The organism is Pseudomonas sp. H3_E04 (assembly GCF_054668915.1).
In genome coordinates this window covers 3,513,058-3,969,772 of record NZ_CP162797.1, presented here as the reverse complement: position 1 = coordinate 3,969,772, position 456,715 = coordinate 3,513,058, and the positions used below count along the sequence as shown (strand labels likewise).

Below are 456,715 nucleotides of genomic sequence, written 5' to 3'. Positions count from 1 at the left end.
CTTCCAGTAAGTTTTTGCCAGATCAAAAGATCGCAGCCTGCGGCAGCTCCTACAAATTGGAACGCATTCCATTGTAGGAGCTGCCGAAGGCTGCGATCTTTTGCTTTTTAGGCTTGGTGGGTAATCCGCCCATCCACCAGCGTATAGCGCACCACACCCGGCAGACTGTGCCCGATGAACGGGCAGTTCTCGCCCTTCGACAGCCAGTGTTCACCGGCCACCGTCGAAGCCTTCGGATCGAACAGCACGATATCCGCCGCACCGCCCACCGCCAGTTTGCCTGCCGGCAGACGCAGCGCTTCGGCCGGGCCTGCGCTCAGACGCGACAGCAGCGTCGGCAAGTCGAGCAAACCATCCTCGACCAGGGTCATCGCCAGTGGCAGCAGCAACTCAACACTGCTGATGCCCGGCTCGGTGGCACCGAACGGGGCCAGTTTGGCGTCGCGCTCGTGGGGCTGGTGATGGCTGGAGATGGCCGAGACCACCCCGGACTTCACCGCCTCACGCAGGCCATCGCGGTCAGCACGGGTGCGCAGCGGTGGTTGCACGTGGTAGAGACTGTTGAAGTCGATCAGCGCTTCGTCAGTCAGGATCAGCTGATACAACGCAACATCCGCCGTTACCTTCAAGCCACGGGCCTGCGCCTGGGCAATCAGTGCCACACCGCGCGCACTGGTCAACTGGCTGAAATGCGCACGCACGCCGGTCTGCTCGACCAGCAGCAGATCGCGAGCGAGCGCCACGGTTTCGGCGGTTTCCGGGATACCCGGGAGGCCCAGGAAACTGGCGACTGCGCCTTCGTGGGCCAGACCGCCCTCGGCCAGATCGTGATCCTGCGAGTTGAAAATCACCGTCAGGTCGAAAGTCGCCGCGTATTCCAGCGCCCGGCACAGGGTGCGGCTATTGCGGAAGCTTTCCAGGCCATTGCCGAACGCCACGCAACCGGCGTCGCGCAGAGCGACCAGTTCGGCCAATTGCTCGCCATCGAGACCTTTGCTCAGCGCGCCGATCGGGAACACCTTGGTGTTGCCGGCCTCGCGGGCGCGGTCGAGGATCAGCTCAGCCACTGCGGAGGTGTCGAGCACCGGTTTGGTCTTTGGCGGGCAGCACAGGCTGGTCACGCCACCGGCGGCGGCGGCGCGGGTTTCGCTGACGATCGAGCCTTTGCGGCTGTAGCCCGGCTCGCGCAGGGCAACGTTGAGGTCGACCAGGCCAGGCGCGGCGACCAGACCTTGGGCATCGATGGTTTCCACTGCGCTGAAACCGGCCGGCGCGGCGCCGAGGGCGACGATCTTGCAGGCTTCAACGTGGATGTCGGTGATTTGATCCAGGCCGCTGCTGGGATCGATGACGCGTGCGCCGAGAATGCTGAGCTTCACTGGGCGTTCTCCTGCTCGAATTGACGTTGCGCAGTCTGCCCGCTCATGGCCATGGACAGCACGGCCATACGAATCGCGATGCCGTAGGTCACTTGATTGAGGATCACCGAGTGCGGGCCGTCGGCCACCGCCGACTCGATCTCCACGCCACGGTTGATCGGCCCCGGGTGCATGACGATGCAATCGGGTTTGGCTCCGGCCAGACGTGCGGTGGTCAGGCCGAACAGGCGATAGAACTCGCCTTCGCTGGGCAGCAGGCCGCCGGTCATGCGCTCACGCTGCAGGCGCAGCATGATTACCACGTCGACGTCTTTCAGACCTTCAGCCATGTCGGTGTAGACCTTGACGCCATACTGCTCGATGCCGATCGGCAGCAGGGTTTTCGGCGCGATCACACGGATGTCCGGGCAGCCGAGGGTTTTCAGCGCGAGCATGTTCGAGCGCGCCACCCGCGAATGCAGGATGTCGCCAACGATGGCGACCGAGAGGTTTTCGAAACCGCCCTTGTGCCGACGGATGGTGAGCATGTCGAGCATGCCCTGGGTCGGGTGCGCATGCCGGCCGTCGCCGCCGTTGATGATCGCCACTTGCGGGCAGACATGCTCGGCGATGAAGTGCGCCGCGCCCGAGTCGCCATGACGCACGACGAACATGTCGGCGGCCATCGCTTCGAGGTTGCGCAGAGTATCGAGTAACGTTTCGCCCTTGCTCGCCGACGATGTCGACACGTTGAGGGTGATCACGTCTGCCGACAACCGCTGGGCCGCCAGTTCAAATGTGGTGCGGGTGCGCGTCGAGTTTTCAAAGAACACGTTGCACACGGTCTTGCCGCGCAGCAACGGGACTTTCTTCACCGCCCGGGCACCGACTTCAAGGAACGAGTCGGCAGTGTCGAGGATTTCCGTCAGCAACTCGCGGCGCAGGCCGTCGAGCGAGAGGAAGTGGCGCAGCTGGCCCTGATCATTGAGCTGCAGCGGGCGCTTGGTATCTAGAGGCGTCATCGCGAGGGGGACTCTCAATAGGGCGGATTAAAGGGTGACGTCTTGCAGTTCGAGCGTCAGCGGCTCGGGGCCGGACAACTTGACCCGCTGGTTGCCGGCCAGGGTCAGGGTGGCGCCGACCACGTTCGGGCGGATCGGCAGCTCGCCGGCGTCCAGGTCCAGCAGGCAGACCAGGGTGACGCTGGCCGGGCGGCCGTAATCGAACAGTTCATTCATGGCGGCGCGGATGGTCCGACCGCTCATCAGCACGTCGTCGATCAGCACCAGATGCTGGCCTTCGATTTCGAAGGGCAGGGCGGACGGGCGCACTTGCGGGTGCAGGCCGTTCTGGCTGAAGTCATCGCGATAGAAGGACACATCCAGCGTACCCAGAGGCGCATCGCTGGCCAGTTCCTTGAGCAGCGCCTGCGCGACCCAGATGCCGCCGGTGCGGATGCCGATGTAACGCGGTTCGCTGATGTCACGCTGGGCAAGGTGCGCCTTGAGGCGGGTCGCCATCTGGCTGATCAGATCGGCGGGATTGGGCAGGCTCATGGTTGCTCCTTCGTGATTCCGCGCTGCGTCCTGCCGGACGAAGCTCGGTTTATAACCAAAAGAAAAGCGCCGAAGCGCTTGTCAGGATTCAAACAATGCAGTGTTTTCATCGAGCCAGCCCTGCAGCAGCAGGGCGGCGGCGATGGCGTCCACCGGGTTGTCGCGGTAACTGCCTTTCTGCCCGCCACGCACCAGTCGCTCGCCCTTGGCTTCGAAAGTGGTCAGGCGTTCGTCGTGGGTATAGAAGGGCAGGTTGTAGCGGCCGTTGAGGCGGCGGGCGAATTTCTCCGCGCGTACGCACATCTCGCTGGGCGTGCCGTCCATGTTCAACGGCAGGCCGACCACCACGGCGTCGGGTTTCCATTCTTTTATCAGCGCTTCGACCTGATCCCAGTTCGGCACGCCGTTCTGCGCTTTCAGGGTGCACAGCTCGCGGGCCTGGCCGGTGATGACCTGGCCGACCGCGACGCCGATCTGTTTGGTGCCGTAGTCGAAGCCGAGAATCAGGCGCAGGGCCATCAGGCGTGACCTGCCTGGCTGGTGAGCAGATTGAGATCGATGCCCAGGTGCCGCGCTGCCGCTTCCAGGCGCAATTCGCTGCGGGTGTTGAAGAGGATGTCGGCATTGAACGGGCAGGTCAGCCAGGCGTTGTCGGCCAGTTCGGCTTCCAGTTGCCCGGCCTCCCAGCCGGCGTAACCGAGGGTGATCAGGCTCTGCGCGGGGCCGACGCCGTCAGCGATGGCGAACAGCACGTCCTGCGAAGTCGACAGGGCCAGGTCGCCGTCCAGCTGCGCGGTGGCCTGAAAGGTCTGGCCCGCCGGGTGCAGGACGAAACCGCGATCGGTCTGCACCGGCCCGCCGATGAAGATCGGCACATCCTGGCAGCGTGCCGGCGGCTCGATGTCCGGGCGCAGCTGTTCGAGGATGTCGGCCAGGTTCAAGTCTTGCGGCCTGTTGACTACCAGCCCCATCGCGCCATTGGCCGTGTGCTCGACGATGTAGGTCAAGGTGTGGGCAAAGTTCGGGTCGGCCATGTGTGGCATGGCGATCAGGAAGTGATGCTTGAGGTAGCTGGGGCTGACGTTTTTCATGAGCGCTAGTGTGGCGTCGCAAGGGCGAACTGACAAGCTGAGGCTTTAAAAGATCGCAGCCTTCGGCAGCTCCTACAGGGTCTACGCAGGCCCACTGTAGGAGCTGCCGAAGGCTCGGGCCGCGATCGGACGATCTTTTGATTTTGCTCTTAATTGCTGGACAGTTTGTCGCCCCGGGCAAATTTCCAGGTGCGGATGATTTCCAGGCGGTCGATATCCGACAGATCGCCGGTAAACGGTGCAAACGGTGCGGCCAGGCGGACGATGCGCTGCGCGGCCTGATCGAGCAGTGGCTGGCCGGAGGATTCCAGCACCAGCACTTCATACAGCGAGCCGTCGCGGTTGATCGAGACCATCAGGCGCAAATTGCCGTAGATCTGCTTGCGCCGTGCTTCTTCGGGGTAGTTGAGGTTGCCGATGCGCTCGACCTTCTTGCGCCAGTCGTCCTTGTACCAGGCGCCCTTGTCGCGCATGGTCGAGGCCGCGCTCAAGCGGTGGATGCGCGGGCGTTTGGCGTACAGCTGTTGTTCCTTGGCCAGTTCCGCCTCGAGGCTGGCGATGTCGCTGGACAACTGCGAGCTGTCGAATACCGGCGCGTCGACGGTCGGTTTGACCTCGGTTTTGCTTTCTTCTTTCTTGGTCGGCGCCTTTTTCGGTTTCGGCGCGACGGTGGTCACCGCTGCCTTCGGTGCCGCTTCCTGCACCACTGGCTTGGCGGCGGGCGGCGGGGTGACCTTTTTGACCTGATTGTCCTGGAACGGCGCGACTTCGGTGGTCTTGGGCAGGGCTTTCTTGTCCAGCGTGCCGCTGCCTTCCTGGTTTTCCTGAGCGAGAAAATCTGCCTTTTCCGGCTTCTTCTCGGCCTTGAAGGTGGCCAGGGTGATTTCCAGGGTTTTGCTGATCTGCTGCGGCTCGACCATGGTGAAACCGACGCCGAGCAGCAGCGCCAGATGAATCAGCGCCGCGAGAAACAGGGTAAAACCGAGGCGATCGGCCGGGCGCACGCCACGATGGGCGAGTTCAGCGGGCAGATCGGACGGGAGGGTCATGACAGAAAAACCAACATCGCGTTTTCATGGGCCCGGCATGATAACGCAATGTTGGTTTTTAGCTGCAAGTGACATAGAAGCAAGCGACGAGCCGCAAGCTTCAAGCTTCAAGCTTCAAGCTTCAAGCTGACGCGGGCCGGCTTCAAGCTTGTGGCTTGCGGCTCGAAGCTTGCAGCTGCTTTTCGATCGCATCCATCAGCATGCCGCCGATATCAGTGCCGAACGCATTGTCGATTTCGCGGATGCAGGTCGGGCTGGTGACGTTGATTTCGGTCAGGTGCTCGCCGATCACGTCGAGGCCGACGAACAGCAGGCCTTTCTCGCGCAGGGTCGGGCCGACTTGGGCGGCGATCCAGCGATCCTTTTCGGTCAGCGGACGCGCTTCGCCACGGCCACCGGCGGCGAGGTTGCCACGGGTTTCGCCCATGGCCGGGATCCGCGCCAGGCAGTAATCCACAGGCTCGCCATCGATCATCAGGATGCGCTTGTCGCCATCGACGATCGCCGGCAGGTAGCCTTGAATCATGATCTGCTGCTTGCCGTGCAGGGTCAGGGTTTCGAGGATCACCGAGAGATTCGGGTGGCCGGCGGTGTGACGGAAGATCGACGAACCGCCCATGCCGTCCAGCGGCTTGAGGATCACGTCACCGTGATGGTCGGCGAACTGACGCAAAACGTCCGGGCGGCGGCTGACGATGGTCGGCGGCGTGCACTGCGGGAACAGCGTGGCAAACAGCTTTTCATTGCAGTCGCGCAGACTCTGCGGCTTGTTAACCACCAGCACGCCGGCGGCTTCGGCCTGTTCCAGCAGGTAAGTGGAGTAGACGAACTCCATGTCGAACGGCGGATCCTTGCGCATCAGGATCACGTCCAGATCGCTCAGCAGTTTGTCCTGCTCGGCGTCCAATTCGAACCATTTGTCCGGGTTGGCGAAGACTTTCAGCGGGCTCATCCGCGCCCGCGCCTGGCCTTCGGCCTGATACAGGTCTTTCTGTTCCATGTAGAACAGTTCCCAGCCGCGCTTTTGCGCGGCCAGCAGCATGGCCAGCGAGCTATCCTTTTTATAGGAGATGCTGGCGATAGGGTCCATGACAATCCCGACGCGAACGCTCATTGGATTTTCCTCGAAATTTGGCTACCGGATCGGTATTGAAAAAGTGCCGCCAGAGTGGCGCCGGGCGGGTTTCGGGTCAAGGAAAAACCCGTCGATAGATTGCATCTGGAGACTGTGCTAAAAAGGCTGGCAGATCGCGCCGACCCTTGGCTATCAAGGGTTTCAGGCCATTATTCACAGCAAAACGGACAATTTGATTCGCAAAGGCGACGGTAGAACCCTCTTATGGAACAGCAGTCCAGCGCCTTGAAGGTCATGGTGATCGACGACTCGAAAACGATTCGCCGCACCGCCGAAACATTGTTGAAGAACGTCGGTTGCGAAGTGATCACCGCCATCGACGGTTTCGATGCGCTGGCGAAGATCGCCGACCACCATCCCGGGATCATCTTCGTCGACATCATGATGCCGCGTCTGGACGGTTATCAGACCTGCGCCCTGATCAAGAACAACAGCGCCTTCAAGGCGACGCCGGTGATCATGCTTTCATCCAGGGACGGGTTGTTCGACAAGGCCAAGGGGCGGATTGTCGGCTCTGATCAATTTCTGACCAAGCCGTTCAGCAAAGAAGAACTGCTCAACGCGATCCAGGCCCATGTTCCGGGCTTTGCCGCCGTTTTGCCGCAGTAAGACACGCACAGTGACGCTCGGCCAGCGGGCCGGCAGTCGACCAGAAAAATGGGGAAGACCATGGCACGTATCCTGATCGTCGATGATTCGCCGACTGAAATGTACAAACTCACCGGCATGCTCGAAAAGCACGGCCATGAAGTGCTCAAGGCCGAGAACGGCGCCGACGGCGTGGCTCTGGCCCGTCAGGAAAAACCCGACGCGGTGCTGATGGATATCGTCATGCCCGGCCTCAACGGTTTTCAGGCGACCCGCCAGTTGACCAAGGATGCCGACACTGCGCACATCCCGGTGATCATCATCACCACCAAGGATCAGGAGACCGACAAGGTCTGGGGCACCCGCCAGGGCGCCAAGGATTACCTGACCAAACCGGTCGACGAAGACACCCTGATCAAGACCCTGAACAACGTACTCAAAGGCTGATCGCGCGATCATGAACGAATCGCTGACTGCGTTCGAACTGCTCTGGCAGATCGACCAGCGCTGCCGCCTGCTGGCAGCGGACCTGCCGTCGCAAGCGGCGCGACCGGATCGCTGGAGCGGCATCGGCTTTCGCCTCGGCGAGCATTGGTATGTGGCGCCGATGGGCGAAGTCAGCGAAGTTTTGCATGAGCCGCGCTTCACCCAATTGCCCGGGGTCAAACCGTGGGTCAAGGGGGTGGCTAACCTGCGCGGCCGGCTGTTGCCGATCATGGACCTGTGCGGGTTCTTCGGCCATGAGTTGTCGCCGTTGCGCAAACAACGGCGGGTATTGGTGGTGGAACATGAAGACGTGTTCGCCGGGGTAATGGTCGACGAAGTCATCGGCTTGCAGCATTTCGAACAGGGCAGATTCGAGCCGTTGTCGATCAGCAAGCGCCAGGGCTCCAAGGCCGAATTCGTCAAAGGCTATTTCCGCCGCGAGCAGAACTGGCGGGTGTTCAGCCTGTTCGCACTGGCCAAATCCCCGGTGTTCATGGGTGTGGCGGTATAGCAAGTACAACACTTCCCCCTGTGGGAGCGGGCTTGCTCGCGAATGCGGTGGGTCAGTCAATCCATGTGTCGGCTGACCCACCGTATTCGCGAGCAAGCCCGCTCCCACATTTGAAGGTGGCGAGTTTCATAGGCGAGGACCGATGACAAAAGCAAAAACAGGCAAGTCGGCAGAAGCATCGCGCAGTCGCGCGCAGATCATCGTGCTGTTTATCGCGTTGATCGTGTTCATCATGCTGCTGTTCGCCAACTTCGCTTACCTCAACACCCAGGCGAACTACGACAAGCAGTACATCGGCCATGCCGGTGAGCTGCGCGTGCTCTCGCAACGCATCGCCAAGAACGCTACCGAAGCGGCGGCGGGCAAGGCTGCGGCGTTCAAACTGCTCAGCGATGCGCGCAACGATTTCGCCCAGCGCTGGGGTTACCTGAAAAAGGGTGACCCGAACACCGGCCTGCCACCGGCACCCGTCGCCGTGCGCCCGGAAATGCGCGCCGTGCAGATGGATTGGGAACGCCTGCTGAAAAACACCGACGCGATTCTCACCAGCGAACAGACCGTACTGTCGCTGCATCAGGTCGCCGCGACACTCGCCGAAACCGTGCCGCAGTTGCAGATCGAATACGAAAAAGTCGTGGAAATCCTCTTGCAGCGCGGCGCTCCGGCGGCGCAGGTGGCGATGGCGCAACGGCAATCGCTACTGGCCGAACGCATTCTTGGCGCAGTCAACACCGTGCTCGCCGGTGACGAAAACTCGCAGCAGGCCGCCGACGCCTTCGGCCGCGATGCCGCGCGTTTCGGTCTGGTGCTCAACGGCATGTTGCAGGGCAACCCGACGCTGAAAATCAGCCAGGTCGAAGACCGCGACGCCCGCGCCCGGTTGAGCGAAATCTCCGAGCTGTTCCAGTTCGTTTCCGGCTCCGTGGATGAAATCCTCGAAACCTCGCCAGAGCTGTTCAAGGTCCGCGAATCGGCGAGCAACATCTTCACCCTGTCGCAAACCCTGCTCGACGAAGCCTCGCATCTGGCCACCGGGTTCGAGCACCTGGCCGGCGGGCGCAACACCGACACCATTGGCGGCTATGTGCTGGGCTTGCTGGCGCTGACCTCGATCATCCTCATCGGTCTGGTCATGGTCCGCGAAACCAATCGCCAATTGCGCGAGACCGCCGAGAAAAACGAGCGCAACCAGAACGCGATCATGCGCCTGCTCGACGAAATCGAGGACCTCGCCGATGGCGACCTCACCGTGACCGCGTCGGTGACCGAAGACTTCACCGGCACCATCGCCGACTCGATCAACTATTCTGTCGACCAATTGCGCGATCTGGTCGCCACCATCAACCTCACCGCCGGCCAGGTTGCCGCCGCCGTGCAGGAAACCCAGGCCACCGCCATGCACCTGGCCCAAGCGTCTGAGCAACAGGCCCAGCAGATTTCCGAAGCCTCGACAGCGATCAGCGACATGGCCGAGTCCATCGATCAGGTCTCGGCCAACGCTGCCGAATCGTCGGCGGTGGCCGAGCGCTCCGTGGAAATCGCCAACAAAGGCAACGAGGTGGTGCACAACACCATCCACGGCATGGACAACATCCGCGAACAGATTCAGGACACCGCCAAGCGCATCAAACGCCTCGGCGAGTCCTCTCAGGAAATCGGCGACATCGTGAGCCTGATCGACGACATCGCCGACCAGACCAACATTCTCGCCCTCAACGCGGCGATCCAGGCATCGATGGCCGGGGATGCCGGGCGCGGTTTTGCGGTGGTTGCCGACGAAGTGCAGCGGCTGGCCGAACGTTCCTCCGCCGCAACCCGGCAGATCGAAACCCTGGTGCGGGCGATTCAGGCCGACACTAATGAAGCGGTGATTTCCATGGAACAGACCACCACCGAAGTGGTGCGCGGCGCGCGACTGGCGCAGGATGCCGGTGTGGCCCTGGAAGAAATCGAAGGCGTGTCCAAGACCCTCGCCGCGCTGATTCAAAGCATCTCCAACGCGGCGCAGCAGCAGACGTCCTCGGCCGGGCAGATCTCACTGACGATGAACGTGATCCAGCAGATCACCTCGCAGACTTCGTCGGGGTCCACGGCCACCGCCGAGAGCATCGGCAACCTGGCGAAAATGGCCAGTCAGTTGCGCCGTTCGGTGTCCGGTTTCACCTTGCCGGCGGCGACAGATAAAGCGTGAGTGGAGTGGTTATGGGTGATCGGCACGACTACGTGGCCCTGGAATGGGTCAAGGGCGAAATTGCCGAAACGCTGAAGCTGGCGCATCAGGCGATCGAGGCCGTGCTCGACGATCCGCAGGCGTTCCCCGGGCTGGACGAATGCCTGGCGTACATTCATCAGGTGCACGGCAGCCTGCAAATGGTCGAGTTCTACGGCGCAGCGTTGCTCGCCGAAGAAATGGAGCACCTGGTCGAAGCCCTGCAACATCAACGCGTGCCACACCGCGATGAAGCCCTGCACCTGATGCTGCAAGCCCTGGGACAATTGCCGCTTTACCTTGACCGCGTGCAGAGCGCGCGCCGTGACCTGCCGCTGGTGGTGTTGCCGCTGATCAACGATCTGCGCAGCGCTCGCGGTGAAAGCCTGCTGGCGGAAACCAGCCTGTTCAGCCCGCCACTGCCCGAGCTGGCGCCGCTCGGCGACGCGGCACTCGCGGCATTGGAACCGCCCGATCTGCCGAACGTGCTGCGCAAACTGCGGCAGATGCTGCAAATGGCTCTGGTCGGTCTGCTGCGCGAACAGGACGACCAGACGCACCTTGGCTATCTGGCCAAAGTCTTCAGCCGTCTCGAAGCGCTGAGCGGCGACGCGCCGTTGAGCCCGTTGTGGCAGGTCGCCTCGGCGTTGGTCGAGGGCATGCGCGAGGGCGTCATCGCCAACAGTCCGGCGCTGCGCAGCCTGTTCAAGGACGCCGACAAAGAGCTCAAGCGCCTGCTCGAGCAGGGCATCGTCGGGCTCAATCAACCGGCGCCAGCCGAGCTGCTGAAAAGCCTGTTGTTCTATATTGCCAAAGCCGAACATCCCACCGGGCAGATGCTGACCATGAAAGATCACTACTCCCTGGACGACGCGTTGCCCGACAGCGCGATGGTCGATGAAGAACGCGCGCGCCTCGCCGGCCCCGACCGCGATGCCATGCGCTCGGTTCTGGCGGCGCTGTGCGAAGAGCTGGTGCGGGTCAAGGAACGCCTCGATCTGTTCGTGCGCAGCGACCGCCAGCATGCTTCGGATCTGGACAGCCTGCTCGCGCCGCTGCGGCAGATTGCCGACACCCTCGCGGTACTGGGTTTCGGCCAACCGCGCAAAGTCATCATCGATCAACTGGCGGTGGTGCTCAGCCTCGCTCAGGGCCAGCGCGAACCGAACGACGCGATCCTCATGGACGTCGCCGGGGCCTTGCTTTACGTCGAAGCGACGCTGGCCGGCATGGTCGGCACGGTGGAGACGCAAAGCGCCGAAGACGCGCGCCTGCCGACCACCGACCTGACGCAGATCCATCAGATCGTGATCAAGGAAGCGCGCATCTGCCTGCAACAGGCCAAGGACATGATCGTCGACTACATCGACGCCGATTGGGACCGCCAGCATCTGCAACCGCTGCCAGACCTGCTGACTCAGGTGCGCGGCGCGCTGGCGATGATTCCGCTGGCCCGCGCGGCGAGTCTGGTCGAGGCCTGCAACGGTTTCATCCGCGAGCATTTGATGCTCGATGCCCACGAACCGGGCTGGGAACAACTCGATCATCTGGCCGATGTGATCAGCAGCCTGGAGTATTACCTCGAACGCCTGAGCGACGACCCGCAGGCACCCGCCGAGCATCTGCTCGATGTTGCGCAAAACAGCCTCGCCAGCCTCGGCTTTTTTGCCAACGAGCAGCCCGGCGAAGCGCAAGTGCCGGTGCTCGATGAGGTGCTCAGCCCCAGCGAAGCGCAGCTCATGCAGGATCTGCAAGCGCTCGACGACCCTGACGTCGTGCAGTCGCTGGCCGAAGTGCTGGCCAGCCCGCTGTCGTCGCTCAACCCGCCGGCGCGCAACACCCCCGACAGCCTGATGCCGCCGCCAGCGGATGAAGAACCGGTCGACGATGAACTGCGCGAAGTGTTCCTCGAAGAGACCGACGAAGTTCTCGCGGTTCTCCACGAATACCTGCCGCGCTGGACCGCCAATCCCCAGGACCGCGCCGCGCTGACCGAACTGCGTCGGGCTTTCCATACCTTGAAGGGCAGCGGGCGCATGGTCCGTGCCTTGGTCCTTGGCGAACTGGCCTGGGCGGTGGAAAACCTGCTCAACCGCGTGCTCGAACAAAGCGTCGAGCCCGGCGCAGTGCTGCGCCAATTGCTCGGCGACACCGTGTTGCTGCTGCCCGAGCTGATCAACGAATTTGCCACCCAGCGTCAGCGCCAGCGCAGCGATGTCGATCAACTCGCCGCCCGCGCCCACGCCTTGGCCAAAGGCGATGAACCGCTGGCTGCCGAAGACACCGACGACGTCGCCGCGCTCGATCCGCTGCTGCTGGAAATCTTCCGCAAAGAAGCTGAAACCCACCTCGCCAGCCTCAACCGTTTTCTCGATCAGGCCGCCGAACAGGTGCCGTTGCCGGCCAGCGACGAACTGCAACGGGCGCTGCACACGCTCAAGGGCAGTGCCTCGATGGCCGGCGTATTGCCGATGGCCGAACTGGCGGCTTCGCTGGATCAACTGGCCCGCGAGTTCAAGGCGCATCAGTTGCCGCTGGATCTGGACGAGGTTGAATTGCTGCTCGAAGCCGAGGGCTTGTTCCGCGTCGGCCTGCGCCAGCTCAAACACGATCCGCTGGCGCCGATTGTCGGTGCACAGTCGCTGATCAAACGCACCGAGGCGCTGCTCGCCGAGCGCCTGCAAGCCAACTCCGATGGCGCTGACAGCGGCCTGCGCCTCAAGCGCGATCCGCAACTGATCAACAACTTCCTCGCCCAAGGCATGGACATCCTCCTCGACGCGGAAAACCTTTTGCAGCGCTGGCAGCAGCACCCCGGCGAACGCCAGGAACTCAGCGCTCTGCTCGATGAACTGACCACCCTCGGCGAAGGCGCGCACCTTGCCGATCTGCTGGCAGTCGATGGTTTATGCGAAGCCTTGCTCGATCTGTATGGCGCGGTGGAAGAAAGCAGCCTGGCGGTCAGTGAGCGGTTTTTTCACGAAGCGCAACTGGCCCACGAAGCGCTGATCAACATGCTCGACGAACTCGCCGCCGGCCAGGAAATCACTGCACAGCCGGAGCGGATTCGTGCCCTGCAGGAACTGCTCGACGAAGGCCTCGACCCGGCGGCGATGGGCCTGATCCGCAGCGATGGCAGCCGCACCCTCGATATTCGCGAGCTGGGCAGCGCCACCGCGCAATTGCAGCAATCGGTTGCCGCCCTCGAGCCTGACGACGAGATCGTGGAAATCTTCCTCGAAGAGGCTGTGGACATTCTCGACAGCGCCGGGCAAGCCTTGCAGCGCTGGCTCAGGGATCCGGACAACGCCGCGCCGCTGTCGTCATTGCAGCGCGATTTGCACACGCTGAAGGGTGGCGCGCGCATGGCCGAAGTCGAGGTCATCGGCGACCTTGCCCAGGAACTGGAAAATCTCTACGAAGGGCTGGTCGATCGACGCTACAGCCACAGCGCCGCGCTCGAAAGTTTGTTGCAGCAGAGTCACGAGCGTTTGGCGCTGATGCTGGAGCAACTGCAAGCGCATCAAGCGCTGACTCCCGCGCAGGATTTGATCGACGCGATCCGTCAGCTGCGTCAGGGCCAGGCCGCCAGCGAATCATCCCCCGCAGTGGTCGAACACGACAACGCCGGGCATGATCCGGAGTTGCTGGAAATCTTCCTCGAAGAAGGTTTCGACATCATCGAAAGCTCCGGCGCCGCGCTGTTGCGCTGGCAGGCCGAGCCGGGCAACCGGCAGGAAATCGAAACCCTGCTGCGCGATCTGCACACCCTCAAGGGTGGCGCGCGGATGGTCGAAATCGGCCCGATCGGCGACCTCGCCCACGAGCTGGAATTTCTCTACGAAAGCCTCTCCACCAGTGCGCTGCAACCGTCTGCCGAACTGTTTGCGCTGGTGCAGCGCGGCCATGACCGACTGGCGCAAATGCTCGATGGCGTGCGCGCCGGGCAGCCTTGCCCGCCGGCCGATCGGCTGATCAACGCGATCCAGAATTTCAGTCACCCGATGCAGATTGAAGCGCCGCCTGCGCCAGCCCCGGTCATCAAGCCTGAGGCAGCGCCACCGGCCGCCGATGCTGGCGCGGACATGGTCAAGGTCTCGTCTGAATTGCTCGATGAACTGGTCAATCTGGCCGGGGAAACCTCGATCTTCCGTGGGCGGATCGAGCAGCAGGTCAACGATGCGCAGATTGCCCTCAACGAGATGGAAACCACCATCGAGCGCATGCGCGATCAGTTGCGCCGCCTCGACACGGAAACCCAGGGGCGCATTCTCAGCCGCCAGCAAGTCGATGGCGAACGCCTCGGGTACGAAGACTTCGATCCGCTGGAAATGGACCGCCATTCGCAGCTCCAGCAACTGTCGCGGGCGCTGTTCGAATCCGCTTCTGACCTGCTCGACCTCAAGGAAACCCTCGACCGCCGCAACCACGACGCGGAAAACCTGTTGCAGCAACAGGGGCGGATCAACACCGAATTGCAGGAAGGCCTGATGCGCACGCGCATGGTGCCGTTCGAACGCATGGTGCCGCGTCTGAAGCGCATCGTGCGGCAGGTCGCCGAGGAGCTGGGCAAGGATGTCGCATTCGTCGTCGGCAATGCCGATGGCGAGATGGATCGCAACGTGCTGGAGCGCATGGCCGCGCCGCTGGAACACATGCTGCGCAACGCCGTCGACCATGGCCTCGAATCCGCCGAGGTGCGATTGGCGGCGGGCAAACCGGCGCAAGGGCAGATCACCCTTGATCTGTCCCGCGAGGGCGGCGACATGGTTTTCGACATCCGCGATGACGGCGCCGGCGTGCCGCTGGAAGCCGTGCGGCGCAAAGCGATCAAGCGCGGCTTGCTCGCCCCCGACGCCGATATCAGCGACCGCGACGTGTTGCAGTTCATCCTCCAGCCGGGTTTCTCCACGGCGGAAAAGATCACCCAGATTTCCGGGCGTGGCGTCGGCATGGACGTGGTCCACGAAGAAGTGCGCCAGCTCGGCGGCAGCATGAGCATCGATTCGGTGCCGGGGCAGGGCGTGCATTTCCGCATTCGCCTGCCGTTCACCGTGTCGGTCAACCGCGCGCTGATGGTGGAGTGCGCTGAGGATCAGTACGCGATTCCGCTGAACACCATCGAAGGCATCGTGCGCGTATTGCCGAATGATCTGGAAGGGCACTTCCGTCAGGATCCGCCGAGTTATCAATACGCCGGCCAGCGTTATGAGCTGTGCTACCTCGGCGAGCTGTTGAAGACTGCGCCACGGCCGAAGCTGCTCGGGCAGAACCTGCCGTTGCCGGTGCTGCTGGTGCATTACAACGACCGCCACATTGCCGTGCTGGTCGACGCCATGGCCGGCACCCGCGAGATCGTGGTCAAGAGCCTCGGGCCGCAATTCGCGGCGGTACAGGGCGTGTCGGGGGCGACGATTCTCGGCGATGGCCGGGTGGTGCTGATTCTGGATCTGCTTGCACCGATCCGCGCGATGCAGGCGCGCCTGGCGCAGGAACCGACGGCCACGGAGATCGACAGCGAACCGCACAAGCCGCTGCTGATCATGGTCGTCGATGACTCGGTAACGGTGCGCAAGGTCACCAGCCGTTTGCTCGAGCGCCACGGCATGAACGTGCTGACTGCCAAGGACGGTGTCGATGCGATGCTGCTGCTCGAAGAGCACCTGCCCGACCTGATGCTGCTCGACATCGAAATGCCGCGCATGGACGGCTTCGAGGTCGCCACCCAGGTGCGCGCCGACGAACGCCTGCGCCACTTGCCGATCATCATGATCACCTCGCGCACCGGGCAGAAACACCGCGACCGCGCCATGGCCATCGGCGTCAACGACTACCTCGGCAAGCCGTATCAGGAATCGGTGTTGCTGGAGAGCATCGCCCAGTGGAGCAAGAAACATGCATGAGCACCGGCATAACCCGCGCACCAGCCAGCTCACCGGGCTGCTGCTGCCGCTGGCCGATCGCAACCTGATCCTGCCCAATGTCGCCATCGCCGAGCTGATCGACTACCAGGCCAGCGCCTTCGACCTCGACACGCCGCCGTGGTACCTGGGCCGGGTAACGTGGCGTGAGCGGCAGATTCCGCTGATCAGCTTCGAATCGGCCTGCGGGCAGAAAATCGTCATCGGCGAACGGGCGCGGATCGTCATCCTGAATGCGCTGGGTGGCTTGCCCGAGCTGAGATTCATCGCCCTGTTGGTGCAGGGGATTCCTCGGTCGTACAAGCTCGACAGTCAGTTGAGTTATGTCGATGTGCCGTTGTGTGCGCTGGAACAGGCAGCGGTGCAGGTGGGCGAGCAGGTGGCGAAGGTGCCGGATTTGTTGGGGCTGGAGCAGTTACTGGTGGAGGCTGGCCTGGTTTATTGATTTGCGTTTGTGGTGTCCTGGCGGGCGTATTCGCGAGCAAGCCCGCTCCCACAGTGGAGCGATGTCGTACACAAAATCTGCGTACCCTGAAGCTCCCATGTGGGAGCGGGCTTGCTCGCGAAAGCGCCAGTCGCGGCAGCAAATTCCTACGGGTAGATCCCCAATCCAGATCAGCTAATAAACAACAATTGATTGAGGTGTTTAAAGACACCCACTGTTACGCCCCACCAGCCTACAAATCCTTGCGCCGCTGCCTACGCCTGCGCCAGAATCCGCCGGCTTGTGCGCCCAGGGCTTGCTGCGTAACTTGGATCGGGTCACTGATTCCCAGTGATCGGGTTTAGCAGCCCGTGGTAAATCTGAGGTTGCACGAGCACCGTCAGTCAGGCTTCACGCCTGCACTTGATGGCGGCTGTGCGCAGGGCGCTTCGGCGCGCCGGCTTCCTTAGGTTCCCCGGTCTGCTAACCTGCGTTCAGCTGCCACCCCTTCTTTTAGCAGAGATGCGGTTGCGGCTTTATCCGGAACCTGAAGATGAAAAAACCATCGCCCAATCCGCCGACCAAAGACCCGGCATCTCCCTACGAATCCCCCGACTCAAAGAAATTCCACGAAGCCGCCGAGCGCGCACTCGACCATTACCTCGGCCCGCCCAGCCCCGACTTCATGGCCCCGCCGTACACCCCCAACACGCTGTACATGGCCAACCCCGAAGCCGACACCGAATCGTTGCTGGCCGACGCCTGTGAAACCCTGGGTTCTGCAACAGTGATGCTACATAACCACGCCGCCTCGGTGGACGGCTCGCAGCGCAAGACCCTGCAGGGCATCGCGCAGATTGTCATGGTGGCGGAGATGGCGGTGAACCGGGTGCTGGACAAACTGGTGCCCACTGACTGAGCGAATGCGCTGAGGCGACTGTCCTCTTCGCGAGCAGGCTCGCTCCCACAATTGGAATGCGTTCCCCTTGTAGGAGCTGCGGCACGCTGCGATCTTTTGATCTTGATTCTGAAAATCAAAAGATCGCAGCCTCGTTTCACTCGACAGCTCCTACAGGAGCTTCAGCTTGTCCGTTACGCTCAGCGTAATGATTCACCTCCCAGCTTGATTGATGCCCTCACCGCACACGCCTAACTTGGCTCCACGACAGCGAACCCCGTGGAGTGAGCATGACAACAACAATTTCCCCCGACTCGCGCTGGACGCGGCGGCGTGACGAGAAGCAGCGCCGGCTCGACAAGGTGCGCGGGCTCGCCGATGGCGCGGTGTTGCCCAGCGACAAAATCGTCGCCGCGCTCGAAGCGCTGATTCATCCCGGCGACCGTGTGGTGCTGGAGGGCAACAACCAGAAGCAGGCGGATTTCCTCTCGCGTTCGCTGGCCAAGGCCGATCCGGCCAAGCTCCATGATCTGCACATGATCATGCCCAGCGTCGGCCGCTCCGAGCACCTTGATCTGTTCGAACGTGGCATCGCCCGCAAGCTCGACTTCTCCTTCGCCGGCACCCAGAGCCTGCGCATCAGCCAGTTGCTCGAAGATGGCTTGCTCGAAGTCGGCGCCATTCACACGTACATCGAACTCTACGCTCGCCTTGTCGTGGACCTGATCCCCAACGTTGTGCTCTCGGCCGGCTTCATGGCCGACCGCGCCGGCAACATCTACACCGGCCCGAGTACCGAAGACACCCCTGCATTGATCGAACCAGCGGCGTTCAGCGACGGCATCGTCATCGTCCAGGTCAATCAGTTGGTCGACGACGTCAGCGAGCTGCCGCGCGTAGACATCCCCGCGTCATGGGTCGATTTCGTCGTGGTCGCCGACAAGCCGTTCTACATCGAACCGCTGTTTACCCGCGACCCACGCCACATCAAGCCTGTGCACGTGCTGATGGCGATGATGGCGATTCGCGGGATCTACGAAAAACACAACGTGCAGTCGCTCAACCACGGCATTGGTTTCAACACCGCCGCCATCGAATTGATCCTGCCGACCTACGGCGAATCCCTCGGCTTGAAGGGCAAGATCTGCCGCAACTGGACGCTCAACCCGCACCCGACTTTGATCCCGGCGATTGAAAGCGGCTGGGTCGAAAGCGTGCATTGCTTCGGCACCGAACTGGGCATGGAAAACTACATCGCCGCTCGGCCCGATGTGTTCTTCACTGGCCGCGACGGCTCACTGCGCTCCAACCGCATGGTCTGCCAACTCGCCGGGCAGTACGCGGTGGATCTGTTTATCGGCGCGACGTTGCAAGTCGACGGCGACGGCCATTCCTCGACGGTGACCCGTGGTCGTCTCGCCGGTTTCGGTGGTGCGCCGAACATGGGGCATGATCCGCGCGGCCGCCGTCACGGCACCCCGGCGTGGCTGGACATGCGCCACGCCGATGGGCCGCAACCGATGCTCGAACGCGGCAAGAAACTCGTAGTGCAAATGGTCGAGACCTTTCAGGAGGGCGGCAAACCGACCTTCGTCGAAACCCTCGACGCCGTGGAAGTGGCGAAGAAAAGCGGCATGCCGCTGGCGCCGATCATGATCTACGGCGACGACGTTACGCACCTGCTCACCGAAGAAGGCATCGCCTACCTGTACAAGGCGCGCTCGCTGGAAGAACGCCAGGCGATGATCGCCGCAGTCGCCGGGGTCACCGCCATCGGCCTGCGGCACAACCCGAAAGACACCGAACGCATGCGCCGCGAGGGCCTGATCGCCTTGCCCGAAGACCTCGGCATCCGCCGCACTGACGCCACTCGTGAATTGCTCGCGGCGAAAAGCGTGGCCGATCTGGTCGAGTGGTCCGGCGGCCTGTACAACCCGCCCGCCAAATTCAGGAGCTGGTAATGCACGCATTCAACCTGCAAGCGAAACCGCTTTCTCTGGCTGACCGCTTGGCCGATCTGGCGGTGGACGCGCTGATCGACGAAGCCGATCTGTCGCCGAAACCGGCGCTGGTCGACCGTCGTGGCAACGGCGCGCACACCGATCTGCACCTGGGCCTGATGCACGCTTCGGCGTTGGCCTTGTGGCCAGCGTTCAAGGAAATGGCCGAGGCGGCGCTGGAGATCGGCGAAGTCGGTTTGCCATTGCGCGAAGCGATTGGCCGCATCGGTCGTGAAGGCGAGCAAGCCATGCTTGTGACCACCAACGGCGTCAACACCCATCGCGGTGCGATCTGGGCGTTGGGACTGTTGGTGACGGCCGCCGCGCTGCAACCGAAATCCGTCGCTCTGTGTGCCGCCCGTCTGGCACTGCTCGACGACCGCTACGCACCGAAACCGCTCAGCCACGGCGCACAAGTTGCCCAGCGTTACGGCGCACGCGGCGCTAGGGAAGAAGCGCAACTCGGCTTCCCGTCCGTGCTGCAACGCGGCCTGCCGCAACTGCACAAAAGCCGCGCCAGCGGCCACGGCGAACAGAACGCCCGGCTCGATGCATTGCTGGCGATCATGACCGAGCTGGCCGACACCTGCGTGCTCTACCGCGCTGGCGAACCCGGCCTGCAGGCCATGCAGGCCGGCGCACAAGCGGTGCTCGATGCCGGCGGCAGCGCCAGCCTCAGCGGCCGTCGGCGCCTGCACGAACTGGATCAACAACTCATCGCATTGAATGCCTCGCCCGGTGGCGCCGCCGACCTGCTCGCCGCCACGCTGTTGCTTGATCGTATCGAGCGCGACGGCATCTCTCAGGGAGCGTCTTGATGGAAAACCTATCGTTTGAATTCCCCGCCGGGCAGCCGCCACGCGGGCGTGCGCTGGTCGGTTGTGTCGGCTCGGGTGATCTGGAAGTGCTGATCGAACCGGGTCTGGCCGGCAAACTGACGATCAACGTGCAGACCTCGGTCAACGGCGCGCAGCAGCGCTGGCAGCACCTGTTTGCGCGGATGTTCGACGGCACCACGCCGCCGGCGATGGCCATCGATATCCACGATTTCGGCGCGACACCGGGGGTGGTGCGCTTGCGTCTGGAACAGGGTTTCGAGGAGATCGGCCATGACTGACAGCGCAGCGTTGCTGAACAAACACAGTTTCGTCGAACTCGGCGCGCGGCAGCGGGCTAAAGCCTTGCTCGATGCCGGGACCTTTCGCGAACTGCTCGATCCGTTTCAACGGGTCATGTCGCCGTGGCTCGAGCGCCAGGGCGTAGTGCCGCAAGCCGACGACGGGGTGATCATCGCCAAGGGCCGCCTCGACGGTTTGCCGGTGGTCATCGCGGCGATTGAAGGCGCGTTTCAGGGCGGCAGCCTCGGTGAAGTCGGCGGGGCGAAGATTGCCGGGGCGCTGGAACTGGCCGCTGAAGACAACCGCAACGGCATCCCCACCCGCGCCGTGTTGCTGCTGGAAACCGGCGGCGTGCGCTTGCAGGAAGCCAATCTGGGGCTGGCGGCGATTGCCGATATTCACGCGGCGATTGTCGATTTGCAGCAATACCAACCGGTGGTCGGCGTGGTCGCCGGCAGCGTCGGTTGCTTCGGCGGCATGTCGATCGCCGCTGCGCTGTGCAGCTATTTGCTGGTGACCCAGGAAGCACGTCTCGGCCTGAATGGCCCGCAGGTAATCGAGCAGGAAGCCGGGATCGAGGAATACGACTCCCGCGACCGGCCCTTCATCTGGAGCCTGACCGGCGGCGAACAGCGCTTCAACACGGCACTGGTGGACCGTTATGTCGGCGATGATGTGGCGCAGATTCGTCAGCAGGTTGGCGAATTGCTCCAGCAAGGCTTGCCGGCACAGCCGCGCAGTCAGCGCGCCGAGTGGTTCCTGCAACGCCTCGGCAAGCTGGACACGGGCAAGCAAATCGAACCGTCGGTGGTTCGCGATCTGTATCAAGGAGAGCGCTCATGAGCGGTTATTCATTGCGCGGTTTGCACTGGTTCAACGCCCTCAGCGCTGGCGCCAGGGTCGTCGAAGGTTTGCCGCCGTCGTTGAAAGTCGCCGACGCTGAGCTCGGCCGTTTTATCGCCGTGGTCGCCGACCCGGACAATCGTTTTCCCCGCTCCCGCCATGGCGAAGTCGGTTTGCTCGAAGGCTGGGGTCTGGCGAAGGCTGTGGATGACGCGATCAGCTCCGACCGCGACAGCGCACAGAAGCGTCCGATCATTGCCATTGTCGATGTGCCGAGCCAGGCGTATGGCCGCCGTGAAGAAGCCCTCGGCATTCATCAGGCGCTGGCCGGCGCGGCGGACAGTTATGCCCGTGCACGCTTGGCCGGCCATCCGGTGATTGCGCTGCTGGTGGGCAAGGCCATGTCGGGTGCGTTTCTCGCCCACGGTTATCAGGCCAATCGCCTGATCGCGCTGCGCGATCCCGGCGTGATGGTCCACGCGATGGGCAAGGCGTCGGCGGCGCGGGTCACCTTGCGCAGTGTCGAGGAACTGGAGGCGCTGGCCTCGAGCGTGCCGCCGATGGCCTACGACATCGACAGCTACGCCAGCCTCGGTCTGCTCTGGGAAACCCTCTCGGTGCAGCAGATTGAACAGCCGACAGAGGAAGATCTGGCGCGGGTGAGCGAGTGCCTGAAGCAAGCGATCAACGATGTGAGCAGCACTGATTTGAAAGGTCGACTTGGTGCGAGTAATCGTGCCGCCTCCAGCAAAGTCCGCGAGTTGCTGAGGGCGCAGTGGTGAACCTGCCCCTGGCCCACGATCTGCTCTGGGGCATGACCCCGGCGCAGTTGCCGGCGGATGCGCCGCAGTGGGCGGTCGCGGCGCTGGCGGCCGGGCAACCGGTGGTGGTGCGCCGGGCCTTGAGCGAGGAAGGTCTGGTCGCGGTCGGCGTTCGTGGTGTGTTGCGCGAGCAGCGGCAGGCGACGTTTATGCCGCTCGATTCGATTGCCTGTCGGGTCAGTCCCGAGGCCCTTTGTCATGTTGAGTGCGAGCGAGATCTGCCGGTGATGCAGGGGCTCAAACAACTGCGGCCGATGCTCGATGACTGCGGTTGGGTCTGGGGTGTCAGCGGCAGTGTCGGGTTCGAATTGGCCAGCGGTTTTGCAGCGATGCACGCGGCCAGTGATCTCGATCTGATTCTGCGTGCGCCGCAGGTGATCACGCGCAATCAGGCATGCAAACTCGTGGAGCTTTTCGATCAGGCTGTGTGCCGGGTCGACATGCAATTGCAAACGCCGTTCGGCGCTGTGGCCTTGCGGGAATGGGCCAGCGGTTCGTCCAGGGTGCTGCTGAAAAATGCGCATCAGGCGGCATTGGTGATGGATCCGTGGAACCCGCAGGAGCAGGCAGCGTGAGCAGTCTGCTGGTGTTTCCCGGCCAGGGCGCGCAGCAATCCGGCATGCTCCAGCGGTTGCCTCGGGAAACGCTGGTCGAGGCCAGTGATGTGCTCGGCGAGGATGTTTTGCAGTTGGATTCAGCCGAGGCATTACGCACGACACGAGCGGTGCAACTATGCCTGCTGATCGCCGGTGTCGCTGCTTCGCGGCAGTTATTGCAGGATGAACTGAGCGCGGATTACGTCGCCGGCCTGTCGATCGGCGCTTATCCGGCGGCGGTGGTGGCGGGGGCCTTGAGTTTCAGCGATGCACTGCATCTGGTCAGCCTGCGCGGTGAGCTGATGCAACAGGCTTATCCACAGGGCTACGGCATGACCGCGATCATCGGCTTGCAGTTGTCCACAGTCGAAACACTGCTGGCCCAAGTGCACAGCGAAGATCGGCCGGTGTATCTGGCCAACATCAACGCCGATAACCAAGTGGTGATTGCCGGCAGCGACGAGGCCATGCATGCGGTGGCCGAACTGGCGCGCAGTCGTGGTGCCGGAGTGGCGAAACGGCTGGTGGTGAGCGTGCCGTCGCACTGCCCGCTACTGGAAAGGCCGGCGCAGGCGCTTGCCGAGGCCTTCGCCAAGATTGAACTGAAAAACCCGAAGATCGCTTATCTGAGCGGCAGCCGCGCCCGTCCTGTGAGCAAAGTCGAAGCGCTGCGCGATGACCTCGCTTTCAACATGTGCCGCGTGGTGGACTGGCGCGGCACCGTGCAAAGCGCCTATGAGCGCGGCGTACGTCTACAGATCGAACTGCCGCCCGGTGCGGTGCTGACCGGGCTGGCGCGCCGGGTGTTCGAGCAGGGCACCGTCACTGCCTTCGACAGTGCCCGCCTCGACACCCTGCAAGCGCTGTTGCGCGAGGAGGGTGGCCGCCAACTCTAAACCGCCGCGACTCAAGCTTCGAACAACAAAAACAACATTCGACGATGCACTTTGAGGACTACAACAATGATTATTTACGGTGTGGCGTTTCTCGCCTTTTGCACGCTGGTCGGTATCTGGGTCGGTGAATTGCTCGGCAAGCTGATCGGCGTGCCGGCCAACGTCGGTGGCGTCGGCATTGCGATGCTGCTGCTGATCGGCCTGGGCAGCTATCTCTACAAGAGCGGCTGGCTCAAGGGCAAGACCGAGCAGGGCGTGGAGTTCTGGAGCGCGATCTACATTCCCATCGTGGTCGCCATGGCCGCGCAGCAGAATGTCTACGGTGCGCTGAAGGGCGGGCCGATGGCGATTCTTGCCGGCACCCTCGCCGTAGTGATCGCTTTTGCCTTGGTGCCGGTGCTGACACGCATGGGCAACAAGCAAGAGACGCCGATTGCTCCTGCCAAGACTGCGGGGTAATCGCCATGTACGAATCAATGATGAAAGTGATCACCGGTTACGGTCTGATCAGCGGCTTTCTGATTGTCGGCCTGACCATGTGGGTGTCCTACTGGATGTCCAACACCTTCACCAAGGGCCGATTGCACGGTTCGGCGATCGCCATTCTGCTCGGGCTGGTGCTGTCGTATATCGGCGGCGCACTGACCGGTGGGCAAAAAGGTGTGGTGGATATTCCCCTGCTGTCCGGCATCGGCCTGCTCGGCGGTGCGATGCTGCGTGATTTCGCAATTGTGGCGACGGCGTTTGGCGTGAGTGTCGATGAGCTCAAGCGTGCCGGGTTTGTGGGTGTGCTGGCGCTGTTTGTCGGTGTTGGCACCTCGTTCGTCGCCGGGGTCGGCGTGGCGACGGCATTCGGGTATACCGATGCGGTGAGCCTGACCACCATTGGCGCGGGGGCCGTGACTTACATTGTCGGCCCGGTGACCGGCGCGGCGATTGGTGCCAGTTCCGAGGTGATGGCGTTGTCGATTGCGGCGGGGCTGATCAAGGCGATTCTGGTGATGGTGATGACACCGTTCGTGGCACCGATGATCGGCCTGAACAACCCGCGCAGCGCGGTGATTTTCGGTGGTTTGATGGGCACCTCGAGCGGCGTCGCCGGGGGCCTGGCGGCCACCGATCCGAAGTTGGTGCCGTATGGTTGCCTGACGGCGGCGTTCTACACCGCGCTTGGGTGTCTGCTGGGGCCTTCGCTGCTGTTTCTGGCGATGCGCGGGTTAATGGGCTGACGCTTTCGCGAGCAGGCTCGCTCCCACAGTTGGAATGCATTTTCCTGTGGGAGCGAGCCTGCTCGCGAAGGGGGCGACTCGGTATCAGGCCTGCCGATTGGCATACATCCGACACTCCGCCAGCAACGCCAACAAGTTCGGATCGCGCTCCTTTGTCTTGAGAAACACCACGCCAATGTGCTGCTGCAACCGGTACTTCTCCTGCAACGAAATCAGCTTCACCCGATTCTCGTACACCGCCGCAATCCGCCCCGGCAACAAGGCGTACCCCACCCCGGAGCTGACCATGCTCAGCAAAGTGAAGATGTCGTTGACCTGCATCGCCACCTTCGGCTCGAACCCCGCCTGCTTGAACACCCGCACACCGTCCTGATGCGTGGCGAAGCCCTGGGTCAGGGTGATGAAGGTTTCATCGCGCACTTCCGCCAGATCGACTTCACTGCGCTGAGCGAATTTTGAATCCGCCGGGGTGGCGAGGAAAATGTCGTCGGAAAACAGCGCAATCTGCTCGCAATCCGGGTCGTTGATGCTGTCGTCCAGCGACACCAGAATCGCGTCGACTTCCATGTTTTTCAGCTTGTAGAGCAGGTCGATGTTCGAGCCGAGGATCAGGTCGATGTTGAGTTCGCTGCGGCGGATTTTCAGGCCCATGATCAGCTGCGGCACGGTCTTCACCGTCAGCGAGTACAGCGAGCCGAGCTTGAAACGCTCGGCGGAGAACCCGGCGGCTTCGCGGGTCAGACGCACGCTGTCGACAACGTCGTTAATCAGTTTTTGCGCACGTTCTTCCAGCACATAGGCGCTTTCCAGCGGCGTCAGGTTGCGCCCTTCGTGTTTGAACAGCGGGCAGCGCAGGGCGTTTTCCAAAGAGTGAATGGCGCGGTGCACGCTGACGTTGCTGGTCTGCAGTTCGGCGGCGGCGCGGGCGAGGTTGCCGGTGCGCATGAAGGCGAGGAACACCTCGAGTTTTTTCAGGGTCAATTCTTCGTCGATCAGCATGGCGCGGACTCTTTTTGGAATGCGTCGATTGTGCCTTGAAGATCAAAAGATCGCAGCCTTCGGCAGCTCCTACATTGGAATGCGATCACCTGTAGGAGCTGCCGAAGGCTGCGATCTTTTGATCTTGGCTTTGAACAGAAACATTGCGCTTTTACGCTCAAGGCCCGAGCCTTGCGCGCTTGCGGTAGTGACTACGAGGTATGCGACACATGTATCACGGGGAAAAACTCAACGCCTGGACCCACTTGGTCGGTGCCATCGCCGCGTTTATCGGCGGCGTATGGATGCTGGTGATTGCCAGCCTCGACGGTAGTCCATGGAAGATCGTCAGCGTGGCGATCTACGCCTTCACTTTGCTGGTGCTCTACAGCGCTTCGACCGTGTACCACAGCGTGCGCGGGCGCAAGAAAGCGATCATGAAGAAGGTCGATCACTTTTCGATCTACCTGCTGATCGCCGGCAGCTACACGCCGTTCTGCCTGGTGACGTTACGCGGGCCGTGGGGCTGGACGCTGTTCGGGATTGTCTGGGGGCTGGCGCTGATCGGCATTCTGCAAGAGATAAAACCGCGCTCCGAGGCACGGATTCTGTCGATCGTGATTTACGCGGTGATGGGCTGGATCGTGCTGGTCGCGGTCAAGCCGCTGATCGCTGCATTGGGCACGGCGGGGTTTGCCTGGCTGGCGTCAGGCGGGGTTTTGTATACGGTGGGGATTGTCTTTTTTGCCCTGGATCACCGGCTGCGGCATGCCCATGGCATCTGGCATCTCTTCGTGATTGCCGGGAGTCTGCTGCACTTTGTTGCGATTCTGTTTTACGTCCTGTGAACGCAACGACTGTGGGAGGGGGCTTGCTCCCGAAGGCGTCAGGTCAGTCAACCTCATTTGTTGAATGACACACCGTTTTCGGGAGCAAGCCCCCTCCCACATTGGAACTAGAGTGTTCACAAAATCTGTGGTCACTGGAGATCCAATGTGGGAGCGAGCCTGCTCGCGAAGGAGCCTAGAAATCACCCCACAATTGTTGAGCCACCGCCAATGCCACCACCGGCGCGGTCTCGGTGCGCAGCACGCGTGCGCCGAGGCGGGCGGCGTGGAAGCCGTTGCCTTTGGCCTGCTCGACTTCGCCATCCGTCAAGCCACCTTCAGGCCCGATCAGGAAGGCCAGCGTCGTCGGTTTGGCATGGCTCACCAGCGGCTCGGCCACCGGGTGCAGGACCAGTTTCAACTCGGCTTCGGTCTGCTTGAGCCAGTCCGCCAGCAACACTGGCGGATGAATCACCGGCACCCGTGAGCGCCCGCACTGTTCGCAGGCACTGATCGCCACCTGACGCCAGTGCAGCAAGCGCTTGTCGGCGCGTTCGTCCTTGAGGCGGACTTCGCAGCGTTCGCTGAAGATCGGTGTGATTTGCGTCACGCCCAGTTCAGTGGCTTTCTGAATCGCCCAATCCATGCGCTCGCCCCGGGACAGGCCCTGGCCGAGGTGGATCTGCAGCGGCGATTCGACTTGCCCGGCGAATTGCTCGTCGATCTGCACGACCACGCGCTTCTTGCCGACGTCCACCAGCGATCCGCGAAACTCATGGCCGGAGCCGTCGAACAATTGCACGGCATCGCCCTCGGCCATGCGCAGCACGCGGCTGATGTAGTGCGCCTGGGCTTCCGGCAGTTCGTGTTCGCCGGTGCTCAGCGGGGCGTCGATAAAGAAGCGGGACAGTCTCATTTCGGGTCTCTGGAAAGATATGAATCAGTTGGATCGGTGTCGACTTCATTCGCGAGCAGGCTCGCTCCCACACTTGAAATGCATTCCCCTGTGGGAGCGAGCCTGCTCGCGAAAGCGGCAGTCCAGCCACCGCAAATCTCAAGCAAGGCGAATCAGCCCGGGTCGCGGAATCCCGGGTGAAAGTCTTTCGGCACCGCAACACTGACGCTGTCACGCGTCGCAATATCAATACCTTCACTGGCCACTTCGGCCAGAAAGTCGATCTGCTCCGGGGTGATCACATACGGCGGCAGGAAATACACCACGCTGCCCAGCGGCCGCAACAACGCGCCTCGCTCAAGCGCATGCTGGAACACCTTCAGGCCACGACGCTCCTGCCAAGGGTAGGCCTCTTTCGTGGCTTTATCCTTGACCATCTCGATCGCCAGCACCATGCCGGTCTGGCGCACTTCGGAGACGTTCGGGTGATCGACCAGATGCGCGGTCGCCGAGGCCATGCGCTGAGCCAGCGCCTGGTTATTCTCGATGACGTTGTCCTGCTCGAAGATATCTAGCGTCGCCAATGCCGCCGCGCAGGCCAGCGGGTTGCCGGTGTAGCTGTGCGAGTGGAGGAAGGCGCGCAGGGTCGGGTAGTCGTCGTAGAACGCGCTGTAGACCTCGTCGGTGGTCAGGCATGCGGCCAGCGGCAGGTAGCCGCCGGTGAGGGCTTTGGACAGGCAGAGGAAGTCCGGGCGGATGCCGGCCTGCTCGCAGGCGAACATCGTCCCGGTGCGGCCGAAGCCGACGGCGATTTCATCGTGGATCAGGTGCACGCCATAGCGGTCGCAGGCTTCGCGCAACAGCTTGAGGTAGACCGGGTGATACATGCGCATGCCGCCCGCGCCCTGAATCAGCGGCTCGACGATCACTGCCGCGACGCTGTCATGATTTTCCGCCAGCGTCTGTTCCATGGCGGCAAACATGTTGCGCGAATGTTCTTCCCAGCCCATGCCGTCGGGACGCAGATAACAATCCGGGCTGGGCACTTTGATGGTGTCCATCAGCAGGGCTTTGTAGGTCTCGGTGAACAGCGGCACATCGCCGACCGCCATCGCTGCCATGGTTTCACCGTGGTAGCTGTTGGTCAGGGTGACGAAGCGTTTCTTGTTCGGCTGGCCGCGATTGAGCCAGTAATGAAAGCTCATCTTCAGCGCGACTTCGATGCAGGACGAACCGTTATCGGCGTAGAACACCCGGTTCAAGCCTTGCGGGGTCATTTTCACCAGACGCTCGGACAGCTCGATCACCGGTTGGTGGCTGAAACCGGCAAGGATCACATGCTCGAGTTGATCGACCTGATCCTTGATGCGCTGGTTGATGCGCGGGTTGGCGTGGCCGAACACGTTGACCCACCAGGAACTGACCGCGTCGAGGTAGCGCTTGCCTTCGAAGTCTTCGAGCCAAACGCCTTCGCCGCGCTTGATCGGGATCAGTGGCAGCTGTTCGTGGTCTTTCATCTGGGTGCAGGGATGCCACAACACCGCAAGATCGCGTTGCATCCACTGGTTATTCAGGCCCATTTACAGTCTCCTCGAGGCGGCTCGCGTCAGGCGCGGGCGAACAATCGCGCAAGCCTATGCAATGCATCGCGCAGGAACAACCCATTGTGTCGATTGAGCTACTTTGTCTGAGCCGATAGACGTCGCTGGCGGCGTTTTGATGGCTAACGTATTCTTCGCGGTTCTTTGAGTCGTCTGACTCGCATAACTGCTTTTCCCACATGTTTTTCCGGAGTTCGCTGAATGTCTGTCGGTTGGCTGCGCGCCTGTGCGCTGGTGATGTTGGGGCTGTTCAGCGTTACGGCGCTGGCCAAGGATAAAACCGCAATCGTGATCGGCGGCGGCCTGTCGGGTCTGACCGCCGCTTACGAACTGCAAAACAAAGGCTGGCAGGTCACCCTGCTGGAAGCCAAGCCGAGCCTGGGCGGGCGCTCGGGCATGGCCACCAGCGAGTGGATCGGCAACGACAAGACCCAGCCGGTGCTGAACAAGTACGTGTCGACCTTCAAGCTCGGCACTACGCCGGCGCCGGAATTCGTGCGTACGCCGGGTTATCTGATCGACGGGGATTATTTCTCCGCTGCTGATCTGGCCACCAAGCAGCCAGCCACCGCCGATGCGCTCAAGCGCTACCAGAAAACCCTCGACGATCTGGCGCGTTCGATCGACGATCCGCAGAATCCGGCGGCGACCGCCACTTTGCATGCGCTGGACCAGATCACCGTATCGAGCTGGCTCGACAAGCAGAACCTGCCGGCCACCGCGCGTCAGTTGATCAACCAGGACATTCGCACCCACTACGACGAACCTTCGCGTCTGTCGCTGCTGTATTTCGCTCAGCAGAACCGCGTCTATCGCGGCGTCTCCGACCGCGACCTGCGCGCCTCGCGTCTGGTCGGCGGCAGCCAGGTGCTGGCCCAGGCCTTCGTCAAACAGATCAAGACCATCAAGACCAGCTCGCCGGTCTCGGCCATCATCCAGGACAAGGACGGCGTGACCGTCAAAGTCGGCAGCGTCGGTTATCAGGCTGACTACGTGGTGCTGGCCGTGCCGTTGCGCGCACTGAACAAGATCGCGCTGACCCCGGCGCTGGATGCCCAGCACCTGGCGGCGATCAAAGGCACCAACTACGGCTGGCGCGACCAGATCATGCTGAAGTTCAAGACGCCAGTGTGGGAAAGCAAGTCGCGCATGTCCGGCGAGATCTACAGCAACGCAGGTTTAGGCATGCTCTGGATCGAACCGGCGCTGAAGGGCGGCGCCAATGTGGTGATCAACCTGTCTGGCGACAACGCCCGTGTGATGCAGGCGTTCGGCGACAAGCAGATGGTCGATCAGGTGCTGATCCGTCTGCATGCGTTTTATCCTCAGGCCCGTGGCTCGTTCACCGGTTATGAAATCCGCCGCTACAGCACCGACCCGTCGATGGGCGGCGCCTACCTGGCTTACGGCCCGGGGCAGATCAGCAAGTTCTGGCGCCTGTGGGAACGTCCGCTGCAACGCGTAGCGTTCGCCGGCGAACACACCGACACCTTGTACCCGGGCACCTTGGAAGGAGCGCTGCGCACCGGCCAGCGTGCGGCCAGTCAGGTTGAAGATCTGGCGGCCGGCAAATCGTTCGAGCCAGCCAAAGTGGTTCCGGCCGCTGCAGCGGCAGGCGCGGCGGGCGCGGTGGCAGCGAAGAAGGGCAACTTCTTCAGCAACCTGTTTGGCGGTTCGGATGACGAGAAGAAGCCTGAGCCTGTGAAAGCGCCAGAGCCAGCACCTGCTCCGGCCGCTCCAGCGCCTGCGCCGACCCCGGCACCTGCGCCAGCTCCGGTGGAAGCGCCGAAGCCAGCGACGCCGGTAAAAGCCGAGCCAGCGAAGAAAGCAGCGGCCAAGCCAGCGGCGAAGAAGCCTGCGGCCAAGACCGAAACGAAAAAGCCGGCTGCCAAACCGGCGGCAAAGAAGGCTGAGCCGGCGAAGAAACCAGCGGCCAAGCCTGCTGCAACGACCGAGACCAAGGCGCAGTAAGGCTTTGCGGTGAATGAAAAAGCGCGGCGTATATGCCGCGCTTTTTTTTGCCTGTGAGGGCCCCATCGCTGGCAAGCCAGCTCCCACAGGTTTCTGAGGTAAACGCGGGATTTGTGCACGCCACTAACCACTGTGGGAGCGGGCTTGCCCGCGATGAGGCCTGTCCAGACAGCGCATCATCAGGATCTGCCACCTGACATTCCGCCACACTTTTGCCTTTAATCTTTTCTTAACTCGTCACTACCAGACTCTTGATCGTATTTCTCGATATTTCAAAGCAAAATTTTCCGCTTTAATTCGATAGATAACTCGCTAGTCTTGGTTCGCAGTTCTCACAGGATTTGGGCAATGCAGCTACGTAACTCTTCTTCGCGCTATGGTTGGGTCAGCATCTTCATGCACTGGGGCGTGGCGCTGGTGGTCTTCGGACTGTTTGCGCTGGGTCTGTGGATGGTCGGGCTGGATTACTACAGCACCTGGCGCAAAGACGCGCCGGATCTGCACAAGAGCATCGGCCTGGTGCTGCTGGGTGTGATGGTGTTGCGGGTGCTGTGGCGTTTCATCAGCCCACCGCCGCCTACGCTGCAAAGCTACAGCCGGATGACCCGTATCGGCGCCAGGTTCGGCCACGGGTTTCTGTATCTGGCGCTGTTCGCTGTGATGATTGCCGGTTACCTGATTTCCACCGCAGACGGTGTCGGGATCCCGGTGTTTGGCCTGTTTGAAGTTCCTGCTCTGCTTTCCGGACTACCGGATCAGGCAGATACCGCTGGGGTGATTCATCTGTGGCTGGCGTGGGCACTGGTAATTTTTTCCGGTCTCCATGCGTTGGCAGCATTGAAGCACCACTTTATCGATCGTGATGCGACCCTTACCCGAATGCTCGGTCGCAAAGCCTGAAATTCAACCTCGACTCAAAGGAAAAGAAAGCATGTTGAAAAAGACTCTGGCCGCTCTGGCAATCGGTTCTGCCGTGCTGTCCGCCAACGTAATGGCTGCTGACTACGTAGTAGACAAGGAAGGCCAGCACGCCTTCGTCGACTTCAAGATCAGTCACCTGGGCTACAGCTACATCACCGGTACCTTCAAGGACATCGACGGCAAGTTCAGCTTCGACGCTGCCAAGCCTGAAGACAGCAAGATCGAGTTCAACGTCAACACTGCCAGCGTGTTCACCAACCACGCCGAGCGCGACAAGCACATCGCCAGCGCTGACTTCCTCAACGCCAGCAAGTTCGGCAAGGCCACCTTCGTTTCCACCAGCGTCAAGTCTACTGGCGCCAACACCGCTGACGTGACCGGCGACCTGACCCTGCTGGGCGTGACCAAGCCAGTTGTCGTCAAGGCCACCTTCCTGGGTGAAGGCAAGGATCCATGGGGCGGCTACCGTGCCGGCTTCGAAGGCACCACCACCATCAAGCGTTCCGATTTCGGCAAGCAGAAAGACCTCGGTCCGAAGTCCGATGCGGTCGAGCTGTATGTTTCGTTTGAAGGTGTGAAAGCGAAATAAATTTCGCCGCCACATGAAAACGCCCCCGGTCGAAAGGCCGGGGGCGTTTTTTTTGCCACAACACAGATCCCCTGTAGGAGCTGCCGAAGGCTGCGATCTTTTGATCTTGGTCTTTAAAATCAACATCAAAAGATCGCAGCCTTCGGCAGCTCCTACACAAAGAGATTTGCAGCGCTCAAAAAAATGCCCCGGCTCTATCGAGTCGGGGCATTTTCATTGCGGCTTGAAACTCAGCGATTACGGGTCAGCAAGGCTGGTTTCTCACCACGCGGGCGGCTTGGCAGTTGATCGAGCTGCTCAGGCGTCGGGAAGCGGTCGGCTTTCGATTCCTTGTGCATGATCTTCGGGCCGTTGCTGCGCGGGTTCTGCACGGCCGGTTCGCTGCGTGGCTGATCGTCACGGGCCGGGCGGCGGTTGCGTGGCGCGGATTCGTCACGACGACCCTGACCGTCACGCGGAGCGCCATTGCGCGGGCCGCTGCGTTTGGCCGGTGGCGTGCCTGTGCTCGAGCCGTTGCTGTTGCGCGGACCGTTCTGGCGACCTTGAGGCTGACCACCGCGTGGTGCGCCAGTGCCTGCGCCTTGCGCAGGTGCGCCCGGACGACGGCCACGGCCACCGGCAGGAGCGGCTTTGGGCACGTAATCGACGCGGTTACCGAAGTTATCGATATCGTCGTCGAGGAATTCGTCCGGAGCACGATCAGCCGCTGCACGCGGTGGCTGGCTCGGGCGCTGGTCGCGGCTCGGGGTGCCTTCGCGCGGTTTCTGCTGACGGGCAGGGCGCTCGCCACGCTCACCGGCCGGCTTTTCCTTGCCCTTGTCTTTGCCTTTGTCCTTGCGACCGCCGCCACCGCCGCCGCCATTCGGGCCATCGCCACGTGGACCACGGGAATTGCGCGGGTTGCGGATGTCCGGACGCTCGCGGGCTTCCGGCTTCTCGGCTTCGATGGTGCTGGAGTCGAAGCCCATCAGATCGCCGTCGGCAATCTTCTGCCTGGTCATGCGCTCGATGCTTTTCAGCAGCTTCTCTTCGTCCGGCGCGACCAGCGAGATCGCCTCGCCCGAACGACCGGCGCGGCCGGTACGGCCGATACGGTGCACGTAGTCTTCATCGACGTTTGGCAGCTCGAAGTTGACCACATGCGGCAACTGATCGATGTCCAGACCACGGGCGGCGATGTCGGTGGCCACGAGAATGCGTACTTCGCCGGCCTTGAAGTCGGCCAGGGCTTTGGTGCGGGCGTTCTGGCTCTTGTTACCGTGGATCGCCACTGCCGGCAGGCCGTGTTTGTCCAGGTATTCAGCGAGGCGGTTGGCGCCGTGCTTGGTGCGGGTGAAGACCAGCACCTGTTCCCATGCGCCGGCGGTGATCAGGTGGGCCAGTAGCGCACGCTTGTGGCTGGCGGGCAGGCGGAACACGCGTTGTTCGATGCGCTCGACCGTGGTGTTCGGCGGCGTCACTTCGATGCGTTCCGGGTTGTGCAGCAGCTTGCCGGCGAGGTCGGTGATGTCTTTCGAGAAAGTCGCCGAGAACAGCAGGTTCTGACGCTTGGCCGGCAGACGTGCGAGGACTTTCTTCACATCGTGCACAAAACCCATGTCGAGCATGCGGTCGGCTTCGTCGAGAACGAGAATTTCCACGTGGGACAGATCGACGCTGCCCTGGCCGGCGAGGTCGAGCAAGCGACCCGGGCAGGCGACGAGGACGTCGACGCCACGGGACATGGCCTGGACCTGCGGGTTCATGCCGACGCCGCCGAAGATGCAGGCGCTGACGAATTTCAGGTCACGGGCGTAGATCTTGAAGCTCTCGTGCACCTGGGCCGCGAGTTCGCGGGTCGGGGTCAGGACTAGCACGCGCGGTTGGCGCGGGCCGTGACGCTGGGATTTGTCCGGGTGACCGTTGGGGAACAACCGCTCCAGAATCGGGAGGGCGAAGCCGCCGGTTTTACCGGTACCTGTCTGAGCCGCCACCATCAGGTCGCGACCTTGCAACACGGCGGGAATGGCCCGCTGTTGCACCGGAGTAGGCTCGGTATAGCCCGCATCTTCGATGGCACGGACTAAAGCCTCGGAGAGACCGAGGGAAGCAAAGGACATGAGTAATCCTGTTTTAGTTAGGGCTTGGCCCAATGGGAGTCTTGCCTGGCGCGAATCACGTTTAAGAGGACGCAATCCCGTCCGGTCCAGCGGCGGTTCCGAAGGCACGTCAGGAGCGCTCGCGCGGGCTGAAAGCTGCGCTGTAGCGGGTCGTGAGGCCTGTTACGGTTCCGGGCGTCCGGGCGTGAGCCTGGCGGGAACGCCGGAGTATAACAGAGCAATCACTGCGCGCTGCTTTCCTGCTGCTCAACGGTTTTGCCGCTGGCCGTGGCTGAGCGCAGTGAGGCATTGTCGACGGGCGCAGCGCCATAGCGCGCGCTGAGCTCGGCGTAGGCCGGCTCGCGCTTGAAACGCTTGAGCTCGGCACCGAAGCGCTGCACGAGCAAATCCATACCGGCATTGCGCCGAACCGCCAGAAACTGGCTTTGACGACTGATAACTGTCGGGTTTTCAGTGATCAGATCGCGAATATTCAGCTCATCGAGCAAATGCTGGCCGACGCGGCGATCGGTAATCAGCAGATCGATACGCCCGCGTACCAGTTTGCCGAAGTTGGCTTCATGGGTCGGTGCCGGCTCCCGGGTAAACAGCTCCGACTGGCTGAAGTCAGGGCTATACAGATAGCCCGGCGAGGTGCCGATGGTCAGGCCTTTGAGTTGTTCGAGGGTGCTGAAAGGGTGCGGCCGGTCGTTGGCGTAGAACATCACGAATTCGACGTCGGACAGCGGTTCGCTGGGATAGAGCAGGGTGGCGTCGCGCTCGGCGCTGTGAAAGATGTCCAGCGCACCGTCGGCCTGACCGGTTTCGAGCATCGACAGGCAGCGCTTCCACGGCAGGAACTGCCATTCGACTTCAATGCCCAGACGCTTGAACACGATGGCGGTGGTTTCGTAGTCCAGCCCGAGATTCTGCCCGCCCTGTTCGTACACGTACGGCGCCCAGGGCTCGGTGACAATACGCAACTTCTCGCCCCGAGCGGCGAAGCTCAGGCAAGCAAAAACCAGCACGGTGAATAACTGCGTGATCAAAGGCATGGCTGGAGATTACGACGAGAAACGCCAAAGAGCCAGAAAGTGCCTGCACAAGCTCTGTTTCGCGGGCTTAAAAGCAAAAGATCGCAGCCTTCGGCAGCGCCTACAGGGAAATATGCAGGCGCTGCCGAAGGCTGCGATCTTTTGACTTTGATTTGACGCTTAACGCGGCAATTTCAGGTTGTTCCAGATGGCCAGGCTAGGTTCGGCCTGGTTCATGGAATAAAAATGCAGCCCCGGTGCGCCGCCCTGCAGCAGGCGTTCGCACATCTCGCTGACGACTTGTTCGCCAAAGCTTTGAATGCTTCGCGTGTCATCGCCGTAGGCTTCCAGTTGCTTGCGGATCCAGCGCGGGATTTCCGCACCGCAGGCATCGGAGAAACGCGCGAGTTTGCTGTAGTTGGTGATCGGCATGATCCCCGGCACGATCGGCAGATCCACGCCCAGCGCCTGCAAACGGTCGACGAAGTAGAAGTAGCTGTCGGCGTTGAAGAAGTACTGGGTGATCGCGCTGTCGGCACCAGCCTTTGCCTTGCGCACGAAGTTGGCGAGATCGTCTTCGTAGTTGCGCGCTTGCGGATGCATCTCCGGGTAAGCGGCAACTTCGATGTGGAAATGATCAGCGGTTTCTTCACGAATGAATTCCACCAGCTCATTGGCGTGACGCAGCTCACCGCTGGTCATGCCCATGCCGGACGGCAGGTCACCGCGCAGGGCAACGATGCGCTTGATGCCGGCAGCCTTGTATTCGTTCAGCAGGCCGCGCAGGTCGTCCTTGCTGTCACCGACGCACGACAGGTGCGGTGCGGCCGGTACTTTGACTTCGCTTTCCAGCTGCAACACGGTGTTGAGCGTGCGATCACGGGTCGAACCGCCAGCGCCGTAGGTGCAGGAAAAGAAATCAGGGTTGTAGGTGGCCAACTGACGGGCAGTGGCGAGCAGCTTTTCTTGCCCGGCATCGGTCTTGGTCGGGAAAAACTCGAAGCTGTAGCGACGGTCTTGGGACATGGTCATACCCTTGGAAACAAGAACCTTCGAGGCGCTGCAGTCCCGTGTGGGAGCGAGCCTGCTCGCGAAAGCGCAGGGTCAGACAACACGAATGTTGAATGTTAATACGCCTTCGCGAGCAGGCTCGCTCCCACAGGGAGAGCGAGCAAGCGCCTGTTAGTAGCGGTAGGCGTGCGGCTTGAACGGGCCTTCGACGGTCACGCCGATGTAGTCAGCCTGTTGCTTGGTCAGTTGGGTGACCACGCCGCCGAAGCCGCGAACCATTTCCAGGGCCACTTCTTCGTCGAGTTTTTTTGGCAGCACTTCAACGGTCAGACGCTCGGCTTTCTGTGCTGGCGACAGGTCGGCGTATTTCTGGCCGAACAGGAAGATCTGTGCCAGAACCTGGTTGGCGAACGAACCGTCCATGATGCGGCTCGGGTGACCGGTGGCGTTGCCCAGGTTCACCAGACGGCCTTCGGCCAGCAGGATCAGGTAGTCGTCGTTCTGTGGATCGAAGCTGCCAGCGCCGGTGCGGTGAACCTTGTGCACCTGTGGCTTCACTTCTTCCCATGCCCAGTTCTTGCGCATGAAAGCGGTGTCGATTTCGTTGTCGAAGTGACCGATGTTGCAGACCACGGCGCGCTTCTTCAGGGCTTTGAGCATGTTCGCGTCGCAAACATTGACGTTACCGGTGGTGGTCACGATCAGGTCGATCTTGCCCAGCAGCGCTTTGTCGATGCTCGCTTCGGAACCGTCGTTGATACCGTCGATGAACGGCGACACCAGTTCGAAGCCATCCATGCAGGCTTGCATGGCGCAGATCGGGTCGACTTCGGAGACTTTAACGATCATGCCTTCCTGACGCAGCGACTGAGCCGAGCCCTTGCCCACGTCACCGTAACCGATGACCAGCGCTTGCTTGCCGGACAGCAGGTGGTCGGTGCCGCGCTTGATCGCATCGTTCAGGCTGTGACGGCAGCCGTACTTGTTGTCGTTCTTGGACTTGGTCACCGAGTCGTTGACGTTGATCGCAGGGATCTTCAGCTCGCCCTTGGCCAGCATGTCCAGCAGACGGTGTACGCCAGTGGTGGTTTCTTCGGTCACGCCGTGAACGCGATCGAGCACTTGCGGGTATTTCTTGTGCAGCAGCTCGGTCAGGTCGCCGCCGTCGTCGAGGATCATGTTGGCGTCCCATGGCTGGCCATCCTTGAGGATGGTCTGCTCCAGGCACCACTCGTACTCTTCTTCAGTTTCGCCTTTCCAAGCGAACACCGGGATACCGGCGGCAGCGATAGCGGCAGCGGCCTGATCCTGAGTGGAGAAAATGTTGCAGGACGACCAGCGAACTTCGGCACCCAGGGCAACCAGGGTTTCGATCAGCACGGCGGTCTGAATGGTCATGTGGATGCAGCCGAGGATTTTCGCGCCCTTGAGCGGCTGCTCGGAAGCGTATTTGCGGCGCAGACCCATCAGGGCAGGCATTTCCGATTCGGCGATGATGGTTTCGCGACGGCCCCAGGCAGCCAGGGACATGTCGGCAACTTTGTAATCGGTAAAATCTGCAGGCGTGTTGACAGCGCTCATGAAGAGCCTCCATTCGTAATATATGCGAATGGGCGCCGTTGTGCGTTTAGTGTCCGGCGCAGGCCGGTCAACGCCCCATCCGAGCCTGACAGGTCGAACCTGCTGCAGCGCCCCTCGGACAGGTGGCGGGAAAACGGTAACAAGCGATCATTACCGTTTTGAAACGGTGGCGATTATAGCTGTCTTTGAGCTGCAAGTTGCAAGCTGCAAGCGACAAGCTGATCGGCTTTTACTTGCAGCTTGTAGCTTAAAACTTGAAGCTGGGGGCCAATACCCCTAACGCCCAATCGCCTCGATCCAGGAGCCCCCCCATGAATTTCCACACCCGCAAATGGGTTAAACCCGAAGACCTCAACCCCAACGGCACCCTGTTCGGCGGCAGCCTGCTGCGCTGGATCGATGAAGAAGCGGCAATCTACGCCATCGTGCAATTGGGCAACCAGCGCGTCGTGACCAAGTACATCTCGGAAATCAACTTCGTCAGCGCCTCGCGCCAGGGCGACATCATCGAACTGGGCATCACCGCCACCGAATTCGGCCGCACCTCGATCACCCTGACCTGCGAAGTGCGCAACAAGATCACCCGCAAGAGCATCCTGACCGTCGAGAAGATGGTGTTCGTCAACCTCGGCGAAGACGGCCTGCCGGCGCCGCACGGGCGGACCGAGATCAAATATGTGAAAGACCAGTTCAAGGATGACGAAGCCGTTCAATAACCTCGGCGGCGCATTCTTCGCGAGCAGGCTCGCTCCCACAGGTACAGCGTGATCCTTGTGGGAGCGAGCCTGCTCGCGAAAGCGGTAGCCCATTCAGCGAAGATTCGCCTGGCCACTGAACAGCCATGAAGCGCAACGGTCGTAGCTACATCCCCCCCACCGGTTGCCACGCCATGACCACCCCCACCAGCGAAAAGACCCCCGACCTCTCGGCCAAGGAGCAGCACGAAGTCGAGAAGAGCCAGCCGCCGCGCGCGGCCGTTCTGCATGAAATCATCCGCACCCAGGGCGATCAGGAACTGGAGCGCAGCATTGCCGCGCTGTGGTGGTCGGCGCTGGCGGCAGGGTTGACCATGGGCCTGTCGCTGATGGGCATGGGATTGCTCAATTCGCGCCTGCCCGATGGCGACGAATTCAAGGTGATCGCCAGTTTCGGCTACTGCGCCGGTTTCCTCGCGGTGATCCTCGCGCGCCAGCAACTGTTCACCGAAAACACCCTGACCGCCGTGCTGCCGGTGATGACCAAGCCGACGCTGAAGAATTTCCTGCGACTGATCCGTCTGTGGACAGTGGTATTGGTCGGCAACCTCTGCGGGACGATTCTGGTCGCCTACGTGATGCTGGAACTGCCGATCTTTGACAGCAAGACCGATGTCGCTTTCCTCGAAATCGGCCGCAAGGTCATGGAACACAGTGCCAGTCAGATGTTCGCCAAGGGCATCGTCTCCGGCTGGATGATCGCCACCATGGTCTGGATGATTCCGTCCATGGAGAGCGCAAAGATGTGGATCATCATCCTCATCACTTACTTCATGGCGCTGGGTGACTTCACTCACATCGTGGTCGGGTCGGCGGAAGTGTCGTATCTGGTCTTTGCCGGTGAGCTGCCGTGGAGTGATTTCTGGGCGGTGTTCGCCGGGCCGACGCTGGCGGGGAACATCATTGGCGGCAGTTTCATCTTCGCGCTGATCAGCCATGCGCAGATTCGCAGCGAGAGCGGTGCGCCGAAGGAGCCTGCGGATCAGGCTGTCGAGCCTGATCCGCAATCGATCAAAAAATGATCAGTGGTGGGCTGGCTCAGCCACGCTGGCCGGCTCATTGCGCGTTGCGTGCTTGACCAGTTTGCCGATGGTCAGGCCCTGCAGCAGGATCGACGACAGCACGACGATGTAGGTGATGCTCAGCAGCAGGTCGCGCTCCGGGCCCAACGGCAGGGCCAGGGCCAGTGCCACCGAGACGCCGCCGCGCAAACCGCCCCAGGTCAGGATGCGGATGGTACCGGCCGGTACCGAGCGCCAGCGACGCAGCAAGAGGATCGCCGGCGCCACGGTGAGCAGGCGCGACAGCAGGATCGCCACCGCCAGCAGGCCTGCGGCGGCCATGTGCAGCCAGTTGAACGGCAGCAGCAACAGCTCCATGCCGATCAGCGCAAACAGCAGCGCGTTGAGCATGTCATCGAGCAACTCCCAGAAACCGTCGAGGTAGCGGCGGGTCATGTCGTTCATTGCCAGATTGCGCCCGAGGTTGCCGATGATCAGACCGGCGACCACCATCGCGATCGGTGCCGAGACGTGCAACTCGGTGGACATCGCCGAGCCGCCGATCACCAGGGCCAGGGTCAGCATCACGGTGATCTGATGCTGCTCGACGCTTTTGATCATCCGATAGACCAGATAACCGATCAGCCCACCGAACAACACACCGCCAATCGCTTCGTGAACGAAGAGCATGGCCGTGGCGCTGACGGTCGGGGTTTCGCCCAGTTGCGCGATGCCCAGCAGCACGGTGAAGACCACGACCGCCGTGCCGTCGTTGAACAGTGATTCGCCGACGATGGTAGTTTTCAGTGGTTTCGACGCGTTGGCGGTACGCAGCACGCCGAGCACCGCAATCGGGTCGGTCGGTGAGATCAGCGCGCCGAACAACAGGCAGTAGAGGAAACTCACGTGCCAGCCGAACAGGGCAAAAATGTAGAAGGCCAGACTGCCGATCACTACGGTGGCAATCAGTACGCCGAAGGTGGCCAGCAGGCCGATCGGCCAGCGGTAGCTGCGCAAGTCATTCAAGTTGACGTGCAGAGCGCCGGCGAACAGCAGGAACGAGAGCATCCAGTTCATCAGCAGATCGCCGAAATCGATCTGGCCGATCAGTTGCTGCACGCGGTCTTCGAGGCCGGGAAAGCCGAGCACGCTGAGGCCTTGCAGGAGCAGTGAGAACAGCAGGGCGGTAACCATCACGCCGATGGTCGGCGGCAGGCCGATGAAGCGGAAATTGACGAAAGTCAGGAGAGTGGTAAGGCAGATGAAAGCGGCGACGAGTTCAAGCATCCGGGGTCCTTTGGATGAGGGGTGAATGGAGCGCGACCGGAGGTTGGACGCAGGGGTTTGATGGGGTGGGGGTGGCTGAGGGCACATTCGGATTGCGCGTCCCACTCAACAGCCCCCTCACCCCAACCCTCTCCCGAGGGAGAGGGCCGAGCAAGTCGGCGTGGGTGTCGAGCGTCCCCCGATCAGTCCCCTCTCCCACGGGGAGAGGCTAGGGTGAGGGCCACGTCTGACACACCAGCATCAGCCAGACACATTGACCGCAACCGCCCGCCGACGTTGCAGGTAAATGAACAGCAGCGCCGTCAGCACCGTCAGCACGCCAACCAGCGCCCCGGTCCATGGCAAGTCCGCCAGATCCGCGCCGCTGGCGACCACGAGTCCGCCTATCCAGGCGCCTGCCGCGTTGCCCAGATTGAATGCGCTCTGGTTCAGCGTCGAACCGAGATTCGGCGCTTCGTGCGCCTGATCGATGATCAACAGCTGCAGAATCGGGCACAGCGCAAAAGCGAAAATCCCCCACAGCACCAGGGTGATCGCCGCTGGAATAACTGAACGGCTGGTCTGGCTGAACGCCGCGAGAATCACCACAACTGCCAGCGCCACGCCGACGAGTGACGGCAACAAGCGGCTATCGGCCAGACGCCCGCCGAGCATGCTGCCCGCCGTCAGGCCGACCCCAAACAACAGCAGCATCACCGTCACGCCGTGGGGGCTGACGCCAGTGATGTCTTGCAGAATCGGCGCGATATAGGTGAACACGCTGAACAGGCTGGTCGAGGCCAGCACGCTCATGCCCAGCGCCAGCAGCACGTTGGCCTTGCCCAGTACTTTGAATTCGCTGGCGAGGTTGGCCTTGTCCATCGCGATGTGTTTCGGCAACCACAACCACTGCGCCAGCGCGGCGACAATGCCGATCACCGACACCGCCCAGAAGGTCGAGCGCCAGCCAGCGTATTGGCCCAGCGCTGTGCCCAAGGGTACGCCGAGGACGTTGGCCAGGGTCAGGCCGGTAAACATCATTGCGATGGCTTGCGCGCGCTTGTTCGGCGCGACCAGCCCGGCGGCGACCACCGAGCCGATGCCGAAAAAGGCACCGTGACACAGCGCCGTGACCACCCGCGCGGCCATCAGCGTCGCGTAGTTCGGCGCGAGCGCGCAGAGCACGTTGCCGAGAATGAACATCAGCGTCATGCCCAGCAATGTCGCTTTGCGCGGCATGTTGGCGGTCCCGATCGCCAGGATCGGTGCGCCAAACACCACGCCCAGGGCGTAACCGGTGATCAGCAGGCCAGCGTGGGGAATGCTCACGGCCAGATCGCGGGCGACATCGGGCAGCAGGCCCATGATGACGAATTCGGTGGTACCGATGCCGAAAGCGGCAACGGCGAGTGCAAGCAAAGCGAGGGGCATGCGCAAGGTCTCTGTCGGTCGTCTTGACGCTTTGATCAGGCATACGCGTGCCAGCGACCGTTTTCGATGAAAGCGGAGCAGGCAGCTTTTATTGGAATTTTTTGGTGTGCAGCTGAGTACGGCGTGGTGGGTTGCAGTATAAACAGCTGCTGACACATGGCGAATCAATTCTGACCAGTCGGTTCTGCAATCGCACATTCACCGTAAACGCTGCCGTGAAACATGCGCCTGAAAGAACCTTTCGGCCGGCTGCGGCTCTTAGCCTGTGGGCAGGTGCTGATCGGCATGCTGATGATGAAGTTCTGACCGCTCGCCAATTATTCGAATCGAAAAAGGACGACGTTATGACAGTGGCTCTGTGGTGTGTGTTGATCGCGATTTTCCTGCCGTACGTGTGCACGATCGTGGCGAAGGCCACCGGCGGTTTCCGCTTGAAGGACAATTACGATCCACGGGATTTTCTCGACAGCGTCGATGGCGTCGCCCGTCGCGCCCACGCCGCGCAATTGAACAGCTTTGAAGTCACACCGGCGTTTGCTGCCGCAGTGATCGTTGCGCATCTGGTCGGCACTGCGGAGCTGGTGACGGTCAATGTGCTGGCGGTGCTGTTTATCACCAGTCGCCTGCTGTACATCATTTGCTATCTGGCCGACTGGGCTGCACTGCGTTCGGTGGTGTGGTTTATCGGGATGGGGCTGATTGCTTCGTTTTTCTTTGTGTCGATCTGATTATCAGCTGTTGCTGCCGGCCTCTTCGCGAGCAGGCTCGCTCCCACATGGAAATGCATTCCAGATGTGGGAGCGAGCCTGCTCGCGAAAGCAATGGATCAGACGGCGAAGAACCTAAGACTTTTGCTTCGGTGTATCCGCCACCTGCGGGACCTGCGGCAACGCCGCCCCTTTAGGCCAGAGCATCCAGATCTGCCCCTGCTGTTTCATGTCCCCGGCCAGTTGCCCGGCCGCATCGCCGGTGCCCCAGAACAGATCCGCGCGCACCTCACCGGCAATCGCGCCGCCGGTATCCTGCGCCGCAACCGGGCGCACCAGTGGGGTGCCATCAGGTTTGGTGGTCGACAGCCATAACAGACTGCCCAGCGGAATCACCTTGCGATCCACCGCCGCGCTGTAACCGGCGGTCAGCGGCACGTTCAGCGAGCCGCGCGGGCCTTCGTTGCTGTCCGGGTTGCGGGTGAAGAACACGTAGCTCGGGTTGCTGGCGAGCAGTTCCGGAATGCGCGTCGGGTTAGCCTTGGCCCAGTTGCTGATCGCGCTCATGGTTACCTCTTCCTTCTTCAGCTCACCTTGTTCGACGAGCCAGCGACCGATCGGCCGGTACGGGTGGCCGTTCTGATCAGCGTAGGCGATGCGTAACTGTTTGCCGTCCTCGGTCTGAATCCGGCCCGAGCCCTGAATCTGCAGAAATTGCAGGTTCATCGGATCAGTCAGATAAGCCACTACCGGCGCTTTCACGCCTTTGGATTCAATGGTCGCTGCGTCGTCGTAAGGCTTGAGCACGCGTCCTTCGAGGCGCCCGCGCAGGCGCTTGCCTTTCAATTCCGGGTAGATGCTGTCGAGCGAGACGATGATCATGTCCTCGGGCACGCCGTACACCGGCACATTTGCCGTCGCGGTGGGTGTCAGGCTGCCGGGGTAGACCGGTTCGTAGTAGCCCGTGATCAGGCCGTTGGGGTTGTCGTTCTCGGCGCGCAGGCCATAGACATCGAGGTTCTGCTTGAGGAACGCGCGAATCTCGGCGGCGCTTTGCGGCACATTCGCCGCCGCAGCGCAGGTCGGGCCCCAGACCGCGTCGGCTTTGAGTCGTGTGCAGGCGCTGCGCCAGGAACCGAAACCGGCAACCAGATCGTTGTCGGAGACCGCGGGCAACGCTTCCCAGGTCGCGCTGGAATACGTGGCCAGCGCATGGGTTTTCGGTTCGGCATTGTCACCGCCGGTGCAGCCGGCCAGGACGGCCAGGATTGGCAGGGTGACGAGAAGCGGGTGACGCCAGGCCGTGAAGCGGCTGTTCATGGAGTGATTCCTGTGCCGGTTGGCCGAGTGCTCCATGCGCTCGAACAACCCGTATTTTTAATAGGGCTATTGGTGTTTGGCCATGAGCCGAGGATACTGGCCGCCGATTTCCGCGACCTGAAGCGACCATGACTCTGAAACGAATTGCTGTTGTATTGCTGGCCTGTCTGACCTTGTCCGCCTGTGGCGGTGTCGATCCGAATTCGCCGTTGGGTCAACGCAAGGCCATCTTCAAGCAGATGCTCAAGACCAGCGAAGATCTCGGCGGCATGTTGCGTGGGCGCATTGCGTTCGACGGACCGAAATTTGCCGAGGGCGCGGTCAGGCTCGATGCTTTGTCCCATGAGCCGTGGAAGCATTTCCCGCAGGTGCGCGAAGAAGATCACACCAGCGCCAAAGATGATGTCTGGCAGAAACAGGCGCGTTTTCAGGAGCTGGCCCGCGCTCTTGAGGCGGCTACCGGTGAATTGGTGGTCGCCAGTCAGGTTCAGCCGTACAAGGCCAGCAATCTCGGGCCGGCAGTGCAGAAAGTCGAGGACGCCTGCAGTGCCTGCCATAAAGAGTTTCGCGATCATTGATTTGTATTGCTTGAGCTGACACCTACGCGAGCACGCTCGCTTCCACAGTTGACAAAGTGGTTCATGTGGGAGCGAGCCTGTTCGCGAAAGCGCTTTGCCATTCGCCACGAAACCAAAGTCTTACTTGTCGATCTCGTCCAGCGCTTCCTGCAGTTCCTTGCGCGACTCGGCGAGCTTCTCCTTGCGCTTGTTGATCTTCTCCGGATCGCCCTTCTTCATGGCCTTGTCGAGATCCGCCTGACGCTGACTGACTTCGTGCTTGGCCTCAAGCACCTTGTTCTCACGTTCTTTTTTCAGCCCGGCGTCGGTGCAGTGTTCGTTCACTTCACGCAGTGCGGTTTCCAGACCGGCCTGCTGCTCCATGTTGCCGCGGGATTTGGCCTGCTCGATCTGATTGATGATGCCCTGCTTCTTGGCAGCGCAACCGGTCAGGCCCGGGCCGTCTTCCTCGGCCATGACCGGGGCGGCCATGACGCCGCAAAGAGTAAGCAGGGCGAGCGGTGCGAGAAATTTCATAAAAGCTCCATGTGCAAAGGCAATCGGGGTGGGAGGGCACTGCGCTGTTGGAGCGTCTGGCCGGCCGTTGGGTTCCCGCCGGGCGGGGATTGCAGGTTCAGAAGCCGTCGATTCCGGCGGCTTTCAAAGTTTCACTCATAGCCACTACCTGCGGGTCGCGAAAGAATGCGCTCAGTTGCGCCGCGCGTCCCGGGCCGATGCCGGCTTCTGCCTGCCATTGTTCAGTGTCACGTTGTGCCAGGGCCTGCCATGAGTCGTCCAGTTGCGCCTGTCCGGTCGGCGGCATGCCCAGCGCTTTCAACCATTGAGCGAACGGCTGTTGCCGCGCGCCGTGAAAACTATGGATCAGACGTGCGCTGCTGCGCTCGCCGAGGCCGGCAATGTTAGCAAGCTCTGACGCATCGAGGGTCAGCCAATCCAGCAGGTGTTTCAGACGGCCTGTTTCCAAAAGTTTCTCCCAGGTGCCGCGTCCGACATGTTGCATCGCCAGACCCCGCTTGCCACTGAGCCAGGTCAGACGCGCAAGAAACTGGCTTTCACAGCCGGGTGTCGGTTGCCAGCAGCTCAGGGTGTGGTAGTCGGCGGCATTGGGGACGCTGATGTCTGCCCGTTCGCTGGTGCGCAGCACGACACTGTCCAGGCGTGGGATGGTCAGCCCGGCCAGACTGATTGCCACCTGATCGCCGGGGCGGATGTCGAGGGTTTGCCAGCGCTTGAGCGAGCTGACACTGACCCGCTTGATTTCGCGGTCATCGAGTCTGACCGGCAGCAGTTCCAGCACCGGCGTGATCCGCCCGGTGCGGCCGATCTTGAAATTGACCTTACGCACTTCGGCCAATGCCTGGGCGAAAGGGTATTTCCAGGCAATCGCCCAATAAGGTGCCTTGGCCTGCCAGCGCTCGGCGGGTGGCCGTTGGCTCTGACGCAGCACCACGCCGTCGCTGGCAAAGGGCAGGGGCGAGCGATACCAATGCTCGCGCCATTTTTGCGCGTCTTCGAAATGGGTGATGGGCTGCGTATAGGGCTCAGTGGCAGCGAACCCTAATGCCTGGAGTTCTGCCAGGCGTTCGGAAAAATCGATCGGACCTTGTGGCCAGTCCCAAACGAACAGCCCGATTCCGGCAGCCTGTTCAGCATCAAGGGATTTGCGGCCCATCAGCCCGGCCACGGTGGCGCGGGCATTGAAGCTGCCGGACTGTGATTGAACATGCGCATTGAGGCGCCAATAGAGTTCGCCCTGTACCAGCAGATCCCGTGGCTGCCTCAAACGTTGCGGAACGGCTGCGATCCTGCGCGCCGAGACGCTCCAGTCCTGGCCGTTGACCCCGTCACCGCGACTGATGGCCTGCTGCAATATTCCCTGGCGGTAGATCAGCGTGACAGCCACGCCGTCGACCTTGGGCTGTACCCAAACGTCCTGGCGATCGCGCAGCCAGTCGGCGACGTCTTCTGCTTTGTGCAATTTGTCCAGACCGGTGTGGGCGATGGGATGGGTGATCGTGCCGGACGCGGTGCGCAACGGCTGCGGTGATGACGGTTGGTTGAAGCAGGCTCGCCATTCTTTCAGCCGCAGCCGGGACTGGTCATAGAGTTCGTCGGTGATCAGCGAGCGACCTTCGCGGTGATAGGCGTCGTCCCATTGGTCGATCTGGTTTTGCAGGATGGTGATTTCGCGTTGTGCCTGGGGTAAGGGCCAGTTGGGGCAGTTGGCTTGGCTGACGAGGGTGATGAGTGCCAGCAGGAAGGCCAGCAACAGGCGCAGTGTGAAGAGCATCGTTGAGCGTCCTTGCTCGGAGGTAATATTTGAAGGGTAGGTGAGGATTCGAAATGCGTTACCGGGGGTGTTTTTCGAGGTGTTTCCGGATTCTGAATTGACGTTGCATGGGCGGGCGCCTTCGCGAGCAGGCTCGCTCCCACAGGGATCTCAAAAATCTGTCAGGCATGAAAAAGCCCCGCACGGCGCGAACCGTGCGGGGCTTTTATGCAGCCAGGGTTTTACAGGCCAGCGGCGGAACGCAGGGCGTCGGCGCGGTCGGTTTTTTCCCAGGTGAACGTGGTGAAGCTGTCTTCGCCAACGGTCTTGGACTGCGGAGCACGGCCGAAGTGGCCGTAGGCTGCGGTTTCCTGGTACATCGGGTGCAGCAGGTCGAGCATGGTGGTGATCGCGTATGGACGCAGGTCGAACACTTCACGCACCAGTTTGATGATCTTGTCATCGCTGATCTTGCCGGTGCCGAAGGTGTTCAGCGAGATCGAGGTAGGCTGGGCCACACCGATCGCGTAGGAAACCTGAATCTCGCAACGCTCGGCCAGGCCGGCCGCAACGATGTTCTTGGCCACGTAACGGCCAGCGTAGGCAGCCGAACGGTCAACCTTCGATGGATCCTTGCCGGAGAACGCGCCGCCGCCGTGACGGGCCATGCCGCCGTAGCTGTCGACGATGATCTTGCGACCGGTCAGACCGCAGTCACCTACCGGGCCGCCAATGATGAACTGGCCGGTCGGGTTGATGTGGAACTGGGTGTCCTTGCTCAGCAGTTCGGCAGGCAGTACGTGCTTGACGATCAGCTCCATCACGCCTTCGCGCAGGTCTTTGTAGGAAACTTCCGGGTTGTGCTGGGTCGACAGAACCACAGCGTCGATGCCGACAACCTTGCCGCCTTCGTAACGGCAGGTCACTTGCGACTTGGCGTCCGGACGCAGCCAAGGCAGCAGGCCCGACTTGCGTGCTTCGGCTTGCCTTTGTACAAGCTGGTGCGAGAACGTGATCGGCGCTGGCATCAAAACGTCGGTTTCGTTGCTGGCGTAGCCGAACATCAGGCCCTGGTCGCCGGCACCCTGATCTTCAGGCTTGGCGCGGTCGACACCCTGGTTGATGTCAGGGGACTGCTTGCCGATGATGTTCATCACGCCGCAGGTGGCGCCGTCGAAGCCGACTTCGGAGCTGGTGTAGCCGATGTCGCAAATCACGTCACGAACGATCTGCTCCAGGTCGACCCAGGCGCTGGTGGTCACTTCACCGGCAACGATGGCCACGCCGGTCTTGACCAGGGTTTCCACGGCCACGCGAGCGTGTTTGTCCTGGGCAATAATGGCGTCCAGCACCGCATCGGAAATCTGGTCGGCGATTTTGTCCGGATGTCCTTCAGACACGGACTCGGAGGTGAAGAGGGAGTATTCGCTCATCTCGATGTTTTCCTGAATTTACCGATGGTGAGTGTCGCCAGCCGGTCGCTGAAAGTGGCGAACCTGGATCTGGAAACCATTACGTAAGCCTACATAGAGGCTTTCCCCGGGAACGAGTCCCGCAGCGGTGGCCCAACGGGCCAGATCGTCCTGTTCAAACCCCAACCAGAGATCACCGCAGGCCTCCCTGGCCCAACTCTGGTTGTGGCTACATAACTCTGTCACGAGCAGGCTACCGCCCGGTTGCAGCAGATCGGCCATGTGCCTGAGCGCATCGGCCGGGGCGGCGAAATGGTGCAGCACCATGTTCAACACCACGCAATCGGCCGTAAGGCTTGTGCCGTTCAATGCATCGGCCAATTGCAGGCTGACGTTAGCCAGCTGTTCACGTTCACACACCTGACGCGCCAGTTCGAGCATCGCCGGGCTGTTGTCCAGCGCGGTTACGGTGCCGAAGCGACGGGCCAGTTCCGGCAGAAAAGCACCATCGCCGGGGCCGACTTCAATGGCCGTGGCTGCACCATTGAAGTTCAGTTTGTCGAGCAGGGCCAGCACGCTGTCACGGTACTGCGGCAGGCCTGCGATCAAGTCTTGCTGGGCACGGAATTTTTCCGCGACCCGGGCGAAAAAGTCCTGACTGGCGGCGGCACGCTGTCCGTGGACCTGCTCGATGCGCGCTTGCACTTCGTGTGGCAGATCCAGGTTGTCGACTTCTTCCAGCAATGCCGCGTGCAGCTTGCCGCCGAGCAATTCGCTGTGGGGCAGGGCGCGACGATAGAAAATCGCGTTGCCTTCACGGCGTGTCGCCACCAGATCGGCTTGCGCCAGCACCTTGAGGTGATGGCTCATGCCCGACTGGCCGATGCCGAAAATCAGTGCCAGCTCCAGCACGCCGAACGAATCGTTGGCCAGCGCGCGCAAGACATTCAGCCGCAACGGATCGCCGCCGGCCTTGCACAGGGCCGCCAGCTCGTCGCAATCGTCATGGCGAATGGAAGGCACGCGTAAGTTCATAGGGCTGGCAGTCTAGAGACGGGGGCAAGGCACCGCAAGGCCAATATCAAAAAGTTTTGATATTGCTCGATAAATGGCACTTCTCTGCGGACGGTAGTCTCTACAAACGAATAGCGGAAAGGTTTCACCAGGCGAAACCTGTGCTATCGATTGGAAAAACGCCTGCCGATGACTATCTGTCATTGCCCCGAGGCGCATGGGTGAGGGAAAATGCCCTCCTTTTTTCCGTTTCAGTCTATTCACACCCAGGAGATCAGCGATGCCTAGCCGTCGTGAGCGTGCCAACGCCATTCGTGCCCTCAGCATGGATGCCGTGCAAAAAGCCAACAGCGGCCATCCCGGTGCCCCTATGGGTATGGCAGATATTGCCGAAGTGCTGTGGCGCGACTTCCTCAAGCACAACCCGAGCAACCCGTCGTTCGCCGACCGTGACCGCTTCGTGCTGTCCAACGGCCACGGCTCGATGTTGATCTACTCGCTGCTGCACCTGACCGGTTACGACCTGTCGATCGACGACCTCAAGCAGTTCCGTCAACTGCACAGCCGCACTCCAGGCCACCCGGAATTCGGTTACACCCCGGGCGTTGAAACCACCACCGGCCCGCTGGGTCAGGGTCTGGCCAACGCCGTCGGTTTCGCTCTGGCTGAAAAGGTCATGGCGGCGCAGTTCAACCGTCCCGGCCATAACATCGTTGACCACCACACCTACGTGTTCCTCGGTGATGGCTGCATGATGGAAGGCATTTCCCACGAAGTCGCCTCGTTGGCCGGCACGCTGGGCCTGGGCAAGCTGATTGCCTTCTATGATGACAACGGCATTTCCATCGACGGCGAAGTCGAAGGCTGGTTCACCGATGACACGCCGAAGCGCTTCGAAGCCTACAACTGGCAGGTGATCCGCAACGTCGACGGTCACGATCCGGAAGAGATCAAGACCGCCATCGAAACCGCACGCAAAAGCGCCCAGCCGACCCTGATCTGCTGCAAGACCACCATCGGTTTCGGTTCGCCGAACAAGCAGGGCAAGGAAGATTGCCACGGCGCCCCACTGGGTGACGCGGAAATCGCCCTGACCCGTCAGGCGCTGAACTGGAACTACGGCCCGTTCGAAATCCCGGCCGACATCTATGCCGAGTGGGATGCCAAAGAAGCAGGCCGCGCGGTGGAAGCCGAGTGGGATCAGCGTTTCGCCGCCTACTCTGCGGCATTCCCGGCTGAAGCCAACGAGCTGATCCGTCGTCTGAGCGGCGAGCTGCCGGCCGACTTCTCGGAAAAAGCCTCGGCCTACATCGCCGAAGTCGCGGCCAAGGGCGAGACCATCGCCAGCCGCAAAGCCAGCCAGAACACCCTCAACGCGTTCGGCCCGCTGCTGCCGGAAATGCTCGGCGGTTCGGCTGACCTCGCCGGTTCCAACCTGACCCTGTGGAAAGGCTGCAAAGGCGTCAGCGCTGAAGACGCCAGCGGCAACTACATGTACTACGGCGTGCGCGAGTTCGGCATGACCGCGATCATGAACGGCGTCGCCCTGCACGGCGGTCTCGTGCCTTACGGCGCGACTTTCCTGATGTTCATGGAATACGCGCGCAACGCCGTACGCATGTCGGCTTTGATGAAGAAGCGCGTGATCCACGTCTATACCCACGACTCCATTGGTCTGGGCGAAGACGGCCCGACGCACCAGCCGATCGAGCAGTTGACCAGCCTGCGCAGCACGCCGAACCTCGACACCTGGCGCCCAGCCGATGCCGTGGAATCAGCCGTGGCCTGGAAAAACGCTCTGGAGCGCAAGGACGGCCCGTCGGCGCTGATCTTCTCGCGGCAGAACCTGCAACATCAGGAACGCGACGCTGGCCAGATTGCCAACATCAGCCGTGGCGGTTATGTGCTCAAGGATTGCGCAGGCGAGCCTGAGCTGATCCTGATCGCCACCGGTTCGGAAGTCGGTCTGGCGGTTCAAGCCTTCGACAAACTGACCGAGCAGGGCCGCAAGGTTCGCGTGGTCTCGATGCCTTGCACCAGCGCGTTCGATGCTCAGGATGCGGAGTACAAGCAGTCGGTTCTGCCGTTGCAGGTCAGCGCACGTATCGCCATCGAAGCGGCCCACGCCGACTTCTGGTTCAAGTACGTGGGTCTGGAAGGCCGCGTGATCGGCATGACCACCTACGGTGAGTCGGCGCCGGCTTCGGCTCTGTTCGAAGAGTTCGGTTTTACCCTGGAAAACATTCTCGGTCAGGCTGAAGAGCTGCTGGAAGACTGATCCAGAAAAGGTGTTCTCTGAGCTGACGCCTTCGCGAGCAGGCTCGCTCCCACATTGGAATGCATTTCCCTGTGGGAGCGAGCCTGCTCGCGAAAGCGTACGCTCAGGCGCCATCGCACTGCATGATTCACCACGGTAATCGAGAACCCCATGCCTCAACCGCGTCCCTACAAAGTTGCACTCAACGGCTACGGCCGCATTGGTCGTTGCGTCTTGCGGGCGTTGTTCGAGCGCGGTGCGAAGGCCGGGTTTGAAATTGTCGCGATCAACGATCTGGCCGACATGGCCAGCATCGAATACCTGACACGCTTCGACTCCACCCACGGCCGTTTTCCCGGCGAAGTGCGGGTTGAAGGCGATTGTCTGCATATCAATGGCGACTGCGTGAAGGTCTTGCGCAGTGCCACCCCCGAAGGCATCGATTGGGCGTCGCTGGGCGTCGATCTGGTGCTTGAGTGCTCCGGCGCTTACCACACCCGTGCCGATGGCCAGCGGTTTCTCGACGCCGGCGCGCCGCGCGTGCTGTTCTCGCAGCCGATGGCCAGCGAAGCGGATGTCGACGCCACCATCGTCTACGGCGTCAATCAGGACTGCCTGACCGGCGACGAATTGCTGGTGTCCAACGCCTCGTGCACCACCAACTGCGGCGTGCCGCTGCTGCGCCTGCTCGATCAGGCGATTGGTCTGGATTACGTGTCGATCACCACGATTCACTCGGCGATGAACGATCAGCCGGTGATCGACGCCTATCACCACGAAGACCTGCGCCGCACGCGTTCGGCGTTCCAGTCGGTGATCCCGGTGTCCACTGGTCTGGCGCGTGGTATCGAGCGTCTGCTGCCGGAACTTGCCGGGCGAATTCAGGCCAAAGCCGTGCGCGTGCCGACAGTCAACGTGTCCTGCCTCGACATCACGATGCAGACCGCCACCGCGACTGACGCCAACGAGGTCAACCGGATCCTGCGCGAAGCCGCCACCAGCGGCCCGCTCAAAGGCCTGCTGGCCTACACCGAGTTGCCGCACGCCAGCTGTGATTTCAACCATGACCCACATTCGGCCATCGTCGATGCCAGTCAGACCCGTGTTTCCGGCCCCAAACTGGTGAACATCCTTGCCTGGTTCGACAACGAATGGGGTTTTGCCAACCGAATGCTGGACGTTGCAGACCACTATCTGCAAACAGCAACTTCAAAAAAACCGTAGGAAGTGCGACCCATGACCGTGTTGAAGATGTCCGACCTCGATCTGCAAGGTAAGCGCGTATTGATCCGCGAAGACCTCAACGTCCCCGTCAAGGACGGTGTTGTCACCAGCGACGCGCGCATCCTGGCTTCGCTGCCGACCATCAAGCTGGCCCTGGAAAAAGGCGCGGCAGTGATGGTCTGCTCGCACCTGGGCCGTCCTACCGAAGGCGAATTCTCCGCCGAGAACAGCCTGAAGCCTGTCGCCGACTACCTGAGCAAAGCGCTGGGCCGTGAAGTGCCGCTGGTGGCTGACTACCTCGGCGGTGTCGAGGTCAAGGCTGGCGACATCGTGCTGTTCGAAAACGTGCGCTTCAACAAGGGCGAGAAAAAGAACGCCGACGACCTGGCCCAGCAATACGCGGCCCTGTGCGACGTGTTCGTGATGGACGCTTTCGGCACTGCTCACCGTGCCGAAGGTTCGACCCATGGTGTAGCCAAGTTCGCCAGAGTCGCCGCTGCCGGCCCGTTGCTGGCCGCTGAACTGGACGCGCTAGGCAAGGCCCTGGGCGCGCCGGCCAAGCCAATGGCGGCCATCGTCGCCGGCTCCAAGGTCTCGACCAAACTCGACGTGCTCAACAGCCTGAGCCAGATCTGCGATCAACTGATCGTCGGCGGCGGCATCGCCAACACTTTCCTCGCGGCCGCCGGCCACCCGGTTGGCAAATCACTGTACGAACCGGACCTGCTCGACACCGCCCGTGAAATCGCGGCGAAAGTCAGCGTGCCGCTGCCGGTTGATGTCGTGGTTGCCAAGGAATTTGCCGAAAGCGCCGAAGCGACCGTCAAGCTGATTGCTGACGTTGCGGCTGACGACATGATTCTCGACATCGGTCCGCAAACCGCCGCCAATTTCGCCGAGTTGCTGAAATCGTCGAAAACCATTCTGTGGAACGGCCCGGTCGGCGTGTTCGAGTTCGATCAGTTCGGTAACGGCACCAAGGTGCTCGCGCAGGCCATCGCCGAAAGCTCGGCATTCTCCATTGCCGGCGGTGGCGACACCCTGGCGGCGATCGATAAATATGGCGTGGCTGAGCAAATCTCCTACATTTCCACCGGTGGTGGCGCGTTCCTCGAATTCGTCGAGGGCAAGGTGCTGCCTGCCGTTGAAGTCCTGGAAAGCCGGGCCAAGGCCTGAGGCCGCCCGTTTGGCCAGGCAAAGGAGTGTTCACATGGTCAAGTCGTTAGCGCTGTTGTTGCTGAGCGGTACGCTGGCGGCCTGCGGGAGTACCCCGAAGGCCGACGCGACGCCAGCACCGAGCGAGCCGCAGAAGGGCTGTTACCAGGCCGACTGGCAGGCCGAAACCAACCCGGTGCTGAACAAGCGCTCGGGCCCGGACGGCCTGGACAAATACGAGACGCAAACCCCGGTCAAGGAACATGGTTGTCCTTGACGGGTCTGACTCTTTAACTCAGGGCTGGCGGCGTGCGCCGTCAGTCGAGGAACACGGATGAAAGGCTTGATCGCCGTTGCGGCGTTGGCATTGTTGGGTGGCTGCGCGCAGTTGAACGTGTTTCAGTCGTCCGCCCCGGTGGATAACTGGACGACCTGGACCTGCGACAGTCAGGCCAAGGTGTTGTGGCGTTACGCCGATGCCGGCCAGAAGGAAGTCGACGTTCGCCTCGGCGGCGGTGATCAGGTCTATCGCCTGAAAGAAGAGCCGGGCGCCTCGGGCGCGCTGTACAGCGACGGCATGCTGGCGTTTCACGTCAAGGGTGACGAAGGCCTGGTGTACTGGGTCGCCACCAATGACCTGATTGGCCGTGGTTGCAAGGCCGAGTAACACGATTGAATTGATGTACAGAGATCCAAATGTGGGAGCGAGCCTGCTCGCGAAAGCAATCTTGCCGTCGATGATGCAGTGTCCGTCAGACCGCTTTCGCGAGCAGGCTCGCTCCCACAGGGGGTCCCTGTTGTTCACACAGTTTTGGTAACACCGAATCACCAGACCGGGCCTAACCCCCGATCTGCATTAACTTGAATAGCCGCCGCCGCTCCGGCAGGCTGGCACGATCAACGACCCTCAACCGGGAGAGACACACACAATGGCACTTATCAGCATGCGCCAGATGCTGGACCACGCAGCCGAGTTCGGCTACGGCGTTCCAGCCTTCAACGTCAACAACCTTGAGCAGATGCGCGCCATCATGGAAGCCGCTGACAAGACTGACTCCCCGGTGATCGTCCAGGCTTCGGCCGGCGCCCGCAAATACGCCGGCGCGCCATTCCTGCGTCACTTGATCCTGGCCGCGATCGAAGAATTCCCGCATATCCCGGTGTGCATGCACCAGGACCACGGCACCAGCCCTGACGTCTGCCAGCGTTCGATTCAACTGGGCTTCAGCTCGGTGATGATGGACGGCTCGCTGGGCGAAGACGGCAAGACCCCGACCGACTACGACTACAACGTCCGCGTTACCCAACAAACCGTGGCCATGGCGCACGCCTGCGGCGTCTCGGTAGAAGGCGAGCTGGGCTGCCTGGGTTCGCTGGAAACCGGCATGGCCGGTGAAGAAGACGGCATCGGCGCTGAAGGCGTTCTGGATCACAGCCAGATGCTGACCGACCCGGAAGAAGCCGCTGACTTCGTCAAGCGCACCCAGGTCGATGCCCTGGCCATCGCCATCGGCACCAGTCACGGCGCCTACAAGTTCACCAAGCCACCTACCGGCGACGTGCTGGCGATCGACCGCATCAAGGAAATCCACAAGCGCATCCCGAATACCCACCTGGTGATGCACGGTTCGTCCTCCGTACCACAAGAATGGCTGGCGATCATCAACCAGTACGGCGGCGACATCAAAGAAACCTACGGCGTCCCGGTTGAAGAAATCGTCGAAGGCATCAAGCACGGCGTGCGCAAGGTCAACATCGACACTGACCTGCGCCTGGCGTCTACCGGCGCCATGCGTCGCCTGATGGCCACCAACCCGAGCGAATTCGACCCGCGTAAATTCTTCGGCGCCACCGTGACCGCAATGCGTGACGTGTGCATCGCGCGTTATGAAGCGTTCGGTACCGCCGGTAATGCTTCGAAGATCAAACCGATCTCGCTGGAAGCGATGTATCAGCGCTATCTGAAGGGTGAGTTGAACGCCAAGGTTAACTGAGCCTGAGCGTTGAGCTGATTAAAAAGAAACCCGCCGAGAAGAGGCGGGTTTTTTTTTGGGCGGAATTTCTCGCGGTAACGAAGCTATCCAAAAGTCAGAGAAAATGGCGCTGCCGCGTGCTTAATGGCATTGACCACATGGGGCGCCTGTTCGCGATACTGAGGATAGCGATCGAGAACCGCTTCAACCGAGTCGAGCAGGTGCTGAATTCGCTCCTTGGGGTGGTCGATTTCACAGGTGTGAGCAAACTCCAGGAGCCCTTGTCTTGACGCGAACATTGACTTGTTGCCCGCCAGATCCAATGCCAGAACATCTTCTGGAATATAGGCCGTGGTGTTGACGATGTCGTAAGCCGGCGCCAGATGCGCATCGCGTTGCGCGGGTTCGGAATAGAGCAAACCGAAATTTTTCAAGTGAGCGTCGCCATTTCCAACGATGCAACTCAGGGCGACGATATCGAAGAGTTGCTCAAGGGACGTGCGCAAATGTCGTGCGGGACAATACAGTCGGACAGCCTTCGCAATTGCCGCATAACTTTTGCTGTACTTCTGATTAGCCGACAGCCCCATCAGCACCGCCATGTCTTCAAACCCAATCGGATTGAGCTGGTCGTCGCGGTCAAAGCGGCGCATGACAAACAGTTTGGCGTTGTCGGAAAGGTAAAACGGTGGAACGGGAATACCCGCCTCTTTCGCCATGGACATGCAAAGGAATTCGTTAATCGCCAGGCCCGGGAATTCGTCTCTGCCACTCTTGATGATCAGATCCGAGGTTTTGGATGTCACTCTCGGCAACGCTATTTCTTGCCGCTCCGGCACCAGCAACTTGGGTTGAACACCTGAAATGCCTGCCCGCAGGATGTAACGATCAAGCATGTCGGCGAAGATATCTTCCGTACCGTCCCACGTGAGAATCTCTTCGAGTTTTTCTCCCGGAAATTCTTGCGCCTCCAACAATGCATCAACGGTTTCAGAGCGTACATGAACCCTGCCAATCGGCGATGTGCTGCCGGAAAGTGCCAGTAGCAGCATTGGGTCGACGTTCACAGTCTTGGCCAAGCGGTTGCGCAACTGCTCCAGTACGTAGCCTTCGGGCAGGTTCATTTGGAAGACAGGGTGCAACTCACGCCGACGAAACTCGTCATGCCGTACAGGCATCAGGAGGCTGATCGCCATTTGTGGCGATGCATCTTCGTGATAACGAAAAGTGAAATCCTCGGCATCGCTGAAAAGCCTGCCGCTATTACCTTCAGGGGTACTGACTTGAAGAGAGGCCATTGTCATTCGAATAAATCTCCGATCTCTTCAAGGGTTGGCATCGTTGCTGGAACCACCGAGAGTTCGCAGTCCAACGCAGCCAAAACCCGCGCGTAAGCGATCATGCCGACAGAAAGGGTGCCTTTCTCTACCGCAATGACTTTGTATCGTGTCAGTCCCGCCAGATCGGCAAGTTGAGCCTGCGTCAGGCCACGATTTATACGTTTTTCACGTAATTGAATGCCGAGACGGGTAATTAAAAGAGAGTAATCCATGTTGCGCTACCGTAACATTTTGGTGTCAATGTACCGTATGCGGAACATTTAATCCATTTGGCTCAAGAAACCCGTCCTCAGGCGGGCTCTTCTGAACGATTATTCTTCAGTTCAACGTGACCGAATGCCTGACGGGCGAGCTCGCCAGCTCCTTGTGGTGTTTGGGTTACTTGTCGTGATCAATATCCAGTTTGGTAAACGTCACCTGCCCACCTTCACTGGTGTACCCGGTGTTGTCCTGCACATACACCCCAGCCTTGAAGTACAGCGGCTTGTCCCGCCAGGTCGCGCTGATCTGGGAGTCCCACTGATAGCCCGCCGCACTCACGCCCAGCACACCGCCGGGGCTCAAGTGGATGAGGTAGTTGAATTCGCGATCAAGCTTGACGCCGGTAGCCAGGGTGATGACGCGGCTTTCGGCGTCGTCCGGGCGCATGCGCACCTTGATCACCAGATTGCCGGTCTGGGTTTTTTCCTTGTACTGGTATTCGAGCTTGACCATCGGCCGCTGGCTTTCGTACGCATGGATCTGGCCGATGACGATCTTGCCCGAGCTCGGCACCTTGTTCACCGCGAGGGTGGCGCGCAGCAGGTTGTCGGCGTCCGGGTAGTACCAATTGCGCAGGGTGCCGTTGCTGTAGGTTTCGCGCAATTCGGTACGCGGGTAGATGGCGTTTTCGGTTTTCGAGCCGGTCACCGGTGACCAGAAAAACAGGGTGCCGGTGTCGGAATGGAAGTACTGATCCTTGAAGCCATCCACCAGTTTCGAGGTTTCGACGGTGTACGGCGGGCTGCCAACAGGAACGCTGAGGTTCCAGGTTGCGAGGTCGATCATGACGTTTCTTCCAATCAATTCATCCGGAACGCCGGTGCCAGAAGCTCTAGCCCGCGCGTTTTCGGGCGTCTTTATAAGCGTAGCGGCAATTTTTGTTAATGCCCGTACGGCGATTACTTGACGTCAAAGTCCTGTCGAAATGCCATCCCGCCCGGTTTTCGGGGGCTGTAGCGGTGACCGTTAGTCGGGTGGGTTGAGCATTGTTTAAATGATGGCGGGATGACAGCTTCTGCTTTCACCGATCCGCGTCTAGAGTGAAGGCTCAGTACGTCTATGGTTTTTGCCGGTAACGGCTTGATAAGAGAAGCAGCATGGAATGCGCGCAACCCCAGCCAGGTGAAGGCAGCTCGGTCCTTTTGATCGTCGATGATTACCCCGAAAATCTGATCAGCATGCGCGCGTTGCTGCAGCGTCAGGATTGGCACGTGATGACCGCCGCCTCCGGTTTCGAGGCGCTGAACCTGTTACTCGAACATGACATCGACCTGGTCCTGCTCGATGTGCAGATGCCCGGAATGGACGGTTTTGAAGTCGCACGGTTGATGCGCGGCAGCCAGCGCACGCGGCTGACGCCTATCATTTTCCTGACCGCCAACGAGCAATCCCAGGATGCCGTGATCAAGGGCTATGCCAGTGGGGCAGTGGATTACCTGTTCAAGCCGTTCGATCCGCAAATTCTCAAGCCCAAGGTCCAGGCGTTGCTTGAGCACCAGCGCAATCGCCGTGCCCTGCAACGCCTCAGCCATGACCTGGAAGTGGCGCGGGCCTTCAATGCCTCGGTGCTGGATAACGCCGCCGAAGGCATTCTGGTATTGAGCGAGGACGGCGTGATCCGCTTTGCCAACCCGGCGATTTCGCGGCTGCTCAACGCGCCGGTCAAGGATCTGCAAGGCAAGGAGTTTCTCGATTTCCTGCAGAAACCGCACATTCCCCTGTGGGCCGATTCCGAGTTCTACGCCGGCTACCAACGCGGTGAAACCCTGCGTCTGCACGATGCGTTGCTGCGCACGGCGCCCGGACAGCAAGTACCGGTGGCTTTATCCTGCGCGCCGTTGCCCTCGGAACAGCATGCGATGGTGGTGACGGTGCTGGACATGTCGGTGGTGCGTCACTTGCACCAGCAACTGGAGTTCCAGGCGGTGACCGATCCGCTGACCGGTCTGCTCAACCGGCGCGGGTTCTACCAGACCGTGGAAAACCTGCTGTTGCGCGGCGAGCGCAGCGACAGCAGCTGGGTGCTGCTCTACCTCGATCTCGATGGCTTCAAGCGGGTCAATGATTCTCTCGGCCACGATGCCGGCGACCGCGTATTGCGCTGGGTCTCCGAACAGTTGAAGGCGTGCCTGCGGCCGTTCGATATTCTCGCGCGCATGGGCGGCGATGAATTTACCGCGCTGCTGGATCTGGAGTTCCCCGAGCAAGCAGCGAAGATTGCCGAAAAGCTCATCGAACGGGTATCGGTCTGTCAGCAGATCGAAGGCCTGGATATCGTTCTCGGCGCCAGTATCGGCATTGCCACTTATCCCGACTGTGGCCGCAACCTCGACGGCTTGCTGCGCGCATCGGACATCGCCATGTACGAAGCCAAGCGTGCCGGGCGTCAGCAATATCGCTTCTACGATCATGAAATGAACGGTCGCGCCCGCTCGCGTCTGATGCTTGAAGACAGCGTGCGCGAGGCCATCGAAAATCGCGATTTCAATCTGGTCTATCAGCCGCAGGTGGCGATCGGCAGCGGACAGATTCGCGGCTTCGAAGCGTTGCTGCGCTGGCAGCATCCGAGTGTCGGCGATGTGCCGCCGGGGTTGTTTCTGCCGTTGCTGGAAGAGGCGCGCTTGATCAGTCGCCTCGGCAGCTGGATCTATCACCGTGGCGCCGGTCAGCGCAAAGCCTGGGAAACGCTGTTCGCTGAAGATCTGGTACTCGGTGTGAGCTTGAGCAATACCCAGTTCGGCCTGCCGAATCTGGTCACCGAATTGCGCCAGGTCATGGAACGCCATGCGCTGCAGCCTCGGCAACTGGAAGTCGAAGTCACCGAAGAAGCGTTGATGCAAAACCCGGACGAAACCCGCAAGCAACTGCGGCTGTTGCGTCATCTCGGGGTGCGCGTGGCGCTGGATGACTTTGGCTCGGGGCCGTGCTCGCTGGCGCATCTGCGCGATCTGGAACTGGACACACTGAAGCTCGACCGCCACTTGATCGCGCGCTTGCCGGACTCGCCGCGTGATGCTGCGCTAGTGCGCATGGTTCTCGACCTGTGTCAGCAATACGGCCTGCTGGTGATCGCTGAAGGGGTGGAAACCCTTGAGCAATATCAATGGCTGCGAGCCCATGGCTGCGAGTATGTGCAGGGCTTCCTGGTGGCGCGACCCTTGGTCGCCGAGGACGCCGCCCACTTCGCCGAACCGTTTGACTGGAGCGCGCTGGCGGGTTGAATTCGCTACACTTGCGCACCTTTTTTCCAATCGTGCTGCCCGTCCATGACTGTGTTGAAGTACCTCCAGGCCTATCCCGAGCGTTTGCAGGATCAGGTGCGCCAACTGATCGCCGAAGGGCGGCTGGGTGATTACCTCGATCAACGCTATTCGGGGCGGCATGACGTGCAAAGCGACAAGGCCTTGTACAGCTACGCGCTGGACCTCAAGCAGCAATACATGCGCAATGCGCCGGCCATCGACAAAGTGCTGTTCGACAACCGCCTCGACCTGACTCACCGTGCCCTCGGCCTGCACAGCACGGTTTCGCGGGTGCAGGGCGGCAAGCTCAAGGCCAACAAGGAAATCCGCATTGCCTCGCTGTTCAAGGACGCCGCGCCTGATTTTCTGAAGATGATCGTCGTGCACGAACTGGCGCACTTCAAGGAATCGGACCACAACAAGGCGTTCTATAAACTGTGCGAGCACATGCTGCCTGGGTATCACCAGATCGAGTTCGATCTGCGCGTGTACCTGACGTGGCGGGATATGCAATAAAAAGTCTAAAGATCGCAGCCTCCGGCAGCGCCTACAGTTGGAATGCGATCCTTTGTCGGAGCTGCCGAAGGTTCGGGCCGCGTTCGGACGATCTTCTAACGTTGGGAGTGTTTGGATGGATGTCAGCAAGACCAAAAGCAGTTTCTATCGCCGTTTGTACGTGGCTTATCTGATCGACAGTGGCCTGGCGCCGAGTGTGCCGACGCTGACCGAAGTCACCGGCATGCCCCGGCGCACGGCGCAGGACACCATCGCCGCGCTGGCTGATCTGGACATCATCTGTGAATTCGAACAAGAGGAGGGCGCACGCAATCATGCCGGGCGTTATCGGATTCGCGAGTGGGGAGCGATTGATCGCGACTGGATCGAGCGCAATTTGCGGCAGATAAAAGCAGTGCTTGAATACCCCTGATTCCTGCGCCGACAGTTCTGACGTCTTCGCGAGCAGGCTCGCTCCCACAATGGATGTGCATTCCCTGTGGGAGCGAGCCTGCTCGCGAAAGGGCCCTCAGGACCGACGCATCCCGATATGTGGAATGTCATCCTCGAGATATTCCTCACCGACTGCGACAAACCCGTACTTGCCGTAATACCCCTGCAAATGCGCCTGCGCCGACAGATAGATCGGCACCTGCGGCCAGTGCTTTTCTGCCTGTTTCAGCGCCTGTTCCATCATCGCGTGGCCCAGCCCTTTGCCACGGCCGGCGGGTGCGGTCACCACGCGGCCAATCACCACGTCGCCGCCTTGGGATTCCGGGTCGAGCAAGCGCAGGTAAGCCATCAGTTGATCATCCTCCCAGCCCATCAGGTGATGGCTATCGCCCTCCAGATCCTGGCCATCGAGATCCGGATAGGCACATTTCTGTTCGACTACGAATACATCAGAGCGCAGCTTCAACAGGGCGTACAACTGCTCTTTGCCCAGATCACGATGATGTTTGCAGATCCACTCGATTGTCATTTTTCGATTCCTTGAACACGTCGCCCGATACTAAGCGCACCCGCTGCGGATGTCTGCATGGCGTATCAGTCTGTGACAAAGGTCAAAATGCCATCATTCCTTTCTCGCGGCGGCCGAGAGTTTGTGTAATCTGCTGAAGAGCACTGCGCACTGGTTCTCATGAGCTAATGTTCAATGCTTGGGTTTTGCCGGTAAGGGGCCTTGGAATTTGACGTGAAACCACGTCGGGCGGTTGCCCGCTGAGGATGTTCAAGCATGCTGCGATTGCTTCAAGCCGTTGCTTTGATCGGACTGCTGGTGCTGGGCCAGGATGCTGCGGCGCAGAAGCTGCGGCTGGCATTCGATAATTGGCCGCCATTTACCGACGATGCGCTGGTCAACGGTGGCCTGGCCACCGACATTGTCAGCACTGCACTGGCTCGCGCCGGTTATGCCAGCGGTTACGAGCAAGTGCCGTGGGCGCGAGCATTGCTGGGGATTGGCGAGGGGCGTTACGACGTTCTGGTCAACGCCTGGTACAACGACGAGCGCACGCAGATCGGCCAGTTTTCCGGCGAGTACCTGATCAACCGCATCCGCTTCCTCAAGCGTAAAGACGCGCCCATTGAATACAACAGCCTCGAGCAACTGCACACCTATCCGATTGCGGTGGTGCGCGGGTACGCCTATTCCGCACCTTTTGATGCCGACACGGCGATGCAGAAAGTCCCTGTGCACAACTTCGCCATGGGCGTGCGCATGCTCTCGGCGGATCGGGTCAAGTTGACGCTTGAGGATGAGTACGTAGCGAAGTATTACCTCGCCCGAGAATCGGCCAAGGTGCGCAATTCGGTGGAGTTCCTACCCAAGCCGTTGAGTGAGAACAGCCTGCATATTCTGGTCAGCCTGAAGAATCCGCAGCATGAGCAGATTGTTGCCGGGTTCGATCGAGCGATCGAGGCGATGAAGGCTGACGGGACTTATGAGAAGTTATTGCGGCGGCACGGAATGTGAAGGGTGATCCGGCATTTTCGTTGTGGCTGATCACCACTTCGCGAGCAGGCTCGCTCCCACAATTTGAAATGCATACCCTGTGGGAGCGAGCCTGCTCGCGAATGCGTCGTCTCAGGCGCCGCTGATTTCGGCAGTGTCCTTGATCAAATGCGCCGCCAACGTCCGAAGCGGCCCCAATTGCCGGCATATCAGCGCCAATTGCGTCTGCACCAGTCGCTGCCCTTCATCAATCTCCTCCGGCATCTGTTCCAGTTCATTGGCCAGCGCTTCTTCTTCATCACTCTGAATCGCAATCGGCTGCTTGCTCGCCAGGCCTTGGGCGATTTCGTCGATGCTGGTCGCCAGTCTCACCCCGGCGCCTTCGATCAGATGCTCACGCACTTCGGCTGGCAGCTGTGTTTCGCGGTGCGCGCCGAGCCCGGAAAGGTAACTGAGCAAAGTGTGCGACAGCACCAGGAAACGGAAACCGACATCCGCCTCCTTGCGGAAATGCCCCGGCTCCATGAGCATGTTCGCCAGCGTCGTCGACAGCGCCGCGTCGGCGTTGTGCGCGTTGCGTCGGGCCAGGCGATAGGCGAGGTCGTCGCTTTTGCCGGCGGCGTATTGCTGCATGATCTGGCGCAGGTAGATGCTGTTGCAGGTCAGGGTATTGGCCAGCACCTTGTTCAGGCGCCGACCCTGCCAGTCCGGCAGGAACAGGAATACCGCCAGACCTGCGATCAGGCTGCCCAGCAAGGTATCGAACAGCCGTGGTAGGAACAGCCCATAGCCGTCGCCGACCTGATTGAAGCAGAACAGCACCATGATCGTGATAGCCGCCGTCGCAAGGGTGTAGCGGGTGGTGCGGTTGGTGAAGAACACCACGCCGGCAGCGATGGCGAAGCACGATTGCACCACCGGGTTGGGGAACAGATCGAACAGCGCCCAGGCCACCGTCAGGCCAATGGCGGTGCCGATGATCCGCTGGCCGAGTTTGCGTCGGGTGGCGCCGTAGTTCGGCTGGCAGACGAACAGCGTAGTGAGAATGATCCAGTAGCCTTGCGACGGGTGAATCAGGTGCACCATGCCATAGCCGATACTCAGTGCCAGCGGGAGGCGCAGGGCATGGCGGAACAGCAGCGAAGTCGGCGTCAGTTGCGTACGCAGGCGAATCCATACGTCCTTGAGATTGCGCGGTGAGCGGTCGAGCAGGCTGCTGTCGGTAGCATCAGCCAAGGCGTCAGGATTGCTGGCATCGCTGAGCAGGCGATCGAGGGTGCCGAGGTTGGCCGCCAGTGCCCGCAGCGAACGGAGCAGGCCGCGCCACGCCGGGTTGCTCTGGATGCGCAAGTGCTCGAGGGAGGCATGCAGGTCATTCAGGGCTTCGGCGAAACTGGCGTCGTAGATGAACGGCTGGCGCATCTGGATTGACTCGGCCAACGCGCGGCAGGCCTTGCCTTGCTGGCGCAGCAGGCGCTGGCAGCGGAACAGCACGTCGCTGTGGAAGAACGCCTCGGCCAACGCGTTGTAAGGGTAGTGCGAAGAGCTGGCGCGTTCGTGAATGTCCTGCGCGAGGAAATATAGCTTCAAATAGCGGCTGACCTTCGAGCCGGGCCGACCGTTGCCAACCCGGTGCAGGATGATTTCCTTGGCCGTGTTCAGCGCTGCGACCACCCGGCCATTCTGCTGCGCCAGTTCGAGGCGGCGGGCTTCGACGTCCATCTGCCGGATCGGCTCGAACAGCGAGGATTTCAGCTTCAGGTAAAGACCCAGTTCACGGAACAGCCGCGCCAGACTCTGCTGCACCGGTTGATTGGAAAACAGCGCCTGCCACAGCACAGAGAGCAGGCCATACCACGCCGCGCCGGCGACCAGCAGCATCGGTTCATGCCAGAAATCAGTGACCGCGCCGCCGCGCTGATCGACGCCGATCATCGTGTATACGGAGAGAATCAACGTCGCCGAGGCGATCGCACCGTAACGCTCGCCCAGTGCGCCGAGCATGGTCAGGCCGAAACTGGCCAGCGCCAGGGCTACGGCAAAAATGATCGGGTAGGGAAAGAGCAATTCCACCGACAGCGCGGCGATGCTGAAACACACCAGCGTCACCGCCAGAGCGTTGAGACGACCCTGCCAACTGTCGTCGGTCTCGGCCAGGGCGCTGGCGATGATGCCGAGGAACAACGGGATCAGCAGGCCCATTTCATCCTGATACCAGCACAGCGCCATGCTGCCGGTCAGGGCGATGAATACCCGCACGCTGTAGCTGAATTTATCCAGCGCCCACAGGCGCCGCAAAGACTGACGAAACGAGGTCGAGGACATGAAGTGCGAAGGCCTTCCGAGGCGATGCCGCTAAATTGAGCCAGTAATGACGCCGACGCAATGGCGCCGAGCACATCTGACAGCAAAAAGTGTTCCTTTTACTTACACCACAAACCACTGTGGGAGCGAGCCTGCTCGCGAAAGCGGAGTGTCATTCAACATTGATGTCGACTGGTAACCGCATTCGCGAGCAGGCTCGCTCCCACAGGGTTTTGTATTTGGCCTTGAGTTAAGCGTACTGCGCCGCAGCGTAACCAGAGGCCCAGGCCCACTGGAAGTTGAAGCCGCCCAGATGCCCGGTGACGTCGAGCACTTCCCCAATGAAGTACAACCCGGGGCTTTTCAGCGATTCCATGGTCTTGGACGACACCTCGCGGGTATCGACGCCACCGAGGGTCACCTCAGCCGTGCGATAGCCCTCAGTGCCCGCCGGTACAACCTTCCAGCTGCCGAGCTTCTCGGCAATCTCCGCCAGTTCCGCGTGGGTGTACTGCTTCATCGGTTTGGAGACAAACCAGTTGTCCGCCAGCAGATTGGCCATCTTCTTGGTGAAGATCTCGCCAAGCAAAGTCTTCAGCTCGCTGTTCGGGCGTTCGGCGACTTGCTGTTGCAGCCAGCTCGCCGCGTCGTGATCCGGCAGCAGGTTGATCTCCACCGTGTCGCCGGGCTCCCAGAACGAAGAGATCTGCAAGATTGCCGGGCCACTGAGGCCGCGATGGGTGAACAGGATGTTTTCGCGAAAGCTCTGCTCGTTGCAGCTGACCAGACAATCCACCGAGGTCCCGGACAGCTCTGTGCACAACTCTTTGAGTTGGTCGGTGATGGTGAACGGCACCAGACCGGCGCGGGTCGGCAGCAGTTCATGGCCGAACTGTTTGGCGACTTGATAACCGAAACCGGTAGCGCCCAGGGTCGGAATCGACAGCCCGCCGGTGGCAATCACCAGCGACTGGCACTGGACCTGGCCGAGGGTGGTGTCGAGCAGATAACCGCTGTCGGTTTTTTCGATGGTCTGGATCGAGGTGTCCAGATGCAGCTCGACGCCGGCCTGATCGCACTCATCAAGCAGCAGGCCGAGGATGTCGCTGGATTTGTTATCGCAGAACAGCTGGCCGAGTTTCTTCTCGTGGTAGGGCACGGCGTGTTTGCCGACCAGAGCGATGAAATCCCACTGGGTGTAACGCGCCAGCGCCGATTTGCAGAAATGCGGATTCTGCGAGAGGAAATTGCTCGGTTCGGTGTACATGTTGGTGAAATTGCAGCGACCACCACCGGACATGAGGATTTTCTTGCCGGCCTTGTTCGCGTGGTCGAGCAGCGATACCTGACGCCCGCGCCCGGCGGCGGTCAGGGCACACATCAAGCCGGCGGCGCCAGCGCCAATGATCACGACTTCGGTAGAGCGCAAAACGGTGTCCTCTTGGTGGGTCGCTACAAAACAAACTGTGGGAGCGAGCCTGCTCGCGAAAGCGTTGTGTCATTCAACAATGATGTCGACTGACAGTTTGCATTCGCGAGCAGGCTCGCTCCCACAGGGGATCTCCTATGGATGGAAGATCGCTTACAGAATACGTACGCGCAACGAGCGGCCCTTGATCTTGCCGTCGTTCAAACGCTGTAACGCCTGCATGGCCACGGTGCGCTCGACAGCGACGTAAGCCTGGAAATCGAAGATCGCGATCTTGCCAACCTGCGCACCGGGAATGCCCGCTTCGCCGGTCAATGCGCCGAGGATGTCGCCCGGGCGCACCTTGTCTTTACGGCCAGCACCAATGCACAGGGTGGTCATCGGTGGTTGCAGCGGCGCCAGGCCCTGGGACTTGAGGTTGTCGATCTGATCCCAGTTCAGCGGCGCTTTCTGCAGTTGTTCGATGGCTTGCGCGCGATGAGCTTCGGACGGAGCGACGAGGCTGATGGCGATGCCTTTCTCGCCCGCGCGACCAGTGCGGCCAACGCGGTGAATGTGGATTTCCGAATCGCGCGCCAACTCGACGTTGATCACCATGTCCAGCGCATCGATGTCCAGACCACGGGCGGCGACGTCGGTGGCGACCAGCACCGAGGTGCTGCGGTTGGCGAACATCGCCAGCACTTGATCGCGGTCACGCTGTTCCAGATCGCCGTGCAGGCCTACAGCGGAAATGCCTTTGGCGGTCAGGTGATCGACGGTTTCCTGCACTTGCTGCTTGGTGAAGCAGAACGCCACGCAGGACGCCGGACGGAAGTGGTGCAGGACCTTGGTCACCGCACTCATGCGCTCTTCCGGGGAAATCTCGTAGAAGCGTTGCTCGATCTGCGTGTCGTCGTGGAAGGCTTCAGCCTTGACGGTCTGCGGGTCGCGCATGAATTTCGAGGCCAGTTGCTTGATGCCCACCGGGTAGGTCGCGGAGAACAACAGAGTCTGGCGACGCTCCGGGGTCTTGATGATGATGTCTTCGATGGCGTCGTAGAAACCCATGTCGAGCATGCGGTCGGCTTCGTCGAGGATCAGCGTGTTCAGGCCATCGAGCACCAGCGAACCCTTGCGCAGGTGCTGCTGAATGCGCCCTGGAGTGCCGACGATGATGTGCGCGCCGTGTTCCAGCGAAGCGATCTGCGGGCCGAACGACACGCCGCCGCACAGGGTCAGGACCTTGATGTTGTCTTCGGCGCGGGCCAGACGGCGGACTTCCTTGGCCACCTGATCGGCCAGTTCGCGGGTCGGGCAGATCACCAGCGCCTGGCACCCGAAGTAGCGCGGGTTGATCGGGTTGAGCAGGCCGATGCCGAACGCGGCGGTCTTGCCACTGCCGGTCTTGGCCTGGGCGATCAGGTCCATCCCCTTGAGGATCACCGGCAAGCTCTGCGCCTGGATCGGCGTCATCTGGGCATAACCGAGTGATTCGAGGTTAGCCAGCATGGCGGCGGACAGCGGCAGAGTATTAAAAGCGGTGGCGATGGTGGTCACGGGACTGGCCTGCAAAACAAAATGTCGCGCAGTGTAGCAGCCCCGTGCCGGTTTCCTCGACAGTTCTGGACGAACAGCCCCAGAGTTTCTCTGACTGGAGATCAGTCTGTGTGAGGGACCACACTCCCCTGTAGGAGCTGCCGAAGGCTGCGATCTTTTGATTTTGCTTTAAAAAACAAGATCAAAAGATCGCAGCCTTCGGCAGCTCCTACAGGGAGTCCTTCAGCATAATCAGTGTTCGATGTGTTCTTGTGGACGTTTAGCGCGCCGGCCGTCTTCCTTCGACAACTGCGAGAAGATCGTTGCCGCCAGCATCGCCATCACGCCGACCGTGACGAAGGTCAGTTGGAACGCACCGAGCACGGTTTCCACGCCATCGTTGCCGACTTTCGCAGTGAAGCCGCCGAGCAGCGCACCGGCGCAAGCGACGCCGAGGCTCAGCGACAACTGCGCGACCACCGACAGCAAACTGTTGCCGCTGCTGGCGCTGGCATCGTCGAGGTCGATCAGCGTCACCGTATTCATCGCGGTAAATTGCAGCGAGTTGATCGCACCCAGCACGGCTAGCAGGCACAGCAGCAGCCAGTACGGCGTCTGCTCGCTGACCAGGCCCATGCTCGCCAGCATGATCCCCAGCGCCAGCGTGTTGCCGGTGAGGACGATGCGATAGCCGAGGCGTTCGATCAGCGGCCGCGCGACCCACTTGGCGATCATCGCTGCGGCGGCCAGTGGCAACATGCTCATCCCGGCTTGCGACGGCGAGTAACCCAACGCCACTTGCAGCAGTAGCGGTACCAGAAACGGCAGGGCGCCGCTGCCCAGTCGCGCGAAGAGGTTACCGAGGATGCCCACGGCGAAGGTGCGGGTCTTGAACAATGACGGCGCGAACAACGGGTTCTCGATATGCCCGGCGCGCAGCCAGTACGCGGCCAGACAGGCCATGCCGGCGAACAGCAGCAACATCACCCGCAGGTGCGGCAGGTGCAGTTCGCCAAGGCCTTCCATGGCAATGGTGATGAGGATCATCGCCGCGCCGAACAGCAGAAAACCGAGGCTATCGAAACGCGTGCGCTCAGTGCCGCGCAGGTCGGGAATGAATTTCCACACCGCATAACAACCGATCACCCCGACCGGCAGATTGATCAGGAAGATCCAGTGCCACGTCACGTATTCCACCATCCAGCCGCCCATCGTCGGGCCGATCAGCGGGCCGAGCAGGCCGGGAATGGTGATGAAACCCATGATCCGCACCAGTTCCGAGCGCGGGTAGGCGCGCAGCACCACCAGCCGCCCGACCGGCAACATCAGCGCGCCGCCGAGGCCCTGAATCACCCGCGCACCGATAAGCATGCTCAGGCTGCTGGACAAGGCGCAGAGCAGCGAGCCGAAGCTGAACAGCAGAATCGCGCCGAAGAAGATTTTCTTGGTGCCGAAGCGGTCGGCGATCCAGCCGGAGGCCGGGATCAGCAGGGCCACGGTAAGCATGTAGGCGATGATCACGCCCTGCATGCGCAACGGGTCTTCAGCGAGATCGCTGGCCATGGCCGGTAGCGCGGTGTTGAGGATGGTCCCGTCGAGGGACTGCATGAAGAACGCAATGGCGACGACCCACGGCAACCAGCGTGCGGTGATGGCGTCGAGAGGCGGGCGGTTGGGCATGGAACCTCTTGTGTCAGTGCATATTCAGAGTCGAGCGCGGTCAGTGTGGGAGCGAGCCTGCTCGCGAAGAGGCCATTTCATTCAACATTGATGTCGATTGATCTACCGCTTTCGCGAGCAGGCTCGCTCCCACAGGTTTTGCATTTACAGCGTCAGCGTGAGTCGGCTGACCAGTGCCCCCGGCAACAGCGCTGACGAGGTATTGCGCTGGCTGTAGGTACTGGCCGACAGCAGCAATTCGCGTTCGGTGGTCAACGCTTCCAGCTGCGAACCGAGCAGGTTATAGGCGCTGTCGTCGAAACGCATGGTGCTGACCGGCGCCTGAATCTCGCCGTTCTCGACCCAGAAGGTCGCGAAGCGGGTCATGCCGGTCATGCGTGCCGCCGGTTGATCCGAGTAGTTCAGGTACCACAGGTTGCTGATGTACAGGCCGGTGCCCAACTGCTTGAGGATCTCTGCTTGCGACAGATCACCGGCGGCCATGTTCAATGCGCTGGGCATCTCGCCGCCACCCGCACCGTTCGCCGCCAGACCATATTCGGCGGCGCTGCGCGAGCCGACCAGTTGATCGCCGGCCCGGCCTTCGATGATCAGACGCAGATCGCTGCGCGGATAACCCTCGGCGGAAAACGCCGGACTCAGGGATTCGCTGACTTTTTCATCCAGCGACAGCAGCGGGCTGAACGCCTGATCGCCGACATAGAGCTTCTGCAGCGGGCTGCTCTTGCTGGCAATCGACTGCGCGGAAAACCCGCCCCAACTGAGCATGCCCATGATTTCTTCCAGCGCCGCCGGTGCCAGATAGGCCCGGTACTGTCCCGGTGCCAAAGTGCGTAACGGTCGGCCGAGAAACTCCAGCTGTTCGCGGGCCTGGGCGAAACGCCGGGCGAAACCCTCGTCGCTCCAGTCGTGCCCGGCATAGCTGGCCTTCACCGCTTCGCCGTTTGCGTGGAACAGGCTGAAGTCGAAATTGAAGCTGTTGGCTTCATGCCAGCCGAACGCGCCGGCAGAACTGGCGAAACCGCGGCTGATTGGACCGGCAGCATAAAAACCGACCAGATCGAGACCTTCAGCGGCGGCGCAGATTTGCCCGACGACATCTTCCGTGTCCGGCAGCGGATGTGCTTGTACGTGCGTGCTCTGCCAGCTGTTGTGATTGAGCAACAGGTACGGATCCTGCGGCAGCAGCGGCAGGGTTTCGCGCAGTTGTTGCAGGCCCTCTGCGAGCCGTTGCAGATCGGCTTCCTGATCCCCGGACAAGGTGATCTGCAGGTCGGCGTGGCGACCGTCGTCGATCAGTTTCAGGCCGACGTTGGCCTGTTGCACCTGCCCGGCCTGACGCACCTTGGCGTGATTGAAGCGCACGAACGCCGAGGCTTCGGCGGCGTAGCTGAGCGTGAACTGTTCCGGCTCGCGCACGCTGTCGCGCAGCCAGTTGACCATGACCTTGAAGGCGTCGGACTGACGCTTCGAAATGCTCATCAGGCGTCTCCCCCAAACACATCAATGTTGCTGAATACGCAGGCCGGCGAAGCGTGGCCGACGCGAATCACCTGGTTCGGTTCGCCCTTGCCGCAGTTCGGCGTGCCCAGCACCTTGACGGTGTTGGCATCGCCGACGGCGCGCAGGCTCTTCCAGAAGTGCGCGGAAATGGCCCGGTAGTTGGGATTTTTCACCACGCCTTTGAGTTCACCGTTCTCGATCAACTGGCCCCATTCGCAGCCGAACTGGAATTTGTTACGCGCATCGTCGATCGACCACGAACGGTTGGTGCTCATCAGAATGCCGTGCTCGATACCGCCGATCATCTGCTCCAGCGTCTGATCGCCCGGCTCGATGTTGAGGTTGGCCATGCGGTCGATCGGCGGTCGGTTCCAGCCGCAGGCGCGGCTGTTGGCAACACCGTCGAGGCCGGCGCGATATTGCGACAATGCTCCGCCCAGCGGCCGCAGCAAGAGGCCGTCGCGAATCAGGAATTGTTTGCTCGCCGCAGTGCCGTCGTCGTCATGGCCGTAGCTGGCGAGTTCTTCCGGGATGCCCGGATCGAAAGTTACGTTGAGCAGGTTCGAGCCGTATTGCAGGCTGCCGAAATCGCCGGTCTTGACGAAACTGGTGCCGGCGTAATTGCGCTCATCGCCGAGAATGCGGTCGAGCTCCAGCGGGTGACCGATGGATTCGTGGATCTGCAGCATCATCTGATCGGGCATCAGCAGCAGGTCGCGCGGGCCTTGCGGCGTGTTCGGCGCGAGCAGCAGTTGCAGGGCCTGATCGGCGACTTGCGGACCGGCACCGACCAGGCCGCAGCGGCTGATGACATCGGCGCCACCCTGCTGGCCGAAGTTCTCGCGGCCGAGGCTGCGGGTCTGGCTGTCGTTGCCGTTGTAAGCGGTGACGTCGAGGCTTGGATAAACGAAGCGCTGGGCCTGACGCAATTCAGCGCCGGCGCTGCTCAGGTAGATCTGCTCGACATGGGTGATGCCGATGCTCACCTGCCAATTGACCAGACGCTCATCCTTGGGCACCGCGGCGGATTCCGCACCGAGCAGATCGAAGCATTCGCTCAGGGACGGGAAGGGCTGTTCGAGGTTAGGCGAAAAATAATCCGCGCGGTCGCTGGAAAGCGGCTGCTCGCGCAGATCGAGCAAGGCGTGCGGCTTGAGGCGGCGGGCCTGTTGCTCGGCGCGGTCGAGGGCGGCTTGCAGGCCTTGTTGCGAGAGGTCATTGGTCGCCGCGTAGGCTTCGACGCCATTGACGCGTACGGTGAGCATCGCCCCTTCATCGCGGCTCAGGCTCGGCGGTTCGGCGACGTTCTTGCGCACCGACAGGAACTGCCCGGACTCGCGCACATACCGCAGAGAAAAAAATTCAGCGCCCGTGCGCAAGGCAGCAAAGCGCTGCTTGAGCTGGGGGTGGAAATCGAACATTCGGGAACCTCCTTGTAATGGAGTTGCGGCATGGCGACAGCGGGGAGGGATGAAACGGTTGCGCGAGGTCTAGAGTAGGCCTGCGTGGGGGTAGGATCAAGTGAAGAGGGGGTGTAGGGGGTTTTACTGTGGAGCAGGGAATTGTCTATTGACTGTGAGGGCCTCTTCGCGAGCAGGCTCGCTCCCACAGGGGATTTGTGAATGCCACAGATCCAGTGTGGGAGCGAGCCTGCTCGCGAAGGCCGCGCCTCGGTCTTACGACTTACTGAGCAACCGGGGTGATATCCCGCATCGGCTTGCCCTTCACCGGCGCGCCGTTCGCTACGTAGTACGCAGCGTTGCTGCGCGGCAGCGGCTTGCGGCCACGGATCCTGTCGGCGATTTTCTCGGCCATCATGATCGTCGGCGCGTTGAGGTTGCCGGTGGTGATGATCGGCATGATCGAAGCATCGACCACGCGCAGGCTCTGCATGCCGTGCACACGACCTTCGCCATCGACCACGGCCATCTCGTCGGTGCCCATCTTGCACGAGCAGGACGGGTGGAACGCGGTTTCGGCGTGCTCGCGGATGAACTTGTCGAGCTGTTCATCGCTTTGCACTTCGATGCCCGGGCTGATTTCCCGACCACGGAACGCGTCGAGGGCCGGCTGCTGCATGATTTCGCGGGTCAGGCGGATGCCGTCGCGGAATTCCTGCCAGTCCTGCTCGGTGGCCATGTAGTTGAACAGGATGCTCGGGTGCTGACGCGGATCCTTGGATTTGACCTGGACGCGGCCACGGCTCGGCGAGCGCATGGAGCCCATGTGCGCCTGGAAACCGTGCTCTTTCACACCGTTGCTGCCGTTGTAGTTAATCGCCACCGGCAGGAAATGGTACTGGATGTTCGGCCATTCGAATTCCGGACGCGAACGAATGAAACCGCCGGCCTCGAACTGGTTGCTGGCGCCGATGCCGGTGCCGTTGAACAGCCACTCGGCACCGATCGCCGGCTGGTTGTACCAGAGCAGCGACGGATACAGCGAAACCGGTTGGGTGCAGGCGTATTGCAGGTACAGCTCAAGGTGATCCTGCAGGTTTTCACCGACGCCCGGCAGATCGTGGACCACCGGGATGTCGAGGCTTTCCAGCAGTTTCGCCGGGCCGACACCGGAGCGCTGCAGAATCTGCGGCGAAGCGATGGCGCCGGAGCACAGCAGGACTTCCTTGCGCGCCTTGGCTTCAACACGTTCCTCAGCGTCACCGATCAGGTAACGCACGCCGACCGCACGCTTGCCTTCAAAGAGAATCTTGTCGGTCAGGGCGTGTGTGACGATGGTCAGGGTCGAACGCTTCTTGGCGATGTCGAGGTAGCCACGGGCGGTGGAAGCACGGCGGCCATTCGGTGTCACGGTGCGGTCCATAGGACCGAAGCCTTCCTGCTGGTAACCGTTGAGGTCTTCGGTGCGCGGATAACCGGCCTGCACGCCGGCTTCAACCATGGCGTGGAACAGCGGGTTGTTGCCGGCTTTCGGCGTGGTCACGCTGACCGGGCCGTCGCCACCGTGGTAATCGTTCGGGCCGATGTCACGGGTTTCGGCTTTGCGGAAATACGGCAGGCAATCGAGGTACGACCAGTCTTCCAGGCCCGGCAGTTTCGCCCAGCCGTCGTAGTCCATGGCGTTGCCACGGATGTAGCACATGCCGTTGATCAGCGACGAACCGCCAAGGCCCTTGCCGCGACCGCACTCCATCCGGCGACCGTCCATGTGTGGCTCTGGATCGGTTTCGTAGGCCCAGTTGTAGCGACGCCCCTGCAGCGGGAACGCCAGCGCGGCGGGCATCTGCGTGCGGAAGTCGAGGCGGTAATCCGGGCCACCGGCTTCAAGCAACAGAACGGTGACGCCTTCGTCTTCAGTCAGACGGGTCGCCAGGGTGTTACCGGCCGAGCCGGCACCGATGATGATGTAATCGAATTCTTGGGACATTGAATGCACCCTCTTTGATAGTGGTCAGGTCGGCTCTAGACGAGTGCTGCGCACTCGATTCGCGAGCAGGCTCGCTCCCACAGGAGAAATATTTTCAAGGTGGGAGCGAGCCTGCTCGCGAAGAGGCCATCGCGGGCAATACAAAACTCGGGGGTTAGAACACCGAGACGTAATCGCCCAGTTCGACCTGTACCGATTTGATGCGGGTGAAGTTGTTCAGCGAGCTGATGCCGTTCTCACGGCCCACGCCCGACTGCTTGTAGCCGCCGACCGGCATTTTTGCGTCGGACTCGCCCCAGGCGTTGATCCAGCAGATACCGGCTTCCAGTTGATGAATCACGCGGTGAGCGCGGTTCAGGTCTTTGGTGACGATACCGGCGGCCAGGCCGAAGTCGGTATCGTTGGCGCGGCGGATCACTTCTTCTTCGGTTTCGTAGGAGAGGATCGCCATGACCGGACCGAAGATTTCTTCGCGCACGATGGTCATGTCGTCGCTGCAGTCGGTGAACACGGTTGGCGCAACGAACGCGCCTTTGGCGAATTCGCCGTCGGTCAGACGACCGCCGCCGCACAGCACGCGTGCGCCTTCTTCTTTACCCTTGGCGATGTAACCCAACACGCTTTCCATGTGCGGGAAGCTGACCAGCGGGCCGAAATTGGTGTTCTCGTCTTCCGGGTTGCCGACGCGGATGCGGGCAACGCGCTCAACGATCTTGGCTTCAAAAGCGGCTTTCAGGTGCGCCGGTACGAACACGCGAGTGCCGTTGGTGCAGACCTGACCGGAGCTGTAGAAGTTGGCCATCATCGCGGTGTCGGCAGCGCGATCGAGATCGGCGTCGTCGCAGATGATCAGCGGCGACTTGCCGCCCAGTTCCATGGTCACGTCTTTGAGCGACGATGCCGAAGCGCTGGCCATCACCTTCTTGCCGGTGTCGGTGCCGCCGGTGAAGGAGATTTTTTCGATGCGCGGGTGCTCGGTCAGCCAGGTGCCGACTTCACGGCCGCTGCCGGTCAGGACGTTGAACACGCCGTTCGGCACACCGGCTTCGGTGTAGATCTCGGCCAGTTTCAGAGTGGTCAGCGAGGTGACTTCGCTTGGCTTGAAGATCATCGCGTTACCGGCCGCCAGGGCTGGAGCGGATTTCCACAGGGCGATCTGGATCGGGTAGTTCCAGGCGCCGATACCGGCGACTACGCCCAGCGGTTCGCGACGGGTGTAAACGAAAGAAGTGTCACGCAGCGGGATCTGCTCGCCTTCGATGGCGGGCACCAGGCCTGCGTAGTATTCCAGCACGTCAGCGCCGGTGACGATGTCGACGTACTTGGTTTCGGAGAAGGATTTGCCGGTGTCCAGGGTTTCCAGCGCGGCCAGCTCATCGTTGCGCTCGCGCAGGATGTCAACGGCGCGACGCAGGATGCGCGAACGCTCCATGGCGGTCATCGCGGCCCAGATTTTCTGGCCCTTTTCGGCGCTGACCACGGCGCGCTCGACGTCGTCTTTGGTCGCACGTTGCACCAGTGCGAGGACTTCACCGTTCGCCGGGTTGATGGCTTCGAAGGTGGCGTCGCTGCCGGCGTCGGTGTACGCGCCATCGATGTAGAGTTTTTGCAGTTCGAAACGGGCCATAGTGTCCTCGCAAGTGCATTGGTGGTTGGCGTTGACCACCGCGATCACGCTGCGGTGGAGTTCAGGGGCCGAGCATTTTCTCTGTGCTCTAGCTCACCTTCTTGGCCAATTGGAAATCCATGTATTCGTAAGCGATCTGTTGCGCCTGCGCCGTGTCGAAAGCGTCTCCCGACAGCGCGCCGCGCAACCACAAGCCGTCAATCAACGCTGCCAGACCCCGGGCGGCGCTGCGCGCATCTTCGAGCGGCAGCACACGGCGGAACTGGCAGCACAGGTTGGAATACAGACGGTGATCGTTGATCCGCTGCAACCTGTGCAAAGACGGCTGGTGCATGCTGGTGGCCCAGAAGGCCAGCCAGGTTTTCATTGCCGGGCCATTGACCTGGCTGGCGTCGAAGTTGCCTTCGATGATCACCTGCAGATGCGCCCGTGGGCTGTCATCTGCCAGCGCCTGACGGCGCGCGGTGACGCTCTCGCTGAGGGCGGTCATCAGGTACCGCATCGTGGCGGCGATCAGGCCGTTCTTGTCCTGAAAGTAATGACTGATGATGCCATTCGAGACACCGGCCAAACGGGCGATCAGCGCAATGCTGGCGTCCCCCATTCCGACCTGATCGACCGCCTGCAAAGTGGCTTCGATCAGTTGTTGGCGGCGGATGGGTTGCATACCGACCTTGGGCATCTTGCACATCTCCTTAGGCCTTCCGAGGGGCGAATGACGCCGATCGGATTGAGGGCCAGTCTATTTTGTTTTGATTGAACGTTCAATCAACAAAGAATAAGATCTGCGACAATTCGTCGCTGCCTACAGAAAATTCCTACGTGTGATGACGATAAAAACCGACACCTGAAACGGCTCGAAACCTGCGTGGAGCATGGCGCGGTTCGCGATTCGATGGACGTGTTGAAAGGGCAAGACGCTCGGGGCCAGGTTTCGGATGAACGTCCGTCACCTCTGGGCCACGAAAGCGAATACGCAACGCCATTTCGGCAGGTTCGGGCTTTTTTCGGAGTGTCTTTATATCACCCGCCGGTCGGCTGCCAACTAACCGATTGGTCGGGTTCCGTGATGCCTTGTGTTCTTCTCTCGCACTGCCTGGAGCATTTGTGCCATGAGTTCTGCCTCGCTAATAAAGACCCCGCCCGAGAAGGTGACGGTCAACGGTTGGGTGTTCTACACCTCGACCGCGCTGATTCTGTTGTTGACCGCCATTCTGATCATCGCCCCGCAAGAGGCCGGCAGAATGTTGGGCATGGCCCAGGCCTGGTTGTCGCGCAGCTTCGGCTGGTACTACATGGTGGTGATCGCCGCCTATCTGGTGTTCGTGGTCGGTCTGGCGTTTTCCTCGTACGGCAAACTCAAACTGGGCAGCAAGGACGACACCCCGGATTTCAGCTACGGCGCCTGGGCGGGGATGCTGTTCTCGTCGGGCATCGGCATTTCGCTGTTGTACTTCGGCGCGTCCGAGCCGCTGGATCACTACTTCAACCCGCCGGAAGGCACCTCGGCCAGCAATCTGGCCGCGCGTCAGGCAGTGCAACTGACCTTCCTGCACTGGGGCCTGCACGGCTGGGCGATCTACGCGTTGGTCGGTCTGGCCGTGGCGTATTTCGCCTATCGGCATAACCAGCCACTGGCGCTGCGTTCGGCGCTGTATCCGCTGGTCGGCGAGCGTTGGGTCAAAGGCGCGGCCGGTCACGCAGTGGACGGCTTCGGCATGTTCGTGACCCTACTGGGTCTGGTGACCAACCTGGGGATTGGCTCGCTGCAAGTGTCGTCCGGGCTGGAAAACCTGTTCGGCATGGAGCACAGCAACACCAACCTGCTGATCGTCATCATCGTCATGAGCACCGTGGCGACCATCGCCGCTGTGTCCGGTGTGGAAAACGGCATCCGTCGTCTGTCCAATCTGAACATCGTGCTGTTCAGCGGCCTGCTGATTTTCGTCCTGCTGTTCGGCCCGACTTTGCACCTGCTCAACGGCTTCGTGCAGAACATCGGCGACTACCTCAACGGCGTGGTGCTGAAGACCTTCGACCTGTACGTCTATGAAGGCGACAGCGCCAAGTCCGACCGCTGGCTGGGCCTGTGGACGCTGTTCTACTGGGCGTGGTGGATTTCCTGGGCGCCATTCGTGGGCATGTTCATCGCGCGGATTTCCCGGGGCCGCAGCGTGCGTGAGCTGGTCGCCGGCGTGCTGCTGATTCCGCTGGGCTTCACCCTGGCCTGGCTATCGATCTTCGGTAACTCGGCGCTGGACCTGGTGATGAACCAGGGCGCGGTGGAACTGGGCAAGACGGCGCTGGAACAGCCGTCGATGGCGATCTATCAGTTGCTTGAGCATTACCCGGCGTCGAAAGTCGTGATTGGTGTGTCGATCTTCGTCGGCTTCGTGCTGTTCCTGACCCCGGCCGACTCCGGCGCGGTGATGATGGCGAATCTTTCCTGCAAGGGCGGCAACGTCGACGAAGACGCGCCGCACTGGCTGCGGATCTTCTGGTCGGTGGTGATCACGCTGGTGACCATCGGCCTGTTGTTTGCCGGCAACTTCGAAGCCATGCAGACCATGGTGGTGCTGGCCGGCCTGCCGTTCTCGGTGGTGCTGATCTGCTTCATGTTCGGCCTGCACAAGGCGATGCGCCAGGACGTGCAGATCGAGCAGGAGCAAGCGCAGCTGGCCGAGCGTGGGCGCCGTGGTTTCAGCGAGCGCCTGACGCAACTGGATCTGCAGCCGAGCCAATCGGTGGTGCAGCGCTTCATGGACAAACACGTCACCCCGGCGCTGGAAGATGCAGCGGCGCAGTTGCGCAATCAGGGCATCGAAGTGCAGACGCTGTTGGGCAAGGCCAAGCGCTGCATGGGCGTGCGGGTCGAGATGGAAGAGGGCAACCCTTTCGTTTACGAGGTGAGCCTGGAGGGTTATCTGGCGACCCCGACCGAATCGGCGCAAGCGGATGAAGCGCGTCAGCGTTACTACCGGGCCGAGGTGTATCTGCACAACGGCAGCCAGGATTATGACTTGATGGGCTTTACGCAGGATCAGATCACGCGGGATGTGCTCGATCAGTTTGAAAGCCATCGGCAGCTCCTTGGCCGGGTGTATAGCTAAACTGCATGGGCGCGGTGTTTCAGTCTGAAGCACCGCGTTGTTCCTCTAAAAGATCGCAGCCTTCGGCAGCTCCTACATAAATCGCATTCCCCCTGTAGGAGCTGCCGAAGGCTGCGATCTTTTGATCTTCAAACAAAAACGCCGCGATCCTCTCGCGGCGTTTTTGTGTCTGCGGATTTACCCCAGATTCTTGCCCAGCAACGCGTGATACAACTCGCTGTCGCCCAGAATCCCCACCACATGATTGTTATCGTGCAGCACCAGCTTGTTGCCGGTCTGATAACGGATCTGCAGCGCGTCACGCATGCCGATGTTCGAGTCCACCAGCGTCGGCTTGCGTTCCAGGCCTTCCACCGCTTGCCCCGGTGCCCAGTTCTGCAGGTTGAGTACTGAACCGTTCTGCCGTGCGCCTTTGATGGTGTTGCCTTCGGCCAGGTCCAGCCATGAGTCGCCGCCCGGATCGAGGCACACCGAGCCGTTGATGCGTTTGCACTTGTCCAGCGTGCGCATCAGGCTGCGACCGCAGAGTACGTTGAGCGGGTTGGTGTGGGCGACGAAGGTGCGCACATAGTCGTCCGCCGGGTTGAGGACGATTTCTTCCGGCACGCTGTACTGGATGATCCGACCGTCTTTCATGATCGCAATGCGGCTACCCAATTTGAGCGCTTCATCGAGGTCGTGGCTCACGAACACGATGGTCTTGCTCAGCTTGCGCTGCAGCTCCAGCAGTTCGTCCTGCAGACCCTGGCGGATCAGCGGGTCGAGGGCCGAGAACGGTTCGTCCATCAGCAGAATATCGGCGTCCATGGCCAGCGCACGGGCGAGGCCGACGCGCTGCTGCATGCCGCCAGAGAGTTCGTCCGGCTTCTTGTTGCGCCATTGGGTCAGGCCAACCAGTTCGAGTTTCTCGTCGACCAGTTTCTTGCGTTCCTTCTCCGGTCGACCCTGCATTTCCAGACCGAAACTGATGTTTTCGCGCACCGTCAGCCACGGCATCAGAGCGAATTTCTGAAAGACCATGGCAATGCGCTTGGTGCGCATCATCTTCAGCTCGGCGGGCGTGCAGGAGGCGATGTCGATCTGGCGGTTTTCATGCTCGACGAACAGCTTGCCGCGGCTCACGGTGTTGAGGCCGTTGATGCAGCGCAGCAGGCTCGACTTGCCCGAACCGGACAGGCCCATCAGCACGCAGATCTCGCCCTTGTTGATGTCCAGCGTGGCTTTTTCCACGCCGACGATCTGACCGGTCTTCTTCAGGATCTCGTTGCGGGTCATGCCCTGATCGAGCAGCTTGAGTGCCTCGCGTGGGTCTTTGGAGAAGATTACGTCGACGTCTTCGAAGCGAATTATGCTCATGCGTCACCCCCTACTTTGGCGTCGGGTTGTTTGCAGATACGGTCGAGCATGATCGCCAGCAGTACGATTGCCAGGCCTGCTTCGAAGCCCAGCGCAATATCAGCAGTGTTCAGTGCGTTGACCACCGGTTTGCCGAGTCCGTCGGCGCCGACCAGTGCCGCGATCACCACCATCGACAGCGACAGCATGATGCACTGGGTGATGCCGGCCGCGATGCTCGGCATGGCGTGCGGCAGTTCGATCCGTGAGAGTAGCTGGCGACGCGAGCAGCCGAAGGCTTTGCCGGCGTCCATCAGTTCTTGCGGGACATCGCGGATGCCCAGGTAGGTCAGGCGGATCGGCGCCGCGATGGCGAAGACCACCGTGGAGATCAGGCCCGGAACCACACCCAGCCCGAAGAGGGTCAGGGTAGGAATGAGGTAAACGAAGGTCGGTACGGTCTGCATCAGATCGAGCACCGGCCGCATCATGGTGTAGAACATCGGTTTGTGCGCGGCGACGATGCCCAGCGGCACGCCGATCAACACGCAGACCAGGGTGGCGAACAGCACCTGGGCGAGGGTTTCCATGGTTTCCTGCCAGTACCCCAGGTTGAGGATCAGCAGGAACGAGGCGACCACGAACGCGGTCAGGCCCCACTTGCGTTGAATCAGATGGGCGATGATGGCGATCAGGCCAATCAGCACCAGTGGGTTGAACCAGGTCAGCGCAAACGTCACGCCGTGGATCATCGTTTCCAGTGTCACGGCGATTGCGTCGAAGGTGTTGGCGCCGTGTTGCGTCAACCATTCGACGAAGCCCGCGATGTACTGGCCTAAAGGTATTTTCTGATCAATCAGCATGGTAGTGAACGTCCGCATGCAAGGAAATTAACAGCCCGGGCAGGCACGCCTGCCCGGCATAAGCGGTGCCTTCAAATCAAGGCGCGAGCTTGGCTTTCACGGCCTCCAGGCCTGGTTTACCGTCAATGGTGGTCACGCCAGCGAGCCAGGTATCGAGCACCTGTGGATTCTTTTTCAGCCAGGCCTTGGCGGCCGCGTCAGGCTTCATCTTGTCGTCGAGGATGTTGCCCATCAGTTCACTTTCCATGTCGACGGTGAACTCCAGGTTTTTCAACAACTGACCGACATTGCTGCATTCTTCGGCATAACCCTTGCGGGTGTTGGTCGCCACAGTGGCTGCGCCGAAATCGGGGCCGAAGAAATCGTCGCCGCCGGTCAGGTATTGAATCTTGAAGCGCTTGTTCATCGGGTGCGGTGCCCAGCCGAGAAAGACCACGGCAGTGTCGCGCTTCTGCGCCCGGTCGACTTGCGAGAGCATGCCGGCCTCGGAAGATTCGACGATCTTGAAGCCAGCGGTCTTCAGGCCGAAGGCGTCCTTGTCGATCATGCTCTGGATCAGCCGGTTGCCGTCGTTGCCCGGCTCGATGCCGTAGATCTTGCCGTCGAGCTCTTTCTTGAATTTGGCGATGTCGGCGAAGTCATGCAGGCCTTTGTCGTAGAGGGCTTGCGGCACGGCGAGGGTGTATTTGGCGCCCTTGAGGTTGGTGCGCACGGTGTCGACAGTGCCGGCATCGCGATACGGCTTGATGTCGTTCTCCATGGTCGGCATCCAGTTGCCGAGAAACACGTCCATGTTCTTGCCGTCGGCCAGCGACTTGTAGGTCACGGGCACGGAGATCATGGTGGTCTTGGTCTTGTAGCCGAGGGCGTTGAGAACAACGGAAGTGGTAGCGGTGGTGGCGGTGATGTCGGTCCAGCCGACATCGGAGAAGTTAACGAGGCTGCACTGTGCCGGTTCTGCGGCTTGCGCCAGTAACGGCAGACTCAACAGGGCGGCCAACAACAACGACGGGGAACCTTTCATGGATGGACTCCTTGGTGTTTTTTTTGGCAGTGTTCCGACTGTGGACCACCGCACTTATGGGTTGCGGTTGGTGGCGTTCTGACGACAGCTCTACCGCAGCGCCTTGCAATCGAGTCATCCCGATCATGTACCAGTGAAAATCTGACGCCTACAGGGAGGGTCGTATCCAGTACAGGGATGGTCGCTTCCAGTGTCGGTGACGTCGCTTACAGCTTTTTTCCGCCCTCGATGACCTGCTCAACGGCATAAAAACGGCGTATTTGCGGGGCGAAAACGTAACGACGCTGCTGGACATGACTGCGTCGGTGTCAGACGCCGAGCGCGCCGACAAAAGCCCGATGATGCCGGCATTCGGCGGATCGCAGCTTGAGCGTAGCAGCTCCGCCAGCGGGCGCTTTTGCCGCCCGGACCGGTATTCTCAGGAGCTTCGCAGCAATGGCTATCAGCGTTTTCGACCTGTTCAAAATCGGCATCGGCCCTTCCAGTTCCCACACCGTCGGGCCGATGCGCGCCGCCGCACTGTTCGTCGAGTCGCTGCGCGGTAAGCATCAACTGGAGAAGGTGCAGCGCATCGAGGTGCAGTTGTTCGGATCGCTTTCCGCCACCGGCATCGGTCACGGCAGCGACAACGCGGTGATCATGGGCCTGATGGGCGAGTGGCCGGACGCAATCGACCCGACGCAGATCGGCCCGCGCATTCAGGCGCTGCGCGAAACCCATACGCTTTTATTGGATGGCCGCCTGGCGGTGCCGTTTATCTGGGCGCGGGACATGCGCCTGATCGATGAAAACCTGCCGTTCCATCCCAACGCCATGACGCTGGTAGCCGAAGGCGAGTTCGGTGAGTTGCACCGTGACACCTACTATTCGGTTGGCGGCGGCTTCGTCGTTGATGAGGCGCAAGCGGCCAGCGGTGTGGTCGATCTGGATCGCACTGAATTGCCCTACGATTTCTCCAGCGCGGTCGAGCTGCTGCAGTTGTGCAAAACGCACAACCTGCGCGTCGCCGAACTGATGATGGCCAACGAAAAGGTCTGGCGCAGCGAAGAAGAAATCCGCGCCGGCCTGATGAAACTGTGGCGGGCGATGCAGGATTGCGTCGAGCAGGGCCTCAAGCACGAAGGCATTCTCCCCGGCGGCTTGAACGTGCGGCGTCGTGCGGCGAAGTTGCACCGCAGCCTGCAAGAGCTGAACAAACCGAATGTCATCGGCTCGACCCTGAGCGCGATGGAGTGGGTCAATTTGTTCGCCCTGGCCGTCAATGAAGAGAATGCCGCCGGCGGGCGCATGGTTACCGCGCCGACCAACGGTGCGGCGGGGATCATCCCGGCGGTGCTGCACTACTTTATGAAGTTCAGCGAGGCGGTCACCGACGCCAACGTCGTCGACTATTTCCTCGGCGCGGCGGCAGTCGGCATTTTGTGCAAGAAGAATGCTTCTATATCGGGTGCGGAGGTCGGTTGCCAGGGCGAGGTCGGTTCGGCCTGCGCGATGGCAGCGGCGGGGCTGGCGGAGATTCTCGGCGCTACCCCTGAGCAGTTGTGCAACGCGGCGGAAATCGGCCTGGAACACAATCTGGGCCTGACCTGCGACCCGGTCGGCGGGCTGGTGCAAGTGCCGTGCATCGAGCGCAATGCGATCGCCGCAGTGAAAGCCATCAACGCGGCGCAAATGGCCCTGCGTGGCGACGGTCAGCACTTTATCTCGCTGGACCGGGTGATCCGCACCATGCGCGATACCGGCGCCGATATGCATGACAAATATAAAGAAACTTCGCGCGGTGGGTTGGCGGTCAGCGCGGTTGAGTGCTGAGCCAGCCACACCGGGGTGGATTCTTCGCGAGCAGGCTCGCTCCCACCATAGATCTCCAGTGAACACACTATTTGTGGACCCCAGATTCCAATGTGGGAGCGAGCCTGCTCGCGAAGGCGCCGGACCAGTCAAAACTGCTCAACAAAAGAACACCCCAATCCAGCAGCGCCACCTTTTGGCGCGTCGCAATCAGACAAGCGCCATTGTCCGTGGTGACTTGTCGGTCGTTACTCGACCGTCCGTCGTCCGTGCTTGCGGTGACACTCTGCGCAAATCCTCTGCAGGCCAGTTCCCACAAGTGCTACCGATCTGCTCACAGGCTGCGCAGCAGGGCTGTCGTGGCGCTTGATGGCACTTCGAAATGGCATGTTCCGAGGTCTCATATAGACGCGTCGCGAGGTCGTTTTCAGGAGTTATTGAATGGCCGTCCAATTTCAGGCACGGCAATTGCTCTGTCATAACAAAGCCTGCTTTCTCTGTGAGACGCGGGCAATAACAAGAGCCTCCGCCTGAGGCCACCACCCGCTTTGTGTGAGGAGATACCGCGATGACGTCGTTCAACTCCGGGGCCCAACCCCAGAACCGTGCGCCTCAATCCATCGGCTTTCTGCTGCTGGACAATTTCACGCTGATTTCCCTGGCGTCCGCCGTTGAGCCTCTGCGCATGGCCAACCAATTGTCCGGTCGCGAGCTGTATCGCTGGAGCACCCTCACCGTCGATGGCGGCCAGGTCTGGGCCAGTGACGGTCTGCAGATCACTCCCGACGCCTCCATGCACAAAGCACCGCAACTGGACACCGTTATTGTCTGCGGCGGGATCGGCATTCAACGCACCGTGACCCGTGAACACGTCTCGTGGCTGCAAAGCCAGGCGCGACAGTCCAAGCGCCTGGGCGCGGTGTGCACCGGCAGTTGGGCGCTGGCCTGCGCCGGTCTGCTCGACGGCTTCGATTGCAGCGTGCACTGGGAATGCCTGGCGGCAATGCAGGAAGCCTTCCCGCGCGTGGCCATGAGCACACGCCTGTTCACCCTCGACCGCAACCGCTTCACCAGCTCCGGCGGCACCGCGCCGCTGGACATGATGCTGCACCTGATCAGCCGCGATCACGGTCGTGAACTGTCGGCAGCGATCTCGGAAATGTTCGTCTACGAGCGCATCCGCAACGAACAGGATCACCAGCGCGTGCCGCTCAAGCACATGCTCGGCACCAACCAGCCGAAGCTGCAGGAAATCGTCGCGCTGATGGAAGCCAATCTGGAAGAGCCGATCGATCTGGATGAACTGGCGGTGTATGTCGCGGTGTCGCGTCGACAGCTGGAGCGGTTGTTCCAGAAATACCTGCACTGCTCGCCGTCGCGCTATTACCTGAAGCTGCGCCTGATCCGCGCCCGGCAACTGCTCAAGCAGACGCCGATGTCGATCATCGAAGTGGCGTCGGTGTGTGGTTTCGTCTCCACGCCGCACTTCTCCAAGTGCTACCGCGAGTACTTCGGCATCCCGCCGCGTGACGAGCGCGTCGGCTCCAACACCACCCAGCAGGTAGCCATGCTGCCGCTGCCGCAGGCCATCGTGATGTCGCCGCTGTCGGGGCCGATGTCGGCGCTGAGCCAGGCGCGCAATGAGTCGACGTTTGCCAGCGTAAGGCTGTAAAGCAAAAGATCGCAGCCTTCGGCAGCTCCTACATTTGGAATACGTTCCCCTGTAGGAGCTGCCGAAGGCTGCGATTTTTTGATCTTTTCTCAGGCGCTGTGGGACTGCTGATAATCCGAGAGGGCGGGCAACAATTGCTTGTCGATCGCCTGACGCACCGCCGGCTGAATGCTGGCGCCGCTGGTGTACATGTCCTTGACCATCTTGCGCAGTTCGAATGCGCGAACATTATCCAGGCCACGTACCGCGCACTCGCAGGCCTGCTCGGCGGTGGTGCCGCTCGGCACTTGGATACCCAAGGCCTTTAGCTGGCCCAACAGATCTTCCTGGTCAATCAAATCGGCGTACATCATTACGCAAATCCTTCTGTGGCAACGGAGGTCTTGGCTCGATTCTGGTGGCCCCGACCGGACGCGGCAAGGGCGTTTTGTCGCAGTGGCCGGGACGACTATGAACAGGTCGTTTTCGGCTAACCGACTGGATTGGCGACTAGGCACACTGGCTCCAGCTCGCTTCACGAAGGTTTGGTCACCCTCGCCTGGCAGCTCCTCAACAGTACCCTCCTCAGCTCCGATCCTGTCACGGCTTGATCGGAGTTTTTTTTGCCTGTGAATCAGTCAGAGATTTGTTGTTCCCGCTGACGCTTTCGCGAGCAGGCTCGCTCCCACTTTGGAATGCGTACCCCTGTGGGAGCGAGCCTGCTCGCGAAGAACGATGACGCGGTTCAACGTTGCAACACCAGAATCCGCGACAACAACTCATCCCGGTCGACATAGCAGCCCTGAAAATGCCGCGCCCCGGTGGCTGGGTCAAAGGCATTGCGCGCATGCAGCGTGCGGCGGTTGTCAAAGCACCACAACTCGCCCGGCTTGAGCCGCTGCATCAGCCGAAACCGCGGTTCGCGGGTCATCGCAATAAAGCGTCGATAGGCTCGATACAGCAACGGCATCTGCGCCTGCGACGTATCGAACGCCCCGCGCAGGAAGTTGGCCATGCGAATCTCCGCCACCCGGCCCAGCGCATCCACAGCGATGATCGGCGCCAGGCAGCGATAGTCGCTGTGCCGGTCCTTGTTGCGAAATTCCACGGGGATTTCACACAGGGCCTCAAACAGCTGCGGCTCCTCCTGACGCAAGGCGTCGGCGATCGCAAAACCATCGACGAAAATGCTCTCGCCACCCTCCGCATCATTCACCAGGCAATGCAGAAATTGCAGCCCCGGTTGCAGCTCGCGAGTCGGCAAATCCGTGTGCAATGGCAGGTTGAAGGCGGTGTAGGCGTTGCTGTCGGCGTCGGCTTTGGATTGCACATTGAACAGCACGCCGAAATTGCTTTCGCGGATGAAGGAAATCCGCTGCGCGATGAGCTTCAGCGAACCCGGCTCGGTGGGCACGCCACGCACTTGGGTCAGGCCGACGTCACGCACGGCGAGCAACCATTGCAGCAGCGCAGCGTTGTCGTTCATCAGCGCTGTGTACTCGAACACCAGCAATTGCAGATCGCTGTGCCACAAACGGGGCTGCGGTTTGCCGGCCAGGCGTTCGGCGCGGGATTGATCGTCATAGGCGTGAGCGCGCAACCAGCCCGGGTCGAAGCGGCTGAGGTGACCGTCCTGCCAGTCGATGCGCAGGCAGCCATCGGTGTCGACGCGCGTGGCCAGCGGTTGCAAATCCTCGGCGGCATCGACGCTCTCGAAAACCTGCTCGCGAGTGACGCTGTAGACACATTGATCACATGGGCAATTGTCGCGCAGCCATACGTGGTGAAACGGGCTGACACGACCGTCAGCCCATTCGATGACAACGCGATCCGCCAGACCCTGCACGCCACGCAGCGCGCTGATCAACGGATAAGTACGAAAATCGGCGACAGCGACGGCGGTGTTCATGGCGGCTCCTTGGCGGTGGCGGATTTACCGGGCGGGTGGCAGCGCAATCACGCGGCCAATGTAAGCGGGGGCGGGCAGGTCGGTTTGATCCGCGACGATGGCTTGCAGGCGATGCAACGTATCGGGGCTGAACGGCGCCGCGCGCGGGCCAACGAGGTCAACGTGCAACAGCATCTGCTCGTTGCCGGCCAGCGCTTGCTCGTCGCCGGCCTTGTGCAGGCTGTGGTAGAGGTGCAGGCGCTTGCTGTCGTGGCCGATGATTTGCGTGCGTACTTCGACCTCGGTGTCGAGCTTCACTTCGTGCAGATAATTGAGGTGAAGCTCGAGGGTGAACAGCGAATGGCCGCTGGCTTCGCGGTTGCTGCTGTCCATGCCGAGGCGGTCCATCAGCGCGTCGGTGGCGTAGCTGAAGATCAGTAGGTAGAAGGCATCGCGCAGGTGGCCGTTGTAGTCGACCCAGTCGGGGATGATGGTGGTCTGGTAGGTGGTGAGGTGGGGCATGGTCTCGGTTCCAACATTGATGACTGGACTGCCGTCTTCGCGAGCAGGCTCGCTCCCACATTAAAATGCGTTTACCTGTGGGAGCGAGCCTGCTCGCGAAGGGGCCGGAAGAGCTCTGCAAGGTCTATTCGCTGAAACTCATTCCATGCTTTTCCTTGGTGGTTTTCACAGCCTCGAGCACCGCCAGCAAGCAATCATCACGATAGCGCTCCAGCGCCGAAATGCTGTGCCGACCGAGCTGATCAGTGGTGCCATCGACCACATCATCGATCAACTTGTCGGTCAGCTCCGGCGCTGGCAGATACGTCCACGGCAACTGCAACGCCGGGCCAAATTGCGACATGAAGTGGCGCATGCCGGCATCGCCGCCGGCGAGGGTGTAGGTCAGGAACGTGCCCATGAACGACCAGCGCAAACCGGCGCCAAAGCGAATCGCATCGTCGATTTCGCCGGTCGTCGCGATACCGTCATTGACCAGGTGCAGCGCCTCGCGCCACAGCGCTTCGAGCAGGCGATCAGCAATGAACCCCGGCACTTCCTTGCGCACATGCAACGGGCGCATGCCGAGCGATTGGTAGACTTGCATCGCCGCTTGCACCGCCTCCGGCGCGGTGTTTTTGCCGCCGACCACTTCCACCAGCGGCAGCAGGTAAACCGGGTTGAACGGGTGTCCGACCACGCAGCGTTCAGGGTGCGTCGAGCTCTCGTAGAATTCGCTCGGCAACAGTCCCGACGTGCTCGAACCGATCAGCGCATTGGGCTTGGCCGCTGCGCTGATTTTGCTGTGCAGATCGAGTTTCAGCTCCAGACGTTCCGGGGCGCTTTCCTGAATGAAGTCGGCATCGCGCACGCACTCCTCGATGGTGGCGACAAAGCGCAGGCGATCCTGCGCAGCGCGCGGCGCCAGACCGTTTTTCTCCAGCGCGCCCCACGCATTGGCCACACGTTGGCGCAACGCCGCTTCAGCGCCGGGCGCCGGGTCCCAGGCCACTACATCGAGGCCGTGGGCGAGGGCGCGGGCGACCCAGCCACTGCCGATGACACCGCTGCCCAGAGCGGCGAAGGTTTTGATTTCGGTGATAAAGCGCATGGTGATGTCCTGAAGAGTTCGAAGAGCCCTGTAGGAGCTGCCGAAGGCTGCGATCTTTTGATCTTGCGTCTAAAAAATCAAAGTCAAAAGATCGCAGCCTTCGGCAGCTCCTACAGGTGAAATGGGTGATGGATCAGTCGCGCTGGGTCAGGCCCATTTTCTTGCGGCCTTCTGCCGGTGTGAGCACGCGCGCACCGAGGCGGCTGAGGATTTCCGTGGCGCGTTCAACCAATTGACCGTTGGTCGCCAGCACACCTTTGTCCAGCCACAGGTTGTCCTCCAGCCCGACCCGCACGTTGCCGCCGAGCAGCACCGCTTGCGCCGCCATCGGCATCTGCATGCGACCAATGCCGAATCCGGCCCACACCGCGTCTCCGGGCAGGTTGTCGACCATGGCCTTCATCGTGGTGGTGTCGGCCGGCGCGCCCCACGGGATGCCCAGACACAGCTGGAACAGCGGGTTGTCGAGCAAGCCTTCCTTGATCATCTGCTTGGCGAACCACAGATGCCCGGTGTCGAAAATTTCCAGCTCGGCCTTCACCCCCAGCTCGGTGATGCGCTTGGCGCCGGCGCGCAGTTGCGCCGGGGTGGAGACGTAAATGGTGTCGCCGTCGCCGAAGTTCAGCGTGCCGCAATCGAGGGTGCAGATTTCCGGCAGCAGTTCTTCAACATGGGCGAGACGGGTCAGCGGGCCGACCAGATCGGTGTTCGGGCCGAACTCCATCGGCTTCTCGCCAGCGCCGATTTCCAGGTCGCCGCCCATCCCGGCGGTGAGGTTGACGATGATGTCGACGTCCGCCTCGCGGATGCGCTCCATCACTTCGCGGTACAGCGCCACGTCACGGCTGAACTTGCCGGTCTGCGGATCACGGACATGGCAGTGCACGACGGTGGCGCCGGCCTTGGCCGCTTCCACCGCGGCAGCGGCAATCTGTTTCGGGGTGACCGGCACGTGTGGACTTTTGGCGGTCGTGTCGCCAGCACCGGTGAGTGCGCAGGTGATGATGACGTCGTGGTTCATGGTGCGTTTCCTTCAGGCGTGATGGGTCTGTCCGCAGCCCGTGGCGGGGCTGCGAAGCGTGGTTCAGTTGCCTCTCCCATCTGGGAGAGGGGGGTTCAATAAAAGGTTATTTGCTGGTCAGCTGGAGGTTTTCAGCAGCCGGTTTGCCATCGAAAGTCGTCACACCTTCAAGCCAGCGCTGTTTGTCTTCGGGGTGATCCTTGAGCCACTGCTTCGCCGACTCGAAGGCATCCTTGTGATCGAGCAGCGGCTGCATCATCCGGCTCTCGGCTTCGGCGGTGAACGTCAGGTTGGTCAGCAGGCGGCCGATGTTCGGGCATTGCTCGGCGTACTTCGGTGAAGTGACCGTCCACACCGTGGCCATGCCTTCGTTCGGGCCGAGGGCGTCTTCGCTGCCGGTCAGATAGGTCATCTGAATGTTGACGTTCATCGGGTGCGGCGCCCAACCGAAGAACACTACGGCTTCCTTGCGGCGCACGGCGCGATCGACGGCGGCGAGCATGCCGGCCTCGCTCGATTCGACCAGCTGGAATTTGCCCAGACCAAACTGGTTCTTGGCGATCATCGCCTTGATCTGCGTGTTGGCGCCGGAGCCTGGCTCGATGCCGTAGATCTTGCCGCCCAGTTCCTTCTCGAACTTGGCGATGTCGGCGAAGGTTTTCAGGCCCTTGTCAGCCAGATAGGTCGGCACGGCGAGGGTGGCACGGGCGTCTTTCAGGCTCGGTGCTTCGAGCACTTTCACCTGATTGGCCTCGACGAACGGGGTGATGGTCTGGGTCATCAGCGGGTTCCAGTAGCCGAGGAACAGGTCCAGGCGCTGATCGCGGATCCCGGCGAAGATGATCTGCTGAGAGGCGCTGGTCTGTTTGGTGCTGTAGCCGAGGCCGTCGAGCAGGACCTGGGTCATGGCACTGGTGGCGATCACATCGGTCCAGTTGACCACGCCCATGCGTACATTCTTGCAGGAGGCCGGTTCGGCCGCCATCACGCCGGTGCTGAAGAAAGCGGTACCGCTGAGTGCAAGAACGCAGCTGCTGATCAGTCGTTTCATGTCGGGTTCCTCGGCAGTTCGATTATTGTGGTTCCCGGCATCTGCGCGCCGGTGAGGCCAAGTTACGCAGCTATGCGCCCGTGAAAGCGCACTGCGGCGACTGGCATTTGCACTGTAGCGACCTGCATGCTTGAACGCCGCCGATAATCGGCGTATCAACGAGCCACGCGACCCGCCAACCGAGTGCGCCCATGTCCCAGGATTTCTACTTTTTGCTGATGCCGGGGTTCTCCGCCATCGGCTTTATTTCCGCGATCGAACCGTTGCGCGTGGCCAACCGCTTTCGCGGCGAGTTGTACCGCTGGCATGTGCTCAGCGCCGATGGCGGCGCGGTACTGGCGAGCAACGGCATGTCGGTCAACGCCGATGCGGCGCTGGAGCCGCTGAAGAAAGGCGCGACCTTGCTGGTGGTGGCCGGCTTCGAACCGCTGAAGTTCGTCACGCCGACGCTGGAGCACTGGTTGCGCAGGCTGGACAAGGACGGCGTGACCCTCGGCGCCATCGACACCGGCAGCTTTGTCCTCGCTGAAGCGGGGCTGCTTGATGGCCATCGCCTGACCCTGCACTGGGAGGCGATCGATGCGTTCAAGGAGTCTTATCCACAGCTCAGCGTGACCCAGGAGCTGTTCGAGATTGATCGGCGGCGGATCACCTCGGCGGGTGGCACGGCGTCGATTGATCTGATGCTCGATCTGATCGCCCAGGCGCACGGCCCGCAACTGGCGATTCAGGTCAGCGAGCAGTTTGTGCTGGGGCGCATCCGCCCGCGCAAGGATCACCAGCGCATGGAAGTCGCCACGCGTTATGGCATCAGCAATAAGAAACTGGTACAGGTGATCGGCGAGATGGAGCAGCACAGCGAGCCGCCGCTGACCACGCTGCAACTGGCGGAATCGATCAAGGTGACCCGGCGGCAGCTGGAGCGTTTGTTCCGGCTGCACCTGAACGATACGCCGAGCAACTTCTATCTGCGCCTGAGACTGGAAAAGGCCCGGCAGCTGCTGCGCCAGACCGACATGAGCGTGCTCGAAGTCAGCATCGCCTGCGGTTTTGAATCACCGTCGTACTTCACCCGCAGTTATCGCGCGCGTTTCGCCCGCTGCCCGCGCGAAGACCGCCGTACCGCCAACGCCTGAATGGATGTACCCAAAACCAATGTGGGAGCGAGCCTGCTCGCGAAGACGGCGCGTCAGTCAATACAGGATTGACTGATCCACCGCTTTCGCGAGCAGGCTCGCTCCCACATTGGATCTTCATTGTCTGGAAAAACGCTTACTTTTTCACCAACGCCGAACACGCCGCTTTGTACGCCTCATGCTGATATTTGTTCAACGTCCCCGGCAGTTCAAAGTTGTGCTTCTTGGCCTGCGCGTTGATCGTCTGCGGCGACAGCAGCGTCACCTCACAACCATCAAGCAGTTGAAACACGCCCTCGATCTTGAACGTCGTCGGCCCACCGGCAAACTCGCCCTTTTTGCTGCGCTTCTTGATCGCAATCCGGTCCACCGAATTCTCCCGCACAAACGACGCCACCTGCGCCGCGAATCGCCGCACGTTCGCCGCCTCGTCATCGTCATCCAGAGCAATCTTCTTCGTGGCGAGAGGAACGTGGCTCAACGTCGAACCGTCGAGCGCCGCCACGGCGATGATCGCTTCGCTGCCTTTGATTTCAATGCCGCAGATGTTCATGGGAATTCCTTGGAATAAAGAGGGCAGCTTACAGCTCAAGCTGACTGGCTGTGATGCCGAACGCGGCGGCGATTTTCTCGCGGGTGGCCTTGCGAGGTTTGGCGACTGTTTCCTGCTGGGCAAACGCCGGTTGCGAGATGCCCATGCGCTTCGCCACTTCTTCCTGCGTCAGGTTGAGATGTTCGCGCCAGGCGCGGATCGGTGTTGCGCCGTCAACCATTTGGCTGACCACTTCATGAGGAATCATTGATTTATCCTTTGTATGTTTATTCTTGCCCGATCGACTCCAAAAACTCCGACCGTTCATCACTCATCCGCGCGACACAATCATTCTGCGCAATGGTGAAGGCCTTGCTCCCCGCCGTGGCCGGGAACGCTTCCACCGCGCAATCCGCATCCCGCGTCTTCAGCCACTGCTGCTGGGCGGTTTTCAGTTTGGAGGTGATGTCGGCCAGTTGCGTCGGGTTCTTGCCGTAAGCGGTCTGCATGCGTTCGTTGAGGCTGGCGTAGTTGTCTTTGAGCAGGTCTTCGGCGGTGCTGCGGCTGTAGGCGGAGCATTCCAGGGTCTGGATGTCGTTTTCCACCGCATCGCACGGGTTGTTCTCGGATTCTTCGGCGGCGTGGGCGCCGGTCGCAATCAGTGCCAGGGCGAGGAAGATCGATTTCATTGGGGTCGCTCTAATCCGTGGGTAGGTGCAGGCTGCGGCAGATTCTGGCGCAAGCGCGCGGGCTTGAACAGCCAGCCGAGGAGGGCGGCCAACGACCCTTTGTCGCGGATTGACGCTTTCGGCAATTCCCCTGTCGTTTTTGCACCCGGTCGCCCCGGCACCGAGGCATATGCTGGCCCCAAAGCGCCGGCAGACGATTCGGCGCATGAATCGCCAATAAGGGGACGCCTGATGAGCCCAGCCGAATTACACGCCGACAGCATCGTTATCGACGGTCTGATCATTGCCAAATGGAACCGCGAGCTGTTTGAAGACATGCGCAAGGGCGGTCTGACGGCAGCCAACTGCACTGTGTCGGTGTGGGAAGGCTTTCAGGCGACCGTGAACAACATTGCTGCCAGCCAGAAACTGATCCGCGAAAACAGCGATCTGGTGATGCCTGTGCGCACCACCGCCGACATCCGTCGCGCCAAGGAACAAGGCAAGACCGGCATCCTCTTCGGCTTCCAGAATGCCCACGCTTTCGAAGACCAGATCGGCTATGTCGAGGTGTTCAAGCAGCTCGGCGTCGGTATCGTGCAGATGTGCTACAACACCCAGAATCTGGTCGGCACCGGTTGCTACGAACGCGACGGCGGCCTCTCGGGTTTCGGTCGCGAGATCGTCGCCGAGATGAACCGCGTCGGCGTCATGTGCGACCTGTCCCACGTCGGTTCCAAGACCTCCGAAGAAGTCATTCTCGAATCGAAAAAACCGGTCTGCTATTCGCACTGCCTGCCGTCGGGCCTCAAAGAGCACCCGCGCAACAAGTCCGACGCAGAACTGAAGTTCATTGCCGACCACGGCGGTTTTGTCGGCGTGACCATGTTTGCGCCGTTCCTCGCCAAGGGCATCGATTCGACCATCGACGATTACGCCGAAGCCATCGAATACACCATGAACATCGTCGGCGAAGACGCCATCGGTATCGGCACCGATTTCACTCAGGGCCACGGCCAGGACTTCTTCGAATACCTGACCCACGACAAGGGCTACGCCCGCCGCCTGACCAGCTTCGGCAAGATCATCAACCCGCTGGGCATCCGCACCGTCGGCGAATTCCCCAACCTCACCGAAACCCTGCTCAAGCGCGGCCATTCCGAGCGTGTGGTGCGCAAGATCATGGGCGAGAACTGGGTCAACGTCTTGAAAGATGTCTGGGGCGAATAAGCCGCCGCACTTCTGAATCCTTTCCCCCGGCCATCCGCGTCGGGGGCAACACACAAAATTTTCTGGAGTTAAGTTTCCATGGCCAAGATCGCCCCGCAATTGCCAATCGAAGTCGACAGCGAGACCGGTGTCTGGACCTCCGACGCCCTGCCAATGCTCTATGTGCCGCGCCACTTTTTCGTCAACAACCACATGGGCATCGAGGAAGTGCTCGGCGCTGAAGCCTATGCCGAGATCCTCTACAAGGCCGGCTACAAATCCGCCTGGCACTGGTGTGAAAAAGAAGCCGAATGCCACGGCCTGGAAGGCGTCGCGGTGTTCGAGCACTACATGAAGCGCCTGTCGCAGCGTGGCTGGGGCCTGTTCAAGATCCAGGACATCGACCTCGACAAGGGCACCGCCAGCGTCAAGCTCGAGCACTCGGCGTTTGTCTACGTCTACGGCAAGGTCGGGCGCAAGGTCGATTACATGTTCACCGGCTGGTTCGCCGGGGCCATGGACCAGATTCTCGAAGCCCGTGGCAGCAAGATCCGTACTGTGGCCGAACAAGTCTACGGAGGCTCCGAAGAGGGCCACGATGACGGCTTGTTTATCGTCAAGCCGTTGTAAGCCGAGGACCGTGCCATGGCTTTCGAAGCAATGTTCCAGCCGATCCAGATCGGCAAACTGACCATCCGCAACCGCGTGCTCAGCACCGCGCACGCCGAGGTCTACGCGACTGACGGTGGCATGACCACCGACCGCTACGTCAAATACTACGAGGAGAAAGCCAAGGGCGGTATCGGCCTGGCGATCTGTGGCGGTTCGTCCGTCGTGGCGATCGACAGCCCGCAGGAATGGTGGAGTTCGGTCAATCTGTCCACCGACCGGATCATTCCGCACTTCCAGAATCTGGCTGACGCGATGCACAAGCATGGCGCCAAGATCATGATCCAGATTACCCACATGGGCCGTCGTTCGCGCTGGGACGGTTTCAACTGGCCGACGCTGATGTCGCCGTCGGGCATCCGTGAACCGGTGCACCGCGCCACCTGCAAGACCATCGAGCCGGAAGAGATCTGGCGGGTGATCGGCAACTACGCCCAGGCTGCGCGCCGGGCCAAGGCCGGTGGCCTCGACGGCGTCGAACTGTCGGCCGTGCACCAGCACATGATCGACCAGTTCTGGAGTCCGCGCGTAAACAAGCGCACCGATGAATGGGGCGGCAGCTTCGAAGGGCGGATGAAGTTCGGTCTTGAAGTCCTGAAAGCCGTGCGTGCCGAGGTCGGTGACGATTTCTGCGTGGGCATGCGCCTGTGCGGTGACGAGTTCCACCCGGACGGCTTGTCCCACGAGGACATGAAGCAGATCGCCAAGTATTACGACGACACCGGCATGCTCGATTTCATCGGCGTGGTCGGCTCGGGTTGCGACACCCACAACACCCTGGCCAACGTGATTCCGAACATGAGTTATCCACCGGAGCCGTTCCTGCATCTGGCTGCCGGGATCAAGGAAGTGGTCAAGGTGCCGGTGCTGCACGCGCAGAACATCAAGGACCCGAACCAGGCCACGCGCATCCTTGAAGGCGGTTACGTCGACATGGTCGGCATGACCCGCGCGCACATCGCTGACCCGCACCTGATCGCCAAGATCAAGATGGGCCAGATCGACCAGATCAAGCAGTGCGTAGGTGCCAACTATTGCATCGACCGCCAGTATCAGGGCCTGGACGTGCTGTGCATCCAGAACGCCGCGACCTCCCGTGAATACATGGGCGTGCCGCACATCATCGAGAAATCCACCGGGCCGAAACGCAAAGTGGTGATCGTCGGTGCCGGCCCGGCCGGGATGGAAGCGGCACGCGTGGCTGCCGAGCGTGGCCACGACGTCACGCTTTTCGAGAAGAAGGAATTCATCGGTGGGCAAATCACCACCGCATCGAAAGCACCGCAACGTGACCAGATCGCCGGCATCACCCGCTGGTTCCAGCTGGAACTGGCGCGGTTGAAAGTCGATCTGCGCCTGGGTACGGCGGCGGATGCCGACACCATCATGGACCTGCGTCCGGATGTCGTGGTGCTGGCGGTCGGCGGTCATCCGTACCTTGAGCAGAACGAACACTGGGGCGCGGCCGAAGGGCTGGTGGTCAGCAGTTGGGACGTGCTCGACGGCAAGGTTGCGCCGGGCAAGAACGTGCTGGTCTACGACACCATTTGCGAGTTCACCGGGATGTCGGTCGCCGACTTCCTCGCCGACAAGGGCAGCCAGGTCGAAATCGTCACCGATGACATCAAACCGGGCGTGGCCATCGGCGGTACGTCGTTCCCGACCTACTACCGCAGCATGTACCCGAAAGAAGTGATCATGACCGGCGACATGATGCTGGAGAAGGTCTACCGCGAGGGCGACAAGCTGATCGCGGTGCTGGAGAACGAATACACCGGTGCGAAAGAGGAGCGGGTGGTCGATCAGGTGGTCGTCGAAAACGGCGTGCGCCCGGACGAGGAAATCTACTACGCCCTCAAGGATGGCTCGCGCAACAAGGGCCAGATCGACGTCGAAGCGCTGTTCGCGATCCAGCCGCAACCTTCGCTGAGCGAGGCGGGCGACGGCTACTTGCTGTTCCGCATCGGCGACTGCGTGGCGCAGCGTAATACCCATGCCGCGATCTACGACGCCCTGCGGTTGTGCAAGGATTTCTGACGGCTTGCACCAAACCCTGTGGGAGCGAGCCTGCTCGCGAATGCAATCTGTCAGTTGACGATGATGTCGACTGACTCACCGCTTTCGCGAGCAGGCTCGCTCCCACAGTAAAGCGAATCGTGTTTCTCCAGGTTGCACTGGTGGGAGCTTCACCATGTTGAACACCCTTCTTCCAATCCTGTTGTTCGCAGCCCTGGGCCTTGCGGTCCTCGGCGCGTTGCGGCGGATGAACATGTGGCGCCGGGGGCGGGCGGCGAAGGTCGATCTGCTCGGCGGTCTGCTGGCCATGCCCAAGCGCTACATGGTCGACCTGCACCACGTCGTCGCGCGGGACAAATACATTGCCAACACCCACGTCGCCACGGCGGGCGGTGCGGTGGCGTCGATTGTGCTGGCCATTCTGGTGCACGGTTTCGGCCTGCATAACCGCATCCTTGGCTACGCCTTGCTGCTGATGTCGGCGGTGATGTTTGTCGGCGCGATCTTCATGTACCTGCGCCGGGTCAATCCGCCTGCGCGTCTGTCAAAAGGCCCGTGGATGCGCCTGCCGAAAAGCCTGCTGGCGTTCTCGGCGTCGTTTTTTCTGGTGACCCTGCCGGTGGCCGGGATCCTGCCGGAGAACTTCGGCGGCTGGGTGCTCGCCGCCATTCTCGGCGTGGGCGTGCTGTGGGGCGTGTCGGAACTGTTCTTCGGCATGACCTGGGGCGGGCCGATGAAACACGCCTTTGCCGGTGCTCTGCACCTGGCCTGGCACCGTCGCCCGGAACGCTTTGGCGGCGGGCGCTCGACCGGTTTGAAGCCGCTGGACCTGAACAATCCCGATGCGCCGCTGGGTGTGGAAAAACCCAAGGATTTCACCTGGAACCAGTTGCTCGGTTTCGACGCCTGCGTGCAGTGCGGCAAGTGCGAAGCAGCGTGCCCGGCCTTCGCCGCCGGCCAGCCGCTGAACCCGAAAAAACTGATTCAGGACATGGTCGTCGGCCTCGCCGGCGGCACTGACGCGAAGTTCGCCGGCAGCCCGTATCCAGGCAAACCGATCGGCGAGCATGGCGGCAACCCGCACCAACCGATCGTCAACGGTCTGGTCGATGCCGAAACCCTGTGGTCATGCACCACCTGCCGCGCCTGCGTCGAGGAATGCCCGATGATGATCGAGCACGTCGATGCGATCGTCGACATGCGCCGTCACCTGACCCTGGAAAAAGGCGCGACCCCGAACAAAGGCGCCGAAGTCCTCGAAAACCTGATCGCCACCGACAACCCCGGCGGTTTCGCCCCGGGCGGGCGGATGAACTGGGCGGCGGATCTGAACCTCAATTTGCTCAGCGAAAAGAAATCCACCGACGTGCTGTTCTGGGTCGGCGATGGCGCCTTCGACATGCGCAACCAGCGCACCCTGCGTGCGTTCGTCAAAGTGCTGAAAGCGGCGAACATCGACTTCGCCGTGCTCGGCCTCGAAGAGCGCGACAGCGGCGATGTGGCGCGGCGTCTCGGCGACGAAGCGACGTTCCAGTTGCTGGCCAGGCGCAATATTCAGACGTTGGCCAAATACAGCTTCAACCGCATCGTCACCTGCGATCCGCACAGTTTCCATGTGCTGAAAAACGAATACGGCGCCTTCGATGGCAATTATCTGGTGCAGCACCACAGCACCTACATGGCCGAGATCATTCAGGCCGGCGCGCTCAATCTCGGTCAGCACAAAGGCAGCAGCGTGACCTATCACGATCCGTGCTACCTGGGCCGCTACAACGGCGAGTACGAAGCGCCGCGCGAAGTGCTGCGTGCCCTCGGCATCGAAGTCAAGGAAATGCAACGTTCCGGCTTCCGTTCGCGCTGCTGCGGCGGTGGCGGCGGCGCGCCGATCACTGACATTCCGGGCAAGCAGCGCATCCCCGACATGCGCATGGACGACATCCGCGAAACCGGCGCCGAACTGGTGGCGGTGGGTTGTCCACAGTGCACGGCGATGCTCGAAGGCGTGGTCGAACCGCGTCCGCTGATCAAGGACATCGCCGAACTGGTGGCCGACGCGTTGCTCGAAGACGCCGCGCCGAGCAAGCCAGCCACCCCGGCCAAACGTGAACCTGCGGAGGTGCACTGATGAGCGACATAATCCGCCGCGACCCGCGCGCCGAATGGATTGCGCGCAACCGCCTGCATCCGCTGCACGCGGCGATGCAACCGGCGCAACACAGCTGGATGGGGCCCAATGGCGTCATCCGCAAGAATCTGCACGGCATGGGTTTTATCGGCCCCAACGGCATCAAACGGATCGATCGCAGCGGTGCGCAACAGGGCGGGGCGGTCAAACGTTCCGCTGCTGTTGAAGTGCAGTTGCCGCTGCATCAGGTACCGGCTCCGGCGTTCTACATCAGCGTGGTGCCGGATATGGTCGGTGGTCGCCTGAGCAGCCACGACCGCGATCTGCTCGGCCTCGCTCACCAACTGGCCGGCAGCGATGGTGCGGTGCTTGCTGTGGTGTTCGGCGAGCACAAGGAAAGCGCTTTCGAAACCGCAGGCGTCGATCGCTTGCTGGTGCTTGTAGGCGAGGAATTCAGCGGTTATGCACCGGAACAACGGGTGCAGGGTTTGCGCGCTGTGGATAACCAGTTCAATCCGCGTCACTGGTTGCTGCCGGACAGCCGCAGCGGGGGCGGGGAACTCGGCCGACGCTTTGCTGCAGCCTTGGGCGAACGTCCGGCCACGCGGGTCTGGCAGGTCAAGGATCAGGAATGCATCGGTCGCGCCGGCGCCGGATTGCAAGACCTGGCGCGTCCGCTGGCGCGGTTGATTCTCGCCGCTGCGGAATGCGCCGAACCGGTCAGCGAAACCCGTCACGAAGCGTTGCCGGTGGAGTTATCCACAAGCGTGGCACGCAGCTTGTCGCGCATTGAAGATCTCGGCGCAGTGGCGGTAGATCCGGCGGCGATTCCGATGGCCGAAGCGGAGTTCATCTTCTCCGGCGGTAATGGCGTGAAGGACTGGCAGTTGTTCCACGAAACCGCCGCAGCACTTGGCGCCACCGAGGGCGCTTCGCGCGTGGCGGTGGACGATGGCTTCATGGCCCGTGATCGCCAGGTCGGTGCGTCCGGCACCTGGGTCACTGCGCGGGTCTATGTGGCTGTGGGTATCTCTGGCGCGATTCAGCACCTGCAAGGCATTGGCGCCTGCGACAAGGTGGTGGCGATCAACCTCGATCCGGGTTGCGACATGATCAAGCGTGCCGATCTGTCGGTAATCGGCGAAAGCGCAGAGATTCTGCAAGCGTTGATCGAAGCAGTCGCGGCTTACCGCAACGAAGCCAAGCGCGATGCGGCTTAAGGAAACCTATGAACACGAACGTTATCAGTCTGGTTTCAATCGGCGCTCACCCGACCTCGGGTCGGCCACGGCGCGCCGATCAGGATGCGCGCGCGGTGGAACTGGGCCTGCAACTGGCTGGGGATAATCTGCAAGTGCTGCACGCCGGTGATGTTGCCGAACCGGCCCTGCGCGCCTATCTGGGCATGGGCCTGGAACAGCTGCATGTGCTGGAACAACCCGCTGGCGCCGATGCCTTGCCGGCGCTGACCGCGTACCTGCGCGATGCCGGAGCGCAAGTGGTGCTGACCGGCAGCCAGGCGGAAACCGGTGAAGGTTCGGGGATGTTGCCGTTCCTGCTGGCTGAAGGTCTGGGCTGGCCGCTGGTGGTGGGCCTGGCGCAGGTCGAATCGATCAACGACGGTTCGGCGCTGGTTCTGCAAGCGTTACCGCGCGGGCAGCGACGCCGCTTGAAGGTCAAACTGCCTTTTCTGGCGACTGTGGATAACGCCGCGCCGAAGCCTCGGCAGAGCGCGTATGGCCCGGCAAGACGAGGCGAATTGGCCGCCGATGACGTTGACGTGATGGAGGACGAATTGTTGGCCGTCGCCACGCTGCAACCGGCTAAGCCACGGCCCAAGCGCTTGAAGGTGATCAAGGCCAAGAGCGGCGCCGACCGGATGAAGGCTGCCACGGCCAAGGCCAGTGGCGGCGGTGGGCAGGTGCTCAAAGGTGTCACCGCACAGGCTGGAGCTGAAGCGATTCTGAAGTTGCTGATTGAAGAGGGCGTAGTCCGCTAGTCACCCCTTCCAGGCACGGAATAACCCCAGTGGGAGCGAGCCTGCTCGCGAAGGCGGACTGTCAGCCGACACATGCATCGACTGACGCGACGCATTCGCGAGCAGGCTCGCTCCCACATTTGGTATCCATTCACAGCCAATCTTTACTATTTACCCACAATCCCTGTTGGCGAAGCTGTGGATAACGTGTTCGCCCTTGCGCGCACCCCATGCCGTTCAAGCCTTTCAGCCACAAGATCAAAAAACGATCAACGTAACTTACGGATTTATCGGGCTTTTCCCTTGGTAGAAATCCATAAGTTGCCCCCAATCTCTGTTGGCGCTTCTGTGGATAAGATGTTCGCTATCTTCTGTAGGCCATATGCAGCGGGGTTTGCAGGGGTTTGATCAATTATTGATCAAATGCGTCCTCCAGATGCCGAGAGCTGTAAGCGCGAGGGGTTTTCCCCAGTCATAGGTGTTTTTCCACAGGCGATTGAAAGTTGTCCCCGATCTCTGTTGGCGCTTCTGTGGATAACGTGTTCGCTCCCCGCTGGAAGCCTTTAAATCCGTGGCCTGCGCGAGGCTGATCAAAAAACGATCGATCGTTTTCAGAAACCGTGATTCAGAATAAGTCACGATTTTTCTTTGCAAATCAGCAGGATATTTTTCGACTCATCCCCAGTTACCCCCATTTGCTGTGGGCGGCTATGTGGATAACTTGTTTGCGGAAGGCTGGAAGGCTTGGTGGGTATGGGCGGCGGAGGTATTGATCAGAAATTGATCTAAATGGCTTCAGGTCAGTGGTGTTTGTCAGAACTTCTTCGCGAGCAAGCCCGCTCCCACAGGGGAATGCATTCCACCTGTAGGAGCTGCCGCAGGCTGCGATCTTTTGCTCTTGATCAGCCCTGAACCGGAACGCCTTTGAGGTAAGGCGCTGGCTCGGCCCCGAGGTTGTTCAACATCCGCTCGCTGTACCAGTCGACGAAGTTGACCACGCCGAATTCATACGTCTTGGAATAAGGCCCCGGCTGGTAAGCGGTGGAGTTGATCCCGCGCTGGTTTTCCTCAGCCAGACGGCGGTCCTGATCGTTGGTCGCGTCCCACACCTGGCGCATGCGCTCGACGTCGTAATCGACACCTTCCACCGCATCCTTGTGCACCAGCCACTTGGTGGTGACCATGGTTTCCTGGGCGCTGATCGGCCACACGGTGAAGACGATAATGTGATCGCCCATGCAGTGGTTCCACGAGTGCGGCAGATGCAGGATGCGCATCGAGCCCAGGTCCGGGTTCTTGATGCGGCCCATCAGTTTCGCGCAGCCCTGCTTGCCGTCGAGGGTCATCGACACGGTGCCCTTGAGCAGCGGCATGCGCACGATGCGGTTGCGCAGGCCGAAACTGGCGTGAGCGTAGGGGATCTTTTCCGCTTCCCAGGCAGCGGCGGAGGCGGCGACATGATCCTTGAACGCCTGATCGGCGCGCGGGTCGGTGACGTCGTCCCACTCCAGCAGAGTTTTCAACAGTTCCGGGTGCGACGCGTTGCAGTGGTAGCACTCACGGTTGTTTTCCAGCACCAGTTTCCAGTTGGCCTTCTCCATCAAGGTGGTGGTGATCGCCACCTTGGTGTTCTCCATGTCGTACGGTTCCATGTAATGGTTGAGCGTCGACAGGAAGTCATCGATGGCCGGCGGGTTCTCTGCCAGGCTGATGAAGATGTAGCCGCCAGCGGTTTTCACATTCACCGGTTTCAGGCCGTACTGCTTCATGTCGAAGTCGGCGCCCATCTCGGTGCCGGCGAACAGCAGGCGACCGTCCAGTTCGTAGGTCCACTGGTGGTAATGGCAGACCAGTTTGGCGACTTTGCCTTTTTCACTGGTGCACAGGCGCGAGCCACGGTGGCGGCAGACGTTGTGAAACGCATGCACCACGCCTTCGGCGCCGCGAATGACGATGATCGGGTTCTTGCCGACCTGCAGGGTCAGGTAGTTGCCCTTGGCCGGGATCTCGCAGGTCATGCCGGCGATCAACCACTCTTTCTGGAAGATCTCCTGCATATCAATATCGAACAGGCGCTCGTCGCTGTAGAACGGCTGCGGCAGGGAAAAGGTGCGCTCGCGCTCCTGCAGCATCTGTGCGGTGGCCTTGCGTGCGGGTTCCAGCGGATCGCCCAGGCTGATTTTTGCGGTGACGTCCATCGATGTAATCCTCATGGCCCTCTGCGTGGCCGGCGAAAGTGGCTGATCAGGTGTGCTGCAAAACGGTTGCTACGCAAGGTGTAAAGAAGTCGTCTTGTGTTGGGGCGAGTGTGGGGCCGGCGCTGCCCCGAACCTTATCCATGGGCGACATGGCGCAATCTGTTCCCGACGCGCAAGGCCCGGTGTTCAAGGGCTGGTCGCGATAAGTATGTCAATGTCGCGGATAGGTAAACGCACGGTCTGCGCTATACGCAGAATCGCCGACAAGAGGCCGACAGTCGGCCGTGGAGAACAGCATGTCCAACAGCTTCCTGAATCCGGTCACCACCCAGACCTGGGCCAATGGCCGACACATTGTCCGTTGCGTCAAAGTCATCCAGGAAACCTGGGATGTGCGCACCTTCTGCTTTATGGCCGACCAGCCGATCCTGTTCTTCTTCAAGCCGGGGCAGTTCGTCACCCTGGAGCTGGAAATCGAAGGCCAGCCGATCATGCGCTCGTACACCATTTCCAGCTCGCCGTCGGTGCCGTACAGCTTTTCGGTGACGATCAAACGCGTGCCGGGCGGCAAGGTCTCGAACTGGTTGCACGACACTTTGCATGAGGGGCAGGAGTTGGCGGTGCACGGCCCGGTCGGGCTGTTCAACGCGATCGACTTTCCTAGCCCGAAGGTCCTGTATTTGAGCGGCGGCGTCGGCATCACCCCGTGCATGTCGATGGCGCGCTGGTTCTACGACACCAACGCCAACGTCGACATGACCTTCGTGCACAGCGCGCGCTCGCCAAAAGACATCATCTATCACCGCGAGCTCGAGCACATGGCGTCGCGGATCGACAACTTCAGCCTGCACCTGATCTGTGAAAAGCACGGCCTCGGTGAGCCATGGGCCGGTTATCGCGGTTATCTGAATCACAAGATGCTCGAACTGATGGTTCCGGACTTCCTCGAACGCGAAGTGTTCTGCTGCGGCCCGACGCCATACATGACTGCGGTCAAGCGCCTGCTGGAAGCGGCCGGCTACGACATGTCGCGCTACCACGAAGAATCCTTCGGCGCCACGCCACCCGAGGCCCGCGCCGACGCGGTGGAACAGGCCGAACAAGCCGCCGATGCGCCGGAAATCGACGCAGCGGATCTGCACCAGGTCGAATTCACCGCCTCCGGCAAAAGCATCCGCGTCGGCCCGGGCGAAACCGTGCACGCAGCCGCCGCCAAACTCGGCCTGATGATCCCGAAAGCCTGCGGCATGGGTATCTGCGGAACGTGCAAGGTGATGAAACTGGGCGGCGAAGTGGAGATGGAACACAACGGCGGGATTACCGAGGATGACGAGGCGGAAGGATTTATCCTGTCGTGCTGCAGCGTGCCGAAGGGGGATGTGCGGATTGAGTTTTAAATAGGCATGAACTTGGGTCGATCTCCTAAATGAGGAGATCGACCGGGAAAGTGCAATTTCAAATCAGCCCGAACAAAGCGAGCAGGCCGAAGCCCACAAAGGCAAAGCCAAATATTTGCTGGTATTTATTCAGTTTGAGCAGGTCGCGTTTGAGTTTTGGCGGGAAATTCTTAACGTCTCTTGCGCTGACTTTGCCTTGGGAAATGTACCGTGCGGGTTTTTTGAGGATGCCGAAAATCTCACCCAACATATAAATACGCCCCCCCAGGCCCGCTTGCCATAACATGAGCAAAGACGATGTGATTGAACTGCGTTTCAGGCTATTTAGGATCGTTTCCAGTCTTCTTTTGGCGGTATAAAGTAAAATTCCATTTACCACTAAAAGACCTGTGAAACTCACCAGTGTCATGATCACAATTGGATCTTTTACGATATTGTTAATTTGATCTACGGATGAGCTTATTCCCAAGCACATCATAATTGTAAAAAAAATGAAAACCAGTTTGTATAAAATAATCAGGTTCTTTTTCAGTTTTTTGGGGAAGTTTTCGAAGTCTTTCGCGCAAAGTTTTCCGGTGTGAATGTAAAGTTCAGGGTTTCGCATGATGTCGAACACTTCTCCCATCATGTAGATTTTACCCCAAGGACCTCCGTGCCAAAGCATTATAAGTCTGCTCGAAATAGAACTGTTTGTTAGATGGTTCAATATGGTTTCGGTCTTTGTTTTCGCGACATATAACATCACTCCTATCAAAGTAAATATGCCGACGAAGTCTACAATACCAATCAACAAGAATATTTTCTCTGAAGTACGAAGAGTCATTTAACAGCCTCGTATACTTTCTGTGCGATCCGTTCGCCGCCTTTCTCGCCCAAAGTCCCGCCGGCGTAATTTCCGAGTCCTGCCAGTAGCGCACTGCAAAGTACAGTGCCAAGCCCGCCTGTCGGGAGGCCAGCGCCTACGCAAATCGTTGAGGCAGTCAAGCTTACGAGCGCGCCGGCAACCATTCCGCCACCCACACCACCCAAAAAGCTTCCGCTCTCCGTGAACTTCACTTTTTCACATGCCTCCGCGCTTCCGTGCATGCAGACATCCTGCACCTTTAAGGCGGAGGCGCCACCACCCACCGCTGTACCGATCCAGCCGCCATATTTAACGTACTGTGATGCTTGGCTGACTGCCCGAATATGCGTGGCATAACCTGGGTTCTGGCCGATGCCGCCGGCTTTTCGCCAGTGGTGCACAAGATAGGGATGATCAATGCCTAGAGTGGTCTTCAGGCTCGGGTAATCGGGGATGCCAATACTCTGTCGGGTGAACCGATTGAGTTGGACGTCCAGCTTTTTGAGTAATTGGTCACGCTTGTTTATGAATTCTTCAGAGACCCGGTGGCCTTTTACGTCCAGCGTATGAACATGCAACTTCTCAAGATCCGCGAGAACATTTTTTATGCCATCCAGATGATTGGCTGCCATGGCCGTGACGACCCCGATCACTTTTGATTCATAGGCAAGTGCGGTCTGGATCACGCCATAGTGCTGCGCCATGAAATCCGCTTCTTCCAAGGTCAGCGGTTCCAGCGTCGCACTGACAAAACGCGCGGTCTGCATCAGCAATGCTTCCTCGTATGTGCATTGCTGATTGTCAGGGTCGCTCAGCACGATCATCGAACCGGCTTTAATCATGTCCGGGGTCGGATTCAAACTTCTGAATCTGGCGATGACATTCGGGTTGGCGGAGGGGAACAGCTGTGCCTCGAGCTTCTCGGCGACAATGCTTTTCGGCACGATGTAAAACCCCGGCTCCGACGGGGCCGGACGATCTTGCGGCCAGTGTTCGCTGGGGAAGAACTTCAAGTCGTTGACGGGGTGAGGGCTGCGCGCGGTGCTGCTGTTATTAACGCGCGCCACCCTGAGGTTCTGCTGATGAATCGCGCGCAGCAATCTGTCTGGATCGGAGCGCGAGGCAGGCGGCCTGAGCATCGATAACGAACGTTTTTTTACCGCTTCAGGAACGGCACCTTTGGTGCCGCGCATCAAAGATCTGGATTGGTTCAGAAAGTGGCGTTGTTCCTGTGCGAGGGCGTCAAGGCCCATATCCGCTGAAAGGCGGCCGCTGGCGACATCATCGACAATACCCTTGGCGAAGCGCGCGATGGCCTGATTGAACTGCACGCGCGCACTGCCGAATGCCAGATGACGTGAGCCGACTGTCTGTGCCTGTGCGAGCAGCTTGCCGGCAACGTGTCGAACGTCGCTGAGACCATGGCGCTGATCGCTCAACCTTCTTCGCCCCACGAGGCATGGCCGCTGGTCCCGGCGAGGTGATGCACCCAGCTGATGCCACGATAACGAATGGCGACCTGCTCCTGAGGTTCCGCGTCGTTGTGCAGAATGACGTGGGGCATATCCAGGTTCAGTTCGGTGAGCACCGCACCGTCGATCGAGACAGAAAAGTATTTTTCCTGCTGACCCTGAGGGGAGGTTCGGTAGAAGTTGATCTTGCAGTCGATCTCTTCACGGTTGGCCAGTGCCTGGGCCAGCAGCGGTGAAGATTTGTCGACGACTTTGGTGACAATGACCGGCGCGTGGGTGGCTCGGTGAGAGTTGTCGAGGTTGGCGAGGTTGTGGCTGTACGACAGCACCATGATTTCATCGGTGTGTGCCGCCTGATATCTGTTGCCGACCGAATCAGGCGTTGAGCAGCCTGCCGAAATCAGCCCTTGGGTCTTGCCCGTGATTGTCATGTAGCCGGGAATTGCCATCGCGTGCGCTCCTTGAATCGGGAGCGGGCAGTCTATGGCGGGTTTTTTGTGCTTTCTGTAGGCCTTGGTGTAGTCCGATTCTGAAAATGCAGGTCTGGGACGCCCAGCCTCTGGGTTGCATTCCCGTGCTGAGCATGGGAATGCAACTAGGGAGGGGAATCAGGCCGACATGACCTCGCGAATATCGCGGGCCAGTTCGCGCACGCGTTCTTCTTCGGTGTCCCAGGAGCACATGAATCGTGCGCCGCCCTTGCCGATGAAGGTGTAGAAACGCCAGTTCTTTGCAGTCAACGCAGCGATGGCCGGCTCGGACAGTTGCAGGAACACGCCGTTGGCCTGCACCGGGAACATCAACTCGACGCCGGGAATGTCGCTGACCAGTTCTGCCAGCAGTTGCGCGCAGTGGTTGGCGTGGCGGGCGTATTTGAGCCAGGCGTCGTTTTCCAGAATGCCGACCCACGGTGCCGACAAAAAGCGCATCTTCGACGCCAGTTGCCCGGCCTGCTTGCAGCGGTAGTCGAAGTCTTCGGCCAGTTTGTGGTTGAAGAACAGGATCGCTTCACCCACCGCCATGCCGTTTTTCGTGCCGCCGAAACACAGCACGTCGACGCCGGCTTTCCAGGTCAGGTCGGCGGGCGAGCAGCCGAGGAATGCGCAGGCGTTGGAGAACCGCGCGCCGTCCATGTGCAGGTGCAGGCCCAGTTCCTTGCAGGTTGCGCTGATGGCGCGGACTTCTTCCGGGGTGTAGACGCTGCCGACTTCAGTGGCTTGAGTCAGGGTCACCACACGCGGTTTCGGGTAGTGGATGTCCTGGCGCTTGAGCGCGACTTCGCGGATCGATTGCGGGGTGATCTTGCCGTTTTCAGTGCCGGCGATCAGCAGCTTCGAGCCGTTGGAGAAAAATTCCGGGGCGCCGCATTCGTCGGTTTCGACGTGGGCGGTTTCCGAGCAGATCACGCTGTGGTAACTCTGGCACAGCGACGACAGGGCCAGTGAGTTGGCGGCGGTGCCGTTGAAGGCGAAGAACACTTCGCAGTCGGTTTCGAACAGTTTGCGGAAATGATCCGCCGCGCGGGCGGTCCATTCATCGTCGCCATAAGCGCGCTGGTGGCCGTGGTTGGCCTGTTCCATGGCAGCCCAGGCTTCCGGGCAAATCCCGGAATAATTGTCGCTGGCGAATTGTTGGCTCTTGTCGGTCATGGCCGGCTTCCGTAATCGAGACTCTTGTGAAGGCTCGTGGTCAATGAGGATGCGCACTTTACCGAAGATCTTCCGGGGAGCACATGCGATGTCGGGTGGGGAAAATTACCAGTTTATGGGCCGATTATGCACCTGAGCCAACGCGACGGTGCCCTGGATCTGCTCAAATGGCTGGCGTTGCTGAGCATGTTGCTCGATCACCTGCGATATGTCGGCTTCTCCGCCGACTGGCTGTATGTGCCGGGTCGTCTTGCGTTTCCGTGGTTTTGCCTGGCAATGGCGGCGAATCTGGCCCGTAACGGTTCACGCAAGATGGAATGGCGTTATCCGGGCTGGCTATTGCTGTTCAGCGCCATCAGTGAAATTCCTTATCGCTTCTACATCCCCGACCCTGACACGTTCAACGTGATGCCGACGCTCGCGCTGGGCCTGCTGGTGGCGCGCGGCTGGCAGGATCGAGCATCGGTGGCGCGGTTGCTCGCATTGGCCGCACTGGTGGTTGCGGCGGTTTTCTCAGAACGACTGATGTTCGGTTTCTTCGGCGTATTGTTGCCGTTGGCGATGCTGCTGGTATTTCACCGGCCTTGGTATTTGAGCCTGTTGCCGGGGCTGGTGTGTCTGGCAGCGAACCAATGGCAGGTGTTGCTCGAATCGGCGCGGTTCGGTAACAGTGTGGCGATTCTCGGCCTGGGGACGTGTCTGTTTGCGCCGATGCTGGGGATGTTCTTGTTGCGACATGGGCGACATCTGCAGCCACCACCGATGCGGCGCTGGGCATATGCGCTGTATCCCGCGCATTTCCTCCTGCTGCTTGCCGTCCGCGCGGCATACACCTAACCCCTGTGGGAGCGGGCTTGCTCGCGAAAGCGTTGTGTCAGGCAGCATTGATATGACTGACACGGCCTCTTCGCGAGCAAGCCCGCTCCCACGGGGATCTCCACAGTTTCGGATGATGTGTCCGACCACCCTTTTCCAGCCATGTCGTAAACGCACCTTTGCGTGGCGCGCGCAGGCATTTGAGCTGTCTGTGCCAGCCATACCATCGCATCAAAGGGCACTGCCATCATTGCCAGTGCCTTACCGAGACGAATGGCGCACAGATGCCGCTGGGAGAGACGCGATGTTCAGCAAGCAAGACCAGATCCAGGGTTACGACGATGCACTGCTGGCGGCGATGAATGCCGAGGAGCAACGTCAGGAAGATCACATCGAGCTGATCGCGTCGGAGAACTACACCAGCAAGCGCGTCATGCAGGCGCAAGGCAGCGGCCTGACCAACAAATACGCCGAAGGCTATCCGGGCAAGCGCTACTACGGTGGCTGCGAGCATGTGGACAAGGTCGAAGCGCTGGCCATCGAACGCGCCAAGCAACTGTTCGGCGCCGATTACGCCAACGTCCAGCCGCACTCCGGTTCTTCGGCCAACAGCGCGGTGTACCTGGCGCTGATCCAGCCGGGTGACACCATCCTCGGCATGAGCCTGGCCCACGGCGGTCACCTGACCCACGGCGCGAAAGTGTCGTCCTCGGGCAAGCTCTACAACGCTGTGCAGTACGGCATCAACACCGGCACCGGGCTGATCGACTACGACGAAGTCGAGCGCTTGGCCGTCGAGTGCAAACCGAAAATGATCGTTGCCGGTTTCTCTGCTTACTCGAAGACACTGGATTTCCCGCGCTTCCGCCAAATCGCCGACAAGGTCGGTGCGCTGCTGTTCGTCGACATGGCTCACGTCGCCGGTCTGGTCGCTGCTGGCCTGTACCCGAATCCGCTGCCGTACGCCGACGTGGTCACCACCACCACGCACAAGACCCTGCGCGGTCCGCGTGGCGGGCTGATCCTGGCCAAGTCCAACGAAGAGATCGAGAAAAAGCTCAACGCCGCCGTTTTCCCCGGCGCACAGGGCGGCCCGCTGATGCACGTCATCGCCGGTAAAGCGGTGTGCTTCAAGGAAGCGCTGGAGCCTGGCTTCAAGGCTTATCAGCAACAAGTGATCGACAACGCCCAGGCGATGGCCAGCGTGTTCATCAAGCGTGGCTACGATGTGGTCTCCGGCGGCACCGACAACCATCTGTTCCTGGTCAGCCTGATCCGTCAGGGCCTGACCGGCAAGGACGCCGACGCCGCGCTGGGCCGTGCGCACATTACGGTGAACAAGAATGCCGTGCCGAACGACCCGCAGTCGCCGTTCGTGACCTCGGGCCTGCGCATCGGCACCCCGGCGGTGACCACACGCGGCTTCAAGGTCAGCCAGTGCGAAACCCTCGCCGGCTGGATCTGCGACATCCTCGACAACCTCGGCGACGCCGATGTCGAGGCCAATGTCGCCCAGCAGGTTTCGGCCCTGTGCGCAGACTTCCCGGTTTATCGCTGAGTCGGTTTTGGAGTAATGACTATGCAACGCTATTCCGGCTTCGGCCTGTTCAAACACTCGCTCAGCCACCACGAAAACTGGCAGCGCATGTGGCGCACGCCCACCCCGAAAAAAGTCTACGACGTGGTCATCGTCGGCGGCGGCGGGCACGGCCTGGCGACTGCCTACTATCTGGCCAAGGAGCACGGCATCACCAATGTCGCCGTGGTCGAGAAAGGCTGGCTGGGCGGCGGTAATACCGCGCGCAACACCACCATCGTGCGTTCCAACTACCTGTGGGACGAGTCGGCGCACCTCTACGAACACGCGATGAAATTGTGGGAAGGCCTGTCGCAGGATCTCAACTACAACGTGATGTTCTCCCAGCGCGGCGTCTACAACCTGTGCCACACCCTGCAGGACATCCGTGATTCCGAGCGTCGGGTCAGCGCCAACCGCCTCAACGGCGTCGACGGCGAACTGCTCGACGCCAAGCAGGTTGCGGACGAAATTCCGTACCTGGACTGCTCGAAAAACACCCGCTACCCGATCATGGGCGCCACCGTGCAGCGTCGCGGCGGCGTCGCCCGACACGATGCCGTGGCCTGGGGCTTTGCCCGTGCCGCCGATGCCTTGGGCGTGGACCTGATCCAGCAGACCGAAGTGATCGGCTTCCGCAAGGAAAACGGCGTGTGCATCGGCGTCGAAACCAACAAGGGTTTTATTGGTGCCAAGCGCGTCGGCGTGGTCACGGCCGGTAACTCCGGGCACATGGCCAAGCTTGCCGGTTTCCGCCTGCCGATCGAATCCCACCCGCTGCAAGCGCTGGTGTCCGAGCCGATCAAACCGATTATCGACAGCGTGATCATGTCCAACGCCGTGCACGGTTACATCAGCCAGTCCGACAAGGGCGACCTGGTGATCGGCGCCGGTATCGACGGCTACAACGGCTACGGCCAGCGTGGTTCGTACCCGGTGATCGAACACACGATTCAGGCCATCGTCGAAATGTTCCCGGTGCTCTCGCGGGTACGCATGAACCGCCAGTGGGGCGGCATCGTCGACACCACCCCGGACGCCTGCCCGATCATTTCCAAGACTCCGGTACCGAACATGTTCTTCAACTGCGGTTGGGGTACCGGCGGCTTCAAGGCCACACCGGGTTCGGGCAACGTGTTTGCCGCGAGTCTGGCCAAGGGTGAAATGCACCCGCTGGCTGCACCGTTTTCCATCGACCGTTTCCACAACGGCGCGCTCATCGACGAACACGGCGCTGCTGCCGTCGCCCACTAACAGGAGAAATCCCTATGTTGCACATCTTCTGTCCTCACTGCGGCGAACTGCGCTCCGAAGAGGAATTCCATGCATCCGGCCAGGCGCACATCCCGCGGCCGCTGGATCCGAACGCCTGCACCGATGAGGAATGGGGCGACTACATGTTCTTCCGCGATAACCCGCGCGGTCTGCACCACGAACTGTGGGACCACGTTGCCGGTTGCCGCCAGTACTTCAACGTCACTCGCGATACCGTGACCTACGAGATTCTCGAGAGCTACAAGATCGGCGAGAAGCCGCAATTCACCGACAAGGCTGGCACTGCAAAAACAGCCACGACGGCGCTGGGAGAGAAGGTATGAGCCAGACCAATCGCCTGTCCAACGGTGGACGGATCGACCGCAACAAAGTGCTGAGCTTCACCTTCAACGGCCAGACCTACAAAGGCTACGAAGGCGACTCGCTGGCCGCTGCACTGATTGCCAACGGCGTCGATATCATCGGCCGCAGCTTCAAGTATTCGCGCCCTCGCGGCATCTTCGCTGCGGGTTCCGAAGAGCCGAACGCAGTGCTGCAGATCGGTGCCACCGAAGCCACGCAGATTCCCAACGTGCGTGCCACGCAGCAGGCGTTGTATCAGGGCCTCGTTGCGACCAGTACCAACGGCTGGCCGAGCGTCAACAACGACATGATGGGCATTCTCGGCAAGGTCGGCGGCAAGCTGATGCCGCCGGGTTTCTACTACAAAACCTTCATGTACCCGCAATCGTTCTGGATGACCTACGAGAAGTACATCCGCAAGGCTGCCGGCCTTGGCCGTTCGCCGACCGAGAACGATCCGGACACCTACGACTACATGAACCAGCACTGCGACGTGCTGATCGTCGGTGCCGGCCCGGCCGGTCTCGCCGCTGCCCTGGCCGCTGCGCGCAGCGGTGCGCGAGTGATTCTGGCCGATGAGCAGGAAGAGTTCGGTGGCAGCCTGCTCGATTCCCGTGAAAGCCTCGACGGCAAACCGGCGATGGAATGGGTCGCCAGTGTCGTCGCTGAATTGAAGAACACCCCGGACGTGCTGCTGTTGCCGCGCGCCACGGTCAACGGTTACCACGACCACAACTTCCTGACCATTCACGAACGCCTCACCGATCACCTCGGCGACCGCGCGCCGATCGGTCAGGTGCGTCAGCGCATCCACCGTGTCCGCGCCAAGCGCGTGGTGCTGGCGACCGGCGCCCACGAGCGTCCGCTGGTCTACGGCAACAACGACGTGCCGGGCAACATGCTTGCCGGCGCGGTGTCGACTTACGTGCGTCGTTATGGCGTAGCGCCGGGCAAAAAACTGGTGCTGTCGACAAACAATGATCACGCCTATCGCGTCGCTCTGGATTGGCTCGATGCCAGTCTGCAAGTGGTCGCCATCGCTGATGCCCGCAGCAATCCGCGCGGTGCATTGGTCGAAGAAGCACGCGCCAAAGGCATTCGCATCCTCACCGGCAGCGCCGTCATCGAAGTGCGTGGCAGCAAGCGTGTGACCGCTGCCCGCGTCGCCGCGATCGACGTAAAAGCCAACGCCGTGACCAGTCCGGGCGAGTGGCTCGAGTGCGATCTGGTCGCCAGCTCCGGCGGTTACAGCCCGGTGGTTCACCTGGCTTCGCACCTCGGCGGCAAACCGGTCTGGCGGGAAGATATTCTCGGTTTCGTACCGGGCGAAGCACCGCAGAAACGCGTGTGCGTCGGTGGCATCAATGGCGTCTACGCGCTTGGCGATTCGCTGGCCGACGGTTTTGAAGGTGGCGTGCGCGCTGCTGCCGAAGCCGGTTTCCAGACCGTCGAAGGCGTGTTGCCGAAAGCTCTGAGCCGTCTCGAAGAGCCGACACTGGCGCTGTTCCAGGTGCCGCACGAGAAGAACTCGGCGCGTGCACCGAAGCAATTCGTCGACTTCCAGAACGACGTCACCGCCGGTGGCATCGAATTGGCGACCCGCGAAGGTTTCGAGTCGGTCGAGCACGTCAAACGCTATACCGCGCTGGGCTTCGGCACCGATCAGGGCAAGCTCGGCAACGTCAACGGTCTGGCCATTGCCGCCCGTTCGCTGAACGTCACCATCCCGCAGATGGGCACCACCATGTTCCGTCCGAACTACACGCCGGTGACCTTCGGCGCCGTGGCCGGGCGGCACTGCGGGCACATCTTCGAACCGGTGCGCTACACCGCGCTGCATGCCTGGCACGTGAAGAACGGCGCCGAGTTTGAAGACGTCGGTCAGTGGAAGCGTCCCTGGTACTTCCCGAAAAACGGTGAAGACCTGCACGCGGCGGTCAAGCGCGAATGCCAAGCCGTGCGCGATAGCGTCGGCCTGCTCGACGCCTCGACCCTCGGCAAGATCGACATTCAAGGCCCGGATGCCCGCGAATTCCTCAACCGCGTGTACACCAACGCCTGGACCAAGCTCGACGTGGGCAAGGCGCGCTACGGTCTGATGTGCAAGGAAGACGGCATGGTCTTCGACGACGGTGTGACCGCGTGTCTGGCCGACAACCATTTCGTCATGACCACCACCACCGGCGGCGCCGCGCGCGTACTGCAGTGGCTGGAGCTGTACCACCAGACCGAATGGCCGGACCTGAAGGTGTACTTCACTTCGGTCACCGACCACTGGGCGACCATGACCCTGTCCGGGCCGAACAGCCGCAAGCTGCTCAGTGCCGTGACTGACATCGATCTGAGCAACGAAGCGTTCCCGTTCATGACCTGGAAAGAAGGTCTGGTCGGCGATGTGCCGGCGCGGGTGTTCCGTATCTCGTTCACCGGTGAGCTGTCTTACGAAGTCAACGTGCAGGCCGATTATGCGATGGGCGTGCTGGAGAAAATCGTCGAGGCCGGCAAGCAGTACAACCTGACCCCTTACGGCACTGAAACCATGCACGTGCTGCGGGCCGAGAAGGGTTTCATCATTGTCGGCCAGGACACCGACGGCTCGATGACCCCGGACGACCTGAACATGGGCTGGTGTGTCGGTCGCACCAAACCGTTCTCGTGGATCGGCCAGCGCGGCATGAACCGCGAAGATTGCGTGAAGGAACAGCGCAAGCAACTGGTGGGCCTCAAACCGATCGATCCGACCAAATGGCTGCCGGAAGGTGCGCAGTTGGTGTTCAACACCAAGCAGGCGATCCCGATGACCATGGTCGGCCACGTGACCTCCAGCTACGCGCACAACTCCCTCGGTTATTCGTTTGCCATGGGTGTGGTCAAGGGCGGCCTCAAGCGCATGGGCGAGCGGGTGTTCGCACCGCTGGCCGATGGCAGCGTGATCGAGGCGGAGATCGTTTCTTCGGTGTTCTTCGATCCGAAGGGTGAGCGGCAGAACATCTGACAACCTCGGGAGCGGTGGGCGGGCGGCTATTCGCGAGCAGGCTCGCTCCCACATTCGATCGCGTTCCCCTGTGGGAGCGAGCCTGCTCGCGAAAGCGGCAGATCAGCCACCGCAGGAACCAACAGAATTCAGAAGGTGCTTTATGACCACAGCCAATGTTTACCAGCAACGCCCGACCACCGGTGCCCGTGCCGAGTCGTCGCTGCACCATGCCGACCTCGCCAGCCTGGTCGGCAAGGGCCGCAAGAACGCCGGCGTGATCGTGCGGGAAAAGAAACTCCTCGGCCACCTGACCCTTCGTGGCGATGGCCACGATGCCGCGTTCGCGGCCGGTGTGCACAAAGCCCTGGGCATTGAATTGCCCGGTGCGCTGAGCGTGATCGTCAAAGGCGAAACCAGCCTGCAATGGATGGGCCCGGACGAGTGGCTGCTGATCGTGCCAAGCGGCGAAGAATTCGCTGCCGAGCAGAAACTGCGTGAAGCGTTGGGCGATCTGCACATTGCCATCGTCAACGTCAGCGGCGGCCAGCAGATTCTCGAATTGAGCGGCCCGAACGTGCGTCAGGTGCTGATGAAGTCGACCAGCTACGATGTGCACCCGAACAACTTCCCGGTCGGCAAAGCGGTGGGCACGGTGTTCGCCAAATCGCAGCTGATGATTCGTCATACCGCCGAAGACACCTGGGAACTGCTGATCCGTCGCAGCTTCTCGGATTACTGGTGGTTGTGGTTGCAGGATGCTTCGGCCGAGTACGGCCTCAGCGTTCAGGCTTGATGGATGATCGTTCCCACGCTCTGCGTGGGAATGCATCCCGGGACGCTCCGCGTCCCAAGAGCGGACGCCGAGCGTCCATGGCGGCATTCCCACGCAGAGCGTAGGAACGATCAGAGGATAAAATATGAGCCGCGCCCCAGACACATGGATTCTGACCGCCGACTGCCCCAGCGTCCTCGGCACGGTGGACGCGGTGACGCGTTTTCTGTTCGAGCAGGGCTGTTATGTGACCGAGCACCACTCGTTCGATGATCGCCTCTCGGGGCGTTTCTTCATTCGCGTGGAATTCCGCCAGCCGGACGGTTTTGACGAGCAATCTTTCCGCGCAGGCCTTGCCGAGCGAGGGCAGGCGTTCGGCATGCTCTTCGAGCTGACCGCGCCGAACTACCGGCCGAAAGTGGTGATCATGGTGTCGAAGGCCGATCACTGCCTCAATGACTTGCTCTACCGCCAGCGCATCGGCCAGTTGTCGATGGACGTGGCGGCAGTGGTGTCCAACCATCCGGATCTCAAGCCGTTGGCCGACTGGCACCAGATTCCCTACTACCATTTCCCTCTCGACCCCAACGACAAACCGGCGCAGGAGCGTCAGGTCTGGCAGGTGATCGAAGAGGCCGGTGCCGAACTGGTGATCCTCGCCCGCTACATGCAGGTGCTGTCACCGGAGCTGTGCCGCAAGCTCGACGGCAAGGCGATCAACATTCACCACTCGCTGCTGCCGGGCTTCAAGGGCGCCAAACCGTATCACCAGGCCTACAACAAGGGCGTGAAACTGGTGGGCGCGACGGCGCATTACATCAACAACGACCTCGACGAGGGACCGATCATTGCCCAGGGCGTCGAGGCGGTGGATCACAGTCATTACCCCGAGGACCTGATCGCCAAGGGGCGCGACATCGAAGGCCTGACGCTGGCGCGGGCGGTTGGGTATCACATCGAAAGACGGGTGTTCCTGAACGCCAACAGAACCGTCGTTCTCTAGATCGCTTTCGCGAGCAGGCTCGCTCCCACAGGGGTATGCATTCCAACGTGGGAGCGAGCCTGCTCGCGAAGGGGCCAAAACAAACAACGCAAGACCAACAAGCAATACCCGAGCACTCAACGCGCTGCCCCACCGGGGCAACGCAGTTCCATAAAAACAACAGCGAGGTGAAAGCATGTCTGGCAATCGTGGTGTGGTGTATCTCGGCGCTGGCAAGGTCGAAGTACAGAAAATCGACTATCCGAAAATGCAGGACCCGCGCGGTCGCAAGATCGAGCATGGGGTCATTCTCAAGGTGGTCTCCACCAACATCTGTGGCTCCGACCAGCACATGGTGCGCGGCCGGACCACGGCGCAGACCGGTCTGGTGCTGGGTCACGAGATCACCGGCGAGGTAATCGAAAAAGGCTCCGACGTCGAAAACCTGAAGATTGGCGATCTGGTTTCCGTTCCCTTCAACGTAGCTTGCGGGCGCTGCCGTTCCTGCAAAGAGCAACACACCGGCGTCTGCCTGACCGTCAACCCGGCCCGTGCCGGCGGCGCATACGGTTACGTCGACATGGGCGACTGGACCGGTGGCCAGGCTGAATACGTGCTGGTGCCGTACGCCGACTTCAACCTGCTGAAACTGCCGGACCGCGACAAGGCCATGGAGAAAATCCGCGACCTGACCTGCCTCTCCGACATCCTCCCGACCGGTTACCACGGCGCCGTTACTGCCGGCGTTGGCCCGGGCTGTTCCGTATACATCGCCGGCGCCGGCCCGGTCGGCCTCGCCGCTGCCGCTTCCGCACGCTTGCTCGGTGCGGCGGTGGTGATCGTCGGCGACGTCAACACCATCCGCCTGGCCCATGCCAAGGCCCAGGGCTTTGAGGTCGTCGACCTGTCCAAAGACACCCCGCTGCACGAACAGATCGCTGCACTGCTGGGCGAGCCGGAAGTCGATTGCGCGGTGGATTGCGTCGGTTTCGAAGCGCGCGGCCACGGCCACGACGGCGTCAAGGCCGAAGCCCCGGCCACAGTGCTCAACTCACTGATGGGTGTGGTGCGCGTTGCCGGCAAGATCGGTATCCCCGGCCTGTACGTCACCGAAGATCCGGGCGCCGTCGACGCCGCGGCAAAAATGGGCAGCTTGAGCATTCGCTTCGGTCTGGGCTGGGCCAAATCCCACAGCTTCCACACCGGCCAGACTCCAGTGATGAAGTACAACCGCCAGCTGATGCAGGCGATCATGTGGGACCGCATCAACATCGCTGAAGTGGTCGGCGTGCAAGTGATCAGCCTCGATCAGGCGCCGGAAGGTTACGGCGAGTTCGATGCCGGCGTGCCGAAGAAGTTTGTGATCGACCCGCACAAGTTGTTCAGTGCGGCGTAAGGTTTTATTGCAACGCAAGACGGCGCCGTCTGGCGCCGTTTTTTATGTTATGGCGGTTCGTTGTCACTAGAGGACCCTAACTTTGTCAGCCTGCATGCCTTTCTTTCCTCTTGTGGCGATAAACGACACCCTTTGCCATTCTTTTAGCGTTTTGCATTCATTCGATTCAATGGCGCTGTAATGGACGTAGAGATCATCACCACTCTCGGGGGTGATAAAGCCAAAGCCTTTCTCATCGTCAAACCACTTTACGATACCGATCTGTCTGTTTGACATGTCGATGCTTCCCTGTTTGCTTAGTGTATCGATTTCAGGCTCCAGGAATCGCGACCAAGACTTACCTGTTCTTTATAGCGAACCAGTCCAACGGTTCTCGAGTTGAAGGACCTCCGCCAACTGATGTGCATGACCATGTTGGATAAGTTGTATGGTGCGACTTGGGATTTCCAAACAAAGAAGGGCAACCTTCGAGTTGCCCTTTGTTACATGTCAATTTTTTTTCGTTTCTTCAAACGAGCATTTTTTGGTGTCTCCATCGGTGACTGCGCAATCATCCGAAGGCTTACCTTCCTTGTCTTTCCAACCGGTACCAGTGGCTGTAATCGGAGTACCGTTCCTGTAGCCGGATGAGGCGCCGAGGTCGCCCTTGCCTTCGTAGCGGCAAATGACAACTGAATCAGCGCTGCCTTTGTCTTTAAGGCGCGCAGAGGTGAAAGTGAGATCTTCGTTGTCTTGAGAATGGGTAATCGAAAGTGATGGACAAGTGGCTGCATAGGCGGTGCTCATCATGGCAAGACCTACCAAAACACCCGCTGCGATTTTCAACTTCATCATTCGTACTCCGTTACATGAAAGGAGCAGTAATGTTCTATGCGTTCATGTTTGCTGCCAACTGTCAGAACTGACAGTCTTTTAGTCGTGTTAGAAATATGACTTCTAATAAGCGGCAGATAAACGGCATAAAGGATCGCAGCCTCCTTCCGCGCCGACAAAGTCATCGCAGGCGGCCGAAGGCCCCCGATTTATTGATTTTCTCCGTTTAACGGACTGCTAAGGTCCCGTTCATCGCGAGGGAACTCGAGTTTCGGTTTATTTGCCGAGCATGATGACAATGGAGGTGCCGAGCGAGGAACATGCCAACCGATACCCGGTCAAACCGGCAGTTTCGTCGCCGTCGTCCGGCGGCAGCTTTTCCCAAGAGGATGTCTGAATGAAGAGTTCACGCGGTTTTGCCCTGGCATCGCTCCTGACCCTGGCCGCCGGGCCGGTGTTTGCCGGTTTCAGTTTGAACGACGTGGCCGGTGCGGTATCGGGGATGCAGGGTGGCGACAAGGCGGCCGCTGCGGCGCCGACCTCGGAGACCGCTGGTTTGTTGAGTGCTCTGAGTGCGCTGGACGTCACCCCGGAGCAGGCCGTTGGCGGTACCAGCGCGATGCTTGGGCTGGCAAAGAATCAGTTGAGCAGCACCGACTATTCGCAACTGGCCAAGGAAGTGCCGGGTATCGACAAGTTGTCCGGTGGCAGCGGCAATCTGGCGGCGCTCGGGGCTTTGCTCGGTTCGTCCGGCAAGTCCGCAGGTCTTGAAAACGCGCTGGGCAATGTCAAAGACAGCAACGACCTGAACAACGCGTTCAGCGCCTTGGGCATGGACAGCGGCATGATCGGCCAGTTTGCCCCGGTGCTGCTGCAATATCTTGGTCAGCAGGGCGTCGGCGGTTCGCTGTTGAGCAGCCTCGGCAGCATCTGGGGTGTCGGCACCGGCACCGGCAGTTGAGTCAGCGGCGCTCGCCGCGCAGCTCGGCGATGCGCTGATCCTTCTCGGTCCAGAGCTGGTTGACCCAGTTCTGGACACGCTGGCGAAACGCCGGATCTTTCTCGTAATCGCCCTGCCACAGCGCCGGGTCGAGTTCGCGGGTCCTGATGTCGATGATCACTCGCGGCACGTTGCCGCTGATCAGATCCCAGAAGCCCGGGATTTTTTCCTGCGGATACACCACCGTCACATCGAGCATCGCATCGAGTTGTTCGCCCATCGCCGCCAGCACGAACGCCACGCCGCCGGCCTTGGGTTTGAGCAAGTGGCTGAACGGTGATTCCTGCTGGGTGCTTTTCGCCAAGGTGTAGCGCGTGCCTTCCAGATAATTCACCACCGTCACCGGTTGGCGCTTGAACAGCTCGCAGGCGGCTTTGGTGATTTCCAGATCCTTGCCCGCCAGCTCCGGGTTCTTCGCCAGAAAGGCTTTGGTGTAGCGCTTCATGAACGGGTAATCCAGCGCCCACCACGCCAGGCCAAGGAACGGCACCCAGATCAGCTCTTTTTTCAGAAAGAACTTGAAGAACGGCGTGCGCCGGTTGAGGGTCTGGATCAGTGCCGGAATGTCGACCCACGATTGATGGTTGCTGACCACCAGATAGGACGTGTCGCGGCGCAGATCGTCGCCGCCGCGAATGTCCCATTGCGTGGGGATGCACAGCTGGAAGATCAGCTTGTCGATCTCGGCCCAGGTCTCGGCAATCCACATCACCGCCCCCGATGCGTAATTCCGCCAGCGCCCGGGTGCAACCAGCTTGAGCAGGGCGAACACCATCAACGGCCCGATCAGGATCAGGGTGTTGAGCAACAACAGCAGGGTGACGAAACAGCCGGTGAGCAGGCGGCGCATAAGCAACTCTATGAAGTGGCAGGGGCGAGCCATGATAAGCAGCTTCGCGCGACAGGCCAAATCAGCGCTGACGAATGTTTCACTTTTTGCCGGGTATGCTTCGCTCAAGATTCGATCTGAATGCACTGGCCTCTTCGCGAGCAGGCTCGCTCCCACAGGGGAATGCATTTCAAATGTGGGAGCGAGCCTGCTCGCGATGAGGACCGAGAAGCGAACGAATAACTCGGCGCGTGTCTAAAACTCCAGTCCGCCGCCCTCAATTTCCAAGGAAGCCCCTTACGTGAAATCCCTCCTTGCTCTGTTTGCCCTCGTCGCGCTGCCGGTCATGGCCGCCGAGCCGACGCTGTACGGTCGCTACGAATACATCGCGCTGCCGGAAATTGGCGGCGAAGTGCTCAAGGCCAAGATGGACACCGGTGCGCTGACCGCCTCGCTGTCGGCCAAGGACATCGAGACCTTCACCCGCGATGGCGAAGACTGGGTGCGTTTCCGCCTCGCCACCAAGGACGCCAGCAACAAAGTCTTCGAGCACAAGGTCGCGCGCATCAGCAAGATCAAAAGCCGTTCCGACGAGGACGATGAAGAGCGCGACAGCAGCGATGTCGCCAAGCGCCCGGTGGTCGATCTGGAACTGTGCCTGGGCAACGTCAAACGCACCGTCGAGGTCAACCTGACCGACCGCAGCCACTTCAACTATCCGCTGCTGATCGGCGCCAAGGCCTTGCGCGAGTTCGGCGCGGCGGTCAATCCGGCGCGGCGTTACACCGCCGACAAGCCTGACTGCTAAGTGGTCTGATTGACGTAACCCCGGGCTTGGGGCACCGTTCGCGCACTAACTGCCACGGGCTCGGACGCCATGCCGCACATCCTGATTGTCGAAGACGAAGCGGCGATTGCCGACACACTGATTTTTGCCTTGCAGGGCGAGGGGTTCAGCACCACGTGGCTGAACCTCGGCGCGGCGGCGCTGGAGCATCAGCGACAAACCCCGGCCGACCTGATCATTCTCGATATCGGCTTGCCGGACATCAGTGGCTTCGAAACCTGCAAGCAGTTGCGGCGCTTCACTGAAGTGCCGGTGCTGTTTCTCAGCGCCCGCGACGCTGAAATCGACCGCGTCGTGGGTCTTGAGATCGGTGCCGACGATTACGTGGTCAAGCCGTTCAGCCCGCGTGAAGTGGCAGCGCGGGTCAAAGCCATCCTCAAACGCATAGCGCCGCGCGCAACCCTGGAAGCAGGCTCAACGCTGTTTCGCATCGATGCCGAACGCGTACAGATCAGCTATCGCGGCCAGCCGCTGAGCCTGACCCGCCATGAATTTCGTCTGCTGCAATGCCTGCTCGAACAACCTGAGCGGGTGTTCAGCCGCGAGCAATTGCTCGATGCGCTGGGCGTAGCGGCCGATGCCGGTTACGAGCGCAGCATCGACAGTCACATCAAAAGCCTGCGCGCCAAGTTGCGCCTGGTGCGCGCCGAGGCCGAGCCGATCCAGACCCATCGCGGCCTCGGTTACAGCTACAGCCCGGGGCACAGCTGATGTCGCTGGGGCTGCGGATCTTTCTGGTGTACGTGCTGTTTGTCGGCCTGACCGGTTATTTCGTCCTCAACACGGTGATGGAGGAAATCCGCCCCGGCGTGCGTCAGTCCACCGAAGAGACGTTGGTCGACACCGCCAACCTGATGGCAGAAATCCTGCGCGACGATTTCAAGGCCGGCACCCTCAGCGAGAACCGCTGGCCGCAACTGCTCCGTGCCTATGGCGAGCGTCAACCGCAAGCGACGATCTGGGGCTTGCCGAAGAACCAGGTCAACCATCGCATCTACGTCACCGACGCCAAGGGCATCGTCGTGCTCGACTCCAGCGGCGTCGCGGTCGGCCAGGATTATTCACGCTGGAACGATGTTTACCTGACCCTGCGCGGCGAGTACGGCGCGCGCTCCAGCCGCAGCGATCCTGACGATCCGAGTTCTTCAGTGATGCACGTCGGCGCGCCGATCCGCGACAACGGCAAGATCATCGGCGTGGTCACCGTGGCCAAGCCCAACAGTTCGTTGCAACCCTACGTCGATCGCACCGAGCGGCGCTTGCTGTTTTACGGTGCCGGACTGATCGGCCTCGGTCTGTTGTTCGGCGCGTTGTTGTCGTGGTGGCTGAGTCGTGCGCTGCACCGCTTGACCGGTTACGCCCAAGCGGTGAGCGAAGGCCGACGCGTGGAAGTGCCGCATTATCGCGGCGGCGAACTGGAGCAACTGGCGACGGCGGTCGAGCAGATGCGCACGCAGCTCGAAGGCAAGGCCTACGTCGAGCGCTATGTGCATACCCTGACCCATGAATTGAAAAGTCCGCTGGCGGCGATCCGGGGCGCAGCGGAGTTGCTGCAAAGTGATATGCCGCCCGTCCAGCGTTTGCGCTTTGTCAGCAATATCGACAGCGAAAGCGCGCGGATGCAGCAGTTGATCGAGCGCCTGCTCAACCTGGCGCAAGTCGAAAAACGCCAAGGACTGGAAGAACGGGTGGCCGTGCCGCTGGCAGTGTTGATGACGCAACTGCTCAAGGCGCAGGCCGCGCGGATCGAGGGCAAACAGCTGCGCGTCGAGCAAGCGATCGGCGAAGATCTGCTGTTGATTGGCGAGCCGTTTCTGCTGCGCCAAGCGTTGGGCAATCTGCTCGAGAACGCGCTCGATTTCACTCCGGCGCAGGGCTTGTTGCACTTGCGTGCCGAGCGGGTTGGCGAGCAGATCGAGTTCCGCCTGTTCAACCAGACCACACCGATTCCCGATTACGCCTTGCCGCGCCTGACCGAACGCTTCTACTCACTGCCGCGCCCGGACAGCGGACGCAAGAGCACCGGGTTGGGGCTGAACTTCGTTGAAGAAGTGGTGAAGTTGCATGGCGGGGTGATGCGCATTGGCAATGTCGAGGGCGGGGTTGAGGTGGTATTGCGCTTGCCGTGAGACCCAGTTGCTGCCTTCGCGAGCAGGCTCGCTCCCACAGGGGAATGCAGTCTCCACACAATCTCCATATTCCCCCCACACTGCCACCACAGCGCATCCCCAGACTCTTCCCATCCAAACAGGGAGAGTCCCATGAACAAAAATCTGACCATCAAGCTCGGCGCGATCGCCTTGTTGATCCTGCTGTTGCTGATCCCCTTGCTGATGATCGACGGCATCATCGATGAGCGTCAGCAACTGCGCGACGGTGTGCTCGAAGACATCGCGCGCAGTTCCAGTTATAGCCAGCAACTGACCGGGCCGGTGATGGTAGTGCCGTATCGCAAGGTGGTGCGCACCTGGAAGACCAACGAAAAAACCAACAAGCGCTACCAAGAAGTCAGCGAAGCGCGCGGGCGTCTGTACTTTCTGCCGGAGCGTTTCGAACTCGACGGGCAAGTACAAACCGAACTGCGCAAACGCGGTATTTACGAGGCGCGGCTGTTCCATGCCGATAACCGTATAGACGGGAGTTTTTCCCTGCCGGCGCAGTTGGGCATCAAGGAAAACTTTGCCGATTACCAGTTCGACGCGCCGTTCCTCGCCGTCGGTATCAGCGATATTCGCGGCATCGAAAACGCGCTGAAACTCGAGCTCGCCGGCCAGCAACTGGACTTCGTGCCCGGCAGCGAAGTGGCCTGGATCGGCGAGGGCGTACACGTCACCCTGCCGGCGCTCGACGCCAGCAAAGCCACGCAACTGACCTTCGGTTTCGACCTGCGCCTGCAAGGCACCGGCTCGCTGCGTGTGGTGCCGGTGGGCAAGACCAGCAGCGTCAACCTCGCCGCCAATTGGCCGCACCCCAGCTTCGTCGGCAACTTCCTGCCGGCCAAGCGCGAGATCAACGATCAGGGTTTCAGCGCAGACTGGCAGACCTCTTTTTTCTCCACCAACCTGCAAGAGGCAATGGAGCGCTGCGTCGCTGGCGACTGTGACGCACTCAATGGGCGCAGCTTCGGCGTCAGCTTCATCGACCCGGTGGATCAGTACCTCAAAAGCGATCGGGCGATCAAATACGCGCTGCTGTTCATCGTCCTGACCTTCGCCGGTTTCTTCCTCTTCGAAGTGCTCAAGAGTCTGGCGGTGCATCCGGTGCAATATGCCTTGGTCGGTGTCGCGCTGGCGTTCTTTTACCTGCTGCTGTTGTCGTTGTCGGAACACATCGGTTTTGCGCTGGCGTACCTGCTGTCGGCGAGTGGCTGCGTGTTGTTGATCGGTTTTTATGTCAGCCACGTCCTGCGCAGCGCGCGGCATGGCTTGAGTTTTTCGGCGGGGCTGGCGGCGCTGTATGGCCTGCTCTACGGATTGCTCAGCGCCGAGGATTACGCGCTGCTGATGGGCTCGTTGATGCTGTTCGGTCTGCTCGGGGTGTTCATGGTGCTCACGCGCAAACTGGACTGGTACGGGATTGGTTTGAAGCCGGCCAGGCCGCTGGAGTTTGACGTGGAGGCGATGCAATGAGCGGGTTGCGAGCTGAGCGCAGGGAAGTGGCGGTTTTGCTGACGCTGATTGTTGCAGCGCTGCCGCCAGAACCGAGGTGGTGCCATCGCTGGCAAGCCAGCTCCCACAGGATAGATGCCGACACACAGGTCAGCGGCCTGTCCCGATTCAATGTGGGAGCTGGCTTGCCAGCGATAGGGGCAGATCAGGCGCCGCAGAATCAGGGCTGGGGCATCGTCGCCACCATGGACGGTCGCTGACTCACCTCGAAATACCAGTTGGCCAGTTGCGGATTGGCTGCGCGCCAGTCCATGTCCGGGAAACGCAGATCCAGATAGCCCAGCGCGCAGGCCACGCTGATCGCCGCGACATCGAAATGGCTGGTCAGCTCGGCAATCGCTTCGCTCTCAAGCACCGCGAGGGCGCGGCGGATCTTGTCGCGCTGGGCGTCGAGCCATTCGTCCCAGTGTTTTTCCAGCGGGCGCAGCACGGTTTCATAACGCACCATCACCGAGGCATCCATGATCCCGTCAGCCATCGACGCCAGCGTCAGGCGCCGCCAGCGCGCCGCACCTTCACGGGGGATCAGCGGATTGCCGACGTGCTGCTGATCGAGATATTCAAGGATGACGCGGCTGTCATGGATGACATTGCCATCGGCCAGACGCAGGGCAGGGATTTTGCTCAACGGGTTGTCGGCGATCAGCGCCGGGTCCGGGCTGACCGGGCTGAGCACACAGTCCTGCAGCGCGACACGATCCTGCTGACCGGTTTCGTGCAGCAGCACCATGACCTTGCGGACAAAGGGCGACAGGGTGTTGTGGTACAGGGTCATGCTGGGGGCGGACATGGCAAGGTCTCGATCAGGACAATGATCGGGCAGCATAGCCTGCTCGCGGCCGGCGCAGAACCCATGTGGGAGCGAGCCTGCTCGCGAAGGCGTCGTGACAGTCGACTTTGATGTTGAGTGTCCGGGCGCTTTCGCGAGCAGGCTCGCTCCCACAAGGGTTTTTCAGCTTCGCGGCAGAAAACCTCTTATCGCCAGAAATGCCGGCACGCCAAGCCCGACCCAGCTCAAAGCATCCCAGACTCCATCCCCCAGCAACGCCGCAAACAGCCCTGCGGCACTGAGCAGGGCGATCACGATCGGTGTGCTGAAGACTTTCCAGAAACTCGACTGACGCGGCTTCATGCCGAGGCCTCCGCCGTTTCCAGTACAGGCTTGGCCGCCTTGCGCCGCACCACCCACAAATACACACCACTGGCCAGCACGATGATCGTCAGCACATCCATAGTCGCCCAGAGAATCTTCATCGGCATGCCGCCGTAGTCACCAAAATGCAGCGGCTGCGACATGCCCATGGCGTCCATGTACCACGGCCGTTCGGCCACGGCGGTGACCTGCAAGGTCGTGGCATCGATCAGCACCGGTGTCAGCAGGTGCGAGGTCAAATGCGTGCCGCCCTTCATGAACACCGAATAATGGTGCTCGCTGGAAAAACGGGTGCCGGGGAAGGCGATGAAATCCGGTTTCATCCCCGGCGCCACTTCTTCGGCGATGTCGAGCAGCCGCGTAGCCGGGGCCAGTTGGGTCAGCGGCGGCGCATCGCGATACGGCGCGATCAGGGTGGTCAGTGCATCGTTGCGCCACGCAGCAATGAGCAGGTCGGCGCAGGCGCTGATCACCCCGGTCACGCCTACCACCAGGCACCAGGTCAAAGTGACGACGCCGATCAGGTTGTGCAGGTCGAGCCAGCGCAGTCTTGTCGACTTGTCCTGACGCACGGTGCCGAATTTCAAGCGGCGCATGAACGGCAGGTACAGCACCGTGCCGGAGACGATCGCCACGACAAACAGCAGCCCCATGAACGCCAGCAGCAGCTTGCCCGGCAGCCCGGCGAACATGTCGACGTGCAGGCGCAGGATGAACAGCATCAAGCCGCCGTTGGCCGAAGGGGTTTCCAGCGCTTCGCCAGTGCGCGCATCGAGCATGAAGGTGTGCGAAGAGTTCGGCTCGGTGTCGGCCGTCCTGGCCATGATCGCGAATGCCGCGTTCGGCTCTTCGTCGTCATAGCCGAAGTACTGCATGACTTCGCCCGGGCGATGCTTCTGCGCGGCATCGACCAGTTGCTGCAGGTTGAGTTGCGGCGTGTCGGCCGGCATCTCGCGCAGCTCCGGTGCGTTGCCCAGCGCGTGATCAATCTCGTGGCTGAAAATCAGCGGCAGACCGGTCAGCGCCAGCATCAGCAGAAACACCGTGCAGATCAGGCTGGTCCAGGTGTGGATGAACGACCAGCGGCGGATGGTTTTACTTTTCATTGCATGACCTTCAAAAACACCAAAGCCGTCCGGTACGGACGGCCTGGGAACAGGGCCTGTTTCAGCTCACTGGCTTACCACTTGTAAGTGGCGCTGGCGACGACACTGCGCTGGTCGCCGTAGTAGCAGTAGAAGCTGTCGCAGGTAGAAATGTAGTCCTTGTCGAACAGGTTGGTCGCGTTCACCGCCAGCGATGCACCTTTGAGACTGTTGTCCAGGCGGCCGAGATCATAATGCACGCTGGCGTCGAACACGGTATAGGCATCGGCCTTGCCCAGCCAGGTGTTGGCCTTGTCGCCGTAGGTATTGCCGGTGTAACGCACGCCAGCGCCAACGCCGAAACCGTCGAGCACGCCGCTGTGCCAGGTGTAGTCGGTCCACAGCGAGGCTTGCTGGTTAGGCATCAGTTGCAGGCGGTTGCCCTTGTCGACGCCTTTCTGCACTTCGGACTTGGCCAAGGTGTAGGCGGCGATGATTTTGAGGTTGTCGGTCACATCCGACACGGCTTCGAGTTCCAGGCCTTTGACCTTCACTTCGCCGGTCTGGCTGGTCACTGAAACGTTGTTGACGAAGGTGTTCACCGCGACGTTCTTCTGGGTCAGGTCATACACGGCGGCGGTAAGCAGGGTCCTGCTGCCCGGTGGCTGGTATTTGATGCCCAGTTCCCACTGCTTGCCTTCGGTCGGCTTGAGCGAACCGGTCGAGGTGGCATCGGCGCCCGTGGTCGGCTGGAAGGATTCGGCGTAGGACAGGTACGGCACGAAGCCGTTGTCGAAGACGTAGCTGAGCGCCGCGTTGCCGCTGAACTTCTTGTCACGCTGAGTGTTGGTGGCGTCGCTCTGGTTGATGAATTGGGTGCTGGTGTGCACCCAGTCCTCTCGGCCGCCGAGGGTCAGGCGCCACTGGTCGAGAGCCATCTGATCCTGCACGTAGAGGCCGGTCTGGTAGGTCTTCTGGTTGTAGTCGTAAAACGCGGTGGAGCGCGCCGGACGTACGATCGGCTGGCCGTAGATCGGGTTGATGACATTGGTTTGCAGACCATCGCCAAAGATCGAGGTGTAGTTGGTGTTGCTGCGCTGGTGATCCAGACCCAGCAGCAAGGTGTGGCGAACCTCACCCGTGGCGAAGTCGGCCTGGAAGTTGTTGTCCACGGCAAACTGGCTGATGTCTTCGTCGACGCTGGTGCTGGTGCGGCCGACGTTGCCCTCTGCATCCACGGTGGTGAACGGGTAGGAGCCGGGTGTCAGCGACTGGAACGACAGGTCCGACTTGGTGTAGCGCAGGTTCTGTTTGAACTGCCAGACATCGTTCAACCGATGTTCGAAGGCGTAGCCCAGCGCGTAGTAGGTGCGGTCGTAGTATTCCCAATCCGGATCGCCAAGATTCTTGTGATGGGAAATATCACCGAACGGCGATTTGATCTTCGTGCCCTGGATCGGCAGAAACTGGCTGGTGATGCCGGTGTCATCGCGGGTGAACTGGCTCAGCAGGGTGAGTTTTGTATCGTCGTCGATGTTCCAGGTCAGGCTTGGCGCGATGTTGTAGCGCTTGTTGTCGACGTGGTCGACCTGCGTGCCGCTGTCGCGCACCACGCCGCTGAGGCCATAGAGAAACTGCCCGGCGTCGTCGATCTTGCCGGTGCTGGCGAAGTTGATCTGGCGGTGATTGTCGCTGCCGTATTGCAACTGAATTTCGCTGCTGGCCTCGGCACTCGGGCGGCGGCTGACCATGTCGAGCAAACCGCCCGGCGGGGTCTGGCCATACACCGACGAGGCCGGGCCACGGAGCAGGGCGAGGCGGTCGAGGTTCCAGGTTTCCTGTTTCGGGTTGGCGTACACGCCTTTGGGGAGCGGCAGGCCATCGAGGAACTGGGTCGGTTCGAAACCGCGCACACGCAGCCAGTCGGCACGCGTGTCACTGCCGTAGCTGCTGGCGGTGATGCCTGGCATGTAGCGCACGGCGTCATCGAGGCTGTGCACGCTGCGGTCGTCCATCTGCTGACGGGTTGCGACCGAGATCGAACGCGGTGCTTCGACCAGTGCGGTGTCGGTCTTGGTGCCGGCGGCGGTGCGGGTCGCGGTGTAGCCTGCGACCGGGCCCCAGGCACTTTCGAAGTTTTCGACGCCGATGACCGAAGTTTCCGGCAGGGCCAGCGTGCCTTCTGGCACGGCCACAAGGGTGTAAGTGCCGGCGCTGCTCTGTTCCAGTTGCAGACCTGTGCCGCGCAACGCCGCGCGCAGGGCGCCGGCGGCATCGTATTGGCCGTTGACCGGTGCCGAGGTCTTGCCGGCGGCCAGCGCCGGATCGAGCGACAGGGCGAGGCCGCCCTGGCTGGCGATCTGGTTCAGGGTGGTCGACAGCGGCGCCGCCGGCAGGTTGTAGGCGCGTACGCTGGACGCTTGCTCAGCGGCGAGCAACGGGCTGCTTATCAGCGGCGTGCTGAAAGCGATGGCAAAAGCCAGCAGACTGGGGCGCAACAAGGTGTCTGGCGAACGGGACATACGGCGGCTCCTGAATGGAAATATTTCTCAATTGCCTGTGTGCCGGATGAGATTGGAAAAGTGATAGGGCGGGGTGGAAATTCTTTTTTTGTTGGAAATGGTTGTGCGGCTGATGGCGCCTTCGCGAGCAGGCTCGCTCCCACAGGTGATCGCATTCCAATGTGGGAGCGAGCCTGCTCGCGAAGGCAGGTTTTCCTGCGGGCGCATTACTCAGGCTTGATACCAGCCTTCGCCACGGTGACCCAATACGGCGTATGCCGCTCGATCTGCACCGGCAAGGTCGGTAGCAATGCACTCAGTGCCTTGTCGGTGTCATGCAACGGAAAGCTGCCGGTAATGCGCAGATCGGCCACTTCCGGCGCCACGCCCAGATGCCCGCGACGATAGCGCCCCAGCTCGTGCACCAGATCGCCCAGCCGTGCGTTGTCCACCACCAGCATGCCCCGGGTCCAGGCATCGGCGCCGGGGGCGAGGGCGGCAATCGAGCCCAGCCCGTCACTGCGCAGCAGCACCTGCTGGCCTTCGTGCAGAATTTGTTCTTGCGGGTTGGCTTGGGCATGCGCCGCCACCGCTGACTGCAACACGCTCAGGCGTGTGCCGTCGTCCTCGCGCTTGACCAGAAACCGCGTGCCCAGCGCGCGCATGCTGCCTTCGCGGGTTTCGACGATAAACGGCCGCGCGTCGCCATGCCCGGTCTCAACGAGAATTTCGCCTTCCTGCAGCACGATCAAGCGGCGCTTGTCATCGAAGCGCACGTCGACCGCGCTGTGGGTATTGAGATTGAGCAGGGTGCCGTCGGACAGGCGCACGCTGCGCTGTTCGCCAGTGGCGGTGCGTTGATCGGCGAGCCAGTAATCCAGCGGCAGGTAGCGCTCACTGACAAACAGCCCCAGCCCGATAACCACCACGACACTGGCCAGCCCGCTGCCGAGTTTGCGCACGCGCCGGCGAATGCCTTCGCGCGATTGCAGCAACGCACTTCGGGCCGGGCCCTTGGCGACGCTGAAGCGCTGATCGAGCATGCCCAACTGACGCCAGGCGCGGGCATGTTCTTCATGGGCGGCATGCCATTTGGCGAATTCTTCGCGCTCCAGCGCGGTGCTCGAATCGAGGGTCAATTGCCAGGCAATCGCTGCGTCCAGCACGTGCGCCGGCACCGGCCGCGAACTGGCCGCGGTCATGTCGGTTCACCGTACAGGGCGATGTAGCACTGACGCAGCCCTTGCGCCAGATACTGCCGGACGCGCGGCACCGAGACGCCGAGTTTGCCGGCAATCTCGGCATGGCTCAGGCCGTCGAGGCGGTTATACAGAAACGCTGCGCGGGCCTTGGTCGACAGTTTGCCGAGCAGGCGATCGATGGCTTTGAGGTCGTCGAGGATCATTTGCTGTTCTTCCACCGACGGTTGTTCGCCTTCGGGGATCAGCATCAGTTCGGTGAGGTAGGCCTGTTCCAGCGCAGCGCGGCGGAAGTAGTCGAACAACAGGCCTTTGGCGATCGCCACCAGAAACGCTCGAGGTTCGCGCGGTGTCAACAACTCGTCGCGGTTGAGCAGGCGCACGAAGGTGTCCTGGCTCAGGTCCTCGGCACGCTGCGGACACGCCACATTGCGCCGCAACCACGCCAGCAGCCAACCGCGATGGTCGCGATACATCGCACCGACGAGCTCACTGTGGGGGTTGGGCACTGACGACACCGGACATCACCGATTGGGAAATGTTAACTAACGAGAATAGTTCGCGATTCTGGCAGAGGTGGGAATGGTTAGCAATTGGCCACTGGTCAGGTGATATGGATGCATGCTTCTGTAGGAGCACTAGAAAGAATGAGTTTGTTGCCTGCGCTTCCACTGACTCAACCGCTGTTGCAGATTCAAAGGACTGAGAATCTGCTGCCCCCGCGCGCGGCTGAACAGAATCAGTGCCAGTTCCGCCGTGGCCAGCGCATCGGCACTCGCGTTATGCCGTTCGAACACTTCGAGCCGGAACCACTCGATCCACTCATCCAGCCCCGCTTCGCGGATCTGCGCCTGCGGACATAACATCGGCGCAATGTCCGCGACATCGAGAAATACATGCTGCAGCTTATGCCCCAAGTGTTCTTTCACAGCGCGCCCGAGCATGTGCTGATCGAACGGCGCATGAAACGCCAGCACCGGACTGTCACCGATAAACTCCAGCAACTCCAGCAACGCCTCGGCCGGTTCGCTGCCAGCGGCAATCGCATTCGGCCCCAATCCATGAATCAGCACACTGGGGCTGAGCTTCAATTCGCGACATTGCAAGGTGCGTTCGAATTGTTGGCTGAAATCGATTGCGCCGTCCTCGATCACCACCGCGCCGATCGACAGAACCCGATCCTTGTTCATATTCAGGCCGGTGGTTTCCAGGTCCAGCACCACCCAGCGCTGCTCGCGCAGGTCGCATTCGCTCAGCTCGGCAAGCGCCGGCAGCTTCGCCAGCCGCTGCTGCAAATCCGCCGACACCACGGGACTGGCCGGGCGCAACCAGGAAAACAGGCTCATAGCTGATACCGCAAGGTCAGGCTGCTTTGCAGGCGCTGCGCCTGGCGCAGGGATTCACGCAGGATGCGTCGGTCGAGGTGATTGAGGCTGTCGGGATCGACGCGGTTGGAATACGGCTGATTCTCTCGGGTCTGCAGCTGATGCTGCTGCATGCGGGTCTGCTGAATGAAGTGATAGGCCTCTTCATAGGCCGCGCCGTCGAGTGGCTCGATGACCTCTTTATCGACCAGTTGGCGAAAGCGTTCCAGGGTGTTATTGGCGTCGATGCCGTTGGCCAGCGCCAGCAAACGGGCGCCGTCCACGAACGGCGTCAGGCCCTGAATTTTCAGATCCAGCGTGGCCTTCTCACCGTTCTTGCGTGCCAGCACGAACTCACGGAAGCGCCCGACGGGAGGGCGATTACGCAGCGCGTTCTCGGCCAGCATGCGCTGGAACAAACGGTTGTCAGCGACCTGATCGAGAATGCCCCGGCGCAATTGCTCACAGCCTTGCTCATCGCCCCAGACCACGCGCAGGTCGAAATAAATGCTCGAGCCCAGCAGGTTTTCCGGCGTGGCTTCGCGGATGAACGCCGCGAAGCGCCGCGCCCATTCGGCCCGCGACAGACACAGCTCGGGATTGCCGGCCATGATGTTGCCTTTGCACAGAGTAAAACCGCACTGCGCCAGGCTGTGGTTGATCTGCTGGGCGATCGGCAGCAGCTTGCCGCGAATCTCCGCTGCGTGTGCTGCATCGCGCGCGTCGAAGAGAATGCCGTTGTCCTGGTCGGTGTGCAGCGTCTGCTCGCGCCGGCCCTCGCTGCCGAAACACAGCCAACTGAACGGCACCCCCGGATCGCCTTTTTCCGCCAGGGTGAGTTCGATCACCCGGCACACCGTGTGATCGTTGAGCAGGGTAATGATGTGGGTGATCTGCGTCGACGACGCGCCGTGGGCGAGCATGCGCTCGACCAGTTGGCCGATCTCGCCGCGCAGGGTCACCAGTTGCTCGACCCGTTGCGCGCTGCGGATGGTCCGGGCGAGGTGCACCAGATCGACCCGTTGCAGGGAGAACAGATCACGCTCGGACACCACGCCGCACAGGCGCTGATCCTTGACCAGGCAGACGTGAGCAATGTGACGCTCAGTCATGGCGATTGCCGCATCGAAGGCGCTGTGATCCGGCGATAGATAAAACGGTGATCGGGTCATGTGCTGTTCGATGGCGTCGCTGAAATCACCGACACCTTCGGCGACCACATGGCGCAAATCGCGCAAGGTGAAGATCCCCAGCGGCGCCTTGTGCTCATCCACCGCGACGATGCTGCCGACCTGTTGCTCGTGCATCAGCTTCACCGCTTCACGCAGCGGCGTCTCGGCACTGCAGGTCACCGGATGACGCATCGCAAGTTCACCGAGGCGGGTGTTGAGCGAGTACTGAGTGCCGAGGGTTTCCACGGCTTTTTGCTGGACTTGCTGGTTGACCTGATCGAGCAGGCTGCTCACCCCGCGCAGGGCGAAGTCGCGGAAGGCGCTGGAAAGGGCGAACAGTTTGATGAACGCCAGTTTGTTCAGTTGCAGGCAGAAGGTGTCTTCGCCCGCCAGGTGTTCGGTGCGCGTGGCGCGCTCACCGAGCAGCGCGGCCAGCGGAAAGCATTCGCCAGTGGTGATTTCGAAGGTGGTCTCGGTGCCGGGTTTGGTGATGTGCTGGCGTTCGCCGACCACCCGACCCTGTTTGACGATATGAAAATGTTCCACCGGGCCGTCCGCCGGTTTGATGATGCTCTCGCCCTGGGCAAAAAAACGCAGCTGACATTGCTCCACCAGATAGGCGAGGTGGGCGTGTTCCATCTGATTGAAGGGCGGGAAGCGCTGAAGGAATTGCAGGGTGCCCTGAATGTTCTGCAATACCGCGGTTTTCCCTGCCTGGGTGAAGGCGTCCGCTTTGCTCATAACCATTACCGCAGTCTTTTTCGAATTGTTGTTGTCGGATCGTTGCGGCCATGGTCGACCCCGGCGGGCAGGGTGCCCATTGGACGTAAGTCTAGGTTTTGCCACCATTGGCCGATTTTCGGAAATAACCTACGCAAAAGCTCGGAAAAGCTTGCCCTAAGCACTTGGAAAAAAATCCGACGAAGTGCACATTGAAGCGCTGTCCGGCGATGTCTGACGACTTGCCAGGGATTGTTTGAATACTTAGAGAACGCCATGTCCGACCACGATATTTTGAGCGACGCCGAGCGTGAAGCGCTCAGCGCAGTAATGCTCGAACCTGATCTGCCGCCGCAGCGTGTCCTGATTGTCGACGACGACAAGGATGCCCGCGAGCTGTTGTCGGAGATTCTCGCGCTGGACGGCATTCGCTGCATGACCGCAGCCAGCGGTGAAACCGCGCTGAAAATGCTAGAGGAAAAACCTTTGATCGGTCTGGTCATTACCGATCTGCGCATGGGCAATGTCGATGGCCTCGACCTGATCCGCCAGGTGCGCGAATCGGTGCGGGCAGCGATGCCGATCATCATTGTCTCGGGCGATGCCGACGTGAAAGATGCGATCGAAGCGATGCACTTGAGCGTGGTGGATTTTCTGCTCAAGCCGATTGATACGAGGAATTTGCTTGATTTGGTGAAACACGAATTGGGGATTGAGCCCTGAATATTTGAGGATCAAAAGATCGCAGCCTTCGGCAGCTCCTACAGGTGATCTCATGTAGGAGCTGCCAAAGGCTGCGATCTTTTGACTTTGCGTTTAGAAAAAAAGGCCCTGATCTCTCGATCAGGGCCTTTTTCATTTCCAGCGTCAGCGCACATTACAGACCATTCGCGGCCTTGAACTCACGACGACGACGGTGCAGCACCGGCTCGGTATAGCCATTGGGCTGCCTGGTGCCTTCGATCACCAGTTCGACCGCCGCCTGGAAGGCGATGTTGCTGTCGAAGTCCGGTGCCAGCGGGCGATACAGCGGGTCGTTGGCGTTCTGACGGTCGACCACTGCCGCCATGCGCTTGAGGCTTTCCATCACTTGCTCTTGGCTGACGATGCCGTGGCGCAGCCAGTTGGCGATGTGCTGGCTGGAGATGCGCAGCGTCGCACGGTCTTCCATCAGGCCGACGTCGTTGATGTCCGGCACTTTCGAGCAGCCGACACCCTGATCGATCCAGCGCACCACGTAACCGAGAATGCCCTGGGCGTTGTTGTCCAGTTCGTTCTTGATCTGCTCTGGTGTCCAGCTTGGGTTCACTGCCAATGGAATGGTCAGGATGTCATCCACCGAGGCACGGGCACGTTTGGCCAGTTCGGCCTGACGCGCAAACACGTCAACCTTGTGGTAGTGCAGTGCGTGCAACGCAGCGGCGGTTGGCGACGGTACCCACGCTGTGTTGGCACCAGCAAGCGGGTGAGCGATTTTCTGCTCGAGCATCGCGGCCATCAGATCCGGCATCGCCCACATGCCTTTACCGATTTGCGCGCGACCTTGCAGGCCGGTGCTCAGACCGATATCGACGTTCCAGTTCTCGTAGGCGCCGATCCACTTCTCGGCCTTCATGTCAGCCTTGCGCACGACAGGGCCGGCTTCCATGGAAGTGTGGATTTCGTCGCCGGTGCGGTCGAGGAAACCGGTGTTGATGAACACCACGCGCTCGCTGGCCGCCTTGATGCAGGCCTTGAGGTTGACCGTGGTGCGGCGCTCCTCGTCCATGATCCCGACTTTCAGGGTGTTGCGCGGCAGGCGCAGGACGTCTTCGATGCGCCCGAACAGCTCGTTGGTAAACGCCGCTTCTTCCGGGCCGTGCATTTTCGGTTTAACGATGTACACCGAACCGGTGCGGGTGTTGCGCCGCGAAGTGTTGCCGTTGAGGTTGTGCATTGCTGCCAGGCAAGTCACCAGACCGTCGAGGATGCCTTCCGGCACTTCGTTACCTTGGCTGTCGAGGATCGCATCGATGGTCATCAGATGGCCGACGTTGCGCACGAACAACAGCGAACGACCGTGCAGTGTCACTTCACCGCCATTGGGCGCGGTGTAGGTGCGATCCGGGTTCATGGTGCGGGTGAACGTCTGGCCGCCCTTGGACACGGATTCCGCGAGGTCGCCCTTCATCAGGCCGAGCCAGTTGCGGTAGATCACCACTTTGTCGTCGGCATCGACGGCGGCCACGGAGTCTTCGCAGTCCATGATCGTGGTCAGCGCCGCTTCCATGAGAATGTCTTTGACCCCGGCGGCATCGGTCTGGCCGACCGGAGTGCTGGCATCGATCTGGATTTCGAAGTGCAGGCCGTTGTGCTTGAGCAGAACGGCGATCGGCGCGTTGGCGTTGCCCTGGAAACCGATCAACTGAGCGTCATCGCGCAGGCCGCTGTTGCTGCCGCCCTTGAGCGTCACGACCAGTTTGCCGTCAGCGATCTTGTAGCCGGTCGAGTCGACGTGGGAGCCCGCGGCCAGTGGCGCGGCTTCGTCGAGGAAAGCACGGGCGAAGGCGATGACTTTGTCGCCACGCACCTTGTTGTAGCCTTTGCCTTTTTCCGCGCCGCCGTCTTCGCTGATCGCGTCGGTGCCGTAGAGGGCGTCGTACAGCGAACCCCAGCGAGCGTTCGAGGCGTTGAGCGCGAAGCGCGCATTCATCACCGGCACGACCAGTTGCGGGCCGGCGGTGCGGGCGATTTCATCGTCGACGTTTTGCGTCGTCGCCTGGAAATCAGCCGCTTCTGGCAGCAGATAACCGATCTCTTGCAGGAAAGCTTTGTAGGCCACGGCATCGTGCGCCTGGCCGGCATGCTGCTGATGCCAGGCATCGATGCGCGCCTGGAAGTCATCGCGTTTGGCGAGTAGGGCTTTGTTCTTCGGCGCCAGGTCGTGAATGACCTTGTCGGCACCTTCCCAGAATTGTTCGGCGGTGAGGCCGGTACCGGGAATGGCTTCGTTGTTCACGAAGTCGAACAGGACTTTGGCGACCTGCAGGCCACCGACTTGAACGTGTTCAGTCATTGCTTGCCTCACTCTGCTCAGCTATTTCGCTTTTCAGCTCGTCAATTTAACAATGAAGCTTCTGGCCATTAAAACCACAAACCTGCCGACCAGTACATGCCATTGCTGGCGGCTGGGCTAGGACCAATCAACGGCTTGGAGGCCTTGCTGACGGGGCTTTCAGGGTTGTGAAGGGCCTTGGGCAGACATCGATCCAGCGTTATGTAGTGCGCGCTGCGGCATACTACATGATGAGTTGCGCTTGTGAAAATCAGACTAATTACGTCGTTCTGCGACCTCATGACGCATTGCGGTCACGTCGCGGAACGGGATGTTCTCAAAAAAGCATTGGATTGTTCCAGTTAAATATCGAAAGTTGTACACGATTTGTCTATCGCGCAGATCCCCAGTGCTGCCATTTGCGAGCAGGCTCGCTCCCACAGAGGATTGCATTCCAAATGTGGAAGCGAGCCTGCTCACGAAGGGGCCAGTCGATTCAACACGAAACCAGCCCTTGCCTATACTTGCCCTTCGATAACAAAAGTCATGACAAGAGGGCTGCGCCATGGACCATCTCGTACTTACCGTTTTCGCCCCGGACAAGCCCGGGCAGGTCGAGCGCATCGCCCAATGCATCGCCGAGCACGGCGGCAACTGGCTGGAAAGCCGCATGTCACGCATGGCCGGGCAGTTCGCCGGGATTCTGCGCGTGGGGGTGCCGGCGGAGGCTTACGACGAACTGGTCGATGCCCTGCAAGCGCTGTCGACCCATGACATCCGCGTATTGATTGCCGAAAGCGGGGTGGAGCAGTCCTGCACGTGGAAACCGATCGCCATGGAACTGGTCGGCAATGATCGGCCCGGCATCGTCCGTGACATCACCCGGTTGTTGAGCGAGCAGGGTGTGAACCTTGAACGGCTGGTGACCGAAGTGCGCCCGGCGCCGATGAGCAGCGAGCCGCTGTTTCACGCTGAGGCGATTCTGGCGGTGCCACTGACGTTGTCGCTGGATGTGTTGCAGGCACGCCTGGAAACCCTGGCCGATGATCTGATGGTCGAACTGGTGTTGCGCACAGAGGTTTAAGTGCAAACAGGGTTATTCAGGTTTAACGTGCACCTGCCTGTGGATAACCTGTAGAGACAGACCGCCACGCCACGTCCGCCGTGGCTTTGCGCAGGTTGATCAAAAAACCGCCAACATTCAGTAACTTGCGCACAAACGGCGGGGATCACGCTGTGGATAAGCTTGGGAAGGAACGATGCAGGCCACGAGAACCGTGGCCTGCGGAGGTTTGTGCGTTTTTTGATCAGGCGCGCCGACGCAAACTTATCCACGCATCAACGCTATAGACCGCCAACCCGGCCCAGATAAACATGAAGGCAACCAGCGTGCTCGAAGACAAATGCTCGCCAAACAGCAGCACCGCTTGCAGCAGTACCAGAGTCGGCGCGATGTATTGCAGGAAGCCGATGGTGGTGTAGGGCAAGTGGCGGGTGGCGGCGTTGAAACACACCAATGGCACCAGCGTCACCGGGCCGGCGGCTACCAGCCACCAGGCTTCGGAAGTGGTCCAGAAGGCCGGCTGCACACTCGTGGCAGTCTGATTGAACAGCAACCACGCGATCGCAATCGGCACCAGCATCCAGGTTTCCACCACCAGCCCCGGCAGCGCCTTGACCGGCGCCTGCTTGCGGATCAGACCGTAGAAACCGAAGGTCAGCGCCAGCGCCAGCGACACCCACGGCAGACTGCCGACCTGCCACACCTGCTGTGCCACGCCGATGGCAGCCAGCCCGACCGCCACCCACTGCATGCGCCGCAGCCGCTCACCGAGAATCACCATGCCCAACAACACGTTGACCAGCGGATTGATGTAATAACCCAGACTCGCCTCGAGCATGCGGCCGTTGTTCACTGACCAGACATAGGTCAGCCAGTTGGCCGCGATCAACGTCCCGCTCAAGGCCAGAATCGCCAGACGTTTGGGATTGTCCAGCAACTCGCGCAACCAGCCCGGGTGTTTCCACACCATCAGCAGCAACGCACCGAACAGCGCCGACCACAGCACGCGGTGGATGATGATCTCGACGGCCGGGACTTCGGCGATGGCTTTGAAATAGATCGGGAACAGGCCCCAGATAATGTAGGCGCTCAGGCCCAGAATGTACCCGCGACGCGGGTTGGCGGCTTGCATGCAGAATCCTTGTTCAGGCAGCTGACAAAGAAAGGATTGTAAGGAGGTTGTATAGATGTGTCGTGTCAGAAAGCAAAAAGATCGCAGCCTTCGGCAGCTCCTACAGGGATATGCATTCCAAGGTAGGAGCTGCCGAAGGCTGCGATCTTTTGATCTTTGATCAGAAGAGTTTGAGCGGTTCTTCATTCAGTGCCGCCAACTGCTCACGCAATGCCAGCACCTGATCGCCCCAATACCGTTCCGTGCCAAACCACGGAAAGCTGTGCGGAAATGCCGGGTCGTCCCAGCGCCGCGCCAGCCAGGCGCTGTAGTGCATCAGGCGGAGGGCGCGCAACGGTTCGATCAGCGCCAGTTCGCGCGGGTCGAAATCATGGAATTCGTTGTAGCCGTCCATCAATTCCGACAACTGCCCGAGACATTCCTGGCGATCGCCGGCGAGCATCATCCAGATGTCCTGCACCGCCGGGCCCATGCGGCAATCGTCGAGGTCGACGATGTGGAACATCTCGTCGCGACACATCATGTTGCCGGGGTGGCAGTCACCGTGCATGCGGATGTTCTGGTGCGGCGTGGCGGCGTAGACATCTTCGACGCGTTTGAGCAGGTCGCGGGCAACCGACTCGTAGGCCGGCAGCAGGCTTTTCGGAATGAAATTACCTTCAAGCAGGGTGTTCAGCGAGGCATGGCCGAAGTTCTGCACGGCCAGGGCTTCGCGGTGTTCGAACGGCTTGGTGCCGCCCACCGCATGCATGCGCCCGAGCAACTGGCCGAGGCGATATAGCTGATCAAGATTGCCCGGCTCCGGCGCGCGGCCCCCACGGCGCGGGAACAGGGTGAAGCGGAAACCGGCGTGCTCGTGCAGGGTTTCGCCGTTGTGGATCAGCGGCGCTACCACCGGGATGTCGATGTCGGCCAGCTCGAAGGTGAACTGGTGCTCCTCAAGGATGGCCTCGTTGGTCCAGCGCTGCGGACGATAGAACTTGGCAATCAGCGGCTCGGAGTCTTCGATGCCGACCTGATACACGCGGTTTTCGTAGCTGTTGAGCGCCAGGATGCGTGCGTCGCTGAGGAAACCAATGCTTTCGACGGCATCCAGGACGAGATCGGGGGTGAGGGTTTCAAACGGGTGGGCCATGCTGACTCCTGCGCGCAGCAGGCTGCTGCGTCCGGCCCGGCATGGTAGCGCAGATGGCGGCGCGAAGGGTGTTGGTGTCTGCCCGGGCCTCTTCGCGAGCAGGCTCGCTCCCACCTTGGAATGCGATTCCCTGTGGGAGCGAGCCTGCTCGCGAAAGCGGATTATCAGGCGCCGACGATCCCGCCATCATCGCGGGTAATCGCCATCACCGAAGACCTTGGCTTGCCGTTGGGCAGATGCTCGGGGAAGGTCGAACCGCCGTTCTCGCCCGGATGCTGAATCCCGACAAACAGGGTTTTCTGATCCGGCGAGAAGCTGATCCCGGTCACTTCGCAACCCACCGGCCCGACCATGAACCGGCGAATTTCACCGGTCGCAGGATCGGCGCAGAGCATCTGGTTGTTGCCCATGCCGGCGAAGTCGCCAGCGTTGCTCGAGTCGCCGTCGGTGAGAATCCACAGACGTCCGGCCTTGTCGAAACCCAGACCGTCGGGGCTGTTGAACATGTTCTGCGGGGTGATGTTGGATGAGCCGCCCTTCGGCGTCCCGCCATGCACGCCCGGGTTGCCCGCGACCACAAACAGATCCCAGGCAAACGTCTTCGAAGCGTGATCGTTGCGGTCGGTGCGCCAGCGCAGAATCTGCCCGTAGACGTTTTTCTCGCGCGGGTTCGGCCCGCCCACCGGTTGCCCGTCTTCGCCACGTTTGGCGTTGTTGGTCAGGGTGCAATAAACCTGCCCGTCCTTGGGGCTGACGACGATCCACTCCGGGCGGTCCATGCGTGTTGCGCCTACGACGCTGGCGGCGAGACGCGCGTGGATCAGCACTTGCGCCTGATCGGCAAACCCGCTGCTGGCGTCGATGCCGTTCTTGCCGTGGGTCAGTTCGATCCACTGGCCTTGGCCTTTCGGGTGATCGGGGTTGCCGTCGCCGGCATCGAACCTGGCTACGTACAGGGTGCCGTGATCGAGGATGTCGCGGTTGGCCTTCTGATTGCGATGGTTGATGCGATCGCGGCTGACGAATTTGTAAATGAACTCACCACGCTCGTCGTCGCCCATGTACACCACAGCGCGACCATCGTCGGTCTCGGCCAGCGCGGCGTTTTCATGCTTGAAGCGGCCCAGCGCGGTGCGTTTGACAGGAGTCGATTGCGGATCGAACGGATCGATCTCGACCACCCAGCCGTGACGGTTGAGCTCGTTGGGGTTCTTGGCCATGTCGAAGCGCGGGTCGTGCGGGTGCCAGTTGATGTCTTTGCTGCTGGCGACAACGCCATAGCGCTTTTGCGCGGCATCAAACTGCTGCTGGGCGTTGCTGCTGCCGAAGCAATCGGTGAAGTTTTCTTCGCAGGTCAGGTAGGTGCCCCACGGCGTCTTGCCGTTGGCGCAGTTCTGGAAGGTGCCGAGAACTTTCTTGCCGTGCTTGTCGGCGGCGGTTTTCATCAAGTCGTGGCCGCGGGCCGGACCGCTGATGCGCAGCGGCGAGTTACCGTGAATCCGACGGTTGTAGCGCGAGCCCTGGACGAATTGCCACTGACCGTTCTTGCGCTGCACTTCGATCACCGACACGCCTTCGCAGGCCAATGCCTTGCGCACATCTTCAGCCGACTGCGGCATGCCGCCATGCGGATACAGGTAGCGATAGTTGGTGTATTCGTTGTTGATCGCCATCAGGGCGCGGTTTTTGTCGTCCGGGAAGGCAAACAGGCTCATGCCGTCGTTGTTGTCGCCGAACTGCACTTCCTGTGCGGCAGCGGTGCCGTTACCGCTCGGATCGAAGGCCGGGCCGTTCTTGTGCAACGGCTGGCCCCAACTGATCAGCACCGAAGACTTGTAGCCCTTGGGCAGGCTGATGGCGTCGGTGGTCGCCGCCGGAATGCTCTCGAAACCGAGCAGGCGGCTGTTGCCGGCGCTGACGCTGGCGGCCATGACGCTGCGGCTCAACAGGTTGCCGCCGAGGAACATCGCCGCGCCGCACAAGGCACCGGCGCTGATGAAACCGCGACGGCTGAGGCCGACCATTTTTTCCAGATCAGTAGATTGGTTTTCTTCTAATAGGCTCACATCAGGCTCCCTGCTTGGTTATGGGCAACACCTTAATGCGGGTCGATGACGCTTTTGTTGCAGGGCCGAATCAGAGCGGCGTGCCGATCAGCACGTTGGAGGGCGCACATTGCACCTGCACCGCAGACCCCACGGCGAGTTGCTGGCTGCGCAAGTGCAGCGGTTCGGCCAAGGCGCAAAGTGTATGGCCGTTGGGCAGGGAAATGCGCACTTCGCTGGGGCCGTCCTCGGCATCGAGAATCGCTTCGATGGTGCCGTGCAGGACATTGTGCCCAGGCGTTGTCGCCTGATCGGCACCGCGCAAATCAAGCCAGCCAGCCTTGATCAGCGCCATGACTTCGGTACCGACCTGCAATTCCAGGTGCACGGTGCTGTCGTGGGTGATCTGTGCCTCCAGAGCAATGCCTTCTGCCAGTTCGAGGCGGATCAGATCGTTGCGCCCCTGCGCCTGAATGGCCGCGACCGTGCCATGCAGTTGATTGCGCGCGCTGGTCCTGAGCATCAGCCGCCCGAGCAGGTCGAGATCGCTGGCGTCTTCCGCCGCTTCCAGGACCTGCGCCTGCAAAGCCTGCAATTTCTGATACAGGCGCAGCACCCGCTCGCCCTCGCTGGACAGTCTGGCGCCGCCACCACCCTTGCCGCCCACCACGCGCTCGACCAAAGGTTTCTGCGCGAGATTGTTCAACTCATCGATCGCATCCCACGCTGCCTTGTAACTGAGCCCCGCACTCTTCGCCGCACGGGTGATCGAACCCTGCTCGGCGATATGTTGTAGCAGGGCAATGCGCTGCGGACGGCGGACGATGTGTTGGGAGAGCAGGGTGGGCAGGGACATATCAGAATGCTTCTGGCTCGGGCGATGAGACGGACGTTGGGCACTTGCAACGTACGAGTCAAGCCGAACACGGTCTTCTGTAGGAGCTGCGGCACGCTGCGATCTTTTGATCTTGTTTTTTTACAATCAAAAGATCGCAGCGTGCCGCAGCTCCTACAGTGCTATGTCTCGTCTTCAAGAGCCTGGTTTCGGCGTACGAGCCAGGCAATACACATCAACCCGCGCCGCACCAGCATCCATCAGCAATCGCGCCAATGCCTGAGCGGTCGCGCCCGTGGTCAGAACATCATCCACCAGCGCGAAATGGCGGTCGCTTACCTCTGCACCAGGCGCCAATGCAAAGGCATTACGCAAATTGCGTTTGCGCGCCTTGGCGTCGAGATCCTGTTGGGCGTCGGTGTCCATGACTCGCCGCAGCACCTGTTCTTCACAGGGCAAATCCAGCGAAACACTCAACCAGCGCGCGAGCATCGCCGCTTGATTGAATCCCCGCCGACGCAGGCGTTTATTCGCCAACGGCACCGGTAGCAACACATCGGGGCGCGGCAATTCCTCGGCGAAGCGATGCTGCAGGTATTGGCCGAGAACGTCGGCGAGCAGGTGACCAAACGGCCATTTCGCGTTGTGTTTAAAGCGTGTAATCAGACTGTCCACCGGGAAGCCATAGACCCATGGCACGGCGACCTGTTCGAAGGCCGGAGGCTCTAGCATGCACTCGCCGCAAGTCAGGCCATCCGCCGCCAATGGCAAAGCGCAGCTTTGACAATGGCTGCCGAGCCAGGGCAGCTCGGTTTCGCAGGCCTCGCACATTGGCATTTGTGCTTCTGCAGGCTCATCGCACAGCAAGCAGGTCTGTACGTTTTTTAAACACATGTAAACCTGTCCTTGGTATTGCGGTTGACAGCGCATCGCTCTTCCTTAAATATGCCGAACATCCGTGTAGCGCCTGTGGGTATTCCGTTTCCCCGGCGCCAGCCAAGCATAACCAAGGAATTGCCCATGAGCGCGAGCACCACCGCCACCCTGCGTCACGATTGGTCTCTGGCCGAAGTCAAAGCACTCTTCGTACAGCCATTCAACGACTTGCTGTTTCAGGCGCAAACGGTGCATCGCGCACATTTCAACGCCAACCGCGTGCAAGTTTCGACGCTGCTGTCGATCAAGACCGGTGCCTGTCCCGAAGACTGCAAGTACTGCCCGCAGTCCGGGCACTACAACACCGGCCTGGAAAAAGAAAAGCTGATGGAAGTGCAGAAGGTCCTCGAAGAAGCGGCCCGCGCCAAAGCCATTGGTTCGACGAGATTCTGCATGGGCGCGGCGTGGAAACATCCGTCGGCCAAAGACATGCCGTATGTGTTGAAGATGGTTGAAGGGGTGAAAGCCTTGGGCCTGGAAACCTGCATGACCCTCGGACGTCTCGATCAGGAGCAGACCGAAGCGCTGGCCAAGGCCGGTCTCGATTACTACAACCACAACCTCGACACCTCGCCGGAGTTCTACGGCAGCATCATCACCACCCGCACTTACAGCGAGCGTCTGCAGACGCTGGCCTACGTGCGTGAATCGGGGATGAAAATCTGCTCCGGCGGGATTCTTGGTATGGGCGAATCGCTGGACGATCGCGCCAATCTGCTGATCCAGTTGGCCAACCTGCCCGAGCACCCGGAATCGGTGCCGATCAACATGCTGGTGAAGGTCGCCGGCACGCCGCTGGAAAACGCCGAGGACATCGACCCGTTCGACTTCATCCGCATGCTCGCCGTGGCACGCATCCTTATGCCGCAATCCCACGTGCGCCTGTCCGCTGGCCGCGAAGCGATGAACGAGCAGATGCAGGCCCTGGCATTTTTCGCCGGCGCCAACTCGATTTTCTACGGCGACAAATTGCTTACGACCGCCAACCCGCAGGCGGACAAGGACATGCAACTGTTCGCGCGCCTCGGTATCCAGCCGGAGGCCCGTGAAGAGCATTCCGATGAGGTTCACCAGGCTGCGATTGAGCAGGCACTGGTGGAGCAGAAGAGCAGCGAGCAGTTCTACAACGCTGCGGTGTAATAAACCGCGCGGATTGCTCTGAAGGAATGCAAAACCCCTGTGGGAGCGAGCCTGCTCGCGAAAGCGGTTGGGCCGCCAACATCCATGCTGGATGTGACGCCCAATCGCGAGCAGGCTCGCTCCCACAGGGGATCTGTGTCATTTGAAAATCGAGGCCTGCATGTCTTTCGATCTCGCCGCACGCCTTGCTGCTCGCCGTGCCGACAACCTCTATCGGCAGCGCCCGCTGCTCGAATCGCCGCAAGGCCCGCAGGTGGTAGTCGACGGCCAACCGCTGCTGGCGTTCTGCAATAACGACTATCTGGGCCTGGCCAATCATCCGCAGGTGATCGAAGCCTGGCGCGCCGGTGCCGAGCGCTGGGGTGTCGGTGGTGGCGCGTCGCATCTGGTGATCGGCCACAGCAGCCCGCATCACGCGCTGGAAGAAGCACTCGCCGATCTGACCGGACGCCCACGTGCGCTGCTGTTCACCACCGGCTACATGGCCAACCTCGGCGCGGTCACCGCGCTGGTCGGGCAGGGCGACACGGTGCTGGAAGACCGGCTCAATCACGCTTCTTTGCTGGACGCGGGCCTGTTGTCCGGCGCGCGTTTCAATCGCTATCTGCACAACGATGCCGAGAGTCTGGCCAAGCGCCTGGAGAAAGCCACTGGCAACACACTGGTGGTGACCGATGGCGTATTCAGTATGGACGGTGACATCGCCGACCTGCCGGCGCTGGCCCGCGCGGCCAAGGCCAAAGGCGCGTGGCTGATGGTTGACGATGCCCACGGCTTCGGCCCGTTGGGCGCCAACGGTGGCGGCATCGTCGAGCATTTCGGCTTGAGTCAGGACGATGTGCCGGTGCTGGTCGGCACCCTCGGCAAAGCCTTCGGCACCGCCGGGGCCTTTGTCGCCGGCAGCGAAGAGTTGATCGAAAGCCTGATCCAGTTCGCCCGCCCGTATATCTACACCACCAGCCAACCACCGGCGCTGGCCTGCGCGACGTTGAAAAGCCTCGAATTGCTGCGCAGCGAACACTGGCGCCGTGAACACTTGCAGACGCTGATTCGCCAGTTCCGCCACGGCGCAGAGCAAATCGGGCTGGAGCTGATGGACAGCTTCACGCCGATTCAGCCGATCATGATCGGCGATGCCGGCCGCGCGGTGCGGCTGTCGCAGATGCTGCGCGAGCGCGGGCTGATGGTCACTGCGATTCGCCCACCGACCGTGCCGGCCGGCAGCGCGCGACTGCGCGTCACGCTGACCGCCGCCCACAGCGAAGCGCAAGTGCAACAGTTGCTGGAAGGATTGGCAGATTGTTTCGCCCGATTGTCGTTGGAGCCAAGCCATGCGTAATCGTCTGATTCTGCTGCCCGGCTGGGGCCTTGGCGTGTCGCCGCTGGAACCGCTGGCGGCAGCCTTGCGTGGTCTCGACGAACATCTGCAGGTCGAAATCGAACCGCTGCCGGAGCTGGCCTCCGCTGACCTTGAAGACTGGCTCGACGAACTCGATGCGCGCATTCCGCAGGAAGTCTGGCTTGGTGGCTGGTCGCTGGGCGGCATGCTCGCGTCTGAGTTGGCGGCACGACGCGGTGAGGCGTGCTGCGGTGTGCTGACGCTGGCGAGCAACCCGTCGTTTGTCGCGCATGAGCAATGGCCGACCGCGATGCCCGGCGAGACTTTTGATGCATTTCTTGCCGGTTGCCAGGCCGATCCGCGTACCACGCTCAAGCGCTTCGCCTTGTTATGTGCGCAAGGTTCGCCAGACCCGCGCGGCTTGTCGCGGTTGCTGCTCGGTGGTGCACCGGCAGCCGCGCCGACTGCGCTGATGGCGGGACTGGAGCTGCTCGCGCAACTGGATACGCGCCAGGCGTTGCAGGGGTTTCGCGGCCCGCAGTTTCATCTGTTCGGCGGACAGGACGCGCTGGTCCCGGCGGAAGCGGCCGGCGCATTGTTCGCGCTGTTACCGGATATCGAAATTGGTCTGATCGAACAGGCCAGCCATGCTTTTCTGCTGGAGGACCCGCACGGAATCGCGGGCGCGATCCAGGCGTTTCTACATGAGTGCGCTGATGAATGATCTGTCCCTTGTGCTGCCTGGGGGCTTGCCCGACAAGCGCCAGGTGGCGGCGTCTTTTTCTCGTGCTGCGGCCAGTTACGACAGCGTCGCCGAGTTTCAGCGTGACGTCGGCACGCAGTTGCTTGAGCGCTTGCCTGCGAGTTTCACGCCGTCGCGTTGGCTTGATCTCGGTTGCGGCACTGGCTATTTCACCCGGGCGCTGGCCTCGCGTTTCACCCAGGGCAGCGGTGTCGCGCTGGACATCGCCGAGGGTATGCTTGATCACGCACGGCCGCTGGGTGGCGCTGAGCATTTCATTGCTGGCGATGCCGAAAGGCTGCCGTTGCAGGATGCTAGCTTCGATCTGATTTTCTCCAGTCTCGCGGTGCAGTGGTGCGGCGACTTCGAGGCGGTGCTCAGCGAAGCCTTGCGCGTGCTGAAACCGGGCGGAATTTTTGCCTTTGCTAGTCTGTGTACAGGAACGTTGTTCGAGTTGCGTGAAAGTTGGCAGCAGGTCGACGGGCTGGTGCACGTCAATCGCTTCCGTGACTTCGCCCGTTATGAGCAGTTATGCGTTGGCAGTGGCATGCGCACAGTGTGTCTGGAAAATCTACCGCACGTGTTGCATTACCGGGATGTGCGCAGCCTGACCCATGAGTTGAAAGCGCTGGGCGCGCACAATCTGAATCCTGGCCGGCCGGGTGGTTTGACCGGACGGGCGCGGATTCTTGGGCTGATCGACGCGTACGAGCGCTTCCGTCAGGCGTCGGGGCTGCCGGCAACGTATCAGGTGGTGTACGCCGTGTTGGAGAAACCTCTATGAGCGCAGCCTATTTCATCACCGGTACCGACACCGATGTCGGCAAGACCACCGTCGCTGCCGGATTGCTCCATGCGGCGCGGTCGGCAGGCTTGAGCACAGCGGCGGGCAAACCGGTGGCTTCCGGGTGCGACGTCACACCCAAAGGCTTGCGTAACTCCGATGCCTTGGCGCTGTTGGCCGAGTGTTCATTGCCGCTGACTTATCAACAGGTCAATCCGGTGGCGTTCGAGCCAGCGATCGCTCCGCACCTGGCGGCGCGCGAAGCGGGTGTGGCGCTGACGGTGCAATCGCTGCTGGCGCCGATGCGCGGAATTCTGGCGATGAACGCCGATTTCACCCTGATCGAAGGTGCCGGTGGCTGGCGGGTGCCGCTGGCAGATCAGGACAACCTCTCGGACCTGGCGATTGCACTGAAGCTGCCGGTGATTCTGGTGGTGGGCGTACGGTTGGGCTGTATCAGCCACGCGTTGCTGACCGCCGAGGCGATCGCCCGGGATGGTCTGCAGTTGGCGGGTTGGGTGGCAAACATTATCGATCCGAAGACTTCGCGCCTGGAGGAAAATCTTGCGACCCTGGCCGAGCGCATACCCGCGCCGTGCCTGGGCCGGGTGCCGAAACTCAAAGCGTTGAGCGCCGAAGCGGTGGCCGAGCATTTGCAACTGGATTTGCTCGATTAAGTTTCTCACTATGAACAGGCACTGTGCCATTAGTGTTTTTGACGGGTGTTTTGCTGGCGCGTCTGCTTCAATGACGACTATTGATCCTTTGCAGGGACGAGAGTGACTATGGAAATCTCCGGCAACACAGCTTTTTATGCGGGCCTGAGTTCGATTCAGTCCGGACAGAACCGCGTCGATCAGGCGGCCAGTCAGATCGCCAACAACACCATCGAACGTTCGGTGACCAGCCAGTCGTCTGAAGTGCAGGTCAATCGCTTGCGCGGCGTGGATCGCGCGCAAGAATCGGATCTGACGAGCAATATCGTCGAGTTGTCGCAGGGCAAGATCCAGGCAGAGCTGGGTGTGAAGGTGGCCAAGGCGTCCGACGAGGTGCTGGGGACAATCATTGACACCTTTGCCTGATTGAATTTGTTGGAAACACTGAAACGCCGCGCATTGTCGCGGCGTTTTGCGTTTAAGTCCTTCTTGCTCAACTAATCTTTTCTCAAACGCCCGTGGCTTTTATGAAGTCGCGGCGATTTGTCGTCTCTGGCATTTGAGAAAGGTGATGACGAACGGCAAAAGAACGACGCTTGACAAGATTTCGGCGTAAACGTATGTTTCAAACAACTGTTTGACCGTCACAACAACTCAACACGGTCGTTCATTCCCGGTTACATCAGCAGAGGTTTATCGCTATGCCTGACTACAAGGCCCCCTTGCGTGATATTCGCTTCGTTCGTGACGAGCTGCTCGGCTACGAAGCGCACTATCAGAGCCTGCCAGCGTGCGCAGATGCCACGCCGGACATGGTTGACGCCATCCTCGAGGAAGGCGCCAAGTTTTGTGAGCAGGTACTGGCGCCGCTGAACCGCGTGGGCGATCTGGAAGGTTGCACCTGGAGCGAATCCGGCGTGAAAACCCCGACTGGCTTCAAAGAGGCGTACAAGCAATTCGTCGAAGGCGGCTGGCCAAGCCTGGCGCACGACGTTGAGCATGGTGGTCAGGGTCTGCCTGAGTCGCTGGGCCTGGCAGTGAGCGAAATGGTCGGCGAAGCCAACTGGTCGTGGGGCATGTACCCAGGCCTGTCGCACGGCGCGATGAACACCATCTCCGAGCACGGCACCCCTGAGCAGCAGGAAGCCTATCTGACCAAACTGGTCTCCGGCGAATGGACCGGCACCATGTGCCTGACCGAACCGCACTGCGGCACCGATCTGGGCATGCTGCGTACCAAGGCCGAGCCTCAGGCCGACGGTTCCTACAAAGTTTCCGGCACCAAGATCTTCATCTCGGCCGGCGAGCACGACATGGCCGACAACATCGTCCACATCGTACTGGCCCGTCTGCCGGATGCACCGGCTGGCACCAAAGGCATCTCGCTGTTCATCGTTCCAAAGTTCCTGCCAAACGCCGATGGCACCATTGGCGCGCGCAATGCCGTGAGCTGCGGTTCGCTGGAACACAAGATGGGCATCCATGGCAACGCCACTTGCGTGATGAACTTCGACGGCGCCACCGGTTACCTGATCGGCCCGGCGAACAAAGGTCTGAACTGCATGTTCACCTTTATGAACACCGCTCGCCTGGGCACCGCGCTGCAAGGTCTGGCTCACGCCGAAATCGGCTTCCAGGGCGGTCTGAAATACGCTCGCGATCGCCTGCAAATGCGCTCGCTGACTGGCCCGAAAGCGCCGGACAAAGCCGCTGACCCGATCATCGTCCACCCTGACGTGCGCCGTATGCTGTTGACCATGAAAGCGTTCGCCGAAGGCAACCGCGCGATGGTCTACTTCACTGCGAAGCAGGTCGACATCGTCAAATACGGCGTCGATGAAGAAGAGAAGAAGAAGGCCGACGCACTGCTGGCGTTCATGACCCCGATCGCCAAAGCGTTCATGACCGAAGTCGGTTTTGAAGCGGCTAACCACGGCGTGCAGATCTACGGCGGCCACGGCTTCATCGCCGAATGGGGCATGGAGCAGAACGTTCGCGACAGCCGCATTTCGATGCTGTACGAAGGCACCACCGGCATCCAGGCCCTCGACCTGCTCGGCCGTAAAGTGCTGATGACTCAAGGCGAAGCTCTGAAAGGCTTCACCAAGATCGTCCACAAGTTCTGCCAGACCAACGAAGGCAACGAAGCCGTTCAGGAATTCGTCGCGCCGCTGGCTGCACTGAACAAGGAATGGGGCGAGCTGACCATGAAGGTCGGTATGGCTGCCATGAAAGATCGCGAGGAAGTCGGCGCGGCCTCCGTGGACTACCTGATGTACTCCGGTTATGCCTGCCTGGCCTACTTCTGGGCAGACATGGCACGCCTGGCTGCGGAAAAACTGGCCGCCGGCACCAGCGACGAGGCGTTCTACACCGCCAAGCTGCAAACCGCGCGCTTCTACTTCCAGCGCATCCTGCCGCGTACCCGCACGCACGTGGCCACTATGCTGTCGGGCGCTGGCAACCTGATGGACATGAAAGAAGAAGACTTCGCGCTGGGCTACTAAGCCTTAACGCAGTCTGACGAAAACCGCTGCTCCCGTTAGGGGGCAGCGGTTTTTTTGTTAGTGGATGGCTCAGATAGTCGAGCTTGCGGCCGTTACAGAGACCGTGTGTGACCTGGATCACATTGTGTGGGCTTGGCCGCACTTTGCAGGCACAATGCCATCTCTTTGCTATGACGGGTCGGAGCTTACCCTTGCCGCGTTCTTCCGCTGTACGTTTCAGCCATTTCCTGCCATCACTGCTGTTATTGCTTGCGGGGTTGGCGGCTGCGTACGTCAAAGACCTCAGCGTGTTTTTCACGTCGCTGTTCAACGTTCTGCCGACATTGGTTCTGCTCCTCGGCGGGGCGTATTGCGCGGTGTACCGACGGCAGCGCGAACTGTTTCTGATGCTCACGGTGTACATCGCCTACTTTCTGCTTGATACCCAGACCGATTTCTACCGCGACAACGGCAAGGTTCGCGAAGACGCTGCGGTGGTGTTTCATCTGGTCTGCCTGCTGCTGCCGCTGTTGTTCGGATTATTCGCCGCATGGCAGGAACGTACCCATCTGTTTCAGGACATGGTTGCCCGGTTTGCTGTGCTGCTAGCGTTTGGCAGCGTGGCGCTGGGCCTGGAGCAAAGTTACCCACAGGCGCTACTGCTGTGGCTGTCGGAGATCCGCTGGCCGGCGCTGCACGGCGCGTGGATGAGTCTCATCCAGTTGTCCTACCCGGTTTTCATCTCGGCCTTCCTGCTTCTGGCCTGGCAATACTGGCGCAACCCGCGCCCGCTGCACGCGGCGCAACTGGTCGGCTTGCTCGGGGTGTTCTGGATGTTGCCGAAGACCTTCATTCTGCCGTTCACCCTGAACATCATGTGCAGCCAGGTGATGCTGATGATCGCTGCGGCGGTTGCGCATGAGGCCTATCAAATGGCCTTCCGCGACGAGCTCACCGGTCTGCCGGGACGTCGCGCGCTCAACGAACGCATGCAGCGCCTGGGGCGCAACTACGTGCTGGCGATGAGCGACGTCGATCACTTCAAGAAATTCAACGACACCCACGGCCACGATGTCGGTGATCAGGTTTTGCGTCTGGTCGCCAGCAAACTATCGAAAATCAGCGGTGGCGGTAGGGCGTATCGCTACGGTGGCGAGGAATTTGCCTTGGTCTTCGCAGGCAAAACCCTGGAGGAGTGCATGCCACACCTGGAAGTGATCCGCGAATCGATTGCGTCCTACAGCATTCAGCTACGCAACCAGGAAAACCGCCCGCAGGATGATCAGCAAGGTCGCCAGCGCCGTAGCGGTTCCGGGGCTTCGGCGGTGTCGGTGACGGTGAGTATCGGCGTCGCCGAACGCGTCGAGCAGCGCACCCCTGAAGAAGTGCTCAAGTCCGCCGACCAGGCGTTGTACAGCGCCAAGGGCGCCGGGCGTAACTGCGTCATGGCGTTCGGGCAGAACCGCCGTGGCGCGGTGCGCATGGACACTGCTGCGGGTTGAGTGATGACGGCGCATTCAGCGCCTGCACGATGATTGTCGCGCGTGGTGGCCGGCAGTAGGTTGGAGAAATCTGCTGACGGAGAAGCCACCATGCCTGAGTACAAAGCTCCCCTGCGCGACATGCGCTTTCTGATCGATCACGTCTTCGACTTCCATAGCAACTACGCCAATCTCGGCGCGCATGACGCCAGCCCGGACATGATCAGCGCGATCCTCGAAGAAGGCGCGAAGTTCTGCGAGAACGTGCTGGCACCGCTCAATCGCAGCGGCGACGAAGAGGGCTGCCATTTCGACAACGGCGTGGTAACAACGCCTACAGGCTTCAAGCAGGCCTTCGCACAATATGTCGAGGGCGGCTGGCACGGGTTGGCGGCCGATCCGGCTTACGGTGGCCAAGGTTTGCCGAGTTCGCTGGGGCTGGTGATCAGCGAAATGGTCGGCTCCAGCAACACGTCCTGGGGCATGTACCCGGGCCTCACTCACGGCGCGATGTCGGCGATCCACGCCCATGGTACCGCCGAGCAGAAAGACACCTACCTGAGCAAACTCACCGCCGGCCAGTGGACCGGCACCATGTGCCTGACCGAAGCGCACTGCGGCACCGATCTGGGCATCATCAAGACCCGCGCGGTGCCCCGGGCCGACGGCAGCTACGCGATCACTGGCAGCAAGATTTTCATTTCCGCCGGCGAGCATGACCTGAGCGACAACATCATCCATCTGGTCCTGGCCAAGCTGCCGGACGCACCGGTCGGAACCAAGGGTATTTCCCTGTTTATCGTGCCCAAGTTTCTGCCCGATGCAGCAGGCGAAGCGGGTGAGCGCAATGGCGTTTCCTGCGGCTCGATCGAGCACAAGATGGGCATCAAGGCTTCAGCCACCTGTGTGCTGAACTTCGATGCCGCCACCGGTTACCTGATCGGCGAGCCGAACAAAGGCCTCAACTGCATGTTCACCATGATGAACCACGCACGGCTCGGTACCGGTATGCAGGGCCTTTGTCTGGGCGAGGCGAGTTTTCAGGGTGCGATCAAGTACGCCAACGACCGCCTGCAAATGCGCGCGCTGACCGGTGCCAAGGCCCCGGAAAAACCTGCCGATCCGATCATCGTCCACCCGGACGTGCGGCGTATGTTGCTGACCATGAAAGCCTTCAATGAAGGCAACCGCGCGCTGACCTATTTCACTGCGCAGATGCTCGATGTCGCGCATCTGAGCAGCGATGCCGAGGCGCGTCAGGAAGCCGAGGACCTGTTGGCGTTCCTCACGCCGATCTGCAAGGCGTTCATGACCGACACCGGGCTGGAAGTGACCAACCACGGCATGCAGGTGTTCGGCGGCCACGGATTCATTCGTGAGTGGGGCATGGAGCAACTGGTGCGCGATTGCCGGATTGCGCCGATCTACGAGGGCACCAACGGCATTCAGGCGCTCGACCTGCTCGGGCGCAAGGTGCTGGGCAGTCAGGGCAAGCTGCTGCGCGGCTTTACCAAAATCGTCCACAAGTTCTGCGCAGCAAACGCCGAACATGCGCAATTGGGTAGCTTCGTGGCGCAACTCAATGGGCTCAATCAACAGTGGGGCGACGTGACCATGAAGGTCGGCATGGCCGCCATGAAGAACCCGGATGAAGTCGGCGCTGCGTCGGTGGATTATCTGATGTACAGCGGTTACATCATCCTGGGCTACCTGTGGCTGCGCATGGCATTGGTGGCCCAGGCACAGCTGGAGGCGGGCGAGGGCGAGGCTGATTTCCTCAAGGGCAAACTGGCGACGTGCGAGTTCTACTTCAAGCGCTTGCTGCCGCGTACGGCTGCGCATCAGGCGGCGATCGAGGCGGGGAGTGATTGTTTGATGAGTCTGCCGGCGGATGCGTTTGCGCTTTAGATAAAAAGCAACAGATCGCAGCCTGCGGCAGCTCCGACACGGGATCGGGTTTTATCCGTGGAGCTGTCGCGGCTGCGATCTTTTGTGGTGACTAAAAATAACAAATCAGTCACCGGTTGACCCTATGTGTCGCAAAAGTTGTTGAGGTACACTCCGGATCAACGAAAACATCATTCCACGAACCACCTGTTTAGATCTTGCGAGGTTTGCCATGGCTGACTACAAAGCGCCGCTGCGCGATATGCGCTTCGTCCTCAATGAAGTGTTCGAGGTCGCCAAACTCTGGGCCGAGCTGCCGGCGCTGGCCGAGACCGTCGATGCCGAAACCGTTGAAGCGATTCTCGAAGAGGCCGGCAAGGTCACCAGCAAAAGCATCGCGCCGTTGAGCCGTGCCGCTGACGAGCAAGGTTGCCATTGGGCGGACGGTGCGGTCACCACGCCGGCCGGTTTCCCACAGGCCTATCAGACTTATGCCGAAGGCGGCTGGGTCGGCGTTGGCGGCGATCCGGCCTACGGCGGCATGGGTATGCCCAAAGCCGTGTCGGCGCAGGTCGAAGAAATGGTCAACTCCGCCAGCCTGGCGTTCGGTCTGTACCCGATGCTGACCGCTGGCGCCTGCCTGTCGATCAATGCCCACGCCAGCGAAGAACTGAAAGCTGCGTACCTGCCGAACATGTACGCCGGCATCTGGGCCGGTTCCATGTGTCTGACCGAGCCGCATGCCGGCACTGACCTGGGCATTATTCGCACCAAAGCCGAACCTCAGGCCGACGGATCCTACAAGGTCAGCGGCACCAAGATCTTCATCACCGGTGGCGAGCACGACCTCACCGAAAACATCATCCATCTGGTACTGGCCAAGCTACCGGACGCTCCGGCCGGTCCAAAAGGCATTTCGCTGTTCCTGGTGCCAAAGTTCATGGTCAATGCCGATGGCAGCCTCGGTGCGCGTAACCCGGCCAACTGCGGTTCGATCGAACACAAGATGGGCATCCAGGCCTCGGCGACCTGCGTGATGAACTTCGACGAGGCTGTTGGCTATCTGGTCGGCGAGCCGAACAAAGGCCTGGCCGCGATGTTCACCATGATGAACTACGAGCGTCTGGGCGTCGGTATTCAAGGCCTGGCCACCGGCGAGCGCTCTTACCAGAACGCCGTCGAGTATGCGCGCGATCGTCTGCAGAGCCGTTCGCCGACCGGCGCGCAGAACAAGGACAAAGTCGCTGACCCGATCATCGTTCATCCGGACGTGCGGCGCATGCTGCTGACCATGAAAGCCTCGAACGAAGGCGGCCGTGCGTTCTCCACTTATGTGGCGATGCAACTCGACACCGCCAAGTTCAGCGAAGATGCGACCACCCGCAAGCGCGCAGAAGATCTGGTGGCGCTGCTGACGCCGGTAGCGAAAGCCTTTCTGACCGACCTGGGTCTGGAAACCACCGTCCATGGCCAGCAGATTTTCGGCGGCCACGGTTACATCCGCGAGTGGGGCCAGGAGCAACTGGTGCGTGACGTGCGCATCACTCAGATCTACGAAGGCACCAATGGCATTCAGGCGCTGGACCTGGTCGGGCGCAAGATCGTTGGCAGTGGCGGCGCGTTCTACCAGCTGTTCGCTGACGAGATCCGCCATTTCACCGCCACCGCCAGCGCCGATCTGGGCGAGTTCACCAAGCCGCTGAACGATGCCGTCGACACCCTCGACGAGCTGACCGCGTGGCTGCTGGACCGGGCGAAAAACAATCCGAACGAAATTGGCGCGGCCTCGGTCGAATATTTGCAAGCGTTCGGCTACACGGCCTACGCCTACATGTGGGCGTTGATGGCCAAAGCCTCGCTGGGCAAGGAGGCGCAAGATGATTTCTATGCGAGCAAGCTGGGCACCGCGCGCTTCTATTTCGCCCGTTTGCTGCCGCGTATCCACTCGTTGAGCGCGTCAGTCAGAGCCGGTAGCGAGTCGCTGTTCCTGCTGGATGCGGCACAGTTTTGATCCTGTAGACGTCATGTAAGCATTTGCTTACGTGACGTGCTGCTGTTCTCCCATATCCGTACATTGGATCCACGGCTAATCTACATTTCATGGACGTCGCGCAGGAAGCGCAAAGTAAACAACACGGACACGTAGGATTCTGCCAGGGTGGCGGAGTGAAATGGATGTCAGGGAAACAGTCTGCAAAGCCCCGCTTCGGCGGGGTTTTCTTTTGCCTGAAGAAAAGTTTCAGGCGAGCGGATCGAGGGGCGGCTTCACTTCGCGATTGATCACCTCTTCAAGCAATGTCCGCAGCAATGCCAACGAGGCCTGCTGGCGTTGTACATCGCGGCACACCAGGCCGACTTTCAACGGCACGCGCGGTTCGCTCAGCGGTTTCCACAGCAAATCTCCATCGTCGTATTCCTTTTGCGAACGTCCCGGTAACACTGTCGCCAGTTTGGTGTGCGGCAGGCTGTCGAGAATCCCCAGCATATTGTTCAACTCGGCCTGCACCTGCGGGCGTCGTCCGAGGCTGGTCAGTTGTGCCTGCCAGATCTGCCGGATCTGGAATTCTTCGCCGAGCAGCAACATTGGCAACTCAGCGGCCTGGCGCATCGAGACTTTCTTGAACTCGCGCAATGGATGGTCGGCCGGGATGACCAGCGTCAGTTCGTCTTCATACAGCAACACGCCGTGCAGACCGGGTTGGCGCGGTGGCAGATAGCTGATACCGATGTCCAGCGAACCATTGAGCAGACGCCGCTCGATTTCCAGCCCCGTAAGTTCATAGATCTGCACCACCAGATGCGGCTGCGCCTTGCGCACACGTTCGAGCATTTGCGGCACGAGGCTGGTGTGCACCGTTTGCAGCACACCGATCGCCAGGGTGCGCAACGCCTGCCCCTTGAAATTACCCAGCGCCTCGCGCGCCCGCTGCAAGCCGTCGAGCAATGGCAATGCGTGGTTGTACAGCGTATGCGCAGCGAGAGTCGGCAGCAGGCGTTTACTGCTGCGTTCGAACAGGGTGACGTCGAGATTCTGCTCCAACTGACGGATCTGTTGCGACAGCGCCGGTTGCGAGATCGACAAGCGCTCAGCCGCACGGCCGACATGGCCTTCTTCGTAGACCGCGACGAAATAACGCAGTTGTTTGAAATCCATAAGTAGCGCTTATCGAAATGGCTGGGAAATCGAAATGGCCTGAAGCCGTTTGCGCGCCTAGTCTAACCGCATTCACAAGGCTTACAGGGCCAGAAAGCGTGATGAATTCCATTTGCTTCGTTAGTGCTTACATAGGCAGTTCAAAAAACCTCAAGCGAGGTTTTTTCGCATGAATCTGTTCAGTTTGCGGCGCCAGACGCCGAGTCTGGACGACCTCACCTTCGAGGCGGGGCCATCCGCTATGACCGACCACCTCAATGCCCAACGCCTGATGCCCAGTGTTGAGCGACCGCATCAAGTGTTCGTTCGGGGCAAGGGCTCATGGCTGTGGGACAGCAATGATCGCGCCTACCTGGACTTTTCCCAGGCCGGCGGCGCCAACAGCCTTGGCCACAGCCCCACGGCGTTGGTCAAAGCCATCGCCAATCAGGCTCAGGCGCTGATCAACCCAGGCTTTAACCTGCATAATCGCGGCATGCTCAGCCTCGCCGAACGCTTGTGCGCCAGCACGTCCAGCGATCAGGCGTACCTGCTCAACAGTGGCAGCGAGGCCTGTGAGGCGGCGATCAAACTGGCGCGCAAATGGGGGCAACTGCATCGCAGCGGGGCTTCGCGGATCATCGTCGCCCAGCAGGGTTGCCATGGCCGCAGTCTGCCGACGATTGATCAGGTGCCATTCAACGACTTGCCGGCGCTGCATGCGGCGGTCGACGCGCAAACCGTAGCAATCATGCTGGAGCCGATCCAGAGCGATGCCGGGGTCATTCCCGCAACCGAGCACTATCTCAAAGGCGTCGAGCGACTGTGTCGTGAACTGGGCATTCTGCTGATTCTCGACGAAGTGCAGACCGGCATCGGCCGCTGCGGCACTTTGCTCGCCGAACAGTCCTACGGCATTCGCGCCGATATCGTCGTGCTCGGCAAAGGCCTTGGCGGCGGCTTGCCATTGGCGGCTTTGCTGGCGCGGGGCACGGCCTGCTGTTTCGGCGTTGGCGAATTGGGCGGCACTCATCACGGTAATGCACTAATGACGGCGGCCGGTCTGGTGGTGCTCGACAGCATCCATGACCGCAGCTTCCTCCAGCAGGTCAACGACAACGGCCAGCACTTGCGCGAAGGTCTCGCGCGACTGGCGTATCGCTACGGCCACGGCGAGTTGCGCGGCCAAGGCCTGTTCCATGGCCTGACGCTGTCCGACGAATGCGCCGACGCCGTCGTTCACGCCGCACTGCACGAAGGCCTGATACTGAACGCCGTGCAGCCTGACTGCCTGCGATTCACCCCGGCCCTCACTGTCAGCAAAGCCAACATCGACGAAATGCTTCTGCGCCTGGGCCGCGCCTTCTCCCGGGTGCGCACCGCCCAAGTGCACTGCCGCAAAGGCATTGCCGTCTGAGCCGAGCTGCCCCAACCGATCACCTGAACCGTCTCGCGGTATAACGCACGCCCCACGCCTGAATCTTTTGGCGTGGGGCGTTTTTTTGCGATGCTGGCGATCAAATAGCAAGCGTAATGAACCCTGACGAACGGCGCGTGTCGATTAGCTTGTATGGCTCAAGTGAGCCAACCCCCATTCAGGAGCTGCCCCATGGATTTCATTCGCATCATCATCGCTATTCTGTTGCCGCCACTGGGCGTGTTTCTGCAGGTCGGGTTTGGCGGGGCGTTCTGGCTGAACATTCTGCTGACGTTGTGCGGCTACATTCCGGGGATCGTGCATGCGGTGTATATCATCGCCAAGCGTTGAGTCCGGTAGCGTCTATTAGATAGCTTTCGCGAGCAGGCTCGCTCCCACACTGGATCTGTGGTGTACACAAGTCCTCTGTGGGAGCGAGCCTGCTCGCGAACGGGGCGACACGGTTTTCAGTCAACCAGCCCCATCACCCGCCGATAAAACGTCCACTCCTGCTCCAATGCATGCGCCTGGTTGGCCGCGCGACGAAAGCCGTGGCGCTCGTCGGAGTAGTAATGCGCTTCGACCGGAATGCCGTTGTGCTCCAGCGCCGCGACCATGTCACGGGTCTGTTGCGGCACGACCACCGCGTCCAGTTCACCCTGAAAGAAGATCACTGGCACGCGGATATTGTCTGCGTGCAGCAACGGCGTGCGGGCGGCATAGCGTTCGGCATTCAGCTCCGGATCGCCGATCAGCCAGTCCAGGTAATCACCCTCGAACTTGTGCGTGGCCCGGGCCAGTGCGACCGGATCGCTGACACCGTAGAGGCTGGCACCAGCGCGGAAAACCTGCCTGAACGCCAATGCGCACAGTGTCGTGTACCCGCCCGCGCTGCCGCCGCGAATGAACGCTCGGTCGCCATCGATCAAACCTTGGCCAGCGAGATAACCCACCACTTCGCAGGCATCCTCGACATCCACCTCGCCCCAGCGCAGATGCAGCGCCTGCCGATATTCGCGGCCATAGCCACTGCTGCCGCGATAGTTGAGGTCGGCGACGGCAAAGCCGCGCTGCGTCCAGTACTGGATGCGTGGGTCGAGCATTGGATAGCATGCTGACGTTGGGCCGCCGTGGATGAACACCACCAGCGGCGGTTTCGCTTCACCGTTCATGGCCGGATAAAAGAAACCGTGCGCCTCGCCTGAGCCGCTTGGATAGCGCAAGGTTTGCGGACGGCTGATGCGTTCGGCGGGCAATGGCGCCACGCCGCCAGCGAGGACTTTCACTGCGTGAGAGACACGATCAATGGCAATCACTGCCGACGGGCTGACCGGCGATGCGGCAATGCAATAGATGAATTGTTGATCTATCGCCAAGTGGCGGAAGCGGCTGTAGTGGCCGCTGAAATCCTCATCGCCGAGGCGCAGGCGACCGAAACCACCCTCGCTCCAACTGGCTAAAATCTGATCGCCGACAGGTAACCAGGTGCAGCCGCCAAGCTGCCACGGCGCCGGCGCGTGATCGGCCTCGGCGCTCGGTAGCGCGTGCAAACCATCAGACGTTTCGCCCCACGGCTGCCAGTAGCCGCGACGATCCGTCAGGCAGTAGAGCCGGCCGTTCGCGTCGAAGCGCGGCTGCTGGATCGACTCCTCCATCTGCTCGCCGGCAACACATCGAGGCGCAGAAAAATCATCTTCCGCGACCATCAAACGCGTCGAGGTCCACGGCTGATGCGGTCGGCTCCATTCGATCCACGCCAGCCGCTGGCCGTCGGGGCTGAGCGTTGGTGACGCATAAAAATCCGTACCTTCGGCCAGCACCTGTCGCGTACCCGTCGCCAGATCAATCGCCACCAGGCGATGCCGATCCTGCTGCTCTTCGACCGCCAACACCCGACCAGCGGCGAATTGCAGATCGCCGTAGCGGCAGTCAGTCGACGTCAGCGCGACCGGCTCGCCATCCAGCGCCTGTCGGTACAACTGCTGATCCGCTTCATTGACAAAAACCACCCCGTCAGGCGTCAGACAAAACGCACCGCCGCCATATTCGTACACGCGGCTACGCACGCTGAAGCCGTCCGGCGTCAGACGTTTCGCCACGCCATCGCGCCAATGCCAGATTCGGCACGCGGCGTCCTCGGGGCGATATTCATTCCAGAACACGCCGTGGCCGCCGTGCTGCAGTTCGGCGAAATCGGTTCCGGCGGCGACGGCCTGGGCGGCGCTGAAAGGCTCAGCCCTTGGCGATGAGGCGTGAGTTTCGTTCATTGCGAAAGGCCAATTGTTCGATGGTTTGAGTGGCGGTCTCGGCTTCTTCGCGGGCCTGGAGAATCACACCATGATGTTCGGATTTGCTGCACACCGGGTCAGCGTTACTGGCGTCGCCGGTGAGCATGAAGGCCTGGCAGCGGCAGCCGCCGAAGTCTTTTTCTTTCTCGTCGCAAGAGCGGCACGGCTCGGGCATCCAGTCGTAACCGCGAAAGCGATTGAAGCCGAACGAGTCATACCAGATGTGCTGCATGCTGTGATCGCGCACGTTGGGAAACTGCACCGGCATCTGGCGGGCACCATGGCAGGGCAGGGCGGTGCCGTCCGGGGTGACGGTCAGGAAGATGCTGCCCCAGCCGTTCATGCAGGCTTTCGGGCGTTCTTCGTAATAGTCGGGGGTGACGAAAATCAGCTTGCACGGATGCCCTTCGGCTTCCAGCCTGGCCCGGTACTCGTTGGTGATGCGTTCGGCGCGCACCAGTTGTTCCCTGGTCGGCAACAGACCGACACGGTTGAGCTGCGCCCAGCCGTAGAATTGGCAAGTGGCGAGTTCAACGAAGTCAGCCTCAAGCGCAATGCACAGCTCGATGATGCGGTCGATCTTGTCGATGTTGTGCCGATGGGTGACGAAGTTCAGCACCATCGGGTAGCCGTGGGCCTTTACCGCACGCGCCATTTCCAGCTTTTGTGCGAAGGCCTTTTTCGAGCCGGCGAGCAGGTTGTTCACTTGCTCGTCGCTGGCCTGGAAACTGATCTGGATGTGATCGAGCCCGGCCTTTTTGAAGTCGCTGATTTTCTGCTCGGTCAGGCCAATGCCGGAGGTGATCAGGTTGGTGTAGAAACCTAGCTGCCGCGCTTCATGGATCAGTTCGGCCAGATCCTGACGCACCAACGGTTCTCCGCCGGAAAAGCCCAGTTGCGCCGCGCCCATCTCCCGCGCTTCGCGGAATACCTTGATCCACTGTTCGGTGGTCAGCTCTTTGCCCTGCTCGGCGAAATCCAGCGGATTGGAGCAATACGGGCATTGCAGCGGGCAGCGGTAGGTCAGCTCGGCGAGCAGCCACAGCGGCAGGCCGACTTCCGGTTTGGCCGGCAGATCAGCCAAGGGTGAGCCAGTGTTGCTCACGGGCAACCTCCATGAATTGCTCGACGTCGTCACCGAGCTCGGGCACGCCGGGGAACTGCTCGTCGAGTTTGGCAATGATCGCCGCGACATCGCGTTCGCCATCAATCAAGCCGCCGATCAGCGCAGCCGTTTCGTTGAGCTTGATCATGCCTTCCGGATACAGCAACACATGGCCCTTCTGCGCCGGTTCGTACTGGAAGCGATAGCCTGGGCGCCAGCTCGGCACTTTGCTGCGGTCGAAACTCATAAGGTGATTCCTTTATGCCAGACCCGTTGCTCGGTCACGCTGTGATACGGCGGACGGTTCAGTTCATAGGCCATGCTCATGGCATCGAGCATGCTCCAAAGAATGTCCAGTTTGAACTGGAGAATTTCCAGCATGCGCTCCTGGCCTTCGCGGGTCTTGTAGTGTTCAAGGGTGATCGCCAGCCCGTGCTCGACGTCACGCCGCGCCTGACCGAGGCGAGTGCGGAAATATTCATAACCGGCCGGGTCGATCCACGGGTAATGCTGCGGCCAGCTGTCCAGGCGCGATTGGTGGATCTGCGGCGCGAACAGCTCGGTTAGCGAGCTGCTGGCGGCCTCCTGCCAACTGGCGCGACGGGCGAAGTTGACGTAGGCATCGACGGCGAAACGCACGCCGGGCAGCACCAGTTCCTGGGAGCGCAATTGGTCCGGGTCGAGGCCGACAGCCTGGCCCAGACGCAGCCAGGCTTCGATGCCGCCATCTTCACCGGGCGCGCCGTCGTGGTCGAGCAGGCGCTGAATCCACTCGCGGCGGATTTCCCGATCCGGGCAATTGGCGAGGATCGCCGCGTCTTTCAGGGGAATGTTCACCTGATAGTAGAAGCGGTTGGCGACCCAGCCCTGAATCTGCTCGCGGGTCGCGCGGCCTTCGTACATCGCCACGTGGTACGGGTGGTAGATGTGGTAGTAGGCGCCCTTGGCGCGCAGGGCCGCTTCGAATTCGGCGGGGGACAGCGGGGTGTCGGTCATGTCTGTTCTCCGGGAACAACCCTGGAAATCTTTGGTGTCAGTGCTGGCCTCTTCGCGAGCAGGCTCGCTCCCACAGTCGATCGCATTCCATTGTAGGAGTGAGCCTGCTCGCGATAGACCGCGCAGCGGTCTCGATTGCTTAAAGCACGATGCTCATGCCATCAAACGCCACTTCAACATTACGCCGCGCCAGCTCGGCACGCTCCGGCGAATCCTCGTCAAGGATCGGGTTGGTGTTGTTGATGTGGATAAGCACCTTGCGCTGCTCGGGCAACTGCTCCAGCACTTCGAGCATGCCGCCGGGGCCGTTCTGCGCCAGATGGCCCATCTCGCGACCGGTGCGGGTGCCGACGCCACGGCGCTGCATTTCATCGTCATCCCACATTGTGCCGTCGACCAGCAGGCAATCGCTGCCGGACATGATTTCCAGCAGCGGCGCATCGACCTTGCCCAGCCCCGGCGCGTAGAACAGCTTGCCGCCGGTGTTGAGGTCTTCAACGATCAAGCCGATGTTGTCGCCCGGATGCGGATCGAAACGGTGCGGCGAATACGGCGGCGCGGCGCTGCGCAACGGTAACGGGGTGAAACGCAGGTTCGGGCAGGCCGCTACAGTGAAGCTCTGGTCGAGTTCGATGCGGTTCCATTCCAGCCCGCCGTTCCAGTGGGTGAGCATCTTGAACAGGGGGAAACCGGTGCTGAGGTCTTCGTGAACCATGTCCGTGCACCAGACCTGATGCGGGCAGCCTTCGCGCAGGCTGAGCAGGCCGGTGGTGTGGTCGATCTGGCTGTCCATCAGGATGATCGCGCTGATGCCGGTGTCGCGCAGGGCCCGGCCCGGTTGCATCGGGGCAAAGCTTTGCAGTTGCGCGCGGATGTCCGGCGAGGCATTGCACAACACCCAGTTCACGCCGTCATCGGAAATGGCGATGGACGATTGGGTGCGGGCCTTGGCATTCAGGCTGCCGTCGCGAAAGCCTGCGCAGTTGACGCAGTTGCAGTTCCACTGCGGAAAACCGCCACCGGCGGCCGAACCCAGAATCTGGACGAACATGAACGCTCCATCATTTCAACGCGGAAAATAAAACGCCTCGGCGAGCCGAGGCGTTGCACTGCGAATCTGCGTAAGCAGAACTCAGCGGCTGGCGAAGTACATGGTGACTTCGAAGCCGATGCGCAGGTCGGTGTAAGCAGGTTTGGTCCAGGCCATGAGATGTCTCCTTCTGAGGGTTGGGATAGCGCTATCCATAGTTATAGTCCACGGCAGCGCGGTGTTGTTCCAATTAGTTAGGCGGCTATGTTACTCAAAATTTCAACGGCGTGACCCGTGAATCTTTGAGAAAGCTCCTTGCAGCCTCGGTAATGATCAGTTTGTCGCTTGCCACGGCGCGCCGGGCATCGGTTCATTGGCCAGACAGTGGTAGCCGCCATCGGCATTGATCAGACGCTGCGCAGCGGCCAGCAAAGCCTGGTGATCCAGCTGCTGGATCGCTGTAACCAATTGCTCACGGTAATCCGACGAATGGCCGGCGAGTTTGCCCTGCCAGAACAATTCGGCAGCGTCTTTGGTGGACAGTGTCGCTTGATCGAATTGATCGGCGAGGTTCTGGCGTTGTTGCTCGAGGCCTGCGTCATCGAGCGTTTCGATCAGCGTGGGAATGCCGTTGCAGAACGCTTGGATGTGTTCCAGCAGGGTCGCCGCGGAGGCTGTCGGCGATTGCACGCCGAAGACGAGGGCGGTCGTGCCGTGCACCTGACGCAGCGCGCTGAACACGGCGTACCCCAATTGCAATTCGACGCGCAGGCGCTGGTAGAAAGGCGTCTGGCACAGCTGTGCGAGCAGGCGCCATGCGGCTTCATCAGCGATGTGTTTGCTGGCGGTCGGGCAGATGAGCAGCAGGGCGTGTTCGCTAGACGCCGTGTCGATCTGACTCCAGCGGTAATCGCCGTTGGTGCGCGGAGTCATCGGCAGCTGATTGTCCGGCGTGCCGGGAATGCGGCTCAGCGCCGGGCCCAGTGCTGATTGAGTTTGTTGGCCAAGCCCGAGAGCGAGGCCGTCCCAGCGCGAAGTTGTCCACAGCTGATTGGCGTCATCGCTGGCTTCAATCGTGGGCAGGCATTTTTCCGGTAACGCTTCGAGTAGTTGGCGGGTCGGCATTGACGGTATCTGCATCTCTTCGCGCGGCGAATCGGCGTCGATTATCGTCAGACATTTCAGCGCATGCTCGAGGACGCTGGGCATGGGCTCCTGTAAACCATTCATTTTCAGCAGCCATTGGTTGCCTGCGGCGCTGAAAGACAAGTCCACTCCGGCTTCGCACGCATCCTGTCGGGTCTGGCGCAGACTGCGCTGCAATCTGGAGCGCAGATCTGCGCTGGCCGCCGCCTCGACCTGCCAGCGCAGATAGATTGCGCCTTCATCGCTGTTGTCCGGCAGCGCCTGACTGAAATGCATCGGCGAACGTTCTCGGCGGCTTCGCGAGCGATCCTGGGCGAACGTGCGCAGGCCGCGGTGAGCGCTGGTCTGTCCGCGAATCAGCCCGGCGTTGGCCAGCGGTTCACTGGTGCGCAGGAAAGGGTTGGCGGCAGGCAGGTGCCAACGATCGCTGAAGTTATCCACAACACCGATTTCGCGAAGGATGTGCTCAAGTGTGGCAGCGCCGGATTCGGACAGGCTGGATGCCCGCTGCTCGATGTCGATTCGCGCCAATTGCAACGCGCCGCTGACTTGTTGCTGGCGCTGAAGTAGCGCGGCGTATTCCTCGCGCAACGGGGTCCAGTCCTGTCGGGTGAAAAAGCTCGCCCAGTCCAGCATTTGTTGGTGAATGGCGTTCAACTGCTTACCGTCGGCATGGAATTGCAGATGCAGCAGCGCTTGCCCGGCGAACTGATAGATCGGCGCGGCTTTCAGGCTGTCAGCCAGATTCTGCTGTTGCAGGTACGCGAGCAATCCACCGGGTTTGGCGCTATTCAACCAATGACAGAGGAAGGCCATCGCCTCTGCGGATGATTCGGGTAAGCCGTCGAAGGCGAACAACAGGTTCGCGTGAGCGCCGACCTGTTGATAACTTTTCACTGTCAGCGGAGGCGGTGCGGCCTCGGCAACTTTATCCCCAACCGGCAACACCGCTGCGAATTGCCGCGCCAGCTCCCGCAGTTCATCAATACTCTGCGGACCGACCAGGCTGAGGGTCATTTGCCCGGTTCGATAAAACCGCTGATGGAAGTCTCGCAGCGCCGTTTGAAACTCTGGCGACGCAACCTGCAAGCTGTCCCGATTGCCCGCATGAAACCCGCGCAACGGATGCTCCGCTGGTAAACCTTCATACAAGGCAAACTGCTGCTGCGCTGTCGGATCCTGCGACCAGGCGATAAATTCCGCCTGCAAAACTTCCCGTTCACGCAGTTGATCGTCCAGATTCATACGCGGCCGGGCGAGCATGTCTGACAGACGCTCTACCCCGTCGCTGAACAACGGCACGGGCAACTCAAAGAAAAAGTCCGTGGTGCGCTCGCGGGTGCTGGCATTCACCTGCCCGCCGTGACGTTGCACGTAGGCCATCAGCGCTTCGTCTGTGGGAAAACGCTCGGTGCCGAGAAACAGCAAGTGCTCAAGAAAATGCGCCAGCCCGGGCCATGCCAATGGCACGTCATGGCTGCCGGCCGCCACGCGCAACGCGGCAGCGCTGCGTTTGAGACCGGGCACGTGGCGCAGGGTCACGCGCAGGCCGTTGGCCAGGGTTTCAGAGTGGGGGCGGGGATGAGTCGGCGCAGGCATGGGCACTTCCAGAACAGTGAAGTGCCCATGCTAGCGGATTAGCGACGGTTGAGCGCGCCGTAAAGCTCTGGGCGGCGATCGCTGAGATAGCGGTTGGCCTGGCGTGAATCGTTCATCAGTTGTCGATCAAGCTCACCGACGATCAACGCCTCGTCCAGACCTGCCAGGGCGATACGGCTGCCGTCCGGTGCGGCAACGCTGCTTTGCCCGCAGTACTGGATATCGCCTTCATGTCCGCAGTAATTGGCATAAGCCACGTAACACTGGTTTTCGAAGGCGCGGGCCCGCACGGTGACGTCGGCGACGAAGTCGAACGGAATCATGTTGGCCGTTGGCACCACAATCAGCTCTGCGCCGGCCAAGGCCAGGCGGCGCGCGTTTTCCGGAAACTCCAGGTCATAGCAGATCAGGAAACCGAGCTTCCAGCCGTTCAGTTCAACCACCGGCAACTCCGCGTCGCCCGGGCTGAACATCGACCGGTCGAGGTCGCCGAACAGATGCGACTTGCGGTAATTGCACAGGCGTTCGCCGTGGCTGTCGATCAGTTGCACAGCGTTGTAGATCTGCCCGTCGGCGGTGCGCTCCGGGTAACCGTAAACAATCGCCAGACCCGCAGCCTTGGCAATCCGGCCGATCTGCTGCGCCCATTCACCGTTGTAAACCTCGGCCAGTGTGCTCACCGCTTCGGCGCCGATGTTGTAGCCGGTCATGAACATCTCCGGCAGCACCAGCAGATCAGCGCCCTTGGCCTCCATCGCCACCTGATGCAGGCGCTGCAGGTTGGCGGCGGGGTCCAGTGGCAGCGGTGGACATTGGTAAACGGCTACGCGCATCGGGGAATCCTCTTACTCGGGCAGGGCGATAGGGCCGATGTCTTTGAACACATCACCCGGGCCGGGGTTCTCTTTATGTGTCGAGCCGCCGAAATGTTTCATGATGCCCCACACCGCGTTGAGCGAAGTCTGCACTGCGCCTTCGACCCACGCCGGTGTCCACGACACGTCGTCGCCGGCGATGAAAATCCCGCGCTGTTCGGCCGGCATGTCGTCCTGCATGAAGTGCGCGTACATGCGCTGGTTGTAGCGATAATGGCCGGGCAGGGCGCCTTTGAAGGCACCGAGAAAGTACGGGTCGGCTTCCCACGACACGGTGATCGGGTCGCCGATGATCCGCGCGGCGATGTCGACTTTCGGGTAGATCTTCTTCAGCGCGTTCAAGGCGAGTTCAACGCGTTTTTCCACCGGATGCGGGAGCATTTTCAACGCGTCGCTCATCCACGAGTACGACAGGCAGATCACCCCCGGTTTGTCGTCGCCGTTGTCGAACAGATAGGTGCCACGGGTCAGGCGATCGGTGAGGGTCATGCTCATCACGTCGCGGCCGGTCTCCGGGTCCTTGTCTTTCCAGAATGGCCGGTCGACCATCACGAAGGTTTTCGACGACTGCATGTAGCGCGTGCGGTCGAGGGCCATCCACATCTTCTGCGAGAACAGGGTTTCATCGCATTCGATCTGAGTGGTCAGCAGCCAGCTCTGGCAGGTGGTCAGCACAGCGGCATATTCGCGGGTGTCACCGTTGTTGTCGGTAACGGCGAAACGGCCTTGCGGTGCGTGAGCGATTTTCTTCACACCGGAACGCGGCGCGCCACGGTGCAGGGATTTCAGGCTGGTGCCGGCCGGCCAGTGCACGCAGCGCTCCGGCACATGGCGCCAAATGCCCTGTGGCACCTGCTCGACGCCACCGACCACCAGGTGTTGGTGATCGTCGCAATTGGTCATCACCACGCGGAAGATTTCCAGCATCGAATTGGGGAAGTCCGAATCCCAGCCGCCGGTGCCGAAACCGACCTGGCCGAACACTTCGCGGTGCTGGAACGACAATTTGGCGAAGGCTTTCGAGGTGGCGACGAAGTCGTAAAAGGTCCGGTCGTCCCACAGCGGCACCAACTTGTTCCACAGCTCTTTCAGGCGCGGCACATCGCGATCGCGAATGGCTTGTTGGATATCGGAAAACTGCGAGCCTGCTTCCAGCGCATCCGCCCAGGCGTCAGCCACTTCCTGAAACAATGCAGGAAGATCCTTCAGACTCTCCGCGTAATAGGTCTCGCCTTCCAGGTCGATCACGGTGCTGCCAGACGCGCCGGTCAGCGGGTTGGGGAAAGGCTTGGTTTGCAGGCCGAGCTTGTCGACGTAGTGATAGAACGCGGTGGAGGACACTGGAAAGCGCATGCCGCCAAGCTCGGCGACGATGGCGTCGGTGCCGTTGAAGGCCTGCGAGCGCAGACGACCACCGAGTTTCGACGCCTCGTACACCACCGGCTTCAGACCGAGTTTCATCAGTTCATATGCAGCCACCAGACCGGCAATGCCCGCGCCGACAATCGCCACTTCAGCACCATGATGCTGCTCGGGAATGCTGCCCAGACCGGCGGGATGCTCGATCCAGTCGTCAAACGCGAACGGAAAGTCCGGACCGAAAATGGTGATGGGTTTCTTGCCGTCTGCAGGGTGACGATTGTTGTTGTTCATGGCTGACCTTGTTGGCGACCCGACGCAGGATTCGCGTCTGAGTATAGGAAAAGATGCCAGCCATTCTAGGGAGCGTAGAGCGCGTTAATAAGACGCAATGTGTCGTCGTTTTGCCTGAAGTTTGTGCAGACTGACGATTGCAGGCTGCATACCGACCAAAATGTGGGAGCGAGCCTGCTCGCGAAGAGGCCCGAGCCTCGATGCCTTGGCCAACGCTCAGACCGGCTGCCCGCGATCAATCTTGCTACTCAAAATGATCGAAGTCGTGGTTTTCTCCACCCCATCGACGCTGCCAATCTGATCCAGCAACTGATCGAGCTGCTCCGGCGAATCGGTGCGCAACCAGGCCACGTAGTCAAACTCGCCACTCACTGCACACAGCTGCTGCACCTGCGCCATCGCACTCAGGCGCCGCAGCACGTCCTTGCCGGAACGCGGCTGCACCTTGATCCCGACGTAGGCCTGCAAGCCACCATCGACCACACGCTGACCCAATCGCACGCCATAACCGGTGATCACCTTGGCTTTTTCCAGCCGGGCCAGGCGCGACGTCACCGTAGTGCGAGCGATGCCTAGCTGACGGGCGAGCATGGCCACGCTTTCGCGGGCGTTGATCTGCAGCGCGGCGATTAGCTGGCGGTCGATTTCGTCGAGGATGGGTTGGCGGGTGTCTGGCAAGGGCGGCTCCATTGGCGTTGTGTCGGAGTGAGGCGCACTTTACAGGCAAATTAGGAAAAGCTTTTGCGCCATAGCAAAGTGGTCACTGATGAATTTGATGAAAAAAATGTTCTGACAATTGATTTGACTTGTCTGCCCTGTTTCCCAACGAATGCCAACAAGAGCGCGAAATCTGCTGCCTTGCAGGGTGTTAGCAGATGTAGGTACCTCAGCGATGCTGCAACATCGGTGTCAGGTGAGACCTCTTCATCCCATTTCCTGGGGATGCAAATATCAGGATTTAGATGTTACGGGCAGCCTGATGGCTGCCCTTTTTTTGTCCGAAGGAACGTACCGCCTATACAAAAGCTCGCCTTTTCGATGCCTGTCCATGGCTCTCGCCGGAGCATGCATAAAATTCCAGAGAACGTGTCCATCCCGGATGTCCACAACCACAGGCATGGGATTAGCATGATTGGGAAATCAAAGCCCACAAAAAAGCCGCGCATCAAGCGCGGCTTTTCAATTTGGTGGGCCCACACGGACTTGAACCGTGGACCAAAGGATTATGAGTCCTCTGCTCTAACCAACTGAGCTATAGGCCCTCAGTAGGCCGCGGATTATAGCGACGGTTTCGCGGCTGTGCTATCCGAAAAATCCGATACGGTCACATGCAGAAACGTCGCGGCGAATTCGTCCGGGGGCAGCGGCAGGCTGACGATGTAGCCCTGGATCTGTTCACAACCTTCTGCGGCGAGAAATTGTTGTTGTGCCTGGGTTTCCACGCCTTCGGCGATCACGGTGAATTGCATGCTGCGGCCGAGCGCGATGATGGCGCGCACAATGGCCGCGTCGTGGGGATCGTCAGGCAGTCCGCGGACAAAGGATTGGTCGATCTTGAGGATGTCCAGCGGCAGGCGTTTGAGGTAGCTGAGCGAGGAGTAGCCGGTGCCGAAGTCATCGATCGCCAGTTGCACGCCGAGGTGTTTGAGTTGATGCAGCACCGCCAGCGCCTCTTCGGCCTGACTCATGATGAAATTCTCGGTAATTTCCAGTTGCAGTAAATCCGGCCTGAGCCGATTGTCCTTGAGCAGTTGTTCGATGCGCACCAACAGGTTCGGCTGGCGCAGTTGCGCGCCGGCGAGGTTCACCGAAAGCGGCCCGAGCGGTTGGTAGATTCGGCTCCACTCGAACATCTGCCGGCAAGCGGTCTCCAGTACCCAGTCACCGATCTGCAGGATCATTCCGTTTTCTTCTGCCAGCGGAATGAAATGCTCGGGCGGCACGTCACCGAAGGTCGGGTGGCGCCAGCGAATCAGCGCTTCTGCACCGACCAGGCTGTGGTCCACCAGGCTGATTTTCGGTTGGTAATAGAGAAACAGCTCATCGCGCTCGATGGCGCGGCGCAGTTCGTGTTCCAGCGCTATGCGTTCGCTGGCCTGAGCGGTGAGGTCGCGAGTGTAGCTTTCGACGCGGTTGCGCCCCTTGGCCTTGGAGCGGTACATCGCCGCGTCGGCGTTTTTCACCAGCGTGGCAACGTCGCAACCGTCGCGCGGATAAAGGCTGGTGCCGATGCTGGCGCTGATAAAGAACTCGTGTTCGCCGGCCTGGAACGGCGCTCCGAAGCAGTTGAGCAGTTTCGTCGCGATGTTGTCGGCGTCGCTGGCTTGCTGCAAGCCCGGCAGCAGGATGATGAACTCGTCGCCGCCCAACCGTGCGACCGTGTCGATATCGCGCAATTGTTCTTTCAAGCGTACGGCAATGCCCTTGAGCAACAGGTCGCCGACCGGATGACCGAGGCTGTCGTTGATGTGTTTGAAACGGTCGAGGTCGAGAAACAGCACGGCACCCTGGCCGCCATTTTCCTGCTGACTGGTCAAAGCCATTTGCAGGCGGCTTTCGAACAAGGTGCGGTTGGGCAGGCCGGTCAGCGGGTCGTGGTGAGCCTGGTAATCGAGTTTGGCCTGAGCGTGCTTGAGGCTGGAAATATCGGCAAACACCGCAACGAAGTGGGTGATGAATTTGTCGCGATTGCGCACGGCGCTGATGGTCAGCCAGCTCGGGTACAACTCGCCATTCTTGCGCCGGTTGGAAATCTCGCCTTGCCAGTGTCCCTCGTCGGTCAATTGGTGCCACATCGCCGCGTAGAAAGCGCTGTCATGCAGCCCTGACGCCAGCAAGCGTGGCGTGTGGCCCAGCGCTTCACTTTCGCTGTAACCGGTGATTTCGGTGAAAGCGCGATTGACGGCGCTGATGTGTTGTTGAGTATCGGTGATCAACACGCCTTCTGCGGTGCTCTCGAAAACCGTCGCCGCCTGCTGCAGTTTTTCCTGCATGAGATGGCGTTCGGTGATGTCGCGGGCGATGGTCAACATGCAGTCTTCGTCGCCGATCGGCAGTGGACGGCTGGAGACTTCACACAGGCGAATCTGCCCGTCGCTGCGACGGATGTGGCAGGTGAAGTCGCGGACAAAACCGTCGCGTTGCAGCAGGTCGATCATCTGTTTGCGTTCGTTGAGATTGACCCAGATGCCCAGATCCAGCGTCGAACGATCCACTGACATGGCGCTGTTGAAACCGGTGATGCGGCTGAAACCTTCGTTGACCTCCAGCAGCAGGCCGTCGCTCTGGCGTGACAGCAGCAAGCCGTCCGGCGAGGCATGGAAGGCCTTGGCAAACTTTTCCTCCGATGTTTGCAGTTGCTGTTGGGTTTCCTTGAGCTGGCTGATGTCGCGCACCACAACCACCAGCGCCGGGGTGGTATCGAGGTCGAAGGGCTCGGCGGAAATCAGCCCGGTGAACAATTGGCCGTTGTTGCGGCGAAAGGGCATTTCCAGGTTGCGGATGCTACCGGCCTGCAAGCGCTGCAACAGGCCTGGTCCGACTCCGGGAATGCCCCAGATATTGAGGTTGGTGGCGGTCTGGCCGATCACCTCCTCGGCCCTGAGCCCGATCTGCTCCTCGAAGGCCTCGTTGACCTCCAGCAGGCAGCCGTCGGACAGGCGCGCAATCACCAGAATGTCCGGGCATTGCTCGAACACCGAAGCGAACTTCTGCTCGGACAGGCGCAATGCCTCTTCAGTGCGCTTGATCTCGCTGATATCGATCATCAGCCCGCGCATCACTGGCTCGTGACCGTGCTCTATCAGGCTGACGATATCGCGCACCCACAGGCAGCGACCGTCGGCGGTAATCACGCGGTAGTCGACGATGTGATCGCGGCCCTGGCGCAGCGCTTCCTTGCAGTAGCTCTGCGTGCGGGTCAGGTCGGCGGGGTGAATGATGTTGTGCCAGAAGCCCGGAATCAGCCAGTGAGATTGTGGATAACCGAGCAAGTCTTCAGCGTGCGGCGAGACATAGCTGTAGGTGAAGTCGCTCATCCGCGCTTCCCAGGCAATCGCCGACAAACTTTCCACCAGGCCGCGGTAGTGATATTCGCTGCTGCGCAGTTCCTGCTCGAGGTCGATGCGCCGGGTGATTTCCGAACTCAGACGGCGGTTGATGCGAATCACCACGGCAAGGACTGTTATCAGCAGCAACAGGCCGGGCAGGCCGTACATCAGCAGATCCGACCAGAACGTGCGGTGGTCGAGCACGTTGCCAACCCAGTGTTCCTGAATGCTGCTGATTTCCGCCGGCGTCATGTCGGCAAGAACTTTGTCGAGTATCCCCACCAGCACCTTGTTGTCGCGGGGCACGGCCATCGCCAGTTGATACCGATACGGCGTCTCGCCGCTGACGTAGAGGCCGTCAAGCTTGAGCTGGCGCAGGCTCCAGACGCTGGAAGCCAGATCGCCGACTACCGCGTCCACTTCATCAGTCGCCAGGGCTTGCAGCGCTGAACTGACGTTGGGCATGGCCACCAGATTCAGATCGGGATGGTGAGTACGCAGTAATTCGTGGGGGGCGTAGTTTTCCACCACGGCGATTTTCAGCCCATACAGATCGTCGAGTTTGCGCGGCTGGGCGCCGCCGACATGGGCGAGGATGACGATCGGGAAGTCGAGGTACGGCCGGGTGAATGACAGATAATTCTGGCGCTCCGGCGTGGACATGATTCCCGGCAGCAAATCGATCTTGCCTTTTTTGACCTGCTCCAGCACCACCGTCCAGCTTGCCGGTTCGATGGGCGTCAGCTTGATCGCCAAACGTTGGCGAATCACGTCGATATAGTCAGCGGCCAGACCCTGATAGCGGTTCTGATCGTCACGAAATTCGAAAGGCGGCCACGACGCGTCGACACCCAGGCGCAAGTCAGGGTGAGCCGCCAGCCAGCTGCGTTCTTCATCGGTGAGAGTCAGCGCGTCAGCCGTGGCGGTGCAGATCATCAATGACAGCAGAAAAAGCACGGGCGCCAGTCTGGGCATAACGCTCTCGTCAGGGCTTGGAGTGATTGTTTCGAGTGTAGACGGGGTACGCGGCGGGGAGGGCGGAGCGGGGAATTTAATCTGCCATAAAACAGAACCCCCGGCCTGGGCCGGGGGTTCTGGTATCACTCGTCGAGGAAGGAGCGCAGATGCTCGCTTCGCGTCGGGTGGCGCAGCTTGCGCAGCGCCTTGGCTTCGATCTGACGGATCCGCTCACGCGTTACGTCAAACTGCTTGCCCACTTCTTCGAGCGTATGGTCGGTGTTCATGTCGATACCGAAGCGCATGCGCAGCACCTTGGCTTCACGGGCAGTGAGGCCGGACAGTACTTCGCGAGTCGCTTCCTTCAGACTTTCCACCGTGGCGACATCGATTGGCGACTGCATGGTCGAGTCTTCGATGAAGTCGCCCAGATGGGAGTCTTCGTCATCACCGATCGGGGTTTCCATGGAGATCGGCTCTTTGGCGATCTTCAGTACCTTGCGGATCTTGTCCTCAGGCATTTCCATGCGTTCGCCCAGCTCTTCCGGGGTCGGTTCGCGACCCATTTCCTGCAACATCTGCCGGGAAATACGGTTGAGCTTGTTGATCGTCTCGATCATGTGCACCGGAATACGGATGGTGCGCGCCTGGTCGGCGATCGAGCGAGTGATTGCCTGACGGATCCACCAGGTGGCATAGGTCGAGAACTTGTAACCCCGACGGTATTCGAACTTGTCCACCGCCTTCATCAGACCGATGTTGCCTTCCTGGATCAGATCGAGGAATTGCAGACCGCGGTTGGTGTACTTCTTGGCGATCGAGATCACCAGACGCAGGTTGGCTTCAACCATCTCTTTCTTCGCGCGGCGGGCCTTGGCCTCACCGATCGACATGCGACGGTTGATGTCCTTGATTTCCGCGATGGTCAGACCGGTCTCGGTTTCCAGCGCAATCAGCTTCTGCTGGCAACGGATGATGTCCGGCTGCACGCGACCGATGGCCTCGGCATACTTGCTCTTGCCTTTGGCCAGAGCGTCGGACCAGCTTTCGTCGACTTCATTGCCCGGGAACTGACGCAGGAAATCGGCGCGCGGCATACGTGCATCACGCACGCACAGCTGCATGATCGCGCGCTCTTGCTGACGCAGACGATCCAGGGCACTGCGCACACGCTCGACCAAGGCTTCGAATTGCTTCGGCACCAGTTTGATCGGCATGAACAGCTCGGCCAGGGCCAGCAACTCGGCAACCGCAGCCTTGTTGTGACGACCGTGCTTTTTCAGGGCCTTGCGGGTGATCTCCATCTGGTCCGCCACGGCGCCGAAGCGCTGTGCAGCGATGACCGGGTCCGGACCGCTTTCGGCTTCTTCTTCGTCATCGGAAGATTCGGCTTCATCGTCGTCGGTATCGTCGTCGGCCTTGACGGCCTTCGGATCGACCGGCGGCGGCACTTCTGCCGCAGGCGGCGCGATGCCGTCATCCGGGTCGATATAACCGCTCAGGACGTCGGACAGGCGACCACCTTCGGTGGTGACGCGGGTGTACTCGGAGAGAATGTGGTCAACCGTGCCAGGGAAGTGCGCGATTGCGCTCATCACTTCACGAATGCCTTCTTCGATCCGCTTGGCGATTTCGATTTCGCCTTCACGGGTCAGAAGCTCGACCGTGCCCATTTCACGCATGTACATGCGCACCGGGTCAGTGGTGCGACCGATATCGGTCTCCACCGCCGCCAACGCAGCGGCTGCTTCTTCCGCAGCGGCCTCGTCGGTATCGGCGTCGGCCAACATAAGGGCGTCCGCATCCGGAGCACTCTCGTGTACGGGGATCCCCATGTCGTTAATCATGCGGATGATGTCTTCCACCTGCTCCGGATCTGAAATATCCTCGGGCAGGTGGTCGTTGACCTCGGCGTAAGTCAGATACTTCTGCTCACGACCCAGTTTGATCAACTCAATAATACGAGACTGCTGTTGCGCTTTTCCGGACATAACACCCTATCCACTGAAGGTCTTGGCGGGCAAAAAACAAGCCGAGGATTATACCTGAGCTATGACCTCACGCGCCAGTTGAGGTCGGGTTTGATGCGGAAACATTGCGACTTAAAAGGTCGCGCAGTTGATTTTTCTCTTCGACGCTCAGTTCGCTTTGCCGCGCTTTCCTGAGTAACTGTTCGAGATTTCGCTCGCGTTGGCGGGCGGACAAGCTAGTAATGGTGTCGAAAAACTGTTGTTCAAGGTTATCTCCGTCAATCAGCCATTCCTTTTCTGCCAGTGCCTTGAGCAAGCGACCCTGTTCAGTGCCGTGCCATCGCGCGATCAACTGAAATGAGTTTAGCTTGGGATTCTTCTGTACGGCTTCGAGCAGCGCCACAAGCAACTGGGCGTTGGTCTGATTTTCATCGGCAATATGTCCGGCGTCTTCGACGCGCTTGGCCAGTTGCGGATGATGGAGCAATGTTCTCAATGCCGTCAGGGTCGGCGATTCAACGCCAATCGGCGTGCGCGGGCGCTGCTGTTCGCGATCGCCACCACGCTTGCCGTTCTTGTCCCACGGTTTCTTGTCCCACTTCTTGCCGCCGGCGCCGGGTTTCTTCGGCGTCCATTCCTGCTGCGGCGCGTACATGTCCTGTGCCTGCGGCTGATGGTAGTCGCTGTAGTCCGGCATGACGTCGTAATCGAAGCCCGGATCGTAGGCGGGCGGTGCTTCCTGCGGTGCACTCTGAACCAGTTGGCTGACGGTCTCGCTGCTCAGGCCGGTAATCTCGGTCAGGCGCTGACGCATGAGAATGCGCAGGTTCGCGCCCGGCACCTTGTCGATCAGCGGTGCGGCAAGGGTGGCCATGTGTGCCTTGCCCTCGAGCGAGCGCGGGTCGGCCTCTTCGGTCAGTTGCTGAAAAAAATAATCGGCCAGCGGCTGCGCGTGCTGATTGATGCGCGCCTTGAATGCGTCAGTGCCTTCGGCGCGAACCAGGGTGTCCGGGTCTTCGCCTTCCGGCAGGAACAGGAATCGCGCGCGACGACCGTCCTGTAGGCATGGCAGGGTCGCTTCCAGTGCGCGCCACGCGGCGTTGCGGCCTGCCTGGTCGCCGTCGAAGCAGAACAATACGTTCGGGACGACGCGGAACAGGCGTTTCAAATGTTCTTCGCTGGTCGCGGTACCCAGCGTGGCGACGGCATTGCGCAAGCCTTGCTGGGCGAGGGCGATGACGTCCATGTAACCCTCGACAACGATGATTTCATCGAGGTTGCGATTGTTCTTGCGTGCTTCATAGAGGCCGTAGAGTTCCTGGCCTTTATGGAATACCGGGGTTTCCGGTGAGTTCAGGTACTTGGGCTTGTCGTCACCCAGTACGCGGCCGCCGAAGGCGATGATCCGCCCACGGGTGTCGCGGATCGGGAACATCACGCGATCACGGAAGCGATCATAGCGCTTGCCGGTTTCGGCGTTCTCGATCAGCAGGCCAGCTTCGATCATGGCTTTCTGTTGCAGCGTGTCGCTGCTCAGATGCTTGAGCAGGTTGTCCCAGCCCGGCGGTGCAAAGCCGAGGCCGAAATCCCGAGCGATCTCGCCGGTCAGGCCGCGGCCCTTGAGGTAATCCACCGCAGCCTTGCGCGACGGATGACTCTTGAGTGCCTGCCGGTAGAAGTCGGCGGCGGCAGTGAGCAGCGGATACAGCGGCGAATCGGTCGGCTGACGCGGCTTGCGCTCACGGCCGCTTTCTTCACGGGGGATTTCCATGCCGGCGGCTTTGGCCAGATCTTCGACGGCCTGGGGGAAGTCCAGGTTGTCGTGATCCATGAGAAAGCCGAGGGCGTTGCCGCCGGCGCCGCAGCCGAAACAGTAATAGAACTGTTTGTCGGGGCTGACGCTGAACGACGGGGTTTTCTCTTTGTGGAACGGGCAGCAGGCGGTGTAGTTCTTGCCGGCCTTCTTCAATTGCACGCGCGAGCTGACCACGTCGACGATGTCGGTGCGGTTCAGCAGGTCGTCAATGAAGCTCTGGGGAATCAGCCCGGCCATGGCATTCTCGTCGTCTGCGCTGCAATAAATCTGTTGCGACAGGCTGTCGGACGCGGGCCATTGCTGGAAACGCACAAAAAGTGCGGCTCGACCGGTGTCGTCTGCGTGATCGCTGTCGGGAAGTGTATCTGCCGAAAATCCACTGACGTTAGTACCTATCAGTCTTCGACTATGTGAAAGTGTTGCGCTGAATCCGCTGACGGCCGGTTGTCGGCCTCGGATAGCTCAATAAAGCGGGCACGCATGCAGGTGCCTTGGGCTGATCGTCGTAAGAGGAATCAGTGGGTGTGCTCGTCAGTAGCCTTGAAAGGCTCGTCAGAAAAGACGTGCACCGCTGGCAAAAGAGCCAGGCCTGACGCGGTGAAGCAGATTTGTCTCGGTCGCATCGGCGGCGTCGACGGTGAAGCATCAAGCGTTTTACGCAAATGCCATTAGCCCGGCTGAGGGCCGGGCTTAGGCAAGAAGCTTGCTACGAACGTCTGTGGATTAGTACAGACGAACGGCGCGGCGCTGTTCGCGCTGAACTTTCTTGGCGTGACGCTTAACAGCGGCTGCTGCCTTGCGCTTACGCTCAGAAGTTGGCTTCTCGTAAAATTCGCGGCTACGAACTTCAGCCAGTACACCGGCTTTTTCGCAGGAGCGCTTGAAACGACGCAGAGCTACGTCGAAGGGTTCGTTCTCTTTTACTTTGACGGCTGGCATCCAGAGCTACCTTCATTCATTACCGGGGTCAACATCCTCGCGGCAAAAGAGCACTTGAAGACGTCGGTTTTTAAGGGTTGCGGATGTTAACCCCTCATCGCTCGGAATGCAAAGCCTCTGATCGAAAACCGCTGGTCGGGGCATCACGTGGCGACTATTATGCGCGCCTTCGAATTCAGCCTAAACAAGGCGCAAACCCATGCTAGTACTGGGATTAGAAACCTCCTGCGACGAAACCGGCGTCGCATTGTATGACAGTGAACGCGGCCTGCTGGCCGACGCGCTGTTCAGTCAGATCGACCTGCACCGCGTCTATGGCGGTGTGGTGCCGGAGCTGGCTTCGCGTGACCACGTCAAACGCATGCTGCCCTTGATCCGTCAAGTCTTGGCCGAGGCCGACTGCGTGCCGACCGAGATCGATGCAATCGCCTATACCGCAGGTCCTGGCCTGGTCGGCGCGTTGCTGGTCGGTGCTTCCTGCGCGCAGGCGCTGGCGTTTGCCTGGGGCATTCCGGCTCTCGGTGTGCACCACATGGAAGGCCACTTGCTGGCGCCGATGCTGGAGCCGAAACCACCGGAATTCCCGTTCGTCGCTTTGTTGGTTTCCGGTGGTCATACCCAGTTGGTTCAGGTCGACGGCATCGGCCAATACAGCCTGCTCGGCGAGACGCTCGACGATGCGGCCGGTGAAGCCTTCGATAAAACCGCGAAAATGATGGGCCTCAATTACCCCGGCGGGCCGGAAATCGCCAAGCTGGCCGAGAAAGGCGTCGCAGGTCGTTTCACCTTTCCGCGTCCGATGTGCGATCGCCCGGGTCTGGATTTCAGCTTCAGCGGCCTGAAAACCTTCGCCCTCAATACCTGGCAGCAATGCGTCAGCGCCGGGGACGACGGCGAGCAAGTCCGTTGCGACATCGCGCTGGCGTTCCAGCAGGCTGTGGTGGAGACTTTGACCATCAAGTGCAAGCGCGCCCTGAAACAAGCGGGCATGAAGCGGCTGGTGATTGCCGGCGGCGTCAGCGCCAACAAGGCGTTGCGGGTTTCGCTGGAAAAGATGCTCGGTGATATGAAGGGCGATGTGTTCTATGCGCGCCCGGAGTTCTGCACCGACAATGGCGCGATGATCGCGTTTGCCGGTTGCCAACGCCTGAAGGCCGGTCAGCAGGAAAGTCTGGCAATCACCGTGCAGGCACGCTGGCCAATGGAGCAGTTGTCGGCGTTGTGATGAGCGACGCTCATGGACGGCAGTCAGAAATGCCGTTCGCGCCCGGCAAACAGGTCGCGTAGATTGCCGCGATGGCGCCAGACAATCAGCAAGGTCAGTGCGCTCATTGGCAGCAAGGCTTCCGGCTCTTGCCAGGCCAGCAACGGCAGTGTCAGTGGCGTGGCAATCAGCGCCGCCAGCGAGCTGGTGCGGGTCAGGTAGAACGTCAGCAGCCAGGCACATACGGCCAGCAGCGCGGCGGATGGATACAGGCCGAGCAGCATGCCGGCGGCAGTGGCAACGCCTTTGCCGCCACGAAAGCGGAAGTACAGCGGGAACAGGTGACCGATCACGGCGCATACGCCGATCCAGGCCTGATCCTGCAGCGAAAGGCCCGCACTGGAGGCGATCAGCACCGGCAGCAGGCCTTTGCATAGATCACCGAGCAGGGTCAGGATCGCCAGTTTGCGACCGGCCAGGCGCAGCATGTTGGTGGCGCCGGCATTACCCGAGCCACTCATTCGCGGATCCGGATTTCCGGTGAGGCGGCTGAGCAAAATGGCGAAGGACAGCGAGCCGAGCAGGTAGGCGAGAATCGCCAGTAACCAAAACATGCTAACTATTCCGGGCGAGGACGCCCTGATTCTAACGGCGCATCGCGCCCTTGTCGTGCAGCGGAGAGAAGTGCTTGGACAGAGTGTTTATCGAGGGCCTGGAAGTCGACACCGTGATCGGTGCCTATGACTGGGAGCGCGGCATTCGTCAGTGCCTGCGTCTTGATCTGAGCTTTGCTTGGGACAATCGTCCGGCCGCCGCCGGTGACGATCTGACCCTGGCGCTCGATTACGCCAGTGTTTCCACGCGCATTCAGGCCTTTGCCGAGCAGGCGCAGTTCCAGCTGGTCGAGACCTTTGCCGAGCGTCTGGTTGAGGTGCTCATGGCCGAATTCAAGATCACCTGGGTGCGGCTGAAACTGACCAAGCCGGGCGCGGTGCCGGCGGCCAAGGGTGGTGTGGGTGTGGAGATCGAGCGCGGATGTCGCTGACTCAGGTCTATCTCGGGCTCGGTAGCAATATCGAGCGCGAAACCCATTTGCGCGCCGGTCTCGATGCGCTGGCCAAGTTTCTGGTGGATATCCATTGTTCGGCAGTGTTCGAGAGCCAGCCGGTGGGGATCAAGAGCGGGCCGTTCTTCAATTTCGTGGTCTCGGCCTACACCGACTTGCCATTGATGGAGCTGGATAGGCGCTTGAAATTCATCGAGGCGGATAACGGGCGTTATGCCCCTGATCGCAAGGGCTTGCCGCTGGATATCGACGTGCTGCTGTATGGCGATCTGGTGGGTAATTTCGATGGGTTGATTTTGCCGCGTGCGGAAATTCTGAAAAATGCCTTTGTGCTATGGCCGCTGTCGTTGATTGCGCCGGATCGGGTGCACCCGGGGGTGGGCCAAAGCTTTGCGACGTTGTGGGCTGAGGCGCAAATTGATCAGGTGTTGGCGCCGGTTGCATTCGAATGGAATGGGCAGCAATTGACTCCGTCGAATCTTTAAAGCAAAAGATCGCAGCCTTCGGCAGCTCCTACAGAGGAATTTGCGCTTCCCTGTAGGAGCTGCCGAAGGCTGCGATCTTTTGATCTTGCTTCAGGCGTTGTCTTTGTAAATCTTCAATGCTTTCAACCGTTCGCGCTTCAGCGCTTCGCCCAGTTCCGGCCCCTTGAATCCCTGCTCCAGCAATGGCTGCACCGCCACCGCTCGCGCAGCCTTCGCGGCTCCGCGCAAATAATCCGCCTGTGGGTAACTGCGCTGCTCCAGGCCTTTGCGGCCACGGGCGTCCATCTCGCACGAAGCGATAAATTCCTCGAAGCGCTGTGGCCGGCGATAAATATCGAAACTCTGCAGTAACTCCAGCAATGTCGAGGCTTTCAGCTCCAGCGCCCGGTGCCCATGGGTGTGATACTGCCCCACCAGTAATGCCAATTCCTGACAATCCTTCGACACCTTGAAACGTTCGTTGACCGCTTTGATCAGCTTGAGACCTGTGTGCTCATGGGCGATATGCCGAGGCCATTCTTCTTCTGGCGTCAGGCCTTTGCCCAAATCATGCAGCAGGCAGGCCCAGCGTACCGTCAGCGGTTGTTTGTGCAGAGCTGACTGCTCCAGCACGCTCAAGGTGTGCAGGCCCGTGTCGATTTCCGGATGATGGGTCTCCGGCTGCGGTACGCCGAACAAGGCGTCGACTTCTGGCATTAGCTCTTTGAGTGCGCCACAGTCGCGCAATACCTGGATGAACACCTGCGGGTGGTCTTCCATCAGTGCCCGGGAAATTTCCTTCCAGCTGCGTTCGGCAGTCAACGCCTGCAGTTCGCCGGACTCGCTGAGCTGACGCATCAGGTCCATGGTTTCGTCGGCGACCGTGAAGCCCAGTCCCGCATAACGCGCAGAAAAACGGGCAACGCGCAGCACTCGCAGCGGATCTTCGGCGAACGCCGGGGAAACATGGCGAAGGATTCTTGCTTCGAGGTCGCGTTGACCATGATACGGATCGGTCAGGTTGAGCTGATCGTCCTCGGCCATGGCATTGATCGTCAGGTCGCGGCGAATCAGGTCTTCTTCAAGCGTGACTTCCGGACTCGCGTAGAACGTGAAACCGCCGTAACCGCGACCGCTCTTGCGCTCGGTGCGGGCGAGGGCATATTCCTCGCCGGTTTTCGGGTGCAGAAACACCGGAAAATCCGCGCCGACCGGGCGAAACCCCTGGGCAAGCATTTCTTCAGTGGTAGCGCCCACCACGACCCGGTCGATGTCTGTGACCGGCAACCCTAACAGGCGATCACGTACCGCGCCGCCAACCTTGTAAACCTGCATAAAAAACCTCCGTCAGTCCGACAGGATAACCCTTGCGTCAGACTTTCGGAGGCCAGAACCGGATCAAAGATGAATCACGGCCAGATCGAGCCGGCCGTAATCGCCCTCGCTGTGTTCACTGCGTGGCGGCACGTGATGGGTTTTCATGATTTGGTCGCCCTGCAGGGTTTCCAGATGGATGTCGAAGCCCCACAGCCTATGCAAGTGCTTGAGCACTTCCTCGGTGGAGTCGCCCAACGGTTTGCGGTCGTGCTGCTGATGACGCAGCGTCAGGGAGCGGTCACCGCGCCGGTCGATGCTGTAGATCTGCACGTTGGGTTCACGATTGCCGAGGTTGTACTGCGCAGCCAGGGTTTCGCGGATGACTCGGTAGCCGCCCTCGTCATGAATGGCGGGCACCAGCAGGTCGTCCTTCTGGTCGTCATCGAGGATGCTGAACAGCTTGAGATCGCGGATTACCTTCGGCGAAAGGTACTGCAGAATGAAGCTCTCGTCCTTGAAACTGCTCATGGCAAACTTGATGGTCGACAGCCAGTCGGAGCCAGCGATGTCCGGGAACCAGCGCCGGTCCTCTTCGGTAGGCTCTTCACACATGCGCCGAATGTCGCGGTACATGGCGAAACCCAGCGCATAGGGGTTGATGCCGCTGTAGTACGGGCTGTCAAAGCCAGGCTGAAACACCACGCTGGTGTGCGAGGTGAGGAACTCCATCATGAAGCCGTCGGTGACCAGGCCTTCGTCATACAGGTCATTCATCAATGTGTAATGCCAGAACGTGGCCCAGCCTTCATTCATCACCTGGGTCTGGCGCTGCGGATAGAAATACTGGGCGATTTTGCGCACGATGCGCACGATCTCTCGCTGCCAGGGTTCCAGCAGCGGCGCATGCTTCTCAATGAAATAGAGTATGTTTTCCTGCGGTTCGGCCGGGAAGCGGGCGTTGTCCTTGTCGCTGTATTTGTCCGCTCCCTTGGGGATGGTGCGCCACAGGTCGTTGATCTGCTTCTGCATGTGCTCTTCACGATCCTTCTGGCGCCGGCGCTCTTCTTCAGCGGAAATCGGATACGGACGCTTGTAGCGATCGACGCCGTAGTTCATCAAGGCATGGCAGGAGTCGAGCAGGTCTTCCACGGCATCGATGCCGTGGCGTTCCTCGCACTGCATGATGTACTGCTTGGCGAACACCAGGTAATCGATGATCGAACTGGCATCCGTCCAGGTGCGGAACAGATAGTTGCCCTTGAAGAAGCTGTTGTGGCCATAGCAGGCATGAGCCACCACCAGCGCCTGCATGCAGATGGTGTTCTCTTCCATCAGATAGGCGATGCACGGATCCGAGTTGATCACGATCTCGTAGGCCAGGCCCATCTGTCCGCGGCTGTAGGATTTCTCGGTGCTGAGGAAGTGTTTGCCGTAGGACCAGTGGTGATAGCCCAGCGGCATGCCCACTGAGGCATAGGCGTCCATCATCTGCTCGGCGGTGATCACTTCGATCTGGTTAGGGTAGGTGTCCAGCGCATAGCGGGCCGCAATCCGGGCGATTTCGCGGTCATAGGTCTGGATCAGCTCGAATGTCCATTCGGAGCCGGTGGAAATCGGTTGGCGTTTCTGCTCTTTGGCGGTCATGTCACTAACCTGCGCTGGAAGAGTTCACGGAAGACCGGATAGATATCCCCGGCCGAGACCAGTTGTTGCTGGGCAAACGTGTCAGAGAAGGCTTCGGCGATGCGTTCGTACTCGTACCACAGGGCCTGATGTTCGCGCGGGGTGATCTCCACGTAAGTGTAGTACTGCACAAAGGGCATGATCTGATTGATCAGGATGTCGCGGCAGATCGGCGAGTCGTCGTTCCAGTTGTCGCCGTCGGATGCCTGTGCCGCGTAAATATTCCACTCGTTGCTCGGATAACGCTCGGCCATGATTTCCTGCATCAGCTTCAAGGCGCTGGAAACGATGGTGCCGCCGGTTTCTCTTGAATAGAAAAACTCCTCCTCATCCACCTCTCGGGCGCTGGTGTGGTGACGGATAAACACCACGTCGATCTTGTCGTAGTTACGCTTGAGGAACAGGTACAGCAAGATGAAAAAGCGCTTGGCGATGTCCTTGGTCGCCTGCGTCATCGAACCTGAAACGTCCATCAGACAGAACATCACCGCTTTCGAGCTGGGATTGGGTTGCTTGACCAGCAGGTTGTATTTCAAGTCGAACGTATCGAGGAACGGCACGCGATGGATACGCGCGCTGAGTTTCTCTATTTCAGCTTCGAGTTCCTGAATATCGCCGAAGTTGTCCGGTTCTTCGCGTTTGAGCCGCGCCAGTTCCTCCTTGGCCTCGCGCAGTTTCGCGCGGCTGCTGCCGGACAGGGCAATACGCCGCGCATGCGCTGAGCGCAGGGTGCGGATGATATTGATGCGTGAGGGGTTACCTTCGTTGCTGATCCCGGCGCGTACGGTTTTGAAAGTGTCGGTGCCGGTCAGGTTGCGTTTGACCAGATTCGGCAGTTCCAGTTCTTCGAACATGAATTCGAGAAACTCTTCCTGGGTGATCTGGAAGACGAACTCGTCCATGCCTTCACCGGAATTGCCAGCCTTGCCCGGACCGCGTCCGCCACCGCCTCCCGGTGGGCGGGCGATATGTTCACCAGCCGTGAACTCCTTGTTGCCTGGATGCACGACGGTCTGTTTGCCGCCGCGTCCATGATGAAGCACCGGCTCGTCGATATCACGACCGGGAATGCTGATCTGTTCCCCGTGCTCCATATCGGTAATGGAGCGCCGGCTGACTGCCTCTTCGACAGCCTTTTTGATGTGGTCACGGTAACGTCGCAGAAAACGCTGACGGTTCACCGTGCTCTTGTTCTTGCCATTGAGGCGTCGGTCGATCACATAGCTCATAAGGCCCCTCCGGGGAGCTTCAAGTTTTGAGCTGCAAGCTGCAAGTAGAAACGAACCCCTGTGTTTTCAGGCGCATACGCTTTTTTCTTGCAGCTTGTGGCTTATAGCTTGCAGCTGCCTCACTGCGACTTGCGGACCCGCAGGTACCATTCGGACAGAAGCCGTACCTGTTTATCGGTGTAGCCACGTTCAACCATTCGCGTAACGAAGTCGTTGTGTTTTTGCTGATCCTCCTTGCTCGCCTTGGCGTTGAAGCTGATGACGGGCAGCAGGTCCTCGGTGTTGGAGAACATTTTCTTCTCGATGACCACCCGCAGTTTTTCGTAGCTGAGCCAGGTCGGGTTCTTGCCGTTGTTGTTCGCCCGGGCGCGCAGGACGAAGTTGACGATTTCGTTGCGGAAATCCTTCGGATTGCTGATGCCGGCGGGTTTCTCGATTTTTTCCAGTTCTTCGTTCAGCGCCACGCGATTGAGGATCTCGCCGGTTTCCGGATCGCGATACTCCTGATCCTGAATCCAGAAATCCGCGTACAGCACGTAGCGATCGAAGATGTTCTGCCCGTACTCGCTGTAGGACTCGAGGTACGCGGTCTGGATTTCCTTGCCGATGAACTCGATGTAACGCGGAGCCAGATATTCCTTCAGATAGCGCAGATACCGCTCGCGGGTTTCGGCCTGGAACTGTTCCTGTTCGATCTGCTGTTCCAGCACATAGAGCAGGTGCACCGGGTTGGCGGCGATTTCGTGCGGGTCGAAGTTGAACACCTTGGAGAGAATCTTGAAGGCGAAGCGGGTCGACAGACCGTTCATGCCTTCGTCCACTCCGGCCGAGTCACGGTACTCCTGAATCGACTTGGCCTTCGGATCAGTGTCCTTGAGGTTCTCGCCGTCGTAGACGCGCATCTTCGAATAGATGTTGGAGTTTTCCGGCTCCTTGAGGCGCGACAGCACGGTGAATTGCGCAAGCATCTTCAACGTGTCCGGTGCGCAGTGCGCTTTGGACAGGGAGCTATTGAACAGCAATTTGTCGTAGATCTTCACTTCATCGCTGACGCGCAGGCAGTACGGCACTTTGACGATGTAGATCCGGTCGATGAACGCCTCGTTGTTCTTGTTGTTGCGGAAGGTGTGCCACTCCGATTCGTTGGAGTGAGCCAGCAGGATGCCGGTGAACGGAATCGCGCCAAGGCCTTCGGTACTGTTGTAGTTACCCTCCTGCGTAGCGGTCAGCAAAGGGTGCAGCACCTTGATCGGTGCCTTGAACATTTCGACGAACTCCATCAGGCCCTGGTTGGCCCGGCACAGCGCACCGGAGTAGCTATAGGCGTCGGCGTCGTTCTGCGGGAATTCTTCGAGCTTGCGAATATCGACCTTGCCGACCAGCGCCGAGATGTCCTGGTTGTTCTCGTCACCGGGTTCGGTCTTGGCCACGGCGATCTGATTGAGGATCGACGGGTACAGCTTGACCACGCGGAACTGGCTGATGTCGCCGCCGAATTCGGCCAGGCGCTTGGTCGCCCATGGCGACATGATGGTGTTCAGGTAGCGCCGTGGAATGCCGAAATCCTCCTCGAGGATCGCGCCATCTTCGGTGGCGTTGAACAGACCCAAAGGCGATTCGAAGACCGGCGAGCCCTTGATGGCATAAAAAGGCACTTTCTCCATCAACTGTTTCAGCTTCTCGGCCAGGGACGATTTACCGCCACCGACGGGGCCGAGCAGATAAAGAATCTGTTTCTTCTCTTCCAGGCCTTGGGCAGCGTGGCGGAAATACGAGACGATCTGGTCGATGCATTCTTCCATCCCGTGGAAGTCTTCAAAGGCCGGATAGCGGCGGATCACCTTGTTGGAAAAAATGCGCGACAGCCTCGAGTTGGTCGAAGTGTCGAGCAGTTCCGGTTCGCCGATGGCCATCAATAGACGCTCGGCGGCGGAAACGTAGGCGCTCCGGTCTTTCTTGCACAGCTCCAGGTACTCTTGCAGCGAGAGTTCTTCCTGGCGTGTGGACTCGAAGCGTTGTTGGAAGTGGCTAAAGATACTCATGACGTCACCTCGCTCGATACGTGGAGCCGACGCCGGATCACTCAGTCGATGCTGGCAGCAGTCGCTGTGGCAGCTGCTGTTTACCCCCCAGAATTCTTCCACGGTCGACAAACCGTGAAAGCTACTCCCGATGACCCGCGCGCCGGTGTACCGGCTCTCCCCTGTTTTGGATGGCCTGCGCTTAAGGATAGTTGGGAATTCGAGAGGTAAAGGCGAGATACGTAATTAGTTGTGGCAGACCGTTCGTCTGCCGCGCGCAGGCCCACGGCAGCCGGGGCCTGCGCCGCGCAAAAAAATTATTCGGCGGAGCCTTGCGCGGTTTCCGACGGATAAGTCGTACGCCACAGCTCAAAGCCGCCGTCCATACTGTAAACGTCGGAGAAGCCCTGGCTGACCAGATAGGCGGCTGCGCCCTGGCTGGAATTGCCGTGGTAGCAGACCACGACGGTCGGAGCATCAAGGTCGGCGCCTTGAATGAAAGCGTGCAGGGAGTGGTTATCAAGATGCTTGGAACCACTGATGTGCAGTGCGGCGAAGGTCGCTGGATCGCGTACGTCAACCACGACGGCGCCTTGTTCACGCAGGGTCTGGGCCTGTTCTGGCGGGATTCGTTTGAATTCGGTCATGACAAAGTTCCTGTTGCTCAACTGAAGGCGCAGTCTAACGCGAGGCGTTGACGGGCGAATCGTTAGGGGAGAGTGGTGCGACTGATGGCGCAAGCCCGCCGTATTCATCGCATTTGCATGACAGGCGTTCGCCGCTGTCGACGTTCATCAGCGTCAGGCTGCCGCCCCATACGCATCCGGTGTCAAGCGCCGAAATGCCTGGCTCGTGGATATTGCCTTCGAGCGCTGCCCAGTGGCCGAAAATGATGCGCAGGCCTTTGGTCTTGCGTTCCTTGTGCTGAAACCACGGCTTGTAGCCGGGCGGGGCGCTGTCGAGGCCTTCCTTGCTCTTGAGGTCAAGCTTGCCCTCGGCGGTACAGAAGCGCATGCGCGTGAAGTAATTGGTGATTACGCGCAGGCGGTCGATGCCTTTGAGGTCGCTGTCCCATTTCGCCGGCTCGTTGCCGTACATGCCGTCGAGGTAGGCCGGGAAAACGTTGTCGTCGCGCAGTGCAGTCTCGACTTCGACGGCGCATTTAAGGGCGCGGCGCAGCGACCATTGCGGTGGGATGCCAGCATGAACCATCGCAACATCGCGTGTTTCGTCGTAATGCATCAACTTTTGCTGACGCAGCCATTCCATCAGTTGCGGGCCATCGGGGGCCTCGATGATTTCGCGCAGTGTGTCGCTTTTCTTCAAGCGCTCGATCTTTTTTGCGGCGGCCAGCAGGTGCAGGTCGTGATTGCCCAGCACGCAGACCAGTGATTCCCGCATGCCATAGAGAAAGCGCAGGGTTTCCAACGACTGCGGGCCACGATTGACCAGGTCGCCGACCAGCCACAGCCGATCAAGCGACGGGTCGAACGCAACTTGCTTGAGCAGGCACTTGAGCGGCTCGAGGCAGCCTTGCAGGTCGCCGACGGCATACGTCGTCATCAGTGCAGGGCTCCGGGTACGGCGAGGCGAAACGGTTTGATCGTCGCGTCGAAACGTTTGCCGTCATCAGAAAGCATCTGATAGGTGCCCTGCATGGTGCCGACCTTGGTGGTCATTACCGTGCCGCTGGTATACGTGTGGCTTTCGCCGGCGGCGATCAGCGGCTTCTGGCCGACGACGCCTTCACCGCGTACTTCTTCGACATGGCCGTCACCATCGGTAATCACCCAGTGCCGGGAGAGAAGCTTGGCCGCCAGTTCGCCGTTGTTCTGCACGGTGATGGTGTAGGCGAAGGCGAAGCGATCGTGTTCGGGTTGCGATTGGTCTGGCAGATAGCGGGTGACGACGCTGACATCGACCTGATAACGGGAATCGGACATGCAAGAAGGCCTTAACGAAGCGGAACGCGGGGCGTAGCTGATGGGGAATCAGTCTAGGCAAGTATCGGGCAGTAAACCAGAGTGGTGTGCTGCCCGATAGCGTTCATCGCGGGTCAGTCGGCGGCGGGAGCTGCCGGGGCCTGTATCGCGAGCTGGTCGGCCAGGCGCACGAATGCAGCGAGATCCAATTGCTCGGGACGCAGGCTGCCATCGACGCCAGCGGCTTCGATCTCGGCATTGCTGAGCAATTGCTTGAGGGTATTGCGCAAGGTTTTGCGGCGCTGGTTGAAAGCTTCGCGGACAACGCGCTCCAGCAACTTGTGATCCTTGGCCGGGTGCGGCAGCACCGCGTGCGGCACCAGACGAACGATCGCCGAGTCGACTTTCGGCGGCGGATTGAAAGCGCCTGGGCCGACGTTGAACAGATGTTCCACGCGGCAGTGGTACTGAACCATGATCGACAAACGACCCCAGTCACCGCCCCCCGGGCCTGCGGCCAGACGCTCGACCACTTCTTTCTGCAGCATGAAGTGCATGTCGCGAATGATGCCGGCGTTGTTCAGCAGGTGAAAAATCAGCGGTGTCGAGATGTTGTACGGCAGGTTGCCAACCACCCGCAGGCTGTTCGGCGCGGCGTTGAGCGTATTGAAGTCGAATTTCAGTGCATCGCCCTGATGCAGGTTGAAATTGCTCATGCCGGCGAACTGCTGGTTGAGGATCGGGATTAGGTCCTTGTCCAGTTCCACCACGTCGAGTTGCGCACCGGAGCCGAGCAGGCCTTGGGTGAGGGCGCCTTGGCCTGGGCCGATTTCCAGCAGGCGATCATCAGGCCTGGCGTGGATTGAGCGCAGGATGCGGTCGATAACGCCGGCATCGTGCAGGAAGTTCTGGCCAAAGCGTTTACGCGCCTTGTGTTGGTATTGCTCGTTCATATACGGGTCTCGGCCATCTGGTAGGCGGTTTCCAGGGCGACTTGCAGGCTGCCGGTGTCGATCCTGCCGCTGCCGGCCAGGTCCAGCGCGGTGCCGTGGTCGACCGATGTGCGGATGATCGGCAGGCCTAGCGTCACGTTGACGGCAGCGCCGAAGCCTTTGTACTTGAGCACGGGCAAACCCTGGTCGTGGTACATCGCCAGCACTGCGTCGCAGTGCTCCAGATATTTTGGGGTAAACAGAGTGTCGGCAGGCAGCGGGCCTCGAAGGTCCATGCCCTCACTGCGCAGGCGCTCTAATGTCGGTTCGATAATGTCGATTTCTTCATGGCCCAGGTGTCCGCCTTCCCCTGCGTGCGGGTTGAGGCCGCAAACCAGAATGCGGGGCCGGGCGATGCCGAATTTTTCTTGCAGGTCGGCGTACAGAATTCGCGTGACACGCTCCAGCCGCTCCGGCGTGATTGCGTCGGCAATCTCGCGCAGGGGCAGGTGAGTGGTGACCAGCGCCACGCGCAAACCACGTGTAGCAAGCATCATCACCACTTGCGCGGTGTGCGTCAGATCAGCGAGGAACTCGGTGTGTCCGGAAAACGCGATGCCCGACTCGTTGATCACGCCTTTGTGCACCGGCGCGGTAATCATCCCGGCGAAATCGCCGTTCAGGCAGCCGTTGCCAGCGCGGGTCAAGGTCTCGAGAACGAACGCCGCGTTAGATTTGTCCAGTTGACCGGCAACAACCGGTGCGCTGAGCGGTGTGTCCCAGACATACAGGCTGCCGGCCGGCGCTGGAACATCTGGCCACTGCCCCGGCGCGACATCCAGCAGATTGACAGCCAGCCCCAGTTGCGCGGCCCGCTCAAGGAGCAGGTCGCGGCTGGTGATGGCAATCAGGGGATGTGGCTGGGCTTGCGAGGCGAGCAGCAGGCACAGGTCGGGACCAATGCCGGCTGGTTCGCCGGGTGTCAGCGCGAAACGCTGGGGTTTCACTGCGCTGCCTGGTCTGCACCAGGGAGTTTGATCTCTACGTACGCTTCGTCACGGATCTGCCGCAGCCAGGTTTGCAGCTCCTCGTCGTACTTGCGGTTGCGCAGGACGGTCATGGCTTGCTGCTCGCGGGCCTGTTCGGTGCTGTCGGTGGCGCGACGGCCGAGGACTTCCAGAACATGCCAGCCGTATTGGGTCTGGAATGGCTGGGACAGCTGACCTTGTGGGGTCTTGGCCATCACATTGCGGAATTCCGGCACCAGTACGTTCGGGTCGATCCAGTTCAGGTCGCCGCCGTTCAGCGCCGAACCCGGATCTTCGGAGTAGTTTTTCGCCAGGGTGGCGAAATCTTCCCCGGCGGTGATGCGCTCATACAGCGACTTCACCAGCGCCTCGGTCTTGGCTTCGTCGCGAATCGGGCTCGGTTTGACCAGAATGTGACGGACATGCACTTCGTCGCGCATCTGCGCTTCACCACCACGTTTGCCCAGCAGCTTCAGAATGATGAAGCCGCCCGGCGTACGCGCAGGCTGAGTGATGTCGCCGACGGCCATGCTGCTCAGCTCGCGGTCAAACGGTGGTGGCAATTGAGCGGCTTTACGCCAGCCCATGTCGCCGCCTTCCAGAGCGTTGTCGCTGCCGGATTTGGCCACGGCCATCTGACCAAAGTCGGCGCCTTGCTTGAGCTGCTGGTAAACCTCCATGGCCTGACGCGCAGCACTCTGAATGGCTTCAGAGTTGGCGCTTTCCGGGGTCGGAATCAGGATGTTGGCCAGGTGCAGTTCTTCGGACAGTTGCATCTTGCCCAGGTCGGAGGCGAGGAAGTTCTTCACTTCCTGCTCGGAAACCTGAATGCGTTCGGCTACACGACGCTGACGCACACGGCTGATGATCATTTCGCGCTTGATCTGGTCGCGAGCGTCGTCATAGTTCAGGCCATCGCGAGCCAGTGCTGCACGGAATTGGTCAACCGTCATGTTGTTGCGCTGAGCAATGGTGCCGACGGCCTGGTTCAGTTCTTCGTCAGTGATGCGGATGCCCGAGCGTTCGCCGATCTGCAGTTGCAGGTTTTCGACGATCAGACGCTCGAGCACTTGCTGGTCGAGCACATCCGGAGGCGGCAGGCCGCCACCGCGCTTGGCGATGGTCTGCTGAACTTCGTGAACGCGCTGGTCCAGTTGGCTCTGCATGACCACGTCGTTATCGACGATCGCCACCACTTTATCGATGGACTGTACGGCGGCGTTGGCCGCCGTACCCAGGAACAACGCGCCCAGCAGCACCGGGCGCAGACAATCAGAAAGCTTGGTCTTCACGTTCACGATAACCTTGAATGCCTTTGTCGAGGAAGCTCTCTACCTTGGCGCCAGTCAGGCCGCCGAGTCCCTTCAGAACAATTTGGAGGAAGACGCCATGGTCGCCTTTTTCGTTTTGCGGAGCTTCCTGGCTGAACTCGTCATAAGAAACCCAGTAACGGTTGATCAGGCGCAGTTTCCAGCAGCAGTTGTCGTATTCGAAACCGCCGAAAGCTTCCAGCGTGCGATTGCGGTTGTAGTCGTACTGCCAGCGGCTGATGGCGTTCCACTGCGGAACGATCGGCCAGATGACCGAGAAGTCATGCTGCTGGATCTTGTAGTAGTCCTTCACGTAGCCAGGTTGGCCCGGGGTGCCGTAGTCGCCACCGCCCACCGACCATTTACCGGTGTTCTGGTCATAACGAACCTGGTCATTACGGTAGCGATAACCAACGTTGATGACCTTGTTCGGGTTGTCTTCCGGCTGATAGTGGAACATCGCGCTGCCGGAGCGTGGGCTGCGGCTGTCCGGGTCCCAGTTGTAGTCGGCGGTGGTGCGCCAGTCGCGGTTCCAGCGATATTCGTATTCCAGCGCGTATGGCGACACGTCGGATTTAGCGTCGTCACGATCGTTGAACGCAATACCCGGCAATTGAACCTTGCGATCCTTGAAGTACAAAGCCTGGCCAACGCTGATGCGCTGACGCTCGAAACCGTTGTCTTCAATCCAGCGACTGGTAACGCCCAGCGACAGCTTGTTCTCGTCACCGACACGGTCGGCGCCGGAGAAGCGGTTGTCGCGGAACAGCGAGGCGTAGTTGAAGGTGTACTCACTGGTGTCGAAAACCGGAATGTCTTCCTGATCAACCTCAGGTACATAGAGGTAGAACAGGCGCGGTTCCAGGGTCTGACGGTAGTTCTTGCCGAAATACGAGGTGTTGCGGTCGAAGTACAGGCCACCATCGATGCTGGCGATCGGTACGCCACGGTTCTGGTTGCTGTCGAACTCGCCGTTGAGCTTTCTCTGTTCTGCGGTCATCGCATCGATCTGCGATTTACCGGTGTTGTCCAGATCCAGCTGATATTGCGTGTACTGGTACTTCAGCGACGGCTTGAGGAAACCATACGTCCAGTTCATCGGCAGGCTGACGCCCGGCTTCAGATTCAAACGGTCGCCGTTGGCGCGAGCCAGACCGGTGATGTTGTTGTCCAGGCGCGACTCGGTAGTGATGCCGTCTTCCTGTACAAACGTGCCGCTGCGCAGGTCGCGATCAAAACGGACCAACTCGGTCTCGTAATCGAAATTCAGGCCTTCCGGATGGTACGGCAGCTGACCATTGAAAGTGATCTGCGGCAGACGGCCATACGGTGTGATGTTCGAAACGGTCGCCAGTTGATACTGCTGAGCGTTGAGGCGTGCGGTGTAGCTGTCGCCACGATAAGTGACCGAGCCCTGCTGGTTGACGAAATCGTCGCTCTTGACGCCGATCTGGTCAGTTTGCAGGTCCTGGAAGTAATACGGATCGCTGATCTTGGTGTAGTCAACCTGGGTCAGCACGCGGGAGTCGAGACCGCCCTTGTGTTGCCAGTTGTACATGTAGCGAGTCTCGTTGTAGTCGGACTGACGCTTGCGATCATCGTTCTCGTCGTTGAGGTACGAGGCACCGAACTGACCTTCACTCGACTTGGTCAGGTAGCGGAACTCACCTTCCACCAGCATGCCGCGCTTGCTCATATAGCGCGGGTACAACGTGGCGTCGTAGTTCGGCGCCAGGTTGAAGTAGTACGGCGTGACCAGCATGAAGCCGGTGTCGCTGCCCGAACCGATGGTCGGCGGCAGGAAGCCTGACTGGCGACGATCGTCGATCGGGAAGTAGATGTAAGGCGTGTACAGGATCGGAATGTCTTTGACGCGCAACGTCACGTTGGTCGCGGTACCGAAACCGGTGGCCGGGTTCAAGGTGATGTTGTTGCCTTTGAGCTGCCACGCGTTGCTATTAGGTTCGCACGTGGTGTACGTGCCGTCCTTCAGGCGGATGATCGCGTTTTCGGCGCGCTTGGCATAAAGCGCATTACCGCGGATTCGCGATTTGTGCATCACGTATTCAGCGTTGTCGACCTTGGCTTCACCGGTGTCGAGCTGCACATCGGCGTGGTCGCCGACGATCAGCGCACCGTTATCGCGGATGCGTACGTTGCCGGCCAGTTCGCCACGGCTCTCGGCCTGGTACAGGTTGGCCTCGTCGGCTTCGACCTGCATGCTGCCCTGACGCATGACCACGTCACCGGCGAGGCTGGCGACCTGGGTGTCCTGCTCGTAACGCGACGCTTTGGCACCGATGAAGGTCGGCGCGTCACTTTTATTCGTCTTGTCATTCATGCCAGGACGAATCGGTTCGATATAGGAACCAGAGCAGTAAGGACCGGTCTCGGCCAGTTGGGCGGCAGTGAGCTTCTCGCGCGGAACCCAGTCGAGGTGACTGTAGTCTTCGCTACGGGATTTCAGGCCGCGGCCCTTGGCTTCGGTAACCAGCGCGGTTTTCGCGCCAGTGTCGGCCTCGGAACCCTTGTCGGCCACAGGCTCGCCGGCGGCGCTGACGGCACTGCCGTCATGCACCGGACGCGGCGGCAATGCCGCAGCGGGCGACTTGGGCGCACAGTCCCAGCCACCCGTAGCCGAGACGGAGCAGTCATACTGCTCGGCGGCAACAACGAATTGACTGGCCAGAGGTTGCATAGCCAGCAGACTGCCGGTTACCAACAACGGAAATTTTTTACGAAACGCGGGGGATTTCAATGCCATCTTATTAGTCCGGGCTTCCTGCGTGCCATCTGCCCGCGGTGTGGGCCGCACGCCTCTCGATGGTCTGAAAAAGATGCTGGATAATAAAGCATGACCCGCTTGACGGCTAGCGCCGTCGGAGACCCTTGCAATGCCTGACCAAGATGTACGCTTGCAACACCTGAAAGTTTGGCTCGATGAGCAGTTGGCAAAGCTGTTTGCCGAACAGGGCTGGGGCACCGTGCCCCCGGCCACGTTGACTGCGGCCAGCAGCGACGCGAGTTTCCGCCGCTACTTCCGCTGGGAGGGCGATGGTCGCAGCTTCGTCGTGATGGACGCGCCGCCACCCCAGGAAAACTGTAAACCGTTCGTGGATATCGCCTTTTTGCTGGCGAAATCCGGAATAAATGTGCCGAAAATTTATGCCGAAGACCTCGAGCGCGGTTTTCTTTTGCTCAATGACCTGGGCAACAAGACCTATCTTGATGTGATCGATGGTGAAAATGCCGACGCGTTATTCCACGATGCCCTGCAAGCGCTGTTGGCTTTTCAACAGTTGCCGATGGTGGCGCCGTTGCCCAGTTACGACATCGCCCTGTTGCGTCGTGAGCTGGCGTTGTTCCCCGAGTGGTACGTCAAGCATGAGCTGGGCGTCGAGTTCGATGCGGCCCAGCAGCAACAATGGCAGCACATCAGTGAGCTGCTGATCGACAGCGCGCTCGGGCAGCCAAAAGTGCTTGTGCACCGCGACTACATGCCGCGCAACCTGATGCTCAGCGAGCCCAACCCCGGCGTGCTGGATTTTCAGGATGCGGTGTACGGCCCGGTGACTTACGACGTTACCTGCCTGTTCAAGGACGCTTTCCTCAGTTGGCCTGAAGAACGCGTGCGCGGCTGGCTGGAAAGTTATTGGCAGCAGGCCTGCGCACTGAACATCCCGGTGCAGGCGGATTTCGAAGACTTCCTGCGCGCCAGCGACCTGATGGGCGTGCAGCGTCACCTGAAAGTCATCGGCATCTTCGCGCGCATCTGTCATCGCGACGGCAAGCCGCGTTATCTGGCGGACGTGCCGCGCTTCTTCTCTTATATAGAAGCAGTGATTGCCCGCCGCCCTGAACTGGCGGAACTGCAAGTGCTGTTCAGCAGCTTGCGTGCTGGAGCGACGGCATGAAGGCAATGATTCTGGCCGCAGGCAAAGGCGAGCGCATGCGCCCGCTGACCCTGACCACGCCGAAACCGCTGGTGCGTGCCGGCGGTGTACCGCTGATCGAGTATCACCTGCGCGCGCTCGCAGCCGCAGGTTTCAACGAAATTGTGATCAACCACGCCTGGCTCGGTCAACAGATCGAAGATTACCTGGGTGACGGTTCGCGTTTCGGCCTGAGCATCCAGTACTCGCCGGAAGGCGAGCCGCTGGAAACCGGTGGCGGGATTTTCCGTGCACTGCCGTTACTTGGTGATGATGCGTTTCTGGTGGTCAACGGCGACATCTGGACCGATTACGACTTCAGCGTGCTGCACCAGCCGATCAATGGCCTGGCGCATCTGGTGCTGGCGGACAATCCGGCGCATCACCCAAGGGGTGACTTCACCCTGATCGACGGCAAAGTGCAGGACGGTGAGCCTGATGCTCAGACGCTGACCTACAGCGGTATCGCCGTGCTGCATCCGCAATTGTTCGACGGGTGCAGCGATGGCGCTTTCAAACTCGCACCGCTGCTGCGCAATGCCATGGCTAACGGTGAGGTGTCGGGTGAGCGTCTGAAGGGGCATTGGGTGGATGTCGGTACCCACGAGCGTCTGGCCGAAGCCGAAGCCCTGATAGAAGCGAGTCGCTGAGATGCTGTGGCCAGGGACTCTGATTGGAGCCGGAGTGGGGTACGCGATTGCCAGCATTCCGGGGGCCATGCTTGGGGCGTTGTTGGGGCAGGCGCTGGATCGGCGTCTGCACTTGCAGAGCTGGGGACACTTGCGCGAGAAGCTTGGCGGCCGGCCAATGCTGCGCAACGACGAATTGTTATTCGTTTTGCTCGGACGTCTGGCCAAGAGCGACGGGCGCGTCACTGACGGGCATATCCAGCAGGCTCGCAATGAAATGCGCGCGCTGGAAATGAGCGAGCCGGCGACACGGCGAGCCATTGCTGCATTCAATCGCGGCAAGTCTGGTGGCGACAATCTGCGCGGCTATCTGCGTCGTTTGAGTTCGCAACCGCACGCGGCCGAAGGTGTGTTGCGCGCCTGCTGGCGCATGGTCTGGGCCGATGGTCGCGCGGGTGTCAGCGAGCGTGAGTTACTGGCGCAGTGGGGTAAATGGCTGGGCTGGACGCCGCATCAGGTCCAAGCGCTGGCCAGCGATTACGAACCCGGCAAGCGGCCGATCGTCAGTGCGGCGGTGAGCTATCAGGAGGCGATGAAATTGCTTGGGGTGTCGGCGAGCAGCGAGCCGGCGCAGATCAAGCGCGCTTACCGGCGATTGCTCAGTCGCCATCACCCGGACAAGATTGCCGGCAGCGGCGCGACGCCGGCCCAGGTGCGTGAGGCGACCGAACGTACGCGGGATTTGCATAACGCCTATACGTTGATTCGCGAGCGGCGGGATTTTCGCTAGGCGTTAGAGGGTTGTTGTTTGTGCGGGCCTCTTCGCGAGCAGGCTCGCTCCCACATTGAATTTTGCATAGATCCAATGTGGGTGCGAGCCTGCTCGCGAAGGGGGGCGGCTCGGTCTGAATATCAGTCCACAGCCTGTGGGTTCAACCAACCCCGCACCCGTCGAACCAATTGTTCCTGCTCGGCCTTTTTGTCTGGCAAGACCTTCAGCGCCACCTGGCTGAACGCCGAGGTCTTCAGGCGCTTGCTCGCCTGCATGCGTTCCAGCGCGGCGTTGCGATCCAGCGCCTTGTCCATGTAGAAAATATCCACAGTCGGCAGCTTCAGTGTCGGCGTCAGTTCGACGAGTGGCGGCAAGGCCTTGACCGGTGCTTGCGCATCGACCATCACCAGTTTCTCCACCTGCGGCGTTTGTCGCTCGCTGAGAAAACGCGCCGCCCAATAGGCGCCGGTGCCGTGACCGAGTACGACAATGCTGCGTGCGCTTTGCTGTTCGGCGTAGGCAATCGCCGCGTCAATCCTTGCGAAGATGCGATCGGCGTCGGCCTTGGCTTGTTCTTCGCTGGTCTCGGCCACCACCTGTTCAGCGACTTCCGCTTCACCGCCAGCGGCTTGTTCGATCGGCTGCGCGGTGGTGGCGTCCTTGCTTGTGGTTTCCGGGGCTTTCGGCGCAGCGGCCGGTTCGACTACGCGCGGAGCAATGGCGTCGCCTTGCAGATCCGGCAGGGTGATACTCAGGCTGCTCCACTCGACATCCGGCAGTTTGCGTCGCAATGGGCCGACTGCCTGCGGCCAGTCAGCGGTTTCGCCGGCACCGGGAACGATGATCACCGCGCCTTTGGGCTCGGCGCTGTTGGCCGGTTTCCACAGGGCGAGGAAAGTGTCGCTGCCAGCCTGCAGTTGTTGCTGCTCTTGCACTGGCAGTTTACGTTGCAGTGCGGCGGCCTCTTCCTGACTACGCTCAAGCAGTGGCTGGCGCTCGGCCGGTTTTTCTTCGGCGGGTTTATCCGTGGCGGCAGGTGCAGGATCGGCGGCTTCGACGGAAAACGCACAAGGCAGGATCAGCGACAGGCACAATGCTGGCAGTGCCAGGCGGTAGACAGAGGGCATCGGTTATTCCAGGCCAGAAAGTATCCCGGCAGCCTAATGGGTTGGTCAGAATTTGTCAGTGTATGAGACTTCAATGAAGCGATTTTGCTGCCTGTGGGTTATCGGCTGTTTGTGGTTTCCCTTGATGGGCTGGGCGGCGCCTGCGCCACCGGCCCATGTCGCACAACTGACGCCGAGCCAGCAGCAATGGCTGGCGCAGCACACTGAATTGCGCGTCGGCCTGGTCTTGCAGGCGCCCTACGCGACCTATGATCGGCGCTTGCAGCGATTGTCCGGGGCCAATGTCGAGTTGATGAAACTGCTGGCCAAAACCCTCGGCGTGGAACTGAGCTGGCGCAACTTCCAGGATCTCGGACAGTTGGAAAGCGCTTTGCGCGCAGGCGAGATCGACATAGCCCCGGGCTTGAGCCAGACACCCGGCGCGCTGCGCCTCTGGCAGTTTTCCGACCCGTACATGCGCGTGCCGCAACTGGTGGTCAGCGACCAGAAAAGCAGCGGCGCGGTCGAACTGGAAAAGCTCGACAGCCAGACCCGCGTCGCCGTGCGCATGCCGAGCAGCACCGCCGATTATCTGCGCAGCAACTATCCGCACTTGAATCTGCAAGGCGTGCCGCTGGAACGTCAGGCGTTGCAGCTACTGTTGAGTCAGCAAGCCTCCTACGCGGTGGTCGACGAAGCGCAGTTGGGGCGACTTTCGGTGGAGCCGGAGTTCGCCGAACTGGTAGTGGTTGGCGATATCGGCCTGCCGCAGCTGCTGCGCGTGGCCTCGCGGCGCGATTGGCCGGAACTGGCCGGCATCGTCCAGAGCGCCTTGCGCGCGATCCCGGCCAAGGATCTGGAACAACTGCACAACCAATGGCTGCAGCCGAAATATCCACGGCTGACCGAGTCGCCGGGGTTCTGGCAGAACCTCAGTCTGTTGTTCGCGGTGATGTTGCTCAGTTGCGCGGCGATCGTGTTCTGGCAGCGGCGCCAACAGCACAGTCTCGAACAACGCTTGCTCAGCGCCCGCGAGGACATTGCGTTGCGCGCGGCCAGTGAAGAAGCGCTGCGGCTGACACAGTTTTCTATCGATCAAAGTACCGTCGGCATTCTCTGGGTCAATTGGGACAGCCATGTGCGTTACGCCAACCGCGCGGCGGAAAACATGCTCGGTTATCCCTCGGGCGGGCTGATCGAGCGGCCGCTGATCGATTTTGAGCCCGGCCTGCACATGGATCGCTGGCTCAATCTGTGGAAGCGCGCACGGGCCAGTGAAGAAGGGCCGCTGAGCTTCGAAACCAGCTGCTTGCGCGCCGATGGCAGCGTGCTGCCGGCCGACGTGTCTTTGAGTTTTCTGCGTTTTCGCGACAGTGAATATCTGGTGGTCTACCTCACCGATGTCACCGACCGCCGCCGTGCGCTCGCCGCTTTGCAGGAAAGTGAGGCACGCCTGCAAGGCATCGCCGCCAACGTCCCGGGTCTGGTCTTTCGTCTGGAACGGGCGCCTGTCACCGGGCAGATCGACTTTGCCTACATCAGTGAGGGCAGCGAAAGTCTGGTCGGTTACGCGCCGGCAGCCATCGCCCATCGCGATATGGGCCTGCGCAGTCTTGTGCATCCCGACGACAGGGCCAGTTATCACCGCACCCAGGATCAGGCGCTGGACACCGACAGCGACTGGTCGTGGCAGGGCCGCATCGTCACGCGCGAGGGCGAACAGCGCTGGGCCGAGATCAAGGCGATCACCCGGCAACTGGAGGATGGCGCTTACGTCTGGGACGGCATTGTCTGGGATATCAGCGAAAGCAAACGCATCGAGCTGGAACTGGCGGCCTCGCGCGAGCAACTGCGCGAATTGTCGGCGCACCTGGAAAGCGTGCGCGAAGAAGAGAAAGCGCGCATTGCCCGCGAAGTTCATGATGAGTTGGGACAGATGCTCACCGTGCTGAAACTGGAGACATCGATGTGCGAACTGGCCTACGCGCAACTCGACCCGGGTCTGAACGAGCGGCTCAACAGTATGAAGCGCCTGATCGCGCAGTTGTTTCAGTTGGTCCGTGATGTCGCGACGGCGTTGCGTCCACCGATTCTCGATGCCGGGATTGCTTCGGCGATCGAGTGGCAGGCACGACGCTTCGAGGCACGCACGCAGATTCCGTGTCTGGTGCAGGTCCCCGACAACCTGCCGGCACTCAGCGATGCCAAGGCGGTGGGGCTGTTCCGGATTTTGCAGGAAGCGCTGACCAACGTGATGCGTCATGCTCAGGCGCATACGGTGGAATTGACGCTGGAGCTTGCGGGCGATGAATTGTGTCTGACGGTCAGCGATGATGGCGTAGGATTTGTCGCCGCCGAGGGTCGGCCGACCTCGTTTGGTCTGGTCGGCATGCGTGAGCGGGTGCTGATCATGGGCGGGCGGCTGGAGCTGGTGAGTGAGCCGGGGGAGGGCACCAGTCTGGTGGTGCGAGTGCCGGTGAGTGAGATCTGAGGATTTGTGTTGTGAGTGCTGACGCCTTCGCGAGCAGGCTCGCTCCCACAGGGATTGGTGTGTACCTGAAATCAGGAGAAGAACGTGATCCGTGTACTGGTAGCCGAAGACCACACCATCGTCCGCGAGGGCATCAAGCAATTGATTGGCCTGGCCAAGGATCTGCAAGTGGTGGGCGAGGCGAGCAATGGTGAGCAATTGCTCGAGACCCTGCGCAATGTGCCATGCGAAGTGGTGCTGCTCGACATCTCCATGCCCGGGGTCAATGGTCTTGAGGCGATCCCGCGAATCCGGGCGTTGAACAATCCACCGGCCATTCTGGTGCTATCGATGCACGACGAAGCGCAAATGGCCGCTCGCGCATTGAAGGTCGGCGCGGCCGGGTATGCGACCAAGGACAGCGATCCGGCGCTGCTGCTCACGGCGATCCGCAAAGTCGCGGCGGGCGGGCGCTACATTGACCCGGAACTGGCCGATCGCATGGTTTTCGAAGTCGGCCTGACCGATGCACGGCCGCTGCATTCGTTGCTGTCCGAGCGCGAGTTCTCGGTGTTCGAGCGCCTGGCCCAGGGCGCCAACGTCAACGACATCGCCCAGCAACTGGCCCTCAGCAGCAAGACCATCAGCACGCACAAAGCGCGGCTGATGCAGAAGCTCAACATCACCTCGCTGGCCGAGCTGGTCAAATACGCGATGGAGCACAAACTCCTCTAAAAATCACCGCGGTCAAAACTGTGGCAGCGGGCTTGCTCGCGAAAGCGGTGTACCAGTCGCCGAATGAGTTGAATGACCCACCGCATTCGCGAGCAAGCCCGCTCCCACAAGGGATGTGCTTTGAGGCTGGCATCTTGGGCATGTCCATTAGCGACACACGCTTTTTGCCCTTGCTTGCAGCTCGCCGCTAACCCCTCGCCACTGCCTTATCCGTTAGCGCCATCCTTGTAGGGCAATCCCTACCCCCAACCTTCCATTACGCTTAAGCGATTCTCTCCTGCGCCCCGATTTGCGTGGCTGGCGCCAGCCACTAGGCTTGATGAACAAGCAGTCATCAACAACAAAGGTGTGGGTATGAGCCAGGTCGATACAAGCGCAGGGACCAGTGATGTGCTGGTCAGCTTTCGTGGTGTGCAGAAGAGCTACGACGGCGAGAACCTGATCGTCAAAGACCTCAACCTGGACATTCGCAAAGGCGAATTCCTCACATTGCTCGGGCCGTCCGGTTCCGGCAAGACCACCAGCCTGATGATGCTCGCCGGCTTCGAAACCCCGACCGCTGGCGAGATTCTGCTGGCCGGGCGTTCGATCAACAACGTGCCGCCGCACAAGCGCGACATCGGCATGGTGTTCCAGAACTACGCGCTGTTCCCGCACATGACGGTCGCGGAGAACCTTGCGTTCCCGTTGACCGTGCGTGGCCTGAACAAAAGCGATGTCAGCGAGCGGGTGAAGAAAGTCCTCAGCATGGTCCAGCTCGATGCTTTCGCTTCGCGCTATCCGGCGCAGTTGTCCGGTGGTCAGCAGCAGCGTGTGGCACTGGCCCGCGCGCTGGTGTTCGAACCGCAACTGGTGCTGATGGACGAGCCGCTGGGCGCACTCGACAAGCAACTGCGTGAACACATGCAGATGGAGATCAAGCACCTGCACCAGCGCCTCGGCGTGACCGTGGTCTACGTGACCCACGATCAGGGTGAAGCGCTGACCATGTCCGATCGCGTTGCCGTGTTCCATCAAGGCGAGATCCAGCAGATTGCGCCGCCACGCACGCTCTACGAAGAGCCGAAAAACACCTTTGTCGCCAACTTCATCGGCGAGAACAACCGCCTCAACGGTCGCCTGCTCAGCCAGAGCGGCGAGCGCTGCGTGGTCGAGTTGGGCCGTGGCGAGAAGGTCGAGGCGCTGGCCGTCAACGTTGGCCAGACCGGCGAGCCGGTGACGCTGTCGATCCGTCCGGAGCGCGTCAGCCTCAACGGTTCGAGCGATCAATGCGTCAACCGTTTCTCAGGGAGGGTGGCGGAATTCATCTATCTGGGCGACCACGTCCGGGTGCGCCTGGAAGTCTGCGGCAAGACCGACTTCTTCGTGAAACAACCGATTGCCGAGCTCGATCCCGCGCTCGCTGTCGGCGACGTGGTTCCGCTTGGCTGGCAGGTCGAGCACGTTCGCGCGCTTGATCCACTTCTAGAGGCGCATTAAGCGCCCCGGCAATACCAACACCAACCCTGCACGTGGAGAGAACAATAAATGTTGAGATCCCTGAAGTTCACCGCCCTGACCCTGGGCCTGATGGGTGCGGCAAGCGCAATGGCCGCTGGCCCGGATTTGACCGTGGTGTCGTTTGGCGGGGCGAACAAGGCAGCGCAAGTCAAAGCCTTCTATGCACCGTGGGAAGCGGCGGGCAACGGCAAGATCGTTGCCGGCGAATACAACGGCGAAATGGCCAAGGTCAAAGCCATGGTCGACACCAAAAGCGTGTCGTGGGATCTGGTCGAAGTTGAATCGCCAGAGCTGTCCCGTGGTTGCGACGAAGACATGTTCGAGCAGCTTGATCCTGCGCTGTTCGGCAAGACCGAAGATTACGTCAAAGGCGCGATTCAGCCATGCGGCGTGGGCTTCTTCGTCTGGTCGACCGTGCTGGCTTACAACGCTGACAAGCTGAAAACCGCACCGACCAGTTGGGCGGATTTCTGGGACACGAAGAAATTCCCGGGCAAGCGCGGCCTGCGCAAAGGCGCCAAGTACACCCTCGAATTCGCGCTGATGGCCGATGGTGTGGCACCGAAAGATGTCTACAAAGAGCTGGCGAGCAAGGGCGGCCAGGATCGTGCGTTCAAGAAGCTCGATGAGCTCAAGCCAAGCATTCAGTGGTGGGAAGCCGGCGCCCAGCCGCCGCAGTACCTCGCTTCCGGTGACGTTGTCATGAGCTCGGCCTACAACGGTCGCATCGCTGCGGTGCAAAAAGAATCCAACCTGAAAGTGGTGTGGAACGGCGGCATCTACGACTTCGACGCCTGGGCCATCCCGAAAGGCCTGGACGCCAAGCGCGCGGAAGCGGCGAAGAAGTTCATCGCCTTCTCGGTGCAGCCGCAGCAGCAGAAGATCTACTCGGAAAACATCGCCTACGGCCCGGCCAATACCCAGGCTGTGCCGTTGCTGGCCAAGGATGTCCTGAAGGACATGCCGACCACCCCGGAAAACATCTCGAACCAGGTGCAGATCGACGTCAGCTTCTGGGCTGACAACGGCGAGCAACTGGAACAGCGCTTCAATTCCTGGGCCGCCAAATAGCCGAGGGCTCGCCCTTCTGTGGGAGCGAGCCTGCTCGCGAAAGCGGTAGATCAGCCAGCATGGATATTGAATGTGCTGGCCTCTTCGCGAGCAGGCTCGCTCCCACAGGTTGCTGTGTTTCAACGCAACAGAGGTGGTTCGCCACCTTTGTAACGATCAAAGATTTGCGGAGTACGTCATGGCCATCGCCGTTCCCCTGAACGAGGGCGCCAGCCCCACTTTGAAGCAGAAGCTCAAGCGCGCCGAGCGGGTCAACCGCTGGAAGGCGCAGGCGCTGATTGCGCCGCTGGTGCTGTTTCTGCTGCTGGTGTTTCTGGTGCCGATCGTGGCGCTGCTCTATAAAAGCGTCGGCAACCCGGAAGTGGTTGGCGGCATGCCGCGCACTGTCACTGCCATCGCCAGTTGGGACGGGCGTGGTCTGCCGGCCGAGCCGGTGTACAAGGCCGCCAGCGAAGACCTCGGCGAAGCCCGCAAAAACCAGACGCTGGGCGATCTGTCCAAGCGCTTGAACATGGAGTTGGCCGGCTACCGCAGCCTGCTGACCAAAACCGCCCGGGCGCTGCCGTTCGCCAGCGAACCGGCTTCTTATAAAGAAGCGCTGGAAGCGCTCGACGAACGCTGGGGCGACCCGGCCTACTGGCAAGCGGTCAAACGCAACACCAGCAGCATCACTCCGTATTACCTGCTGGCGGCGGTCGATCACCGCATCGATGACCTCGGCGAACTGGCTCCGGCAACCCCGGATCAGGCGATCTACCTCGATATCTTCGCCCGCACATTCTGGATGGGTCTGGTCATTACGGTGATCTGCCTGTTGCTGGCGTATCCGCTGGCGTACCTGCTAGCGAACCTGCCATCGCGGCAGAGCAACCTGTTGATGATCCTGGTGCTGCTGCCGTTCTGGACCTCGATTCTGGTGCGCGTCGCCGCGTGGATCGTGCTCCTGCAATCCGGCGGTCTGATCAACAGTGGCCTGATGGCCATGGGCATCATCGATAAACCTCTGGAACTGGTGTTCAACCGCACCGGTGTGTACATCTCGATGGTACACATCCTGCTGCCGTTCATGATTCTGCCGATCTACAGCGTGATGAAAGGCATCTCGCCGACTTACATGCGCGCGGCGATTTCCCTCGGCTGCCATCCGTTCGCCAGTTTCTGGCGGGTGTACTTCCCGCAGACCTACGCCGGCGTTGGTGCCGGCTGCCTGTTAGTGTTTATTCTCGCGATTGGCTACTACATCACCCCGGCGCTGCTCGGCAGCCCGAACGACCAAATGGTCAGCTACTTCGTCGCTTTCTACACCAATACCAGCATCAACTGGGGCATGGCCACCGCACTGGGCGGGCTGTTGCTGTTGGCGACCGTGGTGCTTTATCTGATCTACAGCTGGCTGGTCGGCGCCAGTCGCCTGCGCCTGAGCTAAGGGGAATTTGCGATGCTGAGTCCTTACATGTCGCCCATCGAACGGGTGTGGTTCTACAGCCTGCGGATCCTCTGCGGCCTGATTCTGTTGTTCCTGATCCTGCCGGTGCTGGTGATCATTCCGCTGTCGTTCAACTCGGGGAGTTTTCTGGTCTATCCGCTGCAGGGTTTCTCGCTGCAGTGGTATCACGACTTCTTCGCCTCGGCGGAATGGATGCGCGCGCTGAAGAACAGCATCATCGTTGCCCCGGCGGCGACGGTGCTGGCGATGATCTTCGGCACGCTGGCGGCGATCGGCCTGACCCGTGGCGACTTCCCCGGCAAAGCGCTGGTGATGGCGCTGGTGATTTCGCCGATGGTGGTGCCGGTGGTGATTATTGGTGTGGCGAGTTATCTGTTTTTTGCGCCGTTGGGGTTGGGCAACAGCTTCTTCTCGCTGATCGTGGTGCATGCGGTGCTGGGCGTGCCGTTTGTGATCATCACGGTGTCGGCGACGTTGCAGGGGTTTAATCACAATCTGGTGCGGGCGGCGGCGAGTCTCGGTGCATCGCCCTTGACCGCGTTCCGTCGGGTGACCTTGCCGCTGATTGCGCCGGGGGTGATTTCCGGGGCGCTGTTTGCCTTTGCGACGTCGTTTGATGAGGTGGTGGTGACGCTGTTTCTCGCAGGTCCCGAGCAGGCGACATTGCCTCGGCAGATGTTCAGCGGAATTCGCGAGAACCTCAGCCCGACGATTGCGGCTGCGGCGACGTTGCTGATTGCCTTCTCGGTGATTCTGCTGCTGACCCTGGAATGGCTGCGCGGGCGCAGCGAAAAACTGCGTACTGCGCAGGTCTGACTTCGAAAGCGGCTAAAAATGTGGGAGCGAGCCTGCTCGCGAAAGCGGTGTGTCAGCTGGCTATCAGTTGAAAGGGCTACCGTATTCGCGAGCAGGCTCGCTCCCACAGTTGATCGTGGTCTTCTGGATCTGGTCATTCATAGGGTGAATAGCAGACAACCCCAAATCCCCAGCTAATCTTGTGCCCAGCTCCCACATCTATAAGAGGCTGCGCACCATGAGTCTGTCCCAGTTCAAAATCGCTCACAAACTGATCACCGGCGCCGCAGCCATCGAACAACTGGCCGCCGAACTCACGCGTCTGGACATCGACAACCCGCTGATCGTCACCGACGCTGCGCTGGTCAAGTCCGGCACGGTCGAGCTGGCGCTGGTGCAACTCGGCGGGCGCGAGTACGAGATTTTCGACCGCGTGCTGCCCGACCCGGAAATCGCCATCGTCGAGGACTGCATGCGCGCCTATCGCGAAGGCGGGCATGACGGTTTGATCGGACTGGGGGGCGGCAGCGCCATCGACATTGCCAAGAGTGTCGCTGCCTACGCCGGTTACCACGGCGCGCTGGAAGATCTGTTCGGCGTCGATCAGGTGCCGCGCAAGGGCCCGCCGCTGATCGCCATCCCGACCACCGCCGGCACTGGCTCTGAAGTCACCAACGTGGCAATCCTCTCGGACAAGATCGCGCAGTTGAAGAAAGGCATCGTCAGCGACTATCTCCTACCGGATGTGGCGCTGGTCAGCCCGCAGATGACCCTGACCTGTCCGCGCAGCGTCACTGCTGCCAGTGGCGTCGATGCACTGGTGCACGCCATCGAATCCTACCTGTCGGTGAATGCCTCGCCGATCACCGACTCCCTCGCCATCGGCGCAATCAAGCTGATCGCCAGCGCTCTGCCCAAGGCCTACGCCAACGGCGCCAATCTGCAAGCGCGCGAAGACATGGCCACCGCCAGCCTGATGGCCGGCATGGCGTTCGGTAACGCCGGGGTGGGGGCGGTGCATGCGCTGGCGTATCCGCTGGGCGGGCGCTTCAACATTGCCCACGGTGTCAGCAACGCCTTGCTGCTGCCCTATGTGATGACCTGGAACAAAATGGCCTGCGTCGAACGCATGCAGGATATTGCCGAAGCCATGGGCGTGAAGACCGCGCATCTGAGCGCCAGCGAAGCTGCGGACAAAGCCGTGCAGGCCATGACCGACCTGTGCGCGGCGGTGGAAATCCCTGCCGGGCTGCGCAGTTTCGGCGTGCCGGAGGAAGCGATCCCGGCGATGGCCGTGGAGGCGGCCGGCATCGAGCGGCTGATGCGCAACAACCCGCGCAAACTCAGCGCCGGCGACATCGAGAAGATCTACCGCGCGGCTTACTGAGGCGCGGTCGCTGAGGGCTCATGGCACAACCCAATCATCGCGGTCCCGGTGCGCGCGTGGAAACTTGAGGTATACAATGCGCGCCATCGTGATTTAGCTCAGCACAGGTGCGTCATGCAGCCCTTCGTAATTGCTCCGTCGATCCTCTCCGCCGACTTCGCCCGCCTCGGCGAGGAAGTGGACAACGTTCTCGCCGCCGGCGCCGACTTTGTCCACTTCGATGTCATGGACAACCACTACGTACCGAACCTGACGATCGGCCCGATGGTCTGCGCGGCACTGCGCAAGTACGGCGTCACAGCGCCGATCGACGCGCACCTGATGGTCAGCCCGGTTGATCGCATCGTCGGCGACTTCATCGAAGCTGGCGCGACCTACATCACCTTCCACCCGGAAGCTACTTTGCACGTCGATCGCTCGCTGCAACTGATCCGCGAAGGCGGCTGCAAGTCCGGTCTGGTGTTCAACCCCGCGACTCCGCTGGACGTGCTCAAGTACGTGATCGACAAAGTCGACATGGTTCTGCTGATGAGCGTCAACCCGGGCTTCGGCGGGCAAAAGTTCATTCCCGGCACCCTCGACAAACTGCGTGAAGCGCGGGCGATCATCGATGCTTCGGGGCGCGACATCCGCCTGGAGATCGACGGCGGCGTCAACGTCAACAACATCCGCGAAATTGCCGCTGCTGGCGCTGATACCTTCGTCGCCGGCTCGGCCATTTTCAACGCGCCGAACTATCAGGAAGTCATCGACAAGATGCGTTCCGAACTGGCTCTGGCGCGCCCATGAGCGGTTTTGAGCAGCTGTTCCCGGGGCAACTGCCACGGTTGGTGATGTTCGATCTGGATGGCACGCTGATCGATTCGGTTCCCGACCTGGCAGCGGCGGTGGACACCATGCTGCTCTCCCTCGGTCGTCCGCCGGCAGGTATCGAAGCGGTGCGCGAATGGGTCGGTAATGGCGCGCCGGTACTGGTGCGTCGGGCCTTGGCCGGTGGCATCGATCACTCAGCAGTGGATGACGCTGAAGCCGAGCGCGCATTGGAGATTTTCATGGAGGCGTACGGCGCCAGCCATGAGCTGACCGTGGTCTATCCCGGTGTGCGCGACACGCTCAAGTGGCTGCACAAGCAAGGCGTGGCCATGGCGCTGATCACCAACAAGCCCGAGCGCTTCGTCGCGCCGCTGCTCGATCAGATGAAGATCGGCCGCTACTTCAAGTGGATCATCGGCGGCGATACTCTGCCGCAGAAGAAGCCTGACCCGGCGGCGCTGTTTTTCGTGATGAAAATGGCCAACATCCCGGCCTCGCAATCGTTGTTCGTCGGCGACTCGCGCAGCGATGTGCAGGCGGCGAAAGCGGCGGGGGTCAAGTGTGTGGCGCTCAGTTATGGCTACAACCATGGCCGGCCAATTGCCGAGGAATCGCCGGCACTGGTGATCGACGATTTGCGCAAACTAATTCCCGGTTGCCTGGATCTGGCCGGTGGGATAACGTTGCCCGACGCTGTTCAACCCCCTTCTGGAAACGCCATCGTGGTGGTCACCCGCAAACTCTGGATGAAAGTCATCAAGGCCCTGGCCCGTTGGCGTTGGCGCGCCTGACTGATTCTGGCCGGCCTTGCCGGCGCGTTCGCCTGACTGACTGATTGCACCTCACACCACGAGGCACCTTATGAATCGCGAAGAATTCCTGCGTCTGGCCGCTGACGGCTATAACCGCATCCCGTTGGCCTGCGAAACCCTGGCCGACTTCGACACGCCGCTGTCGATCTACCTGAAACTGGCCGACCAGCCCAACTCCTATCTGCTCGAATCGGTGCAGGGCGGCGAGAAATGGGGCCGTTACTCGATCATCGGCCTGCCGTGCCGCACCGTGCTGCGGGTGCACGACCATCACGTCAGTATCAGCGTTGATGGCGTCGAGACCGAAAGCCACGAGGTTGAAGATCCGCTGGCCTTCGTCGAAACCTTCAAGGCTCGCTACAACGTGCCGACCATCGCCGGCCTGCCGCGCTTCAACGGTGGGCTGGTCGGCTACTTCGGTTATGACTGTGTACGTTATGTAGAGAAACGTCTGGGCAAGTGCCCGAACCCGGATCCGCTGGGCGTGCCGGACATTCTGCTGATGGTCTCCGACGCCGTCGTGGTGTTCGACAATCTGGCCGGCAAGATGCACGCGATCGTCCTCGCCGACCCGGCGCAGGCCGATGCCTTCGAGCAAGGCCAGGCGCGGTTGCAGGAACTGCTCGAGCAACTGCGTCAGCCGATCACTCCGCGTCGTGGCCTGGACTTCAGCAAGCAGCAATCGGCCGATCCGGTGTTTCGTTCGAGTTTTACCCAGGACGATTACGAAAAAGCCGTCGACACCATCAAGGAATACATCCTCGCCGGCGACTGCATGCAGGTGGTGCCGTCGCAGCGCATGTCGATCGACTTCAAGGCTGCGCCGATCGATCTGTACCGTGCCCTGCGTTGCTTCAACCCGACGCCTTACATGTACTTCTTCAACTTTGGCGATTTCCACGTCGTCGGCAGTTCGCCGGAAGTGCTGGTGCGCGTCGAAGACAACCTGATCACCGTGCGCCCGATCGCCGGCACGCGCCCACGCGGCGCCACCGAAGAGGCCGATGTGGCGCTGGAGCAGGACCTGCTCTCGGATGACAAGGAGATCGCCGAGCACTTGATGCTGATCGATCTGGGCCGCAACGATACCGGGCGAGTCTCGGAAATCGGTTCGGTAAAGCTCACCGAGAAAATGGTCATCGAACGTTATTCCAACGTGATGCACATCGTCTCCAACGTCACCGGCCAGTTGAAGGCCGGGCTGACCGCGATGGACGCACTGCGGGCGATTCTGCCGGCCGGCACCTTGTCGGGCGCGCCGAAGATTCGCGCGATGGAAATCATCGACGAGCTGGAGCCGGTCAAGCGTGGCGTGTACGGCGGCGCGGTCGGATACTTTGCCTGGAACGGCAACATGGACACCGCCATTGCCATTCGCACGGCAGTGATCAAGAACGGCGAGCTGCACGTGCAGGCCGGCGGCGGCATCGTTGCCGACTCGGTGCCGGCGCTGGAATGGGAAGAAACCCTGAACAAACGCCGCGCGATGTTCCGCGCCGTGGCCCTGGCCGAGCAAACCCCGGACGCCTGAGCCCACACCCAACCCTTGTGGGAGCGGGCTTGCTCGCGAAAGCGGTGGATCAGTCGACTTTTACATCAACTGACCGAATGCATTCGCGAGCAAGCCCGCTCCCACATTTGCTTTGTGTACTGCCATAAAAAAGCGGCGCCTGCAGGGGCGCCGCTTTTTGCATCTACACCTCAGAAATCCAGCACGACCCCGACATTCAGTCCCTGCTGCTTGAAGTCATCGTCCTTGCGGAACGTATAACCGCCACGCAGCGCCAGATCCGCCGTCAGCTTGTGGCTGACACCGAGGCTCAAGCGGTTCAGGTGACTTGCCGGTGTGTAGCCTTCAAGGGTGAAGTCATTCGCCGGCAGGGTATTGAGTGCGATGTTGACCTTCTGCACGTCATCTTCGTACTCACGCTCGTGGGCGTATTCGCCGTACACCTGGGTTTGCGCGGTGAAGTTGTACTTGCCCTGAATGCCCAGGCCCAAACGTTTCGAATCGCGGCTCTGGTCATCGAAGGTCAGCGCGGTGGCGCGGTTGCTCTTCTCCGAGTAACCGTCGACATCGACACTGGCGTAATCGGCGCTGACAAACGGCGACAGGTGCCATTGGCTGCCCGGTTGCGCAATGTCATAGCCGAGACGCGTGCTGAACGCCCAGAGGCTGCCGTCGGTATCGCCTTTCTCCGCACCCTCGCTGGCGCCGAGATCGAACTTGCGCTTGAGGTTGTCGTAGTCGAGTTTGCCGCCGGTCAGCGCAGCATCGGCCCACCAGCGGTTCTGCTGGAACTGGGCGAACGCGGTGGCCATGTAGCTGTTGAGTTTGTAATCGGAGTCATTGTGCCCGGCCTCGAGATTCTGCCGGTACAAACCGGCCGCCACGCCCAGGCGCCAGGCTTCGTTCAGGCGATAGCTGCCGCCGACGTTGAGGTTGTAACCGCTGCCATCGGCACTGGCGCCGCTGCTCTGGCTGTCGACATCCAGACGCTGTCCGCCGGCCGAGACAATCGCACGCCATTGGCCGACCGCTTGCCAGTTCTCCCAATCCGCCTGCCACTGATTACGCAATTCATCCTGATGCGCGCGCACCGTGCCATGGGCCATTTCCGGCAGCAGGCTCAGTTCCCATGGCGCTGCCAGCAACGAATAGGCGTAATCGGCAATCAGTTTCTGCCCGGATTCGGTCGGGTGTACGCCATCGTTGTAGATCAGCTTGGTCGGATCCGGCGTGGCGCTGTTGATCCCGTAGCGGGGGTTTTCCGGGCAGTTATTGCCACTGAAGCAGGTCGCGGTGAGGTTCTGGTCGGTGGCCAGGCCAAAGCGCCCAGGGTCGGCGAAGACTTCCGAGAGCAGCACCGGAATGTTCAGCGGAATGACTTCAGCGTTAATGCCTTGCAGGCGCGTCACCAACTGACTGTTGAACTGGTTGGCGAGGGTGCTGCTGAATGCTTGCAGCGGCGTGCCGTTAAGGGCCGGGGTCAGGCCCACGTCAGGCAGCAGCCAGACCATCACGTATTTGGCACCGGCGGTCTGCAACGTCTGCACGCTGTCGGCCAGCCGATCGGCTGCGGCGTTGGCCTGGGGCAGGCTGAGAATACGGCCCTGGAGGAAGTCGTTGCCGCCACCGGAAATGTAGTACAGCGCATTCGGGTCGGCGCGGAAGCCGTTCGATGGCAGGTAGCCGGCGCGGGTGCGTTCGCCGGTGGCCGATTGGGTGGTGATCGAGTCGAGAATCTGGTCGGTGCGATAACCACCGACCGCCCAGTTGTTGCCGTCGGGCTGGCCGTTTTCGGCTCGCACTGCGGAGCTTGAAGAAGCTGTCTGGTCAGGCGAATAGCCCAGGCGGGCGCCGAGCAACTGCGTGGAATTCAATGAATAAACTTCGCCGCTGCCATCCTGATACACCGGCCCTGTGCGGTTGGTGTAGCGCTCGGTGGAACCCGCCGGGCCGCCCGTGTCGGCGAAGGTGCCGGCATCGTTGAGGCTGTCGCCGAACACAATGAAACTGGAATAAGGATTGGGCGCCGCATTGGCCTGGGCGCAGGCGAGTGCGAGCACGCAACTGGCCAGCGGTACAAACAACGTCTGTCTGATCATGAGCAAGTCCGTTTATTTATTGTTGTAGGTGAACGAAACGACAGTACCAAAAACGTTCGGCATTTTGCCATCGGTCGCGAATCCTTCTGCCGTTTTCCAGCCCGCAGGCCCCGCCATATTGCACGCTCCGCCCAGCTAAGTTACTGTGCCGGAACGTATGAACGAGACCTTCCCCGTGTTGATCACCAGCAAACTTCTGGATCAAGTCATCAAGGCACACGCCCGCTGGCGTTGGCGCGCCTGAATCTTTTCTGCCGGCTCCGCCGGATCTGTATCGCTTTGCCTTCCTTGTCCGTTTGAAATGCCGCTGTGCTGGCGCCCTGTGCGCGTCCGACATCGCGCAGCGCTCTGCGGGCAAGTCATCTGAAGGCTGTCATCAAGTCAGAATTCAAGAGGTTCGAAACGCCATGTTGCTGATGATCGACAACTACGACTCCTTTACCTACAACGTTGTGCAATACCTCGGCGAGCTGGGTGCCGAAGTCAAAGTGGTGCGCAACGACGAACTGACCATCGCCGAAATCGAAGCGCTGAATCCCGAGCGCATCGTGGTTTCCCCGGGGCCGTGCACGCCTACCGAGGCTGGCATTTCCATCGACGCGATCAAGCACTTCGCCGGCAAACTGCCGATCCTCGGCGTCTGCCTCGGCCACCAGTCCATCGGCCAGGCCTTCGGCGGTGATGTGGTGCGTGCCCGCCAAGTCATGCACGGTAAGACTAGCCCGGTATTCCACGAGGACAAGGGCGTGTTTGCCGGCCTCAATCATCCGCTCACCGTCACCCGTTACCACTCGCTGATCGTCAAGCACGACAGCCTGCCCGATTGCCTCGAGCTGACCGCATGGACCCAGCACGATGACGGCTCGGTCGACGAGATCATGGGCCTGCGTCACAAGACCCTGAACATCGAGGGTGTACAGTTCCACCCCGAGTCGATCCTCACCGAACAGGGTCATGAACTGTTTGCCAATTTCCTCAAACAAACCGGCGGCACGCGCTAAGGACTTCCCATGAATATCAAGACAGCCCTCAGCCGTATCGTCGAACACCTCGACCTCAGCACCGATGAAATGCGCGATGTGATGCGCGAGATCATGACCGGGCAATGCACCGAAGCGCAGATCGGCGCGTTCATGATGGCCATGCGCATGAAGAGCGAGAGCATCGACGAGATCGTCGGCGCCGTATCGGTGATGCGCGAGCTGGCCGATCAGGTCGAGCTGAAAACCCTCGACGGTGTCGTCGATGTGGTCGGCACCGGCGGCGATGGTGCGAATATCTTCAACGTCTCGACTGCGTCCTCCTTTGTTGTTGCAGCCGCTGGTTGCACCGTGGCCAAGCACGGCAACCGCGCGGTGTCCGGCAAAAGTGGCAGCGCCGATCTGCTGGAAGCTGCCGGCATCTACCTGAACCTGACGCCGGTCCAAGTCGCGCGTTGCATCGACAACGTCGGCATCGGTTTCATGTTCGCCCAGACTCACCACAAAGCGATGAAGTATGCCGCCGGCCCGCGCCGCGAACTCGGCCTGCGCACGCTGTTCAACATGCTCGGCCCGCTTACGAATCCGGCCGGTGTGAAACATCAGGTAGTCGGCGTATTCACCCAGGCGCTGTGCCGGCCATTGGCCGAAGTCTTGCAGCGGCTGGGCAGCAAACATGTGCTGGTGGTGCATTCGAAGGACGGTCTTGACGAGTTCAGCCTCGCCGCGCCGACCTTTGTCGCCGAGCTGAAAAACAACGAAATCACTGAGTATTGGGTCGAGCCGGAAGATCTCGGCATGAAGAGCCAGAGCCTGCACGGCCTGTCGGTTGAAGGCCCGGAAGCGTCGCTGGCGCTGATTCGCGATGCCCTCGGCAAGCGCAAAACCGAAAACGGCCAGAAAGCTGCCGAGATGATTGTGCTCAATGCCGGTGCGGCGCTTTACGCCGCCGACCTGGCAAGCAGTCTGAAACAAGGTGTGGAGCTGGCGCACGACGCGCTGCACACCGGCCTCGCTCGGGAAAAACTCGAGGAGCTGGGTGCCTTTACCGCGGTATTCAAAGTGGAGAATGAAGGATGAGTGTACCGACGGTTCTGGAAAACATTCTGGCGCGCAAGGTTGAGGAAGTCGCCGAGCGCAGCGCCCGGGTCAGCCTGAGCGAGCTGGAAAGTCTGGCCAAGGCGGCCGATGCACCCCGTGGTTTTGCCCAGGCTTTGCTGGCGCAAGCAAAGAAAAAACAACCGGCGGTGATTGCCGAAATCAAAAAGGCTTCGCCGAGCAAAGGCGTAATCCGCGAAGACTTCGTGCCGGCTGACATCGCCAAGAGCTACGAGAAGGGCGGGGCCACGTGTCTGTCGGTGCTGACCGACATCGATTACTTCCAGGGCGCCGATGCCTACCTGCAACAGGCGCGCGCCGCCTGCAAGTTACCGGTGATCCGCAAGGACTTCATGATCGATCCCTACCAAATCGTCGAAGCCCGCGCGCTGGGCGCCGATTGCGTGCTGTTGATCGTCTCCGCACTGGACGACGTGAAGATGGCCGAGCTGGCCGCCGTGGCCAAAGGCGTCGGTCTCGACGTGTTGGTGGAAGTGCACGACGGTGACGAACTGGAGCGCGCGCTCAAGACCCTCGACACACCGCTGGTCGGGGTCAACAATCGCAACCTGCACACCTTTGATGTCAGCCTGGAAACCACCCTCGATCTGCTGCCGCGTATCCCGCGCGATCGCCTGGTGATCACCGAGAGCGGCATTCTCAATCGTGCCGACGTCGAACTGATGGAAATCAGCGACGTGTATTCGTTCCTGGTCGGCGAAGCGTTCATGCGCGCGGAAAATCCGGGGATTGAATTGCAGCGCCTGTTCTTTCCGGAGCGTGGTGGTCCAGTAGTAAGCGGTTCGACCCTCGACTGACCGAGTCGACCTCATTCGCGAGCAGGCTCGCTCCCACATTTGGAATGCATTTCCCCCTGTGGGAGCAAGCCTGCTCGCGAAGGGGCCTTCGAATCCGCTAAAGAGACTCAACTTGCCGGAGCCCACCATGTCGCTGCCAACCCCGCTGACCATCGAATCCGGCCTGCAAGCCGAACAGGACTTGCTGGCCTCGGTCTGTGCCGGCGACGCCGAATTCGGCCTGCTGTTCTGGCAGCCCACCGATCGCGCGCTGGTCATGCCGCGCCGCCTCAACCGTCTTCCGCAATTCGACCACGCCTGCGAAGTCTCCGCTGTCGCTGGCTGGCCCGTGCTGTTGCGTGAAACCGGCGGTGAGCCCGTCCCGCAATCCGCTGCAACCATCAACATTGCCTTGGTGTATGCCCCTCCTCGCAGTGAAGGCGACTTGAACCGCATCGAAACCGGCTACCGTCGGCTATGCGATCCGATCTGTCAGTTGCTGGATGAATTGGGTGGCACCTCGTCAGTCGGGGAAATCGACGGCGCATTCTGTGATGGTCGTTTCAACGTCAATCTCGACGGTCGCAAAATGGTCGGCACCGCCCAGCGCTGGCGCCAGAGTCAGGGCGGCCAGCGTCCGGTGGGGCTGGTGCACGGTGCGATGCTGATGGATGACGAGCGCCAATCGATGGTCGCTGCGGTCAATCGCTTCAATGAAGCCTGCGGGCTGGAGCAGCGGGTGAGGGCGCAAAGCCACATCGCCCTGCATGAGAAATTCAACGCGCCACAGGCGTTGGCGCGTCTCGATGAATTGTTTCGTTTGATGCTGGCGCAGATTTACGTCTAGCGCGTGCCGAAGACCACCATGGTCTTGCCTTTCACATCGACCAGGTTGCGTTCTTCAAGGTCCTTGAGTACGCGGCCGACCATCTCTCGCGAACAGCCGACGATTCGACCGATCTCCTGGCGGGTGACCTTGATCTGCATGCCGTCCGGGTGGGTCATGGCGTCCGGCTGTTTGCACAGCTCCAGCAGGCAGCGGGCGACTCGGCCGGTGACGTCGAAAAACGCCAGGTCACCGACTTTGCGCGTGGTGTTACGCAGGCGTTGTGCGATTTGTCCGCTGAGGACGTAAAGAATGTCTGGATCCTGCTGCGATAACTCGCGGAACTTGGCGTAACTGATTTCCGCAGTTTCACATTCGACCTTGGCCCGCACCCAGGCGCTGCGTTCCTGCTCCTGACCTGCCTGCTCGAACAGACCCAGTTCGCCGAAAAAATCCCCGGCGTTGAGGTAGGCGATGATCATCTCGCGGCCATCGTCGTCTTCGATGAGGATGGTGACCGAACCCTTGATGATGAAGTACAGCGTGTCCGAGCGATCGCCGGCGCAGATGATGTTGCTCTTGGCCGCATGACGCCGGCGCTGGCAATGCATCAACAGCTTGTCGATGTTCTTGATTTTGGGTGTGGGGGTAATAGCAACCATGGTTGTATCCCGAAAAGACTGCACGGTGATGTTTGAGTTTTTATGAGGCGCTGAAGGCGGTCGCTACAGGGCTGACGAATTGGCGCCAGCGAATTGGCGCCAGCTTACCAGACACTTCGTCGAAAATTCGAGAAATTACCTACAGCCAGAAAGCATCCGTCCTAGGACGTCGTTCCTGTCGGGACAAAGCGCTGTGCTAAGCTGGCGACCCTTTTTTTACAGTGGAGTCTGGGCGATGAAGGCACGCATCCAATGGGCTGGCGAAGCCATGTTCCTCGGCGAATCCGGCAGCGGTCATGTCGTGGTGATGGACGGCCCGCCGGACGCTGGTGGCCGTAACCTCGGGGTTCGCCCGATGGAAATGCTTTTGCTGGGTGTCGGCGGTTGCAGCAACTTCGACGTGGTCAGCATCCTGAAGAAGTCGCGCCAGGCCGTTGAAAGCTGTGAAGCCTTCCTCGACGCCGAGCGTGCGACTGAAGATCCCAAGGTGTTTACCAAGATCCATATGCACTTCGTGGTCAAGGGCCGGGGCCTGAAAGAAGCTCAGGTCAAGCGCGCCATCGAGCTGTCGGCCGAGAAGTATTGCTCGGCGTCGATCATGCTTGGCGCGGCTGGCGTGGCAATCACCCACGATTATGAAATCGTCGAACTCGGCTAAACCGACATTCAACTATCATAAAAGCAGTGCAGACTCTGGCGATCCCCCGCTGACGTCTGCATAATGCGCCACTTTTTTCAGGGCAGTGATCGGTCAGCCGACGGGTCATCCGCCTGAACAGATAACCAAAATCGCCATCGCGAAGAGGTGTTAACCGTCCTACGCAGGTGCGTTGTTCGCACTTGACGGGCATGCTTGATCACGCGGCCGCGCCGCATACATAGAGAGTTTTTAACGGTGAAAAGCAAACTCAAGCTCCACGGGTTCAATAACCTGACAAAGACCTTGAGCTTCAACATCTATGACATCTGCTACGCGGAAACTCCGCAAGACCAGCAGGCTTACGTTGAGTACATCAATCAAGAGTACAACGCGAAACGCCTGACGCAGATTCTCACAGAAGTTGTCGAGATCATTGGTGCCAACATCCTGAACATCGCCAGTCAGGACTATGAACCCCAGGGCGCCAGCGTCACGATTCTGATTTCGGAGGAGCCGGTGACCCCGACTGACAGCCAGATCGAAGAATCGCCGGGCCCGTTGCCCGAAATCATTCTGGCCCACCTCGACAAGAGCCACATCACGGTGCACACCTATCCGGAAATCCATCCGGACGACGGTATTGCAACGTTCCGTGTGGATATCGACGTGTCGACCTGTGGTGTCATTTCACCGCTCAAAGCGCTCAACTTCCTCATTCACCAGTTCGATTCGGACATCGTGACCGTGGATTATCGTGTGCGCGGCTTCACCCGTGACGTTGAAGGCAATAAACACTTCATCGACCACGAGATCAATTCGATCCAGAACTACCTCTCCGAAGACACCCGCGACGCGTACCAGATGACCGACGTGAACGTGTACCAGGAAAACCTGTTCCACACCAAAATGCTGCTGAAGAACTTCGAACTGGACAACTACCTGTTCGGCGACGCGACCAGCAACCTCTCGCCCGAGCAACGTGCCCAGGTGACCGACCGTGTGAAACACGAAATGCTGGAAATCTTCTACGCGCGCAACATGCCGACCTAAGATTACCGGACACAAAAAAGGCGACCTCCTGGTCGCCTTTTTCATGCCTCACACAAAACCTCTGTGGGAGCGAGCCTGCTCGCGAAGAGGTCATCAGCACCGACACAGATCTCAGATCCGATAAGTACTCTTGGTCATCACCTTCGCCAGCAAACTCATGCCGAATTTCACCGGCGCCGGGAAACGAAACCCGCCTGCATCCAGAGCACTTTCCGCATGGTGTTCTTCATCGATGCGCATCTGCTCGAGAATCGCCCGGGACTTCTCGTCCTCGGCCGGTAATTGCTCCAGATGCTCATTAAGATGCTTGCACACCTGATGCTCGGTCGCCGCTACGAAACCAAGACTGACCTTGTCGCTGATCAGCCCGGCCACCGCGCCGATACCGAATGACATGCCGTAAAACAGTGGATTGAGCACGCTGGTGTGGCTGCCCAACTGATGGATGCGCTGCTCGCACCAGACCAGATGATCGATCTCTTCTTCAGCTGCATGCTCCATGGCCTCCCGCACCTGTGGCAACTTGGCGGTCAGCGCCTGTCCCTGATACAGCGCCTGGGCACAGACTTCACCGGTATGGTTGATGCGCATCAGACCGGCGACGTGGCGGGTGTCTTCATCGCTCATCTGCGTATCCGGCTGCAGAATCGCTGGCGACGGACGGTACGGCTGGCCACTGAAGGGCAACAGCGTGCGCATCGCGGCATCGGCTTGCAGCAGCAGACGGTCTATGGGCGAGTAGTGACGTTGGGTAGTCATGCTGACCTCCGGGAAGAATCTCGGCGGCCAGTTTAACCGAATCGGCCGACGAGGGTTTGCGCTGGGTCACTTGCTGCGCGGTCAGGTTTTTTGTGGGAGCGAGCCTGCTCGCGAAAGCAGATTATCGGCTACTGAAGTGTTGAATATATCGGCGCCTTCGCGAGCAGGCTCACTCCCACAGTCGGTTGTCGCCCATCAGCCCGGCGGCCAGTTCATCTGGCGCTGCCCCAGCACGTGCATATGAATGTGATAGACAGTCTGCCCGCCAAGTTCATTGCAGTTCATCACCACGCGGAAGCCTTCTTCGCAACCCAGCTCCAGCGCCAGACGCTGCGCAGTGAACAGGATGTGCCCGGCCAGCGCCTTGTCGTCTTCAGTCAGGTCATTGAGCGTGCGCACCGGTTTTTTCGGGATTACCAGAAAGTGCACCGGAGCCTGTGGGGCGATGTCGTGGAAGGCCAGAACCTGGTCGTCCTCGTAAATGATATTGGCCGGGATTTCCCGGTTGATGATCTTGGTGAACAGAGTATCCACTGCTGTTTCTCCGTTGAGTTGGGCTGAATCGAGTGTACCGCTTCGAAGTCGTCTTCCTAGCGGGGGCAGTAAGCTTTATTGACCATGCCGACAATCGTCCGGTTAAGCCAGCGCGAACCCAGTCGCGGCAGGAACGCCAGCCAGCGGTTGCGTCGTCCCGGAATGATGATGGCGCGGTTTTTATCCAGTGCGCGCACAGCGTGCAACGCCACTTCTTCCGGGATCATCAGCGAATGGTTGCTTTCGATCTTTTCGCTACTCATCTGCGCGGTACGGAAGAACGGTGTACGTGTCGGCCCGGGGCACAGTACCGAGACTTTGACGCCGCTTTGTTTGAGCTCCACGCGCAAGGCCTCGGAAAAGTGCAGCACGTAGGCTTTGCTGGCGTAATAGGTGCTCATCCAAGGGCCGGGGCTGTACGCGGCCACGGACGCGACGTTGAGAATCTGCCCGCCGCCCAGCAGCGCCATGCTGTTACCCAGCGCATGGCAGAGGCGGGTGAGGGCGAGGATATTGACCTCGATGAGGTCCTGCTCGGTCATCCAGTCCTGCGCGAGAAACGGCCCGCAGGTGCCGATGCCGGCACAATTGACCAGCAGATCGATCTGCCGATCGCCTTCTTCCAGCTCCAGCAAGAAGCCGGACAGGCGCAACGGTTCGCCGAGGTCGCAGGCGCGAAACAATACTTCGACATCGAAACGTTGCGTCAGCTCGATGGCGATACTTTCCAGCTGATCACGCTGTCGTGCCACCAGAATCAGGCTGCGGCCGCGCCTGGCCAGCGCTTCGGCCATGGCCAGGCCGATGCCGCTGGAAGCGCCAGTGATCAGAGCGTAACGGGTCATGCAGTTCTCCATCGCAACAGCTCCGCGCCGGCGACGCGGTTGTCACGGCGGGGAGCGCTGTTCATTCTTGCGCAGAGTCTACAGGGGCCTGCGCCGGTTCGGCTGCCTCGTCGGCGGAAATCGCTGGCGGTTCGACGACCTCAACCTCATCGGTGGTCACCGAACCACTGTCATAGCTGCTCTCCAGATTGCTTTCGTACTCCTCCTGCACAGCCGAGAAGCCGCCGAGGAGTCCACCGGCAAATATCAGCGCGAAGAACACGATCCACAAGGAACACAGCACTTTCACCGCCGTGCTGTTGGGCGGTGGCGGTGGGCCGTAGCGGTTGGCGCCAGCATTGCCGGGTACGACCATGATCACCAGCGGGAAGAAGCTGCCCACGAACGGCACCAGGTTCAGCAACCACAGCCAGCCCGACCAGCCGATATCGTGCAGGCGCTGAACGCTGAACAGAATGCTGACAATCATGAAGCCAATGAACAGGAAGACCGCCAGAATGCCACCGAGGATCAGGCCGGTGGTCGAATCGCCGCTGACCAGACCCAGCGCAATCAAAGCAAACACGCCGACGATGGGCAGGGTCACCAGGCTCAAGACCATGGTCCAGGCGAGAAAGCGCAGGCGACCGATCCGGCCTTCGACGCTGAATGGCTTGAGCGTAGCGAATGGCGGCAGAGCTTCACCGACATTGGCGCGCGGAGGGGCGTAAGGCGAGTCAGTGTCCACCACCACTGCAGGGTTATCGTGGACATCCGCCAGATTCAGCTCGATGGCGGTTTCCGCTTCTATCCGCGCGTCGATCCCGGTTTTGTTCAACGCCTGCAGATACGTCTGTGCATCACTGTGGGACAAGTCACGCTTGAGGGCGACGGCGCGGCCTCTGAACAGGCGCTCAATGGCGGCCACATCGGTTTTGAACAGATCCGCCAGATTCAGTTTGGCGGTGGTGAGGTCGACGCCGGGCTGCAGCGCGCCGTCGAAGACGATCTTGTAACGGGTGTCGCTCATGGCCGAGGCATCCTTGTCGCGATTGGGTTTGCTGTATTCAGTTCGAGGCCAGTCTGCCAGCGACTGGCCGGGGTATCTCAGCGCGGCCAGCGTTGTGGCAGCTGTGCAGCGCGCGTTTGGGCTTGACGATATTCAGCGTCCAGCCTTGCGATCAATTGGTCCACGCTCGGCAGATCGTCAATCTGACCAACACCCTGGCCCGCCGACCATACGGTCTTCCAGGCCTTGGCCTCATCGTTGATCGGCTTGAGTTTGTCGCCGAAATTCACCTCGCCCTTGCCTTGCAGTGCAGCCATGTCGAAACCGGCCGCCTCCAGGCTCTGGCGCATGAAACTGGCCGGCACTCCCGACACCGCTGGAGTATGAATGATGTCGGCAGCCTTGGCTGTCAGCAGCATCTCTTTATAAGCGTCAGGCGCGTGACTTTCGGTGGTGCCGATAAATCGCGTACCGAAGTAGGCCAAATCCGCGCCGAGCAGCTGTGCGGCGAGAATCTCATGGCCATGGTTCAAACATCCTGCAAGCAACAGCGTCTTGTCGTAGAACTGACGAATCTCGGCGATCAGCGCAAACGGACTCCAGGTGCCGGCATGCCCGCCGGCGCCGGCCGCGACAGCAATCAACCCGTCGACACCGGCTTCAGCGGCTTTCTCGGCATGGCGCCGCGTGGTCACGTCGTGAAACACCAGACCGCCATAGCTGTGCACCGCTTCGACCAGTTCCTTCACCGCGCCGAGGCTGGTGATAACGATTGGCACCTTATGCTCGACACAGATATCCAGATCCGCCTGCAGGCGCGGATTGCTGTGATGAACGATCAGGTTCACCGCATAAGGGGCCGGATTTTCCAGCGTCGCCAGGCCCGCCTCGATCTGTTCCAGCCAAGCCTTGAAACCGCTGCTTTCGCGCTGGTTCAGCGCCGGAAAGCTGCCGACCACGCCATTGCGGCAGCAGGCGAGTACCAGCTCCGGATTGGAGATCAGGAACATCGGCGCTGCTACCACGGGCAGACGCAGACGTTGTTCGAGCAAAGCGGGCAGCGACATTGTGAACACCCCAAGGATCTGTATTGATTGAAGTTAGAACGGCTTGACCACGACCAGAATTACGATAGCCAGCAATATCAGAACCGGCACTTCATTGAACCAGCGATAAAAGACATGGCTGCGGGTGTTTTCGCCACGGGCAAAGCGTTTTACCTGCGCGCCGCACATGTGGTGGTAGCCGATCAGCAATACGACCAGAGTCAGTTTTGCGTGAATCCAGCCGCCCTGGCTGAAAAGGCTCGGGTTGAGGTAGATCAGCCAGCCACCGAAGATCAGCGTGGCGATCATCGCCGGGCCCATGATGCCGCGATACAACTTGCGCTCCATGACGCTGAAGCGTTCCTGGCTGATCGTGTCGGTGCTTTGCGCGTGGTAAACGAACAGGCGCGGCAAGTAAAACAGCCCGGCAAACCAGCAGACGACGCTGATAATGTGAAACGCTTTGAGCCATAGATAGAGCATTTTTGGTTATTCCCTCATTCACGGTAGCCAGATAGTAGAGGCTTGAGCGTCCGCGCGTCACCTTGGCGGTTGTCGCAGTCGCGCGCGGCCCCTATTATCGACGGCTTTCCAGTGGGTTCGTTGAGGGCAGGTTTATGGTCAAGGTCGGTATCGTCGGCGGCACGGGTTACACCGGTGTCGAACTGCTGCGTCTGTTGGCACAGCATCCGCAGGCAGAAGTGGTCGTCATCACTTCCCGATCCGAGGCCGGTCTGGCCGTGGCTGACATGTACCCGAACCTGCGCGGTCACTATGACGGGCTGGCGTTCAGCGTACCGGACGTGAAAACCCTTGGCGCTTGCGATGTGGTGTTTTTCGCGACGCCACATGGTGTGGCTCACGCCTTGGCAGGCGAGCTGCTGGCGGCGGGTACCAAGGTCATCGACCTGTCCGCCGACTTCCGTCTGCAAGATGCTGATGAGTGGGCCAAGTGGTATGGCCAGCCACACGGCGCGCCGGAATTGCTGGATGAAGCTGTTTATGGACTGCCGGAGGTCAACCGCGAGCAGATCAAGAAAGCGCGCCTTATCGCTGTGCCAGGTTGCTACCCAACCGCTACACAATTGGGTTTCCTGCCATTGCTTGAAGCAGGTCTGGCCGACGCATCGCGTTTGATCGCCGACTGCAAATCCGGTGTAAGCGGTGCCGGGCGTGGTGCGGCTGTAGGTTCTTTGTACTCCGAGACGTCGGAAAGCATGAAGGCCTATGCGGTAAAAGGTCATCGTCACCTGCCGGAAATTCGCCAGGGCCTGCGTCGCGCAGCGGGCAAGGATGTCGGCCTGACCTTCGTCCCGCATCTGACTCCGATGATTCGCGGTATCCACTCCACGCTCTACGCAACAGTAGCGGATCGCTCGGTTGATCTGCAGGCACTGTTCGAAAAGCGCTATGCCAACGAACCGTTCGTCGATGTGATGCCAGCGGGCAGCCACCCGGAAACCCGTAGCGTGCGCGGCGCCAACGTCTGCCGCATTGCTGTGCATCGTCCACAGGATGGCGATCTGGTGGTGGTACTTTCGGTAATCGACAACTTGGTCAAGGGCGCCTCGGGCCAAGCGGTGCAGAACATGAACATCCTGTTCGGCCTGGACGAGCGCTTCGGTCTGTCCCACGCCGGTATGCTTCCTTAACGGCCGCTACAGGTCAGGCGCCGCAAGCTTGAAGCTCACCGCTTGAAGCTTGCAGCTGCCTTTCTAATAGTTGACCAATTTTCTAGGACAAGCGGATAATGCGCGTCATCACGCATTATGGCGGCGTAACGCCGGGAGATAGTCAGCATGAGCGTCGAATCCTTCACCCCCACGGCTTTGCAATTCACTCAAGGTGCTGCGCACAAGGTGAAGAGCCTGGTCGATGAAGAGGGGAATGATCGCTTGAAGCTGCGCGTATTCGTTACGGGCGGCGGTTGTTCAGGGTTTCAATACGGTTTCACCTTCGATGAAGACGTGGCCGATGACGACACCATTGTCGAGCGCGAAGGCGTGAGCCTGGTGGTCGATCCGATGAGCTTCCAGTACCTGGCCGGTGCCGAGGTGGATTATCAGGAAGGTCTGGAAGGTTCGCGCTTCGTGATCAAAAACCCGAATGCCACAACGACTTGTGGTTGCGGTTCGTCGTTCTCGATCTGATCGCGCTTCACCGCACACAACAAAACGCCGCAGAGCCTTTCGGTTCTGCGGCGTTTTTGTATCTGAAGTTTAGGCCGGGTAGATGGCGCCAAGTACGCGCAGACCGCGAGCGCCGGTGACGCTTGGCCGATTGGCGGCGATGCCTTCGAGGCAGCAATGCGCAAGCCAGGCGAAGGCCATGGCTTCCACCCAATCCGGATCAACGCCGTGAGTTGCGGTGCTGGCGACCTTAGTGTCCGGCAGTAGAACCGCCAGACGTTTCATCAGCGTGGCGTTATGCGCGCCGCCGCCACAGACCAGCAGTTCCTGCGTGTCCGATTGAGCACTTTGCAGCGACTCGACGATCGTCAGCGCCGTCAGTTCGAGCAGCGTGGCCTGAACGTCTTCAGCCGCATAGCTCGGCAGGTGCGAAAGATGCTGTTCCAGCCAAGGCAGGTTGAACACTTCACGTCCGGTACTCTTCGGGCCTTTGGTCACGAAGAACGGGTCGCTTAGCAGTGCCTTGAGCAGGGTTGGTTCAACCTTGCCGGTTGCAGCCCATTTACCATCCCGGTCATAGTTCTCGCCACGCTGCCGGTGAATCCAGGCATCCATCAGAACATTCCCCGGTCCGCAGTCGAAACCGGCTACCGGTTTGTTCGGCTCAATCAGGCTGAGATTGCTGAATCCGCCGACATTCAAGACCGCCTGGTTACCGCTACGCTCTTCAAACAACGCTTCGTGAAAGGCTGGTACCAGCGGCGCACCTTGCCCACCCGCTGCGACATCGCGGCTGCGGAAATCGCTGACGACGGTAATACCGGTCAACTCAGTCAGCAGAGCTGGATTACCGATCTGCACGGTGAAACCACGCGCGGGTTCGTGGCGAATGGTCTGACCGTGGCTGCCAATGGCGCGGATGGCATCGGGCTTGAGTTGTTGTTGCGCGAGGAGGGCGTGAATACCTGAGGCGGCAAGTTCGACCCAGTGTTGCTGGGCAATCGCCGAGCGGGCGATCTCGTCGGGACCGCTGGCGCACAAGCCAAGCAGCTCGGCGCGCAGGGAGTCAGGCATTGGCAGATAGTGGGTGGCGATCAGTTTGATCGCCGAGGTCTGCTCGATCAGGGCGATGTCCAGCCCGTCGAGACTGGTTCCGGACATCACGCCGATGTACAGGGCCATGGCTTAGCGCTTGCTCGAAGCCAGCATGGTGGCTTTCTCTTGATCCATCCGCGCCATCAACGGCTGGCTTTGCGCAAGGAAGCGTGTGCGCTCGGACTTGGCGATCGGATCGGCCATCGGCAGTTTCTGGCCCAGCGGGTCGACGTGAACGCCGTTGACCTGGAACTCATAGTGCAAATGCGGGCCGGTGGAGAGGCCGGTGGTACCGATGTAGCCAATGACTTGACCCTGCTTGACGGTGCCGCCGGTTTTCACGCCTTTGGCGAAGCCCTGCATATGGCCGTACAGCGTACGGTAGGTGTTGCCATGCTGAATGATCACGGTGTTGCCGTAACCACCACGACGGCCGGCCAACAATACTTTGCCGTCACCAGCCGCCTTGATCGGCGTGCCTCGCGGGGCTGCGTAATCAACACCTTTGTGGGCGCGGATCTTGTTGAGAATCGGGTGCTTGCGGCCCATGGAGAACTTCGAACTGATGCGGGCGAAGTCAACCGGCGTCCGGATGAAAGCCTTGCGCATGCTGTTGCCATCGGCAGTGTAATAGCTGCTGTTGCCTTGTTTGTTGGTGTAGCGAACGGCGGTGTAAGTCTTTCCGCGGTTGGTGAAGCGCGCCGACAGGATCGGGCCGGTGCCGACAGCCTTGCCGTTGATGACTTTCTGCTCGTAGATCACATCGAATTCATCACCCTGACGAATGTCCTGCGCGAAATCGATGTCGTAGCCAAAGACGCTTGCCATATCCATGGTCAGGCTGTGAGAAAGACCTGCGCGCGCAGCGGACTGCGACAATGAGCTGTTGATAACGCCGTGGACGTAGGCAGTGCGAACAGTTGGCTTGGCAGTCACTCGGTTGAACGTATAACCCTTGTCATTCTTGGTCAGGGTGATGGTTTCAACGTCGCTGACCTTGCTGTGCAGGCTGGTCAACTGGCCTTCCGGACTCAGTTCGAACTCAAGTTTCTGGCCGCGCTTGAGCTGGCTGAACTGCTTGGCCTGCTTGTCGCTTGCCAGTACTTCGTGCACGGAGGCTGCCGGTAGGCCGACTTTTTCAAACAGTGTAGACAGCGTATCGCCTTTGGAAACCACGACTTCACGGTGCCCAGGCTCTTTCGGTTTCTCAGCAGGCGCCACAGGTGCTGGCGCTGTTTCAGCGGTTTGCGCGGCGTTTTGGTCGCTGTTTTCGATTTGTGCGAACGGCGAGGCTGCGGGCTCGTTTGTGGCTTGAGCCGCATCAGCAGCGTCTTGATCTTGTGTCAGTTGTTCAGCAGGACTTTCCAGTTCAAGACTCAGAGTCGTCTTTTTGGCTTCAACATCGCTGGAGGGAAATACCAGCAGCGCCAGGCTGAGAAGGGCGGCGATTCCACTTGCGGCGAGCAGGTGGGTCTTCGGGTAAAGCGGGGGCGCTTTAGACGGTTCTGTGGTCATAGGTAATTTTTGACTTTGAAATAGATGAATTGGAAAAGATGAATGACATGATGAAGATGAAATAACTGTATAAAATATAACCAAATCATCGCTGAAGCAAGTCTACAGACCTCGGGTCTGTGGATTGGTGTCCGTGCGCCGGGCAAAACTTGTAATTGGTGCGCGTTCTTGTATGGTTGGTTCCCTTTGAATCTGAGCCTTGCGGGTCTGTTATGAAGTCGGTTGAAGAGCAGCTAGCGCTGATTAAACGTGGTGCGGAAGAACTATTGGTCGAGTCCGAGCTGGTCGAGAAGCTCAAGCGCGGCCAACCGCTGCGTATCAAGGCTGGTTTCGACCCAACCGCTCCGGATCTGCATCTGGGTCATACGGTGCTTATTAATAAGCTGCGTCAGTTCCAGGAGCTGGGACATCAAGTGATCTTCCTTATAGGTGACTTCACCGGGATGATCGGGGATCCGAGTGGCAAGAGCGCCACGCGTCCGCCACTGACTCGCGAGCAGGTTCTGGAGAATGCCGAGACCTACAAGACTCAGGTCTTCAAGATCCTTGATCCGGCGAAAACCGAAGTTGCCTTCAACTCCACCTGGATGGACAAGATGGGGCCGGCGGATTTCATTCGTCTGACGTCGCAATACACCGTCGCCCGCATGCTCGAGCGCGACGACTTCGACAAGCGCTACACCACTAATCAGCCAATCGCTATTCACGAGTTCCTCTATCCGCTGGTTCAGGGTTATGACTCGGTTGCGCTGCGTGCGGATGTCGAACTGGGCGGTACCGATCAGAAATTCAACCTGCTGATGGGGCGAGAATTGCAGCGCGGTTATGGTCAGGAAGCTCAGTGCATTCTCACCATGCCATTGCTGGAAGGTCTGGATGGCGTGAAGAAGATGTCCAAATCGCTGGGTAACTACGTCGGCATCCAGGAGGCGCCAGGCGTCATGTACAGCAAGCTGGTTTCCATTCCGGATGCGCTGATGTGGCGTTACTTCGAGTTGCTCAGCTTCCGCTCGATGGATGAGATCAACGCATTCCGGGCTGACGTTGAGGCTGGCGCGAACCCGCGTGATATCAAGATCAAGCTGGCTGAAGAGATCGTTGCGCGTTTCCATGGTGAAGAGGCGGCGGCAAATGCTCACCGTGGAGCTGGCAACCGCATGAAAGATGGCGAGCTTCCAGATGACTTGCCTGAGGTTGAGCTGGCTTCGGCTGAAGACATGCCAATCGCTGCCGTCCTTAATAAGGCTGGCCTGGTGAAGAACTCGGCGGCGGCGCGTGATCTGCTGGCGGCGGGTGGGGTGCGTGTTGATGGTGAAGTGGTTGATCGCTCCTTTATATATGTACTGGGCGCGACTCACGTGTGCCAGGCCGGCAAGAAGGCTTTTGCACGTATCACGCTGAAATCTGAATAAAGTTTGAATTAGGGGTTGACGGCGAATTTTAGAAGTCTATAATTCGCCCCACTTCCGGCGCAGTCGAAACGGAAAACTCCTTGAGATTCAAAGAGTTACGCAGTTTTCGACAGCGGCTTGCTTCAGATCGTCGAAGCCTGGAGGGAGTTGAAAGAACGGTGATGTTTGGCTCTTTTAACGGTTCGATCTTCTCGGTCGAAAGCGGAGAAAAAGAGGTGTTGACAGCAGCGATTAACGCTGTAGAATTCGCCTCCCGCTAACGAGAGATCGGAAGCGCAAGTGGTTGAAGTTGTTGAAGAATTCTTCGAAAACTTCTGAAAATAATCACTTGACAGCAAATGAGGCTGCTGTAGAATGCGCGCCTCGGTTGAGACGAAAGATCTTAACCAACCGCTCTTTAACAACTGAATCAAGCAATTCGTGTGGGTGCTTGTGCAGTCAGACTGATAGTCAACAAGATTATCAGCATCACAAGTTACTCCGCGAGAAATCAAAGATGTAACCAACGATTGCTGAGCCAAGTTTAGGGTTTCTTAAAAACCCAAAGATGTTTGAACTGAAGAGTTTGATCATGGCTCAGATTGAACGCTGGCGGCAGGCCTAACACATGCAAGTCGAGCGGATGAGAGGAGCTTGCTCCTGGATTCAGCGGCGGACGGGTGAGTAATGCCTAGGAATCTGCCTGGTAGTGGGGGACAACGTTTCGAAAGGAACGCTAATACCGCATACGTCCTACGGGAGAAAGCAGGGGACCTTCGGGCCTTGCGCTATCAGATGAGCCTAGGTCGGATTAGCTAGTTGGTGAGGTAATGGCTCACCAAGGCGACGATCCGTAACTGGTCTGAGAGGATGATCAGTCACACTGGAACTGAGACACGGTCCAGACTCCTACGGGAGGCAGCAGTGGGGAATATTGGACAATGGGCGAAAGCCTGATCCAGCCATGCCGCGTGTGTGAAGAAGGTCTTCGGATTGTAAAGCACTTTAAGTTGGGAGGAAGGGCAGTAAATTAATACTTTGCTGTTTTGACGTTACCGACAGAATAAGCACCGGCTAACTCTGTGCCAGCAGCCGCGGTAATACAGAGGGTGCAAGCGTTAATCGGAATTACTGGGCGTAAAGCGCGCGTAGGTGGTTTGTTAAGTTGGATGTGAAATCCCCGGGCTCAACCTGGGAACTGCATCCAAAACTGGCAAGCTAGAGTATGGTAGAGGGTGGTGGAATTTCCTGTGTAGCGGTGAAATGCGTAGATATAGGAAGGAACACCAGTGGCGAAGGCGACCACCTGGACTGATACTGACACTGAGGTGCGAAAGCGTGGGGAGCAAACAGGATTAGATACCCTGGTAGTCCACGCCGTAAACGATGTCAACTAGCCGTTGGGAGCCTTGAGCTCTTAGTGGCGCAGCTAACGCATTAAGTTGACCGCCTGGGGAGTACGGCCGCAAGGTTAAAACTCAAATGAATTGACGGGGGCCCGCACAAGCGGTGGAGCATGTGGTTTAATTCGAAGCAACGCGAAGAACCTTACCAGGCCTTGACATCCAATGAACTTTCCAGAGATGGATTGGTGCCTTCGGGAGCATTGAGACAGGTGCTGCATGGCTGTCGTCAGCTCGTGTCGTGAGATGTTGGGTTAAGTCCCGTAACGAGCGCAACCCTTGTCCTTAGTTACCAGCACGTAATGGTGGGCACTCTAAGGAGACTGCCGGTGACAAACCGGAGGAAGGTGGGGATGACGTCAAGTCATCATGGCCCTTACGGCCTGGGCTACACACGTGCTACAATGGTCGGTACAAAGGGTTGCCAAGCCGCGAGGTGGAGCTAATCCCATAAAACCGATCGTAGTCCGGATCGCAGTCTGCAACTCGACTGCGTGAAGTCGGAATCGCTAGTAATCGCGAATCAGAATGTCGCGGTGAATACGTTCCCGGGCCTTGTACACACCGCCCGTCACACCATGGGAGTGGGTTGCACCAGAAGTAGCTAGTCTAACCTTCGGGAGGACGGTTACCACGGTGTGATTCATGACTGGGGTGAAGTCGTAACAAGGTAGCCGTAGGGGAACCTGCGGCTGGATCACCTCCTTAATCGACGACATCAGCTGCTGCATGAGCTCCCACACGAATTGCTTGATTCATTGAAGAAGACGATAGAAGCAGCTTTAAGCTCCAAGCTGATAGCTCTGAGCTAACAGTTACAAGCTCGAAATTGGGTCTGTAGCTCAGTTGGTTAGAGCGCACCCCTGATAAGGGTGAGGTCGGCAGTTCGAATCTGCCCAGACCCACCAATTTTGTTATGGGGCCATAGCTCAGCTGGGAGAGCGCCTGCCTTGCACGCAGGAGGTCAGCGGTTCGATCCCGCTTGGCTCCACCATAAACTGCTTCGAAGTTTGAGAGTTTAGAAATGAATATTCGCACTGAATATTGATTTCTAGTCTTTTGATTAGATCGTTCTTTAAAAATTTGGGTATGTGATAGAAAGATAGACTGAACGTTACTTTCACTGGTAGCGGATCAGGCTAAGGTAAAATTTGTGAGTTCTCTTAGTTGAGAAATTCGAATTTTCGGCGAATGTCGTCTTCACAGTATAACCAGATTGCTTGGGGTTATATGGTCAAGTGAAGAAGCGCATACGGTGGATGCCTTGGCAGTCAGAGGCGATGAAAGACGTGGTAGCCTGCGAAAAGCTTCGGGGAGTCGGCAAACAGACTTTGATCCGGAGATGTCTGAATGGGGGAACCCAGCCATCATAAGATGGTTATCTTGTACTGAATACATAGGTGCAAGAGGCGAACCAGGGGAACTGAAACATCTAAGTACCCTGAGGAAAAGAAATCAACCGAGATTCCCTTAGTAGTGGCGAGCGAACGGGGACTAGCCCTTAAGTGGCTTTGAGATTAGCGGAACGCTCTGGAAAGTGCGGCCATAGTGGGTGATAGCCCTGTACGCGAAAATCTCTTGGTCATGAAATCGAGTAGGACGGAGCACGAGAAACTTTGTCTGAATATGGGGGGACCATCCTCCAAGGCTAAATACTACTGACTGACCGATAGTGAACTAGTACCGTGAGGGAAAGGCGAAAAGAACCCCGGAGAGGGGAGTGAAATAGATCCTGAAACCGTATGCGTACAAGCAGTGGGAGCAGACTTTGTTCTGTGACTGCGTACCTTTTGTATAATGGGTCAGCGACTTATTTTCAGTGGCGAGCTTAACCGAATAGGGGAGGCGTAGCGAAAGCGAGTCTTAATAGGGCGTCTAGTCGCTGGGAATAGACCCGAAACCGGGCGATCTATCCATGGGCAGGTTGAAGGTTAGGTAACACTGACTGGAGGACCGAACCGACTACCGTTGAAAAGTTAGCGGATGACCTGTGGATCGGAGTGAAAGGCTAATCAAGCTCGGAGATAGCTGGTTCTCCTCGAAAGCTATTTAGGTAGCGCCTCATGTATCACTGTAGGGGGTAGAGCACTGTTTCGGCTAGGGGGTCATCCCGACTTACCAAACCGATGCAAACTCCGAATACCTACAAGTGCCGAGCATGGGAGACACACGGCGGGTGCTAACGTCCGTCGTGAAAAGGGAAACAACCCAGACCGTCAGCTAAGGTCCCAAAGTTATGGTTAAGTGGGAAACGATGTGGGAAGGCTTAGACAGCTAGGAGGTTGGCTTAGAAGCAGCCACCCTTTAAAGAAAGCGTAATAGCTCACTAGTCGAGTCGGCCTGCGCGGAAGATGTAACGGGGCTCAAACCATACACCGAAGCTACGGGTATCACCTTCGGGTGATGCGGTAGAGGAGCGTTCTGTAAGCCTGTGAAGGTGAGTTGAGAAGCTTGCTGGAGGTATCAGAAGTGCGAATGCTGACATGAGTAACGACAATGGGTGTGAAAAACACCCACGCCGAAAGACCAAGGTTTCCTGCGCAACGTTAATCGACGCAGGGTTAGTCGGTCCCTAAGGCGAGGCTGAAAAGCGTAGTCGATGGAAAACAGGTTAATATTCCTGTACTTCTGGTTATTGCGATGGAGGGACGGAGAAGGCTAGGCCAGCTTGGCGTTGGTTGTCCAAGTTTAAGGTGGTAGGCTGAGATCTTAGGTAAATCCGGGATCTTAAGGCCGAGAGCTGATGACGAGTTACCTTTTGGGTGACGAAGTGGTTGATGCCATGCTTCCAAGAAAAGCTTCTAAGCTTCAGGTAACCAGGAACCGTACCCCAAACCGACACAGGTGGTTGGGTAGAGAATACCAAGGCGCTTGAGAGAACTCGGGTGAAGGAACTAGGCAAAATGGCACCGTAACTTCGGGAGAAGGTGCGCCGGTGAGGGTGAAGGACTTGCTCCGTAAGCTCATGCCGGTCGAAGATACCAGGCCGCTGCGACTGTTTATTAAAAACACAGCACTCTGCAAACACGAAAGTGGACGTATAGGGTGTGACGCCTGCCCGGTGCCGGAAGGTTAATTGATGGGGTTAGCTAACGCGAAGCTCTTGATCGAAGCCCCGGTAAACGGCGGCCGTAACTATAACGGTCCTAAGGTAGCGAAATTCCTTGTCGGGTAAGTTCCGACCTGCACGAATGGCGTAACGATGGCGGCGCTGTCTCCACCCGAGACTCAGTGAAATTGAAATCGCTGTGAAGATGCAGTGTATCCGCGGCTAGACGGAAAGACCCCGTGAACCTTTACTATAGCTTTGCACTGGACTTTGAATTTGCTTGTGTAGGATAGGTGGGAGGCTTTGAAGCGTGGACGCCAGTTCGCGTGGAGCCATCCTTGAAATACCACCCTGGCAACTTTGAGGTTCTAACTCAGGTCCGTTATCCGGATCGAGGACAGTGTATGGTGGGTAGTTTGACTGGGGCGGTCTCCTCCTAAAGAGTAACGGAGGAGTACGAAGGTGCGCTCAGACCGGTCGGAAATCGGTCGTAGAGTATAAAGGCAAAAGCGCGCTTGACTGCGAGACAGACACGTCGAGCAGGTACGAAAGTAGGTCTTAGTGATCCGGTGGTTCTGTATGGAAGGGCCATCGCTCAACGGATAAAAGGTACTCCGGGGATAACAGGCTGATACCGCCCAAGAGTTCATATCGACGGCGGTGTTTGGCACCTCGATGTCGGCTCATCACATCCTGGGGCTGAAGCCGGTCCCAAGGGTATGGCTGTTCGCCATTTAAAGTGGTACGCGAGCTGGGTTTAGAACGTCGTGAGACAGTTCGGTCCCTATCTGCCGTGGACGTTTGAGATTTGAGAGGGGCTGCTCCTAGTACGAGAGGACCGGAGTGGACGAACCTCTGGTGTTCCGGTTGTCACGCCAGTGGCATTGCCGGGTAGCTATGTTCGGGAAAGATAACCGCTGAAAGCATCTAAGCGGGAAACTTGCCTCAAGATGAGATCTCACTGGAACCTTGAGTTCCCTGAAGGGCCGTCGAAGACTACGACGTTGATAGGTTGGGTGTGTAAGCGCTGTGAGGCGTTGAGCTAACCAATACTAATTGCCCGTGAGGCTTGACCATATAACACCCAAGCAATTTGCGAACTCGATAGAGACCAGATTGCGGTGTGTGAAGACGAAACGAACCGAAAGTTCGAAGCGCACAAACACCGAAAGCTGTCACATACCCAATTTGCTGAAGCGAGGCCATCTGGTCACGAGTCAGTACCCGAATTTCTTGACGACCATAGAGCGTTGGAACCACCTGATCCCATCCCGAACTCAGCAGTGAAACGATGCATCGCCGATGGTAGTGTGGGGTTTCCCCATGTGAGAGTAGGTCATCGTCAAGATTAAATTCCGAAACCCCAATTGCGAAAGCAGTTGGGGTTTTGTTTTGCCTGCGAGAAATGTGTCCGCTTGATTTCTATGCAACGGCCCGGGGCATGGCTATTATGCGGGCCTCATTGTGAGGCGATATCTGCATGCTGACGTTGTTGAATCTACTGAAGGATGGACGATTCCATTCCGGACAGGACCTGGGCGTTGCCCTGGGAATTAGCCGAAGTGCTGTATGGAAGCAGCTACAACAGCTTGAAGCTGAGCTTGGCCTGTCGATCCATAAAGTTCGTGGTCGCGGATATCAATTGTCGGCGCCTCTGACGCTCCTTGATCCTCTTGAAATAACCAGGAAGGTCTCTCAATGGTCTGTGCGTGTGTTCGATTCTGTCGATTCGACAAATGCCGAAGCTCTGCGCTCCATCAGTGAGGGCGCCCCCGCGCCGTTTTTGGTGCTTGCGGAGCGACAATTGGCAGGCCGTGGTCGTCGAGGCCGTAAATGGGTAAGCCCATTTGCCGAAAACCTTTATTACAGCCTTGTACTCCGTATCGAAGGCGGAATGCGCCAGCTTGAAGGGTTGAGCCTTGTTGTTGGCTTGGCCGCTATGCAGACCTTGCGAAGCACGGGGGTGTCGAACGTCGGCCTGAAGTGGCCCAATGATGTCTTGGTGGGAAACAAGAAGATTGCCGGTATCCTACTCGAGCTCGTCGGAGATCCGGCAGATGTCTGTCATGTAGTGCTGGGTATAGGAATCAATGTGAATATGCAGGTTGCGCATGAGGTCGACCAGCAGTGGACTTCCATAAGGCTTGAGTCTGGGCAGGCCTGTGATCGCAACGATTTGGTGGTTGAGCTTAGCAATCAACTGAACACCTACATCCATAGGCACCAAGCCAATGGATTCGCTAGTTTGCAAGCAGAATGGGCGGAAAATCATCTGTGGCAGGGTCGCTCCGTATCATTGATTGCGGGTAACAGTCATATCGACGGGGTTGTGCTCGGCATTGATAATCAGGGCGGGTTGCGCTTGATGGTAGATGGTGTTGAACAGGTCTTTAGTGGCGGAGAGCTCAGCCTGAGGTTGCGTGATGATTCTTGAGCTTGACTGCGGCAACAGCTTTATAAAGTGGCGCGTGCTGGATGACTTGGCGAGCGAAGTGGTCTCTGAAGGGGTTGTAGATTCCAATCTGGCTTTGATTGAGAGCCTGCGGATCATAAATTCGCTATCACTGCGCAGCTGTCGTTTGGTCAGCGTCAGGACTGATGAGGAAACAGGCGCGTTAATCGAGCTTATTGAGCGTGAGTTCGCTATTCCTGTCGTATGTGCGAAATCCGCTCGCATGATGTCCGGTGTTCATAACGGCTACGAGGATTATGAGCGTCTAGGGCTTGATCGCTGGCTAGCGATGCTTGGGGGCTTTCACCTGGCTGCCGGCAATTCGTGCCTGATTCTCGACTTCGGTACAGCAGTCACTGCTGATTTTGTTGCGGCTGACGGTGAGCATCTCGGTGGGTTCATCTGTCCTGGTATGCCTTTGATGCGAAACCAGTTGCGCACTCATACTCGTAAAATTCGCTACGGGGATCAGGCGGCGGAGCGCGCGCTCTCTAGTCATGTGCCGGGGCGGACGACCGCAGAGGCGGTGGAGCGCGGGTGTTCGCTGATGTTGAGAGGCTTCGTCCTCACTCAATTAGAACTCGCTCAAGCATATTGGGGCGAAAACTACGTGGTTTTCATTACGGGGGGGGATGCCGAGCTGGTTGGTGGCGTCGTGCCTGATGCTCGGGTTGTACCCGATCTTGTTTTCGTCGGCTTGGCCATGGCGTGTCCGTTGTCCTGAGGTTCATATGCGTTGGTTGTTCCTGCTCCTCGTAGTTCTCAATGTTTTTTATTATGTCTGGCATCAGCAGGAAGCGCCCTTGCGAGCCAAAGATGTAACGCCTCTGAACCTGTATCGCGGTTCGCAGCAGGATATTCGTTTGCTTAGTGAAACAGCCGGTGATGGGCGCAGGGCGGAGGGTGCTGCGCGTCAACAGTGCCTGTTTCTTGGTGGATTTTCTGATGAGGATTCAATTGCCAAGTTGCAGCAGCGTCTTGGGGCGATGAGGGTCAATGTGCAATCCGTGCCGAAAGATGCTGCCGGAAGCGGTTACTGGCTGGCAGTTGCGCCGGACGGCCAGCGTTTGTTGGGCGATCCACAGTTGCAAAACCTTTCCAAGGAATTCAATGAGTTAAAACATAAAATAATGCTGTGCGAAGGGGTTGCACCTGCTGAATAGTTTGAATAGAATGGCGCCCGCTCCACAGCGAAGACCATAACCGGATTTCAATGTAGAGCGCGTCAACGCAGCTAACCTCAGGTTTTTAAATGAGAAAATGCTTGACAGGGTCTTGGCATGATATAGAATGCCGGCCTGATTAGGAGGGGTTCCCGAGCGGCCAAAGGGATCAGACTGTAAATCTGACGTCTACGACTTCGAAGGTTCGAATCCTTCTCCCTCCACCAGATTTAAGCGTGAGCTGCAGGCTCCGCGGGTATAGTTTAGTGGTAGAACCTCAGCCTTCCAAGCTGATGATGCGGGTTCGATTCCCGCTACCCGCTCCAAGTTTGCAGGTTGTGCAAAGGGTTTTGCTCTTGTAGCTCAGTTGGTAGAGCACACCCTTGGTAAGGGTGAGGTCAGCGGTTCAAATCCGCTCAAGAGCTCCATATAACAAGGCAGATATGAAAATATCTGCCTTTGTTTTAATGGTTGATATTGTTTGTCTAATTTCTTCTGTAGAGGGTGATATCGATGGCTAAGGAAAAATTTGATCGTTCCCTGCCCCACGTCAACGTTGGGACCATTGGTCACGTTGACCACGGTAAAACCACTCTGACTGCTGCTCTGACTCGCGTTTGCTCCGAAGTTTTCGGCTCTGCAATCGTTGACTTCGACAAGATCGACAGCGCACCAGAAGAAAAAGCTCGCGGTATCACCATCAACACCGCGCACGTTGAGTACAACTCGAAGATCCGTCACTACGCTCACGTTGACTGCCCAGGTCACGCTGACTACGTGAAGAATATGATCACCGGTGCTGCTCAAATGGACGGCGCTATCCTGGTTTGCTCGGCCGCTGATGGTCCGATGCCACAAACCCGTGAGCACATCCTGCTGTCCCGTCAGGTTGGCGTTCCGTACATCGTGGTCTTCCTGAACAAGGCTGACCTGGTAGACGACGCTGAGCTGCTGGAGCTGGTTGAGATGGAAGTTCGTGACCTGCTGTCGACTTACGACTTCCCGGGCGACGACACTCCGATCATCATCGGTTCGGCTCGTATGGCGCTGGAAGGCAAAGACGACAACGAGATGGGCACCACTGCCGTCAAGAAACTGGTTGAAACTCTGGATGCCTACATCCCAGAACCAGTTCGTATGATCGACAAGCCATTCCTGATGCCAATCGAAGACGTATTCTCGATCTCGGGTCGCGGTACTGTTGTGACTGGTCGTATCGAGCGCGGTATCGTTCGCGTTCAGGATCCGCTGGAAATCGTTGGTCTGCGTGACACCACCGTTACTACTTGCACCGGTGTTGAAATGTTCCGCAAGTTGCTCGACGAAGGTCGTGCTGGCGAGAACTGCGGCGTTCTGCTGCGTGGTACCAAGCGTGACGACGTTGAGCGTGGCCAGGTTCTGGTCAAGCCAGGTTCGGTCAAGCCGCACACCAAGTTCACCGCAGAAGTTTACGTTCTGAGCAAGGAAGAAGGCGGCCGTCACACTCCGTTCTTCAAAGGCTACCGTCCACAGTTCTACTTCCGTACTACTGATGTGACTGGTAACTGCGAGCTGCCAGAAGGCGTTGAAATGGTAATGCCAGGTGACAACATTCAGATGACTGTTACCCTGATCAAAACCATCGCGATGGAAGATGGTCTGCGTTTCGCTATCCGTGAAGGCGGTCGTACCGTCGGCGCCGGCGTCGTAGCTAAAATCATCGAATAAGCGGTTGTAATGTATTTTTCGGGCCGGCATAATGGTCGGCCTGATTTTGTTTTAGGTCAGTAGCTCAATTGGCAGAGCGACGGTCTCCAAAACCGTAGGTTGGGGGTTCGATTCCCTCCTGACCTGCCAGATTCACTCGGTGTATCTGGCTTTCTTTTCACAGGATCTTCATAGATGACTCCTAAAGCTGAAGCTCAAGGCTCTCGCTTCGATCTGCTCAAGTGGCTTGTAGTAGTCGCTTTGGTGGTTGTTGGCGTTGTTGGCAATCAGTATTACGCTGCTTCGCCGATCCTGTACCGTGTACTCGCTTTGCTTGCCATTGCTGCTGTAGCTGCCTTTGTAGGCCTGCAGACCGCGAAGGGCAAGTCTTTCTTTGTACTGGTTAAGGAAGCTCGCACCGAGATTCGTAAAGTCGTTTGGCCAACTCGCCAAGAAACTACGCAGACCACGCTGATTGTCGTGGCTGTTGTTCTGGTTATGGCGTTGCTGTTGTGGGGTCTTGATTCCCTGCTCGGCTGGCTTGTTTCCTTGATTGTCGGCTAAGGGTGTCCCGTGGCTAAGCGTTGGTATGTTGTGCATGCTTACTCGGGTTACGAGAAGCATGTGATGCGCTCGCTGATCGAGCGCGTAAAGCTGGCTGGCATGGAAGATGGCTTCGGCGAGATTCTGGTTCCCACTGAAGAAGTGGTTGAAATGCGTAACGGCCAGAAGCGCAAAAGCGAGCGTAAGTTCTTCCCGGGCTATGTGCTGGTCCAGATGGATATGAACGAGGGTACCTGGCACTTGGTTAAGGATACTCCTCGGGTGATGGGTTTCATCGGCGGTACTGCTGACAAGCCTGCGCCAATTACTGATAAAGAGGCAGAAGCAATTCTGCGTCGCGTTGCTGATGGTAGCGACAAGCCTAAGCCGAAGACGTTGTTCGAGCCAGGTGAGACGGTACGTGTCAACGACGGTCCATTCGCTGATTTCAATGGCGTTGTGGAAGAAGTTAACTACGAAAAGAGCCGGATCCAAGTGGCGGTGCTCATTTTCGGTCGCTCTACTCCGGTGGAGCTCGAGTTCAGTCAGGTCGAGAAGGTCTAACTGGACAAGCAATCCCAACCCCGCAGCCTTAGGCTGTGGGGTTTTGTCGTCACTGGGATAAACGCGCAAGTAACCGGGGAGCCTTTCGAGGCGTTCGAACCCGTAATTGGAGTGCCTCATGGCCAAGAAGATTACCGCTTACATCAAGCTGCAAGTGAAGGCCGCTCAGGCTAACCCAAGTCCACCGGTTGGTCCTGCTCTGGGTCAGCACGGCGTGAACATCATGGAATTCTGCAAGGCTTTCAACGCCCGTACTCAGGGTCTTGAGCCAGGTCTGCCGACTCCAGTGATCATCACTGTCTACAGCGACCGTAGCTTCACTTTCGAAACCAAATCCACCCCTGCTTCGGTTCTGCTGAAGAAGGCGGCCGGTCTGACCAGCGGTTCCGCTCGTCCGAACACCGTTAAGGTTGGCACCGTTACCCGTGCTCAGCTGGAAGAAATCGCGAAAACCAAAAACGCGGATCTGACTGCAGCTGATATGGATGCAGCCGTGCGTACTATCGCCGGTTCTGCTCGTAGCATGGGCCTTAACGTGGAGGGTGTGTAATGGCTAAGCTGACCAAGCGTCAAAAGGCTATCGCCGGCAAAATCGAAGCAGGCAAGGCCTACAACATTGTAGACGCCGCTGCTCTGCTGGCCGAGCTGTCGACTGTCAAGTTCAGCGAGTCGTTCGACGTTGCTGTAAACCTGGGTGTAGACCCGCGTAAATCCGACCAGGTTGTTCGTAGCGCTACTGTGCTGCCACACGGCACTGGCAAGACCGTTCGCGTTGCTGTGTTCACCCAGGGTCCAGCTGCTGAGGCCGCTCTGGCTGCCGGCGCTGACCGTGTAGGTATGGACGACCTGGCTGCCGAAATGAAAGGCGGCGACCTGAACTATGACGTAGTGATCGCATCCCCGGATGCCATGCGCGTTGTTGGTCAGTTGGGTCAGATCCTCGGTCCACGTGGCCTGATGCCTAACCCGAAAGTCGGCACCGTAACTCCAGACGTAGCCAACGCGGTCAAGAACGCCAAGGCTGGTCAGGTTCGTTATCGCACCGACAAAAACGGCATCATCCACACTTCCGTTGGCAAGATCGGCTTCGACGCCGTCAAGCTGAAGGAAAACGTTGAAGCCCTGATCGCTGATCTGAAGCGTATCAAGCCAGCTTCCTCGAAAGGCATTTACGTCAAGCGCGTTACCCTGAGCACCACTATGGGCCCAGGTCTGGTTATCGATCAGAGCTCGCTCGACGCTTAAGACAAAGGTTGGCGCGGATTGCCGCGCCAATTGAAAGATTGGGGTCCCTGCCTGGCGGGGGCTATCCAAGACCGTAGGCGGCGCAAGCCTTAAACCTCAAGCCTACGCAGATGGTGCTCCCGGTTCCTTACCGAATCAGACACCAAAACGACATTCGGTTCCGATCGAATGAAACGGTAACAAGCAGGAGTTAAACCCGTGGCAATTAATCTCGAAGACAAGAAGGCCATCGTCGCTGAAGTCAACGAGGCTGCCAAAGTCGCTCTGTCCGCTGTCGTGGTTGATGCACGTGGCGTAACAGTAGGCGCAATGACCGGACTCCGTAAAGAGGCTCGTGAAGCTGGCGTTTACGTACGTGTTGTACGTAACACCCTGCTCAAGCGCGCTGTTGCTGACACTCAATACAGTGTCCTCAACGACGTGTTCACCGGCCCGACCCTGATTGCATTCTCGAACGAACATCCGGGCGCTGCTGCCCGTATCTTCAAAGAGTTTGCCAAGGGTCAGGACAAGTTCGAGATCAAGGCAGCTGCGTTCGAGGGCAAGTTCCTCGCAGCTAATCAGATCGACGTACTGGCAACCCTGCCGACCCGTGACGAAGCAATTTCCCAGCTGATGAGCGTGATTCAAGGCGCTACCAGCAAATTGGCTCGTACTCTGGCGGCAATTCGCGACCAGAAAGAAGCTGCCGCAGCCTAAGGCTCGTCACTTCTCGCGTTTTTTGTTTATTTCGATGGTCGCGTAGGCCGTCCCCCAATTCAGGAATTGAGTCATGTCTCTGACTAACGAACAAATCATCGAAGCAATCGGCCAGAAATCCGTAGTGGAAATCGTTGAGCTGATCAAAGCGATGGAAGAAACCTTCGGTGTTACCGCTGCTGCCGCTTCGGCTGGCCCAGCTGTAGCTGCTGCTGCTGTTGAAGAGCAAACCGAGTTCAACGTTGTTCTGCTGGAAGCTGGCGAGAAGAAGGTTAACGTGATCAAGGCAGTTCGTGAACTGACCGGTCTGGGCCTGAAAGAAGCCAAAGAGAAAGTAGACGGCGCTCCTCAGGTTGTAGCTGAAGGCGTTTCGAAAGAAGCGGCTGAAGACGCCAAGAAGAAGCTGGAAGAAGCAGGCGCTAAAGTCGAGCTGAAGTAAGCATCGACTTTGCTCCTCCAGCCCGAGCGTCAAGCGACAGGCTGATGGCTGGTGGCTCTTGCCACCGGCCTTTTTCCGTTATTGGCAGCCGACTGGGTCGGTGCCGGTAAAGGCGCTGTAACCACCCGATGCGGTGGCGCAAACCATGGGGTTTGCACGATTTTCTGGCTGCTCCCGTCGGGAGGGGCCAAACAAGCAGGTGACCAAGCTGGGGAACGCTGATGGCTTACTCATATACTGAGAAAAAACGTATCCGCAAGGACTTTAGCAAGTTGCCGGACGTCATGGATGTGCCTTACCTCCTGGCCATCCAGCTGGATTCGTATCGTGAATTCTTGCAAGCGGGAGCGACTAAAGATCAGTTCCGCGACGTGGGCCTGCATGCGGCCTTCAAATCCGTTTTCCCGATCATCAGCTACTCCGGCAATGCTGCGCTGGAGTACGTCGGTTATCGCCTGGGCGAACCGGCATTTGATGTCAAAGAATGCGTATTGCGCGGTGTAACTTTCGCCGTACCTTTGCGGGTAAAAGTGCGCCTGATCATTTTCGACAAAGAATCGTCGAACAAAGCGATCAAGGACATCAAAGAGCAAGAAGTCTACATGGGTGAAATCCCCCTGATGACTGAAAACGGTACCTTCGTAATCAACGGTACCGAGCGTGTTATCGTTTCCCAGCTGCACCGTTCCCCGGGCGTGTTCTTCGACCACGACCGCGGCAAGACGCACAGCTCCGGCAAACTGCTGTACTCGGCTCGCATCATTCCTTACCGCGGTTCGTGGCTGGACTTCGAATTCGACCCGAAAGATTGCGTCTTCGTGCGTATCGACCGTCGTCGCAAGCTGCCGGCCTCGGTACTGCTGCGCGCGCTCGGTTACACCACCGAAGAAGTGCTGGACGCGTTCTACACCACCAACGTCTTCCACCTGAGCGGCGAAACCCTCAGCCTGGAACTGGTGCCATCGCGCCTGCGTGGTGAAGTTGCGGTTCTGGACATCCAGGACGAGAAGGGCAAGGTCATTGTTGAGCAAGGCCGCCGTATTACCGCGCGCCACATCAACCAGATCGAAAAAGCCGGTATCAAGACGCTGGATGTGCCACTGGACTACGTCCTCGGCCGCACCACCGCCAAGGCTATCGTGCACCCGGCTACCGGTGAAATCCTGGCCGAATGCAACACCGAGCTGAACACTGAAGTCCTGGCAAAAATCGCCAAGGCTCAGGTCGTTCGCATCGAGACCCTGTACACCAACGACATCGACTGCGGTCCGTTCGTCTCCGACACGCTGAAGATCGACTCCACCAGCAACCAATTGGAAGCGCTGGTCGAGATCTATCGCATGATGCGTCCAGGCGAGCCGCCAACCAAAGACGCTGCCGAAACCCTGTTCAACAACCTGTTCTTCAGCCCTGAGCGTTATGACCTGTCTGCGGTCGGCCGGATGAAGTTCAACCGTCGTATCGGTCGTACCGAGATCGAAGGTTCGGGCGTTCTGTGCAAGGAAGACATCGTCGCGGTACTGAAGACTCTGGTCGACATCCGTAACGGTAAAGGCATCGTCGATGACATCGACCACCTGGGTAACCGTCGTGTTCGCTGCGTAGGCGAAATGGCCGAGAACCAGTTCCGCGTTGGCCTGGTACGTGTTGAGCGTGCGGTCAAAGAGCGTCTGTCGATGGCTGAAAGCGAAGGCCTGATGCCGCAAGACCTGATCAACGCCAAGCCCGTGGCTGCGGCGGTGAAAGAGTTCTTCGGTTCCAGCCAGCTGTCGCAGTTCATGGACCAGAACAACCCGCTGTCCGAGATCACCCACAAGCGTCGTGTCTCTGCACTCGGCCCTGGCGGTCTGACTCGTGAGCGCGCAGGCTTTGAAGTCCGTGACGTACACCCGACTCACTACGGTCGTGTCTGCCCGATTGAAACGCCGGAAGGTCCGAACATCGGTCTGATCAACTCCCTGGCTGCGTACGCTCGCACCAACCAGTACGGCTTCCTGGAAAGCCCGTACCGCGTGGTGAAAGAGGGTGTGGTCACCGACGAGATCGTGTTCCTGTCCGCTATTGAAGAAGCCGATCACGTGATCGCGCAGGCTTCGGCGACCATGAACGAGCAGAAAGTTCTGATCGACGAACTGGTTGCCGTGCGTCACCTGAACGAATTCACCGTCAAGGCGCCGGAAGACGTCACCCTGATGGACGTTTCGCCGAAGCAGGTTGTCTCGGTTGCAGCGTCGCTGATTCCGTTCCTCGAGCACGACGACGCCAACCGTGCGTTGATGGGTTCGAACATGCAGCGTCAGGCTGTACCGACTCTGCGCGCTGACAAGCCGCTGGTAGGTACCGGCATGGAGCGTAACGTAGCCCGTGACTCCGGCGTTTGCGTCGTGGCTCGTCGTGGTGGCGTGATCGATTCCGTCGATGCCAGCCGTATCGTGGTTCGTGTTGCCGATGACGAAGTTGAAACCGGTGAAGCCGGTGTCGACATCTACAACCTGACCAAGTACACCCGCTCGAACCAGAACACCTGCATCAACCAGCGTCCGCTGGTGCGTAAAGGCGATCGCGTTCAGCGTAGCGACATCATGGCCGACGGCCCGTCCACCGACATGGGTGAACTGGCACTGGGTCAGAACATGCGCATCGCGTTCATGGCATGGAACGGCTTCAACTTCGAAGACTCCATCTGCCTGTCCGAGCGTGTGGTTCAGGAAGACCGTTTCACCACGATCCACATTCAGGAACTGACCTGTGTGGCCCGTGACACCAAGCTTGGCCCAGAGGAAATCACTGCGGACATCCCGAACGTGGGTGAAGCTGCACTGAACAAGCTGGACGAAGCCGGTATCGTTTACGTAGGTGCTGAAGTAGGCGCAGGCGACATCCTGGTGGGTAAGGTCACTCCGAAAGGCGAGACCCAACTGACTCCGGAAGAAAAACTGCTGCGTGCAATCTTCGGTGAAAAAGCCAGCGACGTTAAAGACACTTCCCTGCGCGTGCCAACCGGCACCAAAGGTACGGTCATCGACGTACAGGTCTTCACCCGTGACGGCGTTGAGCGTGATGCTCGTGCACTGTCGATCGAGAAGTCCCAGCTGGACGAGATCCGCAAGGATCTGAACGAAGAGTTCCGCATCGTTGAAGGCGCGACTTTCGAGCGTCTGCGTTCCGCACTGGTAGGCCACAAGGCCGAAGGCGGCGCCGGCCTGAAGAAAGGTCAGGACATCACCGACGAAGTACTCGACGGTCTTGAGCACGGCCAGTGGTTCAAACTGCGCATGGCTGAAGATGCTCTGAACGAGCAGCTCGAGAAGGCTCAGGCCTACATCGTTGATCGTCGCCGTCTGCTGGACGACAAGTTCGAAGACAAGAAGCGCAAACTGCAGCAGGGCGATGACCTGGCTCCAGGCGTGCTGAAAATCGTCAAGGTTTACCTGGCAATCCGTCGCCGCATCCAGCCGGGCGACAAGATGGCCGGTCGTCACGGTAACAAGGGTGTGGTCTCCGTGATCATGCCGGTTGAAGACATGCCGCACGATGCCAATGGCACCCCGGTCGACGTGGTCCTCAACCCGCTGGGCGTACCTTCGCGTATGAACGTTGGTCAGATCCTCGAAACCCACCTGGGCCTCGCGGCCAAGGGTCTGGGCGAGAAGATCAACCGGATGGTCGAAGAGCAGCGTAAAGTCGCTGAACTGCGCACCTTCCTGGACGAGATCTACAACCAGATCGGCGGTCGTAACGAAGATCTGGACAGTTTCTCCGATCAGGAAATCCTCGATCTGGCGAACAACCTGCGTGGCGGCGTTCCAATGGCCACTCCAGTGTTCGACGGCGCCAAGGAAAGCGAAATCAAGGCCATGCTGAAACTGGCAGACCTGCCGGAAAGCGGCCAGATGCAGCTGACCGACGGCCGTACCGGCAACAAGTTCGAGCGACCAGTTACCGTTGGCTACATGTACATGCTGAAGCTGAACCACTTGGTAGACGACAAGATGCACGCGCGTTCTACCGGTTCTTACAGCCTGGTTACCCAGCAGCCGCTGGGTGGTAAGGCGCAGTTCGGTGGTCAGCGTTTCGGGGAGATGGAGGTCTGGGCACTGGAAGCATACGGTGCTGCTTACACTCTGCAAGAAATGCTCACAGTGAAGTCGGACGATGTGAACGGCCGTACCAAGATGTACAAGAACATCGTGGATGGCGATCACCGTATGGAGCCGGGCATGCCCGAGTCCTTCAACGTGTTGATCAAGGAAATTCGTTCCCTCGGCATCGATATCGATCTGGAAACCGAATAACACGTGACGCGAATCGAGAGCGGGGCAGGATTGCCCGCTCTCTGCTCCGCCAGGAGGAAAGGCCTTGAAAGACCTACTGAATTTGCTGAAAAACCAGGGTCAAGTCGAAGAGTTCGACGCCATCCGTATCGGATTGGCCTCGCCGGAGATGATCCGTTCGTGGTCGTTCGGTGAAGTTAAAAAGCCGGAAACCATCAACTACCGTACGTTCAAACCTGAGCGTGACGGCCTGTTCTGCGCCAAGATCTTTGGCCCGGTAAAGGATTACGAGTGCCTGTGCGGTAAGTACAAGCGCTTGAAGCACCGTGGTGTGATCTGCGAGAAGTGCGGCGTTGAAGTTGCACTGGCCAAGGTTCGTCGTGAGCGCATGGCGCATATCGAACTGGCTTCGCCGGTTGCTCACATCTGGTTCCTGAAATCGCTGCCGTCGCGTATCGGCCTGCTGATGGACATGACCCTGCGTGATATCGAACGCGTTCTCTACTTCGAGAGCTATGTCGTTATCGATCCAGGCATGACCACCCTTGAAAAAGGTCAGCTGCTGAACGACGAGCAGTACTTCGAAGCGCTGGAAGAGTTCGGTGACGATTTCGACGCCCGCATGGGTGCCGAAGCTGTCCGTGAACTGCTGCACGCTATCGACCTGGAACACGAGATTGGCCGTCTGCGCGAAGAGATTCCGCAAACCAACTCGGAAACCAAGATCAAGAAGCTGTCCAAGCGTCTGAAGTTGATGGAAGCCTTCCAGGGTTCCGGCAACCTGCCAGAGTGGATGGTGCTGACCGTTCTGCCGGTTCTGCCGCCAGATCTGCGTCCACTGGTCCCGCTGGATGGCGGTCGTTTCGCGACCTCCGACCTCAACGATCTGTATCGTCGAGTGATCAACCGTAACAACCGTTTGAAGCGCCTGCTGGATCTGTCCGCTCCGGACATCATCGTGCGCAACGAAAAGCGTATGTTGCAGGAAGCTGTCGATGCTCTGCTCGACAACGGTCGTCGTGGCCGCGCTATCACCGGTTCCAACAAGCGTCCTCTGAAATCCCTGGCTGACATGATCAAGGGTAAGCAGGGCCGTTTCCGTCAGAACTTGCTCGGTAAGCGTGTTGACTACTCCGGTCGTTCGGTAATTACCGTAGGCCCGACCCTGCGTCTGCACCAGTGCGGTCTGCCGAAGAAGATGGCTCTCGAGCTGTTCAAGCCGTTCATTTTCGGCAAGCTGGAAATGCGTGGTCTGGCGACCACCATCAAAGCGGCCAAGAAAATGGTCGAGCGCGAACTGCCAGAGGTTTGGGACGTTCTCGCCGAAGTGATTCGCGAACACCCGGTTCTTCTCAACCGTGCACCGACCCTTCACCGTCTGGGTATCCAGGCGTTTGAACCGGTACTGATCGAAGGTAAGGCTATCCAGCTGCACCCTCTGGTCTGCGCCGCGTACAACGCCGACTTCGACGGCGACCAAATGGCCGTGCACGTACCGCTGACGCTGGAAGCCCAGCTTGAAGCGCGTGCGTTGATGATGTCGACCAACAACATTCTGTCGCCAGCCAACGGTGAGCCAATCATCGTTCCGTCGCAGGACGTTGTACTGGGTCTGTACTACATGACTCGTGAAGCGATCAACGCCAAAGGCGAAGGCCGTGTATTCGCGGATCTGCAGGAAGTTGACCGTGTGTTCCGTGCCGGCGAAGCCGCACTGCACGCCAAGGTCAAGGTTCGTATCAACGAAACCGTCAACGACCGTGACGGCAACAGCGTGAGCGGTACCCGTATCGTCGACACCACTGTCGGCCGTGCGCTGCTGTTCCAGGTTGTGCCAAAAGGTCTGTCGTACGACGTCGTCAACCTGCCGATGAAGAAGAAAGCGATCTCCAAGCTGATCAACCAGTGCTACCGCGTGGTTGGTCTGAAAGAGACCGTGATCTTCGCTGACCAGTTGATGTACACCGGTTTCGCTTACTCGACCATCTCCGGCGTTTCCATCGGTGTTAACGACTTCGTTATCCCGGATGAAAAAGCCCGCATCATCGGTGCAGCCACCGACGAAGTGAAAGAGATCGAGAGCCAGTACGCCTCCGGCCTGGTAACCCAGGGCGAGAAGTACAACAAAGTGATCGACCTCTGGTCGAAAGCGAACGACGAAGTTTCCAAGGCGATGATGGCCAACCTCTCGAAAGAGAAAGTCATCGACCGTCACGGCGACGAAGTCGACCAAGAGTCTTTCAACTCGATGTACATGATGGCCGACTCGGGTGCGCGGGGTTCCGCAGCACAGATTCGTCAGCTGGCCGGTATGCGTGGTCTGATGGCCAAGCCGGACGGTTCCATCATTGAAACGCCGATTACGGCGAACTTCCGTGAAGGTCTGAGCGTACTTCAGTACTTCATCTCGACTCACGGTGCTCGTAAAGGTCTGGCGGATACCGCGTTGAAAACCGCTAACTCCGGTTACCTGACTCGTCGTCTGGTAGACGTGGCGCAGGATCTGGTGGTTACCGAGATCGATTGCGGCACCGAACACGGTCTGCTGATGACTCCGCACATTGAAGGCGGTGACGTTGTAGAGCCGTTGGGTGAGCGCGTATTGGGTCGTGTGATTGCCCGTGACGTGTTCAAGCCGGGTACCGAGGACGTTATCGTTCCTGCTGGCACTCTGGTTGACGAGAAGTGGGTCGAATTCATCGAGCTGAACAGCATCGACGAAGTGATCGTGCGTTCGCCGATCAGCTGCGAAACCCGCTACGGCATCTGCGCCAAGTGCTATGGCCGTGATCTGGCTCGTGGTCACCAGGTGAACATCGGTGAAGCGGTCGGCGTTATCGCTGCCCAGTCCATCGGTGAGCCGGGTACCCAGCTCACCATGCGTACTTTCCACATCGGTGGTGCGGCAAGCCGTACTTCCGCAGCCGACAGCGTTCAGGTGAAGAATGGCGGTACCGTCCGTCTGCACAACCTGAAGCACGTTGAGCGAGTGGATGGCCACCTGGTTGCTGTGTCCCGTTCCGGTGAGCTGGCAATCGCGGACGACTTCGGTCGTGAGCGCGAGCGTTACAAGCTGCCGTACGGTGCTGTGATTTCGGTTAAGGAAGGTGACAAGGTCGACGCTGGCGCAATCGTGGCCAAGTGGGATCCGCACACTCACCCGATCGTTACCGAAATGAAAGGTACCGTGACCTACGTGGGCATGGAAGAAGGCATCACGATCAAGCGTCAGACTGACGAATTGACCGGTATGACCAACATTGAAGTACTCGACGCGAAAGATCGTCCTGCAGCGGGCAAAGAAATTCGTCCTGCAGTGAAGATGGTCGACGACAACGGCAAGGATCTGTTGCTGCCAGGCACTGACGTTATCGCTCAGTACTTCCTGCCAGCCAACGCCCTGGTCGGTGTGGCTGACGGTGCGAAGATTGCGATCGGTGACGTTATCGCTCGTATTCCGCAGGAAACTTCGAAGACCCGTGACATCACCGGTGGTCTGCCGCGTGTTGCCGACCTGTTCGAAGCCCGTCGTCCGAAAGAAGCGTCGATTCTGGCTGAAGTCAGCGGCACCATCGCGTTCGGTAAAGAGACCAAGGGCAAGCGCCGTCTGGTCATTACCCCGAACGACGGTAGCGATCCGTACGAAGAGCTGATTCCGAAGTGGCGTCACCTGAACGTCTTCGAAGGCGAACAGGTAAACCGCGGCGAAGTTATCTCCGACGGCCCAAGCGATCCGCACGACATCCTGCGTCTGCTGGGTGTAAGCGCGCTGGCCAAGTACATCGTCAACGAGATCCAGGACGTTTATCGTCTGCAAGGCGTGAAGATCAACGACAAGCACATCGAGACCATCCTGCGTCAGATGCTGCGTAAAGTTGAGATCTCCGAGTCCGGCGATTCCAGCTTCATCAAGGGCGACCAGATGGAACTGACTCACGTACTGGTAGAAAACGAGCGTCTGGGCGCGGAAGACAAGTTTGTCTCCAAGTTCACTCGCGTTCTGCTGGGTATCACCAAGGCGTCGTTGTCCACCGAATCGTTCATCTCGGCGGCTTCCTTCCAGGAAACCACCCGCGTACTGACCGAAGCGGCAGTCACCGGCAAGCGCGATTACCTGCGCGGCCTGAAAGAAAACGTAGTCGTGGGTCGTCTGATCCCGGCCGGTACCGGTCTTGCCTATCACAGCGAGCGCAAGCGTCGCCGTGATGCCGACAAGCCGTTGCGCGTAAGCGCCAGTGAAGTGGAAGCTGCACTGACCGAAGCGCTGAACTCGAGCGGTAACTGAGTTCTGCGATAAACGAGCGTGAGGCCCTGATCGCTCCGTTCGTCGAATCGAGACATCAAGTCAAGGTTCGATGGGCGGGGAGGTCGGGGCCTTGCCTTGACTGGAATCAAGATCCTCTTTAGACTCTTGATCCCCTAAATTTGGCGGGAATTCGTTCCTGCCATTTTGCTTTTCTTGCAAGACAATAGCGTCGCAAGACAACAGTGGAGCTAGTAGATGGCAACTATCAACCAGCTGGTACGTCAGCCGCGTAAGCGTATCGTCGAGAAATCCGACGTACCTGCGCTGCAGAACTGCCCGCAACGTCGTGGCGTGTGCACCCGTGTGTACACCACCACGCCGAAAAAACCTAACTCGGCACTGCGTAAAGTATGCCGTGTGCGTCTGACCAACGGTTTCGAGGTTTCCTCGTACATCGGTGGTGAAGGCCACAACCTGCAAGAGCACAGCGTGGTACTGATCCGCGGCGGTCGTGTAAAAGACTTGCCAGGTGTTCGTTACCACACCGTTCGCGGCTCCTTGGATACTTCCGGCGTTAAAGGCCGTAACCAGGGTCGTTCGAAGTACGGTACCAAGCGTCCGAAGTAATCGGCCGTTTTGCAGATTTTTATTTTATTGAGTCGATAAGAGTAAGGTCGGGCACGCATCCTCTGGATCTGTCCCGAGCTAACCTGAAGACCGCTTGAGGGCTTATCATGCCAAGACGTCGCGTAGCAGCAAAGCGTGAGATTCTGGACGATCCGAAATACGGAAGCCAGATCCTCGCCAAATTCATGAACCACGTTATGGAAAGCGGCAAGAAAGCCGTTGCCGAGCGTATCGTTTATGGTGCCCTGGAAACCGTTGCGGCCCGTAAGGCTGGCACCGATCCCCTGGAACTCTTCGAAAAAGCACTCGACGCCATCGCTCCGCTGGTCGAAGTGAAGTCGCGCCGCGTTGGTGGTGCTACTTACCAGGTTCCGGTCGAGGTTCGTCCTTCCCGTCGTAACGCTCTGGCAATGCGCTGGTTGGTAGACTTCGCCCGTAAGCGCGGCGAGAAGTCTATGGCTCTGCGTTTGGCTGGCGAACTGCTGGATGCTGCTGAAGGTAAAGGTGCTGCTGTTAAGAAGCGTGAAGACGTGCACCGTATGGCCGAAGCTAACAAAGCTTTCTCGCACTACCGCTTCTAATTTTAGCTTCACTAATTTTGCGAGGGCTTTATGGCTCGTACTACTCCGATTAGCCGCTACCGTAACATCGGTATCGTCGCTCACGTGGATGCTGGTAAAACCACCACCACCGAGCGCGTACTGTTTTACACCGGCAAAAGTCACAAAATGGGCGAGGTGCATGATGGCGCCGCGACCACAGACTGGATGGTTCAGGAGCAGGAGCGTGGTATCACCATTACTTCTGCTGCCATTACCGCCTTCTGGAAAGGTTCCGAGAAGCAGTACTCTCACGAGCACCGTTTCAACGTAATCGATACCCCAGGCCACGTAGACTTCACTATTGAAGTTGAGCGTTCCCTGCGCGTACTCGACGGCGCTGTCGTTGTGTTCTGCGGTACTTCGGGTGTTGAGCCGCAGTCGGAAACCGTATGGCGTCAAGCCAACAAATACGGCGTTCCACGTCTTGTTTACGTAAACAAGATGGACCGTGCCGGCGCCAACTTCCTGCGCGTGATCGGTCAGATCAAGCAGCGTCTGGGTCACACTCCGGTGCCGATCCAGTTGGCTATCGGTTCCGAAGACAACTTCCAGGGTCAGATCGATCTGATCAACATGCAAGCTGTCTACTGGAACGACTCCGACAAAGGTATGGTCCCTGTTCGCAAGGACATTCCTGCCGAGCTCCAAGAGCTGGCCGAAGAGTGGCGCAACAACATGGTTGAGGCTGCTGCCGAAGCCAACGAAGAGCTGATGAACAAGTACCTGGAAGGCGAAGAGCTGTCGATCGAAGAGATCAAGGCTGCTTTGCGTCAGCGTACTATCGCCGGCGAAATCGTTCTGGCCGTTTGCGGTTCTTCGTTCAAGAACAAGGGCGTTCCCCTGGTTCTCGACGCCGTTATCGACTACCTGCCTGCTCCGACCGACATTCCTGCTATCAAGGGTTCCAACCCTGATAACGAGGAAGAGGAGATGGAGCGTCATGCAGACGACAACGAGCCTTTCGCGGCTCTGGCGTTCAAGATCGCTACCGACCCATTCGTGGGTACTCTGACCTTCGTCCGCGTTTACTCGGGCGTGTTGAACTCCGGCGACGGCGTGATCAACTCGGTCAAAGGCAAGAAAGAGCGCGTGGGTCGTATGGTGCAAATGCACGCAAACGCCCGTGAAGAGATCAAGGAAGTGCGCGCTGGCGACATCGCGGCCCTGATCGGCATGAAGGACGTCACCACTGGTGAAACCCTCTGCAACGCTGACAAGCCAATCATCCTGGTTCGCATGGACTTCCCGGAGCCGGTTATTTCGGTTGCCGTAGAGCCTAAGACCAAGGATGACCAGGAAAAAATGGGTATCGCTCTGGGCAAACTGGCTCAGGAAGACCCGTCTTTCCGCGTTAAAACTGATGAAGAGACTGGTCAGACGATCATCTCCGGCATGGGCGAGCTGCACCTGGACATCCTGGTTGACCGGATGCGCCGTGAGTTCAACGTCGAAGCCAACATCGGCAAGCCTCAGGTTTCGTATCGTGAGCGCATCACGAAGAACTGTGAAATCGAAGGCAAGTTCGTTCGTCAGTCCGGTGGTCGCGGCCAGTTCGGTCACTGCTGGATCCGTTTTGCGCCTGCTGACGAAGGTCAGGAAGGTCTGCAATTCGTGAACGAAGTTGTAGGTGGTGTGGTTCCTAAGGAATACATCCCGGCTATCCAGAAGGGTATCGAAGAGCAGATGAAGAACGGCGTTGTTGCCGGCTATCCGCTGATCGGCCTGAAGGCTACCGTGTTCGATGGTTCTTACCATGACGTCGACTCCAACGAGATGGCGTTCAAGGTGGCTGCTTCCATGGCGACCAAGCAACTGGCCCAGAAGGGCGGTGGTGAGTTGCTCGAGCCGATCATGGCGGTAGAGGTTGTTACGCCTGAAGACTATATGGGTGATGTGATGGGCGACCTTAACCGTCGTCGCGGCATGATCCAGGGTATGGAAGACACAGTGTCCGGCAAGGTTATCCGTGCCGAGGTTCCACTGGGTGAGATGTTCGGTTATGCAACCGACGTTCGTTCCATGTCCCAGGGTCGCGCAAGCTACTCTATGGAATTCAAAAAATACGATACGGCTCCGTCGCACATCGTCGAATCCGTAACCAAAAAACAAGGCTGATTCAGCCCCTTTAGGCTAGGAGTTAATTGTCGTGGCTAAAGAAAAATTTGATCGTTCCCTACCGCACGTCAACGTTGGCACCATTGGTCACGTTGACCACGGTAAAACCACTCTGACTGCTGCTCTGACTCGCGTTTGCTCCGAAGTTTTCGGTTCTGCAATCGTTGACTTCGACAAGATCGACAGCGCACCAGAAGAAAAAGCTCGCGGTATCACCATCAACACCGCGCACGTTGAGTACAACTCGAAGATCCGTCACTACGCTCACGTTGACTGCCCAGGTCACGCTGACTACGTGAAGAACATGATCACCGGTGCTGCTCAGATGGACGGCGCTATCCTGGTTTGCTCGGCCGCTGATGGTCCGATGCCGCAAACCCGTGAGCACATCCTGCTGTCCCGTCAGGTTGGCGTTCCGTACATCGTGGTCTTCCTGAACAAGGCTGACCTGGTAGACGACGCTGAGCTGCTGGAACTGGTTGAGATGGAAGTTCGTGACCTGCTGTCGACTTACGACTTCCCGGGCGACGACACTCCGATCATCATCGGTTCGGCTCGTATGGCGCTGGAAGGCAAAGACGACAACGAGATGGGCACCACTGCCGTCAAGAAACTGGTTGAAACTCTGGATGCCTACATCCCAGAACCAGTTCGTATGATCGACAAGCCATTCCTGATGCCAATCGAAGACGTATTCTCGATCTCGGGTCGCGGTACTGTTGTGACTGGTCGTATCGAGCGCGGTATCGTTCGCGTTCAGGATCCGCTGGAAATCGTTGGTCTGCGTGACACCACCGTTACTACTTGCACCGGTGTTGAAATGTTCCGCAAGCTGCTCGACGAAGGTCGTGCTGGCGAGAACTGCGGCGTTCTGCTGCGTGGTACCAAGCGTGACGACGTTGAGCGTGGCCAGGTTCTGGTCAAGCCAGGTTCGGTCAAGCCGCACACCAAGTTCACCGCAGAAGTTTACGTTCTGAGCAAGGAAGAAGGCGGCCGTCACACTCCGTTCTTCAAAGGCTACCGTCCACAGTTCTACTTCCGTACTACTGACGTGACTGGTAACTGCGAGCTGCCAGAAGGCGTTGAAATGGTAATGCCAGGTGACAACATTCAGATGACTGTTACCCTGATCAAAACCATCGCGATGGAAGATGGTCTGCGTTTCGCTATCCGTGAAGGCGGTCGTACCGTCGGCGCCGGCGTCGTAGCCAAAATCATCGAGTAAGACTTTTAAAGTCAGCTTGATGGATTGAAAAAGCCCCCGCTCAGCGGGGGCTTTTTTATTGGGTTGACACCTATCGGGGGCGTCTATAGAATTGCGCCTCCTTTTAACGGGCGTATTGCGCCCGGTGGGAATAGCAGCCGGAGTCTGAAATCCAATGCAAAATCAGCAAATCCGTATCAGGTTGAAGGCTTTTGACCATCGCCTGATCGACCAATCAACCCAGGAAATCGTGGAAACCGCGAAACGTACTGGTGCTCAAGTGCGTGGTCCAATTCCACTGCCTACCCGTAAAGAGCGGTTCACCGTTCTGGTTTCCCCGCACGTCAACAAAGACGCGCGTGACCAGTACGAGATCCGCACTCATAAGCGTGTTCTGGATATCGTCCAGCCAACGGATAAAACCGTTGATGCGCTGATGAAGCTTGATCTTGCGGCCGGTGTGGAAGTGCAGATCAGCCTCGGCTAAGACTCGGTCTTGGTCGTGTAACGCTCTGAAATGGGCGGCCATAGCGGGTGAAAGCCCCGTACACTCATGAGGTTTACAACATGACTATTGGTGTAGTCGGTCGTAAATGCGGTATGACCCGTATTTTCACCGAAGAAGGTGTCTCCATTCCGGTCACGGTCATTGAGATCGAGCCGAATCGCGTCACCCAGTTCAAAACTGAAGAGACCGATGGCTATCGTGCAGTGCAAGTCACTGTCGGCGAGCGTCGTGCTTCGCGTGTAACAGCAGCTCAGGCTGGTCACTTCGCTAAAGCGAATGTTGCCGCTGGTCGCACCACCATGGAATTCCGTCTTGAAGAAGGCGAGTACCAGGCAGGCGATCTGATCAACGCTGAAATCTTCGCCGCTGGTCAACTGGTTGATGTAACCGGTCAGTCCAAGGGTAAAGGCTTCCAGGGTACGATCAAGCGTTGGAATTTCCGCGGGCAAGATAACACCCACGGTAACTCCGTATCCCACCGCGTCCCAGGCTCTATCGGCCAGTGCCAGACTCCTGGTCGTGTATTCAAGGGCAAAAAAATGTCCGGTCATATGGGCGCTGAGCGCGTGACCGTGCAGTCCCTGGAAGTAGTGCGCGTGGACGCTGAACGCAATCTGTTGTTGGTCAAGGGTGCTGTTCCTGGCGCTACTGGCGGCAACCTGGTTGTACGTCCAGCAGCCAAGGCTCGCGGTTAAGGGGAAGCTGACATGCAATTAAATGTAAATGACGCTCAAGCGATCGAAGTTTCCGAACTGACATTTGGCGGCGAATTCAACGAGACGCTGGTTCACCAAGCAGTCGTGGCCTACATGGCCGGCGGCCGTCAAGGTAGCAAGCAGCAGAAGACCCGTTCCGACGTTCGTGGTGGCGGCAAGCGCCCATGGCGTCAGAAAGGTACTGGCCGTGCTCGTGCCGGTACTATCCGTAGCCCAATCTGGCGTGGCGGCGGTACCACTTTCGCAGCTCGTCCACAGGATCACTCCCAGAAGCTGAACAAGAAGATGTATCGCGCAGCAATGCGTTCCATCCTTGCTGAGCTGGTGCGTACTGATCGTCTGGTCGTGGTTCAGGATTTCGCTGTTGAAACTCCGAAAACCAAAGATCTGCTGGGCAAACTGAACAACATGAGCCTGACCGACGTTCTGATCGTGTCGGACGCTGTTGATCAGAACCTGTACCTGGCTGCTCGCAACCTGCCGCACGTAGATGTACGTGATGTGCAAGGTTCCGATCCAGTTAGTCTGATCGCATACGACAAGGTGTTGATCACCGTGTCGGCCGTGAAGAAATTCGAGGAGCTGCTGGGATGAACCAGGAACGCGTATTTAAAGTTCTGCTTGGCCCGCACGTTTCCGAGAAGGCTACGGTTCTGGCAGACAAGAAAGGCCAGTTCGTTTTCAAGGTTGCTACCGATGCAACCAAGCTGGAAATCAAGAAGGCCGTCGAAAGCCTGTTCAGCGTGAAAGTAGAGCGCGTCACTACCCTGAACGTTCTGGGTAAGAGCAAGCGCACTGCTCGCGGTCTGGGCAAGCGTAATGACTGGAAGAAGGCAGTTATCTCCCTTCAGCCAGGCCAAGATCTCGATTTCAGCAGCAGTGCTGAGTAAGGAAGGGGTGCATCATGGCAATCGTTAAATGCAAACCGACTTCCCCTGGCCGCCGTTTTGTGGTCAAGGTGGTCAACCAGGAGCTGCATAAAGGCGCTCCTCACGCACCGCTGCTCGAGAAAAAATCGAAGTCTGGTGGTCGTAACAACAATGGCCGTATTACCACTCGTCACATCGGTGGTGGTCATAAGCAGCATTACCGTATGGTCGATTTCCGTCGCAACGACAAAGATGGCATCGTCGCCACTGTCGAGCGTATCGAATACGATCCAAACCGTACTGCTCACATCGCACTGCTCTGCTACGCAGACGGCGAGCGCCGCTACATCATCGCCCCTAAAGGCGTGAGTGCTGGCGACCAGCTGATCGCAGGCGCTCTGGCTCCAATCAAGCCAGGCAACGCTCTGCAACTGCGCAACATTCCAGTCGGTTCTACCGTACACGGCATCGAATTGAAGCCAGGTAAAGGTGCACAGATCGCTCGTTCCGCTGGTGCTTCGGCTCAGCTGATCGCTCGTGAAGGTGTCTACGTGACCCTGCGTCTGCGTTCCGGTGAAATGCGTAAAGTCCTGGCTGAATGCCGTGCGACCCTGGGTGAAGTCTCGAACTCCGAGCACAGCCTGCGTTCGCTGGGTAAAGCTGGTGCCAAACGCTGGCGTGGCGTTCGCCCAACCGTTCGTGGTGTTGCCATGAACCCGGTTGACCACCCACATGGTGGTGGTGAAGGTCGTACCTCTGGTGGTCGTCATCCGGTATCGCCATGGGGCTTCCCGACTAAGGGCGCGAAGACTCGTGGTAATAAGCGTACCGACAAAATGATCGTCCGTCGTCGCAAGTAAATAGAGGGATACGACAGTGCCACGTTCTCTGAAAAAAGGTCCTTTTATTGATCTTCACCTACTGAAGAAGATCGAAGTGGCGGCGGAAAAGAACGATCGCAAACCAATTAAAACCTGGTCGCGTCGTTCGATGATCCTGCCACAAATGGTCGGTCTGACCATCGCAGTACACAACGGTCGTCAGCACGTCCCAGTTCTCGTTAACGAAGACATGGTCGGCCACAAACTGGGCGAGTTCGCCGGTACCCGCAACTATCGCGGGCACGTGGCTGACAAGAAAGCCAAGCGTTAAGGGGTAAGGAAATGGAAGTAGCCGCTAAGTTGTCGGGCGCTCGAATCTCCGCCCAGAAAGCCCGCTTGGTCGCCGACCAGATCCGCGGGAAGAAGGTGGGCGAAGCGCTCAACCTGTTGGCTTTCAGCAGTAAGAAAGCCGCCGAGATCATGAAGAAAGTGCTGGAGTCGGCCGTAGCCAACGCCGAGCATAACGAAGGCGCAGACGTTGATGACCTGAAGGTCAGCACCGTTTTCGTCAACGAAGGGCGTTCGCTGAAGCGCATCATGCCACGTGCCAAAGGCCGTGCTGATCGCATCGTCAAGCGGTCTTGCCATATCACTGTCAAGGTTGCTGACAAGTAACGGAGTCGAAGAGATGGGTCAGAAAGTACATCCCATTGGCATTCGCCTGGGAATCGTCAAGGAGCACACCTCCGTCTGGTACGCAGACGGTCGGACTTATGCGGACTACTTGTTCGCAGATCTGAAAGTGCGTGAGTATCTCCAAGACAAACTAAAAAGCGCGTCCGTAAGCCGTATCGATATCCATCGTCCGGCCCAAACTGCACGCATCACCATCCACACCGCTCGTCCAGGTATCGTTATCGGGAAGAAAGGTGAAGATGTTGAGAAACTGCGTCAGGACCTGACCAAGCAAATGGGTGTGCCTGTGCACATCAATATCGAAGAGATCCGCAAGCCGGAGCTCGACGGTATGCTGGTTGCGCAGAGCGTAGCTCAGCAGCTGGAGCGTCGTGTAATGTTCCGTCGCGCTATGAAGCGCGCTGTACAGAACGCCATGCGCATTGGTGCCAAAGGCATCAAAATCCAAGTGAGCGGTCGTCTCGGCGGTGCTGAAATCGCACGTACTGAATGGTATCGCGAAGGTCGTGTGCCACTGCACACCCTGCGTGCCGACATCGACTATGCCAACTACGAAGCTCACACCACTTATGGTGTGATCGGTGTAAAGGTTTGGATCTTCAAAGGCGAAGTTATTGGTGGTCGCCAAGAAGAACTGAAACCACAAGCACCAGCGCCTCGTAAAAAAGCTGCTAAGTAAGGGGTACGCCAAATGTTGCAACCAAAGCGTACGAAGTTCCGCAAGCAGATGACCGGCCACAACCGTGGTCTGGCACTGCGCGGTAGCAAAGTCAGCTTCGGCGAGTTCGCGCTGAAGTCTGTTGCTCGTGGTCGTCTCACCGCTCGTCAGATCGAGTCAGCGCGTCGTGCTCTGACCCGTCACGTAAAACGTGGCGGCAAGATCTGGATCCGTGTATTCCCGGACAAGCCGATCTCCAAGAAGCCTCTCGAGGTTCGTATGGGTAAAGGTAAGGGTAACGTGGAGTACTGGGTTGCCCAGATTCAGCCAGGCAAAGTCCTGTATGAAATCGAGGGTGTTTCTGAAGAGCTGGCGCGTGAGGCTTTCGCCCTGGCTGCTGCAAAGCTGCCGCTCGCCACCTCCTTTGTTAAACGGACGGTGATGTGATGAAAGCGAATGAACTTCGTGAAAAATCCGCACAGCAGCTGAACGAGCAACTGCTCGGCTTGCTGCGCGACCAGTTCAATCTGCGCATGCAGAAAGCAACTGGCCAGTTGGGGCAGTCTCATCTGCTCTCGCAAGTTAAGCGTGACATCGCTCGCGTGAAGACTGTGCTCAACCAGCAGGCAGGTAAGTGATCATGGCTGAAGCCGAAAAAACTGTCCGTACGCTGACTGGCCGTGTTGTCAGCGACAAGATGGACAAAACCATCACCGTTCTGATCGAGCGTCGCGTAAAGCACCCGATCTACGGTAAATACGTTAAGCGTTCGACTAAGCTGCACGCGCACGACGAAACCAATCAGTGCCACATCGGCGACAAAGTCACTATTCGTGAAACTCGTCCGATGGCCAAGACCAAGTCTTGGGCGCTGGTTGATGTTCTCGAACGCGCTGTGGAAGTCTAAGGGCTAGGGGTCGGAGAAATTATATGATTCAGACTCAATCCATGCTCGATGTGGCCGATAACAGCGGCGCTCGCCGTGTTATGTGCATCAAGGTGCTGGGTGGCTCCCATCGTCGTTACGCTGGTATCGGTGACATCATCAAAGTTACCGTCAAGGAAGCAATTCCTCGCGGTAAGGTGAAAAAAGGCCAAGTGATGACTGCTGTTGTAGTCCGCACTCGTCACGGCGTACGTCGTGCTGATGGCTCCATTATCCGCTTTGATGGCAACGCTGCTGTTCTTCTGAACAACAAGCAAGAGCCGATCGGCACCCGTATCTTTGGGCCAGTGACCCGTGAACTTCGTACTGAGAAGTTCATGAAGATCGTCTCGCTCGCCCCAGAAGTGCTGTAAGGAGATCCGACATGCAAAAGATTCGTCGTGACGACGAGATCATCGTGATCGCCGGCAAAGACAAAGGTAAGCGCGGTAAGGTGCTGAAGGTTCTTGCTGACAACCGTCTGGTTGTTGGTGGTCTGAACCTGGTCAAGCGTCATACCAAGCCTAACCCGATGTCGGGCGTACAGGGCGGTATCGTCGAGAAAGAAGCGCCACTGCACGCTTCCAACGTCGCCATCTTCAACGGCGAAACCAACAAGGCTGACCGCGTTGGTTTCAAAGTAGAAGACGGTAAGAAAATTCGTGTCTTCAAGTCGACCCAAAAAGCGGTTGATGCTTGAACACTGCTAGGTAGAAGACCATGGCACGACTAAAAGAGATTTACCGGAAGGAAATCGCTCCGAAACTTAAGGAAGAACTTAAGCTTTCGAACGTGATGGAAGTTCCGCGCGTTACCAAAATCACCCTGAACATGGGTCTGGGCGAAGCGATCGGCGACAAAAAAGTCATCGAGCACGCTGTTGCTGACCTGGAAAAGATCACCGGCCAGAAAGTCGTTGTGACCTACGCTCGTAAATCCATCGCTGGCTTCAAAGTCCGCGAAGGATGGCCGATCGGCGTCAAAGTGACCCTGCGCCGTGAGCGTATGTACGAGTTCCTGGATCGTCTGCTGTCGATCTCCCTGCCTCGGGTTCGCGACTTCCGCGGCCTGAATGCCAAGTCCTTCGATGGTCGTGGCAACTACAGCATGGGCGTGAAAGAGCAGATCATTTTCCCGGAAATCGACTACGACAAGATCGATGCTCTCCGCGGTCTGGACATTACCCTGACCACCACTGCCAAGAACGATGATGAAGGCCGCGCTCTGCTGCGTGCTTTCAAATTCCCGTTCCGCAACTGATTGGAGTAGGAAAATGGCCAAGAAGAGCATGAAAAACCGTGAGCTGAAGCGTCAGCTCACCGTTGCCAAGTACGCCACCAAGCGTGCAGCGCTGAAAGCTATCATCGTCGATCTGAACGCAAGTCCAGAAGCGCGTTGGGAAGCTACCGTAGCTCTGCAGAAGCAACCACGTGACGCAAGCGCTTCGCGCATGCGTAACCGTTGCCGCCTGACTGGTCGTCCGCACGGCGTGTACCGCAAGTTCGGCCTCGGCCGTAACATGCTGCGTCAAGCTGCAATGCGTGGTGACGTGCCAGGTCTGGTTAAAGCCAGCTGGTAATAGTTGTCAAAGTCTCGGTGTTCGGGTTCGCAAGAGCCTGACCATCGGTGGCCTTGAATCTGAATCAAGCCCCTTTTGGGGCTTGATTCATTTCTGGGGTGTGTCTAGAATGACCGGCTCGCCTGAGCCCGTGTTTTTCTGCCCGGAAGTTCTCGGCGACAAGTAGTAGCCGCAAGGCTAATTTTTTTGTATTAGGAGCGTCTAGCCCATGAGTATGCAGGACCCGTTAGCGGACATGCTAACTCGAATCCGTAATGCCCAGATGGCTGAAAAGTCTGTCGTAAGCATGCCGTCTTCCACGTTGAAGGCAGCTGTAGCAAAAGTCCTGAAGGACGAAGGTTACATCGCGGATTTTCAGATCACCACCGACGCCAAGCCGTCGCTGTCCATCTCGCTGAAGTACTTCGAAGGCCGTCCGGTTATCGAAGAAGTGAAGCGCGTTAGTCGTCCAGGCCTGCGTCAGTACAAGTCCGTTGAAGATCTGCCGAAAGTTCGTGGCGGTCTTGGCGTGTCTATCGTCTCCACCAACAAAGGTGTGATGACGGATCGTGCTGCGCGCGCTGCCGGTGTCGGCGGCGAAGTTCTTTGCACTGTGTTCTAAGGGGGGATAAGCATGTCTCGCGTCGCTAAGAACCCCGTTAAGCTGCCAGCCGGTGTCGAAGTCAAATTCGCAGGCCAACAGCTTTCGGTGAAGGGTGCCAAGGGTACTCTTGAACTGAACATCCATTCGTCCGTTGAGATCGTTGAAGAAGCTGGTGAGCTGCGTTTCGCTGCTCGCAATGGCGATCAACAAACTCGCGCAATGGCCGGTACCACGCGTGCGTTGGTAAACAACATGGTCCAGGGCGTAAGCCAAGGCTTCGAGCGCAAGCTCCAGCTGGTCGGTGTTGGTTACAAAGCGCAAGCAAAAGGTCAGGTTCTGAACCTGGCTCTTGGCTTCTCGCACCCAGTGGATTACGAACTGCCGGAAGGCATCACCGCTGAGACTCCTAGCCAGACCGATATCCTGATCAAGGGCATCGACAAGCAGCTGGTAGGTCAAGTGGCCGCCGAGATCCGCGACTTCCGTCCACCAGAGCCGTACAAAGGCAAAGGTGTGCGCTACGCGGACGAAGTCGTCCGTCGTAAAGAAGCCAAGAAGAAGTAGGGCATAGCAAATGACCGACAAAAAAGTTACTCGACTGCGTCGCGCTCGCAAAGCACGCCTGAAAATGCACGAACTCGAAGTCGTGCGTCTCTGCGTGTTCCGCTCGTCGCAGCACATCTACGCCCAGGTCATCTCGGCCGACGGCAACAAAGTCCTGGCAAGTGCCTCGACTTTGGATAAAGAACTGCGTGATGGTGCCACTGGCAACATCGACGCGGCCACAAAGGTTGGCCAGCTGGTCGCTACGCGTGCTAAGGCCGCTGGCGTATCGCAAGTGGCTTTCGACCGCTCTGGCTTCAAGTACCACGGCCGCGTTAAAGCGCTGGCTGATGCTGCTCGTGAAGCTGGGCTGGAGTTCTAAGTTATGTCAAATAACGACCAAAAGCGCGACGAAGGCTACATTGAGAAGCTGGTTCAAGTTAACCGCGTAGCCAAAACCGTTAAAGGCGGCCGTATCTTCACTTTCACCGCGTTGACCGTGGTTGGTGATGGTAAAGGGCGTGTTGGCTTCGGCCGTGGCAAGTCGCGTGAAGTGCCTGCTGCGATCCAGAAGGCAATGGAAGCTGCTCGCCGCAACATGATTCAAGTTGACCTGAACGGCACAACTCTGCAGTACGCAATGAAGTCCGCTCACGGCGCTTCGAAGGTGTACATGCAGCCTGCTTCTGAAGGTACCGGTATCATCGCTGGCGGCGCTATGCGTGCTGTCCTCGAAGTTGCTGGCGTTCAGAACGTTCTGGCCAAGTGCTACGGCTCGACTAACCCGGTAAACGTGGTTCACGCCACTTTCAAGGGTCTGAAGGCTATGCAGTCTCCTGAGTCCATCGCTGCCAAGCGTGGCCTGCGTGTTGAGGAGATCAAGTAATCATGGCTACCGTTAAAGTTACGCTGATCAAAAGCATGACCGGCCGCATCCCTAACCACAAACTGTGCGTTAAGGGTCTGGGTCTGCGTCGCATCGGTCACACTGTAGAAGTCCAGGATACTCCCGAGAATCGCGGGATGATCAACAAGGCTTACTACATGCTGCGTGTCGAGGGTTAATCGATGAAACTCAATGATCTGAGTCCAGCGCCGGGTTCCCGTCGCGAAAAGCATCGTCCGGGCCGTGGTATCGGTAGTGGTTTGGGCAAGACTGGTGGCCGTGGTCACAAAGGTCAGACCTCCCGCTCCGGTGGCACCATCGCTCCAGGCTTTGAAGGCGGTCAACAGCCGCTGCATCGTCGCCTGCCTAAGTTCGGTTTCGTTTCCTTGAAAGCCATGGATCGCGCAGAAGTGCGTTTGTCCGAGCTGGCCAAAGTGGAAGGCGACATCGTTACTGTGCAGTCCCTGAAAGATGCCAACGTGATCAACGTCAACGTACAGCGTGTGAAAATCATGCTGTCCGGTGAAGTGACTCGCGCTGTCACTATCGGCAAGGGAATCGGCGCCACCAAAGGTGCGCGTGCGGCTATCGAAGCAGCTGGCGGCAAGTTCGAGGAATAAATGGCTAAGCAAGGTGCTCTCTCTGCGCTCGGCAAAGGCGGTATGTCTGAACTCTGGGCTCGTCTGCGTTTTCTGTTCCTGGCGATTATCGTCTACCGAATAGGCGCACACATCCCGGTTCCAGGTATCAACCCGGACCGACTCGCAGACCTGTTTCGACAGAATGAGGGGACCATTCTTAGCTTGTTCAACATGTTCTCCGGCGGCGCGCTGGAACGGATGAGCATCTTTGCACTGGGGATCATGCCGTACATTTCGGCATCAATCATCATGCAACTGATGACCGCCGTCAGCCCGCAGCTGGAGCAGTTGAAGAAGGAAGGTGAAGCTGGCCGTCGCAAGATTAGCCAGTACACCCGCTACCTCACCGTCGCTCTCGCTCTGGTCCAGGCTATTGGCATGTCCATTGGTCTGGCGGGGCAGGGCGTCGCGTTCACTGGTGACTTTGGCTTCCATTTCGTCGCGGTAACCACATTTGTGGCTGGTGCGATGTTCATGATGTGGCTGGGTGAGCAGATTACTGAGCGTGGTGTTGGCAACGGTATCTCGATGTTGATTTTTTCGGGTATCGTCGCCGGTCTTCCGAGAGCAATCGGGCAGTCTTTCGAGTCTGCTCGTCAGGGTGATATCAACATCTTCGCCCTGGTTGCCATCGGTTTGCTGGCAGTAGCGATTATCGGTTTCGTGGTGTTCATTGAGCGTGGCCAGCGTCGTATCGCTGTTCACTACGCCAAGCGTCAGCAGGGCCGCAAGGTTTTTGCTGCGCAGACAAGCCACTTGCCGCTGAAGGTGAACATGGCCGGTGTTATTCCGGCTATTTTCGCAAGCAGCATTTTGCTGTTTCCGGCTTCGTTGGGTGCCTGGTTCGGTCAGTCTGAAGGTATGGGCTGGTTGCAGGACATCTCGCAGTCGATCGCTCCTGGTCAGCCGTTGAATATTCTGCTGTTTAGTGCAGGGATTATTTTCTTCTGCTTCTTCTATACGGCGTTGATGTTCAATCCGAAAGACGTAGCGGAAAACCTGAAGAAGTCCGGTGCCTTTATTCCGGGCATCCGTCCAGGTGAGCAGTCTGCGCGCTATATTGATGGCGTTCTGACCCGCTTGACCCTGTTCGGTGCTCTTTACATGACGGCCGTGTGCCTGTTGCCCCAATTCCTGGTGGTTGCAGCAAACGTTCCGTTCTACCTTGGCGGGACCTCGTTGCTGATCGTGGTCGTGGTTGTGATGGACTTCATGTCCCAAGTACAATCGCACCTCGTTTCGCACCAGTACGAATCCCTGATGAAGAAAGCCAACCTGAAGGGTTACGGCAGCGGCATGTTGCGCTGAGTACCCATAAGGTTCGAGGAGTTGGTGATGAAAGTTCGTGCATCGGTGAAAAAGCTGTGCCGTAACTGCAAGATTATTCGCCGCGAAGGTGTTGTTCGAGTAATTTGCAGCGCGGAACCGCGTCACAAACAGCGCCAAGGCTGAGTGTGATTGTGCTTCAAGCCCGGTAGCTAGTGCGCTACCGGGTTGATTATTTGTTATTACAGCGATATTATCTCGCGCCCTATTTCTTGGCTTCCGGGGCGTAGGTAGCTGTCAATTGGAGTCCCACTGAATGGCCCGTATTGCAGGCGTTAACATTCCAGATAACAAGCATACTGTTATCTCGCTGACCTACATCTATGGTGTTGGTCGCACTACTGCGCAGAAGATCTGTGCAGTGACTGGGGTAAACCCAGCAGCAAAGATCAAAGATCTGAGCGACGAGCAAATTGAACAGCTGCGTGGCGAAGTGGCGAAGTTCACCACTGAAGGTGACCTGCGTCGCGAAATCAACATGAAAATCAAGCGCTTGATGGACCTCGGTTGCTATCGCGGTCTGCGTCATCGTCGTGGTCTGCCAGTACGCGGTCAGCGTACCAAGACCAACGCGCGTACCCGTAAAGGTCCGCGTAAGCCGATCCGCAAGTAATCGCCCCAGCGAATCGACAGGAATTTAATCATGGCAAAACCTGCTGCTCGTCCTCGTAAAAAAGTTAAAAAGACAGTGGTTGATGGCATCGCCCACATCCATGCATCTTTTAACAACACCATCGTGACCATTACCGACCGTCAAGGTAACGCTCTTTCCTGGGCTACCTCCGGTGGTTCGGGTTTCCGCGGTTCCCGCAAGTCCACCCCGTTCGCTGCTCAAGTAGCTGCTGAACGTGCTGGTCAAGCTGCGCTGGAATACGGCCTGAAAAACCTCGACGTAAACGTCAAGGGTCCAGGTCCAGGTCGTGAATCCGCAGTCCGCGCTTTGAACGGCTGTGGCTACAAGATCGCCAGCATCACCGACGTGACGCCAATCCCGCACAACGGGTGCCGTCCGCCGAAGAAGCGCCGCGTGTAATCCAGGAGATTGTAAAGAATGGCTCGTTACATTGGTCCAAAATGCAAACTCGCTCGTCGCGAAGGCACCGATCTCTTCCTGAAGAGCGGCGTGCGCGCGATCGAATCGAAGTGCAACATTGAAGCAGCACCTGGTATCCACGGCCAGCGCCGCGGTCGCCAGTCCGACTACGGCACCCAACTGCGTGAAAAGCAGAAGGTCCGTCGTATCTACGGCGTTCTCGAGCGTCAGTTCAGCGGCTACTACAAAGAAGCTGCTGGCAAGAAAGGTGCAACCGGTGAAAACCTGCTGCAACTGCTCGAATGCCGTCTGGACAACGTTGTATACCGTATGGGCTTTGGTTCGACTCGTGCCGAATCCCGTCAACTGGTATCGCACAAGTCGATCAGCGTTAACGGTCAGACCGTAAACGTTCCGTCGTATCAGGTTCGTGCTGGTGACGTGGTTGCAGTTCGCGAGAAAGCAAAAAACCAGCTTCGCATTGTCCAAGCTCTCGATCTGTGTGCCCAACGTGGCCGCGTAGAATGGGTAGAAGTAGACACTGAGAAGAAGTCGGGCGTTTTCAAGAACGTTCCTGCTCGCAGTGATCTGTCCGCCGACATCAACGAAAGCCTGATTGTCGAGCTCTACTCCAAGTAAGGGCTAGAAAATAGGTGCATCCATGCAGATTTCGGTAAATGAGTTCCTGACACCCCGCCACATTGATGTGCAGGTTGTCAGTCCAACCCGCGCCAAGATCACTCTCGAGCCTCTCGAGCGTGGTTTTGGCCACACCCTGGGCAACGCGCTGCGCCGCATCCTGTTGTCCTCAATGCCCGGCTGCGCAGTAGTCGAGGCCGAGATTGACGGTGTGCTCCACGAGTACAGCGCCATCGAAGGTGTACAGGAAGACGTAATTGAAATCCTGTTGAACCTTAAAGGTCTGGCCATCAAGCTGCACGGTCGTGACGAAGTTACGCTGACCTTGTCGAAGAAGGGTTCGGGGGTGGTTACCGCTGCCGATATTCAGCTGGATCATGATGTCGAGATCGTTAATCCCGATCACGTAATCGCTAACCTGGCGTCTAACGGCGCCCTGAACATGAAGCTCACCGTAGCTCGTGGTCGTGGTTATGAACCAGCCGACTCGCGTCAGAGCGATGAAGACGAAAGCCGCAGCATCGGTCGCTTGCAGCTTGACTCTTCGTTCAGCCCGGTTCGCCGTATCGCTTACGTGGTGGAAAACGCCCGTGTCGAGCAGCGTACCAACCTGGACAAGCTGGTTATTGATCTGGAAACCAACGGTACTCTGGATCCTGAAGAGGCAATCCGTCGCGCTGCAACCATCCTGCAACAGCAGCTGGCTGCGTTCGTCGACCTCAAAGGTGAAAGTGAGCCGCTGGTTGTCGAGCAGGAAGACGAGATCGATCCGATCCTGCTTCGCCCGGTTGACGATCTGGAACTGACTGTACGTTCGGCTAACTGCCTTAAGGCGGAAAACATCTACTACATCGGCGACCTGATTCAGCGTACCGAAGTAGAGCTGTTGAAGACTCCGAACCTTGGCAAGAAATCCTTGACTGAAATCAAGGACGTTCTGGCCTCCCGCGGTCTGTCCCTCGGCATGCGCCTCGACAACTGGCCGCCTGCAAGTCTTAAGAAGGACGACAAGGCGACTGCCTGATCGTCGTAATCACCGAACGTAGTGTTTGGTAAGGAATGAACCATGCGTCATCGTAAAAGTGGTCGTCACCTGAGCCGCACCAGCTCGCACCGCAAGGCCATGTTCCAAAACATGGCGGTGTCGCTGTTCGAGCACGAGCTGATCAAAACTACTCTGCCAAAAGCCAAAGAACTGCGCCGCGTTGCCGAGCCGCTGATCACTCTGGCCAAGACAGACAGCCTGGCTAACCGCCGTCTGGCTTTCGACCGTACTCGTTCGAAAGCTATCGTTGGTAAGCTCTTCAACGACCTGGGCAAGCGTTACGCTACCCGTGAGGGTGGCTACCTGCGCATCCTCAAGTGCGGTTTCCGCGCTGGCGACAACGCGCCTATGGCGTACGTCGAGTTGGTTGATCGTGCTACTGCTGGCGAAGCTGTATCCGCCGAGTAAGACGTCAGTCTGAAACGAAAAACCGGGCCTAGTGCCCGGTTTTTTGTGCCTGTAAGAAATGCGTCGTCCGTACAAGTTTCTGACATGGTTGAACTGCCACTATGTGCCGGGTAAACATAATTAGTAATTATCTATCGATGCTTGCAAGTTAATGAATTTGTAGCTGTAACGTCGATGATCAATACTTCCCGCCAAGCCCATTAGCCGGCAGTTCAAGACTGACAGAGGAAGAAGACCGCATGAGCCAGACCAAGACGCTTACAACCGCGAGTGGCGCGCCAGTCGCTGATAACCAGAATTCCCGCTCCGCCGGCCCACGCGGTCCGCTGCTGCTCGACGATTTCCATCTGATCGAAAAGCTCGCGCACTTCAACCGCGAAAACATTCCTGAACGCCGTGTCCACGCTAAGGGCTCGGGCGCTTACGGTACGTTCACCGTTACCCGTGACATCACTGAATACACCAGTGCAAAGTTGTTCGAGTCTGTAGGCAAACAAACGCCAACCTTTCTGCGTTTCTCTACCGTGGGGGGCGAGCGTGGTTCGGCCGACACCGAGCGCGATCCGCGCGGTTTCGCCTTGAAGTTCTACACAGAAGAAGGCAACTGGGACATCGTTGGCAACAACACGCCAGTGTTCTTCATCCGTGATCCGCTGAAGTTTCCTGACTTTATCCACACGCAAAAACGTCTGCCGCAGAGCAACCTGAAAAGCGCGCAGATGATGTGGGATTTCTGGTCGCATTCGCCTGAAGCGCTGCACCAGGTGACCATCCTGTTTTCTGATCGTGGCATCCCTGACGGCTATCGCCACATGCACGGCTTCGGCAGTCACACCTACAGCCTGATCAACGCCAAAGGCGAGCGTCACTGGGTGAAGTGGCACTACAAGACCCAGCAGGGCATCAAGAACCTGGCGCCTGCCGACGCCGCTCGTTTGGCCGGTACCGATCCAGACTACGCTCAGCGCGATCTGTTCGAAGCGATCGAGCGCGGTGATTTCCCGAAATGGCGCGTGTGCATTCAGATCATGACTGAAGCCCAGGCAGCGGCTCATTACGAAAATCCGTTTGACGTGACCAAAACCTGGTCGCAGAAGGAGTTTCCGCTGATCGAAGTCGGTGAACTGGAATTAAACCGCAACCCGCTGAACTACTTCGCTGAAGTCGAGCAGGCTGCATTTGGCCCGAGCAACATGGTGCCAGGCGTAGGTCTGTCGCCGGACCGCATGCTGCAAGGTCGTGTGTTCGCCTACGCTGACGCGCACCGCTACCGTGTGGGTACCAACCACCAGCAATTGCCGGTGAACGCTCCCCGCAGCCCGGTGAACACTTACCAGCGTGACGGCGCAATGGCGTTCGGCAGCAATGGTGGCGCGGCGCCGAACTATGAACCGAACAGCTACGTTGAATCGCCGAAACAAGCGCCACACTATGCCGAGCCAGCGCTGGCCTTGAGCGGTGCCGCAGATCGCTACGATCATCGCGAAGACACCGATTACTACAGCCATGCCGGTGCGTTGTTCCGCTTGATGAGCGACGAGCAGAAAGCACTGCTGGTCAGCAACATCGCTGGTGCCATGGCAGGTGTTTCGAGCGATGTCGTAGATCGCCAGTTGCAGCATTTCTACAAAGCCGATCCGGCGTACGGAGAAGCAATCGCAAAGCTGCTCAACTTACGGCTTAACGAAGTCTAAACGAGAAGCAGAACCGCCCTCATTTGGGCGGTTTTTGCGTTATTTGGCCTGTTTTTCTCAGAATATCTTCGCTTTTATTGCGCGAAGCGAGTGACCTTCCGGTCAGGTTGGTTCAAACTACAGACTTTCAGGAAGGGAGATGTAGGGCGATGCAAGGCCACCCAGATGTAATCGATTACCTCAATACGTTGCTGACCGGCGAACTGGCCGCGCGTGACCAATATTTCGTTCATTCGCGGATGTATGAGGACTGGGGGTTCACCAAGCTCTACGAGCGAATCAACCACGAAATGGAAGAAGAAGCCGGCCACGCTGATGCGCTGATGCGGCGGATTCTGATGCTCGAAGGAACGCCGCGCATGCGTCCGGATGATCTGGATGTCGGTACCACGGTACCTTCAATGCTCGAAGCCGATCTGCGCCTCGAATACAAAGTCCGCGCTGCTCTGTGCAAAGGCATCGAGCTTTGCGAGCAGCATCAGGATTACGTCAGCCGTGAGATTCTGCGCGTTCAACTCAATGACACCGAAGAAGATCACACCTACTGGCTGGAAAAGCAGCTGGGCCTGATCAAGCTGATCGGTCTCGAGAACTACCTGCAATCCCACGCGTCCTGATTGCGATGGCTACAAAAAAGCCCCTGTCACTTCAACGGTGACAGGGGCTTTTTCATGCCTGGCGGTCAGGCCCGATCGCGGATCAGCAGCGGCTTGAGGTAATGGCCGGTGTGAGATTGCTTCATCTCGGCCACTTCTTCCGGGGTACCGGTGGCGATGATCTGCCCGCCCTTGGAACCGCCTTCAGGACCGAGGTCCACCAGCCAGTCGGCGGTCTTGATCACATCAAGGTTGTGCTCTATCACCACCACGGTGTTGCCGTGATCACGCAAGCGGTGCAGCACATCGAGCAGTTGCTGGATATCGGCGAAGTGCAGACCAGTGGTTGGCTCATCGAGGATGTACAGGGTTTTGCCGGTATCGCGTTTGGACAGCTCGCGCGACAACTTGACCCGCTGTGCTTCGCCGCCGGACAAGGTCGTCGCCGACTGCCCGAGCTTGATGTACGACAGGCCAACATCCATCAGCGTTTGCAGCTTGCGCGCCAGTGCCGGCACCGCATCGAAGAACTCCCGAGCTTCCTCGATGGTCATTTCGAGGGTCTCGTGGATGCTCTTGCCCTTGTATTTGATTTCAAGGGTTTCGCGGTTGTAGCGCTTGCTCTTGCACACATCGCAGGGCACGTAGATGTCCGGCAGGAAGTGCATTTCCACCTTGATCAGGCCATCGCCCTGGCACGCTTCGCAGCGACCGCCCTTGACGTTGAACGAGAAACGCCCCGGGCCGTAACCACGGGAGCGCGACTCGGGCACGCCGGCAAACAATTCGCGGATCGGCGTGAACAGCCCGGTGTAGGTCGCCGGATTGGAGCGCGGCGTACGACCGATCGGGCTCTGGTCGATGTCGACGACTTTGTCGAGATGTTCCAGGCCTTTGATGCTGTCATGCGCAGCCGCTTCCAGCGTAGTTGCGCCGTTAAGGGCTGTGGCGCTCAGCGGGAACAGCGTGTTGTTGATCAGCGTCGATTTGCCCGAACCGGATACGCCAGTCACGCAGGTCAGCAGGCCGATCGGGATGTCCAGATCGACATTGCGCAGGTTGTTGCCACGCGCACCTTTGAGCGACAGGTTGAGCTTCTTGTTGCGCGGCGTGCGTTTGGCCGGCACTTCGATCTTCACCCGGCCGGACAGGTATTTGCCGGTCAGCGAATCCGGGTGCGCCATGACTTCATCCGGCGTGCCTTCGGCAACGATCTGCCCGCCGTGCACGCCAGCGCCCGGGCCGATATCGACGACATAGTCAGCCAGGCGAATCGCGTCTTCATCGTGCTCGACCACGATCACCGTGTTGCCGATATCGCGCAAATGCTTGAGCGTGCCGAGCAGCCGGTCGTTATCGCGTTGATGCAGGCCAATGGACGGTTCGTCGAGGATATACAGAACGCCGACCAGACCGGCGCCAATCTGGCTGGCCAGACGAATCCGTTGCGCCTCGCCACCGGACAGCGTGTCGGCACTGCGATCCAGCGACAGATAGTCGAGACCGACGTTGACCAGGAACTGCAGGCGCTCGCGAATCTCCTTGAGAATCTTGTCAGCGATCTCGCCACGCCGACCGGTCATCTTCAGCGCACCGAAATATTCGCAGGCATCGCCGATCGGCAGATTGGTCACTGCCGGCAAGGTTTTCTCGCCGACCCAGACGTGTCGTGCTTCGCGACGCAGACGCGTGCCACGGCAATCCGGGCAGGCCTGATGGCTGAGGAACTTGGCCAGCTCTTCGCGCACGCTTGCCGATTCGGTTTCGCGGTAACGGCGCTCCAGATTCGGCACGATGCCCTCGAAAGGGTGCGAGCGTTTGACGATGTCGCCTCGGTCGTTCAGATATTTGAAGTCGACGTTCTGCGAGCCGCTGCCATGCAGGATGAACTTCTGCTGCTCGGCGCTGAGGTCGTTGAAGGGCTTGTCCAGGCTGAACTTGTAGTGCGAGGCGAGTGAGCCGAGCATCTGGAAGTAATAAACGTTCCGCCGGTCCCAGCCGCGTATTGCACCTTCGGCCAGGGTCAGCTCGCCATTGACCAGACGCTTGATGTCGAAGAACTGCTTCACACCCAGGCCATCACAGGTCGGGCAGGCGCCGGCCGGGTTGTTGAAGGAAAACAGCTTGGGTTCCAGTTCGCTGATTGCGTGGCCGCAGATCGGGCAGGCGAAGCGTGCGGAAAAGATCATTTCTTCGCCCGGCTCGTCGTCCATCGGCGCGACCAGGGCAATGCCGTCGGCGAGTTTCAGCGCAGTCTCGAAAGACTCGGCGAGGCGCTGCTGCAGATCGGCGCGGACCTTGAAGCGGTCAACGATCACATCGATCGAATGCTTCTTCTGTTTATCCAGCTTCGGCAGCTCGTCGAGCTCGCAAATGCGTCCGTTGACCCGGGCGCGGACGAAACCTTGCGCACGCAATTCTTCGAAGACCGACAGGTGTTCGCCTTTGCGTTCGCGGATCACCGGTGCCAGCAACATCAGTTTGCTGCCTTCCGGCTGCGCCAGCACCAGATCGACCATCTGGCTGACGGTCTGCGCTTCCAGTGGAATGTCGTGATCCGGGCAGCGCGGCGTGCCCACGCGAGCGTAGAGCAAGCGCAGGTAGTCGTAGATTTCGGTGATGGTGCCGACCGTCGAACGCGGGTTGTGCGAGGTCGACTTCTGTTCGATGGAGATCGCCGGCGACAGGCCTTCGATGGTGTCGACGTCGGGTTTTTCCATCATCGACAGGAACTGCCGGGCATAGGCCGACAGGGATTCGACATAGCGGCGCTGACCTTCGGCATACAGCGTGTCGAACGCCAGGGACGACTTGCCGGATCCGGACAGGCCGGTGATGACGATCAGTTTGTCCCGTGGCAGGGTCAGGTCGATGTTCTTCAGGTTGTGGGTACGGGCCCCACGTATCAGGATCTTGTCCAAAGTGGCCTCGCTTGGCGGGCGTCGAAAACGTAGGAGTATACGGGCAAATACTGGATGGATGCACACTATCAAACGAAGGGCGTTTTGCCGTTCATGAAGAGAGTTTCATCTATACGCGTCATAGCGTCGCGATATACCCCGTCTTCCGATGGGACTGGTAGAATCGCCGCCGGTTCACACGAGGTTTTTCCATGCACGATCCCCACAGCGAACGCATGAGTGGCAGCGAGACCCGCGCGGCGAGCGGTCTGGCCCTGGTGTTCGCCTTCCGTATGCTTGGCATGTTCATGGTGTTGCCGGTGCTGGCGACCTACGGCATGGATCTGGCGGGAGCGACCCCGGCCCTGATCGGGCTGGCGATTGGCGCTTACGGTCTGACCCAGGCGATTTTCCAGATTCCGTTCGGGATCATTTCCGACCGCATCGGCCGCCGGCCGGTGATCTACCTCGGCCTGATCGTCTTCGCTCTTGGCAGTGTTCTGGCTTCGCAGGCCGATTCGATCTGGGGCGTGATCGCCGGGCGGATCCTGCAGGGCGCCGGGGCGATTTCTGCGGCCGTCATGGCGTTGCTGTCCGACCTGACCCGCGAGCAGCATCGCACCAAGGCCATGGCGATGATCGGCATGACCATCGGCCTGTCATTCGCCGTGGCCATGGTGGTGGGGCCGTTACTGACCAGTGCGTTCGGGCTGTCCGGGCTGTTCCTCGCCACTGGCGCCATGGCGCTGGTCGGCATCCTGATCATCATGTTCATGGTGCCGCAATCCACCGGGCCATTGCAGCACCGGGAATCCGGCGTGGCTCGGCAGGCGCTGATGCCGACGCTCAAGCACCCGGACCTGTTGCGCCTCGATCTGGGCATCTTTGTGTTACATGCCATGTTGATGTCGAGCTTCGTCGCTTTGCCCCTGGCACTGGTGACAAAAGCCGGTCTGCCCAAGGAGCAGCACTGGTGGGTTTACCTCACCGCGCTGCTGATTTCGTTCTTCGCCATGATCCCTTTCATCATCTATGGCGAGAAGCGACGCAAAATGAAACGAGTTTTGCTCGGCGCCGTCATGACACTGATGCTGACTGAACTATTCTTCTGGCAGTTCGGCGACAGCCTGCGTGCTCTGGTGATCGGCACGGTGGTGTTTTTCACCGCGTTCAATCTGCTCGAGGCATCGTTGCCGTCGCTGATCAGCAAGGTTTCACCGGCAGGCGGCAAGGGCACGGCGATGGGCGTGTACTCCACCAGCCAGTTCCTCGGTTCGGCACTCGGCGGGATCCTCGGCGGCTGGTTGTTCCAGCATGGCGGTCTGTCGGTTGTGTTCCTCGGATGCGCCGCGCTGGCTGCACTTTGGCTGGCCTTTGCTGTTACCATGCGTGAACCTCCCTACGTGACGAGCCTGCGCTTGCCGTTGTCGCCCGAAGCGATCCGCGAAGCGGGTCTGGTCGAGCGCCTCAAGGCCCTGGTAGGGGTAACAGATGCAGTGATAGTCGCCGAAGAGGCGGCTGTTTACATCAAACTGGACAAAGAATTAGTGGATCGCACCACCCTCGAACGCCTGGTCAACAACCCGGCCGGGGCTGCGTGCGGCGCTTAGGAGAACGTTATGGCCCGTGGGGTTAACAAAGTCATATTGGTCGGCACTTGCGGCCAGGATCCCGAAGTTCGCTACCTGCCTAACGGTAATGCCGTGACCAACCTGAGTCTGGCCACCAGCGAACAATGGACCGACAAGCAGACCGGTCAGAAGGTCGAGAAGACCGAGTGGCACCGTGTGTCGATGTTCGGCAAGGTTGCCGAGATCGCCGGTGAATACCTGCGCAAGGGTTCGCAGGTCTACATCGAAGGCAAACTGCAGACCCGCGAGTGGGAAAAGGACGGCATCAAGCGTTACACCACTGAAATCGTGGTCGACATGCAAGGCACCATGCAACTGCTCGGCGGCCGTCCACAACAGGGCGATCAGCAAGGCGGCGGCAATAACTATCAGCAGCAGGCGCCACGTCAGCAGGCTCCACGCCCGCAGCAGTCTGCTCCACAGCAGCGCTCTGCTCCAGCGCCTCAGCAGGCCGCTCCGCAACCGGCTCCGGATTTCGATAGCTTTGATGACGATATTCCGTTCTGATTTGCCGCTGTAACCGCTTTAAATGAAAAAGGCCCGTCGCTTAAACGACGGGCCTTTTTTGTGAGCAATTTCAGCGCAACCCCAATCACCTGTAGGAGCTGACGAGTGCAACGAGGCTGCGATCTTTTGACGTTGCTTCTGAAGATCAAAAGATCGCAGCCTCGTTTCACTCGTCAGCTCCTACATGGGGAATTGTTTCAGTCGAGGATCAGGTGCGGCAGGAAGCGGCTGGAATCCTTGGTGATCAAACTGTTGTCCTCGCGCACACCAATCCCCGCCGCCTCATCACCAATCACCCACGAGCCAATCAGCGTGTAGCTGTCGCCAAACTTCGGCAGCGGTGCGAACTCCTGCAAGATGAACGGCGCATCGGTGTAAGGCCCGTTCTCTTTGACGATCAGACCCTCCGCTGTTTGCAGTTCGACATTGGCGCCTTCGCGGGAAAAGTACGGCTTGCGCACCCAGCCCTTCGGCACCGCACTCTGCGGATTCGGATCAAGGTGCGAGGCGAGCAGATTCGGATGTCCCTTGTGCAATTCCCACAGCAGCGGCAGCGCACCTTTGTTTGACAGAATCGCCTTCCACGCTGGTTCGAAAAACTGTGTATCGCAATCGGCGATCGCGGTGCCGAACGGTTCGTGGAAGATGAATTCCCAGGCGTGCAGCTTGAACAGGTGCGGGATCCAGCGATCCTGCAGATCGACGAATCGGCCCTCAGCCGTCAGGCCGATGTCTTCGATATCGATGTGGCGTGATTCGATGCCGACCTTTTCCGCGATCAGCCGCAGGTAATCGGTGGTGCCTTTGTCCTCGACCGAGTCTTTCATCGAGGCAAAGTAGAACGGCCGCTTCAACTGCAACTCGGCGAAGGCCTGATGCAGCTTGGTGTCGATGCTGTTGAACTGGTCGGCATGCCCGGGCAGCGTGCCGCGCTCGATGCATTGTTCCAGCCAGCCCCACTGAAATGCCGCCGCTTCATAGAGGCTGGTCGGCGTGTCGTAGTTGAGCTCCAGCAGTTTCGCCGGCCCGTTGCCGCTGTAGGAAAAGTCCATGCGACCGTACAGATGCGGATGACCCTCGCGCCAGGAGGTGCGGATCATGTCGTAGTACGCCGCCGGGATACTCAGGCGATCGAGCAACTGCTCGCTGTTGACCACGCGCTCAACCAGATCCATGCACATCTCGTGCAGTTCGGTAGTCGGGTCTTCGAGATCGTTTTCGATCTGCGCGAGGCTGAACTGGTAGTAGGCGCTTTCGTCCCAGTACGGTTCGTCGTCGATGGTGTGGAACAGGAAACCGAGGCTTTCGGCGGTGTGTTTCCAGTCGGGGCGCTCGGCGCAGTGGATCTTTTTCATGTCAGCTGCTCGAGCGTCCGGAACTGCTGCCCCAGCCGCCCCAACCGCTGCGGGCGCTGGACTGGCTGCCGAAACCGCCGCGCGAAGTCGACGACGCAACGTTCACCGGTTTGCTCTTGCTGCTCTCGTAATCCGACTGGCTGCGCGAGGTTGTGTCAGCTCGGCGGTACTGCGTTGAGGTGTTGTACGGCTGACGCGTTTCGCGATCACGGTAAACGGTACGTTCGGCGTTGTTGCTCATTGCGTTGCCGATCAGCCAGCCGGTCAGCCAGCCATTGCCGCCGCCACCCGAACTGCCGGAATAGTGCGAACCGCCGTGGCTGGCGCTGCTGCTCGTGGTGTTCCCCGCCGGCATTTGCGAATTGGCGATGGCATCGAGATCTTGCGGCGTCTCGGCATTGCCCGGCACCTTGAAGCCGCCGAGTTTCGGCACGAAGAGGCCATCGGAATTTTTCTGACACCAGCCAGCGGCAAAGTCTGCGTCGCACTTGGCTTTGTCGCTGTAGGCCGGGGCGATGCGTCGGTGTTCGTTGAGGGCGGCGACGTAGGCGCTGGAGCAGAGATCGGCGGCCACTTCGGCGTCGACACACTGTTCAACGCTCTGGAAATTGCGCGGCTGATCCAGCGCCGCTGCTTCACCGGAAATCGCCATCGCCACCGACGCGGCGAGGGACAACTGCACGTATTTGCTGCGTTTCATCGAGAGGCTTCCTGCCGATCAGTGGGACGGGGTCATGCACGCGGCATTGAGCATGCCGACGCTGATCGCCACGGCGGCGACATAAATGCCGGCGGCGACTTCGCCGTTGGCGATGCGCTGGGACGTGCCCTTGAGCACCAGCCCGGTAGCGACGAATGCCAGCAACTGCACAACGGCAGCGATGACAGCCCACAGCACGAAGTCGAGCACGTTGACCGAGTAGGCGATCACGTTGCTCGCCGGAATCGCGAAACCGATGATCGCCCCGGACAGGGCAATGGCGGCGGCAGTGTTGCCGGCGCGGATCAGCTCGAATTCCTTGTGCGCAGTGATGCGCGTGTAGACGAATTGAAACAGCATGAACAGCAACACGGCGCCGATCAGGTAGACGACAAAACCGACCAGCGCGGTTTTGTTCAGGGAAACGGCCAAGACTTCCAGCATGAAAAACTTCCTTTTTTAGATGGCGCTCAAATCAGTCGTGTACAGCGAGATCCCCAGCGAGGTGCTCAGGCTGACGGTGCCTTCTTCATCCTGTTCGACGGAGAACAGCAGCAGTTCGCGGCGATCGGTCAGGCCGGTGTCGCGGGCGTACAGCATGGCGTGGTGCTTGATGGTGTAGGACTCGTCCGGGTTGACCACGTGTTCGGTCATTGGCACCAGTTCGGTCTGCTGCAGTTCGGTGCCCCACTCGCGCGCGTATTCGACACCATTGTGGGTGTAGGTCGGCAAACCGATCAGGCTGTTCGGGCCGGCCAGACGCTGCAGTTCGGCGTCACTGTTGACCGTCACGTAGCTGAGGTAATTGAACAGGGTGACCGACTCGATCTGGTCTTCACCGGTGACGTGGATCTGCACCCAGAAATCCTCGTCGTTCATGTAATAGCGATGCAGTTTGTTGGACTGGCCGAGATCGACCCAACCGGCGCTCCACACCGCTTGATCGAATGGCACCCGCACCGAAGTCGAGCCTTCCAGCAGCAGCGCCAGGGTCGTGTCAAAGCGCACGCCTTTACCTTGTGCCATGCCCAGGGGGCCACTGGCGCCGGTTGGCGTTGGCGCAGCGGTCTGCCAGTTGCTGGTGCCGAGCAAGTCTTTAAACCATCCCATGGGTACGTTCCTTGAAGCGGGTGGAGGTGTTCGGGTGAAAAAGTGGCGGTAGTGTACCGGGCGCAGGGGTGTACGAGCAGAGGCAATTACGCCGCAAAACCATGTGGGAGCGAGCCTGCTCGCGAATGGGTTGTGTCAGTCACTAGATTGTTTGACTGTCACGACGCTTTCGCGAGCAGGCTCGCTCCCACAGGTTACCGTTCAGTGATTACTGCGCGGACTTCTGTTTCAGCCGCTCAAGGATCGCATTGGCGCTGCCTTCGTTCGGCGTGATGCCGGCGTCGCGCAGTTTGCGTTCCAGGTCGTTGCCGGTGGAGGCCTCGGCCAGTTCGTCTGCGGCGCTCAGTTCGGCAGCGCGTTGCTGCTGCTTGGCTTGCAGGCGGTTCAGGGTGCCGACCGCAGTTTCCAGTTTGCCGTTGGCGCCGCCGCTGGCAATCGATGCGCTGACCTGGGCTTTCTGCACGCTGTCGCGGGCCTTGGCCATGTCCACTTGCTGGCGCAGGCTCTTGATCCGCGATTCGGCTTTGCTGATGTCTTTGCGCATGTTGTCGGCGTAGGCGCCGAATTCATCGCTGAGTTTCTTCTCGGCAGCGAGGTCATTGGTCAGGGTCGAAATCGCTTCGGCCACTTCCAGCGCCAGGTCTTCACGGCCGGCATTCAGTGCAGCAACAGCCTTGGCTTCGAGATCCTTGATCTTGGCGTCGTACTCGCTGACGCGGTCGGCGGCCAGTTTATGCTTGGCCATGATCGTCACCAGTTCGCGGCGGGCGTTCGACAACGCGCTGTCGGCTTCGCGGATTTCCTGATCGAGGATGCGCAGGGCCTGCTGGTCGGCGATGGCTTCGCCGACTTCATTGGCGCCGCCACGCAGTGCGGTGAACAACTTGCTCCAGATGGACTGAGTCATTGGATATTCCCTGTTGATTACTTGAAGAAGTGTTCGAAGGCTTCGCTGGCGCGCTGCACGTTGTCGACCAGGGTTTTCACCTCGGTGACGACATTGGTCAGGCTCGAATCGGCGCTGAGGGCGCCGAACATGTTGTAGACGGTCTGCCCGTTGGGCATCGACTCGATACCGATCGACGACAGCGGGAACATCTCGCGGCTGCGCAGTACGGCATCGTTGAACGCCTGGACATCGCTGATCGAATCGATGTCGACCAGCACGGTGTCGACGATGATCTGTTGGCCGGCCAAGGCGATGTGAATCGGCAGACCGCCGAATTCGTTCATTTGCAGCTTGATGCTCGGCTCGGAGCTCTGGATCAGGGACAGCGAAATCTCTTGGGAAGCCACCTCGTCCAGCGCCTTGAGGGCATTGAAGAGGCTGTCGATGGTCCAGTTGTTGCCTGCGCTCATGTGTTTCTCCGACATGAAAGAGCCAGCCAGAATCGGTTGGCGTAGCTGTTGCTCCATTTGCTTGAGCAAGCTTCGGTTTTCCGGAAGCACCCAAGTTTCGTGTTTCACATAACCGGCGGCGGCCAGGCCTGCGCGCATCTGCTTCATGTAGAAGCTCGACGGTTTTTTTGCCGACGCCTTGCCACGCTCGCCCTTGGGGCTGGCTGCGGCAGTCGTCTGAGTGCGGCTTGTCATGGCTGTAATCCGGTTATGAGCGTCTCACGCGTGGGCCACACTACAACCAATGCAAAGTGCCATCAATGACTCACGCGTGAGATTTTCATGACAGACGCAAAAAGGCCCGCAACGTGGCGGGCCAGTGGATTGTGCAGTTGTTGCTAGGCGTTGCTGTGCAGCAACTGCTCAGTCGATACCACGTTGGCATAGGCGAAACCCAGCGCCGCCATGAATGCTGCGTGCACATGGGCGGCGGGCACCGTCAGGCCATTGAATTCCAGGTCACGGCTGGCGCAGGCATCGTGAACCACCGTGACCGCATACCCCAGGTCCGCCGCCGCACGGGTGATGCCATCGACGCACATATGGCTCATGCTGCCGACCACGACCAGGTCGGTGATGGCCTGTTCGTCGAGCACCGATTTCAGTTCGGTTTCACGGAAGGAGTTGACGAAGTGCTTGAGCACCACCGGCTCGTCCGCGCGGTTGAGCACTTTCGGATGCAGTTTCGCGCCCTCTGAGCCGGGAGTGAAAAACGGCGCATCGTCGGAAGTGAATTCATGCCGAATGTGCACCACCGGATCGCCCGCTTCGCGAAAGGCTGCGATCAGCCGCGCGGCGTTGTCGGCAGCGGCGTCGGCGCCGACCAGCGGCCACTTGCCTTGGGGGAAGTAGTCGTTCTGGATATCGACTACGATGAGCGCTTGCTTGGCCATGGGATTGTCCTCGAGGCAGTGATTGGGTGTGGCCTCAGTATTGGCGCTGGCCGAGGATTCGAGGATTGGCCGCACCGACAATAGACGGGGGAAAACTGACAATGGCTGCACAAAGAGCCGCCACCGCTGAACTGGGCGTGCTGATTTATCCCGGCGCGCAACTGGCGGCGGTGCACGGTCTGACCGATCTGTTCGCCGTGGCCAACCGCATTGCCGCCGAGTATCAGGCTGTGCAACTGCCCTTGCTGCGAGTCAGTCACTGGCAGGTCGAGGGCGAGCAGCTGCCGACGCGGGTTTCCGACAGTCATCCCGGTACCGATGGCGCTTTGCTCGCCGTGCTGATTCCGCCGTCCCTCGGCGGGTTCGATGCGGCGCAGATGACTCCGAGCCTGACGCAATGGCTGCGCGATCAGCATGCGCACGGCGCAACGCTTGGCGGTGTCTGTGTGGGCTCGTTGATGCTCGCTGAAAGCGGCTTGCTCGACGGTCGCAGCGCGACCACCCACTGGACTTCGGCCCAGGCTTTTGCCGAGCGTTACCCGAAGATCAAACTGAAGGCCGACACGCCGATTGTCGACGACGGTGACCTGATCACCACGGCCGGGCTGATGGCCTGGTCGGAACTGGGATTGCGTCTGGTCGATCGCTTGCTCGGCCCGAGCATCGCCACCGCGACCGCACGTTTTCTGGTGATGGAACACAGCGACAGCGCCAGTGAATGCGGAAGCAATTTCGCGCCGATCCTCAGCCATGGCGACGCGGCGATTCTCAAGGTCCAGCACTGGCTGCAAAGCACCGGGGCGACGGATGTTTCGCTGAACGCGATGGCCGAGCGCGCGGGACTTGAGGAGCGCACCTTCCTGCGCCGATTCCGCACCGCCACAGGCTTGAAGCCGACCGAGTACTGCCAGCATCTGCGGGTTGGCAAAGCGCGAGAAATGCTCGAGTACTCCAATGGCACGATCGACCACATTGCCTGGACGGTGGGCTATCAGGATCCGGGGGCGTTTCGCGCGATTTTCAAGAAGATTACCGGGCTTGGGCCGAGTGATTATCGTGGGCGGTTTGGAGTGAATCCCGCTCCCAGAACGACGATGACCTGATGTGGGAGCGAGCCTGCTCGCGAAAGCGCTGGATCTGCAAAATTGTAGTCGGCTGACACTACGCCTTCGCGAGCAGGCTCGCTCCCACACTGGAATTTCAGTTCGACCAGGGATCGTGCAATTTGCCGGAATTTTGCGCGCTGTCGTGCAGTTTGAAACAGGCGTGATGCCAGCACTTCAGCGGCAACCACCCGATTACCGGGCGGTTTGGGGAGATCGATGATTGGCCTGATCTCTGCAATTTCTCTGAGTGAACCCATCGACTGATGAAAAGGGGAACGCATGACCCCGACACCCAGCAAGAAAATCGTCGTTGCACATTCGGTGCGTACCGAGGCACCGCAACATGAAGTCGAGACCAACAAGGCTCTGGCGCGTTGGTTGGCGCAGATTCTCGGTTGCAAGTTCGGCGGCAGTTACGACCCGGCCGAACATTCGGGCCGCGACCTCTATCTGCTGCCGACACAAACCATCGTCGGCGCAGCCCACGCGCAAGCACTTGGCATCAACGGCCCCGATGACTTGTGGGGCGGTTACGTCGAATACGATTTCATCTGCACCAAAGCCATCAGCCACGGCTTGCGCAGCCATCTGGCGCACGCGCCGCAAGGCTGGTCGCCGCTGTTTTCGGAGCGGGTGCGCAACGTTGTGCTCGACGGTCTCAGCGTATTTGCCCTGGAAGATGCACGGCCCGCCGCCGAACATCTGCTGTACGCCGGGCCGATTCGCTTGAAGCCGGTTCACGCTTGCGCCGGTCGCGGTCAGGAAGTGATCAAAAGCCTCGACGCGTTCGATGAGATCCTCGCGCGGCCCGAGGCGCAAAATCTGTTCAAGGACGGCGTAGTGCTGGAGCAGGACTTGAGCAACGTCGTCACCCATAGCGTCGGCCAGTCGTTCATCGGCGGCAAAGTGCTGAGCTACTGCGGTGATCAATACTTGACCGAGGACGGCCAGGGCGAAGAGGTCTACGGCGGTTCGAATCTGCTGGTGGTGCAGGGCGGTTATGACCAATTGCTCGCGCTGGATCTGCCTGACGATGTGCGTCTGGCCATTGAGCAGGCACAGGTGTTCGATAGCGCCGCCAACGAAGCCTACCCGCGCTTCTTCGCCTCGCGGCGCAATTACGATATCGCCCAAGGTCTGGACGCCAGCGGCAACCCGCGCAGCGGCGTGCTCGAACAATCCTGGCGCATGGGCGGTGCCAGCAGCGCCGAAGTGGCGGCGCTGCAAAGCTTCGTCAACGATCCACAGATGCGCGCGATTCGCGTGTCATCGGTGGAAACCTACACCGATCAGGCGCTGCCGGCGGACGCCATCGAGGTCTATCGAGGCCCGGCGGAAAACAGCGCGTTTCTTCTCAAATATGTGACGGTCCAATCCTATGACGGCTAGAAGCGAAAGCATTCAAATCGACATTGATGACGAACAGATGAGCGGGACTTTTCTCAGTCCCAAATCGAAAGTCCCGGGGGTGTTGTTTGTTCACGGTTGGGGCGGCAGTCAGGAACGTGATCTGGAACGGGCCAAAGGCATCGCCGGCCTGGGTTGCGTGTGCCTGACCTTCGACTTGCGCGGGCATACCGGCGGCACCGGGATTCCGCTGACCCGGGTGACCCGTGAAGACAATCTGCGTGACTTGCTGGCGGCCTACGATCGCCTGTTGGCGCACCCGGCGCTCGACACTTCGGCGATCGCCGTGGTCGGCACCAGTTATGGCGGCTATCTGGCCTCGATCCTGACGTCATTGCGCCCGGTGCGCTGGTTGGCGCTGCGCGTGCCGGCGCTGTACCGCGACGAGCAATGGCACACGCCCAAGCGCGATCTGGACAAGGCCGATCTGCGCGATTATCGCGGCACTCTGGTGCGCGCCGACAGCAATCGCGCCCTGCATGCCTGTTCGCAATTCACCGGCGACGTGCTGCTGGTGGAATCGGAAACCGACGACTTCGTGCCGCACGCGACGATCATGAGTTACCGCGCCGCCTGTCAGCAGACCCACTCGCTGACGCACCGGATCATCGATGGCGCGGATCACGCGTTGAGTGATCCAGTGTCGCAGCAGGCGTATACGTCGATTCTGGTGGACTGGATTACCGAGATGGTGGTGGGGGAGCGGTTGAGCATTATCCAGTCCTGATGATGTGTCGCTGGTTCCGGCCCCTTCGCGAGCAGGCTCGCTCCCACAGGTGAACGCATTTCAACTGTAGGAGCTGCCGAAGGCTGCGATCTTTTGATCTTGATTCTAATGTGTGGGCTTCTTCTCGATCCGTAACGCCTTGGCCTTGGCTTCCACCACCAGATACATCACCACCGTAATCAACAAGGGCAGCAGAAAATAAATCGCCCGATACGCCAGCAATCCCGCGACCAGACTGCCGCGCGACGCCTCGTGCTGCAGCAACGCCACAAACACAGCTTCAAGCACCCCCAGTCCCGCCGGAATATGCGTGATCACCCCGGCAATCGCACTGATCAACAGCACGCCGAGTACCAGCGGATAATCCAGTTTGCTTGGCAGCAGAGTGAAGATCACCGCCGCCATCAGCGACCAGTTCAACGCGCCCAAAAGCAATTGCAGCACCGCCATGCGCAGCGACGGCAGGTTGATTTCCACGCCGCGAATCGACCACTCGCGGCGCTTGGAAAACTGACACGCCGCCAGATAGCCGGCACTGACCAACAGCAATAACACGCCGACCAGTTGCAAGGCCGAACTGCTGAGCTTCCACCCCGGCGGCATCGTCACCAGACCGCTGCTGAATACCACGCCGGCGATGGTCATGTAGCCGAACCAGTTGGTCGCCAGACTCAGGCCGAGAATCTTGGCGATGTTGCCTTTGCTTACGCCCAGCCGCGAATACAGGCGATAACGCATGGCGATGCCGCCGACCCAGGCGCTGAGGTTGAGGTTGAAGGCGTAGCTGATGATGCCCACCGGCAGGATCTGCTTCCAGGTCAGGTCCTGCCGAATGTAAGTGCGGCCGATCAGGTCGAAACTGGCGTACACCAGAAAGCTCAGCAGGGTCAGGCTGGCGGCGATGATCAGCGTGCGCACCTTGAAATCGGCAAGGGTCTCCAGCACCTCGGCCCATTCGATGCGGGTGGCGAACATCGTCAGCAGGACGATCAGCGCGAGGAAAAACAGGATAGTCAGCGGACGTTTCCAGCGACTCCATTTTGACGGCGCCGCCTGCGCCGAATTGCTGCTCGAATGGGCTTCGGAATGACTCATGGACGCGCACCTCGGAAAGGCTTCAGACGCGGTTTATGCGCCGGCAGCCAACCGGCCATGGCCGGGAAGTGCCGCAGGAAGTGAAACACCAGAAAGCCTACGGTCATGTGCCAGATGCGCCCACGCGGCAAGAGTTTGGCGTCCATGGCTTTGCAGTGGTTCTGGCTGAGATCTTCGAGGCGTTCGTACAGGTGCTGATTGAATGCGCGATCACGGATCAGCACGTTGGCTTCCAGGTTCAGCGACAGGCTCAGCGGGTCTAGATTGCTCGAGCCTACGGTGCTCCAGTCGTCGTCGACCAGCGCGACCTTGCCGTGCAGCGGGCGCTGGCAATATTCGTGAATCTGTACACCGGCGCGCAGCAGATAATCGTAGGTCATGCGCGCTGCCAGTTTGGCTACGAGCATGTCCGGCTGGCCTTGCAGGATCAGCCGTACCTCGACGCCACGGCGGGCGGCGTTGCGGATTTCGCGCAGCAAACGGTAGCCGGGGAAGAAGTAGGCGTTGGCGATGATCACCCGGCGCTTGGCCTTGCGCAGCACCTGCAGATAGACGTCTTCGATATCGGTGTTGTGTTGATCGTTGTCACGGAACACCAGGCGTACCTGGCCGTCGTGATCGGTGAAGGCCATTTCCTCCAGACGCTGGCGCCGGCGCTGCCACCAGAACCGCGCGCGTCCGGGACGACCGCTTTGCAGCAGGGCGAAGTGATGGATATCGGCGACCACCGGGCCCTGGATCTCCACCGAATAATCCTGCTTGGCTTCAGGGCCGAAATCGGCCAGATGATCGCCGGAAAAATTGATCCCGCCAATGAACGCGATCAAGCCGTCGACCACCACGATCTTGCGGTGCAGACGGCGGAACCAGTTGGTGCGAATGCCCAGGTGCTTGGGCGCCGGATCGAAGATCTGCAGGTGCACGCCGGCATCGCTGAGTGCCGACAGATAGCCGGTGCTCAGCTCGCCACAGCCGAAGCCGTCGAGGCTGACCGTAGTGCGCACGCCACGCTGGGCGGCTTCGATGAGGATCTGCTGCAACTCGGCGCCGACCTTGTCTTCGAAGACGATGAAAGTCTCCAGCAGAATCTCACTCTTGGCTGCGCGCATCGCTTCGAATACACGGGGGAAATACTCCTCGCCGTTTTCCAGCAATTGCACGCGGTTGTTGCTGTGCCATTGATACTCGACGTCAACATGCCCGGGCTCGCGTACCGGCGGGTTCAGCGGGACCGGGTCGACGGCGGATTTTTCCAGTGGCGCACTGTTCATAGTTCAATCTCCACCGATAACGGTGCGTGGTCGGAAAGGTGGGACCAGGGCCGGTTGGTCAATACTTTCGGCCGGCTGGCCTTGAGGTTGCGTACGTAGATGCGGTCGAGTCGTAGCGCTGGCAGCCGCGCGGGAAAACTGCGCGCGGGTTTGCCGTAGTGCTCGGCGAACACTTCGCGCAGGCCACAGGGCTTGAGCTGCGCATCGGCACGCTGGCGCCAGTCGTTGAAATCGCCAGCGACGATCACCGGGGCATCGGCGGGCAGTTCGGCGAGGCGTTGCAGCAGCAGATCCAGTTGCGCATTGCGATGGCTCTCGCGCAGGCCCAGATGCACGCAGATCGCGTGCACTTCGGTGCCGTCGCCAGGCAGGCGCAGCACGCAATGCAGCAGGCCACGGTTTTCATGGCCGCTGATCGACACGTCGAGGTTGTCGTGGCGGATGATCTGGAATTTCGACAGCAGCGCATTGCCGTGATCGCCCGCCGGGTACACCGCGTTGCGGCCGTAGGCGAACTGCGGCCAGAGGCTGTCGGCGAGAAATTCGTATTGCGGCATCGTCGGCCAGTTGTCGTAGCGTTTCGGATGCTGCTCGTGCGTGCCGTGCACTTCCTGCAGAAACACCACGTCGGCGGCGACGCTGCGCACCGCTTCGCGCAGCTCCGGGAGAATGAAACGCCGGTTCAGCGCGGTGAAGCCCTTGTGGGTGTTTACGGTCAGTACGGTGAAGGTGCGCACCGAGGGTGAGACTACTGAGCCTTCGTCGGTGAAACCGACCGGTTCGGGAATACTCATGACAGAACTCCTTCTGCGGCAACTTGCCCGGGAGTCGTGGCCAGGTCTTTGTCGAGGTCGAAGCGCTGCAAGAGGTTGCGTGCGTCGTAGGGCGCGCGGACCTTGATGTCGTTGTCGAAGTAGCAAAACACTTCGCGGGATTTGCGTGCGCGGGGTTTCAGGCGTGGCGCTATCAGGTGGGCGTCCTCTGGCTGTTTACCGTGATGCCAGGCGTCGATGCGCTCGGCCCAGCGCTTGAGCGCTTGCTCGGAATAGCCGCTGGCGTAGAGCTCTTCGGCGCCGTGCAGGCGCAGATAGACGAAGTCGCTGGTGAGGTCTTCGCGGTACGGCCATTTGCCGCCGGTGTCGGCGACCACCAGTGCCACGTTATGGCGCTTGAGCAGGCGCACGAACTCCGGGTCGATGAAACTTTCATGGCGGATTTCCACGGCATGGCGCAGCGGCTTTTTGCGCCAGGCTTTGACGCTGGCGTGGCCGGGCAGATGCGAGTCGTGCTGACGGGCGAGGGCGGCTGCGGCTTGGGTATCGTGGGGCAGTTGCGCGAGAAACTGATCGAAACGCTCAGCGTCGAATTTGAAGTTTGGCGGAAACTGCCAAAGGATCGGCCCGAGTTTTTCCTTCAGCTCCAGAACGCCCGAGGCAAAGAAGTTCGCCAGCGGTTTTTCGATTTCGCGCAAACGGCGCACATGGGTGATGAAGCGCGGCGCCTTGACGCTGAACACGAAGTCATCGGGAGTTTCGGCGTACCACTGGGCGTAACGTTCAGGTCGTTGCAGGGCGTAGAACGATCCATTGATTTCGATGCTGTTGACCGCGCGGGAGGCGAACTGCAGTTCGCGCTTCTGCGCCAGGCCCTTCGGGTAGAAATCCCCGCGCCACGGGGCGTAGCGCCAGCCTGAAATACCGATGTGAATCGTCGCCATCCCATCCTCCCGTAGAAAGTCCTCGTGTTGCCGATGTTCTGTGATGACTGCGGCGGGGACGGGAAAGTTTCGGCGGTGTTACGGGCGGTCGCGATTGGCAATTGCCGCCGATTCATTGTGGGAGCGAGCCTGCTCGCGAATGTGGACTGTCAGTAGACGATCCCTCGACTGAGCCAGCGCTTTCGCGAGCAGGCTCGCCTCCAAGGGATGTGTGTGGGCCTGATAGCTGAACTTGCCGCGCAATTACCGATCAGTTCCTTACCAGGGTCAGCCACGGGAGATCGGAGTTTTGCGCCATTTCAGGATCGCCATTTTGCTGGGAGCGCTGCTGTGCTTCGGCGTCAACACATCGCAAGCCGCCGCGCTACCGGGCGTTCCGGCTGCCGCTGAGACGACGGAAAAACCTGCCGAACCGGAACCGCTGGTGCAGGGCGGTCTGCTCGGGGCGATCAGTACGAGCATTGACGATGTGCAGGAAAAACTCGATCTCAATGAACACTTGGTCGACGCTTGGCGGCTGCGTGCCGATCGCGCGGCGGATGAGGTCGACAGGCTGGTCAAGCAGCCGTCGAACCGCTCGGGCTGGAGCGTGGCCGGGGATTTCCTCACGTTGTCGGGCGTATGGCTGGGCAGTTTCGCCCTGCTGACCGTGCTCGGCAGTTTGCTGGCCAAGCGTCTGCGTGAGGGGCGCTGGTTGCGCACCCGCCAGCGCAGTCAGGATCTGCTCGGCTACGTGTTGCCGTACACCGTGCCGGCGCTGATCTGCCTGCCGCTGACGCTGTATGTCAGTCATTTTCTGCAAGCTTCGGTGGGCCGTGCGCTGGCGCTGTGCCTGGCCTACGCCACCAGCAGCGGCATTTTTTCCACCTCGATGTTGTTGTGCGTGGTGGTGATGTTCAACGTCGGCCACAAGCGCACCGCTGCGCGAATCATCCGTGAGTACTGCCCGCGCCCGCTGTTCCTGATCGGCTTTCTCGCCGCCCTCAGTGATGCCCTGACCAGCCCGCAGATCGCCCGGCAACTGGGCGGCAATATCACCAGCAGTATCGCCGTATTCACCGGGCTGATTGCCTCGGTGATTTTCGGTTTGCTCGTGATTCGCCTGCGCCGGCCGGTGGCGCACCTGATCCGCAATCGCCCGCTCAGTCAGCGTTTGAAACAACCGTCGCTGCAGGAGTCGCTGCGGATATTTTCCGGACTGTGGTACTGGCCGATCGTGCTGATGGTGCTGGTTTCGGCGGTCAGTCTGATTGGCATCGGCGAGGACAATCAGAAAGCCTTGCGCTGTGCCTTGTTCACTACCGTGCTGCTGATTGCGACGGTGTTTCTCAGCACGGTGTTGCAGCACCTGTTCAAGTCGCGCAAAGTCGAGGCAATCCAGCGCAGCAGTGCCTACAAGGAACGTTTCCTCAGCCTGTTGCATGCATTGTTGCGTATCGTCATGGCGATTGTGTTCATCGATATTCTCGGGCGGATCTGGGGCGTGTCGTTGCTCGATTTCGCCCAGAGCAGCACCGTCGGTCGAGCGATCAGCAATGCCTTGAGCAGCATCGGTCTGATCTTCCTGGTGACGTGGCTGCTGTGGGTGGTGCTCGACACGGCGATTCAGGAAGCGCTGAAACCGCCGCTGAGCAAACGCGCGGCGCGCCAGCCGAGCACGCGGGTGAAAACCATCCTGCCGCTGCTGCGCAACGCGATCAAAATCATCCTCGTGGTGATCTGCGCGATTACCACCATGGCCAACCTCGGCATCAACGTCGCGCCGCTACTGGCCGGTGCGGGCGTGGTTGGTCTGGCGATCGGTTTCGGTTCGCAGCAATTGGTGCAGGACGTCATCACCGGTCTGTTCATCATCATCGAAGACACTTTGTCGATCGGCGACTGGGTGGTGCTCGACTCCGGCCACGCCGGCACGGTAGAGGGTTTGACCATCCGCACCTTGCGCCTGCGCGACGGCAAGGGTTTTGTGCACTCGGTGCCGTTCGGTCAGATCAAGGCTGTGACCAACCAATCACGCCAGTTCGCCTTCGCGTTTTTCTCGGTGCAGTTCACTTACGACACCGACGTCGACAAGGCCATCGAGCTGATCCGCGAGGCCGGCGATTCGATCCGCGAAGACCCGTTTCTCAAATACAACCTGCAAGGGCCGCTGGATGTGTTTGGCGTGGACAAAATGGATCTCAACGGCGTGGTGCTGACGGCGCAATTTCGCACGGTGTCCGGCGGGCAGTATGCGGTGAGCCGCGCGTTCAACCAGCGCTTGAAGAAGCTTGTGGATAACACAGCGAATGTGCATTTTGCGCAGACTTATCCACAGCAGGTTCTGTTGCCGAAGCGACAGGAGGAGGGGGCGGTGGTTACGGGTGAGGTGCCGCAGGAGTCGCGGACCTGACGCCTGTTTGTGTAGAGACAGTGCCGGCGCTTTCGCGAGCAGGCTCGCTCCCACAGGGGTAACGGGATAGAACTGTGGGAGCGAGCCTGCTCGCGAAGATGCCAGATCGACCGACATCAATTGCGGATCAACTTCCGGCCTATCTGCTCCATCGCCACCTGATCCGCCTCTACCCAAACCTGCGGCTTGCCCGCAACCATCGCGGCCACCGGCACCCCATCGCGATACACCAGCCGATTGCTCACCAGCGCCGGCACTTTCACCCCAGGCAACAAAGTCCCGGCCAGATTCAACGGATCGACCCCGCACACCGCCACCAGGCTGCCGTCCTGCGGGCGTCGGCGTACTTCGCGCAGCAAGGGAATGGCTTCGGGCAGGGCAAACTGCTCGCCTGCCAGACCACTGACAAACCGCCCGCCACGAATCTCGCCCCGCGCCTCCAGACGATGAAAGGTGCGCAGCAATTCCCGCCAGCTCGGCAACCGGTCCGCTTCGCGTTCCAGCAGACGCCAGAACACCACACCGTAGCGGCGCAGCAGGGTCATGGCCACATGTTCGAGCGTCTCGGCCGCATCCACGGTTGATCCACGGCGCAGCAATGCCCAGCGCCCGGCATCGTCCATGCCGCCGATAAACGCGCCGCGCCCGCGTCGACTGCTGCGCTGCTGGCGTTTGCTTGCCGGGGTAATCAGCGCGCGCAGGCCGGCGAAGCTGTCGGCGTTCACCAAACCTGCGGCGACCAGTTCCTGCAAGGCGATTTCCAGTTCGCTGCGCAGCAGGCGCGCTTCATGAATCAACTCATCGAAAAACAGCGCGCCATGCTGACTCAGCGCCTCGAAGACTTTCTGTGTTTTGGGCGATAACTCACTCACCGGCGTCTGTTCTGCCAATGCACTCCACAAACCCACCTGGCTACGCGGCAGCAGCACAATCGGTGTACTGCGCAATGCCGAGCCGCTGACCTTCTGCCGCGCACTGATGCGCGTCCACACCAGTTTGCCGTTGCGGCATAACTCGTCCAGCCAGCTCGGCGAATAGTCCTTGAGGCGGGCCGGCAGGATGTCGCTGTCCCACGCTGAAGCTGCCGCCGGGTAGCCTTCGAACTGGCCGACAATCGCCGGCAACACCGCGCTGCCCTGGCCTTGGGTGGCTGGCGTCAGATGCTGCCAGTCGAACAGAAAGCGCATGAAGTCCTGCAATGCCACCGGTTCGATTTCCCGGCGCAGGCGCTTGACCGTGTAGCGATGGATGCGCGCCAGCAGATGGCGTTCGCACCATTCTTCAATCGCGCTGTTCGGAGTGAACTGGCCGCGCAACACATAGCCTTCGCGTTCCAGTTGCGCGAGGGCCTGATTGACTTGTGCGACTGGCAGGGCGAGCGGTTCGGCGATGGCGGGCAACGGGATCGGCCCAAAGGCGCCGAGGCGGGCGCGGATCACTTCGACCAGTGCCTCATCGAATGCCCATGCGTCGTCGAAACCGGGCAGCGCCACCGCTTCAGTCAGCAACGTGGCCTGTGGATAAAGTGCCTGAAGACAACTCAGGCGTTCTCGAGCCAGCCATAACTGATGCTCGGCGTCGATCTGCAACCGGCAGGCGCGCCCGCTGGTCATCAGTGTTTGCAGCCAGTCCGGCCAGCCCGCGTTGGCGCGCGCTTCGGTGTCGCTGATGCAGGCGAGGCTCATCAGCGCCTCGTGCATTTCATCCATCGAATTGGGCGACGGCCAGGCTTCTTCGCGCACCGCCGTGATCGCGTCGGCGTCCAGCGCGCCGAGGTCATCGGTCGACTGCGGATCGCTCCAGCGCCGGTTGATCACCGCTTGCGTGCGGCGTTCCTCCAGCGGCGCGTCGTCGAGAAACGTGTACGGCCGGGCGCTGAGAATTTCTGCCGCCAGCGGCGACGGCGCCGGCAAATCCCGGGCGATCAGGCGCACCTCGCCACGCTCCATGCGCCGCAGCAGGGTCAGCCAGCCTTCGCTGTCCATCGCTTCGTGCAGGCAATCGTCGAGGGTCTGTTCCACCAGCGGATGTTCGGGGACTTCACGCTCGCCGGCGAGGTTTTCCAGGCAGGCGATCTGGTCGGGAAACACACTGGCGATGAGGTCTTCGCTTTTCATCCGTTGCAGTTGCGGAGCGACTTTGCGCCCGCCGGTGAAGCGCGGCAACGCCAGCGCCACCCCGGCATTCCAGCGCCAGCGCACGCCGAACAGTGGCGCATCAAGCACCGCTTGAATGAGCGTGTGTTCAGCGCTGTTGCTGTGCAGATAACGCCAGACCTCGTCGAGCTCGAAGCTGTGACTGGTGGACAGCGACAGCACGATCGCGTCTTCGCTGGCGGCGGCCTGCAACTCGAAGTTGAAGGTGCGGCAGAAACGCTTGCGCAAGGCCAACCCCCAGGCGCGGTTGATGCGACTGCCGAACGGTGTGTGGATGATCAGTTGGGTGCCGCCGGACTCGTCGAAAAACCGCTCCATCAACAGCGTGTCCTGCGAGGGCAGGGCGCCGAGGGTCTGCCGCGCGCGTGCGAGATATTCGACCAGTTGCTCGGCGCTGGCGAGGTTGAGGCCGAGTGTGGCGGTCAGCCAGTCGAGCGCCGGTTGCAGATTCCCGGGGCTGGCGCTGAGCAGCTCATCGAGTTGCGCTTGCAGGCGCGCGACGGCCGCCGACAGTTCATCACTGCGCCCCGGCGCTTCGCCGAGCCAGAACGGAATGGTCGGCGGCATGCCCTGCGCATCCTCGACGCGCACTTTGCCGCTTTCCACCCGCAGGATGCGGTACGAGGTATTGCCGAGCTGGAACACGTCGCCGGCGATACTTTCCACGGCGAAGTCTTCGTTGACGCTGCCGATGTTCAAGCCCTGGGGTTCTAGCAATACGCTGTAGTCGGCGTTGTCCGGGATGGTGCCGCCACTGGTCACGGCGGTCAGTTGCGCGCCACGCCGGCCACGCAAGGTGCGACTGACGGCATCGCGGTGCAGGTAGGCGCTGCGGATGCCTTGGCGACCGTTGTAGCCTTCGGCGAGCATGCTCAGCAGGGCCTGATAGTGTTTTTCATCGAGGTCACGATAGGGCCACGCTCGGCGGAACATCGCCAGCAACGCGTCCTCCGACCATTCCTGGCAACTGACCTCGGCAATGATCTGCTGCGCCAGCACGTCCAGCGGCTTTTCCGGAATGTGCAGCGTATCGAGCTCGCCCCGGCGCACGCAGTCGAGCAGGGCGGCGCACTCGATCAGGTCGTCGCGGGTGGTGGCGAACAAACGACCCTTGGGCGTGCCGCCGACCTGGTGTCCGGAGCGACCGACTCTTTGCAGAAACGCGGCGATCGAACGCGGCGAACTGATCTGGCAGACCAGGTCGACTTCACCGATATCGATGCCCAGCTCCAGCGACGCGGTGGCGATCAGTACCTGCAGCTCGCCGCGCTTGAGCCGTTGTTCGGCGTCGAGGCGAAACTCTTTGGCGAGACTGCCGTGGTGCGCCGCCACCGCCTGCTTGCCGAGGCGTTCGCTCAGATGCCGGCTAAGGCGTTCAGCAAGGCGTCGGGTGTTGACGAAAATCAGCGTGGTGCGATGCTCGCGGGCGAATTCGGCGAGGCGCTCGTACACCAGTTCCCAGACATCGTTGGCCATCACTGCCGACAACGGCACCGGCGGCACCTCGATACCCAGGTCTCGTGGGCGGGCGTGGCCAATGTCGACGATTTCGCAGGGGCGATCGTGACCGACCAGGAATTGCGCCACGGCTTCTACCGGTTTCTGCGTGGCGGACAGGCCGATGCGGGTCAGCGGTTCGGCGCACAACGCTTGCAGCCGTTCAAGGCTCAAGGACAGATGACTGCCACGCTTGCCGGCGGCCATCGCGTGGATTTCGTCGATGATCACCGTGCGCGTGGTGCCGAGCATCCTGCGCCCGGATTCCGAGCCAAGCAGCACGTACAGCGATTCCGGCGTGGTGACCAGAATGTGCGGCGCGATCTTGCGCATGGCGGCGCGGTCTTTCTGCGGAGTGTCGCCGGTGCGCACGGCGGTGGTGATGGTCAGCTGCGGCAGGCCCATTTCGCGCAGTTGCCCAGTGATGCCGGCCAGCGGATTCTGCAGGTTGATCTGAATGTCGTTGGACAGTGCCTTCAACGGCGAGACATAGACCACCAGGGTTTCGGCGGGCAAACCGTCAGGATGCTCCAGACCTCGGTGCACCAGCTCATCGAGCACGGCGAGGAACGCGGTCAGGGTTTTCCCCGAGCCGGTGGGCGCGGCGATCAGCGTCGAACGGCGCTGGCGGATCAACGGCCACGCACGGGCCTGAGCGGCGGTGACCGCCGGAAAAGTCTTGTTGAACCAGGCGCTGACGGCGGGGTGAAAACCGGCCAGCGCGCTGTTGGCGGGGAGGGGCAGATTCATGACTGAAGTTATGCGGGCGGGGGCGGGAAGATGCAAGTACCGTTCGGACGCCTTCGCGAGCAGGCTCGCTCCCACCTTGGAACCCGGTCCCCTGTGGGAGCGAGCCTGCTCGCAAAGGGGCCGGTCAGGACGCCGCAAATTCGCGTATCTACACTTTACGGATGACGGTTGCGCACTAAACCCGCAAAATGCAACGATTCCGGCAATTATCGACGACGGTTCCACGAGATCCGTCGCCAAAGCCATCGTTCCAATCAGACTGGGCCTGCTGACTCTATGCGAATGCGCCTTATGTTACTGGGCGGCGGAAATGCCCTTGGGCAGGCGCTGATTCGCCTCGGTGCGGAAGAAGACATCGGTTTTCTCGCCCCCCGCCCGCCCGAAAACGGCTGGGATGCCGCGAGCCTCACCCAATTGCTCGACGACACCCGTCCCGATGCGTTGATCAACCTCGCCTACTATTTCGACTGGTTCCAGGCCGAGAGCGTCAGCGAAAGTCGCATGAGCGGCCAGGAACGCGCCATCGAGCGTCTGGCCGAACTGTGCCAGCACCACAACATTGTCCTTGTACAGCCGTCGAGCTATCGCGTGTTCGACGGCTCGCGGGCCACGGCCTACAGCGAAAAAGACGAACCGGTGCCGCTGGGCCTGCGCGGTCAGGCCTTGTGGCGTATCGAGCAAAGTGTGCGCGCGACCTGCCCGCAACATGTATTGCTGCGCTTTGGCTGGCTGCTCGACGACAGCCCGGACGGCACCCTCGGGCGCTTCCTCGCCCGTGCGGAAAAACCCGAAGAGTTGTTGCTGGCCGATGATCGTCGCGGCAATCCGACTCCGGTCGATGACGCCGCGCGAGTGATCATCTCCGTGCTCAAGCAACTCGACTGCGCCGCGCCGCTGTGGGGCACTTACCATTACGCCGGCCACGAAGCGACCACACCGCTGGCGCTGGGCCAGGCGATTCTCACCGAAGCACGCAGCCTGCATCCGCTGGCGATCGAAGCACCGACCGCGCAGGCCCACGCCGCGCGCCCGGACGCTGCCGAAGAACCGCAACATGCGGTGCTGGCCTGCAAGAAAATTCTCCACACTTTCGGGATCAAGCCGCGCGCCTGGCGTGCCGCACTCCCAGGCTTACTGGACAGGTTCTATCGACATGGCTGAAGGAACGGTTCTAATCACTGGCGGCGCCGGATTCATCGGCTCGCACCTGACCGATGCCTTGCTCGCCAAGGGCTATGCGGTACGCGTGCTCGACGACCTGTCGACCGGCAAGCGCAGCAACCTGCCGCTGGACAATCCCAAGGTTGAACTGGTGGTCGGCGATGTCGCCGATGCCGCTTTGGTCGCCCGCGCCATGCAAGGTTGCAACGCTGTCGCGCATCTGGCGGCCGTGGCCTCGGTGCAAGCCTCGGTGGATGATCCGGTGAAAACCCACCAGAGCAATTTTATCGGCACCCTGAACGTCTGCGAAGCCATGCGACTGACCGGGGTCAAGCGTGTGGTGTACGCCTCCAGCGCGGCGGTGTACGGCAACAATGGCGAGGGCGAGTCGATCGACGAAGACACGCCGAAAGCCCCGCTGACACCCTATGCCTCGGACAAACTCGCCGGTGAGCAGTACTTCGATTTCTACCGTCGCCAGCATGGCCTGGAACCGGCGATTTTTCGCTTCTTCAACATCTTCGGCCCCCGCCAGGATCCGTCCTCGCCGTATTCCGGGGTGATCAGCATCTTCAGCGAACGCGCGTCGAAAGGTTTACCAATCACCGTGTTTGGCGATGGCGAGCAGACTCGCGATTTCCTCTATGTCGGTGATCTGGTCGATTTGCTGGTGCAGGCGCTCGAAAAGCCCGAAGTGCAGGAAGGTGCGGTCAACGTTGGCTGGAATCAGGCGATGAGCCTGAAGCAGATGCTCGAAGCATTGAAGTCAGTGGTCGGTGAACTACCGCCCGTGAGTTACGGGCCGGCGCGTTCGGGTGATATCCGCCATTCGCGAGCGGATAACCGACGCTTGCTGCAGCGCTTTGAAATGCCGCCGCAGACGCCGATGAGTGTGGGCTTGGCGCGCTTGCTCGGGCGCGGATGAAACAAGCTTTCCTCCGAGACCTTCTTCCGAACGGTCGGACAGCGGACATGAAAAAGGCGCCCTTCATCAGGCGCCTTTTTCACGGCCGGGATATCGCTATCCCTGTGGCGAGGGAATGTTATCCCCCGGATCAACTGCGTACGGTCGTCGTCAGGTCTGTGCCTGCCCGCCACCACGCCTCATTCACCACCACGTGAACGTTCGGAAAAAATCAGCTTAGAACTTATAGCCCAAACCAACCATGTAGATGAACGGGTCGACGTCCACATTCACCCGCGCACGAGTGCCGGGGGCGACGGCGTTGTTCTCGACGGTCGCGCGGGTGTCGATATCGATGTAGCGCACCTGGGCGTTGAGCATGATGTTGTCGGTGATCATGTAGTCGGCGCCGACCTGCCAGGCCAGGCCCCAGGAGTTTTTCGCCTTGAAGTTGCTGAAGCCGTTGGCGCTGGCTTCGCTGCCAACGTGTTCGTCGTAGATCCAGGTGTAGTTGATGCCGCCGCCGACATAGGGCTGGAAAGCCGATTTCGAATCCAGCGGGTAGTAGACGACGCTGAGGGTCGGCGGCAGGTGTTTCAGGGTGCCGAGCTTGCCATTGGCGGCGGGCAGGGCGGTGCCCTTGAGCTTGACGTCATGCTCGAACGGCGTGGCTGCCAGCAGTTCGATACCGATGTTGTTGGTGAGCATGTAGGCGAAGTTCAGACCCAGTTGGGTGTCGCTGCTCATGGTCGCCTTGCCGCCCAGATTGGTGCCGCTCAGCGGACCCTGATCGACCTTGACGCTGGAGCTGTCGGCCTTCGGGTTGACGGTGATCGCGCCAGCGCGCACGAGAATGTCACCGGCTTCGTGGGCGTGGGCGAGCGGGGCTGCGAGCGCGAGGGCAAACAGCGAGGCGCTGAGCAAGGACTTGTTCATGGGGGCTCCGAAAGGACATAAAAATTCGATGTCCTAGGGTACGAAGCCGTCTGATACGGTGTTTTGACTCAGCTCAATGAAACAGTGATGAGAGGTCTGTGCCGGCCTATCCGCGAGCAGGCTCGCTCCCACCTTGGAATGTGATCACCTGTGGGAGCGAGCCTGCTCGCGAAGACGATAGATCAGCCAATACAAAACTACCGGGACTCACTCCGGCAGTTCATACGCATAAATCTTCTCCGCCTCCATCTGATACCCGGCATCGGCCAGCTCACTGCTGGATGCTTTCACCTGCAACGGTCCTTCAACCCAATACGGCTGATACAGCTCATCGAGCTTCACGCCCAGTTCACTTTTGACATGGACGATCTGGTTCGACGGCGGTGGCGGTACGTGGATGCAGGCGCCGAAATACGGCACCAGCAAAAAGTCCGTGGTGCGCCCCTCTTCGCTGACTTCCAGCGGCACGATGTAACCCGGCAGGCGAATGTTCTGCCCATCGAGGCTCTTCACTACCGGCGCATTCGGCATGTCCTGCTTGGCCGCTGGTGCGGACTCGGCGGAAAGTGCGTCGCCCATCTTCGACAGATCGTGCAGCGGCGTCATGTTTGGCACTTCCGGCGCGGCGTCTGGCGGGATCATTTCCGACCAGGTCAGGTCTTTTGGCGCCGCCGCCCACACGGGCAGGGCGATCAGCATCAGCAGCGCAAGCAGGGCGCGGGGCATGGTGAGCATCCTCATAAACGGATCGACAGGCCATCGGCCAATGATTGGCGATACGCGCGCCAGGCCGGCACGCTGCCCATCAGCAGCGCGGCCGCCAGAATGCCACCGAGCAGCGTCCATTCATACTCGCTCGGCCATGCCAGTGGCAGGTACAAACCGTAATTGGCCTGCACGTACCCTTGCGCAGCGGCGATGCCGACGTACAGCAACGCCAGCCCGGCAATCACCCCGGTCAGCGCCAGGGCAAAAGCTTCCAGCACCAGCAGACTTGCGATGTGCCACGGCCGCGCGCCCACCGAACGCAGAATCGCCATCTCGCGGCGACGTTCGTTGAGGCTGGTGAGAATCGCTGTGAGCATGCCGATCAACCCGGTCAGCACGACGAACAGCGAGACCACGAACAGCGCTTTTTCGGCGGTGCTCATCAGGCTCCACAATTCCTGCAAGGCCACGCCCGGGAGGATCGCAAGCATTGGTTCGCCCCGGTATTCATTGATCTCGCGTTGCAGCGCAAAGGTGGAAATCTTGCTGTTGAGGCCGAGCATGAACGCGGTGATCGCTTGCGGGGTCAGGTCCATGTTGCGCGCCTGATCAGCGCTGATCCGCCCGTTGCCGCGCGCCGGCACGCCGTTGTGCCAGTCGATGTGGATCGCCTCCATGCCGCCGAGGCTGATGTGCAGCGTGCGGTCCACCGGGGTGCCGGTGCGCTGGAGGATGCCGACCACGGTGAACGGTTTGTCGTCGTGCTTGACCAGGCTGATCGCCGCCACACCGTGGGCCAGCACCAGTTTGTCGCCGAGCTTGTAGTGCAGCGCTTCGGCGACTTCGGCGCCGAGTACCACTTCGAAAGGATCGGTCGCGAACGCGCGACCGTCGGCCAGCGCCAGGTGTTGCTGGCGCCCATATTGATAGTGCTCGAAATAGGTTTCGGTGGTGCCCATCACGCGGTAACCGCGATGGGAATCGCCGAGGGACATCGGGATCGCCCACTTCACTTTCGGGTTGTTGGCGAAGTGTTCAAAGCTGTCCCAGCGAATGTTGTTGGTAGCGTTGCCGATGCGGAACACCGAATACAGCAGCAGGTTCACCGACCCCGAACGAGCGCCGACGATCAGGTCAGTGCCGCTGATGGTGCTGGCGAAACTGGCCTTGGCTTCGGTGCGCACGCGCTCGACGGCGAGCAGCAGGCACACCGAAAGAGCAATGGCGAAAGCAGTGAGCAATGCAGTGAAACGGCGGTTGGCCAGGCTGGCCATGGCCAGACGAAACAGATACATCTCAGACCTCGGCGGACGTAGCGGCGCGATTGAGTTCGGCCAGGGACAGATGACGGTCGAACAGCGGTGCCAGGCTCTGATCGTGGCTGACGAACAACAGACTCGATCCGGCCTCGCGGCACTCGGCAAACAGCAGGCGAATAAAGTTCTCGCGTGCGTCGTAATCCAGCGCCGAGGTCGGTTCGTCGGCGATCACCAGTTCCGGTTGGCCGATCAACGCACGGGCGGCAGCGACCCGTTGTTGCTGGCCGATGGACAAGGAGTCGGCGCGGCGACCGAGCAGGCTTTCATCCTTCAAACCCAAGTGCGCGAGCAGGGTGGCGGCGGCTTGATCGACGCTGCCGTGGCGCTGTTTCGCCCGTTGCGCACGCAGTTTCGAGAAGTGACACGGCAACTCAACGTTCTCGCGCACCGAGAGAAACGGCAGCAGGTTGAATTGCTGGAATATGTAGCCGGTGTGATCGACGCGAAACGTATCGCGCTTGCCGGCAGACAGTTCGGTCAGCTCCTGACCGAGCAGGCGAATGCTGCCGCGAGCAGGTTTCTGCACTCCGCCGAGCAGGCCGAGCAGGGTGGTCTTGCCGCTGCCGCTGGGACCTTTGAGAAACAGGGTTTCGCCGGGTTCCAGACGAAACGCCGGGATGTCCAGCAACGTCGGGTGACCGGGCCAGTTGAAGCCAAGGTCGGAAAGTTCGATGAGTGCTTGGGTCATGGCACCGATTTCATGGTTGGACACGGACCCCTGTAGGAGCTGCCGAAGGCTGCGATCTTTTGATCTTGATCTGCACAATCAAAAGATCGCAGCCTTCGGCAGCTCCTACGGGGGATCTTCATTCGCTTCAGAATTTCAGCGCAGCCGATTTCGCCGTCACTTCGGTACCTTGCTGGCCAGTCGCGCTGATCAGTTGTACCTGAATCTTCTGCGTCGCCGGGAAGGTCTTGAAGATGTTGGCCAGGTTCAGCGTGTTCAGCGCCCCCGGTGTGGCGCAGTTGAGCTGGTAATGCGCATGGATTTCGCTGTGGTCGTGGTGATGCTCGTGACCGTCCTTGTCCGCTTCATCTTCGTCGTGATCGTCGGCGTCCGGTTTGTCGCCGAACAGCGGGCTTTCCAGTTCCTGGCTGACCACCTTGCAGCCGGCCGCTGCGGGCAGGCTGAACAGAGCCAATGGTTTTTCCAGCTGCGCACGAGCGGCTGCGACTTTGGCCTTGTCGGCATCCGACGTGGCGGCGTGTTCAAAACCGACCAGATTCATCGCCGGGCTTTCCAGCTCCAGCTCAAGGGTCTGACCATCAAGCGCGGCGTTCAGGCGACCCACGCCATGTTCGTGAGCGGCGAGGCTGCCGTGCTCATGATCGCGATCGTGATCGTGCTCATCCACCGCATGGGCAGCGGCCAGCGGCAACAGGGCAAACGGCAAAGCGAGCAACAGACGACGCATGACGGACTCCGAGAAAAATGAAAAGTTTGTTATGTAATCTTATAACGAAAGTGCGCAGAGTGTGCCCGTGCGCTTGAGATTGCGCAAGACATGGCTAAGCACCGCCCGGGATGAGTTCGCGGGCGGTGCTGGGATTGGATGTCATGCTTGCAGAATCAGAAGCCTGCGCCGGGATAGTCGAACCAATAGTGTCCCGAAAGAACATCGTTGATCAGATTTGCGTCGAGCACGCTCGGGGCATCGCGACTGAAACGCTGTCGCCAAGCCGGAAGCCACCAGTAGTTGATGGCTGTTCCGCGCGGAAATACCACCAGAGTCAGCACCTCCTTATCCATTTTGCCCTGCGTGTAGAGTTGATGACTGCGATCCATCAGGGCCATGTACTGGTCGATTGGCAGTCTGAACATAAGTGCCATGGTGAAGATTTTTTCACTCTGACTGAACGCCGGACTCTGCAGTACCCGCAATGCTTCGCAAGTGTGTGAATTCGGTTGACTCGCTATGCTCTGGCCTTCGGGGGTTGAAAGTATGTCGAAACGATCATCCATGTCTCGCCAGTCGGTCCGGCTATTGCGCTCAAAGTAATCACGAATAACAAGGGTCAGTGGACCTGCAGTTTCCCCGTCAGCGGGACAAGCCGAAAGATCGGCAGGCAACCAGATGCGCCATGCCACGATGAGCAAAAACGGAATTATGAGGAGGAGCGAATAAGGGCGTTTCATTGTGGCGTGCTGTGTTTGTAGCGTCGGAAAATAGTGAAGTCATGGTCGCTGGGATTTGCATTACCGGTCGCATGGCGAAAACCTGCGTCGTTAACTTCAACTTTTTCCCACCCTGCAGAAATGCATACGCCCTTCGTTAGAACGAAGCCGACATGGCCGCTGGCGTCGGAATAATTCATTGCGTAAGCGCCGACGTCCCCGGGCAACGGCGTGCGCTCGACTTTCCAGCTGTTGAGCAATCGTTGTCCATTCGCCCATTCACCCGCGAGCGGAGGACTAACCTTGGAGAAATATGGCAGGTATTTCGATTTGCCATGTTCAATCAACGCCACGTTGACCCCAATTGCGGTCAGCACGTCGTAGACGAACAGATTGCATTTATTTGTGTTTGGTGGAAATTCCACGCTCTGCCTGAGAGTAGGGTGTGGCAGCGACTTTTTGCTTTTATTCCCTGCCCACTGTGTTGATCCCCGGTGTGACAGCGCCTCCATCAGTATCCTGCGCGGCATGTCCTGAATGACGACTTTCACCGTTCGGGTTTCATTTGTACGTTTCACACCATATTCGACTTCGTAGAACGCGTCGTTCGAGACAGCGCCGCTGGTCGTTAGCGGGACTTTTACCCACGGTGATATCGCTACGATCGAAAGAGACTTCCCTGGATTCAACGTAGCAGTGTGCATACCTTTTTTTGTACCGGAGTTCCCCACAATCTGAACCGTCACTTCGTGGGTGTCTCGGGTTTTGATCGACGGTAGTTCCTTGCCCGCGAGCGTTATAGCGATCTGGCCGTTTTTGGATATCAATGAATAAATGCGAGGCCTGTCATCGTTTTGAACGATGTTGTCATCTACGACCTGACCGTCGATAAGCAGCTGAAATTTTACGCCTGGCGGTGGCTGCATCAGAAAGTCTTTAAAGATGAGTTTGATTTCCGATTTCATGACAAATCCTGTGTCAGGGGCTCTTCATAGGCATAGAAAGTCCATTCGGAATCTTCCCCTACCAACAGGGTGTCGTAATCCGAAGCGTTTTTTACCGGGTGTTCGCAGCCTTCGCCTGTGAGGTTGCAAGTGCTGTCTTGTAAAACGGCAACCTTCGCCTTGTCCTTGAGTTTGTAAGCCAAACCTGGCTTTTCCGTGTCATCAAGGCGTTCGATGATGACCTGCAAGTAGCGATAAGAGGTCAGGGCAGCAATCGGTGGCCCCATGTCAATTGGAGCGGGCCGGCCAATTCCTGCGAAACCACTGTGTTGCTGAGTGAGCAGCTTATTGGTCATGGGCGGACAACCGCAGGCGACGTAGTCACCCTCTAGCGCAGCTGGTCCGGCAGGTAAAATCAGCGTTCTTTCACCCACTGCTACGATGGGGCCTTTGCCAGGCCCACAGACCGGACAACTGGCGAGTTGTCCAATGGAAGCGATTATTCTTCCTTCGATATTGAGGTTCTCATTTCCTTCAAGTATCACGCCACCTGTAGAGGTCGGGCCTCCTTTAGAGGCCAGTTTTCGTCCTGAAGACATTGGGAATCCTTCCCGCAAAAAGAGATTAATTTAGCCGATTAACCGGGAATTACCAGATGTGTTTGGCGCCCTTTACTTGGCGTTGCACAAGTCCCGTGGGAGCATGCAGGTCAGAAAAATGCAGGAGCGAACTTGATGTTGCGGATACGCGGAACGGTCGGCGAGTTGCCGGTGGATTTGACGGTGGAGCTAGATGACAGCGATTGGGCGAGGCTGGGTTCGGCGCTGAGCGGGCATGCGCCGATTGCGCAGTCTGAGGCGGTTGCGCCCGCTCCTGCGGCGAAGCCGGTGAATCAGGACGATGCGCTGTGGCAGGTGGCCAAAGACTTGTTGCGCAACGCCGGGCAACTTAGCGGGCCGGATCTGCTCGATCAGCTGGAGGCGCTCACCGGCAGTGCGGCGGCGGGCAAGCGTTTGCTGGTGCGCCTGCGCCACAGTGCGGACGTGAAAGTGGTGAGCGGCGGGGATACGCCGCTCTATAGCTGGATCGAGTGAACCGCAAAAGATCGCAGCCTGCGGCAGCTCCTACATTGGAATGGAGTACACCCCTGTAGGAGCTGCCGAAGGCTGCGATCTTTTGCTCTCAATAAAGCGCAGCAAACATCTTGCGGCGATACACCGTTACCAACGGATGATCATTACCCAGCAGTTCGAACACCTGCAGCAGGGTCTTGTGCGGCAAGCCTTCGCCGTAGCTGCGGTTGCGGATGAACAGTTTGAGCAAGGCGTCCAGTGCCGCTTCGTATTGCTGGCGCGCCAGTTGCTGGATCGCCAGTTGGTACACCGCTTCATCATCCTGCGGATTTTGCGCCAGGCGGCTTTTCAGGTCGGCGGCGTCCGGCAGATCCCGGGCGAGGCCGAGGAACTGGATCTGCGCCTTGGCGCCGGCGAGTGCGGCCTTGTGCTCATCGCTCTTGACCGCGTCGAGCACAGTTTGCGCTTCGCCCAGCTCACCGCGCTCGGTCAGGCAGCGTGCGTAAAGGATCAGCGCCTTGGCGTTGGTATTGTCTTCATTGAGCAGGGTCACCAGCACCGCTTCCGCCTCGGCGAAGTGTCCTTCGTCGAACATCGCCTGGGCCTGTTCGAACGGGTCGGCAGCGGCCGGTGGCGGCATCTGCACATGCGGTTCCAGCAGCGCGCGCACGGCGGATTCCGGTTGTGCGCCGGCAAAACCATCGACCGGCTGACCGTCCTTGAACAGCACCACGGTCGGCAGGCTGCGAATGCCGAAGCGGGCGACGATGTCCTGCTCGATGTCGCAGTTGACCTTGGCCAGCAGCAACTCGCCCTGATAGCTCTCGGCAATGCCCTGCAGCATCGGCATCAACGCCTTGCACGGCGCACACCATTCGGCCCAGAAATCCACCAGCACCGGTTTGTTGAAGGAGGCTTCGATCACCGACTGGTCGAAATCGGCAGTCGTGGCGTCGAAGATATACGGCGTTTGCTGACTCATGGGGGATCTCTCTAAGCGTCAATGAACGCACTATAAGGGGTGGCGCAAAAGATCGCAGCCTTCGGCAGCTCCTACAGGGGAACGCGATCCAGAGTAGGAGCCGCCGAAGGCTGCGATCTTTTGGCGGCGTCAATCACGCCGCGCATGATAGAGGCTGACATGTCTGAACTCCTCAGGCTCGGCCAGATCCGGCAAGGTCATCGCCTCGAGCATTTCAATCCGCTCATACAACGGATGACGAAAATCCCGCACCCGCGAATCCGCCACCAGCGCTTCGCGTCCGCGAGTGAGAAACGCGTCGAGCAGCGGCAAGTTCGCCCGGTCATACAACACGTCCGCCACCAGAATCAGATCGAAGCGATCGGCCTCGGCAAAGAAATCCGTCGAGTAGCTCATCTGCACAGCATTGAGCTCGGCATTTGCCCGGCAAGCGGCGATCGCCAACGGATCAAGATCGCAGGCCACCACTTCCAGCGCCCCGGCCCTCACCGCCGCGATCCCGGCAATCCCGGAGCCGGCGCCGAAATCCAGCACGCGCTTGCCGCGCACCCACTCTGGAAACTGCGCCAGATAACGCGCCACGGCCAAGCCGCTGGCCCAGCAAAAACTCCAATAGGGCGGTTCATGCAGGATGCGCTGGGTTTCTTCCTGGCTGAATTCGCGGGCCATGTTGTCGCCGTCGATCAACCACAGCTGCAAATCAGTGCCGGGCAACGCGCAGGCTTTCAGTCTGGCGTCGCCGAGCAATTCCCCCAAGGCCTGTTGCAGGTCGAGCGGTGCTGTCATGGCGCTTTGACGAATTGCAGCTGGCCCAACGCCTGAGTGGTTGGTTGAGTGATGGTCTGCGACGGCAGGTGCAGGATCAGTTGCCCGGACTGGCTGGCGCGACCGCGCAGCTCAACCCGTGCGCCGGCCGGAAATGCCTCGGGGTTGAAGCGCAGGTGAAACGGCAGGATCTGGTTGTTGCCGATCAGGCTGGAGCTGGCGAGCAATTGTTGCGGGCGATCCTTTTCATCGATCACCAGCAGCGCCAGTTCGACTTCGGCGCCGGCCGGCACGCCTTGCAGGGTGCCGCTCAGTTCGCGCTGATGCGCCGGCAGCGGGCCGAGTTCGGCGGCCTCTTTGGCTTTTTTCTGCGCCTGCTGCGGCGCGGGGCCTGGGGTCGGCGGTTGCGGCTTGGGTGCGTCGCTGCCACAGGCCACCAGCAGGCTGAAAAGACTGAGCAGAACGAGCGGACGTAACGGCATTGGAGGCTCCGGCAGAATGAATTCCATGGATCAGACGATCATGCCGTTCTGTATACCGCAAAGCCTATGGCTTGTCTTGCCACGGGGATGCGCTACCATGACCCTCCCATTTTTTGTTGCCAGCCACCATGCACTGTCCCTTCTGCGGTGCCAACGACACCAAGGTCATCGACTCGCGTCTGGTCGCCGAGGGCGAACAGGTGCGCCGCCGGCGTGAATGCCTGGCCTGCGGCGAACGTTTCACGACGTTCGAGACGGCCGAACTGGTGTTGCCGCGCCTGATCAAAACCGACGGCAGCCGCCAACCGTTCGACGAAGAAAAACTCCGCGCCGGCATGCAACGCGCGCTGGAGAAACGTCCGGTCAGCGTCGAGCGCCTCGAATCCTCTCTGGTCCACATCAAGCACAAGCTGCGTGCCACCGGCGAGCGCGAGGTCAAGTCCCTCGTGGTCGGCGAACTGGTGATGGCCGAGCTGCAAAAGCTTGATGAAGTCGCCTATATCCGTTTTGCCTCGGTGTACAAGCGCTTTCAGGACCTCAATGAATTCCGCGAAGAGATCGACCGCCTCGCCCGCGAACCGGTGAAAGAATGACCACCGCCGCCGAGCAGGCGATCCTCGACGCGCATTTCATGGCCCGCGCGCTGGAACTGGCGCGCAAGGGCCACTACACCACCCATCCCAATCCGCGAGTCGGTTGCGTGGTGGTGCGGGACGGGCAGATTGTCGGCGAAGGCTGGCATGAGCGCGCCGGCGAACCCCATGCCGAAGTCCACGCCCTGCGCGCCGCCGGCGAGCAGGCCCGGGGCGCCACGGCGTACGTGACCCTCGAGCCTTGCAGCCATCACGGGCGCACGCCGCCGTGCGCCGACGCCTTGGTGACCGCTGGCGTTGCCCGGGTCGTGGCGGCGATGCGTGATCCCAATCCGCAAGTCGCCGGGCGCGGTTTGCAGCGCCTGGCTGACGCCGGTATCGCCACTGAAAGCGGGGTGCTGGAAGCAGAGGCACGCAAGCTCAATCAAGGTTTTCTGAAACGCATGGAACACGGCTTGCCGTTCGTGCGGGTCAAATTGGCCATGAGCCTCGACGGTCGCACAGCGATGGAAAGCGGCGAGAGCCAGTGGATCACCGGCCCGGCGGCGCGTTCTGCGGTACAGCGTTTGCGCGCTGAGGCGGCGGTGGTGCTGACTGGCGCCGACACGGTGCTGGCCGACGGCGCGCGGTTGACCGTTCGCGCGGACGAATTGGGCCTGGACACCGAGCAAACAGCACTGGCCATGAGTCGCCCGCCATTGCGCGTGTTGATCGATGGGCGCCTGCGGGTGCCGCTGGATGCACCGTTTTTCAAGGCCGGGCCGGCGCTGGTCGCCACCTGCGTCGCGGTCGAAGAGCAATACGCCAATGGCCCGGAATGCCTGATCGTGCCGGGTGACGATGGCCAGGTCGATCTGCATCAATTGCTCATCGAACTGGCTCACCGTGGCACCAACGAGGTGCTGGTCGAGGCCGGCCCGCGTCTGGCCGGAGCCTTTGCGCAACTGGGGCTGGTCGACGAGTTCGTGATCTTCATTGCCGGCAAGTTCCTCGGCTCCACGGCGCGTCCGCTGCTCGACTGGCCGCTGGCGCAGATGAAAGATGCGCCGGAACTGAAAATCACTGAAATCCGCGCGGTGGGCGATGACTGGCGAGTCACTGCGATCCCTGTCCCTTCGGCCCGCGTATAATTCCCGGCCATTGCGTAAGCGCTGGCCCTGTTCTCAAGGAGAACCCCATGTTCACCGGCATCATCGAATCCATCGGCAGTATCCGCGCACTGACCCCAAAGGGCGGTGATGTGCGGGTCCACGTCGACACCGGCAAGCTCGACCTGAGCGACGTCAAACTCGGCGACAGCATCGCGGTCAATGGCGTTTGCCTGACTGCTGTCGAGTTGCCGGGTGACGGCTTTGCCGCCGACGTCAGCCGCGAAACCCTTGATTGCACCGCCATGAATGACCTGAAAAGCGGCAGCCCGGTCAATCTGGAAAAAGCCCTGACCCCGACCACTCGCCTCGGCGGGCATCTGGTCAGTGGCCACGTCGATGGCGTCGGTGAAGTGGTATCGCGCAGCGACAATGCCCGTGCCGTGGAATTTCGCATCCGCGCGCCGAAAGAGCTGGCCAAGTACATCGCCCACAAAGGCTCGATCACCGTCGACGGCACCAGCCTGACGGTGAACGAAGTCGATGGCGCCGAATTCATGCTGACGATCATTCCGCATACCCTCAGCGAAACCATCATGGCTTCCTACAAGCCGGGCCGCCGGGTGAATCTGGAAGTCGACCTGCTGGCGCGTTATCTGGAGCGTCTGCTGCTGGGTGACAAGGCTGCAGAAAAGACCGCCGGCAGCACCATCACCGAAAGCTTTCTGGCCCAAAACGGCTACCTCAAATAATTCAAAAGAAGGGGGTGCCTTGTGGCGCTCAATAGCATCGAAGAACTGGTTGAAGACATCCGCCAAGGCAAGATGGTCATCCTCATGGATGACGAAGACCGCGAGAATGAAGGCGACCTGATCATGGCCGCCGAATGCTGCCAGGCCGAACACATCAACTTCATGGCCAAGCACGCCCGTGGCCTGATCTGCATGCCGATGAGCCGCGAGCGCTGTGAACTGTTGAAGCTGCCACTGATGGCGCCGCGCAACGGTTCCGGTTTCGGCACCAAGTTCACCGTCTCGATCGAAGCCGCCGAAGGCGTGACCACCGGCATCTCCGCCGCCGATCGCGCGCGCACCGTGCAAGCGGCTGCCGCCAAAGACGCCAAGGCTGAAGACATCGTCAGTCCGGGCCATATTTTTCCGCTGATGGCCCAGGCCGGCGGCACCCTCGCTCGCGCCGGCCACACCGAAGCCGCTTGTGACCTGGCGCGCATGGCCGGTTTCGAGCCGAGCGGGGTGATCTGCGAAGTGATGAACGACGACGGCACCATGTCCCGTCGCGCTGAACTCGAAGCTTTCGCCGCTGAACACAACATCAAGATCGGCACCATCGCCGACCTGATTCACTACCGGATGATCCACGAACGTACCGTTCAGCGGATTGCCGAGCAGCCGCTGGACAGCGAACTGGGCCAATTCAACCTGGTGACCTATCGTGATTCGGTGGAAGGCGACGTGCACATGGCCCTGACGCTGGGCACTGTCTGCGCTGAAGAGCCGACGCTGGTCCGGGTGCACAACATGGACCCGCTGCGCGACCTGCTGATGGTCAAGCAACCGGGCCGCTGGAGCCTGCGCGCCGCCATGGCTGCGGTCGCCGAGGCCGGCAGCGGTGTGGTGCTGCTGCTCGGTCACCCGCTTGATGGTGACGTGCTGCTGGCGCATATCCGTGAAACCGGCGAGCAGGCAGCGCCGAAAAAACCGACCACTTACAGCATTGTCGGTGCCGGTTCGCAGATCCTGCGTGACCTCGGCGTGCGCAAAATGCGCTTGATGTCGGCACCAATGAAGTTCAATGCGATATCCGGTTTCGATCTGGAAGTTGTAGAATACGTGCCCTCCGAATAATGACCGGCTGTTTCCGGACTCCGATTCGCGGCAAATAATCACTGAGGGACGCGTAGCAGACGCGTCCCGGCTCTTTAAGAGAACTGACGAATGACCCTGAAGACCATCGAAGGTACCTTCATCGCCCCTAAAGGCCGCTACGCTCTGGTAGTGGGCCGCTTCAACAGCTTCGTGGTTGAAAGCCTGGTCAGCGGTGCCGTTGATGCCCTGGTTCGCCACGGCGTGAGCGAAAGCGACATCACCATCATCCGCGCACCGGGCGCCTTCGAAATCCCGCTGGTTGCGCAGAAAGTCGCCCAGAAAGGCGAGTTCGCTGCAATCATCGCCCTTGGCGCGGTCATTCGTGGCGGTACTCCGCACTTCGAATACGTGGCTGGCGAGTGCACCAAAGGCCTGGCCCAGGTCTCCATGGAGTTCGGCGTACCGGTTGCATTCGGCGTGCTGACCGTCGATTCCATTGAGCAAGCCATCGAACGTTCCGGCACCAAGGCCGGTAACAAAGGTGCCGAAGCTGCCCTGTCCGCTCTGGAAATGGTCAGCCTGCTGGCGCAGTTGGAGGCCAAGTGATTAGCGACGAAAGCGATCGTTTCAACCCGCGCGATCCGAAACCTGCGGATGCCGGCAAGCCGTCGAAGAGCGCCAAGCGTCGCGAAGCCCGTCAGCTCGCGACTCAAGCGCTGTACCAGTGGCACATGGCCCGGCAGTCGCTGAACGAGATCGAAGCGCAGTTTCGCGTTGATAACGATTTCACCGATGTCGACGGCGCCTACTTCCGTGAAATCCTTCACGGGGTTCCGCAGTTCAAGACCGAAATCGACACGGCCCTGACGCCTTGCCTGGATCTGGCGATCGAAGAGCTGGACCCGGTTGAACTGGCGGTACTGCGCCTGTCGACCTGGGAACTGCTCAAGCGCGTCGACGTGCCTTACCGCGTTGTGATCAACGAAGGTATCGAACTGGCCAAAGTGTTCGGTTCGACCGACGGCCACAAGTTCGTCAACGGCGTGCTCGACAAGCTGGCCCCGCGCCTGCGTGAAGCTGAAGTGAAGGCGTTCAAGCGCTGATCGGCGCTTGAATACTTTTTCTCAGCCATGGGCGAGTTTGAGCTGATCCGCAATTTCTTCGCCGCCGCGCCTTGTGCGCAGGGCGGCGAAGGCGTTGCTCTGGGGATCGGCGACGACTGCGCCTTGCTGGCGGTTCCCGCAGGGGAACAGCTGGCGGTTTCCACCGATACGCTGGTGGCCGGTGTGCATTTCGCCGACCCCTGCGATCCGTTTCTGCTCGGTCAGCGCTCGCTGGCCGTCGCGGTCAGTGACCTGGCCGCCATGGGCGCCGCGCCCGTTGCCTTTACCCTTGCCCTGACTCTACCGACGGTGACTGCCGATTGGCTGCAAGCCTATGCCCGGGGTTTGAATCGCATGGCGCAAAGCTGCGGCGTCGCACTGGTCGGCGGCGATACCACGCGCGGGCCGTTGAGCCTGACGGTCACCGTGTTCGGCCGCGTACCCGCTGGCCAGGCCTTGACCCGCAGCGGTGCGCGGCCCGGTGATCTGCTCTGTGTCGGCGGCGAACTGGGCAATGCCGCCGGCGCCTTGCCGCTGGTGCTGGCTCAACGTGATGCCGAAGCGCATATCGCCCAGCCGCTGCTTGAGCATTACTGGTCGCCGCAGCCGCAACTGGCCCTCGGTCAGGCCCTGCGCGGCAAGGCCACGGCGGCACTGGACATCTCCGACGGCCTGCTCGCCGATTGCGGGCATATCGCGCTGGCGTCGAAGGTGCGACTTGAGATTGAACGCGAGCGTGTACCGTTGTCGGATGCTTTAGTCGCGTTTCTCGGTCAGCGCGGTGCCGAGCGCGCGGCCTTGAGCGGTGGGGATGACTACGTACTGGCCTTCACCTTGCCGTCCGCCGAGTTGCCGGCACTGCTGGCCGACGGCTGGCCGATCCATGTGATCGGGCGAGTGCTGCCGGGCCAGGGCGTGGTGCTGCTGGACCGCGACCGACGCGACATCACTCCGCAGATTCGCGGCTACCAACATTTTCAGGAGACACCGTGACAGATCACCCGAAACAGGTCCCTGCCGAATTCGTGCCTCCTTCGGTCTGGCGCAATCCGTGGCATTTCCTCGCGTTCGGCTTCGGCTCTGGCACCTTGCCAAAAGCGCCGGGCACGTGGGGCTCGCTGGTGGCGCTGCCGTTCATTCCGTTGTGGCAGATGCTGCCCGACTGGGGCTACTGGCTGATGCTCGGCATCACCATGCTGTTCGGCTTCTGGCTGTGCGGCAAAGTCGCTGACGATTTGCGTGTGCACGACCACGAAGGCATCGTCTGGGACGAAATGGTCGGCATGTGGATCACCCTGTGGCTGGTGCCGGAAGGCTGGTACTGGTTGCTCGCGGGTTTTCTGGTGTTCCGCTTCTTCGATATTCTCAAGCCGTGGCCGATCCGCTGGATCGACAAGCATGTGCATGGCGGCGTCGGCATCATGCTCGACGACGTGCTGGCCGGTGTGTTCGCCTGGCTGGCGATGCAGGGGCTGGTCTGGGTTTTCGCCTGATTCGACTCACGTGAGGAAACACGCAATGCTGCGACGCGGGTTGGCGCTGCTGCTTCTGGCTCTGCTGGGCACGTTCGCCCATGCGCAGGCCGCCGCGCCTGTGCCTGCGGTCATCCATCTGGCCAGCGAAGACTGGGAGGATTACACCGCCGCCGATGGCCATGGTCTGGCCTGGGACGTGTTGCGCAAAGTGTTCGAGCCGGCCGGGGTGAAACTGGATATCCGCACGGTGCCGTATACCCGTTCGATCGGTCTGGTGCAGTTGAAGGAAGTCGACGCGCTGGTCGGCTCCTACCGCGACGAAGCCGAGCATGTGCTGTACCCGCAATTGAAGTTCGATTCTGATCACATCTACGCGCTGGGCCTGGCGAGCAGCCCGCCGCCGACCCAGGCGACCCTGGGCAAATACCGTCTGGCCTGGGTGCGCGGCTACCGCTACGAGAACTACTTGCCGAACATCCAGCGCTTCAACCAGATCGAGCGGCGCACCGGCATTCTGCTGATGCTCAAGCAGGGCCGGGCGGATTACTACATCGATGCGCTGACCGAGATTGAAGCGGTCGTGCGCGATGCTGCGGATCCGGCGCAATATCGCTATTCGCATCTGGCCGAACTGCCGCTGTTTCTCGGTTTCGCTGATACCCCACAGGCTCGCGCGTTGATGGCGCTGTATGACCGGCGCATGGCGGAATTGGTCAAGAGCGGGGAGTTGAAGCCGGTCTTCGAGAGGTGGAAGCAGCCGTATCCGTTCGGCCCGAACTGAAGCCCAACGCAAATCCCTGTAGGAGCTGCGGCACGCTGCGATCTTTTGATCCTGATATCAAGCCAGATCAAAAGATCGCAGCCTCGTTGCACTCGACAGCTCCTACAGGGAGCGCCGGTGCTGGCGCCAGTGTCATCAAACTTTTTGATGGTTATGCCCGATAATTCAGCCTAAGCGTCCACAGGAACCTGCTGTTACAATGCCGGCCTGCGAATTTTCAGTCTTCTAGATCAGGAGCACATCGGTGCCTGTCGTCTTCGTCGCCGCTTCCAAGCTGCCAACGCCTTTTGCGCAATTCACCATGCACGGCTTTCTCGATGAGAGCACCGGGCGTGAGCACGTCGTGCTCAGCCTCGGTGAAATTGCCGATGGCGCCCCGGTACTTGGTCGCCTGCATTCCGAATGCCTGACCGGTGATGCCTTGTTCAGCCAGCGTTGCGACTGCGGCTCGCAACTGGAAGCTGCGCTGCAGGCGATTGCCCGCGAAGGCCGTGGCGTGCTGCTGTATCTGCGTCAGGAAGGGCGCGGCATCGGGCTGCTGAACAAGATTCGCGCCTACGAGTTGCAAGACGGCGGCGCCGACACCGTGGAAGCCAACGAGCGTCTGGGCTTCGCCGCCGATCAGCGCGACTACGCCATGTGCCTGCCGATGCTCGAACACCTGGGCGTGAAATCCCTGCGCTTGATGACCAACAACCCGCGCAAGGTCAAAGCGCTGACCGACATGGGCATCGTCGTCGCCGAGCGCGTGCCGCTGCACACCGGCCACAATCCGCACAACAAACTCTACCTGGCGACCAAGGCCAGCAAGCTCGACCACATGATGGGCAACGAACATCAGGGCGAGGTCGACCGCGCGTGACCCGTGGCCAGGTGCGGCGGCGGTTGGCGGTGGCCTGGTGGCAATACCTGGCGCTGGCGCTGTTGCCGCTGTTCGTGCTCAACGCACTGTTCGGCGAAGGCCAGGGCCTCTTGCCAGTGCTGGCGATGCCTTTGTTCATCGCCGGCGTCGCCTCGATGTTTGTCAGCCTGAAGTATTTTTCTCGCTACAAACATGCACTGATCGCCACGCAAAAAGCCCTCGATACCGCCGATGAACCCGCCGCCTGGATTGCCCTTGCGGCGCGTCGGCGTGCGGCGTTGCTGGTGGCGTCTTTGCCGGCCTGGATTGGCGCACTGGCGGTATTCGTCGGCCTCGAAGCCGTGCCGTTGATGCTGCTGGCGCTGTCCACCGCCGTGCTGTTCTACCTCTACCGTATTCCGCGTCAACTCGGTTGATGCCTCGCCTGTGGCTGGCGGTTGTGCTGCTCGCCCTGAGCGGCCCGGTGCTGGCTGCATTGCGGGTGGTCAGCCTCGCCCCCTCGCTGTCTGAAATCGTTGTTGAACTGGATTCCGCTGACCTGCTGGTCGGCGTGCTGGATGCGGGCGAGCGGCCGGCGGCGATTGCCGATGTTCCATCAGTGGGGCGCTACGGCCAGCTCGACATGGAGCGCTTGCTCAGCCTGAAACCGGATTTGCTGCTGCTCTGGCCCGGCAGCGTCGGCGCGGGGCAGCGCGATCAGCTCAAGCGCCTGAACATTCCGACCTTCGTCGCCGAGCCGCATACGTTGGCGCAACTGGCGACGCAAATTGAAGCGATCAGCAAACAGCTCGGGCGTTCTGAACGTGGGGCGAAACGAGCGGCCGAATTGCGCGAGCAACTGAATGATCTGCGCCAGCGTTATAGCCGTGACGAACCGCTGCGGGTTTTCTATCAAGTCTGGGACAAACCGCTATACACCGTCGGTGGCCGGCAGATCATCAGCGATGCGCTTGAAGTGTGCGGTGCGCGCAATGTGTTTGCCGAGCTGAATCTGCCGGCGCCGCAGGTGAGTATCGAGGCGGTGTTGCAGCGTGATCCGGAAGTGATTATCGCCGGTGATCAGGCCCAGCTAGCGGCGTGGAAGGCCTGGCCGCAGGTGGCGGCGGTCAGGCAGGGGCGGTTGTTGCTGGTCAGTGACAAAGGTCTGGAAAGGCCCAGTGGTCAGATGATCAGTGCGACCACCAAGCTCTGCCAATTGATCGCGCCGGACATGTAGGAGCTGCCGAAGGCTGCGATCTTTTGATCTTGATCTTGATCTTCAGCGCTCTTGGCACCTTCAAAAGCAAGGTCAAAAGATCGCAGCCTTCGGCAGCTCCTACAGGGAATCAGTGAACTTCAGGGGTCCACGTCACCCCGAACATCCACGCCCGACCTTCCTCGCGATAGCCATACTGCGCGCCGTCATAGCTGTAATTCGCCCGGCTGTAGCCCTTGTCCAGCAAGTTATCCACCTTCAGATCCAGCTTGATCTCCCGATTCAGCGCCCAACTGCTGCGCAGCCCGAGCGTGCCGTAGCCGCCCAGCGACTGGGTGTTGTTCAAGTCATCGTAACTGCCGCTGACCAATTGCCAACTGGCGCCGAGCCCCAAGCGATCAAACTGCCGGTCGACATCCCAACTGGCCGTGCGCCGCGCCCGTCGCGCCAGCGTATGCCCGGTATCGCGATCACGTGGATCGATGATTGCCACGCCAAGATTGCTCTGCCAGCCAAACAGCTCCTGCTTCAACGCCGCTTCAAAGCCATTGATCCGCGCTGACGCGACGTTCTGCGGGCGTGAGTCGCTGCCGAAGATGATCGCGTCTTGCAGATCGGTGCGGTAAATCGAGGCTTCCAGCCGCGCGCTGTCGCTCAACTGGCTGCGCCATTGCAGTTCGTAGCTTTTCGAAGTTTCCGGTTTCAGGTCGGGATTGCTGAAATCCGGGTAGTACAGGTCGTTGAAGGTCGGCGCGCGGAAACCTTCGCTGTAGCTCAGCAGCACGTCGTTATCCGGATTGAGCGGCAGGGTGAAAGTGCCGCTCCAGGTGTTCTGGCTGCCGAACTGCTGATTGTCGTCGTGGCGCAGGCCGATCTCGGTGGAGAAGCTGTCGGCCTGATAGCGATGCTGGATGAACGCTGCGCGGTTCCAGCGGCTGTCCTCGTCGAATGCAGTGCTGCTGTTGACCCGGTCTTCGTACCAGTCACCGCCCACGATCAAGCTGTTGCGCGCATTGAGCGTCAGGTCGTTCTGCCAGTTCACCGAGTCGCGATAGGTGTTGAACACTGTGCGCTCGTCGCTGAGCTTGTCGAAAGTCTTCTCGCGGTTTTCGCTGTGGCCGAATTCGACACGGGTTTTCCAGCTTTCATTGACCCGCGCATCGACATAACTGCTGACGCTGCTGACATTGAAAGCACTGTAGGGCTGCTGTTGCACCGACTCGAAGGTGTTCATGTCGAAGCGGCCGAACGGGTTGTCGAATTCGCTCCTGCCACGGTTATCCAGCAGATTGGCGCCGATTTCGATGTCATCGGTCAGCGCGTGGCTGAGGCTCAGGCTCAGGGATTTGTTGCGGTAGGCGTCATGGTCGCCGTCGCTTGGATACGACTCGTGGGTGCGGTCGATCCCGGCAGTTTCATCAAGGCTGGCGCCGAGGTTGAAGCGGGTTTTCTCGTCGCCGCCGGACAAGCCGAGGCTGCGTTCCCAGGTCTGCTGACTGCCGAAGCCCAGATGCAGGCGTGGCTGCAAGCCTTGCTCGCTGCCGCGCCGGGTGAAAATCTGGATCACCCCGCCAATCGCGTCGCTGCCGTAAATCACCGAGCGCGAACCGCGCAGCACTTCGACGCGCTCGATCTGCTCGATGTTCAGGTGCTGCAGGTTGCTGTCGCCGGAAGTCGAGTTGCCGATGCGCTGGCCATCGACCAGCACCAGGCTCTGCGCCGACTGCGTGCCGCGAATATAGATCCCCGGCAGGCTGCCGCGCCCGCCAGTCTGCGCCACTTGCACGCCCGGCACGCGCCGCAGCAGATCGGGCACGTCGCTTGGTTGCAGGCGATCGATGTCTTCGCGAGTGAATACAGTGTTGGCGGCGCTGCTGTCGTTGCGCGCCTCGACCTGACGATTGGCGCTGATCAGCGTGTCCGGCAGCTTCAGCGCCTGATCACGTTCGAATGTATCGGCAAGGGCGCTGGCGGTTGGCAGCAGGAGGAAGGGCAGGGCGAGGCGCGAGAGGTTCATGGCAATCTATGGTCTTTGCAAAACCATGTAGGAGCTGCCGAAGGCTGCGATCTTTTGATTTTGCTTTTTAAAGGTTCCGGAGCTGCCGAAGAGCAAGATCAAAAGATCGCAGCCTTCGGCAGCTCCTACAAGGGATTGCGTCAGCTGTTGAGCAAATCCAGCCGCTGGCGAATTGATGCTTCGATCCCGGCCTCATCGAGCCCGCATTCGGCGAGCATCTGCGCCGGCTTCGCATGCTCGACATAGATATCCGGCAAGCCCAGATGCAGCATCGACTTGAGGATGTTCTCGCGGGCGAGGAATTCGCTGACCGCGCCGCCGGCGCCGCCCATGATCGCGTTCTCTTCGATGGTCACCAGCAACTCGTGGCCACCGGCGATCTCGCGCACCAGCGCTTCATCCAGCGGTTTGACGAAACGCATGTCGACCACAGTGGCGTCGAGCTTCTCGGCGACTTTCAAGGCTTCGCTCAGTTGCACGCCGAACACCAACATGGCGATTTTGCTGCCCTGACGACGGACGATGCCCTTGCCGATTTCGATCGCTTCGAGATCTTTTTCGATGACTGCATTCGGCCCGCTGCCGCGTGGGTAGCGCACTGCCGCCGGGCCGTTGTAGAGGTGGCCGGTGGTGAGCATCTTGCGCAGTTCGTTTTCATCGCTCGGGGTCATGATGACCATGCCCGGGATGCAGCGCAGGTACGAAAGGTCGTAGCTGCCAGCGTGGGTCGGGCCGTCTTCGCCGACCAGACCGGCGCGGTCGATGGCGAACAGCACGTCGAGGTTCTGCACGGCGACGTCGTGCACCAATTGGTCGTAACCGCGTTGCAGGAACGTCGAGTAGATCGCCACCACCGGTTTCGCGCCTTCGCAGGCCATGCCGGCAGCGAATGTCACCGCGTGCTGCTCGGCAATCGCCACGTCGAAATAACGCTCGGGGAAGCGCTCGCTGAACGCCACCAGATCCGAGCCTTCCTTCATCGCCGGGGTGATCCCGACCAGACGCGGATCGGACGCTGCCATGTCGCACAGCCACTCGCCAAACACCGCCGAATACTTCGGCCCGCTGGCGGCTTTCGGCGCAGCGGCCGGAGCGTCCAGAGGTTCGAGTTTGGTGATGGCGTGGTAACCGATCGGGTCGACTTCCGCCGGGGCGAAGCCTTTGCCTTTCTTGGTGACGATGTGCAGGAACTGCGGGCCTTTGAGATCGCGCATGTTGCGCAGCGTGGCGATCAGGGTTGGCAGGTCGTGGCCGTCGATCGGGCCGATATAGTTCCAGCCCAGCTCTTCGAAGAGGGTGCCAGGGACCAGCATGCCCTTGGCATATTCTTCGGTGCGACGGGCGATTTCCCAAGCGCCGGGCAGGCGCGAAAGGACTTTCTTGCTGCCCTCGCGCATGCTCGCGTAGGTGCGGCTGGAAAGGATCTTCGCCAGATAATTCGACAGCCCGCCGACGTTGCGCGAGATCGACATGTCGTTGTCGTTGAGGATCACCAGCATGTTGGCGTTGACTTCCGGCGCATGGTTGAGCGCCTCGAAAGCCATGCCGGCGGTCAGCGCGCCGTCGCCAATCACGGCGATGGCCTTGCGATCGCTGTCCTGCAGACGGGCGGCAATGGCCATGCCCAGCGCGGCACTGATCGAGGTGCTGGAGTGGCCGACGCCAAAAGTGTCGTACTCGCTCTCGGAGCGGCGCGGGAACGCGGCAATGCCGTCCTTCTGACGCAGGCTGGCCATGCGCTCGCGGCGACCGGTGAGGATCTTGTGCGGATACGCCTGATGCCCGACATCCCACAGCAGACGGTCGTCCGGGGTGTCAAAGACGTAATGCAGCGCGATGGTCAGCTCGATCACGCCCAGGCCGGCACCGAAATGCCCACCGGTCTGGCCGACCGTGTAGAGCAATTCCAGGCGCAACTCATCGGCCAGGGTTTCCAGCTCGGCTTCGCCTAACCGGCGCAGGCCGTCCGGCGTGTTCGCGCGGTCGAGCAGGGGCGTGGTCGGGCGCTTGCGGGGAATCTCATGAAACGTCGTGGGCATCAGGCGAATCGTTATAGGTATAAAAGATGCGGCAGTTTACCTGATGCATCGGCCCCTGCCCACGCGTTGGTCTTTTTTGGCCGATACGCCGTCAGTTGCGCCGCTCGACGATATACCGCGCCAGCTCGCGCAACGGCTCGGCAGCCGCGTCAAACGGTCGCAGCGCCTGCAAGGCCTGATCGCGCAGTTCCAAAGCGTAGGCCTTGGCCGCGTCGAGGCCGAGCAGGGCCGGGTAGGTCGGTTTGTCGCGGGCAATGTCGGCGCCCTGGCGTTTGCCGAGGGTAGCGGTATCGCTTTCCACATCGAGGATGTCGTCCTGCACCTGAAAGGCCAGGCCGATGGCCTGTGCATAAGTCTGCAATGCCTGCAGTTGATCAGACTGGGCGCGGCCGCTGGCCAGGGCACCAAGCTTGACGCTGACTTCAATCAGCGCGCCGGTCTTGTGCCGGTGCATCTGTTCGAGAGCTGCTTGATCGAGTTTGAGACCGACCGAACCGAGATCGATGGCCTGACCACCGACCATGCCCGCCGGACCGGCGGCGTGGGCCAGCGCAGTCACCATCTGCAGACGGATTTCGCTGCTGCAATCGCTCAGGCGCGGGTCGAGCAGGGCGCTGAAGGCCAGGCTCTGCAAGCCGTCACCGGCGAGGATCGCGCAGGCTTCGTCGAATTTCTTGTGGGTAGTCGGCTGGCCGCGACGAAGGTCGTCGTCGTCCATCGCTGGCAAATCGTCATGCACCAGCGAATAGGCATGGATCAACTCGACCGCACAGGCCGCGCCGCTGGCCTGTTCAGCCTGGCCACCGAGGGCTTCGCACGCGGCGTAAGCCAGCAACGGGCGCACGCGTTTGCCGCCGTTCATCACGCTGTAGCGCATCGCTTCGTAGAGCCGCGCCAGTTCCGGCAGCGGCGCATTGAACAGAGTCTCCAGCGCCGCGTTGACCCGGGCCTGACTGCTCGCCGAATACGCCGCGATCATTCTGGCTCATCCGCGTCGAAGGGTTCCTCGGCGAGCTCGCCATCTCGCTCCAGCAGCACCTGCACTTTCTGCTCGGCCTGGGCCAGCGCCGCCTGGCAGTCACGGGTCAGACCGATGCCCTGCTCGAAAGCGGTCAGCGAGTCTTCCAGCGACAATTCACCGTTCTCCAGACGCTCGACCAGTGTTTGCAGGTCGGCGAGGGATTGTTCGAAATCCAGTGCAGCTTTTTTGCGGGCCATGGCGGCAATTTCCGGTAGACGTTAAACCGGCGCGACACTAGCAGATAGGGGGGGTATGGGCAAATGAGACGCCCCACCCAAAGCCGCGCACATGACCCCGTGGCGAGGGGATTTATCCCCGCTGGGTTGCGTAGCAACCCTAAAACCAGACAACCGATACTCTCAGGAAAATCGAAGTCGCCGGTTTACGACTGCTGCGCAGCCGAGCTGGGATAAATCCCCTTGTCACAAAGTTAATGTGAAGTTTCGGGGCTGAGGCTTATTCGGCTCATTTTATGAGCCGAATAACTTCGCTATTCGGCTCACGCCCTCTCGAAAGCGCGATTCCTACAGCAATCACACATGTATCCGATTGTTAAAAAACTGCCGAATCGCTAATCTTCGCCGCTTCTACGGCCCCGACAGTTGCGGGGCATTCAGACGAAACGCAGTTCACCGCTGTGAAGTACCGAGGATCGGGTGCAAGGTTTCGTTCAAGGCATGGCAGGAGGCGTCACATGCGTTCATTTCTTTTGCTGTTGATCGGCCTCGCCTGCGCGCCTGCGCTGTGGGCGGCGCCGACTGCGCAGTTGTCCGAGCCAGTCGGCGGCTGGCGTTATCACGGCTTGCTCGATCGCTCGGAAAATCCGCAGGTCGCCTACCCGACGCCGCCGATCGATCGCGGCATCCAGCGCAATCGCACGATGATCCAGGGCCAGCTCAAGGCTCTGGGGCACATGCGTGCGCCGCACAGCCTCGCCGTCAACGGCAATCCATTGAATCTGTACACCGATGATCAGGGACGTTTTGCCCGACCCTATGCATTCGGTGCGGGCTCCAACAGCGTCGAAGTGATCAGCGCCGAAGGCCAGTCGCTCAAGCGCGTGCAATTTTATGAAGCATATAATCTGCGCACGCCGGCGAAGATTCGTCTTGTCTTGGGATGGGACGACCCGAAAGCCGAGCTGGATCTGCATATTGTCACCCCCGACGGTCAGCATGCGTTCTGGGCGCGGCCGGCGCTGAGCAATGGCGGCGGCCTCGACCCGGATGGTGTCGACGGCCCCGGCCCGGAAATGTTCACCATGACCGCGCCGCTGCACGGCACCTATCTGGTCTACGTCAACTATTGGGGCAACTACGGCGATGGTGGCTATAACTTCGAGGAGACCAGCAATGAGAACGAGGTGATCACCTCGCAAATCACCCTGGTGCTCAACGAAAACACCGTCGACGAAAAACGCGAAACCTTCATCGTGCCCCTGCGGGCGATCGGTGATCTGCTGCTGGTCAAGACTTTCAACTATTAAGCATCCCGCCACGGATGAACTCGGATGTTGTGAACATGAGCGATAACACTGTGACTCCAACTGCCGCGACACCGGCGGCCAAACCTTCGCGGCGCTGGCTGCTGGTCGTGCTCGGCCTGTGCCTGGTGGCCGGCGTGGCGGGCGGTTTCGGCTGGCTGCTGCTCAAGCCCAAAGCGCCGCCGGCGACACTTGCCAGTGACAAGCTCGGCCTCGGCCGTCCGGACGCCTTGCTCGAAACCCGTTCGCTGAGCCAGTTGCCCAAGGATCTGCTGACGGTGCCGTTCCTCAAGGCCACGCTCACTGAGGATTTCGTCTTCTATTACGAAACCCACACCGATCGCCTCGGCCTGATCGGCAGCCTGCGCCGGATCATCTACGAGCATGACCTGAAGTTGCAGGACAGCCTGATCGAGCAGCTTTTCGATCAGCCGGCCGATGTTGCGCTGTGGCGTGGCGCCGATGGTCGCTTGAAGGATTTCCTGCTGGTGATGGATCGCGGCGGGTTGGCCAAGCTGCTCGAGCCATTGGCCAAAGTGGCGCTGGATGACACCCAGCTCAGCGTCTTCGGCAATCTCAAGGTCGGCAGCGACGAAGTGCCGCTGTATCAACTCAGCTACAACGCCAGCAAATCGCTGCTGTTTGCATCGCGCGGCGACAAACTGGTGGTGGTGTCCAATCCAGCCAAGTACTACGACCCGGAAAGCGGCGTCTCGGAAGAATCCGGCCGCGTCTCCGCGCAAGCGCTGGCGGCGTTGCTCAACGGTGAAAAACTTTTCCCCGAAGCGTTCGGCTTGCCGGCGAAAAGCCCGGAAACCAAGCAGCGTCTGTCGGTCAATTCCAGCGTCCTCGCCATGGGCTATCAGCGCTTCATCCCGAATTTCGCCGGACTGCGTTTCGACATGGACGACAAGGGCTGGCACAGCTATCTGGCCATGGACGAACTGGAAAACCAGCCGGATTTCGATTTCAAACCGGTCTGGCAAGCGATGCCGCTGGGGGCGAGCGCTTGCGTGACACTGCCGGTGGCGGCCGAACCGCAGAAGCCGATCCTGATCAAACTCGGCGCCGACGAAGCGGTGGCGCAGACCCTCACCGAACACGTCGCCGGTGCGGCGGGCCTGTGCTGGTACGCCGATTCGCGGCTGTACACGCCATTGCTGGTCGCCAGCCTGAAAGACGAAGACAGCAGCAAACTCGACGCTGATCTGGGCAAGTTGTTCGGTTCGATGGTTGGCGCGTTCGAAGCCAACGTCGCCGAAAGCGTATTTCCAGTGATCGACAAGCAGGAAGGCCAGAGCCACGTGTGGCAGCGTCAGGTCAGTTCCAATTTTGGTCCGTACGCGGCGCAGACCGCCGAGAACCCGGAGGCGATTTCCGGCAAGGCCTTCATGAAAGTCAGCCTCGCCCGTCACGGCTCGACGCTGCTGTTTTCCCTCGACGACAAACTCGTCGATAAAGCCCTCGGCACCCTCGACAAGCGCTTCCCGCCGATGGCCGACGTTTTGCCAAAAGATGTACTGATGCCGATCTACTTCGGCCCGGACGCGATGGCGCAACTGATGCAGCGCGAAACCCTCGACAGCCTGCCGCAGGACATGGAGCCGGTGTTTTATAACGCTGCGCAAACCTACCTGATGCCGAAACTGCGCACCCTCGGCGGCTACGGCAAATATGCCCTGACCCTGCCCGAAGGCAGCGAGCCTGACGGCCACTGGCAATGGCTGCCGCTGGAATGGAAAGCGCTGTGAGCGCACTGATCCGCAGCCTCGGCCTGCTCGCGTTGCTGCTGAGTGCAGGCGCCCGTGCGGTTGAAGCGCCAGCGCTCGATCCGGCGCAATCCCAGGTATTCCGCGCCTGGTTTGTGCGCATCGCTCAAGAGCAGCTCAGCCAAGGCCCGAGCCCGCGCTGGTATCAGCAGGACTGCGCCGGGCTGGTGCGCTTTGCCGCCAACGAAGCGCTGAAAGTCCACGACGACAAATGGCTGCGCAGCAATGGCCTGTCCAATCGTTATCTGCCGCCGGAACTGGTGCTGAGCGACGCACAACGCAAGCTCGCGCAACAGTGGCAGCAGGGCGGCGGCAAGGTCGGGCCGTACGTCAACGCGATCAAACTGATTCAGTTCAACAGCCATCTGGTCGGCCGCGATGTGTCGCAGGCGCGGCCCGGTGACCTGATGTTTTTCGATCAGGGCGACGACCAGCACCTGATGATCTGGATGGGCCGCTACATCGCCTATCACACCGGCACCACCACCCCCACTGACAACGGCATGCGTTCGGCAAGCCTGCAGCAACTCATGACATGGAAGGACACCCGATGGATACCCGACGCAGCCAACCCCAACTTCATCGGCGTCTATCGACTGAACTTTCTCTCCCAATGACCGGTGCCCGCATGTTGCGAATCTGCTCTCGAATTGCATTGATGCTGGCGTTGTTCCTGCCGTTTACCTGCGTCAACGCCGAAGACTCGGTGGAACCGAGCAATTACACGCCGGTCGCTGGTGAGAGTTTCTTTCTGCTCGCCGACAGCAGTTTTGCCAGCGACGAGCCGGCGATGGTCCGCCTCGAAGCCCCGGGGCGTGACTACCGGCGTTTCCGCATGGAACCGTACGGTGGCGCCGACATCCGCGTGTATCGCATCGACAAGCCGCTGGACTTCCTCAAGCGCCAGAAAAACCTGCACCGCGTCGTCAGTGACGGCCAGTTCAAGGGCGAAGGTTTGTCCAACACTCTCGCCTATCTGTGGGACAACTGGTATCGCAAATCCCGGCGGGTGATGCAGCGTGCGTTCTCTTACGAATCGCGCAAGCAGGTCACCGAAGAAGTGCCGGAGCTGAAAATGGGCGAGGCCATGGTGGCGCCGACGCCGTACGACGCGCAGCCGCAATTCGCGCTGATTCCGGGTCTGCCGGTGGTCAGCCAGTTCCGTTATCCGCTGTGGCAAGCAAAACCGATCCAGCCACCGGCCGGGGTCAATTTGGCCGGCTCGTCCAGCGACTTCGTCAGCGTCGCACCGGGCAATGTGTACATCCCGCTGGGTAACCTGAAGCCAGGGCTGTATCTGGTTGAAGCACTGATCGGCAAGTACCGCGCAACCACCATGGTTTTCGTCTCCAACACCGTCGCGGTAAGCAAGATTGCCGGCGACGAATTGCTGGTCTGGGCCGCGCGCAAACACGAAGGCAGCTCGGTGCCGAAGGTCAATGTGCTATGGACCGATGGCCTTGGCGTGATGAGCAGCGGAGCTACCGATGCCGACGGTCTGCTGCGTCTGAAGCACGTCAGCCCGGAGCGCTCGTTCGTCATCGGCGAGGACGAAGAGGGCGGCGTGTTCGTCTCGGAAAACTTCTACTACGACAGCGAAATCTACGACACCAAACTTTACGCCTTCACCGACCGGCCGCTGTATCGTCCGGGCGATTGGGTGTCGCTGAAAATCGTCGGTCGCGAGTTCAAGAATGCCCGGGATTCGGTGCTGCCGGGCGCAGCGGATGTCAGTGTCAGTGTGCTTGATGCCACGGGGACCGAACTGCAAACCCTCGCTCTGAAACTGGATTCCAGAGCCGGTACTCAGGGCCGTTTCCAGTTGCCGGATAACGCCGTGGCCGGCGGCTACGAGATCCGTTTCAACTACAAGGATCAGGCCTACAGCAGCGCCTTTCGTGTGGCTGAGTACATCAAGCCGCACTTCGAGATCTCGCTGAATCTGGCCAAGCAGGATTACCGTACCGGCGAACCGGTCAAAGGCAGTCTGGTGCTGTTGTACCCGGACGGCAAACCGGTGGCCAACGCGAAATTGAGCCTGAGCCTGCGTGCCCAGCAACTGTCGATGGTCGACAACGAGCTGCAATACCTCGGGCAATTCCCGGTGGAGCTGACCAGCACCGAACTGACCACCGACAGCAAGGGCAACGCAACCCTCGACCTGCCAGCCGCCGACAAGCCAAGCCGCTACATGCTCACCGTGTTTGCCAGCGACGGCGCGGCTTATCGGGTCAAGACCACTAAGGAAATCCTCATCGACCGTGGAGCGGCGAGCTTCCGCCTGAACGCGCCGCAACGCTTCAGTGCAGTCGGTGACAAGGTTGCGTTCAGCTACGCCAACGAGGGCGGCACCGAGCAAAGCAAAGCGGTGACCCCAAGCACGTATGGTTGGGTACGTCTGGAAGACCAGAGCACAGGCGAGGGCAAACTCGCGGCGAATGACAAAGGCTTCAGCATGGCCTTCGAACGCCCAGGCACTTACAACCTGACCTTGAAAGATCAACACGGTCGCGTCCTCGGCGCCACCGGCCATTCGGTCACCGGCGACGGTGTGAAAGCAGTGCCGGGTACGGTGGAAATCGTCCTCGACAAGCCCGAGTACAAGGCGGGCGAAGAAGCGCTGGCGCTGATCACCTTCCCTGAGCCGGTCAGCGATGCGCTGCTCTCGCTGGAGCGCGACAAGGTCGAAGCAACCGCGTTGCTGGCCAAGGGCGGCGACTGGCTGAAGCTAGAAAAACTCAGCGACACTCAGTACCGCGCGCGCATTGCGGTGAAAGACAACTTCGCGCCGAACCTGACCTTCTCCGTGCTCTACACCAAGGGCGGTCAGTACAGCTTTCAGAACGCCGGGATCAAAGTGGTCGCGCCGCAAATCGACGTGGTGATCAGCACCGACAAAGCGGTGTACCTGCCGGGCGATACGGTCACGGTCGACTTGACCACGCAGTTCGCCGGCAAAGCGGTTCCGGCACACTTGACGGTCAGCGTGGTCGACGAAATGGTCTACGCGCTGCAACCGGAAGTCGCGCCGAGCATCGACCAGTTCTTCTATCACCCTCGGCGCAACAACGTGCGCACCAGTGCCAGCCTGTCGTTCATCAGCTACGACGTGGCGTTGCCGGGCAGCCCCGGCGCACCGGGTAAAGCCAATCGCAGCGAGCGCGGGGTGAAAGTGCTTGAGCGTCCGCGCCGTGAAGACGTCGATACCGCGGCGTGGCAGCCGGAGTTGCTGACCGGTGCTGATGGCAAAACCCGTTTCACCTTCAAAATGCCGGACTCGCTGACCCGTTGGCGCATCACCGCGCGGGCGATTGCCGATGACGGTCAGGTCGGGCAGAAGAAGCAGTTTGTCCGTTCGGAAAAACCGCTGTACCTGAAGTGGAGCGGGCCGAGCAAATTCCGCAAAGGCGATCAGCCGCAGCTTGGCGTGTTTGCGTTCAGTCAGGCCGAAAAAACGGTCAAGGCTGAACTGGTGACTCACTATGCCGGCACCGAACAACGTCTGCCGGTGACCCTGAACAGCGGCATCAATTACTTGCCGCTGCCGGCGTTTGCCCTGGCCTCTGGCGAGTGGACAGCGGAGTTGGTGCAGGACGGCAAAGTCGCCGATGCCCTGGCTGTGCGCTTGAGTGCAACCGGAGAAGGTTGGCAGGTTACCCAGACACAAAGCCTCGACGTGGTCAGCGGCGATACGCCATTGAGTTTGCCGGCGGATGCTACGGATATTCGCCTGCGTCTGGACGACAGTCCCCAAGCGCTGTTCCGTTCCGCCCTCGATGATCTGCTCAGCTACCCGTACGGCGGCGTCGAGCAGACCGCCAGTCGCTTGTTGCCATTGAGCATCGCTTATCCGTCGCTGGCCTCGAACCCGCAGATTCGCGATCGCTTGCGCCTGATCATGCAGAATAGTCGGCTGCGTCTGGTGCAAATGGCCGGGCCGTCGGCCAGCTTCACCTGGTGGGGCTACGACGGCGAGCCGGATGCATTTCTCACCGCCTATGCCTATTACGCCGACTGGAACGCCAGCCGCGTACTCGACCTGACCCTGCCGCCGGAGCACTGGCAGCGCGTACTCGAGGTGTACGCCAAGCAAGCGCCGAATACGCCGGTGCTGCAACGGGCGCTGATTCTGTCATTCGCCAAACAGATGCAGTTGCCAGTGAACACGCTGCTCAGCGGTTTGATCGAGGATCTGGTCAAGGCCGGTGAAGGCGCTGCCGAAACCGTGCTCGACGACGGCCAGGACAGCCTGGTGATGAGCGATCCGGATTCGGCACTCGGTCTGGCGGCGGCGCGGGTACTCACTGCATCGTTGGCCACGCAGGCGAAAGTCGCTTTGCCTGAGGCGTTCAATCGTCAACTGGGCGCAGCACAACAACGTCTGGCGACCAGTTCGCAGCCTTTTGTCGAAGCACTGAACCTGTCGCTGCAACCGTTTGATCAGGCTCGTGCGACAGCGTTGTTGCAACGCCTGTTGCCGCAGCAATCGACGCTGGAGCGTGCGCTGGCGCTGACCTGGCTGCAACGCAGCATCGCTCAGGCCTCACCAACCATCGCGTTGATGCCGGGTGAGGGCTGGAAGAAAAACTACGGCGCCAGCGGCGAGATGTACTGGACATGGCAAGCCGCGACGCCGCTGCCGAGCGTGCTGAGCGTGTCCGGCACGCAAGAGCGGCCGTTGCGTGCAGCGCTGAGCTTCCAGACGCAACAGCCGCAGGTCAATCCGATGGCCGTGACCATCACCCGGCGCCTGTCGCGTCTGGTGCCGGGCGACGAAGCGTTCACCTTCAAACTCGAGCCGGTCGGCACTAAACCGCTGTCCAGCGACAGCCTGTACCTGGACGAGGTGATCCTCACCAGCAAGGCACCCAAACCGCTGCGCTACGGCATGCTCGAAGTACCCCTGCCACCGGGCGCGGATGTCGAGCGTACGACGTGGGGCATCAAGTTGCAGGGCAAGGACGGCACCGAACCGACCGCGCTGGAGAAGGCGCGTTTCGAACCGGGTCAACTGGCTTACGCGGTGCCGGTCGACGCGCTGAGTGGCGAGTTGCGCCTGCGTCATCTGGTGCGCTTCTCGCAGAAGGGTCAGTTCAACCTGCCACCGGTACGCTTCAAGCAAGTGTATGCACCGCAGCATCAGGCCCAGGAGGCGAAAGCCGCCCTCGGTCAGGTCACGGTCAACTGACATGCGCTGGCCGCTGTTGTGGCTGCTGATGTGTGTGATGCCTGCGCTGGCGACAGCGCAGGACGAACCGTTGCGCGTGTCCTATCAGGGCGAGTTGTTATCGTTGAGCCAGACGCAACTGATCAAGCGCGAACCGTTGCCAGCGTCGCTGGATGCGCCGCTGGGCAGTCTGTGGAAATTATTCGTTTACGCGTGGCTGGTGGATACCGATGCACGGGAGCCGGCTTATGAATGTCGCGGGCAGTCCAAAGAAGAAGTTTATTGCTGCTCGGCGGGCGGCAGGATCGAGCGGGATCAGGCGCTGGTGAAATCCTGCGGTCTGTATTTCGAACCGACGCGGTTGGGCATTGCAGCGACGGATTGGCGAGCGTATTGGCAGGCGCGGCAGGCGCCGTCGTGGTTGCTGGATTTGCCAGCCGTGCAACCGGCAACAAGGGTTTCGGTTGCTGAGTTATTGAGCGTTCTGGCGTTGCTGCCAGCGCAGGATCAGACGCGCCGAGTGCTGCTCGATGTCGTACTGAACGCGGCGGACGGCAATGTCGTCGGCGAGTTGGGCGGGCGCCTGCGGGTGAAGACCTGGAGCTGGCTCGGCGATCAGGATGCACAATCGCGGCAGGGTGGATTCGCCGGCTGGACCGCCGACGGCGCGCCGCTCTGGGCGGGCGGGCGCGGCACCAGTCAAATGGTTCTGCGTCATTACGGTCAGGCGCTGGCCAGCGTATTACCGACGGCTTGGCCAGCGGACGCGGGGCGTTGTGTGGAAGTCGGGCTGTTCTCGAAATACCCGGTTTCGAAAGTTCTGGCCGGCGATCGTGTTGCCACGTCCGGGCCATTGCGCGGCGACTATCGCGTCGAATTCGCCAACGGCAACGCGCTGGAAATCCATAGCGATGGCGAATTGTTTCTGCTCAACGACAAACTCGTCGCAAGGCTTGATCGCGAAGAATATGTCGCCCGCGTCCTTGAGCGCGAAGCCAAACCGCAACCCGCCGAAGCCGCCAAGGCGCTGGCCGTAGCGATCCGCACTTATCTGCTGCAAAACGCCACGCGCAACGGCGAATGCCTGAGCATCGACGACAGCAGCAACCGCCAGCGCGTCGCCCCGCGCCCGGCTTCCGCCGAGTCGCGCAACATTGCGGCGTGGACGGCGGATCTGGTACTGGCCGGCAGCACCGTCACCTATCACTCCGACCAGCCGGGCCCGGACAAACTGGCCTGGCAGCAAGCCGTCGAGCAAGCGAACGCCGGCCAGCGGTACGACGCGATTCTGCTGCACGCCTATCCGCGCGCCAGCCTCAGCCGCTGGGACAACCCGGTCGCCTCCTGCGAGGCGCTGACCGCCGCGCAAGACTGGCTGCAAAAGCAGCGACGCGGCTGGCGTCCGAGGCTTGAAAGCGAAACCGGCTACAACGAAGTCAGCACTTTCGCTGTATGCAAACTCGCCTTCGGCCGGCCCTTCGTCGACCGCGAACGCCAGCGGATTTACGTGCGCGGCGTGCTGACCCTGCAGGATCGCCTCGACCTGACTCATGAATATTTGCACCTGGCCTTCGAAGCACACCCCAACGGCCAGGATGAAACCTACATCGAAGGGCTCGCCCGTCACCTTTTGCTGGAATAGACCATGACACTCCGTTATCCACAGGTCTTGCTGCTGCTCTGTGCCCTCAACGTACTGCCGCAAGCGTTCGCCGCCGATGGCGTCAAACTCGACACCCCGATCGGCGGCTGGCGCAGCGGCGCGCCAGAAGGCGAGGGCGAGAGCTTTCGCCAGACCGTCAACTACCCGGCCTCGTCGGTCAACACACCGCTCGGCCAGGCCAATACCGCCAGAATCAGCGGCCAGATCAAAGCCGTGCCGAAGAACAACGAACCCGGCCGCCTGATCGTCAACGGCGTCAGCATGCCGCTGAAAATCGACCGCGCCGGCGGCTTTGATCGGCCGTTCTCCTTCCCCAATGGCAGCAACAGCGTCGAAGTGCGCAGTGCCGACGGCCAGCAACGCCACCGCACGCAATTCCTCAACGCCCGCGGCGGCGCCACCCCGGCCAAGTTGCGCGTCCTGCTGGCCTGGGACAGCGACGGCACCGACCTTGACCTGCACCTGATCACCCCTGACGGCGCCCACATCTGGTACGGCAACCGCGTCGCACCCAACGGCGCCGCCCTCGATGTCGACGTCACCACCGGCTACGGCCCGGAAATCGCCGCCATGCCCGCGCCGATCAAAGGGCAGTATCTGATCTATGTGAATTATTACGGCGGCGGGTATCGCGGGGATGACGAAGGTGGGGATGAAGCGGTGCAGGCGCTGACCACGGCGCAGGTGACGGTCATCACCGAAGAGGGCACGCCGAGCGAGAAGATGGAAACGTTTGTAGTGCCGATGCGGACGGCGGGGGAACTGACGTTGGTGAAGTCGTTCAGTTATCCGTGAGGGGCAGAGCAGTCGCCGAAATTCGGCTCACTGATACTGAATGCTGGAAAAACGCGATGTAAATCTTGGTTTCAAGGGCAATCGAAGCGGCAACGGGATAGGTAAAACTGTTTAGAATTGCTCGCTACGGGAGCATTAGTAGTCCCGCATTTTTCGTGTGGCATACGGTTTGCCTACCAGATCAAAGGGTGACGTTTATCTCTGCGCGGATTAATATGGCAATTTTATCGAAAGAAGTGATCATGAACCGCTTGGGGCAAAACGACTTATATATTCCATTTAAAGAACTAATAATTTCTTTTTTTGTAATTGCTTTGCTTTTTATATGGCAAGGAAGCAAAGGTTTTAATCTTTGGGATGAAGGATTTCTTTGGTACGGCGTTCAGCGGGTAATGCTGGGTGAAGTGCCAATACTTGACTTTATGGCCTACGATCCTGGGCGTTATTATTGGTCTGCGGCGATAATGAGCGTTGTCAGTAGCAACGACATAATTAGTCTGCGGGTCAGTGTTGCGATCTTTCAGGGGGTGGGGCTTTTTGTCGGGCTTTGGTTGATTTCCAGATCCAGGAAAGTTGCACATAAGTCGGATATTGTATTCGCTTTGATCTCGGCTTTGACTCTAGTTCTCTGGATGTTTCCGCGGCACAAGCTTTTTGATATTACCCTGTCGATATTACTGATTGGCGTACTGAGTTTTCTGGTCAGTCATCCAAATCCCAAACGCTATTTTATTGCCGGTATTCTTGTAGGTCTGGTCGCCGTTTTTGGACGCAATCATGGCATCTATGGCGTTGCTGGCAGTGTGGGAGTGATTGCCTGGATCTCTATCAGGAATCATTCTGCTCCAACCTTTTTCAAAGGGGGATTGTTGTGGGCGGCCGGTGTTGTCGTCGGATTTCTTCCTGTTATTTTAATGGCATTGCTGATACCGGGCTTTGCCGTGGCATTTTGGGAAAGCATTCGTTTCCTGTTTGAGCAGCAGGCGACAAATTTGCCGTTGCCGATCCCCTGGCCGTGGACAGTCGGATTTGCTAGCGCTACGGTCGGTGATGCTGTCCGCGGCGTACTAGTAGGCCTTTTCTTCGTCGCGACCCTCACCTTTGGCGGGGTCTCGATTGCATGGGTCATCTACTGCAAGTTCAGGGAAAAGCCTGTACCTCCGGCGCTGGTTGCATCGGCCTTCCTTTCACTTCCCTATGCGCATTACGCCTTCTCGCGTGCGGATGTGGGGCATCTCGCGCAAGGTCTATTCCCGTTTCTTATTGGATGTCTGGTGGTGTTTTCCAGCGTCCAATCGAAAGCGAAATGGCCGCTTGCCATTGCCCTGTGTGCTGCCAGCTTCTGGGTGATGTATGCGTTCCATCCGGGCTTGCAATGTCTGGCAAGCAAAGAATGTGTGAATGTCGAGGTTTCCGGTAGGAACCTTCAGGTCGATCTTGGCACGGCAAAAGCCATAACCCTGCTCCATCAAGTGGATAATCAGTATTCCTCCGGTGAGAGGCCTTTTGTCGTAGTGCCGTTCTGGCCGGGAGCCTATGCACTGTTGGAGCGCAGATCCCCAATGTGGGAGATTTATCCGTTGTTCCCTCGCTCCGCAGTGTTCGAAGAAAAGGAAATTAGCCGGATAGAGGAATCCAGACCCGGCTTTGCACTTGTTTTTGATCTGGCCTTGGATGGAAGAGATGAACTGCGCTTCAGAAATACACACCCTTTGACTTATCAATATATTGTTGACAAGTTTGAGCGGGTTCCGGAATTGAGCAATCCGCCCTTTGAGATTTATCAAGCAAAAGTCCCCGGTCAATGAAAAAAATCGCCATTCTTCAGTCAAACTATATTCCATGGAAGGGCTATTTCGACATGATCGCCGCCGTGGATGAATTCATCCTTTTCGACGATATGCAATACACCCGACGCGACTGGCGAAACCGTAACCAGATCAAAACGCCTCAGGGTATTCAATGGTTAACCGTTCCTGTATCGGTCAAGGGTAAATACCATCAAACCATTCGAGAAACCAAAATCGATGGCACAGACTGGGCAGAGGCGCACTGGCGAACCTTGCAGCAGAACTATCGCCGCGCTCCCCATTTCGCTGAAATTGCACAGTGGCTAGAGCCGCTTTATCTGCAGGAGAGCTATACGCATCTCTCGCAGTTGAACCGCAGCCTGATCGAAGCCATCTGCCGCTATCTTTCGATCAAGACTAAGATCAGCAACTCGTGGGACTACACCTTTGAAGATGGAAAGACCGAGCGCTTGGTGGACCTTTGTGTGAAAGCGGGTGGCGGTGAATACATCTCGGGTCCGGCGGCCAGAGACTATATCGATGAAGGTCTTTTTTCCGCCTCCGGGGTCAAACTCAGCTGGTTCGATTATGCCGGATATCCCGAATACCCCCAGATGTGGGGTGAATTCGCGCATGGCGTCACTATGCTCGATCTGCTTTTCAATTGTGGCAGGGACGCTCCCCGCTACATGAGGTACGTTGCATGAATCTTTCCATTGTGGCGACTCTCTATGAGTCTGCTTCCTACGTTACCGAGTTTCACGAGAGAGCCAGTGCTGCCGCCAGAACACTGGTGGGTGACGACTACGAAATAATCCTCGTAAACGATGGTTCTCCGGACAATAGTTTAGAACTGGCAGTAAAGTTGAGCGAACAGGATCCGCATGTCGTTGTGGTTGACCTGTCACGCAACTTTGGTCATCACAAGGCCATGATGACCGGGCTGGCGCAAGCCAGAGGTAAACGCGTGTTCCTGATTGACAGCGATCTTGAAGAAGAGCCCGAATGGCTTGTGGATTTCGCCGGGCAAATGGAACGGGAACACTGCGATGTGGTGTATGGCGTTCAGGAGAGCAGAAAAGGCAATTGGTTCGAGCGCTGGAGCGGCCAGTGGTTTTATCGTTTCTTCAAAGGTCTGACTGGGCTCGCATTGCCAGAAAACGCTGTTACGACGCGAATGATGACGCGGCGTTATGTAGATGCCCTGTTGCAGCACCGGGAGCGTGAAGTCTTCATGGCAGGCCTTTGGCATACCACTGGCTTTGCTCAACATGCCCGTGTGGTCAATAAACACAGCACCAGTGAAACCACCTATACCCTTCGCAGGAAAATGTCGCTATTGGTCAATTCCGTGACCTCGTTCAGCAACGCGCCCCTGGTGAGTATTTTCTATATAGGCGTATCCATCTCCCTGTTTGCAAGTATGTACATCGCCTACCTCGTGGCGCACTGGTTGTTTCTTGCAAAACCCATGAGCGGCTGGACTTCGGTGATGGCGTCGATCTGGTTGCTCGGCGGCATGATCATTTCATTCATCGGTGTAGTGGGTATCTACTTGTCGAGAATCTTCTCGGAAACGAAACAGCGCCCCTATACCATCGTGAGACAGATTTATGCACAACGACAAGAATGATTTGCTCAAAGAAGTAGCGACGTACTACTCGGAAAAACTGGCCGAGCATGGCGTAACGCCTCGCGGAGTCGACTGGAACGGTGAAGAGAGTCAATTTGTCCGGTTCGAGCAGTTATGCAAAATTATCGACCCGACGTCAGCTACGTTTTCGTTGACTGACCTCGGCTGTGGATATGGTGCACTGTACGATTTTCTTGTGGCGAAACATCCAAAGGCTTCTTACCTGGGGGTAGATGTGTCGGCGGAGATGACTGCCGCCGCCGAGGCCCGCATCCAATCAGCCAATGCGCGATTATTCACCGCATCGCAACCCGATGTAGTGAGTGACTACAGTGTTGCCAGTGGCATATTCAATGTTCGTCTGCAGCGTACGGATGCTGAATGGTATGACTACCTTCAGGCGACGCTGGATATCCTGGATCAATCCAGTCGACGCGGTTTTTCCTTCAATTGCCTGACTTCATATTCCGATGAAGACAAGAAGCGTGATTATCTTTACTACGCGGACCCAAGCCAGTTATTTGATCTGTGCAAACGCCGTTACTCACGTCAAGTAGCGTTGCTGCATGACTATGGGCTATATGAATTCACTATTCTGGTGCGAAAGTAATATGAGAAGGCAGATTGTAATATTCGGCTCTGGAGAAATCGCCCAACTTGCGCATTTCTACTTCAGTTCGGACTCGGAATATGAAGTGGTCGCCTTTACCGTTGATTCCAAATACATCAAGGCCCCCGAGTATTGTGGTCTGCCTGTCATTGCATTCGAGGATGTACCTGGCAGGTTTCCGCCAGAGCATTTCGATTTTTTTGTAGCGCTTGGTTACGCCAGTCTTAATGCCGTGCGCAAAGACAAGTTTCTCGCTGTAAAGGCTTTGGGTTACACCTTGGTCAGTTATATCAGTTCCCGCGCAACTGTTCTCAATAATGGCGCGATAGGCGAAAACTGCCTGATTTTGGAAAATAGTGTCGTCCAGCCTTTCGTATCGATTGGCAAGAATGTGACTTTGTGGAGTGGAAGTCATATTGGTCATCACTCGGTAATCGGAGATCACACGTTCATTGCCCCGCAAGCGGCCATTTCCGGTGGCGTCGAAGTCGGCGAGCAGTGTTTCATCGGGATAAATTCCACTTTGCGCGATCATATAAAAGTCGCAGAAAGGTGTGTTATCGGTGCCGGAACACTGCTACTGGCAGATGCGGCTGCAGATGGCGTCTATATTGGCACCGCTACCGTGCGTGCAAACTTTCCAAGCACGAGTCTGAGGGGACTATGAGGTATTTTGGCAGAGGTTGCGAGATGGTTGAGTATCCGATCGTGGTCACTCACGCAAAATTCCAATACCGGCTTTATTTCGGCAGAAATTACGGGCGGAAGGAATCGAGTATTGTTGTTGTGGAGAGATATTCGTGATCCGCATTTTCGATTATATGTACATTCTGGCAACTATCGTTTTCACCGTATATGGTCAGTTAATTTTAAAGTGGCGTATCGCACAGTTTGGTCCGCTGCCAGTGGAGACTTTCAGCAAAATCAAGTTTCTTTTAGGGTTGCTTCTGGATCCTGCAATATTTACGGGGTTCGCCGCCGCCTTCCTGGCCTCGCTTGCGTGGATGGCGGCCATGACAAAGTTTGAATTGAGTCACGCTTATCCATTCATGAGTATTAACTTTGTTGTGGTTTTGCTTTTGAGTGCCTGGCTTTTGAGTGAGCCCATTACATTGCAGAAAGTATTAGGAGTCGGGTTGATCGTTGTAGGTACCGTGGTCGCCGCCCGGGGCTAGTTGCTGATCACCCAATGTTTCGGGCTCAGGTTGTTTTCAGTTTTGAATTCCGCGTTGAAGTCGCATTTCGGAGAGTAAATGAAAAAAGTAAACTCAAGAATTCCTTTCAACTGGCCACATATGACGGGAAAGGAGCTTTACTACATAGCCGAAGCGCACTTCAACGGCAGCCTGGCGGGTGATGGGCCTTTTACGAAGCGTTGCCATAGCTGGCTCGAAGAGCGTTCCGGGTGTGATACGGCATTGCTGACCCACTCCTGTACAGCGGCGCTAGAGATGACAGCCCTTTTGCTGGACATTCAACCGGGTGACGAAATCATCATGCCGTCTTACACGTTTGTGTCCACGGCTAACGCTTTTGTTCTGCGCGGTGGGGTTCCCGTCTTTGTCGATATTCGTGAAGACACGTTGAATCTTGATGAAAAACTTATCGAGTCAGCGATTACGCCGCGTACTCGTGCAATCGTACCCGTTCATTATGCGGGTGTAGCGTGCGCGATGGATGAAATCATGTCGATCGCACGCCGCCATGGCTTGATGGTCGTCGAAGATGCGGCGCAGGGAGTTATGGCCAGTTACAAGGGGAGGGCGCTGGGCAGTATTGGTGACCTCGGAGCCTACAGCTTCCATGAAACCAAGAATGTGATATCCGGAGAGGGCGGAGCATTACTGGTCAATCAGTCCACTCTGGCCCTGCAGGCAGAGATCATTCGCGAGAAGGGCACAGACCGTAGCCGGTTTTTCCGAGGCGAGGTGGATAAGTACACATGGCAGGAAGTTGGCTCTTCGTTCTTACCCGGAGAGCTCATTGCTGCCTTTCTCTGGGCGCAACTTGAAGAGGCCGACCGCATTACTCGGGAGCGCTTGGCCAGTTGGGAGCGTTATCACGAGTTACTCGCGCCGCTGGAAGCCAATGGCGTGCTGAGACGTCCGATCGTGCCTGCGGAGTGTGAGCATAATGCACACATGTATTACGTGCTGTTATCACCGGAAATTGATCGTCAGGACGTGCTGAACCAGTTCAAGAGCAAAGAGATTTGGTCGGTTTTCCACTATGTTCCTCTGCACTCATCACCGGCCGGGCTGCGATATGGACGTGCTCATGGAAATCTTGATGTCACCAATCGACAAGCTGAGAGGCTCGTACGGTTACCCCTTTGGGTGGGACTGTCGGAGGAGCAGCAGGATCGCGTTGTAGCGATACTTAATGACGTTGCAAGCAGGCTCTAAACGTCAACGCGCTGGCGATTTGCAATTCAGCTTGATTGATTGTCTGGTCCTGAAACAGGTGTAAGCGTTATTCAGGTCAGACAGAAAGACATTAAAAAGCCGGCTTGTGGCCGGCTTCTCGGGGACTGGCTTGGTTTATTTTTGGTAAACCGCGCCAGCCTTCAAAACGTACATCCGGATCTTGCGTCCGTCTGTGGGACTTGGTCAGACGTTGGTCTGCCGCGTCGGGCGTCATTCGAGCCGCTGGGCGGGTCGATGCGCGAATGTGGGGCGCAGGATACTGAGTTTTGCTCTGGATTCCCAGCCTCAAGTGCGGTTTAGAGCGACTGAAGCGCTACAAACTCGGGATTTGTACCGGTTGTCAGGGCCTCTTCGCGGGCAAGTCCGCTCCCACAGGTTCTAGCGAACAGTCATAGAAACGGCACCACCGGCCTGCGCTTGCCCAGTGTCGACCACCAGAACACCCAGCCAAGAATGTGAATCCGCTGCTCTTCGATCTGCGCCGGCCGGAAAACCTCGTCGGGGTATTCGGCGCTGTTGTGGCTGCGCATGCGCAGGCCGTTGCCGGGCATACGGTGCAGGTATTTGATGCGCAGCATGCCGTCGTGTTCGATGGCGTAGATTTCGCCGTCGACGACCTGGGTCAGGCCGCGGTCGATGGCGACGATGGAGCCGTCTTCGATGCGTTCGGCCATGCTGTTGCCGATCATGTGCGCGCAAATGGCGTTGGCGTGCTGGATGTCGAGTTGATCGAGGTGGGCGCGAGGCAGGCGCAGGGATTGGTCGGGGTCGAGAATGACGTGGGTTTTGCCATCGCCGTTGGCGATCGGGGTTTCCTTGAAGAAGGCCAGATCGATGTCGTTGGGGTTGATGACGGTGTAGACGCCGCAGATCGACTGGGCGTCGAACGTGTCGCCATTGCTGGCGGGCGGGTGCAGGCGCGGGACCTCCTTGACGCCTTCCCCGGTTTTCAGCCATTCACTATTGACCGACAACAGGCGTGAGACTTCTTCCATGCGATACGCCGGGACGCCCCGGGTGTACCAGTTATGAACGTTTTGGGCTTCCGTGCCCCAGAACCTTGCGAAATCCGTGGTGCTGATGTTCGCTGCTTCCAGGAGTGCCTTGAATCGTGGACCGCTAGTGTTCTTTCTCATAAACACGGAGTCTACGGCCGGACTAGAGCGGTTTGAATAAACCGGGCGTTCAAAAAAAGCCTGTATTTTGCGACGGGATGTAAGACGTGCTTGTGGGAAATTAAACAGATTAAAACTGCATGTAGGAATTTAAACGCTTTGTTTATTCGAAGCTCGCAGACACAAAAAACCCCGGATGTCCGGGGTTTTTTTCAAGCGTCACGCAAAGTTCAATTGCTTAGCCCTTGTAGGCGGCAACCGACTTGGTGATTGCTTCGCGGGCGGCGTCTGCACCGGCCCAGCCTTCGATCTTGACCCACTTGCCCTTCTCGAGATCCTTGTAGTTCGCGAAGAAGTGCTCGATCTGCTGGATCAGCAGTGGCGGCAGGTCGGTGTATTCCTTCACGTCGACGTACAGCTGCGACAGCTTGTCGTGGGGCACTGCGATGACTTTGGCATCGCCGCCGCCGTCGTCGGTCATGTTCAGGATGCCGACCGGACGGGCGCGGATTACCGAGCCTGGCGCTACCGGATAAGGAGTCACGACCAGCACGTCGAGGGGATCACCGTCGTCAGCCAGAGTGTTCGGGATGTAACCGTAGTTGGCCGGGTAGAACATTGGGGTGGCCATGAAACGGTCAACGAACAGGCAATCGCTGTCTTTGTCGATTTCGTATTTGATCGGCGCGTGGTTGGCCGGGATCTCGATCGCGACGTAGATGTCGTTCGGCAGGTCTTTGCCAGCCGGAATCTTGCTGTAGCTCATTGGGCGTTGCCCCCGTAGTTGACCAAAAACACTTGGCCGGATTGACCAAAAAGTGGCGGCGATTATAGGCACATTCCTACGTCGACGCCACGTACCAGAAGTCGTGCAGAGCTTACTCGTGCGCCTGATAGACCGGGTCTGTGGCTTGAAGTTGCCGCAGTCTGCCCAACGGATCCTGCCGGTAGAAAAGCTGCAGTTGCAAGTAGACCTGTGGATAAGCCTCGTGCAGCAGATCCGGGGCGCTGAAGAAGTATTCGCTGGTGACGGCGAAGAACTCGGCCGGGTTCTCGGCGGCGTAGGGATCGATGGCGGTTTCAGCCTCGGGATCGTGATCGAGCTGGCGGTTGAGGTCGTCGTAGGCGGCCTGCATCACTTCAGCCCAGTCGCTGACGCGCATGTCGGCGTGCAGTGGCGGCAGGCCGTTGGCGTCGCCGTTGAGCATATCGAGCTTGTGCGCCAGTTCGTGGATCACCAAGTTGTAGCCTTCCCAGCCACCGCTGGCCTGTACGCCGGGCCAAGCGAGAATCACCGGCCCCTGCTGCCAGGCTTCGCCGCTGTGTTCGCCGTCCCACTCATGCTCGACGCCGCTGGCATCGCGATGACGTTGCGGGCTGAGGAAGTCATCCGGGTACAGCACGATCTCGTGGAAACCCTGGTACCAGTTCAGATCACCGAGATGCAGCAACGGCAACTGCGCCTGGGCGGCGAGCAGCAGGCGTTGTTCCTGATGCAGTTCGACGCCGGGCAGGGCCGTCAGGTGTTTGTCTTTGAGAAACAGCACGCAGGCTTCGCGCAGCCACTGGTCTTCAGCCGCGCTGATGCCGTCGAGGAAGGAGAGCTGATGGCGCACCCGTTGCCACAGGTCGTCGGCAATCGGGTGGCTGGCCAGGATGCGCCGGCGACGCCAGGCGCTCAGGGACCACATCGGATCAGTGCGATTGCACTTTGGTGCCGCCGAAACGGCTGCGCACCACGCCGATGATCATCGGCACCAGCGACAGCAGGATGATTGCCACCACCAGTAGCGAGAGGTTTTTCTTGATGAACGGGACGTTGCCGAAGAAATAACCCAGGGTGACCAGACCGCCGACCCAGAGGATGGTGCCGAGCACGCTGAAACCGAAGAAACGCGGGTACGGCATCCGCGCCACACCGGCAACGAACGGCGCGAAGGTACGGATGATCGGCAGGAAGCGCGCCATGGTCACGGTCTTGCCGCCGTGCTTGTCATAGAAGTCATGGGTTTTTTGCAGGTAGTCGCGACGGAAGATTTTCGAGTTCGGGTTGCTGAACAGCTTCTCCCCGGCCGTGCGTCCGATCACATAGTTGGTGCTGTCGCCCATGATCGCCGCCAGCATCAGCAGGCCGCCGAGTAACACCGGATCCATGCCGCCGCCGGCCGCCACCGCCCCGGCAATGAACAGCAGCGAGTCACCCGGCAGGAACGGCATCACCACCAGGCCGGTTTCACAGAAGATCACCAGAAACAGGATGGCGTAGATCCATGGCCCATAGTTGTTCACCAGCAAATCGAGGTACACATCGAGATGCAGGATAAGGTCGAGCGGGTTGAAATCCATGGGGGCACCTGTATGACGGCCCGACTCGGCAGGCCTGTGCGGATGACTTCGTGTAAGCCTACAGCGGGGTGTAGTTTTTCTTACAAGCCGGAAAGATCGGGATTATACGGTCTGACCGCTGAAAAGCGCGCCGGTTTTGTAGCGGGGAGTGTCGTGGTGTGAACAATTGTCAGCCCTCAAAAGATCGCAGCCTTCGGCAGCTCCTGCAATTGGAACGCGTTCCGCTGTAGGCGCTGCCGAAGGCTGCGATCTTTTGGGTTCAGAGCTCGTCGCTGATCGGCAGTACGTAGTTCTTGAACTCGGTGTCTTCCTTGAAACCGATCGATTCGTAGGTTTTCTGTGCCACTTCGTTGTCCGCACTGGTCGAGACGCGCATGCGCACGGCCTGGGTTTCCTTGGCCATTTTCTTCGCGGTGCGGATCAGGTTGTCGGCGACCAATTGGCGACGCGCGTCTTCGGCGACGTAGATATCGTTGAGGATCCACACGCGTTTGAGCGACAGCGACGAGAAGCTCGGATACAGCTGGCAGAAACCCATGAGTTTTTTGTCGTCATCGTCGGCCAGAGCCAGATAGATCACCGACTCTTTGCGGCGCAGGCGTTTTTCGAGGAACGCGCGGGAGGAGTCCGGGTAAGGCAGGGAGCCGTAGAACTCGCGATATTTGACGAACAAAGGAGTCAGCAAATCCAGATGTTCGAGGGTCGCTTGAATAATCCGCATGATAGGTCTCGTCTTCAAGTGGCTGTCTTCAACTGCTCTGACGGCGATGGGAAACCCGGGCGGCCGTGCGTCGATCCTGCCTGAAAGCAGCGCAGAAAGGCAATGCGGAAACGGTTCAGGCTGGTGGCGGATCGAGCAGGAAATTGCCTTTCATGTCGACAGCGTCGTCCGCCTCCAATGTGTGCAGCTGAGCTTCGTCCTTCAGATTGACCCCCGACAGCTGCCGCCGACAGGCTTCGCGCATCAGATACAGCAAGCGATGCGCCGCCATGCCGTAGCTCAAACCTTCAAGCCGGACATTGGAAATGCAGTTGCGATACGCGTCGGTCAGGCCGACCTTCGGCGCATAGGTGAAATACAGCCCAAGGCTGTCCGGCGAACTCAGGCCCGGGCGTTCGCCGATCAGCATCACCACCATTTTCGCCCCGAGCAACTGGCCGATCTCGTCTCCGATGGCGACGCGACCCTGTTCCACCAGCACCACCGGCGCCACGGACCAGCCGTCGCCGCTCATCTGTTCTTCCAGCCGCGTCAGGAATGGCAGGGTGTGGCGATGCACCGCCAGTGCCGACAGGCCATCAGCGACGACCATCACCAGGTCGACCCCGCCTGGGTGGGCGCTGGCGTAGTCGCGCAAGGTCTGCGCCGATTCATCGCTGAGCTTGCGCCCCAGATCCGGGCGTTGCAGATAGGTGTGTCGGTCCGGCGCGGCGCTTTGCAGCGCCAGGGTTTCCCGCCCGCGCTCGCTCAGTTGTGCGCTGATTTCGCTGTGATCGAAGGCCAGGTGCACAGCATCGCGGGCCTGGGCGTGGGCAAACTGAAAATCCAGCTGCGCCCGCGTCGGCAGGCTGGTGCCGGTGCGGCCCAGGGCAATCCGCGCCGGGGTCAGGCGGCGCAGTTCCAGCCAGGGGTTTTGCGGATCGACCGGTGGTTTTTCCATAAGACTTATCCCAAGTGCGCCAAGGCCTGGCGGAACGCCGGCGGCAGGTTGTTGCCGAAGCGAACCTTGCCGTCCGCCTGGGTGAAGATGCCCATGTTCGCCAGCCACTGTTCGAACTCCGGCGCCGGTTTCAGGCCCAGGGTCTGGCGGGCGTACAAGGCGTCGTGAAACGAAGTGGTCTGGTAATTGAGCATGATGTCGTCGGAGCCGGGGATGCCCATGATGAAGTTGATGCCGGCAACGCCGAGCAACGTCAGCAGGGTGTCCATATCGTCCTGATCGGCTTCGGCATGGTTGGTGTAGCAGATGTCGCAACCCATCGGCACGCCGAGCAACTTGCCGCAGAAATGATCTTCAAGACCGGCGCGGATGATCTGTTTGCCGTTGTAGAGGTATTCCGGGCCGATAAATCCTACGACGGTGTTCACCAGGAACGGCTTGAAATGTCGCGCCACCGCGTAGGCCCTTGTCTCGCAGGTCTGTTGATCGACGCCGTGGTGGGCGTTGGCCGACAGCGCGCTGCCCTGACCGGTTTCGAAATACATCAGGTTCTGCCCGAGGGTGCCGCGCTTGAGACTGAGCCCGGCGTCGTAGCCTTCCTGCAAAACATTGAGGTTGATGCCGAAACTGGCATTGGCTGCTTCAGTGCCGGCAATCGACTGGAACACCAGATCCAGCGGCACGCCACGGTTCATCGCCTCGATCGAGGTGGTGACGTGGGTCAGCACGCAGGCCTGGGTGGGAATGTCGTAGCGCTGGATGATCGCGTCGAGCATCTCCAGCATCGCGCAGATCGAAGCAATGCTGTCGGTGGCCGGGTTGACCCCGATCATCGCATCGCCGTTGCCGTAGAGCAGGCCGTCGAGAATGCTCGCGGCAATGCCGGACGGCTCGTCGGTCGGGTGGTTGGGTTGCAGGCGGGTCGACAGGCGCCCGCGCAAACCGAGGGTGCCGCGAAATTGGGTGACCACGCGGATTTTCTGCGCGACCAGCACCAGATCCTGCACGCGCATGATCTTCGACACGGCGGCGACCATTTCCGGGGTCAGGCCGGGGGCGAGGGCACGCAGACTGGTTTCGTCCGCCGCATCACTGAGCAGCCAGTCGCGAAAGCCGCCAACGGTGAGGTGGCTGACCACGGCGAAGGCTTGTTTGTCGTGGGTGTCGATGATCAGCCGGGTGACTTCATCGGCTTCGTAGGGAATCAGCGCTTCTTGCAGGAAGTGGGTGAGCGGGATGTCCGCCAGGGCCATTTGCGCGGCTACCCGCTCGCCGTCGTTGAGCGCGGCGATCTCGGCGAGAAAATCCCCCGAGCGGGCGGGGCTGGCCTTGGCCATGACGTCTTTGAGGCTGTCGAAGCGGTAAGTCTGCGCGCCGACCGTGTGAGCAAAACTGGCCATTCAGCGTTCTCCGTGACGGCGCAGAATGCCTCTGCGCCGTGGTTTTCGACAATCAGTGCAAGGCTTGTTCAGCTTTTTGAATCGCCGCGAATTCTTCTTCCGGCGTGCCTGCTACCAAGTGATGCCGACTGTAGAAAGCAAAGTAAGCAATTAACACTCCATAGATGATCGCGGCGCCGATCACCACCCGTGGATCGACGAGGAAACCCGCCACCACGGCGATGCAGGCCAACACCAGCGCCACGCCCGAAGTGAAAATGCCGCCCGGCGTGCGGTACGGCCGGTCCATTTTGGGGCGACGGATGCGCAGGGTGATGTGCGCGGCCATCATCAGCACATAGGAAATGGTAGCGCCGAACACCGCGACCAGAATCAGCAAATCGCCCTGGCCGGTCAGCGACAGACCAAAGCCGATGACGCCGGGAATCACCAGTGCCAGCACCGGCGCCTTGCTCTTGTTGGTCTGCGACAGTTTGCGCGGCAGGTAACCGGCCCGCGACAGCGCAAAGATCTGCCGCGAGTAGGCGTAGATGATCGAGAAGAAACTGGCGATCAGTCCGGCCAGACCGACGAGGTTGACGAAGCTGCCCATCCACGTCGAGCCGCCGTAGGCTTTGCTCAGTGCTTCGACCAGCGGGTTGCCGGAGGTCAGCAGCGAATTGGCGCCCGCGCCGCCGGGGCCAACGATCAGGATCAGCAGGGCGAACATCAGTAGCACCAGCATCGCCCCGATCAGGCCACGCGGCAGATCGCGCTTGGGATTCTTGGTTTCTTCAGCGGCCAGCGGCACGCCTTCGACGGCGAGGAAAAACCAGATCGCATAGGGAATCGCCGCCCATACGCCGACATAGCCGAACGGCAGAAACGGACTGGCGCCGACCGCAGAGGTCACCGGGATGTCGAGCAGGTTGGCGACGTCGAAGTGCGGCACCATCGCCACCAGAAACACCCCCAGCGCCAGCGCGGCGACGGCGGTAATGATGAACATCAGCTTGAGCGCTTCGCCGACCCCGAAAATGTGGATGGCGATGAAGACGATGTAGAACGCCAGATAAATCATCCAGCCGCCAATGCCGAACAGCGACTCGCAATAGGCACCGATGAACACCGCGATGGCAGCGGGGGCGATGGCATATTCGATCAGAATCGCCGTGCCGGTGAGAAACCCGCCCCAGGGCCCGAAAGCACTGCGGGCGAAACCGTAGCCGCCGCCGGCGGTGGGAATCATCGAGGACAGTTCGGCGAGGGAAAAGCACATGCACAGGTACATGGTCGCCATCAGCAGCGTGGCCAGAAACATGCCGCCCCAGCCACCCTGGGCGAGGCCGAAGTTCCAGCCGGCGTAGTCGCCGGAGATCACGTAGGCAACGCCGAGGCCGACCAGCAGGACCCAGCCGGCGGCACCTTTTTTCAGTTCGCGTTGTTGGAAGTAGTCGGAGCCGACTTTTTCGAAGTCGACGGAAGAAGTTGCCGGTTGCGGATTTGCATGATCGCTTGGCATAAGCAGTTACCTGTTTTTATTGTTTTTATCCAACCTGTTCGCTGGAGTGGCGCATTACCCCGGTGGGAGCGGGCTTGCTCGCGAAAGCGGTGTGTCGGTGACTTGGATATTGAAGGTATGACCGCCTTCGCGAGCAAGCCCGCTTCCACAGGGGATTGCGTACGCCCATGAATCACCTGTGGGAGCGAGCCTGCTCGCGAAGACAATCCAGAGGGCGAAGCAGGAAACACCTGCCTCACCCCGTCCGGATCAGAAGAATCCCAGCGGATTGATGTCGTAGCTCACCAGCAGGTTCTTGGTCTGCTGGTAATGGTCGAGCATCATCTTGTGGGTTTCACGCCCGACGCCGGACTTCTTGTAACCGCCGAACGCGGCATGCGCCGGATAAAGGTGGTAGCAGTTGGTCCACACGCGACCGGCCTTGATCGCCCGGCCCATGCGGTAGGCGCGGTTGATGTCGCGGGTCCACAGACCGGCGCCGAGGCCGAACTCGGTGTCGTTGGCGATCGCCAGGGCTTCGGCTTCGTCCTTGAAGGTGGTGATGCTCACTACCGGGCCGAAGATTTCTTCCTGGAACACGCGCATCTTGTTGGTGCCCTTGAGCAGGGTCGGCTGGATGTAATAACCGGTGGCCAGGCTGCCCTCGAGTTTTTCCACCTTGCCACCGGTCAGCAACTCCGCGCCTTCGCCCTTGGCGATTTCCAGGTACGAGAGGATCTTGTCGAATTGCTGCTCGGATGCCTGGGCACCGACCATGGTGTCGGTGTCCAGCGGGTCGCCGCGTCTGATCTGGCTGACTTTCTTCATCACTGCCTGCATGAATTCGTCGTAGATCGATTCCTGCACCAGTGCGCGGGAAGGGCAGGTGCACACTTCGCCCTGGTTGAAGAACGCCAGCACCAGACCTTCGGCAGCCTTTTCGATAAAGCTCGGCTCGGCCTGCATGATGTCTTCGAAGAAGATGTTCGGCGACTTGCCGCCCAGTTCCACGGTCGATGGAATGATGTTTTCCGCCGCGCATTTCATGATGTGCGAGCCGACCGGGGTCGAGCCGGTGAAGGCAATTTTGGCGATGCGTTTGCTGGTCGCCAGTGCTTCGCCGGCTTCTTTGCCGAAGCCCTGCACGACGTTGAGCACGCCCGGCGGCAGCAGGTCGCCGATCAGATCCATCAGCACGCAGATGCCCAGCGGCGTTTGCTCGGCAGGTTTGAGCACCACGCAGTTACCGGCGGCCAGTGCTGGCGCGAGTTTCCACGCGGCCATCAGCAGCGGGAAGTTCCACGGGATGATCTGGCCGACCACGCCCAGCGGTTCATGAATGTGATAGGCCACGGTGTTGCCATCGATTTCCGCAGCACTGCCTTCCTGGGCGCGCAGGCAGCCGGCGAAGTAGCGAAAATGGTCAGCGGCCAGCGGGATGTCGGCGTTTAGGGTTTCGCGGATGGCTTTGCCGTTGTCCCAGGTTTCGGTGATCGCCAGCAGTTCGAGGTTTTCTTCGATGCGGTCGGCGATTTTCAGCAGGATCAGCGAGCGTGCCTGCACGGAAGTGGCGCCCCACGCATCGGCGGCGGCGTGAGCAGCGTCCAGCGCCTTATCGATGTCTTCGGCGGTGGAGCGGGGGAATTCGGCGATTGGCTGGCCATTCACTGGCGAGGTATTGGTGAAGTACTGACCTTTGACCGGCGCGACGAACTTGCCGCCAATGTAGTTGCCGTACTTGCTCTTGAACGAGACTTTGGCGCCGTCAGTACCGGGGTGGGCGTAACGCATGATGATGTTCTCCTTGGCTTTGTACTTATTAGAGAAACGCGCAAGTGCGCTTGCTATAAGCGTAGAGCAAGGGCCGGGCCACTGCCGTACAGCGCAGGCAAATCAAGGGCTTGGCCGGTTTGTCTCGGACGAATGGAGTGGCGCTGTGACGGTTTCGGTACAGCCTGCGTGACAATTTGTACCGCTTGCGGGACAGCCCGTGACCGGACGGTCTTGCCAGCATTGCAATGCGCGGGTGACTGAGGGATCCTCAGCCAACAGCAATCCCTGTAGGAGCGGCCGCGTAGGAGCTGCCGCAGGCTGCGATCTTTTGACTTTGTTTTCAAGATCAAGATCAAAAGATCGCGGCCCGAGCCTTAGGCAGCCCCTACACGGGATTGCGTCGACCTCTCGGGGAGAACAATAAGAAATGCACGACAACCATTTGAGTCGCCATGCCCGCCAGGTTCTCACCGTCACCCAGGGCAAACCGCACGTGCACGGCCCCGGCGCCGATCCATCGATCGCCCGTTCGTGGCTGCGTTGCCTTGAGGACTATCACCTCGATCCTTCTGTGACCATGGCGCCGACCGTGCTCGAGCATGGCCGGGTGCTGGAAAGTCGCGAACGTCTGCAACAAGTGCTGCAAATCGCCGGCACCGAGATGAGCAGCCTGCATCAGCAACTCTCCGGCGCCGGCCACGCGGTGCTGCTGACTGACGCGCGCGGTGTGATCCTCAATTGCGTCACCGCGCCGGCCGAACGGAAGATTTTCGAGCGCGCCGGGCTCTGGCTCGGCGCCGACTGGAGCGAAGCCTGCGAAGGCACCAACGGCATCGGCACCTGCCTGGTCGAGCGTCAGGCGCTGACCATTCACCAGGACGAACACTTTCGCGGCCGCCATACCGGGCTGACCTGCTCGGCGAGCCCGGTGTTCGACCCGCACGGTGAGTTGCTGGCGGTACTTGATGTGTCCTCGGCACGGCCGGACGTCTCACGGCAGAGCCAGTTCCACACCATGGCACTGGTCAATCTGTCGGCGAAGATGATCGAGAGTTGCTACTTCCTGCGCTGTTTCGACAATCAATGGCTGCTGCGTTTTCACCTGCAGGCCGAGTCCGTTGGCCTGTTCAGCGAAGGGCTGCTGGCGTTCGACGGCGAAGGGCGGATCAGTGCAGTCAACCAGAGCGCGTTGAACCTGCTCGGGCATATTCGCGGTGGTTTGCTCGGTAAACCGGTGGAAGCGTTTTTCGATTGTTCGCTGGATGACCTGCTAGGGCGGGCGAGTGCCAACGCCAGCGCCAGTTGGCCGCTGCGCACCCGTGATGGCCGGCATCTGTTTGCCGTGTTGCGCGGCGAATCACGCAAGCCGACAGCCATTGCTCCAACGCCAATCGCTGCTCCAGCGCCACGCCTGTCCGGCATCTGCCTCGGCGATGAGGCGTTGCAGGCGGAATTTCGCAAAGCCCTGCGCGTGTTCGAGCGCGACGTGCCGCTGTTGATCAACGGCGAAACCGGCTCGGGCAAGGAAGCGTTCGCCAAGGCTGTGCACCACGCCAGCCAGCGCTGCGGCAACGCTTTCGTCGCACTCAACTGCGCGGCCATTCCGGAAAGCCTGATCGAGAGCGAACTGTTCGGCTATCGCGGCGGCAGCTTCACCGGCGCGCGCAAGGACGGCATGCGCGGCAAGCTGCAACAGGCCGATGGCGGGACTTTGTTCCTCGACGAAATCGGTGACATGCCACTGGCGTTGCAGACGCGCTTGCTGCGTGTGCTGGAAGATCGGCAAGTGGTGCCGATTGGCGGCGAGCCGCAAGCGGTGGACGTGCGCATCATCAGTGCGACGCACCGCAATTTGCTCGAGCGGGTCGAGGACGGCAGCTTTCGCGAGGACCTCTATTACCGCTTGAACGGCTTGGAAGTGGCGCTACCGGCGTTGCGTGAGCGCAGTGATAAATCGCAGTTGCTGGATTTTCTGCTGGCCGAGGAGGCTGGAGGCGAAACCATCCTGATCGACGAACCGGCGAGGGGCGCATTGCTGGCGTTCAATTGGCCGGGCAACGTGCGGCAGTTGCGCAATGTCCTGCGTACGCTGGCGGCGTTGTGTGATGACGGCCGGATCGGGATTGAGGATTTGCCTGTGATGATTCGACAGGCGCGGCCGGCGGCTGCGCCTGCGCAGATTGCCGCGCAGCCGTTGGACGACGCCGAGCGTGTCGCATTGCTCAATGCGCTTAAGCAGACGCGCTGGCATATGACCCATACCGCGCAGCAACTTGGCGTAAGCCGCAACACCCTTTATAGAAAGTTGCGCAAACACGGGATCGCCCGCTGAACCGCGTCACACCATTCGCGAGCAGGCTCGCTCCCACAGGGTTGACGTCAACCTTGTGGGAGCGAGCCTGCTCGCGAAGACTTCGGTAAAGTCGAAACACAAGGTGCCATTTCCCCCTCCCTACGCTAACCTGCGGCGATGTTTTACGAGGTCGACTATGCACATTCATATTCTGGGTATCTGCGGGACTTTCATGGGCTCGATGGCGGTGTTGGCCAAAGAGCTGGGCCATCACGTCACCGGCTCCGACGCCAACGTCTATCCGCCGATGAGCACGCAGCTCGAGGCCCAGGGCATTCAGCTGACGCAGGGTTATGACCCGGCGCAGCTCGATCCGGCGCCGGATCTGGTGGTGATCGGCAATGCCATGTCCCGTGGCAACCCGGCAGTGGAATATGTGCTGAACAAAGGCCTGCCGTACGTCTCCGGCCCGCAGTGGCTGGCTGACCATGTGCTGCAAGGTCGCTGGGTGCTGGCCGTGGCCGGTACGCACGGCAAGACCACCACCAGCAGCATGCTCGCCTGGGTGCTGGAACATGCCGGCATGAGCCCGGGTTTCCTGATCGGCGGCGTGCCGCAGAATTTCTCGGTGTCGGCGCGCCTGGGCGGCACGCCGTTCTTTGTCATCGAGGCTGACGAATACGACAGCGCCTTTTTCGACAAGCGCTCGAAGTTTGTCCACTACCGTCCGCGCACCGCGATCCTGAATAACCTTGAGTTTGATCACGCTGACATCTTCCCCGATCTGCCAGCCATCGAGCGTCAGTTTCACCACTTGGTGCGAACCATCCCGAGCGAAGGGCTGGTCATCCACCCGACCACCGAGCCAGCGTTGCAGCGCGTGATCGAGATGGGTTGCTGGACCCCGGTGCAAACCACCGGCGCCGGCGGTCAGTGGCAGGTCAAGCTGCTGAGCGAGGATGGCTCGGCGTTCGAAGTCATGTTCGAAGGCGTGTCCCAGGGCACCGTCGAGTGGGAATTGACCGGTCAACACAACGTCGCCAATGCCTTGGCCGCGCTGGCCGCGGCGCGTCACGTTGGCGTGGTGCCGTCGATGGGCATCGCTGGGTTGAGCGCGTTCAAGAACGTCAAACGCCGTATGGAGAAGGTCGCTGAAGTGCGCGGCATCACCATTTATGACGACTTCGCCCACCACCCGACCGCCATCGCCACTACCCTCGATGGCCTGCGCAAACGCATCGGCGACGCACCACTGATTGCGATCATCGAGCCGCGCTCCAATTCGATGAAACTCGGCGCCCACCGTGACGGTTTGCCGGACAGCGTGGTCGATGCCGATCAGGTGATCTGGTATGCCCCGGCCAATCTCGGTTGGGACCTTGGCGCCACTGCTGCGTTGTGCACGGTGCCGTCGATTGTCAGCGATTCGCTGGAAGGCATCATTGAACGGGTGAAGAGCCAGGCACAGCCCGGCACGCACGTAGTGATCATGAGCAACGGCGGCTTCGGCGGCCTGCACGGCAAGCTTGCCGAGGCGCTGCAATGAACACTTTTTCCCAGGCCGGCGGCCCGGAACGCATTACCCTGGCGATGACCGGCGCCTCCGGCGCGCAGTACGGCTTGCGCCTGCTCGATTGCCTGGTGCGCGAAGATCGCGAAGTGCACTTCCTGATTTCCAAAGCCGCGCTATTGGTGATGGCCACCGAGACTGACGTTTCCCTGCCGAACAAGCCGCAGATGATGCAGGCGTTCTTGACCGAGTACACCGGCGCCGCCGCCGGGCAGATTCGCGTGTACGGCAAGGAAGACTGGATGTCGCCGGTGGCTTCGGGTTCCGGCGCGCCTGCAGCCATGGTGGTGGTGCCGTGTTCGACCGGCACGCTGTCGGCGATTGCCACCGGCGCCTGCAACAACCTGATCGAACGCGCGGCCGATGTCACGCTGAAGGAGCGCCGCCAGTTGATTCTGGTGCCGCGCGAGGCACCGTATTCGAGCATTCATCTGGAGCACATGCTCAAGCTGTCGAATCTGGGCGTGACCATTTTGCCGGCCTCTCCGGGCTTCTATCACCAACCGCAGACCATTGATGATCTGATCGACTTTGTCGTGGCGCGGATTCTCAATCTGCTCGGTATCCCGCAGGACATGCTGCCGCGATGGGGCGAGCACCACCTGAGCAGCGATGAATAAGCTGCTGGTGATTGTGCTGGCGCTGCAATTGAGCGGGTGTGCCACCGCGCGCACTCTGGATGCGGCGAAACCCGGCGCACCGGTGGTGTATGCCGGCACGCGGCTGGATTTGTATGCACTGAATGGCGGGTGCTGTGCGATGGACCGATTTGGTGCCGAGGCGCCGAGCTATCCCGGAGTAGACCTGCCGGCCAGTGCGCTGCTCGATACGTTGTTGTTGCCGTTGTCGTTGCTCACCGTGATTGGCGTCGGATTCCAGGCAACTGGTGGATTGTAAAGGTCAAAAGATCGCAGCCTTCGGCACCTCCTACAGAAGACCCTATTCCCCTGTAGCAGCTGCCGAAGGCTGCGATCTTTTGGTTCTGAAAGTCCCGGAATTATTTGCCTAACTTGCGCAGCTCATCCGATTCGATCACCCGCACGCCATCCTGTTCTTCCAACGCCAGGCGCCACATCGCTCGTGCCAGTTGGCACGCTTCGATGCCGTGGTATTTCCCCGGAATCAGCTTCGACAAGGGCCCTGCCAGTTGCTCGACCAGACGCGGTTCGGTGCGTTCGCCGAGCAGCAGCGAAGGCCGGCAGATGGTCAGTTGCGGCCAGTCCTGCGCGCGCAATGCCTGTTCCATTTCGCCTTTGATGCGGTTGTAGAACACCGAGGAGTTCGGATCGGCGCCAATCGCACTGATCACGATCAGGTGTCGCGCGCCCATCTCCCGTGCGCGTTTGGCAAACGCCACGACCATGTCCAGATCGACTGCGCGAAAGGCTTCTTCGGAGCCGGCCTGCTTGATCGTCGTGCCGAGGCAGCAGTAGGCAATATCGACCCGGCCGCTGAGTTGCGGCAGAAACGCCTGCGGGTCGCCGACCGGGTTTTCCAGATGCGGATGCTCGGCCAGCGGCCGGCGTGAAGGGGCGAGGACACGGGTAATGGTTGGCTCGTTGAGCAAACGGTCGAGCAGATGTTCACCGGTCAGTCCGGTGGCTCCGGCAAGCAATACGTGCTGAGGCGTCAAGTACATAGTGTCTCTCCCTTGATACTGTTCAGCTTAGTTGCCTTTTTTCGCCGCGTCGTTCAATGCACTACTTTGCAACGCTTTGCGCGCTTGCTGTTTACGCAGCAGTTGCCAGTGTGAGAGTACGGTTTTCGGCGCCCAGATCTGCGGCTCCGAGGCTTCGAAGCCGTCGGCCAGTTCACGTTCGGCGACGGTGGCTTTGGCCAGTTTGAAAGCCTGCTCCAGATCATCAGTCTGGTTCAGCGCCTGGGCGAACAGCGCGTCGCCAAAGTAAGTGAAGTTGGCTTCTTCCGAGCAACCGAACGACACCCGATCAGCGCGCGAGGCGGTCATGATCAGTGTGCGTTCGTCCTTCAGCGCCGGGATGAAACCGCCGGAATAGCACGAAGAAATCACGATGACCTTGTCGCGATGCTTCAGCGGCGCGAGCACGGCGGCGAGTTCATCGGCCGGCAGATCGGCCAGTTCCATGCGCGGCTGATCGAGCACCAGTTCATGCTCGGCGGTGCCGTGGCTGGTCAGATAAATGAACAGCAGGTCTTCCGGCCCGCTGCGTTCGGCAAGGGCTTGCGCGGCGCGGCGCAGGTTTTCCCGGGTGGCCATCGGCCGGTCGCCGAGATGATCACGATGATTGACCAGACGAATCTGCCCGAAGGCGCCGAAGCGCGTATTGAGCATGTTGGCGACGTAGTCGGATTCGCGCAGGAACACGCTTTGCTTGCCGTCGCCGCCGAGGGTCAGGGTGTACAACTCGACTGCCGGAGTCGAAGCGGGGATCGCCGCCAGTGCGTCGTCCAGCAATCGACCTTGGGCGAGCAAACCGAGTTCGAGGGTGTCGGGGAGCAATTTGCCGTCGGCGTCGCGCACGCGTTGGCCGTTGATCCAGGTGCCGCTGAGCACGCTGCCATCGGTCAGCACCAAAGTACCGCGTCCTGAATAGCTGTCGTTGTCGAAGCCGCCGATGTAGAAGCTGCCATCGGCGAGGTTCAAGCGGCCCTGACCGGTGAAGCGCCAGTCATTGAACACACCGATGTAATGGCTGCCGTCGGCGCCGATCAGTTCGCCCTTGCCGGTCAGCGCGCCTTCCTTGAACTGGCCGAGCCAGACATCGCCGTCGGCGTTCTCGTAGCGGCCCTTGCCGTGCAGTTGATTGTTCTTGAAACCGCCGACGTAGATATCGCCGTCGGCGCTGTTGTAAGTGCCGTTGCCTTCCAGTTGACCATTGACGAAATGGCCGGTGAACGAATTGCCGCTGGCATCGCCGCGCTGGCCTTCACCGTTGGGTTTGCCGTGGGCGAACTGGCCTTGATAGGAGCTGCCGTCGTCCATTTCCAGACGGCCGAGGCCGGAATACTGGTCAGCCTTGAACTCGCCGCGATAGGTCATGCCGTTTTCTTTCAGTGTGCCTTCGCCATCGCGCCGGCCCTGCTTGAAACCACCGGTGTAACTGCTGGCATTGGTGCTCAGGCTGCCCTGGCCATCAAACAGACCTTGCTGGAACTGGCCGCGATAGACCTCGCCATTGCTGCCATGCCATTCGCCTTGCCCGTGCCATTGCCCCTTGTCGAACTGCCCGGCGTACCAGCTGCCGTTGGGGTAGTCGACGCGGCCCTGACCTTGCAGCAAGCCGTCGACCAAGTCACCGCGATAGCGTCCGCCATCGGGCAGGCGCGCATCCGGCGGCAACAGCGATTCGCCGTCGCCGCAAGCGGTGAGCATCAGGGTCAGGGCAAGGGGTGCAAGTCGAGCGATTGAGCGCATAGCGGGATCCGGGCAGTTAGGCGACCGAGTATGCCGCAGCTATGCGTCGCATATATACAGACGTGACGCGAAACAGCGTGCGCTGCTTCGCATCCGGGATGATCAGACGAAGCAGAGTGACAGCGGCTCGGCGATGTAGGCCGGTTTGTCCGAGCCTTCTATCTCCAGTGTCGCGGTAGCCTTGAGCAACCACTGGCCGGGTTTTTTCTCGGTGACTTCGACCATGTCGACCTTCAGTCGGACTTTCGAATTGACCTTGACCGGCTGGATGAAACGCACGCTGTCCAGACCATAGTTGACGACCATCTTCACGCCTTCGGGCAGCACGAGGATGTCTTCCATCAGCTTCGGCATCAGCGACAGCGACAGGAAACCATGGGCGATCGTGCTGCCAAACGGGGTTTGCGCGGCCTTGACCGGATCGACGTGAATGAACTGAAAATCACCGGTGGCTTCGGCGAACAGGTTGATGCGCTCCTGATCGATGGTGAGCCATTGGGAACGTCCAAGTTCCTTGCCGACATAATCTTTGAGCTCTGCAACGGGAACATAGGGCATTGAGACTCTCCTTGGGTTCATCGGTTTTATAGTTTTTCAGGGGGCGGATTTGACCGGCCTGCGAACCACTGTAGATCATCATGGCGATTTGCTCAGGTCAACCGACCATGCTTTTGGCGAATGCCGGTCCATAGCGCCGGCATGCTTATAATGCCGAGCCCCTGCTGGCTGAAAATGTAAGACGGAGATGTCGGATGTTGTTACGTGGCCTGACCCTGCTGGTGCTGTTCCAATTGCTCGGCACCGCGCTCAATCATTTGCTGTTGCCGATATTGCCGGGGCCGATCATCGGGCTGCTGCTGTTGCTGGTGTTCCTGATCATTCGCGGTGAAGTCGGCGAGCCGCTGAATCAGGCGGCGGGCAGCCTGTTGCGTTATCTGCCGTTGCTGCTGGTGCCGCCAGCGGTGGGCGTGATGGTGTATGCCACGGCGATTGCTGCGGATTTCTGGGCGATCGTCGGCGCGCTGGTGGTCTCGCTGATCCTGTCGATGGCCTTTGCCGGCGTGCTCATGCAGCGGCTGGTCAAACGTCACGCGCCGCCGGCGGAGGAGTCCTGATGCTGTTCGATTGGCAAGGCGCGTGGGCGTCGGTGATTCATCATCCGCTGTTCGGCATTGGCATCACCCTCGGTGCCTATCAACTGGTGCTGGCGGCGTTCGAGAAAACCCGCTGGATCTTTCTGCAACCGGTGCTGGTCTCCATGTTGTTGGTGATCGGTGTGCTGGTCGGCTGCGGCCTGACCTACGCGGAATACCGCAAGAGCACCGAAATCCTGAGCATTCTGCTCGGTCCGGCCACGGTGGCGCTGGCGGTGCCGCTGTATTTGAATCTGCGGCGCATCCGCCAATTGTTCTGGCCGATTTTTACTACGCTGGTGATAGGCGGGGTGGTGGCGACAGGTATGGGCGTGGCGCTGGGCTGGTGGTTCGGTGCCGATCACATGATCCTGATGACCATGGCGCCGAAGTCGGTGACCTCGCCGATCGCCATGCTGGTCGCCGAGCAGATCGGCGGCGTGGCGGCGCTGGCAGCGGTATTTGTATTGATCACCGGGGTGATTGGCGCGATCTTCGGCCCGGCGCTGCTGACGCGCCTCGGCGTGCACAGCCCCGAAGCGCGCGGCATGGCACTGGGCATGACAGCGCATGCGGTCGGCACGGCGGTGGCGATGCAGGAAAACGATGAGTGCGGCGCGTTCGCCGCGCTGGCGATGAGTCTGATGGGCGTGGCCACGGCGGTGTTCCTGCCGTTGGCGGTGTCGATGGTGGTGTAAGGAAATGTCTATGAGTCTGCCGCTTTTTCCGCTGAACACGGTGCTGTTCCCTGGCTGCAACCTCGATCTGCAGATCTTCGAGGCGCGCTACCTCGACATGATCGGCCGCTGCATGAAACAAGGCGTCGGCTTCGGTGTGGTGTGCATTCTGGAGGGCAGCGAAGTCGGTGTGGCACCAGAAGGTTTCGCAATGGTCGGGTGCGAGGCGCGGATCACCGATTTCCAGCAACAGGACAACGGCCTGCTTGGCATTCGTGTGCAGGGCGGGCGCCGTTTCACGGTGGTGCGCACCGAAGTACAGCGCGATCAGTTGATTGTCGCCGATGTCGAGTGGCTCGACGACGAGCCCGAGCAACCGTTGCAGGATGAGGACGCCGATCTGGTCGCGCTGCTCAAGGCACTGGCCGAACACCCGATGGTCGAAGCGTTGAATATGGGCACCGAAGCCGCCGGGCAACAGGCGCTGGCCAATCAACTTGCCTATCTCTTGCCCTTCGCCGAAGAAGACAAGATCGATTTGTTACAACTCGACGATCCGCAGCAGCGGCTGGATGCGATTCAGGCATTGCTCGATGAGTTGCAGGGTGAGTTGTTCGCCTAGTTTAACTTTGAAGCAACTACTACGGTCTGCCAGCATTGTTTTGCTTTTGTCTTTGTCTTACTTTCGAGTTGCCCGCAGGAGTCGGGTAACTCGATAACAACAAGGATGAAATCATGACTTTATATGAAGATGAACGGGGTTTCTGGGACGATATTGCCGGCAAGTATATTTTGAAGCACGCCGGCGCCGATCAAAACGTCAGTAAGCATATCGATGCAGCAACAACTTATGCCGACCGGATGGTCATCGCGCGACGTAAACGAAAAATAGAAAAGGTGCCGGCCAGCGACATTCCGCAGATGTCGGCTACTGCCACCAAGTTAGTAACCGCGAATGCGGTTTGATGACTTGTCTTTTTCAATATTTACCGGTAGGCGATTCCATGTCTTCAGCAACAATCAATAATAAAGCATTCACGGCCAACCTTTATCTGGATGGCCGGCCAGTGATACTCAATGAACAACGATTACGAGACATTCTGCGCGCTCCGCGGATTACTCAAGGCGAAAAGCTCGACGCTGAAGTAGGGCTGGCGGATTTACGTGTCGCCAGCCACATCACAGTGGCCGACCACGAGGATCATCAACCGCTGCTGTTGAATTTCGTTCCTCACGGGGAAAATTATGCGATCAGTGTGGTGTATTCAGGAGCGTTCGATGGCGCACGGTTATTCATCGAAGATAAAACCCATAAGCTGCTGGCCAGTACCAGTGCGCCGATACACTACTTTTCAATGAGTACATTTGGCGTGAACAAGGCCTCTCTCAGTCATATCGAGGCCGGGCCGGTCTATGCTGGATTGAATAGCGAGCCAGGTTACAAAGGCATATATCGTGACAGTAGTGAAGGCATGAGCACCTTTATGAACGTCGATCCTAATACCACGGGGCACAACGCATTCAATAACAAATATGCGCGATTTGTCATCAAGGTAATCAAGCCGAGTCCTGCGGCTGTTTGATCAGAGGCGCCATTCACTCTGGAGTGAATGGCGCCTTGTGTCAGGGCCTGTAATGTTCGGGTACTGGCCAGACGATGTCGTTGGCGTCGGTGTCCCTGCCTTTAGGCAGCGTCAATACCACCCCGCCCGAATGGGACACGCCTGCGATGAGTCCATCATAGGGGGTCGATCGCGACCACATATCGAGATCGGTGCCTTCCCAAGTCGACGTCTCGATATCCACAGCATCCTCACCAGCTTGTCGAAACACATCCTCGACGCGCGCCGCGAGGCTATGGTCCGAATTCACCAGCCAGATCCTTTCTGCACTGATCCCACGGGTCGGCATGGAAATCCGGCCCTCCAGATTGTCGCCATCAAAATCCCTGTTGTTGAAGTAAAGATTTTCCACGCGAGGGACCACTTCGATATCGCGGGTATCGATGATGTAGAGGAAGCCGTTTACCTGTTTGCGCCGCCGCAACGGATAGTCGCGCGAGTTATCCATTTCAAACGATGTATCCGATTCTCCGTCGGTACTGTGCCGGTCCCCGCCGGAGGAGTCACTGTCGGAAAAGTGCCCGGGATAGCGATTGGCCTGACTGTTGTAATGCCGTGGGTTGGAATAGTAATCGAACCCCATGTAGTTCAAGGCGTCGGACAGGGCGAACGTCGCGCTGAATGCGCGTTTGCTGGTGGAATCCGAAGGGTTGCCGCGAAGTTTTACAAGCCGTTTGTCGCGGGCCAATTCAAAAGGTGTGCGCAAGTCGGCGCGAAACATGGCGGGAATGTCCGTGCGATAAAGATAGTCATGTCTGTTGCGTTTATAACCGGCATGCTCCAGATAACTTTGCAGAAAATCATCTTCGTAACGCTGATTGACAGGCGGTAAGTCACCCTCATGGCCCTCGCCGTGATTGCGCAGTTTGAGAGCGAAAGGGCCGAGCTCCTCGGCGATATGCTCGAACCGTTTGGTGTCCAGCACGTTCCGAGACAGGCTTTTGTGCGCTTCGGCCCATGCGGGGAAGCCGTTTTCCATATCCGTGCGCAGGCGTTTCTGCTGAGCAACGCTCAGGTTGTAGCTGCGTAAAAGTTCGGCACATTCGCTGCGGGATTTCTGCGGGTGAGACCACTTCATGGAGTCCAGAAGGAATTTATGGTGATCCTCGGTAGTTCTGCGTCTTGCCCAGTGCGGCGGACCGCCTCGGGCCTCGGCCTCGGCGCGAAAGGTGAGGATTTCTGCATCGCGCAGGTTGTACACATCCCACAGTTCGCCATCCGTCCAGTGCGCCAGCTTCAATGGCACTGAAGTGTCCCCGCGAGCTTCGCTCGGGTCGACTTTGATCATGTGGCCGGACTTGCCCATGAATGCGAAGCCGACATTCATTCGTGTGGTCAAACGCTCATGAGACGGCAATTGCTTCCATTCATGTACTGCGTAATAACCTTGTGCATTCGCGACAGGTGCGGAATAGGACCCTGCGGCCCACTGGTGCAGGGCGTAGCGATCCGCTGGGTACATCTCGACGGGCTTGTTCAAACTCCACAAATCGGTGCCGGCGAGTCGATAAAGAGGAGGCCCGGAGGGGCCCCGCTCGCCGGGCAATCTGGCCCGGTAGGCCGTGATCAGATCGTGGTAGGCAACCATCACCGTCAGCCCGGCGGCAGAACCGTCATCGTCGGCAATGTCGGCGAACTGTCGACCCTTGTGAGTTTTGAGACCCTGCGCATCGTGGCTCAAGTCCGCACTGACGTTTTGTACATAAGGTTCAAGGGGCGATTTTGCAGGACCGCGCGGCGGCATCTGCATGTCGGGCATGTGGGTGACAGTTATGCCGGGTCGCAATGCCGCGGTGCTGGCGGAAGGAACGATGGTATCGATGCCCGAAAACTCGTTCGAGCCATCCGCTCGAATGTGACCGGGCAGGCGCAGGTCCAGATCGATCGGACGATCAGGGGACGCCGGCCGGGTTGTCGAGGTGGCGGGCGTTTCGGTGTTCGGTGAGGGGCGCAAAGGTCCGGGTTTTTGTCGCATGAATAAACTCCTTCTTTATGAATCAGCCTGTCCATCGGCTGAGGCGATCGAGTGCCCGCGCGATCTCTGTCCGCGCGGGCATCGGGTTGCAAGCGCTGAACGCACTCAAATATCTGTCGTGATGTTCAAATCGTCTGGATTGATTCGTACCTGCGGGTCGTCAGTCAGTCCCCAATACCGACGTATCGAGTGATACACCACCGTTCCGACGGTGTCGGGCTTGTATCCGATGTGAGTCACGTAAATCCGTGCCGCCAGTTCATTGCGCTGTCTGTGTTGTTCGATGTCGCTGTGCAGAGCCGAGAGGCTGGCGTAACGGCGAGCGTCGATGACGTACAACTGCAATACCTCAAACAGCAGCGAAACCTCATATATATGGCCGGCCGAGGTCACCACACTCACGGACTCCACCGGCGTGTCCTCGTCCATATCCGGCAACTCGACCGTGACGCTGGCGATGCGCAGACGATTGCCATCGAGCTGGATATCTTCGCGCGTCACCGTTTCGCTCAGGGCCTGAGTGAACAGGTTCCAGGTAGAGGCGTTGGCGGTTTTCGCCGCCGCACCGGGTGTCGACAGGCGAACGATGCAGTTGCTGACCAGATGAATATCGTAAGTCGAGCTTTTGCCTTCCAGCAGATAAACTCCTGTGTGGGGCCTGGACTCGATCAGCACTTTGCTGGGCCGGTCGGTCAGCTCCGGCTTTTCGCTGACCAGTGGCCGCGTGAAGGGATACCTTCCATTGCGCTGTTTCAGCCAGCTTCGGCTACTGACCTGCCGGGAGCCAGGGGCCTTTGCATCGGCTGCATAATCCAGCTGCGGCAACTGCAAGCGGTAGGAGACTTCGTCCTGCATGATCAGCACAAGGTCTTGCGCCAGCAGTGGCGTGGTCACTTTCAAGCTATTTCGACCGCCATAACCGGTGGCTGCGGCGATCGTCTTGATCACACCTTTAAAGACAACCTTTTTGGACGACAGCAGCAGCGCCAGGCAGATATTTTTGTAGGTCAGGTGCGTATTGCCCGACACGCCTTGGCGAGTTTCGACGTCATAACTGATCTCGACCTCTGCCATCTCGCTGGCCTTGTAATCGAGGTAGATACTGCATTCCGTGGCTGCTGCGCTGGACCCGACGACGAATTCGACCCTGTGCGGCGTGCGTGCCACAAAGTGTCGCGACAGCGCCTGGGCGTCCAGAGTAACCGTACCGCGATTGACGATGGCCGGCGCCTGGGCTGGCTGACCATTGAGGGTGACGGCGACCTCGATATCCTGACTCAGCGCTTGACCAGGCTGTTTGGGCAGCAGAGCCAGCAATTCATAGCCATCCTGAGTGCGAAACAGCCACTGGGCATTTTTCAAATGGCGTTGGCCGTCAGTTGTCTGGTAGACGTTCTCCAGGGTCAGCACGTGATCGGGGTCGTTGCCATCCTCTGCCGCGCAGCGAGGTGATCACCAGTGACGTGCCGATGATTTGCCAGCGTTGAATGAGGGCGCGCGGCCAACCGAACTCGACGCGGCTGGAGTGCTCGGCGTTTTCGATGATCGTCGCGCGGGCGTTGGTATTGGCGATGTAATAACGGTCTTCACCGCTGCCGCCATCCACCTCGCATTCAGTCCCGAAAACAGCAATGGTGTCGTTGCCGCCACCGGCGCTGATGCGGTCGTAGCCATTGGCGGAAATCTGTTCGGCCGCGTCGGTGCCGGTAACGCGGCTGGTGCCCTTGCGCAGCGTCGAAGCGTTCTCGATCGAAGTCAGATGGGCGATTTCCAGTCCTTCGGCCGCCGGATCCAGACCGCGCAACGAGACCTTGCCGGTCTGCAGGTTGATGTCATGACCGACGTGGCGAGTGTCTTCGTTCGGGCGGCTGCCTTCGAACGCCACGGTATCGACGCCAGCGCCGCCGTCCAGAATGTTGATGTGCGCGGGTTTGGCGCAGCGGTCGAGCTCCTGAGTCGTGACTTCCTGGTAGAACGCATCGGTGTGGTCACCGCCGGTCAAGGCTTTGTGTCCCTCGCGGTAAGTGAACAGATTGGACTGGGCCTTGACTCCGACAATCCGGTCATCGCCATCCCCCAGGCGCCAGAACACGCCCTTGCCATCGCCGGCGCTGCCGCTGACCTTGCCTTTGAGGTCTGCCGGCAAGCCATCGGCGGCATCGATTACATCGTCCGCACCAACGATCACCGCCTGGCTGTCGAGTTTGAACGGCTTCTGCCCGGCGCTTTCATCCCACTGATAGCGCCACAGTTCGACGGACTGCAGCTTGGTGCGGAAGGCGCCGTTGACCACGTGTTCGATGGAGTTCTTATAAGCGCCTTCAAGCATTTCTCTGGCCGACAGCTCGAGGCGTTTTTCATGATCGCCGTAGCCTTTGCTAAGTTTGAAGCGATCCATCACTTCGGTGTCCAGCTCCTGACCGGTGAAGGCGAACCAGCCCGAGCGCAAACGCTCCAGCGTGGTCAGTTCGATGTAGTCATCGATATCGTCAACAACTCGCGCAGCCTGATAGATCATCGAACCGGCAATCAATACGGCTGCCGCCGCGAGCCCGACCGGCCCGGCGACGCTGCCGAAACCGGCCAGCGCGGCGACACCGAGCACCAGGCTGATGCCTGCCCCTGCCACGCTCAGGGCTCCACTGACATAATGATCCTGCGCCACTTTCCCCGATGAGGCGGCGGCTGCGTTGAACGATTTGACCGCATCGATAATGTCGAACGGCAGGGTAATCGCGCTGGCGAACATCCCGGCGCCCCGGCTCATGAATTTGCCCACCGAGGTCAGTGGAAAATACTTGAACAGCTTGCCGCCGTTGGTGAGCATCGCTTGCCCCGTCTTCGTCAGACCTTGTTCGATGATCAGCGAGCCGAACTCGGCGGCAATGGAGCCGCCCTGGAACAGCGCTTCGAGTTTGTCGCCCTTTCTGATCGCATCGATCATGGCCATGTAACCGCTGTAGATGCCGAAGGCTTGCAGGCCGACGCCGGCACCGCTCATCAAATAACTTTTGCTCTTGTTGACCCAGCCGGGTGCGTTTTCAAACGCGTCTACCCGGTGAATGTCCAGTTTCTGCGCGGCTTTGCCCAGTTGGTTGAGGCGGTCCACTGCACTGCCAGGATCGATTGCGGTACTGCTGACAAACATCGCTCCCGCATCGATCGAGCGCTGGCAGGCTATTTCGTAGAACAGCATTGCGGCCGTGGCGCTGTCGGGAATGTCGACGGACATCAATCGGGTTTCGACTTTCGCCGAGTCGAAATTGAGCCCATCGAGCAATGTCTGATCCGCAACCTTCATTCCGGCGTTCGCTGGGCTGATCGGTTGACCGTTGACCGTTGCGCCCATCGCCTGCAGCTCGGCGCGGCTGACCATGGCCTCGCCGATGCGTAGGGGCCCGAAGTGCTTGTCGAGCGATTCCAGTGTCTGTCGATGCGAGGCGTCCGCGCCGTTACTGATTGCCGCAGAAGGCAATTCCTGGAGGTTGCCTGGCGACGGTGCGTGGGCATTGGCCGAGGCGTCAATCGGTATGACTTGAAGCAGGCGCACATTGGAAACATGTGCGGAAGGTACGATGAGTTTCGACACGTCTTAATCCTTTAACGTTGTGTATGAAAAACCGGCTTCCTTACCGGTGGTGCGGGCAATGCCCGGGTTTACGGCCAGACGATGTCATGACCGAATTCGTTCTTGTTGCCGGACAGTCTGAGGATGGGCAGGGCCGCCGCTTCGACCTTGTCGATCAGCGCGTCGTATTGGAAATGATTGGCCTGCCCGGCATGGGTCGCGGCTTCGATGCGTCCGGCACTGGCTCCGGCCATGTCGTTTATGTCCGTCACTCTGGCGCCTTTGGTCTGATCAGCGTTGAGCAACCAGATGCGTTCGGCGTCCAGGCCGCTGCGGGTGACCGAAATCAACCCTTCAAAATCGTCTGAGGGGAACCAGGTTGGCGGCGTTGCACGGGCGGCGGAATTGAACATCATGTTTTCTTCGTGGGGGACTACCTCCAGGTGACGTGTGTCCAGCGCGTACAGGAACATGACCGTCTGCCGAGTGCGCTCGGATCGATAGCCGCGCTCGTGATCCCACGCTATCGGCTTGTCGCCATCCGACCAGTCGGAGGAAGCGCTGCTGCTGGAGTCGCTGGCGTCGCTCGCGCCGCTCTCCGAACTGCTGTCACTCGCGTCGCGCCCGGGATACTTGTGGGTCTGGCTGTTGAACCGCAGGTATTCGGGATCGGGCGCGCTGGCGTACATCTGGCCTTCATTGAGACTGAACGTCGCGCTGATGGGTTTGTGCGTAGTGGCGCCGGGTTCATGGTGATAGCGCGGCAGCATGGTGCCGTCGCTGGCCAACTCGAACGGTGTGCGTTCGTCACCGCGAAACAGCGCCGGAATGTCGGTGCGGTGCAGGCAATTGTTCTTGTTGCGCCGATAACCGAGTTTTTTCAGCAGGGCTTCACGCACCTCGAACGCCAGGCTGTTTTCGGGGTGGTACCAATCATGGCGGGCGTTGCGCTTGAGGTTGAGTTGCTCGACTGCGTCCCTGGCAAATTGCTCGAGGCGTAGCGGGTTGTCGACATCGTCGAGCAAACGCTTGTGCGCCTGTACCCAAGAGGGGATCGCCAACTGGGTTTGCAGGTCCCGGCGCAAACGTGTCAGCTGATTCGGTAGCAGGTTGAAAGACTGCAGAAACGTCTCGCGTTCCTTCAGCGTCATTGCCGGGTGCAGCCAGCGCAGGAAATTGCGCAGCAAATCGGTGAACGGGTTATTCGTGTTTGCGGGGCTGGCCCATGGCGGAGGGAGGCCAGAGGCTTGCGCTTCGGCCCGGAAGCGGGGGATGTCCTGACCATGCAAGCCATAGAGTTGCCAGATCTGTTGATCGGTCCATTGCCTCAAGTGAGCCGGCTGCGCGCCGAATCCGCCCACTGGTGCATCGACCTGCATCAGATTGCCAAACTCATCGCGCAGGGCAAATCGAATAGCGGTATCTGTCGCACCGGGCAGCGGTGTCATCTCGTGGTAGCCCTGGGAGTCCGGGGAGCGCCACGAAGGGCGGTAAACGCGTTGATCCACAGGCACCGGCGCAGAAACCGCTCGCGGGCGTTTGGCTGCAGATGCCTGGTCGGGCTGTTCGCTTGCGCTCACGGCGGGGCGTTTCGACGCGACCTGTTCTGTCAGGCGCCATGTCGGGCTGTCGGTGTTTTTGTACAGGCGTGGGCCCGAGGGGAACCGTTCGGTCAGTAGTTTGCTGCGCCAGGCACCGGATTCATCCTGGCCGATATGGGTGGTTTGCAGCGCACCCTCAACGTCTACGTCGGCGAATTTTCTGCCAACGACCCAGCGAAATCCGTCGACGTCGGCCGGTTTCATGCCCTGTAGAAAAGCCTCGGACAGCCAGTAGTTGTTCACTCTCTCAGCCTGCGGCAGAACGGCGCCTGTTGCGGGCATCTGCGAGATTTCCACTGCCGGTAACTGCGCCGCTTGACCGGGCAAGTGCATATCGACGGTGCGGTTTGGCGTTGCCAGGTCAGCAAGGTCGGTATTGCGAAAAAAGTCGGGAACGCCGTCAAGATACAAGGTTTCGTTACGGCGCGGCGCAGTGTTGCTCAATTCAGACGGGTGAGTCGTTGTCGCGGTTGGTTTACGGGGTATTTTGGGGCTCATTGAATAGCTCTGAACTAACGAAGTTTCAAGATTTTAATTTCAGCGTCCGTTTGTAACTGTGCTGGAACAACATGGAAATTAATTGCTTAGTTCAATCTAACGGTTTTCAAACAATATGAAAGGCACTATCTGCGGGATTGCAGATGTTTGTGTAACGTCAGTTTTGTATTTGTTGCAGGCGGGGAGTTGTGCCGGTTTAGTAATGGAAGTTTTACCGGGCAGGGGAAAGAGTAAGTAGGCAACTAACGCCGCTCTTGTCGGAGTTTTCCGAAAGAGCGGCGCGAAACAAACAGTGCTTGCATGTCGATGTTTAGTAGGCGTAGCGCAACAGTGTATGAGGCAAATGACGCAGCACGAAGAAACCGAACAGCGCGATCATCGATGGCAGGATCAGCCACCAGATCTTGAATGGCATCGGGTTGAGGGACGTCTGCCGTTGGCTCAACCACAACATCCCGGCGCAGACGCAACTGGCGAGCATCGCGCCGGCGAGGATATCGGTCGGCCAGTGCGCGCCGAGATAGACCCGCGACAAAGCGATAGAGAGTGCCGGGATGCAGGCTATCAACAGCCAGGTCAGGCGCATGCGCGGCGGCTGCCCACGACCGGCGAGCACGCCCAGGGTCAGGAACAAGGCAAACGCGCCGGAGGCATGGCCGCTTGGCATGCTGTACGTGGTCAATGGGTCGCTGAGCACTTCCGGGCGCACTCGGGCGAAAAAGTATTTGGTTCCGGTGTTGGCCATGGCGGTGATCAGCATGGTGGCGCCGGCGAACACTGCCTGGCGCCACTGCTTGCACAGCAACAACAGCACGACGAGCAGGGCACTGAACAAAAGCATGTTGCGGAATTCGCCGATCAGGGTCAGCGTCACGGCGATTTCGTCCAGCGCTGGCTGGCGATGCTCCTGCACCAGAGTCATCACACCGTTGTCGAGCGCGGTGAGGTAGGGATAGCCGATGAACAGCCCGATCAGGATCAACAGGCTCATGCTGCCGATCCAGATCGTCGCGCGACGATGGCGACGCACACTGCTGTTGACGCTCAGGCCGACCATTACCGCGATGCTGGCGGCGACGATCCCGGCCTCCAGCCAGAACCCTTCAGGCAATGGCAAGCGGAACGCTGCGCCCGTGGCCCAGCCCGGCAACAGATAAGCCAGACTCCAGCCAGCAGCTGCCAGCAGACTGACGGCGAAGAAACGCGGGAAGGGCATGTCGCACATCCCGGCGACCATCGGCAGCATCGGTCGCAGTGGGCCGATGAAACGCCCGACCAGCAGACTGGCGATGCCATAGCGCTGGAAGTACGACTCGGCGCCGGCCATCCATTCCGGATGATGGCGTAGCCCGGGGAGGCGGCGGATGTTCTGGTGGAAATGGCGGCCGAGGAAATACGAAATCAGATCACCGAGGATGCCGCCGAGAAAGCCCAGCAGCAGCGTTTCGCTCAATGACAGCGCGCCGCTGCCGGCGAGCACTGCCACGGCAAACAACAGCACCGTGCCCGGCACGATCAGCCCGGCAATCGCCAGGCACTCTACGCATGCCACGATGAATACCGCTGCAGCCAGCCACTGCGGATTGGCGCCGAGCCATCCGGTGATGCTATCGAGCCATGGGCCCATACAGAAAAACTCCATTCATTCTTTAAGTAATTGTTACGCGTTGCACGGCTGGCCCGTGGGAGCGAGCCTGCTCGCGAATACGCTGTGTCAGACGAGAGAAGCGTTGGCTGGCACGACCCCTTCGCGAGCAGGCTCGCTCCCACAGGGGGACATCATTTATTTGCGGATTTGCCGTCAGCTCCGGGAAGCAGGAGATAATCCCGGCCTTCGACCTGACCCCGTCGCAGCGGGTTCCGCGTGCACCATTGCGCATGCGCGGCGTCAACGAAGCGGTACATCAGGTGTTCATCGCGACCCAGCGGAATCCCCAATCGGGTAGTTTGAATAATCTGCGAGGGCGCCGGTCCCGCGTCCTCGACCAGCAACAACTCATGATCGAAACGCTTGGCGTCCCACATCGGTACTTTCAAACCGAGTGCCTTGCACAGCAGCGTCTGCCCGGCGCACAACTTCTGCGTCGGACGCGGCCGGCCCTGGGCATCGGGATTGTTCACCAGCATCTGCGCCAGACTCGCCGGGCCGCTGACTTCATCGACCCACGGATAGGCAGATTTGATCAGCACCGCGTTGCCCGGACCTTGCGCACTGAAGTTCAGCGAATCACCGCCACGGGCGTAGTACATATAGATGTGGCCGCCATCCAGAAACAAAGCCTTACGTTTTTCTGTATAGCCGAGCGAGGCGTGGCTGCCTTTTTCCGCGAAGTAATAGGCTTCGGTCTCGATAATTCGCGCGCTCAACCATAGGTCGCCGACGCGATGACGGATGACTTTGCCGAGCAGCGCCTGCGCCAGCACCTGTGCGTCGCGGTCGAAAAAACTGTCCGGCAGGCCCACGGGCAGGCGTGCGGACTCGGGGCAAAGGGGCACGTTGGTCATGATGGGCAAGGTTTATCCAGGCTCAAGAGGTCGTGATGATAACAACGCTGAGCTTAATTACGTCTGAACGAGGGGCAAACGCAGCTCATTTCGACCATCCGCCTGTCACCGCTGTTAGTCCCGGGACGCGACAGCTATAATCTGCCGCTTTCCTCTTTGCCAAGACCCCAGCAGACCATGACTGAGTCCGTTCTTGACTATATGACCCGATTGGGTCGCGCCGCCCGCGCTGCCTCCCGGGTCATCGGTCGCGCCAGCACCGCGCAGAAAAACCGCGCCTTGCAGGCTGCCGCCAATGCTCTGGATGCTGCGCGCGCCGAGCTTGCCGCAGCCAATGAGCTGGATCTGGCTGCCGGTCGCGCCAGCGGTCTGGAACCGGCGCTGCTGGAACGTCTCGAACTGACCCCGGCGCGCATCGACGGAATGATCGTCGGCTTGCGTCAGGTCGCTGCCTTGGCGGATCCGGTTGGTGCGATCCGCGACATGAGCTTCCGTCCGTCGGGCATTCAGGTCGGCAAGATGCGTGTACCGCTGGGCGTGATCGGGATCATTTACGAGTCCCGTCCGAACGTGACCATCGATGCCGCCAGCCTGTGCCTGAAGTCGGGTAACGCGACCATTCTGCGTGGTGGCTCCGAGGCGATTCACTCCAATCGCGCGATTGCCGCGTGCATTCAGCGCGGTCTGGCCGAGGCCGAACTGCCCGCCGCCGTGGTGCAAGTGGTCGAAACCACTGACCGCGCCGCCGTCGGCGCGATGATCAGCATGCCTGAGTACGTCGACGTCATCGTTCCCCGTGGCGGTCGTGGCCTGATCGAACGCATCAGCCGCGATGCCCGCGTGCCGGTGATCAAGCACCTGGACGGCATCTGCCACGTCTACGTCAGCGAGCACGCCGATCTGGCAAAAGCCCAGCGCATCGCCTTCAACGCCAAGACTTACCGTTATGGCATCTGCGGCGCGATGGAAACGCTGCTCGTCGACCAGGCTGTTGCCAGGGATTTCCTGCCTTCGATGGCCGCGCAGTTCCGCGAAAAAGGCGTCGAGCTGCGTGGTTGCGAACGCACCCAGGCAATCATCGAAACCGTGGCGGCCACCGAGGACGACTGGAGCACCGAGTATCTGGCGCCGATCCTGTCGATTCGCGTGGTCGACGGTCTGGAGCAGGCGATCGAACACATTAACCATTACGGCTCCCATCACACCGACTCGATCGTCAGCGAAAACCTCGCCGACACCCGCCGGTTCGTGGCGGAAGTCGACTCGGCCTCGGTGATGATCAACACGCCGACCTGCTTTGCCGATGGATTTGAATACGGATTGGGTGCCGAGATCGGCATTTCTACTGATAAGCTGCACGCCCGCGGCCCGGTAGGGCTTGAGGGGTTGACCTGCGAGAAGTACATAGTGGTCGGCGATGGCCAGTTGCGCGGCCAGGCGACGGTCTGACTTGACCGACCTCGACCTGACAGCGCCGCATACCGGCAGCGAGTCGCGCCCGCAGCGCATTGGCGTGCTGGGCGGTACGTTCGACCCGGTGCATATCGGCCATTTGCGTGGCGCGCTGGAAGTCGTCGAAGCGCTGGCGCTGGACGAGTTGCGCCTGATGCCGAACGCGCGCCCGCCACATCGCGGTACGCCGCAGGTGTCGGCGCAGGATCGGCTGGCGATGGTCGAGTGCGCGGTGGCCGGATTGCCGCCGCTGGTGGTGGACGCCCGCGAATTGCAGCGGGACAAACCGTCCTGGACCATCGATACCCTGGAGTCGCTGCGCGCAGAGATGCCCGCCGAGACCCAGGTTTTTCTGCTTTTGGGCTGGGACGCATTTTGCGGCCTGCCCACTTGGCACCGCTGGGAAGAGTTGCTCCAGCATTGCCACATCCTGGTGCTACAGCGCCCGGACGCCGACAGCGAACCGCCGGATGCCTTGCGCAACCTGCTGGCAGCGCGTTCGGTGAGCGACCCGCTGGCCCTGAAAGGGCCGAGCGGACAGATTGCATTCGTCTGGCAGACACCGCTCGCGGTTTCCGCCACCCAGATCCGTCAACTGCTGGCCAGCGGTAAGTCGGTACGTTTCCTGGTGCCCGACGCGGTCCTGGCCTACATCGATGCGCACGGTCTGTATCGTGCGTCGAACTGAACAAGGCGTGCTTCACTGATACGAATCACCGTATCCCAAGCCGCCGAATACATGAGCAAAACGAGTTTCATATGACTGATAAAGATCTACCGAAAGTAAAGCGCAAAGGCACGTTCAAGAGCGCACCACTGCCGGAAGCCGTCAACACCAACGAGCCGCTCAAGGGCGACGAACTGGTCAAGATTGCCGTCGCTGCGCTGGAAGACGTCAAGGCCCAGGACATCCAGATCATCGATGTGCGCGACAAGCAGAGCATCACTGACTACATGATCATCGCCACCGGTACCTCCAATCGCCAGATCAACGCGATGCTGGACAAGGTCCGCGAGGAAGTGAAAAAGCAGGGCGCCAAGCCGCTGGGCGAAGAAGGCAAGGGCGACAGCGACTGGGTACTGCTCGACCTCGATCTGGTGATCGTGCACATGATGACCGCCTCGGCGCGTCAGTTCTACGACCTGGAGCGTCTGTGGGCCGGTGCCGAGCAAAGCCGTGCGGCCGATGCCAAGCACCACAGTCCGGAGAACACCCACGAGCATTTCACCAAGCTCAACAAAGACCAGTTCTAAGGGATTGCTGTGCGACTGCGCCTGATCGCCGTCGGTTCACGCATGCCCAAATGGGTGGAAGAAGGCTGGCATGAATATGCCAAGCGTCTTCCATCCGAACTGGCGCTGGAACTGGTGGAAATTCCGCTCAACACCCGTGGCAAGAATGCCGACGTGGCCCGTTTCATCCGCCAGGAAGGCGAAGCCATGCTGGCCAAGGTCGGGCACAACGAGCGGATCGTCACGCTGGAGGTTCACGGCAAGCCGTGGAGCACCGAGCAACTGGCGGTTGAACTCGATCGCTGGCGCCTGGATTCGCGCACGGTCAACTTCATGGTGGGCGGCCCGGAAGGGCTGGCACCGGAAGTCTGTGCCCGCGCTGACCAGCGCTGGTCGTTGTCGCCGCTGACCTTGCCGCACCCGCTGGTGCGGATCCTGATCGGCGAACAGTTGTACCGTGCCTGGACCGTGTTGTCCGGTCACCCTTACCACAAGTAAGCCTGCCCTCATGTCTCAGCCGATCCGCATCAAGGACCACGAAAAGGACGCCCGTCTGGTGCGCAGCCGTGTCGTGTTCGGTGCGATCGTGATCGTGGCGCTGATCTGTGTGCTGATCGCGCGTTTGTATTACCTGCAGGTGATCCAGTACGAGTACCACTCGACCCTGTCGGAAAACAACCGCGTGCATGTGCAGCCGATTCCGCCGACGCGCGGGCTGATTTTCGACCGCAACGGCGTGGTCGTGGCCGACAACCGGCCGAGCTTCAGCCTGAGCATGACCCGCGAGCGCTCCGGCGACTGGCAACAGGTGCTCGACGTCATCGTCGAGGTGCTGGAACTGACGCCCGAGGACCGGGTGATCTTCGAGAAACGCATGCGTCAGGGCCGTCGGCCGTTCGAGCCGGTGCCGATCCTGTTCGAGCTGACCGAAGAGCAGATCGCCCGCATTGCCGTGAATCAGTTCCGCCTGCCCGGGGTGGAAGTGGTCGCGCAATTGGTCCGGCATTACCCGCAGGGCGCGCACTTTGCGCATTCGGTGGGTTACATGGGGCGGATCAACGAGAAAGAGCTGAAAAGCCTCGATCCAGTCAACTACAGCGGCACCCACCACATCGGCAAGACCGGCATCGAGCGTTTCTACGAGCCGGAATTGCACGGTCAGGTCGGTTACGAGGAAGTCGAGACCAACGCCCGTGGCCGCGTGTTGCGGGTGCTCAAGCGCACCGATCCGATTCCCGGCAAGGACATCGTCCTGAGCCTCGACATCAAGTTGCAGGAAGCCGCCGAGGCTGCGCTGGGCGGGCGACGTGGCGCGGTGGTGGCGCTCGATCCGAAAACCGGTGAAGTGCTGGCGATGGTCAGTCAGCCGAGTTTCGACCCGAACCTGTTCGTCACCGGCATCAGCTTCAAGGCCTACGCCGAGTTGCGTGATTCCATCGACCGGCCGCTGTTCAATCGCGTGCTCCGAGGTCTGTACCCGCCGGGCTCGACGATCAAACCGGCGGTGGCAATTGCCGGTCTCGACGCCGGCGTAGTCACGGCTTCGAGCCGGGTGTTCGACCCGGGCTATTACATGCTGCCCAACTACGACCACAAATACCGCAACTGGAACCGTACCGGTGACGGCTTCGTCGACCTCGACACGGCGATCATGCGGTCCAACGACACGTACTTCTATGACCTGGCGCACAAGCTCGGCATCGATCGGCTGTCGACCTATATGAACAAGTTCGGCATCGGCCAGAAGGTCTCGCTGGACATGTTCGAAGAATCCCCCGGCCTGATGCCGTCCCGCGAATGGAAGCGGGCGACGCGCAAACAGGCGTGGTTCCCCGGCGAAACCCTTATTCTCGGGATCGGCCAGGGCTACATGCAATCGACGCCGCTGCAATTGGCCCAGGCCACGGCGCTGGTCGCCAACAAGGGCATCTGGAATCGTCCGCACCTGGCCAAGTCCCTCGACGGGGTGAAGCCAGTGGATGAAAACCCGATGCCGAACATCGTCCTGCGCGACCCGTCCGACTGGAACAAGGTCAACCACGGCATGCAGCAGGTAATGCACGGCGCCCGTGGTACCGCGCGCAAAGCGGCGATCGGCGCGCAGTACCGCATCGCCGGCAAGTCCGGTACCGCGCAGGTGGTGGCAATCAAGCAGGGCGAGAAATACGACCGCTCCAAGGTCCAGGAACGCCACCGCGACCACGCCTTGTTCGTCGGCTTCGCCCCGGCCGATGATCCGAAAATCGTCGTGTCGGTAATGGTCGAGAACGGTGAGTCCGGTTCCGGCGTTGCCGCGCCAGTGGTGCGCCAGGTCATGGACGCCTGGCTGCTCGACCAGGATGGCCACCTGAAAGCCGAGTACGCCAGCCCTATCACTGCGGAGGCCCCGGCCCGTGATGAATAACTTCGATCGCATGCTCTCCAGCGAGGATGTGATGCGTCGCCGCGCGACGTTGCTGCAAAGACTGCATATCGATGGCCCGCTGTTGATCCTGTTGCTGATCCTCGCCGCCGGCAGCCTGTTCGTGCTGTATTCGGCCAGCGGCAAGAGCTGGGATCTGCTCGGCAAGCAGGCCACATCCTTCGGCATCGGTCTGGTGGCAATGATCGTCATCGCCCAGTTCGAGCCGCGTTTCATGGCGCGTTGGGTGCCGCTCGGTTACGTGATCGGCGTGGTCTTGCTGATCGTCGTCGACATCATGGGCCACAACGCCATGGGCGCCACGCGCTGGATCAACATCCCCGGGGTGATCCGTTTCCAGCCCTCGGAATTCATGAAGATTCTGATGCCGGCGACCATCGCCTGGTATCTGTCCAAACGCACCTTGCCGCCACAACTCAAGCACGTCGGCATCAGCCTGATGCTGATTGGCGTGCCGTTCATTCTGATCGTGCGCCAGCCGGATCTCGGTACTTCGCTGCTGATTCTCGCCGGTGGCGCCTTCGTCCTGTTCATGGGCGGCTTGCGCTGGCGCTGGATTCTCAGCGTGCTGGCGGCGGCGGTGCCGGTATCCGTGGCGATGTGGTTTTTCGTCATGCACGACTATCAGAAGCAACGGGTCCTGACTTTCCTTGACCCGGAAAGCGATCCGCTCGGTACCGGCTGGAACATCATTCAGTCGAAGGCGGCGATCGGTTCCGGTGGCGTATTCGGCAAAGGCTGGCTGCTCGGCACCCAGTCGCACCTGGATTTTCTCCCGGAAAGTCACACCGACTTCATCATCGCCGTGCTTGGCGAAGAGTTCGGTCTGGTGGGGATTTGCGCGCTGCTGCTGATCTATCTGCTGTTGATCGGTCGCGGGCTGGTAATCACTGCCCAGGCGCAAACGCTGTTCGGCAAATTGCTTGCCGGCGCGTTGACCATGACTTTTTTTGTTTACGTTTTCGTCAACATCGGTATGGTCAGTGGCCTGTTGCCGGTCGTGGGGGTGCCGTTGCCGTTCATTAGCTACGGAGGAACTTCGCTGGTGACGCTGCTGTCAGCGTTTGGGGTTTTGATGTCGATCCATACCCATCGCAAGTGGATCGCACAGGTTTGAATAAGGTGAAGAGTGCAATGCAAGTAATGCGTGGCTGGGCGACTCGATGCGCGCCGCTGGTTGGCCTGATGGGCCTGCTGGGGAGCGTGCAGGAAGCGCTGGCCGGCGACTATGAAGGCTCGCCGCAGGTGGCCGAATTCGTTGGCGAAATGACCCGCGACTACGGTTTCGCCGGGGAACAACTGATGGGTGTGTTCCGCGAGGCGCAACGCAAGCAGTCGATTCTCGACGCCATCTCCAAACCCGCCGAACGCGTCAAGCAGTGGAATGAATATCGCCCGATGTTCATCACTGATGCGCGCATCGCCCGTGGCGTCGACTTCTGGCGTCAGCACGAGGCGACCCTGGCCCGTGTCGAGCAGGAATACGGCGTGCCGGCACAAGTCATCGTGTCGATCATCGGCGTCGAGACCTTTTTCGGACGTAATACCGGCAATTTCCGCGTGATCGATGCTTTATCGACCCTCGGCTTCGACTATCCTCCCCGTGCCGAATTTTTCCGCAAGGAACTGCGTGAGTTCCTCCTGCTGGCCCGTGAAGAGCAGGTCGATCCACTGACCCTCAAAGGCTCGTACGCCGGGGCCATGGGCCTGCCGCAGTTCATGCCGAGCAGCTTTCGCGCCTACGCGGTGGACTTCGACGGTGACGGCCACATCAATATCTGGAACAACCCGGACGACGCCATTGGCAGCGTCGCCAGCTACTTCAAGCGTCACGGCTGGGTCGCCGGTGAGCCGGTGGTCAGCCGCGCCGATGTGCGCGGCGAGCAGGTCGATGAAGGCCTGACCACCGGTATCGAGCCAGTGAAAACGGTCGCAGAGTTGCGGGCGCTGGGCTGGTCGAGTCATGATGCGCTGCGCGATGATATGCCGGTTACCGCATTTCGCCTCGAAGGCGACAACGGCCCTGAATACTGGATGGGCCTGCAGAATTTCTACGCGATCACGCGTTATAACCGCAGCGTGATGTACGCCATGGCCGTACATCAACTGTCTGAACAGCTGGTACAAGCACGGGGCGTCAAGTAATGCAGGCATTGCCTAACAATAAACCCCTGAAGCTGGTGGCTTTCGCTGCGTTGGCAGTCCTGGTCGCCAGTTGCACGACCAGCCGCACGCCGACGCAGAAAACCCCGTCCACCGCTGTCCGCGCCCAACCGGGCCTGGACATCAACCGCGCGCACAAAGACGGCGCGCCGTGGTGGGACGTCGATGTTTCGCGCATCCCTGATGCGACACCGACCCTGCACACCGGCCCGTACAAGGCCAACCCGTATACCGTGCTGGGCAAGACCTATTTTCCGTTGCAGGAATCCAAGACCTACGTGGCTTCGGGCACAGCGTCCTGGTACGGCACCAAGTTCCATGGCCAGAACACCGCCAATGGCGAAGTGTATGACCTGTACGGCATGAGCGCCGCGCACAAGACCTTGCCGCTGCCAAGTTACGTCCGGGTGACCAACCTGGACAACAACAAGACCGTGATCCTGCGCGTCAACGATCGTGGGCCGTTCTACTCCGATCGCATCATCGACTTGTCTTATGCTGCGGCGAAGAAACTCGGCTATGCCGAAACCGGCACCGCGCGGGTCAAGGTCGAGGGCATCGATCCGCAGCAGTGGTGGGCGGCCAAGGGCCGTCCGGCGCCGCTGATGCTCAACGAGCCGCAAGTGGCGCAGAATAGCGCGCCAGTGATTACGGCTTCGGCCGGCACCGTCGAGCAATGGACGCCGCCGCCGCAGCAACACGCCGCGGCCGTGGTGCCCGTGCAGATCGATGCAAAAAAAACGCTTCTGCACCAGCGTCTGGCCAGTATCTGCAGGTGGGCGCGTTCGCCAACCCGGACGCTGCCGAACTGCTGAGGTCGAAGCTCAGCGGGATGGTGAGCGCGCCGGTGTTCATCAGTTCGATCGTGCGCAATCAGCAGACCCTGCACAGGGTACGCCTGGGGCCGATCGGCTCGCCGGGTGAAATCGCCCAGGTGCAGAACAGTGTGCGTCTGGCCAATCTGGGTTCGCCCAGCGTGGTCAGCGAGTAATACGTAGACCTTGATTGACGGTTCACTTGCGGTATTCGGGGGGGTGAACCAGGTTGTTGGCTCGTCGAAGAACAAAAGCCCGGCAAGGGTGACTGGAGTGAGCAACTGAACACGCGATGGCCCGTTAGAAGGCTGTCTGAATAAGTTTTGCCTTCGGGCAAGTTTCCATTAGCGATTTCGAGAGACGGATGAACATCACCACCTTTGCCAAACGCCTGTGTCTGCTAGTCCCGCTGCTCCTCTCGCCAGCCGCCTTCGCGGCCGAGATGATGCCGTCGCCACCACAACTGGCCGCCAAGGCCTACGTTCTGATGGATGCCAGCAGCGGCAACGTGCTGGTCGAAAACAACGGCGACCAGCGTCTGCCACCGGCCAGCCTGACCAAGCTGATGACCGCGTATATCGCGACCCTGGAAATCCGTCGCGGCCAGATCGGTGAAAACGATCCGGTGACCGTCAGCGAAAACGCCTGGCGCACCGGCGGCTCGCGGATGTTCATCAAGGTCGGTTCGCAAGTCACCGTCAGCGACCTGCTGCACGGCATCATCATCCAGTCCGGTAACGACGCCAGCGTCGCCCTGGCCGAGCACATCGCCGGCAGCGAAGACGCCTTCGCCGACTTGATGAACAAGACCGTCACCGAACTGGGCATGACCAATACCCACTTCATGAACCCGACCGGTCTGCCGAACCCTGAGCACTACTCGTCGGCGCATGACATGGCGATTCTGGCCCGTGCGATCATCCACGAAGACCCGGCTCACTATGCGATCTACTCGCAGAAAGAGTTCTTCTGGAACGGCATCAAGCAGCCTAACCGCAACCTGCTGCTGTGGCGCGACAAGACCGTTGACGGTCTGAAAACCGGCCACACCGACGAAGCCGGCTACTGCATGGTGTCTTCGGCTGTACGTGACGGCCAGCGTCTGATCGCCGTGGTGTTCGGCACCAACAGCGAAGTAGCCCGCGCCGCTGAAACCCAGAAGCTGCTGACCTACGGTTTCCGCTTTTTCGAAACCCAGACCTTCTATCAGAAGGGCACTGAGCTGGCGCAGGCGCCGGTATGGAAAGGCACCACCAGCCAGGTCAAGGCCGGCCTGGCACAAGACCTGACCATGACCCTGCCGAAAGGCCAGCTGAAGAAGCTCGCTGCCAGCATGACCATGAACCCGCAACTGGTTGCGCCTATCGCCAAGGGCGACGTGATCGGTAAAGTCGAAGTCAAACTGGAAGACAAGGTGGTGCACAGCGCCGACCTGATCGCTCTGGATGGCGTCGAGGAGGGTGGTATCTTCCGCCGCATGTGGGATAGCATCCGTCTATTCTTCTACGGCTTGTTCAACTGATTCAGTGTTGACCTGCATGGCCTCGCCCCGATCCGGTGCGGGGCCATGTGCGTTACCACGGCTTGCACTCTAGAGGCCGTTACGCCATGACCGATACCGAAGTACAGGCGCCAAAGATCGAATTTCCCCAAACTGATTACCCGATCAAGGTAATCAGCGATACGGGCGTCGGCCGCAAAGACCAGATCATCGAGATCGTCAAGAAACACGCGACCATCAATGACGAGCGCATCGACGAGCGTCAAAGCAGCACCGGCAAGTACACCACCATCCAGCTGCACATCGTCGCTACCGACCAGGATCAGCTGTACAACATCAACAGCGAACTGCGGGCGACCGGCTTCGTGCACATGGTGTTGTGATGCACGGCACGCTGGGCTTTCGCGAGCTGGGCCAGATGGCTTACGAGCCGGTCTGGCATGCCATGCAGCGCTTTACCAACGAACGCGGCAATGCTGCCGCCGACGAAATCTGGCTCGTCGAACACCCGCCGGTGTTCACCCAGGGCCAGGCTGGCAAGGCCGAACACCTGTTGCTGCCGGGAGATATTCCGGTGGTGCAGGTCGATCGTGGCGGCCAAGTGACTTATCATGGCCCAGGGCAACTGGTGGCTTATCTGTTACTGGATGTGCGCAAGCTGGGGTTCGGCGTGCGTGATCTGGTCAGCCGCATGGAAGCCTGCCTGATCGAACTGCTGGCCAGCTACGGCGTCACCGCCGCCGCCAAGCCAGATGCTCCCGGCGTATACGTCGATGGAGCAAAAATCGCTTCTCTGGGTTTGCGCATTCGCCACGGTTGTTCCTTTCATGGCCTGGCCCTGAACGTGGATATGAACCTGGAACCGTTTCGACGGATTAATCCCTGCGGCTACGCCGGGCTGGCCATGACCCAGCTGAGCGATCACGCAGGATCGATTGAATTTGCCGAGGTAAGTGCCCGGCTGCGCGCGCAGCTCGTCAAACACCTCGACTATGCTGAGCAGACGACCCTCACGGGCGGAATCGACTGATATGACTACTGATGCAGTGCAAACCATGATCCCGACGCTCGACGTGACCGAGCGCCCGGCCCCGCGTCCCAAGGTTGAAGCCGGCGTCAAGCTGCGCGGCGCCGAGAAGGTTGCACGCATCCCGGTCAAGATCATCCCGACCACCGAACTGCCAAAGAAACCCGACTGGATCCGCGTGCGCATCCCGGTTTCGCCGGAAGTCGACCGCATCAAGAGCCTGCTGCGCAAGCACAAGCTGCACAGCGTCTGCGAAGAAGCGTCCTGCCCGAACCTCGGCGAATGCTTCTCGGGCGGCACCGCGACCTTCATGATCATGGGCGACATCTGCACCCGTCGCTGCCCGTTCTGCGACGTTGGCCACGGTCGTCCGAAGCCACTGGACGTCAACGAGCCGGAAAGCCTGGCCATCGCCATCGCCGACCTCAAGCTCAAATACGTGGTGATTACCTCGGTTGACCGTGACGACCTGCGTGACGGCGGTGCCCAGCACTTCGCCGACTGTATCCGCGAAATCCGCAAACTGTCGCCGAACGTGCAGCTCGAGACCCTGGTCCCGGACTATCGCGGCCGCATGGACATCGCTCTGGAAATCACCGCCGCCGAGCCGCCGGATGTGTTCAACCACAACCTGGAAACCGTGCCACGCCTGTACAAGGCTGCGCGTCCGGGTTCGGATTACCAGTGGTCGCTGACCCTGTTGCAACGCTTCAAGCAGATGATGCCGCACATTCCGACCAAGTCCGGCCTGATGCTGGGTCTGGGCGAAACCGACGAGGAAGTCATCGAAGTCATGAAGCGCATGCGCGAACACGACATCGACATGCTGACCCTCGGTCAATACCTGCAACCGTCGCGCAGCCACCTGCCGGTGCAGCGTTTCGTCCATCCGGACACCTTCGCCTGGTTCGCCGAGGAAGGGTACAAGATGGGCTTCAAGAACGTCGCTTCGGGCCCGCTGGTACGTTCCTCGTACCATGCCGACGAGCAGGCGAAGCTGGTCAAGGCCGAGCTGCTGGGTTCCTGATTCAGCGCCGATGCAAAAATGCCCGCCGAGGACTGTCCTTCGGCGGGCATTTTTTTGCCTGAGACAAGGGGCTTTTGTTTGCCTCTTCAGCTGACTACTGTGTGTGCATGACTTTACCGCTGGAGCCCATGGATGACCGTTCGACCGAGCCACACCCTGATTGCCCACCGAGCCGTACCGGCGCTGCCCTGCGAGGGCACGATCGGCGTCATCGCGCCTGCCGGTCCCGGCGCCCTCGACACTGAGAAAGCGCTGCAATGGATGCGCGCGCGCGGCCATGGGCTGAAGGTGTTTCCGGGCGTCTACGAGAAGGACGGCTATCTGGCCGGCAGCGACGACGTACGCCTGCGCGATCTGCATGCGGCATTCGCTGATCCCGAAGTCGACGCGATCATTTGCCTGCGCGGCGGCTACGGCACGCCGCGCCTGCTCGACCGAATCGATTACGATCTGCTCAGTCGCAACGCCAAACCCTTTATCGGCTACAGCGATATCACCGCGCTGCACCTGGCCATCAGTCGCTACGCCGGGTTTGTGACCTTCCACGGGCCGCTGCTCAATGCCGACCTGCTCGGCGACAAGGAGCCGCCGACCGTCACCTCATTCTTCGCCATGCTGCGCGGGCAAATGAAGTCAGGGAGTGTGCTGAGCCATCCGGCGGCGTATCCGCTCTCAACCGTTGAACCAGGCGTTGCCCACGGGCGCTTGCTTGGCGGCAATCTGGCGATGATTGCTGCAACCCTCGGCACGCCCTACGAGATTGATGTCGAAGGGGTGATTCTGTTTATCGAAGACATCAACGAGCCGCTGTATCGCATTGATCGGCTGCTGACCCAGATGCGTCTGGCCGGCAAGCTGGCCCGGCTGCGCGGTGTGCTGGTCGGTGATATCGCCGGAGTGGAGGTCGACGCGCTGAATCGCTTGCTCAAGCAAACCTTCGAGCCGTTGCGGATTCCGGTGTTGTCGGGTTGGCGCAGTGGCCATTGCGACCCGAATCTGACACTGCCGTTGGGCGCGCTGGTGCGCCTGGATGCGGGAAAGCAGGAGTTGCTGCTGGAGCAGGATGTGGTGATCAAGGCGGAAACGGTTATTGCCTGACAGTCAGTCTTCGCGAGCAGGCTCGCTCCCACAGGTTTTGAGTCGAATACACAATTGCGTTTCAACCAGAATCCCTGTGGGAGCGGGCTTGCCCGCGATGCTTTTATTGGGCGCGCAGGCTCTCAAGCAACTTGTGCGTCGGATACCCATCCGCCGGCCACCCCAGTGCCTGCTGGGCGCTGCGAATGGCCTTGCGCGTATTGGCGCCGATAATCCCGTCCGCCGTGCCGGCGTCATAATTACGCGCGGTCAACAGCGTTTGCAGTTCGATGCGCTCGGTGCGACTCAGCGGCAGATCATCTTTCGGCCAGTCGCCATTGATCAAGCCTGCGCCTTCAAAGCGCTCGGCCAACAGGCTCACCGCCAGCGCATATGACGACGAATTGTTGTACTTGAGAATCGCCCGGAAGTTGTCGAGGATCAAAAACGCCGGGCCGCGATAACCGGCCGGCAGTAGCAGGGCAGCGGAAAGCTGCTCGGAGCCGGCTGGCACCTGCGCGCCATTGGGCAGGCTCACGCCCAGTTGCCGCCATTCGGCGACGCTTTTGCGAATCGCGCCATCGGCCAGGGTGTAGTTGAAACCGCTGGGCAGTTGCACTTCGAAGCCCCACGGCTGGCCACGCTGCCAGCCTGAGCTCTGCAGATAATGCGCGGTCGAGGCCAGCGCATCGGCCGGGCTGCCCCAGATGTCGCGGCGACCGTCACCGTCAAAGTCCACGGCGTGGGTGTTGTAAGTGGTCGGTATGAACTGGGTCTGGCCCATTGCGCCGGCCCAGGAGCCGAGCATTTTCTCCGGGGTGATATCGCCCTGTTGCAGTATCTGCAGGGCGGCGATCAATTGCGCATGAGCAAAGCCCGGACGACGGCCTTCGTAGGCGAGGGTGGCCAGCGAGTTGATTACCGACTTGCTGCCCTGAAACTGACCGAAATTGCTTTCCATGCCCCACACCGAGACCAGTGCCTGGCGATCAACGCCATATCGCTGCTCGATGCTTTGCAGAATGTCGGCGTACTGGCTGATCAACGCCTGGCCTTTGCGTACGCGCAGTGGCGACAGCGCGCCATCGAGGTATTCCCACACCGGGCGGGAAAATTCCGGCTGACTGCGATCGGCGCGGATCACGCTGGCGTCGAAGCTGACGTTGGCAAATGCCTGATCGAACAGCTCGGGGCGAATCCCGGCGGCAAGGGCATCTTTGCGAAAACCGGACTGCCATTCGGCGAAGGTTTGAGTCGGCTGAATATCGAGCGGATCGGCGGACGGCACTACCGGCGGGATGATCGCTGGGGCCGTGGCAACGGGGGCGGCTTGAAGCGGTTGTGCATCGGCGGCGGTGGGTTTTTCCGCGCAGGCAACAAGCAGGATGAAGCTGGAGGCAGCGATCAATTGGCGCACGGGCCAACGACGGGAAAGACTTGGGGGCATGCACAGTTCCAGGGGAAACGAATCAGGTGCAGACCTTAACATGAGCGGGGGGTAGTGCGCTTCAGGCAGCCAGAAAGTAAAAAGCCTCCCGGTTGTCAGACCGGAAGGCTTCGCGGCGGTAGCTGCCTTTGCCCTTGGCTGGTCGTTCCTTACGGCTGCGGAACAAGGGCTGGGCGACGATGGATTTGGCCTTGTTGGGGCCATGCTTTGCAGGCTTTTTGCTCATGGGGATTCTCTCGGTGTGGTGGTTTTGCGCCGGGAATAATCTGCCGATGTGGCGCATCTGTCCAGTAGCTCATGCGTAGGAATATTCTGGCGCTTTCGCGAGCAGGCTCGCTGCCACATTGGTAAGTGGTCACTGTGGGAGCGCGCCTGCTCGCGAATGGACGCTACGCGCTCGACTGCCTTACTCGGCAGGCAAAGACAGTCGCTGGCCGGCCATCAATAGAGCCAACCGACTCAGGCTCATCCACGGCGAACCCGCTGCCTGACCTTTGATCTGCGCATCGATACGCTGCGCTTCGAGCAGCAATTGCGCCCAGCGTTGCGCCGAGTAGCGTTGCAGCGCCTTGCTCATCAGCGGCTTGCGCTTGTCCCAGACGGGCGGTTTCGACAGGCTGAAGCACTTGTCCAGTGGCGTGCCCTGGCTGTATTGCAATGAAATATTGGCCAGCAGGCGCAACTCCCGCGCCAGTGCCCAGAGAATCACTGGCGGCTCGACGCCTTCGCCGCGCAGACCCTCGAGCATGCGCAAGGCGTGGGCCGGTTCGCCGTTGAGCACCGCGTCGGTCAGGCCGAACACGTCGAACCGCGCACTGTCGGCCACGGCGGCTTGCACGGTTTCGACGGTGATCTGCCCACCCTCGGCCATCAACTTGAGCTTTTCGATTTCCTGCGCGGCGGCGAGCAGGTTGCCTTCGACACGCGCGGCAATCAATTCGACGGCGTCCTGGCTGGCCGACAGACCGGCCTGGGACAGGCGCTGGCGAATCCAGCTGGGCAGTTGATTGGCATCCACCGGCCAGATCTGTACGAACTGGGTCTGTTGGCCTTCGACCAGCGCCTTGCCCCACTTGGTTTTCTGCGCGCTGCCATCGAGCTTGGGCAAGCTGATCAGCAGGACGGTATCTTCAGCGGGACGTGAGCAATATTCGATCAGCGCCGCCGCACCTTTGTCGCCGGGTTTGCCTGATGGCAGGCGCAGCTCGAGCAGGCGTTTTTCGGCGAACAGCGACATGCTCGCGCCGGCCTGCAACAACGTACCCCAATCGAAATTGGCGTCGGCGGCGAAGACCTGACGTTCGTCGAAACCTTGCTGGCGAGCAGTCGTGCGGATGGCGTCGGCGGCTTCCTGACACAGCAACGGGTCATCGCCGCTGATGATGTAGACCGGCGCGAGTGCGCCTTGCAGGTGTTTGCCGAGTTGCGCGGGAGCGAGCTTCATAAGGAAGGGCGAGCGGGGCGCCAGAGCGCCCCGGCCGTCTTACTGCTGCGGGATTTCGAGCGGCGACTGACGCGGAGTTTCCGCCTCAGCCTTCTGCGCCGCTTCCAGCGCATCGGCTTCAGCCTTGGCGCGGTCATTGGCGGTTTGCTGCAGTTGCTGCAACTGGCCCGGGGTCAGCTGCGACAGGCGCAGCATCATGCGCTGAACCAGTTCGCGACGGATTTCATGACGGGCGTCGTTGGCTTCCTGATCGGAGCCGACGAGGTTGTTGCCGTCGTGAATGAACACCTTCTGCACTTCGAGCTTGTCGCTGATCAGCGACAGGTTTTTCTCGCCGCGGATGTCATAACTCAGCACGGTGTTGACCTGATACTCGCCTGTGCGCCCGGCACCGGCATAGCTGAGGATGCGCTGGCTTTCCTGCTCGTCAGCCAGGTAGAGCTTGTACGGCGCGCCGCTGTAAACCTTGACGCCGCTGGACTCGAGCGTCTGACGCAGTTGTGTCACGGTTTCGCCGTAAGCGTTACGCGCGCTCAGGTCGATTTCCTTGATCGACAGCTCGTTTGTGCCGGTACCACGCAACTGGAAACCGCAGGCGCTCAGCAGAACGGCGAGGCCCATCACCAGCAGATTGCGTTTGATCATTGTGTTGCTCCCCTTGAAACCAGGTGAGCCGACTCTGCGGCCCGAAAGGTTTTACTGGGTGCCAGGCGAGCCCGGCACCCGATCCAATTTAGCTGGCGACGATGTTGACCAGTTTGCCCGGCACCACGATCACTTTGCGAATGGTCAGGCCGTCGACGAAACGCAGCACGTTTTCGTTGATGCGTGCGGCGGCTTCGATCTCTTCGCGGGTGGCGCTGGCCGGCATTTCGATCTGCCCGCGCAGCTTGCCGTTGACCTGAATGACCAGGGTCAGGTTGTCCTGCACCAGCGCACTTTCGTCGACGGCCGGCCAGCCTGCATCGATCACCGCATCGGCGTGACCCAACTGCTTCCACAGTTCATGGCTGATGTGCGGGGTAATCGGCGCCAGCAGCAAGGTGACCGCTTCCAGGCCTTCGTGCAGCAGCGCGCGGTCCTGTTCGGTGGCTTGCGCGGCTTTTTCCAGCACGTTCATCAGCGTCATCACCTGAGCGATGGCGGTATTGAATTTATGGTTCTGACCGACGTCATGGCTGGCCTGCTTGATCGCCAGGTGAATCGCACGACGCACGGTTTTCTGCTCGTCGTTCAAGCCGGCAATATCCAGTTTGCCCGGCAAGCCCTGGGTGACGTGGGCTTGCGCCAGACGCCAGACGCGCTTGAGGAAACGGTGCGAACCTTCAACGCCGGAGTCGGACCATTCCGCGCTCATGTCAGGCGGCGAGGCGAACATCATGAACAGGCGGCAGGTGTCGGCGCCGAACTGATCGATCATCGACTGTGGGTCGACGCCGTTGTTCTTCGACTTGGCCATCTTCTCGGTACCGCCGATTTCCACCGGCAGGCCGTCGGATTTCAGCTTGGCGCTGATCACCTTGGCTTTGCTGTCACGCTCAAGTTCCACGTCTGCCGGGTTGAACCAGGTGTAAGCACCGTTGGCTTCGCGACGATAGTAAGTCTCGGCGATCACCATGCCCTGGGTCAGCAGGTTCTTGAACGGCTCATTGGAGCTGACCAGACCTTCGTCACGCATCAACTTGTGGAAGAAACGCGCATATAGCAGGTGCAGAATGGCGTGTTCGATACCACCGATGTACTGATCCACCGGCAGCCAGTGATCGGCCGCGGATTTTTCCACCAAGCCGCCTTCGAAGTGCGGCGAGGCATAGCGTGCGTAGTACCACGACGACTCGACGAAGGTGTCCATGGTGTCGGTTTCACGCTTGGCCGGAGCGCCGCATTTCGGGCAGCTGCATTCGTAGAACTCGGGCATGCGCGCAAGCGGCGAACCGGCGCCGTCCGGCACCACGTCTTCCGGCAATACCACGGGCAGTTGATCTTCCGGCACCGGCACGTCACCGCACGCGGCGCAGTGGATGATCGGGATCGGGCAGCCCCAGTAGCGCTGGCGGCTGATGCCCCAGTCGCGCAGGCGGAACTGGGTACGCGAGGCGCCCAGTTGTTTCTTGATCAGGGCGACTTCCATGGCGTCGAACGCGCCGGCGAAATCGAGGCCGTCGAACTCGCCGGAGTTGATCAGCGTGCCGTGCTCGCCGTAGGCGTCTTGCCACGGCGCCGGGTTGCTGTCACCGGAGCTGGTGCGCACCACGGATTTAACCGGCAGGTTGTACTTGTGGGCGAATTCGAAATCGCGCTCATCGTGCGCCGGCACCGCCATGACCGCGCCGTCGCCATAGTGCATCAGCACGTAGTTGGCGACCCACACCGGGAGCTTTTCGCCGGTCAGCGGGTGCTCGACGAACAGGCCGGTCGGCAGGCCTTTCTTTTCCTGGGTGGCGACATCGGCTTCAGCGACGCTGCCGCCCTTGCATTCAGCGATGAATGCTTGCAGCTCAGGGTTGTTCTGCGCGGCCAGGGTGGCCAGCGGGTGCTCGGCAGCGACGGCGACGTAGGTCGCGCCCATCAGGGTGTCCGGACGGGTGGTGAAGACTTTCAGAGTGCCGGCTTCGCCGATCGAGTCGACGTTGTACGGGAACTGCACTTCCATGCCACGGGACTTGCCGATCCAGTTGCGCTGCATGGTCTTGACCTGTTCCGGCCAGCCAGTCAGTTCGTCGAGGCTTTCCAGCAGCTCGTCGGCGTAAGCGGTGATCTTGAAGTAGTACATCGGGATTTCGCGCTTTTCGATCAGCGCGCCGGAGCGCCAGCCACGGCCGTCGATGACTTGCTCGTTGGCCAGCACGGTCTGGTCGACCGGGTCCCAGTTCACGGTACCGTTCTTGCGGTAGATGACGCCTTTTTCGAACAGGCGCGTGAACAGCCATTGTTCCCAGCGGTAGTAGTCCGGCTTGCAGGTGGTCACTTCACGGGACCAGTCCACCGCGAGGCCGAGGCTGCGCAGCTGCGACTTCATGTAGGCGATGTTCTCGTAGGTCCACTTGGCGGGCGCTACGTTGTTTTTCATTGCGGCGTTTTCCGCCGGCATGCCGAACGCATCCCAACCCATTGGCTGCAGAACATTCTTGCCCTGCATGCGCTGGTAGCGCGAGATCACGTCGCCGATGGTGTAGTTGCGCACGTGGCCCATGTGCAGCTTGCCGCTGGGGTAAGGGAACATCGACAGGCAGTAGTAGGTTTCCTTGCCTGGCTGTTCACTGACTTCAAAGGACTTTTGCTCATCCCAGAACGACTGGGCGGCGGCTTCGATCTCACGGGGCTGATATTGTTCGTGCATGGCTACTTTTGTACTGGATAGGGGTGGCCTAATCCTCTTCGACGGCGGCATCAGGGATGGCCCGAATGCGCTGGAAGTGGAATGACAGGAAGCGCCGTAGCATACATGACCGCGCTTGGCCGAGGGAAACCCTGATTACAGCTGATTGCCAGACGTTTTGGGCAACGAGGGCCGTTGGTCGCGGCGTGTAGCCGGTTCGTGCAGCGAAGCTAAGCTCTAACTGGGGAGTGAGTCTTATCTTCAATGAGGTGAGGGATGGTGGAGCAACGGAAAAAAAACGTAACGAAACCCGAGTTGTACGAAAGGTTGATCGATCGTCTGGGCATGGCGCTGGACGCCGTGAAAACCGCTGACCGGCTGCGCGACGAGCGCCCCCTGGAACTGGAATTGCGTGGCTTGAGCCCCGCCGAGTTCAAACTGGTCAAGGCCTATCTGGATCGCAGTGAACGTGAAACGCAGGGATGCCTGTCTCAAGCAGTGAAGCAGCTCGATGCGGCACATTCGGCCAAGGTCATCTGGCTCAAGGACAAGGCGCCGCGCAGAGACACCGGCAAGGTGCGTTCTGTGCAGGCCAAGTAAGCGCATGGCAGGTCATGAAACGGATCTTTCGCAACCGGATCCGGCCTACTGGTTGTAACGCGTAATCAACACTCTTAGGCTTCGGGCATCTTTGGAGATGCCCGATGCCCTTTCGCTATTTCATCAAACAACTTTTACTGCCGCCCGGCATTCTTTTGCTGCTGTTGCTAGCCGCCTGGTGGCTGCGCCGCTCGCGGCCGCGTCTGGCCGGCGTGTGTTTTGCCCTCGGCTTTGGCGGCCTGTGGCTGATGAGCCTGCCGGTAGTGGTGCAGTGGAGTGCCAAAGCGCTGGAGCGCGAGCCGCCACTGGCCCGCCAGGAATGGACGACGCTGGCACAACGCGCGGATGCGATTGTGGTGTTGGGCTCGGGGCGCGAGCGCGGTGACCTGGCCTGGGGCGAAGACCAGCCGACCGGCGTGGGACTCGAGCGTCAGCGTTACGCGGCGCGCCTGGCCAAGGCTTCCGGCCTGCCGATCCTGACCAGCGGCGGCCTGCATTACGGCACGCCACCGACCGAGGCCAGGTTGATGGCGGATTCGTTGCGTGATGATTTCGACGTAACGGTGCGCTGGCAAGAAGGCGCGAGCCGCACCACGTGGGAAAACGCCAGGATGACGGCGGATATCCTCTTGCCGCAGGGGATCAAGCGGGTCGTCGTGGTGACGCAGGCGTGGCACATGCCGCGGGCGGTGTGGAGCTTTGAACAGGCGGGATTCGACGTGGTGCCGGCACCGGTGGGTTTCCTCGGTACGGATAACGCTCGCCCGTTTGGCGGCTGGTTGCCGGAATTCAAATCGATCTGGCAGAGCGGGCAGTTGCTTAATGAAGCGGTGGGGCAGGTGGGGTATTCGTTGTTTTACCGAGGTGATGCCAACCACGATTGACTTGGTGGTGCTTATGCCCTCTTCGCGAGCAGGCTCGCTCCCACATTGAAATGCATGCCAGATGTGGGAGCGAGCCTGCTCGCGAAGCTTTTAAAGGGTTTTTGACATCCGGCTGGCCATCAGCGCCCAGCCGAACAGCAGCAGGCACAACACGATCAGCGGCCACGAACGCCATTGCAGATACGGCGTCAGGTCGTGCATCGGTACCACTTCGCCGTACAGCACACCTTGTTCGAACTGCGGAATCTGTTCGGTGATCTGCCCGAACGGGTTGATCAGGCCAGTAACGCCGTTGTTGGTCGCGCGGATCATCCAGCGTCCAGCCTCCAACGCGCGCATCTGCGCCATCTGCAAATGTTGCAGCGGGCCGATGGAAGTGCCGAACCAGGTGTCGTTGCTGATGGTCAGCAGCAGGTCGCTGCGTGCCGACAGGCCAGCGGCGAATTCCGGATAGACCACCTCGTAGCAGATAAACGGTGCGATCTGGTAACCCTTGGCCTGTAGCAGTGCCTGATCGGACGGGCCGCGCGCGAAGTCCGACATCGGCAGGTCGAAGAATGCGATCAAGCCGCGCAACACGTCCTGCAACGGCACGTACTCGCCGAACGGCACCAGTTTCTGCTTCAGGTAAGTACCATCGCCTTCGCCCACCACGGTGATGCCGTTGAAAAAGCGCCGTTCGTGATGCACGGTCTGGCGAATCGGCACACCAGTGATCAACGCTGATTTACGCTCGGCGGCGAAGTTGCCCATCATCGTCAGGTAGCCCTCGGCGGACTCCTTCAACACCGGCACGGCGGTTTCTGGCCAGATCAGCAGATCGACCGGCTTGGAGCGGAAACTCAGATCACGGTACAGCGCCAGTTGCGCATTGAGCTCGGCCGGGTCCCATTTCATGCTTTGCGCGACGTTACCCTGAATTGCGGCAACACTCAGCGGTGCGCCGGACGGGCTGGTCCAAGCGTGGCCCTTAAGTGCGATACCGGCCACCCAAGGTCCAGCCAACAGCACCAGACCGGCCACGACAAAGGTTTTGCGTCCGCTTTGCAGCAAGCGCCGCGCGTTGTAGATCAGCGCTGCGGTCAACGCTAGAACGAACGACACCAGCCACATGCCACCGACCGGCGCAAGCCCGGCCAATGGCCCATCAAGCTGACTGTAACCGGAGTACAACCAGGGAAAGCCAGTGAGGAACCAGCCGCGGAACGCTTCCTGCCCGATCCACAACGCCGCAAATGCCAACGCGTCGGCCACCGGTGCTTCGTTACGGCGCAACCAGCGTGCCCATAACCAGGCCGGCAAGGCGAAGAACCAGGCAATCGCGGCGGTAAACAGCAACATCAGGAACCCGGCCAGCAACACCGAAGCGCCGCCGAAATGGTGAATGCTGTAATAGATCCAGCTGGTGCCAGCGCCGAACAGGCCAAAGCCGAAGCACCAGCCACGGCCCAGCGCCTGACGCGGACTCAGTTCACGCAAGCCGGCATAGAACAGACCGACCGCCAGCAACGCCAGCGGCCAGATGTTGAACGGGGCAAGAGCAAACGTGGTGATTGCACCGGCCGCCACGGCCAGCAGATTACCGGGCCAGCCGGGGCGGGTTGTCCAGCGCATTTCAGTCCTTAGATTTCTTACCGGGCGATTGGGGTCAGTCGCAGCAAATGAATCCGACGGCTGTCGGCGTTCAGGATGCGGAAACGATAGGCGCCGATTTCAGTGATTTCGTTGCGTTTTGGCAAGTGGCCGAACGCGCTCATCACCAGGCCGCCGACGGTGTCGAACTCGTCGTCGGAGAATTCGCTGTCGAAGAACTCGTTGAAGTTCTCGATTGGCGTCAGCGCCTTGATCAGGAAATCACCGCTGGGCAGCGGCTTGATGTAGCTGTCTTCTTCGACGTCGTGCTCGTCTTCGATATCGCCGACGATCTGTTCGAGGACGTCTTCGATGGTCACCAGACCGGCCACGCCGCCATATTCGTCGATGACGATGGCCATGTGGTTGTGGTTGGCGCGGAATTCACGCAGCAACACGTTCAGGCGCTTGGACTCCGGCACGAAGGTGGCCGGGCGCAGCAGGTCCTTGATGTTGAAGCTGTCGCCGTTCTCCTTGAGGATCAGCGGCAGCAGGTCCTTGGCCAGCAGCACGCCCATCACGTCGTCATGGCTTTCGCCGATGACCGGATAGCGCGAGTGGGCCGAGTCGACCACGGCAGGGAGGAATTCGCGAGGTGTCTGGGTCGCCTTGATGCTGATCATCTGCGAGCGCGGCACCATGATGTCGCGTACTTGCAGGTCAGCCACCTGGATGGCGCCTTCGACGATGGCCAGCGCTTCGCTGTCCAGCAGTTTGTTCTGATGTGCATCACGCAGCAGCTCGAGAAGCTCCTGACGGTTCTTCGGCTCGTGGGCAAAAGCCTGGGTCAGTTTACCCAGCCATGACTTCTGCCCGTTGCTCGATCGATCTTCGCTCATAGCGATTACTCTGAATCCTTTGTTGTAACGATGGGGGAGTGTTCGGTTTCGTCGTCCGCGTACGGATCCGGATAGCCCAGTTCGGCAAGCAACTCGCGTTCCAGTGCTTCCATTTCTTCGGCTTCGTCATCATCTATATGGTCGTAACCGAGCAGATGCAAGCAGCCGTGAATGACCAGATGTGCCCAGTGGGCCTTTAGTTCCTTGCCCTGCTCGGCGGCTTCGCGTTCGACCACGGCCACGCAGATCACCAGATCGCCGAGCAGCGGGATATCGAGAAACTCGTCAGGCACTTCGGCCGGGAACGACAACACATTGGTCGCGTAGTCCTTGTGGCGCCAGGTGTGATTGAGCTCGCGGCCTTCTTCCTCGCCGACCAGACGAATGGTCATTTCCGAATCGGCGCTGCGCTGGCGCAGGGCCTGTTCGCACCACTGACGGAACTCGGCTTCACTCGGCGCGCTGGCCTCGGTGGCGATTTGCAGATCCAGCTCAAGCATCGCGCGAGGCTTCCTTCGCGGCTTCGGCACGGGTCTCGAAGCGCTCGTAGGCCTCGACAATCCGCTGTACCAACGGGTGGCGCACGACGTCTTTGGGCTGGAAGTGGGTAAAGCTGATGCCTGGTACGTCCTTCAGCACTTCGATCACATGGTGCAGGCCGGATTTGGTGCCGCGCGGCAGGTCGACCTGAGTGATGTCGCCCGTGATCACAGCGGTGGAACCGAAGCCGATGCGCGTGAGGAACATCTTCATCTGTTCGACCGTGGTGTTCTGGCTTTCGTCGAGAATGATGAAGCTGTTGTTCAGCGTACGACCGCGCATGTAGGCCAGCGGCGCGACTTCAATCACTTGTTTCTCGATCAGCTTGGCGACGTATTCGAAACCGAGCATTTCGTACAGTGCGTCATACAGCGGGCGCAGGTACGGGTCGATCTTCTGCGACAGGTCGCCGGGCAGGAAGCCGAGTTTTTCACCCGCTTCGACCGCCGGACGCACCAGCAGGATGCGGCGGATCTGCTCGCGCTCCAGTGCATCTACCGCACAGGCTACGGCCAGATAGGTCTTGCCGGTACCGGCCGGGCCGATGCCGAAATTGATGTCGTTGGCGAGGATTTCCTTCACGTAGCGCTGCTGATTCAAGCCGCGTGGGCGAATCATGCCTTTCTTGGTGCGCAGGGCGACGGTCGGTTCGGCGGGGGCTGGATTGTCCAGATCATCGCCGGCCGATTCCTGGATGAACAGGTGCACCAGATCGGGCGACAGCTCGGTACCCTTGGTTTCCCGGTACAGGCGGCGCAGCAGGTTTTCCGCAGACGTGGTGAGTTTTGGATCGCCAATCAACTCGAACTGGTTTCCGCGATTGCGGATCTCGATGGCCAGGCGCTGTTCGATCAAGCGCAAATGCTCGTCGAATTGCCCGCACAGATTGGCGAAGCGGCGAGCCTCAAAAGGCTCGAGGAGAAAACGATGTGGTTCGATGGGTGCGTTCAAGGTCGTATTTAGCCGCCCTGGGGCAATTAGGATGAAATCAAGGATAACGCCAGTGGCGTGGGTGCGAAAGCTCTTAAATATCTCAGCCGATCAGCGCCGCTGCGCTTTACCTGTGGGAGCGAGCCTGCTCGCGAAGGCGGCGACACATTCAAAATTGATGTGTCTGACAGACCGCCTTCGCGAGCAGGCTTGCTTCCACAGGAGAAATGCGGCGTTATTGAATTAAAGAACCACGCAGTGAGTGCGGTTGCGCGGCGTCGATGCGCACGTCAGCGAACTGGCCGATCAGCGTGGGATTGTCGCAGCGGAAGTTGACGATACGGTTATTCTCGGTGCGGCCTTGCAGCTCGCCCGGGTCTTTCTTCGAATAATCGGTCACCAGGATGCGCTGGATCGATCCGACCATTTGTCGGCTGATTTCGAAACCCTGCTGATTCAAACGGTGTTGCAGCGCGTTCAGGCGTTCTTTCTTCAATTCCTCCGGGGTGTCGTCGGCCAGATCGGCAGCGGGCGTGCCCGGGCGCTGGCTGTAAACGAACGAGTAGGAGAAATCGAAGCCGACATCGGCGATTAATTTCATGGTCTGTTCGAAGTCTTTCTCAGTCTCGCCGGGGAAACCGACGATAAAGTCCGAACTGATGCAGATCCCCGGTACGGCGGCGCGCAATTTGCGCAGCTTGGATTTGTACTCAAGCGCCGTGTGGTTGCGCTTCATCGCCGCGAGAATCCGGTCGGAGCCCGACTGCACAGGCAAGTGCAGGTGCTTGACCAGTTCAGGGACTTCGGCGTGGGCCTGGATCAGGCTGTCGGAGAACTCCAGCGGATGCGACGTGGTGTAGCGGATGCGGTCGATGCCGTCGACGGCGGCGACCACGCGAATCAGCTCGGCCAGATCGGCCAGACGACCGTCGTGGGTCTGGCCGCGATAGCCGTTGACGTTCTGCCCCAGCAGCGTGACTTCACGCACACCGTGTTCGGCGAGGTGAATGATTTCCGCGATCACGTCGTCGAACGGCCGGCTGACTTCTTCGCCACGGGTGTACGGCACCACGCAGAACGTGCAGTACTTGCTGCAACCTTCCATCACCGACACATACGCGCTCGGGCCATCGATGCGCGGCTCGGGCAGGTGATCGAATTTTTCGATTTCCGGGAACGAGACGTCGACCTGCGGCAGCTTGCTGCTGCGCGCGGCGTCGATCATCTCCGGCAAACGGTGCAGGGTCTGCGGGCCGAACACCACGTCGACGTACGGAGCGCGATCGCGGATCGCTGCGCCTTCCTGACTGGCCACGCAACCGCCGACGGCGATGACCATGTCCGGGTTGGCCAGCTTCAGTTCGCGCCAGCGGCCGAGCTGCGAATACACGCGGTCTTGCGCGCGTTCGCGGATCGAGCAGGTGTTGAGCAGAATCACGTCGGCGTCTTCCGCGCGGGCGGTGACTTCCAGGGCCTGATGTTCGCCCAGCAGATCGACCATGCGCGAGCTGTCGTACTCGTTCATCTGGCAACCGTGGGTTTCGATGTAAAGCTTCTTGGCCATGGATTCGGGTCGTCACGTGATTCAAAGAACCGCGCATTATAGGGAACAAGCCGTCAGGTTCCTACCGCTGTGCGTCCGGTGGCTATGCTATAGTTCGCGCCCTCATTTTTACCCCGATGTTGTCCGCCCGCCATGACCAAACGCGAAGCTCCAATCTACAAGGTGATTTTCCTCAACCAGGGCCAGGTGTTCGAAATGTACGCCAAGCAGATCTATCAAAGTGATCTGTGGGGTTTCCTGGAAGTTGAAGAATTCGTCTTTGGCGAGCGCACGCAAATGGTCGTCGATCCGAGCGAAGAAAAGCTCAAGGCGCAGTTCGAAGGCGTGGTGCGCAGTTTTGTGCCGATGCATTCGATCGTGCGCATCGATGAAGTGGAACGTCTGGGCACACCGAAAATCAGCGAAGCCCGTGGCGCGGTCGGCAATGTCATGCCGTTTCCGATGCCGATGCCTGAGAAGTAAGCTTCAAGACCGTGTCGCCCCCATTCGCGAGCAGGCTCGCTCCCACAGTAGATCTCCAGTGTTCAGAAGATCCTCTGTGGGAGCGAGCAGAAAGGTCGGCGCAAAAATCAGGGCAGCGGTGAAAACGGCGTACGCCCATCGGCGCTCTGCAGTTCCATCAGGTATTTGCGGAAAATCTGCCCCAGCACCTGAGTGGCGGTTTCGAGATCTTCGCGGGACATCTTTTCCGAGACTTCGTCAGCCGTGTCCAGCGCCTCTTCGGCCCCGTTGACCGCTGCCATCTTCAGCACGATGTAGGCCTGGATATTGTTGGCCTGCACGCCTTCACCGTGGAAGAACATGCTGCCGAGCTTGAATTGCGCCTGGGCGTGGCCTTGCAGCGAGGCCTTTTCGAAATAGCTCAGGGCTTGATTGAGGTCGCGCGGCGCGTTCTTGCCGTCGTAGTAGAACTCACCCAACTCGTATTGCGCTTGCGCGTCCCCTTCTTCCGCCGCTTTCTGGCAGGCGGCCAATGCCTGCGTGACGTCTTGCGGCTGAGTATTGAGGGTGCAACGACCCATCGCCGGGATCAACAACGAGTTGCCGCCTGCTTGTGCATGCGCGAGCAGGGGCTGAAGGAGCAACAGGCAGCCCAATGCAAGGGTGCGGCCGGTGCGGTTCATGGGAATCGACTTACCTCTGAAGGGCACGCGGACCCGTCGAGGGATCCAATAAGCGCGCATTATGAAATAAGCGAGGCCAACCTTACAAAGTCTTTACTCGTTTTTCTGCTGCGTGGGGAATATATCGCCCGATTCAGGCAGGATTTTCGCAGGCACGTCGGAAAAACCGAGCGAATGTAGGCGATAGCTGACGCTGGCTATAGCCAACGTCAGCGGTACGGCAATTATTTCAATGCGGCGAAGGCGCGCTCGGCGGCGTCCAGCGTCAGTTGCAGCTCGGCCTCGCCGTGGGCGATCGAGGTGAAACCGGCTTCGAAAGCGCTCGGCGCCAGGTACACACCACCTTCCAGCATCAAATGGAAGAAGCGACCGAACATTGCCGCGTCGCTGGCCATCACGTCGTCGAAGGTGACGATGTCGTCGGCGCCGCTGAAATACAGACCGAACATGCCGCCAGCCTGGGTGGTCACGAATGGAATGCCCGCAGCATCGGCGCGCTGTTGCAGGCCGTCGAGCATGCGCGCGGTGTAGTCGGTCAGTTCGGCGTGGAAACCCGGGCGGCTGATCAGGCGCAACGTCGTCAGGCCGGCAGCCATCGCCAGCGGATTACCCGACAAAGTACCGGCCTGATACACCGGGCCCAGCGGGGCGATGCGCTGCATGATCTCGCGCTTGCCACCGAAACAACCCACCGGCATGCCGCCACCGATGATCTTGCCGAACGTGGTCAGGTCCGGCGTCACGCCGTAATGCGCCTGGGCACCGCCGAGGGCGACGCGGAAACCGGTCATCACTTCGTCAAAAATCAGCACCACACCATGTTTGTCGCACAGCGCGCGCAGGCCTTCGAGAAAGCCCGGTGCTGGCGGCACGCAGTTCATGTTGCCGGCGACCGGCTCGACAATGATGCATGCCACGTCTTCGCCCACTTCAGCGAGCATCGTTTCAACTGCGTCGATGTCGTTGAACGGCAGGGTCAGGGTGTGTTTGGCAAATGCCGCTGGCACGCCGGCCGAGCTCGGTACGCCCTGGGTCAGAGCGCCGGAACCGGCCTTGACCAACAGGCTGTCGGAGTGGCCGTGGTAGCAGCCTTCGAATTTGATGATGCTGTCGCGACCGGTGTAACCACGGGCCAGACGAATTGCACTCATGGTCGCTTCGGTGCCGGAGCTGACCATGCGCACCATGTCCATCGACGGCACCAGCGAGCAGACCAGGTCGGCCATCTCGGTTTCCATCGACGTCGGTGCGCCGTAGGACAGACCGTGTTGCAGCTGATTGCGCACCGCGTCGAGCACGTCCGGATGGCTGTGGCCGAGGATCATCGGACCCCACGAACCGACGTAATCGACATAACGTTTGTCATCTTCGTCGGTGACGTAAGCGCCTTCGGCGTGTTTGAAGAACAGCGGGGTGCCGCCGACGCTCTTGAACGCGCGAACCGGCGAGTTGACGCCGCCGGGAATGTGTTTCTGAGCGTTGGCAAACAGGGTTTCGGAACGAGACATGATCGGGCTCTCAAATCAGATTTTCAGAAGTTCGTTGAAGGCGCGGGCGCGGCGGGTCACTTCGGCGCTGCTCTCGGCGCCGAACAAACCGTGGATCACGGCGAGCAGATCGACACCGTGCTCGACCAGCGGCGCGGCGTTATCGAGGGTGATGCCGCCAATCGCGCAGATCGGCAAGTGCAGCGTGCGTTTGGCTTCGTCGAGCAAGTCGAGGCTGCAACTCGGCGCACCGGGTTTGGTGGTGGAATTGAAGAAGCGGCCGAAGGCGACATAGCTCGCACCTTCTTTGGCGGCCTGTTCGGCCAGGGCGATCTGCCCGTGACAGGTCGAACCGATGATCGCTTTCGAGCCGAGCAGGGCGCGGGTCGGCGACAGCGGGCCGTCAGTCTGGCCCAAGTGCACGCCGACATTGAGGCGCGCGGCCAGTTCGGCGTCATCGTTGATGATCAGTTGCGTCTTGTAGCGCTCGCACAAGTTGCGCAGCGCTTCGGCCTCGCGCAGACGGCGGGCCTCGTCGCTGCTCTTGTCGCGGTATTGCAGCAGGGTGACGCCGCCGTCGAGCGCCGCCTCCACGTAAGACAGAAACTTGCCGGCCAGCAACTGGCTGTCGGTGATGGCATACAGGCCACGTAGTTTCATCGGGCAGACCTCACGAGGTTACGAGCAAAAATCCAGCGGCAGGCGACGCGGCACGAATTGGCCTTTGCCCAGTTGTTCGGCATCGCGCAGGGTCCGCCAGGTGTAATCCAGCGCACTGCGCACAGCACTGGCCAGGTGTTCGCCCTGAGCGAGTCGCCCGGCCAAAGCGCTGGCCAGCGTACAACCGGAGCCGTGATAGCTGCCCGGCAGACGCTGGCAGATGAATGTCTCGCGCAGGCCGTCGCGGCTGTACACGCGGTTGTGGATTTCAGTTTCGTCGCCGTGGCCGCCGGTGATCAGCAGGTTTTTGATGAACGGCAGAAGTTTTTCTGCGCACTCGTCGGCCGTACCTTCGGGCAGTTCAGCGAGGATGCGCGCTTCAGGAAGATTGGGGGTGGCAATGATCGACAGCGGCAACAGACGCTCGCGCATCGCGTAGCCGACCTCATCCTTACCCAGGCGTCCGCCGCCGCCGGCACGCAGCACCGGGTCGCAGACCACCGGCAGATGCGGGTGCGCCGAGAGCAGTTCGACGACCGTGTCGACCATCTCCAGCGAGCCGAGCATGCCCAGTTTCACTGCGGCGACTTCGGAGTCGTTGAGCACGGCGTTGGCCTGGGCCAGCACCCACTCACGGTCGAGGACGCGAAAGTCAGTGACGTTGACGGTGTCTTGCACGGTCAGGGCGGTGACGGCCGGAGCCGCATGGCAACCCTGCGCGAGCAAGGCTTCGATATCTGCCTGCAAGCCGGCGCCACCACTGGGGTCGTGGCCGGAGAGACAGAGGACAACGGGGCGGGAGCTGTAGATATTCATGGTGCGCGAGCTTACCACCAAAGCTGATTTTGGGGTGTGGGTGGCAGCGCAAGATCAAAAGATCGCAGCCTTCGGCAGCTCCTGCATCGGACCGCATTCCCCTATAGGACCTGCCGAAGGCTGCGATCTTTTGATCTTCCTGACCAATGCAACAGCTCTAGGCCGCTGCTTTGCCCTGGAACGCCCGTTCTAGAGCCGTTGTAGGAAAAATTTCCATGGTGCTCAATGGCCATCAACGGCTATGCTAGGCTGGATCCAAACAATCACAGGTAATACCGGTTTTACGTCTACTCAAAGGGAATGGGGGGCTTCCTGACACAACCGGACGAGCCACGCTGGGGCTTCAATGCGCTATTTGCTGATGTTGCTGTTCTGCTTGCCACTCATGGCGAGCGCTGTCGAATTCGACGAATTCACCCAGAGCCTGCCGCTGGGCCGATCGCTGCAAGTGTTCGAAGACCCGAGTGGTCAGGCGACCATTGCCGACGTCCGCGCGCAAGATGCCGCCGGCCAGTTCAAAGCCCACGACAAGGCCACGCTCAATGCCGGTTACTCGCGTTCGGCGTTCTGGCTGAAGATCGACCTGCATTACCGCCCGAGCAACCCGGTCGCCCAGCGCACCTGGTTGCTGGAGCTGGCGTATCCGCCGCTTGATCACCTCGACCTTTACTTGCCCGACGCCAGTGGCGACTACCGACTGGTGCGCCAGACCGGCGACGCCTTGCCCTTCGCCAGCCGCGAGATTCGTCAGAACAATTACCTGTTCGACTTGCCATTCAAACCGAATCAGCAGCAGACGCTGTACCTGCGCCTGGCCAGCGAAGGCTCGATCCAGGCGCCAGTGACGCTGTGGTCGAGCACCGCCTACCTCGAAGACCAACCGGTGCGCCTGTATGTGCTCGGCATCATTTATGGCGTGCTGCTGGGGATGCTGGTCTACAACCTGTTCATCTACCTGAGCGTGCGCGACACCAGTTACCTCTATTACATCTTCTACATCGGCTCGTTCGGCCTTTATCAATTGTCGGTGAACGGCGCAGCGGTCGAATATTTCTGGCCGGACAACCCGTGGTGGGCCAACGCCGCGACACCGTTCTTCATCGGTTGCGCCGGACTGTTCGGCAGCCAGTTCGCCCGCAGTTTCCTGCAGACCAAGACCCACAGCCCCTGGCTGGATCGTTTGCTGATCGGCCTGATTGCCTTCAGCGCACTGGTGATCGGCCTGTCGCTGATGACCAGTTACGCCCTGGCCCTGCGCCTGGCGACCACACTGGCGCTGACCTTCACCGTGGTGATCTTTGCCGCCGGGATTCTTGCCTGGTGGCGCGGCCTGCGGGTGGCCCGTTACTTCATCATCGCCTGGTCGGCATTCCTGCTCGGCGGCATCGTCAACACGCTGATGGTGCTGGGCCTGCTGCCCAATGTGTTCCTGACCATGTACGCCAGCCAGATCGGCTCGGCGATCGAGGTTGCGCTGCTGTCGCTGGCGCTGGCCGATCGCATCAACGCCATGCGCGAACAACAGGCGCAGACCTTGTTCGACGCCGGGCAGAAACTCGAAGTGCTCAACCAGCAACTGGCCCACAGCAACAAACTCAAGGACGAATTTCTCGCCACCCTGACCCACGAATTGCGCACGCCGATGAACGGCGTGATTGGTTCGCTGGAGCTGATGCAGACCGTCGACCTCGATCCCGAGCTTGAGCAATATCAACAGACCGCTGCCGGTTCTGCTCGCGACATGATGCGTATGGTCAATGGCATCCTTACCCTCACCGAATTGCAGGCCGGCAAGCTCAAGGCGACGCCGGGCAGTTTCAGCCTGCGCGCAGTGGTCGAGGCGTTGCGCGTGCAGTTCGAAGGTAATGCAGCGAGCAAGTCGCTGGACTTCAAGGTTGAAGTGCTGCCGACCCTGCCGGATCGCCTGCACGGCGACAGCGCGAAACTGGCGCAGTGCCTGGAATGCCTGCTCGACAATGCAATCAAGTTCACCCGCGTCGGCGGCCTGGCGCTGCGCGTTACCGGGCGGCCGTCGACGGATAACCGCATGGCGCTGTCGTTTGCGGTGATCGACACCGGCATCGGTTTCACTGATCTGGGCGAGGCCACGCTGTATCAGCGTTTTTTCCAGCTCGACGGTTCGATGACTCGCGAATACGGCGGCCTGGGGGTGGGTCTGGCGATCTGTCGGCAACTGGTCGAGTTGCTCGGCGGCAAACTCACCCATCGCTCCGAGCCGGGACGCGGCAGCCGCTTCCAGCTTGATGTCGAATTCGAACTGCCGGTGATCGAAGCGCCTGCGCATCAGCCGACTCGCGATTGCACGCGCGCACCGCAGGACTGCACGGTGCTGCTGGTGGACGACAACAGCGTCAACCAATTGGTGATGCGTGGCATGTTGCTCAAGCTCGGTTTCCGCGTACGCAGCGCCGACAACGGCGCCGCTGCGCTGGACTGCCTGCAACGGGAAAGCTTCGATGCGGTGCTGGTCGATTGCCAGTTGCCCAGCCACGAAGGCGCATCGCTGTGCTGCCAGATCCATGCCCTGCCAGGCTGCGCGCACTTGCCGGTGTTCATGCTGGCCTTGAGCGCTGACCGCGAACAATGCGCCCCGGGCGCGGCCATCGACTACCTGCACAAACCGGTGAAATTCGAGGATCTGCAGGCTGCGTTGCAGCGCCGTGTGCTCAGTTGCTGATGGGGTAAAAGCGCCGCAAAAACGGCGCCTATGACACTTTGTTCAAAAAAGCACCAGTGCTTAACTGATGCCATTGCTGAACACGGAGCGCCGTCATGAACCTGCATCAGTTCGCCGAAACCCACGAAGTCACCAATCAGCCGCCGTCGCTGGACGGCACCAACCTGTACCGCATCGACCTGCCGTTACAGGAGTGGTCGCGGCGTTTTGGCGCCGGTTGGGCCGAGTCGCGCATAGATGCCTATGGCGCACTGGCGGGCGGGCCGCTGATGGAGGCGGGGTTTCTCGCCAACCAGAACAAACCGGTATTTGCCAGCCATGATCGCTACGGTCACCGCATCGATCTGGTCGAATTTCACCCGGCCTACCACGAGCTGATGCGCACGGCGATCGAGCATGGCCTGACCTCGCTGCCGTGGGCGCACCCGCGGGATGGTGCGCATGTTGCCCGCGCTTCGATGACCTATCTGCATAGCCAGGCCGAGGCCGGCAGCGGTTGCCCGTTGACCATGACCTTCGCCAGCGTGCCGGCCCTGCGCTTGCAGCCGGACCTGGCCGAACAGTGGCTGCCGAAAGTCCTCGCCACCGAATACGATCCGCGCAACGTCGGCATGGCCCACAAGGCCGGGGTGACCATCGGCATGGCGATGACCGAGAAGCAGGGCGGCACCGATGTCCGCGCCAACACCACCAAGGCTTACCCGGTCGGCGCCAGCGGCCCCGGTCAGGCGTATGAATTGGTCGGCCACAAGTGGTTCTGCTCGGCGCCGATGTGCGACGCCTTCCTTACGTTGGCGCAAACCGACAAGGGCTTGAGTTGCTTCCTGCTGCCGCGCCATCGCCCGGACGACACGCGCAATCAGTTCTATATCCAGCGTCTTAAAAACAAACTCGGCAACCAGTCCAACGCCTCCAGCGAAGTGGAATTTCGTGGCGCGCTGGCCTGGATGATCGGTGAAGAAGGGCGTGGCGTGCCGACCATTATCGAGATGGTGGCGATGACCCGTTTCGATTGCATGGTCGGCTCCAGCTCGCTGATGCGCCAGGCGCTGACCCAGGCCAGCCATCACTGCGCGCACCGCAAGGTCGGCGGCAAATTGCTCAGCGAGCAGCCGCTGATGCAAAACGTGCTGGCCGATCTGGCCCTGGAAAGCGAAGCGGCGCTGGCCCTGAGTCTGCGCATGGGCAAGGCGCTGGATCATCTGGATGATCGCCACGAAGCGCAGTTCGCGCGGCTGGTGACGGCGGTGGGCAAATACTGGATCTGCAAACGTGCGCCAGGAATGATCAACGAAGCCGCCGAATGCATGGGCGGCGCCGGCTACGTTGAAGACAGCATCCTGCCGCGCCTGTATCGCGAGGCGCCGGTGAACTCGACGTGGGAAGGTTCGGGGAATGTGCAATGTCTCGACGTGCTGCGCGCTCTTTCGAAGGAGCCGGGCGTGCTCGACGTGCTGTTCAGCGAATTGGGCGATGGCCATGGCGACAAGCGTCTGGCCGCGCATATCCAGCAATTGCAGGCGCGGTTCAAGGACACCAGTGATATTCAGTATCGGGCGCGGCAACTGACCGAAGACATTGCCCTTGGATTGCAGGCCAAACTGTTGCTGGAGGCTGGCAACTCAGTAGTCAGTGATGCCTTCATTGCCAGCCGCCTCGGCAGCGGTGGCCGCGTCTATGGTGCGCTGCCGCGTGGGCTGGACGTCGAAGCCATCGTCGCCCGCTCGACGCCACAGCTTTTCTGACCCACCTCAAATCCCCCCCCTTTGGGAGCGAGCCTGCTCGCGAAAGCGGTGTGTCAGTCGACATCTTTATTGGATGATCCACCGCATTCGCGAGCAGGCTCGCTCCCACAGGGGACATCATTGGTCTGCAGATTTAAGTGTCGCCACAACGCCACTGTTCCCGTGCGTCCACGATGCAGGCAAGATGAAGCCCTGCAAGTCAGAACACAGGAAGCTGATCGTGACCGAAGCGTTTATTGTCGTTCAAACCGCCGAACAAGCCGTGGATCGTCTGGCCGAGCTGCATGAGCGGGCCACCACTGCGCTGAATTCAGCCCTCAAGCGTTACCTCAAGGATCGCGTCGAGCCCGACGCCGAACAGCGTGCTCTGTTTCGTTATCCCGAACTGCGTCTGACCTACCACTGCCAGGGCGAAGTGCCGCAGACCACCCGCGCTTACGCCAAGGTGCAGTTGCCGGGCACTTACAGCGTCACCGTCACCCACCCGGCGGCGTTTCGCAAATACCTGCTCGAACAGCTGACGCCGTTGATGCACGACTTCACCGTGACCGTGGAAGTCGGCGTCAGCCAGCAGAACATTCCGTATCCGTACGTGGTCGAGCAGGGCGATGAACTGGCCGGTTCCGGCGTCACTGCGGCGGTGCTGGCGCGGGTGTTCCCGAGCACGGATCTGTCCGCCGCCACCGATGGCATCGCCGACGGTCTCTACGACTGGGAAAATACCGATCCGCTGCCGCTGGCCTTGTTCGACGCCGCGCGCGTGGACTTCTCCCTGCGCCGTCTGGTGCATTACACCGGCAGTGACTGGCGCCATGTGCAGCCGTGGATTCTGCTGACCAACTATCATCGCTACGTCGACCAGTTCATCGTTCATGGCCTGGAGCAACTGCGCAACGACCCGCGTTTCGTGCGCATGGTCCTGCCGGGCAACGTGATCATCGAGAAGAGCATGGACCACGGCGAAGCCTCGGCGATTGCCGCCGGTGTGGTCTGGCACCGTTACCAGATGCCGGCGTATCACCTGATTGCCAGCGATGGCCACGGCGTGACGCTGGTCAACATCGGTGTCGGCCCGTCCAACGCCAAGAACATCACCGATCACCTGGCCGTGCTGCGTCCGCATTGCTGGCTGATGATCGGCCACTGCGGCGGCCTGCGTCAGTCGCAGACCATCGGCGACTACGTGCTGGCCCACGCCTACATGCGCCGCGACGGCATTCTTGATCGTGTGGTGCCGCCGAATATTCCGATCCCGGCTCTGGCCGAAGTGCAGCTTGCGCTGCAGCAGGCGGCGGCGAATGTCACTGGCGAGAAGGGCGACGATCTGAAGAAGCGCCTGCGCACCGGCACGGTTCTGACCTATGACGACCGTAACTGGGAACTGCGCTGGGCTCAGGAACGGCCACTCATCAACTTGTCCCGCGCGGTGGCGGTGGACATGGAAAGCGGCACGATCGCCGCGCAAGGTTATCGCCTGCGGGTGCCTTACGGCACGTTGCTCTGTGTTTCGGACAAGCCGCTGCACAGCGAAATCAAACTGCCGGGCTCGGCCAACGCCTTCTACGAACGCGCGGTCAGCCAGCATTTGAAAATCGGCATTGAAGCGGTGGATCTGCTGCGCACCGAACTCAACTCGCTGCACTCGCGCAAACTGCGCAGCTTCGACGAGCCGCCGTTCCGTTAACGGTTAGTCGTGGTCATTTGGTGGTCGGGGCACTAGCATTGTCAGCCCTGACCGCTAAATGTTTTCTCTCTTATGTCCCGTCCCTCGCGTCCACCTTCCAGCCGCCCCGGCGCGAAGCCTCAGTCTTCTACCCCGCGCCGCGTCGCCAAGGCTCCACCGGCCGAGCCGAAGTTGATCCTGTTCAACAAACCCTTCGATGTGCTGACGCAGTTCAGCGACGGTGAAGGGCGGGCGACGCTCAAGGATTACATCGATGTGCCGGGAATTTACCCCGCCGGACGTCTGGATCGCGACAGCGAAGGTTTGTTGCTGCTGACCAATGACGGCCAGTTGCAGGCGCGCATCGCCGATCCGAAACACAAATTGGCGAAGACCTATTGGGTGCAGGTGGAAGGCGAGCCGACGGCCGAGCAGTTGCAGCGCCTGCGTGATGGTGTCGAGCTGAATGACGGCATGACCCTGCCCGCCAAAGCGCGGCAACTGGCTGAACCGCAGTTGTGGCCGCGCAATCCGCCGGTACGCTTTCGCGCGACCATACCGACTTCATGGCTGGAACTGGTGATTCGCGAAGGGCGTAACCGTCAGGTGCGGCGCATGACGGCGGCGGTCGGGTTGCCGACGTTGCGGCTGGTGCGGGTCAGGATAGGCGACTGGACCCTTGAAGGGCTCGATCAGGGCCAGTGGCGGGAAGTGCCGGCGCGCTTATAAGGCGCCGGATTCGATCAGGCCGATCACCACACTCTTGATGATGAATGCGGCCACACCCAGGCCCAGCACGAAAAACAGAATGAACGAGCCGAACCGCCCCGCCTTGGACTTCTTCGCCAGATCCCAGACGATGAAACCCATGAAAATGATCAGGATGCTGACCAGACCGGTCATCATCCACTCTTCAAATACGGCTGGATCCATTGGGTTTCTCCGGCATGGGCGCGGCTAAAAGGGCGCGGCGAGTATACGCCAAGGGCAGAGGGTGGGGCATTGACCTGCGTCGGGTGGCGCGGTCATTGGTCTGCAACCCTCATCCCAATGTAGGAGCTGCCGAAGGCTGCGATCTTTTGATCTGGATTTTAAAAGATCAAAAGATCGCAGCCTCGTTTCACTCGTCAGCTCCTACAGGGGGCGGTATCAGTTGCGCAGGTGGGTGAGGGGCAGTTCAGTGCTGTTGAGCACCTGATTCAGCACGAAACTCGAGCGCACGCTGGTGACCCCCTCGATCCGGGTCAGATGCCCCAGCAGCAACTTCTGGTAGTGATCCATATCCGGTACCACCACTTTCAACTGATAGTCGGCATCCACCCCGGTCACCAGGCTGCACTCAAGCACCTGCGGCAATGTGCGGATCGCCGCTTCGAAATTCTCGAAGCGCTCCGGGGTGTGCCGGTCCATGCCGATCAGCACATACGCCGTCAGGCTCAAGCCGAGCATCTTGCGATCGAGCAGGGCAACCTGGCGCGAGATATAGCCATCGTCTTCCAGCTGCTTGACCCGGCGCGAGCAAGGCGAGGGCGACAGACCGATGCGCTCGGCCAGTTCCTGGTTGGAGATACGGGCGTCGCGCTGCAATTCCGCCAAAATACTCAGGTCATACCGGTCGAGTTTGCTCATCAATCTGTCCTTGGTCGTAACTATTGCGGCGGATTATCTATCCAGGGTTAAAAATTGCGCAAGCGGTGTTTAATTGAGCAATTTTCGCAATCATCTATCGCGTCCTCAGGCCTATTCTTATCACCAGAATCACTGCTCGGTAACACAGTCCACGCGGCCCGCCCAATCAGGCCCGCCGCGGCCGCCACCCCCACCGGGGATGTGCCGGCCCCCGAGCTGCACACTGTCCAGAAGACGGCGTGAGGTGAGCCGACGTCAAAAGCGTCGAGCCAGGACGAAGTTCTCCAGAAGGGAGGCCGACGGGTCTCCCTTTTTTCTTGCCTGCGATTTCATCCTGGCGCCTCAATAAATAAGTCGCGTGACTGATAACCTGTTGCAGAACCCGGTGGGGCTGTTTCGAGTCTTAGCAACAAGCCCTCCCAACGACAGGCTCCCGCAGTGAGGAAAAGCATGAATTCGCGCATCTGGCGTCTGGCCGGTGTTGGTTTGCTGTGTGTGGGTGTCAGTGCGCAAGCGCTGGCCGATGAGCCGCAGAATCGTGGGCCTGGCAACGGGCCGCAGAACGACGGGATCATTCGTGGCGACAACAGCCGAAAGTTCGAGCACAACGGCCAGCCGCACAACAATGACGGTCAATGGCAGAACCGTGATCAGAACCGCCCGGCCTACAACCCCAACCCGGTTCGCCAACCGCCACCGCCGCCACAATTACCGGCCAACAGTCTGCCGATCCAGCCGCGTCCCGACGCCGTGCGCCAGACCCAGGAGCCGCGTCAGGGTTACTACCGCGACGAGCGTCCACAAAACGGTTACCACAATCAGCAATGGCAGACGCAGCCGCGTCCCGATGACAACCGCTGGCCGGGACGGCCGAACGGTCATGGCAATGGCTGGGGGCCGGGCCCGCAGTATCGTCCGGGCCATGTGATCGATCGCTTCCCGGATCGTGATTACCGCGTGCCGTATCGCGGTCAGGATTACTTCTACTCCGGTGGTTACTGGTATCGCCCGCAAGGCCCGCGCTACATCGTCGTACAGCCACCGCGCGGGATCCGCATCCAGTATTTGCCGGATTACGCCCGTGAAGTGTGGATCGGCGGCTCACTGCTGTTCCTCGCCGCCGGTTCCTATTACGCCTATCAAGAGGCGACGCAGGATTACGTGGTGGTCGAGCCGCCGGTACAGCAACAGCCGCAACCGCAATCCCAAGGCTATGACGTCGAAGCCTACCCGGCCAACGGCCAGTCGCCGCAGCAAGTGCAGCAGGACGGTTATCAGTGCTCGCAGTACGCGGTGCAGCAAAGCGGTTTCGACCCGCGCACCGCGACTTATCAACCCGCGCCCGAAGTGGTTCAGGCGTACCGCCAGGCGCAGGGCAACTGCCTGAGCAGTCGCGGTTATCAGGTCAGATAGGGGCAGCTACAAGCTACAAGCTACAAGCTACAAGCTACAAGCTTGAAGCTAGAGGCTTGTCGCTTGTGGCTGCTTTTACAGGGTCAGCGTGCACCAGCACTTCGGCCTTCGGATAGGCCTTGTGAATTGCCGCCGCCGCTTGATCGCTGATGCCATGGGCGACTGACAGGGTCAGTTCGCCCGGCAATTCCAGGTGCAATTGCACGAACCAGTGGTTGCCGGAGATCCGCGTGCGCAGGTCATGTGCACCGAGCACCCCGGGGACGCTGCAGGCCAGTTCGAGCATGTGCTGGCTGACATCGGTCGGTAGTTCCTCGTCCATCAGCACCGAGAAACTTTCCCGGGCGATCTGGATCGCGCTCCAGAAGATGTACGCGGCGATCCCCAGACCGAACCACGCGTCCAGTTGCGCAAAACCCATCCCGGCCAACACCAGCGCGATGAGGATGCTGCCGTTGAGCAGCAGGTCCGAACGGTAATGCAGCGAGTCGGCGCGTACGGCATTGGAGCCGGTCTGCTTGATCACCCGATGCTGCAACATCAGCAGCGCGGCGGTCAGCAGCAGGGAAAACACGATCACGCCGATGCTTAGCCACGGTGCGCCAAGCGGCTCCGGTGTCTGCAAGCGTTGGTAGGCCTGGAACGCGATCAGCACCGCGCTGCCACCGATGAACAACGCCTGGGCCATGCCCGCCAACGATTCGGCTTTGCCGTGGCCATAACGGTGATCGTCATCCGCCGGGCGCAAGGCGTAATGCACCGCCAGCAGATTGAGCATCGAGGTGACGCCATCCAGCGCCGAGTCGGTGAGGCCGGCGAGCATGCTCACCGATCCGCTGAGCCACCAGGCAATCGCTTTGGCGATGATCAGCGTGCACGCGACCGCCACCGAGGCGCGGGTCGCCAGCCGCAGCAGGCGGGCGTGTTCGGGGCTGGAGGTCATTGAACGTCCTTATTCAAGCGGCCGGTTGCAGACCGAACATCGCCAGTTGCTGAGTGCTGCCCTTGTGCTGGATCAGGCGCGGATCATCCAGAGGAAAATCTCGGCCAAGTTCGCTTTCCAGAATCGCCTGCAGCTTGTGATTATCGACCTGACCGTCCGGGCCGATGGCTTGCTTGAGCTTGGCCGGATCGATCTGCGCGGTGTGGCCCGGTTCGAAATAGATCGCCCCGGTGGCGAAGTCGACGGCAAACGCGATCAGCCCGGGAATGATGTAGAACAGCAGGCCGACGGCATCGAGCACGGCGATCGCCGGGTCGATCTTGCCGTCGATCTGGCCACGGCGGTCCGGGTAGAAAATCGAACCGCACGCTGACAGTTGCGTGAGCAGAGTGGCAACCAGAACACCGCCAATCAGGCGAGAGGGTAAGCGCATGGAAATGTCTCCTGAGTCATCAAATAACGAAGCTTCGTCTTGTGAAGTTAAGACCCTGACGAACGTCAGACAGTTCGTCGTTATACTCGCGGCTCTGTTTGGGAGCCAGCATGATTTCTTTGCCGATCGACGATGTTTTACCCGCCCTGCGTGAAGCCCTCGCGTCACGCCACGAAGCCGTGCTCGAAGCACCGCCCGGCGCCGGTAAAACCACCCGCGTGCCTTTGGCCTTGCTCAACGAAGCCTGGCTGGCCGGGCAGACCATCGTCATGCTTGAGCCTCGGCGTCTGGCTGCGCGGGCGGCGGCGGAGCGCTTGGCCAGCGAGCTCGGTGAACAGGTCGGTGAAACCGTCGGTTATCGCATCCGCCTCGACAGCAAGGTCGGCCCGAAGACGCGTATCGAAGTGGTCACCGAAGGCATTCTCACCCGGCGCTTGCAGGACGACCCGGCGCTGGACGGCGTGGGTCTGCTGATCTTCGACGAATTTCATGAACGCAGTCTCGACGCTGATCTGGCGCTGGCCCTCAGTCTGAACGGTCGCGAGCTGTTTCGCGCTGAACAGCCGCTGAAGATTTTGCTGATGTCGGCCACCCTCGAAGGCGAGCGTCTGGCCGGGTTGCTCGATGACGCGCCGATCCTGCGCAGCGAAGGGCGCATGTATCCAGTGACGATGCGCTGGGGCCGGCCGTTTCAGCCAGGCGAATACATCGACCAGCGCGTCACCCAAACCGTGCTCGAAGCGCTGCACGACGAGACCGGCAGCCTGTTGGTGTTCCTGCCGGGACAGGCGGAGATCCGCCGCGTGCATCAGCAACTGGCCGACGCCATTGGCGAGCGCAAAGACGTCTCGCTGTGCCCGTTGCACGGCGAACTCGACCTCAATGCGCAACGCGCGGCGATCGATCCGGCGCCGCCCGGTCAGCGCAAAGTGGTGCTGGCAACCAACATCGCCGAGACCAGCCTGACCATCAACGGCGTGCGCGTGGTCATCGATGCCGGATTGGCGCGGGTGCCGCGCTTCGACCCGGGCAGCGGCATGACCCGCCTCGACACCCAACGCATCTCCAAGGCCAGCGCCACCCAGCGTGCCGGCCGCGCCGGGCGATTGGAGCCGGGCGTGTGTTATCGCCTGTGGTCGCAGGATCAGCATGAACAACTGGCGGCTTATGGCAGCGCGGAAATTCTCTCGGCGGATCTGGCCAGCCTCGCTTTGCAGCTGGGGCGCTGGGGCGTGACCCCGGGCGAACTGGTCTGGCTCGACATGCCGCCCGCCGCAGCTTATGCCCAGGCGCAGGATTTGCTGCAACGCCTCGGCGCCTTGCACGGCGACACGCTGACGGCCCACGGCCAGGCCATGGCCGAACTGCCGGCGCATCCGCGCATCGCGCATTTGCTGTTGCGCGGTCAGGCATTGGGGCTGGCGGCGATGGCCTGTGATGTGGCGGCGCTGCTCGGCGAGCGCGATATCCTGCGCGGCGCTGGCGCGGATCTGCACAGCCGATTGGTCCTGCTTTCAGGCGAAGAGCGCGCCGGTCGCGGCGCGCAGGGCGGGGTGCAACGCGCCCGGCAATTGGCCCGGCAGTATCGCGGCTACTTGCGCGGCAAGCCGAGCGAACCGGTCAGCGATGCCGAGCATTCGCGCTGGCTCGGCGCGCTGCTGGCGCTGGCCTACCCGGATCGCGTCGCCCAGCAACGGCGCGCCGGTGGTGCCGAATACCGTTTGGCCAACGGTCGCGCCGCGCTGTTCGCTGACGCCGACAGCCTGATGAAGCACGAGTGGATTGTCATCGCCGACCTCGGCAGCCGCCAGGGCCAGCGCGAAGAACGGATTTATCTGGCGGCGGATTTCGATCCGGCGCTGTTCGATTCGGTGCTCGCCGAGCAAGTGCGCAGCGTCGATCAACTCGATTGGGATGAACGCGAAGGCGTGCTGCGTGCCGAGCGCCAGCGTAAGGTCGGCGAGCTGATTCTCAGCCGCGAACCTTTGACCGGTCTGGATGAAAACGCGCGCAGTCAGGCTCTGGTCAATCTGGTGCGGCGCAAGGGGCTGGAGTTGTTGCCGTGGACGCCGGAACTGCGCCAGTGGCAGGCGCGGGTGGCGCTGTTGCGTCAGCTCGATCTGAACACTCAGGACGACAGCCAATGGCCGGATGTCAGCGATGCGGCATTGTTGAATACCCTGGAAGACTGGTTGCTGCCGTATCTGGGCAAGGTCTCGCGACTGAGTCATTTCGCCAACCTCGACCTGTCGAGCATCGTGCGCAATCTTCTGCCGTGGCCGCTGCCACAGAAACTCGATGAGCTGGCGCCGCATCATTTGAGCGTGCCGTCGGGTTCATCGATTCGTCTGGATTACAGCGAACATCCACCGATTCTCGCGGTGCGTTTGCAGGAGCTGTTTGGTCTGGCCGATACGCCACGGATCGCCGGTGGCCGGCAAGTGGTCAAGCTGCATCTGCTGTCGCCAGCGCGGCGGCCGGTGCAGGTGACGCAGGACCTGGCCAACTTCTGGCGCAGCACCTATGCCGAGGTGAAGAAAGATCTGAAGGGGCGCTATCCCAAGCATTACTGGCCGGATGATCCGCTGGTGGCTGAAGCCACGGCGCGGGCGAAACCCCGGGGCACCTGACCGGGGTTACGCCAATGCCGGGCGCTGATTCAGGCGCCTGCGGCAGCGGTGTCTGCCTGACCTCGGGCGAAACGTGTAGCCGAGGTCTGCAACAGCAACGCGGCACTCAATGTCACCAGCAGGAAAGGCAGCAGCCAGGCGTTTTCGATCATGGCCAATTGCAGGCTGAGTATCAGCAGCAGCACGGGTGTCGCCAAGGCGTTCGCCCGGCTGACACACAGACCCACCGCCGCCTCGCTGTACCGGCAGGCGATGGCGACGCGGATATGCACGCGCGCACCGCCAAATGCCATACCGAGGATCAACAGGCTCAGCGACTTGAGCATCAGATTGTCCGGCAGCAGCAACCACATCGAAGTGGCGATCAGCGCCAGTAATCAGGCCTGACAGATAGGCCGTCAGGTTGCGACCGGTATTGGCAATGATTACCAGCACCCCGATTAGCGCCATGCCCAGTCCGAAGACGGCATCGAGTATGCCCAGTTCGAACAGTGCCCAGCCGTGGCTCGCCACATACACTGGCAGCATGAAGTTGAATGCGCCGAGGATCGGCCAGATCAATACCATCGGCACAAACAGCGTCAGCGGCAACCTGTCAGGTGCAGCAACGTCGGCCGTTGCCTGCACCGCTGTAGGTTGACTGTCGCGGGTGAAGCAAATCGCCGCAACCATAAAAAAGCCAGCGCTGAGCACTATCGAGAAACCCATGCCGGGTAGAATCGGCATCAAGCCTGCCGCGAGCAAAGGCCCGATCATCAGTGCGGCCTGACTGGTAGCCGTGGTTGCACCACTGATTCGCCGGACCTTGGTTTCATCCATGCCGCGTTGAATCTGGGTGAACCACATGTCCAGGCTGGCTTCGAGCGACATGACCATCAGCCAGGCAAACAGGTTGGTGATCAACAAACCGACAGTAAAATTTCGGGACACGCCCGATATCAGCGCGATGCCGGTCAGCCCAAGCACAAACCAACTGCTCATCTGCCGACCGTTCATGCGCAGCGACAGGCGCCTGATCATCGCAGGCGTGATAAACGCTGGAATGAACGAGCAAAAAATCGCTAGCGCCAGTGGCAGATATCCGCCTTCTTCCTGGTTGAGGATGGTCCATGTCAGCGAGACCATCAGCGCACCGGAAAACAACCGATATACCGTCGAGCAGAACAGGAACATGGCCAGCTCTTTTGCAGCTTTTTGGGGGGCGGCGTTTATTTCATTCATTTGATCGATCCTTGCCCTTGAGTACGCGGCGATTCTTCAACTGGAAGGCGGGCGCGAGCGACCCGCACCGGCCTTAACCAGGTGCAGGCAACTGACGTCGGTTAGGGCGGATGTCAGACCAGAGTGCGCATCACTTTGAGGGTCTTTTCGATGTCTTCGGGCGTATTGATGATCCCGGCGGAAAAGCGCACGGTCGAATGCCGATAAGGCGTGGCGCTGGCAATGATTTTCTGCTCTTTGAGCCTGGCGACGATCTCTTTGGGGGCGCGGGCTTTGACATCACAGCAGACAAACCCGGCCGAGAACTCTGCAGACTGCGGCGTGTGCAAATACACGTTGGGCAGCTTCGCCAGTCCCTCCTTCAACTGCCCATTGAGTTCGGCGACCCGGTCGGCAATGCGCTTGCGGCCGATCTGCTCGATGAACTTGAACGCCTCGATCATGGCCCACTGGTTTTCGAACGCGAGAAAGCCACCAGGACTGACCCAGGCTGCCTGCGTCTGGCCCTGTGGATCGCGCTGTTGGCGCCAGGCATTGGCGGGTTCGGCGGCCATAATGGTGGGAATGGTCGGTGTGATGTGCGCCCACTGACCTTCGCGAGCCCAGACCAGACCGGTCCCGTGCGGGCCGAGAATCCATTTGTGTGTACCGGCGCTGAAAAAGTCGCAACCCAGGCTCGCCACCTGCGCTTCGGAACAGCCGAAGCCGTGCACGCCGTCGATCACGTAGATGATTCTGTCCGCTTCGGACCGATCACGGTTGATCCTCGCTACCAGTGCACCGATTTCTCGCGCCGGCAAGCGTACGCCAGTGCCCGAATGCACCTAGGTCATGGCAAGAATGCGGGTTGCCGGTTTGATGGCTTTTTCGATGCGCGCGACGATGGCGTCGACACTGACATCGTCTGGTCCTTCATACAGGTCGATCCGGCGAATGCTGCCGCCCCACTTGAGGACCGCCAGACGCATCGCTTCGTCGTGGGTGTACCACTCGTGGTTGGTCGTCAGGATTTCCTGGTGGGGGGCCAGTTTCAGTCCGTTGTAGATCATCGACAGACCCTGCGTGGTGCTGGTCGTCAGTGCGATGTCCTCAGCGCGTCCGCCGGTATAGTCGGCAGCCGCGGCGCAGACCTTGCGCCAGACCATGTCCCGCGGTCTGGCGAACATGTTGTCTTCGAGGTAGGTGTACGGATTTTCGTCGAATGCCTGCCGGTGGCGCGCCATGGCATCGCGAACCGGCTTGGGGTTGGAAGCGAGAAAAAAGTTGGAAATGTGCACGAATTCAGGCGACAACTTGAACTGCGCTCGCACGGATGCCCAATCGTTGGGGTCCAGCACCGTCATCACGTCATTCTGAACAGGCTTGTTACCCGCCTGTGCGTTCGTCACACCTGCAATCATGCTGCCTCCAACCAGGGTCGCGCCAACCGAGACCCTCACGAATTCACGTCTTCCCAGACTCATACCTACTCCCTGTCGATTCATATTGAAGTGCGCGCAGGACGCGCAAACATAGCATTGAAAATACGCTGCCCATAGAGGCCGACGGCCAAGCCGATCACTATCAGTACCACCGCCATCACCTTGCTCGCCGGCACTTGCTCATGAAAGATCAAGACCGAGCCGAGCATGCCGAAAATCGGCACCAGCAGCGACAGTGGCGCGACCGTGGAAACCGGATAGGTTTTGAGCAGCGAGTTCCATATCCAGTAGGCGAACAATGTGTTCGGGTAAACCTGAAACAGGATCGACAGCACGGCGGTCGTATCGACCTGATTGACAAACGTGGTGTAGCCGGAGCTGCCGTTCACTGCGTAGTCGAGCGCGAACAACGGGATTGGTGCGAAGGCGCTGGACCAGACCAGAAACGCGAAGACCTCTTTGGTGCTGGCCTTTTTGTTGATGATATTGGCGACGCTCCATGAGGCTGCGCCCACCAGCACCAGCAGCACACCCGGCAGACTGACCGAACCGTCGCTGATCATGATGATGCACAACAATCCACCGAGTGCGATCAGCATGCCCAGCACCTGAAAGCGTGTCAGCGCTTCCTTGAACACCCAGCCGCCCAGCAGAATCGTGAAAAACGCGCTGAATTGCAGCACCAGCGAAGCGATGCCTGCCGATAGCCCGGCCTTGATGCCCAGGTTCACGATGCCCCACAGGCCGATGCCGAACACCAGTCCGTAACCGATGATGTAGCGCCACGGCACATTCGGTTTGCGGATGAAAAAGATCGCCGGTAACGCACAAAGACTGAAGCGGATGCCCGCCAGAATAAACGGGTCTACGGTGGCCAGTCCCAGCTTGATGACCGAGAAGTTGACACCCCAGATTGCCGTGATCAAGACAGCCAATACAACGTGCAGTGGTTTCATTGCTGTGTCGCCTTCATGAGGGTGGGGGGTGTCATGCGACGGATGTCAGGTTTGCCGTCAGGCGTACCCGGGAAAACATTTCATGCAAGCGGTCTCGAAGCGAAAAATACAGGGATCAGGACGCAAACTTGAGGAGCAACCCGGACGATAGATTGCGCTCCAGCACAAGCAGCCACTGCTCGCGCAGCACTCGCACCAAGTCGCGGATATCTACCGATTAGTCATGCAGGGCAACGCAGGCATGGGCGACGAAGTCACTGTTGTCGCGGGGAGTGGCATGAATCAACCGCGTCTCACCAGCGACCCACGCCGTTTATCGGTGAATGGGGAATTAGTCGGCAACACAAACTCAAGTTGATGCGATGTGATCGTTAATGTGTGCAGTGCCATACATGCCTCATGTCATTATTAAAGTTTGTGTGGCAGGCACACAGTTTCTCACCACGTATATTCGGGCTGTGCAAGAACGTTTCAGGGGGTGGCTGGACTTAACCGGAAGTTAGCTCCAGGTATAACCAGTACAACAATGCTGTTGCGCTGAAGGCTGCGCCTAACAGGCAAACGGCAACCCAGCCCAAGTGCACATACGTGTAAGTTGCCGTAATTGCGCCGACACCGCTGCCCACGGAGTAGAAGCACATATAGGCGCCCACCAGCCGGCTTTGCGCATCGGGCCGGGCGGCGAATATCAGGCTTTGGTTGGTCACATGCACCGCTTGCACAGCGAAGTCCAGCAGTACCACGCCGATGACCATGGCCAGCAGCGAGCTTTCAACAAACGCGGTGGGCAGCCATGACACGGTCAACAGCGCCAGCGCGATGCCTGTCGTGCGATTACCCAGGCCTTGATCGGCCAGCCTTCCGGCCCTTGCTGCAGCCAGCGCGCCGGCTACCCCAGCCAGACCGAACAGGCCTATCTGAGTGTGTGACAGCGACAGGGGAGGTGCGCTCAACGGCAATACCATTGCGGTCCACAGTACGCTGAATGCGGCGAATATCAGCAGGGCGAAGGTGCCCCTGACGCGCAGCGTCCGTTCGGTGATATACAGCTGCAGGACCGACCGCAGCAACTGCAAGTAACTGCCCTTGGCCGGTGGTGTGGTCGATGCTGGCATGGTGCGATACAGCACCAGTGCCATGCCGATCATCAAGGCTGCGGAAACGAAGTAAACGCCGCGCCATCCCGCCAGATCGGCTACCGCGCCCGATACGAAGCGCGCAAGCAGAATGCCCAGCACGACGCCACTGGTCACCGTGCCAATGGCTTCGCCACGTTGTTCCGGGCTGGCCAGCGTCGCAGCGTAGGCAACCACCACTTGCACGACGACCGCCATCAGCCCGACCAGCACCATCGCGCCGAGCAACATGCCCCAATCCTGTGCCAGCCCAACCGCGCACAAAGCAATGGCCGACAGCAGCATCTGCGTCAGGATCAGTCCCTTGCGATTGAGCAGATCTCCCAGCGGGACGATGAACAAAAGGCCTACTGCGTAACCAGCCTGAGTGGCGGTGACCACCACGCCGATAGTGCCGGGCGACACCGACAGGCTCGCAGCCATCGACTCCAGCAGCGGTTGTGCAAAGTAGACGTTAGCCACGGCCATGGCGCAGGTGATTGCGAAGAGAAATTTCTGGTAACGACTTAATCCGGTATTGGCCGTCTGTGTCTGAGGGGCTCGAACGCTGCCGCTGCTGGCTGATTTTTCGGCTTCGACGTCCATTTTCGAAGGCTTTTGAGGGTTCAACGTCATCATTCCATCCTTGGGAATCTGGTTTCCAAAGAAAACCGGTGCGTTGATTTTTATCAAAACTGGTTTTAATCTACAACTAGTTTTTACAAAATATTTTCTTCTGACGTTAGATCCTTTCTAACGCGCTCTTTCCCAAAATTGGAGACTCATGGCCAGACAGTTGCTACTGGCACAAAGCGAATGTCCCGTGGCCCGCACTCTCGAGGCCATCGGAGATCGTTGGGTGTTGATGATCATCCGTGATGCTTTCGATGATGTGCGTCGTTTCAGCGAATTCCAGAAACGTCTGGGGCTGGCGAAAAACATCCTCACGGTGAAACTCAAGAGATTGGTCGAGCTGGGCGTGTTCGAGGTGCAGCCAGCTTCCGATGGCACCGCTTACAAGGAATACGTGTTGACCGAGATGGGCCGTTCGGTTTTTCCCATTGTCATCAGCATGCGCCAATGGGGCGAGCGTTTCCTGTTCAGTAAGGGTGAGAGTTATTCGGTGTTGCTGGACAACGAACAATCGGAGCCGGTCGAGACCATTACGGTACGCTCCCGCGCGGGCAAGGTCTTGGGCCCGGCGGATTGCCATCGGCGCGTGGTCCGGCGCCGAAGTTGATGGCTGTCATTGTCTATGGCGCGGCAGGAAGCAGGAATCGCGCAATCACTGGCAAGTGATCGGAAATGCGCAACGTATCGTCCTGGCGCACCATCGCTTCGATTCGTTTGATCTTCGGGCTGTAGAAAAGATAGTCGACCGTGCGATCCGGGCCGTTTAGGCCGGGGTCGTTTGGGTAATGGGTCAGCCATTTGGCCCGGTCGATGCCGCCGGCTTCGTTGTTGGTCGGGATCATCGGATACTTGTCCCACAGCAGATGCAACTCGCTGTCGGCAGCGTAGGGCGTGCGGCGCTCGACGGGCAGGCGTCGGTACTGGCCCAGCGGCAGCAGATTGAAATCGCCACCGATCAGCCAGGGCAGGCCTTGGCTTTCATACTTGTCGAGCACCTTGGCCACGGCAGCCATTTGCGCCTGCACGTTGCCGTCCGCCTGGCTGGCGCGCTGCAAGTGGGTGTTGAACACGGTCAGTTGTCCGCCATCGCTGAGCGGCAGTTTGACTGCCACCAAGGCGTCTTTGGGCTGGAACTGGCGGCTGATGAAGTTGCTCGGTGCTACGGGCAGTTGCAGGCGTTCGGCGTGTTCGATGCGATAGCGACTCAACGTCGCCAACTGGCGGCCGACGCTGCCGTAGATGTGGGGCTCGGGGACAAAATCGGCTTTCCAGTCGAAGGCGCTGGTGCTGCACGGGTACAGATCGGCGACGCGTTCCTGCAACAGCTTGAGCTGATTCTGGTAGTCGCTGGCCTTGGCGCCGTCGTCGAGCTCCTGCAACAGCACCACATCGGGTTGTTCGTCGCGGATCACCCGCGCCACTTCATCGAGACTGAAAGCCATGTCTTCCTGAGTCGGCGCTTCGTCGTTGCCCTGAGCCAGATCATTCCAGAACACATAGCGCTTGCCAGCGAGGAACTGCACGTTCCAGGTCATGACTTTCAATGCTTGCCCGGGCACCAGCGTCGGTGCGGTGGTGCCGCAACTGACCGGCAGGGTTTCGCGAGCGTCGGGGCGCCAGGTCAGGCTGAACAGCAGCACGCCGAACAGGACGCCGGCGAGGATGACGAGGAGCAGGGTGTAGCGCAGCAGACGGGTCATGGCTCGGCTTATAGCGTTACAGAAAGTGGTCCCGAGCATACCTGACGGCAGCGGCGAAGCCCAAGCACGGTGCGGTCAGACCGCTCCGTTACTTTTGTCAGGCAATTCGCTGATCAGCATGAACAGACGGAACAGCACGACGCTGGTGAACAGCTGCAGGAAGCTGTGGGCGCTGTCGATCAGTCCGGCAATCAGCGGATTCTGCGGTTCGGGGTACACCGCCAGCGTCGCGCCCTTGAGCAGCCATAGCGGCGTCATTACACAGAGAATGCACAGCAGAATGCGCCAGAAATGCCCGCGCGTCAGACGCAGGCTTTCCTTCATCGCCTGCAACGGCCCGAGGCCGCGCAGCACCAGCAGGTATTCGGCGAAGGCGAGCATGACCATCAGCATCAGGCCCGGCAGGAAATACAACGACAGGCCGAGCAGAATCAGCAAGGTATTGAGCGCGGTCAGCACGGCGAAGCGCGGCCACAGGGTGGCGGCCATCGCCAGCAGGTCGCGGTTGCGTGGCGCCTCGCCACGACTGCGTGCATCGAGAAACAGGATCAGTGCGGCGGTGTACAGCGGATACACCAGCAGGCCGACGATGATACTGACTCCGGCAAAGGTGTCCGGCCCGGTGGCGTGATCGACCGCCTGCTGCAAGAAAGCTTCGACGATCACCAGCGGCAGGCACAACTGCACGATGCTGCCCAGATGGCGTTTAAAAAAATACAGAGAGTCGCGCAGTACTTCGAGGGCATTCATCAGTCGGTATCGCAGGTCGAAAACAGTGGCTCACTTTAACCGATGCAACGCGGGGCGACACAAACGTAAACATTCGGTAAAGGCCATTGAAACGTTTTGTCACTGTCTCCATTACAGGAGAGCACCGCGCCCAGAGTGGGGGCGGGCACGTTATTACCGGCAATCTACGAGGTCGCCATGAACAGCGAAGAGCAAACCCTGATCGATGGACTGTTTTCCCGGCTGCAACAGGCCGAAACGGAGGCAGCCCCGCGCGACGCCCAGGCCGAGGCGCGGATCAAGGAACACCTGACGCGCCAACCGGCGGCAGGCTATTTCATGACCCAGGCGATTCTGGTGCAAGAGGCCGCGCTGAAAAGCCTCGACGAGCAGAACAAGCAACTGACCCAGCAAGTCCAGCGCCTGCAGGCCGAGCTGCAATCGGCCAAGGCCCAGAGCGGCGCACCGGCATCCAGCGGTGGCGGCGGTTTCCTGTCGAGCATTTTTGGCGGCGGCAATTCGCGTCCGGCGCCGAGCCAGAGCGCAGCACCATCGTCCACCGGCGGCTGGCGCGAGCCGGCGCCGCAGCAGAGCTATCAGACTCCGGCACCGCAACAGAACTTCGGCGCAGCGCCGCCCAATTATGCGCAGCAGGCAGCCCCGGCGGCGGGCAACAGCTTCCTCGGCGGCGCGCTGAAAACCGCCGCAGGCGTGGCCGGCGGTGTGATGCTGGCGCAGGGCATCAGCAGCCTGTTCCATCACAACCAAGCACCTGAAGAAATCGTCGAGGTCATCAAGGAAGAACCGGCACAGGTCGCCGACCAGAGCAACAACGGCTGGGGCGATGATCAGCGCGTGGCGGACAACGGCTTCTCGGGCAATGAGCAGGGCGGTTTCAGCGACGCCGATTACAGCAGCGACAATTCGTCGTTCTTCGATGACGACGACTCCTTCGTCTGATTCACCATTCGTCCGGAGCCCTGCGGGGCTTCGGGCCGATTATTCGCGGAACCCTCCTTCGGGCTGGCATACTGAGCGCCTTTTTCAGGCCTGAACGCCTGACCCCGCTTCGTGCGCTTGCGCGCTCACAGGAACTCCGGTGAAAAAAATCGCAGTGTTCGCCGATGTGCAGAACCTCTACTACACCGTGCGTCAGGCCTATGGTTGCCACTTCAACTACGCCGCACTATGGGCGGACATCAGCAAGAACGGGCAGATCGTCGAGGCGTATGCCTATGCGATCGACCGTGGCGACAGCAAGCAGCAGCAGTTCCAGCAGATCCTGCGCAATCTCGGTTTCACCGTGAAGCTCAAGCCCTACATCCAGCGCAGCGACGGCTCGGCCAAGGGTGACTGGGATGTCGGCATTACCCTGGACATCATGGACGCTGCCGACCATGTCGACGAAGTAGTGCTGGCCTCCGGTGACGGCGATTTCGACATGCTGCTCGAACGCATCATCAACAAGCACGGTGTGCAAGCGGTAGCCTACGGCGTCCCCGGCCTGACCGCCAACTCGCTGATCCGCGCTGCCAGCCGCTACGTGCCGATCGAAGGCGCACTGTTGCTCAAGAGCTGAGCTGAACAATAGATTGGAACGGAGTACACCCCGGTTTGGAACGCATTGCAGTCATCGACTTTGAAACCACCGGCCTGTCGCCGAACAGCAGCTGCCGCGCCACGGAAATTGCCGTGGTCATGCTGGAAAACGGCCGCATCGTCGAGCGTTACCAGAGCCTGATGAACGCCGGCGTGCGCGTCCCCGCGTTCATCGAACAACTGACCGGCATCAGCAACGCCATGCTGCGCACCGCGCCGCCCGCCGAGCGGGTGATGGAAGAGGTCAACGAGTTTGTCGGCTGCACGCCGTTGCTCGCACACAACGCCTCGTTCGACCAGAAGTTCTGGGATTTCGAACTGGGCCGGATCAAGCGCACACGCCTGCAGAATTTCGCCTGTTCACTGCTGCTGGCGCGGCGCCTGATGCCGGCGGCGCCGAATCACAAGCTCGGCACGCTCACCACTTTCGCGCGGTTGCCGCATACCGGGCAGGCTCACCGGGCCATGGCCGATGCGGAGATGGCGGCCAATCTGATGGCGCATTTGGCGCAAGAGTTACGGGGCAAGCACGGGGTACGCGAGTTGAATCACGACCTGCTGTGCAAGTTGCAGAAGGTGCCTGCCGCAAAAGTCGGCGAGCATTTGCAGCGTTATCGCTGAAGTCGGGCACCACACAGTAACCTTGTAGGAGTGAGCCTGCTCGCGATGACGGAGCATCAGTCGATGGAGATGTTGACTGCCACTGCGCCTTCGCGAGCAGGCTCGCTCCCACATTAATCTTTTCGGTGTGCCTGATTATTTACCGTTGCCTTCGATGTGCCCCAACGGCACACGCTTTTCGACTGCGCTTGAAAGCACAATCGACGTCTTGCTGAACCCGAACTTCGCCACCCGATCGATCAACTCTTCCAGCTCAGGCATCGAGGCCACCGCCGCTTGCATGATCACGCACGGGTCGCCGGTGACCCGATGGCATTCAGTGATCTGCGGGATTTTGATCAGTTCATCGTAGGCCTTCTGGTTGCCGTGCTGGTTCAGGCGCAGTTCGATCACGCACTGGATCGGCAGGCCGATTTTCGCCATATCGATTTTTGCTTGATAACCGGTGATCACTCCGGCCGTTTCCAGTTTGGCCACGCGTTCGGCGACGGCGGGGGCTGAGAGGTTAACCTTGCGCGCCAGATCAGCGTAGGACGCGCGGCCGTTTTCCAGAAGTGCGCCGAGCAGCATGCGGTCGTATTTGTCCAAGGCGAACTCCTGAAATGGCCAGACTTTCGAAATCGCGGCTTAACCCGGCGATCTCCGTGATTTCAAAAGTGTACCGGCGCGATAAACAGGTTTTGTAACTTATTTTTGCGCGGCAGCCTTTCTAGAATAACCCGTCCACAGAAATCTGACTGTCGAGCTGCCCATGCCTGCCTTGCGCCGTTTTTCCCTGCCGTTGATCGCCGCGTTTTTTGCGTTGTACGTGATTTGGGGATCGACCTATCTGGTGATTCGTATCGGTGTCGAATACTGGCCGCCGCTATTGCTGGCCGGGGTGCGCTTCGTCATTGCCGGCAGCTTGATGTATGCCTGGCTGCGCTGGCGTGGGGCTCCGGCGCCCACCTGGGCGCAGTGGAAAGCGGCGGGGCTGGTCGGCATTCTGCTGCTCAGTTTTGGCAATGGCGCGGTCAGCGTGGCGGAGCATACCGGCGTGGCGTCAGGTGTCGCTGCGCTGGCGGTGGCGACGGTGCCGCTGTTCACCTTGTTGTTCGGCTACTTCTGGGGCGCGCGTAATACGCGTCTCGAATGGGCCGGTGTGGCGTTGGGGATTATTGGCATAGCCATGCTCAATATGGGTTCCAACCTGCAATCGAGCCCGCTCGGTGCGATGTTGCTGATCTTCGCGGCGGCGAGCTGGGCGTTCGGCTCGGTGTGGAGCAAATACCTGCCGTTGCCGGCGGGTGCCATGGCCAGCGCGGTGGAAATGCTCGTCGGCGGCGTGTTCTTGCTGATCGGCAGCGCGCTGAGTGGCGAGCACCTGCAAGCCATGCCGCCGCTCGAAGGATGGCTGGCGCTGGCCTATCTGATTTTTTTTGGCTCGATCATCGCCTTCAATTCCTACATGTATCTGCTCAAACACGTGCGCCCAGCGGCAGCGACCAGTTATGCCTACGTCAACCCGGCAGTGGCGGTGTTGCTCGGCGTGGTGTTTGTTGGCGAGACCATCGGCATCGAAGAAGCGCTGGCGATGCTGGTGATCATCAGCGCGGTGCTGCTGATCAGCCTGCCGCAGTGGCGCCGGCCCGCGCAGCCGCCAGTGGAGGAGGTGAAAGCCGTTCCGACGGAAGCGCGTACGAATTAGGGTAAACTGCGCGGCATTGCATCCCCGCGTCATTTTTTCCTACGGTACTCCCATGACTTTCGCCTCCCTTGGCCTGATCGAACCCTTGCTGCGCTCCCTCGAGACGCTCGGCTACCAGACCCCGACGCCGGTGCAGGCGCAAGCCATTCCGGCGGTGCTGGCCGGTCGCGACCTGATGGCAGCGGCCCAGACCGGCACCGGTAAAACTGCCGGTTTCGCCTTGCCGCTGTTGCAGTTGCTGGCCATGGAAGGGCCGAAAGTCACCGCCAATTCGGCGCGTGCGCTGATTCTGGTGCCGACCCGCGAGCTGGCCGAGCAGGTCCACGAAGCCGTGCGCCAGTACGCGGAAAATCTGCCGTTGCGCACGTACGCGGTGTACGGCGGTGTCAGCATCAACCCGCAGATGATGAAGCTGCGCGGCGGCGTCGATGTGCTGGTCGCCACGCCCGGTCGCTTGATCGACCTGTTCCGCCAGAACGCGCTGAAACTCAATCAGCTGCAAACGCTGGTGCTGGATGAAGCCGATCGTATGCTCGACCTGGGCTTCTCTGAAGAACTGGCGAACATTTACCGCATGCTGCCGAAAAAACGCCAGACGCTGCTGTTCTCCGCGACCTTCTCCGATGACATCCGTCTGCTCGCCGGGCAGATGCTCAATGATCCTTTGAGCGTCGAAGTCAGCCCGCGCAATGTTGCCGCCAACACGGTCAAGCAGTGGATCGTGACGGTGGACAAGAAGCGCAAGGCCGAACTGTTCGTGCACCTGATGCGCAAGAACAAGTGGAAGCAGGTGCTGGTGTTCGCCAAGACCCGCAACGGCGTCGATGCGCTGGTGGAAAAACTTCAGGGCCTCGGTGTGAATGCTGACGGCATCCATGGCGACAAACCCCAGGCTACGCGCCAGCGCGCGCTGGACCGTTTCAAGCTCAGCGAAGTGCAGATTCTGGTCGCGACCGACGTCGCCGCCCGTGGTCTGGACATCGAAGACTTGCCGCTGGTGGTCAACTTCGATCTGCCGATCGTCGCCGAGGATTACATTCACCGCATCGGCCGGACTGGCCGTGCGGGTGCCACCGGTGAGGCGATTTCGCTGGTGTGTGCCGATGAAGTGAACATGCTCTCGGCGATCGAGATGCTGACGCGGCAGAACCTGAAGCGCCAGAACGAGCCGGATTTCGAACCCGAGCACCGCGTGCCGGACACCGATGCCAGCGGTCAGGTGATCAAGAAGCCGAAGAAACCGAAGAAGCCGAAAGCATCGGGTGGTGGCGGTGGGAAACGTAATCTGGGCAAGTGGGTCGACAGCGGCGAGACCTCGGCACCGGAGCCATCGATCAAGCCAGTACGCAAAGTGCCGGTGTTCAATACCGGGCCGCGTAAACGTAAGCCGTGATTTGATGCGGCGTTTACAATAGCGCCTTCGCGAGCAGGCTCGCTCCCACATTGGGAATGCGTTTCCCTGTAGGAGCTGCGGAACGCTGCGATCTTTTGATGTTGGTTTTAAAGATCAAAAGATCGCAGCCTCGTTTCACTCGTCAGCTCCTACAGGGTTTTGTGCTTAAGCCACTGCACCATTCCCAGCCCTGCCGCGCGCCCGCTGGCGAAACACCCGGTCAGCAAGTAGCCGCCCGTCGGCGCTTCCCAGTCGAGCATCTCGCCGGCACAAAACACCCCCGGCAACGCCTTGAGCATCAAACGCTCATCCATCGCCTCGAACCGCACGCCACCGGCGCTGCTGATTGCCTCATCCAGCGGACGGGTTTTCACCAGGGTCAGCGGCAACGCTTTGATCGCTCGCGCCAACAGCGCCGGATCGGCGAAGGTTTCGGCATCGGTCAGCTCGCGCAACAACGCTGCCTTAACCCCATCAATCCCCACCTGACTGTGCAGATGCTTGGCCATTGAGCGCGCGCCGCGTGGTTTGCTCAGCGCCGCCTGCAATTTATCCACAGGCCGGCCGGGCAGCAGGTCGATGTGGATAACCGCCGCGCCATAGCGATTGATCTCTTCGCGAATCGGCGCGGACAGCGCATAAATCAGACTGCCTTCAATGCCGGTCGCGGTGATCACGCATTCGCCCAGACGCGGGATATCGTCGTTTAACCCGATGGCGATGTTTTTCAGCGGCGCGCCGGCAAATTTGCTCACCATCAGCTCGCTCCAGGCTTGCACCTCGAAGCCGCAATTGCTTGGCTGCAACGGCGCCAGATCCACGCCGCGCTGCTCCAGCGGCAACATCCACGCGCCATCCGAGCCCAGCCGCGACCAACTGCCGCCGCCTAGGGCGAGCAGGGTGGCGTCGGGGTTTACGCTGATTTCGCCTTCCGGACTGTCGATGCGCATTGCTCCATTTGCGTCCCAGCCGAGCCAGCGATGACGGGTGTGGATAACCACGCCGCTGTCGCGCAGGCGCTTGAGCCAGGCGCGTAATAGCGGCGCCGCTTTCATGTCGGTGGGGAATACACGGCCGGAGCTGCCGATGAAGGTTTCGATGCCCAGTTGGTGAATCCACTGGCACAAGGCATCGGCATCGAATGCGCGCAGCAGCGGGGCGATCTGCGGTGCGCGTTCGGCGTAGCGTGCGAGGAACGCCGGGTAGGCTTCGGAGTGGGTGATGTTCATGCCGCCGACCCCGGCCAGCAGGAACTTGCGCCCGACCGATGGCATGCCGTCGAAAACGTCGACGCGAATTCCGGCCTGGCTCAGCACTTCGGCGGCCATCAGGCCGGCGGGGCCACCGCCGATGATGGCGACGTGGGTGTTGGCGGGAGCGGAATTCTCAGTCATGGGCGTGCGCTGCGGTATGGCGGGACAAGGCGCGCATTCTAACAGCGCTGAACCCTGTGGGAGACATCATGTGGGAGCGAGCCTGCTCGCGAACGCGGTCTGTCAGTCAATTAGATGTTGTGGGTGCTAAAGCTTTCGCGAGCAGGCTCGCTCCCACCGGGGCTGCGGTGTATTTCGAGGCTGGTTAAAAAATAAACAGTGCGCTGTGCGCCATGCCCAGCATGGCCTGCAGTCCCTTTCGCTCAGGTTATCCACAGGCAGTTCCACAGCGATTGTGGGTAACGCAGCACGTTTCAGTGACAGCCGTGTGAATCCCAGACCCGTTGCGCGCTGTGATGGAGGATGCCGTGGCGGCGGGCGAGGGCGTGGCGATCCTTGCTGTAGCCGCCGCCGATCACCCCGACCACCGGGATGTCGCGGCCCAGGCAGTGGCGCATCACCCGTTCATCGCGCTCGGCCACGCCGGCGTCGGTCAGTTGCAGATAACCGAGGGCATCGTCCTTGTGCACATCGACGCCAGCGTCGTAGAGCACCAGATCCGGTTGATACAGCGGCAGCAGGTAATTGAGCGTGTCATCGACCACCTGCAGATAATCGGCATCACCCATGCCTTTGGGCAGCGGAATGTCCCAGTCACTTTCGGCTTTGCGTGCGGGAAAATTCTTTTCGCAGTGCAGGGAAACGGTAATCGCCTCCGGCGTGTCATGCAGAATCCGCGCGGTGCCGTCGCCTTGGTGCACGTCGCAATCGAAAACCAGTACGCGATTGACCCGGCCGCTCTGCAACAGGTACTGGCTGATAATCGCCAGGTCATTGAAGATGCAGAACCCGGCGGGGTAATCGTAGTGAGCGTGATGGGTGCCGCCGGCCAAGTGACAGGCCAGGCCATGTTCCAGCGCTTGCTCTGCGGCCAGGATCGAGCCGCCCACCGCGCGCACGGTGCGTCGCGCCAGCGCCTCGTTCCACGGCAGGCCGAGGCGCCGTTGGTCTTCGCGGGACAACTCGCCGCTCATGTAGCGTTCGATATAGCTGCGGTCATGGGCGAGGGCGAGGATGTCGTTGGGACAGATCTGCGGGCGCAGCAGGTCGGCGTCGCGGGTCAGGCCGCTGTCGACCAGGTGATCGCGCAGCAGCCGGAACTTGTCCATGGGAAAGCGGTGATCCGCGGGAAAATCGGGGCTGTAGTCTTCGTGATAGATCAACGGCAAGGGCATGGCTTGTTTCGCGCAGAACCAGGGAAAGAATGAACGATCCTACCAGCGATGTAGACTCAACGGCATGGAAATGGAGGGGACGATGGAGCCGATACTGGAGCTGCAAAGCGCGCGGTTGTTGATGCGTCAGTGGCAGGACGAGGATTTGCCGGCATTCGCCGCGATGTGCGCCGATCCACAGGTGATGCGCTACTTTCCAGCGCCGTTGACCCGGCTCGAAAGTGCCGCATTGATCGGCCGCGTGCGTGGGCATTTTGCCGAGCACGGCTTTGGTCTGTGGGCGCTGGAGCGCAAGGACACGGGCGAGTTCATCGGTTTCACCGGGTTGGGCGTGGTCGGCTTCGATGCGCCGTTTACCCCGGCGGTGGAGATCGGCTGGCGTCTGGCCAAGGAACACTGGGGCTTGGGTTACGCCAGCGAAGCGGCGTGGACCGCACTGCGCGCGGGTTTCGACCAGTTGAAACTGGAGGAAATCGTCTCGTTTACCGCCGGGCAGAATGCGCAGTCGGAGAAGGTCATGCAGGCGATCGGCATGCATCACGACCCGCAGGACGATTTCGATCACCCCAGGCTTGCGCTCGATCACCCGTTGCGTCGGCATGTCCTGTATCGCATCAGCCGCGAACAATGGCTGCAAACCTTGCATGAATAAGCCGACACGGACGTTTACAATGGCCGCCATCGTATTTGGCCCGTGCCAGAACCTGAATCGTCCGCCGCAGCCAAGACTGCGCGGCCATTGCTTTGTGTGAGGAGAGTCTGAATGAGCCAAGTGCTGGAAGATCTGGTCGATCTGCTGACCCTGGAGCCGATCGAAGAAAACCTGTTCCGTGGCCGCAGCCAGGATCTGGGGTTCCGCCAGTTGTTCGGCGGTCAGGTGCTCGGCCAGTCACTGTCGGCGGCCAGTCAGACGGTGGAAGAGGCGCGCCATGTGCACTCGCTGCACGGTTATTTCCTGCGCCCGGGCGATGCCAAGTTGCCGGTGGTCTATTCGGTTGATCGCGTGCGTGATGGCGGCAGCTTCAGCACCCGCCGCGTAACGGCGATCCAGAAGGGCCACCCGATCTTCACCTGCAGCGCTTCGTTCCAGTACGACGAAAAAGGCTTCGAGCATCAGGGCCAGATGCCGGCGGTGGTCGGCCCGGAAAACCTGCCCTCGGAGCTGGAACTGATCCAGCAGCGTGCGCACCTGATTCCCGAGCACATGCGTGAAAAACTGCTGTGCCCGAAGCCGATCGAAGTACGCCCGGTCACCGAAAAGGATCCGTACAACCCGCAACCGGCCGATCCGATCAAATATGTGTGGTTCCGCGCCGACGGCGCCCTGGCCGACATTCCTGCGCTGCACAAATACCTCCTGGCCTACGCCTCGGACTTCGGCCTGCTGACCACGTCGATGCTGCCCCACGGCAAGTCGGTCTGGCAGAAGGACATGCAGGTCGCCAGCCTCGATCACGCGCTGTGGTTCCACAATGATCTGCGCGCCGATGACTGGTTGCTCTACGCGATGGACAGCCCGTGGGCCGGCAACTCGCGCGGTTTTTCCCGTGGCAGCGTGTTCAACCGCGCCGGGCAACTGGTCGCTTCGGTGACTCAGGAAGGCCTGATCCGCCATCGCAAGGACTGGGCATGAGCCTGACCGAGGTTCGTCATTGGGTGTTCGACATGGACGGCACGCTGACCGTCGCCGTGCATGATTTCGCGGCGATTCGCGTGGCACTGGCGATTCCGCCAGAGGACGACATCCTCACCCATCTCGCCGCATTGCCAGCGGATGAAGCAGCGGCCAAGCATGCCTGGTTGCTGGAACATGAACGCGATCTGGCATTGGGCTCGACCCCGGCCACTGGCGCGGTGGAGCTGGTGCGCGACCTGCATGCGCGCGGTTATCGCCTTGGCATTCTCACCCGCAATGCGCGGGAACTGGCGCACGTGACGCTGGAGGCGATCGGCCTGGCTGACTGCTTCGCGGTCGAGGATGTGCTGGGCCGCGACGAAGCGCCGCCAAAGCCGCATCCCGGCGGTTTGCTGAAGCTGGCCGAAGCCTGGCAAGTGCCGGCCAGTGACATGGTGATGGTCGGTGATTACCGTTTTGATCTGGATTGCGGCCGAGCAGCGGGGGCGCGGACGGTGTTGGTGAACCTGCCGGATAACCCATGGCCGGAACTGACCGATTGGCATGCGAGGGATTGTGTTGAGTTGCGGCGGATGCTCTCAGCCTGACATCTTCGTCGCCTGAGCCGGCCCCTTCGCGAGCAGGCTCGCTCCCACAGGGAAATACATTCCAAACGTGGCATTCATTCCTATGTGGGAGCGGGATTGCTCGCGAAGAGGCCGGTACATTCAACACAAAACCTACTGATCAAACAAAGCCTTCTGCCCCTCCGCCGACGTCAGCATGCCATCCCCGTCATGTCCGACCCCGGGTACTTCAACCAGCCGCTGATTGACCCCCTCGGGATGCCGGCGCAGCAAATAGCCAAAATACATCTTCCCGCGCATCAACCGGTAAGCCCCTTGCGCCTCGGCCGCGCAACTCTTGTCCAGCGCCGGATGTTCCGGGTCGACGTCCTGCTGCCCGAGCAGATAGATCACCTCGCGTTTGACGTAAGCGCTCTCAACTTGCAACGGCGTTCGCCCACCGGCATACACCGGCATGTCCGCCAGCCCGTACTTCCAGCGATTGAAACCCGGGCATTGCGCGTGATCGAACGCCACTGGCCGCTGCTCGTTGAAGTACGCATAGGACGAAGGATTGGCCACTACATAGCGCAAGCGAATGCCGTTGGCCTTGAGTGCCGGCTGATCCTTGGCCAGCAGGGCGTAACGCTGCACCACCTGACCCCCGCCGGAGTGGCCGAAGATCACGATCTGCTTCACGTCCGGAAACTGTTTGCGGTCGCTGACCCGCGCGACGATTTCGTCCAGCGCCGCGTAGGAACTCAGCGGATTCGGCCCGGTGGACAAGCCGCCGCCCATCCACTCGTTGCCCTGCCAGCGCAGCACCGTCGGCGGCAAGGAATACAGGGTGACGTCGCTTTCATTGAGAAACTGCGGAGCGATCACCAGCGTGTGCGCGGTCTGTCCGGCGAGTTCGGCGGCGCTTTCCGCGCTTTTGCGATAGGTCTCGGCGTTGCGCAGGCGACCGTGAATCACGATCAGCACTCGCTCGATCTTCTCCGGCGCCGGGCCGATGCCCACTGCCATTTCCCCGGCCTTGAGTTGCAGGCGACCGGGGCTGATCGCATCGACGCCGGCCGCTTGCGCAGTGCCGACGAAGAACAGTAACGCCACAAGCCATTTATGCATTTACAGGGTTTTCGCCGCGAAGGTGTCGCACTGGCTTACCTGGCCTTGCGCGAATCCGGTTTTGAACCAGCGCACCCTTTGCGCTGACGTACCGTGGGTAAACGAGTCCGGGACCACTCGGCCCTGACCCTGTTGCTGCAAGCGATCATCGCCGATGGCGTTGGCGGCGTTCAAGGCTTCTTCGATGTCGCCCGGTTCCAGCCAGTTCAGGCGTTTCTGCGCGTTATACGCCCAGACGCCGGCGAGACAGTCGGCCTGCAATTCCTGGCGAACCAGCAAGCCGCCGTCGCCCTCCATCTGCCGGCCTTGCTGACGCGCCGCCTGCATCTTCGCCGAGACGCCCAGCAGCGTCTGCACATGGTGGCCGACTTCGTGCGCAATCACATAAGCCTGAGCGAAATCGCCAGCGGCCTTGAAACGCTGCGACATTTCCTGGAAGAACGCCATGTCCAGATAGACCTTCTGGTCGGCCGGGCAATAGAACGGGCCGGTGGCAGAAGTGGCCATGCCGCACGCGGAGTTCACCCGGTTGCTGAACAGCACCAGCGTCGGGTCTTTGTATTGGCGTCCGGCCTGCTGGAAGATCGGGCCCCAGGTGTCTTCGGTGTCGCCGAGGATCGAGCGGACGAACTCAGCCTGTTCATCATTGGCCGGCGGCGCCTGACGGGTTTGCGAAGTAGCCGCCGGTTGCTCCATCTGCCCGGTCAACTGGCCGAGAATCTGCATCGGGTCCTGGCCGGTGAGCCAGCCGATGCCGACGATCAGCACGATGGCCGTCAGGCTCAGACCCTTGCCGCCACCGAAGCGCATGCCGCCGCCACCGCCGGCATCATCACCCCGGGCGTCGACGACGTTGTCACTGCGTCGGCCTTTTTTCCATAGCATGTGGGAATCCTCTTTTATTGCCGGTGATGAATCTGCTGGTGATGAGTGTTGCCGCTGTGTGAGTGTGGCGCCAGTCCGGTCGTCCGTCCATGCACACGCGCCCACGTGGTGCGGGCCTGGTATTGACGGTCGAGCGAGCCGTGAATTCAATCCCGAGTGGAATTTCTTCCGTCGAATTCATGAACCCGCTGTTTCGACCGCAGTCTGTGATGTTGCACACTTGCCGGGCGCCGAAGTGGCGGGAATCTTGCCTCAAGTTTTTACCTGGCGGCGGTTTTCCGGCGAAGAAGCGTGCAACCCGTGCGGTTGCTGAAAGCTCAGCCGACTATGATTGCCAAACCGATTGCCGCCAGCGCGAACGCTCGCCCGGGTATTTTTTCAGAGATTGCCAATGACCGTCAGCACCCCGCTCTCCGGTGTCAACCAGCCCTTCAAGGGGATCTTGCTGATTGTCGTGGCGACGTTCCTGTTTTCCAGCCACGACGCCTTGTCGAAATACCTCTCCGGTTTTTATCCGATCGTGATGGTGGTGTGGGCGCGCTATGTGGTGCACACCTTGTTGATGGCGGGGATTTTTCTGCCGCAGTCCGGCTTGCGTGTGCTGCGCACCAAGAAGCCGTTATGGCAACTCGCCCGTGCCCTGTGCCTGCTCGGCACCAGCCTGTTTTTCACCACGGCACTGCTGTACATCCCGCTGGCGGAAGCCACGGCGGTCAACTTTCTCGCACCGGTATTGGTCACCGCATTGTCGGTGCCGCTGCTCAAGGAACGGGTGACGCGCGGGCAGTGGATCGCGGTGATCTGCGGCTTCATCGGCGTGCTGATCATCGTCCACCCGGGCGGCGAACTGTTCACCCCGGCGATCCTGCTGCCGTTCTGCTCGGCGTTGTTTTTCTGCTTCTACCAACTGCTGACGCGCAAGCTCGCCGAAGTGGACAGCCCGACCACCAGCAACTTCTTCGCCGGCCTGTGCAATACCCTGGTGATGAGCGCGCTGGTGCCGTTCTTCTGGCAAGTGCCGACGTGGACTCACGCCGCGCTGATGCTCGCGCTGGGCAGCTGCGGGATGACGGCGCATCTGTTCCTGACCCAGGCCTTCCGCCACGCCGCACCGGCATTGCTGGCGCCGTTCGGCTATTGCCAGATCGTCTTTGCCGGGTTGTTGGGCTGGCTGCTGTTCAATCACACCCCGAGCGGGTTGACGGTGATCGGGATTGCGGTGATCTGTTGCAGCGGATTGGCGGCGGCTTGGCAGCAGAGCCGGCGCTGAAGAGCGGATCCCGGTACAACTTGTGGGAGCGAGCCTGCTCGCGAAAGCGGTGTGTCAGTCGCCATATTCGGTGGCTGACGTGACGCCTTCGCGAGCAGGCTCGCTCCCACAATGGGATGTATGCAGGCAGGTTATTCGGTAACGGTCGGAATCTTGCGCGGTGCCATGAAGTACATCCACGTCAGTGCGAGGAAGTACATCGCCGGAATCAGCGTGAACAGCACTGTGTAGTTGTTGTTGGTGACGGTGAGGATGTGGCCGACGATCTGAGTCATGAACATCCCGCCGATCGCCGCGCACATGCCGCCGAAGCCGAACACCGTGCTCATCATGTGCTTGGGCGTGTAGTCCATCACCAGGCTCCAGATGTTCGCAGTCCAGGCCTGATGCGCGCCGATCGCCAACGAGATCGCCGCCACCGCCACCCACAGATTCGCTGAACCGGCGGCCATGACCACGCCGATGATGCAGCAGGCAAACAGCAACATCGACAGCAGCCGCGCCTTGATCGAATTCATGCCGCGACCGATCAGGAACGAGGACAGAATCCCGCCGCCGACACTGCCGAAGTCAGCCGTGACGTAGATGATGATCAGCGGAATACCCATCTGCGTCACGTTGATGCCGAGGTTGTATTGCTGATTGAGAAACGGCGGCAGCCAGTACAGATAGAACCAGAACACCGGCGCGGTCAGGGAGTAGGCGAGGGCGAAGGCCCAGGTGCCGCGCATGCGCAGGATCTTGCTGAACGGCACGCGGGCCTGTTCCGGTTCGACCTGCTGCTGGATGTAATCGAGTTCCGACTGTTTCACCGTCGGATGGTCTTCCGGATTGAAGTACTTCAAGCCCCAGAACAACAGCCAGATCCCGCCGAGTGCGGCCATGCACAGGAATGCCGCTTGCCAGCCCCACACGTGAAGTACCAGAGGCAGCAGCATCGGCGTGAACATCGCCCCGACGTTGGTGCCGGCGTTGAAAATGCCAGTAGCGACCGCACGTTCACCGGCCGGGAACCACAGGCGAGTGGTCTTCACGCAGGCCGGGTAGTTGGCCGCTTCGGTCAGACCGAGGATGAAGCGGCAGACCATGAAGCCGACTGCCGAAGTCGCCAGGCCATGGGCGCCGGTGGCCAGGCTCCAGAGCAGCACGGCGCAGAAGAACACGCGCTTGACGCCGACCCGGTCGATCAGTCGTCCCTGCAGGACAAAGCCGATCGCGTAGCCGACCTGAAACCAGAAGTTGATGTTGGCGTAGTCCATCGCCGTCCAGCTCATTTCCTTGGCGAGGATCGGCTGCATGACGCCGAGGGCGGCGCGGTCGATGTAGTTGAGGGTGGTGGCAAAAAACACCAGCGCCAGCATGCCCCAGCGGGTCTTGCCGACGGCCATGGCGCCGCGGATCTTGTCGCCAATGCCACCCGTGGCAGTGCTCATGGCCGGAGCCATGCGGGAAGTCTGTGAAGGAATCATGTGTTCCACCCGTTTTTGGATTTGTTATTTGGTGTTCTATTTTGTCGAACACCTTGCCCGGTGGTTAGTGGCCGGACTCGATGTGCAACCGATGTTGGGCAGTGAACAAAAAATCGTCAATTCGCCAAATCGCCTTAGTGTTCGATAATCGCACGCAAAACTAACCGGGTAGTACACTTTAAATTGCTGCGCGCAGTGATGCAGCCAATAATTTCCCTCACTATAAAAACCCATTCCCTTATAGGAGCTGCCGAAGGCTGCGATCTTTTGATCTTGATCTGAAAAGCAACATCAAACGATCACAGCCTTCGGCAGCTCCTACATAAAAGCGGCGCAGTCCGGGAGTTGAAACATGCAGCGTTCCATTGCCACCGTTTCCTTGAGCGGCACCCTGCCGGAAAAACTCGAAGCCATTGCCGCCGCCGGGTTCGACGGCGTGGAGATTTTCGAAAACGACCTCCTGTACTACGACGGCAGTCCCCGGGAAATTAAACAGATGTGCGCCGATCTCGGCATCGCCATCACCCTGTTTCAGCCGTTCCGTGACTTCGAAGGCTGCCGCCGCGATCGCCTGGCGCGTAATCTGGAGCGCGCCGAGCGCAAGTTCGATCTGATGCAGGAACTTGGCACCGACCTGGTGCTGGTCTGCAGCAACGCCTCGCCGGACAGTGTCGGCGATCAACAAATCCTCGTCGATGATTTGCGCCTGCTGGCCGAACACGCCGCTGCCCGTGGCTTGCGCATTGGTTACGAAGCGCTGGCCTGGGGCCGGCACGTCAACACTTATCAACAGGTCTGGGACATCGTCCGTCAGGCTGATCACCCCAATCTCGGCGTGCTGCTCGACAGCTTCCACACCCTGTCGCTGCAGGGCGATCCACGCGCGATCGCCGATATTCCCGGCGACAAGATCTTTTTCGTGCAAATGGCCGACGCGCCGATCCTGGCCATGGATGTGCTGGAGTGGAGCCGGCATTTCCGTTGTTTCCCGGGGCAGGGCGAATTTGATCTGCCGGGTTTCCTCGCGCCGATCATCAAGAGTGGCTATAGCGGGCCGCTGTCGCTGGAAATCTTCAACGACGGCTTCCGCGCCGCGCCGCCACGGGCCAACGCCGCCGACGGTTTGCGTTCGCTGCTGTATCTGGAAGAGAAGACCCGTCAGCGTCTCGAGCAGGAAGCGACGCCGGTAGCCAACCGTGAAATTCTTTTCGAAACGCCGCAGGCCAGTGAATACAACGGCGTTGAATTTCTCGAGTTTGCCGTCGACGAAGCGCTCGGCGCGAAGCTCAGTCACTGGCTGCAACGCCTCGGTTTTGCCAAGGCGGGCCAGCATCGCTCGAAAAGTGTCAGCCTGCTGCGTCAGGGCGATATCAACCTGATTCTCAACTCCGAGCCTTATTCGTTTGCTCACAGCTTTTTCGAGGCCCACGGCCCGTCGCTGTGCGCCACGGCGGTTCGGGTCAAGGACAGCACCAGTGCGCTGGCCCGCGCGGTCGCTTACAAGGGGCAGCCTTATCGCGGGCTGGTCGGGCCGAATGAACTGGAACTGGCGGCGGTGCGTGCACCGGACGGCAGCCTGATTTATCTGGTCGATGAGAAAGCCGACGTATACGGCACCGATTTCAATCTGTTGCCGGGCGCGCAGACCGGTGGCGGCCTCAAGCGTATCGATCACATGGCCATGGCGCTGCCGGCGGACAGTCTCGACAGTTGGGTGCTGTTCTATAAAAGCCTGCTGGATTTCGAGGCCAACGACGAAGTGGTTTTGCCCGATCCGTACGGTCTGGTGAAGAGCCGCGCATTGCGCAGCCGCGACAGTTCGATCCGTTTGCCACTGAACATCTCGGAGAACCGCAACACCGCCATTTCGCATGCGCTATCGAGTTATCGCGGCTCCGGTGTGCACCACATCGCCTTCGATTGTGACGACATCTTTGCCCAGGTCAGTCGCGCCAAAGAGGCCGGCGTGCCGCTGCTGGACATTCCGTTGAATTACTACGACGACCTCGCGGCGCGCTTCGATTTCGACGATGAATTCCTCAGCGAACTGGCCTATTACAACGTGCTCTACGACCGTGACGCCCAGGGCGGCGAGTTGTTTCATGTCTACACCGAGCCGTTCGAGGGGCGGTTCTTCTTCGAGATCATCCAGCGCAAGAACGGTTACGCCGGTTATGGCGCGGCCAACGTTGCGGTGCGGCTGGCGGCGATGGCCAAATCCCGCAGCGGTGCGGTGCGTCAGGCGAAGTTGTAGGGAATTCGTAAACGCGGGATTAAACACCGGCTGCGCGGCTTCCTTCACTGTCCCGCGCGGCCCATAATCGCCAGCTTGTGCAGTGATGGCCGTGAGCCCGCGATGACCATGAATTCAGAACTTTCCGCCGCTGCTGTCGAGTCCGAGGCAGTGCCGCGCAAGAGTCGCAAGAACAACCCGGAAAAGACCCGCGAGAACATTCTCCAGGAGGCGATCGTCGAGTTCGTCCAGCAGGGCCTGTCCGGCGCCCGCGTCGACGCGATCGCCGAGCGCATCCACACCTCCAAGCGCATGATCTATTACTACTTCGGCAGCAAGGAGCAGTTGTACGTCGAGGTGCTGGAGAAACTCTACGGCGATATCCGCAGCACGGAAAACCGCCTGCATCTGGATGAGTTGCCGCCCGAGCTGGCGATCCGTCGGCTGGTGGAATTCACCTTCGATCACCACGACCGCAACGTCGATTTCGTGCGCATCGTCAGCATCGAAAACATCCACAACGCCGAGTACGTAAAGCGTTCCGATGCGATCAAGGCGCTGAACAACACGATCCTCGACACCTTGGGCGGAATTCTGCAGCGGGGTGCGGACGAAGGTTTGTTCCGGCGTGGCATCGATGCGCTGGATGTGCACCTGCTGATCAGTTCGTTCTGCTTCTATCGCGTGTCGAACCGCCACACGCTGGGGGAGATCTTCCAGATCGACCTGCCGGATGAAGCCATCAAACAGCGCCATCGGGAAATGATCTGCGAGTCGGTGTTGCGCTACCTGAAGGCCTGACTCGATCTCCCTGTGGGAGCGAGCCTGCTCACGAAAGCGGCGTATCAGTCGCCATGTTCGTTGACTGATCCGACGCCTTCGCGAGCAGGCTCGCTCCCACGAGAGTTACCCTGTCGTTCAGCCATTCATGCGCTGAAAATGCTCAAGCATGCGCTGCGCATCCGGCACCACGCCGCTGAACAGTTCAAACGCCTTCACCGCCTGAAACACCGCCATGGTGCCGCCATCCAGCGTGCGGCAACCCAAAGCGCGGGCGTCGCGCAGCAGTTCGGTTTCCAGCGGGAAATACACAATTTCCGCGACCCACATTTGCTTGCGCAGCAACCCGGCCGGCACCGGTGAACCCGGCAGCTTGGCCATACCCATCGGCGTGGTATTGACCAGGCCATCGGCCTGCGCCAGCGCTCCGGGCAAATCCCCTCCGGCCTGCGCGCGACTGGCGCCAAAATGTTGATTCAGATTGTTTGCCAGACTTTCCGCGCGCTCGCGATCAACATCAAAAATCGTCAGTTGCCGTACGCCTTCGCTGAGCAGTGCGTGGGCCACTGCCGCGCCTGCGCCGCCAGCGCCCATCTGGACGACACGTTCGCGCGCAACGTCCGTCAGACCCCGGCGAAACCCCTCGGCGAAACCGAGGCAATCGGTGTTGTGGCCGACACGCTTGCCGTCCTTCAGCACCACGGTGTTGACCGCGCCGATACCTCGTGCTTCCGGCGACAATTCGTCGAGCAGTGGGATGACGGCCTGTTTGCACGGGAAAGTGATGTTCAGCCCGGTGTAGTTCATCCGCTCGGCCGCTTGCAATAAGTCGGACAGGGCCGTGCTGTCGAGGCGCAATTGATCGAGGTCGATGAGCTGGTACAGATAGCGCAGGCCTTGCGCATCCCCTTCGTGCTCATGCAGTGCCGGCGTGCGCGAAGCCTGAATTCCGGCGCCGATCAGCCCGGCGAGTATCACCTTGGAACGCGACATGGTTCTTACCTCTGCAACCGCTGGCGGAAATGCTCCAGCGCCAGGCGATAACCATGGCTGCCGAACCCGCACATCACCGCCGTGGCAATGCCGGAAACAAACGAATGATGACGGAACGGCTCGCGGGCATGCACGTTGGACAGATGCACCTCGATCACGGGCAGCTCACTGGCAACCAAGGCATCGCGAATCGCCACGGACGTGTGCGTCCACGCCGCCGGATTGATCACGATCCCGGCACAACGACCGCGTGCGGCGTGAATCCAGTCGAGCAGCTCGCCTTCATGATTGGTTTGGCGAAATTCCACGGTCAGGCCGAACTCGTCAGCCGCACGACCACACAGCGCCGAAATATCCGCCAGGGTTTCATGACCATAAGTCGCCGGCTCGCGGGTGCCGAGCAGGTTCAGGTTCGGGCCGTTAAGCACCAGAACGATAGGGGGCATGGGGGCAACTCCACTTATTGTTTTTGGCATCGGCCGAGAGGGTTCAGCCTGTGGAGATAAAATGTACTAGATGGTTACATCGGTCAATTGAACAGGAATGACCTTGGCGTTTTATGTTCGGTGATCGCACAGATCAAAAGATCGCAGCCTTCGGCAGCTCCTACAGATAACCGCGTTCCACATGTAGGAGCTGCCGAAGGCTGCGATCTTTTAGAGCACCCACAAAAAAGCCGTCAATCACGACGGCTTTTTCGTATCAGCTACCCGTGATCAACGCCGGGTCAGCAGCACACCGGATTCCATGTGATGGGTCCACGGGAACTGGTCGAACATCGCGCACTGGGTGATACGGTGCGTGTCATGCAACTGGGCGATGTTGGCCGCCAGGGTGTCCGGGTTGCAGGAGATGTAGAGGATGTTGTCGAAGCGCCGGGTCAGTTCGCAGGTGTCCGGGTCCATGCCGGCGCGCGGCGGATCGACGAAAACGCTGCCGAACTCGTAGCTCTTCAGATCGATGCCCTGCAGGCGGCGGAACGGGCGCACTTCGTTGAGCGCTTCGGTCAGTTCCTCGGCGGACAAACGCACCAGCGTAACGTTATCCACAGCGTTTTCGCTGAGATTGCTCAGGGCTGCGTTGACCGACGTCTTGCTGATTTCGGTAGCGAGCACTTTGCGCACGCGGGTGGCCAGCGGCAGGGTGAAGTTGCCGTTGCCGCAGTACAACTCGAGCAGATCGTCGCTGCGATCACCCAGGGCTTCGTATGCCCAGTTGAGCATCTTCTGGTTCACCGTGCCGTTGGGCTGGGTGAACGCGCCTTCGGGCTGGCGATAGCTGAAGGTGCGGCCGCCGACGTCGAGTTTCTCGACGACATAGTCCTGGCCGAGCACTTCGCGCTTGCCCTTGGAGCGGCCGATGATGCTCACGCCGAGATCGGCCGACAACTGAGTGGCTGCCGCATGCCAGTGCTCGTCCAGCGGGCGGTGATAGCACAGGGTGATCATCGCGTCGCCGGCCAGCGTGGTCAGGAATTCGACCTGGAACAGCTTGTGGCTCAGCGCCGAACTGGCTTGCCACGCGGCCTTCAACTGCGGCATCAACTGGTTGATGCGCAGGCTGGCGATAGGGAATTGCTCGATGAGGATCGGCGTGCGCTTGTCGTCCTGAGAGAACATCGCGTAATGCCGTTCGCCGCCCTCGCGCCACAGACGAAACTCGGCGCGCAGGCGAAAGTTCTGCAACGGCGAATCAAACACCGTCGGCGCAGGTGCATCGAACGGCGCCAGCAGATCACGCAAGCGCGTGACCTTGGCTTCGAGTTGTTCGGCGTAGGCTTGAGAATCGAAAGTCATGCGTTGAACCAACCCAGTTTGATCACAAACAGAATCGACAGAATCACCAGTGCCGGGTTCAGCTCACGGGCACGGCCGGACAGCAGCTTGATGGCGGTCCAGGCGATGAAGCCGAAGGCGATGCCGTTGGCGATCGAATAGGTGAACGGCATGGCCAGCGCGGTAACCACAACCGGCGCAGCCACCGTGATGTCGTCCCAGTCTATTTCCGCCAGGCCGGAAGTCATCAGCACGGCGACGAACAGCAGCGCTGGCGCGGTGGCGAAAGCCGGAACACTGGCCGCCAGCGGCGAGAAGAACAGCGCCAGCAGGAACAGGATTGCCACGACGATGGCGGTCAGGCCAGTGCGGCCACCGGCACTGACGCCGGCTGCGGATTCGATGTAACTGGTGGTGGTCGACGTGCCCAGCAGCGAACCGGCCATGGCCGCCGTACTGTCGGCGATCAGCGCACGGCCCATTTTCGGCATGTGGCCGTCCTTGCCCATCAGGCCGGCGCGCTTGGCGACGCCGATCAGGGTCCCGGAGTTGTCGAACAGGTCGACGAACAGGAAGGCGAAGATCACGCTGACCAGACCGATGTCCAGTGCGCCTTTGATATCCAGTTGCAGGAAGGTCGGCGCCAGCGACGGCGGCATCGACATGATGCCGCCGAACTTGGTGACATTCAGCGCGATCGAGGCGATGGTCACAGCGAGAATGCCGATCAGCACCGCACCGCGCACTTTCAGCGCTTCGAGGGCGACGATCACAGCGAAGCCGATTGTCGCAAGGATCGGTGCCGGTTTGGTCAGATCACCGAGGCCGACCATGGTCGCCGAATTGCCGACCACGATTTCGGCGTTGTGCAAGGCAATCAATGCCAGGAACAGACCGATACCGGCGGCGATCGCCGAGCGCAGTGGCAGCGGGATGGCATTGATGATCCATTCACGGATGCGGAATATCGACAGCAGAAAGAACAGCACGGCGGAAATGAACACCGCACCCAGCGCAACTTGCCAGGTGTGACCCATGTGCAGAACCACGGTGTAGGTAAAGAAGGCATTCAGACCCATGCCCGGAGCGAGGGCGATCGGGTAGTTGGCGATCAGGCCCATTACGGTCGAACCGATGGCGGCCGCCAGACAGGTGGCGACGAAAATCGCGCCCTTGTCCATGCCGGTCTCGCCGAGGATGCTCGGGTTGACGAACAGAATGTAAGCCATGGCCAGGAAAGTCGTGACGCCCGCAAGAATTTCGGTGCGCACGTTGGTGTTGTGTGCCTTGAGTTGAAACAGCCTTTCCAGCATGTCTGCTCCCCGTGGCGCGCGTGGCGCCGTGAATGTATCGACCTCAACAGCAAAGCACAGACCGTCGCAAGCGCCTGGGAAATTGTCGTGGGCCGGAAAAAGCCGCGCATCATACCAGTCGCGTGAGGAATTTGGCGGATGTTGGTGTCGATCGTCGGCGAAGTTTTGCGCAGCCGACAACTGCGCCATACTGCGCGCTGATTTTTTGGAGTGGGCAGGCATGCGCAACGGCGGGATCAGGATTTTCGGATGGATTGCAGCACTACTGGTAACAGCTCCAGCGTTCGCGGCATCGGCGCCGCCACTCTCCGAGGTGAAGGTGATCAAAGTGCAGTCACCGTCCTGCGGCCTGGAAGATATTGCCGCTAACCAGCCGCAAACCCAGTGCGATCACAGCGGGCCGAATATCAAGGTCTACGTTCTGGAAGTCGGCTATGGCCAGAACCAGCCACACGTGACGCTGGATGGTTTCGAGGTCAACGGGACCCGAGGTCCGGTGTGCGCCTTCGATAACGGCAACCTCACCGAATGCACGCCTGGCAGCAAAACCGTCGGTTCTCTGTATACCTTCGATCTGGCGGGCAAACAGCAAGGCACCTTCAACTTCAGCAACACCTCGATCAACGCCCCGCGCAACACGCTCTCGACCCAGCTTTACATCAAGTAACGGCTGTCTGCGCACAGGGTGGGACAAAGCTGACTACGCTTGACTGACTATCCAGCGGAAAGCGCCCATGACTTCCAGAGCCCTGATTGCCCTCGCCGAGGGCATCGACGATTTGCAAAGCGTGACCTTGATCGACGTGCTGCGCCGCGCCGGCATCGAAGTGATAGCCGCCAGCATCGAAGGCCGGCGCATGCTGACCTGCGCGCGCGGCACCCGACTGACTGCCGATGGCATGCTGGTCGATGTGCTGGCGCAAAGCTTCGACCTGATTGTCCTGCCGGGCGGCGACGTCGGTTCCCGGCATCTGGCGGCGCATCAGCCCTTGCAGCAATTGCTCAAAGACCAATCCAGCGCCGGCAGGCTGTTCGCCGCCATCGGCGAAGCTCCGGCTGTCGCCCTGCAAGCATCAGGCGTGCTGCGCCAGCGACGCATGACCTGCCTGTCCGGTGCCAGCCATCAGTTGTCGGGCTGTACGTTTGTTGATCAACCAGTGGTGGTCGACGGCAACTGCATCACCGCCCAAGGCTCGGGCGCGGCACTGGAGTTTGCCTTGACTCTGGTCGAGCAGCTTGGCGGAAAGGCGCTGCGGGTGAGGGTGGCGGGGGAGTTGATGGCCTGAAGGATTCAGACCTTCTCTTCCACCGGCACATGCATCCGATCCCGATTCGCCAACGTCGGGAACAGTTTGATCCACGTTCCCGTCACCACCAGCGTGCCGATCCCGCCCATGACCACCGCCGGCACGGTGCCGAACCAGTGGGCGGTGAGGCCGGATTCGAATTCGCCTAACTGATTTGAAGCACCGATGAACAGGCCGTTCACCGCGCTGACCCGGCCGCGCATTTCATCGGGGGTTTCCAGTTGTACGAACGAGGCACGGATGACCATGCTGATCATGTCCGCCGCGCCGAGCACCACCAGCACCGCCAACGAGAACCAGAACGAGGTCGACAGGCCGAACGCGATGGTGGCGACGCCGAAGATGCCGACGGCGGTGAACATCACCCGACCGACATTGCGTTCCACGGCAAATCGCGCCAGAAACAGCGACATCAGCAACGCACCCACCGCCGGCGCCGAGCGCAACAGGCCAAGGCCCCACGGGCCGGTCAGCAGAATGTCCTTGGCGAACACCGGCAGCAACGCCGTGGCGCCACCGAGCAACACGGCGAACAGGTCCAGCGAGATCGCGCCGAGAATGTCCGGACGGCTGCGGATAAAGCGGATCCCCGCCAGCAACGAATCCAGGGTGGCTTTGCCTTTGTTCAGCGGCGTCTGGCGGGCCGGCAGATTGAGCATCAGCGCGCAGGCGATCACGTACAGCAACACGGTCGGGCCGTAGACCCAGACGCTGCCGAATGCATAGAGCAGGCCGCCGAGTGCCGGCGCGACGATGGTTGCCGACTGTTGCGCCGATTGCGCGGCAGCGACGGCGCGGGGGAACAGGGCGCTGGGGACGATGCTGGGCAGTAGCGCCTGAGTCGTTGGCATCTCGAACGAACGCGCTGCGCCGAGCAGAAAGGCGAGGATGAAAATCATCTCGCGAGTGACGTGATCGGTGGCACTGCCGACGGCCAGTGCCAAAGCAATCAACGCCTGCAACGACTGACAGAGCGCGGCGACCTTGCGCCGGTCATAGCGATCGGCGACATGGCCGGTGTGCAGCATGAACAGCACGCGCGGAGCAAATTCGACCAGCCCGACCAGGCCCAGATCCAGCACGTTGCCGGTCAGTTGATACAGATTCCAGCCGATCGCCACGGTGAGCATCTGAAAGCCGCTGGCGGTAAAGATCCGCGCCAGCCAGAAGGCCATGAACGGACGATGGTGACGTAACAGCAGGGGCTCTTGTGTGGGCATCTGAAGGCAGGTCTTGGACGAGTGAACGGCGAGATTATCACCAGTCTGTAACAGGAAGTTGCTACGAGAAACAATTCAGTTAGCCAGGCAAGGATTTTTTCCGCCGCGTGCATCAGGCGCAACGGCCATCCGCTCGATTGCGAAGGAGTGAGACAACTTGCCACGCGGCAAACGACCACGCAGTTCATTGGCAAAAATGGGACTACTCTTTCAACGTTGCTTGATCCAGATCAAGGCCTCATCCGGAACTGATCTGGCGGCCATTTGGCCAGACTCCCTGCGTTGCGATGGTTGCAAAAAAAGAACGAATCCGAATTCGCCGCACTCCATATCCGTGGGGGCAGTGGTGCAGGCCTCCGGGCCAGCTACCCGTATTACCTGACAGAGGAAGCCATATGTTCGGTTTAGAGGCTCTGGATCTCGCCCGAATTCAGTTCGCGTTCACCATCTCGTTCCACATTCTGTTCCCGGCCATCACCATCGGCCTGGCGAGTTACCTGGCAGTGCTCGAAGGTTTGTGGCTGAAGACCCGCAACGACACCTACCGCGATCTCTACCATTTCTGGTCGAAGATTTTTGCCGTCAACTTCGGCATGGGCGTGGTTTCCGGGCTGGTCATGGCTTATCAGTTCGGCACCAACTGGAGTCGTTTCTCCGACTTCGCCGGTGCCGTCACCGGGCCGCTGCTGACCTATGAAGTGCTTACGGCGTTTTTCCTTGAAGCCGGTTTCCTTGGCGTCATGCTGTTCGGCTGGAACAAGGTCGGGCGCGGCCTGCACTTCTTCTCGACGGTGATGGTGGCGATCGGCACGCTGATTTCGACCTTCTGGATTCTCGCCTCCAACAGCTGGATGCAGACCCCGCAAGGCTTTGAAATCGTCAACGGTCAGGTCATCCCCACCGACTGGCTGGCAATCATTTTCAACCCGTCATTCCCGTACCGCCTGATGCATATGGCCACGGCCGCGTTCGTCGCAACGGCGTTCTTCGTCGGCTCGTCGGCGGCCTGGCACCTGCTGCGGGGCAGGGACAACCCGGCGATCCGCACCATGCTGTCGATGGCCATGTGGATGGCGTTGATCGTCGCGCCGATCCAGGCAGTGATCGGCGACTTCCACGGCCTCAATACGCTCAAGCATCAGCCGGCGAAAATCGCGGCGATCGAAGGCCACTGGGAAAACCATGGCGACGAGGCAACGCCGCTGATCCTGTTCGGCTGGCCGGACATGAAAGAAGAGCGCACCAAGTTCGCCGTGGAGATCCCCTACCTCGGCAGCCTGATCCTCACCCACTCGCTGGATAAACAAGTACCGGCGCTGAAGGAGTTCCCACCGGAAGACCGGCCGAATTCGACCATCGTGTTCTGGTCGTTCCGAATCATGGTCGGCCTCGGCTTCCTGATGATTTTCACCGGTCTTTGGAGCCTGTGGCTGCGCAAGCGTGACTCGCTGTACACCTCGCGGCCGTTCCTGCATCTGGCTCTGTGGATGGGGCCGTCCGGCCTGATCGCGATTCTCGCCGGCTGGTTCACCACTGAAATCGGCCGTCAGCCTTGGGTGGTCTATGGCTTGATGCGCACCGCAGATGCTTCGTCCAACCACAGCTTCATGCAGATGAGCATCACCCTGATCATGTTCGTTGTGGTGTATTTCGCGCTGTTCGGCGCCGGGCTCGGCTACATGATGCGCCTGGTGCGCAAAGGGCCGAAGATCAGCGAAGGCAGCGAAACGCCGGACGGTGGTCCAGGCAAGAAGCGCACCCCGGCGCGTCCGTTGTCCGCAGCCGACGATCCGGCCGAGGGCGAGCACGAAGACAACACTCGCTTGACCAAGGAGATTTGACTCATGGGTATCGATCTTCCGCTGATCTGGGCCGTGATCATCATCTTCGGCATCATGATGTACGTAGTCATGGACGGCTTCGACCTGGGCATCGGCATTCTCTTCCCGTTCGTGCCCGGCAAGACTGATCGCGATGTGATGATGAACACGGTCGCCCCCGTGTGGGACGGCAACGAAACCTGGCTGGTGCTGGGCGGCGCGGCGTTGTTCGGCGCATTCCCGCTGGCCTATTCGGTGGTGCTGTCGGCGCTGTACCTGCCGCTGATCTTCATGCTGATGGGCCTGATCTTCCGTGGCGTGGCTTTCGAGTTCCGCTTCAAGGCCAAGGATGAAAAACGTCATCTGTGGGACAAGGCGTTCATCGGTGGTTCGATCGCGGCGACGTTCTTTCAGGGCGTGGCGCTCGGTGCTTTCATCGATGGTTTGCCGGTAGTCAACCGACAGTTCGCCGGCGGTTCACTGGACTGGCTGACGCCCTTCACGCTGTTCTGTGGCGCGGCGCTGGTGGTGGCCTATGCATTGCTCGGTTGCACCTGGCTGATCATGAAAACCGAAGGCAAGCTGCAGGAACAGATGCATGACCTGGCGCGGCCACTGGCGTTTGTTCTGTTGGCAGTGATTGGTATCGTGAGCCTGTGGACGCCTCTGTCGCATCCGGAAATCGCCTCGCGCTGGTTCAGCATGCCGAATCTGTTCTGGTTCATGCCGGTGCCGATCCTGGTGCTGGTCACCTTGTACGGCCTGATTCGCGCGGTGGCACGTAACGCCAACTACACGCCGTTCCTGCTGACCCTGGTGCTGATCTTCCTCGGCTATAGCGGCTTGGGCATCAGCCTGTGGCCGAATATCGTGCCGCCGTCGATCTCGATCTGGGACGCCGCCGCGCCGCCGCAAAGTCAGGGCTTCATGCTGGTCGGCACGCTGTTCATCATCCCGTTCATCCTGGGGTATACCTTCTGGAGCTACTACGTGTTCCGCGGCAAGGTCACCCACGAAGACGGTTATCACTAATCCCATGCTGGGCTTGCCCTGTGGGAGCGAGCCTGCTCGCGAAGGCGTCCGCAGTGACGCCTTGGCTTAACGGAGATCGATGCAATGACCGGCAAACATTCCCTGCACGACATTGAAGAAGCCGAAAAAAAGCCGCTGTGGCAGCGGCTCGGCTGGTTGGCCCTGATCTGGGTTGGCAGTGTCGGCGTGTTGTTCATCGCCGCCAGCCTGATGCGCATGTTCATGAATGCCGCGGGTCTGACCACCCACTGAAACATCCGGTTCCGGCGCCTTCGGGTCTGGATTTGCAACCCTCCTCACGGAGGGTTTTTTTATGCCGCAGACTTATTTGCGCGCCTTGAGGATGACGAATTTCGGCGTGGCCGCCACTTGCTCGACACCGCGGAACAGGCGCGCCAGTTTGCTGTGATAGCCCAGATGCCGATTGCCGACAATGTATAGCGCACCGCCGACCACCAGTGCCTCGCGCGCCTGCTGGAACATGCGCCAGGCGAGGAAGTCGCCGACCACCTGTTGCTGATGGAACGGTGGGTTGCACAGCACCACGTCCAGTGACTGCGGCGCCTGCCCGGCCAGACCGTCGCCAGCGCGCACGATGACTTCACGATCGCCCAACGCTGCGCGCCAGTTCTCGGCAGCCGATTGCACTGCCATGAACGATTCGTCGACCAGCGTGTAATGTGCATCCGGGTTCTGCAAGGCGCTGGCAATTGCCAGAACACCATTACCGCAACCCAGGTCGGCGACTCGCGAATTGCCAAGGTTTTTCGGCAGATGCGGCAGAAACGCGCGAGTGCCGATGTCGAGGCCTTCGCGGCAGAAGACGTTGGCGTGGTTGAGCAATTCGATTGCCGGCTCGTCGAGACGATAACGAGTCGGGTAGGGCGATGTGGCGGGCGCTTTGGTGTCAGGCGTGGCGATCAGCAGTCGGGCTTTCTTCACGGCCAGCGACGCCTGGACCGGGCCGATGTAGCGCTCCAGCAGGTCGCCAGCAGCACGCGGCAGATGCTTGACCATGGCGGCGGCGATCACTTGCGCACCGGGAGCGAGTTGCCCTTGCAGGCGGATCAATTGCTCCTCCAGCAGCGCCAGGGTTTTGGGGACGCGGATCAGTACCCGATCAAACGGCCCGACCAAAGGCTCACTGGCCGGTATCGGACGGATCGCGTCGAACGCCTGGCCATTGCGCAGCAGATTCTTTTCCAGCCCGAGGAAACCCAGGAACGAGTCGCCGCTGCTGCTGATCTCGACCTTGCCCAGCAGACTGATCGCCAAGGCGCCAAAGCTGTCATTGAGCACCAGCACGCGCGTGCGGCTCTCAGGTTGTTCGCTGGCGAGATGATTGAGCAGGTATTCGTCCGCCGCGTCGAACGCTTGCAGCGGTTCATTTTGCTGTTCAGGCTGGCGGATCAGGTCGAGCTGGGCGAAAGGCGTTTCGAGCAAGGGCATGGGGCGGGGACTCAGGATATTCGGCAGATATCCCGTTGCCGGCAGATCGTGCGACGGGATCCGACCGAGTGGACTGCGGCGCAAGCAGGATGCGTCATCACTCGGAAAGGCCTGAATGGTACGTTTTTTTGCGCGTAAATACTTGCAGGATTACCGCGCGATAACGCTCAGCTGTCAGATGATCCCGGCACGAGCGGCGGCAATCACCGCAGAAATCTTGTTGCAGACGTTGAATTTCTCGATGACGTTTTGCACATGGTAGTTAACGGTGCGTTCGCTCAGGCTGAGGATCCGCGAGATATCGTGAGCGGTTTTTCCCACAGCGGACAGTTTCATGATCTCCAGCTCCCGGGACGATAGCCTGGGCTTGCTGGGCTTGGCCTGCAGGGGAATGGTGCGGGCATACAATTCGCTGAGGTGCTGGTTGGCGTAGAACAGATAACCATAATGCTCGTACAGCTCGAGCGGGCTGATCGGGCAATGGGTGCGCGCCAGGCTGATGATGCTGCACAAACCGCTGGCTTCGTCATGAAACGCTTGCGACCAGCCATGTTGCAGTCCGTTCTGTTTCAGCGCCTGCCACAGTTCGGGCGCGTCTGAAAACACGGTCTCCTCCCAAACGATCGGCAATATTGAGTGAGTGCAATGCGCTATCACCGGATCGATATTCCGGTAGTTCTCTTTTTTGTACTGGACGTTCCATTCTTTCGGATAGTTATTGATTTGCAAGGCGTTAAGATGCACTTCGCGATTGGCTGACGTGACGGTGATGGCGCAGAAATTAAAGCCCAGGTTTTCGGCGAATCTCAGCAATATTGCATAAGCCGATTCTATGCCCTTCGCAAACGTCAGTTGTTTTAATTGTGATTCCTTCCACGTTTCCATGAACTATCGCCTCCATAGCCTGATATCGGGGCGCCAAATGGATCCAAAAGATCCGGCACGAATCGAAGTGTAGGATCTTTCCTGCGAATCGCCTTACATTATTTCGAGATTGAAACTTTGATGTTTTTTATAAAGTGTTCTTAGCAATACAGGCTGTTATATTTTAAATGCCATATTAAAGTTATTGCTCCAGAACTGACTCTGGCGGCACATGCAACATCGCAGTGCCGCTGTTATCAATACCATTACCAATCACGAGTGTTTGCCAGCTCGATTTTGCGGGACACTGGGAGGAATTGTTTCAAGGAGTGCCTCATGACTGCCAGCGCCGAGAAGTACACCACCCAGACCTTGCTCGATGTGCGACCGTTGACCCCGAACCTGTTCACGCTGCGCACCAGCCGCGATCCCGGCTTTCGCTTTCGTGCCGGCCAGTTCGCCCGGCTGGGCGTGACCAAGGACGATGGCAGCACGGTCTGGCGCGCGTATTCGATGGTCTCATCGCCGTTCGACGAGTTTCTCGAGTTCTTTTCCATTGTTGTGCCGGGCGGTGAATTCACCAGTGAGTTGAGCCGGCTCCAGGTCGGCGACACTTTGATGGTCGAGCGCCAGGCGTTTGGTTATCTGACGCTGGATCGCTTTGTCGATGGCCGAGACCTTTGGTTACTGTCCACCGGCACCGGAGTAGCGCCGTTTCTGTCGATCCTGCAGGACTTCGAAGTCTGGGAGAAATTCGAGCGGATCATTCTGGTTTACAGCGTGCGCGAAGCACGGGAACTGGCTTATCAGGAGTTGATCGCCGGGTTGGCGCAACGTGACTATCTGAGCGAATACGCCCACAAGCTGCAATTCATCCCCACTGTGACCCGTGAAGCACACCCCGGCGCGCTGCAGGGCCGGATCACCACGTTGATCGAAAATGGCGAACTGGAGCGAGCGGCGGGCGTTGAGCTATCGCCAGAGCATTCGCGGGTGATGCTGTGCGGTAATCCGCAAATGATCGACGACACCCGCGCCTTGCTTAAACAGCGCGACATGCGCCTGAGCCTGACGCGCAAGCCGGGGCAGGTGGCCGTGGAGAATTACTGGTAACGAAAACGGCACCCGCGGGTGCCGTTGCAATGTGTAGCGAATGCCTCAGGGCCTCTCGTTCTGTGCTTTGAGCAGGTCGCGGATTTCGCCAAGCAGTTGCTCTTCCTTGCTAGGGATCGGCGGCGCGGTGGGTGCGACGGCTTCTTCACGCTTGAGGCGGTTGATGGCCTTGACGCCCATGAAGATCGCAAATGCGACGATCACGAAATCCAGCACCGTCTGCAGGAATTTGCCGTAAGCCAGGACCACGGCGGGCGCATCGCCCTGGGCGGCTTTGAGCGTGACGGCCAGATCACT

416 protein-coding genes, 7 tRNA genes, 3 rRNA genes, 2 pseudogenes and 1 riboswitch (2 of these 429 running past the window's edge) are annotated in these 456,715 nt (G+C 60.1%); of the genes and pseudogenes, 236 read left to right on the top strand and 192 right to left on the bottom strand.

From position 1 onward, the window contains the following. Positions 1–10, top strand: the 3' portion of a protein-coding gene (locus AB4N53_RS17950) for an NINE protein (RefSeq protein WP_039757549.1). The gene continues 425 nt to the left of window position 1, outside the view; 10 of the gene's 435 nt are visible here — the last part of the coding sequence; the start codon falls outside the window, past its left edge; it ends in the stop codon at positions 8–10. 97 nt (positions 11–107) lie between these two features. Here the strand turns inward: AB4N53_RS17950 and AB4N53_RS17945 are convergent, their stop codons facing one another. The 7 genes from AB4N53_RS17945 to gshB form a co-directional block, all read right to left on the bottom strand. Further along, positions 108–1,379 carry a dihydroorotase gene (locus tag AB4N53_RS17945; protein WP_460122068.1) on the bottom strand — a complete coding sequence of 424 codons (1,272 nt, stop codon included), beginning with the start codon at positions 1,377–1,379 and terminating at the stop codon, positions 108–110. Continuing rightward, the gene (locus AB4N53_RS17940; RefSeq protein WP_016772736.1) at positions 1,376–2,380 is read right to left on the bottom strand and encodes an aspartate carbamoyltransferase catalytic subunit; all 1,005 of its coding nucleotides are present in this window, start codon (positions 2,378–2,380) and stop codon (positions 1,376–1,378) included. Before AB4N53_RS17940 ends, AB4N53_RS17945 begins: the two co-directional genes overlap by 4 nt. Before the next feature lie 27 nt (positions 2,381–2,407). Then, complete coding sequence (gene pyrR / locus AB4N53_RS17935; protein ID WP_024014655.1) at positions 2,408–2,914, bottom strand: bifunctional pyr operon transcriptional regulator/uracil phosphoribosyltransferase PyrR; 507 nt, start codon at positions 2,912–2,914, stop codon at positions 2,408–2,410. 81 nt (positions 2,915–2,995) lie between these two features. Further along, positions 2,996–3,433: a Holliday junction resolvase RuvX gene (gene ruvX / locus AB4N53_RS17930; RefSeq protein WP_016772738.1), complete on the bottom strand. Its 438-nt coding sequence runs from the start codon at positions 3,431–3,433 to the stop codon at positions 2,996–2,998. After that, positions 3,433–4,005, bottom strand: a complete 573-nt coding sequence (locus AB4N53_RS17925) for a YqgE/AlgH family protein (RefSeq protein WP_016772739.1) — start codon at positions 4,003–4,005, stop codon at positions 3,433–3,435. The genes ruvX and AB4N53_RS17925 overlap by 1 nt, the downstream gene beginning before the upstream one ends. Positions 4,006–4,154: 149 nt before the next feature. Then, the gene (locus AB4N53_RS17920) at positions 4,155–5,054 is read right to left on the bottom strand and encodes an energy transducer TonB (RefSeq protein WP_039757551.1); all 900 of its coding nucleotides are present in this window, start codon (positions 5,052–5,054) and stop codon (positions 4,155–4,157) included. A gap of 142 nt (positions 5,055–5,196) precedes the next feature. Then, positions 5,197–6,168, bottom strand: coding sequence for a glutathione synthase (gshB, locus tag AB4N53_RS17915; protein WP_042606571.1), 972 nt, complete (start codon positions 6,166–6,168; stop codon positions 5,197–5,199). Between the two features lie 225 nt (positions 6,169–6,393). On the opposite strand from gshB, the gene pilG reads away from it, so the two are divergent. The 16 genes from pilG (at position 6,394) to madM (ending at position 24,729) form a co-directional block, all read left to right on the top strand. Further along, complete coding sequence (pilG, locus tag AB4N53_RS17910) at positions 6,394–6,798, top strand: twitching motility response regulator PilG (protein ID WP_016772743.1); 405 nt, start codon at positions 6,394–6,396, stop codon at positions 6,796–6,798. A 60-nt stretch (positions 6,799–6,858) separates the two neighbouring features. Further along, the gene (gene pilH, locus AB4N53_RS17905) at positions 6,859–7,224 is read left to right on the top strand and encodes a twitching motility response regulator PilH (RefSeq protein WP_039757553.1); all 366 of its coding nucleotides are present in this window, start codon (positions 6,859–6,861) and stop codon (positions 7,222–7,224) included. Between the two features lie 10 nt (positions 7,225–7,234). Beyond that, a complete protein-coding gene (locus tag AB4N53_RS17900; protein ID WP_460122064.1) occupies positions 7,235–7,774 on the top strand; it encodes a chemotaxis protein CheW in 540 nt (179 codons plus the stop codon). A 142-nt stretch (positions 7,775–7,916) separates the two neighbouring features. Then, on the top strand, positions 7,917–9,965 hold the full coding sequence (locus tag AB4N53_RS17895; protein ID WP_460122062.1) for a methyl-accepting chemotaxis protein: 2,049 nt from the start codon (positions 7,917–7,919) through the stop codon (positions 9,963–9,965). 11 nt (positions 9,966–9,976) lie between these two features. Beyond that, positions 9,977–15,886, top strand: a complete 5,910-nt coding sequence (locus tag AB4N53_RS17890; RefSeq protein WP_460122060.1) for a hybrid sensor histidine kinase/response regulator — start codon at positions 9,977–9,979, stop codon at positions 15,884–15,886. Next, positions 15,879–16,349 carry a chemotaxis protein CheW gene (locus AB4N53_RS17885; protein WP_460122058.1) on the top strand — a complete coding sequence of 157 codons (471 nt, stop codon included), beginning with the start codon at positions 15,879–15,881 and terminating at the stop codon, positions 16,347–16,349. Before AB4N53_RS17890 ends, AB4N53_RS17885 begins: the two co-directional genes overlap by 8 nt. A 532-nt stretch (positions 16,350–16,881) precedes the next feature. Further along, positions 16,882–17,247, top strand: coding sequence for a DUF6124 family protein (locus AB4N53_RS17880; RefSeq protein ID WP_460122056.1), 366 nt, complete (start codon positions 16,882–16,884; stop codon positions 17,245–17,247). Positions 17,248–17,516: 269 nt separating this feature from the next. After that, on the top strand, positions 17,517–19,187 hold the full coding sequence (gene mdcA / locus AB4N53_RS17875) for a malonate decarboxylase subunit alpha (RefSeq protein ID WP_016772750.1): 1,671 nt from the start codon (positions 17,517–17,519) through the stop codon (positions 19,185–19,187). Next, entirely contained in the window at positions 19,187–20,044 is an 858-nt protein-coding gene (locus AB4N53_RS17870) for a triphosphoribosyl-dephospho-CoA synthase (protein WP_460122054.1), read from the top strand. Before mdcA ends, AB4N53_RS17870 begins: the two co-directional genes overlap by 1 nt. Further along, positions 20,044–20,343: a malonate decarboxylase subunit delta gene (locus tag AB4N53_RS17865; protein ID WP_039757560.1), complete on the top strand. Its 300-nt coding sequence runs from the start codon at positions 20,044–20,046 to the stop codon at positions 20,341–20,343. Before AB4N53_RS17870 ends, AB4N53_RS17865 begins: the two co-directional genes overlap by 1 nt. Continuing rightward, on the top strand, positions 20,336–21,187 hold the full coding sequence (locus AB4N53_RS17860; protein ID WP_460122052.1) for a biotin-independent malonate decarboxylase subunit beta: 852 nt from the start codon (positions 20,336–20,338) through the stop codon (positions 21,185–21,187). The genes AB4N53_RS17865 and AB4N53_RS17860 overlap by 8 nt, the downstream gene beginning before the upstream one ends. After that, positions 21,184–21,969 (top strand): biotin-independent malonate decarboxylase subunit gamma, encoded by a 786-nt coding sequence (gene mdcE, locus AB4N53_RS17855; RefSeq protein WP_460122050.1) that lies wholly within the window; start codon positions 21,184–21,186, stop codon positions 21,967–21,969. Before AB4N53_RS17860 ends, mdcE begins: the two co-directional genes overlap by 4 nt. Continuing rightward, a complete protein-coding gene (locus AB4N53_RS17850) occupies positions 21,963–22,583 on the top strand; it encodes a malonate decarboxylase holo-ACP synthase (RefSeq protein WP_460122048.1) in 621 nt (206 codons plus the stop codon). Before mdcE ends, AB4N53_RS17850 begins: the two co-directional genes overlap by 7 nt. Then, positions 22,580–23,500: a malonate decarboxylase subunit epsilon gene (mdcH, locus tag AB4N53_RS17845; RefSeq protein WP_460122046.1), complete on the top strand. Its 921-nt coding sequence runs from the start codon at positions 22,580–22,582 to the stop codon at positions 23,498–23,500. Before AB4N53_RS17850 ends, mdcH begins: the two co-directional genes overlap by 4 nt. Positions 23,501–23,566: 66 nt before the next feature. Then, the gene (gene madL / locus AB4N53_RS17840; RefSeq protein WP_016772756.1) at positions 23,567–23,959 is read left to right on the top strand and encodes a malonate transporter subunit MadL; all 393 of its coding nucleotides are present in this window, start codon (positions 23,567–23,569) and stop codon (positions 23,957–23,959) included. Positions 23,960–23,964: 5 nt separating this feature from the next. Next, positions 23,965–24,729 (top strand): malonate transporter subunit MadM, encoded by a 765-nt coding sequence (gene madM, locus AB4N53_RS17835; RefSeq protein ID WP_460122044.1) that lies wholly within the window; start codon positions 23,965–23,967, stop codon positions 24,727–24,729. Between the two features lie 84 nt (positions 24,730–24,813). On the opposite strand, the gene AB4N53_RS17830 is transcribed toward madM, so the two are convergent. After that, positions 24,814–25,728 carry a LysR family transcriptional regulator gene (locus AB4N53_RS17830; protein ID WP_460122042.1) on the bottom strand — a complete coding sequence of 305 codons (915 nt, stop codon included), beginning with the start codon at positions 25,726–25,728 and terminating at the stop codon, positions 24,814–24,816. A gap of 209 nt (positions 25,729–25,937) precedes the next feature. Here AB4N53_RS17830 and trhA point away from each other — a divergent pair, with 209 nt between their 5' ends. Continuing rightward, a complete protein-coding gene (gene trhA / locus AB4N53_RS17825) occupies positions 25,938–26,555 on the top strand; it encodes a PAQR family membrane homeostasis protein TrhA (RefSeq protein ID WP_460122040.1) in 618 nt (205 codons plus the stop codon). Positions 26,556–26,730: 175 nt separating this feature from the next. On the opposite strand, the gene AB4N53_RS17820 is transcribed toward trhA, so the two are convergent. Together AB4N53_RS17820 and AB4N53_RS17815 are read right to left on the bottom strand one after the other, a co-directional pair. Continuing rightward, complete coding sequence (locus AB4N53_RS17820) at positions 26,731–27,450, bottom strand: 16S rRNA (uracil(1498)-N(3))-methyltransferase (protein WP_460122038.1); 720 nt, start codon at positions 27,448–27,450, stop codon at positions 26,731–26,733. A gap of 152 nt (positions 27,451–27,602) precedes the next feature. Next, the gene (locus AB4N53_RS17815; protein ID WP_460122036.1) at positions 27,603–29,009 is read right to left on the bottom strand and encodes an adenosylmethionine--8-amino-7-oxononanoate transaminase; all 1,407 of its coding nucleotides are present in this window, start codon (positions 29,007–29,009) and stop codon (positions 27,603–27,605) included. A gap of 222 nt (positions 29,010–29,231) precedes the next feature. Here AB4N53_RS17815 and AB4N53_RS17810 point away from each other — a divergent pair, with 222 nt between their 5' ends. The 3 genes from AB4N53_RS17810 (at position 29,232) to AB4N53_RS17800 (ending at position 32,511) form a co-directional block, all read left to right on the top strand. Continuing rightward, positions 29,232–31,001 (top strand): flavin monoamine oxidase family protein, encoded by a 1,770-nt coding sequence (locus AB4N53_RS17810; protein ID WP_460122034.1) that lies wholly within the window; start codon positions 29,232–29,234, stop codon positions 30,999–31,001. A 348-nt stretch (positions 31,002–31,349) separates the two neighbouring features. After that, positions 31,350–31,901: a cytochrome b gene (locus AB4N53_RS17805; RefSeq protein ID WP_400499720.1), complete on the top strand. Its 552-nt coding sequence runs from the start codon at positions 31,350–31,352 to the stop codon at positions 31,899–31,901. A 31-nt stretch (positions 31,902–31,932) separates the two neighbouring features. After that, positions 31,933–32,511 carry a YceI family protein gene (locus AB4N53_RS17800; protein WP_039757580.1) on the top strand — a complete coding sequence of 193 codons (579 nt, stop codon included), beginning with the start codon at positions 31,933–31,935 and terminating at the stop codon, positions 32,509–32,511. A 230-nt stretch (positions 32,512–32,741) separates the two neighbouring features. On the opposite strand, the gene AB4N53_RS17795 is transcribed toward AB4N53_RS17800, so the two are convergent. The 4 genes from AB4N53_RS17795 to ahcY all read right to left on the bottom strand — a co-directional run bounded on the left by AB4N53_RS17795 (position 32,742) and on the right by ahcY (position 38,215). Next, positions 32,742–34,610, bottom strand: coding sequence for a DEAD/DEAH box helicase (locus AB4N53_RS17795; RefSeq protein ID WP_460122032.1), 1,869 nt, complete (start codon positions 34,608–34,610; stop codon positions 32,742–32,744). 221 nt (positions 34,611–34,831) lie between these two features. Then, positions 34,832–35,644, bottom strand: coding sequence for a substrate-binding periplasmic protein (locus tag AB4N53_RS17790; RefSeq protein WP_460122030.1), 813 nt, complete (start codon positions 35,642–35,644; stop codon positions 34,832–34,834). Positions 35,645–35,803: 159 nt separating this feature from the next. After that, positions 35,804–36,649, bottom strand: a complete 846-nt coding sequence (gene metF, locus AB4N53_RS17785; protein WP_056786871.1) for a methylenetetrahydrofolate reductase [NAD(P)H] — start codon at positions 36,647–36,649, stop codon at positions 35,804–35,806. Between the two features lie 156 nt (positions 36,650–36,805). Next, positions 36,806–38,215 (bottom strand): adenosylhomocysteinase, encoded by a 1,410-nt coding sequence (gene ahcY / locus AB4N53_RS17780; RefSeq protein WP_039757587.1) that lies wholly within the window; start codon positions 38,213–38,215, stop codon positions 36,806–36,808. Positions 38,216–38,238: 23 nt separating this feature from the next. Further along, a riboswitch (S-adenosyl-L-homocysteine riboswitch) is annotated at positions 38,239–38,337 on the bottom strand. 189 nt (positions 38,338–38,526) lie between these two features. On the opposite strand from ahcY, the gene AB4N53_RS17775 reads away from it, so the two are divergent. Both AB4N53_RS17775 and AB4N53_RS17770 read left to right on the top strand, forming a co-directional pair. Continuing rightward, entirely contained in the window at positions 38,527–38,931 is a 405-nt protein-coding gene (locus tag AB4N53_RS17775; protein ID WP_016772772.1) for an acyl-CoA thioesterase, read from the top strand. Between the two features lie 173 nt (positions 38,932–39,104). Continuing rightward, complete coding sequence (locus AB4N53_RS17770) at positions 39,105–39,992, top strand: formate/nitrite transporter family protein (RefSeq protein ID WP_460122027.1); 888 nt, start codon at positions 39,105–39,107, stop codon at positions 39,990–39,992. Here the strand turns inward: AB4N53_RS17770 and AB4N53_RS17765 are convergent, their stop codons facing one another. Both AB4N53_RS17765 and AB4N53_RS17760 read right to left on the bottom strand, forming a co-directional pair. Beyond that, positions 39,993–41,258: a cation:proton antiporter gene (locus tag AB4N53_RS17765; RefSeq protein WP_024014630.1), complete on the bottom strand. Its 1,266-nt coding sequence runs from the start codon at positions 41,256–41,258 to the stop codon at positions 39,993–39,995. Between the two features lie 240 nt (positions 41,259–41,498). Next, positions 41,499–42,668 (bottom strand): MFS transporter, encoded by a 1,170-nt coding sequence (locus tag AB4N53_RS17760; RefSeq protein ID WP_460122025.1) that lies wholly within the window; start codon positions 42,666–42,668, stop codon positions 41,499–41,501. Positions 42,669–43,012: 344 nt separating this feature from the next. On the opposite strand from AB4N53_RS17760, the gene AB4N53_RS17755 reads away from it, so the two are divergent. Continuing rightward, positions 43,013–43,396 (top strand): MAPEG family protein, encoded by a 384-nt coding sequence (locus tag AB4N53_RS17755; RefSeq protein ID WP_024014628.1) that lies wholly within the window; start codon positions 43,013–43,015, stop codon positions 43,394–43,396. Between the two features lie 114 nt (positions 43,397–43,510). Here the strand turns inward: AB4N53_RS17755 and mltA are convergent, their stop codons facing one another. Further along, a complete protein-coding gene (gene mltA, locus AB4N53_RS17750) occupies positions 43,511–44,695 on the bottom strand; it encodes a murein transglycosylase A (RefSeq protein ID WP_460122023.1) in 1,185 nt (394 codons plus the stop codon). Between the two features lie 128 nt (positions 44,696–44,823). On the opposite strand from mltA, the gene AB4N53_RS17745 reads away from it, so the two are divergent. After that, entirely contained in the window at positions 44,824–45,273 is a 450-nt protein-coding gene (locus AB4N53_RS17745) for a c-type cytochrome (protein ID WP_460122021.1), read from the top strand. 120 nt (positions 45,274–45,393) lie between these two features. Here the strand turns inward: AB4N53_RS17745 and AB4N53_RS17740 are convergent, their stop codons facing one another. From AB4N53_RS17740 to AB4N53_RS17725, 4 genes are all read right to left on the bottom strand, one after another. After that, a complete protein-coding gene (locus tag AB4N53_RS17740; RefSeq protein WP_016772779.1) occupies positions 45,394–45,789 on the bottom strand; it encodes a DUF1090 domain-containing protein in 396 nt (131 codons plus the stop codon). 97 nt (positions 45,790–45,886) lie between these two features. Next, complete coding sequence (ligB, locus tag AB4N53_RS17735) at positions 45,887–47,563, bottom strand: NAD-dependent DNA ligase LigB (protein ID WP_460122019.1); 1,677 nt, start codon at positions 47,561–47,563, stop codon at positions 45,887–45,889. 221 nt (positions 47,564–47,784) lie between these two features. Continuing rightward, entirely contained in the window at positions 47,785–48,975 is a 1,191-nt protein-coding gene (metK, locus tag AB4N53_RS17730) for a methionine adenosyltransferase (protein WP_083353741.1), read from the bottom strand. Between the two features lie 18 nt (positions 48,976–48,993). Beyond that, complete coding sequence (locus AB4N53_RS17725) at positions 48,994–49,989, bottom strand: ArsR/SmtB family transcription factor (protein WP_460122017.1); 996 nt, start codon at positions 49,987–49,989, stop codon at positions 48,994–48,996. A gap of 259 nt (positions 49,990–50,248) precedes the next feature. On the opposite strand from AB4N53_RS17725, the gene tkt reads away from it, so the two are divergent. The 6 genes from tkt to fba all read left to right on the top strand — a co-directional run bounded on the left by tkt (position 50,249) and on the right by fba (position 56,598). After that, a complete protein-coding gene (gene tkt, locus AB4N53_RS17720; protein WP_460122015.1) occupies positions 50,249–52,246 on the top strand; it encodes a transketolase in 1,998 nt (665 codons plus the stop codon). 150 nt (positions 52,247–52,396) lie between these two features. After that, a complete protein-coding gene (gene epd / locus AB4N53_RS17715; RefSeq protein WP_042606605.1) occupies positions 52,397–53,449 on the top strand; it encodes an erythrose-4-phosphate dehydrogenase in 1,053 nt (350 codons plus the stop codon). 12 nt (positions 53,450–53,461) lie between these two features. Then, entirely contained in the window at positions 53,462–54,625 is a 1,164-nt protein-coding gene (locus AB4N53_RS17710) for a phosphoglycerate kinase (RefSeq protein ID WP_460122012.1), read from the top strand. Positions 54,626–54,659: 34 nt separating this feature from the next. Beyond that, on the top strand, positions 54,660–54,881 hold the full coding sequence (locus tag AB4N53_RS17705; RefSeq protein WP_042606606.1) for a hypothetical protein: 222 nt from the start codon (positions 54,660–54,662) through the stop codon (positions 54,879–54,881). 57 nt (positions 54,882–54,938) lie between these two features. Further along, entirely contained in the window at positions 54,939–55,271 is a 333-nt protein-coding gene (locus AB4N53_RS17700) for an MliC family protein (RefSeq protein ID WP_460122010.1), read from the top strand. A gap of 262 nt (positions 55,272–55,533) precedes the next feature. Beyond that, a complete protein-coding gene (gene fba, locus AB4N53_RS17695) occupies positions 55,534–56,598 on the top strand; it encodes a class II fructose-bisphosphate aldolase (protein WP_008081027.1) in 1,065 nt (354 codons plus the stop codon). Positions 56,599–56,681: 83 nt separating this feature from the next. On the opposite strand, the gene AB4N53_RS17690 is transcribed toward fba, so the two are convergent. The 3 genes from AB4N53_RS17690 to AB4N53_RS17680 all read right to left on the bottom strand — a co-directional run bounded on the left by AB4N53_RS17690 (position 56,682) and on the right by AB4N53_RS17680 (position 58,964). Then, positions 56,682–57,881 carry a type II toxin-antitoxin system HipA family toxin gene (locus AB4N53_RS17690; protein ID WP_460122008.1) on the bottom strand — a complete coding sequence of 400 codons (1,200 nt, stop codon included), beginning with the start codon at positions 57,879–57,881 and terminating at the stop codon, positions 56,682–56,684. After that, complete coding sequence (locus tag AB4N53_RS17685) at positions 57,878–58,129, bottom strand: helix-turn-helix domain-containing protein (RefSeq protein WP_129997789.1); 252 nt, start codon at positions 58,127–58,129, stop codon at positions 57,878–57,880. The genes AB4N53_RS17690 and AB4N53_RS17685 overlap by 4 nt, the downstream gene beginning before the upstream one ends. A gap of 166 nt (positions 58,130–58,295) precedes the next feature. Further along, positions 58,296–58,964 (bottom strand): polysaccharide lyase family 7 protein, encoded by a 669-nt coding sequence (locus AB4N53_RS17680; RefSeq protein ID WP_460122005.1) that lies wholly within the window; start codon positions 58,962–58,964, stop codon positions 58,296–58,298. Positions 58,965–59,275: 311 nt separating this feature from the next. Here AB4N53_RS17680 and AB4N53_RS17675 point away from each other — a divergent pair, with 311 nt between their 5' ends. The 3 genes from AB4N53_RS17675 to AB4N53_RS17665 all read left to right on the top strand — a co-directional run bounded on the left by AB4N53_RS17675 (position 59,276) and on the right by AB4N53_RS17665 (position 62,348). Further along, complete coding sequence (locus AB4N53_RS17675) at positions 59,276–61,399, top strand: putative bifunctional diguanylate cyclase/phosphodiesterase (RefSeq protein WP_460122003.1); 2,124 nt, start codon at positions 59,276–59,278, stop codon at positions 61,397–61,399. 45 nt (positions 61,400–61,444) lie between these two features. Further along, positions 61,445–61,936 (top strand): YgjP-like metallopeptidase domain-containing protein, encoded by a 492-nt coding sequence (locus AB4N53_RS17670; protein WP_460122001.1) that lies wholly within the window; start codon positions 61,445–61,447, stop codon positions 61,934–61,936. Positions 61,937–62,051: 115 nt separating this feature from the next. Continuing rightward, positions 62,052–62,348 (top strand): winged helix-turn-helix domain-containing protein, encoded by a 297-nt coding sequence (locus AB4N53_RS17665; RefSeq protein ID WP_460121999.1) that lies wholly within the window; start codon positions 62,052–62,054, stop codon positions 62,346–62,348. Positions 62,349–62,444: 96 nt separating this feature from the next. Here AB4N53_RS17665 and AB4N53_RS17660 read toward each other — a convergent pair whose 3' ends face one another. Next, positions 62,445–62,897, bottom strand: a complete 453-nt coding sequence (locus tag AB4N53_RS17660; RefSeq protein WP_460121997.1) for a GNAT family N-acetyltransferase — start codon at positions 62,895–62,897, stop codon at positions 62,445–62,447. Positions 62,898–63,152: 255 nt separating this feature from the next. Between AB4N53_RS17660 and AB4N53_RS17655 the strand changes: the two genes are divergently transcribed. Beyond that, positions 63,153–63,890 carry a substrate-binding periplasmic protein gene (locus AB4N53_RS17655; RefSeq protein WP_460121995.1) on the top strand — a complete coding sequence of 246 codons (738 nt, stop codon included), beginning with the start codon at positions 63,153–63,155 and terminating at the stop codon, positions 63,888–63,890. A gap of 111 nt (positions 63,891–64,001) precedes the next feature. Here the strand turns inward: AB4N53_RS17655 and yccS are convergent, their stop codons facing one another. The 9 genes from yccS to betI form a co-directional block, all read right to left on the bottom strand. Continuing rightward, the gene (gene yccS, locus AB4N53_RS17650; RefSeq protein WP_460121993.1) at positions 64,002–66,194 is read right to left on the bottom strand and encodes a YccS family putative transporter; all 2,193 of its coding nucleotides are present in this window, start codon (positions 66,192–66,194) and stop codon (positions 64,002–64,004) included. A gap of 229 nt (positions 66,195–66,423) precedes the next feature. Then, positions 66,424–67,602, bottom strand: coding sequence for a BaiN/RdsA family NAD(P)/FAD-dependent oxidoreductase (locus tag AB4N53_RS17645; protein WP_460121991.1), 1,179 nt, complete (start codon positions 67,600–67,602; stop codon positions 66,424–66,426). 153 nt (positions 67,603–67,755) lie between these two features. Next, complete coding sequence (gene dbpA / locus AB4N53_RS17640; protein WP_024014613.1) at positions 67,756–69,141, bottom strand: ATP-dependent RNA helicase DbpA; 1,386 nt, start codon at positions 69,139–69,141, stop codon at positions 67,756–67,758. Positions 69,142–69,372: 231 nt separating this feature from the next. Beyond that, positions 69,373–70,800 carry a multidrug transporter subunit MdtD gene (gene mdtD, locus AB4N53_RS17635; protein ID WP_042606617.1) on the bottom strand — a complete coding sequence of 476 codons (1,428 nt, stop codon included), beginning with the start codon at positions 70,798–70,800 and terminating at the stop codon, positions 69,373–69,375. Between the two features lie 144 nt (positions 70,801–70,944). Then, a complete protein-coding gene (locus tag AB4N53_RS17630; protein ID WP_460121988.1) occupies positions 70,945–72,282 on the bottom strand; it encodes a TldD/PmbA family protein in 1,338 nt (445 codons plus the stop codon). After that, positions 72,282–73,724, bottom strand: a complete 1,443-nt coding sequence (locus AB4N53_RS17625) for a TldD/PmbA family protein (protein WP_460121986.1) — start codon at positions 73,722–73,724, stop codon at positions 72,282–72,284. Before AB4N53_RS17625 ends, AB4N53_RS17630 begins: the two co-directional genes overlap by 1 nt. 262 nt (positions 73,725–73,986) lie before the next feature. Beyond that, complete coding sequence (gene betA / locus AB4N53_RS17620; RefSeq protein ID WP_460121984.1) at positions 73,987–75,690, bottom strand: choline dehydrogenase; 1,704 nt, start codon at positions 75,688–75,690, stop codon at positions 73,987–73,989. Between the two features lie 154 nt (positions 75,691–75,844). Further along, complete coding sequence (betB, locus tag AB4N53_RS17615; RefSeq protein ID WP_460121982.1) at positions 75,845–77,317, bottom strand: betaine-aldehyde dehydrogenase; 1,473 nt, start codon at positions 77,315–77,317, stop codon at positions 75,845–75,847. Between the two features lie 88 nt (positions 77,318–77,405). Beyond that, positions 77,406–77,999, bottom strand: coding sequence for a transcriptional regulator BetI (gene betI, locus AB4N53_RS17610; protein ID WP_008085771.1), 594 nt, complete (start codon positions 77,997–77,999; stop codon positions 77,406–77,408). 487 nt (positions 78,000–78,486) lie between these two features. Here betI and AB4N53_RS17605 point away from each other — a divergent pair, with 487 nt between their 5' ends. Next, entirely contained in the window at positions 78,487–80,427 is a 1,941-nt protein-coding gene (locus AB4N53_RS17605) for a BCCT family transporter (protein WP_460125183.1), read from the top strand. Positions 80,428–80,604: 177 nt separating this feature from the next. Here the strand turns inward: AB4N53_RS17605 and choV are convergent, their stop codons facing one another. From choV to AB4N53_RS17590, 3 genes are all read right to left on the bottom strand, one after another. Further along, positions 80,605–81,783, bottom strand: coding sequence for a choline ABC transporter ATP-binding protein (choV, locus tag AB4N53_RS17600; RefSeq protein WP_016772804.1), 1,179 nt, complete (start codon positions 81,781–81,783; stop codon positions 80,605–80,607). Then, entirely contained in the window at positions 81,780–82,625 is an 846-nt protein-coding gene (gene choW, locus AB4N53_RS17595) for a choline ABC transporter permease subunit (RefSeq protein ID WP_016772805.1), read from the bottom strand. Before choW ends, choV begins: the two co-directional genes overlap by 4 nt. 76 nt (positions 82,626–82,701) lie before the next feature. Beyond that, positions 82,702–83,649: a choline ABC transporter substrate-binding protein gene (locus AB4N53_RS17590; RefSeq protein WP_016772806.1), complete on the bottom strand. Its 948-nt coding sequence runs from the start codon at positions 83,647–83,649 to the stop codon at positions 82,702–82,704. A 435-nt stretch (positions 83,650–84,084) separates the two neighbouring features. On the opposite strand from AB4N53_RS17590, the gene AB4N53_RS17585 reads away from it, so the two are divergent. Next, positions 84,085–85,461, top strand: a complete 1,377-nt coding sequence (locus AB4N53_RS17585) for an L-serine ammonia-lyase (protein WP_460121979.1) — start codon at positions 84,085–84,087, stop codon at positions 85,459–85,461. A gap of 547 nt (positions 85,462–86,008) precedes the next feature. Next, the gene (gbdR, locus tag AB4N53_RS17580) at positions 86,009–87,112 is read left to right on the top strand and encodes a choline metabolism transcriptional regulator GbdR (protein WP_129997777.1); all 1,104 of its coding nucleotides are present in this window, start codon (positions 86,009–86,011) and stop codon (positions 87,110–87,112) included. 89 nt (positions 87,113–87,201) lie between these two features. Here the strand turns inward: gbdR and AB4N53_RS17575 are convergent, their stop codons facing one another. The 6 genes from AB4N53_RS17575 to AB4N53_RS17550 form a co-directional block, all read right to left on the bottom strand. Next, positions 87,202–87,465 carry a hypothetical protein gene (locus AB4N53_RS17575; protein WP_016772808.1) on the bottom strand — a complete coding sequence of 88 codons (264 nt, stop codon included), beginning with the start codon at positions 87,463–87,465 and terminating at the stop codon, positions 87,202–87,204. Positions 87,466–87,836: 371 nt separating this feature from the next. Beyond that, the gene (locus AB4N53_RS17570) at positions 87,837–89,000 is read right to left on the bottom strand and encodes a gamma-butyrobetaine dioxygenase (protein ID WP_460121977.1); all 1,164 of its coding nucleotides are present in this window, start codon (positions 88,998–89,000) and stop codon (positions 87,837–87,839) included. Positions 89,001–89,024: 24 nt separating this feature from the next. Continuing rightward, on the bottom strand, positions 89,025–89,501 hold the full coding sequence (locus AB4N53_RS17565) for a thioesterase family protein (protein WP_460121975.1): 477 nt from the start codon (positions 89,499–89,501) through the stop codon (positions 89,025–89,027). Between the two features lie 124 nt (positions 89,502–89,625). Then, the gene (locus AB4N53_RS17560) at positions 89,626–90,591 is read right to left on the bottom strand and encodes an L-carnitine dehydrogenase (protein ID WP_460121973.1); all 966 of its coding nucleotides are present in this window, start codon (positions 90,589–90,591) and stop codon (positions 89,626–89,628) included. A 133-nt stretch (positions 90,592–90,724) separates the two neighbouring features. Further along, on the bottom strand, positions 90,725–91,612 hold the full coding sequence (locus tag AB4N53_RS17555) for a beta-keto acid cleavage family enzyme (RefSeq protein WP_460121971.1): 888 nt from the start codon (positions 91,610–91,612) through the stop codon (positions 90,725–90,727). Between the two features lie 106 nt (positions 91,613–91,718). Further along, positions 91,719–92,663, bottom strand: coding sequence for a choline ABC transporter substrate-binding protein (locus tag AB4N53_RS17550; protein ID WP_130911553.1), 945 nt, complete (start codon positions 92,661–92,663; stop codon positions 91,719–91,721). Positions 92,664–92,854: 191 nt separating this feature from the next. Here AB4N53_RS17550 and AB4N53_RS17545 point away from each other — a divergent pair, with 191 nt between their 5' ends. Next, a complete protein-coding gene (locus tag AB4N53_RS17545; RefSeq protein WP_460121969.1) occupies positions 92,855–93,799 on the top strand; it encodes a GlxA family transcriptional regulator in 945 nt (314 codons plus the stop codon). 136 nt (positions 93,800–93,935) lie between these two features. Here the strand turns inward: AB4N53_RS17545 and AB4N53_RS17540 are convergent, their stop codons facing one another. The 3 genes and pseudogenes from AB4N53_RS17540 to AB4N53_RS17530 all read right to left on the bottom strand — a co-directional run bounded on the left by AB4N53_RS17540 (position 93,936) and on the right by AB4N53_RS17530 (position 95,020). After that, positions 93,936–94,352, bottom strand: coding sequence for a DUF3010 family protein (locus AB4N53_RS17540; RefSeq protein ID WP_016772815.1), 417 nt, complete (start codon positions 94,350–94,352; stop codon positions 93,936–93,938). Positions 94,353–94,380: 28 nt separating this feature from the next. Continuing rightward, positions 94,381–94,608 (bottom strand): annotated as a pseudogene (locus AB4N53_RS17535) (helix-turn-helix domain-containing protein); the annotation flags it as partial. A 10-nt stretch (positions 94,609–94,618) separates the two neighbouring features. After that, positions 94,619–95,020, bottom strand: a complete 402-nt coding sequence (locus AB4N53_RS17530; RefSeq protein WP_460121967.1) for a lysozyme inhibitor LprI family protein — start codon at positions 95,018–95,020, stop codon at positions 94,619–94,621. Positions 95,021–95,251: 231 nt separating this feature from the next. On the opposite strand from AB4N53_RS17530, the gene AB4N53_RS17525 reads away from it, so the two are divergent. The 6 genes from AB4N53_RS17525 (at position 95,252) to etfB (ending at position 103,017) form a co-directional block, all read left to right on the top strand. Next, on the top strand, positions 95,252–96,229 hold the full coding sequence (locus AB4N53_RS17525; RefSeq protein WP_007962626.1) for a dipeptidase: 978 nt from the start codon (positions 95,252–95,254) through the stop codon (positions 96,227–96,229). 78 nt (positions 96,230–96,307) lie between these two features. Next, positions 96,308–96,838, top strand: coding sequence for a 4-vinyl reductase (locus AB4N53_RS17520; protein ID WP_039757633.1), 531 nt, complete (start codon positions 96,308–96,310; stop codon positions 96,836–96,838). 15 nt (positions 96,839–96,853) lie between these two features. Continuing rightward, positions 96,854–98,914: a dimethylglycine demethylation protein DgcA gene (gene dgcA / locus AB4N53_RS17515; protein WP_064365321.1), complete on the top strand. Its 2,061-nt coding sequence runs from the start codon at positions 96,854–96,856 to the stop codon at positions 98,912–98,914. 154 nt (positions 98,915–99,068) lie between these two features. Beyond that, positions 99,069–101,018, top strand: a complete 1,950-nt coding sequence (gene dgcB, locus AB4N53_RS17510; protein WP_460121964.1) for a dimethylglycine demethylation protein DgcB — start codon at positions 99,069–99,071, stop codon at positions 101,016–101,018. Continuing rightward, positions 101,018–102,238, top strand: a complete 1,221-nt coding sequence (etfA, locus tag AB4N53_RS17505) for an electron transfer flavoprotein subunit alpha (protein WP_460121962.1) — start codon at positions 101,018–101,020, stop codon at positions 102,236–102,238. The genes dgcB and etfA overlap by 1 nt, the downstream gene beginning before the upstream one ends. A gap of 8 nt (positions 102,239–102,246) precedes the next feature. Next, positions 102,247–103,017 (top strand): electron transfer flavoprotein subunit beta, encoded by a 771-nt coding sequence (gene etfB, locus AB4N53_RS17500; RefSeq protein WP_460121960.1) that lies wholly within the window; start codon positions 102,247–102,249, stop codon positions 103,015–103,017. 881 nt (positions 103,018–103,898) lie between these two features. Here etfB and gbcA read toward each other — a convergent pair. Then, positions 103,899–105,194, bottom strand: coding sequence for a glycine-betaine demethylase subunit GbcA (gene gbcA, locus AB4N53_RS17495; protein ID WP_016772823.1), 1,296 nt, complete (start codon positions 105,192–105,194; stop codon positions 103,899–103,901). A gap of 296 nt (positions 105,195–105,490) precedes the next feature. Between gbcA and gbcB the strand changes: the two genes are divergently transcribed. Beyond that, positions 105,491–106,591, top strand: a complete 1,101-nt coding sequence (gene gbcB / locus AB4N53_RS17490) for a glycine-betaine demethylase subunit GbcB (protein ID WP_016772824.1) — start codon at positions 105,491–105,493, stop codon at positions 106,589–106,591. A gap of 58 nt (positions 106,592–106,649) precedes the next feature. On the opposite strand, the gene AB4N53_RS17485 is transcribed toward gbcB, so the two are convergent. From AB4N53_RS17485 to AB4N53_RS17470, 4 genes are all read right to left on the bottom strand, one after another. Further along, entirely contained in the window at positions 106,650–107,414 is a 765-nt protein-coding gene (locus tag AB4N53_RS17485) for a hypothetical protein (protein WP_460121958.1), read from the bottom strand. Further along, complete coding sequence (locus AB4N53_RS17480; RefSeq protein WP_460121956.1) at positions 107,411–108,874, bottom strand: hypothetical protein; 1,464 nt, start codon at positions 108,872–108,874, stop codon at positions 107,411–107,413. The genes AB4N53_RS17485 and AB4N53_RS17480 overlap by 4 nt, the downstream gene beginning before the upstream one ends. Further along, the gene (locus tag AB4N53_RS17475; RefSeq protein ID WP_056786550.1) at positions 108,871–109,356 is read right to left on the bottom strand and encodes an Hcp family type VI secretion system effector; all 486 of its coding nucleotides are present in this window, start codon (positions 109,354–109,356) and stop codon (positions 108,871–108,873) included. Before AB4N53_RS17475 ends, AB4N53_RS17480 begins: the two co-directional genes overlap by 4 nt. A gap of 159 nt (positions 109,357–109,515) precedes the next feature. After that, entirely contained in the window at positions 109,516–110,556 is a 1,041-nt protein-coding gene (locus AB4N53_RS17470; protein ID WP_016772826.1) for a threonine aldolase family protein, read from the bottom strand. Positions 110,557–110,682: 126 nt separating this feature from the next. On the opposite strand from AB4N53_RS17470, the gene AB4N53_RS17465 reads away from it, so the two are divergent. From AB4N53_RS17465 to fdhA, 8 genes are all read left to right on the top strand, one after another. Further along, the gene (locus AB4N53_RS17465; protein ID WP_460121953.1) at positions 110,683–111,393 is read left to right on the top strand and encodes a TraX family protein; all 711 of its coding nucleotides are present in this window, start codon (positions 110,683–110,685) and stop codon (positions 111,391–111,393) included. A gap of 283 nt (positions 111,394–111,676) precedes the next feature. Further along, positions 111,677–112,930 (top strand): serine hydroxymethyltransferase, encoded by a 1,254-nt coding sequence (gene glyA / locus AB4N53_RS17460; protein WP_460121951.1) that lies wholly within the window; start codon positions 111,677–111,679, stop codon positions 112,928–112,930. Between the two features lie 21 nt (positions 112,931–112,951). Then, positions 112,952–114,202 carry a sarcosine oxidase subunit beta gene (locus tag AB4N53_RS17455; RefSeq protein ID WP_016772829.1) on the top strand — a complete coding sequence of 417 codons (1,251 nt, stop codon included), beginning with the start codon at positions 112,952–112,954 and terminating at the stop codon, positions 114,200–114,202. Between the two features lie 14 nt (positions 114,203–114,216). Then, positions 114,217–114,546, top strand: coding sequence for a sarcosine oxidase subunit delta (locus AB4N53_RS17450; protein WP_016772830.1), 330 nt, complete (start codon positions 114,217–114,219; stop codon positions 114,544–114,546). Beyond that, positions 114,543–117,560, top strand: a complete 3,018-nt coding sequence (locus tag AB4N53_RS17445; RefSeq protein ID WP_460121949.1) for a sarcosine oxidase subunit alpha — start codon at positions 114,543–114,545, stop codon at positions 117,558–117,560. Before AB4N53_RS17450 ends, AB4N53_RS17445 begins: the two co-directional genes overlap by 4 nt. Before the next feature lie 142 nt (positions 117,561–117,702). Further along, the gene (locus AB4N53_RS17440; RefSeq protein ID WP_310403546.1) at positions 117,703–118,335 is read left to right on the top strand and encodes a sarcosine oxidase subunit gamma; all 633 of its coding nucleotides are present in this window, start codon (positions 117,703–117,705) and stop codon (positions 118,333–118,335) included. A 124-nt stretch (positions 118,336–118,459) separates the two neighbouring features. Beyond that, the gene (purU, locus tag AB4N53_RS17435) at positions 118,460–119,317 is read left to right on the top strand and encodes a formyltetrahydrofolate deformylase (protein ID WP_039757644.1); all 858 of its coding nucleotides are present in this window, start codon (positions 118,460–118,462) and stop codon (positions 119,315–119,317) included. A 175-nt stretch (positions 119,318–119,492) separates the two neighbouring features. Beyond that, positions 119,493–120,692, top strand: a complete 1,200-nt coding sequence (fdhA, locus tag AB4N53_RS17430; RefSeq protein WP_460121946.1) for a formaldehyde dehydrogenase, glutathione-independent — start codon at positions 119,493–119,495, stop codon at positions 120,690–120,692. 66 nt (positions 120,693–120,758) lie between these two features. Here the strand turns inward: fdhA and AB4N53_RS17425 are convergent, their stop codons facing one another. After that, positions 120,759–120,968, bottom strand: coding sequence for a cold-shock protein (locus AB4N53_RS17425; RefSeq protein WP_460121944.1), 210 nt, complete (start codon positions 120,966–120,968; stop codon positions 120,759–120,761). Between the two features lie 213 nt (positions 120,969–121,181). Next, positions 121,182–121,526 (bottom strand): hypothetical protein, encoded by a 345-nt coding sequence (locus AB4N53_RS17420; protein WP_460121942.1) that lies wholly within the window; start codon positions 121,524–121,526, stop codon positions 121,182–121,184. Between the two features lie 376 nt (positions 121,527–121,902). On the opposite strand from AB4N53_RS17420, the gene AB4N53_RS17415 reads away from it, so the two are divergent. Further along, complete coding sequence (locus AB4N53_RS17415) at positions 121,903–122,466, top strand: DUF2780 domain-containing protein (RefSeq protein ID WP_460121941.1); 564 nt, start codon at positions 121,903–121,905, stop codon at positions 122,464–122,466. A gap of 1 nt (position 122,467) precedes the next feature. On the opposite strand, the gene AB4N53_RS17410 is transcribed toward AB4N53_RS17415, so the two are convergent. Then, positions 122,468–123,355, bottom strand: coding sequence for an acyltransferase (locus tag AB4N53_RS17410; RefSeq protein ID WP_460121939.1), 888 nt, complete (start codon positions 123,353–123,355; stop codon positions 122,468–122,470). Between the two features lie 280 nt (positions 123,356–123,635). Between AB4N53_RS17410 and rloA2 the strand changes: the two genes are divergently transcribed. The 4 genes from rloA2 (at position 123,636) to creD (ending at position 127,810) form a co-directional block, all read left to right on the top strand. Next, entirely contained in the window at positions 123,636–124,142 is a 507-nt protein-coding gene (gene rloA2 / locus AB4N53_RS17405) for a retropepsin-like aspartic peptidase RloA2 (RefSeq protein ID WP_016772839.1), read from the top strand. A 69-nt stretch (positions 124,143–124,211) separates the two neighbouring features. Continuing rightward, positions 124,212–124,892: a two-component system response regulator CreB gene (creB, locus tag AB4N53_RS17400; RefSeq protein ID WP_460121937.1), complete on the top strand. Its 681-nt coding sequence runs from the start codon at positions 124,212–124,214 to the stop codon at positions 124,890–124,892. Then, complete coding sequence (creC, locus tag AB4N53_RS17395) at positions 124,892–126,310, top strand: two-component system sensor histidine kinase CreC (RefSeq protein ID WP_460121935.1); 1,419 nt, start codon at positions 124,892–124,894, stop codon at positions 126,308–126,310. The genes creB and creC overlap by 1 nt, the downstream gene beginning before the upstream one ends. A gap of 132 nt (positions 126,311–126,442) precedes the next feature. Next, on the top strand, positions 126,443–127,810 hold the full coding sequence (gene creD, locus AB4N53_RS17390) for a cell envelope integrity protein CreD (protein WP_460121933.1): 1,368 nt from the start codon (positions 126,443–126,445) through the stop codon (positions 127,808–127,810). Between the two features lie 199 nt (positions 127,811–128,009). Here the strand turns inward: creD and AB4N53_RS17385 are convergent, their stop codons facing one another. From AB4N53_RS17385 to AB4N53_RS17350, 8 genes are all read right to left on the bottom strand, one after another. Continuing rightward, positions 128,010–128,639, bottom strand: coding sequence for a glutathione S-transferase (locus AB4N53_RS17385; RefSeq protein WP_460121931.1), 630 nt, complete (start codon positions 128,637–128,639; stop codon positions 128,010–128,012). Positions 128,640–128,801: 162 nt separating this feature from the next. After that, positions 128,802–128,981, bottom strand: coding sequence for a hypothetical protein (locus tag AB4N53_RS17380; RefSeq protein ID WP_460121929.1), 180 nt, complete (start codon positions 128,979–128,981; stop codon positions 128,802–128,804). After that, entirely contained in the window at positions 128,978–130,108 is a 1,131-nt protein-coding gene (locus AB4N53_RS17375; protein ID WP_460121927.1) for a PepSY-associated TM helix domain-containing protein, read from the bottom strand. The genes AB4N53_RS17380 and AB4N53_RS17375 overlap by 4 nt, the downstream gene beginning before the upstream one ends. Positions 130,109–130,182: 74 nt before the next feature. Next, entirely contained in the window at positions 130,183–132,609 is a 2,427-nt protein-coding gene (locus AB4N53_RS17370; RefSeq protein ID WP_460121925.1) for a TonB-dependent siderophore receptor, read from the bottom strand. A gap of 206 nt (positions 132,610–132,815) precedes the next feature. Further along, positions 132,816–133,790 (bottom strand): FecR domain-containing protein, encoded by a 975-nt coding sequence (locus tag AB4N53_RS17365; protein ID WP_460121923.1) that lies wholly within the window; start codon positions 133,788–133,790, stop codon positions 132,816–132,818. Further along, the gene (locus AB4N53_RS17360; protein ID WP_253505040.1) at positions 133,787–134,263 is read right to left on the bottom strand and encodes an RNA polymerase sigma factor; all 477 of its coding nucleotides are present in this window, start codon (positions 134,261–134,263) and stop codon (positions 133,787–133,789) included. The genes AB4N53_RS17365 and AB4N53_RS17360 overlap by 4 nt, the downstream gene beginning before the upstream one ends. Positions 134,264–134,425: 162 nt before the next feature. After that, entirely contained in the window at positions 134,426–135,133 is a 708-nt protein-coding gene (locus AB4N53_RS17355; protein WP_460121921.1) for a 3'-5' exonuclease, read from the bottom strand. Continuing rightward, entirely contained in the window at positions 135,130–137,064 is a 1,935-nt protein-coding gene (locus tag AB4N53_RS17350) for a putative nucleotidyltransferase substrate binding domain-containing protein (RefSeq protein ID WP_343287064.1), read from the bottom strand. Before AB4N53_RS17350 ends, AB4N53_RS17355 begins: the two co-directional genes overlap by 4 nt. Before the next feature lie 255 nt (positions 137,065–137,319). On the opposite strand from AB4N53_RS17350, the gene AB4N53_RS17345 reads away from it, so the two are divergent. Further along, positions 137,320–137,766, top strand: coding sequence for a response regulator (locus AB4N53_RS17345; RefSeq protein ID WP_460121918.1), 447 nt, complete (start codon positions 137,320–137,322; stop codon positions 137,764–137,766). Positions 137,767–137,920: 154 nt separating this feature from the next. Here AB4N53_RS17345 and AB4N53_RS17340 read toward each other — a convergent pair whose 3' ends face one another. After that, the gene (locus AB4N53_RS17340) at positions 137,921–140,098 is read right to left on the bottom strand and encodes a malate synthase G (RefSeq protein ID WP_460121916.1); all 2,178 of its coding nucleotides are present in this window, start codon (positions 140,096–140,098) and stop codon (positions 137,921–137,923) included. A 544-nt stretch (positions 140,099–140,642) separates the two neighbouring features. Here AB4N53_RS17340 and AB4N53_RS17335 point away from each other — a divergent pair. Next, a complete protein-coding gene (locus AB4N53_RS17335) occupies positions 140,643–141,161 on the top strand; it encodes a glycine cleavage system transcriptional repressor (protein ID WP_460121914.1) in 519 nt (172 codons plus the stop codon). Positions 141,162–141,384: 223 nt separating this feature from the next. On the opposite strand, the gene rarD is transcribed toward AB4N53_RS17335, so the two are convergent. From rarD to AB4N53_RS17310, 5 genes are all read right to left on the bottom strand, one after another. Then, a complete protein-coding gene (gene rarD, locus AB4N53_RS17330) occupies positions 141,385–142,272 on the bottom strand; it encodes an EamA family transporter RarD (protein WP_041476730.1) in 888 nt (295 codons plus the stop codon). 160 nt (positions 142,273–142,432) lie between these two features. Next, a complete protein-coding gene (locus AB4N53_RS17325) occupies positions 142,433–143,407 on the bottom strand; it encodes a serine/threonine protein kinase (protein ID WP_039757662.1) in 975 nt (324 codons plus the stop codon). Between the two features lie 164 nt (positions 143,408–143,571). Next, positions 143,572–145,473, bottom strand: a complete 1,902-nt coding sequence (locus AB4N53_RS17320; RefSeq protein WP_460121912.1) for a PhoX family protein — start codon at positions 145,471–145,473, stop codon at positions 143,572–143,574. A 70-nt stretch (positions 145,474–145,543) separates the two neighbouring features. After that, positions 145,544–146,308 carry a TOBE domain-containing protein gene (locus AB4N53_RS17315; protein ID WP_460121909.1) on the bottom strand — a complete coding sequence of 255 codons (765 nt, stop codon included), beginning with the start codon at positions 146,306–146,308 and terminating at the stop codon, positions 145,544–145,546. A 174-nt stretch (positions 146,309–146,482) separates the two neighbouring features. Beyond that, the gene (locus tag AB4N53_RS17310) at positions 146,483–147,217 is read right to left on the bottom strand and encodes a double zinc ribbon domain-containing protein (protein WP_460121907.1); all 735 of its coding nucleotides are present in this window, start codon (positions 147,215–147,217) and stop codon (positions 146,483–146,485) included. 90 nt (positions 147,218–147,307) lie between these two features. Here AB4N53_RS17310 and bioB point away from each other — a divergent pair, with 90 nt between their 5' ends. The 10 genes from bioB (at position 147,308) to AB4N53_RS17260 (ending at position 159,749) form a co-directional block, all read left to right on the top strand. Next, a complete protein-coding gene (gene bioB, locus AB4N53_RS17305) occupies positions 147,308–148,363 on the top strand; it encodes a biotin synthase BioB (protein ID WP_016772860.1) in 1,056 nt (351 codons plus the stop codon). A gap of 160 nt (positions 148,364–148,523) precedes the next feature. Further along, entirely contained in the window at positions 148,524–149,702 is a 1,179-nt protein-coding gene (bioF, locus tag AB4N53_RS17300; protein WP_460121905.1) for an 8-amino-7-oxononanoate synthase, read from the top strand. After that, positions 149,695–150,426: an alpha/beta fold hydrolase gene (locus AB4N53_RS17295; RefSeq protein WP_460121903.1), complete on the top strand. Its 732-nt coding sequence runs from the start codon at positions 149,695–149,697 to the stop codon at positions 150,424–150,426. Before bioF ends, AB4N53_RS17295 begins: the two co-directional genes overlap by 8 nt. Beyond that, on the top strand, positions 150,419–151,228 hold the full coding sequence (bioC, locus tag AB4N53_RS17290; protein ID WP_460125180.1) for a malonyl-ACP O-methyltransferase BioC: 810 nt from the start codon (positions 150,419–150,421) through the stop codon (positions 151,226–151,228). Before AB4N53_RS17295 ends, bioC begins: the two co-directional genes overlap by 8 nt. Next, the gene (bioD, locus tag AB4N53_RS17285; RefSeq protein WP_016772864.1) at positions 151,225–151,905 is read left to right on the top strand and encodes a dethiobiotin synthase; all 681 of its coding nucleotides are present in this window, start codon (positions 151,225–151,227) and stop codon (positions 151,903–151,905) included. The genes bioC and bioD overlap by 4 nt, the downstream gene beginning before the upstream one ends. A 108-nt stretch (positions 151,906–152,013) precedes the next feature. After that, a complete protein-coding gene (locus tag AB4N53_RS17280; RefSeq protein WP_071173831.1) occupies positions 152,014–152,310 on the top strand; it encodes a pyrroloquinoline quinone biosynthesis protein PqqE in 297 nt (98 codons plus the stop codon). Positions 152,311–152,585: 275 nt separating this feature from the next. Further along, complete coding sequence (locus AB4N53_RS17275) at positions 152,586–154,391, top strand: phenylacyl-CoA dehydrogenase (protein ID WP_039757671.1); 1,806 nt, start codon at positions 152,586–152,588, stop codon at positions 154,389–154,391. Positions 154,392–154,582: 191 nt separating this feature from the next. Next, a complete protein-coding gene (locus AB4N53_RS17270) occupies positions 154,583–155,872 on the top strand; it encodes a GGDEF domain-containing protein (RefSeq protein WP_041476719.1) in 1,290 nt (429 codons plus the stop codon). A gap of 90 nt (positions 155,873–155,962) precedes the next feature. Beyond that, positions 155,963–157,759 (top strand): acyl-CoA dehydrogenase C-terminal domain-containing protein, encoded by a 1,797-nt coding sequence (locus tag AB4N53_RS17265; RefSeq protein ID WP_460121900.1) that lies wholly within the window; start codon positions 155,963–155,965, stop codon positions 157,757–157,759. 211 nt (positions 157,760–157,970) lie between these two features. Continuing rightward, entirely contained in the window at positions 157,971–159,749 is a 1,779-nt protein-coding gene (locus AB4N53_RS17260; protein WP_460121898.1) for an acyl-CoA dehydrogenase C-terminal domain-containing protein, read from the top strand. A gap of 228 nt (positions 159,750–159,977) precedes the next feature. Here AB4N53_RS17260 and AB4N53_RS17255 read toward each other — a convergent pair whose 3' ends face one another. Further along, positions 159,978–160,892, bottom strand: coding sequence for a LysR family transcriptional regulator (locus AB4N53_RS17255; RefSeq protein ID WP_460121896.1), 915 nt, complete (start codon positions 160,890–160,892; stop codon positions 159,978–159,980). Positions 160,893–161,061: 169 nt separating this feature from the next. Between AB4N53_RS17255 and AB4N53_RS17250 the strand changes: the two genes are divergently transcribed. Together AB4N53_RS17250 and AB4N53_RS17245 are read left to right on the top strand one after the other, a co-directional pair. Continuing rightward, on the top strand, positions 161,062–162,288 hold the full coding sequence (locus tag AB4N53_RS17250) for an aspartate aminotransferase family protein (RefSeq protein WP_460121894.1): 1,227 nt from the start codon (positions 161,062–161,064) through the stop codon (positions 162,286–162,288). A 192-nt stretch (positions 162,289–162,480) separates the two neighbouring features. After that, positions 162,481–162,639, top strand: coding sequence for a YqaE/Pmp3 family membrane protein (locus AB4N53_RS17245; RefSeq protein ID WP_003228885.1), 159 nt, complete (start codon positions 162,481–162,483; stop codon positions 162,637–162,639). A 116-nt stretch (positions 162,640–162,755) separates the two neighbouring features. Here the strand turns inward: AB4N53_RS17245 and AB4N53_RS17240 are convergent, their stop codons facing one another. From AB4N53_RS17240 to rpsU, 15 genes are all read right to left on the bottom strand, one after another. Further along, on the bottom strand, positions 162,756–164,555 hold the full coding sequence (locus tag AB4N53_RS17240; RefSeq protein ID WP_460121892.1) for an alpha/beta hydrolase family protein: 1,800 nt from the start codon (positions 164,553–164,555) through the stop codon (positions 162,756–162,758). Next, the gene (pqqE, locus tag AB4N53_RS17235) at positions 164,521–165,681 is read right to left on the bottom strand and encodes a pyrroloquinoline quinone biosynthesis protein PqqE (protein ID WP_460121890.1); all 1,161 of its coding nucleotides are present in this window, start codon (positions 165,679–165,681) and stop codon (positions 164,521–164,523) included. Before pqqE ends, AB4N53_RS17240 begins: the two co-directional genes overlap by 35 nt. After that, positions 165,653–165,928 (bottom strand): pyrroloquinoline quinone biosynthesis peptide chaperone PqqD, encoded by a 276-nt coding sequence (gene pqqD, locus AB4N53_RS17230; protein ID WP_460121888.1) that lies wholly within the window; start codon positions 165,926–165,928, stop codon positions 165,653–165,655. Before pqqD ends, pqqE begins: the two co-directional genes overlap by 29 nt. After that, on the bottom strand, positions 165,925–166,677 hold the full coding sequence (gene pqqC / locus AB4N53_RS17225) for a pyrroloquinoline-quinone synthase PqqC (RefSeq protein WP_042606685.1): 753 nt from the start codon (positions 166,675–166,677) through the stop codon (positions 165,925–165,927). Before pqqC ends, pqqD begins: the two co-directional genes overlap by 4 nt. 139 nt (positions 166,678–166,816) lie before the next feature. Beyond that, positions 166,817–167,728: a pyrroloquinoline quinone biosynthesis protein PqqB gene (pqqB, locus tag AB4N53_RS17220; protein ID WP_460121885.1), complete on the bottom strand. Its 912-nt coding sequence runs from the start codon at positions 167,726–167,728 to the stop codon at positions 166,817–166,819. An 81-nt stretch (positions 167,729–167,809) separates the two neighbouring features. Then, complete coding sequence (gene pqqA / locus AB4N53_RS17215) at positions 167,810–167,884, bottom strand: pyrroloquinoline quinone precursor peptide PqqA (RefSeq protein ID WP_003444522.1); 75 nt, start codon at positions 167,882–167,884, stop codon at positions 167,810–167,812. A gap of 156 nt (positions 167,885–168,040) precedes the next feature. Next, positions 168,041–170,452, bottom strand: coding sequence for a pyrroloquinoline quinone biosynthesis protein PqqF (gene pqqF / locus AB4N53_RS17210; RefSeq protein ID WP_460121883.1), 2,412 nt, complete (start codon positions 170,450–170,452; stop codon positions 168,041–168,043). 38 nt (positions 170,453–170,490) lie between these two features. Further along, positions 170,491–171,285, bottom strand: a complete 795-nt coding sequence (locus AB4N53_RS17205; RefSeq protein ID WP_460121881.1) for a carbon-nitrogen hydrolase family protein — start codon at positions 171,283–171,285, stop codon at positions 170,491–170,493. Positions 171,286–171,297: 12 nt separating this feature from the next. Then, complete coding sequence (locus AB4N53_RS17200; RefSeq protein WP_460121879.1) at positions 171,298–172,980, bottom strand: flavin monoamine oxidase family protein; 1,683 nt, start codon at positions 172,978–172,980, stop codon at positions 171,298–171,300. A gap of 216 nt (positions 172,981–173,196) precedes the next feature. Beyond that, positions 173,197–173,658, bottom strand: a complete 462-nt coding sequence (locus tag AB4N53_RS17195) for an Lrp/AsnC family transcriptional regulator (RefSeq protein ID WP_016772879.1) — start codon at positions 173,656–173,658, stop codon at positions 173,197–173,199. A gap of 507 nt (positions 173,659–174,165) precedes the next feature. Next, positions 174,166–174,242: transfer RNA gene (locus tag AB4N53_RS17190), tRNA-Ile, on the bottom strand. 15 nt (positions 174,243–174,257) lie between these two features. After that, positions 174,258–178,004 carry a bifunctional diguanylate cyclase/phosphodiesterase gene (locus AB4N53_RS17185; protein ID WP_460121876.1) on the bottom strand — a complete coding sequence of 1,249 codons (3,747 nt, stop codon included), beginning with the start codon at positions 178,002–178,004 and terminating at the stop codon, positions 174,258–174,260. Between the two features lie 125 nt (positions 178,005–178,129). Then, on the bottom strand, positions 178,130–179,977 hold the full coding sequence (gene rpoD / locus AB4N53_RS17180) for an RNA polymerase sigma factor RpoD (RefSeq protein WP_039757703.1): 1,848 nt from the start codon (positions 179,975–179,977) through the stop codon (positions 178,130–178,132). Positions 179,978–180,044: 67 nt separating this feature from the next. Beyond that, positions 180,045–182,009 (bottom strand): DNA primase, encoded by a 1,965-nt coding sequence (dnaG, locus tag AB4N53_RS17175; protein ID WP_460125177.1) that lies wholly within the window; start codon positions 182,007–182,009, stop codon positions 180,045–180,047. A gap of 486 nt (positions 182,010–182,495) precedes the next feature. Then, positions 182,496–182,711, bottom strand: a complete 216-nt coding sequence (gene rpsU, locus AB4N53_RS17170) for a 30S ribosomal protein S21 (protein ID WP_002551877.1) — start codon at positions 182,709–182,711, stop codon at positions 182,496–182,498. 199 nt (positions 182,712–182,910) lie between these two features. On the opposite strand from rpsU, the gene tsaD reads away from it, so the two are divergent. Beyond that, on the top strand, positions 182,911–183,936 hold the full coding sequence (tsaD, locus tag AB4N53_RS17165; protein ID WP_460121874.1) for a tRNA (adenosine(37)-N6)-threonylcarbamoyltransferase complex transferase subunit TsaD: 1,026 nt from the start codon (positions 182,911–182,913) through the stop codon (positions 183,934–183,936). Positions 183,937–183,959: 23 nt separating this feature from the next. Here tsaD and plsY read toward each other — a convergent pair whose 3' ends face one another. Continuing rightward, positions 183,960–184,529: a glycerol-3-phosphate 1-O-acyltransferase PlsY gene (gene plsY / locus AB4N53_RS17160; protein WP_460121872.1), complete on the bottom strand. Its 570-nt coding sequence runs from the start codon at positions 184,527–184,529 to the stop codon at positions 183,960–183,962. Between the two features lie 74 nt (positions 184,530–184,603). On the opposite strand from plsY, the gene folB reads away from it, so the two are divergent. After that, on the top strand, positions 184,604–184,960 hold the full coding sequence (gene folB, locus AB4N53_RS17155) for a dihydroneopterin aldolase (RefSeq protein ID WP_016772885.1): 357 nt from the start codon (positions 184,604–184,606) through the stop codon (positions 184,958–184,960). Further along, positions 184,951–185,466: a 2-amino-4-hydroxy-6-hydroxymethyldihydropteridine diphosphokinase gene (gene folK / locus AB4N53_RS17150; protein ID WP_460121870.1), complete on the top strand. Its 516-nt coding sequence runs from the start codon at positions 184,951–184,953 to the stop codon at positions 185,464–185,466. Before folB ends, folK begins: the two co-directional genes overlap by 10 nt. Positions 185,467–185,556: 90 nt before the next feature. Here the strand turns inward: folK and AB4N53_RS17145 are convergent, their stop codons facing one another. The 11 genes from AB4N53_RS17145 to AB4N53_RS17095 form a co-directional block, all read right to left on the bottom strand. Continuing rightward, positions 185,557–186,780, bottom strand: a complete 1,224-nt coding sequence (locus tag AB4N53_RS17145; RefSeq protein ID WP_460121868.1) for a multifunctional CCA addition/repair protein — start codon at positions 186,778–186,780, stop codon at positions 185,557–185,559. 63 nt (positions 186,781–186,843) lie between these two features. Continuing rightward, on the bottom strand, positions 186,844–188,406 hold the full coding sequence (locus tag AB4N53_RS17140; RefSeq protein WP_016772889.1) for a SpoVR family protein: 1,563 nt from the start codon (positions 188,404–188,406) through the stop codon (positions 186,844–186,846). After that, positions 188,403–189,674, bottom strand: a complete 1,272-nt coding sequence (locus AB4N53_RS17135) for a YeaH/YhbH family protein (protein ID WP_460121865.1) — start codon at positions 189,672–189,674, stop codon at positions 188,403–188,405. Before AB4N53_RS17135 ends, AB4N53_RS17140 begins: the two co-directional genes overlap by 4 nt. A gap of 119 nt (positions 189,675–189,793) precedes the next feature. After that, positions 189,794–191,716 carry a PrkA family serine protein kinase gene (locus AB4N53_RS17130; protein WP_039757710.1) on the bottom strand — a complete coding sequence of 641 codons (1,923 nt, stop codon included), beginning with the start codon at positions 191,714–191,716 and terminating at the stop codon, positions 189,794–189,796. A gap of 296 nt (positions 191,717–192,012) precedes the next feature. Then, positions 192,013–192,342 carry a thiosulfate sulfurtransferase GlpE gene (gene glpE, locus AB4N53_RS17125; protein ID WP_460121863.1) on the bottom strand — a complete coding sequence of 110 codons (330 nt, stop codon included), beginning with the start codon at positions 192,340–192,342 and terminating at the stop codon, positions 192,013–192,015. Between the two features lie 34 nt (positions 192,343–192,376). Then, positions 192,377–193,258, bottom strand: coding sequence for a symmetrical bis(5'-nucleosyl)-tetraphosphatase (locus AB4N53_RS17120; protein ID WP_460121861.1), 882 nt, complete (start codon positions 193,256–193,258; stop codon positions 192,377–192,379). Beyond that, positions 193,258–193,638, bottom strand: coding sequence for a Co2+/Mg2+ efflux protein ApaG (apaG, locus tag AB4N53_RS17115; protein ID WP_460121859.1), 381 nt, complete (start codon positions 193,636–193,638; stop codon positions 193,258–193,260). Before apaG ends, AB4N53_RS17120 begins: the two co-directional genes overlap by 1 nt. A gap of 113 nt (positions 193,639–193,751) precedes the next feature. Continuing rightward, positions 193,752–194,570 (bottom strand): 16S rRNA (adenine(1518)-N(6)/adenine(1519)-N(6))-dimethyltransferase RsmA, encoded by an 819-nt coding sequence (gene rsmA, locus AB4N53_RS17110; protein WP_460121857.1) that lies wholly within the window; start codon positions 194,568–194,570, stop codon positions 193,752–193,754. After that, on the bottom strand, positions 194,567–195,556 hold the full coding sequence (gene pdxA, locus AB4N53_RS17105; protein WP_460121855.1) for a 4-hydroxythreonine-4-phosphate dehydrogenase PdxA: 990 nt from the start codon (positions 195,554–195,556) through the stop codon (positions 194,567–194,569). The genes rsmA and pdxA overlap by 4 nt, the downstream gene beginning before the upstream one ends. Continuing rightward, positions 195,553–196,875: a peptidylprolyl isomerase SurA gene (gene surA, locus AB4N53_RS17100; protein ID WP_460121853.1), complete on the bottom strand. Its 1,323-nt coding sequence runs from the start codon at positions 196,873–196,875 to the stop codon at positions 195,553–195,555. Before surA ends, pdxA begins: the two co-directional genes overlap by 4 nt. After that, the gene (locus AB4N53_RS17095) at positions 196,850–199,651 is read right to left on the bottom strand and encodes an LPS-assembly protein LptD (RefSeq protein WP_460121851.1); all 2,802 of its coding nucleotides are present in this window, start codon (positions 199,649–199,651) and stop codon (positions 196,850–196,852) included. Before AB4N53_RS17095 ends, surA begins: the two co-directional genes overlap by 26 nt. Before the next feature lie 130 nt (positions 199,652–199,781). Here AB4N53_RS17095 and AB4N53_RS17090 point away from each other — a divergent pair, with 130 nt between their 5' ends. Genes AB4N53_RS17090 through AB4N53_RS17080 form a run of 3 tightly spaced genes read left to right on the top strand, consistent with a single transcriptional unit; the run spans position 199,782 to position 202,238 of the window. After that, positions 199,782–200,801 carry an aminoglycoside phosphotransferase family protein gene (locus tag AB4N53_RS17090; RefSeq protein WP_460121849.1) on the top strand — a complete coding sequence of 340 codons (1,020 nt, stop codon included), beginning with the start codon at positions 199,782–199,784 and terminating at the stop codon, positions 200,799–200,801. Beyond that, the gene (gene murU / locus AB4N53_RS17085) at positions 200,798–201,469 is read left to right on the top strand and encodes an N-acetylmuramate alpha-1-phosphate uridylyltransferase MurU (protein ID WP_460121847.1); all 672 of its coding nucleotides are present in this window, start codon (positions 200,798–200,800) and stop codon (positions 201,467–201,469) included. Before AB4N53_RS17090 ends, murU begins: the two co-directional genes overlap by 4 nt. A 1-nt stretch (position 201,470) precedes the next feature. Then, positions 201,471–202,238 (top strand): TerB family tellurite resistance protein, encoded by a 768-nt coding sequence (locus AB4N53_RS17080; RefSeq protein WP_460121845.1) that lies wholly within the window; start codon positions 201,471–201,473, stop codon positions 202,236–202,238. Between the two features lie 122 nt (positions 202,239–202,360). Here AB4N53_RS17080 and AB4N53_RS17075 read toward each other — a convergent pair whose 3' ends face one another. Continuing rightward, positions 202,361–203,347: an alpha/beta hydrolase family protein gene (locus AB4N53_RS17075; protein WP_460121843.1), complete on the bottom strand. Its 987-nt coding sequence runs from the start codon at positions 203,345–203,347 to the stop codon at positions 202,361–202,363. A gap of 73 nt (positions 203,348–203,420) precedes the next feature. Between AB4N53_RS17075 and AB4N53_RS17070 the strand changes: the two genes are divergently transcribed. The 10 genes from AB4N53_RS17070 to trpE all read left to right on the top strand — a co-directional run bounded on the left by AB4N53_RS17070 (position 203,421) and on the right by trpE (position 215,887). Next, positions 203,421–205,817: a PAS domain-containing sensor histidine kinase gene (locus AB4N53_RS17070; protein WP_460121841.1), complete on the top strand. Its 2,397-nt coding sequence runs from the start codon at positions 203,421–203,423 to the stop codon at positions 205,815–205,817. Between the two features lie 84 nt (positions 205,818–205,901). Continuing rightward, positions 205,902–206,531, top strand: a complete 630-nt coding sequence (locus tag AB4N53_RS17065; protein ID WP_460121839.1) for a response regulator — start codon at positions 205,902–205,904, stop codon at positions 206,529–206,531. 354 nt (positions 206,532–206,885) lie between these two features. Next, positions 206,886–208,010: an ABC transporter ATP-binding protein gene (locus tag AB4N53_RS17060; protein ID WP_137214199.1), complete on the top strand. Its 1,125-nt coding sequence runs from the start codon at positions 206,886–206,888 to the stop codon at positions 208,008–208,010. A 48-nt stretch (positions 208,011–208,058) separates the two neighbouring features. After that, positions 208,059–209,102, top strand: a complete 1,044-nt coding sequence (locus AB4N53_RS17055; RefSeq protein ID WP_460121837.1) for an ABC transporter substrate-binding protein — start codon at positions 208,059–208,061, stop codon at positions 209,100–209,102. Positions 209,103–209,280: 178 nt separating this feature from the next. Further along, complete coding sequence (locus AB4N53_RS17050; protein WP_460121835.1) at positions 209,281–210,528, top strand: ABC transporter permease; 1,248 nt, start codon at positions 209,281–209,283, stop codon at positions 210,526–210,528. 12 nt (positions 210,529–210,540) lie between these two features. Next, complete coding sequence (locus tag AB4N53_RS17045; protein WP_008084123.1) at positions 210,541–211,365, top strand: ABC transporter permease; 825 nt, start codon at positions 210,541–210,543, stop codon at positions 211,363–211,365. Positions 211,366–211,582: 217 nt separating this feature from the next. Beyond that, positions 211,583–212,731, top strand: coding sequence for an iron-containing alcohol dehydrogenase (locus AB4N53_RS17040; protein ID WP_460121833.1), 1,149 nt, complete (start codon positions 211,583–211,585; stop codon positions 212,729–212,731). A gap of 114 nt (positions 212,732–212,845) precedes the next feature. After that, complete coding sequence (rpe, locus tag AB4N53_RS17035) at positions 212,846–213,520, top strand: ribulose-phosphate 3-epimerase (protein ID WP_007918813.1); 675 nt, start codon at positions 212,846–212,848, stop codon at positions 213,518–213,520. Next, the gene (locus AB4N53_RS17030) at positions 213,517–214,335 is read left to right on the top strand and encodes a phosphoglycolate phosphatase (protein WP_041476686.1); all 819 of its coding nucleotides are present in this window, start codon (positions 213,517–213,519) and stop codon (positions 214,333–214,335) included. Before rpe ends, AB4N53_RS17030 begins: the two co-directional genes overlap by 4 nt. A gap of 70 nt (positions 214,336–214,405) precedes the next feature. Continuing rightward, the gene (gene trpE / locus AB4N53_RS17025; protein ID WP_460121832.1) at positions 214,406–215,887 is read left to right on the top strand and encodes an anthranilate synthase component I; all 1,482 of its coding nucleotides are present in this window, start codon (positions 214,406–214,408) and stop codon (positions 215,885–215,887) included. A 170-nt stretch (positions 215,888–216,057) separates the two neighbouring features. Here the strand turns inward: trpE and estP are convergent, their stop codons facing one another. Next, positions 216,058–217,965, bottom strand: coding sequence for an esterase EstP (gene estP / locus AB4N53_RS17020; RefSeq protein WP_460121830.1), 1,908 nt, complete (start codon positions 217,963–217,965; stop codon positions 216,058–216,060). Positions 217,966–218,372: 407 nt separating this feature from the next. On the opposite strand from estP, the gene AB4N53_RS17015 reads away from it, so the two are divergent. The 4 genes from AB4N53_RS17015 to AB4N53_RS17000 all read left to right on the top strand — a co-directional run bounded on the left by AB4N53_RS17015 (position 218,373) and on the right by AB4N53_RS17000 (position 221,687). Next, on the top strand, positions 218,373–218,966 hold the full coding sequence (locus AB4N53_RS17015) for an aminodeoxychorismate/anthranilate synthase component II (RefSeq protein WP_039757738.1): 594 nt from the start codon (positions 218,373–218,375) through the stop codon (positions 218,964–218,966). A 9-nt stretch (positions 218,967–218,975) separates the two neighbouring features. Further along, entirely contained in the window at positions 218,976–220,025 is a 1,050-nt protein-coding gene (trpD, locus tag AB4N53_RS17010) for an anthranilate phosphoribosyltransferase (protein WP_041476682.1), read from the top strand. Continuing rightward, positions 220,022–220,861, top strand: coding sequence for an indole-3-glycerol phosphate synthase TrpC (trpC, locus tag AB4N53_RS17005; protein ID WP_073476588.1), 840 nt, complete (start codon positions 220,022–220,024; stop codon positions 220,859–220,861). Before trpD ends, trpC begins: the two co-directional genes overlap by 4 nt. A 127-nt stretch (positions 220,862–220,988) precedes the next feature. Beyond that, entirely contained in the window at positions 220,989–221,687 is a 699-nt protein-coding gene (locus AB4N53_RS17000; RefSeq protein WP_460121827.1) for a lipoate--protein ligase family protein, read from the top strand. Here the strand turns inward: AB4N53_RS17000 and crp are convergent. Continuing rightward, positions 221,684–222,328, bottom strand: coding sequence for a cAMP-activated global transcriptional regulator CRP (gene crp / locus AB4N53_RS16995; RefSeq protein WP_460121825.1), 645 nt, complete (start codon positions 222,326–222,328; stop codon positions 221,684–221,686). The genes AB4N53_RS17000 and crp overlap by 4 nt on opposite strands. Positions 222,329–222,563: 235 nt before the next feature. Here crp and AB4N53_RS16990 point away from each other — a divergent pair, with 235 nt between their 5' ends. Both AB4N53_RS16990 and speD read left to right on the top strand, forming a co-directional pair. Continuing rightward, positions 222,564–222,986 (top strand): OsmC family protein, encoded by a 423-nt coding sequence (locus tag AB4N53_RS16990; protein ID WP_016772921.1) that lies wholly within the window; start codon positions 222,564–222,566, stop codon positions 222,984–222,986. Between the two features lie 237 nt (positions 222,987–223,223). Beyond that, entirely contained in the window at positions 223,224–224,018 is a 795-nt protein-coding gene (gene speD / locus AB4N53_RS16985) for an adenosylmethionine decarboxylase (RefSeq protein ID WP_024014530.1), read from the top strand. Between the two features lie 111 nt (positions 224,019–224,129). On the opposite strand, the gene coq7 is transcribed toward speD, so the two are convergent. From coq7 to hemJ, 6 genes are all read right to left on the bottom strand, one after another. After that, positions 224,130–224,777 (bottom strand): 2-polyprenyl-3-methyl-6-methoxy-1,4-benzoquinone monooxygenase, encoded by a 648-nt coding sequence (gene coq7, locus AB4N53_RS16980; RefSeq protein WP_253496334.1) that lies wholly within the window; start codon positions 224,775–224,777, stop codon positions 224,130–224,132. Between the two features lie 195 nt (positions 224,778–224,972). Next, positions 224,973–225,311, bottom strand: a complete 339-nt coding sequence (locus AB4N53_RS16975; RefSeq protein ID WP_016772924.1) for a histidine triad nucleotide-binding protein — start codon at positions 225,309–225,311, stop codon at positions 224,973–224,975. Positions 225,312–225,367: 56 nt separating this feature from the next. Next, positions 225,368–226,156 carry an SDR family NAD(P)-dependent oxidoreductase gene (locus AB4N53_RS16970; protein ID WP_460121822.1) on the bottom strand — a complete coding sequence of 263 codons (789 nt, stop codon included), beginning with the start codon at positions 226,154–226,156 and terminating at the stop codon, positions 225,368–225,370. 61 nt (positions 226,157–226,217) lie between these two features. Further along, positions 226,218–227,165 (bottom strand): DUF805 domain-containing protein, encoded by a 948-nt coding sequence (locus AB4N53_RS16965; RefSeq protein WP_460121820.1) that lies wholly within the window; start codon positions 227,163–227,165, stop codon positions 226,218–226,220. A 77-nt stretch (positions 227,166–227,242) separates the two neighbouring features. Continuing rightward, positions 227,243–228,211 carry an NAD(P)H-dependent flavin oxidoreductase gene (locus AB4N53_RS16960; RefSeq protein WP_460121818.1) on the bottom strand — a complete coding sequence of 323 codons (969 nt, stop codon included), beginning with the start codon at positions 228,209–228,211 and terminating at the stop codon, positions 227,243–227,245. 33 nt (positions 228,212–228,244) lie between these two features. Then, positions 228,245–228,673 carry a protoporphyrinogen oxidase HemJ gene (gene hemJ / locus AB4N53_RS16955; RefSeq protein WP_460121816.1) on the bottom strand — a complete coding sequence of 143 codons (429 nt, stop codon included), beginning with the start codon at positions 228,671–228,673 and terminating at the stop codon, positions 228,245–228,247. A gap of 134 nt (positions 228,674–228,807) precedes the next feature. Between hemJ and argC the strand changes: the two genes are divergently transcribed. Further along, on the top strand, positions 228,808–229,842 hold the full coding sequence (gene argC, locus AB4N53_RS16950) for an N-acetyl-gamma-glutamyl-phosphate reductase (RefSeq protein WP_101160815.1): 1,035 nt from the start codon (positions 228,808–228,810) through the stop codon (positions 229,840–229,842). Positions 229,843–229,989: 147 nt separating this feature from the next. Then, positions 229,990–230,340: an iron-sulfur cluster insertion protein ErpA gene (erpA, locus tag AB4N53_RS16945; RefSeq protein ID WP_007918905.1), complete on the top strand. Its 351-nt coding sequence runs from the start codon at positions 229,990–229,992 to the stop codon at positions 230,338–230,340. A gap of 69 nt (positions 230,341–230,409) precedes the next feature. On the opposite strand, the gene AB4N53_RS16940 is transcribed toward erpA, so the two are convergent. Both AB4N53_RS16940 and AB4N53_RS16935 read right to left on the bottom strand, forming a co-directional pair. Next, entirely contained in the window at positions 230,410–231,501 is a 1,092-nt protein-coding gene (locus AB4N53_RS16940) for an anhydro-N-acetylmuramic acid kinase (protein ID WP_460121813.1), read from the bottom strand. A 3-nt stretch (positions 231,502–231,504) separates the two neighbouring features. Next, a complete protein-coding gene (locus AB4N53_RS16935; protein ID WP_460125174.1) occupies positions 231,505–232,929 on the bottom strand; it encodes a peptidoglycan DD-metalloendopeptidase family protein in 1,425 nt (474 codons plus the stop codon). Positions 232,930–233,141: 212 nt separating this feature from the next. Between AB4N53_RS16935 and tyrS the strand changes: the two genes are divergently transcribed. From tyrS to bfr, 56 genes are all read left to right on the top strand, one after another. Beyond that, positions 233,142–234,341 carry a tyrosine--tRNA ligase gene (tyrS, locus tag AB4N53_RS16930; protein ID WP_460121811.1) on the top strand — a complete coding sequence of 400 codons (1,200 nt, stop codon included), beginning with the start codon at positions 233,142–233,144 and terminating at the stop codon, positions 234,339–234,341. Between the two features lie 553 nt (positions 234,342–234,894). Beyond that, positions 234,895–236,431: ribosomal RNA gene (locus AB4N53_RS16925) — 16S ribosomal RNA — on the top strand. Positions 236,432–236,554: 123 nt separating this feature from the next. Next, a tRNA-Ile gene (locus tag AB4N53_RS16920) sits at positions 236,555–236,631 on the top strand. 10 nt (positions 236,632–236,641) lie between these two features. Further along, positions 236,642–236,717: transfer RNA gene (locus AB4N53_RS16915), tRNA-Ala, on the top strand. 238 nt (positions 236,718–236,955) lie between these two features. After that, positions 236,956–239,849, top strand: a 23S ribosomal RNA gene (locus AB4N53_RS16910). Positions 239,850–240,004: 155 nt separating this feature from the next. Continuing rightward, positions 240,005–240,120: ribosomal RNA gene (rrf, locus tag AB4N53_RS16905) — 5S ribosomal RNA — on the top strand. Together the 16S, 23S and 5S rRNA genes with 2 tRNA genes alongside form the textbook arrangement of a ribosomal RNA operon. Positions 240,121–240,252: 132 nt before the next feature. Beyond that, a complete protein-coding gene (gene birA, locus AB4N53_RS16900) occupies positions 240,253–241,206 on the top strand; it encodes a bifunctional biotin--[acetyl-CoA-carboxylase] ligase/biotin operon repressor BirA (RefSeq protein WP_460121809.1) in 954 nt (317 codons plus the stop codon). After that, positions 241,196–241,948 (top strand): pantothenate kinase, encoded by a 753-nt coding sequence (locus tag AB4N53_RS16895; RefSeq protein WP_460121807.1) that lies wholly within the window; start codon positions 241,196–241,198, stop codon positions 241,946–241,948. The genes birA and AB4N53_RS16895 overlap by 11 nt, the downstream gene beginning before the upstream one ends. Before the next feature lie 7 nt (positions 241,949–241,955). Continuing rightward, a complete protein-coding gene (locus AB4N53_RS16890) occupies positions 241,956–242,387 on the top strand; it encodes a hypothetical protein (RefSeq protein WP_460121805.1) in 432 nt (143 codons plus the stop codon). Between the two features lie 142 nt (positions 242,388–242,529). Then, positions 242,530–242,614 (top strand) — tRNA-Tyr (locus tag AB4N53_RS16885). A 25-nt stretch (positions 242,615–242,639) separates the two neighbouring features. Continuing rightward, a tRNA-Gly gene (locus AB4N53_RS16880) sits at positions 242,640–242,713 on the top strand. A 26-nt stretch (positions 242,714–242,739) separates the two neighbouring features. Continuing rightward, positions 242,740–242,815 (top strand) — tRNA-Thr (locus tag AB4N53_RS16875). Positions 242,816–242,900: 85 nt separating this feature from the next. Beyond that, complete coding sequence (gene tuf, locus AB4N53_RS16870) at positions 242,901–244,094, top strand: elongation factor Tu (RefSeq protein WP_064361246.1); 1,194 nt, start codon at positions 242,901–242,903, stop codon at positions 244,092–244,094. A 53-nt stretch (positions 244,095–244,147) separates the two neighbouring features. Then, positions 244,148–244,223, top strand: a tRNA-Trp gene (locus tag AB4N53_RS16865). Between the two features lie 45 nt (positions 244,224–244,268). Continuing rightward, positions 244,269–244,637 carry a preprotein translocase subunit SecE gene (secE, locus tag AB4N53_RS16860; protein ID WP_016772937.1) on the top strand — a complete coding sequence of 123 codons (369 nt, stop codon included), beginning with the start codon at positions 244,269–244,271 and terminating at the stop codon, positions 244,635–244,637. Between the two features lie 9 nt (positions 244,638–244,646). Next, complete coding sequence (gene nusG, locus AB4N53_RS16855; protein ID WP_007957598.1) at positions 244,647–245,180, top strand: transcription termination/antitermination protein NusG; 534 nt, start codon at positions 244,647–244,649, stop codon at positions 245,178–245,180. Between the two features lie 118 nt (positions 245,181–245,298). After that, positions 245,299–245,730, top strand: coding sequence for a 50S ribosomal protein L11 (gene rplK, locus AB4N53_RS16850; protein ID WP_003176435.1), 432 nt, complete (start codon positions 245,299–245,301; stop codon positions 245,728–245,730). Beyond that, on the top strand, positions 245,730–246,425 hold the full coding sequence (gene rplA / locus AB4N53_RS16845) for a 50S ribosomal protein L1 (RefSeq protein ID WP_024014523.1): 696 nt from the start codon (positions 245,730–245,732) through the stop codon (positions 246,423–246,425). Before rplK ends, rplA begins: the two co-directional genes overlap by 1 nt. A 198-nt stretch (positions 246,426–246,623) precedes the next feature. Then, positions 246,624–247,124, top strand: coding sequence for a 50S ribosomal protein L10 (gene rplJ, locus AB4N53_RS16840; RefSeq protein WP_008081912.1), 501 nt, complete (start codon positions 246,624–246,626; stop codon positions 247,122–247,124). Between the two features lie 73 nt (positions 247,125–247,197). Beyond that, the gene (gene rplL / locus AB4N53_RS16835; protein WP_007962228.1) at positions 247,198–247,563 is read left to right on the top strand and encodes a 50S ribosomal protein L7/L12; all 366 of its coding nucleotides are present in this window, start codon (positions 247,198–247,200) and stop codon (positions 247,561–247,563) included. 221 nt (positions 247,564–247,784) lie between these two features. Further along, on the top strand, positions 247,785–251,858 hold the full coding sequence (rpoB, locus tag AB4N53_RS16830) for a DNA-directed RNA polymerase subunit beta (RefSeq protein WP_016772939.1): 4,074 nt from the start codon (positions 247,785–247,787) through the stop codon (positions 251,856–251,858). 64 nt (positions 251,859–251,922) lie between these two features. Further along, positions 251,923–256,122 (top strand): DNA-directed RNA polymerase subunit beta', encoded by a 4,200-nt coding sequence (rpoC, locus tag AB4N53_RS16825; protein WP_460121803.1) that lies wholly within the window; start codon positions 251,923–251,925, stop codon positions 256,120–256,122. Positions 256,123–256,338: 216 nt separating this feature from the next. Beyond that, positions 256,339–256,710 (top strand): 30S ribosomal protein S12, encoded by a 372-nt coding sequence (gene rpsL / locus AB4N53_RS16820; protein WP_003186084.1) that lies wholly within the window; start codon positions 256,339–256,341, stop codon positions 256,708–256,710. 107 nt (positions 256,711–256,817) lie between these two features. Further along, positions 256,818–257,291 (top strand): 30S ribosomal protein S7, encoded by a 474-nt coding sequence (gene rpsG, locus AB4N53_RS16815; RefSeq protein ID WP_016772941.1) that lies wholly within the window; start codon positions 256,818–256,820, stop codon positions 257,289–257,291. Positions 257,292–257,321: 30 nt separating this feature from the next. Further along, positions 257,322–259,427, top strand: a complete 2,106-nt coding sequence (gene fusA / locus AB4N53_RS16810) for an elongation factor G (protein WP_016772942.1) — start codon at positions 257,322–257,324, stop codon at positions 259,425–259,427. A 31-nt stretch (positions 259,428–259,458) separates the two neighbouring features. Then, on the top strand, positions 259,459–260,652 hold the full coding sequence (tuf, locus tag AB4N53_RS16805; RefSeq protein WP_064361246.1) for an elongation factor Tu: 1,194 nt from the start codon (positions 259,459–259,461) through the stop codon (positions 260,650–260,652). Between the two features lie 154 nt (positions 260,653–260,806). Beyond that, the gene (gene rpsJ / locus AB4N53_RS16800) at positions 260,807–261,118 is read left to right on the top strand and encodes a 30S ribosomal protein S10 (protein WP_003186070.1); all 312 of its coding nucleotides are present in this window, start codon (positions 260,807–260,809) and stop codon (positions 261,116–261,118) included. 80 nt (positions 261,119–261,198) lie between these two features. Beyond that, entirely contained in the window at positions 261,199–261,834 is a 636-nt protein-coding gene (gene rplC, locus AB4N53_RS16795) for a 50S ribosomal protein L3 (protein WP_003228738.1), read from the top strand. Positions 261,835–261,846: 12 nt separating this feature from the next. Then, the gene (rplD, locus tag AB4N53_RS16790) at positions 261,847–262,449 is read left to right on the top strand and encodes a 50S ribosomal protein L4 (RefSeq protein WP_003228735.1); all 603 of its coding nucleotides are present in this window, start codon (positions 261,847–261,849) and stop codon (positions 262,447–262,449) included. After that, on the top strand, positions 262,446–262,745 hold the full coding sequence (rplW, locus tag AB4N53_RS16785; protein ID WP_002555488.1) for a 50S ribosomal protein L23: 300 nt from the start codon (positions 262,446–262,448) through the stop codon (positions 262,743–262,745). Before rplD ends, rplW begins: the two co-directional genes overlap by 4 nt. Before the next feature lie 14 nt (positions 262,746–262,759). Beyond that, complete coding sequence (rplB, locus tag AB4N53_RS16780) at positions 262,760–263,584, top strand: 50S ribosomal protein L2 (RefSeq protein ID WP_016772943.1); 825 nt, start codon at positions 262,760–262,762, stop codon at positions 263,582–263,584. A 16-nt stretch (positions 263,585–263,600) separates the two neighbouring features. Then, positions 263,601–263,876: a 30S ribosomal protein S19 gene (gene rpsS, locus AB4N53_RS16775; protein ID WP_011336172.1), complete on the top strand. Its 276-nt coding sequence runs from the start codon at positions 263,601–263,603 to the stop codon at positions 263,874–263,876. An 11-nt stretch (positions 263,877–263,887) separates the two neighbouring features. After that, complete coding sequence (rplV, locus tag AB4N53_RS16770) at positions 263,888–264,220, top strand: 50S ribosomal protein L22 (protein WP_003103908.1); 333 nt, start codon at positions 263,888–263,890, stop codon at positions 264,218–264,220. Between the two features lie 13 nt (positions 264,221–264,233). Beyond that, on the top strand, positions 264,234–264,920 hold the full coding sequence (rpsC, locus tag AB4N53_RS16765; protein WP_003176422.1) for a 30S ribosomal protein S3: 687 nt from the start codon (positions 264,234–264,236) through the stop codon (positions 264,918–264,920). Between the two features lie 12 nt (positions 264,921–264,932). Further along, positions 264,933–265,346, top strand: coding sequence for a 50S ribosomal protein L16 (rplP, locus tag AB4N53_RS16760; protein ID WP_003228729.1), 414 nt, complete (start codon positions 264,933–264,935; stop codon positions 265,344–265,346). Beyond that, positions 265,346–265,537 carry a 50S ribosomal protein L29 gene (gene rpmC / locus AB4N53_RS16755; protein WP_002555481.1) on the top strand — a complete coding sequence of 64 codons (192 nt, stop codon included), beginning with the start codon at positions 265,346–265,348 and terminating at the stop codon, positions 265,535–265,537. The genes rplP and rpmC overlap by 1 nt, the downstream gene beginning before the upstream one ends. Positions 265,538–265,539: 2 nt before the next feature. Continuing rightward, on the top strand, positions 265,540–265,806 hold the full coding sequence (rpsQ, locus tag AB4N53_RS16750; RefSeq protein ID WP_003194644.1) for a 30S ribosomal protein S17: 267 nt from the start codon (positions 265,540–265,542) through the stop codon (positions 265,804–265,806). A gap of 23 nt (positions 265,807–265,829) precedes the next feature. Beyond that, entirely contained in the window at positions 265,830–266,198 is a 369-nt protein-coding gene (rplN, locus tag AB4N53_RS16745) for a 50S ribosomal protein L14 (RefSeq protein ID WP_002555479.1), read from the top strand. Positions 266,199–266,209: 11 nt separating this feature from the next. After that, positions 266,210–266,524 carry a 50S ribosomal protein L24 gene (gene rplX, locus AB4N53_RS16740; RefSeq protein WP_003186046.1) on the top strand — a complete coding sequence of 105 codons (315 nt, stop codon included), beginning with the start codon at positions 266,210–266,212 and terminating at the stop codon, positions 266,522–266,524. 20 nt (positions 266,525–266,544) lie between these two features. After that, a complete protein-coding gene (gene rplE, locus AB4N53_RS16735; protein ID WP_003210069.1) occupies positions 266,545–267,084 on the top strand; it encodes a 50S ribosomal protein L5 in 540 nt (179 codons plus the stop codon). A 13-nt stretch (positions 267,085–267,097) separates the two neighbouring features. Continuing rightward, positions 267,098–267,403, top strand: coding sequence for a 30S ribosomal protein S14 (rpsN, locus tag AB4N53_RS16730; RefSeq protein WP_003186042.1), 306 nt, complete (start codon positions 267,098–267,100; stop codon positions 267,401–267,403). A 208-nt stretch (positions 267,404–267,611) separates the two neighbouring features. After that, positions 267,612–268,004 (top strand): 30S ribosomal protein S8, encoded by a 393-nt coding sequence (gene rpsH, locus AB4N53_RS16725; protein ID WP_016772944.1) that lies wholly within the window; start codon positions 267,612–267,614, stop codon positions 268,002–268,004. Between the two features lie 12 nt (positions 268,005–268,016). Then, positions 268,017–268,550, top strand: coding sequence for a 50S ribosomal protein L6 (gene rplF, locus AB4N53_RS16720; protein WP_003228722.1), 534 nt, complete (start codon positions 268,017–268,019; stop codon positions 268,548–268,550). 10 nt (positions 268,551–268,560) lie between these two features. Further along, on the top strand, positions 268,561–268,911 hold the full coding sequence (gene rplR, locus AB4N53_RS16715) for a 50S ribosomal protein L18 (protein ID WP_003186037.1): 351 nt from the start codon (positions 268,561–268,563) through the stop codon (positions 268,909–268,911). A gap of 3 nt (positions 268,912–268,914) precedes the next feature. After that, positions 268,915–269,415 carry a 30S ribosomal protein S5 gene (rpsE, locus tag AB4N53_RS16710; RefSeq protein ID WP_007955637.1) on the top strand — a complete coding sequence of 167 codons (501 nt, stop codon included), beginning with the start codon at positions 268,915–268,917 and terminating at the stop codon, positions 269,413–269,415. Between the two features lie 2 nt (positions 269,416–269,417). Beyond that, entirely contained in the window at positions 269,418–269,594 is a 177-nt protein-coding gene (gene rpmD / locus AB4N53_RS16705; protein WP_003176408.1) for a 50S ribosomal protein L30, read from the top strand. Between the two features lie 3 nt (positions 269,595–269,597). Then, positions 269,598–270,035, top strand: coding sequence for a 50S ribosomal protein L15 (gene rplO / locus AB4N53_RS16700; protein WP_003228720.1), 438 nt, complete (start codon positions 269,598–269,600; stop codon positions 270,033–270,035). Beyond that, positions 270,036–271,364: a preprotein translocase subunit SecY gene (secY, locus tag AB4N53_RS16695; RefSeq protein WP_016772945.1), complete on the top strand. Its 1,329-nt coding sequence runs from the start codon at positions 270,036–270,038 to the stop codon at positions 271,362–271,364. 27 nt (positions 271,365–271,391) lie between these two features. Beyond that, entirely contained in the window at positions 271,392–271,508 is a 117-nt protein-coding gene (rpmJ, locus tag AB4N53_RS16690; RefSeq protein WP_002555468.1) for a 50S ribosomal protein L36, read from the top strand. Between the two features lie 130 nt (positions 271,509–271,638). Continuing rightward, a complete protein-coding gene (gene rpsM / locus AB4N53_RS16685) occupies positions 271,639–271,995 on the top strand; it encodes a 30S ribosomal protein S13 (protein ID WP_003186020.1) in 357 nt (118 codons plus the stop codon). A gap of 30 nt (positions 271,996–272,025) precedes the next feature. After that, positions 272,026–272,415, top strand: coding sequence for a 30S ribosomal protein S11 (gene rpsK, locus AB4N53_RS16680; protein ID WP_002555466.1), 390 nt, complete (start codon positions 272,026–272,028; stop codon positions 272,413–272,415). Positions 272,416–272,433: 18 nt separating this feature from the next. After that, positions 272,434–273,054 carry a 30S ribosomal protein S4 gene (gene rpsD, locus AB4N53_RS16675; RefSeq protein ID WP_003176404.1) on the top strand — a complete coding sequence of 207 codons (621 nt, stop codon included), beginning with the start codon at positions 272,434–272,436 and terminating at the stop codon, positions 273,052–273,054. Between the two features lie 22 nt (positions 273,055–273,076). Continuing rightward, positions 273,077–274,078 carry a DNA-directed RNA polymerase subunit alpha gene (locus AB4N53_RS16670; RefSeq protein WP_016772946.1) on the top strand — a complete coding sequence of 334 codons (1,002 nt, stop codon included), beginning with the start codon at positions 273,077–273,079 and terminating at the stop codon, positions 274,076–274,078. Between the two features lie 42 nt (positions 274,079–274,120). Beyond that, positions 274,121–274,507, top strand: a complete 387-nt coding sequence (gene rplQ / locus AB4N53_RS16665; RefSeq protein ID WP_003176402.1) for a 50S ribosomal protein L17 — start codon at positions 274,121–274,123, stop codon at positions 274,505–274,507. Between the two features lie 239 nt (positions 274,508–274,746). After that, positions 274,747–276,201 carry a catalase gene (locus AB4N53_RS16660; protein WP_460121801.1) on the top strand — a complete coding sequence of 485 codons (1,455 nt, stop codon included), beginning with the start codon at positions 274,747–274,749 and terminating at the stop codon, positions 276,199–276,201. A 149-nt stretch (positions 276,202–276,350) separates the two neighbouring features. Beyond that, entirely contained in the window at positions 276,351–276,818 is a 468-nt protein-coding gene (bfr, locus tag AB4N53_RS16655) for a bacterioferritin (protein ID WP_186631390.1), read from the top strand. A gap of 65 nt (positions 276,819–276,883) precedes the next feature. Here bfr and uvrA read toward each other — a convergent pair whose 3' ends face one another. Continuing rightward, complete coding sequence (uvrA, locus tag AB4N53_RS16650; RefSeq protein WP_039761937.1) at positions 276,884–279,718, bottom strand: excinuclease ABC subunit UvrA; 2,835 nt, start codon at positions 279,716–279,718, stop codon at positions 276,884–276,886. A 191-nt stretch (positions 279,719–279,909) separates the two neighbouring features. Between uvrA and AB4N53_RS16645 the strand changes: the two genes are divergently transcribed. Both AB4N53_RS16645 and AB4N53_RS16640 read left to right on the top strand, forming a co-directional pair. Beyond that, complete coding sequence (locus tag AB4N53_RS16645) at positions 279,910–281,307, top strand: MFS transporter (RefSeq protein ID WP_460121797.1); 1,398 nt, start codon at positions 279,910–279,912, stop codon at positions 281,305–281,307. A gap of 9 nt (positions 281,308–281,316) precedes the next feature. Further along, entirely contained in the window at positions 281,317–281,835 is a 519-nt protein-coding gene (locus tag AB4N53_RS16640) for a single-stranded DNA-binding protein (RefSeq protein WP_003228709.1), read from the top strand. Positions 281,836–282,032: 197 nt separating this feature from the next. Here the strand turns inward: AB4N53_RS16640 and AB4N53_RS16635 are convergent, their stop codons facing one another. The 7 genes from AB4N53_RS16635 to AB4N53_RS16605 all read right to left on the bottom strand — a co-directional run bounded on the left by AB4N53_RS16635 (position 282,033) and on the right by AB4N53_RS16605 (position 287,291). Further along, positions 282,033–283,190, bottom strand: coding sequence for a glutathionylspermidine synthase family protein (locus tag AB4N53_RS16635; RefSeq protein WP_460121795.1), 1,158 nt, complete (start codon positions 283,188–283,190; stop codon positions 282,033–282,035). A gap of 1 nt (position 283,191) precedes the next feature. Further along, on the bottom strand, positions 283,192–283,890 hold the full coding sequence (locus tag AB4N53_RS16630) for a DUF1190 domain-containing protein (protein ID WP_460121793.1): 699 nt from the start codon (positions 283,888–283,890) through the stop codon (positions 283,192–283,194). 18 nt (positions 283,891–283,908) lie between these two features. After that, positions 283,909–284,334, bottom strand: a complete 426-nt coding sequence (locus tag AB4N53_RS16625; protein WP_016772952.1) for a DUF350 domain-containing protein — start codon at positions 284,332–284,334, stop codon at positions 283,909–283,911. Positions 284,335–284,349: 15 nt separating this feature from the next. Further along, positions 284,350–285,000, bottom strand: coding sequence for a DUF2491 family protein (locus AB4N53_RS16620; protein ID WP_460121791.1), 651 nt, complete (start codon positions 284,998–285,000; stop codon positions 284,350–284,352). Positions 285,001–285,208: 208 nt separating this feature from the next. Further along, complete coding sequence (locus AB4N53_RS16615) at positions 285,209–285,907, bottom strand: PspA/IM30 family protein (protein ID WP_460121789.1); 699 nt, start codon at positions 285,905–285,907, stop codon at positions 285,209–285,211. Between the two features lie 17 nt (positions 285,908–285,924). After that, positions 285,925–286,593, bottom strand: coding sequence for a YjfI family protein (locus AB4N53_RS16610; protein WP_460121787.1), 669 nt, complete (start codon positions 286,591–286,593; stop codon positions 285,925–285,927). Positions 286,594–286,736: 143 nt separating this feature from the next. Next, entirely contained in the window at positions 286,737–287,291 is a 555-nt protein-coding gene (locus tag AB4N53_RS16605; protein WP_460121785.1) for a cysteine hydrolase family protein, read from the bottom strand. A gap of 101 nt (positions 287,292–287,392) precedes the next feature. Here AB4N53_RS16605 and AB4N53_RS16600 point away from each other — a divergent pair, with 101 nt between their 5' ends. The 3 genes from AB4N53_RS16600 to AB4N53_RS16590 all read left to right on the top strand — a co-directional run bounded on the left by AB4N53_RS16600 (position 287,393) and on the right by AB4N53_RS16590 (position 290,531). Then, on the top strand, positions 287,393–288,394 hold the full coding sequence (locus AB4N53_RS16600; RefSeq protein ID WP_460121783.1) for a GlxA family transcriptional regulator: 1,002 nt from the start codon (positions 287,393–287,395) through the stop codon (positions 288,392–288,394). Between the two features lie 282 nt (positions 288,395–288,676). Continuing rightward, entirely contained in the window at positions 288,677–289,786 is a 1,110-nt protein-coding gene (locus tag AB4N53_RS16595) for a DUF3182 family protein (RefSeq protein ID WP_460121781.1), read from the top strand. Further along, entirely contained in the window at positions 289,776–290,531 is a 756-nt protein-coding gene (locus AB4N53_RS16590; RefSeq protein ID WP_071173737.1) for an alpha/beta hydrolase family protein, read from the top strand. The genes AB4N53_RS16595 and AB4N53_RS16590 overlap by 11 nt, the downstream gene beginning before the upstream one ends. Positions 290,532–290,636: 105 nt before the next feature. On the opposite strand, the gene AB4N53_RS16585 is transcribed toward AB4N53_RS16590, so the two are convergent. From AB4N53_RS16585 to AB4N53_RS16570, 4 genes are read right to left on the bottom strand one after another with little or no spacing between them, the layout of a single operon-like run. Further along, on the bottom strand, positions 290,637–291,626 hold the full coding sequence (locus AB4N53_RS16585) for a lysylphosphatidylglycerol synthase domain-containing protein (RefSeq protein ID WP_460121779.1): 990 nt from the start codon (positions 291,624–291,626) through the stop codon (positions 290,637–290,639). Continuing rightward, positions 291,623–292,897 carry a cardiolipin synthase ClsB gene (clsB, locus tag AB4N53_RS16580; RefSeq protein WP_423520144.1) on the bottom strand — a complete coding sequence of 425 codons (1,275 nt, stop codon included), beginning with the start codon at positions 292,895–292,897 and terminating at the stop codon, positions 291,623–291,625. Before clsB ends, AB4N53_RS16585 begins: the two co-directional genes overlap by 4 nt. Next, a complete protein-coding gene (locus AB4N53_RS16575) occupies positions 292,894–293,691 on the bottom strand; it encodes an endonuclease/exonuclease/phosphatase family protein (RefSeq protein ID WP_460121777.1) in 798 nt (265 codons plus the stop codon). The genes clsB and AB4N53_RS16575 overlap by 4 nt, the downstream gene beginning before the upstream one ends. Then, a complete protein-coding gene (locus AB4N53_RS16570; RefSeq protein WP_460121775.1) occupies positions 293,688–294,614 on the bottom strand; it encodes a DUF72 domain-containing protein in 927 nt (308 codons plus the stop codon). The genes AB4N53_RS16575 and AB4N53_RS16570 overlap by 4 nt, the downstream gene beginning before the upstream one ends. A gap of 289 nt (positions 294,615–294,903) precedes the next feature. On the opposite strand from AB4N53_RS16570, the gene AB4N53_RS16565 reads away from it, so the two are divergent. Next, positions 294,904–297,006 carry a mechanosensitive ion channel domain-containing protein gene (locus AB4N53_RS16565; RefSeq protein WP_460121773.1) on the top strand — a complete coding sequence of 701 codons (2,103 nt, stop codon included), beginning with the start codon at positions 294,904–294,906 and terminating at the stop codon, positions 297,004–297,006. 116 nt (positions 297,007–297,122) lie between these two features. On the opposite strand, the gene AB4N53_RS16560 is transcribed toward AB4N53_RS16565, so the two are convergent. Next, positions 297,123–301,409 carry a DEAD/DEAH box helicase gene (locus tag AB4N53_RS16560; protein ID WP_460121771.1) on the bottom strand — a complete coding sequence of 1,429 codons (4,287 nt, stop codon included), beginning with the start codon at positions 301,407–301,409 and terminating at the stop codon, positions 297,123–297,125. Between the two features lie 276 nt (positions 301,410–301,685). Here AB4N53_RS16560 and AB4N53_RS16555 point away from each other — a divergent pair, with 276 nt between their 5' ends. Together AB4N53_RS16555 and AB4N53_RS16550 are read left to right on the top strand one after the other, a co-directional pair. After that, positions 301,686–302,570, top strand: coding sequence for a sugar nucleotide-binding protein (locus AB4N53_RS16555; protein WP_137215697.1), 885 nt, complete (start codon positions 301,686–301,688; stop codon positions 302,568–302,570). After that, positions 302,563–303,495 (top strand): NAD-dependent epimerase/dehydratase family protein, encoded by a 933-nt coding sequence (locus tag AB4N53_RS16550; RefSeq protein WP_460121768.1) that lies wholly within the window; start codon positions 302,563–302,565, stop codon positions 303,493–303,495. Before AB4N53_RS16555 ends, AB4N53_RS16550 begins: the two co-directional genes overlap by 8 nt. A 216-nt stretch (positions 303,496–303,711) precedes the next feature. Here the strand turns inward: AB4N53_RS16550 and AB4N53_RS16545 are convergent, their stop codons facing one another. From AB4N53_RS16545 to AB4N53_RS16510, 8 genes are all read right to left on the bottom strand, one after another. Then, a complete protein-coding gene (locus AB4N53_RS16545) occupies positions 303,712–304,410 on the bottom strand; it encodes an OmpW/AlkL family protein (protein WP_016772968.1) in 699 nt (232 codons plus the stop codon). Between the two features lie 207 nt (positions 304,411–304,617). After that, positions 304,618–305,136 (bottom strand): DUF3299 domain-containing protein, encoded by a 519-nt coding sequence (locus AB4N53_RS16540; RefSeq protein WP_460121766.1) that lies wholly within the window; start codon positions 305,134–305,136, stop codon positions 304,618–304,620. Between the two features lie 11 nt (positions 305,137–305,147). Beyond that, positions 305,148–306,413: an ABC transporter permease gene (locus AB4N53_RS16535; protein ID WP_460121764.1), complete on the bottom strand. Its 1,266-nt coding sequence runs from the start codon at positions 306,411–306,413 to the stop codon at positions 305,148–305,150. Position 306,414: 1 nt separating this feature from the next. After that, positions 306,415–307,125 (bottom strand): ABC transporter ATP-binding protein, encoded by a 711-nt coding sequence (locus AB4N53_RS16530; protein ID WP_460121762.1) that lies wholly within the window; start codon positions 307,123–307,125, stop codon positions 306,415–306,417. A gap of 127 nt (positions 307,126–307,252) precedes the next feature. Next, positions 307,253–307,852 (bottom strand): DUF2796 domain-containing protein, encoded by a 600-nt coding sequence (locus tag AB4N53_RS16525; RefSeq protein WP_460121760.1) that lies wholly within the window; start codon positions 307,850–307,852, stop codon positions 307,253–307,255. Between the two features lie 155 nt (positions 307,853–308,007). Then, on the bottom strand, positions 308,008–308,574 hold the full coding sequence (locus tag AB4N53_RS16520; protein ID WP_024014498.1) for a hypothetical protein: 567 nt from the start codon (positions 308,572–308,574) through the stop codon (positions 308,008–308,010). Beyond that, positions 308,571–309,518, bottom strand: coding sequence for a CHAP domain-containing protein (locus tag AB4N53_RS16515; RefSeq protein WP_056790741.1), 948 nt, complete (start codon positions 309,516–309,518; stop codon positions 308,571–308,573). The genes AB4N53_RS16520 and AB4N53_RS16515 overlap by 4 nt, the downstream gene beginning before the upstream one ends. After that, a complete protein-coding gene (locus AB4N53_RS16510; RefSeq protein ID WP_225930982.1) occupies positions 309,515–310,096 on the bottom strand; it encodes a PAAR domain-containing protein in 582 nt (193 codons plus the stop codon). Before AB4N53_RS16510 ends, AB4N53_RS16515 begins: the two co-directional genes overlap by 4 nt. A 135-nt stretch (positions 310,097–310,231) precedes the next feature. Between AB4N53_RS16510 and AB4N53_RS16505 the strand changes: the two genes are divergently transcribed. Next, the gene (locus tag AB4N53_RS16505) at positions 310,232–310,591 is read left to right on the top strand and encodes a hypothetical protein (protein ID WP_460121758.1); all 360 of its coding nucleotides are present in this window, start codon (positions 310,232–310,234) and stop codon (positions 310,589–310,591) included. An 88-nt stretch (positions 310,592–310,679) separates the two neighbouring features. On the opposite strand, the gene trxA is transcribed toward AB4N53_RS16505, so the two are convergent. From trxA to AB4N53_RS16490, 3 genes are all read right to left on the bottom strand, one after another. Beyond that, positions 310,680–311,552 carry a thioredoxin gene (gene trxA, locus AB4N53_RS16500; RefSeq protein WP_460121756.1) on the bottom strand — a complete coding sequence of 291 codons (873 nt, stop codon included), beginning with the start codon at positions 311,550–311,552 and terminating at the stop codon, positions 310,680–310,682. A 129-nt stretch (positions 311,553–311,681) separates the two neighbouring features. Next, positions 311,682–312,338, bottom strand: coding sequence for a class I SAM-dependent methyltransferase (locus AB4N53_RS16495; RefSeq protein ID WP_460121754.1), 657 nt, complete (start codon positions 312,336–312,338; stop codon positions 311,682–311,684). Further along, positions 312,335–312,799 (bottom strand): YbaY family lipoprotein, encoded by a 465-nt coding sequence (locus AB4N53_RS16490; protein WP_042610623.1) that lies wholly within the window; start codon positions 312,797–312,799, stop codon positions 312,335–312,337. The genes AB4N53_RS16495 and AB4N53_RS16490 overlap by 4 nt, the downstream gene beginning before the upstream one ends. Positions 312,800–312,927: 128 nt before the next feature. Here AB4N53_RS16490 and nrdR point away from each other — a divergent pair, with 128 nt between their 5' ends. The 12 genes from nrdR (at position 312,928) to AB4N53_RS16430 (ending at position 321,743) form a co-directional block, all read left to right on the top strand. After that, positions 312,928–313,392: a transcriptional regulator NrdR gene (nrdR, locus tag AB4N53_RS16485; protein ID WP_007910946.1), complete on the top strand. Its 465-nt coding sequence runs from the start codon at positions 312,928–312,930 to the stop codon at positions 313,390–313,392. After that, a complete protein-coding gene (ribD, locus tag AB4N53_RS16480; RefSeq protein ID WP_130929659.1) occupies positions 313,389–314,522 on the top strand; it encodes a bifunctional diaminohydroxyphosphoribosylaminopyrimidine deaminase/5-amino-6-(5-phosphoribosylamino)uracil reductase RibD in 1,134 nt (377 codons plus the stop codon). Before nrdR ends, ribD begins: the two co-directional genes overlap by 4 nt. Positions 314,523–314,569: 47 nt before the next feature. Then, positions 314,570–315,232 carry a riboflavin synthase gene (locus AB4N53_RS16475; RefSeq protein WP_151550988.1) on the top strand — a complete coding sequence of 221 codons (663 nt, stop codon included), beginning with the start codon at positions 314,570–314,572 and terminating at the stop codon, positions 315,230–315,232. Positions 315,233–315,253: 21 nt separating this feature from the next. Beyond that, positions 315,254–316,345, top strand: a complete 1,092-nt coding sequence (gene ribBA / locus AB4N53_RS16470; protein WP_039761895.1) for a bifunctional 3,4-dihydroxy-2-butanone-4-phosphate synthase/GTP cyclohydrolase II — start codon at positions 315,254–315,256, stop codon at positions 316,343–316,345. Positions 316,346–316,435: 90 nt separating this feature from the next. Next, the gene (ribH, locus tag AB4N53_RS16465; RefSeq protein ID WP_003228649.1) at positions 316,436–316,912 is read left to right on the top strand and encodes a 6,7-dimethyl-8-ribityllumazine synthase; all 477 of its coding nucleotides are present in this window, start codon (positions 316,436–316,438) and stop codon (positions 316,910–316,912) included. Further along, a complete protein-coding gene (gene nusB, locus AB4N53_RS16460; protein ID WP_024014489.1) occupies positions 316,909–317,409 on the top strand; it encodes a transcription antitermination factor NusB in 501 nt (166 codons plus the stop codon). The genes ribH and nusB overlap by 4 nt, the downstream gene beginning before the upstream one ends. Positions 317,410–317,436: 27 nt before the next feature. Further along, on the top strand, positions 317,437–318,402 hold the full coding sequence (gene thiL, locus AB4N53_RS16455) for a thiamine-phosphate kinase (RefSeq protein WP_460121751.1): 966 nt from the start codon (positions 317,437–317,439) through the stop codon (positions 318,400–318,402). Next, positions 318,399–318,902 carry a phosphatidylglycerophosphatase A family protein gene (locus AB4N53_RS16450; RefSeq protein ID WP_039761886.1) on the top strand — a complete coding sequence of 168 codons (504 nt, stop codon included), beginning with the start codon at positions 318,399–318,401 and terminating at the stop codon, positions 318,900–318,902. The genes thiL and AB4N53_RS16450 overlap by 4 nt, the downstream gene beginning before the upstream one ends. A gap of 25 nt (positions 318,903–318,927) precedes the next feature. After that, positions 318,928–319,665 carry a substrate-binding periplasmic protein gene (locus AB4N53_RS16445; protein WP_460121749.1) on the top strand — a complete coding sequence of 246 codons (738 nt, stop codon included), beginning with the start codon at positions 318,928–318,930 and terminating at the stop codon, positions 319,663–319,665. A gap of 244 nt (positions 319,666–319,909) precedes the next feature. Then, a complete protein-coding gene (ribA, locus tag AB4N53_RS16440; RefSeq protein ID WP_024014485.1) occupies positions 319,910–320,527 on the top strand; it encodes a GTP cyclohydrolase II in 618 nt (205 codons plus the stop codon). Beyond that, positions 320,524–320,943 (top strand): MFS transporter, encoded by a 420-nt coding sequence (locus tag AB4N53_RS16435; protein ID WP_434766858.1) that lies wholly within the window; start codon positions 320,524–320,526, stop codon positions 320,941–320,943. Before ribA ends, AB4N53_RS16435 begins: the two co-directional genes overlap by 4 nt. Next, positions 320,943–321,743, top strand: coding sequence for a cobalamin-binding protein (locus AB4N53_RS16430; RefSeq protein ID WP_460121746.1), 801 nt, complete (start codon positions 320,943–320,945; stop codon positions 321,741–321,743). The genes AB4N53_RS16435 and AB4N53_RS16430 overlap by 1 nt, the downstream gene beginning before the upstream one ends. Positions 321,744–321,852: 109 nt before the next feature. Here the strand turns inward: AB4N53_RS16430 and AB4N53_RS16425 are convergent, their stop codons facing one another. The 4 genes from AB4N53_RS16425 to AB4N53_RS16410 all read right to left on the bottom strand — a co-directional run bounded on the left by AB4N53_RS16425 (position 321,853) and on the right by AB4N53_RS16410 (position 326,996). Continuing rightward, positions 321,853–323,739, bottom strand: a complete 1,887-nt coding sequence (locus AB4N53_RS16425) for a TonB-dependent receptor domain-containing protein (protein WP_460121744.1) — start codon at positions 323,737–323,739, stop codon at positions 321,853–321,855. Between the two features lie 140 nt (positions 323,740–323,879). After that, positions 323,880–325,778: a 1-deoxy-D-xylulose-5-phosphate synthase gene (gene dxs, locus AB4N53_RS16420; RefSeq protein WP_460121742.1), complete on the bottom strand. Its 1,899-nt coding sequence runs from the start codon at positions 325,776–325,778 to the stop codon at positions 323,880–323,882. Positions 325,779–325,869: 91 nt separating this feature from the next. Then, positions 325,870–326,757 (bottom strand): (2E,6E)-farnesyl diphosphate synthase, encoded by an 888-nt coding sequence (gene ispA, locus AB4N53_RS16415; protein WP_460121740.1) that lies wholly within the window; start codon positions 326,755–326,757, stop codon positions 325,870–325,872. Next, a complete protein-coding gene (locus tag AB4N53_RS16410) occupies positions 326,754–326,996 on the bottom strand; it encodes an exodeoxyribonuclease VII small subunit (protein WP_016772991.1) in 243 nt (80 codons plus the stop codon). The genes ispA and AB4N53_RS16410 overlap by 4 nt, the downstream gene beginning before the upstream one ends. A 497-nt stretch (positions 326,997–327,493) precedes the next feature. Between AB4N53_RS16410 and AB4N53_RS16405 the strand changes: the two genes are divergently transcribed. From AB4N53_RS16405 to rffA, 13 genes are all read left to right on the top strand, one after another. Beyond that, a complete protein-coding gene (locus tag AB4N53_RS16405; RefSeq protein ID WP_460121738.1) occupies positions 327,494–328,285 on the top strand; it encodes a YfaP family protein in 792 nt (263 codons plus the stop codon). A 35-nt stretch (positions 328,286–328,320) separates the two neighbouring features. Further along, entirely contained in the window at positions 328,321–330,033 is a 1,713-nt protein-coding gene (locus AB4N53_RS16400; RefSeq protein WP_460121736.1) for a DUF2138 domain-containing protein, read from the top strand. Then, positions 330,018–330,668 carry a DUF1175 domain-containing protein gene (locus AB4N53_RS16395; RefSeq protein ID WP_460121734.1) on the top strand — a complete coding sequence of 217 codons (651 nt, stop codon included), beginning with the start codon at positions 330,018–330,020 and terminating at the stop codon, positions 330,666–330,668. Before AB4N53_RS16400 ends, AB4N53_RS16395 begins: the two co-directional genes overlap by 16 nt. After that, on the top strand, positions 330,665–335,239 hold the full coding sequence (locus tag AB4N53_RS16390; RefSeq protein WP_460121732.1) for an alpha-2-macroglobulin family protein: 4,575 nt from the start codon (positions 330,665–330,667) through the stop codon (positions 335,237–335,239). Before AB4N53_RS16395 ends, AB4N53_RS16390 begins: the two co-directional genes overlap by 4 nt. A gap of 1 nt (position 335,240) precedes the next feature. Further along, on the top strand, positions 335,241–336,860 hold the full coding sequence (locus tag AB4N53_RS16385; RefSeq protein ID WP_460121730.1) for a DUF2300 domain-containing protein: 1,620 nt from the start codon (positions 335,241–335,243) through the stop codon (positions 336,858–336,860). A 3-nt stretch (positions 336,861–336,863) separates the two neighbouring features. Further along, entirely contained in the window at positions 336,864–337,676 is an 813-nt protein-coding gene (locus AB4N53_RS16380) for a YfaP family protein (protein ID WP_460121728.1), read from the top strand. A 215-nt stretch (positions 337,677–337,891) separates the two neighbouring features. Further along, the gene (locus AB4N53_RS16375; protein ID WP_460121726.1) at positions 337,892–339,484 is read left to right on the top strand and encodes a hypothetical protein; all 1,593 of its coding nucleotides are present in this window, start codon (positions 337,892–337,894) and stop codon (positions 339,482–339,484) included. Then, on the top strand, positions 339,481–340,173 hold the full coding sequence (locus tag AB4N53_RS16370) for a WbqC family protein (protein WP_460121724.1): 693 nt from the start codon (positions 339,481–339,483) through the stop codon (positions 340,171–340,173). The genes AB4N53_RS16375 and AB4N53_RS16370 overlap by 4 nt, the downstream gene beginning before the upstream one ends. Further along, positions 340,170–341,099 carry a glycosyltransferase family 2 protein gene (locus AB4N53_RS16365; protein WP_460121722.1) on the top strand — a complete coding sequence of 310 codons (930 nt, stop codon included), beginning with the start codon at positions 340,170–340,172 and terminating at the stop codon, positions 341,097–341,099. The genes AB4N53_RS16370 and AB4N53_RS16365 overlap by 4 nt, the downstream gene beginning before the upstream one ends. Then, complete coding sequence (locus AB4N53_RS16360) at positions 341,080–341,709, top strand: class I SAM-dependent methyltransferase (RefSeq protein ID WP_122603825.1); 630 nt, start codon at positions 341,080–341,082, stop codon at positions 341,707–341,709. The genes AB4N53_RS16365 and AB4N53_RS16360 overlap by 20 nt, the downstream gene beginning before the upstream one ends. Next, positions 341,666–342,376: an acetyltransferase gene (locus tag AB4N53_RS16355; RefSeq protein WP_241001831.1), complete on the top strand. Its 711-nt coding sequence runs from the start codon at positions 341,666–341,668 to the stop codon at positions 342,374–342,376. Before AB4N53_RS16360 ends, AB4N53_RS16355 begins: the two co-directional genes overlap by 44 nt. A 133-nt stretch (positions 342,377–342,509) precedes the next feature. Beyond that, positions 342,510–342,884: an EamA family transporter gene (locus tag AB4N53_RS16350; RefSeq protein ID WP_205869294.1), complete on the top strand. Its 375-nt coding sequence runs from the start codon at positions 342,510–342,512 to the stop codon at positions 342,882–342,884. A 78-nt stretch (positions 342,885–342,962) separates the two neighbouring features. Beyond that, positions 342,963–344,114: a dTDP-4-amino-4,6-dideoxygalactose transaminase gene (rffA, locus tag AB4N53_RS16345; RefSeq protein WP_122603827.1), complete on the top strand. Its 1,152-nt coding sequence runs from the start codon at positions 342,963–342,965 to the stop codon at positions 344,112–344,114. A gap of 410 nt (positions 344,115–344,524) precedes the next feature. Here the strand turns inward: rffA and AB4N53_RS16340 are convergent, their stop codons facing one another. The 9 genes from AB4N53_RS16340 to exaC form a co-directional block, all read right to left on the bottom strand. Then, positions 344,525–345,271: a S24 family peptidase gene (locus AB4N53_RS16340; RefSeq protein ID WP_460121719.1), complete on the bottom strand. Its 747-nt coding sequence runs from the start codon at positions 345,269–345,271 to the stop codon at positions 344,525–344,527. A gap of 217 nt (positions 345,272–345,488) precedes the next feature. Next, complete coding sequence (gene ppa / locus AB4N53_RS16335) at positions 345,489–346,016, bottom strand: inorganic diphosphatase (protein ID WP_003205933.1); 528 nt, start codon at positions 346,014–346,016, stop codon at positions 345,489–345,491. A 112-nt stretch (positions 346,017–346,128) separates the two neighbouring features. Beyond that, positions 346,129–346,941, bottom strand: coding sequence for a M90 family metallopeptidase (locus AB4N53_RS16330; RefSeq protein ID WP_460121717.1), 813 nt, complete (start codon positions 346,939–346,941; stop codon positions 346,129–346,131). Between the two features lie 4 nt (positions 346,942–346,945). Further along, complete coding sequence (locus tag AB4N53_RS16325) at positions 346,946–347,596, bottom strand: DedA family protein (protein ID WP_016773001.1); 651 nt, start codon at positions 347,594–347,596, stop codon at positions 346,946–346,948. A 259-nt stretch (positions 347,597–347,855) separates the two neighbouring features. Beyond that, on the bottom strand, positions 347,856–348,317 hold the full coding sequence (locus tag AB4N53_RS16320; RefSeq protein ID WP_007958617.1) for a GNAT family N-acetyltransferase: 462 nt from the start codon (positions 348,315–348,317) through the stop codon (positions 347,856–347,858). 115 nt (positions 348,318–348,432) lie between these two features. Beyond that, positions 348,433–349,257, bottom strand: coding sequence for an ethanolamine ammonia-lyase subunit EutC (gene eutC, locus AB4N53_RS16315; protein ID WP_460121714.1), 825 nt, complete (start codon positions 349,255–349,257; stop codon positions 348,433–348,435). Between the two features lie 5 nt (positions 349,258–349,262). Then, positions 349,263–350,657 carry an ethanolamine ammonia-lyase subunit EutB gene (locus AB4N53_RS16310; protein WP_460121712.1) on the bottom strand — a complete coding sequence of 465 codons (1,395 nt, stop codon included), beginning with the start codon at positions 350,655–350,657 and terminating at the stop codon, positions 349,263–349,265. 52 nt (positions 350,658–350,709) lie between these two features. Continuing rightward, complete coding sequence (gene eat, locus AB4N53_RS16305) at positions 350,710–352,158, bottom strand: ethanolamine permease (RefSeq protein ID WP_460121710.1); 1,449 nt, start codon at positions 352,156–352,158, stop codon at positions 350,710–350,712. A 249-nt stretch (positions 352,159–352,407) separates the two neighbouring features. Continuing rightward, on the bottom strand, positions 352,408–353,928 hold the full coding sequence (exaC, locus tag AB4N53_RS16300) for an acetaldehyde dehydrogenase ExaC (RefSeq protein ID WP_460121708.1): 1,521 nt from the start codon (positions 353,926–353,928) through the stop codon (positions 352,408–352,410). Positions 353,929–354,337: 409 nt separating this feature from the next. Between exaC and AB4N53_RS16295 the strand changes: the two genes are divergently transcribed. The 4 genes from AB4N53_RS16295 to AB4N53_RS16280 all read left to right on the top strand — a co-directional run bounded on the left by AB4N53_RS16295 (position 354,338) and on the right by AB4N53_RS16280 (position 358,670). Then, a complete protein-coding gene (locus tag AB4N53_RS16295) occupies positions 354,338–356,242 on the top strand; it encodes a sigma-54-dependent Fis family transcriptional regulator (RefSeq protein WP_460121706.1) in 1,905 nt (634 codons plus the stop codon). Positions 356,243–356,399: 157 nt separating this feature from the next. Next, complete coding sequence (gene mpl, locus AB4N53_RS16290; RefSeq protein ID WP_016773007.1) at positions 356,400–357,749, top strand: UDP-N-acetylmuramate:L-alanyl-gamma-D-glutamyl-meso-diaminopimelate ligase; 1,350 nt, start codon at positions 356,400–356,402, stop codon at positions 357,747–357,749. Further along, positions 357,746–358,393 (top strand): flavin prenyltransferase UbiX, encoded by a 648-nt coding sequence (gene ubiX / locus AB4N53_RS16285; protein ID WP_460121704.1) that lies wholly within the window; start codon positions 357,746–357,748, stop codon positions 358,391–358,393. Before mpl ends, ubiX begins: the two co-directional genes overlap by 4 nt. After that, the gene (locus tag AB4N53_RS16280; RefSeq protein ID WP_460121702.1) at positions 358,386–358,670 is read left to right on the top strand and encodes a YceK/YidQ family lipoprotein; all 285 of its coding nucleotides are present in this window, start codon (positions 358,386–358,388) and stop codon (positions 358,668–358,670) included. Before ubiX ends, AB4N53_RS16280 begins: the two co-directional genes overlap by 8 nt. Positions 358,671–358,770: 100 nt before the next feature. Here the strand turns inward: AB4N53_RS16280 and AB4N53_RS16275 are convergent, their stop codons facing one another. The 3 genes from AB4N53_RS16275 to AB4N53_RS16265 all read right to left on the bottom strand — a co-directional run bounded on the left by AB4N53_RS16275 (position 358,771) and on the right by AB4N53_RS16265 (position 361,725). Next, on the bottom strand, positions 358,771–359,412 hold the full coding sequence (locus AB4N53_RS16275) for an oxidoreductase (protein WP_460121700.1): 642 nt from the start codon (positions 359,410–359,412) through the stop codon (positions 358,771–358,773). Positions 359,413–359,439: 27 nt separating this feature from the next. Beyond that, positions 359,440–361,167, bottom strand: coding sequence for a C13 family peptidase (locus AB4N53_RS16270; RefSeq protein ID WP_460121698.1), 1,728 nt, complete (start codon positions 361,165–361,167; stop codon positions 359,440–359,442). 102 nt (positions 361,168–361,269) lie between these two features. Then, a complete protein-coding gene (locus tag AB4N53_RS16265; RefSeq protein WP_150638401.1) occupies positions 361,270–361,725 on the bottom strand; it encodes a MaoC family dehydratase in 456 nt (151 codons plus the stop codon). 194 nt (positions 361,726–361,919) lie between these two features. Between AB4N53_RS16265 and AB4N53_RS16260 the strand changes: the two genes are divergently transcribed. The 5 genes from AB4N53_RS16260 to AB4N53_RS16240 all read left to right on the top strand — a co-directional run bounded on the left by AB4N53_RS16260 (position 361,920) and on the right by AB4N53_RS16240 (position 364,560). Continuing rightward, entirely contained in the window at positions 361,920–362,282 is a 363-nt protein-coding gene (locus AB4N53_RS16260) for a CidA/LrgA family protein (RefSeq protein ID WP_016773012.1), read from the top strand. Continuing rightward, positions 362,282–362,998, top strand: coding sequence for an LrgB family protein (locus tag AB4N53_RS16255; RefSeq protein ID WP_016773013.1), 717 nt, complete (start codon positions 362,282–362,284; stop codon positions 362,996–362,998). Before AB4N53_RS16260 ends, AB4N53_RS16255 begins: the two co-directional genes overlap by 1 nt. 10 nt (positions 362,999–363,008) lie before the next feature. Next, on the top strand, positions 363,009–363,599 hold the full coding sequence (locus AB4N53_RS16250) for an LON peptidase substrate-binding domain-containing protein (protein ID WP_460121695.1): 591 nt from the start codon (positions 363,009–363,011) through the stop codon (positions 363,597–363,599). 113 nt (positions 363,600–363,712) lie between these two features. After that, positions 363,713–363,943 (top strand): hypothetical protein, encoded by a 231-nt coding sequence (locus AB4N53_RS16245; protein WP_460121693.1) that lies wholly within the window; start codon positions 363,713–363,715, stop codon positions 363,941–363,943. 38 nt (positions 363,944–363,981) lie between these two features. Then, positions 363,982–364,560 (top strand): hypothetical protein, encoded by a 579-nt coding sequence (locus tag AB4N53_RS16240; RefSeq protein WP_460121691.1) that lies wholly within the window; start codon positions 363,982–363,984, stop codon positions 364,558–364,560. Between the two features lie 40 nt (positions 364,561–364,600). Here the strand turns inward: AB4N53_RS16240 and AB4N53_RS16235 are convergent, their stop codons facing one another. From AB4N53_RS16235 to AB4N53_RS16210, 6 genes are all read right to left on the bottom strand, one after another. Further along, positions 364,601–366,574 carry a hypothetical protein gene (locus AB4N53_RS16235; RefSeq protein WP_460121689.1) on the bottom strand — a complete coding sequence of 658 codons (1,974 nt, stop codon included), beginning with the start codon at positions 366,572–366,574 and terminating at the stop codon, positions 364,601–364,603. A 105-nt stretch (positions 366,575–366,679) separates the two neighbouring features. Then, positions 366,680–367,891 carry a hypothetical protein gene (locus AB4N53_RS16230; RefSeq protein WP_460145055.1) on the bottom strand — a complete coding sequence of 404 codons (1,212 nt, stop codon included), beginning with the start codon at positions 367,889–367,891 and terminating at the stop codon, positions 366,680–366,682. 58 nt (positions 367,892–367,949) lie between these two features. Continuing rightward, the gene (locus AB4N53_RS16225) at positions 367,950–370,163 is read right to left on the bottom strand and encodes a hypothetical protein (RefSeq protein ID WP_460145053.1); all 2,214 of its coding nucleotides are present in this window, start codon (positions 370,161–370,163) and stop codon (positions 367,950–367,952) included. Positions 370,164–370,231: 68 nt separating this feature from the next. Next, entirely contained in the window at positions 370,232–372,241 is a 2,010-nt protein-coding gene (locus AB4N53_RS16220) for a hypothetical protein (protein ID WP_460121685.1), read from the bottom strand. Positions 372,242–372,551: 310 nt separating this feature from the next. After that, a complete protein-coding gene (locus tag AB4N53_RS16215) occupies positions 372,552–373,868 on the bottom strand; it encodes a bifunctional DedA family/phosphatase PAP2 family protein (RefSeq protein ID WP_460121683.1) in 1,317 nt (438 codons plus the stop codon). A 152-nt stretch (positions 373,869–374,020) separates the two neighbouring features. Beyond that, complete coding sequence (locus AB4N53_RS16210) at positions 374,021–374,746, bottom strand: DNA-3-methyladenine glycosylase (RefSeq protein WP_460121681.1); 726 nt, start codon at positions 374,744–374,746, stop codon at positions 374,021–374,023. Between the two features lie 177 nt (positions 374,747–374,923). Here AB4N53_RS16210 and AB4N53_RS16205 point away from each other — a divergent pair, with 177 nt between their 5' ends. From AB4N53_RS16205 to AB4N53_RS16145, 13 genes and pseudogenes are all read left to right on the top strand, one after another. Continuing rightward, positions 374,924–376,195, top strand: a complete 1,272-nt coding sequence (locus AB4N53_RS16205; RefSeq protein WP_460121679.1) for a glutamate-5-semialdehyde dehydrogenase — start codon at positions 374,924–374,926, stop codon at positions 376,193–376,195. Further along, complete coding sequence (gene nadD, locus AB4N53_RS16200) at positions 376,164–376,886, top strand: nicotinate-nucleotide adenylyltransferase (RefSeq protein WP_024014451.1); 723 nt, start codon at positions 376,164–376,166, stop codon at positions 376,884–376,886. Before AB4N53_RS16205 ends, nadD begins: the two co-directional genes overlap by 32 nt. A gap of 71 nt (positions 376,887–376,957) precedes the next feature. Next, positions 376,958–377,452 (top strand): ribosome silencing factor, encoded by a 495-nt coding sequence (rsfS, locus tag AB4N53_RS16195; protein WP_016773024.1) that lies wholly within the window; start codon positions 376,958–376,960, stop codon positions 377,450–377,452. Positions 377,453–377,461: 9 nt separating this feature from the next. Continuing rightward, on the top strand, positions 377,462–377,929 hold the full coding sequence (gene rlmH, locus AB4N53_RS16190; protein WP_011063671.1) for a 23S rRNA (pseudouridine(1915)-N(3))-methyltransferase RlmH: 468 nt from the start codon (positions 377,462–377,464) through the stop codon (positions 377,927–377,929). Between the two features lie 10 nt (positions 377,930–377,939). Further along, entirely contained in the window at positions 377,940–379,835 is a 1,896-nt protein-coding gene (mrdA, locus tag AB4N53_RS16185) for a penicillin-binding protein 2 (RefSeq protein ID WP_071173699.1), read from the top strand. Positions 379,836–379,866: 31 nt separating this feature from the next. Then, positions 379,867–380,970 carry a rod shape-determining protein RodA gene (rodA, locus tag AB4N53_RS16180; RefSeq protein ID WP_051600793.1) on the top strand — a complete coding sequence of 368 codons (1,104 nt, stop codon included), beginning with the start codon at positions 379,867–379,869 and terminating at the stop codon, positions 380,968–380,970. Between the two features lie 17 nt (positions 380,971–380,987). Next, entirely contained in the window at positions 380,988–381,998 is a 1,011-nt protein-coding gene (gene mltB / locus AB4N53_RS16175; protein ID WP_460121677.1) for a lytic murein transglycosylase B, read from the top strand. Continuing rightward, positions 381,998–383,007 (top strand): annotated as a pseudogene (locus tag AB4N53_RS16170) (septal ring lytic transglycosylase RlpA family protein). Before mltB ends, AB4N53_RS16170 begins: the two are co-directional and overlap by 1 nt. Before the next feature lie 188 nt (positions 383,008–383,195). Then, the gene (locus tag AB4N53_RS16165; RefSeq protein ID WP_016773028.1) at positions 383,196–384,353 is read left to right on the top strand and encodes a D-alanyl-D-alanine carboxypeptidase family protein; all 1,158 of its coding nucleotides are present in this window, start codon (positions 383,196–383,198) and stop codon (positions 384,351–384,353) included. A gap of 86 nt (positions 384,354–384,439) precedes the next feature. Continuing rightward, entirely contained in the window at positions 384,440–384,715 is a 276-nt protein-coding gene (locus tag AB4N53_RS16160; protein WP_016773029.1) for a DUF493 domain-containing protein, read from the top strand. Beyond that, positions 384,715–385,362: a lipoyl(octanoyl) transferase LipB gene (gene lipB, locus AB4N53_RS16155; RefSeq protein WP_024014445.1), complete on the top strand. Its 648-nt coding sequence runs from the start codon at positions 384,715–384,717 to the stop codon at positions 385,360–385,362. Before AB4N53_RS16160 ends, lipB begins: the two co-directional genes overlap by 1 nt. Positions 385,363–385,387: 25 nt before the next feature. Continuing rightward, positions 385,388–386,386 (top strand): lipoyl synthase, encoded by a 999-nt coding sequence (lipA, locus tag AB4N53_RS16150; protein ID WP_160768663.1) that lies wholly within the window; start codon positions 385,388–385,390, stop codon positions 386,384–386,386. A 132-nt stretch (positions 386,387–386,518) separates the two neighbouring features. Continuing rightward, positions 386,519–387,484, top strand: a complete 966-nt coding sequence (locus AB4N53_RS16145) for a S66 peptidase family protein (RefSeq protein ID WP_460121674.1) — start codon at positions 386,519–386,521, stop codon at positions 387,482–387,484. A gap of 103 nt (positions 387,485–387,587) precedes the next feature. Here the strand turns inward: AB4N53_RS16145 and AB4N53_RS16140 are convergent, their stop codons facing one another. The 5 genes from AB4N53_RS16140 to leuS all read right to left on the bottom strand — a co-directional run bounded on the left by AB4N53_RS16140 (position 387,588) and on the right by leuS (position 393,694). Next, complete coding sequence (locus AB4N53_RS16140) at positions 387,588–388,910, bottom strand: lytic murein transglycosylase (protein ID WP_460121672.1); 1,323 nt, start codon at positions 388,908–388,910, stop codon at positions 387,588–387,590. Between the two features lie 61 nt (positions 388,911–388,971). Beyond that, positions 388,972–389,136 (bottom strand): alternative ribosome rescue factor ArfA, encoded by a 165-nt coding sequence (gene arfA / locus AB4N53_RS16135; protein WP_460121670.1) that lies wholly within the window; start codon positions 389,134–389,136, stop codon positions 388,972–388,974. 180 nt (positions 389,137–389,316) lie between these two features. Continuing rightward, the gene (gene holA / locus AB4N53_RS16130) at positions 389,317–390,354 is read right to left on the bottom strand and encodes a DNA polymerase III subunit delta (RefSeq protein WP_460121668.1); all 1,038 of its coding nucleotides are present in this window, start codon (positions 390,352–390,354) and stop codon (positions 389,317–389,319) included. A gap of 39 nt (positions 390,355–390,393) precedes the next feature. Further along, on the bottom strand, positions 390,394–390,999 hold the full coding sequence (locus tag AB4N53_RS16125) for an LPS-assembly lipoprotein LptE (protein WP_071173693.1): 606 nt from the start codon (positions 390,997–390,999) through the stop codon (positions 390,394–390,396). Between the two features lie 88 nt (positions 391,000–391,087). Then, positions 391,088–393,694, bottom strand: coding sequence for a leucine--tRNA ligase (gene leuS, locus AB4N53_RS16120; protein ID WP_460121665.1), 2,607 nt, complete (start codon positions 393,692–393,694; stop codon positions 391,088–391,090). Between the two features lie 255 nt (positions 393,695–393,949). Between leuS and AB4N53_RS16115 the strand changes: the two genes are divergently transcribed. Beyond that, complete coding sequence (locus AB4N53_RS16115) at positions 393,950–394,273, top strand: hypothetical protein (protein ID WP_024014441.1); 324 nt, start codon at positions 393,950–393,952, stop codon at positions 394,271–394,273. Between the two features lie 104 nt (positions 394,274–394,377). Then, on the top strand, positions 394,378–395,157 hold the full coding sequence (locus AB4N53_RS16110; RefSeq protein ID WP_460121663.1) for a YdcF family protein: 780 nt from the start codon (positions 394,378–394,380) through the stop codon (positions 395,155–395,157). Between the two features lie 90 nt (positions 395,158–395,247). Here the strand turns inward: AB4N53_RS16110 and lnt are convergent, their stop codons facing one another. The 5 genes from lnt to miaB all read right to left on the bottom strand — a co-directional run bounded on the left by lnt (position 395,248) and on the right by miaB (position 400,662). Next, positions 395,248–396,771 (bottom strand): apolipoprotein N-acyltransferase, encoded by a 1,524-nt coding sequence (gene lnt / locus AB4N53_RS16105; protein WP_460121661.1) that lies wholly within the window; start codon positions 396,769–396,771, stop codon positions 395,248–395,250. 17 nt (positions 396,772–396,788) lie between these two features. Beyond that, a complete protein-coding gene (locus AB4N53_RS16100; protein WP_007909641.1) occupies positions 396,789–397,628 on the bottom strand; it encodes an HlyC/CorC family transporter in 840 nt (279 codons plus the stop codon). A gap of 5 nt (positions 397,629–397,633) precedes the next feature. Further along, a complete protein-coding gene (gene ybeY, locus AB4N53_RS16095) occupies positions 397,634–398,128 on the bottom strand; it encodes an rRNA maturation RNase YbeY (RefSeq protein WP_460121659.1) in 495 nt (164 codons plus the stop codon). Continuing rightward, on the bottom strand, positions 398,121–399,119 hold the full coding sequence (locus AB4N53_RS16090; RefSeq protein WP_460121657.1) for a PhoH family protein: 999 nt from the start codon (positions 399,117–399,119) through the stop codon (positions 398,121–398,123). The genes ybeY and AB4N53_RS16090 overlap by 8 nt, the downstream gene beginning before the upstream one ends. A 214-nt stretch (positions 399,120–399,333) precedes the next feature. Next, positions 399,334–400,662, bottom strand: a complete 1,329-nt coding sequence (gene miaB / locus AB4N53_RS16085; protein ID WP_460121655.1) for a tRNA (N6-isopentenyl adenosine(37)-C2)-methylthiotransferase MiaB — start codon at positions 400,660–400,662, stop codon at positions 399,334–399,336. A 132-nt stretch (positions 400,663–400,794) separates the two neighbouring features. On the opposite strand from miaB, the gene AB4N53_RS16080 reads away from it, so the two are divergent. Then, positions 400,795–401,124 (top strand): DUF1820 family protein, encoded by a 330-nt coding sequence (locus AB4N53_RS16080; RefSeq protein WP_016773045.1) that lies wholly within the window; start codon positions 400,795–400,797, stop codon positions 401,122–401,124. 107 nt (positions 401,125–401,231) lie between these two features. Here the strand turns inward: AB4N53_RS16080 and AB4N53_RS16075 are convergent, their stop codons facing one another. The 4 genes from AB4N53_RS16075 to AB4N53_RS16060 form a co-directional block, all read right to left on the bottom strand. Beyond that, positions 401,232–401,786: a tetratricopeptide repeat protein gene (locus AB4N53_RS16075; RefSeq protein ID WP_460121653.1), complete on the bottom strand. Its 555-nt coding sequence runs from the start codon at positions 401,784–401,786 to the stop codon at positions 401,232–401,234. Positions 401,787–402,010: 224 nt separating this feature from the next. Further along, positions 402,011–403,294 (bottom strand): glutamate-1-semialdehyde 2,1-aminomutase, encoded by a 1,284-nt coding sequence (gene hemL / locus AB4N53_RS16070; RefSeq protein WP_460121651.1) that lies wholly within the window; start codon positions 403,292–403,294, stop codon positions 402,011–402,013. Between the two features lie 15 nt (positions 403,295–403,309). Further along, positions 403,310–403,933, bottom strand: coding sequence for a thiamine phosphate synthase (thiE, locus tag AB4N53_RS16065; RefSeq protein ID WP_076564266.1), 624 nt, complete (start codon positions 403,931–403,933; stop codon positions 403,310–403,312). 18 nt (positions 403,934–403,951) lie between these two features. After that, entirely contained in the window at positions 403,952–404,749 is a 798-nt protein-coding gene (locus AB4N53_RS16060; RefSeq protein ID WP_129999758.1) for a hydroxymethylpyrimidine/phosphomethylpyrimidine kinase, read from the bottom strand. Between the two features lie 346 nt (positions 404,750–405,095). Between AB4N53_RS16060 and AB4N53_RS16055 the strand changes: the two genes are divergently transcribed. From AB4N53_RS16055 to AB4N53_RS16040, 4 genes are all read left to right on the top strand, one after another. Continuing rightward, complete coding sequence (locus tag AB4N53_RS16055; RefSeq protein WP_460121648.1) at positions 405,096–407,447, top strand: 7TM diverse intracellular signaling domain-containing protein; 2,352 nt, start codon at positions 405,096–405,098, stop codon at positions 407,445–407,447. 95 nt (positions 407,448–407,542) lie between these two features. Beyond that, on the top strand, positions 407,543–409,192 hold the full coding sequence (locus AB4N53_RS16050; protein WP_460121646.1) for an acyl-CoA dehydrogenase family protein: 1,650 nt from the start codon (positions 407,543–407,545) through the stop codon (positions 409,190–409,192). Positions 409,193–409,376: 184 nt separating this feature from the next. Continuing rightward, complete coding sequence (gene amn / locus AB4N53_RS16045; RefSeq protein ID WP_200890480.1) at positions 409,377–410,876, top strand: AMP nucleosidase; 1,500 nt, start codon at positions 409,377–409,379, stop codon at positions 410,874–410,876. Positions 410,877–410,948: 72 nt separating this feature from the next. Then, positions 410,949–411,584, top strand: coding sequence for a pseudouridine synthase (locus AB4N53_RS16040; protein ID WP_460121644.1), 636 nt, complete (start codon positions 410,949–410,951; stop codon positions 411,582–411,584). Here AB4N53_RS16040 and AB4N53_RS16035 read toward each other — a convergent pair. Beyond that, a complete protein-coding gene (locus AB4N53_RS16035; protein ID WP_003228500.1) occupies positions 411,579–411,788 on the bottom strand; it encodes a DUF2788 domain-containing protein in 210 nt (69 codons plus the stop codon). The two genes, AB4N53_RS16040 and AB4N53_RS16035, sit on opposite strands and share 6 nt — an antisense overlap. Positions 411,789–412,004: 216 nt before the next feature. After that, on the bottom strand, positions 412,005–412,484 hold the full coding sequence (locus AB4N53_RS16030) for an Lrp/AsnC family transcriptional regulator (protein WP_008081091.1): 480 nt from the start codon (positions 412,482–412,484) through the stop codon (positions 412,005–412,007). 450 nt (positions 412,485–412,934) lie between these two features. Between AB4N53_RS16030 and AB4N53_RS16025 the strand changes: the two genes are divergently transcribed. Next, positions 412,935–413,897, top strand: coding sequence for a DUF6515 family protein (locus AB4N53_RS16025; protein ID WP_460121642.1), 963 nt, complete (start codon positions 412,935–412,937; stop codon positions 413,895–413,897). Positions 413,898–413,931: 34 nt separating this feature from the next. On the opposite strand, the gene AB4N53_RS16020 is transcribed toward AB4N53_RS16025, so the two are convergent. Beyond that, positions 413,932–414,840, bottom strand: coding sequence for a cation diffusion facilitator family transporter (locus tag AB4N53_RS16020; RefSeq protein WP_460121640.1), 909 nt, complete (start codon positions 414,838–414,840; stop codon positions 413,932–413,934). 13 nt (positions 414,841–414,853) lie between these two features. Then, positions 414,854–415,273 carry a hypothetical protein gene (locus AB4N53_RS16015; RefSeq protein WP_016773056.1) on the bottom strand — a complete coding sequence of 140 codons (420 nt, stop codon included), beginning with the start codon at positions 415,271–415,273 and terminating at the stop codon, positions 414,854–414,856. 110 nt (positions 415,274–415,383) lie between these two features. Between AB4N53_RS16015 and hrpB the strand changes: the two genes are divergently transcribed. Beyond that, positions 415,384–417,903, top strand: a complete 2,520-nt coding sequence (gene hrpB / locus AB4N53_RS16010; protein WP_460121637.1) for an ATP-dependent helicase HrpB — start codon at positions 415,384–415,386, stop codon at positions 417,901–417,903. Between the two features lie 6 nt (positions 417,904–417,909). Here hrpB and AB4N53_RS16005 read toward each other — a convergent pair whose 3' ends face one another. From AB4N53_RS16005 to AB4N53_RS15985, 5 genes are all read right to left on the bottom strand, one after another. Further along, positions 417,910–419,124, bottom strand: coding sequence for an MFS transporter (locus AB4N53_RS16005; RefSeq protein ID WP_460121635.1), 1,215 nt, complete (start codon positions 419,122–419,124; stop codon positions 417,910–417,912). Positions 419,125–419,237: 113 nt separating this feature from the next. Next, entirely contained in the window at positions 419,238–419,924 is a 687-nt protein-coding gene (locus tag AB4N53_RS16000; RefSeq protein ID WP_460121633.1) for an aminotransferase class V-fold PLP-dependent enzyme, read from the bottom strand. Between the two features lie 24 nt (positions 419,925–419,948). Next, positions 419,949–420,512, bottom strand: a complete 564-nt coding sequence (locus AB4N53_RS15995) for an aminotransferase class V-fold PLP-dependent enzyme (RefSeq protein WP_460121631.1) — start codon at positions 420,510–420,512, stop codon at positions 419,949–419,951. A 92-nt stretch (positions 420,513–420,604) separates the two neighbouring features. Then, entirely contained in the window at positions 420,605–421,501 is an 897-nt protein-coding gene (locus tag AB4N53_RS15990; RefSeq protein ID WP_460121629.1) for an EamA family transporter, read from the bottom strand. Between the two features lie 488 nt (positions 421,502–421,989). Beyond that, entirely contained in the window at positions 421,990–423,252 is a 1,263-nt protein-coding gene (locus tag AB4N53_RS15985; RefSeq protein ID WP_460125170.1) for an MFS transporter, read from the bottom strand. Between the two features lie 148 nt (positions 423,253–423,400). On the opposite strand from AB4N53_RS15985, the gene AB4N53_RS15980 reads away from it, so the two are divergent. Continuing rightward, positions 423,401–423,856, top strand: a complete 456-nt coding sequence (locus AB4N53_RS15980; protein WP_076564201.1) for a winged helix-turn-helix transcriptional regulator — start codon at positions 423,401–423,403, stop codon at positions 423,854–423,856. 13 nt (positions 423,857–423,869) lie between these two features. On the opposite strand, the gene AB4N53_RS15975 is transcribed toward AB4N53_RS15980, so the two are convergent. Beyond that, positions 423,870–424,949, bottom strand: a complete 1,080-nt coding sequence (locus tag AB4N53_RS15975) for an endonuclease/exonuclease/phosphatase family protein (RefSeq protein WP_460121627.1) — start codon at positions 424,947–424,949, stop codon at positions 423,870–423,872. 75 nt (positions 424,950–425,024) lie between these two features. After that, a complete protein-coding gene (locus AB4N53_RS15970) occupies positions 425,025–425,699 on the bottom strand; it encodes a YciC family protein (RefSeq protein WP_460121625.1) in 675 nt (224 codons plus the stop codon). A 177-nt stretch (positions 425,700–425,876) separates the two neighbouring features. Here AB4N53_RS15970 and AB4N53_RS15965 point away from each other — a divergent pair, with 177 nt between their 5' ends. The 3 genes from AB4N53_RS15965 to AB4N53_RS15955 all read left to right on the top strand — a co-directional run bounded on the left by AB4N53_RS15965 (position 425,877) and on the right by AB4N53_RS15955 (position 427,898). Further along, positions 425,877–426,638, top strand: coding sequence for a DUF2076 domain-containing protein (locus AB4N53_RS15965; protein WP_460121623.1), 762 nt, complete (start codon positions 425,877–425,879; stop codon positions 426,636–426,638). 139 nt (positions 426,639–426,777) lie between these two features. Beyond that, the gene (locus AB4N53_RS15960; protein ID WP_056790604.1) at positions 426,778–427,257 is read left to right on the top strand and encodes a LabA-like NYN domain-containing protein; all 480 of its coding nucleotides are present in this window, start codon (positions 426,778–426,780) and stop codon (positions 427,255–427,257) included. Positions 427,258–427,292: 35 nt separating this feature from the next. Next, on the top strand, positions 427,293–427,898 hold the full coding sequence (locus tag AB4N53_RS15955; protein ID WP_076564198.1) for a 3'-5' exonuclease: 606 nt from the start codon (positions 427,293–427,295) through the stop codon (positions 427,896–427,898). A 135-nt stretch (positions 427,899–428,033) separates the two neighbouring features. On the opposite strand, the gene AB4N53_RS15950 is transcribed toward AB4N53_RS15955, so the two are convergent. Then, positions 428,034–428,486, bottom strand: coding sequence for an Lrp/AsnC family transcriptional regulator (locus AB4N53_RS15950; protein ID WP_460121620.1), 453 nt, complete (start codon positions 428,484–428,486; stop codon positions 428,034–428,036). A gap of 163 nt (positions 428,487–428,649) precedes the next feature. On the opposite strand from AB4N53_RS15950, the gene yedA reads away from it, so the two are divergent. Beyond that, positions 428,650–429,585, top strand: coding sequence for a drug/metabolite exporter YedA (gene yedA, locus AB4N53_RS15945; RefSeq protein ID WP_460121617.1), 936 nt, complete (start codon positions 428,650–428,652; stop codon positions 429,583–429,585). Positions 429,586–429,637: 52 nt separating this feature from the next. Further along, on the top strand, positions 429,638–430,978 hold the full coding sequence (locus AB4N53_RS15940) for a DEAD/DEAH box helicase (protein ID WP_024014423.1): 1,341 nt from the start codon (positions 429,638–429,640) through the stop codon (positions 430,976–430,978). Between the two features lie 149 nt (positions 430,979–431,127). Here AB4N53_RS15940 and AB4N53_RS15935 read toward each other — a convergent pair whose 3' ends face one another. Both AB4N53_RS15935 and AB4N53_RS15930 read right to left on the bottom strand, forming a co-directional pair. Then, positions 431,128–432,372 (bottom strand): TIGR03862 family flavoprotein, encoded by a 1,245-nt coding sequence (locus AB4N53_RS15935; protein ID WP_460121615.1) that lies wholly within the window; start codon positions 432,370–432,372, stop codon positions 431,128–431,130. A 293-nt stretch (positions 432,373–432,665) separates the two neighbouring features. After that, positions 432,666–433,586 carry a histone deacetylase family protein gene (locus AB4N53_RS15930; protein ID WP_460121613.1) on the bottom strand — a complete coding sequence of 307 codons (921 nt, stop codon included), beginning with the start codon at positions 433,584–433,586 and terminating at the stop codon, positions 432,666–432,668. An 82-nt stretch (positions 433,587–433,668) separates the two neighbouring features. On the opposite strand from AB4N53_RS15930, the gene AB4N53_RS15925 reads away from it, so the two are divergent. From AB4N53_RS15925 to AB4N53_RS15915, 3 genes are all read left to right on the top strand, one after another. Continuing rightward, complete coding sequence (locus tag AB4N53_RS15925; RefSeq protein ID WP_110603105.1) at positions 433,669–434,238, top strand: GNAT family N-acetyltransferase; 570 nt, start codon at positions 433,669–433,671, stop codon at positions 434,236–434,238. A 111-nt stretch (positions 434,239–434,349) separates the two neighbouring features. Beyond that, on the top strand, positions 434,350–435,219 hold the full coding sequence (tesB, locus tag AB4N53_RS15920) for an acyl-CoA thioesterase II (protein WP_016773073.1): 870 nt from the start codon (positions 434,350–434,352) through the stop codon (positions 435,217–435,219). After that, a complete protein-coding gene (locus AB4N53_RS15915; protein ID WP_460138948.1) occupies positions 435,216–435,809 on the top strand; it encodes an HAD family hydrolase in 594 nt (197 codons plus the stop codon). Before tesB ends, AB4N53_RS15915 begins: the two co-directional genes overlap by 4 nt. A 132-nt stretch (positions 435,810–435,941) precedes the next feature. Here the strand turns inward: AB4N53_RS15915 and AB4N53_RS15910 are convergent, their stop codons facing one another. Next, positions 435,942–436,895 carry an alpha/beta fold hydrolase gene (locus tag AB4N53_RS15910; RefSeq protein WP_460121611.1) on the bottom strand — a complete coding sequence of 318 codons (954 nt, stop codon included), beginning with the start codon at positions 436,893–436,895 and terminating at the stop codon, positions 435,942–435,944. Beyond that, entirely contained in the window at positions 436,896–437,780 is an 885-nt protein-coding gene (gene ypfJ / locus AB4N53_RS15905) for a KPN_02809 family neutral zinc metallopeptidase (RefSeq protein WP_110646124.1), read from the bottom strand. A gap of 391 nt (positions 437,781–438,171) precedes the next feature. On the opposite strand from ypfJ, the gene AB4N53_RS15900 reads away from it, so the two are divergent. Beyond that, positions 438,172–439,050: a DMT family transporter gene (locus AB4N53_RS15900; protein ID WP_016773077.1), complete on the top strand. Its 879-nt coding sequence runs from the start codon at positions 438,172–438,174 to the stop codon at positions 439,048–439,050. A 131-nt stretch (positions 439,051–439,181) separates the two neighbouring features. On the opposite strand, the gene AB4N53_RS15895 is transcribed toward AB4N53_RS15900, so the two are convergent. Next, positions 439,182–440,519, bottom strand: a complete 1,338-nt coding sequence (locus AB4N53_RS15895; protein ID WP_024014417.1) for an MFS transporter — start codon at positions 440,517–440,519, stop codon at positions 439,182–439,184. 352 nt (positions 440,520–440,871) lie between these two features. On the opposite strand from AB4N53_RS15895, the gene quiC reads away from it, so the two are divergent. Together quiC and AB4N53_RS15885 are read left to right on the top strand one after the other, a co-directional pair. After that, entirely contained in the window at positions 440,872–442,773 is a 1,902-nt protein-coding gene (gene quiC, locus AB4N53_RS15890) for a 3-dehydroshikimate dehydratase QuiC (RefSeq protein ID WP_460121608.1), read from the top strand. A 102-nt stretch (positions 442,774–442,875) separates the two neighbouring features. Then, positions 442,876–443,553: a TetR/AcrR family transcriptional regulator gene (locus AB4N53_RS15885; protein WP_460121606.1), complete on the top strand. Its 678-nt coding sequence runs from the start codon at positions 442,876–442,878 to the stop codon at positions 443,551–443,553. A 117-nt stretch (positions 443,554–443,670) separates the two neighbouring features. Here AB4N53_RS15885 and AB4N53_RS15880 read toward each other — a convergent pair whose 3' ends face one another. From AB4N53_RS15880 to AB4N53_RS15865, 4 genes are all read right to left on the bottom strand, one after another. Beyond that, complete coding sequence (locus AB4N53_RS15880) at positions 443,671–444,525, bottom strand: shikimate dehydrogenase (RefSeq protein ID WP_460121604.1); 855 nt, start codon at positions 444,523–444,525, stop codon at positions 443,671–443,673. 5 nt (positions 444,526–444,530) lie between these two features. Then, positions 444,531–444,971 carry a type II 3-dehydroquinate dehydratase gene (gene aroQ / locus AB4N53_RS15875; RefSeq protein ID WP_460121602.1) on the bottom strand — a complete coding sequence of 147 codons (441 nt, stop codon included), beginning with the start codon at positions 444,969–444,971 and terminating at the stop codon, positions 444,531–444,533. 270 nt (positions 444,972–445,241) lie between these two features. Then, positions 445,242–446,321 carry a tRNA (uridine(54)-C5)-methyltransferase TrmA gene (trmA, locus tag AB4N53_RS15870; protein WP_460121600.1) on the bottom strand — a complete coding sequence of 360 codons (1,080 nt, stop codon included), beginning with the start codon at positions 446,319–446,321 and terminating at the stop codon, positions 445,242–445,244. Then, positions 446,318–447,613, bottom strand: coding sequence for an NCS2 family permease (locus AB4N53_RS15865; protein ID WP_460121598.1), 1,296 nt, complete (start codon positions 447,611–447,613; stop codon positions 446,318–446,320). The genes trmA and AB4N53_RS15865 overlap by 4 nt, the downstream gene beginning before the upstream one ends. Before the next feature lie 220 nt (positions 447,614–447,833). Between AB4N53_RS15865 and AB4N53_RS15860 the strand changes: the two genes are divergently transcribed. Then, positions 447,834–448,280, top strand: coding sequence for a DUF4879 domain-containing protein (locus tag AB4N53_RS15860; protein ID WP_460121596.1), 447 nt, complete (start codon positions 447,834–447,836; stop codon positions 448,278–448,280). A gap of 67 nt (positions 448,281–448,347) precedes the next feature. Next, positions 448,348–448,899, top strand: a complete 552-nt coding sequence (locus AB4N53_RS15855) for a DJ-1 family glyoxalase III (protein ID WP_460121594.1) — start codon at positions 448,348–448,350, stop codon at positions 448,897–448,899. 5 nt (positions 448,900–448,904) lie between these two features. Here the strand turns inward: AB4N53_RS15855 and AB4N53_RS15850 are convergent, their stop codons facing one another. Further along, positions 448,905–450,140, bottom strand: a complete 1,236-nt coding sequence (locus AB4N53_RS15850) for an MFS transporter (RefSeq protein ID WP_434766794.1) — start codon at positions 450,138–450,140, stop codon at positions 448,905–448,907. A gap of 395 nt (positions 450,141–450,535) precedes the next feature. Here AB4N53_RS15850 and AB4N53_RS15845 point away from each other — a divergent pair, with 395 nt between their 5' ends. The 3 genes from AB4N53_RS15845 (at position 450,536) to AB4N53_RS15835 (ending at position 453,244) form a co-directional block, all read left to right on the top strand. Further along, complete coding sequence (locus tag AB4N53_RS15845) at positions 450,536–451,981, top strand: cytochrome ubiquinol oxidase subunit I (protein ID WP_024014409.1); 1,446 nt, start codon at positions 450,536–450,538, stop codon at positions 451,979–451,981. A 3-nt stretch (positions 451,982–451,984) separates the two neighbouring features. Beyond that, a complete protein-coding gene (cydB, locus tag AB4N53_RS15840; protein ID WP_016773089.1) occupies positions 451,985–452,992 on the top strand; it encodes a cytochrome d ubiquinol oxidase subunit II in 1,008 nt (335 codons plus the stop codon). Between the two features lie 84 nt (positions 452,993–453,076). Beyond that, positions 453,077–453,244, top strand: coding sequence for a DUF2474 domain-containing protein (locus tag AB4N53_RS15835; RefSeq protein WP_016773090.1), 168 nt, complete (start codon positions 453,077–453,079; stop codon positions 453,242–453,244). Positions 453,245–453,316: 72 nt separating this feature from the next. On the opposite strand, the gene AB4N53_RS15830 is transcribed toward AB4N53_RS15835, so the two are convergent. Together AB4N53_RS15830 and AB4N53_RS15825 are read right to left on the bottom strand one after the other, a co-directional pair. Continuing rightward, the gene (locus AB4N53_RS15830; protein WP_460121592.1) at positions 453,317–454,441 is read right to left on the bottom strand and encodes a methyltransferase; all 1,125 of its coding nucleotides are present in this window, start codon (positions 454,439–454,441) and stop codon (positions 453,317–453,319) included. A gap of 174 nt (positions 454,442–454,615) precedes the next feature. After that, a complete protein-coding gene (locus AB4N53_RS15825) occupies positions 454,616–455,326 on the bottom strand; it encodes an autoinducer binding domain-containing protein (protein WP_460121590.1) in 711 nt (236 codons plus the stop codon). Positions 455,327–455,641: 315 nt separating this feature from the next. Here AB4N53_RS15825 and AB4N53_RS15820 point away from each other — a divergent pair, with 315 nt between their 5' ends. Beyond that, positions 455,642–456,418, top strand: a complete 777-nt coding sequence (locus AB4N53_RS15820; protein WP_460121588.1) for a ferredoxin--NADP reductase — start codon at positions 455,642–455,644, stop codon at positions 456,416–456,418. A gap of 45 nt (positions 456,419–456,463) precedes the next feature. On the opposite strand, the gene mscL is transcribed toward AB4N53_RS15820, so the two are convergent. Then, positions 456,464–456,715: the 3' portion of a large-conductance mechanosensitive channel protein MscL gene (mscL, locus tag AB4N53_RS15815; RefSeq protein WP_024014404.1), read on the bottom strand. 162 nt of this gene lie beyond the right edge of the window; only the last 252 of its 414 coding nucleotides appear in the window; its start codon lies off the right edge, out of view — the gene reads right to left on this strand; it ends in the stop codon at positions 456,464–456,466.

Excerpts from the sequence above, each read along its gene's own strand:
- rpsK (WP_002555466.1), top strand. The coding sequence starts at position 272,026 with ATGGCAAAACCTGCTGCTCGTCCTCGTAAAAAAGTTAAAAAGACAGTG.
- AB4N53_RS17680 (WP_460122005.1), bottom strand. The coding sequence starts at position 58,964 with ATGATCGACCTCGCAACCTGGAACCTCAGCGTTCCTGTTGGCAGCCCG.
- arfA (WP_460121670.1), bottom strand. The coding sequence starts at position 389,136 with ATGAGCAAAAAGCCTGCAAAGCATGGCCCCAACAAGGCCAAATCCATC.
- ubiX (WP_460121704.1), top strand. The coding sequence starts at position 357,746 with ATGAACACTTTTTCCCAGGCCGGCGGCCCGGAACGCATTACCCTGGCG.
- AB4N53_RS16060 (WP_129999758.1), bottom strand. The coding sequence starts at position 404,749 with ATGAATATCTACAGCTCCCGCCCCGTTGTCCTCTGTCTCTCCGGCCAC.
- AB4N53_RS16495 (WP_460121754.1), bottom strand. The coding sequence starts at position 312,338 with ATGACAGCACCGCTCGACCTGCAACAGGCCTTGGGGGAATTGCTCGGC.
- AB4N53_RS17240 (WP_460121892.1), bottom strand. The coding sequence starts at position 164,555 with ATGAACGAAACTCACGCCTCATCGCCAAGGGCTGAGCCTTTCAGCGCC.
- amn (WP_200890480.1), top strand. The coding sequence starts at position 409,377 with ATGAAGCCCTGCAAGTCAGAACACAGGAAGCTGATCGTGACCGAAGCG.
- madL (WP_016772756.1), top strand. The coding sequence starts at position 23,567 with ATGATTATTTACGGTGTGGCGTTTCTCGCCTTTTGCACGCTGGTCGGT.
- AB4N53_RS16895 (WP_460121807.1), top strand. The coding sequence starts at position 241,196 with ATGATTCTTGAGCTTGACTGCGGCAACAGCTTTATAAAGTGGCGCGTG.
- AB4N53_RS16025 (WP_460121642.1), top strand. The coding sequence starts at position 412,935 with ATGAATTCGCGCATCTGGCGTCTGGCCGGTGTTGGTTTGCTGTGTGTG.
- pyrR (WP_024014655.1), bottom strand. The coding sequence starts at position 2,914 with ATGAGCCTGCCCAATCCCGCCGATCTGATCAGCCAGATGGCGACCCGC.
- AB4N53_RS16260 (WP_016773012.1), top strand. The coding sequence starts at position 361,920 with ATGTTGTTACGTGGCCTGACCCTGCTGGTGCTGTTCCAATTGCTCGGC.
- rpe (WP_007918813.1), top strand. The coding sequence starts at position 212,846 with ATGCAGCCCTTCGTAATTGCTCCGTCGATCCTCTCCGCCGACTTCGCC.
- AB4N53_RS17920 (WP_039757551.1), bottom strand. The coding sequence starts at position 5,054 with ATGACCCTCCCGTCCGATCTGCCCGCTGAACTCGCCCATCGTGGCGTG.
- AB4N53_RS16505 (WP_460121758.1), top strand. The coding sequence starts at position 310,232 with ATGTTGCGGATACGCGGAACGGTCGGCGAGTTGCCGGTGGATTTGACG.
- AB4N53_RS17325 (WP_039757662.1), bottom strand. The coding sequence starts at position 143,407 with ATGGCCCACCCGTTTGAAACCCTCACCCCCGATCTCGTCCTGGATGCC.
- cydB (WP_016773089.1), top strand. The coding sequence starts at position 451,985 with ATGGGTATCGATCTTCCGCTGATCTGGGCCGTGATCATCATCTTCGGC.
- mdcA (WP_016772750.1), top strand. The coding sequence starts at position 17,517 with ATGACAACAACAATTTCCCCCGACTCGCGCTGGACGCGGCGGCGTGAC.
- AB4N53_RS17350 (WP_343287064.1), bottom strand. The coding sequence starts at position 137,064 with ATGAGCAAAGCGGACGCCTTCACCCAGGCAGGGAAAACCGCGGTATTG.
- choW (WP_016772805.1), bottom strand. The coding sequence starts at position 82,625 with ATGCTGATTGATCAGAAAATACCTTTAGGCCAGTACATCGCGGGCTTC.
- bioF (WP_460121905.1), top strand. The coding sequence starts at position 148,524 with ATGTCTTTCGATCTCGCCGCACGCCTTGCTGCTCGCCGTGCCGACAAC.
- lipB (WP_024014445.1), top strand. The coding sequence starts at position 384,715 with ATGCACGGCACGCTGGGCTTTCGCGAGCTGGGCCAGATGGCTTACGAG.
- pqqD (WP_460121888.1), bottom strand. The coding sequence starts at position 165,928 with ATGAGTTTCGACCGCAGCAAAGTGCCGAGCTGGCGCCCAGGCTATCGC.
- AB4N53_RS17670 (WP_460122001.1), top strand. The coding sequence starts at position 61,445 with ATGACTGTGTTGAAGTACCTCCAGGCCTATCCCGAGCGTTTGCAGGAT.
- rffA (WP_122603827.1), top strand. The coding sequence starts at position 342,963 with ATGAAAAAAGTAAACTCAAGAATTCCTTTCAACTGGCCACATATGACG.
- dxs (WP_460121742.1), bottom strand. The coding sequence starts at position 325,778 with ATGCCCACGACGTTTCATGAGATTCCCCGCAAGCGCCCGACCACGCCC.
- AB4N53_RS16375 (WP_460121726.1), top strand. The coding sequence starts at position 337,892 with ATGGCAATTTTATCGAAAGAAGTGATCATGAACCGCTTGGGGCAAAAC.
- AB4N53_RS16330 (WP_460121717.1), bottom strand. The coding sequence starts at position 346,941 with ATGTGGTCCCTGAGCGCCTGGCGTCGCCGGCGCATCCTGGCCAGCCAC.
- crp (WP_460121825.1), bottom strand. The coding sequence starts at position 222,328 with ATGGTTGCTATTACCCCCACACCCAAAATCAAGAACATCGACAAGCTG.
- AB4N53_RS17565 (WP_460121975.1), bottom strand. The coding sequence starts at position 89,501 with ATGCCCCACCTCACCACCTACCAGACCACCATCATCCCCGACTGGGTC.
- AB4N53_RS17710 (WP_460122012.1), top strand. The coding sequence starts at position 53,462 with ATGACCGTGTTGAAGATGTCCGACCTCGATCTGCAAGGTAAGCGCGTA.
- murU (WP_460121847.1), top strand. The coding sequence starts at position 200,798 with ATGAAGGCAATGATTCTGGCCGCAGGCAAAGGCGAGCGCATGCGCCCG.
- AB4N53_RS15835 (WP_016773090.1), top strand. The coding sequence starts at position 453,077 with ATGACCGGCAAACATTCCCTGCACGACATTGAAGAAGCCGAAAAAAAG.
- betI (WP_008085771.1), bottom strand. The coding sequence starts at position 77,999 with ATGCCCAAGGTCGGTATGCAACCCATCCGCCGCCAACAACTGATCGAA.
- AB4N53_RS16635 (WP_460121795.1), bottom strand. The coding sequence starts at position 283,190 with ATGAAAAAGATCCACTGCGCCGAGCGCCCCGACTGGAAACACACCGCC.
- AB4N53_RS16295 (WP_460121706.1), top strand. The coding sequence starts at position 354,338 with ATGCACGACAACCATTTGAGTCGCCATGCCCGCCAGGTTCTCACCGTC.
- AB4N53_RS15910 (WP_460121611.1), bottom strand. The coding sequence starts at position 436,895 with ATGCATAAATGGCTTGTGGCGTTACTGTTCTTCGTCGGCACTGCGCAA.
- rplF (WP_003228722.1), top strand. The coding sequence starts at position 268,017 with ATGTCTCGCGTCGCTAAGAACCCCGTTAAGCTGCCAGCCGGTGTCGAA.
- metF (WP_056786871.1), bottom strand. The coding sequence starts at position 36,649 with ATGTCCCAAGACCGTCGCTACAGCTTCGAGTTTTTCCCGACCAAGACC.
- AB4N53_RS17185 (WP_460121876.1), bottom strand. The coding sequence starts at position 178,004 with ATGCCCAGACTGGCGCCCGTGCTTTTTCTGCTGTCATTGATGATCTGC.
- AB4N53_RS17410 (WP_460121939.1), bottom strand. The coding sequence starts at position 123,355 with ATGCGCCGCCTGCTCACCGGCTGTTTCGTCACCCTGCTGTTGTTGCTC.
- AB4N53_RS17130 (WP_039757710.1), bottom strand. The coding sequence starts at position 191,716 with ATGAGTATCTTTAGCCACTTCCAACAACGCTTCGAGTCCACACGCCAG.
- AB4N53_RS16020 (WP_460121640.1), bottom strand. The coding sequence starts at position 414,840 with ATGACCTCCAGCCCCGAACACGCCCGCCTGCTGCGGCTGGCGACCCGC.
- AB4N53_RS16235 (WP_460121689.1), bottom strand. The coding sequence starts at position 366,574 with ATGCGACAAAAACCCGGACCTTTGCGCCCCTCACCGAACACCGAAACG.
- AB4N53_RS16320 (WP_007958617.1), bottom strand. The coding sequence starts at position 348,317 with ATGCGGATTATTCAAGCGACCCTCGAACATCTGGATTTGCTGACTCCT.
- mrdA (WP_071173699.1), top strand. The coding sequence starts at position 377,940 with ATGTCTCAGCCGATCCGCATCAAGGACCACGAAAAGGACGCCCGTCTG.
- AB4N53_RS17095 (WP_460121851.1), bottom strand. The coding sequence starts at position 199,651 with ATGGCATTGAAATCCCCCGCGTTTCGTAAAAAATTTCCGTTGTTGGTA.
- AB4N53_RS17800 (WP_039757580.1), top strand. The coding sequence starts at position 31,933 with ATGTTGAAAAAGACTCTGGCCGCTCTGGCAATCGGTTCTGCCGTGCTG.
- thiE (WP_076564266.1), bottom strand. The coding sequence starts at position 403,933 with ATGAAACTACGTGGCCTGTATGCCATCACCGACAGCCAGTTGCTGGCC.
- AB4N53_RS17370 (WP_460121925.1), bottom strand. The coding sequence starts at position 132,609 with ATGTCCCGTTCGCCAGACACCTTGTTGCGCCCCAGTCTGCTGGCTTTT.
- AB4N53_RS17245 (WP_003228885.1), top strand. The coding sequence starts at position 162,481 with ATGGATTTCATTCGCATCATCATCGCTATTCTGTTGCCGCCACTGGGC.
- AB4N53_RS16165 (WP_016773028.1), top strand. The coding sequence starts at position 383,196 with ATGAACATCACCACCTTTGCCAAACGCCTGTGTCTGCTAGTCCCGCTG.
- AB4N53_RS16515 (WP_056790741.1), bottom strand. The coding sequence starts at position 309,518 with ATGAAATCGGAAATCAAACTCATCTTTAAAGACTTTCTGATGCAGCCA.
- AB4N53_RS17335 (WP_460121914.1), top strand. The coding sequence starts at position 140,643 with ATGGACCATCTCGTACTTACCGTTTTCGCCCCGGACAAGCCCGGGCAG.
- AB4N53_RS17560 (WP_460121973.1), bottom strand. The coding sequence starts at position 90,591 with ATGCGCTTTATCACCGAAATCAAAACCTTCGCCGCTCTGGGCAGCGGT.
- trmA (WP_460121600.1), bottom strand. The coding sequence starts at position 446,321 with ATGACTTTCGATTCTCAAGCCTACGCCGAACAACTCGAAGCCAAGGTC.
- AB4N53_RS16365 (WP_460121722.1), top strand. The coding sequence starts at position 340,170 with ATGAATCTTTCCATTGTGGCGACTCTCTATGAGTCTGCTTCCTACGTT.
- AB4N53_RS17420 (WP_460121942.1), bottom strand. The coding sequence starts at position 121,526 with ATGATGAAGTTGAAAATCGCAGCGGGTGTTTTGGTAGGTCTTGCCATG.
- AB4N53_RS17260 (WP_460121898.1), top strand. The coding sequence starts at position 157,971 with ATGGCTGACTACAAAGCGCCGCTGCGCGATATGCGCTTCGTCCTCAAT.
- AB4N53_RS17860 (WP_460122052.1), top strand. The coding sequence starts at position 20,336 with ATGACTGACAGCGCAGCGTTGCTGAACAAACACAGTTTCGTCGAACTC.
- rplR (WP_003186037.1), top strand. The coding sequence starts at position 268,561 with ATGACCGACAAAAAAGTTACTCGACTGCGTCGCGCTCGCAAAGCACGC.
- AB4N53_RS17250 (WP_460121894.1), top strand. The coding sequence starts at position 161,062 with ATGAATCTGTTCAGTTTGCGGCGCCAGACGCCGAGTCTGGACGACCTC.
- AB4N53_RS15915 (WP_460138948.1), top strand. The coding sequence starts at position 435,216 with ATGAGCCTGACCGAGGTTCGTCATTGGGTGTTCGACATGGACGGCACG.
- AB4N53_RS17660 (WP_460121997.1), bottom strand. The coding sequence starts at position 62,897 with ATGACAATCGAGTGGATCTGCAAACATCATCGTGATCTGGGCAAAGAG.
- AB4N53_RS15845 (WP_024014409.1), top strand. The coding sequence starts at position 450,536 with ATGTTCGGTTTAGAGGCTCTGGATCTCGCCCGAATTCAGTTCGCGTTC.
- AB4N53_RS16430 (WP_460121746.1), top strand. The coding sequence starts at position 320,943 with ATGCCTCGCCTGTGGCTGGCGGTTGTGCTGCTCGCCCTGAGCGGCCCG.
- AB4N53_RS17570 (WP_460121977.1), bottom strand. The coding sequence starts at position 89,000 with ATGAACACCGCCGTCGCTGTCGCCGATTTTCGTACTTATCCGTTGATC.
- AB4N53_RS17295 (WP_460121903.1), top strand. The coding sequence starts at position 149,695 with ATGCGTAATCGTCTGATTCTGCTGCCCGGCTGGGGCCTTGGCGTGTCG.
- AB4N53_RS17575 (WP_016772808.1), bottom strand. The coding sequence starts at position 87,465 with ATGATGTACGCCGATTTGATTGACCAGGAAGATCTGTTGGGCCAGCTA.
- AB4N53_RS16325 (WP_016773001.1), bottom strand. The coding sequence starts at position 347,596 with ATGGATTTCAACCCGCTCGACCTTATCCTGCATCTCGATGTGTACCTC.
- AB4N53_RS15980 (WP_076564201.1), top strand. The coding sequence starts at position 423,401 with ATGGCCAGACAGTTGCTACTGGCACAAAGCGAATGTCCCGTGGCCCGC.
- AB4N53_RS16390 (WP_460121732.1), top strand. The coding sequence starts at position 330,665 with ATGACCGGTGCCCGCATGTTGCGAATCTGCTCTCGAATTGCATTGATG.
- AB4N53_RS17280 (WP_071173831.1), top strand. The coding sequence starts at position 152,014 with ATGGAAATCTCCGGCAACACAGCTTTTTATGCGGGCCTGAGTTCGATT.
- AB4N53_RS17205 (WP_460121881.1), bottom strand. The coding sequence starts at position 171,285 with ATGCGCGTAGCCGTTTACCAATGTCCACCGCTGCCACTGGACCCCGCC.
- tuf (WP_064361246.1), top strand. The coding sequence starts at position 242,901 with ATGGCTAAGGAAAAATTTGATCGTTCCCTGCCCCACGTCAACGTTGGG.
- AB4N53_RS16410 (WP_016772991.1), bottom strand. The coding sequence starts at position 326,996 with ATGGCCCGCAAAAAAGCTGCACTGGATTTCGAACAATCCCTCGCCGAC.
- AB4N53_RS16545 (WP_016772968.1), bottom strand. The coding sequence starts at position 304,410 with ATGAACAAGTCCTTGCTCAGCGCCTCGCTGTTTGCCCTCGCGCTCGCA.
- holA (WP_460121668.1), bottom strand. The coding sequence starts at position 390,354 with ATGAAGCTCGCTCCCGCGCAACTCGGCAAACACCTGCAAGGCGCACTC.
- trhA (WP_460122040.1), top strand. The coding sequence starts at position 25,938 with ATGTATCACGGGGAAAAACTCAACGCCTGGACCCACTTGGTCGGTGCC.
- rodA (WP_051600793.1), top strand. The coding sequence starts at position 379,867 with ATGCGTCGCCGCGCGACGTTGCTGCAAAGACTGCATATCGATGGCCCG.
- AB4N53_RS17790 (WP_460122030.1), bottom strand. The coding sequence starts at position 35,644 with ATGCCTTTGATCACGCAGTTATTCACCGTGCTGGTTTTTGCTTGCCTG.
- AB4N53_RS17055 (WP_460121837.1), top strand. The coding sequence starts at position 208,059 with ATGTTGAGATCCCTGAAGTTCACCGCCCTGACCCTGGGCCTGATGGGT.
- AB4N53_RS15885 (WP_460121606.1), top strand. The coding sequence starts at position 442,876 with ATGACCATGAATTCAGAACTTTCCGCCGCTGCTGTCGAGTCCGAGGCA.
- mltA (WP_460122023.1), bottom strand. The coding sequence starts at position 44,695 with ATGAACAGCCGCTTCACGGCCTGGCGTCACCCGCTTCTCGTCACCCTG.
- AB4N53_RS16050 (WP_460121646.1), top strand. The coding sequence starts at position 407,543 with ATGAACCTGCATCAGTTCGCCGAAACCCACGAAGTCACCAATCAGCCG.
- AB4N53_RS16370 (WP_460121724.1), top strand. The coding sequence starts at position 339,481 with ATGAAAAAAATCGCCATTCTTCAGTCAAACTATATTCCATGGAAGGGC.
- leuS (WP_460121665.1), bottom strand. The coding sequence starts at position 393,694 with ATGCACGAACAATATCAGCCCCGTGAGATCGAAGCCGCCGCCCAGTCG.
- AB4N53_RS17830 (WP_460122042.1), bottom strand. The coding sequence starts at position 25,728 with ATGCTGATCGACGAAGAATTGACCCTGAAAAAACTCGAGGTGTTCCTC.
- AB4N53_RS17465 (WP_460121953.1), top strand. The coding sequence starts at position 110,683 with ATGCACCTGAGCCAACGCGACGGTGCCCTGGATCTGCTCAAATGGCTG.
- AB4N53_RS16310 (WP_460121712.1), bottom strand. The coding sequence starts at position 350,657 with ATGGCCAGTTTTGCTCACACGGTCGGCGCGCAGACTTACCGCTTCGAC.
- glyA (WP_460121951.1), top strand. The coding sequence starts at position 111,677 with ATGTTCAGCAAGCAAGACCAGATCCAGGGTTACGACGATGCACTGCTG.
- AB4N53_RS17030 (WP_041476686.1), top strand. The coding sequence starts at position 213,517 with ATGAGCGGTTTTGAGCAGCTGTTCCCGGGGCAACTGCCACGGTTGGTG.
- AB4N53_RS15970 (WP_460121625.1), bottom strand. The coding sequence starts at position 425,699 with ATGAATGCCCTCGAAGTACTGCGCGACTCTCTGTATTTTTTTAAACGC.
- AB4N53_RS17355 (WP_460121921.1), bottom strand. The coding sequence starts at position 135,133 with ATGAGCCTGTTTTCCTGGTTGCGCCCGGCCAGTCCCGTGGTGTCGGCG.
- AB4N53_RS16625 (WP_016772952.1), bottom strand. The coding sequence starts at position 284,334 with ATGCTGGAAGTCTTGGCCGTTTCCCTGAACAAAACCGCGCTGGTCGGT.
- AB4N53_RS17745 (WP_460122021.1), top strand. The coding sequence starts at position 44,824 with ATGACTCTGAAACGAATTGCTGTTGTATTGCTGGCCTGTCTGACCTTG.
- ahcY (WP_039757587.1), bottom strand. The coding sequence starts at position 38,215 with ATGAGCGCTGTCAACACGCCTGCAGATTTTACCGATTACAAAGTTGCC.
- AB4N53_RS17015 (WP_039757738.1), top strand. The coding sequence starts at position 218,373 with ATGTTGCTGATGATCGACAACTACGACTCCTTTACCTACAACGTTGTG.
- AB4N53_RS16670 (WP_016772946.1), top strand. The coding sequence starts at position 273,077 with ATGCAGATTTCGGTAAATGAGTTCCTGACACCCCGCCACATTGATGTG.
- AB4N53_RS17540 (WP_016772815.1), bottom strand. The coding sequence starts at position 94,352 with ATGAACATCTGCGGCATTGAAATCAAAGGCAGCGAAGCGATCATCGCC.
- rpsM (WP_003186020.1), top strand. The coding sequence starts at position 271,639 with ATGGCCCGTATTGCAGGCGTTAACATTCCAGATAACAAGCATACTGTT.
- rsfS (WP_016773024.1), top strand. The coding sequence starts at position 376,958 with ATGACTGATAAAGATCTACCGAAAGTAAAGCGCAAAGGCACGTTCAAG.
- dgcA (WP_064365321.1), top strand. The coding sequence starts at position 96,854 with ATGGCTTTCGAAGCAATGTTCCAGCCGATCCAGATCGGCAAACTGACC.
- AB4N53_RS16520 (WP_024014498.1), bottom strand. The coding sequence starts at position 308,574 with ATGAAACGCCCTTATTCGCTCCTCCTCATAATTCCGTTTTTGCTCATC.
- AB4N53_RS17795 (WP_460122032.1), bottom strand. The coding sequence starts at position 34,610 with ATGTCCTTTGCTTCCCTCGGTCTCTCCGAGGCTTTAGTCCGTGCCATC.
- choV (WP_016772804.1), bottom strand. The coding sequence starts at position 81,783 with ATGAGCATAATTCGCTTCGAAGACGTCGACGTAATCTTCTCCAAAGAC.
- AB4N53_RS16075 (WP_460121653.1), bottom strand. The coding sequence starts at position 401,786 with ATGAACCGCACCGGCCGCACCCTTGCATTGGGCTGCCTGTTGCTCCTT.
- mdtD (WP_042606617.1), bottom strand. The coding sequence starts at position 70,800 with ATGCCCAACCGCCCGCCTCTCGACGCCATCACCGCACGCTGGTTGCCG.
- AB4N53_RS15940 (WP_024014423.1), top strand. The coding sequence starts at position 429,638 with ATGACTTTCGCCTCCCTTGGCCTGATCGAACCCTTGCTGCGCTCCCTC.
- trpC (WP_073476588.1), top strand. The coding sequence starts at position 220,022 with ATGAGTGTACCGACGGTTCTGGAAAACATTCTGGCGCGCAAGGTTGAG.
- AB4N53_RS16475 (WP_151550988.1), top strand. The coding sequence starts at position 314,570 with ATGTTCACCGGCATCATCGAATCCATCGGCAGTATCCGCGCACTGACC.
- creD (WP_460121933.1), top strand. The coding sequence starts at position 126,443 with ATGAACAAAAATCTGACCATCAAGCTCGGCGCGATCGCCTTGTTGATC.
- AB4N53_RS16015 (WP_016773056.1), bottom strand. The coding sequence starts at position 415,273 with ATGCGCTTACCCTCTCGCCTGATTGGCGGTGTTCTGGTTGCCACTCTG.
- AB4N53_RS16595 (WP_460121781.1), top strand. The coding sequence starts at position 288,677 with ATGACCCCGACACCCAGCAAGAAAATCGTCGTTGCACATTCGGTGCGT.
- rpmJ (WP_002555468.1), top strand. The coding sequence starts at position 271,392 with ATGAAAGTTCGTGCATCGGTGAAAAAGCTGTGCCGTAACTGCAAGATT.
- AB4N53_RS17090 (WP_460121849.1), top strand. The coding sequence starts at position 199,782 with ATGCCTGACCAAGATGTACGCTTGCAACACCTGAAAGTTTGGCTCGAT.
- AB4N53_RS17815 (WP_460122036.1), bottom strand. The coding sequence starts at position 29,009 with ATGGGCCTGAATAACCAGTGGATGCAACGCGATCTTGCGGTGTTGTGG.
- yedA (WP_460121617.1), top strand. The coding sequence starts at position 428,650 with ATGCCTGCCTTGCGCCGTTTTTCCCTGCCGTTGATCGCCGCGTTTTTT.
- AB4N53_RS17655 (WP_460121995.1), top strand. The coding sequence starts at position 63,153 with ATGCTGCGATTGCTTCAAGCCGTTGCTTTGATCGGACTGCTGGTGCTG.
- creC (WP_460121935.1), top strand. The coding sequence starts at position 124,892 with ATGTCGCTGGGGCTGCGGATCTTTCTGGTGTACGTGCTGTTTGTCGGC.
- mdcE (WP_460122050.1), top strand. The coding sequence starts at position 21,184 with ATGAGCGGTTATTCATTGCGCGGTTTGCACTGGTTCAACGCCCTCAGC.
- AB4N53_RS17890 (WP_460122060.1), top strand. The coding sequence starts at position 9,977 with ATGGGTGATCGGCACGACTACGTGGCCCTGGAATGGGTCAAGGGCGAA.
- AB4N53_RS15820 (WP_460121588.1), top strand. The coding sequence starts at position 455,642 with ATGACTGCCAGCGCCGAGAAGTACACCACCCAGACCTTGCTCGATGTG.
- AB4N53_RS17315 (WP_460121909.1), bottom strand. The coding sequence starts at position 146,308 with ATGTCCCTGCCCACCCTGCTCTCCCAACACATCGTCCGCCGTCCGCAG.
- AB4N53_RS17080 (WP_460121845.1), top strand. The coding sequence starts at position 201,471 with ATGCTGTGGCCAGGGACTCTGATTGGAGCCGGAGTGGGGTACGCGATT.
- gshB (WP_042606571.1), bottom strand. The coding sequence starts at position 6,168 with ATGAGCGTTCGCGTCGGGATTGTCATGGACCCTATCGCCAGCATCTCC.
- AB4N53_RS16030 (WP_008081091.1), bottom strand. The coding sequence starts at position 412,484 with ATGAGCAAACTCGACCGGTATGACCTGAGTATTTTGGCGGAATTGCAG.
- AB4N53_RS17865 (WP_039757560.1), top strand. The coding sequence starts at position 20,044 with ATGGAAAACCTATCGTTTGAATTCCCCGCCGGGCAGCCGCCACGCGGG.
- rplD (WP_003228735.1), top strand. The coding sequence starts at position 261,847 with ATGCAATTAAATGTAAATGACGCTCAAGCGATCGAAGTTTCCGAACTG.
- AB4N53_RS17050 (WP_460121835.1), top strand. The coding sequence starts at position 209,281 with ATGGCCATCGCCGTTCCCCTGAACGAGGGCGCCAGCCCCACTTTGAAG.
- AB4N53_RS17530 (WP_460121967.1), bottom strand. The coding sequence starts at position 95,020 with ATGAAATCGATCTTCCTCGCCCTGGCACTGATTGCGACCGGCGCCCAC.
- AB4N53_RS17485 (WP_460121958.1), bottom strand. The coding sequence starts at position 107,414 with ATGACTCTTCGTACTTCAGAGAAAATATTCTTGTTGATTGGTATTGTA.
- AB4N53_RS16040 (WP_460121644.1), top strand. The coding sequence starts at position 410,949 with ATGTCCCGTCCCTCGCGTCCACCTTCCAGCCGCCCCGGCGCGAAGCCT.
- AB4N53_RS16640 (WP_003228709.1), top strand. The coding sequence starts at position 281,317 with ATGGCCCGTGGGGTTAACAAAGTCATATTGGTCGGCACTTGCGGCCAG.
- AB4N53_RS17885 (WP_460122058.1), top strand. The coding sequence starts at position 15,879 with ATGCATGAGCACCGGCATAACCCGCGCACCAGCCAGCTCACCGGGCTG.
- rplN (WP_002555479.1), top strand. The coding sequence starts at position 265,830 with ATGATTCAGACTCAATCCATGCTCGATGTGGCCGATAACAGCGGCGCT.
- tyrS (WP_460121811.1), top strand. The coding sequence starts at position 233,142 with ATGAAGTCGGTTGAAGAGCAGCTAGCGCTGATTAAACGTGGTGCGGAA.
- AB4N53_RS17200 (WP_460121879.1), bottom strand. The coding sequence starts at position 172,980 with ATGAACAACAACAATCGTCACCCTGCAGACGGCAAGAAACCCATCACC.
- AB4N53_RS17060 (WP_137214199.1), top strand. The coding sequence starts at position 206,886 with ATGAGCCAGGTCGATACAAGCGCAGGGACCAGTGATGTGCTGGTCAGC.
- trxA (WP_460121756.1), bottom strand. The coding sequence starts at position 311,552 with ATGAGTCAGCAAACGCCGTATATCTTCGACGCCACGACTGCCGATTTC.
- rplK (WP_003176435.1), top strand. The coding sequence starts at position 245,299 with ATGGCCAAGAAGATTACCGCTTACATCAAGCTGCAAGTGAAGGCCGCT.
- AB4N53_RS15900 (WP_016773077.1), top strand. The coding sequence starts at position 438,172 with ATGACCGTCAGCACCCCGCTCTCCGGTGTCAACCAGCCCTTCAAGGGG.
- AB4N53_RS17470 (WP_016772826.1), bottom strand. The coding sequence starts at position 110,556 with ATGACCGACAAGAGCCAACAATTCGCCAGCGACAATTATTCCGGGATT.
- AB4N53_RS17365 (WP_460121923.1), bottom strand. The coding sequence starts at position 133,790 with ATGACCGCGGCCAGTTCGCGGCCGGTGCCGGCGCACGTGCTGGACGCA.
- AB4N53_RS17000 (WP_460121827.1), top strand. The coding sequence starts at position 220,989 with ATGTCGCTGCCAACCCCGCTGACCATCGAATCCGGCCTGCAAGCCGAA.
- rpsH (WP_016772944.1), top strand. The coding sequence starts at position 267,612 with ATGAGTATGCAGGACCCGTTAGCGGACATGCTAACTCGAATCCGTAAT.
- AB4N53_RS16540 (WP_460121766.1), bottom strand. The coding sequence starts at position 305,136 with ATGCCCCGCGCCCTGCTTGCGCTGCTGATGCTGATCGCCCTGCCCGTG.
- AB4N53_RS16610 (WP_460121787.1), bottom strand. The coding sequence starts at position 286,593 with ATGACAAGCCGCACTCAGACGACTGCCGCAGCCAGCCCCAAGGGCGAG.
- AB4N53_RS17040 (WP_460121833.1), top strand. The coding sequence starts at position 211,583 with ATGAGTCTGTCCCAGTTCAAAATCGCTCACAAACTGATCACCGGCGCC.
- pilG (WP_016772743.1), top strand. The coding sequence starts at position 6,394 with ATGGAACAGCAGTCCAGCGCCTTGAAGGTCATGGTGATCGACGACTCG.
- AB4N53_RS17760 (WP_460122025.1), bottom strand. The coding sequence starts at position 42,668 with ATGCCCCTCGCTTTGCTTGCACTCGCCGTTGCCGCTTTCGGCATCGGT.
- AB4N53_RS16245 (WP_460121693.1), top strand. The coding sequence starts at position 363,713 with ATGACTTTATATGAAGATGAACGGGGTTTCTGGGACGATATTGCCGGC.
- AB4N53_RS17525 (WP_007962626.1), top strand. The coding sequence starts at position 95,252 with ATGAGCCCAGCCGAATTACACGCCGACAGCATCGTTATCGACGGTCTG.
- AB4N53_RS16510 (WP_225930982.1), bottom strand. The coding sequence starts at position 310,096 with ATGTCTTCAGGACGAAAACTGGCCTCTAAAGGAGGCCCGACCTCTACA.
- AB4N53_RS17145 (WP_460121868.1), bottom strand. The coding sequence starts at position 186,780 with ATGCAGGTTTACAAGGTTGGCGGCGCGGTACGTGATCGCCTGTTAGGG.
- AB4N53_RS15990 (WP_460121629.1), bottom strand. The coding sequence starts at position 421,501 with ATGAAACCACTGCACGTTGTATTGGCTGTCTTGATCACGGCAATCTGG.
- bioD (WP_016772864.1), top strand. The coding sequence starts at position 151,225 with ATGAGCGCAGCCTATTTCATCACCGGTACCGACACCGATGTCGGCAAG.
- pqqC (WP_042606685.1), bottom strand. The coding sequence starts at position 166,677 with ATGACCGACACCCCGCTGTCCCCCGCCGAATTCGAAGCGGCCCTGCGC.
- AB4N53_RS16940 (WP_460121813.1), bottom strand. The coding sequence starts at position 231,501 with ATGGCCCTGTACATCGGCGTGATGTCCGGAACCAGTCTCGACGGGCTG.
- rplV (WP_003103908.1), top strand. The coding sequence starts at position 263,888 with ATGGAAGTAGCCGCTAAGTTGTCGGGCGCTCGAATCTCCGCCCAGAAA.
- plsY (WP_460121872.1), bottom strand. The coding sequence starts at position 184,529 with ATGTTTTGGTTACTGGCGATTCTCGCCTACCTGCTCGGCTCGCTGTCC.
- eat (WP_460121710.1), bottom strand. The coding sequence starts at position 352,158 with ATGCCAAGCGATCATGCAAATCCGCAACCGGCAACTTCTTCCGTCGAC.
- AB4N53_RS16385 (WP_460121730.1), top strand. The coding sequence starts at position 335,241 with ATGCGCTGGCCGCTGTTGTGGCTGCTGATGTGTGTGATGCCTGCGCTG.
- AB4N53_RS16080 (WP_016773045.1), top strand. The coding sequence starts at position 400,795 with ATGACCAAACGCGAAGCTCCAATCTACAAGGTGATTTTCCTCAACCAG.
- AB4N53_RS17440 (WP_310403546.1), top strand. The coding sequence starts at position 117,703 with ATGACCACAGCCAATGTTTACCAGCAACGCCCGACCACCGGTGCCCGT.
- betA (WP_460121984.1), bottom strand. The coding sequence starts at position 75,690 with ATGTCCCAAGAATTCGATTACATCATCATCGGTGCCGGCTCGGCCGGT.
- AB4N53_RS17630 (WP_460121988.1), bottom strand. The coding sequence starts at position 72,282 with ATGAGCATTTCGAAGCGTCAGTCCGACGCCTTCAAGGTCATGGTCAAC.
- AB4N53_RS15850 (WP_434766794.1), bottom strand. The coding sequence starts at position 450,140 with ATGCCCACACAAGAGCCCCTGCTGTTACGTCACCATCGTCCGTTCATG.
- AB4N53_RS17895 (WP_460122062.1), top strand. The coding sequence starts at position 7,917 with ATGACAAAAGCAAAAACAGGCAAGTCGGCAGAAGCATCGCGCAGTCGC.
- AB4N53_RS16570 (WP_460121775.1), bottom strand. The coding sequence starts at position 294,614 with ATGGCGACGATTCACATCGGTATTTCAGGCTGGCGCTACGCCCCGTGG.
- AB4N53_RS17265 (WP_460121900.1), top strand. The coding sequence starts at position 155,963 with ATGCCTGAGTACAAAGCTCCCCTGCGCGACATGCGCTTTCTGATCGAT.
- bfr (WP_186631390.1), top strand. The coding sequence starts at position 276,351 with ATGCAAGGCCACCCAGATGTAATCGATTACCTCAATACGTTGCTGACC.
- quiC (WP_460121608.1), top strand. The coding sequence starts at position 440,872 with ATGCAGCGTTCCATTGCCACCGTTTCCTTGAGCGGCACCCTGCCGGAA.
- AB4N53_RS16405 (WP_460121738.1), top strand. The coding sequence starts at position 327,494 with ATGCGTTCATTTCTTTTGCTGTTGATCGGCCTCGCCTGCGCGCCTGCG.
- AB4N53_RS17310 (WP_460121907.1), bottom strand. The coding sequence starts at position 147,217 with ATGCGCTGTCAACCGCAATACCAAGGACAGGTTTACATGTGTTTAAAA.
- AB4N53_RS16360 (WP_122603825.1), top strand. The coding sequence starts at position 341,080 with ATGCACAACGACAAGAATGATTTGCTCAAAGAAGTAGCGACGTACTAC.
- etfA (WP_460121962.1), top strand. The coding sequence starts at position 101,018 with ATGAGCGACATAATCCGCCGCGACCCGCGCGCCGAATGGATTGCGCGC.
- AB4N53_RS16340 (WP_460121719.1), bottom strand. The coding sequence starts at position 345,271 with ATGAGAAAGAACACTAGCGGTCCACGATTCAAGGCACTCCTGGAAGCA.
- ypfJ (WP_110646124.1), bottom strand. The coding sequence starts at position 437,780 with ATGCTATGGAAAAAAGGCCGACGCAGTGACAACGTCGTCGACGCCCGG.
- AB4N53_RS17360 (WP_253505040.1), bottom strand. The coding sequence starts at position 134,263 with ATGTATCGCGACCATCGCGGTTGGCTGCTGGCGTGGTTGCGGCGCAAT.
- rpsU (WP_002551877.1), bottom strand. The coding sequence starts at position 182,711 with ATGCCAGCCGTCAAAGTAAAAGAGAACGAACCCTTCGACGTAGCTCTG.
- AB4N53_RS16425 (WP_460121744.1), bottom strand. The coding sequence starts at position 323,739 with ATGAACCTCTCGCGCCTCGCCCTGCCCTTCCTCCTGCTGCCAACCGCC.
- AB4N53_RS17445 (WP_460121949.1), top strand. The coding sequence starts at position 114,543 with ATGAGCCAGACCAATCGCCTGTCCAACGGTGGACGGATCGACCGCAAC.
- AB4N53_RS16160 (WP_016773029.1), top strand. The coding sequence starts at position 384,440 with ATGACCGATACCGAAGTACAGGCGCCAAAGATCGAATTTCCCCAAACT.
- AB4N53_RS17805 (WP_400499720.1), top strand. The coding sequence starts at position 31,350 with ATGCAGCTACGTAACTCTTCTTCGCGCTATGGTTGGGTCAGCATCTTC.
- rpsJ (WP_003186070.1), top strand. The coding sequence starts at position 260,807 with ATGCAAAATCAGCAAATCCGTATCAGGTTGAAGGCTTTTGACCATCGC.
- rpsN (WP_003186042.1), top strand. The coding sequence starts at position 267,098 with ATGGCCAAGAAGAGCATGAAAAACCGTGAGCTGAAGCGTCAGCTCACC.
- hemL (WP_460121651.1), bottom strand. The coding sequence starts at position 403,294 with ATGTCTCGTTCCGAAACCCTGTTTGCCAACGCTCAGAAACACATTCCC.
- AB4N53_RS16660 (WP_460121801.1), top strand. The coding sequence starts at position 274,747 with ATGAGCCAGACCAAGACGCTTACAACCGCGAGTGGCGCGCCAGTCGCT.
- AB4N53_RS16560 (WP_460121771.1), bottom strand. The coding sequence starts at position 301,409 with ATGAATCTGCCCCTCCCCGCCAACAGCGCGCTGGCCGGTTTTCACCCC.
- ruvX (WP_016772738.1), bottom strand. The coding sequence starts at position 3,433 with ATGGCCCTGCGCCTGATTCTCGGCTTCGACTACGGCACCAAACAGATC.
- AB4N53_RS16535 (WP_460121764.1), bottom strand. The coding sequence starts at position 306,413 with ATGTATCTGTTTCGTCTGGCCATGGCCAGCCTGGCCAACCGCCGTTTC.
- AB4N53_RS16605 (WP_460121785.1), bottom strand. The coding sequence starts at position 287,291 with ATGGCCAAGCAAGCGCTCATCGTAGTCGATATCCAGAACGACTACTTC.
- rplL (WP_007962228.1), top strand. The coding sequence starts at position 247,198 with ATGTCTCTGACTAACGAACAAATCATCGAAGCAATCGGCCAGAAATCC.
- AB4N53_RS17675 (WP_460122003.1), top strand. The coding sequence starts at position 59,276 with ATGGAATGCGCGCAACCCCAGCCAGGTGAAGGCAGCTCGGTCCTTTTG.
- AB4N53_RS16575 (WP_460121777.1), bottom strand. The coding sequence starts at position 293,691 with ATGAGTATTCCCGAACCGGTCGGTTTCACCGACGAAGGCTCAGTAGTC.
- ribD (WP_130929659.1), top strand. The coding sequence starts at position 313,389 with ATGACCACCGCCGCCGAGCAGGCGATCCTCGACGCGCATTTCATGGCC.
- fba (WP_008081027.1), top strand. The coding sequence starts at position 55,534 with ATGGCACTTATCAGCATGCGCCAGATGCTGGACCACGCAGCCGAGTTC.
- AB4N53_RS16525 (WP_460121760.1), bottom strand. The coding sequence starts at position 307,852 with ATGCGTCGTCTGTTGCTCGCTTTGCCGTTTGCCCTGTTGCCGCTGGCC.
- gbdR (WP_129997777.1), top strand. The coding sequence starts at position 86,009 with ATGACGTCGTTCAACTCCGGGGCCCAACCCCAGAACCGTGCGCCTCAA.
- rsmA (WP_460121857.1), bottom strand. The coding sequence starts at position 194,570 with ATGAACGAGCAATACCAACACAAGGCGCGTAAACGCTTTGGCCAGAAC.
- AB4N53_RS15965 (WP_460121623.1), top strand. The coding sequence starts at position 425,877 with ATGAACAGCGAAGAGCAAACCCTGATCGATGGACTGTTTTCCCGGCTG.
- AB4N53_RS17275 (WP_039757671.1), top strand. The coding sequence starts at position 152,586 with ATGCCTGACTACAAGGCCCCCTTGCGTGATATTCGCTTCGTTCGTGAC.
- trpE (WP_460121832.1), top strand. The coding sequence starts at position 214,406 with ATGAATCGCGAAGAATTCCTGCGTCTGGCCGCTGACGGCTATAACCGC.
- rpoD (WP_039757703.1), bottom strand. The coding sequence starts at position 179,977 with ATGTCCGGAAAAGCGCAACAGCAGTCTCGTATTATTGAGTTGATCAAA.
- yccS (WP_460121993.1), bottom strand. The coding sequence starts at position 66,194 with ATGTCCTCGACCTCGTTTCGTCAGTCTTTGCGGCGCCTGTGGGCGCTG.
- folK (WP_460121870.1), top strand. The coding sequence starts at position 184,951 with ATGTCGCTGACTCAGGTCTATCTCGGGCTCGGTAGCAATATCGAGCGC.
- AB4N53_RS17725 (WP_460122017.1), bottom strand. The coding sequence starts at position 49,989 with ATGAACTTACGCGTGCCTTCCATTCGCCATGACGATTGCGACGAGCTG.
- AB4N53_RS16125 (WP_071173693.1), bottom strand. The coding sequence starts at position 390,999 with ATGATCAAACGCAATCTGCTGGTGATGGGCCTCGCCGTTCTGCTGAGC.
- AB4N53_RS17340 (WP_460121916.1), bottom strand. The coding sequence starts at position 140,098 with ATGACTGAACACGTTCAAGTCGGTGGCCTGCAGGTCGCCAAAGTCCTG.
- tesB (WP_016773073.1), top strand. The coding sequence starts at position 434,350 with ATGAGCCAAGTGCTGGAAGATCTGGTCGATCTGCTGACCCTGGAGCCG.
- creB (WP_460121937.1), top strand. The coding sequence starts at position 124,212 with ATGCCGCACATCCTGATTGTCGAAGACGAAGCGGCGATTGCCGACACA.
- lnt (WP_460121661.1), bottom strand. The coding sequence starts at position 396,771 with ATGCGCTGGACAACCCGCCCCGGCTGGCCCGGTAATCTGCTGGCCGTG.
- AB4N53_RS17425 (WP_460121944.1), bottom strand. The coding sequence starts at position 120,968 with ATGTCAAACAGACAGATCGGTATCGTAAAGTGGTTTGACGATGAGAAA.
- AB4N53_RS15830 (WP_460121592.1), bottom strand. The coding sequence starts at position 454,441 with ATGCCCTTGCTCGAAACGCCTTTCGCCCAGCTCGACCTGATCCGCCAG.
- AB4N53_RS17880 (WP_460122056.1), top strand. The coding sequence starts at position 16,882 with ATGAAAAAACCATCGCCCAATCCGCCGACCAAAGACCCGGCATCTCCC.
- AB4N53_RS17550 (WP_130911553.1), bottom strand. The coding sequence starts at position 92,663 with ATGAAACGACTGATCAGCAGCTGCGTTCTTGCACTCAGCGGTACCGCT.
- fdhA (WP_460121946.1), top strand. The coding sequence starts at position 119,493 with ATGTCTGGCAATCGTGGTGTGGTGTATCTCGGCGCTGGCAAGGTCGAA.
- AB4N53_RS16220 (WP_460121685.1), bottom strand. The coding sequence starts at position 372,241 with ATGAGCCCCAAAATACCCCGTAAACCAACCGCGACAACGACTCACCCG.
- AB4N53_RS17690 (WP_460122008.1), bottom strand. The coding sequence starts at position 57,881 with ATGACAATGGCCTCTCTTCAAGTCAGTACCCCTGAAGGTAATAGCGGC.
- AB4N53_RS16140 (WP_460121672.1), bottom strand. The coding sequence starts at position 388,910 with ATGCCCCCAAGTCTTTCCCGTCGTTGGCCCGTGCGCCAATTGATCGCT.
- AB4N53_RS16395 (WP_460121734.1), top strand. The coding sequence starts at position 330,018 with ATGGAAAGCGCTGTGAGCGCACTGATCCGCAGCCTCGGCCTGCTCGCG.
- AB4N53_RS17740 (WP_016772779.1), bottom strand. The coding sequence starts at position 45,789 with ATGAAATTTCTCGCACCGCTCGCCCTGCTTACTCTTTGCGGCGTCATG.
- AB4N53_RS16960 (WP_460121818.1), bottom strand. The coding sequence starts at position 228,211 with ATGTCGCTGCCCGCTTTGCTCGAACAACGTCTGCGTCTGCCCGTGGTA.
- nadD (WP_024014451.1), top strand. The coding sequence starts at position 376,164 with ATGGCCAGTTGCGCGGCCAGGCGACGGTCTGACTTGACCGACCTCGAC.
- AB4N53_RS16630 (WP_460121793.1), bottom strand. The coding sequence starts at position 283,890 with ATGAAACGCAGCAAATACGTGCAGTTGTCCCTCGCCGCGTCGGTGGCG.
- AB4N53_RS15855 (WP_460121594.1), top strand. The coding sequence starts at position 448,348 with ATGACTTCCAGAGCCCTGATTGCCCTCGCCGAGGGCATCGACGATTTG.
- miaB (WP_460121655.1), bottom strand. The coding sequence starts at position 400,662 with ATGGCCAAGAAGCTTTACATCGAAACCCACGGTTGCCAGATGAACGAG.
- clsB (WP_423520144.1), bottom strand. The coding sequence starts at position 292,897 with ATGAACAGTGCGCCACTGGAAAAATCCGCCGTCGACCCGGTCCCGCTG.
- AB4N53_RS17455 (WP_016772829.1), top strand. The coding sequence starts at position 112,952 with ATGCAACGCTATTCCGGCTTCGGCCTGTTCAAACACTCGCTCAGCCAC.
- AB4N53_RS16265 (WP_150638401.1), bottom strand. The coding sequence starts at position 361,725 with ATGCCCTATGTTCCCGTTGCAGAGCTCAAAGATTATGTCGGCAAGGAA.
- birA (WP_460121809.1), top strand. The coding sequence starts at position 240,253 with ATGCTGACGTTGTTGAATCTACTGAAGGATGGACGATTCCATTCCGGA.
- AB4N53_RS16280 (WP_460121702.1), top strand. The coding sequence starts at position 358,386 with ATGAATAAGCTGCTGGTGATTGTGCTGGCGCTGCAATTGAGCGGGTGT.
- AB4N53_RS16380 (WP_460121728.1), top strand. The coding sequence starts at position 336,864 with ATGACACTCCGTTATCCACAGGTCTTGCTGCTGCTCTGTGCCCTCAAC.
- AB4N53_RS15975 (WP_460121627.1), bottom strand. The coding sequence starts at position 424,949 with ATGACCCGTCTGCTGCGCTACACCCTGCTCCTCGTCATCCTCGCCGGC.
- AB4N53_RS16935 (WP_460125174.1), bottom strand. The coding sequence starts at position 232,929 with ATGACCACAGAACCGTCTAAAGCGCCCCCGCTTTACCCGAAGACCCAC.
- rplC (WP_003228738.1), top strand. The coding sequence starts at position 261,199 with ATGACTATTGGTGTAGTCGGTCGTAAATGCGGTATGACCCGTATTTTC.
- AB4N53_RS17135 (WP_460121865.1), bottom strand. The coding sequence starts at position 189,674 with ATGAGCTATGTGATCGACCGACGCCTCAATGGCAAGAACAAGAGCACG.
- AB4N53_RS17120 (WP_460121861.1), bottom strand. The coding sequence starts at position 193,258 with ATGACGACGTATGCCGTCGGCGACCTGCAAGGCTGCCTCGAGCCGCTC.
- AB4N53_RS15985 (WP_460125170.1), bottom strand. The coding sequence starts at position 423,252 with ATGACGTTGAACCCTCAAAAGCCTTCGAAAATGGACGTCGAAGCCGAA.
- ispA (WP_460121740.1), bottom strand. The coding sequence starts at position 326,757 with ATGATCGCGGCGTATTCGGCGAGCAGTCAGGCCCGGGTCAACGCGGCG.
- AB4N53_RS17940 (WP_016772736.1), bottom strand. The coding sequence starts at position 2,380 with ATGACGCCTCTAGATACCAAGCGCCCGCTGCAGCTCAATGATCAGGGC.
- ligB (WP_460122019.1), bottom strand. The coding sequence starts at position 47,563 with ATGCTCTTCACACTGCGCCTGTTGCTGGCCTTCCTGCTGGCACTCATC.
- AB4N53_RS17585 (WP_460121979.1), top strand. The coding sequence starts at position 84,085 with ATGGCTATCAGCGTTTTCGACCTGTTCAAAATCGGCATCGGCCCTTCC.
- AB4N53_RS16255 (WP_016773013.1), top strand. The coding sequence starts at position 362,282 with ATGCTGTTCGATTGGCAAGGCGCGTGGGCGTCGGTGATTCATCATCCG.
- gbcA (WP_016772823.1), bottom strand. The coding sequence starts at position 105,194 with ATGGACGTCACCGCAAAAATCAGCCTGGGCGATCCGCTGGAACCCGCA.
- rpsQ (WP_003194644.1), top strand. The coding sequence starts at position 265,540 with ATGGCTGAAGCCGAAAAAACTGTCCGTACGCTGACTGGCCGTGTTGTC.
- AB4N53_RS15930 (WP_460121613.1), bottom strand. The coding sequence starts at position 433,586 with ATGCCCTTGCCGTTGATCTATCACGAAGACTACAGCCCCGATTTTCCC.
- AB4N53_RS15825 (WP_460121590.1), bottom strand. The coding sequence starts at position 455,326 with ATGGAAACGTGGAAGGAATCACAATTAAAACAACTGACGTTTGCGAAG.
- AB4N53_RS16890 (WP_460121805.1), top strand. The coding sequence starts at position 241,956 with ATGCGTTGGTTGTTCCTGCTCCTCGTAGTTCTCAATGTTTTTTATTAT.
- AB4N53_RS16355 (WP_241001831.1), top strand. The coding sequence starts at position 341,666 with ATGACTATGGGCTATATGAATTCACTATTCTGGTGCGAAAGTAATATG.
- mltB (WP_460121677.1), top strand. The coding sequence starts at position 380,988 with ATGCAAGTAATGCGTGGCTGGGCGACTCGATGCGCGCCGCTGGTTGGC.
- exaC (WP_460121708.1), bottom strand. The coding sequence starts at position 353,928 with ATGCGTTACGCCCACCCCGGTACTGACGGCGCCAAAGTCTCGTTCAAG.
- AB4N53_RS16275 (WP_460121700.1), bottom strand. The coding sequence starts at position 359,412 with ATGTACTTGACGCCTCAGCACGTATTGCTTGCCGGAGCCACCGGACTG.
- AB4N53_RS17475 (WP_056786550.1), bottom strand. The coding sequence starts at position 109,356 with ATGGCAATTCCCGGCTACATGACAATCACGGGCAAGACCCAAGGGCTG.
- AB4N53_RS17810 (WP_460122034.1), top strand. The coding sequence starts at position 29,232 with ATGTCTGTCGGTTGGCTGCGCGCCTGTGCGCTGGTGATGTTGGGGCTG.
- fusA (WP_016772942.1), top strand. The coding sequence starts at position 257,322 with ATGGCTCGTACTACTCCGATTAGCCGCTACCGTAACATCGGTATCGTC.
- AB4N53_RS15895 (WP_024014417.1), bottom strand. The coding sequence starts at position 440,519 with ATGATTCCTTCACAGACTTCCCGCATGGCTCCGGCCATGAGCACTGCC.
- tkt (WP_460122015.1), top strand. The coding sequence starts at position 50,249 with ATGCCTAGCCGTCGTGAGCGTGCCAACGCCATTCGTGCCCTCAGCATG.
- ppa (WP_003205933.1), bottom strand. The coding sequence starts at position 346,016 with ATGAGCTACAGCAAGATTCCGGCTGGCAAAGACCTGCCGAACGACATC.
- AB4N53_RS16215 (WP_460121683.1), bottom strand. The coding sequence starts at position 373,868 with ATGGGCCCATGGCTCGATAGCATCACCGGATGGCTCGGCGCCAATCCG.
- AB4N53_RS17665 (WP_460121999.1), top strand. The coding sequence starts at position 62,052 with ATGGATGTCAGCAAGACCAAAAGCAGTTTCTATCGCCGTTTGTACGTG.
- AB4N53_RS17255 (WP_460121896.1), bottom strand. The coding sequence starts at position 160,892 with ATGGATTTCAAACAACTGCGTTATTTCGTCGCGGTCTACGAAGAAGGC.
- AB4N53_RS16990 (WP_016772921.1), top strand. The coding sequence starts at position 222,564 with ATGAAGGCACGCATCCAATGGGCTGGCGAAGCCATGTTCCTCGGCGAA.
- aroQ (WP_460121602.1), bottom strand. The coding sequence starts at position 444,971 with ATGCCCCCTATCGTTCTGGTGCTTAACGGCCCGAACCTGAACCTGCTC.
- rplO (WP_003228720.1), top strand. The coding sequence starts at position 269,598 with ATGAAACTCAATGATCTGAGTCCAGCGCCGGGTTCCCGTCGCGAAAAG.
- AB4N53_RS17870 (WP_460122054.1), top strand. The coding sequence starts at position 19,187 with ATGCACGCATTCAACCTGCAAGCGAAACCGCTTTCTCTGGCTGACCGC.
- purU (WP_039757644.1), top strand. The coding sequence starts at position 118,460 with ATGAGCCGCGCCCCAGACACATGGATTCTGACCGCCGACTGCCCCAGC.
- AB4N53_RS16530 (WP_460121762.1), bottom strand. The coding sequence starts at position 307,125 with ATGACCCAAGCACTCATCGAACTTTCCGACCTTGGCTTCAACTGGCCC.
- rplP (WP_003228729.1), top strand. The coding sequence starts at position 264,933 with ATGTTGCAACCAAAGCGTACGAAGTTCCGCAAGCAGATGACCGGCCAC.
- rplB (WP_016772943.1), top strand. The coding sequence starts at position 262,760 with ATGGCAATCGTTAAATGCAAACCGACTTCCCCTGGCCGCCGTTTTGTG.
- AB4N53_RS17705 (WP_042606606.1), top strand. The coding sequence starts at position 54,660 with ATGGTCAAGTCGTTAGCGCTGTTGTTGCTGAGCGGTACGCTGGCGGCC.
- rplX (WP_003186046.1), top strand. The coding sequence starts at position 266,210 with ATGCAAAAGATTCGTCGTGACGACGAGATCATCGTGATCGCCGGCAAA.
- AB4N53_RS17925 (WP_016772739.1), bottom strand. The coding sequence starts at position 4,005 with ATGAAAAACGTCAGCCCCAGCTACCTCAAGCATCACTTCCTGATCGCC.
- AB4N53_RS15865 (WP_460121598.1), bottom strand. The coding sequence starts at position 447,613 with ATGCTGGAAAGGCTGTTTCAACTCAAGGCACACAACACCAACGTGCGC.
- epd (WP_042606605.1), top strand. The coding sequence starts at position 52,397 with ATGCCTCAACCGCGTCCCTACAAAGTTGCACTCAACGGCTACGGCCGC.
- rpmD (WP_003176408.1), top strand. The coding sequence starts at position 269,418 with ATGGCTACCGTTAAAGTTACGCTGATCAAAAGCATGACCGGCCGCATC.
- AB4N53_RS17450 (WP_016772830.1), top strand. The coding sequence starts at position 114,217 with ATGTTGCACATCTTCTGTCCTCACTGCGGCGAACTGCGCTCCGAAGAG.
- AB4N53_RS16400 (WP_460121736.1), top strand. The coding sequence starts at position 328,321 with ATGAGCGATAACACTGTGACTCCAACTGCCGCGACACCGGCGGCCAAA.
- AB4N53_RS15860 (WP_460121596.1), top strand. The coding sequence starts at position 447,834 with ATGCGCAACGGCGGGATCAGGATTTTCGGATGGATTGCAGCACTACTG.
- dgcB (WP_460121964.1), top strand. The coding sequence starts at position 99,069 with ATGTTGAACACCCTTCTTCCAATCCTGTTGTTCGCAGCCCTGGGCCTT.
- rplW (WP_002555488.1), top strand. The coding sequence starts at position 262,446 with ATGAACCAGGAACGCGTATTTAAAGTTCTGCTTGGCCCGCACGTTTCC.
- AB4N53_RS16965 (WP_460121820.1), bottom strand. The coding sequence starts at position 227,165 with ATGAGCGACACCCGTTACAAGATCGTCTTCGACGGCGCGCTGCAGCCC.
- AB4N53_RS17070 (WP_460121841.1), top strand. The coding sequence starts at position 203,421 with ATGAAGCGATTTTGCTGCCTGTGGGTTATCGGCTGTTTGTGGTTTCCC.
- AB4N53_RS17075 (WP_460121843.1), bottom strand. The coding sequence starts at position 203,347 with ATGCCCTCTGTCTACCGCCTGGCACTGCCAGCATTGTGCCTGTCGCTG.
- AB4N53_RS17380 (WP_460121929.1), bottom strand. The coding sequence starts at position 128,981 with ATGAAGCCGCGTCAGTCGAGTTTCTGGAAAGTCTTCAGCACACCGATC.
- nrdR (WP_007910946.1), top strand. The coding sequence starts at position 312,928 with ATGCACTGTCCCTTCTGCGGTGCCAACGACACCAAGGTCATCGACTCG.
- hemJ (WP_460121816.1), bottom strand. The coding sequence starts at position 228,673 with ATGCTCTATCTATGGCTCAAAGCGTTTCACATTATCAGCGTCGTCTGC.
- AB4N53_RS16205 (WP_460121679.1), top strand. The coding sequence starts at position 374,924 with ATGACTGAGTCCGTTCTTGACTATATGACCCGATTGGGTCGCGCCGCC.
- AB4N53_RS16145 (WP_460121674.1), top strand. The coding sequence starts at position 386,519 with ATGACCGTTCGACCGAGCCACACCCTGATTGCCCACCGAGCCGTACCG.
- rplA (WP_024014523.1), top strand. The coding sequence starts at position 245,730 with ATGGCTAAGCTGACCAAGCGTCAAAAGGCTATCGCCGGCAAAATCGAA.
- AB4N53_RS17520 (WP_039757633.1), top strand. The coding sequence starts at position 96,308 with ATGGCCAAGATCGCCCCGCAATTGCCAATCGAAGTCGACAGCGAGACC.
- AB4N53_RS17685 (WP_129997789.1), bottom strand. The coding sequence starts at position 58,129 with ATGGATTACTCTCTTTTAATTACCCGTCTCGGCATTCAATTACGTGAA.
- etfB (WP_460121960.1), top strand. The coding sequence starts at position 102,247 with ATGAACACGAACGTTATCAGTCTGGTTTCAATCGGCGCTCACCCGACC.
- metK (WP_083353741.1), bottom strand. The coding sequence starts at position 48,975 with ATGAGCGAATACTCCCTCTTCACCTCCGAGTCCGTGTCTGAAGGACAT.
- AB4N53_RS16270 (WP_460121698.1), bottom strand. The coding sequence starts at position 361,167 with ATGCGCTCAATCGCTCGACTTGCACCCCTTGCCCTGACCCTGATGCTC.
- AB4N53_RS16005 (WP_460121635.1), bottom strand. The coding sequence starts at position 419,124 with ATGAATGAAATAAACGCCGCCCCCCAAAAAGCTGCAAAAGAGCTGGCC.
- AB4N53_RS17375 (WP_460121927.1), bottom strand. The coding sequence starts at position 130,108 with ATGAAAAGTAAAACCATCCGCCGCTGGTCGTTCATCCACACCTGGACC.
- madM (WP_460122044.1), top strand. The coding sequence starts at position 23,965 with ATGTACGAATCAATGATGAAAGTGATCACCGGTTACGGTCTGATCAGC.
- pqqF (WP_460121883.1), bottom strand. The coding sequence starts at position 170,452 with ATGCCTGCGCCGACTCATCCCCGCCCCCACTCTGAAACCCTGGCCAAC.
- lipA (WP_160768663.1), top strand. The coding sequence starts at position 385,388 with ATGATCCCGACGCTCGACGTGACCGAGCGCCCGGCCCCGCGTCCCAAG.
- AB4N53_RS17700 (WP_460122010.1), top strand. The coding sequence starts at position 54,939 with ATGAAAGGCTTGATCGCCGTTGCGGCGTTGGCATTGTTGGGTGGCTGC.
- coq7 (WP_253496334.1), bottom strand. The coding sequence starts at position 224,777 with ATGACTACCCAACGTCACTACTCGCCCATAGACCGTCTGCTGCTGCAA.
- ybeY (WP_460121659.1), bottom strand. The coding sequence starts at position 398,128 with ATGCTTGAGCTGGATCTGCAAATCGCCACCGAGGCCAGCGCGCCGAGT.
- AB4N53_RS17625 (WP_460121986.1), bottom strand. The coding sequence starts at position 73,724 with ATGTTCGATTTCCACCCCCAGCTCAAGCAGCGCTTTGCTGCCTTGCGC.
- AB4N53_RS16550 (WP_460121768.1), top strand. The coding sequence starts at position 302,563 with ATGGCTGAAGGAACGGTTCTAATCACTGGCGGCGCCGGATTCATCGGC.
- AB4N53_RS16600 (WP_460121783.1), top strand. The coding sequence starts at position 287,393 with ATGGCTGCACAAAGAGCCGCCACCGCTGAACTGGGCGTGCTGATTTAT.
- rpoB (WP_016772939.1), top strand. The coding sequence starts at position 247,785 with ATGGCTTACTCATATACTGAGAAAAAACGTATCCGCAAGGACTTTAGC.
- AB4N53_RS17820 (WP_460122038.1), bottom strand. The coding sequence starts at position 27,450 with ATGAGACTGTCCCGCTTCTTTATCGACGCCCCGCTGAGCACCGGCGAA.
- AB4N53_RS16620 (WP_460121791.1), bottom strand. The coding sequence starts at position 285,000 with ATGGGATGGTTTAAAGACTTGCTCGGCACCAGCAACTGGCAGACCGCT.
- trpD (WP_041476682.1), top strand. The coding sequence starts at position 218,976 with ATGAATATCAAGACAGCCCTCAGCCGTATCGTCGAACACCTCGACCTC.
- rpsG (WP_016772941.1), top strand. The coding sequence starts at position 256,818 with ATGCCAAGACGTCGCGTAGCAGCAAAGCGTGAGATTCTGGACGATCCG.
- AB4N53_RS16645 (WP_460121797.1), top strand. The coding sequence starts at position 279,910 with ATGCACGATCCCCACAGCGAACGCATGAGTGGCAGCGAGACCCGCGCG.
- bioB (WP_016772860.1), top strand. The coding sequence starts at position 147,308 with ATGAGCGCGAGCACCACCGCCACCCTGCGTCACGATTGGTCTCTGGCC.
- AB4N53_RS16445 (WP_460121749.1), top strand. The coding sequence starts at position 318,928 with ATGCTGCGACGCGGGTTGGCGCTGCTGCTTCTGGCTCTGCTGGGCACG.
- AB4N53_RS17590 (WP_016772806.1), bottom strand. The coding sequence starts at position 83,649 with ATGAAAGGTTCCCCGTCGTTGTTGTTGGCCGCCCTGTTGAGTCTGCCG.
- AB4N53_RS16115 (WP_024014441.1), top strand. The coding sequence starts at position 393,950 with ATGGTGGAGCAACGGAAAAAAAACGTAACGAAACCCGAGTTGTACGAA.
- AB4N53_RS16585 (WP_460121779.1), bottom strand. The coding sequence starts at position 291,626 with ATGAGTCATTCCGAAGCCCATTCGAGCAGCAATTCGGCGCAGGCGGCG.
- AB4N53_RS15925 (WP_110603105.1), top strand. The coding sequence starts at position 433,669 with ATGGAGCCGATACTGGAGCTGCAAAGCGCGCGGTTGTTGATGCGTCAG.
- betB (WP_460121982.1), bottom strand. The coding sequence starts at position 77,317 with ATGGCCCGTTTCGAACTGCAAAAACTCTACATCGATGGCGCGTACACC.
- AB4N53_RS17345 (WP_460121918.1), top strand. The coding sequence starts at position 137,320 with ATGTCCGACCACGATATTTTGAGCGACGCCGAGCGTGAAGCGCTCAGC.
- secE (WP_016772937.1), top strand. The coding sequence starts at position 244,269 with ATGACTCCTAAAGCTGAAGCTCAAGGCTCTCGCTTCGATCTGCTCAAG.
- secY (WP_016772945.1), top strand. The coding sequence starts at position 270,036 with ATGGCTAAGCAAGGTGCTCTCTCTGCGCTCGGCAAAGGCGGTATGTCT.
- gbcB (WP_016772824.1), top strand. The coding sequence starts at position 105,491 with ATGTCCAACAGCTTCCTGAATCCGGTCACCACCCAGACCTGGGCCAAT.
- rpmC (WP_002555481.1), top strand. The coding sequence starts at position 265,346 with ATGAAAGCGAATGAACTTCGTGAAAAATCCGCACAGCAGCTGAACGAG.
- mpl (WP_016773007.1), top strand. The coding sequence starts at position 356,400 with ATGCACATTCATATTCTGGGTATCTGCGGGACTTTCATGGGCTCGATG.
- AB4N53_RS16055 (WP_460121648.1), top strand. The coding sequence starts at position 405,096 with ATGCGCTATTTGCTGATGTTGCTGTTCTGCTTGCCACTCATGGCGAGC.
- rpsD (WP_003176404.1), top strand. The coding sequence starts at position 272,434 with ATGGCTCGTTACATTGGTCCAAAATGCAAACTCGCTCGTCGCGAAGGC.
- glpE (WP_460121863.1), bottom strand. The coding sequence starts at position 192,342 with ATGACCGAATTCAAACGAATCCCGCCAGAACAGGCCCAGACCCTGCGT.
- estP (WP_460121830.1), bottom strand. The coding sequence starts at position 217,965 with ATGATCAGACAGACGTTGTTTGTACCGCTGGCCAGTTGCGTGCTCGCA.
- AB4N53_RS16035 (WP_003228500.1), bottom strand. The coding sequence starts at position 411,788 with ATGGATCCAGCCGTATTTGAAGAGTGGATGATGACCGGTCTGGTCAGC.
- AB4N53_RS17765 (WP_024014630.1), bottom strand. The coding sequence starts at position 41,258 with ATGCTTGAACTCGTCGCCGCTTTCATCTGCCTTACCACTCTCCTGACT.
- AB4N53_RS16615 (WP_460121789.1), bottom strand. The coding sequence starts at position 285,907 with ATGACTCAGTCCATCTGGAGCAAGTTGTTCACCGCACTGCGTGGCGGC.
- AB4N53_RS16110 (WP_460121663.1), top strand. The coding sequence starts at position 394,378 with ATGCCCTTTCGCTATTTCATCAAACAACTTTTACTGCCGCCCGGCATT.
- AB4N53_RS15935 (WP_460121615.1), bottom strand. The coding sequence starts at position 432,372 with ATGACTGAGAATTCCGCTCCCGCCAACACCCACGTCGCCATCATCGGC.
- AB4N53_RS16555 (WP_137215697.1), top strand. The coding sequence starts at position 301,686 with ATGCGAATGCGCCTTATGTTACTGGGCGGCGGAAATGCCCTTGGGCAG.
- AB4N53_RS17545 (WP_460121969.1), top strand. The coding sequence starts at position 92,855 with ATGTCCCAGGATTTCTACTTTTTGCTGATGCCGGGGTTCTCCGCCATC.
- AB4N53_RS15880 (WP_460121604.1), bottom strand. The coding sequence starts at position 444,525 with ATGTCGCGTTCCAAGGTGATACTCGCCGGGCTGATCGGCGCCGGAATT.
- AB4N53_RS16100 (WP_007909641.1), bottom strand. The coding sequence starts at position 397,628 with ATGAGCGAAGATCGATCGAGCAACGGGCAGAAGTCATGGCTGGGTAAA.
- AB4N53_RS17770 (WP_460122027.1), top strand. The coding sequence starts at position 39,105 with ATGACCACCCCCACCAGCGAAAAGACCCCCGACCTCTCGGCCAAGGAG.
- AB4N53_RS17045 (WP_008084123.1), top strand. The coding sequence starts at position 210,541 with ATGCTGAGTCCTTACATGTCGCCCATCGAACGGGTGTGGTTCTACAGC.
- AB4N53_RS17140 (WP_016772889.1), bottom strand. The coding sequence starts at position 188,406 with ATGACCGCCAAAGAGCAGAAACGCCAACCGATTTCCACCGGCTCCGAA.
- AB4N53_RS16590 (WP_071173737.1), top strand. The coding sequence starts at position 289,776 with ATGACGGCTAGAAGCGAAAGCATTCAAATCGACATTGATGACGAACAG.
- rplQ (WP_003176402.1), top strand. The coding sequence starts at position 274,121 with ATGCGTCATCGTAAAAGTGGTCGTCACCTGAGCCGCACCAGCTCGCAC.
- hrpB (WP_460121637.1), top strand. The coding sequence starts at position 415,384 with ATGATTTCTTTGCCGATCGACGATGTTTTACCCGCCCTGCGTGAAGCC.
- AB4N53_RS17755 (WP_024014628.1), top strand. The coding sequence starts at position 43,013 with ATGACAGTGGCTCTGTGGTGTGTGTTGATCGCGATTTTCCTGCCGTAC.
- argC (WP_101160815.1), top strand. The coding sequence starts at position 228,808 with ATGGTCAAGGTCGGTATCGTCGGCGGCACGGGTTACACCGGTGTCGAA.
- thiL (WP_460121751.1), top strand. The coding sequence starts at position 317,437 with ATGGGCGAGTTTGAGCTGATCCGCAATTTCTTCGCCGCCGCGCCTTGT.
- apaG (WP_460121859.1), bottom strand. The coding sequence starts at position 193,638 with ATGTCCGATTCCCGTTATCAGGTCGATGTCAGCGTCGTCACCCGCTAT.
- AB4N53_RS17900 (WP_460122064.1), top strand. The coding sequence starts at position 7,235 with ATGAACGAATCGCTGACTGCGTTCGAACTGCTCTGGCAGATCGACCAG.
- AB4N53_RS17415 (WP_460121941.1), top strand. The coding sequence starts at position 121,903 with ATGAAGAGTTCACGCGGTTTTGCCCTGGCATCGCTCCTGACCCTGGCC.
- AB4N53_RS16210 (WP_460121681.1), bottom strand. The coding sequence starts at position 374,746 with ATGACCAACGTGCCCCTTTGCCCCGAGTCCGCACGCCTGCCCGTGGGC.
- tsaD (WP_460121874.1), top strand. The coding sequence starts at position 182,911 with ATGCTAGTACTGGGATTAGAAACCTCCTGCGACGAAACCGGCGTCGCA.
- rplE (WP_003210069.1), top strand. The coding sequence starts at position 266,545 with ATGGCACGACTAAAAGAGATTTACCGGAAGGAAATCGCTCCGAAACTT.
- eutC (WP_460121714.1), bottom strand. The coding sequence starts at position 349,257 with ATGGAAAAACCACCGGTCGATCCGCAAAACCCCTGGCTGGAACTGCGC.
- AB4N53_RS16970 (WP_460121822.1), bottom strand. The coding sequence starts at position 226,156 with ATGACCCGTTACGCTCTGATCACTGGCGCTTCCAGCGGCATCGGCCTG.
- AB4N53_RS17775 (WP_016772772.1), top strand. The coding sequence starts at position 38,527 with ATGAATTTCCACACCCGCAAATGGGTTAAACCCGAAGACCTCAACCCC.
- bioC (WP_460125180.1), top strand. The coding sequence starts at position 150,419 with ATGAATGATCTGTCCCTTGTGCTGCCTGGGGGCTTGCCCGACAAGCGC.
- rarD (WP_041476730.1), bottom strand. The coding sequence starts at position 142,272 with ATGCAAGCCGCCAACCCGCGTCGCGGGTACATTCTGGGCCTGAGCGCC.
- AB4N53_RS17555 (WP_460121971.1), bottom strand. The coding sequence starts at position 91,612 with ATGAACCACGACGTCATCATCACCTGCGCACTCACCGGTGCTGGCGAC.
- AB4N53_RS16250 (WP_460121695.1), top strand. The coding sequence starts at position 363,009 with ATGAGTCTGCCGCTTTTTCCGCTGAACACGGTGCTGTTCCCTGGCTGC.
- erpA (WP_007918905.1), top strand. The coding sequence starts at position 229,990 with ATGAGCGTCGAATCCTTCACCCCCACGGCTTTGCAATTCACTCAAGGT.
- rpsC (WP_003176422.1), top strand. The coding sequence starts at position 264,234 with ATGGGTCAGAAAGTACATCCCATTGGCATTCGCCTGGGAATCGTCAAG.
- dnaG (WP_460125177.1), bottom strand. The coding sequence starts at position 182,009 with ATGGCCGGGCTGATTCCCCAGAGCTTCATTGACGACCTGCTGAACCGC.
- rpsL (WP_003186084.1), top strand. The coding sequence starts at position 256,339 with ATGGCAACTATCAACCAGCTGGTACGTCAGCCGCGTAAGCGTATCGTC.
- ribH (WP_003228649.1), top strand. The coding sequence starts at position 316,436 with ATGACCCTGAAGACCATCGAAGGTACCTTCATCGCCCCTAAAGGCCGC.
- AB4N53_RS16490 (WP_042610623.1), bottom strand. The coding sequence starts at position 312,799 with ATGCCGTTACGTCCGCTCGTTCTGCTCAGTCTTTTCAGCCTGCTGGTG.
- AB4N53_RS17385 (WP_460121931.1), bottom strand. The coding sequence starts at position 128,639 with ATGTCCGCCCCCAGCATGACCCTGTACCACAACACCCTGTCGCCCTTT.
- rpsE (WP_007955637.1), top strand. The coding sequence starts at position 268,915 with ATGTCAAATAACGACCAAAAGCGCGACGAAGGCTACATTGAGAAGCTG.
- pqqB (WP_460121885.1), bottom strand. The coding sequence starts at position 167,728 with ATGTTCGTCCAGATTCTGGGTTCGGCCGCCGGTGGCGGTTTTCCGCAG.
- AB4N53_RS16240 (WP_460121691.1), top strand. The coding sequence starts at position 363,982 with ATGTCTTCAGCAACAATCAATAATAAAGCATTCACGGCCAACCTTTAT.
- pilH (WP_039757553.1), top strand. The coding sequence starts at position 6,859 with ATGGCACGTATCCTGATCGTCGATGATTCGCCGACTGAAATGTACAAA.